We start from the raw sequence: 461373 nt of genomic DNA, 5'->3' as shown, positions 1-461373 counted from the left end.
TGACCCGCAGGGCAATGCCTCGACCGGGCTCGGCCTGTCGCAGGGGGACCGGGTCAACAGCAGCTATGATCTGCTGGTCAATGACGTGAATCTGGCCGACTGCATCAACGAAACCAGAGTGCCCGGGCTGGAGATTGTTCCCGCGACCGTCGACCTGTCCGGCGCCGAAGTGGAGCTGGTGGAATTTGAAGAGCGGACACACCGTCTGAAAAAAGCTCTGGATGCGGCCGACAATGGACGCTGGGATATCATCCTCGTTGACTGTCCGCCGTCGCTCGGCCTGTTGACGCTCAACGCTATGGTGGCCGTGGAATCTCTTCTCGTACCGCTTCAATGCGAGTTTTTTGCGCTTGAGGGGTTGAGCCAGCTACTGCAAACGGTGGAGCGCATTCGCGCCCGATTCAACCGGCAGCTGTCGGTCATGGGTGTGGTTCTAACCATGTATGACCGGCGCAACAAATTGACCGAACAGGTGTCCGAAGATGTCAGGGCCTGTCTGGGGGACGTCGTGTTTGAAACCGTGATTCCGCGTAATGTCAGGCTTTCCGAAGCGCCCAGCCATGGTCTTCCCGCATTGATCTACGATCATCGGTGCAGCGGATCGGTTGCCTATATCGACCTTGCCCGCGAGTTGATTGCACGTCTGCCCGACCGGAAGGTGGCTGCCTGATGGATGACGACCAGGCTCTGAGCGAAAAGAACAAGAAAACACCAAAACGCGCTACCGGACTGGGCAGGGGACTGAACAGTCTGTTTGGAGAAATCCAGCGCGAGGAACCGATCGAAGCCGGCGGGCCTGGCGACAATGACCGGACAGGCCAGACAGAGGTCACCGATGGCCTGCGCTCTATTGCGGTTTCCGATATTCGGCCCAATCCGGACCAGCCCCGCCAGAATTTCGATACCGAAGCGCTGGACGAGTTGGCAAACAGCATGCGGCAACGCGGTGTAATCCAGCCGATTGTCGTCCGGCCGCACGGCAAGACGTTCCAGATTGTTGCCGGTGAACGCCGGTGGAGAGCCGCGCAGCGCGCCCGTCTGCACCAGATTCCCGCAGTTGTTCGCAGTCTCAATGACGAAGAAACATATGAAATAGCAATCGTCGAGAATGTCCAGCGCAAGGATCTGAATGTCATTGAAGAGGCGGAGGCCTATGCGAGACTGAGCTCGGATTATGGCCATAGCCAGACCAGATTGGCCGAAATCGTCGGGAAATCCCGCAGCCATATCGCCAATCTTATGCGCTTGCTGGAACTACCGGCTAGCGTCAAAACACTGGTCGTCGATGAAAAGCTGACCATGGGGCATGCGCGGGCGCTGATCAACGCGCCCAATGCTGAAGAATTGGCGCCGCAGATTGCCAAGCAGGGGATGTCTGTCCGGGATGTCGAACGTCTGGTTCGCAAATCCATGGCGGTCAAGAAGCCGAAATCGGAAAAGAAATCGGCAAACATGTCGGAGGCCGATGCTGATATCCAGGCGCTGGAAGCGCATCTTGCTGATCTGCTCGGCCTGAATGTCAAGATCCAGCCGGACGGGCAGGGCGGTGTGATGGCCATCGACTATGCCAATCTTGATCAGCTCGACCTGATTTGTCAGCGCCTTACCGGCGAACATATCTAGGCCAATTTCCCGCTTTCGCGTAAAATTGTCGCCAGATTCGCTGTGCAGACCACAGGGTAACGACTGCGTTAACCCCAATTAATCCATATTTTACAAAGTTTTATATGGTTAGGAAAAAATTAACCATGTCTTACAGCAAAGCCTTATTCTTTCCCTAGGATAAGAGCATCTGAATGTTGACACAGGCGATAGCAGTCCAGTGGGTTTGGTCTGACTACACCGCATGTGTCCTTTCAACAATGAAACGAACTATAGGGACCAGTAACTATGTCGAAATTTATGAAAGCCGCTTTGGCTTCTTCCGTGCTCTTGGCGTCTGTCGTGGGTGCTAATGCAGCTGAAGCTGCCACTGCCTCTGCCGATGCACGGGCAAATATTCTCAAACAGGTAACCGTCGATTCCAACGATGTCGACCTCAACTTCGGTACGATCATCACCGGCGCGACTGCCTCAACCGTCGTTGTCAGCACCGGTGGTGTGTCGACCTGCGGTACCGGACTGGTTTGCTCGGGAACGACCACCGCTGCCGGCTTTACCATCAACGGCACGTCCGGCGAGACCGTCGACATTTCGGTCGATCCGTCTGTAACCCTGACCGGCCCTAGCGGCACCATGACCGCCGCCCTGACATCAAGCGATTCCACGCTCGTTCTCGACGGAACAGACAGTTTCGCTGTCGGTGGCACGTTGAGCGTTGCGGCAAACCAGGCCGATGGTGCCTATTCCGGTACTTTCAGCGTATCCGTTGACTATCAGTAAAAACTGATCGAGCGGGCCCAGACCCGCTCGCAGTTTACGACGCAAAAGGCCCGTCTGCAGCCCAGGTTGCAGGCGGGCCTTTCGTTCTTCTGCTGTCGCCTGCCGCGCGCGGCCGGCAATATCGATCATGGTTAGCGCTTTGGTAACCCTCTTTGCGCATAAGGAGCATGTGGGAACCGGCTTGGAATAGCCGGCCTGTCCGTATGACCAGCAAGGCGGAGAATATCATGACCATTCAGGGTTTCAGAACGTTTCGAAAATTTAGCATCATCATGGGCGCGATGGCGTCCGTTATTTCATTATAATCTGCACCGGCCCATGCCGCGGGCGATCTTCTGGTCGCTCCCACGCGTGTTGTGCTGGACGGGCAGCGCGGCACCGAAGTGATCCTGAACAATATCGGCTCCGAAACCGCAACCTACCGTATTTCCCTCGAGCTGCGACGCATGAATGCCGAAGGCCGTCTGGAAGATGTGTCGGACGAGCAGGTAAACGAGATGGAGGCGGCGGCAAAGGCGATGATTCGCTATGCACCGCGCCGGGTAACTCTACCACCGAACCAGCCTCAAGCCATACGTCTTGGCGTCAGGGCACCCGATGGTCTGGCTGACGGCGAATATCGGGTCCATCTGCTTTTTCGGGCGATCCCGAAAGCGCGCTCGGTGACCGAGCAAGCGGTGTCGGAGGGCGGCATGACGATCGCGCTCACGCCGATCTACGGTGTAACCATCCCGGTCATAGTCCGTTACGGCAATTTGCAGGCCACTGCCGCCATCGCCAACGGTCGCATGGTCGAGAATTCCGACGGGCAATCCTTTGCTTTTGATCTGAGCCGTACCGGTGATCGTTCCACCTATGGTGAAATCCGTGTCACCAAGCCAGGACTGGATGAGCCGGTCATGGTCGCCCGCGGCATCGCTGTCTATCCGGAAGTGGCCAAGCGGACGGTGACCCTTCCGGTGCCGCCGGAAATAGCTGCCCAGCTTACCGGACCGATCACGGTGGAATATCACGAGACCGCCAATGCTGGCGGAGGCCTGATTGCCAAAACCGATATGGTGCTACGATAAGATACTTATATCAGTGACTTAATGTGGCTCCAAGCGGTCACAAAGTCATGATGTAGGCCATGATACAGCGATCTGATATAATCGGCCGGGGCTTCAAAGCACTGGTCAAGGCTGCGGGGATCCTTGCGATCTCCGCGGCTTCGCTGTTTCCGGCGGCGGCGTCGGCCAGCATCTGGTCGGCCAGTGACGATGATGCCCTGCTATTTGACCTGCGTGCCGGCAATTTTCGCCTTGGTGACGGGGTCCGGGGCTATCAGACCGACAAGGGCATATGCGTTGATCTTGCCGATATGATCATGGCGATGGATGTTCCGCTCCGCCTCGACAAAAAGTCGCGCCGCGCAACTGGCTGGATTTTTTCGGAGAGCCAGACATTGACCATCGATCGTGACAGCGCATCGGTACAAAAGGTGAACGAGCGACAAAAAATAAGACCGGGCCAGATTTACGATGTGCCCGAGGGCTGGTGTGTCGATGTGAAAAGCCTGTCTGACTGGTTTGATGTCGAATTTGTTCCCGACCTGTCGAATGCGTTACTGACCGTCGAATCCGACAGCAAATTGCCGTTCGAGCGGGCGCTGGAGCGCAAGGAACAGGCTGCGAAAATCCGTCCGCGCAAGAGTTTCGATCTTTCGGCGCTGCCCCAGTCGTCAGAATCCTATAAATTCTGGCGAACACCGTCGGTTGATGCGGTGGTGTCGGCCGGTGGGCTGCGGGACAAGCAATCGGGCCAGAAATACGACCTGCAATATGAGCTTTATGCATCCGGAGAACTGGGCAAGGCAAGTTTTGACGCCCGGCTCTCCTCCGACATGGAAGGCGTGCCGGAAAGCCTTAGGGTCAGGGCATATCGGACCGATCCCGAGGGCGAACTGCTCGGTCCGCTGCAGGCCACCCATTTTGCCCTCGGCGATGTCTCGACCTTTTCTACGCCGCTGGTTTCGCAGTCTGTTGCGGGACGCGGGGCACTTGTAACCAATCGGCCGGTCGAACGACCTGACAGCTTCGACCGAACCAGTTTTCGCGGCGAACTGCCTAGTGGTTGGGATGCGGAACTCTATCGTAACGGCCAGTTGCTGGCCTTTGCCGAAACCCGTTCCGACGGCCGCTATGAATTTATCGATGTGCCGCTCCTTTATGGCCAGAACCGCTTCGAGGTGGTGTTATACGGCCCCCAGGGGCAAGTCAGGCGTGATGTGAAGGTTATTCCGGTGGGTATCGACTCAATTCCGTCGAAACAAACCTATTATTGGGCCGGCATAAACGAAGCGGGCGAGGATCTGATCCGGCTTGGCGATTTCTTGCCGACGCGGCAGGCGGGTTGGCGCGGCGGGATCGGGCTCGAACGCGGACTGAACGCCAAAACCTCGGTCGCCGCCTCCCTGTTCAGCCTGCAAATTGACGGCAAGCGCCATGACTATCTCGAAGGGTCGGTGCGCCGGGCCGTGGGGCCTACCCTGGTCGAGCTTTCGGCCGCCTCCAATCTCGACGGGGGTGTCGCGCTGCGCGGCCAGATCCTCGGCCAGCTTGGCGACAGCTATATCACCGCTGAATCGATCTGGGCGCGAGGCGGGTTCATCTCCGACCAGATAGAGAAAAACGCCCTGTCACGGCACAGTCTGGCGGTTGATCACAGTTTCAGGCTGGGCAGCAGGATCATACCGGTGCATGTTGACGCGCAATATGAAACGCGCTCCGATGGTCGTGACAGCCTGGATATAACCGGGCGCATGTCGTTCAATCTCAATCGTCTGTCGCTTACCGGTGAACTCGCCTGGGAACAGCAATTCAGCGATTATGGTCCAGCTGGCGCCGACCGTATCAGCGCCCGATTGCTTGCCAATGGCAGGATCGGAAAGGTCCGGCTCCGTGGTGAGGCGATCTATCGTGTGGCCCCGGAAAAACGCTTTGAACAAGTCAATTTCACCGGCGAATGGCGTGCTAGCGAGCGTTCCGACTGGCGCGCGGAACTGGGCTATGATGCCGGCTTGGATCGCGGACGTGCGGGAATCGGAATTGTCCGGCGCTTCGAACGCTTTTCGCTAACCGCAACCGCCGAAGTCGCTACTGACGGCTCGCTGGCGGCCGGCCTTAATCTGGCTTTCAGCCTGGGTCCGGATCCGCGGACCGGAAAATTCCGATTCTCGAGCAACAAGCTGGCCAATAACGGCCAGGCACTGGCGATCGTCTTCCATGACGAAAACGGGGATGGCAAGCGCCAGCTCGGCGAACCGCTGGCCGAAAATGTCGAACTGACCGCGGGCCATTCGGCCGCCTTGACGGCGACCGACGGTCAGGGTCGAGCGGTGATCGACAATCTGCAGCCTTTTCGGCCAGTGCTGATCGGGATCGACAGCAGCAGCCTGTCCAGCCCCTATGTGCAGCCGGCCCTGCCCGGCGTGGTGATCACGCCACGGCCCGGAATCGCGACCACGGTCGAACTGCCGCTGGTCAGCGCCGGCGAGGTCGAGGGCACGCTGGTGCGGCGGGGCGGCGGCGCCATTGCCGGTGTCGGACTGGAACTGGTCGACAGCGAAGGGCGGGTGGTGCGCGAAACCCAGACCGAATTTGACGGCTTTTTCCTGTTCGACGGCGTTCCCTATGGTGCCTATACGGTGCGCATCGCCAAACTCTCGGCACAGGCAATCCGGGTGCCGGTGCTACTGGCTGCGCGCGCGCTGGTCGATGATGACAATCAGATCGCGAGACTGGGTGCCGTCACGGTCGGATCGAGTGTCCATTTGGCGAACACGGGCAAGAGCATGTCAGGCCGGATCAGTACGCCCTAACGGGACAGCGCTCCCGTTCTTGTAACCTCTGCGCTTTCTGTTACTGAATCGGCTTTTGCGCAGCTCGGGAAATTTACATGCAAGTCTTGGCCAACGGCATCAATATTGAAGTGGAAGATCACGGCAACCCCGAGGATCCGGCCATATTGCTGGTCATGGGCTATACCGCACAGCTGATCTACTGGCCGATGGATTTCGTCAACGGACTGGTGGCTGAGGGTTTTCGAGTCGTCAGATTCGACAATCGGGATGTCGGTCTTTCCTATAAGTTTGATGGTGTGCGGCCACCACATCCGATCCGGCAGATGATCGCCAAGCGCTTTTTCCCCAAACGACGGATGGCGCCTTATGATCTGAGTGACATGGCGAAAGACGCAATCGGCGTGCTCGACGCGCTGAAAATCGACAAGGCCCATATTGTCGGTGCCTCGATGGGCGGGATGATCGGCCAGTTGATCGCTGCGGACCATGCCGACCGGGTCTTGTCCTTCACGCCGGTGATGTCATCGACAAATGGTCCCGGCCTGCCCGGTGCCGATGCCGAAGTCCGCAGGGTGTTGCTGCAGACCGCGCGGGCGAAAGCGCGGACACCGGACGAGGCTCTGGAACTGGGGCTAGCCTTTTCGTCGCTGATTGCATCAGAAGAAGGCCGTAACCGGACAGACGAACGGCGCGAAATGATGAAGCTGGCACAAGAGCGCGGATTCTACCCGCCCGGCCCGAAACGCCAGATGGCGGCAATTATCGACACCGGCAATCTGCGACCCGTGGCGCGACGGATCACCGCACCGACAATGGTTATCCACGGCGCAGACGACCCGCTCATTCCATTCGCATGTGGCGAGGATATCGCCGCCCATGTCAAAAATGCGCGGTTCGAGTTGGTAGCAGGCATGGGCCATGACCTACCGCCGAGCAAATTGCCGGCGATGGTCAATCTGATTGCGGACCATTGCCGCGCCGCCTAGACCGGCGCTCTTATGTCGGAAGCGGCAGGCAATAAATAATATTCTGCCCGGTCATCCTGATCTCTCCGGCTTGCCCGGAAAGCAGATCGCCATCCACTTGGAAAGCTGCCTGTCGGGACGGTTCGTCTATGGCCGTTATCGAGACGTGGCGCGCAGGCAGCGACTGGATAAATTCCAGCCGCGCCGGATCGCGGCCCAATGCTGCTGCCAGCAAAAAGCGAAAAAAATCGCGACGGCGCGCGCGCGTCAGTGCGACGACATGGAAAATATCGGCGGCCAATTCGGCAGACGGCGCCAGCGTCCAGCTGCCGGCATAATGATGTGCCTTGAGCAGGTAAAAAGCAGCGGTCGTCAGTCGTGATTCCGATCCGTCGGGCGCTTCCACCGTCAGGGTGAAACGCAGTTGGGGCCAGTCCCCGAACAGCTTGACCAGAGACCAGGCATAGGCGGCTCCGCCGATCCGTTTCTTCAGTGCCGGACTGTGCCGTGCGACCGCCTGTCCGTCCGGGCCTGCGCTGATGCAGGCGACAAAGGGCTGGTCATCCGCGGTGATCAGAGGGGCTTCCAGCCGCGCCACTTGCTTATCCAGATAACCCGCCATGATTTCGCGAGCGAATATTTCGGGATCGTCGGAATAGCCCAGTTCCCTGGCAACCAGATTGACGGTACCGGCGGGGAAAACGCAAAGCGGTTTCGAGAGACCGGTCCTTACCATCGATGCGACCACCAGCCGCAAGGCGCCGTCGCCGCCCGATACGCAGACAAGATCGCATTCGGGGAAGATTTCGAACCGCCCGTCTTTTTCGGTCCGGCCCAGCCGCACCTGCGCCCCGCAAGCCTGAAAAGCGTGCGACAAAACGTCCAGCCGCAATTCGTTAAAAGTGCCGGAAGCCGGGTTGTGGATGAGTTCGACAATCACGGGTCTTCCTTGCGGCGATCATACGTCGTCCGTCAATGGCTGAGGTGTCGGCAAACCATTTGGTCACCGATTCTGCGGGCCTAGGCCGGCACCTGCAACCGATCGAGGGCAATTTCCCTGGCCGCTTTGTATCCCGCCTTGCCATTGGCCGCGCGTGGCACCTCGTCAACCAGGATTATGGCACGCGGTGCCTTGTAAGCCGCAAGTTTGGAGCGGACATGCTCATTCAGTTCTGCTTCGTCGAAGCTTGCGTCTTCCGCTATCGACAGGACCGCCGTCACCATCTGTCCGAAGCGGTCATCCGGCACGCCGACAACGAGGCAGTCGTAGACACTGTCATGTGTCTTGAGCGCTTCTTCGACTTCTTCGGGAAAGATTTTCTCGCCGCCGCTGTTGATGCAGGCGGACCCGCGACCGAGCAGGGTGATCGAGCCATCGGGCTCGACCGTCGCAAAGTCACCGGGGATCGAGTAACGCACGCCATCGAAGGTCTTGAAGGTCGCGGCGCTTTTCGCTTCATCCTTATAATAGCCGAGCGGCACCATTCCGCCGTTGCAGATTAGCCCCATTTCACCGGACCCGGGGACCACCGGCTTGCCATCTTCGGTCAGTACTCTGGTGGTAGGGTTCATCTCGAACTTCGCGGTCTGGTCGCTGTCGATATTTTCCACCGTCGTGATCGACGTTCCCATGCTGCCTTCGGTCGAGCCCATGCTGTCGACGATCGCCATGTGCGGCAAATGGCCCAGCAGGCCGCGTTTCACCTCGGTTGACCACATTACGCCGGAACTGCCCATCAACTGAAGGGACGATAAATCAAAGGCTTGCCCTGCCGCCTTGGCCGCTTCCAGCGCCGCCAACATTGGCTTGGCAAAGACATCACCGACGATGGTGATATCGGTCACTTTCTCGTCCTGCGCCAGTTGCCAGAGCGCCGCCGGATCAAAATGGCTGTTGTTGCACAATATGACACAGCCGCCGAGGCTGTGCGGGACCATCGCGCCGATCCACATACCGGTGCCGTGCATCAGCGGGCAGGCCGGGATCGAACGTCCCGTCGCTCCGGCAGCATGGAGTTGCTGGACCAGTGCGCCGAAGCCGGAAGCATCGGTGGGCGGTTCCATTTCGCGCATTTCAAAACCCTTGGCGAGCAAAGCTGTGGCGAAGCTCTTGTGATCATACATCACCCCTTTGGGCATGCCGGTGGTGCCGCCGGTGTAGAGCATGTAAATATCATCGTTGGAGCGCTCTATCGACGGCATCGGCTGCGTGCTTTGCAAGGTCTCTTCATAGTCAAGAGCACCATCAAGATGCTCGCCCGAGCCGTCGTCGATTTCGAGGAAAAGCCTGACCCGTTCGAGCTGGTCACGGATCGTCGCGATCCTTGGTGCGAACTGGGCCTGGAAAACCAGCGCCTCGCTGTCGCTGTTGTTGATCACATGGGTCAGTTCCGCCTCGAGATAGCGATAGTTGACATTGACCGGTGTGACGCGGGCTTTGAAGGCGCCGAACTGGGTTTCCATATATTCCGCCGCATTATAGGAATAGATCGAGAGTTTGGCACCGGGCCTGAGCCCGTGGTCGGTCAGGATTTGCGCGACCCGGGCCGCCCGTTCTTCATATTCGGACCAGCTATAGCGTTTGTCGCCATCGACGATTGCGGGCTTGTCGGGAATTGCCGCAGCAATATTCTCCCAGATATCGGCCATCTGCCAGGTCATGCGATTCTCTCCTTATTTTTTGGGAGAGAATAGCCAGATTGCAGCCATGTGCAACCAGATCACGGCGACAGGATCCGATTGAAGCGGTCTATGGTTGCCGGTGTGTGGCAAGCTCGGCGAGAATCGCGTCGCTGTGCTCGCCTAGTGCCGGGCTGGGGCCGCAGGGCGCGAGCTTGGTACCACCAAAACGGGCCGGCGCACTAACATGCTGAACCGCGCCAAGCAGCGGATGTTCTGTTTGTTCGAATATGCCGATCGCGATGGCCTGCTGGTGGGCGGGCAGGTCTTCGAGCGCCAGGCAGGGGGCGGCCGGCACGTCATGTTCGGCGAGAGCGGCGACCATTTTGGCGCTGGTCAGGTCGGGCTTTTGCGCGGCGATGATCGAGGCAAGCTCCGCCATATGGACGCTGCGGTTGGCCATGCCCTGGTATTTTTCTTCCGTCTTCAGATCCGGGCGACCGACGATATCGAATATCGCCGCCCAGTGATCGTCGGTCATCGCGGCATAGGCGATGGCTCCGTCCGTGGATCGGAGCGGAAGCTGGTAATAGTCGGCGAAGGGGGCGCCGTCGGTCACGTCGTCGGCTTGCAGCGTCAGATGCATCCCGCCGTCCGGCCAGAGAAAAGCGACGCAGCTTTCCAGCATCGACAGATCGATATGCTGGCCGCCGGCACCGCGTTCGCGGGCGAACAGGGCGGCGGTGATCGCCTGCGCGGCAGTATAGGCGGTGATCTTGTCGCAGATCAGGGTTTTGACATAGGCAAAGCTATCGGGATGGCCCTGCAGGGTCATGAAGCCGGCCATCGCCTGCATCACATGGTCATAGGCCGGGCGGCCAGAGAGGGGACCTTCATGGCCAAAGCCGGTGATCGCGCAATAGACGAGCTCCGGCTTCTCCTGGCGCAGCGCCTTGCTTCCCAGACCGAGCCGGTCCATCACGCCGGGCCGGTAATTGTGGATCACCACATCCGCCTCCAGACAAAGCTGGCGTGCGTGGGCGATATCTTCTGCTGATTTCAGATCGAGGGTGATCGAGCGCTTGGCCTGATTGCAATTGTGGAACAGACCGGAGATGCCACCCTTCTGGCTGCCGAGCCAGCGCATCGGATCGCCAATACCCGGCGGCTCGACCTTGATCACATCGGCGCCCTGCTGGGCGAACATCATCGTTGCCAGCGAGGCGGTGATCATGGTGGAAAACTCGACGACCTTGATCCCGGCCAGGGGCTGTGTTGCTTCTGTCATGCGATCCTCAATCCCCACCCTGTCTCTGCAGAGCGCGCGCGACCATATGATGCAACCGGGTCTTCGACAAGCTCAGGATGGATAGGGGATTGTCATTCGCCCAGGTTGGCGGAAAGCCTCTCGTAAGCGGTGAGAAAATCTTCCTTGAAGCCCTGCACCACCTGACCCGCGGTCATCTGTTCGTTCATCAGGCCGACGCCTTGCCCGACCCAATAGGTGGCGAGATCCTTCGCGCCCTGATTGTCGCCCTGACTAAGCTTGTCGAGCACCCGCAGCGGCGGTTCGGCGACCAGCGATTGCAACGGCATCGGCAGTGGCGAGGGCGCGCCTTCCGCTTGCCATGCGTCGGTCCAGGGTGAGCGCAATTGCCGCGACGGTTTGCCGGTGCGCGAGCGCGCCCGGACCGTGTCGCGTGACGTGGCAGCGAGCATTTTTTCTTTCACTACCGGATTGGTTTCCGCCTCGACCGTGGTCAGCCAGACCGAGCCGCACCAGACGCCGCTCGCGCCCATCGCCATGGCGGCGGCCATCTGCGCGCCGGTGGCAATGCCGCCGGCGGCAAGCACCGGCGTATCATCGCCGATCTGGGACAGCGCGTTGCAGACCTCGGGGATCAGCACCATGGTCGATATATCGCCGGTATGGCCACCCGCTTCGCCGCCAACGGCAATGATGATATCGACACCGGCAGCAACCTGACTCATCGCATGGTCTCGTGTCCCGACCAGGGCGGCGACCGGAACGCCATGTCTCTGTCCCATTTCCAGCATGAACTGCGGCGGAATACCCAAGGCATTGGCGATCAGTTTGATTGGATGGCGGAAGGCGACTTCCAGTATCGCTTCTGCGGTGCCGCCGCGGAGATTGTCGGTAAAGGCGACCTGTTCGCGGCGCACCGCTTCGATATCCTCGGCGCTACGCTGCGGGTCGACGCCATGACGCTGCATGATATCATCGGTGAACTGCTTGTGCCGGTCGGGAATCGACGCGAGAACGGCTTCCGGGTCCGGCTGTTCGCCCTTGCCCTCGACCTTGTTCGGGACGATAATATCCAGACCATAAGGCTTGCCATCGACATGATCGTCGATCCAGCTGAGCTCCTCCTCAAGCGTCTCCGGGGAACAATTGACGCCGCCGAACACGCCCATGCCACCGGCTCTCGAAACCGCCGCGACAACATCGCGGCAATGGGAGAAAGCGACCAGCGGAAACTCGATGCCGAGCATGTCGCAGATTTTATTGTTCATTGGTGGGTCTCTCCGTTCGTGCTGAGCTTGTCGAAGCATGAGTGCGCGCGGGCTGCCCTTCGACAGGCTCAGGGCGAACGGTCGCTATCATGCCTCGTCGTTTTCTTCATCCGCGACAATCTCGAGAATCAGATCGTCGGCGGCAATCTGCACGCCTGCCGTTGCCGCGATACTTTCCACCGTCCCGTCAATTTCTGCGAGTATTTCATGCTGCATCTTCATCGCCTCGAGCACCGCTAGCTTGTCGCCCTTGGCCACCCGCGCGCCGGCTTCCACCAATATCTCGAGCAACAGCCCGTGCATCGGTGCGACCACGGTGCCGCCGCCGCCGGCGTCTTCCATGGCGCTGAATCCGGTCAGGTCGGTGACGGTCAATGACCGCTTGGGCAGCGCCAGATAGAGGGTGCGATGGTCGTCAAAATAGATCGTCTCGACCGTACGGCCGTCGACTCGCAATTTCGCCCGGTCTGCGGACAGGCTGATCAGCTCAATCGTGGCCGTTTCCTCACCGGAGCTGACCCGGTAATGGCCGGGCTTCTCGACATGGACATGGAGGGTCTGGGCATCCTCGCCATCGGCATATTGGGTGACTGTTTCCAGCGTGCCGGTGTTCGACCAGTCGAGCATTTCCGGATTGACGTTGAGCGCGAGCTTGTGCGCCGCCTGCTGCCGCAGCTTGTGATGGATGACCGCAGCGATCGCATAAGACGAAAAATCATGCGCGCCGAGAGCGACTCCGTCTTCGCCATAATTTTCGGCGACAAAGGCGGTCGTGGCCTCGCCCTTCACGAAGTCGGGCCGGTCCAGTGCATCGATCAGGAAATCGCGATTGGTTTTCGGACCGAACAGGGTGGTTTCCGAGAGCGCCCTGATCATTCGGCGACGGGCTTCATCGCGGGTAGCGCCATGGGTGATGATCTTGGCGACCATCGAATCGTAAAAGGGCGAGACTTCGCCGCCGCTTTCGATGCCGCTGTCGACCCGCGACAGGGCCGAGGGTTTCCACAGATGGACCGGGCCGGTGCTCGGCAGGAAATCATCCGCCGGGTCCTCGGCATAGAGCCGCACTTCCATTGCATGGCCGGTGAGCGTGATGTCATTTTGTTCAAGACCAAGCAAGTCGCCTGACGCAACTTTGAGCTGCAGCGCCACCAGATCGAAACCGGTGATCTCCTCGGTCACCGGATGCTCGACCTGCAGGCGGGTGTTCATTTCGAGAAAATAGAAACTACCCGCCTGGTCGAGCAGAAACTCCACTGTGCCGGCGCCGACATAATCGACCGCTTTTGCCGCCTCCACCGCAGCCGCGCCCATTTTCGCGCGCAGCTCTGGCGTCATGACAGGACAAGGGGCTTCCTCGATCACCTTCTGGTGGCGACGTTGAACCGAACAGTCGCGCTCGCCGAGATGGATGGTGTTGCCGTGGCTGTCGGCGAAGACCTGGATCTCGACATGGCGCGGTTTGATTATCGCTTTCTCGAGAATCAGTTCGCCATTGCCGAAGGCATTCTCCGCTTCGGACCGCGCCAGCTTGACCGCATTGGGCACGTCTTTCAGATCATGGACCAGCCGCATGCCGCGCCCGCCACCGCCAGCGGCCGCCTTGACCATCAAGGGCACCCCGATCGTCTTTGCTTCGGCAACCAGTCGGTCGTCCGACTGGTCGTCATCCTGATAGCCGGGCACGCAGGGCACGCCGGCGGCGATCATCGCCCGCTTCGACCGTGCTTTGTCGCCCATGACATCGATCGCCTTCTCCGGCGGGCCGACAAAGATGATATTCGCGTCGGCGCAGGCTTTGGAAAAGGCGGCGTTTTCCGAGAGGAAACCATAGCCCGGATGAATCGCATCCGCGCCGGTGTCCTTGGCCGCCTGGATAATCTTGTCGATCTGCAGATAGGATTCATTGACCGGAGCCGGGCCGATATGCACGGCGTCATCCGCCATTTTGACATGGGGCGCGTCGGCATCCGCATCGGAATAGACCGCGACGGTGCGCATGCCCTGCGTCTTGGCGGTGCGCATCACCCGGCAGGCGATTTCGCCGCGATTGGCGACCAGGAGAGTGTTGATTCGGGTCATGTGTAAACCTCGTCATGCTGAACTGGTTTCAGCATCTCGTGAGATGATGAACGGGAAAGGTCCTGAAAAAAGTCCAGGATGACGATTATGCAGAGGCGCTGATTTCTCATTCCGGCTTAACCACCCAATTGGGCTTGCGCTTCTCGAAGAAACTGGCGACGCCTTCCTTGGCTTCGTCGCTTACCATGCGATCGGCAAAATTCTCCGCGGCCAAGCGGATCACTTCGTCGCGCGGTTTTCCGGCAATCTGTCCAAGCAGTTCTTTGGTCGCGGCCACCGCACCCGGAGCTGCGCCCAGCACCTGTTTGCGCAGCTGCATTTCGATCGCCTCAAGGCCCGGCACATCATCAGCGATGAAATCGGCAAAGCCAAGCTTATGGGCTTCCGCTCCATCGAACCGTGCGGCGGTCAGCATCAAGCGGCGGCCAGTCGCATAGCCCAGCTTCTGGATCACAAAGGGCGAAATCTGCGCCGGAGTGACTCCGATAGCAGCCTCGGTCATTGCAAAGCGTGCGCCGCTTTCGCAAATCACGACATCGGCGCAGCAGCTCAGACCAAAGCCGCCCGCCATCGCTGCGCCCTCGATCAGCACGATCACAACCTGTGGCGCGCTGTTCACCAGGTCGAAAATCTCCGCTGCGCTGCTCGACATCTTGATGATCGCCGCGCGGTCGCCGCTCTTCTGGAAATTCTCTTTGAAATTCTTGAGATCCGCTCCGGCGCAAAATACGCCGCCGCGTCCCCGCAGGGTGATCCCGCGTACTGCACGATCATCGCGAACGCTTTTCAACACGCCGGCCAGTTCCGCTACCAATGCGTCGCTCAACGCATTGCGATTTTCCGGCTGGTTGAACCAGATGGTGAGCCAGCCTTGGCGCAGCTCAAGTTCGAGCGTCTCGGTTTGTGGAAGGTCGGTCATATCCTGTATCCCGTTCTGTGCTCCGGCCCCCGAGCCGGAGCCCTGGCGTCGGCAGCGCTGCGCCGCGAGAGCTCCGCATCAAGTGCGGAGCACAGCGTGAATGACTCCACGATTCTCATATCCGCGCCACCCCGAAAGCATTGGGATGAAGCGTCCGGTTCTGCGCCTCGAAAATCGTCTCCAGCGCAAAGCCCAGCACCTTGCGCGTATCGCGCGGATCGATCACGCCATTGTCGAGTATCCGGCCGGAGGTAAAGAAGGCGCTTTCCTGCGCTTCGAAAATATCCTTGATACGCTGTTCCTGCTTGGCGATCGCTTCTTCGTCGGGTTCGATGCCTTTGCGCTTGGCCTGCACCCGGGCGACATGGCTCATCGTATTGGCCGCCGAAGCACCCGCCATGACGCCAGTTTTCGCATTGGGCCAGCTGAACAGAAAGTCGGGTTCGAAGGCAGTGCCGCTCATACCGTAATTGCCGGCACCAAAGCTGGCGCCAATATAAAGGGCCAGTTTCGGGACCCGGACATTGGATACGGCCTGGATCATCTTGCTGCCCAGTTTGATCATGCCCTTATGCTCGGACTCGGTACCGACAATATAGCCGGTGGTGTTGTTGAGGAAGATGATCGGCAGCTCGGACTGGTCACAAAGCTGGAAGAAATGCGTGGCCTTGGCCGCCGCTTCGGGATCGAACGGGCTGTTATTGCCGATCAGGCCGACCGCATGGCCCATGATGCTTGCCTGCATGCAGACGGTACCCTGGCCATAGCGTGGTTTGAATTCCTCGAAGTCCGACCCGTCGACGATCCGCGCGGCTACCTCGCGGACATCATAGGGTATGGTATAGTCGACTGGTACTATACCGGCGATCTCGTCTATATCATAGACCGGTTCTTCATAGTCATTGCGTCGGATCGGCCTTGTATTCTTGTTCCAGTCGAGGCGGGCCATCGTCTCACGCGCGATAGCAATGCCGTGGGCATCGTCATCGGCGAGATATTCCACGCTGCCCGTGGTCGAAGCGTGCATTTCGGTACCACCGAGTTCGCGATCGTCCGCCACTTCACCGGTGGCCGCATGGACCAGCGCAGCGCCGCCAAGCGCCGCCATGCCATTGTCGCGAACGCCGATGACATAGTCAGACATGCCCGGCATATAAGCGCCGCCCGCGGTCGAAGGGCCGTGCAGCACCACCATCGTCGGGATACCCGCTGCGCTCAGCCAGGCGAGATTACGGAACAACATGCCGCCGTGTGCCCATAGCTCGACCTTATATTCCATCAGGTTCGCGCCAGCGCTTTCGACCAGATGGATGAATGGCATTTTCAGGTCTTGCGCAATTTTCTGCGCGCCCTTGCTGGCGTCCCAGCCACCGGTCGTCGCAGCACCAGCCCGGATGCCGCTGTCATCGACCCAGATCATGCAGCGCACGCCTTTGACAAAACCGATTCCCAATATCACGCTGCCGCCTGGAATGCTGGTGTCGGGATTGCTGTCCTCGACCAGATAATTGGCCATATTGTAAAGCTGCAGCCACGGCATGCCGGGATCGAGCAGGCGTTTCAACCGTTCGTGCGGGGTCAGCTGGCCGCGTTTTTCGAAAGTCGGCCGCCGTTTTTCCGATGCTTCTACCGCACGCTTTTCCAGCGACCGCAAATGATCGATCAGTGCCAGCATGTCCTTGCGATTCTGGGCAAAGCTCTCCGAACCGGTGACAATCTTGGATTTGAACTGGGGCATTGGTGCAGCGCCTCTTTCCGATTTTACCGAGCGAACCATTGACTATTTGACACGGCGAGTCCGCAAAGGCTAATTGAATAGCACTCGGTATATCCGAGTCAAGCTCAATAGAGGACAGAATTTGGCAACCAAGGCGGTCAATCCGGAAACTCGGCGGAGCAAGCTGGAGCGCAAGGAGCGGGCGATTCTCGATGCCGCCCGCGCCGTTTTTGTCGAGCATGGCTTCGACGGGGCGCGGGTATCCGAAATAGCGCGCCGGGCGCAGATCGGCGAAGGCACGATCTACAGCTATTATGAATCGAAGGCCGAGCTGATGCTCGCGGTGTTGCAACAATTCTGGGACGGGCTGACCCGGGAAGCCGAGGCGGTCATGGCGTCAGTCGCCGCGGACGGCTTTTTCGACCGGCTGCGGGCGCTGGCACAATATCATCTGAACATCCTGATCCTGAACGCCGACTTCATCAATCTCAGCTTTGCGCTCCGGCGCAACAACAGCGAGGTCAGCGTATCGCGCGATCATCTGCGGCAATATGTCGCGGTCTTCGACCGGCTGTTCCTGCGCGGGCAGGATCGCGGGGAATTGCGGCAGGATGCCGTGCTTTGGCAGGCGCGCGATATATTTTACGGCAGTCTGGAATATAGCGGGCGGTCCATCGAAATGACCCTGGACTCAGACCACAAGGTCCGCGAGCAGGCGCCGGTCGTGGAGCAGATGGTGGCGCTGTTCCGGTCGCATTACGGAGTGATCGACAAAGCCGACGCGAAAGACAGTTCGATGTTCGACCAACTGGCGCAAAAGCTCGACCAGCTTTCCGACAAATTCGACGCGCTATCCGAGCGCCTGTCCTAAGAGGCAAAAAAAGAGCCCCCGAAGGAGCTCTTTCCTATATTATTCTGATCAGACTTTAAGCCGCTTTGTAGAAGCTCTCGCCCTTATCGGCTTTCTCGCGGAAGCTCATCGGTGGTTTGAACCGTTCGCCATGTTTCTGCGCGAGATTGTCAGCGATGCGGACAAAATTATCGACGCCCATCGTGTCGATATGGCTCATCGGACCACCGGTCCATGGGGCGAAGCCCCAGCCGAAGATCGCGCCGAGATCGGCCGATTGCGGATCGGAGACGACGCCTTCGTCGAAACATTGCGCTGTGGCGATCAGCTGAATGAACATCAAACGCTGCTTGACCTCTTCGACAGCCGGCTGTTCTTCGGCCAGCGGGAAATGGTCGGCAAGGCCGGGCCACAATTTCTTCGAACCGTCTTCGGCATATTCGTAGAAACCACCGCCAAAGCGTCGGCCACGCCGGTCGATCTTGTTGACCATGATTTCCATCAGATCCTCGGTACCGCTCGGAACATAGGCGTCGCCCATTTCTTCCTTGGTCGAGGTCATGATGTCATAGCCGAGCTGCAGTGTCGTTTCATCGACCACGGCGAGCGGACCGATCGGCATGCCCATGGCGATGGCGGCATTTTCAATCAGCGCCGGCTTCACGCCTTCGGCAACCATCAGCATCGCTTCATTGGCATAAGGCGGGAAGACGCGGTTGGTGTAGAAGCCGCGGACGTCCTTGACGACAATCGGAACCTTGCGGATTTTCGCATTATAGTCGAGCGCGACGGCCAGAGCCTTGTCACCGGTTTCGGCGCCAGGGATGATCTCCAGCAACGGCATTTTCTCGACCGGCGAGAAGAAGTGCATCCCGATAAACTGGTCGGGCCGTTCGCTATTCTTGGCGAGGCCGGTGATCGGCAGGGTCGAGGTGTTGGACGCAAAGACTACATCCTTGCCGATGACCGCTTCGGTTTTCTTGATCACATCGGCTTTGACATCGGGGCGTTCGAACACTGCCTCGATGATCAGGTCGACATCTTTCAGATCGTCATAATTGTCGGTCGGGGTGATCCGGGCCATGAAGGCATCAGCCTTTTCCTGGGTCATCTTGCCGCGCTTCACGCCCTTGTCGACGATCTTCTGGCTGTAATCGATGGCCTTTTGCGCTTCCTCCATATTGCGGTCGAGGACGATGACATTCATCCCGCCCTTGGCCGTGACATGGGTGATGCCTGAGCCCATCAGGCCGGCGCCGAGAACGCCGACGGTCTTGATGTCGGACGGTGGAACGCCCTTTGGACGGGCGGCGCCTTTTTCCGCTGCCTGCTTGTTGATGAACAGGGTGCGGATCATATTTTTGGCTTGCGGGCCGGCAAGCAGCTTGGTGAAATATTTGCTCTCGACGCGGAGGGCGGTGTCGATCGGCAACATCGAACCTTCATAGAGGCAGGACAGGATCGCCTTGACCGCTTCGAAATTGCCCTTGCTCTGCTTCAGCGCGATAGCCGAGGAACCGAGGTAAAGTGGCACAGCGCGGGGATCCATCGATCCTGCGCCACCGGGGAATTTATAGCCCTTTTTGTCCCATGGCGCGGACGCTTTGGGATTGGCCTTGACCCATGCTTTGGCCTTGGCAACGACTTCGTCCGCCGGGACGACTTCATCCACGATCTTCTGCGCGAGCGCAGCCTGCGGGTTCATCGGCTGACCGGTCATGATCGCCATGCCGGCGGCCTGCAGGCCTGCGAGACGTGGCAGGCGCTGGGTGCCGCCGCCGCCTGGCAGCAGGCCAACCTGCACTTCGGGCAGGCCGAGCTGGATTTTCGGATAGTCGGCGCACACACGATAATGGCAGGCGAGTGCCAGTTCCAGACCACCGCCGAGGGCGAGGCCGTTCAGCGCACAGGCCACCGGCTTGGCGTGGGCGGTGCCCTTGAGCAGTTCCTTCGCCGTATGGCCGCCGGTTTCCATGCGGCGCAACAAGCCGTTCAGTTCCCATGCGCTTTCAAACGCTTCGGCCATGCTGTCGGCCTTGGATGCTCCGAGCATGTTGAGATCGGCACCGGCGAGGAAGCCGGATTTCTTGCCCGAAGTGATTACCGCGCCCTTGATCGCGTCATCGCTGATCAGCTCTTCGGTGAATCCCTTGAAATCGGCGATCAGCGCCTGGTTCCAGACGTTCATCGACTGGCCGGGCAGGTCGATGGTGACGAGGGCGATGCCGTCGCTGTCGATGTCGACTGTCAGTGTTTCGTAGCTCATGTTTTTTCCTTTCCTGTTCTCCTGCGAAGGCAGGAGTCCATCTCCGGATTGTTGTGCCTGGCACGAACGGGAGATGGGCCCCTGCCTGCGCAGGGGCACTGCAATCTGTGTTCCTAGTTCACGCGCTCGATAATCGTAGCGATACCCATGCCGCCGCCGATGCACAGCGTCGAAAGAGCGGTGGACTTGCCGGAGCGTTCGAGCTCGTCGAGCGCGGTGCCGAGGATCATCGCGCCGGTCGCGCCGAGCGGATGGCCCATGGCGATCGCGCCGCCGTTGACGTTGATGTCGCTATGGTCGACATTCATTGCGTCCATGAAGCGCAGGACGACGGCAGCAAAGGCTTCGTTCAGTTCCCACAGATCAATGTCCTTCGCGGTCATGCCGGCGCGTTCGAGCGCCTTTTTCGCTGCGAATTCGGGTCCGGTCAGCATGATTGTCGGTTCCGAACCGATGGAAGCCATCGAAATGATCCGGGCGCGCGGTTTGAGACTGTATTTTTCGGCGGCTTTTTCATTGCCGATGAGGACGGCGGCCGAACCGTCGACGATACCGGAGCTATTGCCGGCATGATGGACATGGTTGATCTTCTCGACCTCGGGATGCTTGAGAATCGCGACATCGTCAAAGCCGGGCATCTGTTCGCCCATCATCTGGAATGCGGGGCCGAGCGCGCCGAGCGATTGCATGTCGGTTTCGGGGCGCATCAGTTCGTCATGGTCGAGCACGACTTCACCGATGACATCACGGATCGGCAGGATCGATTTGGCAAAGCGCTTCTCGTCCCAGGCCTTGGCAGCGCGTTTCTGGCTTTCGACGGCATAGGCGTCGACATCATCGCGGCTATAGCCATATTTGGTGGCGATCAGATCGGCGGAAATGCCCTGCGGCACGAAATATTCCTGAAAGACGAGAGAGGGATCGGCCATGCCGCCGAGACCGTCACTGCCCATCGGGATGCGGGACATGGATTCGATGCCGCCGCCGACGGCCAGATCGGTTTCGCCGGAGCAGACCTTGCCGGCCGCGATATTCACCGCTTCCAGACCGGACCCGCAGAAGCGGTTGACCTGGATTGCCGAGGTGGTGTCGGCATAGCCGGCTTTCAGCGCCGCCATGCGGCTGATGACTGCGCCCTGTTCACCCACGGGAGAGACGCAGCCAAAGGCGATATCCTCGACTTCATGGCCTTCAAGCTCGTTGCGGTCATTGATCGATGCCAGCACCTGGGCCGACAGATCGAGAGCGGTGATTTCATGCAGGGCGCCATCATTGCGGCCCTTGCCGCGTGGGGATCGCACTGCGTCATAGATAAAGGCTTCGGTCATTTGGGTTCCTCTCGCTGGAAGAATTGGAAAAGTGTTGCGCAATGCTAATGGTGCAGTGCAACACAGTCAAGCAGTTTACGTAAACGTCAACCTGGTCAGAGGGCGACTCGCCCCCTGACCGACGCTATTCCGCTATAAACTATTCGAGGATAGATTGATATTTCTGGCTGAAAACGTCACGGCCGATGATGTAGCGCATGATCTCGCTCGACCCGGCGTAGATGCGGCTCATCCGGGCGTCGGTGAAGATCCGGCTGATTTCATATTCCTTCATATAGCCGGCGCCGCCGTGCAGCTGCAGCCCGAGATCGGCCATTTCCCACTCGATCTCGCTACCCAGCATCTTGCCTTTGGCGGCGATATTGGCGGTCAGCCCGCCCTGGTTGTGGATGTCGATACAATGGTCGACATAGACCTGGAACATGTCGATTTTTGCGTCCATTTCGGCCATTTTGAACTGGGTATTCTGCATATCCGACAATTTTTTGCCGAAAACATCCCGTTCCATGACAAATTCGCGTGTCACGTCAAATGCCCGCCGCGCCGATGCGGCATAGCCGACCATCCCGATCAGCCGTTCCTCGGCCAGTCCTTCCATCAGATGGATGAAGCCCTTGCCCGGCGTCCCCAGCGTATTTTCCTTGGGGATTTTGACATTGTTGAAAAACAGCTCTGCCGTGTCCTGCGCGTGCAGGCCGATCTTCTCCAGATTCTGGCCGCGTTCGAAGCCTTCCATGCCGCGCTCGACGATCAGCAGCACCATCGCATGCTTGTCATCAACCCCGTCGATCTTGGCCGCGACAATGACCACGTCGGCGTTGATGCCGTTGGAAATATAGGTTTTCGATCCGTTGAGCAGCCAGTGATCGCCCATATCCTTTGCCATGGACTTCATGCCGGACAGATCGCTGCCGGCACCCGGTTCGGTCATAGCAACAGCAAGGATCGTTTCACCGCTGACGCATTTCGGCAAGAAACGCTCGCGCTGTTCTTCATTGCCGATATTCTGCAAATAGGGTCCGACCAGCCGGCTGTGCAGCGTATTATACCATTCGGCGCAGCCCGCCCGCACGGTTTCCTCGATAATGACCTGCTCGTAACGGAAATCATTGTCGCCCATGCCGCCATATTTCTCGTCCGGCCAGATCATCAGAAAGCCTTGGTCGCCCGCCTTTTTGAATATCTCGCGGTCGACAATGCCGGCTTCGCGGAATTCGTCCATCCGCGGCGCGACCTCGTCGGCGAGGAAGCGGCGATAGGCATCGCGGAACATATGCTGTTCTTCGGTAAATTTACGCATGGGAGATTCCTTTGGTCTGAGAAAAGAGAAGCGCGCGCAGTCCGCCCGTTGGCTACGGTCATAATGCCGCAAATTTAATCGGTCAATTAAGAAACAAAGCCAGGGCACAAGGCCGTTGCAATTGCCCACCAACCCTCGTTATGGCAATCCTGTGCAACAGACAGAAAAACCTTTCATCCTCGGGCTTGGCGGTACGACCAGCCCGACTTCCTCGACCGAAGTCGCGCTCGGAATTGCTTTGCAAGCCGCCGAAGATGCCGGCGCCGAAACCGAATTGTTCGGATCGGACCGGCTGATGGCGCTGCCGCATTACCGTTCGGATCCGGCCGGCCTGAACCAGACCGGCAAGGATCTGGTCGAACTGGTGCGGCGCGCCGACGGCATTGTGATTTCCAGCCCCGGCTATCACGGTACCGTTTCCGGCCTGGTCAAGAATGCGATCGACTATATCGAAGAGACATCGACCGACGCGCGGGTTTATCTCGACGGGATACCGGTCGGCCTGATCGTCACCGCCTACGGCTGGCAAGCGGTAGGCAGCACCCTGGCGGCGCTGCGCTCGATCGTCCACTCGCTGCGCGGCTGGCCGACGCCGCTGGGCGTCGGCATCAATGCATCGGGCGGCATGTTCAGCGAGGGCATATGCACCGATGAAAGCGTCAATCAACAGCTGAAACTGGTTGCCCAGCAGGTGATGCTGCGCAGCGAAGTGCACTAGCTTTTCCGGCAGTCAGCCGTCGCCCCCGTTTTCTCGGGCCGGGCGTCCTATCACAGCCATTTTGAGCATTGGCCGGCGGATCGGCCTGCAACTGTTGCGTAAAAGAACGTTGCGTCTTGCGGAGCGCGAACCCCCAACGAAAAACGGCGGCACTCTGCAGCACCGCCGAATTCCTGCTTTCCAAATCCCCGGTGCGAAACTGCTACGCACCGGGTGGATTGGTTTCTTGGCTTAGTAACCGAAGATCAGCGAGATGCTCGCCGCGCGTGGTGCGCCGATCTGGACGAATGGCGAATTGCCATCGAGGTCGCCGCCAAAGCCTCCGACATAGAGTTCGTCGAACAGATTGGTCACGTTCAGCTGTAGCGCAACATCGTCACCGAACGGGTTCTGCGTGATCGTCCAGCGCAGGTCGAGGTCGACCAGCGTGTAACCACCGACAGAGCGTTCATTGGTGTCATTCACCCAGCGCTTGCCGGTGTGCTTGACCTGGGCACCCAGTTCGAAGTCACCAAATTGCTGCTGCACGCGTGCACCAACGGTCCAGAGCGGGGCTCCGCTTTCATTCTTGCCGGCCGTGAGGGCAAAGATCGGATCGCCAACCGCGGTGCACTGGGCAACGCCATTGGTTATGTCGGTCGCTGAGCAGACGTCGGTCTGTACATTGTCCTTGATTTCCGATTCGTTGATCGAGCCGAAGACATAGACCATCGTTGCCGGTGTCGGAGACCAGGCAACCGAGGCGTCGAGACCATATTTGTCGACACGGCCGAGGTTCCGGAATACCGATTCATCGAGAATCGGATCATAGGAAGATGCCAGTCGGTTGTTATAGCGCGTGTACCAGCCAGCAAATTGTGCCTGGATGTTTCCGCTCTGATACCGGAGACCCAAATCGAGGCTGTCGGTTGTTTCAGGTACCGGCTGTACGCCCGGAGCATCTTCCGGGAAATAGAGCGAGTCATAGAGCGGATCGGTAGCCGGGACCGAAAGCCCCTTGGCATAGTTTGCAAACACCGATGCGCTGCCGAAAGCGTAGGTCAGACCAATGTTCGGCAGAATATCGTCATATTTATATGTGCGTGACTGCGGCACTGCCGAACCGGTGACAGTGTTGGTTGCTGCATCATAATTATATGGGTTGGCTGCTTCGTAGGCCGCGCTGACGCCGCCCACGCAATCGAGGAAACCGCTTGCCGAAGTGGTGTAGCAATTCTGGTTCAGTTCGCGCTTGAAAAATGGTGCGCGCAGACCGAGTACCGCGGTGAGATCACCGAATGTACCGCGATATTCACCGGAAATCTGGTGCAGGGTTGCATAAGACTGACGGTCGCGCTTGTTGAGCTCGAAGCCGTCAACCGTAACCAGACCATCGTTGACCGGGAAAACATCGGCGATTTCGCCGTTGAACAGAGCGACTGAGGTCTGGCCCGTCTGACGGTGGTTGGCATCGTCATAAGTATAGGCAAGACGGAAACGGTGGTCCGGGTTAAGCTCGTAGGAGAGGTTGGAAATAACACCAAAACGCCGGGTGCGGGTCTGGCTTGGATCGTGACCGGTTACTTCGTCAAGCGTATCGCCGTCACCGTTGAGGTCGCGACCGAAATAATAACGTCCGCTAATGAAACCGGTCATTTCAACGCCGCCAACGTTGCGCGTCTGCTCGAGCAGTTCTTCGTCACCGCCGCCATTGGCTTTTACATATTGGAAGCTTGGATCGACCGAAAGAACCAGGCCGTCGGTCAGAGTGAAGCGCGACGCACCGCGGATGTTGCCGGTGTTCGACGGGTTGTAACGACGGTCAAATTCGGCGCCGCAATTGTTGTCGCTCTGGGCGGTTCCGGCTTGCGGCAATTCTACCGTACAAGGATAGTTGATGTCATAGAAGCGATCCGCACGCGTCTGCGGGAAGCTGTCCAGCGAGAAGGAACCGAAGAAGTTGTTCCGGTTTTCATTATAGTGACCGGCCACAGCGATGAAGTCGCCGTTGCTTCCGATATCCTGCCAGATACGGCCATTATATTGCTGCTTCTCGACAATGCCGTAATTGTTGAACGGATTGTTGTAGCGCGTATAGCTTGCCGAAACGAATGCCTTGGTACCGAAACCGGTAATGTCGCCGGTATCAATCATGCCAAAACCACGAACATATAGACGGTCGCGGTTGCCGTTATCGCCTTTTGCAAAGGTGCTGCCAGTCGAAAGCGTGCCGGTGAGCTTGAATTCGTCGCTCGGCTCGCGGGTGCGAAGGTTGATCGTGCCACCGACGGCCGAAGCAGTCGGGCTGTCGACGTCGGTCACGCCCAGGTTGACGTTAACCTGCTCGATGATTTCCGAATCGACCTGCTGGTTGGTGTACAGCGCGTAGTTGCCCGAATCGTTGAGCGGCAGGCCGTCAAGCGTCTGCGAGATGCGGTCGTCGCTGAAACCGCGGATGGTGAACGAACCGCCGGAAGAACCCCAGGGATCATTGTTCTGGAAGCTGACGCCGGGAACAAGGTTGACGATATCATTGACCGTCTGGCCGGGCCGCTGGCGCCGGATGATTTCTTCCTCGAGAACCTGTTTCGCCTTCGGCGTGTTGGGAATTTCTACTCCGCCCACATCACTGGACCGGCCGCCGGTGACGATGATGACATCATTTTCGAAATCGCGCGTACCGGTGGACTGTGCCGATGCCGGTGTAGCCAAGAGGCCTGCGGTGGAAAGGCTGACAACGCTGACAGCCAAAAGATATTTTGTTTTCATGATAATCAATCCCTGTTCATGAACGGCGTTAAGAGAAACGGACTTAAGGTGAATGCTGGCGAATTTTTGCGCTGCCAGACCAAAGCAGGAGCTGCTCTAGGTGCCAATAATGACAGTTTTGTCTCAATTGAAACGCCAAATGCCGCAGTGCAGCATTTTACTTTTGTAACAATGCGATTCTGTGGGAAAAAATGGGTGGAAATCCAGTCGAACCCGATCGGTCCGCTCTCATTAGGTCACTGATTTTGAGGGAATATTTCCGCCATGATCCGGCGGATTGGCTGTTTATAGTGCAATTCCGACTGTTGCGAATTTATCACGATATCCGCATGAATTTTGGAAGGTTCGACATGCAGATCGTGCATCGGGCCTACCTGATTGACAAATTGATCCTCTACGGATTGGGCGCTGCGGCCTCTTTCGCGGATGTCGCGCTCGAGTCTGCGGGCAAAACGGGTTTCTGAATCGCATTCTACAAAAATGCTGAGATCCATCAGATCTCGCAATGGTGCGTGTTGCAGTATCAATATGCCATCGAGCAGAATGACCGGGCGCGGCTCGGTTCGCCGGGTTTCCGTTTTGGGCATATGCGTCGGGAAATCATAGAGCGGCCGGTCAATCGCCTGTCCGGCTCTCAGTTGCGTCAGCTGCGTGCACAGCTTGTCAAAATCGACCGCATTGGGATGATCGAAATTGGGCCCGCCCTTGCCCTGCGGGGCATCGCCAAGGCCGAAGAAATAATCGTCCTGCGGCAGGATGACGCATTGATCGGGGCCAAGGGCTTCGAACAGCAGTTGCGTCAGGGTCGATTTCCCGGAACAGCTGCCGCCGCTGATGCCGACCACTTTAACGGTCATGCCAGTCCGATTTCGCGCAGCCGCTGCATTAGATAATCGTGCGCGGTGATCGGTTCCGGATAGAGGTCCGGATGGGTATCATCGACGCTGCTCGGCAATGTCTCGATCGAATAATCCGGGCGAAAGTGAAGAAAGAAAGGCATCGAGTAGCGCGAAAAGCCACGCCGCTCCGGTGCCGGGTTGACCACCCGATGGGTGGTCGAGGGCAGGCGGTTGTTGGTCAGCCGCTGCAGCATGTCGCCGATATTCACCGCCAGCTCGCCGGGCTTCGGGGTTACCGACCGCCACTGGCCATTCCGGTCGAGCAGTTCCAGGCCGGCTTCTTCGGCACCGATCAGCAGCGTAATCGTGTTGATATCCTCATGCGCTCCCGCGCGGACGGCTGGCGAATCTTCGGGTACCGGAGGATAGTGGATCAGCCGCATCACCGAATTGCCGTCGCGCACCGTGTCGACGAAGAAATCCGGCGCCAGTCCGAGGAAGCGGGCAATCGCCTCCAGAATGCGCGCGCCGGCCTTGTCGAAGGCAGCGAACATCTCGAGATAGGTTTCGCGAAATCCGTCGAGTTCCTTGGGCCAGATATTGGGTGGCATGAAGGATTCGAACGCGTGGCCGGCCGGCAGGTCGCGGCCGATATGCCAGAATTCCTTGAGATCGCTGATATTGCTATCCTTGGCGCTTTCGGTACCGAAAGGCGTGTAACCGCGGGCGCCGCCACCGCCGGCTATGTGATAGGATCGCTTCACCGCTTCGGGCAGAGCGAAAAAGGCGCGTGACATGGCTTCGGCGCGTTCGATCAGGTCCTCCGATATGCCGTGATCGGCGACCACCGCGAAGCCCCAGTCGGAAAAGCTGCGGCCAATCTGTTCGGCAAATGCGTCGCTGTTGTCGTCCGCCATGGCGAGCGAAACGGCGGCCAATGTATCCGGGTTCTGGGTCATGCTCTTAAAATGCGCTCTCGTGCTTCATTGTCAATCGGGATGAATCAGGCCAGCGACAGCAATATGCCGGCCAGCGCTGCGCTCATCAGATTGGCGAGTGATCCGGCTGCCAAGGCGCGTAGGCCAAGGCGGGCAATCACCGGACGCTGGTTGGGAGCCAGGCCGCCAGTGACCGCAAGCTGGATGGCGATGCTGCTGAAATTGGCGAAACCGCACAAAGCGAAAATGACGATCGCATTGGTCAGCGGGGAAATGCCCGCCTGCATCTTGCCGAGCTCGATGAAGGCGACAAATTCGTTGAGCACGACCTTGGTGCCGAACAGTCCGCCAGCGTTCAGCGCCTCTTCCCAGGGTACGCCGATGAGATACATGATCGGAGCAAAAACATAGCCGATCACTTGCTGGAAGCTGAGTTCCGGATAGCCGAACCAGCCGCCGATGCCGCCGAGCAGGCCATTGGCCAGCGCCACCAGCGCGACAAAAGCAAGCACCATTGCGCCCACGGCAACCGCCAGCTTGACGCCGGTTTGGGCGCCCATTCCCGCAGCCATGATGATATTGGCCGGCTTTTCCTCTTCATATTCAACCGCGACGACCAGCTCTTCCGGCGCCGGATCCTCCGGATTGTCCGGCATGATGATCTTGGCCATCATTATGCCACCCGGCGCCGACATGAAGGCGGCGGCGAGCAGATAGTCGATCCGGATGCCCATGGCCGCATAAGCCGCCAGAATGGTGCCGGCGACACCAGCCATGCCGACGCTCATCACGGTGAACAGCTGCGACTGGGTCAGGCTGGCGAGATAGGGGCGGATGACCAAAGGCGATTCGGACTGGCCGACGAAGATATTGGCCGCGGCGCAAAGCGATTCGACTTTGGAGATGCCGGTGATCTTCTGGATGCCGCCGCCGACCCATTTGATGACGAATTGCATGATGCCGAGATAATAGAGGATCGAGATCAGCGCCGAGAAGAAGATGATCACCGGCAGCGCCGCGATCGCGAAGCTGTTGCCGCCAATCGACGGGTCGGCGAGCGGGCCGAAGATGAAATTGGTGCCGGCGGAGGCATAGCCCAGCAGATTGGAGACGCCGAAGGCCATCGCCTCGATCACTCGCTTGCCGGCCGGAATATAGAGTACGATCACGGCGATCCCGGCCTGCAGCGCAAAGGCGGCGCCGACCACGCGGAATCGGATATTCTTCCGGCCGGTTGACAGGGCAAAGGCAATCAGCAGGATCAGCGCCATGCCGGCGATGCTTGTCAGGATCGGGATCATCGGAATCTTCCAGTCGCTGTTTCAGGTCGGATCGGGCTCACCAAGTAAAGCTGCCGGTTTCATTGTTGCAGGCGGCGGCGAGCCGGTCGAGGCAGTCGTCGATGTTGTCGGAGATAATCAGATGCTTGCGCCGCTCGGCCGAGACGAATCCCTGCTGCGACATCGTATCGAGAAAATCGATCAGCGAATTCCAATAGCCGCCAATATTCAGGATGGCGAACGGCTTGTTGTGATAGCCAAGCGCGTTCCAGCTCCAGGCCTCGAACAGTTCATCCATCGTGCCGACGCCGCCTGGCAAGGCGACAAAGGCGTCGGTCAAATCGGTCATCCTGGCTTTGCGCTCGTGCATATTCTTGACGATGTGTAGCTCCGTGACGCCGGTATGGGCGACTTCGAGATCCTTCAGCATTTCGGGAATAACGCCGTGGACGCGGCCGCCCTCGGCCAGCACGGTATCGGCGATAATGCCCATCAGGCCAAGCCTGCCGCCGCCATAGACCAGTTCGACATCACGCTTCGCCATGGCCCGGCCAAGCAGAACCGTCGATTCGGCATAGGCCGGGTCCTGTCCGGCATTGGCGCCACAATATACTGCCAGTCTCTGCAAAACATCCCCCGATGACGCGAGCCGAGGGGCCGCGATCTGCTGCTTCCGATATTCTTTCCCCTATAGAAAAAATCACACTTGTGACTATTTCTTTTTTTTCGTGGCCGATCGCGCTAGGCATTTGCGATGACCGAGATATCGAAAACCAACCTCATCCCGCGATCCCTTTTTGTCTTTGCCGTGCTCTATGGCGGCATGACCTGTATCGCCGGAATATTGGGCGCGAAGCAGGTCGCAATTGGCCCGCTAGCGGTGGAAGCAGGTATTTTTCCGTTCCTGTTGCTGGTGGTCCTGTCCAGTTCGGTGGCCGAACTGCACGGTCGGGATGTCGCCAACCGTCTGGTCCGTCTGGGCTTCGTGCCGCTGATCACCGCGATCGTCCTGATCCAGATCGTGCTGGCGTTGCCGACCGATCCGGGCATGTACGAACCGGCGAAAGAAGCCTTTCCAATCATTTTGGAGCAGGGCGCACGTCTGATGTTCGCCGGGATTATCGCTTATGGCGTGTCGCAGTTTCTCAACGTCTATATCTTCTCCCGGCTGGCGGCGATGAAAGGCCGGATGCTGGCTCTGCGCGCGGCCATTGCCAGCGCCCTGTCCCAGCTTGTCGATACGGTCATCTTCATCACCATCGCCTTTTACGGGGAGCGCCCGATCGGGCAATTGCTGCTGGGTCAGGGGTCGGCGAAAGTGGTCCTGTCCTTCCTGCTGGTGCCTTTCCTGATCGTGTTTTTCGTGAAACTGGGGCAGAGGCTGGACCGCGACTGACCGCGTTTCAGCAAGCCGCTACCTGATTTGCCGGATAGAGAGATTGGCTTCCGCCAAATCTCCGGCTGTGTCGATATCTGTCAGCAGCCGGTCGCTGCCCGCCACCAGAACCGCATTAGCCAGCAGTTTTCGGGCGCCGGTATCGCCTTTCAGTTCCACCAGCTCGGCCAGCGCGTCGGCCGGGAAAATCGCCGGCGGCATCGGCTGACCGTCGCGCGCGGATGCGACGGTCCGGGTTCCGCCTGTCTGGTCGAAGGCCGCGACCAGTTTCTCGATATGGTCGCGCGTCACGAAGGGCATGTCGGCCAGCATCAGGCAAAGACTGCTCGCTCCGGCGTCGATGGCGCGGGCGGCGGCCAGCCGGACAGAGGTCGCCTGACCCTGCGCGGCCTTGTCATTGTCCAGGACTTCGTAACCCATGTCGCGCCAGCTTGCCGCGCAGACATGGTCCGGGGTACCGATCACCAGCTTCCCGCTGAAGGGCATTTCCGCGCCGGTCGCGGTTGCGTGCAGGCCGAGCATCCGGTCGCCGAGCAGCGCGCCCAGCTTGTCCTGATCGCCGAACCGGCGCGACTGCCCGGCCGCCAGCAGCGCCAGCATCATGCCGGACTTCCCGTTCAATTGGCGGTTACGCTATCGATATAGGCGATGACCGCCTGTCTTTTTGCCGCGTCCGCAATCGCACCGGCCACCATCGTCGTGCCCGGAATTTTGGCTGCGGGATCGGCGATGAAGCTGTCCAGTTCTGTGGCGGTCCAGGTGATGCCCGAGCCTTTCAGAGCGTCCGAATAGGCAAAACCGGCAACCTCGCCGGCCCCGGCCCCGACAATCCCGAAGAGATTGGGACCGACGCCATTGGGCGCACCTTCCTCTAGCGTGTGGCAGGCGGTGCAATTGGCAAAAGCGGCTTTTCCTTCGGCCAGCAATGCATCGGCTGGCGCTTCGGCGGAAGCAACGGCGGCGGCCGCGCCGGGTTCGCGGACGATGATTTGTTCGACCGGTCCCGGTGCGGGATCGGCGCCACAAGCCGCTAGGACAATCAGGGAAGAGAGAGCGGCGGCGCGGATCAATAGCAGCATTTCAGGTCTCCGGTCAGGCAAAATCATGCTTGGCAATAGGCAGTGCGCGAATCCGTTTGCCCGTGGCCGCAAATATCGCGTTGGTAACGGCCGGTGCAATGGGTGGCAGGCCGGGTTCCCCGCCACCGCCCAGACGTTCGTGATCGCCATTGATCAGCGCCACTTCCACCTCCGGCATCTCGTCGATCCGCAGCATCCGATAATCGTGGAAATTGCTCTGCTGGACCGCGCCGTCCTTGAGCGTGATGTCGCCATAAAGCGCAGCGGTCAGGCCGTAGACGATGCCGCTTTCCATCTGCGCGGTAAAACCGTCGGGATTGACGACAAAGCCGGGATCGGCGGCGACATAGACTTTCGTCACCTTCGGCTTGGGCCCGCTCATGTCGACTTCGGCGACCTGTGCGACAATCGACCCGAAGGACGGCACAAAGGCGATCCCCCGGCCATGTTTCTCGGGCAGCGCATTGCCCCAGCCCGACATTTTCGCAGCGGTGTCGAGCACTTTCAGATGGCGCGGCGATTCTGCCAGCAGTTCGCGGCGAAAGGCATAGCCGTCCTTGCCGGCGGCATCGGCCATTTCGTCGACAAAGGATTCGATGAAGAAGCCGTGCTGGCTGTGATCGACCGAACGCCAGGGGCCGAAGCGCAGATGCATCGGCACATCGACCTTGCGGATCTTGTGACTGGCGATGTTGTAGTAAGGCACGGTGGGCGCGTCTGCGGGATCAAAGAGATGGGTGTGGATATTGTCCCAGCTGACCAGCTTTCCATCCTTGTCGAGCCCGCCCTTGAAGCGACTGGTCGCCGACGGGCGATAATGATCCTGCGCCGTGTCTTCTTCCCGCGACCAGATCATCTTGACCGGATAGCCGGTGGCCTTGGCGATCCGCGTTGCCATGATGATCGCATCATTGTCGGACCGGCGTCCGAAACCGCCGCCGAGATAGCCGTTATGATAGGTCACATCCTCGAACGCGAGACCGGCGGCATCGGCGGCGGCCTGGCGCGCGTTGACGGGAGCCTGATGGCCCGACCAGACATCGCATTTGCCATCGCGCACCCAGGCGGTGCAGTTCATCGGCTCCATCGTTGCATGGGCGAGGAAGGGCACTGTATATTCGGCTTCCACCTTGGTTGCGGCCTCGGCAAAGCTTTGGACTGCATCGCCCGCTTCGGTCTGCGTATCGCCGCCGTCTTCACCGGCTTCATCGAGAGCGGCGGCGTAGCGGGCAAAGATCGCGTCTTGATCAAGGCCATCGCCTTCGGTTTTGCTATAGCGGGTGTCGATACTGTTCAGCGCCTGCTGCGCCAGCCAATAGCTGTCGGCCACCACGGCGACAAAATCGCCCATGTTGAGAATCTGCAGCACGCCCGGCATGGTTTTGGCGGTGCTTGCATTCATCGATTCAACCGTGGCACCGATGACCGGTGGGGCCTTGACCGCTGCATATTTCATTCCCGGGACATCGGCATCAATGCCGAATATCGCGCTGCCATCGACTTTCGCCGGAATATCGTGGCGGGCCATTGGCTGGCCCATGATCTTGTAATTGTCCGGTGATTTGAGCTTAGGTTTGGCGGGGAGGCTTTGCTCTGCGGCGGCGCGGGCAAATGCGGCAAAGGGTTCGGACTTGCCGCTCCTGGCATGGATGACCATGCTGTCTGCCGCGGTGATCTCGCTTTCCGGAACCTGCCATTCGCTCGCCGCTGCCGCCACCAGCATTTCGCGGGCTGCGGCACCGGCGGTGCGCATCGCGCGCTGGCCGGTGGCGCGCACCGAATAGCTGCCGCCGGTGAACTGCAGACCCATGGCCTGCGCCAGTTCCAATATGCCGCCCGCGACCGTCGGTTCCAGCAGCGCTGGCACCTGCAGATTGGGAAACAGAAAATCGCGACCGATCGAATCGGATACATATTGCATGTCAGCGGGCGCTTCGAGAATCTGCACCTTGTTCCAGTCGGCATCCATCTCGTCCGCCAGCATCTGGGCGAGCGCCGTATGGACGCCCTGCCCCATTTCGACATGCGGGATGACAGCGGTGACGACATTGTCGGTATCCACCTTCACCCAGGCGTTGAGCAGCTGTTCATTCTCGCCATTGGCGAGCAGCGGACCCAGTTCGTCGATCGGATTGCCCTGACGGACGGCAACGCCGACGATCAGAGCACCACCGGCTGTGACGCCGGCTCCGATGAACGCGCGTCTTGACCATTTGCCCATGATCTACGCCTCCACTTGTGCGGGTTGATCGATATCGGCGGCGGCCTTGATCGCTCTGCGTATCCGGCCATACATGCCGCATCGGCAGACATTGCCTGCCATGGCTTCGTCGATCTGCGCGTCGGTCGGCCGGGGATTTTTTTCCAGCAGCGCGACAGCCGACATGATCTGTCCGGACTGGCAATAGCCGCATTGCGGTACCTGCGCCTCGATCCACGCCTGCTGCACCTTGTGCAAGGTGCCGTCTTCGCTGGCGAGGCCTTCGATCGTGGCGATCGTCTTGCCTTCGGCGGCAGAAAGGGACGTCGAACAGCTGCGCACCGGCTTGCCGTCGAGATGCACCGTACAGGCACCGCACTGGGCGATGCCGCAACCGAATTTGGTGCCGGGCATCTTCAGATTCTCTCGTATAATCCACAATAAGGGCGTCGCCGGGTCGGCGTCGACCTCCCGGGGCTGACCGTTGACATTCAGCTTGATCATGGAATTTTCACCCGGACTATTAAATGGCAATTTGCAACTTATAGCGCAGGGTCTGCCTCAAGCCAAGCGGCCTTTGGGCTATAGCCCGGATCCCGCGCCAAGCCGGCCGGATGGTCCGGATCAGGCAAAAATTTCGGCGAGCGTACTGGTATCGGTGCCCTCTTTCGCGGTGCGCAAATCAACGTAGATCGATGCGACGCCGGCGCCCTGGATCGCGCCGGTAACAGTGTTGCTGACCAATGTGATGATCGCCAGTAATATAGTGCTGAGCGATCCGATGAAGGCAACAAACAGCCCGAAGACAACCGCCAGCACAAAGAAGATGATCAGCAGCACGAAAATCATCCCTTTCGATCCCGAGGTCAATTCGGCGCTGCGCTTCAGAGAGTCGATTACTCCGCGGTCTTCGGCCATCATCACCGGAGTCGCTACAATCCACATCAGGTAGAGAATGACACCGGGAACGACGAGCAGCATCATGCCCAATCCGACGCCCAGAGCGACAACGATGCCGAGACCGATCAGGGGCAGCAGTTTTTTCAGGGCCTTTGCAAAACAATCGGCCAGGCTGAGCGGCTTGCCGCCGAGGTCGTTCAGCGTGGCCACGATCAGGGTCGCCTGCAACAGGATGGAAAGCAGCATCAGGACGATGAACCCGACCCCTTGTGCCGAATAGCTGGATGCGACAGCAAATCCGTCTGCGCCGGTGGTGAAGCTGCCCTGTGCGGTTTGCAGCAACGCATTGGGGATGCCGATGATCAGGAATGAAAGGCCAAGATAGATCAGGGGATGGCGCATGATCACGCCAAATGTATTGTTCAGCACCCGACTGATATCGATTTTACCTGTTGGTTCGGCCATTTTTCTTTCCCCCTATATCAAGCAACCGACAGATTATTTGCTCCCTACTGTCGCTTGACCGACAGGCTGGCATATTTTTTATCGCGGGTAAAGTTGAACTGCCAATCTTATCTTCGCTCTTGCCCCATCATTTGGATTCTGCAACACCGGAGCGGTGGTAAAAGTAGCGCAAGGCAAGGGGAATGAAGTGAGCGCTTCTTTTGACGATGCGTGGGACGGCATGCGTGCCGATTCCGATATCCAGTTCACCCCCGCTGCCAGTCCCGCGCCGCCGGAGCTCCCGCAATGGTGGCTGGACTTTCTGGACTGGCTTGGTGCCTTCCTCTCACCCCTGTTTGAAGCCATAGGATCGGCCTGGCCGATATTGCGCATATTGCTGCTGCTGTTGCTGGCGGCCGGTGTGCTGACCTTGCTCTGGATAATATTGGCACCCTATGTCGAACAGTGGCGCAGCCGCACGCCCGTGGCCGAAACAGTCTGGCAACCGGCCCCGGAGGACGCACGCGAATTGCTGGCCGAGGCGGAGGCACTGGCTGCAAAAGGGCGGTTTGAAGAGGCCGTCCACCTGCTGCTCTATCGCAGTATTGCCGATATCGAAAAACATCGTCCGAATCTGTTGCGACCGTCAAGCACGTCGCGCGAGATCGGGCGCTTTGACAGCCTGCCCGATGCCTCGCGCGCGATGTTTGCGGTAATTGCCAGCCAGGTCGAGCGCGGCCTGTTTGCGGCCTTGCCGGTTGACGAGCAAGGCTGGCTGGAATCCCGCGAGGCTTATGCCGGCTTTGCCCTCGGCAAGGGCCGGCCGGCGGAAGTTGCGGGATGAGCGTGCAGGCCAATCCCTTTCAGCGGACGACGATCATCATCATGTTCGCGGTCAGCTTTGCCGCGTTCATCGCCTTGCTTTACGGGCTTGGCATGGGCGACCGTCTGGCTTCGGGCAAGAATGGCGATGCGCATGGCGCGTCCAACAGCATTGTCGGCTACCGGGCGCTGGCCAGTCTGCTCGAGAAGACCGGTGTGCCGGTGCAATATTCGCGCTCACCTGCGGGTATGGACAATGAGGGGTTGATGATATTGACACCCGGACCATTTGTACCGCCCGAAGATATTGACGCGGTGATCCAACAGCGCTCCTATATCGGGCCAACGATGGTGATCCTGCCGAAATGGCAGGTCGCAAGAAGCGATAGGCTGAAAAAAGGCTGGGTGGTGCGCAACGACCCGTGGGACGGGACTGTGGGCGAGGCACTGTTACAGGACGTGGCCAAGGTCAGCATCAGCGTCGATGGCAAGGCCGGCTCCGGCCAATCCCTGGTCTCGGCGGTCGGCGCGGGCGTGAAAACGCCGGAACATCCGATCAGCATCAAGGGAGAATTGCTCCGCACGGTGGTCCGCGGGCCATTGCCTGGCAGCGCGCTGGTTGCCTATCTTGATGATGGCGGTGTCTATGCGCAGCTCGACCGGCTTGATGAATCGCACATCACCGAAAAAGAGGAGATCGATGCCTCCCTCTTTCCGGTGGTGATCGTCGGCGACGCCGACTTGCTCAATAATGCGGGCATGGCCGACAAGCCGACGGCCCGCCACGCGCTTGCGCTGGTCAAGGCAGTATCCATCGCGGCCGATGGTGGCGTAACCTTTGATCTGACCTTTAACGGTCTTGGAGGCGCGGAAAATCTGCTCACACTGGCGTTCACGCCACCATTTCTTTCGGCGACCATCTGTCTGATCACCGCCGCGTTGGCCGCAGCCTGGATGGCCTTCAACCGGTTCGGTCCGCCGGTTCGTGAGCAACGCAGCCTGGACTTCGGCAAGACCGCGCTGGTCAACAACAGCGCCGCGTTCATCAACCGGATGCAGCGCGGATATCTGGTAACCGACCCTTATGCCGGAATGATCCGTGCGCAAGCGGCCGAAGCGGTCGGCATCAGCCCGCAGGCCGATGACAAGGAAATTCTCGAGCGGCTGGATGAACTGGGAGAGAGCGAAGGCAACCGTTTCTCGGCCCTGTTCCACCAGCTTGTTCGTGCCCGCAAGCCACAAGATATTGCCGAAGGAGCTGCGGCCCTACACGCCTGGAAAAAGGAAATTATCGGATGCAGATCGACGAACTGAAAACGCTGGCGGACAATATCCGCGGTCAGGTGGCCAGGGCGATAGTCGGGCAGGAAGAGATTGTCGATCATTTGCTGATCGCGCTCTTTTCGTCCGGCCATGTCCTGCTCGAAGGGCCGCCGGGCACGGCGAAGACATTTCTGGCGCAATGTTTCTCGGCCACCTTGGGCCTCAACTTCGGCCGGATCCAGTTTACCCCCGATCTGATGCCCGGGGACATTATCGGCTCCAACCTGTTCAATTTCCAGACCAGCAGTTTCACGCTGACGCGCGGTCCGATCTTCTGCGATCTGCTGCTCGCTGATGAAATCAACCGTACCCCGCCGAAAACCCAGGCGGCGATGCTGGAAGCGATGCAGGAACGCTCTGTCACCATTGATGGCGAGACTCATGCGCTCGGCTCGCGCTTCATGGTGGTTGCCACCCAGAATCCGATCGAGCAGCAGGGTGTCTATCCGCTGCCCGAGGCGCAGCTTGACCGGTTCCTGTTCAAGCTGTTGATCGCATATCCCGATGCCGAGGAAGAAAAGAAAATCGTTAGCCGTTATGGCGAGCGGATCGGCGGGCAGGCAGCGAAGGATTTTGAGATCGAACAACAGGTCGACAGTGCAACCCTGGCTGCGGCAACCGGAGCGGTGCAGTCGGTGAAACTGGTCGAGGATGTCGTCGATTATGTCGTGCGGCTGATCCGGGCGACGCGCGAAACCGCCGATCTGGAGAACGGCGCCAGTCCGCGCGCCGCGATCATGCTGGCCCACGCCGCCCGCGCCCGCGCCGCAATCTCCGGCCGGGACTATGTTATCCCCGATGATGTGAAGGCGCTGGCGCCATCCGTCTTGCGCCACCGGACGATATTGTCGCCCGCCGCCGAGATCGAGGGCCGGCAGGTTGACACTATTATCAACGATCTGGTTGAACGGACGGAAGCGCCGCGTTGAATTTCTATCCGACCCGGCGAGCCGTCTGGCTCATCGCTCTCGGCGCGCCAATTTCCGCGATTCTGGCGGCGATTACCCCGGCGCTATGGGCCGTCGGTGCCGCCTGGGCGGTGATGTTGCTGCTGCTGCTGCTATTCGATGGACTGGTTGCGGCAAAGTCCGAAGATGTTCGGCTGGCGGTGCCCCCCAGTGGTGAAATCGGTGCTCCGCTGCAACTGGCGCTGGCGGCGGAATTCTCCGGCAGGATTGCCCCGCGCAGTCTGTCGGGCAATCTCGGGCTGGACGAACGCCTGGCCGAGAAGGGAACGGTTACTTTCGAGCTGGAAGGCAACGGCGCGGCCGACGGTGTCTTCTCGGGCCAAAGCACCATCATTCCTGTCCGTCGCGGCACCGGCCGGATCGGCAGGCTCTGGCTGAGATGGAGCGGGCCGCTGGGTCTGGCCTGGCGGCAGATCCAGAAACAGAGCAAGCAGAACGTGGCCGTGCTGCCGAATATATCAGCCATTCGCAGTCCGACGATCCAGATGTTCCTGCGCGATTCCATATTCGGGTTGCTGGCCCGCAAGTTCAGGGGAGAAGGCAGCGAGTTCGAAGCTCTTGCCGAATATCAGCCGGGTATGGACCGGCGCAGCATCGACTGGAAAGGATCGGCGCGGCACAGCAAATTGCTGGCCAAGGAATATGATACCGAGCGAAACAACCAGATCATCTTTGCGCTGGATTGCGGTGCGGCGATGTGCGAACCGATAGATGGCCTGCCGCGCATCGACCGGGCCGTGTCGGCTGCATTGCTGACCGCCTATATCACGCTGAAGGCAGGCGACCGGACCAGCCTGTTCAGTTTTGCCGCGAGACCCGAATTGTCGACGCCTTTCCTATCGGGCAGCCGCAATTTCTTCCGGCTGCAGCAGGAAGCCGCGCGCATCGATTACCGCCATCAGGAGAGCAATTACACCTTGGCGCTCTCGACCTTGCAAAGCCGGCTTCAGCGCCGCTCGCTCATCGTCATTTTCACCGACTTTACCGATCCCACCGCGGCTGATCTGATGCTCGAGGCAGCGGCGCGGCTGATCGACCGGCATCTTGTGCTGTTCGTGATATTGCAGGACCGGGAGTTGGCCGGAATCATCAACAAGGCTCCCGAAAGCGCCGAGGATGTCGCCCGGGCTGTGACAGCGCAGAATCTGCTTGAGCAGAAAAATCTGGTGCTGACCAAGCTCCGGCATATGGGCATTGACGTGATTGAGGGGGCGTATCAGGACATCGGGACAAGGCTGATCAATACCTATCTCAAAATCAAACGACGGGGTAGCCTGTGAGCAGCGAACAGGCCCTGAACGCCGCGCTGCTGCGCAGCGATCGCTTCCGCCTGGAACGGGAAACTGACTGGACCCGGCTGGAATCGATCGTCAGTAAAATGGAAAAGGGCAAGGCCGGCCAACTGACCGACGAGGATGTCCTGGCGCTACCGACGCTTTACCGGACGCTGCTGTCCAGCCTGTCGATCGCCCGGGAAAATTCGCTCGACGCCGGCCTGATAGACTATCTTGAGGGGTTGGCACTGCGCTCCTATTTCATGGTCTACGGCACACAGACCAGTTTCGGTCGCTGGCTCGGGAGCTTTTTCGGCGGGGGGTGGAGCCGGGCGGTACGCGCGATCCAACCAGATATCTGGATTGCCCTGCTGGTGATGATTGCCGGCGCGGTGATCGGCTATATTCTGGTCGCTGGCAACAGCGACTGGTTCTACGCACTGGTACCGGGAAATTTTGCCGATGCCCGGGTGCCGGGGGCGAGCGAACAAGCCCTGCGTGAAACACTGTTCGGGGCGCACGACGGAGACGGTCTCGCGGTTTTTGCGGCTTTTCTGTTCAGCAACAATGCGCAGGTTGCGCTGCTCGCTTTTGCTCTGGGTTTCGCCTTTGCCATCCCCAGTATATTGCTGCTGATTCACAATATGGCGTTGCTCGGGGCCATGCTCTGGGTCTTTGCGCAGCGGGGGCTGACGATTGATTTTATCGGCTGGCTTTCGATTCACGGGACGACCGAACTGTTCGCGATCCTGCTGGCGGGGGCCGCTGGAATTCATGTCGGCCGATCGATAGCCTTTCCGGGAGCCAAATCGCACCTCAATGCCGCGAGTGACGCGGGAAAACGGGCGGCGCTGGTGATGGTCGGAGTCATTCTCATGCTGATTTGCGCCGGTCTGCTCGAAGGCTATGCGCGTCAATTGATTAACAATAGTATCGGACGTTTTGCCGTTGGTGGCGGGATGCTGTTTTTCTGGCTGCTCTATTTCTTCCGCTTCGGACGTCAAACGGGGAGGCCGGGGGCATGAGCAGCAAAGCCGCCGAGCCGTGGATCCGGCGATCGGCCAATCCCAAGCTCGACCGGGTCATGGTGACGCCCGAAGGCGTGTCGCTGAATGTCACGGTGGCCGCAGCCGGAGCAAGGGCCGGCGCGCTCGCGCTGGATATCATCATCATACTCGGGCTCATCGTTTTAGTGACAATAGGCGGGATGCTGCTGTTCTGGGGTTTCGGGCTGGCTTCTGCCGACAGTCTGGAAAATGCCAGCGGTCCTGTGCAACTGCTGGCGGTCCTCTGGCTCATTTCGGTTTTTCTGTTTCGCAACGCCTATTTTCTCTATTTCGAACTGGGTGATCGTGCTGCGACTTGGGGAAAGCGGGCGGTCGGTATCCGGGTGGCGGCCAGAAATGGTGGCCGTTTAACTGCGGAAGCGGTAATTGCCCGCAATATTGTCCGGGATATCGAACTGTTTCTGCCGCTGGTATTCCTGACCTCAGGGGAAGCCAGTGGTTCGCTGACGGATATGACCGCCTGGGCCGGTTTTCTCTGGGTATTGATGTTCCTGCTCTTTCCTTTGTTCAACAAGGACCGGCTGCGCGGCGGCGATGTGATTGCAGGGACCTGGGTGATCGAGAATGTGAAAAAGGATCTCGGGGATATTGTCGCCCCTGCAGCAGCATCATCCGACGAAGCAGCGCCCGCCGCACAATATCAATTTTCTGACGAAGACCTGTCGGTCTATGGCGAATATGAGTTGCAGACGCTGGAAAATGTCCTGCGTAGTGGCCAGGATGATGCGCTGGAAAGAGTAGCGGCCTCGATTTGTCAGAAAATCGGATGGGAACCCGGCAGCGGCGACGAGCGTATTTTTCTCGAGGCTTATTACACCGCGCTGCGTGCCCGGCTGGAACGCAGCATGAGATTCGGCCGGCGCCGCAAGGACAAGTTTTCGACCGAGCATCAGGCGGGGACTGGCGGCGATCCACGCTTGCCGTAGCGTCAGCTTAATTGCTCGGTTAATTGCTTGTTTTGCGCGGTTTTCAGCCTATAGTCCGGGCAAATTCTGACCAAGGAGCACTCCCATGAATCTGGAATTCACAGAAGAAGAAAAGGCCTTTCGCGCCGAAGTGCGTGACTTTATTGACAATAATTATCCGAAAGATATCGGGACGCGCGGTGTTCAGGATGAAATGAGCCGCGAGGATATGCTCGCCTGGCATAAGATTCTCGGCAAGAAAGGCTGGTCGGTTCCGGCCTGGCCAACCGAATATGGCGGCACCGGCTGGACCCCGACGCAGCGCTATATCTGGGGTGAGGAAAATGCCCGCAAGAACACGGTCATGCCGCTGCCTTTCGGCGTATCGATGGTCGGACCGGTGATCTACACATTCGGCAATGAAGAGCAGAAAGCCGAACATCTGCCCGGCATCCGTTCGGGTGATGTCTGGTGGTGTCAGGGCTATTCGGAGCCTGGTGCCGGTTCCGATCTGGCTTCGCTGAAAACCACTGCGGTACGCGATGGCGATGATTATATCATCAACGGCCAGAAAACATGGACGACGCTGGCGCAGCATGCCGACTGGGGTTTCTTCCTGTGCCGGACCGACTCCGATGCCCCGAAGCCGCAAATGGGCATCAGCTTCATCCTCGTCGACATGAATACGCCGGGTATCGAAGTGCGCCCGATCAAACTGATCGACGGTGGCTACGAGGTTAACGAAGTGTGGCTGACCGATGTCCGCGTACCGGCAACCAATCTGATCGGCGAAGAGAATAAGGGCTGGACCTATGCCAAGTTCCTGCTCGCGCATGAACGCTCCGGCATTGCCGGCGTGGCGCGGTCGAAGCGCGGCGTCGAACAGCTCAAGGAAATTGCTGCTGCCGAATTGCTCGACGGCAAGCCGCTGATCGAGGACATGGGCTTTGCCCAGAAAATCAGCCAGCTGGAAATCGATCTCTCGGCGCTGGAAATCACTGAACTGCGGACGCTGGCCGGCGAACAGGCGGGCAAGGGGCCGGGACCGGAAAGCTCTTTGCTGAAGGTCAAGGGTACGGAAATCCAGCAGCGGCTCACCGAGCTGACCCTGGAAGCGGTTGGCCATTATGGCACGCCCGATTTCCGCAGCTTCCCGGATGACGGGTCGAACGACTTTCCGATTGGTCCGGATTATGCCCATCACGCGGCACCGACCTATTTCAACATGCGCAAGACGTCGATCTACGGCGGGTCCAACGAGATCCAGCGCAACATCATCACCAAAATGATCCTCGGCCTTTAACCGGACCGACAGAGGGGAATTAACATGGATTTCGATTTTACCGACGAACAGAATATGGTGCGCGACGGCATTTCGCGCCTGATCCGCGAGGAATATGATTTCGATACGCGCCGTGGCGTGATCGAAAGCGAATCCGGCTGGCGGCCGGAGCTTTGGGCGCAGCTCGCCGAGCTGGGCATGCTGGCGGCCCCGTTTTCGGAAGAAGATGGTGGCTTTGGCGGCGCCACCGAAGCGATGATCATCATGGAAGAATTCGGCAAGGGCCTGGCGGTCGAGCCGTTTATTCCATCCGTGGTCTGCGCGGGCGGGGCCCTGAAACATGGTGGAAATGCGACGCAACGCGAAGAATATATCGGTGGTCTCATTTCCGGCGAGATGGTCTTTGCCTTCGCTTATGCCGAACCGCGCGGGCGCTATGACCTGGCCAATCTGGAAACGACGGCCAAGGCCGACGGCAGCGATTATATTCTCAACGGCCACAAGGCGGTTGTCATTGGCGCGCCCTGGGCGACGCATCTGGTCGTTACCGCGCGCACATCCGGCGGACAGAGCGACAAGGATGGTGTTTCCCTCTTCATCGTCGCCAAAGATGCACAAGGCGTCAGCACCCGGGACTATGCAACGGTCGATGGCCGCCGCGCTTCGGAAGTCTATTTCGAGAATGTCAAAGTCTCCGGCGATGCCCTGATCGGTGAGGCGGACAATGGCCTGCCCCTGATCGAGAAGGTCGTTGACGAAGCGACCGCAGCGGTCTGCGCCGAAGCGATCGGTGCGATGAAGGTCACCAACGAAACCACGGTCGAATATTCTCGCCAGCGCAAGCAGTTCGGCACCCCGATCGGTTCCTTTCAGGTCTTGCAGCACCGCATGGCCGACATGCTGATGGAATATGAACAGTCGGTGTCAATGTGCTATCTGGCGACGATCAAGCTCGACGAGGATGACGCAACGCGCAAGAAGAATGTCTCTGCAGCCAAGGTCCGTATCGGCCAGGCCGCGCGCTTCATCGGCCAGTCGGCGATCCAGACCCATGGTGGCATGGGCATGACCGACGAACTCGCGGTGGGCAGTTATTTCAAGCGCCTGTCTATCATCGAAGGCGAATTCGGCAGCGTTGACCATCATATGCGGCGACACATTGCACTAACCGCAGGTTAGGCGGGCATATCCGTTCGTGCTGCGACAGGCTCGGGACGAACGGTGCGGGTCTGCATGAATATTGCTCCTATCAAATAAGGGGATAGAGCCACGCTGGTTCTATCCCTTTTTTCGCGCTAGATCACAGGCATCCGTTGGAGAGGATGTTTATGAGTAAGTTATCTGACCAGACTTCCGGCGGGGTCTATCGATACTATGTTCTGATCATGCTGATGCTGACCTTCACGTTCAACATCACCGACCGTCTGGTGATGTCGATCCTGATCGAGGACATCAAGGCCGAATTCCTGCTGAGCGATACGCAGATCGGACTGCTCGCCGGTACCGCTTTCACCATATTCTATCTGCTGCTCGGCATTCCTGCCGGCCGGCTGGCGGATCGGACCAATCGCCGGACGATGGTGGCGATGGCGGTCTCGCTGTGGAGCATCATGGCGGCATTATGCGGCGCGGCCACCGGTTTCTGGACTCTGTTTCTGGCGCGACTCGGCGTCGGTGTCGGGGAAGCCGGTGGTGCGCCGCCGTCGGTATCGATCATTACCGACTATTTTGCGCCGCACGAACTGTCGCGTGCCATGGGTATCTTTACCGCCGGTGCTGTGCTCGGTCCGGTTCTCGGCTATTCGGCGGGCGGTTATCTGGCGTCCGAATATGGCTGGCGCTGGGCCTTCATCCTGCTGGGCCTGCCCGGCGTACTGCTGGGTATCATACTTTATCTGACCGTCAAGGAACCGGTGCGTGGCTGCTTTTTCCCGGCCGATGCGAGCGCGGCCGGTGTCGCGAAGCAGGAGCCGTTCAGGACAGCGATGCTCTCACTATGGCGCAACTCCGTCCTCGCTCGTGTGATCACGGCCAATGCCTTCGCCAATGTTCCGGCCTTCGCCTTCGCCATCTGGCTGGCGCCGATCCTGATACGCAAATTTGAGATCACTCAGGGAGAAGCCGGCCTCTATCTCGGCGCGGTTCTGTTCATTGGCGGCGTCCCCGGCATGATATTCGGCGGATTTCTGGCCGACCATCTGGCAAAGAGAACCCCGAAATGGCGTCCGTGGTATTGCGCCCTGGCGCTCGGCCTGACTCTGCCTTTCTGGGCCTCCTGCCTGCTTGCCGACAGCCTTCAATGGACGCTGGGCCTTTATATTGCCGGCTATATATTGCTCGTGTCCACCCAGGGTGCGGCCTATTCGATGATACAGTCCGCCGTGAAGCCGACCGAGCGCGGCACGGCCTCTGCCATCGGCAGCCTGCTGGCCAATCTGCTCGGCTATGCGATTGGGCCGGCGCTGATCGGCGTAATGAGCGACGGCTGGACGGATCAATATGGTGCGATGTCACTAAGCTATGCGGTCATGGTGACCGCAGTGGTCAGCCTGACGGTATCGGTCTGCCTGTTCTGGTGGACCAGCAGGGCGATGGCCGATACGCCGTCGGGGCTGGCGCTAGAGCAATAGTCCCCCGTCCGCGATGATCGTCTGGCCGACGATATAGCCGGCTAGGGGCGAGGCGAGGAACAGCACCAGTCCCGCCATATCATCGGGGTCGCCGATACGACCAAGCGGGATTGATCGGATGGTCGCCTCGCGCCGCTTGGGGTTTTCGGTCGTCACCTTGGTCATCTTGGTCGCGATCAGACCGGGGGCGACACCGTTGACCCGGATACCATCCGGCGCCCAGGCCTTGCCCAATGTGCGGGTCAGTCCGGCCGCACCGGCCTTGGAAGCATTATAGCCGGGATTACCGACGGTGGCGTGAAAGGCAGCCGTTGAACTGATGATGATCAGCGAGCCCTTTGCTTCTTTCAGAAGGTCGTAAAACTGGCCCGCACAGGTCATCAGGCTGTTGAGATTGACCTGCATGACTTTGGCGAAATTTTCCGGTTCGAATTCGGCGCGTTTGTATAAGACCATGCCTTGCGCGCAGACCAATATGTCTAGCCTGGTGAATTTCTGGCGCAATGCGATGATCGCGGCATCGTCACCGGCATCGAGCTGGTGATAAACCAGACCGGTCAGGTCTGAGCCTTCCGCGGGGCTATAGTCAGCTTCGCTGCTCCTTGTGCCGGTGACATGGACCTCGGCACCCCCGGCGCGAAAGGCCTGAGCGCTGGCATTGCCGATGCCACTTGAGCCGCCAATTATGCAAACGGTCTGCCCGGTAAAATCGATGGACATGTCTATCATTATTCTCTCCTATGCAATTGACTATTGGCTGACCATTTCGGGATCGTCTAGGGGTTGTTGAACATTCTATCCCGGAGCAGAAACATCATGGACATCCCCTTTTCGCTTGCAGGCCGCACCGCGCTGATCGCCGGTGCTTCATCAGGTTTTGGCGCGCGCTTTGCCAGTCTGTTTGCAGCGGCCGGCGCGAATGTCGTGCTTGGTGCGCGGCGGACGGACCGGACCGACGCCTTGGCGAAGGAAATTATTGATGTAGGCGGTCAGGCGCTGGCGGTGCCACTGGATGTTACCGACGAAGCGTCGATCATCGCTGCTTATGATGCTGCTGAAGCAAAATTTGGAACGGTCGATACGATTGTCGCCAATGCCGGTGTCGCCGCGAGCGGGCGATCAACCGAAGTGCCCGCCGACCGGTTGCAGATGCTGCTCGATACCAATTTCAAGGGCGTCTATCTGGTCGCCCGTGAAGGGGCCAAGCGACTGATCGCCAGCGGCAGCCGGGAGAAGGAAAACGGCCGGATCGTGATCATCGGATCGATCACCTCGCGGCTGACCGGGGAAGGCGACAGTGCCTATGCCGCGAGCAAGGCCGGCGTGACCCATCTCGGCCGTAACCTGGCGCGCGAATGGGTGCGGATGGGTGTGAATGTGAATACGATCCACCCGGGCTATATCCCAACCGAGATTCAGGGTGACTGGTACCAGACCGCAGGCGGCGAAGCGCAGATTGCCGGCTTCCACCGCCGCCGCTTGCAGGATATCGAATCACTCGATCCGATGATGCTCTATTTTTCCTCAGACGCGTCGAGGATGGTGACAGGGTCGGATATTGTCATCGATGACGGCCAGTCGCTCTGATCTGAAGAATAGGCAGCCCTAGCTAAACAAAGGGTGCCGGGAAGAAAATAATCCTGTCATAGCTGGCGGATGGTAGAGGACAATCGCCCCAACGAGGGCTTCGAGATTTCGGCAGACAATGGGTCTGCCTCGCGCCGGCGCGCCAATTACGCGCTCGCGATCCTGTTCATCGTCACGATGCTCAACTTTCTTGACCGGCAGGTGATCTCGATCGTCGCGGAACCGATCAAGCGCGATCTTGGCCTGTCGGACACGCAACTTGGCCTGATGACCGGCCTGTCCTTCGCAATTTTCTATACCACGCTGGCGATCCCGCTGGCGGCGCTGGCGGATCGCTGGAACCGTAGCCGAATCATCGCCATTGCCATTGCCATCTGGTCGCTGATGACGGTGCTATGCGGCATGGCGGGCAATTTCGTGCAGCTGTTTCTGGCGCGGGTCGGTGTCGGCATTGGTGAAGCGGGATCGGCGCCGGCGTCGCACAGTCTGATCGCCGACCTGTTCCCACCGGAGCGCCGGGCCGGCGCGCTCGGTATCATGGGGGCGGCGGTGCCGCTTGGTGCTTTCATTGCCTATGCCGGTGGCGGCTATATCACGGAAATGTTCAGCTGGCGGGCGGCGTTTCTGCTGGCCGGCCTGCCGGGCATCATAATCGCTCTGGTGATCTGGTTCACCGTGCCCGATCCGCGTGGCAAGGTCAGTCTGGCCAAGGCCTTTCAACCGGTGGCGGGCGAAATGACCTTGCGCGCCGCCCTGATCGAACTGTCGCGCAAACCCGCCTACTGGCATCTCGTGGCCGCAGGCGTTCTGGTGCAATTTATTTCTTATGGTCTGGCCAGTTTCTACGGCGGCCTGTTTGTCCGGGTGCACGGCATGAACTATGGCGAGCTTGGCTGGAAACTGGGCGTGATGGTCGGTTTGACCGGCGGATTCGGCGCCTGGTTCGGCGGCAAGACCGGCGATCTGATCGGCAAGCGGGATCCGGCCTTGCCCTTGCTGACAAGCGGGCTGGTGCTGGCGCTCGCCGCGCCCGGCATGATTGCCGCCATCTATGCCGACAATGCCAATATCGCGATCGCCCTGCTCGGTATCCCGACCTTTGCCGCGACCTTCTATTTCGGACCCAGTTTCGCCGCCGTCCAGACTCTGGCGAGTGACCGGACGCGGGCGATGGCGGTGGCAATCTATCTGATGATCGCAGGCCTCGTCGGATTGGGCATCGGTCCGGTCTCTGTCGGTGGCCTGTCCGACTATTTTGCCGGGGGTGATCGCGCGTTGGAGGCAAGCGCCTTGCAGCAAGCGCTCGCGGTGCTGGCGCTCTTCAACCTATGGGCGGGTTTCCATTATTGGCGTGTCTGGACGTGGATGAAGCGCCAACGCGCCTGAAAAATCACTTGCCGCCAGTAACATAGAGACATTGGCCCGTGACCCAGCTGGAGGCAGGCGACGCCATATAAACCACGGCGGCGGCAATATCCTCTTCCCGGCCGAAACGGGCCAGCGGAATCTGGAACTGCTTGAGCAGCGCTGCGCGTTTTTCTTCCGAATCAATGCCCATCGACTCGTCGAAATTCTCTGTCGGGATCGGGCCGGGCGCCACTGCGTTGACGCGAATTTTCGGCGCGAGTTCAAGCGACAGGCTTGCGGTCAGGCTGTTCACCGCCGCCTTGGAGGCGCCATAAGGCGCGTTCTTCACTTGCCCGCCGATTGCCGCGCGGGAAGAGATGTTGATAATCGCACCGCCGTTTTCGCCCATATGGCTGGCAGCGGCGACCGCACCCATCCAGACGCTCTTCAGATTGAGCTCAATCTGCGCGTCCCAGCTGTCTTCCGGCGTGCGGGTCAGATAGCGGGGCGTGCCATCGGGCAATCCGCCCGCATTGCTGACCCAGATCGTTAGCCGGCCCAGTTCCTCGACCGCGCGGTTGGCGAGATTTTCGAGAGCGGCGCGGCTGGTCACATCGGTCGGAACCGCGATGGCGCGGCGGCCCAGTGCGCGGATTTCTCCGGCCACCTTTTCCAGATCATCGGCGGAGCGCGCGGCGATGGCGACATCAGCGCCCGCTTCGGCCAGGCCGAGCGCGATCGCCCGCCCGATCCCCTTGCCGGCTCCGGTTACGACCGCGACTTCGCCGTCGAGTTTATACTGATCCAAAATACCCATTGTTACGCTCCCTTGATACTGCTGGTCACTGGTTGACCCGTTTGGCCGCTGCGCGACCGGCGATATAACCAAATGTCAGGGCCGGTCCCAATGTGCCGCCCGCTCCGGCATAGACACTGCCGGTGGGCGCGCCGATCACATTGCCGGCGCCAAACAGCCCGGCAATCGGTTCCCCATCGACGTCGACGATCTGCGCCTGTGCGTTGGTTTTCGCGCCGCCATTGGTACCAAGCGCCCCCATCCGGATTTCCACCGCATAAAAGGGGGCCTTGGTGACACCGCCCAATGTGGCTGCAGCACCGTCGCGGGAGCGGTCGCCGTAAAAGCGGTCATAGCCGGTCTTGCCGCGGCCGAAATCCTGATCATCCAGTTGCTCGGCCAGCTCGTTGAACCGGTTGACGGTGGCGGGGAGATTCTTCGCATCGACGCCGATTTGTGCCGCCAGCTCTTCGAGCGAACCGGCTTGTGCCACCCATTCCGGCAATGGCGTGCCGGGCATGATCGAAGAAAGCGGATAGCGCTCCCGATAGTGCGAGTCGAAGATCAGATAGGCGGGGAGATTGGGATAGGCATAGCTTGCCGGATCGAAGGCATGAAAGGCCCCCGCGAGCGCGGAATAATTGGCCGCTTCGTTGCAGAATCTCTTGCCCTCGCGGTTGACCATGATGCCGTGCGGCAGGGTCCTTTCGATCAGCACCGGCATGTTGCGGGTCTCGCCGCTTTGCCATTGTGCTTCGGGTATCGCGAGCGTGGGCACCCACCAGGCGCTGGTCATGTTGCCAAGACCCGCCCCCGCCGCCATTGCCATTTTAAGTCCATCGCCGCGATTGGTAGGTGGTGAAGCCGGTGCATCGAGCGGCCCTCGCAGAAAGGCATGTTTCACAGCGTCATTCCACTCGAATCCACCAGTGGCCAATATCACGCCATTGCGCGCCGTGATGGTCTCCCGCTCGCCGCCGCGTTCGACAATCGCGCCGGTCACCCGGCCATTCTCGACCAGCAGACGATAGCCGCCGCATCCCAGCACCGGCTCGATGCCGCGATCGAGACAGGCCTTAAGCAACCGCCCGACCAGCGCCTGGCCCCAGCCGCGCAGATCTTCGGTCTCGCGGCGCTGCATTTCTGCTGGATCAACCAAGCCGCTGCCGCCGCCGAGCGGCGTTTCGCGCAACATCATTCTGGGTGCCGGGCCATGGGCGAACACCCAGTCTTTCCACTGGCCGAGCGTCTTGAAGTCAAACAGCTCGTTGTCGAGCGAGCGGCCACCCGTTTTCGCGCCGGGGCGGTCCTCATAATAGTCCGGATAATCGGGCATCATCGTCAGCCTGATCGCATCCAAGCCGGTCAGAAAGGAGAGCATCGGTCCGGCTTCGGTGACAAAGGCAGACAGCACGGCTTCATCGATCTCGCCATGGTCGAGGGAGAGAAAATAGGCCAATGCATCGGCGCTGCTATCCTCTATGCCCTGCGCGGCCATCTGGTCATGATCGGGAAGCCAGACCACGCCGCCGGAGATCGCGGCGGTTCCGCCCAGCCGCTTCTGTTTTTCGATCAGCCGGACCGAGGCGCCGGATTCATGCGCGGCCAATGCGGCGGTCAGCCCCGCTGCCCCCGCACCGATGATCAGAACATCTGTCTCGCTATCGACTATCGCACCTCTCCCGTAACCGGATTGGCGACCAGTCTAGGGGCTTGGACAAGGTGCGACAAACCGCACTTTGGATAGCGACAAATTGCTAGGCGGCGACCGTTCCCGGCTGCACTGGTGCCGGCAGTCCGGTTTCTTCCAGACAATTGGCCCGCAAGGTCTCGATATCGGGGCCAAAGTTGAAAGGACTGTCGCTCTCGACCACATCGGCCGCCATTTCCGCGCGCAGGCTTTCGGTGGCCGGACCATCGACGCTGCCGTCATCGGCGATAACCACGCCATAGTCGCGCGCGCCTTTGACGGTCACCAGTCCCTGGCGGATTTCCAGAGCGACCAGTTCGGGGTCGCGTTCGAGCGGGTTGCCCCAGCCGCCACCACCCCAGGTAATGAAGTGCAGCAGGTCGCCTTCGCGGACCTCGACGCCATCCTGTTTGTTGCCGACCACCTCTTTCGTGCCATCGGCGCGCTCCAATATCTTGGTGGCCCGGTCACCGGGCTGGCCGCCATTGACGCCCCACGGATAGGTGAACCAGCGGTCATCGTGGATTGCCACCGTTCCGGGCTCCAGGAAACGGTAAGTCATGTGGATGCCGTTGCCGCCGCGGAAGCTGCCGGCGCCACCGCTGTCGGGCTTGGCCTCGTAGCGCTCGATTCGCAGAGGGAAATATTTCTCGAGAAATTCGTTCGGCACATTGGTGAAGCCGGGCCATAGCGAGTGGCCGTCCGGGCCGTCGCCAAAGGGCCGCCCGGGAATACCGCCAAAGCCGATCTGGAACAGCTGGAACCATTCACCGCCCTTGTCGAAGCCCGAATACATCAGATGCGGACTGGACGAGAAACCGGCACCGTTGAGGAATTCTGGCTGGCGCTGGCCGAGCAGGCCACCCAATATATCGAAAATCCGGCCCAGCGCATGGGTCCGGCCGGCTAGTGCGGCGGGATATTTCGGCTTGAGCAGCGACCCTTCCGGAATGCGGACATCGACCAGATCGTAGAAGCCGTCGTTGAACAGGATCTGCGGGTCAAAGACCATGATCATATAGATGCCGAAGAACATCTTGAACATATTTTCGTTGAGGAAGAAGTTGATCGAGCTTGGCGCCTGCGGGTCGGTGCCTTCGAAATCGAGGATGACCTTGCCGCCCTCGCGCCACATTTTGCAGCTGATCTTGTAGGGGCCGAAACCGACGCCGTCGTCGCAGATATAGTCGCTGAAGCTGACCGGTTCCTCGCCGATGCTGGTTTCGATCAGATGTTTCATCGCGCGGTGATTGCGTTCGAGCAGCAGATCGGTGGCACCGGCAAATTCATCCTCGCCAAAGCGCGCACATATTTCATCGACCCGGCGGGCCGCCACCCGGCAGGAAGCGATCAGCGCGTTGAGATCGGCGGCGCACCAGTCCGGTTTGCGGCTCTGGTGCAGGACGACCTTGACCATCTCCTCGTTATAGACGCCCTTCTGGTAGATTTTGACCGGCGGTATCCGGACGCCTTCTTCGAACACGCTCTTGCTGTCGATCGGAATCGAACCGGCCACCTTGCCGCCAATGTCGGACTGGTGGCCGAACATCGCGGTCCAGGCGACCAGCCTGCCGCCGCGATAAACCGGCAGCAGAACCAGCCAGTCATTATTATGACTGACGGCGCCGTCGCAGCTGTAAGGGTCGCTGAGGAAGATCATGTCGCCTTCCTCGATCGTGCCGGGATAGGAGCGCAGGAAGCCGTCGATGAAGCTGCCGAACTGGCCGACCACCATCTTGCCGTCGCGGTCGGCGATCAGCGGAAAGGCGTCGCCTTGTTCGCGGATACCGGGCGACATGGCGGTGCGGACCAATGTGGCGTCCATCTCGATCCGAGCGTTGCGCAGGGCGTTTTCCATGATGTCGAGGGTGACCGGATCAACCTCGACCTTGTTGAAGGGAGCTTGGTTGGTTTCAATAATCTGTGCGGGCATATCAGGCTCCTTCCACCAGGTTGATGATCAGATTGCCATGGTCGTCCACCAGCGCTTCACAGCCGCTGTGCACCAATGTCGTGCTGTCCATTTCGGTGACGATGGCAGGTCCCTGGACGCGATTGCCAGCTTTCAGCAGGGCGCGGTCATAGATTGCCGCGTCCTGCATCTTGCCGTCCATGTAGAGTTGATGATCACGGGTTTTTGCGGCGGCCGGGTCGGCGTCGCCCTTGCCGATCGATGGCGGCGCAACATCGGCGGATTTACCGAGCGCCACGGCGCGGACGTTGACGATTTCGTGCGGTGTCTCGTCGAGATTGAAGGTGAACAATCGTTCGTGCTCGGTATCGAAGCGGGCGATCAGGCTGGCAATCGAAAGGCCTTCGGGTTCCACCGACAGGGGAATTTCGAAGGCTTGGCCAGCGTAGCGGATATCGATTTCATAAAGCAATTCGATATCGCCGGGCGCGACATCTTCGGCCTCCAGCTCCTGTTTCACCTGCGCGCCGAGACTGTCGAGATAGGCGGTGAGCTCTTCATCGGTCGTGTTCTGGACCATCTTGTTGAAGCTGCGCTGCGTTTCGACGCGTTGTCGTGTTGTTGCATCGCCATAGGCGCAGAGCACGCCTGGCGAGGGCGGAATGATCACCGGCCAGCTGTTCATCAGCTTGCCCATTGCATTGGCGTGCAGCGGTCCGGCGCCGCCAAAGCCCATCAGGGCGAAGTCGCGCGGATCATAGCCCTGCTGCACCGAGACCAGCCGCAGCGCGCCGAACATATTTTCATTGACGATATCGATGATCCCAGCAGCGGCATCCATCAGGTCGATACCCAGCGCGTCGGCGATCGTCTGCACCGATTTCTTCGCGCCCTCGCGATCGAGGGTAAAGCTGCCGCCGAGCAGCGATTCCGGCAAATAGCCGAGCACGACATTGGCGTCGGTCACGGTCGGCAATTCCCCGCCCTTGCCATAAGCCACCGGGCCGGGGACCGCGCCGGCGCTTTCCGGGCCGACCCGCAGCGCCTTGGTCAGTTCGGGCACAAAGGCGATCGAGCCGCCGCCGGCGCCCACGGTTTTGACGTCGATCGACGACGCGCGGACATTTAGGTCCCCGACCGAGGTTTCCCGCTGCAGCCGCGCCGCGCCATTCTCGATCAGCGCCACATCGGTCGACGTGCCGCCCATATCAAGCGTGAGAATATTTTTTACGCCCGCGCTTTTCGCTACCCAGACGGCACCGGCAACACCACCGGCCGGCCCGGACATCAGCAGATTGACCGGCGCCTCGGCGCTTTTTTCCGCCGACATCAATCCGCCATCGGAGCGCAGCAGGTTGAGTTTTGCCTTGCTACCCCAATCCTTCAGTTCCCGTTCCAGATTGCCGACATAGCGGGCGACAGCCGGGCGCACCGCGCTATTGGCGATGGTTGTGAGGGCGCGTTCATATTCCTGCATTTCCGGCAGGATGTCGGAGGAGATGGAAATCGGAATATCCGGAAAGACCTCGGCACAAATGGCCGCGACGGCCTTTTCGTGACGACCATCGACATAGCTGTTCATCAGGCAGATGGTCAGCGCCTCGACTTCTTCCGATGCCTTAAGCTTTTCTAGTCGGGCGCGCATTTCTCCCTCGTCCAGTTCGCGGACAGTATTGCCTTCGGCATCCATTCGTTCCGGTGCTTCGATCGTGCGTTCGAGGGCTGCCATGGGTTCGGGTTTTGGCCAGATGATCCAGGCTGCCAGCCCACCAGGCACCAGACTGCGGGCAATCTGCATCAAGTGGCGATAGCCGTCGGTGACCAAGAGTCCGACCTTTGCAATTTTCTTCTCCAGCACCGCGTTGGTCGCGACGGTGGTGCCGTGCAGGAACAGATCGATCTGGTCGGGCGCGATATCCTGTCGCTCGCACAACCCCCTTGCGCCATTGATCACCGCCTGAGAGGGGTCGCTCGGGGTCGACGGGACCTTGTCCCGGAACGTCTGGCCGGTAGCCTCGTCAATCAGCAGCAGGTCGGTAAAAGTTCCGCCGACGTCGACACCCAATCGATACCCCATATTTCAATCTCTCTCTTATTATCTTGTCATTCAGGATTCGGCTCTCGCAACCAGAGACGGCAGCGGCCGGCCGAGAATCGTTTCGAACCACTGATTGGTGGCGATGGCTTTCTGCAGATCTAGATCATGATCAATCCCGGAGCGGTTGAGCAGGTTGACCAGATCTTCCGTCGCGATATTGCCCGTGGCATTGGGCGCGAACGGACATCCGCCCAGCCCGCCGAGGCTGGAATCCAGCGTTTCCACACCGGCCTGCACGGCGGCCCATGCATTGGCTATACCGGTGTTGCGCGTGTCATGGAAATGGGCCCGCATCTTAATATGGCCGGGAAGCAATTCCCGGAGACGTCCGAACAAGTCGGTAACTTGCGCCGGAACGCCGACGCCGATCGTGTCGGCCAGTGCGATTTCCGTGGGGTCTTCGGCGGCCATTTCTTCGGCGATATGGAGAACCGTCTCGGGAGACACCGCGCCCTCGAATGGACAGCCAAAGGCGGCCGATATGGTAACCTGCGCCTTCAGTCCCTCGGCTTTGGCGAAGCGGATCATCTCGCGATTCTCTCTGATCCCCTGCTCGATGGTCTGGCCCTGGTTCTTCTGGCCGAATGTATCGCTGGCCACGACCACGCAGCCGGCTTCGTCAATCCCGCGCTTGTTGCCTTCGCGCGTTGCCAGCCCGCGCAGCACGCCGCGCTTGTTCAGGCAAAGGCCGATATAGGAAACGTCATCGCGGTCGGGCAGGCCGGCAATAACCGCTTCCGCATCCGCCATTTGCGGAACCCGGCCCGGATGGACAAAACTGGCCACTTCCATGCGCTTTGCCCCGGCATCCAGCATGCGGGTGATCAGGCCCAGCTTGTCCGCCGTAGAAATGACTTCGGCTTCGTTTTGCAGCCCGTCTCGCGGGCCGACTTCCAAAATGGTGATCGCGGTGCGACTATCTGTGCTCATATAAATTGTATACAATCCTGTAACTGCTTTGTATAGAAGAAAGGATGATGCGGGAGTATTTTTCATGACGCAAGGTGCATTGACCGGGTTGCGGCTGATCGAAATGGGTCAGCTGATCGCGGGGCCGTTCTGTGGCCAGCTGATGGGCGACCATGGCGCAGAAGTAATCAAGATCGAGCCGCCAAAGGTTGGTGACGCGATGCGCAGCTGGGGCCAGGGCATTCCGCTCTGGTTTTCCGTTGTCGGCCGCAACAAAAAGTCGATCACACTGAATTTACGGGAAAAGGAAGGTCAGGCGATCGTCAAGCAGCTGGTCGAGAAATCCGACTTTCTGCTCGAGAATTTCCGCGCCGGCACGATGGAAAAATGGGGTCTGGATTACGAGACGCTGAGCGCGATCAACAAGGGGCTGATCATGATCCGCGTCTCGGGCTATGGTCAGACTGGTCCCTATTCGCACCGCGCCGGCTATGGAGGCATAGGCGAGGCAATGGGCGGGATGCGCTATATCATTGGTGAACCGGACCGTCCGCCCAGCCGCGCTGGCTTGTCGATTGGCGATTCGCTTGCCGCCACCTACGCCTGTCTTGGCGGGCTTATGGCGCTGGAGCACCGGCACAAGACCGGCGAAGGGCAGGTTGTCGATTCGGCTATTTACGAAGCGGTGCTGGCGAATATGGAATCGACTGTCGCCGAATATACGGTGGCGGGCCATATCCGGGAGCGGACGGGGTCGATTCTGCCAAAAATTGCCCCTTCCAATGTCTATCCGACCAGCGATGGCAGCATATTGATCGGCGGCAATCAGGACAGCGTCTGGAAACGCATGGCTGCGATGATGGGGCGGCCGGAGCTGGCCGAAGATCCCCGCTATGCGACTCATGTTGCGCGCGGTGAAAACCAGACCGAACTGGACGAACTGATCATGGAATGGACCAAGACCATAAAAAGCCAGGATTTGCTCGATATGTGCGAGGAGCATGGCGTCCCGGCGGGCAATGTCTATCGCGCTCCCGAAATGCTGGCAGATCCGCATTTCAAGGCACGCGAGGCGCTGGTCGAGATGGACCACCCCCATCACGAGCATTTCGTCATGCAGAATGTCGCGCCGAAATTGTCCAAGACTCCCGGCCATATCGATAGCGTGGGGCCGGATCTGGGCGCGCATAACGAAGCTGTCTATGGCGAGCTACTGGGTATGGACAGCGCAAAAATGAAAGACTTGCAGGAGCGCGGAATTATCTGAGGCAGGCCTGCGTTCAGTCTTTCGCAATTCTCGAGGTTGCGCTGCTGAAGCTGTGAAAGGCGCGGCGGATATGACTGGTCATGACCGCGCGCGCCCACTTTGAATCCCTGGCTGCAAAAGCGGCGATCAGCTCTTCGTGATCAATGCCCGACTGGATCAGGTCGTCGCGCGAATATTGGGCGGCGGTGCGGCGAACGACCGGCTGTTCGACTAGGGACGGGAGCAATTGGCTCAGGCGCGGGGACTGGGCGCGATCGAGAATCAGGCCATGAAACTGCCGGTTTGCTTCGAGAAAAGTCGCAATATCGGCCTCCGGTCGGTTGACTGCTTCGGTCAGGGTCACATTGATGGCGCGCAGCCTGGCTAGGCTTTCGTCATCCATCCGCTGTGCGGCCCGTTCCGCCGCGTGGGACTCGAGCATCGCCCTGAGAGAGAAAATCTCGTCAATTTCATCATGCGACCAGTCCGCCACCGAAAGCCGCTTCGAGGCGCTGCGAACCAGCAGCATCTCGTTTTCCAGCCTCTGCACCGCATCGCGCACCGGCGTCCGTGAAACGCCAGAAATCTCGGCGAGTCGCTCTTCGGTCAATTGCATGCCCGGGTGCACGTCATCCGAAAGGATGAAGCTCCGAATTTTTCGATAGGCACGATCGGAAGCACGGGTCATGGACCGGCTATTGGCCGAAATAGGGGCGATGGGCAAGCCTTCACCTTTCCTCTTGACGGAACGCAATTGTATACAATAGAAAGTGTTCAGGGGGATGAAGGTTATGAATATGCTGCAATCGCTATGAAACGGATCAAGGTTATCGTGCCGATCCCTATGGATGCAGAGGGAGTAGCGGCCAGAGCCGAGCAATTGCCCGCCGACTTTGTCCGCAGCGGTTTCCAGCCCGAATTTGTCGCTGTACCCTGGGGGGCTGCGCTCGGAGACAGTTATCACGACACGCTGTTGATGGACTGGACCGTTTTCCAGGCCGGGATCAAGGCCGAGGAAGAAGGCTATGCCGGCGTCCTGATCGACACGGTCAGCGACAGCGGCATGCGGGCGCTCCGCTCGCGTCTCAATATTCCGGTGGTCGGTCCCGGCGAAGCGGCCTTTGCCGCGGCCATGATGCTGGGCAAGAAATTCACCGTGCTGACGATGTGGCCCGAATGGTTCCCGCTCTATGAGAAGACGCTAACCGAATATGGCTGGTGGGAACGGGTGGCCTCGCTACGCTCGATCGAAACCCGGCCCGATGTCACCGAATTGCTGGCTGGCAAGGAAGAGGTGATATTCGACAAGCTCGTGGAAGAAGCGACGCTTGCGATGGAAGAGGACGGCGCGGATGTTATCGTGCTGGGATCGACCACCATGCACCAGTCGGCCAAATTTCTCGACGATAACCTGCCGATCCCGGTGCTCAACCCGGGGCAGGTTGCCTATAAATTTCTGGAAACGCTGATTGAACTGGGCCTGACCCACAGCAAGAAAGCCTTTCCGGCGCCCGAAGTGCCGAAAGACGAGGATATTCGAAAGGGATGGTATTAATGACGGACTGGACACCCGGGATGGCAGGCCAGGTGCCCTTGCCTTACCCCTTCTACATAGACATCGTGACCAAGCGCTATTTCGACGGCGTCGATAACAAGAATATGACCCAGGTGCTCAACTGTTTCGCGCCCGACGCAGTGCTTTACGAAGCAACCTCGGACACCACCCACAAGGGCCGCGACGCGATCCGCGCAATGTTCGAAAAGCTGTTCGCGGATTTCGAGCAGATCTGGCACGGCAATTTTGTCCACACCGCCGACCCGGCATCCAACGCGATCTGTTCGCAGTTCACGGTGCTCATCACGCCCAATGGCGGCGAGCAGCTGCGCTATGAAAATTGCAACCGCTTCTATTGCAAGGACCGCCTGTTCCAGGACGTTACCGTTTATATGAGCGGCGACAATCTGCTGAAAGAGGGAGACGTCTGATGCAATATGAACCCGGACTGTCCCGCGATGAGTTGATCGAGCTCGCCACCAAAACCTATTTCGGCAATGTTGACGCCAAGAATATGGAAGCCACGCTCGACTGTTTCCATGACGGCGCCCTCTTCTGCGTCCAGACCGATTTCACCCGGCACAGCGGCAAGGAAGAAATCCGGCGCATGTTCGAGGATTTCTTCTCTGCCTATGAAACCATCATCCATCGCGATTTCAACTGCACCGTTGATGAAGCCAATGGCCGCATCGCAGCTTCTTTCGTGGCCGAACTGACCGATGCCGATGGCAACGTCACATTGCTCAACAATATTAATTTCTGGCGCGTTCGCGACGGCAAGTTTCAGGAAGTCTATGTTTACATGAGCGGAGCCAATGTGCTCGTCTAACCCATTTGACGGGTCAAAAAGCCCGCAAATTTTTCCATTCAGGGAAGGAAGAAAAATGCGTCCTATCAGAAGAGCTCTTTCACTATCGGCCGGCTTCGCCGCGCTTGTTGCCGTTAACCCAGCCTTCGCGCAGAGCGGCGGCGAGCAGACGGCGAGCGAAGCCCAGGATGGCAATGTCATCATCGTGACGGCCCGTCGCCAGGACGAATTGCTGGCCGAGGTGCCGGCATCGGTGACGGTGTTCACCGCCGATATGCTAGACCGGACCGGCGTCCAGCAGGCAGACGAATTTGTTCAGCTGACCGCCGGCGTGACGATTGTCAGCGGTACCGCAGAAGCGGGTGACACCCAGATCAACATTCGCGGCGTTAACGGCGCTCGTGACGCGGAAAGCTCGGTCGCTCTTGTCGTCGACGGCATTCTCAAGACCAACACCGCGCAGCTCAACCAGGACCAGGGCACGCTCCGCCAGATCGAGATATTGAAAGGCCCGCAAGGCGCGCTCTATGGACGCAATGCTGCGGCCGGAGCGATTGTCATCCAGACGCTAAAGCCGGGTGACATTCTGGAAGGCGGCGTCAAGCTCAGCGCTGCAGAAGACAATACATATAAAGCCTCGGGCTATATCTCGACACCGATTGGTGACAGCGCCGGTCTGGTGCTGTCGGCTTCCTACAACACCAGCGACGGCTTTTATCGCAACAGCTTCCTCGACAACCGCAAAGTGGTCGATGACCAGGAAACCTGGTCGGTTGACGGCCGGTTCATCGCCGAACTGGGCGATTCAACCGAAATCGATGTCAAGGCGCGCTATGCCGATCTTTCGGGGGCATCGATCAATTTCAACACCGCCTTCCACCTCCCCAATTTTGCGGGTGTGGATCCGGCCTTTTTCGAAGATGTGAACGATCACGAATTCGGCTATTATTCCAATATCCGTCCGACCAACGACCAGACCACGTTCGAAACATCGGTCAAGCTGACCCATGAATTTGACACGATGACGCTGACCGCATGGGCGCTCTACAGCGACGTCGACCAGGCGTTGACGGCAGACGGCACCTCGGCGGATTTCGCGCGCTATACCTTCCCCGGCGCAACGCCCGCATCGGTGGCGGCGTCGAACGCCTGTTTCACCAGCACGGCGCAACTGACGGGCTTTCCGCTCAATGCGCCGACGTTTATCGGCAATAATCCGATCCCGTTCATTTTCGATCCGGTCAATGGATCAACGCTGGGCGCCTATAGCCCGACGACCTGCGACGGCACTCAATATCAGATTCGCGAACAGACCGACATCAGTGCGGAGGTGCGGCTGGCGTCCAATGGCGACGGGCCGTTGGGCTGGCAGATTGGAGCCTATTATCTGAACATCGATCGCGATGTCGGAATCAGCCTTGGTGCCGATCTCGGGCAGGGCATCATCCGCCAATTGTACAATGATGCGGATAGCAGCAACCCGACCTCGCAGCTGTTTTCCGACAATTTTAACACCAATGTCTATGCCGCTTTCGGCTCGCTTGACTATCAGGTCGCCGACAATTTCGATGTCAGCCTCGCCCTGCGCTACGATATCGAGCAGCGGGAAGTCTCCAGCCGGGTGCCGCTGGTAACCGATCCGATCACCGGTGGTCCGATCAACCCCGGTCAGGCTTTCGGCCCGATTCCGGACCAGAAGGAAACCTTCAAGGAGTTGCAGCCAAAACTTTCGCTGCGCTACGGTTTGACCGACAATCTGAACTTTTATGCCAACTGGGGTATCGGATTCAAATCGGGCGGTTTCAACAACCAGGGATCGGCCGCCATTGTCGACCAGAATTTCAACCAGTTCCTCGGTACCGATATCCTGATCAATGATATCTATCGCAAGGAAACGTCGAGCGCGTTCGAGGCCGGTTTCAAGGGCTCGGCTGTCAATGGCGCGATAACCTTCGATCTCGCCGGCTATTATACCAAAGTCGATGACATGCAGTTCTTCGAATTTTTCGTCGGTTCCTTCGGGTTGCTGCGGGTGGTTTCGAATATCGACAAGGTCGATATCTACGGACTGGAATTCAACGCCAATGCGGAAATCGTCGAGGGCTGGGATGTGTTCGGTTCGGTCAATGTTACCGAAAGCGAGATCAAGGCCAATGCCTCCCGTCCCTATACGGTGGGCAACAAGTCGCCGCACACTGCGGACTATACGATCAATCTGGGCACCCAGATGGTTGCTCCGATTGCCGACAGTTTCGATCTGGTGATGCGCGCCGACTACCGGATTACCGGTCCGACCTGGTTTCACACGGTTCAGGAAGATGTCGGCCCGACCCTCTTCAGCGGTCTGTTGCCCGGCTCTACTCTGGCTTTGCCCGCCTTCGTCGGTGACGCGGACATGTCAATCACCGAGCGCGATGCCTTTGGCGTGCTCGATCTGCGTTTCGGACTGGAAGGGGACAACTGGAACATCACCGCTTTTGCGGACAATCTGCTCGACAAGCGCTATCTCAACGAGGTGATCACTGCGGTCGAATTCGGCGGCTCGTTCGTGTCACCCGGAAGCCTTCGTCGCTTTGGTGTGGAAGTCGGATATACATTCTGAACCCGTTACAGCACCCGGCGTCTTCTGGACGCCGGGATTTTCTACCGCCCGCTGGCGGATCGAGCGCCCGCCGACTGTTCTCGCCTATGCTCGTGAAGTCTCGGCTCCGGATGGCTGACGGACGCCATCATCGGAGAGCATTGACTCGTAAAGGCTGATTGTCTGGTCGGCGATCTTTTCCCATTGTGGAAAACGGGCCGGGTCGACCCGAAATGCATCCGGATTGGCATTGGCCCGGATCAGCGCGCTGACCATGCTGCGGATATTGCCCGGGCTGAAATAATGTTTCGCATTGAGCCTCAGATCCCGGTTCTCCGGCAGATCACTCAATAGCAGTGGACAGCCGAGGCTGATCGCTTCGAGCAAGGTGTTGGAATGGCCCTCCCGGATCGACGGGTTTACAAAAAAGCGTGCGCCGCGGTACAGGGATGCCAATTTTGATCGCGGCAGGCTGCCGAGCAATATGATCCGTTCATCTTCCAGCTCCTCGATCTGCTTGCGACCGCTCTGTTTCCCCCAGTCTCCGACGATCACCAGATGCATCTGCGGATGGTCCTCGGCGAAGATGCGAAAAGCGGAAATCAGGCTGTGGATATTCTTTTTCCGCGATATCTTGCCGACGAACAAAATATAGTCGCCGCTGACTGGCGCGGGCAGACCTTCCGGATAATGTTCGGACCGGTCAAGCGCGTTGCCGATCACATGGATATTACCCTTCTTGCCGGGGCCGTCGATCTTCCTGGCCAGAGCGGGGGTGACGGAGATTATTTCATCGGCCAGGCGCAGCTGATATCTTGCCCAGCCCATGACCAATTTCGCGGGGCCGCTCGCCGGTCTGGAGTGACAATTGGCACCATAGCTAACGACGGTCTTGCAGCCGACCATTTTATAGGCCCATAGCAGCAACGCTGCCCTCAGGCAGGTGAAATGGGCAATGTCCGGCCGCATCCGGACAGCATGGAACAGCGTCGCGATGGTATAGAGCATCCGGTCTATTGCGGGGACGCCCAGCGACGGGGAGGACCTGAGGGAAACTCCGCGATAATGGTCACTGTGGATATGAGGCTTCATCCCGGCCAGGCATACGGTCCAGCCCCGGCTTGCAACCAGAGGAAATAGCCGTTCAGCATTTTTCTCAGCGCCGCCTTCGACATCCGGGATGCCGTGGGCGCCGACGACCAATATAGATTTCACTATCTGCATTCCCTGCTGGAGCCAGAATAGTAGGCCATATCGCATCAGGCAGGTTAACAAATTCAAGCGCGATCGGGTTCATTGGCCGGTTAAGACAAATGATCGACATCATGGTCCGGTTTTATTGATCGTTTCTTGAAAACGGGCCGGCACCTGTCGGTGGATTCCGGCCTATACCCCGGCAAGTGGCAACGCGGCATAGTGAGATATGATCGTCAGGCCTTCCAGTCGAGCAGACGGTTCCGAATTTAATTGGGAACCATGGACAGGCCAATATCGTTGATCATCCGAAGCGGCATCCGGAAATCCGCATCGCTGTTCCGGAATATTGGCGCAAACCATGGCTGGAAAAAGGTGGCGATCGATCATGGCTCTCTATCTGTTATATTGTCCGCAAACCACGGAGCAACCGCTTGATCTGTACGGCGATGGCTACAGGGTCGATGATAACCTGTTTCTCATCAGCAGCGAATTGAACCGCTCCCCGCTCTATCACCGGATCAAATGGCAGCTCGATCCAGACAGTCCGCTGCTGTTGGCGCCGCTATCCGATGCGCCGAAGTTCAAGGGCATGAATCCCGGTTCCCTGAAATGGATGCGGGAGTGTGGTGACGGAGTGACCGCAACAGATTCCGTCTGATCGCAGACCTCAACGTACCGGAGTAAAGCGGTTAATCGGCAGGTCTTCCAGCGTGCGGGCGTGCCCGTTCATTGTCCGAGCGGCAATGCGGTCTTGTAGATGATCGGACGCAAGGCGAAGCTTGTGGTGACCTGAGCAACGCCACCTATCATGGTGAGCTTGTTACGCAGAAAATCCTCGAACGCATTCAGCGATTCCACCATCACCCGCAACTGGTAATCAGAATCTCCGCTCATCAAATAACATTCCATCACTTCCGGGAAATCGGCAATGGCCGTTTCGAAGGCGCGCAGGTGCTGGTCATCCTGCTGATCGAGGCGAACGCGCACGAAAGCAGAAACGGAAAGGCCAATGGCCTGCGGGTCGACCAGAGCGACATAGCCGGAGATCATGCCTCTGGATTCGAGCTGGCGAACCCTGCGGAGGCACGGGCTGGGGGATAGTCCGATTTTTTCCGCAAGATCGCTGTTGGTCATGCGACCATCGGTCTGAAGCGCATCCAATATCCGCCGGTCATAGGCATCTATCCCAATATTTGACATAATCTGCCTTGTAGAATCAATAAATCGAGAAATTATGCCAATTTACTAAGATATGGCGCAACCAATAGCAAGGACATGTTGGCCGGAAACATTTATAAGCAAACGTATAGATCCGGAGATTCAAACATGGTGAAGACGGTGCAGCGCTCTAATGCGGAAACCATAAATATGCTGGAAACGCTGGAAGCGCGCTTGCGCTGGCTTTCGTCCTGGACGGTGCACAATGCCAATCATATCCGGCCAAAGCGCGACGGCCTGAAGGTCGGCGGGCACCAGGCGAGCTGCTCGTCGATGACCGCAATCATGGCGGCGCTCTATTTCCACGCGTTGCGGCCACAGGACAAGGTGGCGGTCAAGCCCCATGCCGGGCCGGTGCTCCACGCGATTCATTATATGCTCGGCAAGCAGTCGCGGGACAATCTGATCAATTTTCGCGGCCTTGGCGGGGTTCAGAGCTATCCCTCGCGCACCAAGGATAGCATCCCCGTCGATTTTTCAACCGGCTCGGTCGGTCTCGGCGTGGCAGTCACGGCTTTCTCGAGCCTGGTGCAGGACTATCTGATCGCGCACGGCCAGGTAAAAAACGAAGACGCGGGCAGAATGATCGCGCTGATGGGTGATGCCGAGCTGGACGAAGGCAATATCTACGAGTGCCTGATCGAGGGATATAAGCATAATATCCGCAATTGCTGGTGGATCGTCGATTATAATAGGCAGTCGCTCGACAGCACCACGGCCGACCGGATGTTCCGGCGCTTCGACGATATATTCGAAACATGTGGCTGGCGAGTCGTCACGTTGAAATATGGCAAGCTCCAGCAGGCGGCATTCAAGAAACCGGGCGGCAAGGCGCTGGAGGAATGGATCGACAATTGCCCGAATGCCGATTTCGCCGTTCTGACCTACAAGGGCGGAGAAGCGTGGCGTGAGCGGTTGCTTGCCGATATAGGTGACAAGACAAATGTCAGAGAGCTCCTTGCCGGCTATGATGACGAGCAGCTGGCTGCGTTGATGACCAATTTGGGCGGTCATTGCATGGCCAGTCTGACCGAAGCGTTCGATGCGGCGGACGACGAACTGCCAACCATGTTTATTGCTTATACGGTGAAGGGATTCGGCCTCCCACTGGCCGGCCATAAGGATAATCACTCGGGTATGATGAACCCGCCGCAGATTCACGGTCTGCGCGATCGGCTCGGCATTGCCGAAGGGGATGAATGGGAACCCTTTGCGGGGCTGGGCGATAATATCGCCGCCGAGCTCAAAGCCTTCATGGAAAACAGTGCCTTCGCCAAGACGCCGCCAGAGCAGGACGCCGAAGCGATAGCGGTTCCTGCTCGTTTCGCGGTCCCTGACGGCGATGAACTGTCGACGCAAGCGGTCTTCGGCAAAATATTGTTTGATCTCGCCAAGTCCGACGGAGAAATCGGCAACCGGATCGTGTCGACTGCACCGGATGTGACGCAGACGACTAATCTTGGTGCTTTCGTGAACCAGCGTGGCCTGTTTCGCCGTCAGGAAGTGGCCGATGTGTTCCGGCAAGCGAAAATTCCGTCAGCGCAAAAATGGGCGGCCCATGCGGCAGGCCAGCATATCGAACTGGGCATTGCTGAGAATAATTTCTTTCTGATGCTGACCTCGCTGGGCCTTTCTGCGCCGCATTTCGGCACGCGGCTGCTGCCGATTGGCACGGTCTATGATCCGTTCATCGCGCGCGGTCTCGATGCGCTCAACTATGGCTGTTATCAGGACGCCCGCTTTTTGCTGGTTGGAACGCCGTCGGGTCTGACGCTTGCCGGCGAAGGTGGAGCGCATCAGTCGATCAACACGCCGCTCATCGGCATGGGCCAGCCCAATCTCGACTATTTCGAACCGGCGTGGGCCGACGAATTGGCGCTGATGATGCGCCATGCCTTTGAACATATGCAGAAGCCGGATGGCAGTTCGGTCTATTTGCGGTTGAGTACACGCTCGGTGCCGCAGATCGAACGCAGTGATGACAGCTGGGAGGCAGACGCCTTGAAAGGCGGCTACTGGCTGCGTCCGCCGGGTCCCGGGGCCGAAGCTGCGATTATTTTCACCGGTGCTGTTGCGCCTGAGGCACTGGAAGCATGGGAAAGCCTGTCGGAAGACATGCCGGGGCTGGGGCTTCTCAATGTGACGTCACCCGATCTGCTGCACCGGGGCTGGTCAGCGTGCCGCGCCGGCCGGTGGACCAACGGACGAGCGGATATTCCACCCTCGCATGCCGAACATTTGCTGTCCGCTCTGGCACCCGGTGCCGGACTGGTGACAATATTGGACGGTTCGCCGGGTGCGCTATCTTGGCTTGGCGGTGTGAAAGGCATGCGAGTCAGCCCTCTGGGCACCGACCGCTTTGGCCAGACCGGCGATTTGCCTGACCTTTACCGCGAGTATCGCCTCGATGCCGAGGCTATCGTTGACGCTGTCGCTGAACTGTTTCTGGAGAATTAAGATGGCGATTGACGTCGAAATGCCGGCATTGTCCCCGACGATGGAAAAAGGGACATTGGCAAAATGGCTCGTCGCCGTTGGCGATGAAGTCAAATCGGGCGATGTGATTGCCGAGATTGAAACCGACAAGGCGACAATGGAATTGGAAGCGGTTGACGAGGGACGGATAGCCTCGCTTCTGTTCGCGGAGGGGACCGATGATGTCCCTGTCGGTACGGCGATCGCTACTATGGCCGAACAGGGGGAAGACATAGTAGCCGCCCCGGCACCGGAAACCCGCCAGCCGGCTGCTGCTGAAGCTTTGCTGGAAACACAGCGATCGGCAGCGCCAGCCGCTCCGGAACCGGCGCCGGCTCCGGTTGCTGACCCGATACCGGCGACCGACGGGCGCGCTAACGGAAAGGCGTATAATGCGACCCCACTCGCGCGGCGTATTGCCAGTATGAAAGGGCTTGCGCTTGGCAGTCTCAAGGGGTCGGGTTCGCGCGGCAAAATCGTCAAGGCCGACCTCGGCCTGCCCTCATTGCTGTCGCCTCCGCAGACTGCGGCGGCGCAAATAACGGAACCCCGGCTTCCGCTTGTCTATGATCCGCCTCCAGGCGTGCCGGTCGAGAGCGTCAAGCTCTCGACAATGCGCAAGACCATTGCCCGCCGGCTGGGTGAATCCAAACGGACGGTTCCCCACTTCTACCTGACCGTGCGTTGCAATCTCGATCCGCTCCTCACGTTGCGTCGCGAGCTTAACGCCAGTCTGGCGGCGCGGGGAGTAAAGCTTTCGGTCAATGATTTCATGATCAAGGCTCTCGCCGGAGCGCTGGCCGAAGTGCCGGACGCGAATGTGCAGTTTGGCGGGGATATGCTGCATCGGTTCAGCCGGTCCGATATCGCCATGGCCGTCGCCATTGATGGCGGTCTGGTTACGCCGGTTATCCGGGACGCCGCGTCGCTTTCGCTGTCCGCCATTGCAGAGCAGAGTCAGGCGCTTGCCGCAAAGGCGCGCGAAGGCAAACTGGTGCCCGGTGATTATGAGGGCGGGACAGCATCCATATCCAATTTAGGTATGTTTGGTATCGACGAGATGTTTCCGGTCATCAATCCGCCACAAGCGCTCATCCTCGGCATCGGTGCAGGAATAGAACAGCCTTGGAAAGTGTACGGAGAATTAGCGCTCGCTACAATCTTGTCCGCCACCGCCAGCTTCGATCATCGTGCCATCGATGGAGCGGTTGCGGCCAGATTCATGGCGGCTTTCAAACTGCTGGTCGAGAGTCCGTTGCTGATCATGGGCTAGGACACGCCGGCATGAAACCAAACCGGCGATCAACTGACCGCCAGTTGAACAAAAGCCGGGGTGGTGGCGACGAAATATCACTTGCGCTTTATTGACGGGTTTCATTGTCTCTCCCTTCCCCGCCGGGGGACCTCCTGGGATGGACGCTATTTGAGGGATTGCCATGCAGTCAGCAGATTTTTCTTCCGTTGGCCCCGCCGCGCTGACCTGGCAATTTTGATTAGAGGCGGCAATGAGTCTAGCCAGAAAATTGCGGACGCGGATGCAACAGCGGGAAATCATCGTGGTTCCCGGTATCTACGATGCGTTGAGCGCCTACAGAACCGAAGCGGCCGGATTTGAAGCGGTATTCGCGTCCGGCTCCTCACTGGCGGCGACACATCTCGCGCGACCCGACATCGGTCTGTTGTCGCTAACCGAGACCAGTGAAATTGTCGGCCGGATAACAGAACGGATCTCGATCCCGCTGCTGGTCGATGTCGATCAGGGTTTCGGCAATGACTATACCGTGGCGCGCACGGTGAGGCTGTTTGAACGGGCCGGCGTGGCGGCGTTGCAGATGGAAGACCAGCTGGAAGTAAAGGCTGCGGATGCACCTTTGTCCCGGCCGCTGGTTGGCACCGAAACCATGGTCGGGAAAATCAAGGCTGCACGCGATGCCCTTGTCGATCAGGATATCATCATCAGCGCGCGAAGCGACGCGATGAGCAGCGAAGGCTTCGGTGCGGCAATGGATCGCGCCCATGCTTATGCGGAAGCGGGAGCAGATATGATTTTCGTAGAGTCGCTCACCAGACGCGAACAGATGGAGGAACTGGTCCGGCAATTGGGCGGACATGTTCCCTTGTTGCATAACCTGCTGCGCTGCGATGACGAAGTCACTGATGCGACTATAGTCGAGGAAATAGGCTATTCTGTCGCCTTGTTCCCGGCGGTGACGCTGTCTGCGGTTGGTCAGGCTCTGGACGACAGTCTGGGCGCGCTGAAGGCGAAGCCTCGCCTGAACGAGAGCGGTCTGAAAGCCGACCGGATCGGTGCCGCCGAATATCTGAAGTAACTAAGGAACAGAAACGCACTGATGATCAGGCTATTCTACTCACCGTTTCACACATTCATTCACAAGGTGCTGGTGACCGCGCATGAATGTGGTCATTGGAACAATATCGATTTCATCGCTACGTTTCCGTTCAAGAATCTGGATGGAGAAGATCAGGGCGATGCCTATGATCTGACTCCGATCAATCCCCTCAGCAAGGTGCCGACACTGGCAACCGAAACGGGGCAGGTCATTTATGGCAGTCAGGCCATCTGCGAATATCTCGACTCTATTTCGGTTGCCCGGCGCATGTATCCCGAACCCGGCCCCGACCGGTGGGACGCCATTACCCGGCTGGCGACGGGAGATACGATATTTGAAACGACGGTACAGATGGTGGCTGAACAATGGCAGCCGGAAGAGCAGTGGAACATGAGCGTGTTCGAGCGCCTATGGCCGAAATATATCGCGGCGCTAGATAAGCTGGAACAGGATGCAAAAGCAGGCTGGTCTACATTTGACGTGGGTCATGCATCGATGCTGCACGCGATCAGCTACCTCGGATTTCGCGTAGAATTTTATGACGCCAAAGACCCGATCCACCCAGATTTCAATTGGCGTGAGAACCGGCCGGCTTTGTCCGACTGGTATGACGAGTCAATCGAAAGACCCTCGGTAAAAGTCCATTACAATGTGGATTATCAGGGTGATACCAGCGCAGAACGCTGCCAGCAGGCGATTCAGGACGTACTCGCCCTACAGAAGGAACATGCAGGATGATCGATTTCTATTACTGGCCGACGCCCAACGGGCACAAGATTTCGATCGCTCTGGAAGAAATGGAGCTGGAATATGCGGTCAAGCCGATCAATATTCTGACCGGGGAGCAGCACACGCCCGAATTTATTGCAATCAGCCCCAATAACCGGGTTCCCGCCATTGTCGATCATGATGGTCCCGACGGAAACCCCCATGCAGTTTTTGAATCGGGCGCGATTCTGCTTTATCTGGCGCAAAAGTACGACAAGTTCTGGCCTGCCGATCCGGTCGAGCAGTCTCTCGTCACACAGTGGCTGTTCTTCCAATGCGCCAATGTCGGGCCGATGTTCGGCCAGTGCGGCTATTTTAACGGCTATGCTGCGGAACGGATCGAACATGGCATCAACCGCTACTGCGGCGAAACAAAGCGGCTCTACGGTCTGATCGACCGGCGGCTGGGTGAACATGAATATCTGGCCGGTGAAAAATATTCGCTGGCAGATATGGCGACCTTCCCCTGGATGATAGAGAAGCAACAGAAATTTCACGGCATTGACGTCACTGAATTTCCCAATGTCCAGCGCTGGCTGGCGGCGATCAACAGTCGTCCCGGCGCGCAACGGGGCCTGCAGGTAATGGCGAAGGATCTTAAAATTGGCAATCCGACCGAGGAAGCCCGCGAAGCATTTTTCGGTCGCAACTGATTGTTCCAGTTAGCATAACGAAATAACGGGGTGCTGATAACTATCAACCCCCGTCATCCGTCGGGCCTGTCGGGCAGGCCGATGTCGCTAAGCCGAAATCACGTGCACCAGATCCCGGGCGGAAACCTAATCGAGCAGATCGATGGATGCGCCGCTATTCTCGGTTTCCGCCATTGTCCAAATTGCGTGGGCGGCAGCCAGATCCTGCGACGCAACACCCAGTGATTTGTAGATCGTAATCTCGTCACCGTTGCTGCGGCCAGGTGCGGTCCCATCTATGACATTGCCGATCTCGCCGACGATATGGTTATCCTGGACCGCTCCGCGGCTGATCGCACCCAGCAATTCCCCGGCAGCAGCCATGGCAGCATCCTGATAGTCGACATAGAAGCGTGACCGGGCCACTGCCTCGTCATCGGCTTCTGCAGCGCTCGGAATCGCTGCGCCAACCAGGTTGATATGCTGGCCGGATTTGAGATGCCTGCCAAACAGGATCGGCTGTTTGGCGGATGTGGCCGTGCAGATGATATCCGCTTCGGCGACAGCGGCTTCGACAGTAGCGGCGGCTGCAGTCTCAACCCCGGTTTCCCGGTATACTCTGGCAGCGAAAGCTTCCGTCCGAGCGGCATCCCTACCCCAGACGGTGAAATGCTCGATCTTGCGGACCGCGCGCATCGCATGGCTGTGGCGCATGGCCTGTTCACCATTGCCGATAATCGCTACGCGACGCGCATCTTCCCGCGCGAGAACATCGGTAGCCAGCGCACTGGCAGCCGATGTACGGATTGCGGTGAGCGAGCTTCCTTCGATCATCGCCAGCGGGATACCCTTGTCGCTGTCGAACAACATTACCATGCCGACATGCGTGCCCAGCGGATCGCCATGCGGCCGGTCATATTTGCAAACCAACTTGATCCCGAAACAAGCGGGCGCGCCGAGTGTTCCCGGCATGACTGCCAGCTTTCCGGGCGCATGGGGGATCGGTATGAATTGCCGGATCGGAAGGGTTGCGTTGCCGCGCGAGGTTTCCTGCATGGCGCTTCGCATGACATCGACGCACGCAGCGACCGGCAACAATCGCTCGACGTCAGATCGGGTGATGATACGCATCAGTCTGTATTCCCTGGGGACATGAAGTGTAACTTTTCTTTGATCTCCTCGACATGGTCGGGCCGTTCAAAGGGTTCCGGCATGGGGTCGCCGGGTTTCCGCTCCTTGCCGATCGCATAGAACAGCTGTTCCAGTCCGGGCGGAAGAAAGATCCAGAACATTTTTAGATCGGTTTCACCGGTGTTTTTGATCCAGTGGGTGCAATTCCGGCCGAACAATATTGTAGTACCGGGACCGAATTCCGATAGCTTGCCGTCGATTTTCACCTGGCCCGTGCCCTCGTAAACGAAAATCAGTTCATGGTTTTGCTTGTGGCCATGTTCTCCCACCGTGCAGCCGGGCGGCATGACCTGGATGCCGCTCGAGAATGTCTCGTAGACCATATTGTCAGGCGTCAGATTGACGTCAACATAGCCGCGAGACGGCAGGGGCTGCCAAAGCGAGCGGCCTTCATCCGGTCCGATGATGACCGAGTGGCCTTTGGTGATATCATTGCTCATCTTGGTCTCCTATGGTGCGAGGAACTGCAGTAAGCGGGCCGAATAGGCTTCGGCCGATGCGATGGGACAAAAATGCCCGCCCTCGTCCAGCAGATGGGTCGTGGCGCCGGGAATTTTCCGGCCAAGTTCTTCCGTAAACCCCGGTGGCGTGATCTGGTCGTCGCGCGCGCCGATACACAATGTTTCGTGCTGGATTTTATGCAGTTCGTTGCGCAGGTCGTGGCCAACCACCGCGTCGAGACGGGACAGTTCGACTTCCAGACCCGGGAAAGCCGCCATCCGCTCTTCCATAAAAGCTCGCGAATCTTGCATCTGGGGCTGTAAATGGCTGCTCGGCATCGCAAGAAAGGTGCCGGAGGCAAAATATGCAGCGGGACCGCATTTGACCAGAATTTCCCGGCGCATTGCAAAGAGCTGCACAAAATATTCATCGGGTCCGGCCCAGCTGCAGCTAAGCACCAGCTTGTGCATTCGGCCAGGATGTTCGAGGGCGATATGCTGGAAAATTGCCCCGCCTGTCGAGTGGCCGACCATATGTGCCGTGTCGATATTCAGGGCATCCATGACTGCGATCAGATCATCGGCCATCTGACTGACCCCGCTGACGGTTTTCCCTGGCGTACTTTTGCCGCAACCGCGATGATCATGGGTAATTACGCGGAAATATTTGGCAAATTGCTGTATTTGCCTGGCCCAGAATATTCCGCGGCCACCAAGCCCCGCTCCCAGCAAAAGGTCTGGCCCGCTACCGGTGATCTCGACATGGATTTCGGCATCGTCGACACTGATCCGTCGCTGTTCGGTTGGAATGGACATAATGCTGTAATGGCTGCCTTGATAATTCTCCAAATTTCATGACCGGTGACGGCTGGAGCATCAACCTGCAGCATGAATTTGATCGCACATTGGTTAGGAATCATAATTGCGTTAGATTGATGGAGGAATTGAGCGATTGGGAACCGATGATCTTTGAATTTGATACTTATGCAGAACTGCGCCGGTTCTCGGCTGAGAACCCGGAGCAATTCTGGGGCAATATAGCCGAGAATCTGGACTGGGATGCCAAATGGGATTCTGTTGTCGCCGATGGCGAAGGCCCGATTCCGCGCTGGTTTAGCGGCGGTCGGCTCAATGCCTGCTATAATTGTGTCGATCGTCATGTTCTGGCGGGCTTCGGTGACCAGACCGCGATCTATTATGAAAGTCCGGTAACCCGGACGTCCCGCGAATTGAGCTTTCGGGATCTGCAGGATGCTACAGCGCGACTGGGCGGAGCGATGCAAAAGCACGGCGTTGGCAAAGGGGATCGCGTCCTGATCTACATGCCCAATTCGCCCGAGGCGGCGATTGCCATGCTCGCATGCGCCAGGATCGGCGCCATCCATTCGGTTGTTTTTGGCGGATTTGCCGCCAAGGAACTGGCAGTGCGGATCGATGACGCAACGCCCAAATTGGTTCTGGCGGCTTCCTGCGGAATCGAGGGTGCCAAGATATTGCCCTATCAGCCGATTCTGGAAGAGGCTTACGATCTTGCCGATCATGAAATAGATGCAACGATATACTGGCAACGCGAGCAGCAGCTTGCCGATGTTACTGCCCGCGATGATCTGGATTGGCACGAGGAACTGGCGGCGGCCGAATGGGCGGATTGCGTGCCGGTCGCGGCGACGGATCCCCTCTATATTCTGTACACATCGGGTACCACCGGCCAGCCCAAAGGCGTTGTGCGCGATACAGGCGGATATCTTGTGGCGCTGTCATGGACGATGGAGGGTCTGTATAATTGCCGACCGGGCGAAACCTACTGGGCTGCCAGCGACGTCGGTTGGGTGGTCGGACATAGCTATATTGTCTACGGCCCGCTGATGAACCGCAGCGCGACGGTAATATTTGAAGGCAAGCCGGTCGGCACCCCGGACGCCGGCATTTTCTGGGAGATCATCGCAAAGTACGCTGTGCGCAGCTTTTTTACCGCTCCGACGGCGATCCGGGCAATCAAGCAAGTCGATCCGGAGGGGGCACTGGCCGCAGGGCATGATATGTCGCAATTGCGCGCTGTCTATCTAGCCGGGGAGCGGACCGACCCGAGCACATTACACTGGATCGAGAAATTGCTGGGCAAGCCGGTCGTTGACCATTGGTGGCAGACGGAAACGGGCTGGGCTATTTGCGGGAACCCCCTCGGAATTGAAGAACTGCCGATTAAGGCAGGATCGACCAGCGTTCCCATGCCGGGCTGGCAAATCTGCTGTCTGGATGAAGAAGGTGTTCCCGTTGGGCCGAATGAAACGGGCTCCATCGTTGCAAAGCTCCCGCTCCCGCCCGGAGCGGCGCCGACGTTATGGAACGCCGAACAGCGATATGTCGAGGCCTATCTCGAGCGGTACGAGGGCTATTATCTTTCGGGTGACGCAGGGTTTGTCGACGAGGATGGTTTTGTTTTCGTGATGACGCGGATTGACGATGTCATCAACGTGGCGGGTCATCGTTTGTCGTCGTCCGCGATTGAGGAAGTGCTGGCGGCAAACCCCGCGGTGGCGGAGTGCGCGGTAGTCGGCGTTCATGATGCCTTGAAAGGCCAGATTCCGGCAGGCTTCGTCGTACTGAAGGCCGGCTCGGCAATCGATGCTGCGGAACTGGCCGAGCGGCTGGTAGCGGATGTGCGGCGGGAAATCGGCCCGGTGGCGAGTTTCAAGCGGGTTCATGCCGTTAGTCGACTGCCGAAAACCCGGTCCGGCAAGATTTTGAGACGCAATATCCGCCAGATTGCAGATGGGGAGGCGCCGACCGTTCCGGCAACCATCGAGGACCGGTCGGCGCTGGATGAACTGCTATACCTATTTGAACAAAAGGCAAAAGACGCATGAGTGCAAAGCAACTCCGGGCAAAAATGTCGGGCAATAACATTATCGCGGCTCCTGGCATTTATGATCATATGAGTTTGCTGATGGCCAATGATATTGGCTTTGATGCGCATTATGCTTCCGGTTACTGGGGTACCGCGTCAGCCATGGGCGAGCCTGATGTCGGGATTGCAGGCTATAGCGATTTTCTTCGGACATTCAGCGGCTTTGTCTTAAAGAGCAATGCTCCGGTCATAGCGGATGCGGACACCGGTTTTGGCAGCCTCGCCAATCTTGCCCACGCCGTCAAAGGCTATGAACGGGTCGGCATTGCTGCCATGCAAATAGAAGATCAGGGGTTTCCGAAAATCTGCGGGCATGTCGGGCAGGCTGTCTCGGTGCCGGCGGGTGACATGATCCGCCGCTTGCACGTGGCAGTGGAAGCCCGGGGCGAAGGCGATATTCTGTTGATAGCCCGTACCGATGCGCGGCGCACAGAAGGTCTGGACTCGGCAATTGCCAGATTGAATCAATATGCAGAAAACGGGGCGGACATCCTGTTTCTGGAAGCACCGCAAGGCGTTGAGGAAATCGCCGAGGCGGCGGCCAGGCTCAGCAAACCCTTGTTGGTCAACGCTGCGCATGGCGGCTTCACCCCGATATTGGCGCCGGCAGAATATCAGAAGCTGGGTGCCAAGTTCGTGATTTATCCCGCCGGCGCTCCGCTTGCTGCGGCGCAGGCGGCGCGCAAATTCTACGCAGATTTGAAAGCTGGTAATGCCAATAGCGAAGGAAGCGGTCATTATGATTTCGGAGACATGTCCCGGCAACTCGGAATGGAAGATGTTGTCGCGCTGCAAGACAGGCATGGCGGTGTCTAGGTGCAGGTACGTTACGGCATCGGTTTGCAAAGATGGTCAGACAAGCGCGTCGGTCGAGGGATAGCTCTGCTGGTGGCAAGCGACGCGTTGTCTTGTGGAAAATCCCTATATTCTGCCGATTATTTCGCTGTTCGATAGAGATAGCTAATCAACCCATAGAATCAATCTAGCAATGTTCGGGTTGTTACACTCAGGGGATGCAAGTAGAACTATAGCCATATTGCAAGTTGCGGCCTGCTTACGATTTGGGCCTATCAAGGAGATAAACAAATGTCTGTAGAATCCATGGAACGGCCGAAGGTTGCCAAGGGGCGTCGACCATATTTCTTTGATGACCCGAGCGTCGATAAAGTCTTGGCGATGGTGATGGCCCTGACCGGAGAGGTCTCCGTTCTGTCCGACCGTCTCGATACCCATGAAAAACTGGCCAAGGCGAAAATCTGGCCAACTCCCGAGAATGTCGAATCTTTCGAGATTACCGAAGAGGTCGAGCAAGAGCGCGACCAGCGGCGGGGAGAATATCTCGGCCGTGTGATGAGAATTGTAACGGAAGAGCTTGAGCGTCTGAAGCGCGACACCTCGACTGACAGTTAGCTCGTCTCTCCTGCCGTGACGGATATGCATCTCAACCGTTCGACCGATCTGAACCCGGGCGATCATATTGCCAGTCAATCAACGTTCGTCCCGTATTCCACGCAGGACGAAGGGCTATAGGCTCGCGGCCTGCGCGGGCAGGATCGTTCGCGCGATTCCGATGGAGATATTCCGGCGATCGTCTGGCATAACGGCGCATATCCTGATAGGAAAGATAGTGTCTGCTGATATTCCGGGAGAGCCATATTGGATCTGCGTCAACTGAAATATTTCGTTACCTTAGCGAAAGAACATCATTTTGCCCGCGCGGCGGACATCTGCTTTGTAACGCAACCGACGCTTTCCGCTCGAATCCGGCAACTTGAAGATGAATTTGGCGTGCCACTGGTGGTCCGCGACCATCGCTTTCGCGGGCTGACGCGTTTTGGCGACCGGGTCGAGGAATGGGCGACCAGCGTGCTGGAAGATTGTGATGCCCTGAAGCGTGACTTTTCCAGAATCAGGCAGGCCGGCGAGGGTTCTATTTCGGTCGGCATCGTGCCATCGGCTTCGCCCCTGGCGTCTCTGCTATTGTCGTTCTTGCGCCTCAAGGATGTGCCGGTTTCGGCTGAAATCCAGACGTTGTCCGCCACCGAAGTGGCGCGCGGTGTTTCCCATGCCAATCTGAATCTGGGCATTACCTATTTGTCGACTGTCGATGATCTGGATATCCGTACCTTCCCCCTGGCCCCCGAAACCTATGTGGCTTTCAAATATGGTGAAAGCGACACGGTGCTGCCGTCGCGCCTGTCCTGGTCGGAGCTTTCTTCGGGACAATTGTGCCTGCCGACAAAAAATGTACCCAGCCGTCCGATTATCGATGCCTGTCTCGAAGAGCATTGCAAGGATTATGATGTTGCCCTCGAAACCGACTGCTGGCTGACCATGCTTCAGGCTGTCCGCAGAAACGGGCTGATAGGCATTGCGCCCAGCCACGTCGTCGGCATTTTGGCAATACCCACAGGTACGACAGTTTTCCCCCTCCCGGCGCCGGCTGACCCGCTCGAGCTGGCCATTCTCGCTGGACCGGTGATGGAAGAGGATCAGGCGTTTATCGAAGAACCCGCACTGGCAAAAGTTATTGCCGCCCTCGCCGAGTTCAGGGAGTATTTCGAGCTGGAATCGACAGCTTTTGAAGGCATGCCATAGGCGGAGCAGATTATCTTTTCCGGTCAAAGCGATGGACCTTGTGATGGATCCATGATCGTCTGGCGGTGCCCGACCACGGCACGCAAGCGGTTTTGTCGATGGTTTGATAGGCATGAAATATTGGACACTGCAGCACTGCGTTGAATAGCGTGTGTGCAACTGATCTTATGAATAATTTTCGTCTAATGGAGCAGCATCATGGTATCGAAGAACGGCAAGCACGAGACATATACAACGGACTTTTTGTCCTATGACGTCGAAAAGGCGGCATTTTTTGACCATCCTGCGATCGATGCGCTGGTGTCATCCATTGTCGCCATGGGCTCTGAGGTCTGGAGTGCGCAGCGGCGGATAAAAGTGCTGGAATCCGTTCTTACCAGTCAGGGTATCTCGCTTGAGAAGGTGAATCAATATCAGCCGACGGCTGAAGAAGAGAAAGCCTGGCGGGCGCAGCGCGACCAGTTCATCAAGCGCGTTTACGGATCGCTTGAGAAGACCGGCGAGGCAAGGACACAATATGGTGCGGGTATGGACAGCCTGCGGCAGGGAGGCTGAATCATGATTGATCGCCGGACTTTATTCGCAGGAGCTGCATTCAGCTCTACTTTTGCATGGCTTTTCGGTGGCAGCAGGGCTGTTGCTTCCGCTTCGACAAAGCCCGCCGCAGAGGCCAAGACAGGCAAACCGCCGCTGGACTATGATGAATTGTTGCCAAACGCCGATGTTGCGGGACAGATGGACTTTCACGCCGGTTTTCTCGCCTGGTCGCTCAACGATTTCGAAAAACAGTCGACCAAGCGTTTGCACGCCATTCTCGCCGAGAAAGGTATTGACCCCAATACGAATGTGGATCTGATTCCGCTTCTTGATGACATTCGCTCCGACCCCCTGATGGCCTTGCGCATGCGCACGTGGCTCAGCAATCAGGAGTTGATGCTGGGGGGGCTTGAGGAATCGCTGGGCCGGGCATCCGAACAATATTTCGCCGAAATGGAAGCGGCGGAAGCCAAATATCCCAACCGTATCGAACTCAACCCCGATATGCACATGCCTGAATATGCCAAGCACGAGATTCATCTTCAGAAAGGTGGTTACGTCGGCAATCCCCTGGCCGGCTATGTAAACTACCATTATGGTAATATTCTCTATGAAGCCTTGTTTGGCAGTAACATTCAGGATGAACGGATAGCCCTGATGGCAGCAGCCGTGCCGCTTCCGGATGACGGTAAAGTCGAGCGGGCGCTGGATATGGGTTGCGGCACCGGTCGCCTCGCTTATGGTCTGAAAAACCGTTTCCCCGAGGCCAAGGTTTCCGGCATTGACATTGCCGGCCCGATGGTGCGTTTCTCGCACAAGCGGGCTGTCGATCTGGGAATTGATTGCTTCTTTGCGCAGCGGTCCGCCGAAGCAACGGGGTTCCCGGACAATCATTTCGACGTGATTGCCTCCAACATTCTGCATCACGAAGTGGATGCTGCAGCCACCGACGAGATTATCAAGGAAGCATTCCGCATCTTGCGGCCCGGCGGTATTTTCTATCCGATTGATCACCCGACCGGGAAACAGGCACCCAAGAAAACCGTCAGCACGAAATTCTGGGCATTCAATGATCGGGCGATCAACAATGAAGTCTGGCGCGCTGACTTCGAGTCCCGCGATTTTGGTGACCTGATCCGCAAGGCCGGCTTTGTTGTTGACGAATCCCTTCCTCCAGCGGTTTGGGGCACGGGATCGATCAAGGCCATGAAGCCCGCCTGACCTTTTCAGGACAGGATTGCTCCGGGCGTCCCGGCCCAAAGAGTTAAGGATAGAGAGAATGTTGAAACAATGCCGGATCATTTGTTCTGAATGATCCGGCATTGCACTGTGCCGCCACAGAATTGCATGTCGACCCGCTGTCCGGACCAAGCTCTGCTGTCGAACACCAGCTGGTGGCATATCAAGGAGACCCCCGATCAAAAAGTTTCTGCCCAATACGATCCATCTGTCCTGGGGCTTCGGCACATTGGGCACGGTTATGATGATCAACAGTCTCACCAGCCTGTATCTGTTTTTTCTCGTCGGCATCATCGGCATGGCACCGGCGCTTGCCGGGGCGCTGATCTTTGCGTCCAAAATCTTTGACGTTGTTTCCGACCCGGTCATGGGCTGGATTAGTGACCGCACCAATACCCGCTGGGGACGCCGTCGACCCTATCTATTCGGATCAAGCTTCCTGTGCGCGGCCTCGATGGTAATGCTGTTCAATCTGCCGTCGTTTGAAAGCAGTTTCGCCCAGGCCGCATATGTGGAGTTTCTGCTGCTCTTTTTCGCGCTGGCGCTGACGACGTTCAACGTCCCTTATCTCGCGATGCCGGCGGAAATGACCGACAGCTATTCCGAGCGGTCTACGATCATGTCCTATCGCGCTCTGTTTCTGGTTCTCGGAACTTTTACCGGAACGGCTATCGCCGGACTGATCGCCGGGCGGCTCGGCGGCGATGAAGCTGCCTATTCAACGGTTGGCTGGTTTCTGGCGGCCATCGCATTTTTTGCCATGATGACCTGCGTGGTCGGGACCCGCAAGGCGCGTTTCGTCAACAATCTGAAAGCGGTCAAAGTGCCGTTGAAAGATCAGGTCCGCTTCTTTCTGGTCAACAAACCCTTCATGGTTCTGGGTGGAGTGAAAATCGTCCAATTCCTGCAGCTTGCAGCCGGCGGAACCTCCACATTTTTCTTCTTCGTGCAGGTTCTGCAGAAGGGAGAACAAGCACTGTTCCCGTTCGGTATCGCCTATATGTCGGCCTCTCTCCTGAGCATCCGGCCATGGGTGATGTTGATCAATCGCTTTGGCAAAAAAGAAATCTTCATGTTTGGACTTGTGTTGCAATCCCTGGCCTTTCTAAGCTGGGCGCTGGCGACACCCGCTGAACCCGACTGGTTGCTGTATCTGCGCGCGGCAGCCCTTGGCGGAACGATCAGCGGTATCGTGATCTGCGGGCAATCCATGGTCCTGGACGTGATTGAATATGACCGGAGACTGAGCGGTATGAACCGGGAAGGCGTGGCCTCCGCCGCATTCAGCTTTCTGGAAAAAACAATGTACGCCGCCGGACCGCTGCTGATCGGTGGCCTGCTATCTGTCTACGGATTTGACAACAGCCTTCCGAGGGACGCGGCCCAGCCCGAATCCGCATTGTTCGCTATCACGCTCGGTATGGCGTGGATTCCCGGATTGTGCAGTCTGGCGATGTTTGTAGGACTATTATTCTATGATCTGAATGAGCAGAAAATTGCCCAGACTCCAGACAAGGCCCAGCAGATATAAAGGGCCCGACACCGTTGCCTGCTCATCAGCAGAATCCGGTTTTGCGATAGCACTTGCCGGCATCAGCAGCTATAGCTCTGCCACATTGTTTCACGATCCCCGAGGTCATCGCGAATGTCGTCAATCGCCAGCCAGAATGGCAAGGCAAATCAAAGCGACCAGAAGCTGGACGCCGCTTTGCCGGTTCCGCTGTATCATCAGGCCTATACGGTGATGCGAAGCTGGATTGCGTCGGGCGAGTTCGTACATGGTGACCAGTTTCCTACCGAAACAGCCTTGTGCGAAAAATTGGGCGTCTCGCGGATCACAATCAAGCGGGCATTGTCCGAACTTGCGGCGGAGGGGTTGATTGCCCGCCATCGCGGACGGGGCACTATCGTGAAAGCCCAGAAATCGAAAGGCATCATGCGCGCCGATTTTGGTGAAATGATGAAAAATTTGCACGACGTCGAGAACACGACCGATGTCGAATTGCTGTCGGAAGAAGAAGCGGTACCGCCGTCAAAGGTGGCGGATGACCTCGATCTTGAACCGGACGTGCCGGCACTGCAAATCTTGCGCCGAAGATTGGTTGATGGCGAGCCTTATGTCTATTCAGTCTCCTATATCCCTACCAAAGTGGCAGAACGGTTCCCGGACAGGGGTGCGGAAAAAACGTCGCTGCTGCAGCTCCTGACCAATGCCGGCTTCCCACCGCTCGAAGCGTATCAGAGAATGAACGCCGCTTCGGCTGATGAGATCGTGGCTGCGAATCTCGGCCTTGAGCCAGGTCAGCCGGTATTGAGAGCGGTGCGCGTGTTCAAGACAGCAGAATTGCTGCCAGTGCAGCATACAACCATGTACTTCAGACCTGACCGCTATGAATATACGCTGGTTCTGCCGGCTTCAGAGGCTAACGATTAGGCATTCCGGATCCGCGTACCGGGATATTTTGGCCCATTTGTCCGTCGAGCGGATAGAGTGAAAATAGCGGTCAACGGTGCTTGTGTCTTCGCCGGCCAGTCTTCAGAAATATCGTGATTGGGACAGGCTGAAAACCGGTCTGACCCGCAGAAAACCCTGCTTCATCTGCGCTTGTCGCCGATCCTACCGATCAGATTCCAGAAGGATAAATTCATGAGTGATCAGCATCCAGAACTCGATCTCGCAACGCTTCCCATCGACAAATTCTATATCGGCGGCAGATGGGTCGACCCTAGCCAGAACAATATGATCTCGGTCATTTCACCCGATAGCGAAAAAGTGATTGCCCAAGTCGCCGAAGCTGCTGAATATGATATTGACCAAGCTGTTGCGGCGGCGCGCGAGGCTTTCGACAAGGGGCCCTGGCCGAAGATGGCCGTCGAGGAACGCAATGAATGGGTGCGCAAGCTTTCGGCTGCCATCGTTGCGCGGACCGAAGAACTGGGTCTCTGCTGGACGTATCAGATTGGCATGCCTTATAATGTCGCCAGGATATTCGCCCCCTTTCTGACCAATGCGATGGATCAGTATATCGAAATTGCCGAGAATATGGATTTTGTCGAACAGCGCGAAATCGCAGGCGAAGGTACTGGCTTCCTCGTTTATGAACCCGTTGGTGTGGTCGCCGCGATCGCGCCATGGAATGTGCCGATAAACACCATGCTCAACAAGGTCGGTCCCGCGTTGGTGGCTGGATGTAGCGTCATCATGAAGCCCGCCCCCGAAACGCCGCTTGAAGCCTATATCATAGCCCAATGCGCTGACGAGATCGGGCTGCCGGCCGGTGTGCTGAATCTGGTCTGCGCACATCGCGAGATTTCCGATTATCTGGTCCGCCGGTCCGATGTCGACAAGGTCAGTTTTACCGGCAGCGTTGCCGCAGGGCAGCGGATTGCTTCGGTCTGCGGCGAACGCATCGCAAGATGCTCGCTGGAACTTGGCGGCAAGTCACCGGCGATTGTCCTTGACGATTATGATCTTGATATGGTGGCCAAGATGTTGATCGACGGTATCTGTTCGATCGCGGGGCAGAATTGTGCATTATTGTCCCGCGTACTGGTCAGTCGGAAGCGGCATGACGAACTTGTCGGCAAGATGAAGGATATCGCCGAAGCGGTAAAAATAGGCCACGCCTTTGACGAAGATACGGTTATCGGCCCGGTCGCTATGAAGCGCCAGCTTGAACGTATCGAAGGCCTGATCGCTGCCGGGGTGGCCGAAGGAGCAAATCTCGTGAGCGGGGGCAAGCGGCCAGCGCATCTCGACAAGGGCTATTTCATGGAACCGACAATCTTTGCCAATGTCAGCAATGACATGCGCATCGCGCAGGAAGAGATTTTTGGCCCGGTCATCTGCGTGATCCCTTATGATGATCTGGATGAGGCGATCGCGATCGCCAATGATTCCGATTTTGGTCTTTCCGGTGCCGTTTTCACCAACGATCTTGAAAAAGCCTATCATGTTGCCCGCAGTGTACGGACCGGTACCATGGGGCAAAATGGCCCCAGAAACGACTTCACCATCGGCTTTGGCGGATTCAAGAAATCAGGCCTCGGTCGCGAAGGCGGTGTTGCGGGTCTGAAGGCCTTCCTCGAGCCCAAAACGGTTCTACTCGACGGCGTACCCGAAGGGCTCCGAGTGGGTTGAGTCCCGATTGCCCAGAGCTGGCAGCCCCGAGCGCTGGTAATAGCCAGGAGACGGCCCGCCGGTTTCTCCGATAATCTCGAAGCCATCGACGGGCCGTGGTTCTCAGCCCGGGAATCCACTATGCTGCTGTGCCGGTTTCCCGTCAGTGCCCAGATGACTCAACAAGCTTGCGTGTCAGGCAGTCTGGCCCTGCCAGCACCCATGGATTTCCGATGCGGTCGCCGACCAGATATCGTCACGCCCAGCCAATTCAGCTAGTAGATCCCGCAAGAATTTGATCCGGAACGGCTGTCCGATTATATAGGGTGTCAGAGCCAGATGCAAAATACGGCCGCCGTAGGACTGGGCTTCTTTTGCCAGAAGATCAGCCGCTCCCACAACCTGCCGGGACCACACCTCTTCATTCTGGCCGAGTATGGTGATGCATTTCCGGTCTTCCATCTCATCGGTATAGGGCATGGCAACCGGACCATCGTTCATCGCATAGGGCATATCGTCATTGCCCCAGTCTGCGGTCCATTCAATGCCGGCACGTTTGAGCAGGCCAAGCGTGTCTTCGCTCTGTCCCCGGCCCGGAGACATCCAGCCTTTCGGAGTGACACCATAGTCGGACCAGGCCGCCAGACAGGACTCAATCTGGTGCTGTTCGAGATCCAGCGGCATGTCACCATAATGTATGGAGTTCATGTCTTTGCCATGCGCCGCGATTTCCCAGCCAGCTGTCCGGATATCCTGGACAAGCTGCGGCGTGCGGTCGATCAGCGCGCTGCTGACGAACGCTGTCGCGGCGATATCGGCGGCCGCCAGAGCATCCATTATCCGGTATATCGCGACCCGGTTGCCGTAGTCGCGCGCGGTGAACGTCCGCAAATCAGGAAAAGGCGTCGCCATATGCCCGGCCGCTCTGAACGGACCGTCATTGGGGGTCAGCGGAAAGAATTCGACAGCTACGGTGACCATGAGCGCTATCGGTTTGCTGTCGGGCCATGCGATTCCGGGCTGCTCGAACATATTGGCTGCCGGATAGAGGTCATGGTCCATCCCTTTGCGAAGCATGGGGTAACGCAGGAAATTGGGATCAAGTGGCATCTGAACCTCCAAACTGGGCAATATGGGTGCGGGCGTCATCATAATGATTGGCCAGATAATGGTCGGCGATATCACCGGCCCTTGTTATCCAGATGTCATCCTTATGTTCGTCAGCGTAGCGGAGGATTTCTTCAAACGGGCTGATGCGGTGTGACCGGCCAACCAGATAGGCGTGGATCGGGATGCACATTACCGTGCCAGACGTGCCGCCTTCTTCCAGCAACGTGTCAAACTGTCGTTTCAGCACATCGGTATATTGTTGTGGCGACAGGCCGAATACGTTGAAGGCATAATGGTCGTTCACTTCCAGCGAATAGGGCATCGAGACAAGCGGGTTGCCCGGTACATTCAGCGGTTGTGGCTGGTCATCCTGGAACAGGTCGCAGGAATAGTTGAAACCCAGTTCCGCCAACAGTTCGATCGTGTGAACCGTATGCGTGAGCGCTGGCGCGAGATAGCCGCGCGTCTGCTGGCCGGTCTGTGCCTTGATCCGGTCGACGGTATACTGGAGCATCTGGCGTTCCTGCGCCCGATCCATGCCATAGGCGTATCGGGTATTGTAAACGCCGTGGGAAAAGAACTCCCATCCCAAGTTATTTACCGTATCAATCATTTCGGGGAAATGATCGCACATCGCCACCGACAGGCTCACCGTACCGGGGATGCTATATTTTTCCATCGCCTCGATCAGACGCCAGTTTCCTACCCGATTGCCATGATCCCGATAGGCATAGTTGACGATGTCCGGGTTCGGTCTGGCCCAGGGACTGCGGTGCGGATTTTTTGGCGGGTGCAGCTCGTAATATTCGATATTGGGCGCAACCCAGAATGCCAATTTTTTATCGCCGGGCCATTTTATTCTGGGGCGATCGCGATAGGGCCAGTAGCCGTATATTTGAGGGTCTTTCATTTGTTCTCCTGATCCTGAATTTCGACTGCGTCCGACGCGTAAGATACGCTGCGTGCGAGCATTTCGGGAAGGCCGATGCGTTGGTTGAGACCGGCGAAGCTGAACATCTTCTCGCTGCAGGCAGCGGTGGTTCCGGCTTTGCGTAGTTGATGTAACAGCTGGTCGGCGGCAAAGGCCATCGCCCGGGTCAGGCTGCCGGCCGTGATGACCAGAGAATAACCTGCCTTGTGCAAAGCCGACGCGTTATGCACGGCGGGGTCGCCGCCATCGACCATATTTGCCAGTAGCGGGATGGTGCCATCAAAAGTTTTCACGATCAGGGTCATATCCTCGGCGGATTGCGGGGCCTCGACAAACAATATGTCCGCGCCAGCCTCCTTGTAAGCCATGGCCCGATCCAGTGCGGCATTTAGTCCCTCGACAGCGATGCCATCGGTGCGGGCGATTATCAGCGTGTCTTCGCTGGTGCGGGCATCCGTTGCGGCTTTCACCTTGCCGACCATTTCAGCTGCGGTCACCAGCTGTTTGCCACCTAGATGGCCGCATCGTTTCGGCATTTTCTGATCTTCGAGCTGGATGGCACTGGCCCCGGCCCGCTCTAGCATCCGGGTTGTATGGATGACATTCAGCGCGTTGCCAAAACCGGTGTCCGCATCGACGATCAGGTCGATTGTGACCCGCTGGCGCATGCGCTCGACGGCTTCGGCCAGCTGCGAGAGAGAGACAAAGCCGAGATCCGGTCGTCCGAGGAGCGTGTAGGACACTGACGCACCCGATATATAAGCGGCGCTGAACCCGGCCTGCTCGGCCAGAAGCGCCGTCAGCGCGTCATAGACACCCGGGGCGATCACCCCGTCCGGTCCTTGCAGTGCCTGCATCAGAGCCATCTAGAGGCCTCTCTTCCGTTTCAGTTGCGCCATCAGGCCGCCAGCTTCGAGAATATCGATGATATGCGGTGGCATCGGTTGTAAATCTCGATGATAGCCATCTTTCAGGCGGGTCATGGAGCCCGCCGCCAGGTTAAGTTTCAGCAGATCTCCCGCAGCAATTTCCTGCGTCAGGTCGATGGTTACAACCGGCAGGCCGATATTGATCGCATTGCGGTAAAATATCCGCGCAAAGGATTTTGCCAGCACGGCGCCAACGCCCAAGGTTGCAAGTGAAATAGCCGCTTGTTCGCGGCTGGACCCGAGGCCGAAATTGGCACCGGCTACGACGATGTCTCCCGGCTGTACCGATTTCGCGAAATTGGGATCAACGGCTTCCAGACAGTGCTGGGCCAGTCCCTCGGGGGGCAATTTCATGGCATAGCCAGGTGCCAGTACATCCGTGTCGATCTTGTCGCCGAAAACCCAGGCGCGCCCTGCGATGATCATGCTGCGCTCCTTGTGCTGGCGCGTAATTCGCGTGGATCGGTTATCTGCCCGGTCACCGCCGATGCCGCGACGGTATAAGGCGAAGCGAGATATACCGAGGCATCCTTGTGGCCCATCCGCCCCTGGAAATTGCGATTGGTGGTGGAGAGGCAGACTTCCCCTTCAGAAATGATTCCGGCCCCCATGCCAGCACAGGCTCCGCAGCCCGATGGTAGTAAAATGGCGCCGGCGGCGGTCAGCGTCGCCAGCGTTCCGTCTGCCGCCGCTTTTTCCGTCACGCGGACGGTTGCAGGAGCGACCAGCAGGCGCGTATCGGGGGCCACCCGTTGACCGCGCAAGATCGAGGCAGCCATCTGAAGGTCCTCCAGTTTGGCGCCGACACAGGCTCCGATATAGCATTGATCGACTTTGACCGTGCCGAATTTTCCGACGTCATCCGTGTTCTCCGGTGCATGGGGAGCTGCTACCTGTGGGCCAAGCCTGCTCGCGTCCAGTGTTACGGTCTCGCAATATCGGGCATCAGGATCTGCAACCCAGGCTTCCGCACCTTCATAATCTCCGCCGGTCGATTTCAAAGCGTCTATGGTTATGTCGTCGACGGCGATAATACCTGCTTCTGCACCCAGCTCCGCAGCCATGTTGGACATGACAAGCCGCTCCGACATGGACATTGCACGTACCGTCGAGCCTGTGAATTCGACCGACTTGAAGCTGTTTTCCATACCCATTTCACGGCAAAGCCACAGCATGACGTCCTTGGCTGTGATATCGGGGCCCAGCTCCCCGTCTATCTGCACCTTGATGGTTTCGGGTACCGTGGTCCAGGTTTCTCCGGTTATCGCGATCGCTGTTGTGTCGGTTGCTCCGAAGCCGGCGGCATAGCAGCCGTAAGCACCGGCGGTGGGCGTATGACTGTCACCACCCGCGACGAACATGCCAGGGCGCAGCAGTCCGCGCTCGGGCATGATGGCGTGTGAGATGCCCTGCATATCGAAGAAGTTCTGCACTCCATAGTCCCGTGCAAAGCGCCGGGAAATACTGAGTATTTCGGCCGATTGGGCATCGACCGCCGGAACATAATGGTCTGAGACCACGACGACTTTTGAAGGATCCCAGAGTTTGGCACCAAGCTCCTCCAGCCGCGGTCGCCAGCGCCGGGGACCGGATGCGTCTTGCCCCATTAGCAGGTCAACTTTCACCGTCACGATTTCGCCCGGGCTGACCGAAGGGCGGCCACATGCGCGGGCGATGATTTTCTGTGTCAGCGTTTGTGCCATTAATGTCCTCACAAAGAAATTTCCGGGCCGACAAAACCTCTCGCGATTTTTTCTGGCCATATAAAATATAATGGTATACTAATATACCATATGTTGGGTGATTGCAACATCCTTGCATCCGCGTTGCGGGGAGAATGCACATATATTTCAATGCCGTCAGCGATTGATGGTGGGTTCGGTAAGGTTTGAATCAGTGATGAATTTTACTTTCAGAGATGACCAAGCGCATGAATGATTCGGCGTCACTTCCTCTGGCCGGTGTGAAGGTTCTGGACCTGACCAGGATTCTCGCGGGTCCGTGGTCGACACAATTGCTCGCTGATTATGGCGCAGACGTTATCAAGGTGGAGCGGCCAGGTTCGGGCGACGATACCCGTTCCTGGGGGCCGCCATACGCGGTTGATGGCGAGGCCGCATATTTCCATACGGCAAATCGCAACAAGAAATCCGCCGCCATAAATATCGCCTCATCCGAGGGCGCCGGCCTGATCCGCAAGCTGCTTGGCCAGTGCGATATCGTAGTCGAGAATTACAAGGTCGGCGGGCTCGCGAAATATGGACTGGACTACGAGACGGTTTCCGCCGAGCATCCCCGGATAATCTACTGTTCGATCACCGGTTTTGGGCAGACTGGACCGAATAGTCACCGGCCCGGCTATGACTATCTTATACAGGCGATGACTGGCCTGATGTCGATCACCGGTCAGCCAGCTGGCAGTCCCGGCGATGAACCTATGAAGGTAGGGGTGGCGGTATCCGATCTTTTTACCGGCCTCTACGCCGCGACCGCAATCCTAGCGGCGTTGCGCAAAGCGGAAGCTACTGGCAGCGGTTCCCATCTGGACGTCGCTCTTCATGACTGTCAGCTGGCAACACTAGCCAATCAGGCGATGAATTTTCTTGCCACCGGTGACTCCCCAAAACGGTTGGGCAACGCGCATCCCAGCATCGTACCCTATCAGGTTTTTGACACGGCAAACGGTCATATTGTTGTTGCCGTAGGCAATGATCAGCAGTTTCATTCTTTCTGCCAGGCTCTGGGCCGTCCTGACCTTTGCCAGACCGTTCGGTGGCAGACCAACCGGGGGCGGGTTGAAGATCGCGACAATCTGCTCGCAGAGATTATTCCGGTCCTCAAGACCCGGTCGACAGAAGAGTGGGAAGACAGATTCGATGGCGCGGGCATCCCCCATAGTCCCATTCGTTCGGTCGGTGATGCTCTGCAATCGACCCAGACGCAGGCGCGATCGCAGCTCATCGATCATGGTCGCGGGCTTCGCACGGTCGGACAACCGGTGCCCTTTGCCGGACAACCTGTCGAGCCGCCACCTTCGCTGGGCGCGCATACCGACACCGTCCTGCAGCAATATCTCGGCTACGGTGAAGCGGATGTCAGGGCGTTGCGTAAGCAGGGTGTGATAGGATGAACAGAATAGCAATTTCGGCCATTGGCACAGCAGGCCGAGGCCGGTTTGACCGGTCTGGCCGAGCAATTCGCGATTTCGGGAATGAAATATGAAATCTTTGAAAGCCATATTGTCTGTCGCTCTAGCCCTGACCGCCGCACCGCTTTCCGCGGCCGATACCGGGGAGTCTGCACCCGAATATATCGACGCTATGTGTACACTGGCCGGCCATTGGACTGGCCGGTTCGAACAATATAACGAGACCGGACTTCTCCGCTCGTCGCGGTTCGACGCGGGCTTTCAGTGTCAGCCCGATGATGATGTTCTCATGGAAACGAATCTTTTCGTTCAGGATGACGGCACGGCCTTCTCAACGCTGAAAGTCATCTTCCCGGCCAGCCAGACCGCCGAGATGCAGATGTCCTATTTTTACGGAGGAATGGAAAAAGTCTATTTCTTCAAATCCACGCGTCTGGAATTTGTGGATGACCGGCATTGGACTGCTGCCCGTGAAGCGGTGCATACATCGCACGGATTGGACCAAAACCCACCTGTATCACGCTATACCCATATACGTGACGGTAACGAACTGACGATGATCAGGGAGGTTAAACCGCACAACAGTTCCAGAAAATGGACGCTCTCGGCCAAGCTTATAATGCAGTGGCAACCTTGAGCCATTTCCCGTCAATACCAAGGAGCGACAAATGACAGGCCCGAAACTGAAGACTGCAAACAATTCCTGTTCCCGGTCGCTGCCGCACGCACTCCGGTTGCTGGCTTTCGCGATGATGATATTAGTATCATCCGCCACCTACGCCTCGCCGAAACCAGAGCCCGGATCGATCAGTCTTGCCGATCTGCGGGCCAAATATGAAACGAGCGCTTCGCGATATCTCGATGTCGATGGCGTTCCGCTACATTATGCCGACGAAGGGCAGGGTGAACCGGTTGTGCTGTTGCATGCTTCTTTTTTGAATTTCCGGGCATGGGATGGTGTCGCTGCGGAGCTTGTCAGGAATAATTATCGCGTTATCCGGCCGGATTTTCCCAGCCTGGGGCTGAGCGGTATCGACGGAAAGAGCCTAAACGGCGGGCGTGTAGACTTTTTCAACCGCAACGCAGAAGTGGTCGCGAAATTGCTGGAAAAGCTGCAGCTCGACAAGGTGAATGTCGTAGCTACTTCCAGCGGGGCGATCGCGGGATCGCGTTACGCTTCCTATTTTCCCGACCGCGTCAGCCGTTTGGTTCTGATCAACTCTGCAGGCTTGCCGCGAACCGTGCAAAGCGATCCCAACCGTGATCGACCGGAAGAACGCAAGTGGTCGAAAATGAAAATCAAGCCGCCCGAATTCTGGGCCAATCTGCTGTCGCGAAATTTCTTCGCGCCCGATATGCCACCCGAATGGCTTGTGACCCTCGCCTATGATGTCAATCGCAGGGCCGAGAATGCCGATCCGGGAGCCTATAATTTCAAAACCGGCGATCCCCGGCCGATATTTGCCGCTATCACCGCACCCACCCTCATCCTCTGGGGCCAGTCCAATCCTACCGTCATGCACCTCGAGGCTGATGTCATTGAACACTGGATGACGGGCGCACCTACGACCATCCGCAAATATGAAGGGCTCGGGCACTATCCCTATATCGAGAATGAAGATGTGGTGATGAGCGATATCCTCGCTTTCCTTGATGGTAAGCTTGATGACGAATTGCGCCAGACCCAGCGAGTCAAAGTCGCGCCGTAACCTCGCTAAAACCGTATATATTCTGCCATTTATATCAATCACACAAACGAAAGAGCCAAGACAATGTCAAAGCCCCCATTCATGACAAACCGTCGCCAGGTAATCATCGGCGGCCTGTCAGCAGCCTTGATTGCGGGCTGTGCACCACGAAACGCCCGGTCGGTAACGGAGACGGATGTCCTGGTTATCGGCGGCGGTATCGCCGGCATCTCGGCTGCGCTACGGCTGGAGGCAGAAGGTGTGAATGTCCAGCTGATCGAAGCGGACAAACAGCTTGGCGGCCGGTGCTTCACCCTGCGGACCGCTGACGGTACGTTTGACTGCGGTGCATCAACCGTCGGGCCGAACTATGGCAATATCCTGTCTTACGCCCATGAAGCCGATGTGCCCTTCATCGCGCCGCCGGGAAAAGAAAAATTCAGCTACCATATCAACGGCGAGTTTGTTCATCCCGATGCCTGGGAGACATCGACTGCCAACCGTCTTGTCGGCAGTGAACGCGGCATATTGCCTGAACAGCTCGAGTTTCCGGTCGTAATGAAGAACAACAAGATCCAGGACGTGACCAACTGGAACTCGGAAGAGATGCTGAACTACGATATCGCGCTGGACCGCTATCTCAAGGAAAATGGCGTGTCTGACGAAGCGCTGCGGCTTATCGATCTCACTTCCAACACCATGGGCCTCGGGCAGACATCCGCGCTTTTCCAGATGCGTGAATTTGCCGGCATTGACACGCCCAAAAAGGGAGACAAGGTGCGGGAAGTATATGACGCGGCGAACGGTCCGGCCGGCTTCTATAATGTCAAAGGTGGGATGCTCACCATGATCGAGCGGATCGCTACCCTATTGAAAACGGAGCCGATGCTCGGTGATCCGGTGGTTGCTATCGATGTCGAGAAAGACGGTGCAACGGTGACCATGGCCAGTGGCACAAAAATGAGAGCCAAGAGCATCATCTGTACGGTGCCTTATTCGGTCCTGCGCTCGATTGCGATTACGCCAGCACCGACCGGTCCCAAAAAAGCCGCGATCGATAATGCACTTTATACGCTCACGACCCATGTCTTTTTCATTCCAACCAAGCCCTATTGGGAAGATGATGGCCATCCGGCCGGACTGGTTAGCGATGATGTGATCGAACGGGTCATGGCGAACCATGACGAAAACGGCAAGGTCAGCTGGCTGGACGTCTGGATGAATGGTACTGCGGCGGCCACGATGGATAGCATGACCGAACAGGAAATGATGGCCTTTGCCCAGGCACGTCTGGAAAAGATGCGTCCATCGATGAAAGGTGCGATCATGCCTGTTGGCGCCTATAGCTGGGGCCAGAACAAATTTGTCAAAGGCAATAAATATATCATGCGGCCCGGCGACGCGCGGGACATGTATCCGTGGCTGGCCGAACCCTATATGGACCGTCTGCGTTTTGCCGGCGAGCATACACGCGATTATGAAGCGGGACTGGAAGCTGCTGCCACATCGGGGCTGCGCGAAGCGATGGCCTATCTGGATCTGTTCGCCTAGCTGCGGGTGCTAGCGACCTTTTGGCGGTGGCCGGTCCCGACCGGTACGATTGCTAAATGGTTGCAAGCGGAATCTGGAATGTGATCAAGATAAAGGCGGCGCTCGGCGGAGCGCCGCCTTCATTCGTTTCATATCATGGATTGCGCTCCGATCATCCGGCAACAGCGGCAGGAGCAAAGTCCGGTTTTATCTAAAATCGCAGGTGTCTAGTGATCGCGCTAATGCCAGACAGGCAGCTAGCGGGTTTTCTCTTTCAGATATTTGATCAGAAGCGCGCGCTTGCTGGCGTCTGTCATTCCGGCATAGTTCATCCGGTGCCCCTTGAGCAGGTCATTCGGTTTTTTGATCCATTGATCCAGTTCGGCATCATTCCAGACAATGCCTGACGTTGTCAGGGCTTTTGAATATTTGAATCCCGGGCGGGTGGCAGCCTTGGCATTTATGAATCCGTGCAGATTTGGTCCTAGCTTGTGCGGCTCATTTTTTTTCAGCGTGTGGCAGGCTCGGCATTGAAACCAGAGCCGGTCACCCTGGCTCAGTTTTGGAGCAGCCGCATTTGACCGCTCTGCGGCCAAACCGCCAAAACTGATCAGGGCAATTGCCATGCTGGCGACCAATGTTCCTCGGACAACTGTCCTTGTTTTCCGGTTTGTCAATTTCATGGGTAATAACTCCTATGGCTCTATATGTGCGTTCACGGTTTTAATCCGTCCGCTGGTATCAGCCTCGCAATGCAGGCATTTTCTGCCATAAAGTATGGAAAAACTTACGTTTTAACTTCCAGGCTAAAAATGCGCGTGAATGATGTCGGCTCAGCTTTCTCCGTCTGGATGGGTTGGTGCCGGTCTTCTGCAAATAGATGCTTCGGTCACGGTTATAAAAATCGCCAATAACTGCAAATAGGCAATCCCTATCAACCCATTGATGTAATGGAATTGCCACAATCTGGCATCTTTGGCAGTCAAAACGCTCCAGGGAATAACCATACCGCAAAAAATTTCGGTGTGGACAATACGGGGAATTATACATGCCAAAACAAGCCAAGAGTTCCAGCCTTCTCAACAGCGTTGCATTGATCACATTGCTGACCCCCGCGGTTGCGGTGACTTCGATTGTTCCCGCATTCGCGCAAACAGCTGTGGAAGCTCAGGACGCTAACGATGTCATCGTTGTTACCGCGCGCGGTCGAGAAGAAAGCGTGATCGAGGTGCCGGTTGCCATATCGGTTCTGTCGCAAGATCAGCTGGATGCTGCAGGTGTGAGCGATATCCAGAACATGTCGGATTATACGCCAGGTTTCAAATTCCAGAATTCTGACGGTCAGGCCGGCGGTCGTTCGAGTTCAGCGCTGCAGTTTCGCGGTATTTCGCAGCAGGTAGATAGCGCCGCTTCCCGAACCGGTGCTGTCTTCTATGACGGCTCCTATGTTTCTCAGGGCATCGGCTTCATTCCGATGATTGATCTGGAACGCGTCGAGGTCATCAAGGGACCGCAAAATGCTTATTTTGCGCGTAACACCTTTTCCGGCGCTGTGAACTTTGTGCCAAAGGAACCGGGCGACGAACTGGAAGTGAACACCGAGCTTGAAATCGGTATCGGCACTGGCAGGGGCGAACAGGTCAGCTATCGTGGCGTCGCGGCTATTGGCGGTCCGGTTACCGATACGATCGGCTTGCGTGTGGCCACCACCTATGAGCGGAAAGGCGCCGATTATCAGTATGTGAACGGCGATCCGAACGGCGAAGAGAATAATTTTGCCATCTTCGGCACTGCCGTATTCGAAGTCACACCGACATTCCGGGTAAAAGCCACAGGCTATTATGTCGATTCCGAAGATACGTCCAACGCACAGAGCGTCAACGCGACGGTTGCTCCCGGTGATTGTAACCTGATTTACAGCGGCAGTTCCATCAACGGGCTCACCGGCGAGCTGACCCCCTTCACCACGGACCTGAGCCAGAGTACGCAAACGATCTTCTGCGGAAGCATTCCTGACGCGTCCGTGTTCGAAGCTTCTGCGACGGGCCAAACCGGCAATGTTTCACTCAATCCGGATATGGCGGGCTTTACCAGCCTGATGCCCGACGGTCTCGGCAACGAATATGGCGCCTGGCGCGCCAATCTGAGCTTTGACTGGGAACTGGGCTCGGGCCATATTGTCAAAGGCCTCGCGTCGCGCGGTGAAGCGGAACTGGTTGGCGTCCAAGATTTCTTCTACGGGGAAACCGGTGATCCAACCGCGGAATCCACTTTCATTTTCCCCTCGGCTCTCGGCAACTGGACGCAGGATACATTCTTCGAAGCGCGCGTTGCCTCTGATCGGGCAAAAAGGCTCCGTTACGAGTTGGGTGTCAGCTATTACGAGCAGAAATATCGCAACGGCAATGCCTTCAGCACCAACTTTCAGGACAATGAAGCCATCGGAATTTTCGGTACTGTCGATTTCGACATAACCGAGGAACTGACAATTTCGGCCGAAGGGCGCTGGGTGGATGACAAACAGACTCTGGTTTATGTCGGTGCACCTGGTGTCGCAGCCGGCAATCCGAACGCGCTGGCTACGATTGACGCGCAGAATGCATATAATGACTTCATGCCCAGGGTGATTTTGTCTTATTCCCCACATTCCGATCTCAATATCTATGCCAGCTGGTCGGAAAGTTCCCTGAATTCGGTTGCAACCAACGCCACCGACTTCTCGAGAATTACTCAGGATGCCGGTCTTGACCTTCTGCCGGATCCATCTGTCATTGGCGATTTTACCGGTATCCAGCGGCTCACAAGCTATGAATTCGGCGTCAAGCAACGTCTCGCTGACTGGCTCAGCTACAGTATCGCCGCATATTATATGGAATGGGACAACCAGCCCTTCGCCAATTCGTTTGTGCTAAGCACGACCAGCGCCACAACGCTGAATCTGGATGGCAATTCGGAATATAAGGGTATTGATTTCGAAATCACACTGAAGCCGTTCGACGGGTTCCAGCTCATGGGTAGCGTTGGCTGGGTCGATGCCGAACTGAAGGAACTGGGTGCCGCTGGCAGTGTAACAACGCAAGTGCTCTGCCCTGGTACGTCTGCTCTGACAAACGGACCGATCTGTACGGCTTTCGCAACGACTTCTTCGATTTCGGGTGGCGGTAACCAACCGGCAAATGTCTCGGAATGGACTGGTGCTGTCAGTGCTTCATATGCTTTCCCGATCCCGACTGGTGATCTCTACGTTCGTGCTGATGCCCTCTATCTTGGAGAACGCTATCAGGACAATTTTGCCTATAACAAGATTGACGATAGCTGGAGAGTGAACCTGCGCGCCGGTGCGGATGTAACGGAAAATTTCCGGGTGGAAGCATTTGTGGAAAATCTCTTTCAGGACAAAACCCTGTCCGCGGCCGGCAACACCGGCATCGCTTTCGGGGCGGCAAATACCGGCCGCAAGGCCTTTGCGACCCTGCCCGAAAAGCGGGAAGTTGGATTCAGGCTGATGGCCAACTTCTAAACCTGACCCAAGAGGCAGGCGGCCCGTTCTTCTGGCCGCCTGTCCTTTTGCCATAGCCTGCCTTGCGGGCAGCGAAAGAAGCGAGAACAAGCCATGAAACTGAACCGTCGCCAATTTGTTTCCAACTCCGCATTTGTCGCCGCTGCAACTGTACAGGCTGCATCATTGCCCAAAAGCGCGATGGCATCGGTTGCTGAAAAAGCCGACGTCGTAGTCATCGGTGCCGGCTATTCCGGTCTGAACGCCGCTATAATGCTGAAAGATGCGGGCTATAATGTCACTGTTCTGGAGGCTTCTGACAGAATCGGCGGCCGTGCCTTTACCGGCGATCATATCGAAGGCCGTCCCGAGCTTGGTGCCAATCAGATTGGCCCGCAATATGCCCGTGTGCGGGATATGGCCCGACGCTTGGGCGTTGAACTCAGCCATGGCGCGAACTTGAATGCGCCATTCACATTTTCCATCGGCGGTAAACTTGTCCGTAACCAAGATTGGGCCCAATCCGAACTGAACAAGACGGTAGGGGCGGAACGCGAATTGCTGCCGACTCAGCTCATGAGCAGTTTTCTCGTCAAAAACGATCCGTTTCACAATAGCAGCGAGTGGCTGGAACAGGCTGCCCGCGCTCACGATATTTCCCTCGGACAATGGTTGCAGCGCTTCGGTGCTTCCCCGGCGGCGATCCGGTTGATCAGTGAAGGACTGATCGCACCCGATCTGTGGAGCGCCTCCGCACTCGATCAGTTGCAGGGCATTCCCCGCAACTTTACAGAATTTAAGGCGCAGACCAGCGATAGCGTAAAGGGCGACTCCCATGAGCAGGCAGCCGTCGTCAGCTCCCGCGTGGTCGGCGGCACACAGCGTTTGCCAGAAGCCATGGCTGCGTATCTTGGCGATTCCGTTCAACGCAACAAGGCGGTCGCGCGGATCGAAATGAACGGCACGAAAGCCGAGGTCACCTGTCTCGACGGAACGCGCTATGAGTCGAGCTTTGTTGTTTCGGCTGTCCCTCTGACTGTATTGCGCCGGATCTCGATCTATCCGCATCTCGCTGGTGATCAGCGGGAAGCGGTGATGATGACTCCTTATGCCAACACCACATTCATCTACATGAACGTGAACCGGCCGTTCTGGGAAGATGACGGCATGGACGCCTCTTTGTGGACCGACGGACCGATCAATCTGGTCCGGCAAGCGTTCGACTATGACGGCACCCGGGACAGGCTGGTCGCCTTGTCGACCGGTCTGAAGGCAAACCGGCTCGATCAGCTTCCGCACAAAGAACGTGGCGAGTTTGTCATCCGCGAAATCGAGCGGTTGCGCCCTTCGACGGTCGGTGCGCTTGAAGTCAGCGGTATCCACTCCTGGGCCGAGCAGCCCTTTAACGCCGGTTGCAGCGGAGCGCTGCCGGCTGGCAATACGCTGCGATACGCGCAGGCCCTGGTCAAACCGCATGACCGGCTTCATTTTGCCGGCGAGCATACGAAGCGGCTTGAAGTAGGCATGGAATCCGCCATGGAATCGGGCGAGCGCGCTGCCCTCGAAATTTTTGACCGCAGCTAGCACCGGTTGCCCGGTTTCCGTTTGAAAGGACAGCAGGATATGCATAAATCTTTGACCATGAAAGCCGCAACCCGATATGTTCCGCTAGCATTGCTTGCCGCTCTCGGCGGCGGCATTGCTGCGGCCGCAGAGACGCATGAGGCGACCGATTCGGGCGCAAATCTGCAGCGGCTTTACCGTGGCACAACCGTCTGTACCGCGCCTGACGGCAAGAATTGCGGCACAGATTACTGGAATCTTTTCGTTCAAAAAGACGGGTCGCGAGTCCTTCAGGTCGCATCTGAGACAGCTAGAGCCGGCGAAGTTCGGCATGCGACGATCGTCATCGAAGCGGATGGAATTGCCCGTGAGGCCTTCATGCACAATCGGTCTATGAGCGGGGCGCTGGGGTCTGCCTATGTAGTGCAGACCGACGCGGGTGTGGATCAGGCCGTTCACGCAACCGAGGCCCTGAAAACCCCCACGGACGGTATCGAACTATCTTCTGTGTCTTCCGACAAGAGCCTGAAAGAGCGGTCGATCGGCACAGGGCCGGTTGTCGCGGATGGCTCTCATTTTCTTAATTATGACATCGCCGCGGCGGGCGATCAAGCGCGTGAAGTCTTCTGGATGGGGGGCTCGTTCGGCGGCACCATGGCCGGAAGTTTCCGGCCGACGACCTACACGCTGGTCGGCGAGGAATCGATTGCAATGCCGCAGGGCTATGAGATTCCCACGGACCATTTCCGGATGGCAAGCGGTTCGGAAGTCTGGCTAACCAAAGGCAGCCGGATCGTGGTCCGCGCCGATGTCCGCTTCGGTCCCGGTCCGGCACTCAGATATGAGCTGACAGAGTTGAACGTGACGCCGTTTGGCCCGACTCAGACAGCGAAACCCGAAGCAAAATAACAATCGCTATACCATCGGAAATCCGGGGATGGATTTCCGCCATTTGTCCGGCAATCCAGGTGCGTTCTGCCTGGAATATATCCCGTCCGGGGCATGCCGGGGCACTATGTCAGCCATTCCGCAAAATAAGATCCGCCGCTTTTGCCCCGATCATCATGGCTGGTGCGTTGGTGTTACCGCTGGTGATGCGCGGCATGATCGAAGCGTCCGCCACACGGAGCCGGCCAACTCCCCGAACCCGCAGGTCAGCGTCCACGACGCTGTCCGGTCCGGAACCCATCGCGCACGTGCTGGTTACGTGAAAGACCGGGCCGGCCGCTGCGCGGAAAAGCGCGCGCCAGTCGGCATCGCTATCGACTTGTGGCCCGGGGAACTGCTCCGCCTTTGCATATGGCTTCATCGAGGGTGCCTCGAACAGCTTCCGTACCCATTCGCATGCAGCTTGCAAACGTGCCGAATCCCGGTCGTCGCTCAAAAGCCTGGGGAAAATCAGAGGTGCGTCTGTGGCTGAAGCGCTTTTCAGTCTGATTTCCCCGCGACTGTCCGGATGACAGACCGTCGGCACACACATCATGGCCGGCGAGGCCATCGGCACGACCTCCTGCCCCTCGATGGAATAGCCGAGCGGTGTAAACAGCACCTGCACATCCGGCGTGGCTTCCTGCGGCCCGGACCGGATGAACGCCGTGGCCTGGGCCGGCGGGCTGGCCGCTGCACCCGTGCCGTCGATCAGAAATCTCAGACCGTTCCGGACGATTCCCATTAGATTATAGTCCTGGTTCACGGTGCGTACGGTGTCGACGACCTCCTGAACGACCCAGATTCCGGAATGCTCCTGCAGGTTCTGGCCGACACTGGGAAGATTTTCGACGACATCGATGCCGCGTTCCCGGAGATGGTCGCCCGGACCGATACCCGATAACATCAGCAACTGTGGCGATCCAATCGCTCCCGCACTCAGGATCACTTCCTGCCGTGCCCGCAGCGACTTGGTAGCCCCGTTGCTGGAATAGGTTATACCGCGCGCGATCTTGTCTTCGATATCGATCTTGCGGACCAGCGCATTGACGATCAGGTGGACATTTTTTCGCTTCAGGGCTCGACGCAGAAATGCTTTTGACGCGCTTTGCCGCCAGCCCCGCTTCTGGGTGACCTGTACTATCGACGCCCCTTCCTGGTTCGCGCCATTATAGTCCGCTATGGCCGGAATACCTGTTTCGGAAGCGGCGGCAACAAAAGCGGAGCTCAGAATATGCGGCTTGCGCAGCTCTTCTACGTGTAACGGCCCGTCCGCGCCCCGCAAACCATCGTCTGAAACGCCGGTGTAACTTTCAAGTTCCCGGAAATAGGGCAGCACGTCGTCATAGGACCATCCGGCATTTCCCTGCGCCGCCCAGGCGTCATAGTCTTCCGCTTGCCCTCTGACCCACAGCTGGCCATTGGTGGAGCTGCTGCCGCCGACCACTTTTCCGCGAGGCCAGGCATCAGTGCGTTGGTCGCGGGTCGGATCGGGCTCGGACATGTAGCACCAGTCGAAATCCGGATTGCCGGATGCTTTCATGGCGCCCGCCGGAATTTTCACGATCAAAGAGGAGTCAGGGCCACCGGCTTCGACTACAGCCACCGTATAACGGCCATTATGTGAAAGCCTGTCCGCGAGCACACACCCGGCAGAGCCGGCACCAACTATGATGTAGTCAAATTCGTCGGTTGCTTTCATGACGTCTTCCGCTCGTTTCGAGATAGGTTGCAAGATAAGCGAGGCTATGGATCGGGACCCTGTATTGTCCAATCGAACCCTTCAATTGCTCAATAGTAATTTGCATATAGGCCAGCGCCTTATCCTGACGTATAAAATATATCAGAACGCAGATTTGCTGTGTGGCTTACTCGTCGGGAATCTGCGGGTTCAGATTGGACGGTAAGAGTGATCATTAGCGATGCCAGAACCGGAAGGTGAAAAATGAACAAGCCAGTGCATGACATGTATCCCGAAGCCAATCATGATGAACTATCGCAGCAAGCCTTCTTGCGCAGCTTCATGGTACATCTTTACGAGAAAGTGATGCCGGGCAATGACATTCTTTATCATGAGAAGATCGTTCCACAGTTTGAAAAAGAGCTCGGCAGACCGCCGGAAACCCGTAAGGAAGTCCGCGAAGCACTGAACGAGCAGCCGTTCAACCAGATGTGGAGTTCGCTGATGCGGACCAGTCAGGAAATGATGTATCACACGGTCCGGCCAAGCATCGAGCGGCAAATGCCGGCGCTAAAGGAAAAAGCTGCCAGGCTCGACAATGCGGTTGGTTCGCTGACGCTGGATCCGGATCTGGAAATTCCTGATTATCACACGCATGCAGACATTCACTGCAAGCCCGGTGGCTATCATACAAAGACGGAAGACGGCGATTTCCTGGCTGGCGCGGAGTTCGATCGGACCGTCAATGTCTATTTTCACGGCAAAACCGGTCCGCTTGCCGATGATATGGGGCTTTCCCTAGCGACATGGATCAAAGAAAATTTCCCCGACCTGCATCCCAAATCGATACTGGATATGGGCTGTACCATCGGCCACAGTTCTGTGCCGTATCTTGATATTTTCCCCGGTGCTGAAATGCACGCGCTGGATGTGGCAGCGCCTTGTCTCGAATATGGTCATTATCGTGCGAAATCGCTCGGTAAGCCGGTCCATTTTACCCAGCAAAATGCGGAAAAGACCAATTTCCCGGACGCATCCTTCGATCTCGTTGTATCGCATATCCTGATGCACGAGACATCCCACAAGGCTCTCAAGAATATTGTCGATGAATGCCATCGCCTTCTCAAGCCGGGTGGTGTGATGATCCATATGGATGTGGTTGGCGCAACCGACCCGTTCGGCCAGTATCTGTGCGAATGGAATGCGCATTATAACAATGAACCCTATATGGGCGGCCTGCAGGATGAAAATTTGGCCGGGCTTTATGCCGACGCCGGTTTTCCCGAACAGAATTTCTTCATGGAGCAGATCGAAAGCGTTCACTTGCCCAAGACGATGCCGGAAATCATGAAGGCCAAAAAAGCCAAGGGTGTGGTTATCGGTATCGGTTACTACACTATCGTCGGCACACAGAAATAGACTCTGCTTTTTACGATCCGGCCATTGACTGGAAAAGCGGCCCGGGCAGAAATGTCCGGGCCGTTTTTCGGTGCGCTGGCTAGACGCAGAATGATCGATGCAAGAAACCTGACAGCCGGCGGCAGGCACAATTATCCCGTCAGTGAACGGACGCAGTAGCCCGCAGCCGCAAGGCGGCGCCGACAATTGTGACGGAGTCTGGCGCTATCTATTCAGGGTTTGAGGAAAATTTTGCCGCGGACGCGCCCATATTTCAACAGATGCAAGGCAGTGTTCACTTCCGCTAACGGCAGCGTGGCGGCCACGCGCGGCGCTGGTAAATCCGGATGTCGAGCCATCAGATCCGATAGCTGACCGCCATCGGGTTGCGCGGAATAGCGAATGGCTTGCGCTGAGGCCGATCTAGCCCGCTCTTCATCAACTGGCTGGACGATCGAAACCAGCGTCGCTCCTTTGGCGAGACTGCGATAAGCGGTCTCGATTATCGGGCCGCCGGCCGCATCCAGCACAAAGTCATACCGGCCTTCTGCTGCCTCTTGCGGAGTGACTACATTCCCGCCCAAGGCGGTGACATGATCCGCGTTGCCGGGCGAGCAAATGGCATCAACGCTCTCTGCGATATGGCCCAGAAGCTTGGTGGCGATCGATCCGACGCTACCGGAGGCGCCGATCACCAATGCCCGTTTAACAGCGCCAGGATGAAGCTTGATAGCCTGATGGGCGGTGAGCAGCGGTACATTGAACGCTGCAGCCTGCTCGTCCGGTATTGCATCGGGTACCAGAGCGCATTGGCTGGCAGAAACATCCACCTTGTTCGCGAACCAGCCACCCCGTACCAGACTGGAAAATGCCATCACGCGCTGGCCGGGGCGAAACCCCACAACATCAGTGCCCACCGCTTCAATGATACCAACGCCTTCGGCACCGGGTGTGTAGGGGAAGGCGAAAGGAAGTGCAGCCAATATGCCAGCCTGGATTTTCCAGTCGACCGGGTTAAGCGAAATCAGCGTAGGCTGGATTCGCAGATCATCTGGCCCGAGCTCCGGCATCGCCGAAGTTACGGGTTCCAGCACGACATCGTCCCCGAAGCGGGGAATTTGGTAGCCTGTCCGATGGCTGGTCGCGCTGTCGGTGTTTACATAGCCGATCGATGATTTTGCGCTGCGTTGCCTGAGCGGTTTCAGGGCTGCATATTCCGGGGAGTTGTAGAAACGCTCCAAAGCCGCTTCACTGGCAAATTCGATCATGACGAACCGGCTGCGCAGGTCGTCGCCTTCCAATGCCGTGAGAGGCAGCCCTTTGACTAAATATTTCCCGCCTGCCGCCTCCACCAGTGAAGGGTTGAGCGACCGGTAAAGATCGAAAGTCTTTGAATCTTCTACGTCGATGGTAGCAATGAAATAAGCGGCCATGTTTCTGTCCCTTGGCTATAATTGCCCCGATACTTCGCGGTTCGTCCCACTCATTTCCGCAGAATCGTGCGGGAATCTGTGCGCGGTCGCGATTCTGGGCGTGCAGTGCTTTGCCGGATTAATCACAGAGTCTGCCGTTCACCGGCCTAGCTCGCTTTCTTCGCTCCGAAGATATGGCGCTCCGTACCGATCAGATGGGTGTAATCGAGCGAGCCGGTTTCCGGCTTGTCAAAACCGATCGGCACGAATTCGACGAACCGTTCCGCTTCGCTGAAGCCGGCGTCGCGCAGCACCTCGTTCATGTCCAGATCGTTCATCTTGCCGATGAACGGTTCGTGATTGTTCACGCTGTCCCAGTCGGTCAGATATTGCTGCAGCGGGGTTTTCTTCGAAAATGGCAACATCTCGAGATGGACGGTCAGGCCGCCCGGCTTCAGCAACCGCCGGCATTCCGTCATGATATTGGTGAGCGCCTTGGTCGACGTTTCGTGTATCATGATATGGGAAACAATCAGGTCGAAGCTTTCGTCTTCAAAATTGGTGCGTTCGGCATTTTGCTGAGCGAAATGGACGGCCTTGCCCATGGATTTTGCGCGGGCGTGCCCATAGCGGACCAGCGGAGCACTAAGGTCAATAGCGTGGATTTCCGCGTCGGGGAAGAGTTCAGTATAGGGCAATGTGCTGTGCCCGACCGAGCAGCCGATATCGAGGATTCTGAGCGGTTTGAAATCAGGATATTTCCACTCGACATAATGGCCGAGCATCTTGCCGACATCGTCATTGTAGCGGCCCATACCGCCCATCATATAGACATGGATACTCTGCTCGTAGGCAGCACCGGCCGTGACATCATCCTCGACTATTTCCGTGTGATAGCCGCCAGGCTGGGTGTGATTGTCCACCCGGTCGCTATAGGGCGGAATTTCAAAGTCAGGATCGATGGCCAGGGAACCGGGTCCCTGTGTCTTTTTGAACTGCTGGAACTTGCTGTTCAGTTCCTCTGCCTGACGATCGACGCAGCGGTATACGGCGTTCCACATCAACTCCTGGGTCGTGCGCAGCATCGCCGACCACATCTGGTGATAGCCGTCCTTTTCCAGATAGGGTTTCACTTCGTTGCGATGTTCCGCCGGGCGTCCGAGATCTTTTTCAATCTCTCTGGAAATCCGCGCATCGTAAACCAGCTTGTGGCCCGGTGTCAGTTGCGAGGTGATCAACCGCCGCAGGCTGCGAACGTAACCCAGCGCCGAGGCCTCGTCATGTGTCGTCTGAGGCATCATTTCATGCTGGCCGCACAGTAAAGTATTTTCTGACATAATAAGGGTCCACAATATTTGGAGATCAGACAAGACTGATCGATGACGATGACTTTCACGATAGGTTCGGCGCAGGCAGAACAATTATCATGATTACGTTGATCATAAAGATACGGGATGGGCTGCCGGCTCAAATCCAAAATAGCTATCAGCGGATAGAAAGAAACTTATGGATTGTCTCTTGTGCTTGCCCTTTCATCGGCTCTGGTCCCGATAAAGGCAGGAACGACAGCTATTTCAGTCTGGTGGACAGACATATAGCCTGATGTTTACAGGCCCTGCAGACAGGAGCGATCGAAATGAAGCTGGTAAATCTATTCAGAATTATTGCGATGGCCTGTACGCTCGCTATCATACAAATTCCGCTCGCGGCCGCATCTGCCGAAACGCTCTATGTTGAGGGCGAAGGGGGCGTGCCGCTGGCGGTTACGGTCACAGGGCCGGAGGATGGACCCGCCATAATTTTCCTGCACGGGCTTGGCATGGGAACCGCGAGCTTTACACCCCAGTTTGAATCCAGTCTTGCCGAGCGTTTTCGAATGGTCGCTTTCGATCTTCGTGGTCATGGTATGTCGGGTAAACCGTGGCAGGCCGAAGCTTATACCGATCCCAAGATATGGGCTGCGGATATCGAGAAAGTGATCAAAGCCACGAAGCTTCACAGACCCGTAATAGTGGGATGGTCTTACGGGACCTTGGTCGCTGCCGACTATCTGCGCGAATATGGGCGTGGAAATATCTCGGGTCTGGTAATGATAGGAGCATTGGGCGGATTCATTCCGTTTTCGCCACCCGCTGGTGGTCCCGATCCCGAGCTTCTCGCCCAATTGATGAAATTACAGGAGCTGCGGAAAAGCGATGCCTTCGAAGACCAGCTTGCCGCAGTTGAGCTGTTCATGCCGATGTTGACGGCGAACGAGCCGCCAGCAGACTGGATTGAAGAAGCCCGAATTCTGGGCATGATGGTGCCGGCTTATGCGCAAGGGGCGCTTCGCAAACATCCATCCGACAATATCGACCTCGTTCCGCTGCTCGGGGAAATGCCGGCACTGATACTGCACGGCAGTGAGGATCCGTCCGTCTCTCCTGCCGCGCTGGCGGCCCTTTTGCAAAGCGCTCCGACCGTAAAGTCCCGCGCTTTCGAAAATGCCGGTCATTCCCCGTTCGCGGAACAGCCCGACGCCTTCAATGATGAGCTGGCAAAATTTGTCCTCGCCTATTGGAGCGCGCAGGCACAATAAGCTTGGCAATAGATCGGCAGACGAAGAAATCGCGAAAGGTCAGATTTTCTCCATTATGATATCCGAGGCGCATTCGGCGAGAGCCATCACGGCAGCATTTGTCATTGCCTGCGGTATGGACGGGAAAGCGGAAGCGTCGACCACCCGTAGGCGATCGATACCATGTACCCTGCAAGCGCTGTCAAGCACCGCCATTTCATCGCTGGCCCGCCCCATCGCACAAGTGGAAACCGGGTGAAAAAATGGAGACGCAACCCTGCGGACATGAGCTGCAAGGCCCTTGCGATCCGTAACCTCGGGGCCGGGGTATAATTCTTTCGAAATCCAGCCGTGCAATGGCCTTGCAGCAGCGATTTCGCGCGCGATTTCAAATCCGTCAACCAGCGCTTCGACATCGGCTTCATGGGTCAAATAGCCCGGGTCAATCCTGGCCGGGTCCCTCGTGTCCGCGCTGGTAATGGATATACTGCCCCTGCTTTTCGGATGGGTCATGGCCGGCACGAAGGCGAAGCTATCGGGTGGCGGGGGGCCAAAATCCGGACTGACAAAGGGGATGCTGAGGCCCATGATCATTAGATCGGACCAGCCCGGAGATTGCCGGCTCTGTGCGACCACCATCGACTCGCAGTGGTTGTGGGCGGATGCTGGAAGTGGCCTGTCCGACTGAAACAGCAAGCCCGGCGCAAGCAGATGGTCCGCAAGATTCTGGCCCACTCCGGGCAGATGATGGACGACCGGAACGCCGGCTTCTGCAAGCTGGCCCTTGTCGCCGATGCCAGAGAGCAATAGCAACCGTGGTGAATCAAAGGCTCCTGCGCTGAGGATCGTTTCCCGCCTTGCCGTCAAAATCTTGTGCTGGCCGGAAATGGTAACCGCCACGGCCTCGCAGCAACCCTTGACCACCTGCAGCTTGTTCACCATCGCGCCGGTAACCACCGTGAGGTTCCTGCGATCCGACACCGGGTCGAGATAGGCGGATGACGCGGTGTGCCGCATCCCATCCTTGATGCTCAGTTGCGACCAGACGCTTCCGTCGGCCCGCGCGCCGTTCCAGTCGGGATTGGCAGGATGTCCGGCTGCAACCCCGGCCGCAAAAATGGCCTGTGCCAGCGCTGTTGTGTTTTCAACGCGGCCCAGTTCGAGTACGCTGAGAGGCCCGTCGCCGCCGCGATATTCGCTTGCTCCGCTCGATGCAGTTTCCAGTTTCCGGAAATATTTGAGCATCGATGCGAAGGCCCAGCGCTGATCGCCTGTCTGCTGTGCCCATTGATCATACGCCTGGGCGGGACCCCGCTGAAATCCCATGGCATTGATCAATGTCGAACCGCCCAGGCCCTTGCCGCGAGGCTGGGCTACCGACCGGCCGTTCAGGCCGGACTGGGTGGTAGACTGATAATCCCAATCATAAGCTCCGCCGGCCAATCCCGGCCAGGCTGGAGGAAAGGAGACTTCTGCGTCCGAAACTCTCTGACCGGCTTCGAGCAGCAGGACACGGTGCTCCGGATTGGCGGACAGGCGGTTGGCGAGCACGCATCCTGCCGAGCCGGCACCGATGACGATATAGTCCCAGTTTTCTGATATGTCGGTGTCCGTGTGCATGGCATAGCTTGGAGACGTGCCCAGCGCAGTGACACCTCCGCCAACAGCAATGCCGCGCAGGATGTTTCGACGATTATGGTGGGTTGGCATATTGAGTCCGATCGTTGCTGGGCACACAGATAGAATCTTGCAGGATATGGCGCAGAGCCTTCGTCGGTGTCAGGCTAGATTGGGTTGACACCGTCCGCAAAGCGCAGGCCATCAACTCTTCGACTGGCGATCAATCCGGAAACGCGCGAAAATATCGACGGGTGCTCCAGCGGCTAAGCTCCGGCAAATTTGGCGGTTCGCTTTTCGATAAGCGCCGAGACTCCTTCGATATGATCGTCGGTCAGGTGGGACAGGGCTTGGGTTGCGGCGCTCATTTCCAGCATCGTATCATAGTCGACCTTGCGCCCTTGTCGAAGCAGCATTTTCGTCATGCGCAGCGCATGGGGAGGCTGGCTGGCAATTTTCTGGCCCAGAGCGATCGCGCTATCGAGCAATTCCTCATCCGGCGTGATGCGGCTGACCAGCCCCCAATCCAGCGCCGTCCCGGCATCGATGACATCGCCGGTATAGAAAAGCTCGGCGGCACGGCTCATACCGATGATGCGGGGCAATAGCCACGCGCCGCCATCGCCGGGGATGATGCCTATCTTGAGGAAGGTGACGCCGAATTTTGCCTTTTCCGATGCAATCCGGATGTCGGCAAGGCAGGCAAGATCGCAGCCCAGACCGATGGCCGGGCCATTGACTGCTGCAATGACCGGAACATCCAGCGTTTCGAGCGCCCGCAGGATCAAATGAATATTGCCGCGATAGCCTTGTCGGATCTGGGTACCATCGCCGGCAAAATTGCCCTCGCGGGCAAGCATCGCCTTCACATCGCCACCCGCGGAAAACGCCTTTCCCCCGCCGGTCAGAATGACGCAACGGATCGATTGGTCCATATTGATGGAATCGCAGGCTTCGCGGAACGCGGTACCATCGCCGTCCACGCCGAGAGCATTCATCGTCGCAGCTCGATCGAGTGTGAGAATGGCAATATGGTCACGGCGTTCGATTTTCAATAATGGCATTTCAACTTCCTTCATATGTTGAGCAATGTCGCGCTCTCGCGACGTCTTGTTTTCACGTCGAGGTGCACCTCTTCTCGATCCTCGACTGTCCTGCCGATGATGGCGCACAAGCGCCGCCAAACCGGATTTGAGAGGTTCTGTATTCAGGCTAATAAGGTCATGGCTCCGTTCTCCGGACTTGCGTCTCTATTCACGCGCTATCGTGCCGGAAAAGCCCAGTGTCTCTCATCTATCCGCACAGCGGATTGCTTTTGGCAGGCATTTGGCTAGATATGGATTCAGAACAGGAACAGCAGATATGGCAAAACAGACTTTTGATCGCGGCGTGCCGATTAGGGCGATCAGCAGGGGGCTCGCCGTTATTCAGGCTACGAACCGCATCGGTCCGATTTCTATGATGGAAATTTCGCGAGCCGCGAATATCCCTTATCCGACGGCCTGCCGGATCGTGCAGACCCTGATCCACGAAGGCTTTATCGAGCGAGAACCCGCGCGCAAGCGGTACCGGGTGACGGGGCTCGTGCAAACCCTGTCCACGGGCTTCCAATCGGAAGATGAACTGGTCACGGTGGCCCGCAAACATATTGTCGCGCTGACGGATAAGTTAAACTGGCCGATTTCGCTAGCGACGCGCGTCGGTACCAGTATGATGGTGCGCGATTCGACCCATGGGCTGACCTCGCTGACATTTACCAACTATTATCCTGGATATACGCTGCCGATATCCGAATGCGCGACGGGCAAGGCCTATATTGCTCACTGCGATGACGAGGAGCGGGACGCGATCATCGAGGGGTGGAAAATGACCGACAATGACACGTCCAAAGTGGGTCTTTTGCTGGTTCGCGATGATTCCATTCTCGGCGAGATTCGCCAAAACGGCTATGCCATTCATAATCGCAACACCTATACGGCCGATGATGGGAAGACATCCTCTATTGCCGTTCCGATCATGCAGGAAAACGGGACAATTGCCGGTTCAATCGGCCTGATCTATTTTGCCTCCGCGATGAATGCCAGCAAAGCGGCCGAGTTGTTCCTGAGCGATCTTCAGGCCACGGCCGCCAATATCGCCCGGGATCTCGCTCAGATTGAGGATAAATAGCCTTTTGCGTCATCAAGAGACAGAATCTCGGCATATTTTGCGCCGATATCGAACAGATTGGCTTTTTGAACAGCAGGATCGCGGTCTCCGCAAGCTTCGCTGACGACTATTGGAACGAAGCCATTCTGCAATGCATCCAGTGCGCTGGCGCGGACACAGCCTGAGGTCGAGAAGCCGGAAACGATGCAACTGTCCACACCCATGGCGGTTAATGTGGCGGCCAGAGATGTCCCGAAAAAGGCGCTGGGATACTGCTTGGTGACAATGACATCCCCTGCTTCGGGTTGCAGCCGCGGATCAAATTCTGCCATCGGTTCACCTTTCTGGAACAGGGACAGCGCCGCGACTTTCTTGTAGAACAGACCGCCATCGCCGCCGCCGGGCATATATTCCACACGGGTGAAAATAACAGGAATGCCAGCGTCGCGGGCGGCCTTGGTCAGTTCAATATTGGCAAGAAACGCGCTTTCGTCACCCAGATAAAGCGGCGATGCGGAGTCGATGTAGGCGCGGGCCAGATCGATCAGCACCAGGGCCGGACGGTTGCCAAGTTCCAGCTTGCCGCAAAAGCCTGCCGTTTGATAATTGTCTTCCAATTCACTCATTCAAGCCTCCTGAAAATCGCGCCCGGCCTTATCTTCACCCGATGCATCCAGCGTGCATCCATTTTTTTGCAGATATGCCGACATGATCAAAATGTCAGACCTCTGGGCCTTTTGTTTCCTGCTGCTAAAATTCCTCGAGCAATCTGCCGAACCCGACCACCCGATCATCAATTTCATTCTGCCGCAAGGCGTTCCAGTAGGTGGCGGTGTTGATAGCGATAACCGGCTTGCCAAGATAGGTCTCTGCAGCCGCGGCAAGCCGGGTCATCGACAGATTGGTGCCAACCTGCACCAAGGCATCGACATCATCGCCGTCGAGTTCCTTTAGCTTTTCGCGCAATATTTCTGTCGAAACCTGGGCAATGGAGGTCCAGCTCGGGCAACGCAGACAAATATCACGAACGGTTTCAATACCGTAATCCGACATGAAATTTGCAACCTGTCGGTTGGCCGACGGATAATAGGGTGAAATCACAGCAATTTTTTTCACGCCGCCATAGGCGTTAAATGCTTCGATCAACGACTGCGAACCCGTGCACAGTTGAAGACCGGCCTCGGCTTCGATATTTTCACGCCATTGTTCCGCGCCCCTTGCACCACCATAGAATGTGACGGCGGACATGCCCATCACCAGATAGTCGGGGTTGCAGGTCAGAACGCCGCGTACGGCGTCGAGCGTATTGTTCGATATCTCAAGCGTCCCCGCCATGAAGGTTTCGTCGGAGATCGCTTGCGCGTCCTCGACCACGATCCTGCTATAATGGTTGGTGACGCCATATACGCGCATATCGTCGAAGTCAGGCTGCACCACGGTATTGGTCGAGGGGCCGAGCACGCCGAACAGTTTTCTGTGGCCGAGGGCGTCGGGGTTTGGGCGCGGTTTCAAAGACATAATATCCTCCAATTGGTATCGCTGGGGAGCGGACTTTACAGTCCCCAGAACTATCTATTGCGCTTCCAGCCAGTCGATTACGGTCTGCACCGGTTCGACATCGGCATATTTGATCTGCAGATCCGTCAGATTGGCAAAATGATAACTCTCGTGCTTGTCAGCGCAGGTTTCGATCGGGACGATGGTGCGGTAGCCATGGCTTAATGCATCAACCGCCGTCGCGCGTACACAGCCGGACGTGGAGCCGCCGGTGACCACGACTGTATCGACTTTGTGCCAGGTCAGATAACTTGCCAAAGAGGTTTCGAAGAAGGCGCTGGGCATGCGTTTTGTATATTGGAGGTCATTCGGCGCGACCTCGCAGCGGGGGTCCAGTTTATGCCGCTCGCTGTCATATTTTATGTTCTGAAGGGAATCTTCCGTATCGGTCCGGGTCCCCCAGACACCGGCATCAGCAGCATCTTCCTTATAGGCTACGCGGCTCCAGATTACCGGCATTTCGTGCGACCGGGCGAGGGAAGATATGCGATTGATATAGTCGATTTGATGCGGATCCGTTTCATAAGCGGTCTTGAACATGTCGGTGCGGGTATAGGCCTGTTGTACATCTACATTGACGATGGCCAGCTTGTCGCCGAATCCAAATTTGTTACGTGCCGGATTACTGATAAGCTGTTCGAAAATTTCACGAGCCGTCCGGCCGTCCTCAACCATTTTTGTGCCAATCAGTGTCATCGCCAAATCCTTGTTTTTTCCCTGCTCGGGATTGGTGTTTTCATTGCGGGCTGCAACGGGGCTGCCGTCAGATGCCATGAAACGGAATGGAACACTGTTTCTGCAATAGCGGTAAAAGCGGCAAGTGAAGCTGCCAACATAATCGCAGAGCGGGTAGCGCGCGGTTTCTGGCTGCGGTTGCTTCGACTGGGAAGCAGCTTGGTCCCCTCCGTCATGCAAATCATGGACAGACTGACCGGCCCGGTTTTCCGGGCAGCGGATTTCCCGTTGCGGCTCCCTCCTGCGGGGCCATGTTGTCCCGCCACTGACCGTGCCAACTCACTAATTGTACCGACAGGCGGTTAAATATCGGGAACATCTCGCGCTCTTTTCTCTGCTCGCGCATGACCGCCGTTCAAGCAATGAAAAACGGACATGATAAATGAAGAAAACAGATGTCGTTATAGTTGGCGCTGGACCTGTGGGTTGTGTGGCGGGCTACTATTTGGCGCGGAGGGGTGTTGAGGTCACCGTGATTGATGCCGGAGACGCCGGGACCCAGGATCTGCGAGCTTCGACTTTCCATCCGTCAACGCTCGAGATGCTGGATACGCTTGGTATCGCAGACGAACTGATAGAGATGGGTTTGAAAGCCCCTGTTTTCCAGTGGCGCGAGCGCAGCGGTGGTGAAGCCTTCCGTTTCGATTTATCCGAACTCGCGGACATCACCCGATTCCCGTTCCGCATACAATGCGAGCAATATCATCTGGCGCGCATGCTGGCCGAACGGATCGAGGCAGAGCCGAAAGCAACCGTGCTGTTCAATCACCGGATGCTCGGTTATCGCCAGAACGAGAATAGCGTCGAAGTCAGCATAGAAACGCCGTATGATATTCTGAATATCGAGGCGCAATATGTGTTTGGTGCGGACGGAGCGAACAGTGTTGTTCGCAAGCTTATGGGAGCCGAGTTTGAAGGCTTTACCTATCCCGAAAAATTTCTCTGCCTGACCAGTGCCGAACCGCTGGAAGATCATATCCCCGGCCTTGATTATGTGAATTATGTGTCGGACCCCATGGAATGGCTTGTGTTGCTGCGGGTTCCCTCGCTGTGGCGAGTGCTCGTTCCGGCGACCGAGAGCGAGGCGGACAGCTATCTTGTTTCCGATGCCAAAAAAGAAAAGGTATTCTCGGGATTGATCGGCAAGCCAGATGTGACGACCGAACACCGGACAATTTATCGGGTGCATCAGCGAGTTGCAAAGAATTTGCGTGACAATCGCGTGATGATCATCGGTGATGCGGCACATCTGAACAATCCGCTTGGCGGGCTGGGGATGAATAGCGGCATCCATGATGCGTTCAACCTGTGCCCCAAAATGATCGAAATTCTGCACGGCCGGGGAGATGCGGACGCGCTATTGAATCAATTTAATGATGAACGGTTGAGCGCGACCATAGAACTGGTTCAGGCGCAAACCATCCAGAATATGGAATTCATGAAAGAGGGTGACAGCGAGCAGCATCGACTACGCAAGGACGCAATGCGCAAACTGGTCGATGATCCGGTCAAGCGCCGCAGCTATATGATCCGCCAATCGATGTTGCCAAGCGATCGTACCTCGCTACCAGCCTAGCGCTATAGCCAGCCGACGGACGAGATGCGCCAGCAGGCGGCGCCCCGGGCTCAAGCTGGCCGCAGATCAGGCCCGGTAGAGGCTGGATCATTCAACCGGGTGCTGTCGACAGCGTCGTTATTCGCCTGTCGATTAGCAGCCGGTTCTTGGGTACGCTCGATCCGCGTTCACGTTCACAAACGGTTTATTCGATCGGGCGTTGGTGGCACTAAGCTGGGAACGTCAATATCAAGGAGCACAACCCGATGTTTGAATATGATTATGTGCCGATGCCGCAGCGCGGCCAACTGAAGTGGCCCAATGGTGCAAAGGTCGCATTGATCCTGACGTTCAATCTGGAAACCTGGGATCTGACGAAAGACACGGATCTCCCATATTATGCCGGTGGTCCGGCGTTGCTACCCAATGCCCTGGCAGGTCGCATCCCCGACTATCCGAACTATAGCTGGCGCGAATATGGTCAGCGAGTGGGCATCTGGCGTATGTTCGACCTGTTTGATGAGCTGGGCGTCAAGGCAAGCTGCACCACCAACGCTGTGACGTTCGAACGACGCAAGGCGATGACCGATGCATGTCTGGAACGTGGCTGGGAATTGATCGCACATAATTATGAGCAGGGCGAGTTGCTGACCGACTTTCACGACGACCCCGCCGCCGAGCGCGAGATTATCCAGCGCTCCATCGAGATTTACGAGAAACATGTTGGCAAGCGACCGGTCGGCTGGTTGTCATCCTCTCTGCGCGGGACGCTGAACACGCCGTCGATTCTCGCGGAAGAGGGGTTCAAATTCTACTGCGACATTATGAACGACGATCAACCTTATATGATACGGACCGACCAGGGACCGATCGTTGCCACCCCTTATTCCAACGTGATCAACGACTTTACCATATTGACGCGGAACATGCGGACCACCGACGAATATCGCGACCTCCTGATCGAGGAACTGTCGGTCTTGCATCGGGAAGGGGAACAGCAGGCCCGGATCATGAATGTCGGCTTCCATCCCCATGTTACCGGTCGTGCCCATACGATTCGTGCGGTGCGGGAGTTTATCGAATTCGCCAAGGAGCTCGATGGCATCTGGTGGGCAACACGCGAAGAAATCGCTGACTATTATGTCGAACATCAGGGGGATCATATCCCGGGTCAATTGACCGGCGGAGGATTGAAATAATGGCCGAGATAGATATTGGCGCTCCCGCGCTATCCTCAGCTGCGCAGGCCTTTGTTGATCGTGGAAAATATCAGCTTTTCCTCGATGGACAATGGGTTGATGCGCAATCGTCCGGAACATTCGATACTCGTGATCCGGCTACCGGTGCGGTGATCGGTCAGATCGCCCGGGCGGCGGCCGAAGATGTCGACCTGGCCGTTTCCGCAGCGCGAAGGGCTTTTGACAGCGGTCCCTGGCGGACAATGACGCCAATGGAGCGATCCGGGATCTTGAACAAGATCGCGGATCTTATGGAATCCAATATAGACGAGCTGGCGGAACTGGAGACCCTCGACCAGGGAAAACCATTATATGTCGGGCGCTGGGCCGAAATTCCCGGTGCCATTGCGCAATTCAGATATTTTGCCGGTCTTGCGCTGGCGATTGAAGGAAGGACCATTCCGACTTCGATCAATTATCAGCCTGAAGGCAAAGAGATATTTGCTTATACCTTGAAAGAACCTGTGGGCGTGGTCGGCGCAATTGTCCCTTGGAACAGTCCACTAGTATTGACGGTGATGAAACTGGCGCCGGCCTTGGCGGCAGGCTGCACAATCGTGCTGAAGCCGGCAGAAGACACGTCCCTGACCGCTGTCCGATTGTGCGAATTGATAGCGGAAGCGGGATTGCCGGACGGCGTGATCAATCTGGTGACCGGACTGGGTAGTGAAGCAGGTGCCCGCTTGGCCGAGCATCCACAAGTTAACAAAATCGCATTTACCGGTTCGACAAACACCGGGCGGGCCATATTGGAAGCCTCGAAAGGCAATCTCAAACGGGTTACCTTGGAACTGGGTGGAAAATCTCCGGTCATTGTTATGGCGGACGCAGATATTGCAGCGGCGGCTGCCGGCTCTGCCAATGCGATCTTTTTCAATGGCGGACAGGTCTGTGTTGCCGGGTCGCGCCTTTATGCGCACAGGTCGGTTTTTGACAAGGTCATCGAGGGCATTGTCGATACTGCCGGCAAAATGGCGATGGGACATGGCCTCAATCCGGCCACACAGCTAGGCCCCTTGGTGTCGAGAAAACATGCGGCGACCGTGGCCGGCTATATCGAAGATGGCATCAAGGCTGGAGCGACCAGATTATGCGGCGGCGAAACTCTGGGCCCGAATCAAAGCTTTGTGCAGCCAACGGTTCTTACCGATGTCAAGGCCGACATGAATGTGGTGTGCGAGGAAATATTCGGTCCGGTTCTGGTCGCGTCGCCTTTTGACGACGTCGATGAAGTGCTGGCCGCTGCCAATGACAGCAGCTTCGGGCTGGCTGCCGGCATCTGGACCGAGGGCTTGTCCAATGCGACGCGGCTCGCCAATCGCCTGCAGGCCGGTACTGTCTGGATCAACAGCCATTTGATGTTCGATGCTGCGCTGCCTATCGGCGGTACCAAACAATCCGGTTTCGGCCGTGATAGCGGCCAGGCGGCGCTCGCAAATTATCTCGAACTGAAAACCGTTTGCGCGGTGGTATGACCAGATAGCGGCGGGACGTGGTTAGAAATAGTCCAGAACAGAACCATGTCGGCTCGTAGGTAATTCACCGTCGGGTCAGTCTGGCTATCCGGATTGGCTGGCGGACTGCGAACTCATCAATTGCATTCGAGTTAAAGCGAAAGCGCCCCGGATCATGGCTTTTTGAAGCTGGCGGGTAATGCGCGCCTGCGCGACATTTACCCGCCCCTTGGTTGCTGTCCGTCGCTAGATTACGCCTTGCGCCGCCAACCGGTCCAGCTCCTGCTCGTCGATGTCCGGCAACTGGCCGTAGATTTCCGCATTATGCTGCCCGATGCGATCGGGAGCCGGGGTGCGTACCGCGCTTGGGGTGCCTGATAATTTGGGAAAAGCATTCTGCATTTTCAGTGGGCCCCAGCGAGGCGTTTCCAGTTCGATAATCGCTTCCCGTGCGGCGAAATGGGGGTCGTCCATCATTTCCGGTGCGCGATACATTTTCCCCGCGGGAATGGAATGTTCGATCATCAGGGCTTCCAGTTCGTCAACTGTGAGCGTTCGGGTCCATGCTTCGATGAGTTCGTCCAGCTCGATCTGATTGGTGCCACGCGCCACATGGTTGACATATCGTGGATCTGACGCCAGTTCGGGCCGTTCCATGGCCTTGCAGAGCCTGGCAAATACCGCGTCCTGATTAGCGCCGATCAGATATTCCCCATCCGCGCATTTATAGACGTTTGACGGGGCTATGCCGGGCAATACCGAACCGGAGCGTTCACGGATATAGCCGGAATAGTCGTATTCGGGCACGACGCTTTCCATGACCTGCAGTACGGCCTCGTAAAGGGCGCTATCCACGACCTGGCCCTTGCCGGTGGTTTCGCGCGAATGCAGCGCTGCAAGCGCGCCCATGCAGCCGTAGCTGGCGGCCATCGTATCACCAATGGAGATGCCCATCCGGCTCGGCGCACGATCCGGATCGCCGACGATATAGCGCCATCCGCCCATGGCTTCGCCGATTCCGCCAAAGCCTGCGCGGGAGGAATAGGGCCCTGTCTGCCCATATCCGGAAACCCTTACAATGATCAGGCGCGGGTTAATTTCGTGCAGGACATCCGGACCCAGGCCCCATTTCTCCATGGTGCCCGGTTTGAAATTTTCGATCAGGATGTCAGCGGTGGCGGCAAGCTTGCGAACGAGTTCCTGTCCTTCCGGAACGCGAAGATTGGCTGACACCGCCTTTTTGTTTCGTGAGACTACTTCCCACCAGAGCTTGTCGTCACCGCGACCCCAGTTGCGCATGGGATCGCCGCCGCCCTTGCCGTCAACCACGGGTGGTTCGACCTTGATGACTTCCGCACCCATATCGCCCAACAGCTGGCCGCAAAACGGTCCGGCGATCAGTTGCCCCATTTCGATAACGCGGATATCTTTCAATGCGCCTGTGTTTTCCTCAGTCATTTCGCTTCTTTCATAGTCTGCCAGACTGGCTGGATCGGTGCCGGCAGTCCGGTTTCCTCTTCACAATTTGCCCGGAGTGTTTCGATATCCGGTCCGAAATCGAAGGTCGGAAGATCCGGACGTTCCGCCCTGATCGATGCGCGGAGTTTCTCGGTTGCATCTACATCGACGATACCCTGCTCGTCGACGACCACACCATATTCAAGCGCGCCGCTGACGGTCACCAGCCCCTGAACAATCTCCTTGCCGATCAGTTCCGGATCGCGTTCGAGGGGGTCGCCCCAGCCGCCTCCGCCCCAGGTGATGAAGTGCAGCTGGTCGTTTTCGTCTACGTGGAACTCCTCGACCTTGTTGCCGACAATTTCCCGGGTGCCGTCGGCCTTTTCCAATATCTTGCGGGCGCGTTTGCCCGGACGGCCGCCATTGACACCCCATGGCGGTACGAACCAGCGATCGTCATGGATCGATATCGTTCCCTCACTCAGGAAACGGTAGGTCATGTGGATACCGTTGCCGCCACGGTGCAAGCCCGCGCCGCCGCTATCGGCCGCCGTTTCATAGCGTTCGATCACAAGCGGGAAATAGCGTTCGAGAAACTCGTTCGGAACGTTGGTAAATCCGGGCCAGAGGGAGTGGCCATCGGGGCCGTCGCCCAGCGGTCTGCCGGGTATGCCGCCAAAGCCGATCTGGAAGAGCTGGAACCATTCTCCTTCCTTGTCATAGCCGGAATAAAAGAGATGGGGAGAAGAGCTGAATCCCGCTCCGTTCAGGAACTCCGGCGTCTTCTGGCCCAGGAGACCACCCAATATGTCAAAAATACGTCCCAGAGCATGCGTGCGCCCGGAGAGGGCCGCGGGGAATTTCGGTTTCAGCAATGAACCTTCGGGGATGCGGACTTCAATCAGGTCGTAGAATCCGTCATTGAACAGGATTTGCGGATCAAAGACCATGATCATGTAGATGCCGAAGAACATCTTGAACATATTTTCATTGAGCAAGAAGTTTATCGAGGCCTGGCTTTGCGGGTCTGTACCATCGAAATCGAGGATCACCTTTTCGCCGTCGCGCCACATCGTGCATTTGATCTTGTAGGGACCGTAGCCCATGCCGTCATCGCAGATATAATCTTCGAAGCTGACCTTCTCCTCGCCAATCGCCATTCCGATCAACTGTTTCATCGCGCGATGATTGCGGGCCAGCAGTTCTTGGGTGGCGCTGATGTAAATATCGTCGCCGAAACGTTCCGTCATCTCGATGACGCGCCGGGCTGCCACGCGGCAAGAGGCCACGATGGCGTTCAGATCCGCCTGGCACCAATCAGGCATGCGAGTCTGGTGCATGACCAGTTTCATCAGATCATCATTATACTCGCCTTTCCGCCAGATTTTGACGGGTGGGATACGGACGCCTTCTTCAAAAACAGACTTGGCGTTGATCGGCATGGAGCCGACGACCTTGCCGCCGATATCGGATTGATGTCCGAACATCGCGGTATAGGCGATCAGGCGACCTTCTTTGAAAACAGGAAGCAGCACCAGCCAGTCATTATTATGGCTGACCGCGCCTTCACAACTATAGGGGTCTGAAAGCAGAACCATGTCGCCGTCTTCCAGCGTGCCATCAAACTGCCGCAGGAAACCGTCGATAAAGCTGCCGAACTGGCCGACGATCATCTTGCCGTTATGGTCTGCGATCAGCGGGAACGCATCGCCCTGTTCCCGTATCCCCGGTGACATTGCCGTGCGCACCAGTGTTGCGTCCATCTCGATACGGGCGTTGCGCAGGGCATTCTCGATGATATCGAGGGTGACCGGATCGATATCTTTTTTGGCAAATGGGGTATTGTTTGTTTCAATGATCGTTGCAGGCATTTTATTCCCCTTCCGCCGGATTAATCAGAATATTCCCGACGGCGTCGACCGTTGCTACGCAATCGGATTCGATGAGCGTCGTGGAGTCCATTTCGACGACAATGGCAGGGCCGGGAATTATATCTCCCTGCGCCAGTTTGGAGCGGTCGTAGATCACACCATCCTGCTCCTTGCCATCCATCCACAATTTGTGATCGCGTATTTTCGCCGCAGACGGGTCGCCATTGCCTTTCGGTAGCGTGGAGGAAGGCAGATCGAGTGAACGGCCAAGCGCAACGGCACGCAAATTCACAATTTCGTGCGGCGAATCCATGTTGAACGTGAAAAGGCGGTTATGCTCCTCGTCAAAGCGATCCAATATGCCCTGTATCCCACCCTGTTCGAGCATTTCGGGCGTTATGGTCAAGGATACTTCGAACGCTTGTCCGGCATAGCGGACATCAATCTCGAATTCGCTGCTGATATCGGCGTCGTCCACTCCGTCACTGAGCAGTTCGGCGCGGGTTTGCGTCGCCATTTCCGACAGCAGGTCAATGAGTTCGCTGGTTTCGGTTTCAGACGCAAATTTTGAAAATGATCGCGCGGTTTCCGTCCGCATCCGGGTCGTGGCATCGCCGAGAGCGCACAATACGCCGGGCGACATCGGAGACACTGCGGGCCAGCTGCCAGTCAGCTTTGCAACGGCATTGACGTGCAATGGTCCTGCGCCGCCAAAGCCCATGAGCGCGAAATGCCGTGGATCATATCCTTGCTGGACCGAGATCATGCGCAACGCGCCGAACATATTTTCATTCACGATATCGATGATGCCGCGGGCCGCTTCCATCAACCCGATGCCCAGAGCATCGGCAATTTTCTGTACCGATTTGGTCGCGCCTTCGCGATCAAGCTTGAAGCTGCCGCCGAGCAGATTTTCCGGAAGATATCCCAATACCACATTGGCATCCGTCACGGTCGGTTCTTCACCGCCTTTGCCGTAAGCCACGGGGCCAGGTACCGCTCCGGCCGACTGTGGCCCGACCCGGAGCGCCTTGGTCAGTTCCGGCACATAGGCAATGGAGCCACCGCCGGCCCCGACGGTTTTTACATCGAGGGAGGATGCCCGTACGGACAAATGGCCGACATCGGTGGTTCGCACCCGCCGCGGTTCGAGATTCTCGATCAGCGCGACGTCGGTTGATGTGCCTCCGACATCAAGCGTCAGAATATTCTGCAGCCCGGCATTGCGGCCCACCCAGATCGCTCCGGTGACGCCGCCTGCGGGTCCGGACATCAGAATGTCGACGGGATGTTCCTCGGCCTTCTGGGATGACATCAAACCGCCGTCGGATCGCAACAAGGACAGATTTCCGTCCAGACCTTGGTCTGCGAGCTTGGTACGCAAACTCGAGATATAGCGGCTGACGACGGGCCTTACCGCCGCGTTGGCAACGGTCGTCAAGGTGCGTTCATATTCCTGCATTTCAGGCAGGACTTCGTGGCTGAGCGACACCGGAATGCCGGGCAGGAAATCCTGCACCATTTCTCCGATCCGCTTTTCGTGCAAGCCATTGGTATAGGCATTGACCAGCGACACCGTAACCGCTTCGACGCCTTGTTGCTTGAGCGTCGTGAGCGCGCTTGTGATGCTTGTCTCGCTGAGCGGCCGCAGCTCCTGACCGCGAGCGTCCATGCGGCCATCGACCGTGACCGTGTTTTCGAGTGCGGCCAGCGGTTGCGGCTTGGGCCACACGATCCATGCGGCCAGGCCGCCCGGCACCAGACTGCGGGCAATTTGCATGATGTCGCGATAGCCCTCTGAGGTGATCAGCCCGACTTTCGCGCCCTTGCCTTCAAGAACGGCATTGGTGGCGACCGTGGTGCCATGCAGGAAATATTCAATTTCCCGGGCATCGACTTCCGCCTTTGCACATATCGCGGTCACGCCGGTCAGAATACCTTCGGAACTGTCGTGCGGAGTGGACGGCGTTTTATGCCGCCAGAAAGCGCCACTTTCGACATCAAACAACAATAGATCGGTAAATGTTCCGCCTACATCAACGCCCAAACGATAACCCATATACTATCCTTTATTATGCTTGCTGTGGAAAGGCGGGTGCGATTGCCACCAACCCAGGCAGTTTCTTGTTCATGACCCCGGATAACCAGCTGTTCGCAGCGATTAACGCGTCGAGGTTCATTCCTGTTGAAATTCCGGCACGCTCCAGCATGTAGATGACGTCTTCGCTGGAAACATTGCCCGCTGATCCCTTCGCAAAGGGGCAGCCGCCAAGGCCACCCAGCGCAGTGTCCACCGTTTGTGCGCCTGCCCGGACTGCCGCCCAGACATTGGCGAGGCCGGTACCGCGCGTATTATGGAAATGCACTCGCACCGGAAGCGGGTCTATCGCGTCGCGCACCCGCTTGACCAATTGCTCGACATGGGCCGGATTGGCAACGCCGATGGTGTCCGCCAGTGCAATTTCTACCGGTCCGGCTGCGGCAATAGATTTGGCCATCGCCACGACACGATCCTGTTCAACTTCGCCTTCAAACGGACAGCCGAACGAGGCACCAATGGTGCACTGGGCGCTCAGCCCCCGGGATTGTGCATAGGTGATTATGGCTTTGGCCGATTCGACCGAACCGTCGCTGGTCTGTCCCTGGTTGGCCATCGCAAATTGGTCGGTGGAGACGGCAACCGCGCCCAGTTGCAGATTGCGTCCGGTCTCCGCGGCCCGTTCGGCACCGCGCAAATTCATGACCAGACCGATATAGGTGACATCATCCCGGCCGGGCAGAGCGGCGCATACCTCGTCTGCGTCAGCCATTTGCGGTACGCGTCTGGGATTGACAAAGCTTGCCACCTCGATACGCCGACTGCCGGCATCGATCGATTTTTCAATCAGCCGAACCTTGTCCGCAGTACTGACGATAGCCTGCTCGTTCTGCAGACCATCGCGCGGCCCGACTTCAACGATCTCGACGGCATGGTGATTTGGAGAGATGTTTGTACTCATGGCCAACGACTGAAACATCTCGACTGATCCAAGAACGCTATTGAGTCAATCTGCTCACTGTGCGGACAGTGGCCGGGCAATCATATCTGGGGTTCCTATTGCGCCGTCCCTCCGCCGGGGGCGGCCTCGGTTTCGAATTGAATCATTCGCTAAACGAAAGCCTGCGGCTTCCCCGGGTAACCTGCATGCGATGGGTGGCGCTGACCTCTGCCGTGCGGGCAAAGCGCGAGGGGATGAAGAGCCATTCATTGACAATCCTTTCCGCCTCTATGTCCAGCACCATATAGCCCCGCTGGCTGGTATCACACCAGACAAGATCAGGATTGGCGTCGACAAAGCGCTTGGCTATGGTAGCCGGATCGCCATGATAGCGCTTGTCCATGCCAAGCGATGATACACCCTGTACCGCCAGTTCGACACCGACCGGCTGATCGTTATGGTCGAGGTTAAACGCCCAGGCATTATGGCTGTCGCCGCTCAGTACGACGAGATCGGCTTCGGCATTTTGTGACGCTTGCAGCAAGCGGCGCCGAGCCGCGGGATAGCCTTCCCAACGATCCATATGGATCGGTACCCCGATGGCCGCGAGGCGCGCCGCCCGCTCCATCTCTGCAAGCTTCCGGTTGCTCGGCCTGTCCCCGGGGCCAAAGAAGGCTTCAAAATCTTCCGGCATCCGGGATCGTCCCATGATTACCTGCTGGGCCAGTATTTGCCATTTTGTCCCCGATGCAGTGGAGGTAGCGAGCGATTCGGCGAGCCACTGTTCCTGTCCGGCCCCCATCATGGAGCGAGTCGGATCGTTGAGCGGCCCATCGCGGAAACTCATTGCCGCGGCAGCGATATCTTCACCATGGTCATTGATGGCCTCTTTCAAATCCAGCTGCTCCGTGCGTCCGGTTAGCCGGGTTTCCAGGCGAAAGAGCGTCGCCAGATCGCCTAGCTGATATTCGGAATATGGCTTTTCCCGCATTGGCAGCCACTCGTAGAAGGCCTGCACACCCGCTGCCATCCTGTCCGTCCAGCGCCCTTCGCTGGCGGGATCATGATTGGCCGCTCCGTTTGTCCAGCTGTTATTCACGGTTTCATGGTCGTCCCACATGACAATAGCCGGAAAACGCCGGTGCAACTCCTGCAAAGCCGGGTCGGCACGATAGCTGGCATAGCGCTTGCGGTAATCGGAAAGGCTAACCACCTCGTGCGGGGGCTCGATTCCGCGCAGCTCAGCCATCCCCTCGAGCGCATCGGAACGGCTGAGCTTGGATTCATAGATATAGTCGCCGAGGTGTACCAGCAGGTCGAGATCATCGCGGGCCGCAGCATGGGCATAGGCGTTGAACCAGCCCGATGTTGCGTTGGCGCAGGAAAAGACACCGATCCGGAACCGCTCCAGTCGACCTTCCGGCAAGGTGCGGGTGCGGCCCGTGGGTGACACGTCGCCATTGGCGGCCCGGAACCGGTAGTAATAATATGTCCCAGGCTTCAGCTTCTCCGGCCGGGTATGAACGCAAAAATCCCGGTCCGGCGATGACAGGGCGGACGAGCGGAAAACAATCCGTTCGAACTGCTCGTCTTCAGCGACCTCGACTTGCAGCCAGACCGCTGCAGCGTCAGGCGATACATAGCGGGTCCACAAGGTAACACTTCGCTGTTCCGGATCGCCACTGGCGACCGAGTGGGTGAATGTCGCCCGGGGGGCTGCATCTAGCGAACCGGACATCAACAGGGTGGGGCCGATAGCAGAGGCCCGGAGGAGCGAACGCCGTGACAGCGGTGGAAATGTCGGGGATGGCGGCGCGCATTTTTTCTCGGTCATGGTGGCGGGCTAACGTCTTGTCGTGACACATTAATTAAACGACCCGAACTATTAAAAACCGACCAATAACTTTCACATTTACTACATGTTGCAGCAATCAGGCCGTCATGCACGACCGCTAGCTGACGCCCCGTAAATGGTTCACTCAAAATTGGGGATAATAAAATGGGTCGTGAATTTCTTAACCGTAAAGGCAGCCGCACGCGCTGGCTTCGTGCCGCCATTCTGGCTTCTGTGGTCATGCCCGGTACGGCAATTGCCGGCGATGTTGTCGGGACGATCAGTAGCGCATCGCTGGATCGACCAGCGCGCGGAGTGACCGTGATGGTTGAGGAAACCGGCCAGTCGGTCGGCACCGATCAAAATGGCCGCTATGCGATGCTCGGCCTCGAGGCTGGCACCTATACGCTGGTCATTCTGCAGCCGGGCTACACTGAGCAGAGGATGGAAGTCACGGTGCCGCAGCAAGGTTCGGTAACCGCGGATGCCAGCATCGAACTAGCGGGCAATGCCGCGGACGGTGCGATCGTTGTAACCGGTGCCCGCACGTCGCGTCTGCTGGCGATCGAACGCAAGCGTTCGCTGCCGGTCATTTCCGACATCGTCTCATCCGACGGCATCGGCAAGCTGCCCGACTATAATACTGCGGAAGCCCTGCAGCGGCTGCCGGGTATCTCAGTCGAGATCGATCAGGGCGAACCGCGCTATGTTGTCATTCGCGGTGTCGACCCCAATCTCAATCAGGTGACCATAGACGGCAATATTGTCGGCATTCCGGAGGCCGAGGGCCGGCGCGTGGCTCTTGATACCATCCCTTCGGACCTGGTCGCCGCCATCGAGGTCGTGAAAACCGTAACCCCCGATTATGACGCCAATGCCATCGGCGGTTCGATCAATATCGTCACGCCGACGGCATTCGACCAGAACAAGCCGTTCACCTATATTTCCGGCCGCGGTATCTACAGCGGGGCTTCGGACAAGCTGGGCTTCGCCGGCAGCGCGATGCACGGCCAAAGGATCGGACCGGACGAGAGCTTCGGCATCGTCGCCGGCATCAGCTATTCCAAACGGTTCATCGACAGCCAGCTGGTCGATCCGCTAGGCTGGACCGAAGTTGCGGACGGATTTTTTGCCCCTACTGGCATGCGCTATTTTGATTATTCGATCATGCGGGAACGCATTGGCGCTATCCTGAACCTGGACTGGCGGCCCAGCGATAATGTCCACCTCTATGTTCGCAATATCTACAATGAATTTACCGACGTGGAAGGACGCGACCAGTTTGATTATGACATGGCGCGCGGCGACATCACATTTCCGGCCCCCAACCAGGTCACCTATTCATCGGGCCGGGCAACCCGTGAGTTTCGCCAGAACGAACAGACCCAGAAGCTGTACAATATCTCGCCGGGTGCGGACTTCAGCTTCGGCAATGTCGATCTTGCCCTGAACTATACCTATGCGCACGCGCAGGAACATACACCGGTGCGCGACGATATCGAATATCGCTCGGGGAGCGTCGCGGTCTCGACCATTCTTGTCGAAGGCGAAATGCCCACGTTCGTTGATGTCGATGAAGTCCTGTTCGATCCGGCATCCTTTCCGCTGCGCCGCATTCGTCTGCGGCGGGAGACGATTGATGAGGATCTTCATGCGATCAAGGCCGACGTAAAAATCAGCTTTGCCGACGTTAGCGACAGTTTCGTCAAATTTGGCGCGAAATATACCGACCGGACCAAGGACCGCGACAATTATCAGGAGCTTTGGGAACCGGTCACCGACGTTACCTTTGCCGATAGCGGAACAGCGCTTGCAGAAATCGCCAATTTTTATGACGGCGATTACCGCTTCGGACCGGCGATGGATTATGCCGCCACGCTCGATTATTTTTTCGGCCAGAACCCGGGATTGCTCGTCCTAGACGAGGAAACAACCGGCTTCAATGACAGCGCCTCCGACTATCGCGTCAGCGAAAAAATATATGCCGGCTATGTCATGGCCAGTCTGGAGCTGGGCGATCTGACCGCCATTGGCGGCGTGCGGATCGAGCGGACCGAAGGCACCTATGATGCCTTTGCCATCCGCGATACCGACGGCGACGGCTCGATAACGGTCTCGGATATCGCACCATTGAGTTTCGACCAGAACTATACCCATGTCCTGCCAAGCCTGTCGCTCAACTACCGCCCGCGGCCAGATGTAGCGATCCGGGCAGCGTGGACCAATACCATAGGCCGTCCCAATTATAGCGATGTCGTACCGACATTCGAGGAAGAGGATGGTGAAGGCGAGGCAGGGAATCCGGGTCTGGAACCCTATACCTCCATGGGACTTGATGTTTCGGCCGAATATTATCCGGATGCCGAGAGCATATTCTCGCTCGCCATGTTCTACAAAAATATCAAGAATCCGGTTTACACGCAGCGTCTGGTTGACACGAGCTTTGCGGGGATCGACCTGCTCGGCCTTTCGCAGCCGCAAAATGCCAGCGATGGAGAATTGTTCGGCATAGAAGCCAACGCGGTGAGAAGGTTGACATTCCTGCCCGCGCCGCTCGACGGTCTCGGCATCTCGGCCAACGTGACCTTTGTCGACAGCAATGTGAATGTACCGGACCGAGCCGATGACCTGCCTTTCTTCCGGCAGTCAAAATGGATTGCCGGTGGCGCGCTCTTCTACGAGAAGGGGCCGATCGAGGCGCGGGTGGCCTTGAGCTACCGCGATGCCTATCTCACTTCTGTCGGTTCCACGAGTGCGAGCGATGGCTATTCGGCCGGGCGGACCGTGCTGGATGCGCGTCTCTCTTACCGTCTCATGAAGGGCGTGGAGCTTTTCGGCTCTGTTTCCAATATCACCGAGGAACCTTCGATCGCCTATCAGGCGGTAAGCAGTCAGATATCGGCACGGGAAGCCTATGGCATCAATGTCGATTTCGGTTTCAGCGCCAGTTTCTGATCCTTCGGGACCATGCATGATATACAGGGCGAGCGGTCAAAAATGATCGCTCGCCTTTTCCCGGAGGACAACTCCGTTTCTCTAAGCAAAGGATGATGGTGTGATCAAGGCCTGGCAATTCTCAATGCTGTTTGTCTTATTGTCTGTTCCCGTCGATGCTACTCCGCCCATGGCCAGCGAGCCGGTGCTGCGCCAGCATGAGGGTGATACTGTTCCCGTCCCGCTGATGCTCGATGCGAAGACGCTGGCGGTCTATGAAGCCCCTGAAGCCGACCAGGGGGCGGCTGCAGATGCGGAGCATTTTTACGCCATCGACAACAGCATGATCGGCAAATATCGGTTGGCCGATGGGGCGGCTGTCGCCCGGTGGAGCGATCTGCCTACGCCCGCCATCGAACATCTCAACAGTTGCTATGTCGATGCGGCGCTTCTCTGGTGTGCCAATTCCAACTATCCCGCCGTCCCGATGGGCTCGTCCATCGAAATTTTTGATACCAAAACCATGGAGCACCGCACTACCCGCAGTCTCGGCATGATGGAGGAAGGTTCGCTGACCTGGTTTGCAGCGACCGATACCGGCTTTCTAGCGTCCTTTGCCCACTATGACCGGCGTGGAGTCCCCTATAAGGACCATCGCTACTCCAGCGTTGTGACCTTCGACAAGCAGTGGCGGCGCACGGGCGGCTGGCTGTTTCCTGAAGCGGTAACCGGTCGCATGGCACCCTATGCCGCATCCGGTGGCGCCATCGGTCCCGATGGCAGACTATATATATCCGGCCACGACCGGCCCGAAATCTATGTGCTGGAAGCACCCGCCCGCGGGCCATATCTGGCGCATATTGCGACCATCTCGCTCGAAATAGAGGGGCAGGCCTTTTCCTTTGCGCCAGACAACAGCCGGACAATCTATGCGGTTGATCGCAAACTGGGTCTGGTGAAAGCCATAGCGCTGCCAAAAATTCCATGATGTTGTGAATTCAACAATTCAAGGCGGCACCCGCCATTCGTGAGCCTGCGCGAGGTCACAAGCTCTGAACGAATGAATATTGAGGAAATGTGGAAATATGCGGCGCTGCCTTGAAGATACGCCCGGCAAAAAATAGGCCGATCAGAGCTTCCCTGCCGCTTGCTTGATCGCACGCCTGATGCTCATGTAGGTTGCGCAACGACAGATATTGCCGCTCATTGCCGCATCAATATCCCCGTCGGTGGGACTGGGCTTTTCGCTAAGCAATGCGGTGGCGGCGAGTATCTGGCCGGACTGGCAATAGCCGCATTGGGGCACATCATTCTCTACCCATGTATCACGGATCACATCGGCGGCGGCTCCCGACAATCCCTCGATCGTCGTGATCTTGGCCTTGTCGAGGCTGTCGTGAGGCGTGATACAGGCACGGGTTGGCGTGCCATCCACATGCACGGTGCAAGCGCCGCATTGCGCGATACCGCATCCGAATTTGGTGCCGGTCATTTTCAGATGGTCACGAAGTACCCAGAGCAGGGGCGTCCCCGCTGCCGCCTCGACTGTTTCGTCTTTGCCATTTATGTTCAGTGTCGTCGCCATGAAATGCTCCTCAATCAACGTGCCGAGATTGCTGGTATATCCAGCGTGTCACGATTGGCCCCCATCAGCGGCAAAGTCCTGAAGCGCTTTCCGGTAGCATTGAAAATTGCATTGGCCAGTGCTGGCGCTGCAGGCGGCGTGGGCGGCTCGCCAACGCCTGCAGGCGGGCTATTCGATGCAATGATTTCTACTTCGAAAATCTTCGGGGCCTCATTCATCCGCATGACTCGCCAGCTCGGAAAATTATCCTGCACGACTGCACCGTCCCTGGCGCTTATCTCGCCGTAAAGGGCGTTTGACAGGCCAAAGATTGTCCCGCCTTCCATTTGTGCTTTTGTATGACGCGGGTTGATCACCGTACCGGCATCCGCCGCGAGCCATATGCCCGGGATAGTCAGAGCTCCATCCGCGGCAACCTTCACTTCGATCACGGTCGCTACATAGGTCAAGAATGAACGGTGAACCGCAATGCCGAGGCCATGGCCATCGGGAAGCTCTCTCCCCCATTCGGCCATCTCGGCTGCTCGCCTGCCCACATTCGCAAGCCGAGCGGTATCGACTGGATAGTCTTCGGCCGAACCACCATAATTCCCATAGCTTGCCTGCTCTGCATTGGGGTCGACCAGTCTCGGTTCGCCGATCAGTTCGAGCAGATAGTCCTTTTGGTCACGGCCAGCGGCATTCGCTAATTCCGCAGCAAAGCTCTGGACGGCAAAAGCGTGGTAGATATTGGCAACGGACCGCAGCCAGCCAATACGCAAATGGCCCTTGGCCGTACCTGATTCCACCTGCAAATTGGGGATGGCAAAGGGCACATCGGTTGCGCCCATGCCCATTTCACCGTCGGATGGCGCGTCCGTGGCGGCGTTGAAAGTCGAGCCGATAGGCGGGAAAACGGAACGATGACGGTAAGCGGTACATTTGCCTTCACTGTCCAGCCCCGCTTCGAGCCGCTGTGCGCTCGTGGAATGATAGAAACCGTGCCGTATCTCATCCTCTCTGGTCCATGTCACCTTGACCGGCTTGCCCACCTCTCGTGCCACTAGAGCCGCCTCGACAACGAAATCCGGTTTGGACTTTCGCCCGAACGCACCGCCTAGCCAGGTAGCGTGGACGGTGATATTCTCCTTGTCGACGTCGAGCAGGTCGGACAGCGTTTGCCGGGTTGCCTGCGGGTCCTGAACACAGGCCCAGCATTCAAGCTGGTCACCGGTCCAGCGAGCGGTCGCCGCAGGAGGCTCCATCGGCGATTGCGAGAGATGCGGCGTATAATATTCGGCAGTGACGGTTTTGTCAGCAGTTGCCAGCGCGGTACCGACATTGCCGCGGCTGCGGCGAACAGTGCCCGGCTGTTTCGCCTTCGCTTCCATTGCCTTGCGAAAATTGTCCGAGTCATAGCCTGCATTGGGTCCGTCCATCCATTCAACCTCGAGCGCATTGCGCCCCTGGATCGCAGCCCAGGTATCAACTCCTACCACCGCTACTCCACCGAGCGGCTGAAACAGGGCAGGCGGTTTTGCATCCGGAAGTTTAACAGTTCGCATGACTCCGGGAACAGCCAGTGCCTTGGCATCGGTAACCGCGCCGGTTCGCCCGAAGACTTGGGGCGGCCGGGCAATGACGGCATAGACCATGTCGGGCACATTGACGTCGATGCCGTAAGTGCCCTCTCCTCTGGTGATTTTCGGAACAGTGACCGAAGGAATTTCCTTGTTTATGAAGCGCCAGTCCTCTGGCTTCTTCAAAACAATCTCGGATTCTGCTGGAACCTGCAGTTTGGCGGCAAGCTCGGCCAGATTGCCGTAAGACAGGGTATCGCCATTCTCGCTGTTCGAGACCTTTCCCATCTCGGCGCTACATCGGGACGGATCCATTTTCCAATAAAGGGCAGCAGCAGCCACAAGCATCTGCCGCATCGCCGCGCCAGCAAGGCGCAGCCGGTGAAAATTGTAGCGAACCGAACGCGATCCGTCCGTGTTCTGGTCGCCGTAACGCTCATGACCCTCAGCCTGAACGATTTCGACGTTTTCCCAGTCAGCTTCCAGTTCATCAGCAATTATCTGCGCCATAGAGGTCCAGACTTGCTGACCCATTTCCGAGCGATGGCAGGTAATCTTGACCGTCCCGTCTTTCTCGATCGCAATCCACAATGACGGTGTCGCATCCCCGCCCTCCACTTCGGTCAGCGGGCTGGGACCTGCTTTGGGAATCTTCATAGTCGAAGCATCGATCGTCGGTTCCGTGTTGGAACATCCTGCGAGCGTTACGGCGACAACGAAAAGACCGGTTCCGGTAACAAATCCGCGACGCGTGAGATTGACAATGGAAGCGGGCCGATCGGCCGGTACCCGATCTTTCTTACGAGAGGGAATGATTCCAATATCTTCCAAGAACATCTCAAACCTCTTCAATCGTGGCAATAAAACCGGTGCTTCACGATCCGTGCGGCACGCAGAATCAATCTAACACAATTTATTACGAAAAGAAGGAAATATATTACGATAGACCTTTGATTTGATGATTGACCGGCCCGTTCGCTTTGACAGCGCCCGATTAGCGGTTAATAAGATAAGCCAATGGACCATTCCGCAGCGCATTCCCGATCGAGATATTCAGAGTCAGTGCTGATTGCCGACATCCGGTGGATCGCGATTCCGTTTTGACGCTGGAAGCACAAGCGAGGGAAGCGTTGAAGCGCGGTGACATACCGGCCGCGGCGGCTTCCGCCAGAGCCATGATATCGGCAGACGAGAACCAGCCTGCAGGATATTTTCTGCTCGGTATTGCTGCAGCGGAAGCCGGCCAGATCGGTAAAGCCGTGCCCCTGGTCGAGGCTGCAGTCGCGCGCGGGCCCGAAGCGGAACATCTGGCACAGCTGGCGAAGCTGCTTATCCTGCTGCGCCGCGATGGCGATGCAGCGGAGGCCGCGCGAGAAGCGATGGCGCTGGCACCGAGCGACGCGCGCACGTTCGATACGATCGGATGCGTTTTCACCCGGCTTGGTGATCATGAGGGGGCGGTCGAACCTTTTCAATCGGCGGTCGCGGCCGAACCGGATAATATCGACTATCGCTACAATCTCGCGGCGGCGAGCGGCTTCACCGGCCGGGTCGAGGATGCCCTGGCCCATTATGAAGCCATCATCGCTGCAGACCCCGGCAATGCGCGCGCTCACTACGCCCTTGCCATAGCCGCCCGCCAGACACCAGAATCCAACCATGTGCCGAGACTGAAAGCAGCCCTTGCAAACGCAAAAAAGCCTGGCGACGGGTTGCGTATCCGTTATGCGCTGGCGAAGGAACTGGAAGATATTGGCGACCCGGAATCATTCCGCCATCTTTCGACGGCCAATGATGAGCACAAGCGTTCCCTTCGATATGATTTCGCGCAGGACGCGGCTATATTCGACGCGATCGAAGCTTTGTTTTCCGAGCGCAGCCAAAGCCTTCACGCAGGATCAGGACGATCCGACAAATCACCGATATTCGTGGTCGGCATGCCCCGCACGGGGACCACGCTGGTTGATCGCATTCTTTCTTCCCACCCCGATGTGGTCTCGGCGGGGGAACTGCAGGCGATGCCGCTTGCGGTCAAACGACTGGCGGGGACATCATCGCGTACCGTGATCGACCCGGAGACAATCCTGGCGAGCGGCAATATTGATCCGGCGAGGATTGGTGACGCCTATCTCGCCCAGGCCGAACACCATAGGCATGAGGGCGCCGCCCGGTTTACCGACAAATTACCAGCCAATTTTCTCTATATAGGCCATATCGCGCGCGCTCTGCCTCAGGCAAAAATCATCTGCCTGCGCCGCAATCCGATGGATACGGTCTGGAGCAACTATAAAAATCTCTTCGCCAGCCAGTCTGCCTATTATGCTTATTCTTACGATTTGCTGGACACGGCGCGCTATTATGCGCGCTTCGATAAGTTGATGGCAATGTGGGAGAAACTGTTCCCCGGTCAGGTGCTGCAGCTATCTTACGAACAACTGGTCGCGGACCAGGAAGTGCAGACCCGGTGTCTGCTGGAACATTGCGCTCTTGACTGGGACGAAGCCTGCCTGACTTTTCACGAAAATAGTGCGGCTGTGGCTACGCCGAGCGCCGCGCAGGTTCGCCGCCCCATCAATGCTGACGCAGTGGGCAAATGGCGCACGCACGAAGCGGCACTACAGCCCGCACGGGCTTTTTTCGAGAAACAGGCTATTCCGATCAGATAGGGCATGTTGCGCTGGCGCGGCCACAAGGAAACACGTCGAGAATAGGCCAGGGGCACCTGCTGTTTCCAGCCGATGCCCCCTTCTTCCTCGATCGTCATTTTAGAGGATCAGAACTTGATCCGCCCCTCTATGCCGACGGTGCGCGGATTGACAACGGCCTGGCGATAATAGCGTACGGTGACACCATCATTGACGCCAATTCGTGAGCGATCATTGGCGACCGACACCACTGCATATTTGTCGAAAATATTGTCGACAAACAGGCCAACCGTGAACCGTTCGGTGTTGTAGGAGACGGATGCCCGGTTCAGGATATAGCTTGGGATCTTATCGCCATAGGCGCGATCCCAACCAATCCGCGACACGACATTGCCGCGATAGGTCGCGGTCCAGTTTGCGATCAGATCGCCCTCCATGACCGGCTTGACATAAGTGACACCCAGGCTGGCGGTGTTCTTGGCCGAACCCGGAAGGCGATCGCCGGCCAATGCATCGAGTTGTACGAACCGGTTGGAATAGTCTCCAGGTGTCTCGCGAATGGTGATAATCCCCGGCACATCCTCTGTCAGTTTGGCATCCGTATAGGAATATGTTCCCTGAAGCGTCAGTTCCGGCGTCGGCTTGAACTGGAACGAGGTTTCGAACCCTTTCGATTCCGCTGAGCCACCGTTTACGGTAATTCCGGTCGCACCATAAAGCGTAGAGGAATTGACCTGAATACCGTTCCATTTGACCTGGAAGACATTGAAGTTGAACGACAATATATTCTCAAACAATTGCGCACGCATACCAAGTTCGAGATTCTTGGTTGTGTCCGGCCCATATTGCAGTTCGTCAGGCAGGGCACAGATTATCTGCTGGCCGGGTGTAATATTGTCCGGGCAGGGCGCAACACGGTTTGGACCGCCAATACGATAGCCCTTGCTGTAGGTAAAATAGGCCATCAGGTTGGGGGTGAAATTATAGGAAGTGTTCAACTTCCACACCCAGCCGTCCTCTCCCGCATCACCGCCATTGACAGGAAGATCGTATGGACTGAGCGGGTCGCCAAGTACCGGCAGCGCAGCGGCACCAGCGATAGTGGAGCTATAATCGAAATATCGCGCACCAGCAGTGACTTGCCATTCAGGCGTGATCTCGAATGTACCTTCGCCGAAGATTGCCTTCTCGGTTACCTTCGAACTGATATAGCTTACATATTCAAGCGCTTCCGGATTGGTAACCGCATCTACCCAGGGGTGGTTCGGTATATGCTCCGCATAATCGCTCTGATATTTAATCTCGTTGTAGAAGCCGCCCACGACCCAGCTAAACGGACCACCGTGCCGTGATACCAAACGAATCTCGGCGTTTTTCTGTTTGCGGGTGGTATCCGATTCATTCCAGGCTGCGAAAGCGGGGAAGAGTTCATAATCATAATCCAGATCGAGCAGCAGGTCGGTAACGTCGCTCTCGCCCCGATATTTGACCTCGGTATAGGCGCCGGTCGCAACGATATCGAAGATATCCGCGACATTGGCATTGACTTCGGCGCTAACAAGATGAGCATGGCGTTTGACCGGTTCCGTGAAGCGGCTTGCATTTTCGTAACGGCCCGTACCCAGAACACCGGCGCTGTTCGATTGTGCGCCGCCGGTCTTGGTCTGCTGATAGGCATAAGTCAAAGTCAGCTTGAGATCTTCGCTGGTCTGCAACAGCAGCTGGTTGCGTGTGGTGAAGGTCCGCTCGTAGTTGAGATCCTTCTCTCTGGTGAGATTTTCGGCATAGCCGTCGGCAGAAATGCTGTCGGGACCGTCCGGTTGCGGAAGGGACACGCCGGGCTCTTGTACCAATGTCGTATAATCGATGAAGCCGGGATCAAAATAATAGCCGGTGGCAGAACGGAATGCGACGTGATCCTCTACGATCGGAATGTTGATCATTCCGTCGACCTGGACACCGAAGGAGTCGCTGTGAGACTTGGCGTAGACGCGGCCGTGTGCCTCTCCTTCGACTTCGTTCACTTTGGGCCGGTTGGGGATATAGCGGATCGCGCCGGCCAATGTACCGAGGCCATAAAGCGTCCCTTGTGGCCCGAGCAGGGTCTCGACACGTTCAATATCGATCAGTTTGAAATCGTAATAAAGCGGAACCTCTCCGAGATAGACGCCCAGCGCGTCGTCATAGGTTGCACCGGCATCACCTACTCCCGAGGCATTGAGGCCCCGCAGAACGATCGTACCGGTAGAGCCCGGGCCCGTATCCGAAATCGTTAGTCCTGGCGTGAAATCGGCGAGATCGCGCACGTCGTCGATGCGGTTCCGTTCAATGTCTTCGGCGCTGGCAACCGAGATGTTGACTGGCGTCTCCATAAGTGTCGTGGCCCGCCGCGTTGCGGTAACAACGATCATATTGTCGCTGCCGGCTTCTTCAGCCGCAATGTCTTCCGACATGTCTTGAGCCAGAACAGGTGTGGCGACCATAGTGCCGGACAATATTGTCGCTGAAAGCAGGCCTAGCTTGAATCTTGCGTCCTTTATCATTTTTCTTATCCCTCATTTTAAATGCCCCCGTGGGCCAGACGTTCGTCGTTCATCCTGCGACTTTGTCTTGAGGATTTTTCAGTTCGCCGGCTTACCGTTTTTCGGCTTTCAAGCTGGCGCTTCTGAAATTGCGGTTATGATTCCGCCCAATTTTTGCGTTCCCGAACTTATTTTTCCAAGTGCTCTCCTCCTTGAGTGGTGGCTGCCGATACGTCGGCGCGCGTGGTACCGAATTTGTTGATCAAGGGTTGAAACGGGAAGACGAACTGTTCGTAAATCGACAGGCGTTTGCGGTCATCCTGTCCTACCTCTTCGGATTCCCCGTCCCGAAACGTGCCGAAAATCCGGTCGAGCAGGATCAAGGAATTCCCATAGTTGCAGCGCGTATCTTCATAGCTTAACGCGGTGTGATGGAGACTGTGATGGCGGATGGTGGTGAAGAAATAGGAATAGAAGAGGGGCGGGTTCGAACGCACATTGGCATGGGCGAAGGTGGACACTACGGTGAGCACGTTGAAGCCGCAGAACAGCGCAGCCGTGTCGAGATCAAAGATCGCGATCACGCTGAGGCTGATCAGGAACAGTTCGATCGGATTGCCGACGGATCCTTTCATGGCATTGAGCTGCGTAATGTGATGGTGCGGCGCGTGGGTGAGCCAGGCGGGGTACCAGTCATGCATCAGCCTGTGCATCCAGTATTGGCCGAATTCATATAGAAAGATCACCAGAGCGACCTGCAGCAGGAACGGCATCTGCATGGCCCATTCCGTGCTGATTCCAACCGATTCCTTGAACGAGGCCAATGGTTGGTCCGCCAGCGTCTCTGTTGCCCATCCGATCGCGGTATATTGGAGTGCCAGATAGAAAAGATCGGTGGCGAACTCCTTGCGAGCCAGGCGCCAACCCTCGTGGCGTTCGAGAATCTGTTCCAGACCCAGAACAAAAAAGCTCACGGCGAGGCCGGCTACGACGATCGACCATGGATTCTCGGTGACCGACGTTGGCGCAAACATCCAGAACAGCACGACGGCGACCAAGGTTGCAGGAGGAACGAGATTGATCAGTGTCTGCCTGACCGGGCTTTCGGTTGGTTCAGATCTGGATATTGTGCAGGAGCGAACAGTTGCGACGCCGACCGGCTTCGCCTCTGCAGCAGTTTCGCGAGCTGATGTTCGACCCATAGAAAACCTCCTACCAGACCGGAAATCGGCCTAATGCCTCAGGTTTTCTTCTCCCAACGAATGCCGTTCTCAAACGCGACGCTGCCTACGATAAAGATATTACCTAATGCGTCAAGAGTAATAACAATGGTTTGTTAGCAAGTGCACAATAAATTTGCCAAACATCCGAAAACTCTGCTTTTTTGGTGTTCGACAGTCCCCTCGGACACGCAAGGCATGTCTCGTGACTATGTTGGTTTCGGCTTTCACGAAGCTGCAAAGACGATGGCGAATCAGGACAGGCGGCCACAGCCGGATGTTATTCTTGTTCGGCTTCTACCCCGGCGCTGCTCCACCAGGAAATTGAGTGTACGTCATGCGCGCTTGTCCAGATGCCATCGGGCGTATAGCGTATGGCGCCGCTACCTGCGGCAGCACCCGGCCGGGCAAGGATCTCCAGAGTTGCCGCATCAATGGCAACGAAGGTCTGGTCGTCGGTTGTCCGCAGCCAGACTATGCCGCCACCGGTGTCAATATCACCATAAAGCAAGCTATCGCCGACTTTGGTCCGGCCAGTAACCGTGACGGTGTCGGGATCGATCCGCGCAACCGTGCCGTCACCCTGTTCCTGTACCCAGACGCTTCCTTCTCCGGCGGCCAGAAAACCGGGTTGTTTGCCGAGTTCGGTTTCACCGGTCACTTTGTTGGTCAACGGGTCGATCCGCTGAATGGACCGCTCATCGCTAGAGACCGCCCACAAGGCGTCTAGACCATAAGCAAGGAAAAATGTCTGCGGCGCGACATCGACGGTAGCGACCACTTCATTGGTTTCTGGATCGATGCGAGAGACTTTGCCTGCCGCATCACTTGGTACCCAGATCGATCCTGCTCCGGCGACGACATTCGTTTCGCCTTTCGGGTTGGCGATGCCGGTGGCGATCATCGCTTCCACTTCCCCGGTTTCGAGGTTGATTCGATAGAGGTTGGCATCTTCGCAATTGGCTACCCATAACGAATCAGCGAATATGGCCATCGTGCCGCATGGGCGGGGAATCTCGACTGACGCCAGCATGCCTTCGGTCGACCATTGTTCGACCCGGCCTCGATTGGTGGCCCACACTGTGGCACCATCGACCGCCAGAAAATCCGCGAAGTCAGGCACTTCGATCATCTGTTCTTTCAGATCCACCGCTTGCATCAGGCTTGGAGAGTCGGCTGGCTCCTGATCTGCCGGAGAGCAGGCCGCGGTAACAAATAGTATCAGGGCGATCGAACGTTTCATGTAAATACTCCAACGAAGTGCCGGTAACGGCATGTTAGTAACGATAAGGATTGGAATCGATGGTGGTCGTGCTGCGCGTCTGGTTGCAGAGGAAAACTGTGCCGGTGAAATAGATCCCGGGCTCGGTGATCGTTTTTGCAAAAGCGAATGTCTCACGAAGTTGCTGTACCGTCATCTGCACCGGGGCTTCGTCTGGCTGGTGGGTCAGCCCATAGGGATAGTCCGTACCATCCTTGCTGATCTCGACATGGCAACCCATGACGTGGGTTACGGGGTGCGTGTCAACAAAGTCGATAAGCCGCTTCATGCTGGCAAACCAGGGCTCCCAGTAGGTGATGTAGCACCGCCCGCGATAGAACATATCGCCTGTGTAAAGAATCTGGGTGTAATTGTCATAATAGGCAAATTCTGACACCACGTGGCCGGGCGAGCCCCAGATCTCGATCTCGCGTCCGCCCAGATCGAGCGTCACGCTTTCTTCCGGATAATTGGTCATGCCCCAGAAACCGAGCATTTCTTCATGAGTCAGGCCCATGTAGCGGGTGTTCGGCCGGTCGGCGAACTGGTTGACTGCAGCATAATGGTCCGAGTGAAGATGACTGAAGGCAACCAGCAGTTCCAGACTCGCCGGGTCGCGACCGTTCCGCGAACACCAGTCCGCGATACACTCGTCGATTACGCCGCGCAAATCCCAGTCATTGCGTAGCGTGGTGAAGCCTTCGTCAAGCAGCAAAACCCGATCATTGCCAAAATACAGCGGCGTGAACGGTGCCTCGAAACTGTAGGCCTTGTTCTGGCGCAGAATTGCAGTGTGCGCATTATACCAGTGGACTTGCACCGGTGGGTCGGTGTTGTCCATGCAGGAAGACGAACCGGATATCCAGCGTTTGGGAAAACCGCCCGGCGCGGGTAGATTGCTTTGGAAATCGATTGGCGCCGGGCGCGTGGCAGCCACTGCCGAGTTACCGAATGTAGTCAGCGCATTGCCAGTGAGCGCTACTGTTGCGGCGGCATTGTAGGAAATGAACGTACGACGATCCATGAAAATTCTCTCTGATTCTAGAACGGCCGGGGCGGGTTGATCTGGGGCACGCCCTCGGGCCAAACCGGTGTCCGCTGGTCCGGGCTGACTCCGTTGAAAAGGACAAAATCCGGACGAATGAGCAACATGTCCTTGCCCTGGATTTCGCGTGCATATTGCAACACTTCATTGATCACGTCCGGTGCCAGTTGCAAGATCCGCTCGTAAGGCTTGTAGGTGGCGAAGCGGGGGTAATATCTGCCGGGAACGAACATCATCTCGATATGGCCACCAAGAATCCATTTTGGCGAACGGTCCGCTGCGAAAGTCTTCAGTCGTTCGAGCGATGTCACGAAGTCGCGGTCATTGCTGATATTGATCTTGCCGGGATACAGAAAGTCTCCGGTGAACAGAATCTGGCAATAGGGATCATAAAATGCGACGCCATCCTTATGGGTTCCGGGCGTCGGGATGACCTCGATCACGCGGTCGCCAAGATCGATTGCGCCGGTGCCGGAGGGCCAGCTGCTCCGGAACCCATAATGTTGCTTCATCACATCAAGCGGCGTGGGCACAATATTCGTATCGGGCCGTCCGGCGAATTGCACCAGACCCTGATTTTGCGCGATATCTTCACCTGAAGTCAAAGCAATGGTCAGTGGTACCTTGCTTCGCCCTCTTGCCTGACCCCAACGCGTGATAATCGCATCGACTGTCTCGCGCAGCGGATAATGTTTTGCGTTGGCAGTCGCGCCGCTGTCGATCAGCAAAGCGCCCTGATTGCCAAACAGCAGATAGGTGAAGGGGGCTTCCCAATGGACACAGACATTTTGCCGCAGGACAAAACTGTCCTCATTATATTGAACGACCTGCACACGCGGATCGCGGTTCTTGGCAGCGACATTGGAGCCGTAGGTCCAGCGAAAGGCAAGTCTGCCGGGTGCCGGACCGTCGCTGTTATAATCATGGACCACTGGTTCCGAGGGATGTAGCGGCACCGCTGAATCAGTATTGCGGACCCCGGGCGGATTATACCCCAACGCGGCATTGCCATTGCCGGAGGCGGTGGGATTAAGGGCTGGTGCGGACGTTTGCGGCATCGAATACTCCTGACCAAGGTTCCAGCGCGGCGTTAACCGGCTGCTTTCGATGCATACTCCCCCGAGGCACAGCCTTTTTCCCGTTTTCCGGTTGATTCGGCATGTGTATCTGGGAAACATACGGATATTACTAAATATATCAATGGTAATAAATTTAGATGGACAACGAGTCGTTTTAGCGCAATGCTGCAACTGCGAAAGGAAATCGAATCATGATCAAAGGGATACGTCGCGCGGGGGCATTGGCAATGCTGGCATGTGCATTCATTATAACATCGTGTTCGCCAACGGCCGAGGAAACGGCAGCGCCACGCACTGAATTCAATATCGGCTGGTCTATCTACGCCGGCTGGATGCCTTGGCCATATGCCGAACAGGCCGGCATCGTTAAGAAATGGGAAGACAAATACGGCATCAAGATCAATATCGTTCAGGTTAATGATTATGTGGAATCCGTGAACCAGTATACCGCTGGTCAACTTGACGGCGTCACCGTCGCCAATATGGACGCGCTCACCATCCCCGCTGCAGGCGGCAAGGACACCAGCGCAATCATCGTAGGCGACTATTCGAACGGCAATGACGGCGTGCTTTTGAAAGGTACCGGCGATCTTCACGCGATCAAGGGACAGAAAATCAATCTCGTGGAACTTTCGGTTTCACATTATCTGCTGGCACGCGCGCTGGATGCGGTCGGCCTGTCGATGACCGACGTCAGCACGGTCAATACTTCGGACGCGGACATAGCCGGCGCCTTCCTGTCGCAGGACGTGACTGCCGCGGTGGCCTGGAACCCTCAGCTGTCGACGATGAAGCAGGCGCCGGGTGCAAAAATGGTGTTCAGTTCTGCCAATATTCCAGGCGAAATTCTCGACCTCCTGGTTGTCGATACCGCAACGCTGAAGGCGAATCCCAATCTCGGCAAGGCGCTTTCCGGAATTTGGTACGAGACGACCGCATTGATGCAGAAGCAGGATGACGAAGGCAAGGCGGCGCGGGCGGCAATGGCCGAGCTCGCGGGAACGACGCCCGAAATGTTCGATGATCAGCTTGCAACCACCTTTCTCTATGCGGATCCTCAATCTGCTGTTGCGGCCACGTCGGACGAGGCTTTGATCGAAACAATGACCCGGGTGCGCGACTTCAGCTTCTCGCAGGGGCTATTTGGTCAAGGCGCAAAGTCGGCGGATGTTGTGGGCATGGCTTTCCCGGGAGGCAAAACGCTCGGGGATTCGAACAATATTACCTTGCGCTTCGACGAGACATATATGCAAATGGCCGTCGATGGGGCGCTGTAGTCTGCTGATACAAGGAAACGGCAAGATCGGGATAGGAGCAATATGCGCTGGGTAAATCGTCGCATTAGTCGGGGCAATAATCTGCTCTTGGGCTCCATTCCGATCCTGATACTGGTAATAATCTATCTCTTGGCAGCTGCCGAGCGTCACTCGATCAATCCCAGCGACAAGCTGCTTCCGCTACCCGGCGCTATGGTTCAGGCCATGTGGGGGCTGCTGTTTGAACCCGATCAGCTCACCGGCCGGCTTCTCTTCTGGGCCGACACGTTCGCCAGCCTGCAGCGGCTCGGACTAGGGCTGGGTATATCGACCCTGTCGGCGCTACTGGTCGGATTATTGCTCGGTATATTACCGCCAGTGCGGGCCACATTCGGCATGCTGGTGACAGGGATAGCAGTGATCCCGCCCATTGCATTGCTGCCTATTTTGTTCATCGCCTTCGGTCTCGGGGAGGCGGCCAAGGTGGCGCTGATCGTCATCGGCGTCGCGCCCTTCATGATCCGTGACATTGCTGCCCATATCGGAAGTTTGCCACGGGAGCAGATCATCAAGGCCCAGACTCTGGGGGCAAGCACCTGGCAACTGATTTTGCGGGTCGCTCTGCCGCAGGCTATGCCAAGGTTGATCCAGGCGGTGCGATTGTCGCTCGGACCGGCCTGGGTGTTCCTGATCTCTGCAGAGGCAATCGCGTCGGATATCGGCCTCGGATACCGGATTTTCCTCGTCCGCCGCTATCTCGCAATGGATGTCATTCTGCCTTATGTTGCCTGGATCGCTTTGATCGCTGTAGCAATTGACTTTCTGCTCGCCCGCTCCAGTCGCAGTCTTTTTCCCTGGGCGCATGGAGCAAGCCATTGAGCGCCGCACTGAGTTTGCAAAACCTGTGGGTCGAATATGGCGACAAGGTGGTTCTGGAGCGCATCAATCTCGAGATTGAGGAAGGTTCTTTTGTCTCGATAATCGGGCCTTCGGGGGCCGGCAAGAGCAGCCTGCTCCGGGTCGTTCTTGGGCAGGAAGCGCCCACCACCGGGACCATCCTGCTTGACGGTAAACCGCTGAATTCCGAATGCGGACCAGACCGGGGAGTCGTGTTCCAGCGCTACTCGGTATTTCCTCATCTGACGGTCCTCGGCAATGTGTTGTTCGGCCTTGAATGTGTGCAGGCGCCACTTGCGGCGCGGCTCTTCGGGGCGCAACGGAAAGCTGCGGTTGCGGAAGCGGAAGAGATGCTGGCAGCGGTCGGTTTGAGCGATAGTCTACACCTTTTTCCGGCGCAGATGTCAGGTGGCATGCAACAGCGGCTGGCGATCGCACAGGCGCTCATAAAACGACCCCGTATTCTGTTGCTTGACGAACCCTTTGGCGCACTTGATCCCGGAATCCGGTCGGATATGCACGCGCTGATAACGCGGTTGTGGAGGGAATATTCGCTGACTATAATCATGGTTACCCATGATATCCGCGAAGCTTTCACGCTGGGGACCAGGGTGTTGGCGCTGGACAAATTGCGCCACGATCCACACGCCCCGCACCGCTATGGTGCCTCAGTGGCATACGATATTCCGATCGAGAAAAAGAACGTTCTGCCGGAAGATATCGACCTTGGCGTGAAGAGCGATTGCAGTGTCGAAATTATGGCCAGTATTACTGTTGACAAGACTAATAATAATTGAGAGGAGCAAGGACATGATATCCGAACCCACCAAATTAGCCCGGCTCAGCATGAGCCTACCTGCAGACCTGTTGCTTCACCTCGACAATATGGTCGAGGAGCGCGGATTGCCGTCGCGGTCCCAGCTGATGTCAGAGCTGATCCGTCATGCGCTGGCAGAGCATGAAGCGCTGACCCGGCCCGAAGAAATGCTCGCAGGGACCATCACGCTGGTTTATCGCGGAGATCACGCGGGTGTGCGTCAACAGCTCGCCACCACCCAGCTGCATTATCTGAAAGAAGTCATCTCCTCGCAACATGTCTTCCTCGAAGACGACCAGTCTCTGGAAGTGTTGCTGGTACAGGGGCCAGCGGTGCGGCTGGAGGGGCTGTGCGATGCCTTGCGGCGCATTCGTGGTGTACATCAGCTGCGGCTCGTCACCACCACCGCCTTGCTGCCGCAGCTGCATGAACAGGACGAGGTGACCGACAAGAAAGGGAAAAGCAGGAGCGCCGCGGCATGACCAAGCCATTGGCGGATCCCATGGCGGCACGCGATCATGCACGTGCGATGGCTGGTACGAAGGTCGATGCCATGCCTGTCCTGCCTCCGGTCGCCGCCGATCTGCCCGCCGGTGTGGCCGCTGACGATTTGCTGTGGGAAGAGACAGTCGCCGCTGGCGGCTATGCCACCCGCAAGCTGGCACGAGGTTCGCGCCTGCGCCTCATAGACCTTGAAGGCGACGCCTGTGCCTCGGTGTTGATCTTCAACGCTGAAATGCCGACCGAGCGGCTCAATGTCGCGGACACGGTAAAGGTGCAGTGGAATGCCTATCTCGGCGCCGGCAAGTTGCTGTTGTCCGACATGGGCCGGGTTATGATGAGCATCTTGCAGGATGATGCGGGTACGCATGATGCATTCTGCGGGACATCCAACGCTGCGACGAACACTGCCAAATATGGTGAAGGCCATAATAGCAGTGCCGTTCCCAACGGCCGCGACCGTCTTTTGCTGGGCTCGGCCAAATATGGTTTGCAAAGACCCGATGTTCACCCCTGCGTCAATTTTTTCAAAGGAACGGAGATCGAGGCGGACGGGACCATCACTCCAATTGTCGGTCCTTTTGATGCAGGACGGGAACTGGTTCTGCGCGCCGAAATGGATGTGATTGTCGTTATCGCCAATTGTCCCCATATTCTCGACCCGCGCGAGAAATGGACAGTGACCCCGCTGCGTGTTTCGGCTTGGCGCGGGGCGGTGACGCCGGACGATGACGATATTCGCAATGCCACGCCGGAGGGCTTGCGGGCCTTTCAGAATGTCGAAGATTATTTCCGTCGCTAGGAAGGGATAATATCTCCAAAATGACAACTCCCCCAGAAATGCCCGAATTTGACGGTGCCGTTGTTCATGATGAAATCGTGCCTGCCAGGGCCCCCTGGCTCCATCATCTCGCCGCCGGTCAAACCCTCCATATCGTCGACACGGAAGGAAATCAGGCGGTTGATTTTCTGCTCTATTCAGCTGCCGATGATTCCGAACGCTATAGCGCACAGGATACCGTCGCAGCGCAGGGCAATCTGTTCCTTCGCGCTGGTACTGTCCTGCGGTCGAACGAGGGGCGCCCGATGATGACTATCCTGGCGACGTCGGTGGAGTATCACGACACCATCGGCGGCGCCTGTTCCTGCGAGTCCAACACGCTGCGTTACGGGCATCACACCAAGAGTCAGCATGCCTGTGTCGAGAATTTCCTCGAGGCCAATCTGACCGAAGGGCGCGGCAAGCGTGATATCGTTTCTAATATCAACTTTTTCATGAACGTGCCGGTAGAAGAAGACGGGACGCTGGGCATTGTCGATGGTATTTCCGCCCCGGGGCTGACCGTTGACCTGCGCGCTGAAATGGACCTGATCGTGGTTGTGTCGAACTGCCCGCAGATCAACAATCCTTGCAACGGGTTCAATCCCACTCCGGTGCGAATGATCGTTACCGCATGAGCGTTGATACGGTTCTTATTGCCAACCGCGGAGCAATTGCTACCAGAATTATTCGAACGATACGTCGCATGGGCTTGCGATCGGTTGCGGTCTATTCCGACGCCGATGCCGACTCCCTGCATGTATCGCAGGCGGATATGGCTATATGCATAGGGCCAGCGCCGGCCACCGAGAGCTATCTCGATATTGCCGCGATCATCGAGGCCGCGCGGGAAACCGGCGCGCGCTTCATTCATCCCGGCTACGGCTTCTTGGCCGAGAATGCCGAATTTGCAGAAGCATGTGCCGCTGCCGATATTGTCTTTATCGGCCCCACGCCGGACGATATGCGAACCTTCGGTCTGAAGCACAGCGCCCGTGCGCTGGCGGAAGAGCATGGCTTGCCGCTTGCGCCCGGCACCGGGCTTCTCGACAACGAGGATGACGCCGCACGCGCAGCCAACGAAATTGGCTATCCGGTCATTCTGAAAGCCACGGCGGGCGGCGGCGGCATCGGCATGCAGATTTGCGAGGATGAGTCGGCCGTACGCAAGAACTGGGACAGCGTCGCTCGTCTGGGTGCCGGCAATTTCGGCGACGCCGGCGTGTTTCTGGAGCGCTATATCGCCCGCGCCCGGCATATTGAGGTGCAGATATTTGGCGACGGCACCGGGCGGGTGATGCCGCTCGGCGAACGGGACTGTTCGTTGCAAAGGCGGAACCAGAAGGTTGTCGAAGAGTCGCCGGCACCGGATCTTGACGATGAGGTGCGCCGCGAACTCATCGCCGCAGCGGTGCGCCTAGGTGCGGCCGCGCGCTATCTCTCCGCCGGTACGGTCGAGTTCCTCTTTGATGCCGATCGCCAGGAATTCTTCTTCCTGGAAATGAATACTCGGCTACAGGTCGAACACGGCGTCACCGAAGAGGTGATGGGCATTGATCTTGTCGAGTGGATGATCCGCGGGGCGGCAGGAGACTTTTCATTTCTGGATCGCGAGCCACCGGTGGCAACGGGCCATTCTATACAAGTCCGTCTATATGCCGAAGATCCTGCACTGGATTATCGGCCGACCAGCGGCACCATCACCGCCATCGATTTTCCTGAATCTCTTCGTGCCGAAACATGGTGTACGGCCGGCAGCGCGATCAGCGCCTGGTATGATCCGATGATCGCAAAACTTATTGTTCACGCCGATACAAGAGAGGAAGCCATTGCCGCAATGCAGGCCGCGCTCGACGAAAGCCGGGTGGACGGTCTTGAGTCCAACCTTCGCTGGCTGCGCGCCGTCGTCCGCGATGATCGTTTCATGTCCGGACAGGTTGCGACGAGATTGCTGGATACGATCGTCTATAATCCGCGCAGCATCCGGGTGGTTTCCGGTGGCACCGCAACCACGGTTCAGGACTGGCCGGGCCGCATCGGTCTCTGGTCAGTCGGAGTGCCGCCCTCGGGGCCGATGGATGATCATTCCTTCCGTATCGGCAACCAGCGGCTTGGCAATCCGGAAGGCACAGCCGGGCTGGAGATTACGTTTACCGGTCCAACCCTCTATTTCAACGCACCCGCGCGCATTTGCATCACCGGAGCCGATTTCGGTGCCCGGCTCGACGATGAGCCTGTTGAACGGGGCGTTCCGTTCGACATTACTGCTGGCCAGACGCTCGCGCTCGGCCGGGTGAGTGGCGGCGGCATGCGCGGTTACATTTTGATCGCGGGTGGCCTCGACATTCCCGCCTATCTCGGCAGCCGCAGCACCTTCGAACTGGGCCAATTCGGTGGCCATGCCGCTCGAAAGCTGGTGGCAGGCGATATGTTGCATCTGGCAGAAGCCGAGGTCAGCGCACCCGCTCCGGTTTCCGACGTTTCGGATTTCGGGAATCACTGGACTTTGCGCGTTTTATACGGTCCCCACGGCGCGCCCGATTTTTTCACCGAGGACGATATCCGTGCGACCCTCGATGCCGATTGGCGCGTCCACTATAACAGCAACCGCACCGGCGTGCGTCTGGTTGGACCAAAGCCGCAATGGGCAAGGGCCGATGGCGGGGAGGCGGGCTTGCACCCCTCCAATATCCACGACAATCCTTACGCGATCGGTGCCGTCGATTTTACCGGCGATATGCCGATCATTCTTGGCCCCGATGGCCCATCGCTCGGCGGATTCGTCTGTCCGTTCGTGGTGATCGCCGCTGATCGCTGGAAAATCGGGCAGCTTGCGCCCGGAGACCGCCTGCGGTTTGTGCCGGTCACGCTTAATGATGCCAGGGCTGCCGACCGTGCTCCGATGGAGCTTGCGGCAAATCCCTTACGCCCCGGCCCGCAGCGCGAGATCGCTGATCTTTCAACGATCCTCGCTGACACAGAGGCTCAGGGACTACGCCCCCGGACGGTGTACCGGCAACAGGGTGACCGCAATATACTGGTCGAATATGGAGAGATCGTCCTCGACATTGAATTGCGTATCCGCGTTCATGCTCTGATGACGCTGCTCGAGGAAAAAGCCTTGCCAGGCGTGATCGATATCGTCCCCGGCATCCGTTCCCTGCAACTCCATTTCGATGACAATATTCTTGATCAGACGGGCGCGCTGGCTGCCCTTATGGAAGCCGACAATCAACTGGGCGATCTCGAGGATTTCACGGTTCCTTCGCGGATCGTGCATCTGCCGCTCAGCTGGCGGGACCCGGCCACACTGGAAACGATCGAGAAATATATGGCCGCAGTCCGTAACGACGCGCCGTGGTGCCCGGACAATATCGAGTTCATCCGGCGGATCAATGGCCAGCCCGATGCGGATGCTGTCGAGGATATCATTTTTGATGCCAGCTATCTCGTGATGGGGCTGGGCGACGTCTATCTTGGCGCGCCGGTGGCAACACCGGTCGATCCCCGGCACCGGCTGGTAACCACCAAATATAATCCGGCCCGCACATGGACACCGCCCAATGTGGTCGGAATCGGCGGTGCCTATATGTGCATATACGGTATGGAAGGGCCCGGAGGCTATCAGCTTTTTGGCCGTACTATTCAGGTGTGGAATACCTATCGGCAAACCGATGCTTTCGTTGATGGCAAGCCGTGGTTGCTGCGCTTCTTCGACCAGATCCGCTTTTTCAGTGTTAGCCCTGAGGAACTGGTTGAATGGAGAAGGGATTTCCCCAATGGGCGCCGGTCAATCCGGGTCGAGGAATCGGAGTTTCGTCTCGCTGACCATCGCGCCTTTCTGGCTGACAATGCGGAGTCGATTAAAGCTTTTGAGGCAACGCGTCAGTCCGCTTTCGAGGCGGAACGCGCTCAATGGCAGCAGGATGGCGAATTTGATCGCGTGACACAACTGACAGAAGACCCCGCTCTTGGGGCCGCCGCTGATCCGGCAATTGAACTGCCAGAAGGCACCGACCTGATCGAGGCGCCCTTTGGCGGAAGCGTGTGGAAGCTGATGGTTGCGGAAGGCGACACGGTAAAGGCCGGCGATGTTATCGCCGTTATCGAAGCGATGAAAATGGAAAGCCCGCTCGAAAGCCCGGATAATGGCACAATTGTAGCTCTCTATATCAACGAGCGCCAGTCGCTCGAACCAGGCGCGCCGATGCTGGCGTTGAGGAAGCACTAATGACGAAGCTCGACCGGCAAAGCCCTGCGGCGATCGCGGCGGCCGTAAATGGCGGAAAAACTAGCGCGCTCGCCGTAGCGCAGGAAACGCTCGCCCGTCTTGATGCCTATGATGCGGTTCAGCCGCAAATATGGATCAGTCGCGCTGCGTCCGACGATATGCTTGTCGCAGCTCGCGCAGTTGATGGTCGCATCGCGGCAGGGGAAAAGCTGCCGCTGGCCGGCGTGCCCTTTGCGGTAAAGGACAATATCGATGTCGCCGGTTTTGCAACCACGGCTGGCTGTCCAGCCTACGCCTATTCCCCCGCTGCTTCTGCAACCGTGGCCGCAAAGCTGCTCGAGGCGGGAGCCATATGCGTCGGGAAAACCAATCTCGATCAATTCGCCACCGGTCTGGTCGGCACGCGCAGTCCTTATGGCATCCCCCGCAATGCCTATAATCTTGCTTATGTCAGCGGGGGGTCGAGCTCGGGGTCGGCAGTGGCGGTTGCTGCGGGCCTTGTTGCCTTCGCACTGGGCACCGATACCGCCGGTTCGGGCCGGGTGCCCGCAGCGTTCAACCATCTTGTCGGTCTCAAACCGACCAAGGGACGCTGGAGTACAAAAGGTCTCGTGCCAGCCTGCCGGACGATCGACTGTATCACGGTGTTTACCGACAATTTGTCTGATGCACGGCTGGTAGACGATGTACTCGCCGGCTTTGACGCGGAGGACCCCTATTCGAAGCCGCTGGTCGATTGCACGATGCAACCCCGGCGGATCGGCGTGCCCCGCCGCGACCAGCGCGTCTGGTTCGGTGACAGCCAGTCCGAATATCTTTACGATCAGGCGATCGCCCGTTTGGGAAGCGATGCTGAGATCGTCGAACTCGACATATCGCCTCTCAACGAAGCGGCCAGTCTTCTGTATAATGGGCCATGGGTTGCCGAACGAACAGCAGCCATGCACGATCTGTTGGCCAGCAATCCGGATGCGATCCACCAAACGGTCCGCCAGATCACCGAGGCCGGCTTGAGCAAGAATGCAGTGGATGTATTCAAGGGGATATACCGGCTTGCCGAACTCAAACGCCAGGCGGACGGACTGTGGAACGAGGTCGACATGCTGGCCTTTCCCACCACCGGCACGACCTATCGCGTCGCGGAGCTATTGGTGGCGCCAATAGCGTTGAACAGCAATCTGGGCGCCTACACCAATTTCGTGAATCTTCTCGACATGGCGGCTGTCGCTGTGCCCGCTGGCACCCGTCCGAACGGGACCGGTTTCGGTATCACCTTGATCGGACCCGCCGATAGTGATCATGCCCTGCTCGATGCAGCGGAAACCTATTTCGCGGCAGCAGATTTTCCTGCTCCGCCCGCACTCGATCTGGAGGGAAAAATGGAAAGCGTAAAACTGGCCGTCGTCGGAGCCCATTTGAAAGACATGCCGCTACACTGGCAGCTGACCTCACGCGATGCCGCGTTCGTCGGTGCTTTCGAAACGGCTCCCACCTACCGTCTTTACGCGATCGCCGACAGCGTGCCGCCCAAACCCGCGCTGGTGCACAGCGAGGATGGAGCTGCCATCAAAGTGGAGGTTTATGAACTCGACGTCGCAGCCTTTGGCAGCTTTGTAGCAGAAGTTCCGGCCCCGCTTGCAATCGGAACCGTCACTCTGGCCGACGGCAGCAGCGTCAAGGGTTTTGTCGCTGAGTCTCGCGCAACGACAGGCGCACAGGATGTTACCGAATTTGGCGGTTGGCGAGCCTTTATTGCGGCGAAATAGCATGTCTATTACGCGTTCAGCGGAGGTAAATTGAGCTACGGCGACGCACGAAAATATTACGCTTGACGTATTTGATAATATCAATACGATAGCCGTTATATCAAAAAATAAGAATCGTTCACAGGAGAGAAACTGCATTACCGGGCCGGTTGCACGGCGGGTAGGCAGCGATTCTGGGGCCTTGGGGCCTCACCAAGGAGGTCTCGCTATGAACGGAGTTCGGGTAGGAAAAAGGATCATCGGAGCTGACGCGCCAGTCACCGTCGGATGGGAAAATATCGGCAGGGTTGAAGGCGGTCCGGCGAAACAGATCTTCTTCACATATTTCCAGCCGACCGTGCTCTTTGCCGTGCTCGCCTTCTGGTATTATGCGCCCAATTCCATTGCTGTAGCATCCACGGCCATCATGATCGGGATCGCTTTCAAGCTGTTCCTGCTGGGGCTCGAATGGGTCAATCCGCGTTATGACAGCTGGCGGCTCACCTGGAAGGAATTTGCTACCGATCTGTTCTATGTCGGTCTCGGTTACACGCTTCTTCGCATGGTTGACAATTATATCGGCGACGGTGTGATGATCGAAGCCATCCAGAGTTCTTTTGACTGGGACAAATTTGCTTGGTTCACCGGATTGCCGCTACTGGTCCAGGCGCTTTTGATCTCGCTGATTTTTGAATTCGGCCAATATTGGATGCACCGCGGAATGCACAACTGGTATCCGCTCTGGCTGACCCACGCGCCGCATCACTACATCACCCAGTTGAACATCAACAAGGGGGCTGTTGGCAATCCGATCGAACTGTTCCTGATCGGGCTGGGCATCGGCGGCTTCTTCGATTTCATCCCGCGGGCCTTTCTGCTCGCCGGCGCGATCGGCCTCACGGTTGGCGTTTACCAGCACATCAACGTTCGTTTCAATAGTCCCCGCTGGTGGCGGTTCCTGTTCAACACCACCGAGCACCACAGTGTGCACCACTCGCAAGATTATGAAGCGACGCGCAGCAATTATGGGGCCAGCTGGATCATATTCGACCGTCTTTTCGGAACCTGTGTTGACGGCGAGGCGGAATTGCTCGGGATGGAAGGCGGGCGCCGCATGCCGATCAACGAAACGATGACCTTCCCGTTTACGGAAGGCTATAAGTCGATCAAGTCCCGGATCAAGGATCGCCGGGAGCCACCGACCGCGATACCGGCCGAATAGTTGGCCATTTTGCCCCTGCCTGAAACGACTTTCTTTCAGAATGGGTCATCTTTGCAAATGAGCATCGCTATGCGGTGGGCATTCCGTCTCCTGAAAAATTCCAGAGGAATTGTAAGTGAAATTGCCTTTCATTGACCGGATCTGGCGTGTGAAGGGCTTGTTGCCCCTTGAAACGCCAATGTCGCCAGCAACGGCATTCGACAGGCTTGATCCGCTGTTCCAGACCAATGGTACAAGCTACGAGATAGACGGCGATACGCTGACATTCAGGAAGCATAATCCTGCCGCCCAGGACAGGCTGGCGACCTTTACCCGTGGCACGCTGACGGTGGGCGAGCGGGAAGGACGTTCGGTCCTTGCCTATAATGTCACCAGCCCGGCCCTGCTGGCCTGCTTTCTCGCGCCGTTACTCTTTGTGGCCCTGGGCCAGGTTAATGTTGCGATTGGCGAGTATGAAAAATCCAAAGCCGAAGCGGCGGAACAGGCCGGAAAAGCCGACGATGAATCGAAAAAGGATGACGAAGCGGACAAGGATGTGAAGTTGCACTGGCTGGACGTAGCCATGGGGGCACCGGCACCCGAAAAGCCCGACGAGAAAGACAAAGAAAAAGACAAATATGAAAAATACTCGCCCAAGACGGCTTATATCCTCGCGGCAATTTTCGCTACGCTTTATCTGGTAGGGCGGATTCTCGAGCCGTGGTTGCTCCGATCCATCTTCCGCAAGAAACTGTACGACACACCGCCGATTGATGACATGGATCCCGCCGAACGACTTAGCCGCGAATGATCGTCAAACTGCCTTACCATCAATAGCTGCCATATCATCGTCAGTTCGCAGATCGATAAGTCCGAGATCGCGCGAAGCCAAGTCCGGAGCTCGCTTTGGCCGCTCAGGCCGATGAATGAACAAATAAAAATGAGGATAGCCTGGACTATAATGGTGCGCGACGCATACAGTCGCATACGGGTCTCATCGTGAATTCCCCTGTTATCGGGGAACCAACAGGGAAAATTAGTCATTTTGGTCCCAGAACAGGCCGATTTGACCGATCGTTTCCTGCCAGAAGTAGACATTGACCTGGGCCTGACGGGCTTCAGTTCTGGCGAGATCGACGTTGCACCTGGTGAAATGAACGAAGCCGAGTTCAGGATGTTCCTTGCTGAAACTTTGGGTGCTTGCGCTACAGTATCACGCAGCGGAACAGTCCATTTCATATGCATGGACTGGCGTCACATGCATGAGGTCACCGCTTCGGTCGGTGATATTGTCGGCTTCCGCGGGATCCAATTTCTTGCGTCCGGGACGGCTTACTATTCAGGAACAGCAGAAGATATGGAGCGGGGTGCGCACGCCCGGCAAAGTGAATTGGCCCGACTGGGGGGAAGTCAAAGGGTGAATTGCTTTGTTCGCCCGACTTGCGGCCAGTCGAACTTATGAGATGGGACGTTAATGCCGTCGTTCCCATCGGGCAATGATCTTGTCTGTTTTGCGCCCCAATTCTCGTCATTGCCACGGTCAATGACAGATTCTGCAAGCCGCCCTTTAGGGCGCAGAATTTACCGACATTCAGATGGTGACGACTTGGTAAGAGGCGGTTTGTCCGGTTTTTGCAGCAAAGAGGAAAAGCGGCCGCTGCGATTGGTGGCTCAATGATAGATTGATCCTTCATATTGCACCTGCGAACAAAAAGGCGTTAGACTGCCCACAGTCACTTCCGCAAACGGAGTCGCAATTGCGTATCGCTGTTATCGATGAAAACCCCGTTCGCGCGGCTATAATTGAAGACGGGCTCGCCGAAGTGGGTGAGCGCGATGTTTTTGTGATTTCGGAGCGTTCGGGAATGGCGCGGGCTATTGAAACGATAGACCCCGAGGTCATCCTGATCGACCTTGGCAATCCCTCCCGCGATATGCTGGAAGAATATTTTGCCGTTAGCCGTGCGGTTTCCCGCCCGATTGCCATGTTTGTCGAGCAATCCGATGAAGATACGATTGCGGCAGCCATTGATGCTGGGGTTTCTGCCTATATTGTTGATGGGCTTTCGCAGCGCCGAATGAAGCCCATTCTCGATTTGGCCGTAAGACGGTTTCAGGCCTTTTCCCGCTTGCAAGCGGAGCTGAAAGAAGCGCGTGATGCGCTGTCTGATCGCACGATAATTGACAGTGCCAAGAAAATATTGATCGGGAAACGGAAAATGAGCGAACCGGAAGCCCACAAGCTGCTGCGCGATCACGCCATGAACAGCAATAAACGCATGGCGGAGATCGCAGAGGCCATCGTCACGGCTGAGAAACTATTGGGAGGCGGGTTGTGAGCATCGATCAAATCAATATCGGTTTTTTGCCGCTGGTCGACGCGGCTTTGCCAATCCTGGCCCAAGAACACGGCTTTGCCGAAGAACAGGGGCTGCATCTAAACTTCATTCGGGACGTGAGCTGGGCATCTGTATTGGACAGGCTGCTATATGGTCATACCGACGCTGCGCATTTGCTCGCACCGCTTGCGATCGCCACGACGCTCGGTCGCGGGCGACCGGCCAAGCCCCTGTCCGTCCCGTTTGTCCTGGGGTTGAACGGCAACGCCATTACCATGTCCCACATCCTGGCGGACAAAGTGGCCCCTGTCGGAAGGCTCGGTGATCCGGTCGCCGTCGGAGAAAAATTGAAGGCCGAAATCGCCGAACGTGCACGGAGTGGAAGTCGCGTTCGATTTGGTGTTGTTCACCGCTATTCCGGTCACAATTACAAGTTGCGCTATTGGCTAGCACAATGCGGTATCGCGCCGGACACCGATGTTGATATCGTAACCATTGCCCCACCGTTCGCTGCCGATGCGCTGGCGAATGACGAGGTAGACGGAATATGTGTTGGTGAGCCATGGAATAGCGTTGCCGTCGAGCGCGGCGTAGGTCGGATCGTTCTGGTCACGGCACAAATCTGGCGGCGCGGTGTCGAAAAGGTACTGGCGATGCCGGCTGATAAGCTAGATGATAATCGGGACAAGTTTGAACGCTTGGTTCGAGCGCTACATTTTGCCGCCAAGCATTTTGTCGATCCGGTAAATTGGGATGCCAATGCCGCGATACTGGCGCGGAAAGAGTATCTCGACGGCTCGGCGAGGCTGATCAATCGGGCAATATCGGACCGGATCATGCTGACGGCCGGTGCTCCGCCTCTGGATGCGCCAGATTTCATGTTCCAATATCGAGAAGCAGCAAACTTCCCCTGGAAAAGTCAGGCGGCGTGGCTGTATTCGCAATTGTTGCGCTGGGATCACCTTGCCTATAATGCGAATGACCAACTGCGCGCCGAACAGGTTTTTCAGCCCAATGTTTATCGTACCGCGTTGAAGGGACTCGATACACCGATGCCCGGAGCCAATGCCAAACTGGAAGGCAGCGTGAGCGACAGCCTGCCGGTCGGTTCGACTCAGGGGCGATTGACGCTAGGCGCAAATCCGTTTTTCGATGGTCGGGTTTTTGATCCGATGGCGGTACAGAACTATTTGGATTCCTTGCCTAAATCCTGACCTTTGTTGCGATGCAGTATTTTTTCTTGCCTTTTCTTTCCCGCTAATGTTATTTGATTCGGGACGGGAAAACTCCCGACACAATATTTACCGGTTTGTCCAATGGCGGGCAAACGCATGGTAGAACGATCTACAATCGAATAGGCAATGTCGCCGCCCAAGCCAGTCTGAACGACTGTCGCTTGAGGCGGTTTTTTTGCGTGTTTTGTCGTTCCACCCTGACGTTGCCCGGCAAAGAAAAAGGGATTGAGCAATGAAATCGAACCGCCGCAATTTTCTTCTCATGGCTGCCTGTGCAGTGGCTTTGTCTGCATGCGGAAGCGGTGGCGACAGTTCTTCCAATAGCGGCGAGACGGTTAAGCCCGCCACCCGGGATGGCGCGATCGAAAAACCGGTTTTGAAACTTGGGTTCATCAAGCTCACCGATATGGCGCCGCTTGCCGTTGCCAAGGAAAAGGGATTTTTCGCGGAAGAAGGTTTGAACGTTACCCTCGAACCGCAGGCGAATTGGAAAGTGTTGCTCGATGGTGTCATCGGCGGTCAACTCGATGGCGCACATATGCTGGCCGGGCAGCCGCTCGCCGCGACAATCGGCTATGGGACCAAGGCGGATCTCATCGCTCCGCTTTCGCTCGACCTCAACGGCAATGCGATCACACTGTCGAACAAGGTCTGGGCCCAGATCGAGCCGGGTCTTAAAAAAAATTCGGATGGAAAGCCCGTACACCCGATCAGCGCTTCAGTCCTAAAACCGGTGATTGCGAATTACAAATCGCAGGGCAAGCAATTCAAGATGGGCATGGTCTTTCCGGTTTCCACCCACAATTACGAGCTGCGTTACTGGCTGGCAGCGGGCGGTGTTGACCCCGGATATTACACCCCTGGCGATGTTGGCGGGACGGTTGGTGCCGAAGCAGCGCTTTCGGTTACCCCACCGCCGCAGATGCCGGCAACGATGGAAGCCGGCACGATTGACGGCTATTGCGTAGGTGAACCCTGGAATCAGGCGGCCGTGCAAAAGAAAATCGGTGTTCCGGTGATTACCGATGACGAAATCTGGAAAAAGAACCCGGAAAAAGTCCTCGGCCTGCGCAAGGATTTTGCCGAGAAATATCCCGCGACTACGGCCGCCATGCTCCGCGCGATTATCAAGGCACAGCAATGGTTGGACGTCGATGGCGGCAAGAATCGCGTGGAAGCGGTGAAAATTCTAGCGCGATCCAATTATGTGGGAGCAGACGAGGCTGTCATCGGAGCCTCGATGACAGGCGAGTTCACGTTTCAGGCGGGCGACACACGGCCGGCACCAGACTTCAACATCTTCTTCAACGATTATGCCGGCTATCCCTTTTACTCGGATGCAATCTGGTATCTCACCCAGATGCGGCGTTGGGGACAGATTGCCGAAGACCAGACCGATCAATGGTATTTCGATACAGCAAAGGCGGTCTACCGGCCTGATCTCTATCTGACCGCCGCGAAAAAACTGGCGGACGAAGGGGTCATACCCGCCGACAGTATTCCGGAGTCGGACGGCTTCAAGGATGAACAATCGGGCTTTATCGATGGCATCATTTATGATGGCAGGGCTCCGAATGCCTATCTCGCGAAATTCCCCATCGGTCTAAAGGCTGGTCAGAAAGTGACCAATTCCGGCGTCAACTAAGCTTCTGATGAATAAAGGAACCAAAGACATGGCGACCGTCGCTGCGAACCCAATAGAGCCCGATACCGGTCTTGAAGATACGGTGAAGTCAAGGCAACTCAATGGCGCTGTCGATGCCGATCCCGCTACACGGGTTGCTACGAGTTCCAATGCGCCGAACCGGAGCTTCCTTGATCCTCAAATGTTGGTTGCCTGGACGAAAAGCCTCGCCGCACCGATCGTTGGAATTCTGGCTTTTCTGGCTCTGTGGGCGGTTCTTGCGCCGCAGGTAGACACTTCGCTCGGCAGTCTGCCGGGACCGGTCGAAGTTTCGGCTCAGGGCGTAGCGCTTTTTGATGAATGGACCGCTATCCAAGAACAGAAAGCGGAATTTTATACTGCTCAGGACGCCAGAAATGCAGCTGCAGTTGCCAATGGTGGCGAAACACGGAATTTTGAATTTAGTGGTCCGCCCACTTTTCTGGACCAGATCTGGACGTCCCTGGCGACGGTGGCCCTGGGCTTCGCTCTGGCCACGATAATCGCCGTGCCGCTCGGCCTGATCTGCGGACTGTCCAAAACATTCAACGCCGCGATCAACCCGATCGTACAGATCATGAAACCAGTCAGTCCGCTGGCTTGGCTTCCGATTGTTACCATGGTGATTTCGGCAACGATGACCGATCCGGATCCGACCTTACCAAAAAGCTTTGTAATTTCTGCGATCGTCGTGATGCTTTGTTCGCTCTGGTCGACGCTTATCAACACCGCGATCGGCGCCGCATCGATCGACAAGGACTTACTCAACGTCGGCAAGGTGCTTCGGCTTGGCTGGTTTGCCAAACTCACTCGTCTGGTTCTGCCCTCTGCGCTCCCCTATATTTTTACCGGCATGCGCCTGTCGCTTGGCGTGGGCTGGATGGTTCTGATCGCCGCGGAAATGCTCGCGCAAAACCCCGGACTTGGCAAATTTGTCTGGGACGAATTCCAGAACGGATCCAGCCAGTCGCTCGCCCGCATCATGTTCGCTGTCATCGTGATCGGCCTGATCGGTTTCCTGCTCGACCGGATCATGATGCTTCTGCAAAATTTCGCCAGTCGCAATCGTACGGTTTGAGGAGGATATTGTGACCCATAGCCTTCCCATCCTATCCCTGAACAACGTCAGCAAGTCCTTTGTCGACGGGTCCGGAATCCGGACTGATGTTCTCGACAACATCAACCTTGATGTCGCCGAGGGAGAGTTTATCGCCATTCTCGGTTTTTCCGGTGCCGGCAAGACCACATTGATAAATTGCATCGCCGGACTGGCCGAAGCCGATAGCGGGGAAGTGCTGGTCAAGGGCGCGCCGTGCGAAGGACCGGGCAAGGATCGTGGCTTGGTCTTCCAGAGCTATTCGTTGTTCCCCTGGCTGAGCGTTGAAGCCAATGTCGCACTGGCGGTCGATGCGGTTCATCAGGACAAGTCCAGGGAAGAGCGCGCGGCGCTGGTGCGTCAGAAAATCGAACTGGTCGGTCTGGATCACGCGATGGATCGCAAGCCGGCCCAGCTGTCGGGAGGCATGCGGCAGCGCGTCGCGGTTGCGCGCGCCCTTGCGATGGAGCCCGAAATCCTGCTGATGGACGAGCCTTTGTCGGCGCTCGATGCGCTGACCCGGGCAAAATTGCAGGACGAGATCGAGCGCATCCGCAAACACGAAAAGCGGACGATTGTTCTGGTAACCAACGATGTGGATGAAGCGCTGCTGCTTGCCGACAGTGTGGCGATCCTGACCCCGGCCCCATCGGCCACCATTGGCAAGATATTCGATGTCGATATCGAGCGTCCCCGCCAGCGCGAGGCAATGAATGAAGATGCGGCATATAAAACCCTGCGCAATAAGATTGTTGGCTATCTTGATATATTGAGCAGTGATCAAAAAGCGGTTGCGTCCGAATCCGCGGATCTGCCGGATATCACGCCCCTGGACCTCTCAGGCGCGCAAGAAGGCGAGCAGACGAATTTGCCGCAGGCCTATCTTGATGCAGCACAAAGCCCGATCAAAACGCGCTATCTCGAGTTTTTCAAACTCAAGAAAATCTACCCAACGCCCAAAGGTCCGCTGACGGTGGTCGAGGATGTAAATATCCTGATGGACAAGGGGGAGTTTATTTCGCTGATTGGCCACTCCGGTTGCGGCAAGTCAACCGTGCTCACAATGGCTGCCGGACTGAACGAGATCAGCGATGGCGGGATCATATTGGACGGACGGGAAGTTGATGTTGCCGGGCCCGACAAGGCCGTCGTATTCCAGGCTCCGTCATTGATGCCATGGCTGACCGCCAGACAGAATGTCGCCCTCGGCGTGGAACGGGTCTATCCGCACAGCACGCGTTCGGAACGCAAGGACATCATCGAATATTATCTGGACCGCGTTGGTCTTGGCGATGCCATGGACAAAACCGCCGCCGACATGTCGAACGGCATGCGCCAGCGGGTTGGCATAGCGCGCGCTTTCGCTTTGTCTCCCAAATTGCTGTTGCTCGACGAGCCCTTTGGCATGCTCGACAGCCTCACCCGCTGGGATCTCCAGGATGTCTTGATCGAGGTTTGGAACCGAACGAAAGTCACCGCCATCATGGTCACCCATGATGTTGATGAGGCGATATTGCTCGCCGACCGGGTGGTGATGATGACGAATGGCCCTCAGGCTACCATTGGCAAGATACTCGATGTCGATCTGCCACGGCCACGTGATCGCAAGGCGCTGCTCGAACATCCGAAATTTTACGCTTACCGGCAGGAAGTCCTGCAGTTTCTGGCCGAATATGAACATGGAAATCCGAACAAGAGCACGCAGCAGGAAGCGGCCTGAACCGAGAGGATGCCCGGCACGAGAGATGATCTTTGACAGGGAAGAAAATGAAAAAAAGAAATATCATTTCGATTGGACTATTATCGGGAGTCGCGCTGGCGACACCTTCCTTTGCCCTGGCGAAGACCGGCGATCCGGTGGTGGTTGCCGAAGGTTTGACCCTGGATCCGATTTTCGACGCCCGGCTTGCATACGAGCATGTCGACCAGCCGTTAACCAGCGCGGACTCTTTGACATTGCGGACACGCGCTGGTTTGGAACTGGCCAGTGATATCGGGCTTTCATTTCTCGTCGAGAGCGAAGCGACGCTGGGCATTATAAATGACTATAATGACACCAATGCAGGCAATGGCGTCGAACCATTTTCCGTCGTCGCCGACCCGGAAAATATCGAACTGAACCGCATTCAGCTGAAATTCGCCAAGAAGGACAAGGGCAGCCTCACCGTCGGGCGCCAGAGAATCAACATTGATGACCAGCGTTTCGTGGGCAGCGTTGGCTGGCGGCAGAATGAACAGACTTTCGATGCCATCAGTGCATCGCTCACGGCGCTGAAACCTCTGACGCTGGAAGCCGCTTATGCCGTTTCCCAGCGCACGATATTTGGCGCGGACGCCGGAACGCGCGAAGCTTTTGATGGAGACCTGATATTCTTGGGCGCAGGCGTAAAAGCCGGGCCGGTCAATCTGAAGGGCTTTGCCTATCTGCTCGACTTTGACGCCGGCCAGCCGGTTTCGCTGAATTCTTCGGCCACCTACGGCCTGCGTGCAACAGCCAAGCTTCCGGTTTCCGAAGGTTTTACGCTAAATCTCGCGGGCAGCTATGCTGTGCAGAAAGACTATAAAGCCAATCCCGCCAATTATTCGGTCGACTATATCGCCGGTTCGGTCGGCACGTCCTTTTCCGGCTTCGGCCTGACGCTGGGTTACGAAAGCCTGGGTGCCGATCGCGCAGGAAATCGGTTCCAGACCCCGCATGCCACATTGCACAAGTTCAACGGCTGGGCGGATGTCTTCCTCAGCACGCCGCCGGCGGGGCTGGAAGACAAATATGTCAGCATCAGCAAGAAGGTCAATCTGCTCGGCGGTATCACCGCAAGCGCAGCCTATCATGATTTTCGCAGCGATGTCGGCAGCATCAAATACGGCACGGAATTTGATGCAGCACTCAACTTCAAGGTCAGCATCTTCAGCGTCGGTCTCAAATACGCCAACTACAACGCCGACAGCTATGGCGTCGATACGGAGAAATTCTGGCTGCGGCTGGGATATAGTTTTTAACAACTGGAATTTGTAAATGAATGCACCGGTTATAACTAACGTTCAGCAGGAAAAGGCTTCCGGGCAGGCCCGTGAACGCCTTGTCGTCATTGGCAATGGCATGGCCGGTTGTCGTGCCGTGGAGGAAATTCTCGCCCGTGATGGGGACCGCTATGCGATCACCATCTTTGGAGCGGAACCCCGGGTCAACTATGACCGGATCATGCTGTCTCCGGTTCTGGCCGGCGACAAGAGCTTCGAAGACATCATTATCAATGATCAAAGCTGGTATGATGATAACGGCATAGAATTGGTTAGCGGCGATGCTGTCATAGCGATCAAACGCGAAGCCAGAGAGGTGGTCAGTGCCTCGGGCCGGGTGACGCCATATGATCGGCTGCTGATTGCCACGGGGTCCGATCCGTTCATCATTCCGGTGCCGGGACACAAGCTGCCGGGCGTTATCACCTTCCGCGATCTTGATGACGTCGACAAAATGCTGACAGCGGCAGAGACCGGCGGCAATGCCGTCGTGATCGGCGGCGGTCTTCTGGGGTTGGAAGCGGCGCACGGTCTCTCCCTGCGCGGGATGAAGGTCACCGTCTTGCATTTGATGCCGACCCTGATGGAGCGACAGCTGGATGAAGCGGCAGGTTTTCTGCTGCGAAGCGAGCTGGAACGGCGCGGGCAAACGATCATTACCCAGGCCGATACTGCGGAAATATTGGGAGACAGCCATGTCACTGGCGTAAAGCTCAAGGACGGGACCGAAATCGAGGCCGATCTTGTCGTCATGGCGGTCGGGATTAAGCCGTCGACAGGTCTGGCCAAACTGGCGGAACTGGAAGTCGAGCGCGGCATCGTCGTGGACGACAATATGGTAACCAGCGATCCGGCGATAGTGGCGGTCGGGGAATGCGTGCAGCATCGCGGCGCCTGCTACGGGCTGGTCGCACCTCTGTGGGAAATGTGCCGGGCTCTCGCGGATTTCATGACCAGCACTCCATCCGGATATGTCGGTTCCGTTACCGCGACCAAACTGAAAGTGTCCGGGATCAACCTGTTCTCTGCCGGCGATTTTTCTGGCGGCGCCGACACCGAAGACATTGTCATGCGCGACGCGTCCCGCGGGGTTTACAAGCGGGTGGTGGTGAAGGGAGACCGGTTGATCGGAGCTGTGCTATACGGAGACACAGCAGACGGCAGTTGGTATTTCGATCTTCTGAAACGCCAAGAAGACATATCCGATATCCGCGAAGCGCTTATTTTTGGTCAGGCTTTTGCTTCAGGAGGGGCCACGCTGGACCCTGATAGCGCCGTTGCAGCATTGTCCCAAGACGCAGAAATCTGCGGCTGCAACGGCGTAACCAAGGGACAGGTTGTCGCGTGCATCGATGGCGGAGCCGGCGACCTCGACAGTGTTCGCGCCGGTTGCAAGGCATCGGCCAGTTGCGGATCCTGCACAGGCCTGGTGGAAAGTTTGCTCAGCCTCTCTTTGGGTGACGATTATGACGGCGAACGCAAGGTTACGCCAATGTGCAAATGTACCAGTTTCACGCATGAGGATGTGCGGCGCAATATCCTCGAAAAAGAGCTGAAGTCGATTCCTCAGGTGATGCAGGAACTGCACTGGACCACGGCAGACGGCTGCGCTTCCTGTCGTCCGGCGCTCAACTATTATCTGCTGTGCGCCTGGCCCACGGAGCATGAAGAAGACCCGCAAAGCCGGTTCGTCAACGAGCGGATGCACGCGAATATCCAGAAAGACGGTACCTATTCGGTTGTCCCCAGAATGTGGGGCGGGATTACCACCCCGAACGAGTTGCGCGCGATTGCCGATGCCGCCGACAAATATGAAGCGCGGCTGGTGAAGGTCACCGGCGGCCAAAGGCTGGATATTTTCGGTATCAAGAAAGAGGATCTCCCGGCAATCTGGGCCGACCTGAACGCCGCCGGGATGGTGTCCGGCCATGCTTATGGCAAGGCGCTGCGCACGGTCAAAACCTGTGTCGGTAGCGAATGGTGCCGCTTTGGTACGCAGGACTCGACCGGTCTCGGGATCAAGGCCGAACAGATGACCTGGGGCAGCTGGATGCCGCATAAATTCAAGATCGCCGTGTCGGGCTGTCCGCGCAATTGTGCAGAGGCATCGATCAAGGATCTCGGAATCATCTGTGTCGACAGTGGCTATGAACTGAGCGTTGGCGGTAATGGCGGGATCCATCTGCGCGGCACCGACTTCCTCTGCAAGGTCGAAACCGAAGAGCAGGCGCTCGAATATATGGCCGCCTTCATCCAGCTCTACCGGGAGGAAGCGCGCTATCTCGATCGCACGGCACCGTGGGTCGAAAGGGTCGGTATGGATTATATCAAGGGCCGCATTGTCGAGGACGAGGCGGGTCGCAAGGAATTGCAGGAACGTTTTCTGTTCGCGCAGTCGGTGCATCAGAAGGATCCCTGGGCGGAACGGGTCGCCGGTGCGGAAGGTCATCTGCACAAGCATATCGCCGAAATCCGGCCCTTTTCCGTTCTGGAGCCTGCATGATGGCTGATGCAAGATGGATCGATATCGGCCCGGTCGAGCAGCTGCCGGCTTTGGGAGCGCGGACCCTGCCGGTGCAAGGGGGGCAGGAGATAGCGATATTCCGCACCGCTACGGGGAGCATCCATGCTCTGGCGAACAAATGTCCGCACAAGGCCGGGCCGCTGAGCCAGGGCATTGTCCATGACACCAGCGTCACCTGCCCTCTGCATAACTGGCGGATTTCCCTGCTGACGGGTGAGGCGTTGGGCGAAGACAAGGGTTGCGTGCCCGTTATTCCGGTCAAAATTGACGCAGGCCGGATTTATATCGAACGTGCTTCTGCCCTGGCCGGGGTTGTGTGAAAAAGATTTGCACCACTTGCCCCTATTGCGGCGTTGGTTGCGGTATCAAAGCCGAAATCACCGCCGACCGCGAGATCATCATCAAGGGAGACGAGGACCATCCGGCGAATTTCGGACGGCTTTGTTCCAAGGGCACGCATTTGGCGGAAACGGTCAGTCTCGAAGGACGCCTGCTCTATCCGGAAGTTGCCGGCGAGCGAGCGGAGTGGGACAAGGCTCTCGATCTGGTGGCCAATCGTTTTGCCGATACCGTCCGCGAGCATGGCCCCGACAGCGTCGCATTCTACGTCTCCGGCCAGTTGCTGACCGAGGATTATTATGTCGCCAACAAGCTGATGAAAGGCTTTATCGGCAGCGCCAATATCGACACCAACAGCCGCCTGTGCATGGCCAGCGCGGTTGCCGCCCATGTGCGGGCCTTTGGCGAGGATGTGGTGCCTTGCAGCTATGATGATCTGGAAAATGCCGACCTCGTCCTGCTGGTCGGTTCGAACACCGCATGGTGTCATCCGGTGATCTGGCAGCGCATCGAAAAGGCCCGCAGCGAACGCGGGACGAAGCTGGTGGTTATTGATCCGCGCCGCACCGAAACAGCCGAATGTGCCGATCTCCATTTGCCCATCGCGCTCGACGGGGACGTCGCCTTGTTCAACGCATTGCTCGCCGAGATGATGACAAGGGGATTGCTGGACGAAGATTATTTGCGCGATCATGTGGCGACACCGACCGGATTCTGGAACGGGCTAACCGGCGATCCGGCTTCCGCGGGTATCGATCCCGAACCATTCGATCAGCTTGCCGACCTGGTCGCCGCTCATCCCAAAATGGTCACCCTGTTCAGTCAGGGCGCGAACCAGTCGGCGGGCGGCACCGACAAAGGCAATGCCATTATCAATCTCCATCTGGCCACGGGGAGGATTGGTAAATCGGGAACAGGACCGTTTTCGATAACCGGCCAGCCCAATGCGATGGGCGGGCGGGAGGTAGGCGGGCTGGCATCGATGCTGGCCGTGCACATGGGCTTCTCCGATGCAGAATGCGACGCTGCGCAGTCCTTTTGGAAAAGCCCGACCATTGCCCGCAAACCGGGGCGCAAAGCGGTCGACATGTTCCGCGATGTGCATGAAGGGAAGATCAAGGCGATCTGGGTCATGGCAACCAACCCGGCCGTCTCGATGCCGGATGCAGGCTTGGTCCGCGAGGCATTGGATCGCTGTGATTTTGTCGTGGTGTCCGATGTTATCGCCGAAACCGACACGGCTGCCTATGCCGATGTGAAGCTGCCGGCGCTCGCCTGGGGTGAGAAAAACGGGACCGTCACCAACAGCGAGCGCGTCGTCAGCCGTCAGCGTTCGTTGTTCGCGCCCCCCGGCGAGGCAAAGGCCGATTGGTGGATCGTCCAGGAGGTCGCCCGCCGCATGGGATTTGGCAACGCCTTCGCGTTCGGCGGACCGGCAGATATTTTCCGCGAATATGCCGCCCAAACCGGATTTCACAACGACGGCCAGCGCAAGCTGGATATATCCGAATGGGTCGGCACCAGCGATCGCGAATATGACGACTGGGTGCCGAAAGCCTGGGGTGGTGCATCACCTTTTGTGGAGGGGAAATTCACCTCTGCCGATGGCAAGGCAAGGCTGGTTGTTGTTGCTCCGTCTGCTCCGGCGCCGGTTGATCGTGCATTTCCGCTCCGCCTCAATACAGGCCGCTATCGGGATCAATGGCACACGATGACCCGAACAGGCCTCAGTCCGCGGCTGTCGCAACATCGTCGCGAAGCGCTGGTCGAAATTCACCCGGATGATGCGAGGGAGCGCGCTATTGGTGATGGTACGTTGGCGCGGATCATGACGCCGCAGGGCAATAGCATCTTTCGTGTGCAGATTACCGAGGCGCAACGCAAAGGCGAGATGTTCGTCCCGATGCACTGGACCGATCAGATGAGCGGCGGTGGTCGTGCCAACCGGTTGCCCGATCAAACGGTCGACCCGGTATCGGGCCAACCCGCGTATAAAAATAGTCCGTGCAATATCGAGGCAGTCGGAGCGAAATGGCAAGCCTTTCTGGTCAGCAGCAAGCGACCGGCATTGCCAGCCCTTCTGTATTGGACGAGTGCAAGGATAGCGGGCGGTTGGCTTACCGAAATGGCGGGCGCAGACAATATGGACGTGGACAGACTGCTCCCTGTCGGCGAACATCTCGAAGCCATCGACATGAAACGCGGGATGCGCCGGGTTGCCGTGCGCGATGGCGAAGGCAGGCTGGCGGCCGCGCTTTTCGTGACGCGCGACGGTCAACTTCCATCACGGGAATGGATTGCGGCACAATTGGTCAGCGAGGAACAGGCGGATGCTCCATCCTTGCTCGCAGCACGCCCGAAAGTCGCCGGACCGGATAAGGGCGCAATCCTGTGCGTCTGTTTCAACGTGGGCGTTAAACAGATTGTCGGCGCCATTGGCGAGCAATCGCTCACCAGTCTGGACGATATCGGCACGGCATTGAATGCCGGGACAAATTGCGGCAGTTGCCGCCCTGCGCTTTCCAAATTGCTGATCGAGGCGCAGGACATCAAATTGGAGGCCGCAGAATGACCGAAGCTATCATCCCGCCCGGAACCATATGGCTAGTCGGCGCAGGTCCCGGCGATCCGGATCTTTTGACTCGCAAGGCCGAGAAACTGATCCGCGCTGCCAGCGTCATCTTTTATGACGCCCTTGTTGGTAAAGGCGTGCTGGAACTTGCACCGCTCTCCGCGAGACTTGTTCCTGTTGGCAAGCGATCCGGCCGCCATTCCAAAGACCAGCGCAGCATTAACGACATGCTGGTTGACGCTGCATTGGCGGGAGAACGAGTGGTTCGCCTGAAAGGCGGCGATGTAGGGATTTTTGGTCGTGCGGCAGAGGAAATGGATGCGCTCGCCACACATGGCATTGCCTGTCACATCTGCCCCGGCATAACTGCCGCATCAGCCGCCGCTGCAAGTGCCGGAATATCGCTGACCTTGCGCGGTCTCGCCCGCAAGCTGATATTTGTAACCGCCCACGCAAAAGCGGGCGACGAGCTTGATCTCGATTGGCAGGCGCTGGCGGATCCCAAGGCAACGCTAGCAATCTATATGGGCAAAGGCGCAGCAGCGACCATTTCACGCCAGCTTGTTGCGGCTGGCTTGCCCGCAGACACCCCCGTGCTTCTGATAGAAAACGCCAGCCTTCCCGAAGAGCGTCAATTCAGCACCCGCCTTGATCTGTTGGCACTTTCAGCGAAATCTGCCTTGGGAGATGGCCCCGCCCTGATGCTGATTGGCGAAGCGGCAAGACAGCGGCGACCAGCAAGCGATCTGGACTTTGCATGTACACAGCCAGTACCGACTCGAGCGCCATTCTGTTAACGACAGCTCTGCGGTGATCAAGTTTGGACTTGGATCATCCGCAATCGGGGCTGAAGCAGAAGTTCCTGAAATATGAGTTACGACGGCTGCTGTGTCGGGGTTGCAAGGTTAAATGCAGACATTCCGTAACCGGTCCAGATCTGGGCAGACTGAAATGCCGTCAGGAGACGTCATTCCCAAGGTCGAAGATTGTGCTGATGGTTGCTATTCCACACGCACTATTTACTCGCGCTCGATCGGTCGAGCTGCAATCAAATGGCCTTTTGGTTTACCCTCTGGGATAGTTCAGCTGCACTTTCCTTGCGCTCGCTATAACGTTCCAACAGGTAATCTTTGTTATTTCGGGTCAGCAAAGTAAACTTCGTCAACTCTTCCATGACATCGACCATCCGGTCGTAGAAGGGTGAAGGCTTCATCCTCCCTGCCTCATCAAACTCCAGAAATGCTTTGGGAGTGGAAGACTGGTTAGGAATGGTCAACAATCGCATCCAGCGACCAAGGATACGAAGCTGGTTCACCGCGTTGAAGCTCTGCGACCCGCCACTGACCTGCATCACAGCCAATGTCTTACCCTGTGTCGGCCTGACGCCGCCAAGCGACAGCGGTATCCAGTCAATCTGTGTTTTCATGATGCCTGTCATCGCGCCGTGCCTCTCAGGTGAACACCACACCATGCCTTCGCACCAAGCCATCAGATCACGCAGTTCCTGGACCTTCGGATGATTTGACTCCGCGTCATCTGGTAGCGGCAGGCCAGAAGGCGAATAGGTCCGCGCTTCGGCTCCGAGCCGCGTCAGGATGCGAGCTGCTTCCTCCGTCATCAATCGGCTGAAAGAACGTTCTCTGAGAGAACCATAAAGCAGTAAAATGCGCGGAGCATGCGTTGCCCGCTCTGGCGACAATAGGCGTTCTTCGTCGATTGGTCGGAAATGTTGTTCTTCGAGATTCGGAGTATCAGTCAACTCGATTTCCCTCCGCATCAATCAGCGGCGAGCCATCCTCTTTTTCCATCGGGCCGGGAGGCAGGCTTTGCAGAAGATCCAGCACGGCCTCGCTAGGATGGCAAAGCCGCACGCCTTTTGGCGAACAAACGATGGGGCAGTTGACAAGCACGGGATGCTCCAACATCGCATCAAGAAGCGCCTCGTCGTTTACAGAAGGGTCAAGCAGGCCTAACTCGTCTGCGGGAGATTTTGTCGTTCGAAGCGCCGTGCGCGGTGTTAAATCGGCAGCGGCGAACAAGCCCAAAAGCTGGGGACGTGTCCAGCCTGTTTTTAGATACTCAATAATAACAGGCGCTTCACCGGATGCTTTGATGATGGCCAACACATTGCGCGATGTGCCGCAATCGGGATTGTGGTAAATTACTACGCTCATGCCGTATCTCCGTTAATTGGACACTAGTGCTTCGTCCTTTTGGCAAAGGCAACAAAGGAGAACATAATCGCAGCCTCGGCCCAGTAACGAGCCCATACGCGAAGCGAAAAGACGTTCGGTAGCGAGGCGGCTCATTCGCTCCTCCGTATCGTGCCTTCGAGGTTGGTCGCTTCGGCAACCGTATTTGAGATGGTGCCGAATTTTCGAATATTCTTGTGTAGCAGGTCGAGTCGTCGTTCATTCTCGCTTGTTTCGACGATGATCTCATAGCCGATTGAAGCCATCTTTGGCGGGCTGTCCTGTCGGATGCCGTGCAGTTTGACCACGACCCCTTGCAGATCGAACTCCAACATCGGCGTCACCCGCTCAATGCCTTTGATCATGCAGGCAGCAAGGGAGGCGAGGAACAGCTCCGCAGGATTGAAGGCATCCGCGCGGCCTTTCATGTCCGTATCGAGCGTTATCTGCGCCTGCTTCGTCTCGGCAAGGCTACCATGATCGTCGATTCGGTGGGCGGTTACACTATATTCAAGCATGGCTTGGCTCCGTTCCGGGGATCAGATATTCCTCGGTCTTGTCATCGGGCATATTTGCGAGTTCGGCGTTGGTCAGCCGGGCATAGAGTTCGATTAAATTGCCATCCGGGTCCTTTAGCCACAATTCATGTAGGGGCGTGCCGCGCCAAGTGGTCCGAGGCGGCTTGAAGACTTCGGCGCCCATTTTCAGCGCACGGTCATAGGCGTCAATAACGGCTGCCTTCGACCCAGCATCCAGTCCAAGGTGATAAAGCGTGTCATGGTGGAGCGACTTGCCGTCGGAAACAAGCAGCACGAAATTCAAATTAAGGTCTGGCCGGATGAATGTCGCGAAGCGATGCGTCCATTCTTTTGGCATTACGTCAAGCAGCCAACTGTAAAAGCGAGTGCTTTTCGGAAGATCTCCGACCCTGATACTGGCGTGGAACTCTTGCGACTTTGGCCCCTGCGGCACGTCGATCAGCGCCTCCAGAACCGCAATACGAGTATAGATATTGTCCCGCGCCGCAGCAAAACGGGTGCGCAGATCTTCTGGAGTCAGGCTTGGATCATCACTCGCCGGATCATCGATCGGCCAATGCAGCCGCTTGGTTGCACCAGGTATAACCGGACAAATTTCTTCGGCGCATAGCGTGATGACATAGTCAAAATCGGCGGCATTCATACCATCTACGGACTTGGAGCTATGGCCGCTAATGTCGACGCCGCTCTCCGCCATCGCCTCAATGGCATAGGGATTGAGCTTCGTCGGCTGCGATCCTGCGCTGGCAATTTCGGCTCGGTCGCCAAAGCGTTGGCGGGCGAGCCCTTCGGCCATTTGGCTGCGTGCAGAATTGGCGACACACAAAAAGAGAATTCTCATCGGCTGTCCTTTATTGCTGGGGGAAGGCATTGCGGGTGCGGTTGGCAATCGCGACCAGCGAGAGCATCATCGGCACTTCGACCAGAACTCCAGCCACCGTTGCGAGCGCCGTGCCAGAGTTTAAGCCGAAAAGGGCAAAGCAAAGTCCTAACAGGCACAGGCGATTTCATTGATCACCGGTTGGCAAAGTCCTGGATGACCGCCGCAGCAGTCTTCCATCAGGAAGGCGAGCAGTCCTCTCACTCCGTTCATATCGGCAAAATAGCGGATGCTTCTGCCTTGGCGCTCATTCCTGACAAGTCCAGATTGCGTAAGGATCGAAAGATTGGCCGACATAGTGTTCTGGCGCACGTCGAGTGCATCGCTGATATCACCCGCAAGCATACCTTCCTCTCCAGTCTTGACGAGCAGGCGGAAAACATTGAGCCGGGTAACTTGGCTAAGCGCCGCGAAGGCATTTAGGGCATCTTTATTATCCATATATCATGATATACTGATATATTTATTGTGCGTCAACGTCTGCTTTTTCGGTGTTGCAGTTGAAATGCGGCCAGTCCGCTAACGGCCCAAAATGTCCATGAAGACGGCTTTGTCCATCTGACCGACCGCAAGACCTTCGTGATCATTTCCGGCGGCGTGAATATTTAGCCGCAGGAATGTGAAAATCTTCTTATCGAGCATCCTCTGGTCGTGGATGCTGCAGTTTTTGGCGTGCCCAATATCGATCTGGGTGAAGAAGTGAAGGCGGTGGTGCAGATGATGCCGGGCGAAGGCAAAAGCCGTATTGTCCAAAGCGCGCTGAGATAGGCGGACAAGCTCATCGCCGGGCATTTGATCAGCAATTGCCGGTTTTGCGCAGCTGGATCAAATTTTGAGTAGGTCATTGTCATTCTCTTGGCCGGAATGGGCCAAGAGGATGTCCGCTTTCAGCAATTATTATCTCGAATGACTACGTATTATGTGGAGGCGCACAGCAGACAAGGTAGTTGCCCAGCGGGAACGACCGCAATTACTGCGGGAGCAGACTAGCCGCTTTGTTTTTCATCCAATCCGTTCCAGTGTAACACCGACCAAACTTGCGAAACTTACGCACGAGAGTCGTCGTCGATACCCAGTAGCGCGAAAATGTCTTAGAAGAAGATCTACTGTGTGAGATAGCTCTCTATAGCGGCGACCATAGCTGGATCGTCAGGCGACGTGTCCGGCATAAACCGGGCAACGACTTTGCCTTCGCGTGATACAAGGAATTTCTCGAAATTCCACAGGACTTCCGGAGCATCCCAGATCGGTAAGTCTTTGCTCGCCAGACGGTTGCGCATGGCATTGCCATTGGGGCTCATCGCTTCGGGTTGCTCGGCGGTTAGGGCATCATAGAGCGGATGGCGATCATCACCGGCGACGCTGATTTTCGAGAACATCGGAAAACTGACATCATAGGTTAGCGTGCAGAATTCAGCAATTTCCTGTTCGGTGCCAGGCTCTTGAGCGAGGAAATTATTGGCCGGGAAACCGAGAATGACGAAGCCCTTCTCCTTATGCGCGCGATACAATGCTTCAAGACCCTCATATTGTAAGGTGAGCCCGCATTTCGAGGCGGTGTTGACAATGAGCAGAACGGAGCCTGCATAATCGGCGAGGCTGGTCTCTTTGCCGTCAATCGTTTTGAGCGGGATGGTCTGAAGTGTGGTGGTCATGTTCGCTTTTCCGTTGCGATAGGAAGATCGGATTAGTAAAGGATACCTTTCGCGGCCAGTCGCTCGTGGAGTAACGGATCGACTGCCGCTTCATGCGTTGCGCGCATCTGGATGAGCGATGCTAGCGGCGATTCTGCGTAATGGATGGCGCGCCAACCGGTCGTTGTCTTGCGCAGCACCATTGTGATCCGGACCGGTCCGCCAAATGGCTTGGGGTAGAGCCGGTTGTCCGGGATATAGGTGCTCCAGTTTGCATGAAAGAAGGCGATCACAATATCGTTGCTCGCTTCGGTGACATGAAGATCATGCCACGTCAGTAGTCGTTCGGATTTCGAGCGGTCGACTCCCCAATAGGCAAGTATCTCGTCCCATCCGTGATGCGGTTTGCATTCCTCGGCGAGATAGGTCGCATTCTCTTCGCTCTCATCCCACAATGAACGCATGGCAGGCACATCATAGCCGTTCCACGCCTCGAAATAAGTGTCGAGAAAAGCCGAAATTTCGTCCTGTAGTTTCGTCATGCCATTTATCCCTTGCCGAGCTTTGTAAGGGTCAACGGCTTGCATGGCATGCTGACTGTTTTTTGGTGCATGTAGAAAGCCTCTGCTGCGCGACCGCCCTCGGCTCCAACACCTGACTCGCGAAAGCCGCCGAAGGGTGCGCGCAATTCGCGCATCATTGGAGTGTTGCACCAGACCGTGCCAGCAGAGATTTTTGCCTGGGCCTCCATGACGGTGGCGATATTCTGCGACCAGACATAACCGACCAGACCAAAACGAGACCGGTTGGCGATGGCATAGGCTTCTTCTGCAGTATCGAAGATCTGCACCGACGCAAATGGCCCGAAGATTTCATCCTGACACAGACGGTGGTCATTGGATTCGACCAAGGCAATGGTCGGTTCGAAATAGAAGCCCTTGTCGAAGGCAGCGGCGCGTTTGCCGCCGGCCAGCAAATTGGCCCCATTATTGCTCGCTTCGGGAACGAAGCTCATCACATGCTCATAATGGCGTCCTGAGGCGAGTGGCCCGACTTCGGTGGAGGCATCACGCGGCGATCCGACCCTGATCGCCTTGGCCCGCTCGACAAAGGCTTCGATAAAGCGCTTTGCGATGCCGCGCTGGACGAGAATCCGCGAGCCAGCTAGGCATTGCTGGCCATTGTTGGTAAAAATGCCGATCAGCGCACCGTCCAACGCCTGTTCGAAATCGGCGTCTTCGAAAATGATATTCGCGGACTTGCCGCCGAGTTCCATGATCGTCGGTTTCAGGTTTTCTCCGGCCGCAGTCATAATCCGTCGTCCGGTCTCGGTACCGCCGGTGAAGGAAATGCAGTCAATGTCGGGATGACGTACCAGCCGGTCGCCCGCCGTCGCGCCATTGCCGTTCACAAGATTCAGCACACCTTCGGGCAGGCCCGCTGACTGGATGATTTCAACCAGTTTGGAGAGGGCCAAAGGTGCCTGTTCGGCTGGTTTGAGCACGCAGCTATTGCCAAAGGCGATAGCCGACGCGACTTTCATCGAGCCCAGCGTGATTGGTGAGTTCCAAGGGGAAATAAGTGCGGCTACGCCTACCGGTTCACGCCGGACAAAGGTCAGATAGTTCGGATCCTGTTCGTAGAGCTCCGCCGTCATTTGGCCGATATAGTCTGCGAAGAACCGAAAATTGTCGGCGGAACGGCCGACTTGGCGACCGCGAACCTGACTATAGGGGATGCCCGTGTTCGCACATTCGAGATCGGCGATTTCATCAGCGGCGGCATCAATCGCATCGGCGCAATTGCGCAGTATCTTCTGACGCTCTGCGACACTCATATTCCGCCACTCGCCGCGTTCAAATGCTGCGCGCGCGGATGTGACAGCGCGGTCGACCAGTGCGTCCTCGGCGTCCGGGAATCCGGCGATAACCTCTTCGGTTGCGGGGTCGATAACGGAGATTGGCGCGCCGCTTCCGGCGATGGCTTCTCCGTCGATAATGGCAGTGGGTGCGGTTATCATCGGGCAGGGTTTCCTTTTGTTGGTTCGCGGGCTTCGGCAAGGCGTTCGCGCCATTCGGAGATTTGCGGCACCGGCAGGCCGACAAGGTCACATAAGCGGTTGGCGAGGCAGAGATTGGAGGAAAATATGGCCGGACCGTTGCTGCCGGCGTCTCCGACAAGGGCCAGTGAGGGCATCCCGGTGCCGCTCAGCAGCACGGCATCGACGTCGAGGCCGGACATCGCCTCGGCGGCTGGACGCGCGTCTTCACTGCCCAGCGCATAGATGCTGCGGGTATCGCCGCTGCCTGTATCTATCCGGCGAACCTCAACGAGATCGAATCCAGCGCCGCTCCAATAGGCGCTAGCCGCTTCGGACAAGGCGGGTGGATAAGGGGAGGCGAGAGCGATACGCTCTATACCCAGTTTTGCGAACTGCCAGCGTATTGCCGCGGTTGCCGTGACCACGGGATAGCCGAGCCGCTCCTGGATCCGCTCTACGATGCGGGCTTCTGAATCCGTATCGATCAGGTAAGACGAGCCGGTGCAGCCAAAACCATAGGCATCCGGGCGCAGCGTATCGAAATCCTCGAGGCTTGTCTCCAGCCGTTCGATATAGTCGCGCAGCCGTTCCATTGGATCGTTTGAAGCACTGGTTAGGCGATTGACGACAAGGGCGCAGGCGGGAGGCAATATAATCCTCATTTCCGCCTCGACCGTGGGATTTGCCTGGGGCGTGCCGATGCCTATCATCGCGTCCCGGCCATAATCGTACCGCCGTCCGGTCATGCGATTTCTGCCGCCTTGCGCAAGCCGGCGATCATCGAGCTGCGCAACAAGTGCTCGCGCGCGGCGTCCGGATCGGCGACCGTGCGTTGCAATGCCTGGAGCGATTCGCGCCGCTTGGCCGGATCCCGTTCCTGCATACGCGCGCGGTTGCGATCCGCCTGGGTGAGGATTTCCTGTTCCGCGATGGGCCGCCGTCGGCGCGTATAGCGATCAAGCCGGTCCAAGGCCGCCCTGTTCAGTATCTCTTCAAGCGTGTTAACCAGTTCAAAAGCATCGTGGATGCCGCCATTCATGCCCATCCCGCCAGATGGCGAATTGAGGTGGGCAGCATCACCGGCGAGCAGCACGCGACCCGACCGATAGTCGTCCACGATCCGCATATGGATGCGATAGGGACGGATTTGATCGACCTTGTGGCCGCCGTCGATCTTTACGATCTCCTGCAGCTTGCGTTCGATGCTCGCCGGTTCCAGAGCATCTTCGATGCTTTCTTCGCCGTCCGGGTAGAGGCTGCAGCGCCACAGGCTGGGCAAGCGCAACAGGCTGAATGTGCCGCCGTCCTTCCAAACATAGTTGACGTTGGACAGGCCTTCGAGATGCTGGTCAAAGGGAAATCGCGTGGTGGCAAGGATTGTCGTCTCGGGATAGGTCTTTCCCTTAAACGGAAAACCGAGCGCCGAGCGTACAACGCTACGAGCCCCGTCGGTACCAATCAGGAATGCAGCCTCATCGGTCATGACTTCGTTTTCGGAATCGCTTAGCGTGACGCGGACTCCCTCATCATCTTGCTCTACTCCGTCCAACTTGATGCCCATGCGTATATCGGCCCCTTCGGCGATCAGCATGTCCAGCATGATCCGGCAAAGCTTGGATTGTTCGCATTGGAGCCGATAGGGGTGGCCCGTTTCACTATTGATGACACCGAGGTCAAATACCGCCCGCTCGCCGCTCGGGTGCATGCGGACCTGCCAAGTTGGACTGATCAGTCCCTGCGCAATCAAGGGAGCTGCGACTCCGAGCGTTTCGAGCATGTCCAGTGTTGGCGGATGAAAAGTGGACGCGCGCAGGTCATTGGGCAATTCCGATGCTGCTTCATAGAGGATAAAGGGAATTTTACGTTTCTGCAGGAGCATAGCTGCTGTTAGGCCCACAGGGCCGGCGCCTATGATGATAATGGGTTTTGAGTGTTTCATTACGTTCAAACTCTTGCAATCTCATTTGTCTTAGATATAAGACTATTCAGTCGGTGTAATTACAAGCCGCGAAAATCGCAAGGAAGATTTGGCATTTACAAATTACGGCATTCAGAGGTTCGATAGGAAAATTGATGGTCAGTACATCAGACGCACTGTTCGCGCATAAGAATTCAGGCATTCCGGACATCGAGGAGCTGCCTCATTCGAATCTTGAAGAGCGGGGTCGCCAGCGTTTTTGCAGCGCGCTTCGCCGCTTCGCCATCCAAGAAATGCCGGAAATGGTCCGGAAGGATTTTGACCAGCGTGTCGCGCCGGCACACAAAGCCAAGGGTGAGTTGATCGGGGACGCGGTGGCGATTGAAGAGGTGATGAAGGGCGAAGCATCCTATCGTTTCTACAGTACACTCCGTTACAATGCCCAGGAAATGTGTTTTCAGTCGGTTCAAGAGCCGATCGAGCGTGCTCTGCCTGAAATGATTGATGTGGCCAAGGCTGCGGTACAACGCAATCCGGCCGGGGGCTCGCTCCGGCTCAATCCGGAGATGCCCATCCCGCCTTATGTCTCCCAGCTTGATGTTCATCTGACGCCGGGTTGTTTCCACAATGAGTGGGTTGAAGACGATGTGGCCCAAGGGGCGGTTGTTTCCCTCGGCGCACGTGTCTTTTCTGCGAGTATGAACCATCGCAGCTGGGGCGGCGTCGCGAAGGTCGTTAGTCGTTGGCTAAAGCACGAACGTCCTGATTTTGCGCCAGTTCGCATCCTTGATATCGGGACCTCTTCGGCTAAGAATCTCATGCCCTATGCCGAAGCCTTTCCTGATTCGGAAGCGCATGGTGTGGATGTCGCTGCGCCACTTTTGCGCTATGGTCATGCCGTGGCCGAACACGAAGGCATCGCCATTCATCTCAGCCAGCAGAATGCCGAGGCACTGGATTTTCCCGAAGGTCATTTTGATTTAATCGTTTCCAGCTTTTTCTTCCACGAGATTACCGTCGATGCAACGCGCAATGTGCTCAGGGAATGCCGCCGCCTGCTTCGGCCGGGGGGTGTCATGGTTCATCAGGAGCTGCCCGCCACGTGTCTTGTCGATGCTTGGGAAGATTTCTTCTGGAACTGGGATACCGAGCATAATAACGAGCCAAACTACACCAGTTTTCGGGCGCAGGATCCTGCTGTTCTGTTGGAGGAGGCAGGCTTTGGTCCGGATGAAAATTTTGCACAACTCTTGCCTGATATCGGTACCTATCCAGAGAGGGCAGAGGCGTTCGGCTGGGACGAGCCGGGTCGCCCGCGCCACGGCAAAGGTGCCTGGTATGTCTTTGGTAGCAGTCTTCCGTCCTAGGGCGATACGAATCTGAGTGAAACGCGCATCAGCGCCCGTGGTTAAGGAATGCTTTGTGAAAATTGATCGAAATAGCGGCTGGTATCGCTGGTATGTAGTTGTTCTGCTTCTCCTCGTATTTATCCTCTCCTATTTCGATAGATTCATTCTCTCGCTTGTGGTCGAGCCAATCAAGGAAATGATGGGGCTTAGCGATTTCCAGATTGGTCTACTGCTCGGCCCGGCTTTTTCCATCTTTCATGTCGCTGTCGCGATTCCATTGGGGTTGCTCGCTGACCGATGGAGCCGCAAGTGGCTGCTGATTCTAGGGCTCGTGATTTGGTGTACGATGACCACGATGAGCGGTTTTGCGATGTCATTTCTGCCACTACTGATTTTCAGGTTGGGTCTCGGCCTTGGCGAAGCGGTGGTCAGTCCTTGTTCGGTGTCGATCATTAGCGATTATTTCAAGCGTGAGGAACGTGCTCGCGCGATCAGCCTCTATATGGCGGGGCCCTATCTAGGGGCCGGGATGGCCTTTCTTGCCGGCGGCGTATTGGTTTCGGCGCTTCACGACGTCGGCGATATCGAGTTGTTCGGGCATATGTTTGCTCCCTGGCAGATGACATTCCTCGTCGTCGGTGCGCCAGGCATTCTGTTTGCGCTGCTGCTGATGACAATTCAGGAGCCACCCAAGACCGATACGATCAGTGCCAGTGAGGAGAGCGGTCCGAAGATCAGTGCAGTACGTTACATGCTCGATCGTTGGAAGGGCTTTGGCGTCCTGTTCACCGGCGCAACATGCAACTTTGCGATGGCGACGCTTACCTTCTGGAATGTGCCGCTATTCTCGCGCGTATGGGGTTGGGACGTAATGACGATTGGCGCAGTCACCGGCCTGTTCTACTTTACTGCAGGGCCGATCGGTACTGCACTTGCCCTTTGGTCGAGCAAGCGGCTTGGTCGAGAAGGCGATATGGGCGGAATGTATACGCTGATCCTCGGCTTGTGCATCACTGTTCCGATGAGCGCTATTTATCCGATTATGCCATCGGCCCAACTGGCTGTTGTTGCGATGTTTATCGCGTTTATCGGGAAATCGGCTGCAACTGCTGGCGGACCTGCAGCTTTGCAGATGATTACACCGGGCGAGATCCGCAGTCGTTCGGTAGCAATCTTCAACACGGTAATCACGCTGATCGGTCCATTGCTTGGGCCGCCGCTGATTGGGGCCGCCACCGACTGGTCCGGTAACCCCAAGTCAATCGGGGTGGTGCTGTCGGGCTTTGTTCTGTTCGTCGGGATACCAACGATCTTGGTTATGATTTTCGGCCTAAAGCATTATCGCAAACTTGCTGAGGACATGAAGGTCCTGACCAGCGCGATGGACGCTCGGGATGCCAAATCTGCAGCGATCGACGCTAAGGGGGCTGTCACCTGATCAATTGATTTAAAAATAGGATGATTATCGCCACTTTAGAATCTGGCTAAGAATGGACTGGATATGCACCCCGAAGGAAATGGATCTGATCACGGTGGGTGGCGGGACTGTATGTCGAAAAAGCAGGTGATTCAATGAAGCTTCCGATCATGACCGCCTTGCCGAATGAACGGCGCGGTTATGTCGATGGTCCCGACGGCCAAATCCATTATCGCAGCTTCGGAGAAGGTCCAGCGGTGCTGCTTGTCCATCAGGCGCCTTGGTCTTCACTCCAGTTCCGGCATGTGCTGCCAGTCATTGCGCATGCCGGTTTTCATGCAATCGCCATTGATCTGCCGGCTCACGGGATGTCAGACCCTCCCCAGCAGCCGAGCATAGAGTGTTATGGGGAGAATCTGGCCGTGCTGCTAAAGGCGCTCGGTATTGGGTCGGCAATTCTTCTCGGTCATCGTGGCGGCGGCCTTGCTGCAGGCCGTCTGGCTGCCGTGCATCCCGATCTCGTCACGGGCTTAATTCTGGATAACGCCCCATTTTACTCCAGCGAAGAGCGCGCTTCGCGGATTGGCAAATTTTCTGATAACCAGGATATTTCCCAAGACGGTAGCCACCTCACCGATCGCTGGCGTTGGGTACGGGCAACAGGCGACCCCGACTGGAGTGACGAAACACTCCATATATCTGTCCTCACCTATTTTCTTCACGGGCCTTGGAAAGAGCATGGTCACAGCGTCATTCCGAAATATGATTTTCGGGCTGACGTGCCCAAAATCCGCTGCCCTACGCTTGTAGTCGCGAGTCGCACAGACCCGATCTATTCTTGGGGAAAGCAAATCGTCGAGGCACGGCCCGACTGGGCCTATGCGGAATTACCTGGCGGTCCCGGCATGGTGCTTGACCGGGCTGAGGAATGGAATGCACTCGTCATTACCTATCTAAGACAATTTTCTGATTTATGATCAAGATGCTAATATAGATTGACGGGATCGCTGGCGAAATCGGCCAATCGATACAGCTATAAGAAATTGTAAAATATATGTAATTTTAGTGAGTTTCGCTCCCAAACAAAAACTATTGGACTAAGGAAAATTATGATATATAAATAGGACAAATGAGTTTCAGATCACGCCGGACAAGTGATGCAAATTGGGTTTGATCTAGAAAAATCTGTACACCAGGGAAGGCTAAAATGATGAACTACAAGACTACAGGGTACGCCCTTCTGATCAGCGGAACACTTCTTTCGTCAACGTCGGTATTAGCGCAGGTTGCTGCATCCGACGAGGCAGAGGCGTCTAACGCACCGCAAGAGATCATCGTAACCGCGCAGCGTCGCGAGGAGTCGCTGCAGGAGGTGCCTTTGGCCGTTTCTGCCTTCGGTGCGCAGGAACTGGAAGCCAGGCAGGTCACTGATACGCTGGATCTCGTCAACTATGTTCCCAACCTAATCGGCCATCATAATACGGCAGTCGGCACCGCCAACGCCTACGCGATGCGCGGCCTCGCCAACTCGGAATCGATCTCGACCTTCGATCCGCCGGTTGGCACATATATTGACGACATCTATGTCTCGCGTCAGGGTGCCAACAATTTCTCGCTGTTCGACGTCGAACGCGTAGAAGTATTGCGCGGGCCGCAGGGTACGCTCTTCGGTCGCAATACTACAGGTGGTGCGATCAACGTCATAATGGCGCGTCCACAGAACGAATTTGGGGGCTTTGCCGAGGTAGGTTACGGTCGTTTCAACCGCGTCCAGTTACGCGCTTCGGTCGATGTGCCGCTGATCGAGGACCAGCTGCTCACCAAGCTTTCTGGCTATTATATCGAATCCGACGGTTACGTGAACAATCTGAGCACCGGAGATAAGCTGAACGGTGAAGAGAATTGGGGGCTTCGCGGAGCTGTTCAGGCGCATCTTTCCGACACCGTCAAATGGGATATTTCGGCCGATTATATTCATAATTCAAACGCCAATCTCCCGCATTTTTACGATCCGACGACCGATCAGCGCATTACCTACACACAAATCAGTGCCGATACCCCGCTCGGCAGCGATCTGGTTTCTTCGCGGCTCGCTGACAACACTGCTGGCAATCTCGCCGAAAGCTATTCCATCAGCTCTAATCTCGAGGTCGAAGTGGGTGGCAATGCCACGCTCAATGTCATTACCGGCTATCGTCATCTTTATCAGGAATTCCTGACGGAGAGTCTCGCCGGTGCAACCGGTGTCGTCATCGATGGCGTGAACCTCGTGTCGGCTTCGCCCGGCGCCGGGATTCCTCTGGCAAGTGACAGCTGGCATGGTCAGTTCAGCCAGGAGATCAAATTCAGCGGCGAAGCTTTTGATGGCCTGCTCGACTATGTTGCCGGTGTCTATTATATCAACGAAACCAACGAAACAGACTTCGCGAACTTGCTCATCCTGTCCAGCGGAACGGCGTTCCTGAATGGTGACCGGGTCATGTCCAACGATACCGAAGCCTATGCCGGCTATATCCAGGGCGACTTTCATCTGACGCCGGATCTGACGTTTACGGCCGGCGTGCGTTACACGGATGAACGGAAAACCATTGCCTATTCACCCAATGTGAACTCGTTACCACTGACCTCTTCGGCGGTTCCTTTCGACACGCAGGATCTAATTGATCTCGGTATACCGGTCGAGCAGCGCTCCAAGGTCTGGACGCCACGGTTCGCGTTGCAGTACCAAGCGGCCGATGATGTCATGCTGTTCGCGTCGGCGACACGCGGTTTCAAATCCGGAGGCTGGAACGCCCGGGCCTATTCACCTGACAATGCAGCGGCCTTCACACCCGAAACGATCTGGTCATTCGAAGGCGGTGTCCGTTCGCAATGGTTTGACCGCCGTCTTACGGTAAACCTGACTGGTTTCTACTTCACCGATTATGATCAGCAGCTTCCAGGCGGTGGCCTCAACCCATTGACGGGTACGATCACCTATCTGACGCGTAATGTTGCGGACATGCAGAACTATGGACTCGAAGTCGAGCTTTCGACGACGCCGATTGACGGACTGAACGTCTTCTGGTCGTTTGGTTTGCAGGACGCGAGCTTCAAAAATGTCAATGATATCACGCTTGCACAACAGGCGAGTTGTGTGGCTGGTGACGTGACTGCATGTAATGTCAGCATCATCACACCCGATGGACAGATCGCGGAACCGACACGCGCTCCGTCCTTCACTTCAACGGTAGGCGCCAGCTACAATTGGGAACTTGGTAACGGATTGTCGATCCAGCCCGCTGTGAACTGGAATTACATCAGTTCAACCTGGGTCTCGACTTCAAACGATCCGCGGGGCTATCAACCGGGCCACGGCGTCGTGAACGGCGGGGTTACATTGCGTTCGGATGAGGGCTGGTCGCTAGGCCTCGAATGCAACAACTGCTTTGACGATCTCTACATGACCTCCTTCCTGATCTACCCCTATCTCAGTGATCCGGGTCGTTGGATGGCGCGTTTGCGTTACGACTTCTGATATTTTGGTGTATTGGAAAATGGGCGGCACTGATGCCGCCCGTTTTCTGTTTTTCCGGGCAAGGATTCCATGGCAGACAATAGCGCCGACAAACCGACGAAAGATGTAAAGCTGCCCCGTTCGAGCAAAGGTGCTCGATCGCGGTTTTTTGACGATCCCGCGATTGATCAGATAATGACTTTTTTGCTCGAGCTGATGGCGGAGACGAACGCGCTTCGTGAACGTGCAGACACGATTGAAAGACTGCTCGATGAAAAGGGAACTATCAACCGAGATGAGATCGAAGCTTATCGCCCCGATGCCGAATGCGAGGCTGAGCGTTCGGCCTGGAGCCAAGCATTCATCCAGCGGGTGATGCGGTTTCACGAACCCGATTGAGCGTGACAGCTTATCCTAATCTCTTCTCGCCTCTGAAGGTAGGAACCCGCGAGCTTCGAAACCGGGTTGTCCACGCCTCCACCTCTACCCATTACTCCAGAGACGGTCGCGTCACTGACCGCTTGATCGCCTATTTTGCAAACCGGGCAAAGGGCGGGGCAGCGATGCTGGTCAGTGAACCGATGGCCATGTTGAGCTGGCAGACGCTTCCCACGCGCCCGCAGATTCTCTCGGGCCTTAATGCTGATATGTTGCCGCGCTGGGCGGAAGCAGTGGCGCGCGAAGGCAGTTTGATGCTCGGCCAGATCCAGGACAACGGACGTGGCTTTCGCGCCGGATATCGCAATCTTTCCGCGCGGGGTGCTTCGGCACTGCCTGACGATCTGAGCTGGACGGTGCCACAGGTACTGGAGACCGGGGACGTCCACCGGATGATCGACGAATTTGTCTGCTCGTGCGGGATTCTGGCCGATGCCGGATTCGCCGGAGTGGAAATATCGGCGGGACATGGTCATATCTTCCACCAATTCCTGTCTGCACGCTCCAATCGCCGCGAGGACGAATTCGGTGGTGATTTGAACGGTCGGGCTCGGCTACTGGTGCTGCTAATGCAGGGCATACGCAGCCGTTGCGGGGCCGATTTCCTGATCGGTGCCAAACTGCCGGCAGAAGATTTTTCCGAAGGTGGTTTCGGGCTCGAAGAGGCCGAAGCGGTGACCGCGCTGCTTCACCAAAAGGGTGAGATGGACTATGTCACATATTGCTGGGGTAGCCATTCGGATTCACTCTACACTCATCTTCCCGACAATCATGGGCCCCGGACCCCCTATGTAGAAACCATAAGTCGGTTGGGCCGCTCAGCTGCGCCGCGTCTTCCGCTTGGTGCGCTTGGCCTGATCACTGATCCCAATGAAGGCGAGCGGATAATTCGTGACGGACTCGCTGATCTTGTCATGCTCGCACGTCCGCTGATTACTGATCCGGCCTGGCCGGTCAAGGCGGAGCAGGGGCGCGAGGCGGAGATCCGCTATTGCGTTTCGTGCAATACCTGCTGGCACATGATCACTTCGGGCCGCGGCCTGCTCTGCGACAATAATCCGCGGGTGGGCGAGAGTGAGGAGGCCGATTGGACCCCACCAATCACGCAGAATCCCAAACGCGTGGCAGTGATCGGCGCGGGCGTAGCCGGAATGGAGGCAGGGTGGGTCGCAGCTGCGCGCGGCCATAGGGTTTGTATCTTTGGAGCCTCGGAACAGCCCGGCGGCAAGACGAAGCTCCACGCGGCTTTGCCCGGCGGAGAAGGGCTCAGCAGCATTTACGACTACCAGCAACTGGCTGCACGCCGTCACGGCGCAGAAATGCGATTGGGTTTTCCCGCGACGATCGAGGATGTACTCGCCTTCGGCCCGGAGATTGCGATTTTGGCGACAGGTTCAACTCCTGCGTGGCCCACCTGCCTGCCCGAGCAATGGCGCGAAGAGGGTATCGTACCCGATTTGCGAGAAGCCGCGGCGCTGTTTCTTGATCACAAGGCGCACAATCGCGGCACTGCTGTCATTTACGATGAGGATGGCAGCGCTTTCGTCTATGACGTGGCTGAGCTGCTTATGGAGCGTTTTGACAGGGTCGTGATCCTCACACCACGCGAAAGGCTGGCTGGAGACGAGGCGCTGGTCGTCCGACAGGGCGTCTATCAGCGGCTCTATAGCAAGGGCGCGCATATTCTGACTTCGGTTCGCCCGCTGGCGACGTCGCGGCTCGAAGAGGGCGAGGTCGCGTATGAGAATGTTTTCAGTGGCGAAGAAAGTGTGATCGCGGATGTGGCCTTTCTCACCTATGCCACCGCTCGGACGCCTGATGATGCGCTGGCTACGCCGCTCCGGGAAGCCGGTATAACCGTGCACAACATCGGTGATGCCAAAGCACCGCGTATTGCGCTGAGTGCAACGAGCGAAGGCTATCGGCTCGCTATGGAAATTTGAGGAAAGGGAATTGGGTATGTATCCAGATCTTGAAGGAAAAGTCGCCGTCGTAACAGGCTCTGGTCGCCATAAAGGCCTAGGTGAGGCTATCGCCCGCAAGCTCGCCAGTGACGGGGTGAAACTGGTCATCCACGATCTGGGTGCGGCCAAGGGGGAACTGGCCCCGGAACACGGTGTCGGTGCATCTGACGAGATGGCCGAGGTTGCCGAGGGGATTCGCGCGATCAATCCGGATGTTAGCGCGTTCCAGGCAGATATGCGGGAAGAGGCACAGGTCGAAGCGCTCATCGCCCATGCCGTCAAAACCTATGGCAAGCTGGATATCCTCGTGAACAATGCCGGGGTTGGTTATCTTTTCGGGCCGCTTGTCGATGCAACGCAGGACATGTGGGACACTGTGATCAACGTGAACCTGCGTGGCGCGTTTTTTGCCATGAAACACGCTATTCGACAGATGCAGTCTCAGGTGATCGAGCCGGGCTGGGGCCGGGGTCGGGTGGTTTCGGTCGGAAGCCGTGGGTCGAAATCGGGTTCGGCGCTGACCTCCTCCTATATCGCTTCCAAGCACGGACTTATCGGTCTTACGCGTTCGGCCGCCATCGAATATGGCGGAGAGCAGATCACAGTGAATGCGGTCTGCCCCAATCATGTTACGACGGGCCTTGGCTCCTGGCAGAATGAATATATGGCCGAAAAGCGCGGGCAAACTGTCGAGGATTATCTCGCCGCAATGCGTGATCGGATTCCGCTTGGCCGAGTCGGTGAGGTCGAAGATGCGGCCAATGCCTGTGCATTTTTATGCTCGGGGCAAGCTCGCTATATCACCGGCGAGGCGATGAATGTGTCGGGCGGCGAGGAAATGCACTGAGCAGGTTCGCTCGACAAAAAGGCTGGCCCGGGCCGCTTCGCCACTCCCTGTTCCGCGCGATGTGGGCAACCACCGTTTTCTCTCAACTGGGTGGTTTCATCCAGATCGTCGCGACCAGCTGGACAATGGCTGCGCTCAGCGCATCAGCGGCGATGGTCGCGCTGGTCCAGACGGCGGCAAATCTGCCGGTGATGCTCTTTGCGGTCGCGGCCGGCGCGCTGGCCGACATGTTCGACCGGCGACATGTCATGCTGGCGGCCCAATTGCTGATGCTCGTGCTGTCGCTCGGGCTCGCTTCATGCGCCTTTCTCGATTTGCTGACGCCCGCGCTGCTGTTGGGTTTCACGTTCCTGATCGGCTGCGGAACTGCGCTGCATGCCCCTGCGTGGCAGGCCTCGGTCGGTGAACTTGTGCCTCGCGATCAGATCCCCTCAGCGGTAGCCACGAATGTCTTCGGCAATAATATCGCGCGCAGCATCGGGCCGGTCGTCGGTGGCGGGATTGTGGCGGCGGCGGGCGCAAGCGTTGCTTTTATGATCAACGCCTGTTCCTATATCGGGGTGATTGGCGTTCTTGCGCGCTGGAAAGGCTTTGATGCGGTATCAGCACCGCGCCCCAATTTCCTCTGCATATTGAGAGGCGGGTTCGGCTATGCATTCGCTCAAGCGCGGGTACGCAATCTCGTTCTGCGCACGCTGGCATTCGGGTTCGGCGCTTCGGCCATTTGGGCCTTCATGCCGCTGGTCGCGATACGACTGGGCGGTGGTGCGCCGCTGCTGGGACTGCTGTTTGCCTGTTTCGGGATCGGGGCGATGGTCGGAGCAATCGCGAGCATACCCGTCCGAAAACGTTATGGCGCAGGAGCTCTGGTTGCGGTCGCCGTGATTGTCGTCGCGGTTTCATTGGTGCTGCTGGGTTCCAGCCGTGCGACATCGATTGCCATTCTCGCACATTTGCTGGCTGGTGCAGGCTGGGTGACTGCTCTTTCGATGTTTAACGTCTCGATACAGCTTGCGATCGCCCGCAGCCATGTCGGGCGCGTGCTTGCCATCTATCAGACGACGGCGTTCGGCGGCGTTGCGCTGGGCAGTGCTGCTTGGGGCGTGATGGCAGATTATGTCGGTATGCCGGCGGCACTCATCGCCGCCGGTGCGTTTCTTGCAATGAGCGGATTGCTTGGCGCGCTGTTCCCGCTTCCCGCGCCGACAACAGAACAGGCGGATTAATCGCTATACAGGGCTTCGATCCCGGCCTGACCGATTTGTTCGTCCTGCTCTGGTGTTCCGCCGGACACGCCGATGGCGCCGATGCAGCGCCCTTCGGCCATAATCGGCAATCCGCCGGTCATGGGCAGATAGTCGGTCAGACGAAGGAGGGCCGGGTCGGCGGCGACGCGATCGGCCAGAGCCCGGCTCGGTGCGCGCAACAAAGCAGAAGTTCTAGCTTTCTCGCTCGCGACTTTCGCCGTTAACAGACCGGCTCCGTCCATCCGTTCCAGACAGAGGGGGTAGCCGCCATCGTCTACAACGGCAACGGACATGGCCAATCCGGAGGCCTTTGCAGCCTCTACAGCGGCATCAAGAGCCGAACGGGCGAGGGCGGCATTCAATGTCGGTTTATGTGATAACATGTGGGTTTCCTTTTAGGTGTAATGGTGGCAAAGATTTGAAACGAAATCGTAAATATGCGGTCTCTGGAGCTAGCCGCTCGTCTTGAAAGGGGAGAATAAAAAAAGTGACCGGAAAGAACGGCGGCAAGGCAGGTGTGGATCGTGATCAGGCAGTGCCATTGTACCACCAGATATTTCTGCAGCTGCGCGAAGAAATCACGAGCGGGGAGCGCGCCTTCGGATCGCGGCTGCCGACCGAGCAGGAACTGACCAAAGAATATCAGGTCTCGCGCATCACCGCGCGGCGTGCCCTTGAAGAACTGGCTGACCACCAACTTGTTGAACGCAAGCGTCGGGTCGGTACCCATGTGATCTTTCGTTCGCCGGCGCGACCGATTCACGGCAATATCGAGCAGGCGCTCGAATCGCTGCGCAATTTTGGCCGCGCGACGCAGGTCAAGCTGCTTGAGGTGGATATGGTCTCTGCGCGACCACCGATTGACGAGGCGCTTGATTTGCCAGCCGGGACCGAGCTTCTGCGCGTGGTTCGTACCCGCTGGCTCGATGGTGAGCCGCTTGGCCATTTCGTCAGCTACATTCCTTCCGATCTCGGCAAGGCAATGACACGTGCCAATCTCAAAACGACACCAATGCTGACGTTGCTCGAGGACGCGGGCGCGCATATTGGCGCCGCCCATCAGACGATCTCGGCCACACTTGCTGACGCTGCAGTTTCGGCGAGCCTGCACGTCGACATCGGATCGCCAATCCTGCGGGTCAGCCGGACCGTCTTCGACGTGAATGAACGGCCGGTGCAACACATCCTCGCCCAGTTCCGCCCTGATCGTTACCAGATTCGCCTCGATCTGAATTCTCCCCGTATTCTGGAACCGCAGATTATCTGACGGTCTTTCCAGTTTCTCGGATTATTGATATAGAAATATAACAATTAAATCGCTACGATGCCAGCATCATAGTGGGGAATCTGCAGAATGAACGACTGGACCAGCGATACGGAACCGCAGCTGCTGAGGATTTCCGGCACGACTGCGACCGTTCCAGATATCACCGCCGCCGAATCCTGTTATGGCGAACTGCTTGGGTACCGGGTGTTGGAAAGAGGCCGGATCGATCAGGCCCTCGCCCAGCGCTGGGGTGCACCCGCTACGGCCGGTACTGCCTTCTGCACCTTGCGTCCCGAAAATGAAGACGATATCTTTATCCGACTTATCGAAGCACCAGCCGTGCCGGACTATTCACCTTTGACCAGCTTTGGCTGGACGGCATTCGAAATAATAGTCGACGATGTCTATGCATTGGCGGACCGGCTGGACGCTTCACCCTTCCGGCATCTCGCAGGGCCGAGTCCGCTCCAGTTCATGCCGTCGATCGTCGCTATGCAGGTCGCGGGCCCGGGCGATGAATGCCTTTATTTTACAATGGAGAGTGGCGACCGGAAGGCATCAATTCTGCCCAGGCCTTCGGGCTTCGTCGGGCGGCCATTTATCGTCGTAGCCGCAGGTTCGGATTTTGATCCGATGCTTCGCTGGTATGTGGACCATTTCAGATTGCGGGAAAGACCGGTGCGCAAGAGCAAGGTAGGAGTGCTTCAGCATGCCCAGAATCTTCCTGCTGATCACGCCTTTTCGCTCAGCGCAATCGGGATGGCGCAGCACGGGAATCTGATCGAGCTCGACGAATATCCTACAGGTAGTGATTATATCGCCGGAGTTCGACCCCGTCTCGACGAGCACTTGCCGCCCGGCAATGCGATTGTCAGTTTCGAGGTTGCCAGCCTTTCTCCCTTCGTCGAACTTGCAGATGGACCAGAGATGGTCTCGGCAGGTACCTGTTACGGTGGCCGGCGCTCGCTTGTCCTGACCGGGCCCGCCGGCGAATTAATTGAGTTGATCGAATCGCGTTGAATTGTGATATAGATAGAACAATATAGCCGAAATATGGAATCCGCCCTTTGGGTGAAACAAGGAGTTTGAGATGAAGGTTCGTGACGTTCAACATGCCGTTCTTCCCCGCACGACTGCCGAGGAAGGCAGTAGGCAGAACGCGGTTGTTTCGCTGCGCCGGCTGCTAAATAGCAAGGTCAGGCCAAGAAACGTCGGGATATTCGAATCCGAAGCGGCTCCCGCGTTCGCCGAACGTCATGGTCGTCAGCCTCAATCGCACGAAGAAGTACGCGAAGCCTTTCTGATGTCCCCCGGCTATCGGATGTGGAGCGCCGCTAACCGGTCCGCCCAGGAGATGATATGGGTTTCCGTCGGAGAGCCAACCTATCGTGATCTCGAACGTATGGAGCAGGCGACGAAGGAGCTGATCGAAGCCGATGACAAGCTTGGGAGCCTCTCGCTGGATTCGTCCTATGATCCCTCACCGGAAGTGGCAGATGTCGACATCCATCTCCAGCCCGGCGGATATGCGATGAATCGCAGCGACTATGATGTTGTTTCAGGCGCGCTGTACGAATGTGGTGGCAATGTCTTTTCCTTCGGCCAGGGGATCGGTCGCGGCGACAGCAAGGCGGGTGTCATCATGCGGCTACTCAATGAAGAATTCGACGGGTTCAAACCGGCCAAGATGCTCGATATCGGCTGTTCAGCGGGAGCTGCCTCCGCCGCCTATCCCGCCGAATGGCCTGACGTCGAAATCCATGCGGTTGACCTCGGCGCCGGCATGCTGCGCTATGGCCATGCCCGTGCGGAGTCGCTTGGCGTCGCCGTGCATTTCCATCAGATGGATGCTTCGGACATGCGTTTCGAAGACGAAAGTTTTGACCTTGTTGTCTCGCACAACCTGATGCACGAAATCGGTGAGGAAAAGCGTCGCGCGATGATAGGCGAGTCTTTCCGTCTGGCCCGTCCTGGAGGCATCGTCATTCATCAGGATGTCGCCATCCGCAACCAGCCGACACTGGTGCATGAAATCGAGCGCGATTGGGACACGCATTTCAACGGTGAGGTGCACTGGAACACCTATGCAACGGCCAATCTGCAGGCCGATATGATTGCCGCCGGGTTTCCCGAGGACAATGTCGTCGAACATGATCTTTCGGCGCTACATGGCATGGCAAATAATCGCTGGTATGCAATCAGCGGCAGGAAACCTATCTAATGACCAACCAAGCTCAAGCCATTGCCGCGCTGATCGAATCTGCGCGTGGACAACGTCCCCAAAGTCTTGACAATCGCGAAGCCGAGGAGACGCTCAATATCGCTCTGGCGCTGCTCGTCGAGCTGTCAGTCGCCAATGACAGGATCGACAGGCTTGAAAGGTTGGTTGCGGAAATGCGCGGCGAGGATGTCGCGACGCTACGCGATATCCGCTATGAGGGAGAGGTCGCCGAACAACGTCAGGACGCGACCGACGCATTGTTGATGCGCGCACTACGGGTTCTTATAGATCCCCGTGCCCAGGCGAACGAATAGGCCAGGTTCAGCCCGTCTGGCCCTGCCAGCTGTCCACCACTTCGCCGGCGGTCGCGAACCAGCTCTTGCTGGACCCGGCCAGCTTTCCGAGCAGCTGTTCGAAAGCGTCCATCCTGTGGGGCAGGCCAGTGATATAGGGCGTGATTGTAAACGGTAACACGCGACCGCCAAACCGGTCCGCCTCGATGCCCAGCCAGTCGAACGCGTCCTCGATCTGTCGGGTGACGTCTTCCATGGAATGCTGCTGCAGGGCGATCATCTGCCGGTCGGAAAGTTCGTGGTTGAATGGCATGCTGACGATCGTGCCAGCCTCGGTCGTCGCGAGATAGGGCAGATCGTCGTTCACCCAATCGCACATATAATCGAAACCTTCTTCGACCAGCAGGCGCGGCGTATTCCAGCTCTGCGACCGCGCGATCGACTGCCAGCCCCGCGGCATCGTGCCCATTGCCCCGGCCAGCGTATCGCGTGCCTGAACGATCAGTGCGCGCTCTTCAGCTTCGGGTAAGCCGGTCGCGATAGTTCCGTTCATATCCGTCGAATGGGCGATGATCTCATGGCCTTCAGCCAGGATATCCGAGATGATGGAAGGGTAGCGTTCGGCAATGGCGGCATTTACCGCGATAGTCGCATGTACTCCGGCCTTCGCAAAGGCGTCGAGCAGGCGGTAAAAGCCAACCCGTGTGCCATATTCGCGCGCCGTATAATGGCGATAGTCGGGATAAGGGGTCACCATATGACCGGGCGCGCGGAAAGGCGCATCTTCCGGTGTGATCGGGAACCATTCGAGGTTGACCAGCAGCGTGACGGCCACGGTCTTGCGATCAGGCCATGCAAACGGCTTGCGTGTGGGAATGGGAGAGGGAACATAGAGGCCATGGTCCATGCCTTCACGGCGCTTGGGATATTCGAGATAGGAGGGGTCGAGGCTCATCCGGCGTCCTTCGCATAGCGTGCGGCGTCGGCCGCGGTCGCGTCATAATAATCGTTGGCGAGAAAATGGTCGGCGATATCGCCCGACCGGGTGATCCATGCCCGCCCGTCGGCGGCGATATGCCTCAGCACCTCCTCGAAAGGACCAATCCGGTGCGGCTGGCCGATCAGATAGCTGTGCAACGGGATGCACATGACGGTGCCCGATTGTTCACCCTCGGCGGCGAGCCGTTCATATTGCCGGATCAGCGTGTCAGCATATTCGCGCGGGGACATGTTGTAGACGAAGAAGCCATAATGGTCATTGACCTCGATACTGTAGGGCATGGAGATCAGCCGTCCGTCCTTGACGTGGACCGGTCCGGGCTGGTCGTCATGATAGAGGTCACAGGTATAGGTCATACCATATTCGGCGATAAGGTCGAGCGTGCGCGGTGTATGGGTGAGCGCAGGTGCCAGCCATCCCTTGATCGTCTGCCCCGTCGCATCGCGGACGGTCTTGATCGAATCCTCGATGATCGCGCGTTCCTGTGCTTCGTCCATACCATAGCTGTAGCGGGTGTTGTAGATTCCGTGGCTGAAAAACTCCCAGTCCAGTGCGTTGGCATGGGCGACGACTTCTGGATGATGCTGGCACAGCGCGACCGACAGCGAGACCGATCCTTTGAAGCCGTGCTTCTCCATCACCTCGGCCATCCGCCAATGACCGATACGGTTGGCATAGTCACGATGCCCGTAGGGGACGATATCGGGATGCGGCCTTGGCCAGCTCTTGCGCTGGGGGTTGGCCGGCGGATCGATCTCGTAATATTCGAGATTGGGCGAGACCCAGACAGCGACCGTCTTGCCCTCGGGCCATTCGATCTTCGTTCGATCACGATATGGCCGGAAATCATAGAGTCCGGGATCTTTTTCACTTTCGCGCATCAGCGGGCCTCCAGCCAGTCGATCACCGCCTGCACCGGCTCGACATCGGCATATTTGAGCTGCAGGTCGGTCAGATTGGCGAAGTGATAGCTTTCATGCTTGTCAGCGCAGGTCTCGATCGGGACGATGGTCCTGTAGCCGTGGCTGAGGCTGTCTACCGCGGTTGCGCGGACGCAGCCCGAGGTCGAACCTCCGGTCACGACGACGGTGTCGACCTTGTGCCAAGTCAGATAGCTGGCCAGCTGGGTTTCGAAAAAGGCGCTCGGCATTCTTTTGGTATAGACAAGGTCATTCTCGTCGATGGCGCAACGCTGATCGAACGCATGTCGCTCGCTTCCATATTTGATGTTTTGCAGCGAATCCTCGGTATCGGTCCGGGTACCCCAGATTCCCGCATCACCCGCATCGGCCTTATAGGCGACATGCGACCAGATCACCGGCATGTCGCGTTCGCGGGCAAGGCGCGAAATCGTGTTGATATGTTCGATCTGGCGTGGATCGGTTTCATAGGACGTCTTGAACATGTCGAGTCGGGTATAGGCCTGCTGGACATCGACGTTGACGATCGCGAGCTTCTCGCCGAAGCCGAATTTCTTCCGGGCCGGGTTGGCCATTACCTCTTCGAACAACTGACGTGCTGTCTTATTTTCGCAGATCATTTTGGTGCCGATCGGCATATCGTGGTTTCCAGTTCTTTTGGGTCAATTTCGCCTTCAAAACCAAGCGGCAGTCCGGCATCTGGTGTGAATCCGTAAAGTGCTTCTCCCGGAAGCGCTTCCTGTACGATTTTTCGAACCGCCAGAAGTTTTTCCAGATCGATGCCGGTTCGGAATCCCATCGCCTGTAACATGAAGACAAGGTCCTCGGTCACGATATTGCCGCTTGCTCCTGGCGCAAACGGGCAGCCGCCTATTCCGCCTAGCGAACTGTCAACGGTAGTGAGCCCGGCGTCCAGTGCAGCAAGCACATTGGCAAGACCGAGGCCGCGCGTGTTGTGCAGATGGATGCCGGTCAGCGCGTGGTCGCCGACAACGCCGCGTACCGCCTTTGTCATATGCTGCACCGCGCTTGGATCGGCATAGCCGGTAGTGTCCGAAAGACCGACTTCGTCGCAGCCTGCTTCCATCAGTCGTTCGGCCAGGCGTAAGATCTGGGATTCTGGAATGGCGCCTTCGATGGTGCATCCGAATACGGTGGAAAGGCTGCCCTCAAAATGCGGGCGTCTGCCTTCCGGCAAACTGGCAATCGCCGCAGCGATACGGGTCGCTTCCTCGATCACCTGATCGTGGGTGCGGCGCAGATTGGCGAGGCTGTGAGATTCGGAAACCGAAAGCGGCACGGTAATTTTGTCGGCGCCCGCCGATAAAGCATCCTGTGCGCCGCGGAGATTCGGCACGAGTACGGCAACGGTCAGATCGGGAATTGTCTTGGCGAACGCAACAATCTCGGCCGTGTCGGCAAGCTGGGGCAGCAACGTGGCGGGTACAAAGCTTCCAACCTCTATCTCGCGCACGCCCGCAGCTGATTCGGCCGCAATCCATGCCTTTTTGGCAGCAGTCGGCATGACTGCCGTAATGCTCTGTAACCCGTCGCGTGGGCCCACTTCGCTAATAAATATTTCTTCGGACATAAACCTCTGCTTGCTTTAATGTCCTATATCTATATCAAATAAGATCGAGATGTCGAGAGACAAGATATCGCTGATTAGATTTGAAAGAGTAGGGATAAAATGGAGCCGTTGCCGCTGGAAGGGATTAAAGTTGTCGAGTTCACCCATATGGTGATGGGCCCGTCGATCGGCCTGATGCTGGGGGATCTTGGCGCTGACGTTATCAAGGTAGAGCCGGAAGGCGGCGATCATACCCGCCGTCTGTTGGGCTCGGGTGCGGGCTATTTTCCGATGTTCAATCGCAACAAGCGCAGCGTTTGCCTCGATCTCAAGAGTGAACGAGGCAATGCCGAAGCCCGCCGCCTGATTGATGAAGCCGACGTGATGATAGAAAACTTCCGCCCGGGTGCTTTGGCGAAGCTCGGCCTTGGACCGGAAGATATTACAAAGAGCAATCCGCGTCTCATTTATTGCAGCGCCAAGGGTTTTCTTACTGGCCCATATGAGAACCGAACCGCACTCGACGAAGTCGCGCAAATGATGGGTGGCCTTGCATATATGACCGGCCCTCCCGGACGGCCTTTGCGTGCCGGTGCTTCGGTTATAGATGTAACCGGGGGCATGTTCGGGGTCATCGGTATCCTTGCTGCGCTTGAACGCCGGCACCGGACCGATAAGGGTGGCGAAGTGAAATGCTCGTTGTTCGAGACAACCGCCTTTCTGGTAGGCCAGCATATAGCGCAAAAGGCAGTGACTGGCACGACCGCGCCGCCGATGCCTGCCCGGATTTCGGCTTGGGCGGTCTATGACGTCTTTGAAACGGTTAACCCGGATGAGCAGCTCTTTGTCGGCGTCGTCAGCGATCCCCAATGGGTGGCCTTTTGCGAGGTGATGGGACTGGACGAGCTCGCCGCGGATCAGACGCTTGCGGTCAATAATGAGCGGGTGCGCCAGCGCGAACATATTCTTCCCGTCATCCGCGAGCTTTTCGGTGCGATGACGCGCGATGAACTGGTTGGCAGACTGAAATCAATCGGCTTGCCTTACGCACCAATCATGCGTCCCGACGATCTGCTCGAAGATCAGCACCTGCTCGCCAGCGGTGGTTTTGTAGAGATAACTCTCGACGATGGTAGCCGCGCGAAACTTCCTGCCCTTCCACTTGAAATTGATGGGAAAAGGATGGGTTTGCAACACGATTTGCCGCGTGCTGAGAGTAGCAATGGCATCGATTTCAATTAGGTGAGGGCGTCTTGCAACGGACTATATTCGATAAGATTTGGGACGGTCATAGGATCGGTTCCCCTACTGGCGAGACCGATCTGGTCTTCGTCGATCGCATTTTGCTCCACGAGCGAACCGGCGGGGTAGCGCTGAAAAGCTTGCTTGCACGTGATATTGCCGTTCGCGATCCCGATCATGTTTTTGCGGTCATGGATCATATCGTCGACACCTTTCCAGGGCGCACCAGCGAGACGCTGATGCCAACCGGTAAGGATTTCATTGTTGCGACCCGCGAGGGCACCCACGCCGCCGGTATCCGTCTTTTTGACCTCGACAGCCCCGATCAGGGAATCGTCCATGTCATATCGCCCGAACTGGGCATAGTACTGCCAGGCACGACGCTGATCTGTCCCGATAGCCATACCTGTTCGCAGGGCGCGCTCGGTGCGCTGGCGTGGGGCATCGGATCGACCGAGGCCGAACATGCGCTCGCCACTTCTACCTTGCGTGTCCAGCGGCCTGGGCGGATGCGGATCACTATTTCGGGCAGGCTTGCGCGCGGCGTAACGGCCAAGGATCTCGCACTCGCGTTGCTCGGCCGTTTCGGTGTCGGCGGCGCCGCCGGGCATATAGTCGAATATGCGGGCAGTGCTGTGGAGGCACTTGATATCGAACAGCGACTGACCTTGTGTAACATGGGCACGGAATTTGCCGCGTTCAGCGCGATCATCGCACCCGATGCAACCACAGTCGATTATGTGAAGGGGCGCCGGTACGCGCCCGTCGGCGACGAATGGGACCGCGCCGTGCGGGACTGGCTCGCTCTGCGCAGCGATGCCGAGGCGGTCTTTGATACTGAACTGACTTTTGATGCGGGTGACGTCGCACCGATGGTCACCTGGGGCACTACGCCGCAACAGGTGGTGGCGATCGACGGTGCTGTGCCAGCCGTCGGGGAAATTGGAAAGGCTATGGCCGAAGGCTACCCGCGCGCGCTGCAGTATATGGGTCTGGAGGCAGGCACTGCGCTGGAGTCGCTGACAATTGACGCAGCCTTTATCGGTTCATGCACGAACAGCCGGATTAGCGACCTGCGACGGGCCGCGGCTATACTTGACGGTCGAAAAGTTGCGCCCGGCGTGAAGGCAATATGCGTTCCGGGATCAAGCAATGTCAAACGTCAGGCGGAGGAGGAAGGCTTACATCACGTGTTCCAGCGTGCCGGCTTCGAATGGCGCGAATCGGGTTGCTCTATGTGTTTCTTCGCGGGAGGCGAAAGTTTCGGCCCGCAGGACCGCGTGGTATCATCGACGAACCGGAATTTCGAAAGCCGTCAGGGTCCGGGCACCCGCACGCATCTCGCCTCACCGGAAACCGTTGCCGCCTCGGCGATCGCCGGGCATATCGCTGATCCGCGTAAGCTGGAGATCTGAGATGGAGCCCTTCACGACCTTTACCGCCGTCGCGGCTCCGCTGATGCGGGACAATGTGGATACCGACGCGATCATTCCTTCGCGAGAGATACGGCAAGTATCGAAAAGTGGTCTGGCTGACGGCCTGTTCGCGGGGTGGCGCTATTTGTCGATCGGCGAACGCGATCCGGATCCCGATTTCATGCTCAATGATCCGGCACTAAAGAATGCCAGAATACTGGTCGCCGGGGAGAATTTTGGCTGCGGATCAAGTCGCGAGCACGCCGTCTGGGCGTTGGCCGAATATGGGTTCCGAACGATTATTGCGCCCTCATTTAATCCGATCTTCCGTAAAAATTGTCTGGCCAATGGCGTGTTGCCGGTCGTTCTCGCGGCCTCGATCATCGATCCTATCGCTCGCGGGCTCGCCGCGGCACCTGGCTCCCTCCTGACGGTCAATCTGGAAGAGCAGATATTGCAGGACGAAGTTGGCGGTCGCTGGACCTTCGAAATCGAGAGTGAGGAAAAGCGTGCCCTGCTTTCCGGCCTTGACCCGATCGCCCTTACGCTGACTTTGTCTGATACAATCGCCGCCTTTCGCGACCTTGACGAGCGGGAGCGGTCATGGGCCTATTCGACATTGTCCCGTTAACTTGATGTCGTCGTGCTGATATTCAAGCGATGGCCAGAGTTAAGTTTCTATGAAATGCAATATAGGTTGGAACTCTGCACGTTCGATTGATCGGTCGTTTAGGCTGAGCTTGTAGCTTATCATATTGGTGATTATCAACCTTCGAGGCAGAGCACAAAACGTCTGGTAATGGGTCGCTAGCGGAATGGCAGGTTTTTAAACAGGCCGGGGCGCAAAGGAGACATTCACTTCAAATCCGTTGTTACTTTTCTGCTTCAATCCGCAAAATCCATGTTTCGACGCTTTCGGGAAGACCGAGCCGTCGAGCAGCGGCAATATCGCGCCGTGGGTCGAAGGCAAACGCGGTGATAGGAAGGGCGCGGTTGGCCATTTCGAGCATCATGTGGGTGAACCGCTCCATGCTGGCGGTTGTTTGCTCCTTTGGGATTACGACGGGCGGTTCTTTGAGAAAGCTCAGGGTGTTGATCAGCATAATCTCATCAAATCGATCACGCAGTTGATCATTGGTCAAAGGTTGCAGGTAAGAATTGCGACGATAGTCGGTTCGCCTGCGCTCATGAAGTGGTGCCTGTTCGGGAATATGGTCAATGGTGGTGAAGTCGGACGCCTGTGGTTGCTCGACGGATAGTTCGGGGTAACCGCAATGGCGTATCCAGGCTCGTTGGATGAACTCAAGGACGTCCGATTTCCACGGCGCATCGTAAACTCCGTTCCCCTCGACCACAGTGAGAGGAAAAGTCAGAAGGTTTTCCACGATAGTTGCGTGGCGCTCGGTGAAGTAAATGATCGCATCGACGTAGGCGAAGCGTGGCGAACCATCCTTATCCCGACGACGCACGGCGTGCCAAAGGATGTACGATACAGCGTGGGGATCATAGGCTTCGTGATCCTCGTTCACGAGTATCAGAATCTTGACGAGGTTTTTGCGCGGATGATCCTTCTCGTGCGCTTCAAGCTGCCGGTTAGCTTTCTGCAACGGGCGGGTGATGCCACGCCCAACCCGCTCAAGAACTAGCTTGCCGATGCCGTCCGGGTCGTCCGTGTTCTTGATAAAGGCATCCATAGGGGCGTTGCCGAGGAAGATCGGCCAATCCGGACGCTGGCGCAACTGTTCGACCAAATTTTCGACCCGCCCTTCGCCATCGTCCTCAAGTGTTTTCAGCTCCATAGCGACGAGGCCGCGCATGCAGGCATAGTCAGGACGGGTCTGCTCCGAATTTACAGGATCATCGAGCGATTGGCCGTGCAGCTCTTCACGGATGAAGCGCTCGACGCGTGGGGTCAGTGGCTCGACAGGGCCGGTTCGTTCGATACGCATTGAGGAACCAACATAGTTGAAGGTTCGGCTAATTGCTCCTGAAAAGATAAAATGCTCGGGTGCGCCCGTAAACAGCACCACGCATTTAGCACTGCCATGCCACCGCTCGTATAGTTATATCGCGCATTACTATGAAGCGAGAAACAGCCAATCAACTTTTAACACATCAATGTCCGTTTTCGGGAGATCGGAGGTGTAACTTCAATGACTGAGATGAGGGCGCATTTCAGACCGGCGGGAATTGGGCCGGTTGCAAACGGTCTGGTTTCCACCGTCTCCACCTAAAGAACTGCTGATTAAGCGGCGGTAAGCTATGTTAAGCAACGCCGGCCAAGTTTTAGCGAGCCGAGATAGAAAAATTTGTGTAACTATGCGCTTGCGATGAAAACTAGAGACGATTTTTCACAAAAGACAGTGCTCCAGATCGCGAAACGCGCGGGCTGGCTTTGTTCGTTTCCGCCATGCCGCACGCCGACAGTTGGTGCGACGGCGGATGGGGACGGTGAAATCAATATCGGCACAGCAGCCCATATCTGCGCCGCATCGCCCGGTGGCCCGCGCTATGACGAGAAAATGACACCCGCAGAGCGCTCCTCTGCAGAAAACGGTATCTGGATGTGCCGCGACCACGGCAAGGCCATTGACTCAGACGTGAATGAATTCACCGTCCAGCGTCTGCACGAGTGGAAAAACTGGCGCAAAAGGAATCATGGCGGCGCGTCCTGCGGGATGAAGCACCTTCATCACTCGCGCCGCAACCCGATGACGATTTACACGTGCGGCTTCGCAATGCCGCAGAAGCCGATCTTGCGGTGTTTCGGAACACGGCGAAATGGCCCTCCACAGCTGTTCCGCTCAGACTCGAAGTGGACGGACTCGGCGAACCGGCAACGACCAACGCCATTGCGCGTGCGGTCGTGTCATTGGATGATTTGATCCTCGTCGCGCCCCCCGGCATGGGGAAAACGACGACGCTCTTCCAGATCGCCGAAGCTATGCTGGCGGATGGCAGCGGCACGCCACTCATCGTGCCGCTCGGCGAGTGGACGACGGAAGACGCGACGGTTCTCGGTTCGATCCTCCAACGCCCGGCGCTCAAGGGCATTTCGGAAGATGATTTCCGCGCGGCGGCAAGCCGCCCCGGCGTCGTATTGTTGTTGGATGGCTGGAATGAACTCGACACGGTGGCACGCATGCGCGCGCGCGTACAAGTCGATACACTCAAGGCAGAAATGCCGGAACTCGGGCTGACCGTCTCAACGCGCAGGCAGGCGCTTGATGTGCTGTTCGCGGGAACGCGCGTCGATCTCCTGCCGCTCAGCGAGGAACAGCAAATGCAGATCGCCGTCGCCATGCGCGGCGATGCGGGGGCGCAGATGGTAGATCAGGCTTGGCGCACGTCCGGCGTGCGCGAGCTTGTCACGATACCGCTTTACCTGTCGGCCTTGCTTTCGCTTCCCGAGAACGCGCCTTTTCCAATCACGAAAGAGGAAATCTTGCGCCACTTCGTCGCCGCCCACGAAAAGGAAGCCAGCCGTGCAGAGGCGCTGCAGGCAGTGGCAAAAGGTTTCCAGGAAGATTTTCTCGATGGCCTTGCTGTTTTTGCCTCCCAAGCGGCGAATACTGCAATTGCGGATAGCAACGCGCGGCGGTCAATCTCTGAAACGGGAACACTGCTCGCCCAGAACGGGCAGTTGACGTTGAATTCCCAGCCCGACCCCGGTGACGTACTTGAAGTGCTGGTCAATAGCCACGTGCTCATGCGGGCCGGTGATTCACCCGGTGTTTCATTCCAGCACCAGCAGTTGCAGGAATGGTATGCGTCGCACACGGTCGAGCGCCGGATCATCAGCGAAGTGGATGACCCCACAGGACGCGAGGCGCTGAAAGAGGAAATCTTCAACCTCCCGGCGTGGGAAGAATCTGTCCTTTTCGCCGTGGAACGCATGTCGCGAGGTGGAGCACCCGAGAAGTCTGCCAGTGGAAAAGCCGTTCTCGCCGCTTTCGAAGTCGACCCTATTCTCGCCGCCGAAATGATCTACCGCGCGACGGACGAAGTCTGGGCCTCCATCGCGGAGACTATTCAAGAACATATCGGTCATTGGCATGCGCCGGGCAAATGCGACCGGGCCTGCCGTTTCATGATGAACTCAGGGCGGCCGGAATTCCTTGAGCGCATCTGGCCCCTCATCACGCATGAGAACGATCAAGTAAGCCTGAAGGCGCTGCGCAATTGCAGGCGCTTCCGTCCGTCCTTGCTCGGACAGGACGCAGAAAAGCGCATCCAGGCTCTACCCTCGCAACCGCGCGCGGTGCTTCTGCATGAAATGGCGATTCACAGCGGCATGGACGGCCTCAATCTCGCAACGACGGTAGCGAAGGATGATCCCGATCCAGAGGTGCAAGCATCTGTCGTTGAGGCCTTGGCATTCCGCCGTGCCGACCGTCATATCGCCGAACTGCTGCATGACGCAAAAGACACTACCTTTGTGCTTTTAGCGCGAAGAAACCTTGTTGACGAAGTGGATGACGAGGCTGTGCAGGAAGGAATTTCCGCTGCGCGCAGGCGGCAGGAAGAAAGCGGCACGTCCACATATGACCGGCTGCACCCGATCATTTTCACCACCGACAGTGAGGACAGGAGCGCCGAACTCACCGCCATCATCACCGAAATGGAGATCGAGGGCAGGCAGGATGCGGCGGTGCGGCTCATCTATGAAGCATGGAACCGTTATCCGCAGCCCGTGGCCGAAGGTTTGCTGGCGCGCGTGCGCGTGGGGCGGAATCTATTCTATGGGGCGGACGATATTCTCGCCGGTGCCGGTTTCGGGCTTGAAGACGATGATCTGCTGCGGCTCGCACTGGCGGAAACTGAACGCCTTGATGACAAAGCGGAAGCGGCTGCCTCTGTTCTCGGCCCGTCGTCCGTGGGGTGCATGATCGATGCGTTGCTGGATGCGGCGACGCGGCTGCGTGGTGCAGACGGCAAATATGACAAGGCGGCCTCCGATCGCTATCACTACATTGAATCGAGGATTGCGCATGTGCTGGGCGCGAGCCTTGTTGCCGCCATACAGGCGCGCTCCGCTGAAGCAAATGACGAGCAGATGGCACGACTGGCAAGGCTACTGTCACGCCACCCCGATGAGGCCGACCGGGGCCGTCCTTTCGACGCGGAAAACCGCGCCGCAATCCGTGCGCTCATCGAAGATTGGGGCAATCGCGTTTTGGCGTCCGGCGATGCGGAACGGCGGCATATTGCGAGCATCGCCGCGCTTGCATGTCGCGCGCCGGATGTGAGCTTGCTCCCTCTCTTGAAGAGAATGCTGGACGAGAATCTCCGCCGTTACCGCGCCTTCCGCGAGGAAGCCGCCGCCGCAGGCTGGCGGCAAGGCAAGGCGCGGGACGAGGCGAGCTGGCCGCTGACGCACGAATATCAGCGCGCGTTCATGGCGATCAAATCGCCGGAAACGACTGCGCTCATGTGCGAATATCTTGCCGATCCGCACTTTGGTGAACTCGCTGCCTGCGTCCTCGCCGCACACTGGAAAGCCGCAAACGAACCGCCGCCGGATCAGCGTTTCTTTGGCGAGCCGGACCTCAGCGGCGTCGCGGAAAAACGCGTAGCCCGCGCCGCCGATCCCGCCGCGACATCCGACGAAGCGGAAGCGATTTTCTCCGTCATCGAAACGCTCATCGCGGATGGCGCAACAGATGACCAGAAGCGGCTGGCGGTTGAACTTGGTATCGTGTCCGTGCGCCTCCCGCACGGACAGCGCGACGCCACAATTGAAGAACTTATCTCCCTGACGCACCGGCGCGCCCGCACCAAGCTACTGTTCGGATTGATTTTGTCCGGCTTCGAAATTGATAGCAAGCTTGTCACCGATGGCATCTCCGAAACCTTTGAAGCGGCAAAAACGGAACCGTGGATACTCATGGACGGCAATGCCTATGAGTTACGCGACTGGCTGAGATTGTTGCCTTTCACAAAACGTCCTGTCGATACGCTGGATGTTGTACGCAGCATGCCCGATGCACAACGCGCGCCGCGCTTTCTGGAAGGAATGGTTGGCGGTTTCGCTGCAACCCCCTCGGCGGGCGCTGAAGAAGCCTTGTTCGATCTCGCCGAACAAGACCCGCGATTCTACGAGAACTATCAATGGCGTGCGGCGGCACTCAAGCTGGGTACAGTCTCATCCGCGCACCGACTCATTGAGCTTACGGCGAATGGCGCGTTTAACGCCAGATCGGTCGATGGCTGGCGGGCGTCGCGCGAACTTGGCGCACTGATCGAGAAATTTCCGGAAGTGCGCAGAAAAGTCTATGACCTACTGAAAGATGGCGCACCTTCACCCGCTCTCGCGCTTCTTGCAAGGGCCGTCTCTGAAAACCCCGACGACGAGGGGATACTGCTCTTGGTTGATATCGAGAGCAAGCAGAGGCGGCCCATGCTGAATTGGCGCACGATTGAAGCCGTTGTCACCGAACACGTCCCCGTCGAAAACTGGAGCAATGCATACAACGTAGTGCCTGTTCCCGGCGCCGAATTGCGGCAAGCGCTGCTCGCGCGGACAGCCGATGGCGGCCCTGCAGATGCCGCCGCGCGATGTCTGACCGCTATTGACCTCATTCGGGACGAACACGGGGTTCCTGTTTCGGAGCCGCGTCACCCCGATCTTTCGTCTGGTAAACCGTGGCCGATCATGACGCCTGACCCGGATGCATCTGCAGAATAGTGTTTACACAACTCATGGAATCGAAATGTCGCCGTTCGGGCGCGCCGGCAGTTGCCAAATTTTGCATGATTGTGCCGATTACGTTTCGGTAGAGCTCGCTTGCAGAGATTGAGCAATCGAATTGGAGAAATAGCCAGAGCGGGTAAGAGTCTTCATCGGTTTGTTTTCTACGATGTCTGTTGTTGGATGTGAGAGCGAATTCGCAAAACGACAAAAATTGGACGCATCGCCGACCTGTGGCAATTGGGGCTATTATGATTTCTCTTCTCTCAATTCTGAAACAATCGTCGACGCGTTCAACAAGATCCGGATCTTCTCCAGGTTGCCTTCAAGATCTCTGGTTAGCTGCCAAATCCGCTGTTGATCGGCTTTCGAAGACTGTCCTCTCACGGCAATTTCATGAGCATCTTCCAGCCGAGCCGCAATGAGTGCAAACAGAGCGCCTCGCACTTTGGTTGCATCAAATTTGTCATCACTTACCATGCTCCCAACAACGCTCGTTTCCTCGCGCAAGTCCAGTAGCAGCTTTTGCATTATTGCAGATAAACCGCTGGACTGCAGCGTTTGTTCGAGCATTGGTGCGGTGTCGCAGGGCAATGTTCGCGACATGCCGCTGGGTCTTTTTACCATCCGCGGCTTGGGTCAGTGGAAGCGCTGGATCCTCCAGCGCCATACTGGAGAACCCAAATGCCAACTACAAAACCGCAAACCAAGTCCGATAAAGTTATCGCGCTGCTAGGCCGAGCCACGGGCGCTTCGCTGGACGAGATATGCAAAGCGACCAGCTGGCAGCCACACAGTGCCCGCGCCTTTCTGACCGGGCTGCGCAAGAAGGGCTTTGAGCTCCCCCGGGAGCAGCGAGGGGACGAAGGTACCGCCTATCGCATCACCGCGGAACCATCGGGTGAGGACGCATCCTCATGAGCGATCTGGAAAACCGGTTGTCAGAACTGGCCGCCATGCCGCCGGCCCAACTTCGATCCCTTTGGCGGGATACCTTCCGCAAACCAGCACCAGAAGCAGCGCCCGATCTGCTGCGTCGGGCTATCGCCTGGCGCTTGCAAGAACGCATGCATGGCGGACCGACGCCCTCGGTCAAAATGCGGATATCAAAACTGCAAAAGAAGCTGGCAAAATCGAGTCTGGCAGGAATGCCTCCTGAAATTGCGCTCAAGCTAGGCACACGGCTGGTTCGAACATGGAATGGCAAAAGCTATCACGTGCTCGTGGGAGATGAGGGTTTCGAATATGATGGCAGGCAGTTTGGAAGCCTCAGCCACATCGCTGAAGAAATCACCGGCGCACACTGGTCCGGCCCCCGCTTTTTTGGATTGAGGAAGCGAAGTGGTTTCAATCCCAAGGCTATGATCAATGCCTGAGGCGAAGAGAAAAACCCGCTGCGCCATCTATACCCGCAAATCGACCGAGGATGGGCTGGAGCAGGATTTCTACAGTCTGGATGCCCAGCGCGAGGCATGTGCTGCTTATATATTGAGCCAGACCCACGAGGGATGGGAAGGGACATCCGAGCTTTATGATGATGGCGGTTTTAGCGGTGGTTCCATGGAGAGACCCGGCCTCAAGCAACTTCTGCAGGATGTGATCGCCGGCAAGGTCGATGTCATCGTAGTCTACAAGGTCGACCGTCTGACATGGTCATTGGCTGACTTTGCCAAGATCGTCGATATCCTGGACGAGCACCATGCGAGCTTTGTCAGCGTGACCCAGTCCTTCAACACCACTACCAGCATGGGCAGGCTGACGCTCAATGTCCTTCTATCATTCGCCCAGTTCGAGCGGGAGGTCACAGGGGAACGTATCCGCGACAAGATTGCAGCCTCCAAGAAAAAGGGCATGTGGATGGGCGGCCCGGTTCCACTTGGATATGAACTTGGTGACCGCAAGTTGGTTGTTAACGCCCGCGAAGCTGATACCGTCCGCCACTTGTTCCGGCGATATACCGAGCTTCAATCCGTACCCCAACTGGTTGATGAACTTGCAGCTAAGGGATATCGTACCAAGGTCCGTCTCTACAAAGATGGCCGGCAAATCGGCGGCGTCGCATTTCGCACCGGCGCACTGAGCCAGTTGCTCAAAAACCCGATCTACACCGGCAAGGTCCGACACAAAGACGCCATTTATGATGGCGAGCATGAAGCCATCATTGATCAGGCATTGTTTGATGAGGTGCAGAGCATCTTCGCTGCCAACCGAAGCGACAATGCCCTGGGCAAGAAGTCCAGCAATCCCAGCCTGCTCGCAGGCTTGATCACCGATCCTGATGGAAGGCCAATGACCCCAACGCATGCCTCGACAGGATCTAAGCGATTTCGTTACTATGTCACGAGGCTTGAGCCGGGTGATGACAAGAATCTGGTAGGGAGATTGCCATCGGGAGAAATTGAAAGACTGGTGATAGACGCTCTTGCGAGGGCAATTGCTGATACTGCGCCGGCATCGGGCGATGCCAATTTCATCAAGGATCAGATGGCCGCGAGTAGCGAGATCGCTAATCGCCTTCAGAATGCTGCCATTCACGAGAAGCGCAAGATATTGTTGGATCACAACGTCAACGTGCAAATCCAGAAAGACCAGGTCATCCTCAGTTTCAAGCCCCACGTTGAAGCGGAACGAGCAGAAGTCAGCATTGATGCAAAACTGGCAAAACAGGGCAGTGAGCTGAAATTTACCATTCCGCCTACCAACGCGAACATCAAGCCCGCTCCCAATGCCACACTGCAAAAGCTGGTCGCCCAAGCCTTTGCTGCACAAGACCTTCTCCTCACCGGCAAAGCCAATCCTGCACTTTCAGATTACAGCCGACGGTACCTGGGACAGCTGGTTCGTATCTCGTGGCTCGCGCCCGATATCATTGCAGCCATCATGGATGGGACACAGCCGGTTGATCTGACCGGTCGCAAGCTCACCCGCGCCAATGCTATCCCGCTTGATTGGCCGAGTCAGAGGAAAATGTTCGGGTTCGCCTGACCGCGCAGCCCAAAATCTCAATGTGCATCTGACAGCCACGAAATGGCCCTCTGAGACGATGGGCCATATTGGCAGCATTCCGCCACCGACAAAGCGTCTCTGGTCGCAAAGGGGATGGGCGGCGTTCACGTAAGTTACTGATAAATATTCATTAATTATGCCATATCGAGGCAGGTGCAGAGACGCTCGGAAATGGGAAAAACTGGGTGGTGCCGCTTAGAGGATTCGAACCTCTGGCCCCCGCATTACGAATGCGATGCTCTACCAACTGAGCTAAAGCGGCATCGATGAAACGGAGGAGGGTAGACCTCATGCCTTTTCCATTGATCGCGCGCCATTAACAGCAGAGCCGTGCCGTGACAAGAGTGCGCAGTCGATATTTCGCGCGCTTGCCATTGTGGCGCTCTCCGGCCCGCACCTGCCGGTTCTGGGCCTCATATCCGGATATTTACCATATATTTACCATGGTGGTGCAGACCGGTGTGGAATTGATGCAATCGCGATGGGGCAGCATGGAAAACCTACGGACTCACAATGAACTCGGCGATCAGGATTTGCTATCGGCACCTGATTACACGGTCTTTGAAGACGATGACGCCGCGGTCGAGGCGCCACCACCGATCAGCCAGGACGAGCGGCGCATGCATGTACGCGCCTATAATTTCTGGGCCAGCCTGCTGGGCGAACGGCATTTTCCCAATGTCGAGGACCTGTCGCCCGAATCGGACGATGATTTCGGACCCAATAGCGTGTTGCTCGATTTCACCAACGGCATCGAGAATCCCGCGATCCAGTTTCTCGGCCGCGCACTGCGCGAGGAGTGCAAGATCGACGCGTCGATCACCGCGGTTGCCGATGTGCCGGCGCGTTCCCTGCTTTCGCGCATCACCGACCATTATCTGCAGATCATCGCCAATCAGGCGCCGATCGGCTTCGAGGCGGAATTTGTCAATCATGCAGGCATCACGATCATGTATCGCGGTATTTTGCTGCCCTTCTCGACCGATGATGACACGATAGATTTTATCTACGGCGTCATCAACTGGAAGGAAGTGGCCGCCGATACCGTCCAGCGGGAGATCGAAGGGGAAGTGTCCGAGGCGATGCTCTCGGCTCCCGAACGCAAGGTGGCGGGTCCGGTCTGGGAAGACGGACCGAATGCAACCGGCCGGGAGGATCAGGCCGCGACCAGCCCGCTTGAGCTGACGCCCGCCTTCGCCATCATCCCGCAACAGGACGAAGCGCAATCGCCGGATCAGCCGGCCGAGGACGCGAGTCTGGCCGACTGGCTGGCGGCTGCCCGGAATAGCGCCGACCATGCCGCGCATAACGAGCAGCGCAGCCGTGCGGCGCTATATGCCGCCATCAGCAACGCCTATGATTTCTATCTGATGACCGAGATGTTCCCGGACGACTATCAGATGCTGCTCGAAGATTGCGGCCTTGTGGTCCAGGAACGCGCACCGATGACGCCGATCGTCAAACTGGTATTTGGTACCGGTTATGACAAGACGCGGCTGACCGAATATGCCGCAGTGCTGAAATATGCCAAGCGCAATGCGATTGCCAAGGGCGCGCTCGCCGATTTGCTCGGTCAGCATGAGGGTGGTCTGAAAGCGATTGTGCAGGCCGAGCGCGCCGCCGGGCGGACCTCCGGGCTGCTCAACAAGCTGCGGTCGGCCGGAGAGGACATGCTGGTGAAACTGCGTGCAGCGCCGTCGCGGCAGTTGCAGGATATCGATCCCGGGGATTCCGAATTTGTCGTGCTCGTCGCGCGCAAGGGCTCGGACGGTGAATTGTCCATTGTCGGACCGGTTCGCGGCAATGACAAGTTGACCAGCCAGGCGTTGAAACATACCGAAATCTGATCCTGCGGGCGGCGGCGGTGACGCCGTTGCTATCCTGCCTCTAGTTACATATGTAACCGAAATATCACGGTCAAAAACATTCTCCTATCGCAAGCGAAAAGGACCGGCTCGGCCCTTGAGCGCGCTGCAGATTGGGCGCATAGCATAGCCATGCTGGCGGGGCCTGACCCGTCTCGATCCACTTTGGGGGTAAAATGGCGGCCAATCGCGAACGGAAATCCGGGTCAGCCCAGAACAGGCTTGACGGTCTCGAAAAAAAGCTGGTGGCTGCCTTTCGCGAGAGTGCGTTGCCCGGCGAAAATATCGGTTTTGACAAACAGGCCTGCGAGGAAGCCGCGCGGTTCACCTTGCGATCCGCCCAGGAACGTCGTGGCAGCGAAGCGAACCTGTCGCTGGAAAGCGTCAGCGGCCAGCATGACAACCGGCACTTGCGCCTCGCGATCGTCAATGACGACATGCCGTTTCTGGTGGATTCGGTTTGCGCGACGATTGCCGGTTTCGGCCTGACCATCGAACGGTTGATCCACCCGGTGGTTGCCGTGCGCCGCGATGCCGAAGGGCAGCTGATCGAGCTTGTCGAGCAGGCCCCCCCCGGTGAAAAGCGCGAATCGGTTATCTATATCGAGCTGGAGCGAACCGACGCCCGTGTCCGCCGGGAACTGGTGAAGGCGCTGCGCGCGAATCTCAAGGATGTCGCCGCGGCGGTGACCGACTGGCTGAAATTGCAGATCGTGCTGGGTGAGAATGCCGACGGTTTGCCCGAGGGAGAAGGGGCGACGCTGCTCCGCTGGTTCCTCGACCGCAACCTGACATTGCTCGGCCACGAAATGGTCGATACCAAGGGCGGCCGTACCGAGCGGCTCGGTCTGGCCCGGATGCGCCCGCAACCGATACTATCCGATGAAAGCAGGCGGCGCGCGTTCGAATGGTTTGAAAATGGCGGCAAGGCACCGCTGATTATCAAGTCCAACCAGCTGTCCACAGTGCATCGGCATGTGCTGATGGACCTGATCATCGTCCCGGTCAGGAAAAAGAACAAGATCACGGCGCTGTCGATCATCTCCGGCATGTGGACCAGCGCCGCGCTGGCCGCTTCTCCCGAGAATATTCCGGTGTTGCGAACCCAACTCACCCGGCTGTTCGACAAGTTTGAATTTTCGGTATCGGGCCACGCCGGGAAAAGCCTGACCCATGCGCTCACCTCTTTGCCGCATGATCTGCTGATCACCTTTGCACAGGATGATCTGGAGAAACTGGCGCTGATCTCGATGTCGCTGATCGATCGGCCGCGCCCCAAACTGCATAGCGTGATCTCGCCGCTCGCCCGCCATCTCTTCGCCTTTGTCTGGCTCCCGCGCGAGCAGCTTTCGACCGAACGCAGGCAGAATGTCGAGCAAATGCTGACGGAGGCAACCGGCGCAAAAATTCTGAGCTGGTCCAATACGCTTGAAGAGGGTGGAGTCTCTTCTCTGCGCTATACGCTCGACATGGGAGCCGACGGCAGAATTCCGGATCCCGATCTGCTCGACCAGCAACTTGAAAATATGGTCCGGGGCTGGAAGCCGGAAGTCGAGCGCAACCTGCGCGAAGCGGGTCAGGAAAACCGGGCCGCGGTTCTGGCGCAGCGCTATGCCAATTGCTTCCCGGGCACCTACCAGTCGACCTATGGTGCGCTGGAGGCGGCCAAGGATATCCTGCGTCTGTTCAAGCTGGAGCGCGGCGGGCAGCGTTCCACCCGGCTTTACCGCCTTGCCAGCGATGCCGACAATCTGCTGCGGCTGAAAATTTATCATCTGGGCGGTGCGCTGCCGCTGTCGGATGCAGTCCCGAAACTGGAAAACTTCGGCTTTATCGTGCGCGAATCGGTGCCGACTCCGCTGGACGATGGGCGTCTGGGTTTCATTCACGATTTCCTGCTCGAACTGCGGTCCGAGGAGCGCTGCGACCGTCTGATCGCCCGTGCCGATGAAATCGAGGCGGCCATCACCAATGTGCTCGACGGCGAGGCGGAAAATGATGCGTTCAACCAGCTGATCACGACCGCGGGAATCGATGCGCGCTCGACGGTGTGGATGCGGGCCTGGTTCCGCTATTTGCGACAGACGGGTCTCAGCTATGGTCTGAATACGGTTGTAGAAGCGCTGGCCGAAGCACCGGCCGTCACCGCTGCGATGATCACGATTTTCCGCGCTCTGCATGATCCGGATTTTGACGGTGATCGCGCGAAAGCAACCCAGTTGGCAACACGCGACATGGACGCAGCGCTGATCAGCGTACACGCCATTGACGATGACCGCATCCTGCGGCTGTTCCGCGCGGTCATTGAATCGATATTGCGGACCAATGCGTTTGCCTATCAGGCCGGCGAAGCTCTGGCCTTCAAGATCGAGAGCGCCAGGATTCCGGAACTGCCGGCGCCGGTGCCGTGGCGCGAGATATTTGTCTACAGTCCGCGGGTCGAAGGTATACATTTGCGGGCCGGGCCGGTGGCCCGTGGCGGCCTGCGCTGGTCCGACCGGCGCGACGATTTCCGCACCGAAATACTGGGCCTGATGAAAGCCCAGCGGGTGAAGAATGCAGTCATCGTGCCGACCGGCGCAAAGGGCGGCTTTTTTGCCAAGCAACTGCCCTCCGGCGATGACCGTGACGCGTTTCTCGCCGAAGGGGTGGAAGCCTATAAAATCTTCATCTCGGCCTTGTTGTCGCTGACCGACAATATCGTCGAGGGCAAGATCGTACCGCCGGCCAGAGTGCAGCGGCTCGACGAGGATGATCCCTATTTTGTCGTCGCGGCGGACAAGGGCACGGCAAGCTTCTCCGATATCGCCAACCAGATCGCTATTGATCGCGGTTTCTGGCTCGGCGATGCTTTCGCTAGCGGCGGCAGCAACGGCTATGATCACAAGGCGATGGGGATTACCGCGCGTGGCGCCTGGGTTTCCGTCCAGCGTCATTTTGCTGAATCGGGAATCGATATCCAGAGCGAACCGGTCCGGGTGGTCGGGGTCGGCGACATGTCGGGCGACGTGTTCGGCAATGGCATGCTGCTTTCGAAGAGCCTGAAGATCGTGGCTGCCTTTGACCATCGGCATATATTTATCGACCCGGATCCCGATCCGGCGAAAAGCTGGATTGAGCGGAAAAGACTGTTCGACTTGCCGCGGTCCAGCTGGGAAGATTATGACAAGGAACTGATATCGGAAGGCGGCGGGGTATTTTCGCGCGGTTCGAAAACGATCAAGCTTTCCGACCAGGCCGCCAGAATGCTCGGTCTGGCCGAAGATATGGAGACAACACCGTCGAGGCTGATGGCAGCGATACTGGCATGCAATGCCGATCTTCTGTGGTTTGGCGGGATCGGTACCTATGTGAAAGCGGCGGCGGAAAATCATATCGAAGTCGGCGATCCGGCCAATGACAAGATTCGCGTCAATGCCGAACAATTGCGTGTGAAGGTTATCGGCGAGGGAGCCAACTTGGGTATCACACAGGCCGCGCGTATCGCCTTTGCCGCGGGCGGCGGGCGGATCAATACGGACTTTATCGATAATAGCGCCGGCGTCGATTGCTCCGACAACGAGGTCAATATCAAGATTGCCCTCAATGCGGAACTGGCAAGCGGCAATCTGCAGCCCGCGGCGCGAAACAAGCTGCTCAAATCGATGACCGATGATGTCGGCGCGCTGGTGCTGGAAGACAACCGGTTACAGGCTCTGGGCCTGTCCATCGCCGAAATGGGGGGAGCGAAATCCTTGCCATCCTATGTCCGCCTGATCGAGCAGTTCGAGGAACAGGGTCAGTTGAACCGGACGGTGGAAGGGCTGGCCAGTAACGAGGACCTGATCCGCCGCGGCCAGGAAAACCGGGGCCTCTATCGGCCGGAGCTGGCGGTGCTGATATCCACTGCCAAGCTTGCTCTGCAGGATGCGATTGAAAATAGCGACCTGGGGGATGACCCGGGGCTGGACAGCGAATTGCTGCAGGCCTTTCCGCCGGCAATGCAGGAAGGCCATCGCGAAGCCATTCTCAGCCATCAGTTGCGCCGCGAGATCATAGCCACAAAACTGGCCAACCGAATGATCAACCGGCTCGGGCTGATCGACCCGTTCGAACTGGCCGAGGAAGAAGGCTGCACCTTGGGCGAGGTCGCGCGGGCCTTTGTCATGGCAGAACGTCTGTTCCACGCCGACCGGCTGTGGCACGCGCTGGAGGTAGCGGAGATTGCGGAAGATATCCGGATCACGCTGTTTGACCGGCTTGCCTATGTCCTGCGCTCGCATATGGCGGATCTGATGCGGATCGGCGTTTCGGATGACCGGATTGACGATACCGTCGAAATGCTGGCGCCCGGCGTGACCCTGCTCAACGAAAATGTCGAAAGCCTGATAACCGCGGAAGGCCGCTTGCAGGCGTCACGTCAGGTGAAGCTGCTGGTCGAGGCGGGGGCCACTTCGGAGATCGCCGGCAAGATCGCCAATATCTACAAGAATGACGGCGCGGCCGGTATCGCCTATCTGGCCCATAGCCGGGATATTGATGCGCTGGAGGTTGCCACGGCCTTTACCGGTCTCGGCAGTCAGCTTGGCCTGGACTGGGCGCAGATGACCGCGACCCGGATCAATCCGTCCGATCCCTGGGACCGCCTGCTCGTCGCCGGCCTGGCCCGTGATTTCCAGCAGATGCGGCTCGATTTTCTGCGCCGTACCCGCGGCAAGGACATGCAGCAATTCGTCGACAGCTGGGCGGAACGCAATATCGCCCGGGTGGCGCAGTTCCGCAAGATCATGGACCGGGCGCAGCAGACGCCGAAGCCGTCGATTGCGATGCTGGCGCAGATTGCCGGACAGGCGCGCCTTCTGCTTTCGCGCTAGATCCAGTAGCCCAGCGTGTGCAGGGACAGGCCGACCAGCCCGCCAACCAGCGTGCCGTTCACGCGGATAAATTGCAGATCGCGGCCGACCGCATTTTCGACCCGGTCGGTAATCGTCTGCGTGTCCCAGCCGCGTATCGTTTCGGACACCAGCTTGACGATATTGTCGCCATAGCTGTCGACAACACCGATCACCGCCCGCCGCCCGAAACGATTGATCTGCCGGTTGAGCTGCTTGTCCTGCTGCAGGCTGTTGCCCAGCTGGATCAGCGCATCGCCAAACTGACCGGCCATAGCCGCATCGGGATCACGTGCTGATCGCAAGAGCGCTTCCCTGCCTTGTTCCCAGATGCCGTCGAGCCATGAGGCAATCGCCGGATTCTCGATCATCTCGAGCTTCCATTCATTGACCTTTTCGCGCAGGTCCGGATCATTTTGCAATTCGCGGGCCAGCTGCTCGAGGCTTTCCTCGGTTTTCGCCCGGACCGGATGATGGGGATCGGCCGCCATGTCCGCCATCAGCTTGTAGAGGCCATCCAGCACCTCGTTGGCAACCCGGTCGTCCAGACCCGTCCAGCGCATCACCGCATTGGCACGGTCGGTAACGATTTTACGGATCACCGCCTCGTTGGTGTCCAGCGTTCGATAGGCCCAGCGAATGCTCGAATCGATCAGCGGTCCGTGCCGGTTTTCCGCCATGACCGCGGCCAGAATCTGACCCATGGGTGTCGCAATATCGAGTCCGACCGCCTGTTTCTTGACTGCGCCCTTGAACATCGTGCCCAGCCGGTCTTTGTCGAGCGAGGCAATGGCGTCGCCCAAAAGTCGTGACGCGCCGAATTTCAGTCGGCCTTCGCCGCCACTTGGCGATTGCAGAAAGCGGCCGATGCCACTGGCAAGGTCGACATGGCGCATGCGTTGCGCGACCAGACGGGAAATGAGGAAATTATCCTTGAGGAAATTGGCAAGCGTGTCACCGATGCGATCCTTGTTGCGCGGAATGATTGCGGTGTGCGGTATCGGCAGGCCCATGGGATGGCGGAACAGGGCGGTGACGGCAAACCAGTCGGCCAGCCCGCCAACCATCGCGGCTTCGGCAAAGGCGCGCACGAACCCGAGAGCGGGATGCACCGCTTCATAGCTTTTGGCGGCAAAATAGATGATCGCCATCACCACCAGCATGCCGGTGGCGATGATCTTCATATCCCGGCCGGCATTGCCCGCTTTGGTAGCGGGGTTGATTCCGCCGCTGCTGCTCTGAGACGATATCGGCTTCACTCGGCGGGCTGAACCTCTGCCCCGGGCCGGTCATGCCGGTCGTCGCCGGTCTTGTACGTTAGCAGCCGGTTGCGGAGCCATGGACCCGCGCGGCGTTCGAACCCGTCCGCCAGGCTGAATCCGGCCGGTACGATAACTAGCGTCAGCAAGGTTGAAACGATCAGGCCACCGATCACGACAACCCCCATTGGCGCGCGCCAGGCGCCGTCGCCGGACAGGGAGAGAGCGGTGGGTACCATACCCGCCGTCATGGCGACTGTGGTCATCACAATCGGCTGGGCACGTTTGTGCCCGGCATCCATGATCGCTTCGAATTTGGGCACGCCTTTCTGCATTTCCTCGATCGCAAAGTCGATCAGCAGGATCGAATTCTTACTGACGATACCCAATAGCATGAGCACCCCGATCAAGACCGGCATGGATAGCGACAGACCCCAGAGCCACACGAGGAATATGCCACCGAGCGGCGCAAGTGCCAGCGAGCCCATATTGACCAGCGGCGACATCACCCGCTTGTAAAGCAGGACCAGCGTCGCAAAGACCAGCAAGATACCGGAAATCAGGGCGATCATGAAATTTACCGCCAGTTCGGCCTGCCATTCGTCCTCGCCAAATGCCTCGTTGGAGACGCCGGTCGGCAGGTCTTTCATGATCGGCAGGTCGAAGATCTGTTCCATCGCCTCGCCCTTGATCACATCCGGTGCCAGATCCGCTCCGACAAAGGTCCGCCGGTTCTGGTTATAGCGCTGGATCGAGGTAGGCCCGGAGCCGAAGCTCACCTTGGCTACCCGGCTGAGCGGCACGGTGCCGCCACTGGCAATCGGAATCGGCAGGTTCTGGATGGTGGTCAGATCGTTACGCGATTCGAGCGGCAACATGACGCGGATCGGAATCTGCCGGTCCGAAAGGGAGAATTTCGCGGCGTTCTGGTCGATCTCCCCGAGTGTGGCAATGCGGATTGTCTGGCTGAGTGTGGCGGTGGTGACGCCGAGCTGGGACGCCAGATCGAGATAGGGCGTGATGATGATTTCCGGCCGGCTCAGGTCGGCCGCGATCCGCGGAGCGCGGACCAGTTTGATATCTTTCATCTGTTCGACCAATTGCGCCGCTGTGGCATCGAGCAATTCCGGATCAGAGCCCGTCAGCATGATTGAAATATCCCGGCCGGTTCCACCGCCACCGCTCTGCGATTGGAAGGAAATCCTGGCATCGGGAATTTTTTGAAGTTCCGGCAGCAAGCCGCGTTCGAATTCGATCGAGGTTTTGCTCCGGTCCTTTTTGAGAGATACGAACACCGTGGCATTGGTCTCGCGTACCCGTGTCAAGGCCCGGTCGACTTCCGGCTGTGCATACATCAGTTCGGACACTCTATCGGCGATTTTTTCGGTCTGCTCCAGAGTGGTGCCAGGAACGACTTCGATCTCGACCCGGCTCGTATCCTGATCCGTGACCGGCTGAAACTCCTGCGGGGTGATAGCGAAGAGAATCACGGTCAGGACGAAGGCTATTATCCCGACGCCCATCATCCACATCCGGTGATCATGGGCGCGTGCCCGGAAACGGCCGGAACGATAGGCGTACCAGTCGGCAAAACGACCGCCGATGACCCCCGAAAGAATTCTGAACAGGAAGGCCACGAAATATCCGGCAAGCCCGCCCACAGCAATGCCGGCAGCGAGACTGAGAAGGGCCCGGAGAAGGTCACTGGGTATCAGCGCCTCCAGCAGTCCGTTCAGCAGGAAACCCACCGCGAAGGCTGGAGCCAGGAATGCGACAACGATCAGGGTGAACATCACGAAGCCCCACAGATATTGCCACCAGGCGGCTTTGGCCGGCACAAGATTTTCCCGGATGCGGTCGGCTTCGCTGCGGTCGAGAACCCATTGCAGCAGTCGCATATAGCGATCCATCCAGATGCCTTCGCCATGCTCCGCATGGCCCTTGGCCTTCAGGAAATAGGCTGCGATCATCGGCGTGATCATACGCGCAACTGCCAGGCTCATCAGAACCGAGACAACGACCGTAATACCGAAATTCTTGAAAAACTGGCCGGATATTCCGGGCATCAAGCCAACCGGCAGGAAGACGGCGACGATGCAGAAAGAAGTCGCAACCACGGCAAGGCCGATTTCATCGGCGGCGTCGATCGACGCCTGATAGGCGGTTTTTCCCATGCGCATATGGCGCACGATATTCTCGATCTCCACAATAGCGTCATCAACAAGCACACCGGCCACCAGACCCAGTGCCAGAAGAGAGAGGAAGTTGAGATTGAATCCGAGCAGATCCATGAACCAGAAAGTGGGGATTGCCGACAGGGGGATGGCAATGGCCGAAATGACCGTAGCGCGCCAGTCGCGCAGAAAGATGAAGACCACAACCACCGCCAATATGGCACCCTCGATCATCGCAAGCATCGAACTTCTATATTGCGATTTTGTATAATCGACGCTGGTGCCCAGCGGAATGAACTCGATCCCCGGATTTTCGGCCTCGATTTTGTCCATGATTTCGATCGCTGCATCGTAGACCGTGACGTCGGAAGCACCGCGTGCCCGTTCCATGGAGAAATTGACAACCTCCACGCCCTTGACTTTGCTGATCGAACTGCGCTCGCCGAAGGAGTCGCTAACCTCCGCGACATCGCTCAGCTTGATGACCTGACCGTTGGGTAGTGCAATCTGGGTTTGCGACAATTCATAGGCATCGTCGGCATTGCCGAGAACGCGGACCGACTGGCGGGTACCTCCGACCTCCGCGCGACCACCGGCGGCATTGATATTTACCTGGCGCAGCACGCTGTTGATCTGATTGGCGGTCACGCCGAGCGCCTGCATCCGGTCGGGCTTCAAAATCACACGGATTTCACGGTCGACGCCGCCAAAGCGGCTGACCTCTGCCATACCATTGACGGTAAGCAATCGTTTGGCGACTGTATCATCGACGAACCAGCTCAGCTGTTCGACTGTCATGTCATCGGCTTTAACCGCAAAATAACCGATCGGTCCACCAGCGACGTCGACCTTGGATATCTGTGGCTCCAGAATGCCGTCGGGCAGCGATCCGCGGACCTGGTCGACGGCATTTTTTACTTCGTTGACACTGTCGTTGACATCCGCGCCAATTTCAAATTCTACAAAGGTGCTGCTGCTGCCTTCGCTGGCCGTCGAGCTGATATTCTTGACACCGCTGATCGACCGGACCGCTGCCTCGACCCTTTGGGTGATCTGGTTCTCGATTTCCGTCGGAGCGGCACCGGGCTGCGAAATTCGGACAGAAACAGCCGGAAATTCAACGTCCGGATTGTTGACCACATCCATCCGGTTGAAACTGAGCAGACCGGCAAGGAGCAAGGCCACAAACAGCACCATTGGCACGACCGGATTGCGGGTGCTCCAGGCTGAAATATTGCGAAGATTCATCGGTCAGGCCTCAGTTTCGCGCACTGGATCCAGCGCCGTTCGCATTTTTCTGAACGACGGTTCGAACGGTTTCGCCAGAACTCAGGAAGCCACCTGCACGGAGCACGACTTTCTCATTGCCGGTCAGCCCGGAGATGATAGATATTCCGGCGCTTGATACCGAACCGACAACCACATCGCGCCGCACGGCCTTGTTGTCCGTGTCGATGATATAGACGAAGCTGCCGTCGCTATCGTTCTGTAATGCGGATTCCGGTATAACAGCGGCGTCCGATGTGCCGCTCTGTATGCGCGCGCTGGCGAAGCCACCGGGTCGCAAGGCGCTGTCATAGCCCAGCGCGATGCGGGCAACGCCCTGGCGCGATTGCGGGTCAATGGTCGGAGATATCTGCCAGATTTGTCCAGTAAGAAGCTTGTCCGTTCCAATCGGCGTGACCTCTGTCTTGGTGCCGATCGTAACCGTGGCCAGGTCGCTCTCGCCGAGCAGCGCCTGCAATTCCATCTCGCCATTTTGTGCCATCCGGAACAGGGTACCGCTGCCCTGTATAACAGTCTGGCCCGGTTCGACATTCCGTTCCAGAACCAGTCCGGCCTTGGGGGCGACGATGTTCAGCCGCCCATTGCGCGCACGAACCTCGTTAAATTGTGCCTGCGCCATGCGCAAACGTGCGGCGGCGGAATCGCGGGTTGCGGTCAGCCGGTCGATATCCGCCTTTGAAATAAAGCCGCGGTCGACCAGCTTTTCCGCGCGATCGAGATTGGCCTGCGCCAGATTGAGATCGGCGCGCGACACGCCGACTGACGCTTCGAGGCTTGCCGCCTGCTGAGACTGGACCGACTGGTCGATGCTCGCCATGATCTGGCCCTGTTTAACCCAGTCGCCAGCGTCGACATAGACATTTGTTACGCGTCCGCCTTCACCGACGACACTGACCTCTATCTCCCGTCGTGCCGCCAGCGTGCCGGTTGCGTTGATGGTCCGCACAACCTGTTGCTTGCCGGGGCTCATGACCGATACCATCGGTGCCTGGCTCGCGCCGTCATCCTCGACTGCTCCGCCGGCGAAATAATTATAGGCAATATAGGCCAGCAACAGCGCCACGATCACGGCGACTGCAATGATCAGCCGCTTGCGATTGGTGTCGCGCATTTCGACATTTTCAAGCGTTGCAACATCGTCGCTGGGGATGGTGGATTCATAGTTCATTTTTTTACTCTTCAGGCGGGGCCCTTATCGCAATTTAATTGTGCAATACACAAAAGAATCGCTGATTCTCCAGTCTGTCCGCATTTATATTTGCTGTGTTACATGAATAATGCACCAGCAGCAAGCCGGAACAGGTTTCGGCCCGACATTCAAGCCCCGGTTCGACCAACGATCAATATGATCGTACGAAAGGGGCGATTCGTGAAAGAACCGGCCCCTTGCGTTTCAGAATGCCCTGCTGAAGAGGGAGGTTAGCGTACCCTGCCACGCTGGATAAGATTGAGGATCAGCAACAGAACAATCGCACCGACAAAAGCCGTGAGCAGACCGGCGATCGAAAATTCCTGGATGCTGCCGCCAAAGCCGAAATAGCGGCCGACGAAATTGCCGATTACCGAACCGATGATGCCGACGACGATATTCCAGAAGACGCCCATGGATGCATCGCGCCCCATGACCATGCTGGCCAGCCAGCCCGCAATACCGCCTACGATCAATGCAATAATCCAACCCATATGTTCCTCCTGATCTGATACGCTTATAAATTCTGTATATCTGCGAATACAGTTACATAGCTGATTATCGCCTGAACTTGAAGGAATAAAAAAGGGCCGCCGGAACATGTCCGGCCGCCCTGATCAATATATCCTGTACGGGATGCAGTTACGAAGGGATGCGATCAATATTTCTGCTGGCGCTCGTAAAGGTCCCGGTAGTGCTGGATCCGAGTGACGCGCAGTCCCGGCATGCCGGACCGGTCAACAGCGCGCTGCCAGGACGCAAATTCTTCCAGCGACAGATCGTAGCGGTCGCAAACTTCATCTACAGTCAGCAGGCCGCCGTTCACCGCCGCGACGACTTCTGCCTTGCGGCGGACTACCCATCGAGTCGTACCGGGTTTCGGCAAATCGTCAATGGTGAGTGGTTCGCCAAGGGGCCCGACAACTTGCGCTGGTTTTATTTTCTGGTTTTCAATCATACTACCCTCAATTTTGCCTTGCGGCATTTTACCTCGTTCCCGTTCCGTCTGGCCTTCGTAGCGGGAGAGTTTTTCGATTACCTGAACTGCCAAGGTAAACGTCACGTTTATAATTTTACTACTCTTGCATTCTATCGCTTCCCTGCTGTGCTAGATCAGGCCGAAAACTACCGGTCCTGAACAAAGTTGTCCCCCCGAATCCGCTTTTGTCAGAACGGGATTGTCCGGCAAAAAAAGCCATCCGGTCATCCATGAAAGAGGCGTGAAGCGCAGACTTTGCCTTTCCGGAATTCCGCTTGGCCGCGACAAATTTCCGCGCCGACTGGCTGGACGCCTGCCTCGCTATGGCCTTGGCAAGAAGGGCCTGATGATCCGTACGCTGTCCGGTACCATCGCGACCTTCATCCAGCACCGGCCATTCGGTGCCTTTGTGGGGGAAGTTCATTTCCATAAACGCCGGTCTAGCAGCGAAGATATAAACTTATGTAAAAGGGGTGTTTACGGGGCCTTAGGAGAAGTTAAGCAATCCTTCCTTGCATCGCGCCAATTCGTACCAAAATGGATCACGTCCGTGTCCGCAACGGTTATTGTTCGCTGTGCTGGCGCAAGCGGCGGGAATTCTCTAAGGGGTGCAGTTGTGATGAAGAACAATATAGACGGAAATTTCCAGCTCGGGGACGACCTCACGGGCAAGCGCATTGTAGTGGCGATGTCTGGCGGTGTGGATTCGAGCGTTGTCGCCGCCCTGGCTGCGCGCACCGGCGCCGAAACCATTGGCATTACGCTGCAGCTATATGATCAAGGCGAAGCGGTCGGACGCGTTGGCAGTTGCTGTGCCGGACAGGATATCCGCGATGCCCGTGCTGTGGCCGACCGTCTCGGCATAGCCCATTATGTTTTCGACCATGCCAGCCGGTTCAAGGATTCGGTGATGGATGTCTTTGCCGACGAATATATGTCCGGCCGGACACCAATTCCCTGCGTACAGTGCAATATGGGGGTCAAGTTTACCGACCTGCTGCAACTGTCCCGCGAGCTGGGCGCCGACTGTCTGGCAACCGGCCATTATGTGCGGCGGGTGGCTGGCCCGGATGGTGCCGAATTGCACCGGGCGCTCGATCCGGCACGGGACCAGAGCTATTTCCTGTTTGCGACAACGCAGGAGCAGCTGGAATATCTGCGTTTCCCGCTGGGCGATATGCCCAAGACGCAGGTGCGCGAAATAGCCCAGGACATGGGGCTCGCAGTCGCCTTCAAGCCCGACAGTCAGGATATCTGCTTCGTTCCCAATGGCGACTATGCCAGCGTCGTGCGCAAATTGCGTCCCGATGCCGACGATGATGGCGAGATTGTCCATATTGATGGCACGCTGATGGGGCGGCACAAAGGCCTCATTCATTATACCGTGGGCCAGCGCAAGGGACTGGAAATCGGTGGTCAGGCCGAACCGCTCTATGTTATCCGGCTGGAGCCGGAGGCAAAGCGTGTGATCGCCGGACCGAAATCTGCACTGGCGGTTGCCTCGGCCTCGCTCCGCGACATCAACTGGATTGGCGGCGATTATGCCGGTCCGGTAGAGGTAAAGGTGCGGTCGATGTCCAAGCCGACACTGGCGCGGCTGGAGGGCAACGAACTGAAGTTCCACAATCCGGAATTCGGTGTCGCTCCGGGGCAGGCAGCGGTTTTCTATCACAAGGATCGCGTGCTGGGCGGTGGCTGGATTGTAAGCACCGCTGCAGTCGAACAGCAATGGCTGGCTGGCGTCGAAGTCTAGCCTATTCCGCCTTGATCTGTTCGTCTGTCAGGATCACGCAGCCCCAGCCTTCCCGGAATTCTGCGGTTGCAGACTCTATCAACAATGCCGAGGCGGTCACTCTCCGGTGATCGTCATCCACGGTCAATCCGATTACTTCCATGCCGGGTTCGAAATCCTTGCGGCAATCGTCGATATCCCGGTCGCCTATATAATGGCACGAACAGGCCACCCGCGCGCCATAGGCGGTGCCGATATCCAGCTGCCCCTTGATGCTGCTGTAATTATAGGCGAGCACCGCGATCAGAACGAGCAGGAACAGCGCAGCGACATATAATGCAATGCGCAACTTGCCCGGCGGAGAGGAGGATGAGTCTTTTACGGTTGCCATGGCGGCTTCTATTGGTGCAACGACGGCCTATGCACAAGATTAAACTCGCCTTCATCCCGGCCCTTACGCTTGCCTTGTCTGCGTGCGGATCGGATGGTGATACTGTCAGCGCACCGCAAAAAAGTCCCGCGGAACTGGCCTATATTGCGGATAGCAGCCCTGTCGACAAGGCGCGGCTGGATGCGGTTGTCGCGCCGCTGTTCGAAGATCCGGCGATGGCGGAAACGCGGGCGTTTGTGTTGATGTATCAGGGCAGGATCATCGCCGAACGCTATGGTGAAGGCTATGATGAAGATACCCGGTTCATCAGCTGGTCAATGGCCAAAAGCTTTACCGGTGCCCTGATTGGCTTCTTGGTGGCAGACGGGCGGCTGGTGCTCGACGATCCCGCGCCTGTGCCCGCATGGCAAAGACCTGGTGATCCGCGCGGTGATATCACCTTGCGACATCTGCTCCATATGTCGTCCGGTCTGGACCATAGCGAAGTGCCGGAGGAGGGCGGGAAAACCGTCTTCGAAGCGGACACCAACCGTATGCTGTTTCTCGATGGCGCGCAGGATGCCGCCGCTTATGCGGAAGCGCGTCCGATGGAGGCAAGACCGGGCGAGAAATTTGAATATAGCACCGCGACCAGCATCATTCTGTCCGATATCATCGCGCGCACCCTGACCAAGAGTCCCGACCCGGAAGTGCGTCGTCACGATACATTGCGTTTCATCCGCGGTCGCTTGCTCGAGCCGCTGGGAATGGATTCGACCTATCCGGAATTCGGTCCCAACGGAACATTTCTCGGGGGCAGTTTCATCCATGCAACGGCCCGTGACTATGCAAAATTCGGAGAGTTTCTGCGCAACAATGGTGCCCGGAAAGGAGCTCAGCATTTGCCGGTAAGCTGGGTAAAGTTCATGAAAACGTCGTCCCAAAACGACCCGGCCTACGGCGGCCATCTCTGGCTTAACAAAAGGCGTCCCGAAGGCCGCAATCAGGTGCTGTTCCCCGACAATGGTCCGGACACCATCTTCGCCGCGCTCGGCCATCTCGGTCAGCAGATCGTCGTGTCGCCCGAACAGCAACTCACGGTGGTCCGGCTTGGCAAGACACAGGATGAAGACTTGGCCCCGATGAGCGCGCAGATCGGCCGGATAATGGCCCTTTTCCCCTATCGCAGCTAATATCTGCCACCGTCGGAAAGCTACAGGCGAAAGCTGCCTTCCACCACGGTCACGCAATTGCCGCCCAGCCAGGCCCGGTCGCCGTCCAGACGGCAGCGGACATAGCCGCCGCGCTGGCTGGCCTGATAAGCAGTAAAGCGATCGCGGCCCAACTGTCTGGCCCAGAAAGGTGTCAGTACTGCATGGGCTGAACCGGTTACGCTGTCTTCGTCAACCCCTCCGCCCGGAACGAAAACCCGGCTCAGCACGTCGCTGTTGTTGCCCGGCGCGGTGCAGATGAATTGCGCATTGCCCAAGGCGGCGAGCGCTTTCATATCCGGTATAAGGGCCAGCACATCCTCGGGATTTTCGTATCGGAGAACATGATAGCGTCCTTCGTGAAACTGGGTTTCGACCGGATTTCCGCCGATGATCGCGCCAATCTCGGGCATCTCCTGGGGTGCTGGGGGATAAGCCGGAAGGTCAAGCGCATAGCCGTCTCCCTCGCGCATCACGGTCAGGATGCCGGCCTTCCGTGTCCGGAACGTTACCTGTTGGCGATCAGGCTGTTGCGACAAGATTATATGCCCGCTGGCGAGCGTGGCATGGCCGCAAAGCGCGATTTCCAGCGTTGGGGTAAACCAGCGCAATTCATAATCTGCCTGGCCGCTCTGGTCGGGCAGGTAGAAGGCTGTTTCGGCAAAATTATTTTCTTCGCCAATGGCTTGCAGGACTGCATCGTCCTGCCAGCTTTCGAGCGGCATGACCGCTGCCTGATTGCCGGTGAAAGGGCGATCGGCAAATGCGTCGACATGATAATAAGGCAGGCTGGTCATGGGTAGAGCAGCCCCTCTGTCCAATTGTCTCCGTCGCGGACGAAGGTCAGTCGCTCGTGCAGCCGGTGGGCGCGGTCCTGCCAGAATTCGAATCGTACCGGCGTCAGGCAATAGCCCGACCAGTGTGGCGGGCGCGGGACATCGCCGCCCTCGAAGCGTTTGGTCATCTCGGCAAAACGCGCTTCGAAGGTCGCGCGGTCCGACAGCGGGCGGGACTGGTCCGATGCCCAGGCTCCAAGTTGCGAGTCCCGGCTGCGCGTTGCGAAATAGGCATCGGCCAGACTGTCGGCCACCGTTGCGATATGGCCCTCAATCCGGATCTGTCGCCGCAGGCTTTTCCAGTGAAACAGGATTGCGCCCTTGGGATTTTCCGCAATGTCGCCTGCCTTGCGACTCTGCTGATTGGTGTAGAAGACAAAGCCATCAGGGCCATGGCCCTTGAGCAGGACCATCCGTGCCGACGGCTGTCCACTGGCGTCGGTGGTGGCAATGGTCATTGCGTTGCTATCATTGAGCTCGGTGGTACGCGCCTCGGCATACCAGCTCTCGAACAGGGAAAAGGGGTCGGTCATGAGACGGCTTGTAACAGTCTGTCGCTCACCGGCAAACAAACAATATTTTGTTCGGCGACAAGGTTCTGATTTCTGCTATCAGCCAAATAAAAGGGGGGCTCATGGACTGGGAGCTGGTTTTTTCCGTTACCAATATCTACGCGCTGACGCTGTGGGTCATTCTGCTTCTGGCTCCGCGCGGGGCGGTGGTGATGACCGGGTTATTTTATGGTGGCATGGCCTTGCTCTCTGCAAGCTATGCGGTGGTCATGATACTGCTGATGGCCGGAATTGTTGACAGCGGCGCGGGAGCTGCGATGGACTTTTCCAGTCTTGCCGGTGTCCAGCAAACGCTGTCCAGCCCCGGCGGTGCCACCATCGGCTGGATCCATTATCTGGCCTTTGATTTGTTCGTCGGAATCTGGGTAGCGCGCAATGCGGACAAATACGGGTTTGCACGCTGGATACAGATACCTATCTTGCTGTTCGTACTGATGCTGGGGCCTCTGGGGCTGGTATTATATCTGCTTTTGCGTTTCACGCGTCACAGCAAGGTTGCAGATGCCGTCATACCCGAATAGGACACTAGTGTTGAAAATGAGTAGAAAATCCCAATCTCTGCGGGGTAAGGATTTGAAAAAGGGTAAGTAATGGTAGATCCCTATCAAGCATTGGGTGTCGCAAAAGGCGCAAGTGAAAAGGAAATCAAGAGCGCCTATCGCAAGCTGGCGAAGGAATTGCACCCGGACAGGAACAAGGATAATCCCAAGGCGACGGAGCGTTTCTCCGACGTCACCAAGGCCTATGATCTGTTGCTCGACAAGGACAAGCGCGCGCAATTTGATCGCGGAGAGATTGATGCAGAAGGCAATCCTACCGCTCCTTTCGGGTTCGGCGGCGGTGGCGGTTACCAGCGCGGACCAGCGGGCCAGCAACATGATTTCGGCAATGCCGGCGCTGATTTCGGCGATATTTTCGAAGGCCTGTTTGGCGGCGGTGGTGGCGCTGGTTCGCCCTTCGGCGGTCGCCAGCGCAGCGCGCCACCGCCCAAGGGCGCCAATGTTTCCTACCGGCTGAAGGTGGAATTTATTGCCGCCGCGACGTTGCAGAAACAGCGTATCACGCTGGAAGACGGCAAGACCATCGACCTCAGCCTGCCGAAAGGCGTCGAGGAAGGTACCCAGATGCGGCTCAGCGGCAAGGGGCGACAGGGGCCGGGCGGCAATGGTGACGCGATTGTCACCATTCACATCAATTCCCACCCCTTTTATGAGCGCGACGGCGATAATATCAGGCTGGAGCTGCCGATCAGTCTGAAAGAGGCGGTTGAAGGGGCGAAAGTCAAGGTGCCCACGGTGGACGGACCGGTGATGCTGTCCATTCCTGCCGGATCGAGTTCGGGCAAAACGCTGCGTCTGAAGAACAAGGGATTTTACAGCAAATCCGGTGTCCGCGGCAACCAGTTGGTGACCTTGATGATCACCCTGCCGGAAAAGGATGAAAAGCTCGCTGAATTTGTCAAGGACTGGGATCCGAAAGACAATCCGCGCGCCAGCATGGGTGTGTAGGTTTGAACCGGAATTCCCAGTCTGAACTGTCTCCCGAGGCCCGGCGGCAGGTCGGCGGGGGACCGGCAGCATCGGGGAAGCGAACCCGCGAGACGCTCGCCGAGGAAAGTGCAATCCGACGCGCGCTTATCATCGCCGAGCGTACCGCCGTGGGCGTCTATCATGACGGTTTCACCTTTGCCGGCAATTTCGCCTATATGTCGCTGCTTGCGGTATTTTCTTTCTTCATCGTTGCCGCTGCGATTGTTGGCGGTTTCGGCCAGACCGCGATCGGCATCGATTTTGTCGAGGCTTTTCTGGTCACCGTTCCGCCTTCGGTCGCGGGCGCGCTGCACGACCCGATCAATGACGCGATGACGGCGCGGACCGGTCCCTTGCTCTGGCTGAGCGCGATCGTCGGATTGTGGACCACCACCAGCCTGATCGAAACCATTCGCGAAATTCTCCACCGCGCTTACGGCGTCCAGGCGCAGCGGGCGTTCTGGGAATATCGCCTGACATCAATTGCGCTCATTCTGATTTCCGTATTTTTCGCGATGCTGGCGCTCAGCGCGCAATTTGTGGTGGCGGGTGTCAGCGAATTTCTGGGAACCTATTTCCCGGCCATCGAAAGCGATGCACTCTGGCTGTCGCTGTCCAGCGCCGTTCCGTTTCTGATGCTGTTCACAACGCTCTATCTTCTGTTCCGGCTGCTGACGCCCCGGCAATATCGGCCGCGGCAATATCCCAAATGGCCGGGCGCCGTGTTCATCAGCGGATGGTGGCTCCTGATCACCGGACTTTTGCCGGTTTTCCTCAAATATGCTGCAAACTACCAGCTCACCTATGGCAGCCTTGCCGGGGTCGTGATCACCTTGATTTTTTTCTATCTTGTCGGTCTCGGAATGGTAATCGGAGCAGAGATAAACGCCGCGCTGGCCGAACGGCCCTCCAGAATCGGACAGGACGAATGATACGCTGGAAAATCATTCGGATAGCGTTTATCAGCGGCGATTATCGGAATTCAGGAGACCATGGCGATGAGTGATTTAATGAAAGGCAAGCGAGGCTTGATCATGGGGCTTGCCAACAACAAGTCTCTGGCCTGGGGTATCGCGCAGCGTTTGGCCGCCGATGGCGCCGAGCTGGCTATCAGCTATCAGGGCGACGTGATGGCCAAACGGGTCAAGCCGCTGGCCGAAGAACTGGGCTGTGATTTCCTGCTCGATTGCGACGTTAGCGACATGGACCAGCTCGACGCGACATTTGCCGAAATCGAGAAGCGCTGGGGCAAGCTGGATTTCGTCGTTCACGCGATTGGCTTCACCAACAAGGAAGCGCTGCGCGGCAAATATTTCGATGTCACACTGGACGATTTCCTGATGACCATGAATATCAGCGTTTACAGCTTCACCGCCGTCGCCAAGCGCGCCGCGGCGCTGATGAGCGCGGGTGGGTCCATGTTGACCTTGTCTTATTACGGCGCCGAGAAGGTTATTCCGCATTATAATGTCATGGGCGTGGCCAAATCCGCGCTGGAGACCTCGGTCAAATATCTGGCCAATGATGTTGGTCCTGACGGCATAAGGGTGAACGCGATTTCCGCCGGTCCGATCAAGACGCTGGCCGCTTCCGGCATTGGCGACTTCCGCTATATCCTGAAATGGAACGAGCATAACTCGCCGCTCCGGCGCAACGTGACCATCGATGATGTGGGCGCGTCGGCTCTCTATTTCCTGTCCGATCTTTCTGCTGGCGTCACCGGTGAAACCCATCATGTCGATGCCGGCTATCATACCGTCGGTATGAAGCAGGAAGATGCGCCGGATATCGCGCTGGATTGATGAATGCCGATGTCCGGGCAATGGGGATCGGATGCAGAATAAGTCTTTAAACGCGGAGAGCGACTTTTGAGTTTTAACACCTTCGGCCACGCCTTTCGCTTTTCCACTTGGGGAGAAAGCCACGGACCTGCGCTCGGCGCGGTTGTTGACGGCTGCCCGCCTGGTCTGGAACTGAGCGAGGCTGATGTGCAACCCTTTCTAGACGCACGGCGGCCCGGCCAGTCGAAATATACGACGCAACGGCAGGAGCCGGATCAGGTCAAAATTCTCTCCGGAATCTTCGAAGGAAAAACCACCGGCACGCCTATTTCGCTGATGATCGAGAATGTCGATCAACGGTCCAAGGACTATAGCGAAGTCGCCAAAGCTTACCGCCCCGGTCATGCCGACTATGCCTATGACCAGAAATACGGCTTTCGCGACTATCGCGGCGGTGGCCGGTCCAGCGCACGGGAAACGGCAGCACGGGTTGCGGCCGGTGCCGTGGCGCGGCTGGTGATTCCGGAAGTCACGATCCGCGCATGGGTGGCCGAAATCGGCGGCGACGCCATTGATCCGGCGAATTTTGATGCTGATGAAATCGGCAATAACCCGTTTTTCTGCCCCGACCCGGTTGCAGCCAAACGCTGGGAATCTCTGGTCGATGGTGCCCGCAAGGACGGCAGCAGCCTCGGCGCGATCATCGCCTGCGAGGCGACCGGCGTTCCCGCCGGCTGGGGCGCGCCCATCTATGCCAAGCTGGACAGCGAGATTGCCGCGGCGATGATGACGATCAACGCGACCAAGGGCGTGGAAATTGGCGACGGCTTCGCCGCAGCACGCTTGCGCGGCGAGGAAAATGCCGATGCCATGCGGCCCGGAGCCGATGGCCCGGAATTTCTCGCCAACCATAGTGGCGGTACGGCGGGTGGTATTTCCACCGGGCAACCGGTTTTCTGCCGTGTGGCGTTCAAGCCGACCAGCTCCATATTGACGCCTGTTCCCACGATCTCTCCGGAAGGAGAAGCGACCGAAATATCGACCAAGGGTCGTCATGATCCTTGCGTCGGCATTCGCGGCGTGCCCGTCGTCGAGGCGATGATGGCATTGGTTCTTGCGGATCAGAAAATGATGCATAGGGCGCAATGCGGATGACATATATTCCGGAACCAGCTGCCATGCCCTTGGCACCTTTTGGCTCGCTGTACCGTGCAGACGGCTGGTCCTGATCCATGATCGACCTCATTCTTCACGTCATTGATGAATATATTCAGGCCAACAAGGCCGTCATCGGCCTCGTGATTCTCGGCTTCCTGTTTGCCGGGTTCATCATGGAGCGCTTTCCCGCCGCAGTGGTTGCTGTGCTCGGCGCCTGCATGTTCCTGTTCCTCGGGATCATCGATTCCGATGGTCTTTTTTCGGTCTTCTCCAACACGGCGCCGATCACGATTGCCGCGATGTTCATCCTGTCTGGGGCTCTGCTGCGCACTGGCACAATCGATGCCATAGCCGGATTCATCATCAAGCGCGCCAAGCGGCATCCGAAGCTGGCGGTCGCGGAAATGTTTCTGGGGGCCTTTGTCGCTTCCGCCTTCATGAACAACACGCCGGTGGTGATTGTTCTGATCCCGATCATCCTGCGCTTGTCGCGGGCCACCGGTTTCTCGTCCAAGAAACTGCTCATCCCGCTGAGCTTCATCTGCATATTGGGCGGTACGACCACGCTGATCGGCACGTCGACCAACCTGATTGTGGATGCCGTTGCCCGGGACCAGGGGCTCGCAGGGTTCGGGATTTTCGAGATCACCCCCTATGGCCTGATCGCTGCTGTGGCCGGCACCGTGATGATGGTTCTGTTCAGCAGCTGGCTGCTGCCCGGTGGCGAGGTTAAGGGCCAGTTTGACAGTAGCGATGAAAGCGCCTTTCTCACCGAATTGACGGTGCGCAACAGGGCGTCGGTGATCGACAAGAAACTTGCTGCCGTAGCCGAGCTGCGCCGGGCGGGGATCGAAGTCACGGCCGTCAAGCGGCTGAGCAGCTATATTCGTCATGATCTGGATCATCACGAGTTGCAGGCGGGCGACCGGATCGTGGTGCAACTGGATCTTGCCGAGCTGATTTCGCTGCGGGAATCGGAGGATTTCAAGGTCGGCATAGTCCACAAGGGCGATGCCGGGCCGCTGGGCGAGGAACTGGTCGAAGCCACGGTGGCGCCGAGCCATCCCAGCATCGGCAACCGGCTTTATGACATCCCCTTCCTGTCGCAGCTTAATGTCCGCATATTGGGCATGACCCGCTATCGCAATCTGCCGCGGTCCGACCTGACCAACGCCCGCATCCACGCCGCGGACCGGCTGCTGGTGACCGGGTCCAGCGAAGATATCCATCGCATGTACCAGAACCCCAATCTGTTCGGGGTGGGCCAGACCAAGATCCGCGCCTTCCGCCGGGACCGGGCGCCCATTGCCATCGGTGCTTTGCTTGCCGTGGTGGTACTGGCCGCCTTCAATGTCATTTCGCTGGCTGTCGCCGCCATTCTCGCGGTTGGTGCGATCCTGCTGGCGCGTTGTATCGATGCGGAAGAGGCCTGGGGATCGATCGACGGCAATGTGCTGGTTTTGATATTCGGGATGCTCGCCGTGGGGCTCGGCTTGCAGCAGGCCGGCAGCGTTGACCTCATCGTTTCCGAACTGACGCCCTATTTGCGGGAAGTACCGCCATGGGGGCTGGTTTTCGCGATCTATGTGCTGTCCGTCATCATGACCGAGATTGTGACCAACAATGCGGTCGCGATCATTATCACGCCCATTGCGATTGCGCTGGGAAATGACCTGGGCGTCGATCCCCGTCCGCTGGTGATCGCGGTCATGTTTGCCGCTTCCGCCAGCTTTGCCACGCCGATCGGTTATCAGACCAATACGCTGGTCTACGCTGCGGGCAATTACCGTTTCACCGATTTCTTCAAGGCGGGCATCCCGCTGACCTTTGGCGTCGGCCTGTCGACCTGCCTGGCAATCAGCTTCTGGATGTAGTTTGCCCCTAAAGGCTTGCCGCGCCCCGCAGCGGTCGATAGGCATGGGGGATAGAATTTCGGGGGACAATCGCATGTTGGCATTCTGGTTCAAGATACCGCTCTGGCAGCGTGTGATCGCGGCGCTTGTGCTCGGCGTCATCACCGGCCTGGTCTGGGGGCCGGAATCGGAAACGATCAAATGGATCGGCGATTTCTTCATCAAGGCGATCAAGATGCTGGTCGTCCCGCTGATCTTCTTCTCGCTGGTGGCGGGTGTTGCGGCGCTTGGTGATCTCAAGAAACTGGGCAGTGTCGGCGGGCGGGCGATGATCCTGTTCGTCATCACCGGCCAGATCGCCGCATGGCTTGGCCTCGCACTCGGCACATTTTTCCAGCCCGGCAATGGTGTGGACACAAGTGCTATCGAGAAAGGCGAGACACCGGTCCCCAATGAAACAACCGCGATTGACATGATCCTGTCGATTGTTCCGGACAGTCCGGTGCAGGTGATGGCCGATGTCCGCGTCCTGCCGCTGATCGTCTTTGCCTTGCTGATCGGTATCGGTATCTTGATGGCCAAGGAAGACGGCAAGCCGCTCGCCAAGATCTTCGATAGCGGCGCTATCGTCATGCAGAAAGTCACGATGATCGTGATGGAATTGACGCCATTTGGCGTGTTCGCGCTGATGGCCTGGGTCGCGGGTACATTGGGCATAGATGCACTGCTCTCGCTGGCCCAACTGGTCGGGCTCAATTATCTCGGCTGCCTGCTGATCATCGGGATTGTCTATTCGGGGATGATCAAATTTGTCGCCAAACTGCCACCGATCGATTTCTTTCGCGGTATCGTTGACGCGATCGCGGTCAGCTATTCGACCGCTTCTTCCAACGCGACCTTGCCGGTGACGTTGCGCTGCGTCGAACGCAATCTGGGTGTCCGCAATTCGGTGGCCAGCTTTGTCGTCTCGCTGGGCGCTACGATCAACATGAACGGTACCGCTATGTATCTCGGCCTCGCGACCTTGTTCGGCGCGCAGATATTCGGCGTCGACCTCACCTGGGGCGATTATTTCCTGATCTCGATTACCTCCACGCTAGGCGCGGTGGGCGCGGCGGGGATCCCCGGTGCGGGATTGATCATGATGGCGCTGGTCTTCGGCAGCGTCGGCGTGCCGCTGGAAACGATCGCCTTTGTCGCCGGTGTCGACCGGATCATGGACATGATGCGGACGACCACCAATGTCTCGGGCGATGCCGCGGTAGCGGTGACGGTGGCCTCGATGACCGGCGAGATCGACCGCGAGGAAATGATCTCTGCGGACGATGTTTAACGCATATTCCCGCTGGTTCTCTATATCGGAAGTATGTGAGTTGAGATGACTCTAAAAGCTGGGACAAGCATATATAGCAAGGCTAAGCGCCACATGATGGTCGTGCTCATTTCGATGCCGCTGATCATGTGGATTATCCCGGGTACGCTGGGTTCACTCGGTTGGTCATGGAATGAAATTTCCCTGATCCGGTTCCTATTAGCGGTTGCTTGGCTGTTAATTGGAGGAATCAGTTCACTGCTGTTATCGTGCCCAAAATGTGGAAAGTCCCTGTTTCTGCGGGGAATGTAAAGCGTTCCCTGGCCTGAAAAAATATGCAGCAAATGCGGGAATGATCTGACAATAATGGCTAAATAGGACTGATATTAGTCCGCGAACGGATCGGTCACCAAAATTGTATCGTCCCGCTCCGGTGAAGTGCTCACCAGGGCAACCGGGCACTGGATCAGTTCCTCGACCCGCTTGATATATTTGATCGCTTGCGCCGGCAGATCGGCCCAGCTGCGCGCGCCGGCGGTGGATTCGCTCCAACCTTCCATGGCCTCGTAGACCGGCTGCACCGCCGCCTGGTCCTGATGGTGGGGCGGCAGATAATCATAGGTCACACCATCCAGCTGGTAGCCCACGCAGATTTTCAGTTCCTTGAAACCGTCGAGCACGTCGAGCTTGGTCAACGCGATGCCATGGACGCCAGAGACGGCCAGGGCCTGCCGCACCAATATGGCGTCGAACCAGCCGCAGCGCCGCTGCCGGCCGGTGTTGGTGCCGAATTCATGGCCGCGCTCGCCGAGCCGCTGGCCGATTTCGTCGTCCAGTTCGGTCGGGAAGGGCCCGGAGCCGACGCGGGTTGTATAGGCCTTGGTGATCCCGAGGACATAGCCGGTGCCGGAGGGACCAATGCCGGAGCCGCCTGCAGCGGTGCCCGAAATCGTGTTGGAACTGGTGACAAAGGGATAGGTGCCGTGATCGACATCCAGCAAGACGCCCTGCGCGCCTTCGAACAGGATGCGCTTCCCGTCGCGCCGCGCTTCGTTGAGCCGCTTCCAGACCGGCTGGGCATATTGCAACACACTGTCGGCAATTTCCTTCAGGTCATTAAGCAGCCGTTCGCGATCCACAGGCGGTTCACCGAAGCCGGCACGGAGCGCGTCGTGATGCGCGCACAGCCGGTCGAGCTGCGGCCCCAGGTCGTCGAGATGGGCGAGATCGCAAACGCGGATCGCGCGGCGGCCGACCTTGTCTTCGTAGGCCGGACCAATGCCGCGGCGGGTGGTGCCGATCTTGCCCTTGCCGCTGGCGTCTTCGCGCATGGCGTCGAGATCGCGGTGGATCGGCAGGATCAGCGGGCAGGTTTCGGCGATGCCGAAATTGTCGGTGTTGATCGCGACGCCCTGACCGGTCAGTTTCTCGATCTCGTCGCGCAGATGCCAGGGATCGAGCACGACGCCATTGCCGATAATCGACAGGGCGCCACGGACGATGCCGGAGGGCAGCAGCGAAAGCTTGTAAACCGCGCCATCGACGACCAGCGTATGGCCGGCGTTATGGCCGCCCTGAAAGCGGACCACGACATCGGCGCGTTCGGATAGCCAGTCGACAATCTTGCCCTTGCCTTCATCACCCCATTGTGCGCCGATTACCGTTACATTGGCCATTGAATCACTTTCTTATACTGGTTCCGGCTGGTCGCCGTTTAGAATATGGGAACATCCAAGCGCCTCGGCCTGGTCCTTGTCCGACAGCGCCGCCACTGTCCGCCAGCCCGTCTGCCGCAAATGTGCCGCGAGCTGCTTGTCATGGCCAATCGGCAGAAAAATCTGCTCGCTGGCCTTCGCGCCAAATCCGGCGTCGATCAGCGGATTGGGATAGAGCGAGAAGCCGACTGCGGCTTCTGTATCGCCGTCCGGGTGCACGATTTCATAACTGCCACCGCGGCCCAGAGCGCCGATGAAACTGTCGGCATAGAGGGTGAAGCCGAACCAGTTCTGATATTCGAAACCGTGCCGTTCGGTCGGGTCGAGCGTGAGGCTGGCCTTGCCCTTGATGCTTGCGGCAATCCGGGAAATGCCGTCCAGCCGCGAACCCAGCAGGCCGTCGCTGTCAAAGTCCCGCATTTTGGCCATTGCTTCATCGAACGGTCCGGTCGCTTCGATCAGTGGCAGATAACCGGTTGCGCCGATGCTGTTCAGCCCGCCGGCATCTTTCATGTCCAGTTCGTTCCGGACCTCGGCAATCTGGATTTCATTGAGGGGCAAGGGGCCATCGGCCAGAATATCGATCAAATCGGGAAGGGTGAAGTCGATGGTAATGCCGGAAACACCTGCCCGTTCGAGCGCTTCGATCGCAACGGAGACAATCTCGCTGGCGGCAATAACGCTGTCATTGCCGATCAACTCTGCGCCAATTTGCAGCCGGCTGCGTTCCGGCTGCAATTGTCCCGAGCGCAATTTCAATACCTGTCCGGAATAGCCGAGCCGGAGCGGCCGGGGACGGTTGGCCAGACTGGTCGTGGCAATCCGGCCGATCTGCATGGTCATGTCGGGACGCAGTGCCAAGGTGCGCTGCGAAATCGGATCGACAAAGCGCATCAGATCGCTTCGCGAGGCGCCCTGCATCCGGTCGGTCAGGCCATCCTCATATTCGACAAGCGGCGGGGTTACCCGCGCATAGCCGTGGCTGGCGAGCGTATCGAGCACATCGCGTTCCAGTCGCGATGCCGCCTCGGCATAAGGCGGCAGTGCGTCGTGAAATCCTTCGGGCAAGAGATTCGATGGTTTTCGCATGGCCCTGCTCCATAGCCCAAGCAAAGGCTCAGGCCATCTTTTTTCTTGGGTCTCGCCTATTGAATCAAAAGCTCAGGGCCTTGACCGTCTTGACGCCTTCCAGCTGACAGACCGACCACAGCACCGGCTCTTCGACCGGCGAATCGATCGATAGCAGCAATACCGCTTCGCCACCCGGCGCATCGCTGCGACGGCCAAGGTGGAAGGTGCCGATATTGACGCTTGCCTCGCCAAGAGTCGAACCGACGCGACCGATAAAGCCGGGCTCGTCGCGGTTGACGATATAGAGCATATCGCCTTCCATATCGGCTTCGACCTTGATCCCGAACATTTCGACCAGCCGCGGACCGGACGATCCGAACAAAGTGCCGGCAACCGATTTTTCGCCTTCGTCTGTGGTTACGGATACGCGGACCAGCGTGTGATAATCGCCCTCGCGCTCATGACGGATTTCGCGGACATCGAGACCGCGCTCTTTCGCCAGATAGGGCGCGTTGACCATGTTCACGGTGTCGCTATAGGCCCGCATCAGTCCGGCCAGCACCGCAGCTGTGATCGGTTTCTGGTCCAGTTCGGCTGCTGCGCCTTCGACTTCAACCGCTACGCCCTTGATCTGGTCGGCTGCGAGCTGGCCAACGAGAGAGCCAAGCTGGGTCGCAAGCGCCATATAGGGTTTCAGCTTCGGCGCCTGTTCCGCCGACAGGCTCGGCATGTTGAGCGCATTCTCGACGCCGCCATTGACCAGATAGTCAGCCATCTGCTCGGCCACCTGGATCGCGACATTCACCTGGGCTTCGCTGGTGGAAGCGCCAAGGTGCGGTGTGCAGATCAGGTTCGGTGTCCCGAACAGGGCATTTTCCTTTGCCGGTTCCTGAGCATAAACGTCCAGGGCCGCGCCGGCGACATGGCCGGATTCGAGAGCTTCCTTCAAGGCTGCCTCGTCGATCAGCCCGCCACGCGCGCAGTTGATGATACGGACGCCCGGCTTGGTTTTGGCCAGCGCTTCGGCGGACAGGATATTGCGCGTCTGGTCGGTGAGCGGCGTGTGCATGGTGATAAAGTCGGCGCGGGCGAGCAGTTCGTCCAGCGTCACTTTCTCGACGCCCATTTCTACGGCCCGCTCTTCGGTCAGGAACGGATCATAGGCGGCAACCTTCATCCGCAATCCGATCGCGCGTTCGGCGACAATCGAACCGATATTCCCAGCGCCGATCAGGCCGAGCGTCTTGTTGGTCAGCTCGACGCCCATGAATTTCGACTTTTCCCATTTGCCGGCCTGGGTGGAGGCGTCGGCGGAGGGCAGCTGGCGCGCTAGCGCGAACATCAGGGCGATGGCATGTTCCGCCGTGGTGATGCTGTTGCCGAACGGTGTGTTCATGACCACGACGCCTTTGGCTGAGGCGGCCGGGATATCGACATTGTCGACACCGATACCGGCGCGGCCGACGACCTTCAGATTGGTCGCAGCGTCCAGGAGTTCGGGGGTGACCGTGGTCGAGGAGCGGATGGCAAGGCCATCATATTCGCCGATGATTTTCATCAGCTCTTCCGGCGTCTGGCCGGTGATCTCGTCAACTTCGCAACCACGCTGCCGAAAAATCTCGGCGGCTTTCGGGTCCATTTTGTCGGAAATAAGTACTTTTGGCATGATAATGTTCCTTGTCGGAATGATCGCACCGGCACGGGCCGGCTTCTAGACCAATGGCTTTACAGCAGGGCATTGGTCTGGCCCCGGCTTGCGCCGGGGCGACACAATTAGGAAAGCTCGGCTTTTACCTGAGCATAGGCCCATTCGATCCACAGCAGCAGACGGCGTATGTCTTCCTGCTCGACCGTTGAGCCGCACCAGATGCGCAGCGACGGCGGTGCATCGCGATAGCCGTTGAAGTCGTAGGCAACGTCCATTTGCTCGAGCATTGCGGCGATCTTCTTGGGCACGGAGGCCTTGGCATCGTCGTCGAGACTGTCATACCATTCGCCCTGGAACACCATGCAGACGCCGGTGTTGGTCCATTTGGCCGGATCGCTGACCATGTTGCGCATCCACGGCGTGGCTTCGATCCAGTCGTGGACGGTTTTGGCGTTGCGGTCGGCGCGGGCATGCAGTTCCGGCAAGCCGCCGATCGACTTGGCCCATTCGAGCGAAGCGATATAGTCTTCGGTTGCGAGCAGGGACGGCGTGTTGATCGTCGCGCCTTCAAAGATCGCGGTGTTGAGCTTGTCGCCCTTCTTCACCCGGAAGATTTTCGGCAGCGGCCAGGACGGGCTGTAGCTTTCGATCCGTTCTACGGCGCGGGGGCTGAGAATCAGCATGCCGTGACCGGCTTCCGACCCCATGACCTTCTGCCAGCTGTAGGTGGTGGCATCGAGCTTGGACCAGTCCATCGGCTGGGCAAAGACGGCGCTGGTCGCGTCGTTGATGGTGACGCCTTCGCGGTCGTCGGCAATCCAGTCGGTATCGGGAATTCTTGCGCCCGACGTGGTACCGTTCCAGGTGAAGACGATATCGTCACCCTTGTCGATCGTGGTCAGGTCAGGAATTTCGCCATAATCGGCTTCGAGGACCGTCAGGTTGGCAGGCTTGAGTTGCTTCACGGCGTCCTGGATCCAGACATTGCCGAAGCTTTCCCACGCGGCAACCGTCACCGGACGGGCACCCAGCATATTCCACATCGCCAGTTCGACGGCGCCTGTATCGGAGGCCGGAACAATGCCGATCAAATAATCGTCGGGAATGCCGAGCAGTTCGCGACTGAGGTCAATCGCATATTTCAATCGTCCCTTGCCGGTCGCAGAACGGTGCGAGCGACCCATGGCGATGGTGTTGATATTGTCGAGGGACCAGCCGGGGAATTTGGCTGTCGGACCCGAAGAGAAATTCGGGCAGTCTGGACGCAATTCTGGCGTCGGTATAGTCGTATCAGTCATTGTAACGCTTCTCCTTACAGAGAGCTCGCGCGGCGTTGGGACCGCGTGGCCCGGCGCCGCTTTGTCTTGTGCGGCGCAGCATGTCAAGCGCGATCTTTGTTGCGGATGATACCGTCTATTTCTTCTGGAAAAGAATCTCGCCGCGGCGTGAAACCAGCAGTTTTTCAAGGGATACGGGATGGAAATAGGCTTCTACCCGGTCGCCTTCCGGAGTGGTGCCATAGACTTCGTAGCAGCCGCCATCGACCTTGGATTTTTTGACTGTCCAGCCTTTTTTTACTAGCTCTGCTTTCAGCTCGGCCTGCGTTTTCCAGCCGGATTGCGGGCCCGCTTCGCAGGTCATCTTGCCGGTGGCCAGGGCCGGGGAGGACAGACCGGTGGTGGCGATCAAGGCAGTCGCAGCGGCGGTAATAACGGAATATTTCATGGGCATCTTCTCCAGCTCTGATAGGTTTGCCGCCATTTTGAACAGGCACCGCTGTCTTGTCCATCGACATTTCAGGCGCGCAAATTCAAAATTGCAGCTACACCGATCAAGGTTGGCAATGCGGGGGAGCTTTTCAATCCCCGGCCCGGTTTTTTTCCTGACTTTCGCATCCGGTGTCGCTGAGCGTGGTTTCCGACTAGGTAATTCACAATCCGGCAAAACAGGGGCAAGATTCTGTTAACCATGGATTGCAGCCCGGATTTAACCATCTTCTGACATAGAGCGCAGCATGAAAAGGTCATCTGATATCGGGCGCCGGACGCGCAACGTCGCATTTCTGGGTCTCGCTTCGCTGATTGTCAGTGCCTGTGGCGCGATCCCGGCGGGCCATAGCAACCAATCGCAGCGGCCCCAGGCCTCCGCCGGTCTCGGTTCGTTCGACCCGACCCCTTCGGCGCAGCAATGTTTTAGCGAACTGGGCAGGGCCAATGTTCGTTTCTCGCCCTTGCCAAATCGCCGGTTCAGCGGCGGGTGCAGCCAGATCGACAGTATCAAGTTGCTGGATGTAGGGGCCGATGTCACCAATCTCGGGCCGGTAAAATGCGAACTCGCCGGAAAATTTGCGGCATGGACCGAATATGCCGTCAAACGGGCGGCGCGCAAATATCTCGGCAGCGATCTCAAGCGGATCGAGACAATGGGCAGCTACAGCTGTCGTAATATCGCTGGATCGGGTAAATTGTCGCAACATGCGCATGCCAATGCGATCGATGTTTCCGGTTTCGTGCTCGCCGACGGTCGGCGGATCACAGTCGAGAATAACTGGAAAAGCGGTCGCCAGGAAATGCAGTTTCTCGCCGCTATCCACTCAAGCGCCTGCAAACGTTTTGGCACTGTTCTCAGCCCCAATTACAATGCGGCCCATCGGGATCATTTTCATCTCGACATGAGCGGCAGCGGATATTGTCGATAGCGACACAAGGTCACTGGTCAGTCACTGCTCTATGCATTAGAGCAAGGCCATGACCAATAAAGATCTCCACGACCGCCGTTTTTACCGCGCAAAACAGGAAGCCGAATTCGCCGAGAAAGGGGATTTCGGAACCCCCCAGACCCGCGATCCGGCTTATCGGCTGGCGTTTCAGGACACCGATTTTCTGCTGCGGGAGGAATTGCGTCCGGTCCGCTTCCAGCTTGAACTGCTAAAGCCGGAAATGCTGCTCGACGAAGCGGGTATCGGATCGACTCTGGTGATGTACGGATCGGCGCGCATCCCGGAACCCGACAAGGCGGATGCCCTGATCGAGGCGGCGGCCGACGAGGATTCGCGCAAGATCGCCGAGCGGCTGAAGGAAAAAGCCAAATATTATGACGAAGCCCGGAATTTGGCGCGGCTGGCCAGCGCTTGCGGTATTTCGGAGAATGGCAAACGCGATTTCGTTGTCTGCTCGGGTGGCGGCCCCTCGATCATGGAGGCAGCCAATCGCGGTGCGGCCGATGTGGGCAAGGAATCGATTGGTCTCAATATCGTGCTGCCGCATGAACAGGCACCGAATGAATATGTTACTCCGTCGCTGAGCTTCCAGTTCCACTATTTCGCGCTGCGCAAGATGCACTTCCTGCTGCGCGCCCGGGCGGTCGCGGTCTTCCCCGGCGGCTTTGGCACGCTGGACGAGTTTCTGGAGCTGGTCACTTTGATCCAGACCGGCAAGATGGAAAAGCTACCGATCCTGCTGTTCGGCAAGTCATTCTGGAACCGCGTGATCAACTTCGACGCACTGGCCGACGAAGGCACGATCAGCCGCAAGGACCTCGAGCTGTTCGAGTTCGTGGAGACCGCTGACGAAGCCTGGGATATTATCCAAGAATTTTACGAGCTGGACTGCAACTAGGCAGCCCGGCGCAGCCCGGGCCGGCGCTTATTCTTCAGCCGCAGCTGCGTCGGCTTCCACGGCTTCTTCGGCCTCTGCCTCAGCGCCGGCTTCCGCCTCCGCTTCTTCAGCAGCCGGCTCTTCGGCCGCTGGAGGAGGCGGCAGAGGAATGTTCGACCCTTGGGCGTTCAGATAAACCATCAGATTGGCCCGGTCTTCGGCCTTGCCGAGACCGGCAAAGGTCATTTTCGTGCCATTGGCATATTTGCGCGGCGAAGTCAGCCAAGCGTCCATGGCGGTCCAGTCCCAGTTGCCCGGAATGCTTTTCAGCGCGTCGCTATAGGCAAAGCCGGCGACATGACCGTGGGGCTTGCCCATGGTGTCCCACAGGTTTGGACCGACGCCATTGGCACCGCCCTGGTTGATCGTGTGGCAAGCGGCACATTTGGCGAAAACCTTTTCACCGGCCGCGGCATCGGCCGTTTGCAACAGGGCTTCGATCGACGGACCGGCGTCCGCACCGCCGGAGGTTTCAACGCCCTCGATTACATAGCCCATGACTTCCGGACGCTCGTGCTTGCCCGCGTGGAAATATTTGCCGCTGAGAATTGAAAAGCCGAGGGCCGCGATGCCGCCGGCCAGGACCCAGCCTGCGATGGTGTTGTTGTTGCTCATATTGTCTCTCAAACCCCTGAGTGAGCGGCGGCCATGGGCCTGCCAAATTTGTGCTGTCTGTAAAGAGAGCAACGGACCAACGCAAGGCCTCAATTGCCGTAATTTATGCGACGGTCCCCGCGAAATGCGCAGGCGCCTGACCGGCGGGCCACTTCCCTCTTGCCCCGCTGCATCCCGTTCGACTATCGCAGCAATGTAATAGAGGGACGAGATGGACAGCTTTCCGAAAAACGCATTGGGCATGGTCAGGAAAATGACCGAAAAAGGCGCTGAAAAGCCGGAACAGGCGATTGCCTTCCAGGGTGCTCCCGGTGCCAATTCCCATCTCGCCGCGCTTGACTATGCGCCGGACGGCTTGCCGGTTCCCTGCTTTGCTTTCGAGGATGCGATTGACGCGGTGAAACATGGCACGGCCGGCAGCGCGATCATTCCGATCGAAAATTCGCTCAACGGGCGGGTTGCCGATATCCATTTTCTGCTCCCCGAATCGGGTCTTCATATCGTCGACGAATATTTCATGCAGATCAGCCACTGCCTGATGGCGCGCTCGGCCAGCGCCGAGATCCGCACCGCAATGAGCCATCCGCAAGCGCTCGGCCAGTGCCGCCACTATCTGCGCAAGCGTGGCATCATCCCCGTGGCCTATGCCGATACGGCGGCGGCGGCGGCCTTTGTCGCCCAGCAGGACGACCCCCATGCCGCAGCTATCGCACCCCGGCTTGCCGCCCAGATCTACGGTCTTCAGCCGATCGCCGATGCAATCGAGGATGCGCCGGACAATATCACCCGCTTCGTGGTGCTCGCGCCGGAAGCGGCCGTCCCCGAACCCGACGGCCCGTTGATGACGACCTTCATCTTCGAGGTCAAAAATATACCGGCCGCGCTGTACAAGGCGCTCGGCAGCTTTGCGACCAATGGTGTCAACATGACCAAGCTGGAAAGCTACCAGCAGGGCAGCAGCTTTGCCGCCACCGAATTTTTCGCCGATATCGAGGGTGCTCCCGGCGATCCGGCGATCGACCGGGCGCTTGCCGAACTGGGCTATCACTGCAACAGCGTGCGGATTTTGGGCACCTATCGGCAGGCCCGGCCGCGGACGGTCATCGCCTAGCAGGCCGATATCACCCGATGGTCCGGCGCTGCTCAAGCATTTGACGATTCGACATCATTGCCGAACAGCATGATCATGATGCCGAATATCGCCAGCAGGATGAAGCCCGCAGCCTTGAGCCGTTCTCCATCGATCAGAAACGCCCGGCGCGCCGCGATCAATGATTGCAACGTATAATAGAGCGCAAAGGCGCGGCTCGCATAAGCGATAATCTGGAAAACATTGGCACTCCAGGTCAGCAGCAGTCCGATACCGACCAGGATCGCATAGCCGGTGCGTGCCTTGACATGGCCCTGTGTCAGTTCCTCGACCAGTCCGCCCGAGCCGCTGGTATCGGCGATCGCGGCGCTGAGCTGGGCGGCCAGCGCAGCTGCTACCAGCAGCAGCGGCAGAACCGGCGTGATGATGCCCATCATGTCGATGATCGCGGTTTCGGTGAGCGCAAATTGCTCGCGCTCGAAACTATAGGCAAACAGGCCGATATAGATCAAATAGATCACGCTACTGACAATCTGCGCCAGCCGCATCGATTTGATCCGCGTCGCCGAATCATAATTGCGGCCGAGATAGCGGGAGGTTTCAAAGCCCTGCACCGTGATGATCAGGCCGAAGGCGAGCGTGATCGCCGGCCAGCCGGAAAGCAGCGGCGGATGAACGAACAATGTCGCCGCGCTCGCCTTCTGGTAGAAATAGGAAGTCAGACCGACCAGCAGACCGACGATGATCGCCAGCTTCAGCGTCACCGCGCTGTATTCCATCTTCTCCAGCGCCTTGAAACCGCGGGTCCAGCCGACGATCAGGATCAACAGATAGACGGCCGAGGTTAGCAGCTTGGCATTGGCATCATTGTCAAATGCGGTCAGGCTGACCCCAAATGCACCGAACAGGTTGAGATAATAGGCAACCGAAATGATGAAGGCGAACACCAAAGCCCAAGAAGCGGCCAGTTCCAGGCGGTCCGTCCACCGGTCCTGCTGCGGATGCTTGCCATTGCGTTGCAATATGTTGAACCGGATGGCGCCGCCAAACAGATAGGCACCGAGACAAAGGCCGGCCATGATCAGTGGCGCGATATAGCCATAGTCGGTCACCAGTATCGGTGCGAGCACCAGAAATCCGCTGCCAATAATCGAGGCCAATGGTGTCACCGTCGCGCGCCAGAGGGCTGATTTCGCCAGGCGCGGGGAGAATAGCAACAGTCCGGTTGCGATTGCGGCAAGAATGATGGCGATATTCAGCAGCACAATGATGTCCGAAGGTCCCGGATGGTGACGCCGCTAAATAGGACTTCCCCCAATATCTTGTCGATGGGTATTCTTACGGAAAGACCGACTCGCTATCAGGAACGGCGGCTATTTGCCTGCCAGCTTTTTCGCTGCCGCCAGATGGGTACGGCCGATGCGGATTTCGGTGCCGCATTTGAGGCAGGCCATCCACACGCCGCCGCCGTCATGGCGCAGGCCGGCAATCCAGTCGCGCCGGACCAGATGCGAGCGGTGCAGGCGGATGAATTCTTCCGGATTGAGCCGCTCTTCCAGACCGGTGATGGTCTGGTGCAGCAGATAGCTGACGCTGCCGACATGCAGGCGCATATAGTCGCGCTCGGCCTCGACCCGGTCGATCTCGGAGGCGACGATGCGGCGCAGTTCGGACTTGTAGGGGACCCAGAATTCTTCGGCCCAGGGGGAGTCGTCTGCTTCATCCTTTCGCGGTTCGGCGGTGCGTTCCCTGACCCGGGATATGGCCAGCTGCAGGCGGGCATTTTCGACCGGCTTCAGGACATAGTCGATTGCGGCGACATCAAAGGCCTCGACCGCGAAGCGGTCAAAGGCGGTGACAAATATGATCGCGGGTGCATCGGCCTGGCCGGACAGGCCGCGCGCGACATCCAGCCCGTCCTTGCCGGGCATCGCGATATCGAGCAGCAGCAAATCCGGCTTCAGCTGTTCGGTAAGGCGCAGCGCCGCTTCGCCGTCGCTGGCGGTACCGATCAGATTGATATCCGGCTGCCGCGCACAGAGCAGTTGCAGCCGTTCGATCGCCAGCGGCTCATCGTCGACGATCAGCGTGGTCAGCGGTCTGGTTTCGGTTTCTTCGGTCATGGGTTGTCCAGCATCAACGGGAGGGTCAGCTGCGCAATATAGCCGCCTTCTGCCGGACGTACAGTCTGCAGACCGGCCTGCCGGCCAAAGCGCGTTTCGAGCCGGTCGCGGACATTGGCCAGGCCAATGCCGTTGCTGGCGCCATCATCCTGCAGATCGACCGGTCGCGGATCGCCGTCATCGGCCACCGTCAGGATCAGATTGTCGCCGTCGGAGCGGGCGCTGATCGCTATGGTCACCGGGCGCTTGCTGTGGGCGACACTATGCTTGATCGCATTCTCCACCAGCGGTTGCAGGATCAGGCCAGGGACCAGAACGCCGAGCAGGTCGTCGGGAATATTCACCTTCGTCCGCAGCCGTTCGGGGAAGCGCACCGCCTCGATATCGAGATAGAGATTTTGCAGATGCACCTCTTCCGACAAAGGCACATCCTCCAGAGGATCGCCGGACAGGCTGGTACGATAGAATTTCGACAGGTTGAGGATCATCTCCTCGGCCTCTTCCGGCTGGCTGCGCATCACCAGGGTGCTCAGGCTGTTGAGCGTGTTGAACAGGAAATGCGGATTGACCTGATAGCGCAGCGACCGCAATTCGGCATCCTGCGCCGCCTGGGCGAAGCGGGCGGCCTTGCGCTCGACCTGCCGGACCCTGCCAGCGTAGCTCAGAGTCAGATAGAGGGAGGTCCAGCTGACGATGAAGAAAAAGCGCGACGTGGCATCTTCGAAGATCGCCTTGAACGCCAGATTCTCCTGCGACATATATTTGCGCATTTCCTCGACATGCGCTTCGTCCCAGAGATTTTCCGGATAATAGACGTTGAAGACATAATGGTTGAACGAGGCGATGATGATCGCGCAGGGAATGGCGGCGGCAAAGGCCGTTATGATCCGGGTCGAAAGGGCCCGGTCCTCGAACTGTCGCAGAAACAGATAGAGCAGATAGGTTGTGCCGATACCGAAAATCGTGACGACCGTCCGCCGCATGACCATCTCGCCTTGCGCCGGCCAGTCACCGATGGACGCCCGCAAAGTCAGGACGATCATGTAGAAAAACCAGAATCCGACGATCGACAGGATGGCTACCTGATGCCCGACCGACGGCTTGTGGTTTCCCAGTTCAAATTTTCTCATATGCGTTCAATTCGTGGTTTCGGGTCAGCTTAGGCCAATTTGGTATCAATTGTCTCTAGCCGAATCGCGACCGGTCGAACCATGCTTGCGGTTGGTCGAAACTTTATAAGCCTTACGCGCAATTTTCCCACTCCGTAGAGGCCGCGCAGGATTAAACCGCTCCGGTTTAACCAATTGCTAACCATGTTTTGTTCAACTGTTCTGGTGGGAAAAGCCCACGAGGAGTGGTGAAGACATGACCAAGGAAACACGATCCGTCCCCGGCGCGATGACGCTGGCCGAGATAAAGGAATTTGCGAGTTTCAGCTCCGCGACCCAGCGCTATATCCGCCGGTCGCTGGACGTCGGGCTCGAGCGATCCGATGCCGTCGAGACATGGTCGCGGGACAAGGTGGAAGAAGCCGGCATCCAGGTGCAGATTTCCCTGTACCGGCGCATTCGCGATATCCGCAAAGCCATTCCCGAAGACTGCGCGGTCGACAGCATCGAGGCGTTCATGCCGGCATTGATTTCGCTGGCCGCCTATGATCTGGGTCAGGGCCGTATCCACAGCTTCCCGGCCTTTCGTTTTCTCTACGAGCGGCTGCTCGGACCGGATTCGCGTCCATGGTTGCCCGGCGCCTTTTGCGCAGCCGCGGCATTACCCCATCTGCACCCGAAAACCCGCAAGAGCCTGCTGCAGTCAATCAGCGAAGCCGCGGCGACCGCGCCGGGATGGTCGAACCGCGAGCCCAGTTTCTTTCCGGAATGGGTCGAAAAAGTCGACATCAACAGAGCTGCGCACTAATCGCCGGGCGCTAGGACTTAACTCTAGGCTGTCGCCGGCCGTCCGGTAATCGCCGACTCATATTCGCTCTCGGCGCGCCGGATCAGGTGCCGGTCATCTTCGTTCCACGGATGAAATCCGGGCAGAAAGAATTTGATCCACGGGATGATGATCGCCCGCGCAATGCCCGGCTCGATCAGCAGGAATTTCAGTAGCTTCAGCTTCACCGGCCATCCGGTCATGCCGTCCTGCGCCAGCAGATCGAGTGTATCGTTCCAGCGATTGCCCCAGAAATTGCGGGTGATCACCAGCATCATCAGTGCCTTCACTTTCCAGCGTTGCCAGCGGCTCCAGTTCCGGGTCGCGTAGAGCCAGGTGTCATAGGCAACGCCCTTATGCTCGATCTCTTCGAGGGCGTGCCAGCGCCACAGGTCGGCGGTTTCCTCGTCCGAATCCTTCCAGTGGCGGGGATTGGCGAGAAATTGCTGGGCCATGATCGCGGTAAAATGTTCGAGGATCATCGTCGCCGCGAGATTGGTAATTTTCGGGCGGCCTTTTGTCATCGCCAGCGATTCGGTGATCCGCTGTTCGATTCGGCTGGTGTCATAGCCATTTTCCTCGACCCGCCGGTTCAGCGCCAGATGTTCGCGGCTGTGGATCACTTCCTGCTGGACAAAGGCGCGGATTTCTTTCTGCAACTGCTGTGGCGTGTGGTCGCGAAACTCTTTCACGCTCTCGATGAAAAAGGCTTCGCCGCGCGGGAAGGTGAGCGACAGGCAATTGTAAAAGGCAGTCGCGATAGGATCGCCATTCTGCCAGTATTTTTCAGAGTCATAGCCTTGTTCCCGGCCGAAACGGCGGTCACGCGGTGTGATTTCGTGTCCCTCGGGCGTGGGCGTGTCTATGGTTGCCGGTTCAGCACTGACAATCTGGGGCATATTCATGGGCTGTTTCCATTTTGCGAAATGCGGCCTATAGCTAACATCAGTGATAATAGGGTTACTTACATAAATGTCAATAGCAAAGAGACGCCTCTCTCCTGAAGAAAGCCGCGGCATGGCGCTGGCAGCCGCCCGCGATCTGCTGATCGAAACCGGGCCGCAGTCGGTAACACTGAAGGCCGTTGCCAGCCGGATCGGGCGCACCCATGCCAATCTCCTGCATCATTTCGGCTCCGCCTCGGGTCTGCAAAAGGCTTTGGCGGTCTATCTGTCCGACGAGGTCTGCGGCATGATTGCGCAGGCTATTATCAAGTCACGCTCCGGCGAAGGCTCCGCGCGCGATATTGTCGATCTGACCTTCGATGCGTTTGACAAACAGGGGGCTGCGGCGCTCTGGTCCTGGATGATGCTGACCGGTAACGAGGATGCGCTGGATCCGATCGTCGAGGCGATTCACAAACTGGTCGACGATGTCGGGGATGACGGGCACAAGGATCGCGAGTTGCACGAAGATACGCTGGTGCTGGTGCTGATGGCCCTCGGCGATGCGTTGATCGGAGAGCGTCTCTCCGGATCATTGGGGCTGGCGCGCAACAGCGCGCGGGACATGGCCGAACGGCAACTGGAAAATGGTCTGGTCAGCATCGGCAACGAGCAACAGGCCTAGGCGCGAATTTCCCGGTCACTCCTTGGCAAACAGCCGGTCATCGCTGGCAAAGGCCTTGAACTCGAGCGCGTTGCCGCTCGGATCCTGAAAAAACATCGTCGCCTGCTCGCCCACCTGTCCTTCAAAGCGGATTGTTGGCGGAATCACAAAGCGGATCCCCGCTGCGGATAGCCGATCGGCAAGTGCCTGCCATTCGGCCATGGTCAGTACGACGCCGAAATGGGGCACCGGGACCTGCTCGCCATCGACCGGATTGACCATCGGCAGGGCGGTGTAGGTCTGGTCAAGATGAGCGACGATCTGGTGCCCGTAAAGATTGAAATCGATCCAGTGTGAGTCGCTGCGGCCTTCTTCACAACCGATAAGATCGCTATAGAAAGTGCGGGCCGCGTCGAGATCATCGACCGGAAAAGCCAGATGGAACGGCCGCAGGGGCGGTCGGGATTCAATGTTCATATTTTCTCTGCTTGTCTTCCGGCGCGGCGAGGGTGAAGCAATGTTCAAAATCCAGATTGGAACCCTGACCGCTTGATTCCCGCTCCCTGGCGTCGGCCAGCATCGCCTCTCGGCTCCGGGTCAGCATTATGTCGCTTTCCTGACCGCTCAGTCCTTCGGCCCGCATCTTGTTGCGCGCGCGGCTGTCGAGCACCGTTGCCAATGTCTTCAGATCCTGCGCTGTCTTGGACAGTCCCTCGCGATTGTAAACTTCTTCATAGGCCAGTTGCAGCATGCCGGCGCATTGCGTCAGGTCCGGTTTCGGTCTGGGTGGCACCGCGGCATCGAGCATAGCAAGGCAGCCGGCCATTTCGTCACCAACCGTCTCATCCGGATCGGCGGCCTGTTGCGCGAGAGCCTGCCGCTCGGCCACGGCTGCTATCATGGCATCGCGGACCTGTTCCTTGCTGCGGCCGCTATCCTCCATGATCTGCTGGCCGACCAGCCCGGCATAGGTCGCGCCGCGTTCGGCGAGCAAGGGATAGTCGAGCGCGGTGGTTACGCCCCGTTCCTGTTCGGAAGCGACAATCGCCAGCACGGCGACGCAGGCGAGAGCCTGTTGCTGGTCCGTGCTGAGCGGCTCGAGCTGGCTGTTTGCCGGTTGCGTCAGCGCGAGCGTCAGAAGAGCGAGAATTTTCATGGCCGGACGTTAGCAAGCAAATGGCTGTTCCGGCAATTAGCAATTGAATGGTGATCGCGAACACGGCAAAAGCCGCTGGTGTCAAAACTCCGTGAAATGATCGCCCGCCATCCCTATGCAATCTCGCTGTTTGCGGGCGGGTTGAGCGCAACCGGCTTCGCGCCGCTGAACCTCTGGCCGCTGACCATATTGATGCTGGCCCTGTGGATGGTGTTGGTGATGCGGGCAGGGAGCCGCAAGGCCGCCTTTTTTACCGGCTGGCTGTTCGGTGTCGGCCATTTTATCATCGGCCTGAACTGGATCGCCAAGGCTTTCACCTTTCAGGCGGCGATGCCCGAGTGGCTCGGTTATATCGCTGTGTTGCTGCTTTCGCTCTATCTGGCGGTCTATCCAGCGCTGGCCGCGCAGGCCGGTTGGTGGATCGGCAGGGGCCGGCCGCTGGTCCTGGTCCTCGCACTGGCCGGAGCCTGGATCGTCACCGAATGGCTAAGGAGCTGGGTGTTCAGCGGCTTCATCTGGAACCCGCTCGGGTCGGTTGCGCTACCGCTCGGCCAGATGGCCGGGTCCGGCACGATCATCGGCACCTATGGGTTGTCGGCGATCCTGATCGCTGGCGCCGGCGGCCTGTGGCTGCTTTGCCGCAAAGAATGGCGGGTGGCGCTGCCGCTGCTTCTGGTCTTTGCCGGACTTGCGTTATTGCAGCAACCACGAGCGACGCCGGTGTCTCCAGACCAGCCGCTGATCACCGTGGTCCAGCCCAATATCGGTCAGCAGGACAAATGGAAGGCCGGCTATGAGGATCAGAATCTGGCGAAGCTGGCGGAACTGACGCTGCGGGCAGACGATGATCCGCGGATCATCTTCTGGCCGGAAGCGGCCATTCCGGACTATCTGGAGACCGGCTATCCGGCTCGCTATTATTACGGTCGCCCGCCGGAATTTGTCCGTCAGCAGCTCGGCATGCTGATGAAACCCGGCGACATGCTCGTGCTCGGTGCGCTCAAACTGGAATTTGACGAAGCCGAGGGACGCGCAGTCGGTGCGCGCAACAGCGTCTTTGTGATGGACTCCGATCATCAACTGATCGGCCGCTATGACAAGTCGCATCTGGTGCCATATGGCGAGTATCTGCCGATGCGGCCCCTGCTTTCGGCGATCGGCCTGTCGCGTCTGGCGCCGGGCGACTTCGATTTCTGGCCGGGGCCCGGCGCCCGGTCGCTCGATCTGGGCGCGCTTGGCAAAGCCGGGCTGCAGGTCTGCTACGAAATCATCTTCTCGGGGCAGGTTGTCGATCGTGACAATCGGCCGGACTTCATCTTCAACCCGTCCAATGACGCGTGGTTCGGAAGCTGGGGGCCGCCGCAGCATCTGGCCCAGGCGCGTCTGCGGGCGATCGAGGAGGGGCTGCCGGTAATCCGCTCGACCCCGACCGGCATTTCCGCCGTCATTGACGCCAATGGCGCAATCCGGTCCAGCGTGCCGATGGGGCAGGCGGGCCGCATCGACAGCCATATGCCGCAGGCCAAGGCTCCAACTCCCTTCGCGCTATATGGTAATCTCCTGCCGCTGGGGCTGGCGCTGCTTTTGCTCCTATCGGCCATTGCCATCCGCGTGCGCGCCCGTTAAAGTAGATATAAACTTTTCCTTATGTCCCTGTGGTTGACGTTGCTTCGGCCCAAAATCAGGATTTTGCCATGCGTTCAGAGTTTATTTTTACGTCCGAATCGGTTTCCGAAGGTCATCCCGACAAGGTGTCGGACCAGATTTCCGATGCCATCGTCGACCTGTTCCTTTCCAAGGATCCGGAAGCGCGGGTTGCGTGCGAAACCCTGACCACGACCGACCGGGTGATTCTTGCCGGCGAGGTGCGCGGCAAGGGCATGATCGACACCGATGGCAACTGGGCGCCGGGCGCGCAGGAAGAAATCCAGACTGCGGTGCGCGAAACCGTCAAGAAAATCGGTTACGAGCAGGAGGGTTTCCACTGGCAGAATCTGACCTTCGAAAATTACCTCCACCCGCAATCGGCGCATATTGCCCAAGGCGTCGACGAAAGCGGCAACAAGGACGAGGGTGCCGGCGACCAGGGCATCATGTTCGGCTATGCCAGCGACGAGACGCCGGACCTGATGCCGGCAACGCTGCAATATTCGCACGAGATACTGAAGCAGATGGCCGCTGACCGCCATAGCGGCAAGGCGCCGTTTCTGGAGCCGGACAGCAAGAGCCAGGTCACCCTGCGCTATGTCAATGAAGTGCCGGTGGAAGCCGTTGCCCTGGTGGTCTCGACGCAGCACGCGCCAGGCTATTTCAAGGGCAGCGACAATCCGGCACTCTATGAAGAATTATATGATTATGTGATGGGTGTATTCCGCAAGATACTGCCCGACGGTTTTATCACCGACAATACGGTGATCCACGTCAATCCGACCGGTCGTTTTGAAATCGGCGGCCCTGATGGTGACGCCGGCCTCACCGGTCGCAAGATCATCGTCGACACCTATGGTGGTGCGAGCCCGCACGGCGGCGGCGCGTTTTCCGGCAAGGACCCGACCAAGGTCGACCGTTCGGCAGCCTATATCACCCGCTATCTCGCCAAGAATATCGTCGCCGCCGGTCTCGCCAAGCGGTGCGCGATCCAGCTGTCCTACGCGATCGGTGTGGCCGAACCGCTGTCGATCAATGTTGACCTGCACGGCACCGGCAAGGTGAGCGAGGAGAAGCTGGAGGAAATACTGCCGCAGCTGGTCCGCCTGACGCCGAAAGGCATCCGCACCCATCTCGGCCTGAACAAGCCGATCTATTCGCCAACCGCGGCTTATGGCCATTTCGGCCGAAAAGCGGCCGGCGATTTCTTCACCTGGGAGAAGACCGATCTGGTGGACGCGCTGAAAGCGGCCATCTAGGTCCACAACCCGGCTATTCGCGCGCCCGAATATCGTCTATTCTCTATCGATATCCGGAGGGAGAGAAATCATCATGCGCGGACCGCTAAAATCATATGGCAGGACCCTATGGGGCGTCATCTGCATGTCGGCCCTAGTTTTCGCGGCACCCGCACAAGCGCAGCCCGAACAGAGGACAATCGAGGCGACGGCAGGCCAAGACTGGGATCACCAGAATAGCGGCATGACGATGCCGGCCCGGCTTGGCGGTTTCGACAGGCAATATATCCGCGACCTGACGGACGATGGGCTGGATGTGTACGGGCAATATTACGGGAAGGACGGGCAGACCCGGCTGACGCTGTTCTTCTATCGCGCCGCGGTCAACAGTGTGCCCCTGTGGTTCGATGCGGCGAATCAGGCCTTGCGCGGCAATGTCAAATTGCTGCCGGGCGCCAGCGAGTATCTCTCGTCGGCTTTCACCCCGCCGGGTCAGTCCGAAGCGAGCGGATTGATGGCGGTGTACAGCACGTCCGGAAACGAATTCAAAAGCACCGGGGTTGCCATGTTGCCGCTCAATGGCTGGCTGGTGAAAATCCGCTTCACCTCTGCCGAACTTTCGGCGGAGGAACTGGCGGCCTCGCTGATGCCGATATTGCATGATATAGGCTGGCCGGAAGAGATTGTCTCCGGGCCCGCCGCCACCGTAATTCTGCCATGCGAAAATGCATTGAAGCTGAGTGACAGGATCAAGCGGATCAAGCCGACAATGACCGATGCCCTGTCGGCTGGTATCCTGAACATCCCGGTCGATGATACAGCCGATGGCGAGGAACCCGGTATCTATTGCCGGGATCCGCAGGATTTCGGTCCTTTTTCCATCTATCGTGCCGGTGGATCGGAAGACGGATATCTGATGCCTCTGGGGGACGCCGGACGCGCCGCTTCGGTTCACGCAAACCGGCTTGGCGGTCTGACCGGTGGCAGCCGGGAACCGAGATTTACCCCGGTCATGATGCGGCTGGACCAGAATATCATATTTCCCGATCTGGACAAATTGCCGACCCCGGGCGTTCTGCTGTCGGCCACCGGTGACGGCGCCGCGATTTCGGCCGTCACGACATGGCCTCCATCGTCCGGATCGACGATAACCGTCAACGTACCAGCCGATGAGGATCAATGACAAAATCTAAAGATGGCGACCCGACAACCATCCGCCAGCTCTACGGCCGTCGGCAAGGGCATGCCCTGCGCGACCAGCAGGTAGAGCTGGTCGAGAAGCTGCTGCCGCAAATTGCTGTGCCCACCGAAGGACCGGTCAGCTCGGCGTCGCTGTTCGGCACCGACCGGCCGCTGCATTTCGAAATCGGTTTCGGGGCGGGCGAGCATCTGGCTTCGCGCGCCGACATGCTTCCGGACCACGGATTCATCGGCTGTGAACCCTATCTCAATGGCGTTGTGGGCGCGTTGCAGCATGTCCGCGACAGCCATCTTGCCAATGTCCGGCTGCATATGGGCAATGCGCTCGATGTGCTCGAACGGATTCCAGACGGCGCGCTGAGCTTTGTCTATCTGCTCCATCCCGACCCCTGGCCCAAGGCGCGCCATGCCAAGCGACGCTTCATGAACCACGGGCCGGTCGACATGATCGCGGCGAAGCTGAAGCCCGGCGGCGAATTCCGCTTCGGCACCGACCATCCTGTCTATCTGGAATGGGCCTGCATGATCATGAACCAGCGGGACGAATTCGACTGGCTGTGCAAAAGCCCGAAAGACTGGAAGATCCGTCCTGGCGGCTGGCCGGAGACGCGCTACGAAGCCAAGGCGCGCCGGCAGGGTCATGATGTCTGGTATTTCCGGTACCAGCGGAAACAAACCAAATAAAATCAAAGCCGTTTAGAATGTGAATTGGCTGATTTCAGCCAATTACGGCTACCGTAACGGACTTTTAACCATGTCTGTTAGGGATGTTGCTATGCCGAAGCTTAACCTTCCTTGTCTAATTGCTGCTTAACCAAAATCGGTTAGCGCCGAGAAGAATCGAACTGGGAGGTTCACGAAAAGATATGGACATTGCTCCGACCATCGCTGATTCAGCATCCGAATTTTCTGCGCAAAACAAGAGCGCGACACCCCATGATCTTCATATTCAACCGCGCAATCTGAATTTTGCCCGCGCCGAGATCGACCGGCGCCGCTGGGTCGGTGGCGACCCCTTTGCTTCCGCCTTTTTCAACGCGCTTTCCGTGACCTTTCCGGAAGGCGAACTGTTCTTTATCGATTCGCTCAAGAAATTCATCAAGCGGGTCCCGCCGAAGCTGCGCGGTGAAATCCGCGCCTTCATCCAGCAGGAAGCGATCCATAGCCGGGAGCATCATAGCTTCAACGAGCATCTGAAAGACTGCGATTTCGATATTACACTGCTGGAGCAGGCGATTTGCCACGTGGTGACAGAAATCCGCAAAAAGCCGGAATATGACCAGCTGGTGGCGACCATGTGCATCGAGCATATTACCGCGATACTGGCGGCCGAAGTGATCGGCAACCCGGCCCATCTGGAAGATGCCGACGAAGATCAGCGCAATCTCTGGCTGTGGCATGCTTCGGAAGAGATCGAGCACAAGGGTGTTGCCTATGATACCTGGCTGCACATGACGAAGGACTGGAACCCTTTGAAATGCTGGTTTGTCCGCTGCAGCTTCATGGCCCGAATATCCTTTGGATTCGCCAAGAACCGCAGCAAGGGTATTCTGGAACTGTTGCGTCAGGACGGCATTTCCGGGCCGCGCGCCTGGTTCGGGCTCGCCCATTATCTGCTGCTTGGCAAGGCGCCGTTCCGCCGTACATTGCGGCCGCTGCTGGCATTTTTCAAGCCGGGCTTCCACCCTTGGGACATCGACCACCGTCCGCTGATCAAACTCGCCGAGAGCGAGTATGAAGCGGCCATCATGGATGACGCGAAGGTGACACCGATCAAGGACCTGACGGCCGTCGACCAATTGAAAAAAGTCGCCTGAGGCTGCCGCTAGGCGGCGATGTCTCGCATCACCTCGTCGGCCGCTTCATCTTCCGACAGGGACAGGCTGAACCGGACCGTATCGTCCTTCAGCCCTCTGCCTTTTGAATAGCGCGGCGTGCATCGGCCGGTCGGTCTGAAACCGAGTTTTCTCAGCACCTGTCCCGAAGCCGGATTGTCGGAAAAATGTTCGGCACTGATCTCCCGATGACCGAGGGCCCCGGCGATACCCAGTACCGCACGGCCGGCCTCGGTGGCATAGCCGCAGCCCCAGTGATCGCGGGCAATCCAGTAACCAAGTTCGGGATGCCCCTCGTCCCGATCGTCCAGTCCGATACCGCCGAGCAGCACCGGGGTCCGGCCATTGCGGCTGAAGATCAGGAAATTGGGATGGATCGCGGAGCGGGACATAGCCAGAAAATGTGCGGCATCTTCGCGCCGATAGGGCCAGGGCGCACTCGCCAGATTGCGGATGACCGTTTCGTCATTGATCGCGGCAAACAGGCTGTCCCTGTCCTCGGGCCAGCCGGGCCTTAAAAGCAATCTTGGTGTTACGGCAAACATCGGGACTCTCCATCATCAAATTCGCGACGCCCCCGGCTTGAATGATGAGACCGCTAGAACGGTGTCATGACAAGATCGTGACGTTATGACAGGGAGACATAAAAAAAGGGAGAGGATGACCCTCTCCCTGAAATTACCGGTCCCGTAGAACCTGTCGGGTCATCCCTCTGGTGGACAACTCTTTATTGATTGTCCGGTTATTCTGCGGCTTCCGCCATGGCGTCGACAGACACATATTTGCGGCCGAGCTTGCCCTTGTGGAATTCCACCTTGCCATCAATGAGCGCGAACAAGGTGTGGTCCTTGCCCATGCCGACATTGCGACCCGGATGGGTCTTCGTGCCACGCTGGCGGATGATGATGTTACCGGCGACAACGGCTTCGCTACCGAATTTCTTGACGCCCAGGCGACGACCTTCTGAATCGCGCCCGTTGCGGGATGAACCACCTGCTTTTTTATGTGCCATGGTTTAGTCCTCTTTCTTCGCAGCCGGCTTTTTGGCGGCTGGCTTCTTCGCTGGAGCCTTCTTGGCCGCAGCTGGTTTGGTTTCAGTCTTCGCAGCAGCCTTTTTCGCCGGTGCTTTCTTGGCCGCGGCAGCCTTGGCTTCCGCAGCGGGCTTGTCTTCGGCGGGAGTCGCTTCCTTCTTGGCAGCGGCTTTCTTCGGGGCCTTTTCGGAGCCGATAGCGCTGATCTTCAGAACCGTGTGCTGCTGGCGATGGCCGTTTTTGCGGCGATAATTATGCCGGCGGCGCTTCTTGAAGATGATGACCTTCTCGCCTTTTTCCTGGGCGAGGATCTCGGCCGCAACGGTCAGACCCTTGACGTCCTTGATGTCATCACCGTCTCCGGCAAGCAGAACGTCGTCGAGAGTTACCGAATCACCAGCTTCACCAGCTAGTTTTTCGACTGCGATAATATCTCCTGCGGCAACCCGATATTGTTTGCCGCCGGTGCGCACAATTGCGAACATGGCTATTTTCCGTTTCAAATTTATGGTTCCAGCGCACAAGGCCGTTAACGCGAGTCTCTCGGCTCACGCTGGAAAGAGTGGGCAGCTAACCGATGGGGCTGGCACTGTCAACCGGCTTAAGGCGATTTTTGGCTATTCGATGTGACCCGGCAACGCTCCGCTTCATGTCTGGAGATTCGCCGTTGCAGAGCGGATAAGCCTCTCGTAAAGACAGGGCAATGAAAAAACTCCCTGCTTTGGTGACGATTATCACGGTTACGCTGTCCGGATGCGCGATGCAGGATGGCGACTTTCCATCGCTTCTGAAGCGGCCTTATGAAAGCGCGCCGATGGCCGGAGAGACGGCTGCTCCGGTGACTGCGATTTCCTCGCTGCCGGCAGATCTGCAAGCCAGGCTTGGCGCAGTGGTAGCCAGCAGCGGCGACGCAGACGCAAAATACCGGGAGCGCCTGCCGGCGGTCAAAAATCGGGTGGATGCGGCCCGCGGCGCGGCGGAATCGAGCGAAGCCTGGGTTGTTGCCCAGATGGAACTGGCAGCGCTGGAGATCGTGCGCAGTCCGTCGGTCGAGGCACTGGCCGATATTGACGCGCTTTACCGGGATCAGCTCGAGCGCGAGACCGCGGCGGACGAATCGGGCGGCACCGCGATCATTGCCGCGCAGCGCGACCTGGTGCAAGCTCAGGTTGAGCGACAGCAGGCCGACATCGAGGCGATGAAGAACCGGCTGCGCTGATTCGCGCCCGCCGGTCCTCCCTCCCGGTTCACCCGGTTACTTCAAGCACCATGTTGGTCGGCGTTTCCGTCGCGCGCCTGACGTTCGAGAAACCGGCCTGATTGAGCACTTCGGTCAGCCGCTTTTGTCCCGCTTGTGCGCCGAGCCCCAGGCCAATATCCTGCGCCAGCGAGGCGGGTGTGCAGATGGTGGTCGAAAAGGCGTAGAAGATCTGGCCGAGGGGATGGAGATTGTCTGCCATATTATCCCCGGCGAGCGGTTCGACCAGCATGAAGCTGCCGTCCGGGCGCAGGGCCTTGCGGATATGCGCGGCGGCGCCAACCGGGTCCCCCATGTCGTGCAGCGCATCGAAAATGCAGACGAAGTCGAAATCCTCGCCACGGAAATCCTGGGCTGAAGCGACCTGGAATTCGACATTGGTCACGCCCGCCGCTGCGGCTTTGGCGCGCGCCTCGATAATCGACGGTTCGTGAAAGTCGATTCCGTGAATTATCGATTCGGGATAGGCTTTTGCCATCAATACGGTGGAGGAGCCGTGGCCGCAGGCGATGTCGGCGACCTTGGCCCCGGCCTTGAGTTTCGCGTTGACGCCATCCAGCGCGGGAATCCATTGATCGATCAGACAGGCTTCGTAGCCGGGCCGGAAGAAGCGGTCGGTGCCGCAGAAGCAGCAGGTCGAATGGTCGCCCCAGGGCCTGCCCTTGCCGGACCGGAAGGTTTCCACCGCTTCGGCCTGGGTTTCGAACTGGGAGATGACGCTCTGGAAAAAGCCCTGCATGCAGGCCGGCTGGCCTTCGCGGGAAAGGACCAGCGCCTGTTCGGGGCTCAGGGAAAAAAGATCGCCGTCGGGATGGTGCGTGACATAGCCGGCGGCGGCGTTGGAGCCGAGCCACTGCAGCAGATATTTCGGGTTCAGTCCGGTTTTCTCGGCGAGCGCGTCGACCGACAGCGCTCCCGCCCCGTCCATGGCGGCATAGACGCCTGCCTGATCACCGAGATAGGACATGAAAACGGCCATCGCGCCGGCCACATCCCCGATGACCTTGCCTGCCAGCTGCTCTACCTTGCTTGCGTCAATTGCTTCCGTCATCTCGCCGTCTCCCGAAGAACAGCGACCCGGTCAGGACATTAGCATAAAAAATCAATAAGCTACAGCGCGTCGATCGCGGCCTTGTGCGCCTTGGCATTCTCGACATAATGGGCGACGCCCATCCGCATGCCAGCGATTGCCGGTTCGGTCAGGTCGCGCATATATTTTGCCGGCGATCCGGCCCAGAGCTGTCCCGAGGGGATTCGCTTGTTCGGGGTCAGCGTCGCACCGGCGGCGAGCATGGCATCGCCCTCGATCACGCAGCCGTCCATCACCGTCGTGCTCAGGCCGACAAAGGCCCGGTCTTCCAGCGTCGCGCCGTGCAGCATCACCATATGGCCGACCAGAACATCATCACCGATGATCGTCGGATGGCCGTTGGGCGTCGCCGGCGTGGCGCTGTCGCAATGGATGGTGGTGCCGTCCTGGATATTGCTGCGCGCGCCGATCCGGATGAAATTCACATCCGCCCGAATCACGCAATTGTACCAGACGCTCGATTCGGGACCGATTTCGACATCGCCGATGATCTTGCAGCCCGGCGCGATAAAGGCGCTGGGATGGATTTTCGGAGTCTTGCCGTTGAACGGCAGGATCAGGGCTTGGGTCATGTTTTGCAGCTCCAGTCTTCAGCTTCGATTTTATAGACAATGGTCGGGTTCAGCTCTGCGCCATAATCGGGATCGTGAAAATCCAGTTCCGGACGGTGGGTCATGCCGAGGCGTTTCATCAGGCCCCAGCTCGGCTCGTTTCCGGCAACCGTCAGGGCGACCACATAGGGTGCGTTCCAGCGGGTGAAGGCAGCGTCCAGACAGGCCGTTGCGGCTTCCCGCGCATAGCCTTTGCCCCAGGCATCCTCGCGCAGCCGCCAGCCGATTTCGTGGGCGCCGGTCAGCTTGGGTTGCGGCGCGTTGACCCTCTTGAGGCCGCAGAAACCGAGAATTTCTCCGTCGGACTTGCGCTCGACGATCCAGAATGTGTGGCCGAAGTCGCGGTCATAGCCTTCCAGCCGCTGCATCGCGGCGTTGAATTTCTCGCGGCTCTGCACCCCGCCCAGCCAGCGCATGACATTGCGGGTGTTGAGATGCTCCATGAACGGCTCGATATCGCTCGCGCGCCATTTGCGCAGGATCAGCCGGTCGGTTTCCAGTACGATATCGTCGGCTTTCTCAGCCATTGAGCAAGCGCGCCGCATCGGCAGCAAAATAGGTGAGGATGCCGCTGCACCCCGCCCGCTTGAAGGCCAGCAGCTTTTCCATCATCAGCGCGTCATGGTCGCCGACGCCGGCTTCGGCGCCAACCTTGATCAGCGCATATTCGCCGGATACCTGATAAGCGAAGACCGGCACGTTGAACTCCGACTTGGCGCGATAGATGATGTCGAGATAGGCAAGGCCCGGCTTGACCATGATGCTGTCGGCGCCCTCGGCGATATCAAAGGCGATTTCGCGAATTGCCTCGTCGCTGTTGGCCGGATCCATCTGGTAGGTTTTCTTGTCGCCCTTCAGCAGGCCCCCCGAACCCACGGCATCGCGGAACGGGCCGTAAAAGGCGCTCGCATATTTGGCGGAATAGGCCATGATCTGGACATTGTGATGATGCGCCAGTTCGAGCACATCGCGGATCGCGCCGACCCGTCCGTCCATCATGTCGGAGGGTGCAATAATATCGGCCCCCGCATTGGCCTGGTTCAGCGCCTGCTTGGTCAGGACATCAAGCGTGCGGTCATTCTCGACATAGCCCTTGTCGTCGAGCAGCCCGTCCTGGCCGTGGCTGGTATAGGGATCCAGCGCCACATCGGTGAGAATGCCGATATCGTCGCCCAGCGCGTCCTTCACCGCCTTGGTGGCGCGGCACATCAGATTGTCGGGATTGAGCGCTTCCTTGCCGTCGTCGCTGCGCTTGTCCGCCGGCGTGTTGGGAAACAGGGCAAGACAGGGAATGCCAAGCTCGCGGGCTTCCCTTGCCCGTTCGACAATGCCGTCCACCGACCAGCGCGAGACGCCGGGCAGAGCGGCGACCGGTTCCTCGATGCCGGAGCCTTCGGTGATGAACAGCGGCCAGATGAAATCGGATGGCGAGAGCTGTGTCTCGCGGACCATGTCCCGGCTCCAGCCATGGGTTCGGGTGCGGCGCAATCGGCTGCGCGGGAAGGTGGCATCTTGTGACATGGGAGAGGCTTAGCGGAGCTGGCAGCGGCGCTCAACTCTTCTGAGAAAAACTTTGCCGGGCGGCGCGCCACCCTAGCTCTTGAGCGGCTTGGTCAGGCGGTTGATTTCGCGTTCCGGTTTGCTGTGGATAGCGGCGCTCTTCAAGGGCGCCAGCGCCGCTCCTGGTGCCACTTGCTGCAGCTTCTGCAACTCGCCCTTGAAACGGCGCAGTTCGCGTCCGCCCAGTTGCGCCCGTTCAACAAATTTGACCGACCGTGGGTTGATCGTCCGGCCGCCGCGATAGAGCTCATAGTGGAGATGCGGGCCGGTCGACAGGCCGGTCGAGCCGATATAGCCGATGATCTGGCCCTTGCGCACGCGCCGCCCGTTGCGCACTGCGATCCGGCTCATATGGGCGTAACCGGAGGCGAGGCCGCCGCTATGCTGCAGCTTGACATAATTGCCGAAACCGCCCTTGCGTCCGGAATAGGTCACCGTTCCGTCGGTGACCGCATAAATGGGCGCGCCATAGCCGCCGCCAAAGTCCAGGCCGCTGTGCATGCGCTTGTAGCGCAGGATCGGATGGCGGCGCATGCCATAGTTGGAGGTGATCCGCCCGTTGGTCGGCCGCGCCAGTTCGCCGCTGGACTGGCCAATGCCGGAAGCCTCGAACCAGTTGGTCCGGCCACCGCTCTGCCATTGCAACAATTGTGCTGTCGGTTTGCCATCCCGTTCGAGGCCGGCATAGATCAGGTCGCCCACTTCCACTTCGCCGGTTTCGGCGCGGCGATAGGAGAGGATGATATCAAATTCGTCGGTCGCGCGAATATCGCGGGATACAGACAGTTTCGAACCGATGACTTTCAGATATTTCTGGACTGCATCGGCCGGTGCACCGGCCGCGCGGGCCGAACGGTAAAGGCTCGAACCGACAGTGCCCTTGATTCGCAGAGGCGTATCGTCGACGAGGATCGGCTTGCGGTTTAGCTTCAATTGGTCGCCGTCGCGCAATATTTCGAGATTGAGGTCAAAGCGAGCGCGAAAGGCCAGCTGGTCGAGCGGTCGGGCCTGGTTTTTCGCGGGACGACGACCGAGTATCACGTCGATCTTGGTTCCCGGCTTGATATCGGCGAGCGAAACCGCGCCGCTGATCAGGTCATTGGCCCGGGCGGCTTCGCTGCTGGCAACGCCAGCGCGCTGCAATACCCGGCGCAGGCTGTCGCCGCGTCCGAGCGTCGCGACCAGCTCGATTGACGGGCGTTCGGGGCTTTCTGCCAAAGGTCGCACCGCATCGGTCGCCGCCATTCTGATGCCGGTGTCGGATCCGTAAGCCAGCGGTGCAATCATCTGTGAACGGGCCTGATCGGCGCGATAGCCGCTCAGCGGATCGGCCCGATGCCCCGCAATCGGTCCGAAGTCCGGCAGGGCACTGATGGCAATGCCGCACAGCGCTGTCAGCGTTATCAGGCCACGAAACCAGGTGAAACTGCCGATGTCCAGACCGAGATCGGGTACCCAGTCAATTTCGGCAAGATATTCCCGCCATTCGGCAAATTTGTCATCGGAAAGGTTCGTTTCGGTCGACGACGCGGAGAGGGGAGTCGCTGCTATGGCCGCAGGCCCCTGAACTTGCATGTTGATATCGTCGATACTCTTGAACAAACGAACCCCTTGGCGATGCAAGTCATGACTTTGCATCCTCTATGTGAGCAACCTCTGTGCAGGAACTTGGTTAAAGTCAAATTAAGGCGCCGTGCAGGCTGTTTACATGCGGTGAATCGTGTAAAATCAAGGTTGTCCGGTCGGCGCCGGCGCTTTTTGCGGCAAGCCTCTTGCAACTGCGCGCCTGATCGGCTGTGGTGTCGGCAATGTCCCCGTTCTCACAGTCGTCTCTTGTCGCCGTTCTCGGTCCGACCAACACCGGCAAAACCCATCTTGCCATCGAACGCATGTGTGCCCACTCGAGCGGGATGATCGGCTTTCCGCTGCGCTTGCTGGCGCGCGAGGTCTATGACCGGGTTGTGGCGCTGAAAGGTGCCAACCGGGTAGCGCTGGTCACGGGCGAGGAAAAGATCATTCCGAAAGACGCGCAATGGTTCCTGTGCACCGCGGAAGCGATGCCGATGGACCGGGAATTCGCCTTTGTCGCGATCGACGAGGCGCAGATCGGCATTGATCCCGAACGCGGCCATATTTTTACCGACCGGATGCTGCACGCGCGGGGCCGCGAGGAAACGATGATATTGGGATCGGAAAGTTTGCGGCCGCTGGTCGAGGCCTTGCTGCCCGATGCCGAAATTGTCACCCGGCCGCGGTTTTCTACCCTCAGCTATGCCGGGCCGCGAAAACTTTCCAGGCTGCCCCGGCGATCGGCAATTGTCGCCTTTTCGCTGGAAGATGTTTATGCGATCGCCGAAATGCTGCGGCGCCAGCATGGCGGAGCGGCGATCGTGATGGGCAGCCTCTCGCCGCAGACCCGCAATGCCCAGGTCAAAATGTATCAGGACGGCGAAGTCGACTATCTCGTCGCCACCGATGCGATCGGCATGGGCCTTAATCTCGATGTCACCCATGTCGCCTTTGCCGCGCTGAAGAAATTTGACGGCCGTCGGCGCCGGCCGCTGACCCTGGCGGAAATCGGCCAGATTGCCGGTCGCGCCGGACGGCACCAGAAAGACGGCAGCTTCGGCGTGCTGACCGGTCTCGCCAACTCGGACGCATTGACGCCCGAAGATATCGAGAATCTCGAATCGCATCATTTCCCGAAGCTGGAATGGCTCTACTGGCGCAATGCGGAACCGGATTTCGGTTCGCTCGACCGCCTGATCGGCTCGCTGGAGGAATTTCCGCAGGGCCGCCGGTTACAGGCGGCTCCGGAAGCGGTCGATCTTGCGGTATTGAAACGGCTGGCGCAGGATCAGGCAGTGGCCGGTCTGGCGCGATCACCCGACACCATAAGGCTGCTCTGGGAGGCGGCCTCGATACCCGATTTCCGCAAGGTCGGCGCCGATCACCAGGCCCGCTTTGTCGCCTCTCTCTGGCCGCATCTCGCCAGCGGCTCTGGCCGTATTCCCCACGCCCGGATGGCACAGGAAATTGCCCGGCTGGAAAATGTCCAGGGCGATATCGCCACTTTGGGCGCGCGGATCGCCGCCGCTCGCAGCTGGAGCTATATCGCGCAAAAATCGCGCTGGGTGGAACAGCCCGAAGCGATGGTCGAGCGCACCCGTGCGCTGGAATCCCGGTTGAGCGATGCAATGCACAGCCAATTGACCCAGCGATTCGTTGACAAGAGGACACGGGTGTTGATGCGCGGTCTGCTGAAAGATATGCTGCATCAGGATGTCGTCGTCGATGACGATGGCAAGGTCTTGGTCGAGGGACAGGAAATAGGAACACTCAAGGGCTTTCAATTTGTCGTGCCTTCCGATAGCCGGAGAGAAGATCGAAAAATGCTGCTGGCTGCAGCAGAAAGATATTTGGGACGGATTATGACGGACAATGCAGACGCTCTTGCCAAGGCACCGGACTCCGTCCTGAAGCTGGTACCCGATGCCGACGGTCAGCCGGCTATTCTGTGGGGTGATAGCCGGCTTGCGGTGCTGGTCAGGGGCAAGACCCTGCTGCAGCCCGAGATCAGGTTCGAGCGCTCGATCAAGGATATGACGCCCGAGGACAGCCAGAAGGTCATGGACCGGGTCAAGGCCTGGGTCGATGCGATGAAGGCGAAGCATCTGCAGGGTCTGGTCAGAATTGATGCGCTCGCCAACGAACCGGAGACGCCGGCGGCGGTGCGGGCGCTGTTTGCGCAGATTGTCGACGCCGGGGGCATTCTCTCGCGCCGCGATATCGATCAGGCGGTCCGTGCGCTGGATAATGACATGCGCGGCCATGCGCGCCGCGCCGGTCTGGTCTTTGGCGCGCTCGATATATTCCATCACGCGCTGATGAAGCCCGGTGCTGTGCTCTGGCGGACGGCGCTGTTCGCCGCCTATGACGAAGAGCCGATGATCGAGCAGGCGCCAGACAATGCGGTGCATCTGAAACAGGGGACATTTTCCTCTGCCGGTCATGCCACACGGCTCGGTTTCCGCAAGATTGGTGACGAATATGTTCGGGTCGACATGGTCGAACGGCTGGTCAAGCAGGCGCATGAAGCGCGCAAGCAGGATGCGGTATTTGCCGTGAATCCGGCTCTGGCGACGTCTCTGGGCCTCTCGCAAGCGTGCCATGAAGCGCTGCTTGATCTGGCAGGTTTTGTCAAAACCGACGACCGGCCGGCGGTGGTTGAAGCGCCCGCCACCGTGGCAGCTGCATCGGAAACGGGCGCACCAGAAACAGGCGCAGCGGAAAGCGGGGCAGAGGCCGAAAAGCCTGCCGTTCCAGCCGGCGAGACCGAAGCGACAGCGGCCGAAGAGGAGGAAAAGCCAGCCGATGCTACGCCTGCAGAACCCGGGCCCGCCATCCAATATTGGCGCTGGAAAGGGATGGCGCGCAAGAAGAACCAGCATCAATCCAGACCGCGTGAAAAGCATCAGAAGAAAACGAAGGGCAAAGGAGCGCCGGCCAAACGCAAGGCGGAACCGGTTCTCGCTACCGCCGGCGGCGCCTTTGCCGAGCTGGCGGCGCTGCGCGACAGCATGAAAAAATAGGATGCAGGCTTGAGCGGCAAGGCAGCGGATCGCTCTTCCCCGGCACAGCCTGTGCTGCGGATTGACAAGCTGCTCTGGTATCTGCGCTTTGCCCACAACCGGGTGATGGCGCGCAAGCTGGCGGAAAAGGGGCATGTCCGGCTGAATGGACGGCGGATCGAACGGGGCCATGTCAGGGTGCGGCAAGGCGACATTCTCACCGTCCCGCAGGGGCAGGAAGTGCACGTGGTGCGGATCATCTTGTTGCCGGAGCGCCGCAGCAGCGCTGAGCAGGCGCAATCCTGCTATGAGAAATTACAGACTGGTAATTGAAATAGCGGCGAAACCAACTGTTGACGTGTCAGAAATTGCGCAATAGCTAGGACAAATTCTGCCGTCTCGAGATTGTGGGCCGGTGTTGGGGAGTTCAAGATCAGATGACCTACGTTGTTACCGAAGACTGTATCAAATGCAAATATATGGACTGTGTCGAAGTGTGTCCGGTGGACTGCTTTTACGAAGGCGACAATATGCTGGTCATCAATCCCAGCGAATGCATCGACTGCGGCGTTTGCGAACCCGAATGTCCGGCCGAGGCGATTCTGCCGGATACTGAGGACGGGCTGGAAAAATGGCTCGAGGTCAACACCAAATTCTCCGAAGAATGGCCCAATATTACGGTCAGCCGTGATCCGCCGGCCGATGCCGACAAATATAAGGGCATGGAGGGCAAATTCGAGGCCTTCTTCTCCGAAAAACCCGGCGAGGGCGATTAAGACCGCATTGGGCCCGAACGGCCGTTGACGATAGTGTCGCGCCGCGGGGTTGGGAATCGGACACAAATTGCCGGAAACGTTCATTTCCGGCCATGATCAGTTGTGCAATGCAACGATAAATTGCTTTTTTGTGACGAATCTGCTACACATGGATCACTTGGCGGCTGGACACCTGACGTAACGGGTGGTGTTCGGTCGCTAAATATATGTACGGAAGGGTTTTTTCGTCGAAATATACGAAATCTGAACGCTAGCAACGTTCTTTTCCATTGAATCAAGAAAGGCTTTTTATGGCTGCGAATGTGCTGTCCTTTGATGTGGGCGATTATGTTGTTTACCCCAAACATGGCGTTGGCCGGGTTATCGAACTGCAAAATGAAGAAATTGCAGGCATGCAACTCGAACTCTATGTTTTGCGCTTTGAAAAAGAGCGGATGACCCTGCGGGTCCCGACCAACAAGGCCGAAGGCGTCGGCATGCGCAAATTGTCTTCCGACAAGACACTCAAGGAAGCCATGGAAACGCTGAAGGCAAAGCCCAAGGTCAAGCGGTCGATGTGGTCGCGCCGGGCACAGGAATATGAAGCGAAGATCAATTCCGGCGATCTGGTATCGATTGCCGAAGTGACCCGCGATCTGTTCCGCGCCGATGACCAGCCGGAGCAAAGCTATTCCGAACGGCAGATTTTCGAAGCGGCGTCCAGCCGTTTGGCCCGCGAACTGGCGGCGATGGAAGAAACCGACGAGCCGACGGCTCTGGCGAAGATTCTCGAGATTCTCAATATTGCGGCACCGCAATATTATGAAGTGAAGGAAGATTGATCGATACCGTTTCGGCGTCTGTCGTGTTGAAAAAAGGGGCTGGCACAGAGTTGTGCCGGCCCCTTTTTTCATGTCCGGACGAAGCGCATTTTTCAGTTGATCTCTATTCCGACAGGGCGTATTACTGAGGTAATACAGCAACGGAGGTTTGGATGAAGAAGATATTGTTTCTGGCACCCTTGATGGCGCTCGCGGCCTGTGAAGGGTCGATTGCGGATGCCGTGGGTGATGCCGCATCCAGCGCCGGCAGCAGCTTTTCCGACGGTACGCCCATCGGCTCGACCGCCAGCAATCCGGGAGCGTTTGAAGGTGTAACTCTGGCAGGACCTGATGATGTTGTTTTCACCACCGCGGATGATTTTTCGATCCGGGCGGAGGGCGATTCCGATGCAATCGAACAGCTGCGTTACAGAATATCCGGAGACCAGATCAAAATTGGCCGGGATAGCGATGACAAATTCTGGGGCGATGGCGGCAAGGCGACCATCTATATCAGTGGCCCGGCCCTGAAGAGCGCGAAGCTGGCCGGTTCCGGCGATATGGACGTGGATGCAATGAAAGCGGACGCAGCCGAGCTGAGCATTGCCGGGTCGGGCAATATCAGGGTGAAGAATATTGAAACGGCCTCGCTCAGATCCAAGATCGCCGGGTCGGGCAATCTGGACCTGGCGGGTACCGCCGAATCGGTTGATATATCGATTGCCGGTTCGGGGGATATTAGCGGCAAGGACCTGAACGCCGGGAGCGCTAGCATATCGGTCGCCGGTAGCGGCGATGTGGAGCTGTCCTCCGACGGATCGGTCGACGCCAAGGTCATGGGCTCGGGGGATGTCCGCATTCACGGCGATGCCACGTGCAAGGCACGGGCAACGGGCTCTGGCAACATCAGCTGCGGCTGATCACATAGCCAACATGCTGAAATCGCTTGGCGATCTGTCGCGCATGTGGCAGTTTCCCCAGCGATGGCTAATCTATGGGAAAAATATGCGGTTCCGAGGTTGATCCGCTGCGCGTGTTCGCAGCCGGCGGTCATGAAGGATCGTAGCGCGATCGTGCCGAAAGCCGACGGCGATGTGCTGGAACTCGGCTGCGGTGGCGGGATCAATCTGCAATTTTATGACTGGTCGAAGGTCAATAGCCTAACCGGTCTCGATCCCTCTGCCGAATTGCTCGACTATACCCGCGAGGAAGCGCGCGAGCGCGGTTTCGACATGGAGATATGCGACGGTATAGGGGAAGCCATGCCCTTTGCCGACGCCCGTTTCGATACGGTGCTGACCACCTTCACGCTGTGTTCGGTACAGGACGGCAACCAGGTGATGGCGGAAATGCGGCGGGTCCTGAAGCCCGGCGGCAAGTTCCTCTTTCTCGAACATGGCCGGGCACCTGACAAGGGACCGGAAAAATGGCAAAGGCGGATCGAACCGGTGTGGAAACATATTGCCGGCGGCTGCCACCTGCATCGACCGGTCGCCAAGGCAATTGCGGCCAACGGATTCAGGCTGGTCGAAAATGCCGGCCATTATGCGCCCAAGACGCCACGATGGCTCGGCTGGATGGAATTTGGCGAAGCGAGGCCGCAATGAGACTGGTCTCGGTCGCGCTGCTCACCCTTGCGTTGTTGCTGCCGGCTGCGGCACAGGCGGCAGAACGCAAATTTTCCATATTCGGGTTTGAAGACATTCGGATCGGCAATGGCGTGAACGTGGTGCTGGTTTCCGGCAAAGGCCCCTCGGCCCGGGCGGAAGGGGAAACGCGTGAAATTCTGGACCGGGTTTCGCTGCAGAGAAACGGCAAGCAGCTGATTGTCTCTCTAAAGCGCAAATCGCTGAACGGTGACGATCATGACAGCGACGGCCCGGTCACCCTGTATCTCAGCAGTCATGCGGTCAGCAGAATATCACATCTTGGCTCGGGTCGTGTGACGCTGGACAAATTGTCCGGCCGCACTCCACACGTCCGGCTTGGTGGCTTTGGCACTTTGCAGATCGATGCGGTGGAGGCGGACCGGCTCGATCTGGCCATGACCGGCGGCGGTCAGGTCACCTTGGCAGGCGAGGTCCGCGACGCGCGGATCGAGTTGCAGGGCGCCAGCATGTTTGAAAGCCCCGACCTGACCGTTGAAAAGCTGACATTGATCCACCGGGGCCCGGCGAGCAGCCGCATGACAGTGACCAGGGAGGCGGTCATCACCAACAATGGTACCGGCCAGATCAATATCGCCGGGAAGCCCAATTGTCTGGTAAGGACCGACGGGGCCGCCACTATCCTGTGCAACCCCGACCGCTAAATCAGTGCACTGTGCCGATCGACTGGTCGATGCTTAGCAGAACGCAGAGGCGTTCCACCTGCCGCCATTTGCAATAATGGAGATGATTGCCGAGAGACCGGCTTTTGTCGGCCCGATTGGCTGCTTCCAGACCGGCTTCCTCGCCATAGTTGGTGATCAGCCGTTCGGCATCGCTATAATGGGTGGAGTCAATGAACACGGGTAATTGCATCTTTGGCTCCTGTTTCGGGAGACCTCTTCGTCTCCTGCCTGACAACGAGCTCTACGGTTGACCGGTAGAAATATCTTCAAAAGGCAGGGTTACCGGAAGGTTAAGCATAAGCCTGGCGGGAAGCGCTAGCCAATCATGGCGTAGTGGTTTAGGGCAGCGGCCATGAATCCAGAAACTCCGAAACATGCTTCCAATTCTTCCAGTCGCGGCGCCAAAAACCGCAGCGGCGGCGGTATATTCATTGCGATTGGCGCGATCGCCGGCGCTGTTGTCGGCGGCTTTATGGGGCAGCCCTCTGCCGGTTTGCTGGCCGGTCTGGCGCTGGGCGTGCTGGCGGCGCTGTTGATCTGGTGGAAGGGCCGCTGAGCATTTCAGAGCGCGCTTGTCAGGACGATTGACGCCACCTATTATCGGCCCATGCTGAAACATATTAGAAATATCGCGATTCTGCTTGTCGTCCTGGGAATCGGTGCAGGATATTATTTCACCCGTGGCGATACTGCCCGCTTGCCGCTTGAAGCTACCACAGGCGTGGAACCGGATCTCACCAACGTCCGTACGGAAAAATTCCCGACCATTAATATTGCCAAAGCTTCGCCCTGGGGCGAAGGCGAGGGGCCGGTTGCCGCCGAAGGATTCATTGTCGAGCGCTTTGCCGAAGGGCTGGACCATCCGCGCAGCATGTTCCGCCTGCCCAATGGTGACCTGCTGGTGGCAGAAACGAACAGCCCGCCACGCACCAACAAGGGGATTGAAGGCTGGGTGATGCGCAATCTGATGAGCAAGGCCGGAGCAGGAACCGAATCGGCCAACCGGATCAGCCTGCTGCGCGACAGCGACAAGGACGGTCAGGTGGACGAGACATTCGCCTTTCTGGAAAATCTCAATTCCCCGTTCGGCATGGCGCTGATTGATGACACGCTCTATGTTGCCAACACCGATGCGGTCTATGCCTATCCCTATGTGGAAGGCGATACGAAAATAACCGCCGAAGGCCGCAAGGTGGCCAATCTGAACGCGAAGGCGCCGAACAATCACTGGACCCGCGATCTGCTGGCCAGTCAGGATGGCAAATATCTCTATATTTCGGTCGGTTCGAACAGCAATATCGGCGAAAACAGAATGGATGTAGAAAAGCAGCGTGCCGCCATTTTGCAGGTCGAGCTCGCAACTAACAAGAAGTCCATCTACGCTGATGGCATGCGCAACCCGGTGGGCATGGCCTATCTGCCCGGGACCGACAAATTCTACACAGTGGTCAACGAACGCGACATGCTGGGCAGCGACATGGTGCCCGACTATCTGACCGAAGTCCGCTGGGGCGCGCATTATGGTTGGCCCTGGCATTTCTGGGGCGGTCATGTCGACCCTCGGGTTGATCCGAAAAATCTTGATCACCGGCAATATGAGCGGCGTCCGGACTACGCGCTTGGCGCGCATGTCGCACCGCTGGGACTCGCCTTTTCCCATGGCCAGGCGCTGGGCAAGCCCTTTGCCACCGGCGCGGTGGTTGCACGACATGGTTCATGGAACCGTCAGCCTTTGTCCGGCTATGATGTCATCTATGTCAATTTCAATCAGCGCGGTGAGCCCGAAGGCAAGCCGCTCACCATTTTGAGCGGTTTCGTTGACGAGGACCAGCAGGCCCGTGGTCGCCCGACGATGGTTGCTTTTGACCAGACCGGTGCCTTGCTGGTCAGCGATGACGTCGGCGGTATCATCTGGCGGGTGTCGCGCAAAGATGCGGCCAAACCGGCCGCAGCGTTGGAAGAATAGATCAGGTCAGGCTGGTGCCGGCGCGTCCGGCCAATTCGACAATATATTGCCACGCTACCCGGCCCGACCGGCTGCCGCGCTGCTTCGCCCAGAGCAGGGCATCCTCGCGATCGAATTCCAGCCCGTGGACCCCGGCATAGCGGGCGATAATGGCGAGATAGTCCTCCTGTGATGCGGCGTGGAAGCCGAGCCGCAGACCGAAACGGTCGGAAAGCGCCAACTGATCATCGACCGCGTCGCGCGGGTTTACCGGATCGTCCTGCTCGCTCATCTGGCGCGGTACGATGTGGCGGCGGTTCGAGGTGACAAAGAGGCGCACATTGGCCGGCCGCTGGCTGGCTCCGCCTTCCAGCATCGACCGTAGCGTGCGCGGTTCGCTGCTACCCTCTGAAAATCCGATATCATCGATAAATATGACAAACCGCCGTCTGGTCGATGCCAGCAGGGTGAACAGCGCCGGCAGCGTCTCCAGATGATCCGACGGCGCCTCGATCAGGGCAATGTCTTCACCCTGCTTCTGCAGCGTCCGGACCACCGCCTTGGCGAGCGCTGATTTGCCCATGCCACGGGAACCCCATAGCAGCACATCATGCGCAGCATGACCCTGCGCGTGACGCTTCGTATTGTCCAGCAGACGGGTCTTCTGTGTGTCGATCCCGGTCAGCAAATCGATGTCGGTCGGGTCGAAAGCTGCAATGGCTTGGGGAGCAAGCCCGTCCCAAAGAAACGCGTCGCCCGAGGATAGATCACTTGCGCTGATGGTTGGTGGTGCTATCCGCTCTAGCGCATCGGCAATCCGCTCCAGCAGTTCCCTGTTACCGATATCAGCCATCATTAGCCCGCCAGATCGGTGCTACTCAGACTGTACAATATATCCGCGCCACCTTTGGCCGCAGCCTCCAGGCCGAGCGCTTCGGGAACAATATGATCCAGATAATAGCGGGTTGTGACCAGCTTGGCCTTGAGAAACACATCGTTGCCATCGCCCAGTTCGGCCGAGGCAATCCGGTGCTGTTTTTTCATCAGCATGCCACAGGTCGCGGTCGCCAGCATGGTCATGAAGGCATAGCTTCCCGCCAGCCGGTCATCAATCGACGCATCGCCGCTCGCCATCCACTGCCTGATATTCTCGCAGCTGTCGGCAAGCGCCAGCAGGTTCTCTTCATCCTTCGCCTCGTTGCGGATTTCGGTGATAAATGTCTTCATCGCCTCGCCGCCATCCAGACCCAGTTTCCGGCCAACCAGATCGGCGGCCTGGATGCCGTTGGTGCCTTCGTAGATCGGCGCGATCCGGGCGTCGCGGAAATGCTGGCCGGCACCGGTTTCTTCGATGAAGCCCATCCCGCCGTGCACCTGTACGCCAATAGACGCGACTTCATTGCCGATATCCGTGCCATAGCCCTTGATCAGCGGTGTCAGGATTTCGGCGCGGGACTTGGCTCCCTCGATGCCGAGGGTAGCGCGGTCCACGCTCGACGTTGCGTAATAGAGCAGGGCACGGGCAGCCTGCGTCAGCGCCTTGGACCGGAGCAGCATCCGCCGGACATCGGGATGTTCGATAATCGCAACCGGTTCCTTGCTACCGCTTCCGGCGCGGGCCGACTGGACCCGTTCCGTGGCATAATGGCAGGCCTGCTGGGTGGCGCGTTCGGCGATCTGCACGCCTTGCGAGCCGACGTTGATACGGGCGTTGTTCATCATCGTGAACATCGCCTTCATGCCGCCAAATTCGCCGCCGATCATCTCGCCGATACATTCGTCCTGTTCGCCATAAGCCATGACGCATGTCGGCGAAGCGTGAATACCGATCTTGTGTTCGATCGATACACAGGTCACATCATTGGGCGCACCGGGATTGCCATTCGCATCCAGATGATATTTGGGTACGATGAACAGGGAAATGCCGCGCGTGCCTTCCGGCGCTCCGGGCGTGCGGGCAAGCACAAGATGGATAATATTGTCGGTCAGTTCATGTTCGCCAAAGGTGATATAGATTTTCTGCCCCTTGATCCGGTATTTGCCGGCATGTTCGCCCTCGGTAATCGGTTCGGCGGTCGAACGCAGAGCGCCGACATCGGAGCCGGCCTGCGGCTCGGTCAGGTTCATCGTGCCGGTCCAGGCACCGGAAATCAGATTGGGCAGATATTGCGCTTTCTGCTCGTCGGAACCGTGGACATGAATCGCCTCGATCGCGCCAAAGCTGAGCATCGGGCAGAGGGTGAACGCGAAATTGGCCGCGCCGCAGGTCTCGAGGATCAGCGCCGAGAGCGAATAGGGCAGCCCCTGTCCGCCAAAATCTTCCGGTCCGTCAATTGATGCCCAGCCGCCTTCGACGAATTGTGCATAAGCTTCCTTGAAGCCATCCGGCAAGGTCACATTGCCTTCGTTCCAGCGGGCTCCGACGGTGTCGCCGATCCTGTTGAGCGGAGCAAATTCGCCCGCGGCAAATTGTCCGATACCTTCGACGATCGCTTCAACCATATCTTCGCTCGCACCGGCAAAGCGGTCATGGGTCGCAAGGTCGCCAATCCCGGCGATATGTTTGAGGACAAAATTCTGTTCGCGACCGGGGGCTGTAAAACTCATCTAATTGCTATCCGTTGTTGCCTGATTTTCCGCTGGGCTATAGCGCAGGGTCATGTCAGGCTCAAATGATCATATTGGCGGTGAAGCACGTCGTTACGGCAAGGCGACGATTGGCGAGGCTGCGGCCCGCTTGCGTGCGGGCGGACTGGTCGCTGTGCCCACGGAAACGGTCTATGGTCTGGCTGCCGATTCGACCAATGCAGTCGCCGTGGCAGAGATTTACCGGACAAAAGGCCGTCCGGATTTCAACCCGTTGATCGTGCATGTACCGGATATCGCAGCGGCCCGATCAATCGGGCGATTGAACGGACTCGCGCTACGTTTCGCCGGAGAGTTCTGGCCAGGGCCGTTGACCCTCGTGGTTCCGAAGGGCAAAGATTGCCCGGTGACGGCGGCCGTTACCGCCGGTCTCGAGACGATCGCCCTGCGTTGCCCTGCGCATCCGGTCATGCGGCAGTTGCTCGAAGAATCAGGACTCTACCTGGCTGCGCCTTCGGCTAATCGCAGCGGCGGGATAAGTCCGACAACGGCGGATCACGTCGCACGCAGTCTGGGCGGGAATGCACCGATGATATTGGATGGTGGTCCATGCCAGCGGGGAATTGAGTCCACGATCGTCGCCGTTGCCGGTGGGAATTACCGAATATTACGCCCTGGTCCGGTAACGCAGGCGCAACTGGAAGCAATTGCCGGCACAGCGCCGCTTCTGGCGAAGACGGACCTAATTGAGGCTCCAGGACAAATGCTGTCGCATTATGCACCCTCGAAGTCGCTGCGCCTCGATGCGGAGACCGCCACTGCGGATGAATATCATATCGGTTTCGGGCCTGTACCCGGAGACCGGAACCTGTCACCGGATGGCGATCTTGCAGAAGCCGCCAGTCAATTGTTTGCTGCTCTCCACGAGGCCGATGCCAGTTCAAAAGCCGGAATTGCCGTCGCTCCGATCACCGACAACGGCATAGGAATAGCACTGAACGACCGGTTGCGTCGCGCGGCAAGCCCGAAATAGCGCGCATTTTACATAACATTACAGGCGGTTGCCTTGGAGAAACCGGATATCCGCCATAGGATAACCCGATATGGTCCGGGCTCATGCTGCGTCTTGACCGCAGTGGGAGAAATATCATGACCGTATTGCAAAAGTCTTTGGCCGAGTTTCTGGGAACTTTCTGGCTTGTATTCGGGGGATGCGGGAGCGCTGTGATTTCGGCAGCCTTTCCCGAAGTCGGCATCGGTCTTCTGGGGGTTTCGCTTGCTTTCGGCCTGACCGTCGTCACCATGGCATATGCTATTGGCCATATCAGCGGGTGCCATCTCAATCCGGCTGTCACTATCGGCCTCTGGATGGGCGGACGCTTTCCTGCTCAGGAAATTCCGGTCTATATTATCGCACAGGTTGCAGGCGCGACCATTGCTGCTGCGGCTCTCTATCTGGTTGCTTCCGGAAATGCGGATTACAGTCTTGCGGTAAACGGTCTGGCCTCGAACGGTGTTAGCGAACATTCGCCCGGCGGTTTCGCAATCGGTTCAGGCATCGCGATCGAAATATTGCTGACTTTCTTCTTCCTGATGATCATCCTCGGTGCCACCGATGGTCGGGCACCGGCAGGCTTCGCGCCGCTCGCGATCGGGCTCGGACTGACGCTGATTCACCTGATCAGCATTCCGGTGACCAACACCTCGGTCAATCCGGCGAGAAGCACCGGGCCCGCGCTGATCGAAGGTGGCATTGCCTTGACTCAATTGTGGATATTCTGGCTCGCGCCGATTGTCGGCGCAATATTGGCGGGTATCGTTTACAAGATCATGGGCGGTTCCGGCCAGGAGATCGTCGGCACAGAAAATTAACACTGACTCTATAATAACACATTTAGAGGGCCGGTTTGCGAAATCCGGCCCTTTTTGGTTCTATTTCACAATTTTTCTGTTGGTCCCTGTCCGATAGCGACTTAAGACAAATTGAGCAGGGGTGGTAGTGCGCAATATGACGCTTGGCAGGACGTTAATATCGATTTTGAGCAGTCTGGTCGTTGTGACCGGGTGCAGCGTCAGCGAGCCGGAAGCAAAACCCAGTTCAACCGAGCCGATTCCGGCAGCTGTGGCAACGGTCCAGCCGGCCAGCGAGAATGAAATTCTAAACGCCGCCGGCACCGTTCGCTTGCGCCGCGAAACGGCACTGGGTTTTACAACGGACGGCAAAGTAGCTTCCGTCCGTTATGAAGAAGGTGACCGGGTCAAGCGGGGTGCGATTCTGGCAGCGCTGGATGGCAGCACGGTTGCCGCGGATCTGAGCGCGGCGCGCGCGGAGCGTGATCGTGCCGAAGCGGAATATGACCGCATCGAGAAATTGTACAAAGACGGCTGGGTGACCAAATCCCGGCTGGAGCAGTCGGAAGCGGCCGCACGCGTTGCCCGCGCCCAGATCGAGGCCACGGAATTTGCCAGCCGCACTTCCTATATTCGCGCGCCGAGCAGCGGGATCATTCTGTCCCGTAATATCGATGCCGGGCAGATCGTGACTGCGGGTACGACCGCGCTGGTGCTGGGCGAAATCGACAAGGGATTTGTGCTGCGAGTGCCGATGACCGATGCCGATGCTGCCCGTATCAGCGTCCGCATGCCGGCCAAGGTCTTGCTGTCCGCAGTTTCCGACGAGCCACTGGATGCGGTGGTCAGCGAAAAGGACGGGCGGGCAGACGAGCGGACCGGAACGTTCGAAGTGAATTTTCTGCTCCCGGCCAGCGATCGTCTGCGTTCCGGTCAGCTGGGCATGGTCGAAGTGCAGGTGCCCCGGGAGGGCAGGGCGGCTTTCGTCATCCCGGCCAATGCAATTTTCGGTGTCCGCACCGGTGAAGGCCTGGTCTTCGTGGTTGATGAAAAGGATCGGGTGCAGCAGAGAAATGTCCAGATTGGCAAGCTGACCGACAGGAATCTGGAAATTCTGGCCGGTCTGAAGGCCGGCGAGACGATTGTGAGCCGGGGCGTTGAGAAGCTTAGGAACGGCGATTTGATAAAGCCGATCCGGCGGGTGCGATGATCAGGACATGCCACCATAGGGATATCCGGGTCTGAGATGCTCGCCCGCTTCGTCATTTCCCGCTGGCAGCTCTCTTCGGTCCTGTTTCTCCTGCTCGCGTTGCTGGGGCTAAGCGCGCTCAGCGGTATTCCCAAGGCCGTCGATCCGCATTTCCCGATTCCCGCTGTCAATATCATCGCGATTCAGCCCGGTGCCGATGCGCAGGAGATGGAAGAGACGATCGCCAAGCCGATCGAAGATGTGGTGCAGGGCCTCGATGATATCGCTGAAGTGCGTTCGACAAGCACCGATGGCGGAACCGTCATTCGGGTGGAGTTCAGCCAATGGTCGGGCGATGTAGACGGCTATTTCGATGACGTGGTGCGGGAAGTCTCCGCGATACGCGATGATATGCCGGCCGAGTTGCAGAAACTCGAGTTTCGCAAGATCCGCACGACCGAAGCCTCGGTCATGCAAGTGGCTCTGGTCAGCGAAACGGCTTCCTGGCGGCGGATGGAAAAATATGCGGAAGATTTGGCCGATATTTTCATGCGCAGTTCCGGTGTCCGGGAAGCCCGGATATTCGGGCTCCCGCAACCTGAAGTCAGCGTCGAGGTAAGACCGGACCGTCTTTCCGAATTGCGGGTTCCTGCCAGTGCTGTCGCCGATGCCGTCCGGCTGGGCGGCGCTGACCTGCCCGGCGGCGCGGTCCAGAGCGGCGAGCGCAGGTTGAACGTCGAGGCAGGCGGTGCATTTCGTGATCTCGATGCCATCCGCGGATTGCCGCTACGGGCGTCGAGCGGATCGCTGCTGACGGTCGATGACGTTGCCGAGGTTAACTGGGGGGCGGAAGAACAGCTTTACCGGGCGCGGCACAATGGCGAGCGGGCGGTGTTCCTCACGGTCACGCAGAAAGATGCTGTCGACGTCACGCGTCTGAAAAGCGAACTTGATGCGGTGACGGAACAGCAGCGGCTTGTCCTGCCTCCGGACATCAAACTGGTCATGCAGTTCGACCAGAGCCGCGACGTCAAGCGGCGGTTGAACGAACTCACCCGCGACTTCACGATCGCAATTGCTTTGGTGATCTTTACACTTTTGCCCCTTGGATTGCGGTCTTCGGGCATCGTCATGATCTCGATCCCGCTCTCGCTCGCGTCAGGATTGCTGGTGCTATACGCGATGGGATATAATCTCAGCCAGCTTTCAATTGCCGGATTTATCGTTTCGCTCGGCTTGCTGGTCGATGACAGCATTGTTGTTACAGAGAATATTGCCCGCCATCTGCGCATGGGTAAAACCAGAACCCAGGCGGCGATCGAGGCCAGTCTCGAAATTCGCGCGGCGGTCATCGGGTCTACCGCTGTTCTGGTTCTGGCCTTTGTACCATTGCTGTTTCTGCCCAGCGGTGCCGGAGCCTATACGCGCTCTTTCTTCATCGCGATTATCGCAACGGTCATTTCGTCGCTGGTCATCTCGCTGTCATTGATTCCCTTCCTCGCCCGCCGCATGTTGCGGCGCGACGAAAATCCGGAAGGCAATCGCGCGTTGCGCTGGGTCAATGGCAATATCCAGCGCTTCTATCGTCCTATCCTGCACATCGCCTTGGGCGCGCCAGTCAAGACGGTGCTAATAGCCATGCTCCTGTGCTTTTCGGCCTTTGCCCTGGTACCAAAACTGGGCTTTTCGCTTTTTCCTTTTGCCGACGCTCCCTATTTCCGGGTTTCGGTCGAAGCGGAACAGGGCAGCAGTCTTGATCGTACCGACCGGATCGTGTCGGAAGTGACGAAAATTCTGGAGACCGAACCCAGTATCAAAGTACGGGCGGAAAATATCGGTAACGGCAATCCGCAGGTTTTCTACAATGTCGGTCCGAGGGCCGAGCGCATCAACTATGGCGAAGTACTGGCGGTGATGGACGAGTGGGATACCCGGGAAGGCCCGGCGATGATCGACCGGTTGCGCAAACAGCTCGATCAGATCGCCGGCGCGCGGGTGAAGATCGAACTTTTCCAGAACGGTACGCCGGTGGAGGCGCCGATTGTCATCCGGGTGTCCGGCCCGGAACTGGACACTCTCAAGCAATTGTCCGGCAAGATTGCCGATGTCTTGCGCAAGACGCCGGGTGCCCGGGATATTGTCAATCCGGTGGAGACGGACAAGATCGATCTCGACATTGGCCTGAACGACAAGAAGGCGGCCCTGCTCAATATTCCATCGGGGGAGCCACGGCGGGCTATCCGGCTGGCAATCAGCGGCGAACAGGCGGCCTCTTTCCGGGATCAGGAAGGGGATGATTATCCGGTGACCGTTCGCTTCCCGTTTGAGGGTAATCTGCCGATATCGGTGCTGGACAAGATTTACGTCACCACGCGCGCTGGCGACCCGGTGCCGCTGGCGCAGATCACGGATCCCAAGCTGACCAACGTCACTCCGCAAATCCAGCGGCATCAGTTGCGCAGGACGGTGCTGGTTACCGCCCAGGTCGATTTCGGCGAAGTTCCCTCGACGGTCAATGACCGTGCCGTGGAACAGCTGGAGCAGATCAAATTTCCCGAAGGCTATGACTGGTCCATCGGTGGCGAGGCCGAGAAAATCGGCGAAACATTCGGTAATTTCGGTCCGCTGATCCTGACCGCGTTCATGCTGATCTTTGCGGTGCTGGTAGCCGAGTTCCGGCGGTTCCGGGAAACGATCGTCGTGGCGGGGGTCATTCCTTTGGGGACCTTTGGCGGCATACTCGCCCTTTATTTCACCGGCAATTCGCTCAGTGTCATGGCGCTGATCGGCTTTATCGCGCTGATCGGGATCGAAATCAAAAACTCGATTCTGCTGGTCGATTTTACCAGCCAGTTGCGCGCGAAGGGGATGGAATTGCGCGACGCGATCGAGAAAGCCGGGGAGGTCCGGTTCCTGCCGGTGCTGCTGACATCGATCACGGCGATCGGCGGCTTGACGCCGCTCGCTCTATGGGGCGGAGCACTATATGCGCCCTTGGCGGGGATCATCATCGGCGGGCTGATCAGCTCGACCCTCTTGTCTCGGGTGGTAACACCCGCCATGTATCTTCTTGTCGCCAGGCGCGATGACGCGCGTGGCATTGCAAATGAAGGGGGCGAGGCTGCCACCCTGTAAAGGAGTTTATATGGCCAAGCAGGAAGCCATTTTTGCCGGTGGCTGTTTCTGGTGCACCGAAGCGGTCTTCAACGATATCGCCGGAGTCACTTCCGTCGAAAGCGGATATATTGGCGGCGCCAAGCCCGACCCGACCTATCGTGAAGTCTGTTCCGGGACCACGGGGCACGCCGAGGCGATCAAGATCGGTTTCGACGATGCGGTCGTCAGCTATGCCGATCTGCTGGATATTTTCTTCGCTACCCATGATCCGACCCAGCTCAACCGGCAGGGCAATGATATCGGCACCCAGTACCGGTCGGCGATTTTCCCGCTCGACGATCAGCAGCGCGCCGAAGCCGAAGCCGGCATAAAGCGGGCGGCAGAGGGGCGTGCCGAACCGGTTGTGACCACTATCGAGGGGCCGGCCCCCTGGTATATGGCGGAAGACTATCATCAGCAATATTGGGCTGACGAAGGGCGCAGCAATCCTTATTGTGTCGCCACCATCCCGCCGAAACTGCAAAAATTGCGGACCAGCTTCGCCAACAAGTTGAAGGACTAGGACAGAAATATGAAACCGATCAAAAAAGCCGTTTTCCCTGTTGCCGGAATGGGCACCCGTTTTTTGCCGGCGACCAAGGTCATGCCCAAGGAACTGTTCCCTATCGTCGACCGGCCATTGCTGCAATATGCCGTCGACGAGGCGCTGGAGGCCGGGATCGAGCAGATGATCTTCGTCAACGGTCGGGGCAAGGGCATGATCGAGGATCATTTCGACATGGCGTTTGAACTCGAGCGCAATATGGCGGACCGGGGAAAAGACCGGTCGGTGCTCGAAGGGACCCGGCTCAAGCCCGGTGACTGTGTTTTTGTCCGGCAGCAGGAGCCTTTGGGGCTCGGTCATGCCATCTGGTGCGCGCGCGACATCATCGGTGACGAGCCATTTGCCATCTTCCTGCCCGACGAGTTCATGGTCGGTTCGCCTGGTTGCATGAAGCAAATGGTCGACGCCTATAACAAGCTTGGCGGCAATATCGTCTGTGCCTTGGAAATTCCGATCGAGAAAACGCCCTCTTATGGTGTCATTGATCCCGGTTATCGGGACGGTCCCATCACCGAGGTCAAGGGGCTGGTCGAGAAGCCTGCGGCCGGCACCGCGCCCTCCAACCTCATTCTGCCCGGCCGCTATATTCTGCAACCCGAAGTGATGCGGATTCTGGAAACCCAGGCAGCGGGCGCTGGCGGCGAGATACAGCTGACCGACGCGATGGCGCAGATGATCGGCCAGCAGCCGTTCCACGGCATGACCTTTGACGGCAAGCGCTATGATTGCGGATCGAAACAGGGCTATGTCGAAGCCAATCTGGCGCTGGCGCTGGCCCATCCGGAGATTGGCAGCGAGATCAGGGAAATAGCAGAGACATTGCTGGCGGAGTCCTGAGCCGTTCAGGCGGTCACGATGCCGGCGGGGAGCAGCTGAGGAGTATATCATGCGCATATCACCCATATTGACGGCCGCTCTTGTTGCCCTGCTCTTGTCCGGTTGCGTCAGCAAAATCGTAACCGCGCCGTTCAGGGCCGCCGGTACGGTTGTCGAGACCGCAGTGGATGCGACCACCCAGACCCAGTCCGAGAGGGAAGAGGATCTGGGGCGCAAGGCGCTGGCCGACCGGAAAAAGCAGCGCGACCTGTGCCTTGATGAAGCGCGCAACAAGCAGGAACGCCGCAATTGCAAGGACGCCTACAAGGACGACGATTGAGTCAGTCGGGTCCGCTCAGCAGTGGCGGCGCATATTTGCCGTCGACGGTTTCCATCGCGTCCATTTTCGCAATTTCCTCTTCGAACAGCTGCACCCGCTTTTTCCAGCGATAATGCGTCGAGGCGGAGAAGATGCCCTTGCCATGTTCCTTGCCGTAGCGGGTCCAGAACGTGATCGCGGCCTGCGGGTCATAGCCGGCATTGGCCATCAGCCAGACCGATAGCCGGTCCGCTTCAATCTCGGTTTCCCTGATCCGGCCGGCGCTCTTGCCCAACTGGCCCAAAAAGCCGCGATTGACCTGTTGCGCATCGAGCCGGTCGCGGTGTTTCAGCAGATTATGCGCCAGTTCATGGGCGACGACCGCGGCAAATTCGTCATCGCTCAGAAAATATTCGGCGAGACGCGAGGAAACGCTGACCAGCTTGCCATCCGCCGTAGCGCTGCGGTCGGCGCTGACCCGGACCTGAAATTGTCCTGGACAGGTCTGGACCGGCGTGAGCGCTACAGTCCTGTTGACACCGCCTTCCGCTATGGTCAGCTCAATCGCGCCCGTAGCGAGCTGCTGGCGCAACATCCGGTTGATCGTATCGATCCGTCGATAGGCCGGCGGCTGGAGCGATGATTGCGATTCATCGGCCACAATGTCCTCGATTGCGATATCGTTGATTGCCAGCAGGCTGTTGCCCGGTGACAATTCCGCCCTTGCAGCGGGACTGTCCGGTGCCACCGCGGTGATTCCGATCGAGCCGTCAAATCCGAGCGCGAAACGGGCGGTATCCTGATCGGCATATTGGGCAACATCATTGAGCAGCAAGCCGCTGCTAGCGGTTTGCTCATCGCAATAAGCCGCATTGGCACTGATCAGGCGAAAGCCGATGGTATTCATCCGCTGGTCCAGCAGTTGCAGGCCCTTGAGCGCCAGAATTGTCTCGGCATCGATCCCGTTATCCGCTGCTTCCTGCGCGGACAAGGGGGCGGCGATGCTCAGGGCGAAGAGGGGAAGCCAGATCCGGATCATCATAACTATCTAACCGGTTGTGCCTTGCGGCAGGTTGAATGCGCTTGGCATGGCGTTTCTCCAGGTCTTTCGGACGGCGGCCATCGTAGCGTTGTCTGCGACCAGCGTTTTATCGGGTCCGCGACGAGACGAGGCAAGATGGATTCAATCAGCATTTATTATCGGGCCGGTCTTCCTGATGAACTTTACAAACTTTACACTGTTAAGAAAAAATCATCTTCTCTTCGAATTTTGCCAATCCGGTCGCAGCCGGACAGGCCGGATATCTGGCGGGAAGTGGTCGGGTGTCACTGGGGCGGATCAGTATCTTTCTGGTCATTACGCGAGGCTACTAAATCCTGGCGGTGTAGGACAGCAAAACTGTCGATTCCTCCGTCAGCGCAAATTGTCCTTCAGAAAGTCCACCAGCGCATCCACCCGGGCCGGTCGCAGGCGGGACGGGGGCATGACGATATTGAGGGCGATATCGCCGATGCGGCATCCCGGAAGAATATTGATCAGGTCACCCGCGTCCAGCGCCTTCTGGCAGAGAAAATCGGGCAGATAGCCAATTCCGCGTCCGGCAACCAGCGCCGGTAGCATGACGTCGCCATTGTTACTGCGGAACCGGCATTTGGGCCGCACATTGGTTATATGGCCATCAGGGCCGGTTACCGGCCATTGTTCGGGGCTCGGCGTGTTGGAATAAATGAAGCAATCATGGTCGTTCAGGTCAGCCGGAGTTGCCGGCTGGCCCTTGCGCTCGACATAGCTCGGGGCGGCGATGAAATAGCCGTTCATCCTGCGCAGCTTGATCGCTCTCAGGCTGCTGTCGGGCAGCGCGCCGATCCGGATCGCGCAGTCAAAGCCTTCCTCGACCAGATCAACCCGCGCGTCATTGAGCTGCAGGTCGACGGTGATTTCCGGATAGGCGCACATGAAGTCGGCGATCACCGGTGCGAGATGCGAAAGACCGTAGCTGAGCGGGGCAGCCAGACGCACCTGCCCCTGTAACAGATGCGTTGTATCGCGCGCGGCCTCCATCGCTGCTTCACCGTCCATAGCGATCTGCCGCGCATGCGGGAGTAGCGCCTTGCCTGCGGTGGAAAGCGAAATCCTGCGCGAGGTGCGGTGGAACAGCACCGTGCCGAGCGACTCTTCCAGCCGCGATATGGCCTTCGAGATCGTCGGTTTGGACAATGCCAGTTCCTGCGCGGCAGCGGTAAAGCTGCCCAGCCGCGCAACCGCTGCAAAAATCGCCCAGGCTTCGTAATCGGGTAATGCCATGGCGTTACATTAAGCAAAAAATGGAAACAATCAAATTCAATTTCGGCTATTTCAGAAACACTGGGATCGGCCTATCTCTTTCTCAAGCAGAGCGGAAACAAGGCCCGCTCGAACAGGAGAAATACAATGATGGAGAAACGAGAGTTCAAGGATCTGGCCCATGTAGACCATGATTGGCTGCAGGCCCGGCATCATTTTTCGTTCGGCAAATATTGGGATCCGGCCCGCATGGGCTTTGGCCCGATCCGGGTGTGGAATGATGACGAGATCAAGCCGAAGACCGGCTTTCCGGTGCACGGCCACAAGGATATGGAAATCATCACCTATGTCCGCGATGGAGCGATTACCCACCGCGACAATATGGGCAATGAAGGCCGTACCGAGGCCGGCGATGTCCAGGTGATGAGCGCCGGCACCGGCGTGATGCACAGCGAATATAATCTGGAAGACGAACAGACCCGCCTGTTCCAGATCTGGATCGAACCGCGCGCCGCGGGCGGTGCACCGCGCTGGGATGCGAAAGCCTTTCCAAGAGGCGACCGTTCCGGCCAGCTGGAAATCCTCGCCAGCGGTTTCGAGGAGGACATCAAGGGTGGTGCGCTAATGATAGGGGCGGATGCGCGCCTCTATGGCGCTACGCTCAGCGCAGGCACGACGATCGCGCATCGGATTGCCGATGGCGCCCATGTCTATCTGGTCGGCTCCACCGGCCGGATCCGGGTCAATGGCGAGCGTGTCGGTCCGCGCGATTCCCTGGCGATCCGGGACGTCGCATCGCTACAGATCGAAGCGATTGACGCGACCGAATTCGTCTTTGTCGAAGCGTGGGAGCCCCAAGATTAACTCCCCGCCCCCGGAGGGGCGCTCGTTATCCCCTGACTCCCGGAGCGTCCCTCCCATTCGGTCTCAACTTCAAGCAAAAGGTACCAATATCATGACCCAGTCCAGCAATATCCTTCGTGTTGACGCCAGCGCGCGTAAAGCCGGCTCAACCTCCCGCGCTCTGACCGATGCGCTGATCGCACGGCTGGCGCCGGACCATATCGTCACCCGCGATCTGACCGAGGCCTTGCCCTTCGTGACCGAGGACTGGGTCGGTGCGAATTTCACCGATGAAAGCGAACGTAACGATGCACAGAAGGCGGAACTGGCCTTGTCGGACTCGCTGGTCGATGAACTGGTCGCTGCGGACACGTTGGTGATCGGCACGCCAATATACAATTTTGCCGTGCCGGCGGCTCTCAAGGCATGGATCGATCTGATCGCCCGCGCCCGAAAGACCTTCCACTATACCGCCAAGGGGCCGGAAGGGCTGCTGACGGGCAAGAAAGCCTATGTGCTGATTGCATCGGGAGGGACCGAAGTGGGCAGCGAGATTGATTTCGCGTCCGGCTATCTGCGCCATATACTGGCCTTTGTCGGAATCACCGACCTGACAGTCATCGCGGCGGACCGGCAGATGATGAGGGGCGAAGCGGCGCTCGACCAGGCGCTCGAGAAAGTGACATCGGCCTGATCCGCCTGGGCATCGCCAAACAGACCGTCCGCCGGTAAGGCGCTGGCGGACGGGAAGATAAAAACCGAAGATTCTTGATAAGTATGGCCGCTTTGTGCCACCCCGTTTGCGGGTCGCGCCAATAAATGTGGAGAATCCATGCAATTTCTAAACAGAGCGGTGGCAATGGGCCTGACCGTTGCCGCGCTGGGAGCGACTTCCCTGACCTTCACTGAAACAGCGCTTGCCCAGCGGCAACAGCAGGGTGTGAACGGATATAATGTCTCGGAAGTGCGCTTCAATGGCGGGCATTTTCGGAATACGGGGAGAGGGAAATGGACTGAATATGGTGCCGACGGACGGGTAAAATTTACCTTTAACGAAACCGGTCGGGATGACTGGTCGGTCTATCTGAACGATCCTTCGCGCAATGTGCAATTGCAGATCGACATTCACCGCAACTGGATCCTTCTGGGCGACAATGGCGGTCCGAAGCGCGACTTTTATCGAATCGCCAGCGCCTATCGCAATGATGGTCGCGTGCGTTCGCCGTCTCCGGCACCGCGCGCCGAGACCAACGGTCGCAATGTCAAACAGGTGTTCTTCTCTGGCGGCAGCTTCAGGCAGACCGGGCCGGGCCGCTGGGCCGAATTTAACGACCGGGGGCAGGCCACGTTCCGGTTCACAGAAACCGGGCGTGATCAGTGGTCGGTCTATCTGAATGATTCTTCACGCAATGTGCAATTGCAGCTCGACCTCTATCGCAAATGGGTCGGCTATGGCCAGAACGGCGGATCAAAGTCCGATCTGTATCAAATTACATCGAGTTCGCGGCAGGCGACCGTGTCCCGTCCGGCGCCGCGGCGAGCTCCTGCTCCGGCCAGTCGTACCCGCGACGTAAATGCCGGTCCGATCTGGAACCAGCAGGATGCGCGCAGAAAATGTCCGGCGGTCGCCGCTTCACAGGGTGGTGAGTGGACCGGCCAGTGGCGGACCACGGTGCAGGGCAAAATGTCGGTCTGCGAGATACGCTTCTAGTTTTTACGGCAGCCCTTGTGGCTCTGGCATGAAAAAAGGCCCCGCGGGATTATCTCCGGCGGGGCCTTTTTCAATATGGCTCCTGACGCGGAAGACTATTGGTCTTCGTCGGTCTGGGCCGCTTCAGTGTCGCTTTCCTCGATGCCTTCACCCATGGTTTTGGCCATGTGGGAATCGCCGGTTGCGGCTTCATCGCCTTGCGCCAGTTCGGCTTCGCGCTGTTCTTCCGCACTGTCCGCAGCGATCAGGTTTTCCTCGACCGGCGTTTCACCGAAAACATCCTCGGCCGTAGGCTCGGCTTCGGCAGCAGAAGCCGCGGCGCTGGCCACTTCTTCCGCCTTCAGATCGGCTGCAGCCTGCATCGCGTCGAGCATCTTCTGCTGTTGCGCCCGGAGCGCCGCATCACGGCTGGTGGCCGCAATCCGCGCGCGGTTCATGCCCGCACCGGTACCGGCCGGGATCAAGCGACCAACGATCACGTTCTCCTTGAGACCGATCAGCTGATCCTTCTTGCCTTCGACCGCCGCCTGGGTGAGCACCCGGGTGGTTTCCTGGAAGGACGCGGCAGAGATGAAGCTGCGCGTCTGCAGGCTGGCCTTGGTGATGCCGAGAAGAACCGGCTTGCCTTCGGCAGGAATCTGCTTCTTGGTCAGCTTGGCGTTATACTCGAGCATCTCTTCCAGATCGACCTGTTCGCCCGGCAGCAAGGTGGTGTCGCCACCATTGGTGATTTCAACTTTCTGCAGCATCTGACGAACGATCGTCTCGATGTGCTTGTCGTTGATCTTCACGCCCTGCAGTCGGTAAACTTCCTGGATTTCCGACACGAGATATTCGGCCAGAGCCTCAACCCCGAGGACTTCCAGAATGTCATGCGGATCGGGAGAACCGGAAACGAGGTTGTCGCCCTTCTTGACCAGATCGCCTTCCTGAACGTCGATGACCTTGGTCTTTGGTACCAGATATTCGACCGGCTCGCCTTCTTCCGGCACAATCGCGATCTTCCGTTTCGCTTTATAATCGCGAACGAATTCAATCCGTCCGTCGATCTTGGCGATGATCGAATTGTCCTTCGGAATGCGCGCTTCGAACAGTTCGGCAACCCGTGGCAGACCACCCGTGATGTCACGGGTCTTCGCCGCTTCGCGAGAGACACGGGCGAGCACGTCACCGGCAGCAACCTTGGCACCGTCTTCGACGGACAGGGTTGCACCGTTGGCGAGCATGTAGCGACCGGTTTCGCCGCTGTTCTCGTCCAGCAGGGTCAGGCGCGGACGGAGATCTTCCTTGTTCGCGCCGCGACCGGAAGCCCGATATTCGGTGATCACGCGTTGCGCGATACCAGTGGCTTCGTCGGTCTGCTCGGTCATCGTCTTGCCTTCGATGACGTCCTGGAACTTGATCACACCGGGTTTTTCGGTGATCATCGGCATGGTGAACGGATCCCATTCGGCCAGGCGATCGCCCAGTTTCACCTTCTGGCCGTCCTTGACCAGCACGCTAGTACCATATGGCAGCTTGTCGGCGGACCGTTCGCGACCGTCATTGTCGATCACCGCGATTTCACCCGAGCGGGCAAGCGACAGGAAGCGTCCGTTCTTGTCCTCGATCACCGGCATGTCGCGATACTGGACCGTACCTTCGGCTACGGCTTCCAGATTGGACTGCTCGTTGAGCTGTGCCGCGCCGCCGATGTGGAAGGTCCGCATCGTCAGCTGGGTGCCCGGCTCACCGATCGACTGGGCGGCGATAACGCCAACCGCTTCACCGATGTTCACCGGAGTACCGCGAGCAAGGTCACGACCGTAGCAGGTGCCACAAACGCCCATTTTGGATTCGCAAACCAGCGGCGAGCGAATGCGCGCGGACTGGATGCCGAGCTCCTCGATCACCAGGATGGCAGCTTCGTCCAGCAAGGTACCGGCCTTGATCACGACGCTGTCGTCTTTGCTGTCGATAATATCTTCGGCCATGGTCCGGCCAAGGATACGTTCTCCCAGCGATGCGATAACCGAACCGCCCTGGACGATGGCTTTCATTTCCAGTGCATTTTCGGTGCCGCAATCTTCTTCGACGATCGTGCAATCCTGCGAAACATCGACCAGACGACGGGTCAGATAACCCGAGTTTGCCGTTTTCAACGCCGTATCCGCAAGACCCTTACGGGCACCGTGGGTGGAGTTGAAATATTCCAGAACCGTCAGGCCTTCTTTAAAGTTCGAGATGATCGGTGTTTCGATAATCTCGCCGGAAGGCTTGGCCATCAGGCCGCGCATGCCGCCCAGCTGCTTCATCTGGGCTGGCGAACCACGCGCGCCGGAGTGGCTCATCATGTAGATCGCGTTGATCTCGCGCTCGCGGCCATGTTCATCCTCTGGCGTCGCGGCCAGCTCGTCCATCATCGCGTTCGCAACCGTGTCACCACAGCGGGACCAGGCGTCGATCACTTTGTTATATTTTTCCTGCTGCGTGATCAGACCATCCTGATATTGCTGCTCATAGTCCGCAACCAGGGCGCGGGTTTCTTCAACCGTGGCATCCTTGGAATCCGGAATGATCATGTCATCCTTGCCGAAGGAAATACCGGCACGGCAAGCGTGACGGAAGCCAAGACCCATGATCGCATCGGCGAACAGGACCGTGTCCTTCTGGCCGGTGTGACGATAGACTTGGTCAATCACGTCGCCGACTTCTTTCTTGGTCAGCAAACGGTTGACGATGTCGAACGGCACCAGGTGCGATTTCGGCAGACATTCGGCGATCAGCAGACGGCCCGGCGTGGTTTCGAACCGCTTGAGAATGGGGTTGCCATCCTCATCGGTCTGCGGAACCCGGGTGGTGATCTTGGAGTGCAAGGTTACGGCACCGATTTCGAGCGCTTGATGCACTTCGGCCATGTCGGCCAGCATCATGCCTTCGCCCGGTTCGCCTTTGCGATCCATTGTCAGATAATAGATGCCGAGAACCATATCCTGCGAAGGAACGATGATCGGCTTGCCGTTTGCGGGAGAGAGGATGTTGTTGGTCGACATCATCAATACGCGCGCTTCCAGCTGGGCCTCGAGGCTCAGCGGAACGTGGACCGCCATCTGGTCACCGTCAAAGTCGGCGTTGAACGCGGAGCAGACCAGCGGGTGAAGCTGGATGGCCTTGCCCTCGATCAATACCGGTTCGAATGCCTGGATGCCGAGACGGTGAAGCGTCGGTGCGCGGTTGAGCATCACCGGATGTTCGCGGATCACTTCCTCGAGAATGTCCCAGACTTCCTTGCGCTCTTTTTCGACCCATTTCTTGGCCTGTTTGAGCGTCATCGAAAGGCCCTTGGCATCAAGGCGCGCGTAGATAAACGGCTTGAACAGCTCGAGAGCCATTTTCTTCGGCAAACCGCACTGATGCAATTTCAGCTCGGGACCGGTCACGATAACCGAACGACCGGAATAGTCGACGCGCTTACCGAGAAGGTTCTGGCGGAAACGGCCCTGCTTGCCCTTGAGCATGTCGGACAGCGATTTCAGCGGACGTTTGTTCGCACCGGTGATGGTCCGGCCACGACGGCCATTGTCAAACAATGCGTCGACCGATTCCTGAAGCATGCGCTTCTCGTTACGGACGATGATATCCGGCGCGCGGAGTTCCATCAGGCGTTTCAGACGGTTGTTCCGGTTGATCACGCGGCGATAGAGATCGTTGAGATCGGAGGTCGCGAAACGGCCACCATCGAGAGGCACCAGCGGACGCAACTCGGGCGGAATGACGGGAATGATTTCCAGAATCATCCATTCCGGCTTGTTGCCGGAGTCGATGAAGCTTTCGACCACTTTCAGGCGCTTGATGATCTTCTTGGGCTTCAGCGTCGACTTGGTCGTCCGCAGTTCCTCCATCAGATCGTCGCGTTCCTGCTTCAGGTCCAAGTCCTGCAGCATGATCTTGACCGCTTCCGCACCGATGCCGGCAGAGAAAGCGTCTTCGCCATATTCATCCTGTGCTTCGAGCAGTTCGTCTTCGGTCAGCAGCTGGAATTTTTCCAGCGCGGTCAAGCCGGGCTCGATCACCACATAGCTTTCGAAATAGAGCACACGCTCGAGCTGCTTGAGCTGCATGTCGAGCAGCAGGCCGATGCGCGATGGCAGCGATTTCAGGAACCAGATATGGGCAACCGGCGCAGCGAGGTCGATATGACCCATGCGCTCGCGGCGGACCTTGGTCACCGTGACTTCGACACCGCATTTTTCGCAAACGATGCCTTTGTATTTCATGCGCTTGTATTTACCGCACAGACATTCGTAATCCTTTACCGGACCGAAGATGCGCGCGCAGAACAAGCCATCGCGTTCCGGCTTGAAGGTCCGGTAGTTGATGGTTTCCGGCTTCTTGATTTCACCAAAGGACCAGCTGCGGATCCGCTCCGGCGAGGCGAGGCCGATCTGGATCTGGTCGAATGTTTCCGGCTTTGCGATCGGATTGGCAAAATTTGTTACTTGGTTCATGTCTTAATTCCTTTTGGGCTTACGCCCCAAATTTCAAATGCTGGGTGGCGTGAAACTAGCGCTTCACTCCGCCGCTATCGCAATGCCGTCGTCATCATCGTCGCCGTCTTCATCCTCGTCACCGAAGCTGGATAGCTGGACGTTGAGGCCGAGCGACCGCATTTCCTTGACCAGAACGTTGAAGCTTTCAGGAACACCGGCTTCGAATGTATCGTCGCCCTTGACGATTGCTTCGTAAACCTTGGTCCGGCCGATCACGTCATCCGACTTGACCGTCAGCATTTCCTGCAACGTGTAAGCCGCGCCATAAGCCTGCAGTGCCCAGACTTCCATTTCCCCGAAACGCTGTCCGCCAAATTGCGCTTTACCGCCAAGAGGCTGCTGCGTGACCAGGCTGTAAGGACCGATCGAACGAGCGTGGATCTTGTCGTCGACCAGATGGTGTAGCTTGAGCATGTAGATATAGCCCACGGTCACCTTGCGGTCGAACTTGTCACCGGTCCGGCCATCATAAAGATCGACCTGACCGCTGCGATCCAGACCTGCCAGTTCGAGCATGTCGGAAATGTCGCCTTCGTGGGCGCCGTCAAACACCGGCGTTCCCATCGGGACACCGTGACGCAGATGGCCCACCATTTCAACGATGTCGGCGGTTTCACGGCTGTCGATATCCTCGTAATATTGCTCACCGTAGATCACCTTCAGCCGTTCCTTGACCGCATCTGGCGGCGATGCTGCCTGCGGATCGGGGTTGGCGAGTTTCCATTCTTCCAGCGCTTCGGTGACCTGCTGGCCCAGACCACGTGCGGCCCAGCCCAGATGGGTTTCGAAAATCTGTCCGACGTTCATTCGCGAAGGCACGCCAAGCGGGTTGAGCACGATGTCAACCGGCGTACCATCCTCGAGGAACGGCATGTCTTCCTGCGGCAGTATGCGGGAGATAACCCCCTTGTTGCCGTGACGGCCGGCCATCTTGTCGCCTGGCTGCAGCTTGCGCTTCACCGCGACGAAGACCTTGACCATTTTCAGAACGCCCGGAGCCAGTTCGTCACCGCGTTCCAGCTTCTCGCGACGGTCCTCGAACCGTTCGTTGATCCGCTTGATCGCTTCGTCATATTGCTGACGGGTAGCTTCGAAATCGGCCTGAACCTGATCATCCTTGACGGCAATCTTCCACCAATCAACCTGTTCCAGTTCGGACAGGCTTTCCTCGGTGATCGTCGCACCCTTCTTCATTGGCTTCGGCGCGGATGTCGCGGTCTGGCCGATCAGCATGTCCTTCAGCGTGTTGAAGGTTGCACGGTTGAGAATGGCGCGTTCGTCGTCGCGATCCTTGGTAAAGCGACCGATTTCCTCGCGTTCGATCGCCAGCGCACGTTCGTCCTTGTCGATGCCGTGGCGGTTGAAGACACGGACTTCAACGACCGTTCCGGCGACGCCGGGTGGCAGGCGCAGGGAGGTGTCACGCACGTCAGACGCTTTTTCACCGAAGATAGCGCGCAGAAGCTTCTCTTCCGGCGTCATTGGCGACTCGCCCTTGGGCGTGATCTTGCCGACGAGAATATCGCCCGGTTCGATTTCCGCACCGATATAGACAATGCCTGCTTCGTCGAGGTTGCGCAGGGCTTCCTCGCCGACATTCGGAATGTCGCGGGTGATGTCTTCGGGGCCAAGCTTGGTATCGCGGGCCATGACTTCAAATTCTTCGATGTGGATCGAGGTGAAGACGTCGTCTTTCACGATCCGTTCGGAGATCAGGATACTATCCTCGTAGTTGTAGCCATTCCAGGGCATGAAGGCGACCAGGCTGTTCTTGCCGAGTGCCAGTTCGCCCATGTCGGTGGACGGACCGTCGGCGATCGTGTCGCCCTTCTGGACGATTTCGCCGACCTTCACCAGCGGACGCTGGTTGATGCAGGTGTTCTGGTTGGACCGCTGGAATTTCTGCAGCGTGTAGATGTCGACACCGGACTTGCCGGCTTCGACCGCACCCGATGCGCGGATGACGATACGGGTGGCGTCCACCTGATCGACGATGCCGGCGCGGCGGGCCGCGATGGCTGCGCCGGAGTCGCGAGCCACGGTTTCTTCCATGCCGGTGCCGACAAACGGTGCTTCGGCTTTCACCAGAGGCACAGCCTGACGTTGCATGTTCGATCCCATGAGCGCGCGGTTGGCGTCATCGTTTTCCAGGAACGGAATGAGCGATGCAGCGACCGAAACCAGCTGTTTCGGGCTAACGTCCATGAGCGTGATGATATCGCGCGGCGCCATCAGGAATTCGCCAGCCTGACGCGAGGAAACGATTTCCTCGACGAAGCTGCCGTCTTCATTCAGCTCGGCGTTGGCCTGCGCCACGGTGTGCTTCTGTTCTTCCATGGCAGAAAGATAGACAACGTCGTTGGTGACCTTGTTGTCCACGACTTTCCGGTATGGCGTTTCGATGAAGCCGTACTGGTTAACGCGGCTGAACGATGCCAGCGAGTTGATCAGGCCGATGTTCGGGCCTTCCGGCGTTTCAATCGGGCAGATACGGCCATAATGGGTCGGGTGAACGTCGCGGACTTCAAAGCCGGCCCGTTCGCGGGTCAGACCACCGGGGCCCAAGGCTGATACGCGGCGTTTATGGGTGACTTCCGAAAGCGGATTGGTCTGATCCATGAACTGCGACAGCTGCGAGGAGCCGAAAAATTCGCGAACCGTTGCAACCGCAGGTTTCGCATTGATCAGATCGTTCGGCATCACGGTGGATACATCGACGCTGCTCATCCGCTCCTTGACGGCGCGCTCCATGCGGAGGAGGCCGACGCGATACTGGTTTTCCAGCAGCTCGCCAACCGAACGGACACGACGGTTGCCGAGGTTGTCGATGTCATCGACTTCGCCCTTGCCGTCTTTCAGATCGACCAGGGTTTTGACAACCGCGAGAATGTCTTCCTTGCGCAGGATGGTGTAATCCGCCGGCGCATCCAGTTCGAGACGCATGTTGAGTTTGACACGGCCCACAGCGGACAGGTCATAGCGTTCCGGATCGAAGAACAGACCTTCGAACAGGGCTTCAGCGGTTTCGCGCGTTGGCGGTTCGCCCGGACGCATGACGCGGTAGATGTCGGACAGGGCGCCGTCACGGTCTTCGGCCTTGTCGACCTTCAGCGTGTTGCGGATCCACGGACCGGTTGTGACATGGTCGATATCGAGCAGTTCGAGCGCGTCGATGCCGGCATTGTCGATCTTCTCGAGATTTTCCGCCGTCACTTCGTCGCCGGCCTCGATGTAGATTTCGCCGGTTTTCTCGTTAATCAGGTCGAAGGCACTGTAGCGTCCGAAAATTTCTTCGGTCGGGATGACAATGTTTGTCATGCCGTCGGATTCGGCTTTCTTGGCAGCGCGCGGGGTGATCTTCGTACCCGCTTCGAAAACGACTTCGCCGCTTTGCGCGTCAACGATATCGAAGGTCGGCTTGATGCCGCGCCACTGTTCGGTGACGAAAGGAATGGTCCAACCGTCTTTCGCGCGCTTGTAAACGATCCGGTCGTAGAACAGGTTCAGGATATCTTCTTCCGAATAGCCCTGTTTGACGATCTTGACGATTTCGGCGCTCTTCGTGCGGCCTTCGTCTTCGATCTTGCCGCCGTTAAATTCGATCGCGCCCATCGGTTCGCGGATGGTGATCAGATTGCCGTCAATTTCCAGAATTTCGGCTGGCTGTTTCATGCCGCTGACACGAACCATTTCACCGACCTTGAAATCAGGCTTCTTCTCTTTGACTTCCAGAATCGCGTCACCCAGCGAACGCAGCAATGCGGTCACCGGCAGCTTGCGCTTGCGGTCGATGCGGACGTTGACGATATCTTTGGCGTCAAATTCGAAGTCGAGCCAGCTGCCGCGGTATGGAATGACGCGGGCGGCGAAGAGGAATTTGCCCGACGAGTGGGTCTTGCCGCGGTCATGGTCAAACAATACGCCGGGCGAACGGTGCATCTGGCTGACGATAACGCGCTCTGTGCCGTTGATGACGAACGTGCCGTTCTTGGTCATCAGAGGCATGTCGCCCATGTAAACGTCCTGTTCCTTGATATCGAGAACCGAGCGTGCTTCTGTTTCAGGGTCGACCTCGAACACGATCAGGCGGAGGGTGACCTTCATCGGTGCGGCATAAGTAATGCCCCGCTGGCGGCATTCGTCGACATTATATTTGGGATCTTCGAGCTGATAGTTGACGAAGTCCATTTCGGCGGTGCCGGCAAAGTCGCGGATCGGGAAAACGCTGCGCAGCGTCTTTTCGAGACCGGAAACATATCCGATCGAGGGATCCGAACGCAGGAACTGCTCATATGATTCGCGCTGAACCTCGATAAGATTCGGCATTTCGATGACCTCGTGAATGTCGCCGAAAATCTTGCGGATGCGTTTCTTGCGGGTGGGGGTCGGAGCCGTCGTTTTGACCGAAGCTGCGTGGGTAGCCATATCGTTTTGCCTTCTCGCCATCGCCGGAAAACCGGCGGAAAATCAAAATGTGGAGGCGCTTCAAGACGACAAAAGCCGCATGTCTCCCAAGGTGGGAAACTGCAGCTTTTTAGCGTCCTGAAAACCGTGCAAATTTCATTTCTTCTGGCGCGCCGCGCGACTGCACGCCCTGTCTCGAAATCTGTGGTGAGCAGGGGATATAGGGCGATGTTGGAGCCGGGTCAAGAGGCGGGGTTGGGAGATATGGATGAGGTGGCCGGTTTGTCTCCATACCATTTTGTTGCCAGCACCCGGATAACCCAGAAGATCATGACAAGCAAAACGAGTGGTTCCGGAATGTCCAGAATGCCACTGTCACGAACGCTCTTGGGAAAGGGTGCTGCTCCCGGGCCGGTGAACAGAGATCCGTTTGCGATAAAATAGGCTAGGCACATCCGCCACAAATGGCGTGCGATAGGCTGCCTTCCGGTAATTTTCTTTCGGGCGATCATGACGATGTCGCCCATCGCGAGCAAAGTCGCCAATCCTGCGAAGAAAAAGTGCGGAGCGGCAGGCAGTCCGTCTGTTAATCCAGTCGGGCTGTTTTGCGCCTCGAACCCGGCCGCAATTGCGCCAATGACAACAAACAATATCAATGTGGACGCCAGATAGATCGAGATGAGACCTGCCAGGACCGAAATCGCCATGGGCAGGATCAAGGCTATATAGATGCCTGCCATCGCCATCGCCATCGCCAGCATCGAGACGAAGAATATATTGCCAGCCACCCGGTGCGGTCGCGATCCTTTTGCCGTGATCAGAGCCATCGCACCGGCGAATAGGCGATCGCACCCATGGTGACATGGACAAGCATGATGACCGACATTGTTTTCACCCTCGCCGCGAGTCTCGACAGGGAGGCTTTCTGGAGCAGGAGATATCGAAAAACAATAATAAGCTTGATGTTTATCAATAAATCTATATCGATAAGCGATAAGGAATGACAGCCGGATACTGGAGGGAAATATGACGCAGACAAAGAAACCGAATGACATCATACTCAAATCAACGCGTGGACTGTTGATTTTCGCCAAATGGATGCTGGTGCTTGGCGTTGGTGCGCTTGCAGCCGCGTTACCCGTTCTATTGTTTTCCTACCGGCAGCTGCTGGCGGAGATGGGTGAGATATTTGTCAGTCAACCTGCGCCTGAAACGGTCGGCCTGATTGGAATACTCATGTTCCTGGGAGCGGTCATCATGCTGCTCACGCTCTTCGCCATCAACCGCCTCAGAAAAATTGTAGATTCGGTCGGCGAGGGCAATCCCTTCACCCGGATAAATGGTACAAGGTTGCGCGGGATGGGCATTGCCGTGTTCGCGATTCAGCTAGTCACTTTCGTTGGCAGTCTCCTGGCAACCGGCTTGCTCACGATGCTTGGCGAGGTAAAGCCGGGACAGGATTTTCATCTCTCTATTGACGGCAGCATTTCGCTGTCGGGTATATTGCTGGTGCTGCTCCTGATTATTCTCGCTCGCGTCTTTGATAGCGGTGCCAAAATGCAGGAAGAGCTGGATGGCATAGTTTGATGGCAATTTCCGTAAAGCTCGACGATCTGCTCCACGACAATCGTATGACCCTGACCGAACTGGCTGAGCGGGTCGACATCACGCTTGCCAACCTGTCGATCCTGAAAACCGGTAAGGCAAAGGCAATGCGATTCACCACGCTGGAGGCAATTTGTCGGGAATTGAATTGTCAGCCGGGGGATTTGCTGGTTTTTGAAGATGCAGCAGATAGGCGAGCGGAATGATCGCCAATCCACCTGCCAGTAAGGACCGATATTCAGATCCGGGCCCGCATTACGGGCAAGCGGTGGCAGCGCCGCTTGCGATCAGTCGCGCTTTCGTTCCGCCCGGTTCTGCCATCTTGCCGATCCCCAGATGCGGATAAGCCGCTCCACGCGGTGCCTGAAGGTGCCGGACAAATGGTCGGCATGAGCGCAGTGGTTCTGCTCGACCATGCAGGCTTCGCCGGTGTCGAGCCGCAGCGATGTGATATCCGATGTCCCTTCGGAGATACCGATCTGGGTCGGGCTGTCGAGATCGCCAACTGTCATCAGCACCGGGTTTGCGGGGATGACCGGTTTCTCCCCCTTGAGCAGTGACAAGATGATGGCGCGAAGATCACTCAGGCCGACCGCGCCGTTCGCCGAAACTCCCGGACGGTTGGTGACCAGGAAGATGCCGTTCTGGCGGATATTGATATTGTGTCCGTGGCCCAGAAATCCGTCTTCGAACAAATCCTCGCCATGGTCACTGGTTATAATCACCACGCTGTCGTCCCAAACACCGTCACGCTTCAGTTTTACCACCAATTCACCCAGGCGCTGGTCTGCGTAGGCGACGGCGTTCCAATATGTTTCCCGCAGCTTCTCCTTGTTGGCCGCACTGATTTCCGACCGGGGCAGGGGGCGGTCCACCAGATTGAGCGTCATGTCCTTGTGGTAATAGGGAAAGTGCGGCGACTGGAAATTGAAATAGAGAAATTGCGGCTTTTCCCATTTTGCCGGCACTTGATAGGCCTCCGCAAAAGCGTCCAGCAGATGCTTTTCGTCGATCAGGATCGAGCCCTGGGCGCCGTTGCTGAACGCGCGCAGATGTTTCAGCTTTTCGCCATCCAGAAACAGGTCGGCATTCTCGCGCATGCCGACGGTCTCGGCAATATCGCCGAACCCCTCCGGCTGGCCGGAGAAAACCGAAATCTCATAGCCGCTGGCTTTCAGTTCGCGGAATAGCGAGGGAGAGCCGCTGGCCGGTTGTAAGCTGCCGGAGAACAGGGATTTCAGCGACGCGGTGGTAAAGCCGACATGGCTGAGCACCGGAGATATCAGACTGCCGGATCTGGCGATGGCCTCGAGGTTGGGAGCCACGGTCTTGCCGTTGATCCGTTTGCCGATCACATCATAGCGGGTGCTTTCCATCACGATCAGGATCAGATGCGGACGTTTGCCCGCTATTTCGGTCAGGGGCGGTTGCGGTGGCAAGGGGAGCAACTCGAGATCGCCACCATAGCCGTCTTCGTCAATGCCGTTACCCGGCACATCCATCGCCAGTGGATAGCGGGTGCTGTTGAACGGATGCCGGTCCGGCATGTCGGATACCCAGCCATAGCCGTCATTGTCAAAATCGGTAAGTCGATTGGCAGCGGTGGTAAACAGGCCCCAGGCAAGGGTGCGGTTCAGACTATTTTTAACGTCGCTCGAAATCATGGGCACAGCGATTGCGAGGATCAATGTGAGAAGGAATGCTGCCACGGCCAGACGACCGCAGGCCGGCCATGCAGGATCGTCACAGCTCTTCGGAAATCTACGGGACAGAAAGCGATATGCGTAAATATAGGCACTTAGGCCGAGGGCCAGTCCGACAACGGCGAGGACAATCTCGTCGGAAGCAAATAACAGTGCATCGGTCAGGCTGCCACCGCCGAGATTGGCCATCAGTGCGAAGCTCATGGTATCGCTGAAATATTGATGCAGCTGGAAGGTGAGCGCGAGCAGCAGGATATAGGCGCCACCGACGATCGTGGTCAGAAAGAACAGCGGCGGCCAAGACTCTCTGCTGCGGAATATCCGGATGATGATCCACCAGACGGTGATGACCAGCATCGCCATTGCAGCGGCATAGCTGACCAGAAAAAGGGCGCGCTCAGCCAGCCTATCAACGGCCTGCGACTGGCCAAAGCCGCCTGTAAACAGACCATATTTGCGGTCAGCCAGGGCGAGTTCCAGCGCGGCGAGAAGGCTCGCAAGACAGAGAAACACGCCGCAAAGGAGCGACCTCTGCCTGTCACTTCTGGTGAAAAGATCCCGTAATTTGCTTATTTTATGTCCCGCCCCGCTTGTGAAGAGCGAGGCTAGCAAAAGCCGGTAAAGGCCGGGTTAAGCAGGGCAGATCGTTGCGGGACCGGTCACCCGGGCGGTTCAGGCGGGGCGAAAATCCGTCATGACCACGGTTTTGCGGACCATTTCCGGATCATATTCCACCTGGCCGTCGAGGATCAGCATCGCCAGGCCGTGGACCAGCGACCAGGCGTGCAGGGCCGCGACATTGCGCTGCTCGGCCGACATGCCTTCGGGCATCGACGCTGCAATTCCGGCGCGCAACTGGTTGAAGGCCTCGCCCATTTCGGTCGGGTCGCAATCGAAATCCACCTTTTCGACGCGGGTGTAGATAAGCCGGAACAGAGCGGGGTTCTCGACCGCCCATGTGACATAGGTGATCCCGACTTCGATAAACCCGTTGCGCCCGCCGCCGGCGTCTCTGGCCGCCTTCGCCTGATTGGCACCCAGCCGGCCGAGCGCTTCCAGCGCCAATGCATCGAGCAGCGCGTCCTTGTTCGGGAAGTGGCGGTATAATGCCGTTGCCGAGACTCCGAGATCGCGGGCCAGCGCGCGCAGGCCGAGGTCGGGATGATCCTGATTCTCGATCCGCTCCATCCCCATTTGCAGCGCCGCCGCGCGCAAATCGCCATGATGATAGGCGGTACTCATCGGAAGAATTGGAGGCATGTTGCCCCTGCGTCACATGCAATGTTGACACTGTTATCATAGTTCGTCATGTTAACGGCATAAACATTCCGAGTCGATTTGCCAATCCCGGTTTCAGCGAGAAGGAAATATCCATGGCTTCCGTAATTGAAAAAACTATCCGCGCTGCTGTCACACCCGTCATGGGCGCAGTGTCGAATTTCAACCGCAAAAGGCTGGACGCGCCGGAAGATGGGCATCCCTATCTCACCGGTGTGCACAAGCCTATGACCGAAGAGGTGACGCTGGCGGACCTGCCCGTCGAAGGGAAAATTCCGGCCGCGCTGGACGGACGCTATCTGCGCATCGGCCCCAATCCGGTCGATACACCCGACGAGGCCAGCTACCACTGGTTTGCCGGCGATGGCATGGCCCATGGCGTGCGGATTTCCGGTGGCAAGGCGGAATGGTATCGCAACCGCTGGATCCGGTCGAACAAGGTGAGCGACGCGCTCGGCGAAGCGCGCAAGCCCGGCACCCGCAAGCCACGGACCGATAATGCCAATACCAATATCATCGGCATCAATGGCCGCACTTTCGCGATTGTCGAAGCGGGGGGATTTCCGGTGGAAATGTCTGCAGAACTGGACACAATTGCGCATAATCCGTTCGATAATTCCCTGAATCATGCCTTTTCTGCCCATCCCCATCTCGATCCGGCAACCGGCGAGATGCATGCCATCTGCTATGACGCGCCGGTGATGGACAAGGTCTGGCACGTGGTGCTGGGCAAGGAGGGCAAGGTCCGCCGCGAGGAACCGATCCCGGTGCGCCAGGGGCCGTCGATCCATGACTGCCAGATTACCGATAATCATGTGCTGGTCTTTGACCTGCCGGCGACATTCTCGATGAAGCGGATGCTGGCCGGCTATGCCTTCCCCTATGACTGGAACCCGGAGCATGGCGCCCGCGTCGGCCTGTGCCCGCGCGAGGGGCTGGGCATGGAGACCATCTGGTGCGAGCTGGACGAGCCCTGCTACGTCTATCATCCGGCGAATGCTTTCGAAACCGCAGACGGCACGGTGATCGTCGATGTCGTGGTGCACGAGAGCACCTATGCGCGCTCGACCTTCGGTCCGGGTGGAAAATGGTCGCGGCTGGAACGCTGGACCGTCGACCCGGCGAGCCGAAAAGTCGATCGCAAGATCCTCGATGACCGTCCCCAGGAATTCCCCCGCTATGACGAGCGGAAAACCATGCAGCCCTATCGCTTTATCTACGATATCGCGCTGGCCGGCCATCCCGACGAACTGGACATGGCGGGTACCGAATTGTTCAAACATGATCTGCAGGACGGCAGCAAGCTGGTGCGCGATTTCGGTCCGGGTCGCCATCCGGGCGAATTTGTGTTCGTGCCGCGCGCCCCGGATGCGGCCGAGGATGAAGGCTGGCTGATCGGTCTGGTGATCGATGCGCAGCAGGAGAAAAGCGAATTGCAGATTCTCAACGCCGACGATTTTCTTGGCGAGCCGCAGGCGGTGATTCACCTGCCACACCGTATCCCGCCGGGTTTTCACGGCAATTGGGTGGCGGGCTAGGCTTTTCCGCCTTTGCCGATCCGTCCGCGGCGGTCCTTCGACAGGCTCAGGACGAACGGCTCTGGCTACAGCAGTCCAATGAACCGCGCTGCCTCGCTGGCGGCGCGGTTGGCCGCCCGTTCGAGATTGGCATGAAAGTCGCCACTACTGTCGCTGTTCGCGCCGTCGGTGACCGCCTTGATCCCGGCCCAGGGCAGGCCGAGCAGTGCGGCTATCTGGGCCACCGCAGCGGTTTCCATATCAACCAGATCGGCCTGCAAGACATCGCGCAGATAGCCTGAGCGATCGGGACATTTGACGAAACAGTCGGCGGTCGCGATGCGGGCATGAGGAAGGTCGAACCCATTTGGCCGGGCTAGTGCTGCAAACGGCGACCAGTCGGCCGGGCCAATCGGCCATGCGCCCGCGTCATAGTGGGTAAAGCCTTCATGGTCGCCAAATCTTTCCAGCGTGCCATAGTCGGCTTGCAGGCTTTGGTGCAGATAGAAACAGTCCCCGTCTATGTCGCTCACCTGTCCCGCTGTTCCGATAACAAGAAACAGGTCCGGCTTGAAATGCTGCCGCAAAAACATCGCGGCAGCACCGGCATGGACCTTGCCGATACCCGAACACATGATCGCAAGCTTTGCCGGGACCTTGTTCAATCTTGGATGATCGACCGTCCGGTAATCGCCGAAAGGGCTGCCATGCCTGACAGCGTTGTGACCGCGCAGAAACGCATCGGCTTCATCTTGGACGCCGGTTATGACCGCTATTCGATCGATCTGGGGTTGCAGATCAGTCACCGGCAAAGGCCATCAGCGCTGTGGGTTCCACGCCGGCGGCTTCGAGTGTCTTGCCCCCGCCGAGATCGGGCAGGTCGACAATGAACAGTGCCCGTTCGACCTCGGCACCCTGGCCACGGAGCAACTCCACGCCCGCCATGGCCGTCCCGCCGGTGGCCAGCAGATCGTCGACCAGCAGCACCCGCTGGCCGGGGCGGATCGCGTCGTCGTGCATTTCGATCCGGTCCGTGCCATATTCCAGCGCATAGTCGATGCTCACTGACTGGCCCGGCAATTTCCCCGGCTTGCGCAGCATCACCTTGCCCTTTTCCAGCGCGTAGGACATCGCCGCCGAAACGATGAAGCCGCGCGCCTCGATGCCGGCGATCAGGTCGAAACCGTCGGGGTCGACCAGCGCAATCATCCGGTCGATGGTCTGGCGAAAGGCTGGTCCGTCGAGCAGCAGGGTCGAGACATCGCGAAACTGGATGCCCGGTTTCGGATAGTCCGGGATCGTCCGCACCAGAGCCCTGAGATCGTCATTGTCGGTCATAGTCGTCGTCCCTGCTCTCATTAACATTTGTGTAAATAGCGCCTTGCCTTTCCGCAACCATCGGATAATCTGTAAGGCAGGAGAGAAGCAATGACCAATTCCGACGTTCTGGAAAAACGGGCGATCACGCCCTTTGATGTGAGTGATGGTGCGCTCTATTCCGAAAACCGCTGGCAGGATCCCTTCGCCCGGCTGCGCCGCGAAATGCCGGTCAGCTATCGGCCCGACAGCCCTTATGGACCCTATTGGTCGGTGGTCACCCATGATCTGGTACAGAAGGTGGAGCTCGATCCGGAGACCTATTCTTCTTCCTATGAGCAAGGCGGGATCACCATCACCGACGGCAGCGGAGAATATGAGTTTCCCAATTTTATCGCCATGGATGCGCCGACCCATACGGCGCAGCGCAAGGTGGTGCAGCCATCGTTCAACCCGAGCGAGATGCTGGCACGGGAACCCGAGATAAGAGCGCGGACCAAGGAGCTGTTCGATGCGCTTCCGGTGGGCGAGACGTTCGATTGGGTAGAGGAAGTCTCGGTCAAGCTGACCATCGGCATGCTCTGCGTATTGTTCGATTTCCCCTGGGAGCAATGGCGCGACATGAAGCGCTGGTCGGACACCGCCAGCGAAGTGTCGCCGGACCAGAGCGAGGAACGGCTGCAGAAATTTTTCGCCGAAATGTACCAGATGCTGAACAAGTTTGACGAACTGTTCGAAAAAGAGCGCAAAAACCCGCCTAACGACAAGATTCTCAACCGGATCATCCACAGCGACGCGATGGGCAATATGCCCGAACTCGAGCGGCTGGCGAATATTGCGCTGCTGATCGTCGGCGGCAATGACACCACGCGCAACAGCATGAGCGGCTTTGTCCGCGCCTGCAATATGTTCCCCGACCAGTTTGAACGGCTGCGCGAGGATCCGTCCCTGGTGTCCAATGCGGCACAGGAAATCATCCGCTGGCAATCGCCCGTCACCCATATGCGGCGGACCACGACCTGCGAAACCGAACTGGGCGGCCAGATCATTCCGGCGGGCGAAAAGGTCATACTCTGGTATATTTCGGCCAATCGGGACGAGAATCTGTTCGCCAATCCCGATGTCGTGGATTTCACCAGAGACAATGCCCGCCGCCATATCGGCTTCGGTCACGGCGTCCACCGCTGCGTCGGTGCGCGGCTCGCGGAAATGCAGCTGGCGGTGCTGTTCGAGGAAATTCTCGGCCGCAATGTCCGGGTCGAGCAGGACGGGCCGCTGACCTATTCCGATAGCTGTTTCCTGCACGAGATCGATCATATGCCGGTCAAAATGGTGCCGATCGCCTAGGCGGGAAACTGTTGCGCCGGCGGACAATTTGTCCGGCAGGCATGAAAAAGGGCGGCTCCCGAACCGGAAGCCGCCCGAATTTTCTGCAATAAACCGTCAGGCTTATTTGAGTTCGACGGTACCGCCAGCTGCTTCGATCTTCGCTTTGATTTCTTCAGCTTCGGCTTTGGCAACGCCTTCCTTGATCGCTTTCGGTGCGCCTTCGACGAGGGCTTTGGCATCGGTGAGGCCCAGAGCGGTAATCGCACGGACTTCTTTAATCACCTGGATTTTCTTGCCGCCGTCGCCGGTCAGGATTACGTCAAATTCGCTCTGCTCTTCAGCAGCTTCGCCACCGCCTGCAGCAGCAGGACCAGCAACAGCAACAGCAGCAGCAGCGGAAACGCCCCACTCTTCTTCCAGTGCCTTGGACAGTTCAGCCGCTTCCATGACGGTGAGTTTCGAAAGTTCTTCGACCAGTTTTGCAATATCAGCCATTTTAAATACGCTCCAATTTTCTAAATATTTGAGAAGTTAAATTCATTCACCGGTAGCGGCAAAAGCGCCAACTACACGGGCAAGGGCTCCAGCTGGTTCTTTGACAACCCGGGCGATTTTCGTTTGTGGTGCGACAAGCAGACCAACAATCGTTCCGCGCAGTTCATCAAGAGATGGCATGGAGGCCAGAGATTTTACGCCTGCTTCGTCAAGAAGGGTGTCACCCATTGCGCCGCCAACGATTTCAAGACGATCGTTGGATTTGGCAAATTCCACTGCAACTTTTGCAGCGGCCACCGGATCATCCGATGTGGCGAGCGCGACCGGACCAGACAGCATATCAGCTATCGGGGCATAGTCGGTTCCTTCCAGAGCCAGCTTGGCAAGGCGGTTTTTAGAGACTTTGAAGCTTGCGCCTTCGTCCCGCATTTTCGTCCGCAGCTCGGTAGACTGAGCCACGGTGAGACCCAGGTTGCGTGTGACCACGACCACCCCAGCCTCTTTGAAAACAGCGTTCAGAGCGGCAACCGCTTCGGTCTTTTGACCACGATCCATATTTTGCTCCTTCACGTGGGCGTGGGTTTTAAAGGCCCGCACCCGATTCTAGTAACCGCCATCCTGAAACAGGTTCAGCATGGCGAGCGAAAGGATTGACCGAAACCAATCCTGTATAATCCGAAGGGGGGTTTTGGCTGCTTTGCCGCGTCAAATACCGCTGGCTGCAAACCCGTGTGTTGCCACACGAAAAAACTGATCCCCGTCTAGGCTGGAAATTAAGAGGGTCAAATTACCCTCACCGGCTGTCTCGGACGGAAATTGTGTTTCTTTCGACGGAAACACAATTTGTAGGGGAGCCATTAGCGGGTGGGGCGCCGCCACCACCGCCACCACCGCCACCACCGCCACCACCAGCGGCTGTATGTGCGCCTGGCCCTTACATTGTGTTCTTTGACTGGGATCAGTCGGATATCACTCCGGAAGCGGCTTCGGTTCTCGACAATGCGGTTACCGCATATGGCGATTGTGGTTCGGCTCAGGTCATGCTGGCTGGTCACGCTGACAAATCTGGTTCTGCCAGCTACAACGTCGGTCTGTCCCAGCGTCGTAACGCAGCTGTTCGTGCGTATCTTGAATCGCGCGGCATCGGCAGCGGCGTTATCTCGAGCGAAGCCTTCGGTGAATCGCGTCCTCGCGTCGAAACCGCAGACGGCGTTCGTGAGCCTCAGAACCGTCGTGTTGAAGTTATGTACGGACCTGGTTCCGGCAACTAATAGCAACACTGCTACCAATATCGGAAAGGGCTGGTCTTCGGACCGGCCCTTTTTCGTTTCCGCTCTATAAAATTACGGGGCAGGGAGCCGTGTCACACAATGGGACACAAGCGCGCTCATCCGGATACGCATTGCGGTCTTGAACCGAGTCTGTCGGCGATGATGAATCATGGTGCTATTGCCGAATGCGTGCCGCTTCAATCTTCGCGATAGGAAATTGCGGACGTTTTCGGGATACGCATCGGATCGTCGTTGCGCTGCAGGTTCTCGAAACGGGGGGCTAGTGATCCCACCCGGGTCGCTGCGGCGGGCTAGCTGAGCAGGCTTTCAAACAGGGCCAGTCCGTCGGTGCCACCATGTTTCTCGTCAATGGCCCGCTCCGGATGCGGCATCATACCCAGAACATTGCCCGCTTCGTTGACAATGCCCGCAATGTTGCGCGAGGATCCGTTGATATTGTCGCGATAGCGGAAGACCACCTGATTTTGCCCTTCCAGCCGGTCCAGCACTTCATCATCGGCAAAGAAATTACCGTCATGATGGGCTACCGGGATCGACACGGGCGTCTTTTCATCATAGCCCGACGTGAAAATAGTATTGCTGTTGACCACGTCGAGCGCGGCATCCTTGCAGACGAAATGGATGTTGCTGTTGCGCATCAGCGCGCCGGGCAACAGCCCCGTCTCGGTGAGGATTTGAAAGCCGTTGCACACGCCTAGAATTTTTACGCCGCGCGTGGCGGCTTCGATTACCGGCTTGATGATATTGGATCGCGAAGCCATAGCGCCGGATCGCAGATAATCACCATAGGAAAAGCCACCGGGCACCGCGATGACATCCAGTCCCGCCGGCAGTTCGCTGTCGCCATGCCAGACCATGTGGGGCTTTTTCCCCGACACCGTTTCCAGCGCGACGGCCATGTCGCGATCACAGTTTGAACCGGGAAAGACGATCACCGCAGATTGCATCAGGAAACGGTCTCCAGTGCGGATTCCGGCATCTCGATATCATAATTTTCAATGACGGTATTGGCGAGCAGCTTGTCGCACATTTTCTCAATCTCTTCGCGGCCGACGGACGGGTCTAGGTCGAGCTCGATCAGCTTGCCGGCGCGCACATCGTTGACGCCGGAAAAGTCCAGGCTCTCCAGAGCGTGATGGATGGCCTTGCCCTGCGGGTCCAATACGCCCTGTTTCAGCGTAACGAATATTCTGACTTTCATCCTGCGCCCTCGCGTTTTGCGGTCATCAACAACGCCATGCTATAGCGCCAAGTTTAGCCGGGGCAAGAGTTAGAACGGCAATTGGCATGGCCACATGCGTGATTGCCGCATTATCGCGTCAGAAATAGCGGGCAAATTTGAAGTTCACACGGTGCCGGCTCATTTCATATAGATCATAATTGCTGTCCACCCGTGAGTAGACATAGTCGACCGAGGGTGAAAAGCCGAGAAACCTGATCTTGCGGCTGCCCATATAGGCACGGGCGAATCCACGCCAATCCTGTCTTTTTTCTGTAGAATAAAGCAGCAGCGGCGCATCGAATTCAGACCGGCTGACGCTGGCAGAAACCCCGGCATTCAGGCCCAGCGGCAATTCTCCGCCCAGCCCCAGATTGACACCATAGTTGACGCTGGAAAATCCGTCAGCGTTGAGCAGGTCGCGGCGCGCGAAAAGGCTGGCCGAGGCAATTAGTGATTTGCCGACTAGATGTTCATAGGTAGCGTTCGCGCCCAGTTGCCAGCCGCTATAGGAATTGCTGAGCTGGGATTCCGTGCGCCGCGCGTCCAGTTCCACGCCCACTCTCTGGCCCTCGCTGAGCGCCTGTTGATATCCGACGCGGCCGCCATATTCGCGGGTGGCGAGCCGGCCGCCATACCAGCGCTGCAGTCCAACCGCCTGCAGCGAGACGCTGCTGTAGCGGGCAATCCGCAATTCCGGACCGGCGGCAACCTGGATGACGATGTCGTCGGACGCCTTGCCCTTGTAGTTGACGATTTTGCTGTCAGCATCGAACAATAGCGCCAGCCGGTCGCTAGCCTTTACGCGGACGCCCCCGGAAAAGCCTGCAGTCTGACCGATACCGGATCGTTCGCGGGCGCTGTCGTCAAGCTGCAACGGCAATTTGATCGGGCCAAAGTTTATGTCGATCGACTCGGCGTCGGTTGCGCCGTTGATATTGCTATCCGGCGCGAAGCCGAAATCGAAACTGAATCGCCAGATACGCTTGTCGCGCAAAATGCTGCGCGTGTTGCGGATGGTCCTGGCGATTTCGTCCGGAAGATTTTCATCATTTTGGGCAAGCCGGAAATGATAGTCCGCGCTCGCTTCCTTGCCGGTTAGCAAATAGGCTCTCGCCAGTTCCAGTCGCACCCGGGTCTGTCCCGGATTTTCGTCCAGAATCGACCGGAATTTCCGAATTGCGCCTTTGAGATCACCGGTTTCGATGGCGATATAGCCGGCGAGGAACTGCTGCTGCATCTGTAGCTCGGGAACCTGACCCAGAGCATCGACCAGCGGCAGGGCCGCCTGATAGTTTCTTTGCTGAACAAGCGCTTCTGCCTGGGCCAGAAGCTGTTGTGGCGTAATCCGGAGGTTGCATTGTCCGTCGGTGTTGCAGGTCCGCTCGACACTGGATGCAATCTCGGTGGCGCCGTCAGACAGAAGTGCCACAGGTGCTGCGGCCCGGGCCTCACCGGGCCCCGCGATTGTTACGCAGGTGAGCGCTGCGGCTTTGACCAGAGTGGCGGCATTACGCATGTTGGCCTCTAGGGCTGCTTGCCAACAAAGGTTCCCAGAATATCGATCCGCTCGTCAGGCGTTCCGCCGACGATACGATAGCCACCCCCCAGTTCTGCAGCATCCGGTCCGTAAAAAGCGCCGTTGATGCTGGACCCTGCGATCACAAGGTCAAGTCTCGAGCTGTCCGGATTGATGAACCAGGCCTCGTTAAACTGGCCAAAAAAGCCGCCTGCGGACACCAGATTGATGTCGCCGCCGCCATTGGCGAAAAAACCTGCTCCCTCCAGCACACTATGCTGACCGCTCGTGCCGTCAAACGTTGGCGCACCAACCAGTCCGTCCAGTGACAGCGAGAAAGTATTCGCCCCGAAATCAACGCTGGTCGATGCGTTGCCCGCGATCCACTGCATATAAGTGTCGCTGTTGCCGGTAATATCCGGCTGGTCGTTGAAGACCATGGTCGCCAGCATGGTGCCGTCGAATGTGCCGGTACCGCTGGTCGGTACATCATCATTGGCTGTCACTTCGCCATAGGCAAAAGCGCCTCTTTCGAGCGTGCTGGTCTGCGTTGTCAGGCCGGTGTCGCCATCATAGCTTACCGATGCGGTGTTTCTCAGGTAACCGGCAAAGGTTACATATTGCGTGTCGGTGCCGGGAAGCTGGTAAAAGAATGTCGTTGCGTCGTAGCTTCCGGCCTGCGTCTGGTCGATCAGATCGAAAAGAAACTCCGCGGGTGCACCAACCACCGGTCGTGCCTGGGTCACATTATTGGAAGAGCCGGACTCCAGATACTGGACGCCCTGAATATTCCACATCGTCGATCCCAGATCCGGTGTGCCGACCTGTGGTTCGATAGCGCCGCCGAAATCCGTGCGGTGCAGCGGATCCTGAAAGCGGCTGGCGCCCGATGTTCCGGCCAGTCCGTTGGTAAAGCTGACATTGAAGATCGCGTCGCGGGGGTCATAGGCGATGGTCAGGTTCGAATTGCGAACCGTCGTGGCATCGCCCTGATATAATTGGCTGTTCTGGCGAGTTTGGCGTACTGTCCGTTGCTGGCCGGCGCTGCCCGGATCCTCCACGCTGGACTGGTAACTGTGCGACGAGCCCACTGCCGTATAGGTTTTTGCTTCGGTCGGATCGACAAATGTATGTGCGGTCCCGTTGTCGGTGCCACCGCCCGTGCCGCCCGTCGGGGTGGCGCTGCTTCCGGCAGATTGTGGGCCGGCGCCGCCGCAGGCGGCAAGCATCGTTGTACTGGCGAGCAAAATCAAAAGGCGCATCGGAATAATTCCTCACATGGGTTCCACATGAGGGTCGTGCTATCAGCACAATGGTTAATTTGGCGTAAACCATCGCCGGTTTCACTTCGACGCACCCGACCGGGAAACGCCCGGGACATCGCATGCTGAAGCGGCTGTAGCAGCTATTTGCCGCGCTTTTTCCGTTCGCTATTAAGGTCGGTCACTTCGCTGCTGCCTTCCGGAAACAGTCCAAGCCGTCTGGCAACTTCCTGATAAGCCTCGGCTTCTCCGCCCAAATCGCGACGGAACCGGTCCTTGTCCAGCTTCTCGTTGGTCTTGATGTCCCACAGTCGGCATCCATCCGGACTGATCTCGTCAGCCAGTATGATCCGTGAAAAATCACCTTCGAAAACACGTCCGAATTCCAGTTTGAAATCAACCAGCTTCACACCGATCCCGGCAAACATGCCGGCCATGAAATCGTTGATCCGGATCGCCATCGCGGAGATATCCTGCATTTCCTCCTGGCTCGCCCAGCCGAAACAGGCGATATGCTCTTCCGCGACCAGCGGATCGCCAAGCGCATCATCCTTGTAGCAATATTCAAGCAGGGTGTGCGGCAGGGGTGTCCCTTCTTCGATGCCGAGGCGCTTGGAAAGGGAGCCGGCCGCGACATTGCGAACAATCACTTCGATCGGTACAATCTCGACCTGCTTGACCAGCTGTTCGCGCATATTGAGGCGGCGGATGAAATGGCTGGGGATACCGATATGGCCGAGCAATGTGAAAATATGCTCGCTGATCCGGTTGTTGATCACGCCCTTGCCGTTGATCGTGCCCTTTTTCTCGGCGTTGAAGGCGGTGGCATCATCCTTGAAATACTGGATGATCGTGCCGGGCTCGGGACCTTCGTAAAGAATCTTGGCCTTACCTTCGTAAATCTGGCGACGACGGGACATTGCTTGGTTCCACTTCGCAAAGAGAGCGACAAAAATCATGCCCCGGAGAACCGAATCGTGCGATTTCGATTGAACCGGGGCGTTGAACCTGACCTATATGCCAAAGTGAATGGCGGCGCAATCAATCGTCCGATGATGCGGCGACTTCAATCCGCCGCCCCCAGAATGTGCGGTCCGGTGCCTTGAATCTGCGACGCAGGTAAATCCCGATCCACAATAGCAATATCCAAGGCAGGCTGATGGCAAGGAATGTGATCGCGGCACCGATCGAAGAACCGAGTGCCGAGGCGATGCCGGCAAAAGCTTCTCGAATTGGCCTTGAGAAACCGCCAGAACCGGGCGCCGCGGACTGGTAGTTGATCACGATCTTGCTGAATGCCACGCGTCCGCGCATTTCCTTCAGCCAACCGCGGGCCTGATCGATTTCCTCATTGACCTGCGTAACCGCGCGCTCGGATTCTACGAGTTCCGCCACGCTCCCTTCCTTGGTCCGGAGCAGTTCAGTCAGGCGCTGCGACAATAAACTCCGGCTTCGGAGACGTGCTTCCGTGTCGACAATCTGCTTGGAAAGATCTTCGCCGCTTATCGATGTCGCAATCTGGCTCCCGCCGTTGTTGTCGACCGCTTTGGCGAGCTGCTCGCCAAAGGCACGCGCTTGTGGCGCCGCAACTTCGATATTCAGCATGCCCGTGGCATAATCACCTTCTCCGCCACTATTGTCCATATTCAGGACGCGGCAGATTTCCGGGCCGCGTTTTTCGCACAATTCGACATGAGCCCGTTGAGTCTTTGCAATTTCCGAGGCTGGAAGGCGAAAGTCATATTGATAGCTATAGGCAATCTGTGGAACCGAAACCGGGATGTCGCCAGCCTCCGCGGTGCTATTGGCGCTTTCCGAATCCCGGACAAGGGGCTCTTCGACAGAATATGCGTCTGCCGATTCTTCCGCCAACTGCAGTTCGGTGCCGGATTCACCGCCGTTGCTGCATGCGCCTAAAGCGAAAGCCATCATGATGGCAAATAATGAAAAACGCATGGCTTAGGTTCCTCGTTCCGCGGAGGACTCCGACGCTAATGAGATGCTGTTACATCGTCAACGATCTGTCCTGGGTTGTGACAACCAGCCTGCAGGGCAATCATGAGCCTCATCCCGGACAATGCAGGGGCCGGGCCTTGAAAATTGGTCCGTGGAAACCGTGTCTCACACTGCCGGGTCCAATTTCCCACTACCAAGCATGAATCCACCCTGCTATCGCTCAAGCCATGAGTGATGTAACCGAAGCCCCGCCCGAAGAACCCGAAGATGAATTTGACGCGATAGTCGAAGCGCCCTTTGATGCGGCGCTTTCCGAACGCTATCTGATCTACGCGATGTCGACAATCACGGCGCGGTCGCTGCCGGATTTGCGCGACGGGCTGAAGCCCGTGCATCGCCGCCTCCTGTGGGCGATGCGGCTGCTCAAACTTGATCCGTCGCAGGGTTACAAGAAATGCGCCCGCGTCGTCGGCGATGTGATCGGTAAATATCACCCGCACGGTGACCAGTCGGTCTATGACGCGATGGTCCGTCTCGCCCAGACTTTCTCTCTGCGCTATCCGCTGGTCGACGGTCAGGGAAATTTCGGCAATATCGACGGCGATAATGCCGCTGCCTATCGTTATACCGAAGCCCGGCTGACCCGCACGGCGATCGAGCTGATGCACGGGCTCGACGAAGGCACGGTTGACTTCAAGCCCACTTATAACGGCGAGGATGAAGAGCCCGAGGTCATGCCCGGACTGTTCCCGAATCTGCTCGCCAATGGCGCCAGTGGAATCGCTGTGGGTATGGCGACCAGCATTCCTTCGCATAATGTGCACGAGATTATCGATGCGGTGACATTGCTGATCGAGAATCCCAAGGCTGAACATGCCGAGATCATGGAGATTATCAAGGGACCCGATCTCGCTACCGGCGGGACGCTGGTTGATCCGAAATCGGTGATCGACGCGGCCTATGAAAGCGGCCGTGGCGCGATGCGGGTGCGCTGCAAGTGGGAGAAGGAAGACGCCGAGGGGCGCGGCGCATGGCAGATTGTCGTCACCGAAATTCCCTATCAGGTGCAGAAGGGCAAGCTGATCGAGCAGATTGCCCAGATCATCGCCGACAAGAAACTGCCGATCCTTACCGATATCCGCGATGAATCCGATGAAGAGGTGCGGATCGTTCTGGAACCGAAGAGCCGGACGGTCGATCCCGAGGATCTGATGAACGCGCTGTTCCGCATGTCGGATCTGGAAAACCGCTTCTCGCTCAACATGAATGTGCTCGACAAGGACCGTGTGCCTAAGGTGATGGGTATCAGCGAAGTGCTGAAACAATGGATCGTTCACCAGATCGAAGTGCTGGTCCGCCGCTCGCAGCACAGGCTCGAAAAAATCGATGCCCGGCTGGAACTGCTCGAAGGCTATATCATTGCCTATCTCAACCTCGACCGCGTGATCGAGATCATTCGCAACCATGATGAACCCAAGCCGATGCTGATGGACGAGTTCAATCTGACCGATCGTCAGGCCGAAGCGATCCTCAATATGCGCCTGCGGTCCTTGCGCAAGCTGGAAGAAATGGAATTGCGCAACGAGCGGGACAAACTGCTCGAGGAACGCGACGGGCTGGAAAAGCTTATCGACAGCCCGGCGCGACAGAAGACAAGGCTGAAGAAGGATTTGGCCGAATTGCGCAAGCTCTATGCCGAGGATACCGAACTCGGCAAGCGCCGGACGATGCTGATCGAGGCTGCGCCGGCGCGGGAAATCTCGCTCGAGGCCTTTATCGAAAAAGAACCGGTCACGGTCATCATGTCGCAGCGCGGATGGATCAAGGCGATGAAGGGCCATGCCGATTTGTCGCAACCGGACAGCTTCAAGTTCAAGGAAGGTGATGGTCCAAAATTTTCCTTCCACGCGCAGACCACCGACAAGCTGCTGATGTGCTGTGACAACGGGCGTTTCTATACGATCGGTGCAGACAAGCTGCCCGGTGCGCGCGGCTTTGGCGAGCCGGTAGGATCGATGGTCGATCTGGAACCGGGCGCCGAACCGATTGCGCTGATGGTGGCGGACATGAAGGCGAAGTTGTTGCTCGCCTCGACCTGGGGACGCGGCTTTGTCGCGAATATTTCCGATGTCGTGGCCGAAACGAAAAAGGGTCGTCAGGTTGCCAATCTGAAGGGCGACGCACGTCTGCTCGTGGTCCGCCCGGTACCGGAAAATGCCGATCATGTCGCGGCAATCGGCGAAAACCGCAAGCTGGTGGTCTTCTCGCTGTCCGAAATGCCGGAAATGGCCAGGGGACAGGGCGTCATGCTGCAACGCTACAAGGATGGCGGACTGTCTGATGCAATCGTGTTCAGACTGGAAGAGGGCCTGAGCTGGACGATGGGCGGAGAAACCGGCCGGACGCGGACCGAGAATGATCTAACCATGTGGCGGGTTGCGCGCGGTGCCGCCGGCCGCTTGCCGCCAACGGGCTTTCCCAAAAGCGGAAAATTCGATTGAGACGAACATCTGTTTCGGCGGTAACGGGTGATCGCGGGGCATTTATGACGTGGGAATAATTATATTTTACATTTAAATACAATTAATTGCGTATAATTACATAGTCCAGAATGTTCCGTCATGTAATAAACGTTCCAAATCCGGCCACAATGGGACGTGAATGGGAAATGGTTGACTTGGTAGAGCAAAACAAGGCAAGTGATTGCCGGTCTGATTTTGGTATCACAATATTAGCAGGAAAAATTGTTTAAAACGATGAGCAGTGAAACCGAAGACTTGCGGGAGTGGATCGACCAGCTCGAACAGATTTTGTCGCAGCTGGACACAATTCAGGCGAGCATTGCTGCCATCCATGTCGATATAGCGATCAGCGAACTCTGCCAGATCGCGGATGTCGAACGGGCCAACGGAACGATCAAGGCCGCCTAGCGAGCCGCAATCGGCATCGTCAGATGGCGATAAACTGCTGCCCGATTTTCTGTAATATATCGCGGCTCATGGCATTGCCCGCCGCAGATGCTCGTAATCGCGCCGGCGCGGAGTCTCCGCCACCGGAACATCTCTCGATCAGGCCGGCGCCGATCATATGATGCACATATCTCGACATGACCGAATTCTTCACATCGAGCCGGCTTGCGATATCCGCCACGGTCATCGGCATTTCGGTCTTCTCTGCGACAATCAGTTCCAGCAATATGTGCCAGCAAACATCGTCGACAGGAATTCCGCTATCGCGCAATTGATCTACAGCGACGGCACGACTTCCGAGCAAGATCGCAGCCGTTCTGACGGGGTCGATAGTGCGATCCTGTCCCGTTGCGCTATCCGCGACCGGCGCATGGATATAGTTGGATGAGTGATCATCGGGATTGCTAGGACTGGGCTTCATGGAAATGATGTCTTCGTACTCACGCATGTTTACTCCTGTCGCTTACTCGACCTGCGAGCGCGTATCGACCGAACGGTTGGTAGTCAATCGGCAATCGCGGCTTATTGTTAATCATAAAGTCGGATATGCGCGCGTTTTATGACAGCCATTGTATATTTTACATCAGTTGATCCTGCTGTTATGGGCGCCGGATGAGTACCAGAATGGCGATCATGGACATAGCCGCCGAAGCCGTCCGCAAGAGAGGATATAACGGCGTCAGTCTGGATCAGATCGCCCGCGACGTCGGTATCCAGAAATCGAGCATATATTATCATTTCTCCTCCAAGTCAGAGCTTATAGCTGCTATTTTCCGGCGGTTTTCCGGCCAGATATATTCTTTTCTGGAAGATACAATCAGCGCCGAAAGCCGTGCGGGTGATCGTTTGCTGGCCTATATTGTCGAGACGGGAACCTTCACCCAAGAAGGGGAATCGATTTGCATGTCGATTGCGCTCAACATCGACCGCGACAGCCTGCAGGCTGAAGTCGTCAATGATCTTGTGACTTTTCATGCAGCCAATATAGCGTGGCTGACAGATACATTTGCCCTTGGCCTGAAGGATGGCAGCATCAGCGATGTCGGGGATCCAGCAGAAGAGGCAAACGCCTGCCTGGCGCTTGTTGACGGTGCCCAGTTGATGGCCCGTGCCCATCAGGACCCCGGATTATACGAACAGGCGACGATGTTGCTGCGATCCAGGATCTCCGCATCCGGCGCTGCTGATAGCGCGCGCTAGTCAATATCGCCGAACCGGCTCGGTGGGCGGTGCGCCGGTATAGCAAAAGCTGTTTGCGCAATTCTCCCCGAAGCCTTAGCCTGTCCGGCAAAGTTAGTGGGGGAGGCCCATATGTCCGACAAAGATCCGGATAAGTCCGCGGAAGGCGGGGCGACCAGCGGAGCCGAAAAAGCCTATTGGGCACAAAATCTCCGGCTGCTCTGGACGCTGATGAGTATCTGGTTCGTCGTTTCCTTTGGAGCGGGTATTCTGTTCCGCGATTTTCTCGATCAATTTGCGCTCGGGGGCTATCCTCTCGGCTTCTGGTTCGCGCAACAGGGGGCGATCTATTTCTTCATTCTGCTGATCCTGTTCTACAGCATCCGGATGAAGCAGATCGAACGCCAATATGATCTCGATGACTGAGCGCGACTGATGGCAACCCAGACACTCATCTATATTTTCGTCGGCCTGTCCTTTGCGCTCTATATCGGCATCGCGATCGCTTCGCGCGCCGGCTCTACCAGCGAATTCTATGTTGCCGGCGGCGGCGTCAATCCGGTGGTCAACGGCATGGCGACGGCGGCCGACTGGATGTCGGCAGCGAGTTTCATCTCGATGGCCGGGATCATTGCCTTTTCCGGCTATGACGGCTCGGTCTATCTGATGGGCTGGACCGGCGGCTACGTCATGCTGGCGCTGCTGCTGGCGCCCTATCTCCGAAAATTCGGCCAGTTTACCGTGCCGGACTTTATCGGCACGCGCTACTATTCGAAAGCGGCCCGAGTGGTGGCGGTGATCTGTCTGATCTTTATCAGCTTCACCTATATCGCCGGGCAGATGCGCGGGGTCGGCATCGTCTTCTCCCGCTTTCTCGATGTACCGATCACACTCGGCGTGATTATCGGCATGGGCATAGTGTTCATCTATGCCGTGCTCGGCGGGATGAAGGGCATTACCTATACGCAGGTCGCGCAATATTGCGTGTTGATCTTTGCCTATATGGTCCCGGCTTTTTTCATCAGCTTCCTGATCACCGGCAATCCGGTACCACAACTGGGCCTGGGTTCGACGGTCAATGACGGGTCGGGACTCTATGTGCTGCAAAAGCTGGATCTGGTGCTGCAGGACATGGGATTTGCCGCCTATACCGACGGCAGCAAGTCGATGATCGACGTCTTCTGCATCACCGCTGCCCTGATGATCGGAACCGCTGGCCTGCCGCATGTCATTGTCCGCTTCTTCACCGTGCCCAAGGCGTCGGACGCGCGCAAGTCGGCGGGTTGGGCTCTGGTTTTCATTGCCCTGCTCTATACCACAGCACCAGCGGTGGGCGCCTTTGCCCGGCTCAATTTCATCGATAGCGTGCAGGATACCGATTATGCTGAGGCACCGGCATGGTTCAAAAACTGGGAGAGCAACGACCTGATCGCCTGGCGCGACAAAAATGGCGACGGCAAGATGCAGCTGGGCAAGGGCGATCCTTTTCAGGGCGCGCCGCAGTTCACGACAAGCACCGGACCCAGTGGTGAACGTGTTGTAGAAAATGCCGCGGCGAACGATAATCCGAACGAGGTCTATGTTGACCGCGATATCATGGTGCTGGCCAATCCGGAAATCGCCAATCTGCCAGGCTGGGTGATCGCGCTGGTCGCCGCCGGCGGTCTGGCGGCGGCGCTGTCGACGGCGGCGGGGCTGCTACTGGTGATCAGTTCGTCAATCAGTCACGATCTTCTGAAAAGCACCTTCCGACCGCAGATTACCGAGAAGGGCGAGCTGCTCGCAGCCCGGCTGGCCGCGACCGCAGCGATCGTTGTCGCCGGCTATCTCGGCATCTATCCGCCCGGATGGGTCGCGCAGGTGGTTGCTTTCGCCTTTGGTCTGGCCGCCGCCTCGCTATTTCCGGCGATCTTCATGGGGGTTTTTTCCAAACGGATGAATCGCGAGGGCGCGATTGCCGGAATGGTAACGGGCCTGACCTTCACCTTCCTCTATATCGGCTGGTTCAAGCTCTGGTCGCCGGAAAGCAATGTCGCGGCCAACTGGCTGTTCGAAATCTCGCCCGAGGGTATTGGCGTGATCGGAATGCTGCTAAATTTCGCGGTGGCGATTGCGGTCGCGCGGTTCACCAGCCCGCCGCCAAAGGAGATCGGCTGGCTGGTCGACAAGATTCGGGTGCCGCGGGGCTAGTGTTGTTGCCCGCTGCAAATGTTCCCGCAGGTGCCCGGTAGTCGATAGGCCGATTTGGCAGAACCCGGAGGAAGCGGCTTGTGGAAAGGGGCAAATTTTGTGATAAGCCAGCCCAAGGGGCGCTATACGGGGGTAATCGATGGTCTGCACATCTTGCGGCACTGAAGTTCGAGCGGGAGATAGCTATTGCGCCAATTGTGGCGCAGCGTTGCAAGCCGACGCGGAAACCGGACCGTCAGGGAAAAGCGGCAAAGCCCGCGGACCGGGTCTTGCGTCGGGTGGCCTGATCCTCATCCGTTCGATATTCACGATGCCGATCAAGACCGCAAACCTGGCAGCGCACGAACTCCGCAAGATCGCGAAAACGGGTGCAATCGATTCCGATCGAGACTTTCCGCACCTGTTCTGGTGCAAGGCGATGCTGCCGGTCGTCGCAACTTTCCTGTCGGCGCTGGTATTGCTCGGCACGCTTGGACTGGCTGTCGCCCAGGCAGGAATCGCAGGTTTTTTCATCGGCATCTTTGCCGCAATCTTCGCCGCAATCGCAGCCGACTGGTTCATCATGATTGTCGGAGAATATCTGATGATAAAAGTCGTCAGCGCTCGCTATTACTTGCAGCATATCGAGGATTATGAAGGAGAAAATGAGCGGCACTGACCGCTTCAAAGCCGTTTCTGACCGATTGCTTTGAATCAGTCCGGCATCCCCGTTGCTGTCGAGCCAGTGGTTTGCAGCGGCGTTTTACCGCTTCTTGGCGATTTTCAGCTTGTCCTGCTTGGCCCTCGTCTTGCTTGATTCCTCGCTGCGGGTCAGCGCCTTGGATATGGCCTTGAGCGTCATGCCCTTTTTGGCAAAGGCGTGCAGCTTCTGCACTTCTTCGCTGGTCCAGGGCTGTTTGTGGCGTTCGAAACGGTCTTTCATGACGTGTGGTTTAGCAGATAATGGGGATCATGCACTCTATTAGCACATTAGCCGTCGTTTGCGGTCAAGCCGCTGGCGACAGCGGGCTTTGCACAGCGCCATTTGTCCGCTAGCCAGCAGCCCGTATTTACACACGGAGACTTCCATGCAGTTTGACGACGTAATCCTCGGCCGGCGCAGTATACGCGGCTACAAGCCGGACCCTGTTCCGCAGGAACTCATCGAGGAAATATTGGGACTGGCGATGCGCGCACCCTCTTCGATGAACACCCAGCCCTATAATTTTTACGTCATCACCGGCAAGCCGCTGGAGAAAATCCGCGCCGGCAACACCGAGCGGATGCTTGCCGGGGTGCCGCAGTCGCGCGAGTTCCGGACCGGAGAGGCCTTTGCCGGTGCGCATCGCGAGCGGCAGATCGGCGTAGCCAAACAGCTATTTGGCGCGATGGGAATTGAACGCGATGACAAGGAAGCGCGGCAGGACTGGGTGATGCGCGGTTTCCGCCAGTTTGATGCGCCGGTGTGTGTGATCATTACCTATGACAAGGTGCTCGACGGCAGCGACGATACGCCTTTTGATTGCGGCGCAGTGGCGACGGCGCTGGTCAACGCGGCCTGGTCGCGCGGGCTGGGCACGGTGATCAACAGCCAGGGCATCATGCAGTCGCCGGTGGTCCGCGAACATGCCGGCATTGCCGATGACCAGGTGATCATGAAAAGTATTGCACTCGGCTGGCCGGACGAGAGCTTTCCCGCCAATGCCGTGGTGTCGGAGCGGAAGCCGGTGGATGAGGCCGCAGTGTTTGTCGGCTTTGAGGAGTAGCTGAAGCGGATGTGCCCCTGCGCAGGCAGGGGTCCATCTCCCGGAAGCGCCAAGCGGAACCGACAGGAGATGGATAGCTGCCTTCGCAGGCACAGGTGTGCTCCGCACTTGATGCGGAGCACACCGCTACAGGGAGCAGGTCTTGCCTCCAGAGCCCCGCATCAAGTGCGGAGCACGATTACTTGTTCAATCGTCCCTCGACCAGCGCATCAACCACACTCGGATCAGCGAGCGTCGACGTATCGCCCAGTGCACCATGTTCATTCTCGGCAATCTTGCGCAGGATACGCCGCATGATCTTGCCGCTGCGCGTTTTTGGCAGGGCCGGGGTCAGATGCAGATGGTCGGGTGTGGCAATCGGACCGATTTCCTTCCGCACATGGAGCCGCAGTTCGGCAACCAGCTCGTCGGAGGACGGCTCGCCCGCATTGAGCGTGACATAGCAATAGATGCCCTGTCCCTTGATATCATGGGGATAGCCGACCACGGCTGCTTCTGCGACTTTGGGATGCGAGACCAAGGCGCTTTCAACTTCCGCCGTGCCCATGCGATGGCCCGAGACATTGATGACATCATCGACCCGGCCAGTGATCCAGTAGTAATCATCGCCGTCCCGCTTGCAGCCGTCACCGGTGAAATATTTGCCCTTATAGGTGCTGAAATAGGTCTGGATGAAGCGCTCATGGTCGCCATAAACGCTGCGCGCCTGGCCCGGCCAGCTGGCGGTGATGCACAGATTGCCATCGGTTGCACCGTCGAGAACGTAGCCATCGCCGTCGACCAGTTGGGGCTGGACGCCGAAAAACGGCTTGCCGGCGCTGCCCGGTTTCATGCCATGAGCGCCGGGGAGGGTGGTGATCATGATGCCGCCGGTTTCGGTCTGCCACCAGGTGTCGACGATCGGCGACTTGCCTTCGCCGACCGCGTCATAATACCAGCGCCAGGCTTCCGGATTGATCGGCTCGCCGACGGTGCCGAGCAGGCGGAGGGAGGAGCGGTCGTGGGCCTTCACCGGTCCGTCGCCTTCGCGCATCAATGCGCGGATCGCGGTCGGTGCGTTGTAGAAGATATTGACCTTGTGCTTTTCGACCACTTCCCAGAAGCGACCATGGTCGGGATAGTTGGGAATGCCCTCGAACATGATCTCGGTGGCACCATTGATCAGCGGTCCATAGACAATATAGCTGTGGCCGGTGACCCAGCCGATATCGGCCGAGCACCAGAAGACCTCGCCCGGTTGATAGTCGAAGACATAGTGGAACGTGGTCGCCACCCAGACCGCGTAGCCACCGGTGGTGTGCAATACGCCTTTGGGTTTGCCGGTCGAGCCGGACGTATAGAGAATGAAGAGCGGGTCCTCGGCATTCATTGGCTCGCAGGGGCAATCGGCAGGCACGTCGGCCGAAATATCATGATACCAGTGATCGCGGCCTTCGGTCATGGCGACATCGCTGTCCGTATGGTTGATCACCAATACGGCGTCGACTGACACTTTCTCGAGCGCCGCGTCGACATTGGCCTTCAGTGGTACTGGTTTGCCGCCGCGCAACCCGGCATCGGCGCAAATCACGAACTTGCTATCACAATCCTCGATCCGTCCGGCCAAGGCATCGGGGGAGAAGCCGCCAAAGACTACGCTGTGAATCGCGCCGATACGGGCGCAGGACAGCATGGCGATCGCGCCTTCGGGGATCATCGGCATGTAGATAGTGACACGGTCGCCCTTTTGGACGCCCAGTTTTTTCAGGCTGTTGGCCATTTTGATGACTTCTGCCTGTAGCTCGGCATAGCTGATCGTGCGGCCGGGCGACTTGGGGTCATCGGGTTCGAAAACCAGCGCGGTGACATCGCCTTTGCCGGCCACGACATGGCGGTCGACCGCATTGTGGCAGATGTTCAAAATGCCGTCTTCATACCATTTTATCGCAACCGGATCGAAGGACCAGTTGGCTATTGTGCCGGGAGCTGTCTGCCAGTCGAGGCGCTCTGCCTGGCGTGACCAGAAACTGTCGGGATCGCTGATGCTTTCCTGATAGAGACGGTCATAATCCGCTACCGTGCAATGGGTGGGCGCATCGCTGCGCGGAGAGGGGATCAACTCGACCAAGTCCTTATTTTCCGCATTGTCCGTCATGGTTCGTCTCTCCTTATCGGCATCTGTTCTAGATAGTTTTTTCCGCCGCAAATATCAATTTTGTCCCTGCCGGTTTTTCCGGTTCAGGGCTGGCGCGTCAAGGCCTGTTCCTTGATGAATTTCCGGATCCATTCTTCGTCCGGAAAGCCCTGCGCGATCCAGGCTGTCTCGATTTTGGCGAGGGTTTTCGCGACGAGCGGTCCCGGCTTCAGCCCCCGTTCGATCAGGTCACCACCGGTCAGCGGAAAGACCGGCGGTTGCCACCCGTCGAGTGCATCCAGAAGTTTAGGCAAAGCGGTGTCGTCGGCGAAGAGGAGCGCGGCATCGCGGGCGCTATCTACACTGGTGCGATAAGCGAAGCCGCGGATATCGGCCAGGCCTGTTGCTGCTTCACTGACATGGAACTCTTGCGCACCCAAAAGCCGTTCGCCGATCGCCCTCTGCTGTTTCCGGGACAGTTTCAGGCTCTTGGCAATATGGCTCGCCTTGTCCGCCTCCTTGGGCAGCAGCGCCACCAGCCGCCGGATCGCTACGGGCTCGAGCTGATACCGTTGCTCGCGTTCGACCAGTCGATTGATTCTTTCTCCCGCATCCGGATCAACATCTTCGACGATATGCCGGAATATTCGGGCATCCAGCATCTGGCCGATCGCAAATCGCGGGTCCTCTGTGGCGAGCAGTTTTAACAGCTCGTCGGCCACCCGCTCACGGGACAGGGTTTCGAGCTTTGCCGCCGCTGCGGTGCAAGCCGCGAAAGCCTCTTCGTCTATCTGCTGCTGGCCGAAGCGCGCGAGAAAGCGGAAATAGCGCATGATCCGCAAATAGTCTTCCGCGATCCGTTCGGCGGCCGAACCGATGAAGCGGATGTGCAGATTTTCCAGATCGTCGAGCCCGCCGAAATAATCGAATATCTGCAGCGTGCCGGGATCGGCGGATAGCGCGTTGATCGTGAAATCCCGGCGCGCCGCGTCCTCTTTCCAGTCGTCGCTGAAGGCAACGGTCGCCCGTCGTCCGTCGGTGGAAACATCGCGCCGCAGCGTGGTGATTTCGACGGGGCCTTCCGGCAGAACCGCGGTGACCGTGCCATGGGCTATGCCGGTGGGAACGGTTTTTATGGACACGGCCGCAAGCCGGTCCATCACGTCCTCCGGCAGCAGCGGAGTGGCGATATCAATATCCTTGACCGACAGACCCAGCAAGGTGTCGCGAACGGCCCCGCCGACGAAGCGCGCCTTGCCTTCCAGCGCCGCAATCAGTTCCGCAAGGCCGGGCCTTTCTGTCCATTCTGCCGACGCTATCGTCTCCGTCACCAGTCCAGCCTCTTTCCCAGGTTGTTCAAAATGCCCGCGGTAATCCCCCAGATACGATAATTCTGCCAGTAAATCTCGTAATAATGCCGCTTGCGCCCGTTCCACGTGCCTTCGTGCGTGGTCCGGTTCTTCGGGTCGAGCAGAAATTCTAGCGGGGCTTCGAACCAGCTTTCCACTTCAACCGGATCGGCGACGAAGGGCAGGTCGGGCGGGATGACACTGAGCACCGGCTGGATATTATAGCCGCTGCCCGACTGGAAACTGTCGGTCATGCCGATGATATCGACATGGCTGCGGTCGAGCGAAACTTCCTCGTGCGCTTCCCGCAATGCTGCATCAATGGGATCCCGGTCTTCCGGATCAATCTTGCCACCCGGGAAGGCGACCTGCCCGGGGTGGTTGCGCATATGCTGCGGGCGCTGCACAAAGATCACGCCCGGATCGGGGCGGTCCGTGACCGCGATCAGCACGGCCGCGTCACGCAGAATCTTCAGATCGTCGATATGGTCCCGTTCGCTGTAGAGCAGATGATCGAGATCATTCTCGTGTCCCTTCACCAGGGCCTGTTCCAGCCGGTCGCGCAAGGTCATGAATCGGTCGCCATCGGAAAAAAAGCACCGGCCGACCAGATGCCAAGCGGATCTTTGTTTTCTGCCAGCGCCAGTTCCACCAGTTCATAATAGACTGGTCGCGCCAGCACCGCTTCCAGCCCGCCCCGGACATGAAGATAGGGTTGAGGCTTGTCGGCGCCAAAGCGGAGCGGATGATCCGGTCCCGCGACCACAAGATGATCGGTGTTGAGCCGGAAGGCGAGCGTCCGGTCTTCGCCGCTGCTCTGGCTTTCCAGCTGGACGGCGACAAACGGCGCATCCTCTACCTTAATGCTCAGCTTCTGATAGGGCGTGACCAGTGCAAAACTGCCGTCCGCTTCCCGCCGCAGAATAGAGGAAAAGGCGCGCACCATGGCCGGGCGCTGGATAGGGTCACCCTGATGATACCAACTGCCATCTGCGGCGATTCGCATCTCGCTGTCGCCGCTCTCCTTCGGCTCCCACTGTTCGACGGGCGGCAATTTCTGTGCTTCGGCCAATTCCGCGATTTCCGCGATGGATAGCGAGGCCAGTTCGGGTGGGGGCGTATAGGGCATGCAACCGGACTATTGCCCGGCGGCATTTCTGTAAAGGCTTAGACTCGCTATCGGGTCCAGGGACCAAGCGTGCCGGTGGTGGGCAATGTCTGTGCCGGGTTGCAGCGCACCAGCAGGCGCGAAGGTTCCCACGGGCCCGGCAGCGTCCATCCGGCGGTTTTCTCGGCTGAAAATCCGAAGAAACGCTCATAATATTCCGGGTCGCCGATCATCACCAGCGGCAGCGGGTCATTGGGCTGGATCTCCTGCAGCAGCGCCGTCATCATCGCCCGGCCAATGCCTTCGCGCTGGAAATCCGGATAAACCGCCACCGGTCCTACCATGATCATCGGATATTTCTTGCCCTCTTCATCCGTGAGGGCGATGGGCCAGCACTGGATAGAACCCAGCAGTTCGTGCTTTTCCTGATCCACGGCGGCCAGCGACAGGCCTTCGAGCATATCCATGCCTTCGCGCAGCCGATAGGCGGTGCGGTTGTGTCGGTCCGCGCCAAAGGCAGCGTCGAGCAGCGCTTCGACAAGTTGCGGATCGATTTCGGCGAGAGGAATGATGCTGGTCAAGTTTGTGGTCTCATATAGCGGGAAAAGCGCGCGCTACCCCGCTTTGCAGCAAAAGTCGAGCCGTATAGGTTGCAATTGCATGATTGGATTGCGCCAGCTAAAAGATTGATCTGATAAGGGGAGTTTGTGCGTGTCGGACCAGAATGAGCCAGTAAAACCGTCGAAGGGCGAAACGCGAGCGGCCACCGCGTCGGCAATGCCGGGCAAGATTGGCTCGCTACGGCGGGATCCCAAGGGCTGGCTGATTCTTGTTCTCGGTCTGGGCGCGCCTCTGGCCTTTCTGATTGCCGCCGCTGGCAGCGGCTTCGGGCTCTGGGGATGGCAGGCCGGTCTGGGGGCGATACCTTGGATCATTCTGGTCGCCGTACTCACGCTGCTACTGGCAATCATCTTCATCGTGCTGAACCGGCGCAAGGGACGCAAGACCCGCTGGCCTCTGCTGGGGCTGGGAATGGTAGCCACGCTTGGCTTTCTGGCTTTCTGGATACCCTATGTTATTGCGGTTGCCACGCTGCCCGCCATTCATGACATTACCACCGATCTTGCCGATCCGCCGCAATTTACCGCGATCGCGCTGCGCGATGACAATTGGGACAATATTCCAGGAGCGGATGACAGCGACATGCGTGGCATGAACCCGCGGCAGCGCTGGGCGACCGTGCATCAGGATGCCTATCCCGATATCCGCTCGGTCCGTATTGACCAGCCGGTTGCAGTGGTGATTGAAAAGGCAAAAAGGCTGGCGGAAGATCGCGGCTGGGAGATTGTCAGCGTCGATCCGGCCTCCGGCAATCTGGAAGCGACCGATACGATCTCGCTGTTCCGGTTCAAGGATGACGTCGTCATTCGGGCCCGCTCGGCCGAAAATGGCGCCGCCAGCATTATTGACATGCGCTCGGTCAGCCGCGTCGGGGTCCATGATATCGGCGCAAATGCCAAGCGTGTCCGCCGTTTTCTGAGCGATCTGTCGGGAACGACCACCGCCGCGTCGCAATAGGTTCCGGCTAGCGGGCGCTATTTGGTCGGGGTGAGTTTCAGCAACCGGCCATTTTCGCCATCTTCCAGCACATAGAGCGCGCCGTCGGGGCCCTGTTCCACCTCGCGAATGCGGCTGTCCATCAGAAAACGCTCGGCCTCCTTGGCGCTATCACCTTCAAACGAAACGCGGATCAGCGCCTGGCTGGCGAGCCCTCCAAGGAACGCGCTGCCTTTCCACGCCGGGAACAGATCACCAGAATAGAAGATCAGACCGCTGGGCGCGATGGTCGGCACCCATGCCACTTTCGGGGCCTCGAATTCCGGATGAGTGTCATGATTGGGGATTATCTCGCCATCATAATGATCGCCTTCCGACACGACCGGATAGCCATAGTTGGCGGCCCTTTGCACCAGATTAAGCTCGTCACCGTCTTTCGGACCCATTTCCTGATTCCAGAGACGTCCTTCACTATCGAAGGCAAGCCCTAGAATATTGCGGTGGCCCAGCGACCAGATTTCCGGCAGCGCATCTTCCTGATCGACAAAGGGATTGTCCTTGGGAATGCTGCCGTCGGGATAAAGCCGGACAATCTTGCCCAGATTGGCTTTCATATCCTGCGCCGGATCAAATTTCTGCCGGTCGCCGGATCCGATAAAAAGATATTTGCCGTCGGGGGAAAAGGCGATGCGATGCGAATAATGGCCTTTACCGGTGACTTTCGGTGTCTGGGTCCAGATAGTCTGAAGATTTCGCAGGGCGGGCTTCTGGCCGGACAGAACCAGCTTGGCGCGCCCTACGACGGCTCCTCTGGTGTCGTCCTCGCCTTCTTCAACCCAGCTCAGATAGACCATATTGCTGGTCGCATAATCGGGCGCGAGCACGATATCGCCAAAACCGCCCTGACCGCCATATGCGACCTTCGGTACGCCGCTGATTTCGGTTTTCTGCCCCTTGGCATCAACCAGCTGCAACTTGCCCGCTTTTTCGCTGATCAGCATCCGGCCGTCCGGCAGGAAGGTCATGGCCCATGGTTCGTCAAAACTGGCAATTGCGGTTGTTTCAAAAGGCTTGCGATCCACCGGTGAAATTTCGGCCAGAGCCTGCGTCTCTGTTGAAGCGCCGGCATTGGTCTGGGCGTTTTCTCCATTGGTGCAGGAAACCATGAAGATAGCGATCGAAAGCGAAAGTCCTATGTTTTTCATGAAGTTCCCGTTTTATGTCCATCAAGTTCAGAGCACTTGTCTTTACATTCCAGTATAGGGGAGGCGAGGCAATTTTCCTAGGCCAATCCAAGGTTTTTTACTCGTGAATCGCGCTGTTCACGGCTTGCTTACCATTATTGGTTAAGGCGGGCGCATGTTTGGACGAAAATCGAAAGGCGATGATCCACGCCCGCAGTCCGCGGTTTCCCATGGTGTGGGCATTGCCGGCCTGATCGGCCTGGCGTGCTGGATCCTGATCGCCCGCCAATATGGTCTGGACGGCCCCTATTCCGCGCTTGCCGCCTGTCTGGCCTGTGCGGTGCCGATGGTGATCTGGTCATTGCTGATGGACAAGGTGCATTTGCGGCCATCCACGGGCATGGACTGGAACCGTCCCAAGCCGCTGAAAGAAACATTCGACGTCAGTCTGGTAAAGCTCGCCGGCCTTTGGGCGACCTGGGGTATGATCGCCACAATATACTGTGTCGGCCGCTGGTACTGGACCGGGCAATATCAGTTTTCGATGGAGATCATGGAAGCGGTGGCGCCATGGCTGTTCCTGCTGTCTATTCCCTATGTGCTGTTCACGGATCGCTTTGCCGTCGAACCGCGCGACAGTGCCTGGCATTTTGGCCAGCTGCTAACCGGCAGGAAAAGCGAATTTGACCGACAGCAGATCCGTCACCATCTCCGCGCATGGGCCGTAAAGGGCTTTTTCCTAGCGTTCATGCTCTCGATCGTGCCCGGCGGTTTTGCCGATCTGGTCCGCCTCGATCTGGATGTGCTGGCCGGTAATCCGGTAGAAATTGCTCATTGGCTGATCATCGCGATGTTTGTCGTCGACGTCCAGTTTGCGACGGTGGGCTATCTGCTGACGATGAAGCCACTCGATGCGCATATCCGCACGGCGAACCCCTATCTGGCCGGCTGGGTCGCGGCGCTGATCTGCTATCCGCCATTCATCCTGATGGGCGATGACGGTCCGCTCAACTATCACGTCAACACCGCCGACTGGGCCTATTGGTTCGCAGGCCAGCCGGTCGTCCTCTGGATCTGGGGCGGCTTGTTGGTTTTTCTCACAGCGATCTATGCGTGGGCGACAATTGCCTTTGGTCTGCGCTTCTCCAATCTCACCCATCGCGGCATCCTGACCCATGGTCCCTATAGCTGGACCAAACACCCCGCCTATGTTGCGAAAAACGCCTATTGGTGGCTGGCCACCATGCCGTTTCTGGTTACTTCGGGAAGCATCACCGATCTCGTCCGCAATACTGTCCTGATCGCGGCGGTCAGCCTTGTCTATTACTGGCGCGCCAAGACCGAGGAAAAGCATCTGCTCAGCGACCCGGCCTACAAGGAATATGCCGAGTGGATGGATCGTAATGCACCGGTCCCCCGACTGCTAAACCGGATCAAGCGCCGTATCGGCTGGTGGCCGCCGGAGCGCGGAGACCGACCGGAATTCCAGCCGGCCGAATAACCCGACCGATTCAAATTGTCGGTTCCAGCGGGAATCGCTATTCCCGCATTCATGACAGTGACAGGAACAGACGGAAAGCAGCGTTGCTTCGGCGGACAGGCGGGCAAAGAATTTTACGGCGACTATCACGACCGGGAATGGGGCGTGCCGGTTCATGATGACCGGTTGCTGTTCGAAAATCTGATTCTGGAAGGGGCGCAGGCTGGCCTGAGCTGGGAAACGGTTCTGCGCAAACGCGACGGCTATCGTCGCGCCTTTCACGGTTTTGATATCCAGCGTTGCGCGGCGATGGAAGATGATGAACTGGAAGCCTTGCGCGAGGATAGCGGGATCGTACGCAACCGGCTCAAAATTTACTCGGTCCGCAAAAACGCACAGGCATTTCTCGCAATCCAGACCGAATCCGGCAGCTTCGATTCATGGCTCTGGGGCCATCTGGACGGTGCGTCACCCCCGGTAAACCGGCCCGGGCATTTTTCCGAAATGGCGAGCAGCTCACCGGTCAGTGACGCGATTTCCAAAGCCCTCAAAAAACGCGGCATGAGCTTTGTCGGCAGCACTATCATCTACGCCTATATGCAGGCGATCGGGATGACCGACGACCATCTCGCCGGCTGCTGGAAGGCCTGATCAGCCGGGGTTTTTGAGATAGGCAATCAGGTTAGCACGTGTCTGTGCATCCGGTGTGCCGGCGTAGAACATCTTGGTCTTCGGGATTACCCTTGCCGGCTTTTCGAGAAACTGGTTCAATTTCTCTTCTGTCCAGACGATGCCGCTATTGGTCGTGGCTTCAGAATATTTGAAACCTGCGACTCCACCGGCTTTCCGGTCAATAATATCTGCCAGCGTGGGGCCAAGCCGGTTCATTCCCGGTTCGATCACATGGCAGGTGCGACACTGGGCGAAACTCGCCTTACCCGCGGCGGCATCACCGGTCAGGCTGGCATAGGCAACGCCGTCCAATGTGGTGACATCGTCAACCGCTGGCGGTCCGGTGTCGACCGGTGCTTCCGTTTTCGCTGACTCTGCTGCCGGTTCGCCGGTTTCCGGTCCACCATCTGAACAGCCAGAAACCACAACTGCCAAAGCCACAACAGCCGATACCGTCTTCATGCGAACCATATTCATTTTTTCCTATCGTGTAATATTGTCAGGCAACTCGAAGATAAGATGACCTAGAGCGGAATCCTGCAAAATTAAAGTACTGATCTGCGCTGCCGGTCCCGTCGAAGATATTCTCGCCGCCTGATTGCAATAATGGGAGAATGTCTTCACTCCCTCGTCGGCCGGATAGCGAAAGCGGTGCTGGTCGGGCCGGTCAAATGCGGCTATCCTCGCAGTATGAACATATTTCGAGAGGAACCGCCGGTAGGAAGCCCGGTCAAGCGGACAGGACAAGCGGGCGCATGATTCTGGCCTTGAAAAAATATATGGCGCGGTTGCCTGAAAAAATCTGGTTTCGGGCGATGCTGTTCAGCCTGGGAGCGATTGCCGCAGCGGCGGCAGCGGAGTGGGTCGGCCCGCTGATTCCCTATGAAGCGGATCTGGAGATCGCCAGCGGGTCGGTGGGCGATATATTGACTATTTTGGCATCCAGCATGCTGGCGGTCATTGCCTTTTCCGTGTCGATCATGGTGTCGGCTTACGGTTCGGCGACCAGTACCGCTACGCCGCGAACCATCGCTCTCATGCTTGCAGACGACCGGTCGCAGAACGCCTTGTCGACTTTTCTCGGTACATTTTTGTTCAGCATCGTCGGAATTATCGGATTATCTGCCGGCTATTATGACGACAAGGGTCGCATCATCCTGTTCTTTGCCACGATAGCCGTGATCGTGATTATTTCCGGCACGCTGATCAACTGGATCCAGCAGCTGTCCACGTTCGGGCGGATGAATGATCTTATCGACCGCGTCGAGCAGGCCACCTCGAAAGCGCTTCGCTGGCATGGCCAGCATCCCTATTTGCACGCGCAGCCGCCTGTCGACATCCCGAAGGATGCGCTTCCGGTCAGCTGCGATAGTGTCAGCGGTGTGGTGACCTCGATAGACTTGAGCCAGCTGCAGGAAGCCGCCGAGCAACAGGATGTCACCGTCTATCTGACCATCCACCCGGGCAAGCTTATCTACCCGGCCCGACCGTTGCTTTACCTGTCCGGGGCAGGAGCCGAAGAAGCCGATCTGCAGCCGTTCCGTGACAGTATATTGGTCGAGCATGATCGCAGCTTTGAGCAGGACCCCCGGTTTGGCCTGGTGGTTCTATCGGAAATAGCCTCCCGGGCTTTGTCGCCGGCGGTGAACGATCCGGGCACGGCTATTTCGGTGCTGGACAGCGGTTTGCGCTGTTTCGAGGTTCTGGCGGCCGCCAGCGCCGAGCCGGAAAAGGCGAAATATGCGAACGTTCATGGCCCGGTGATAGAGATGGATGACCTGTTCACCGATTTCTTCATCAAGATCGCGCGGGACGGGGCCGGACTGGTGGAAGTGCAGCAGCGCATTCAGCTCTGCCTGCTGGCGCTGGCCCAGTCATGGCCAGATCTATTCGCCGCAGCCGCTGCGCAGGCGTCCCGGGACGCTCTGGCAAGGGCGCTCGACACGATAGTGCACGAGGCCGACGTGGAAGATCTGAAGGCAAGATCACAGAAGGTAGCCGGCTGCTGCGCGTAGCTGTGCCGACGGTCGCGTCGGCTGGAGAATGGAAGGCCGGATAACGCGATCCACAACATACTCTACTCGTTGTGATCGCGGTATCCGGCGCAAACCTCTGGGTCGAAGGTGAATTCGGACATCGCCCATCGATTGCAAGATATAACCCGGCAAGGCCCAATCGGTTCCGTGTCGGGGAAATTTTACTGGTACGGCGTGCGGAATCGCGGTTCAGTTGGCGGAAAAAGCGGCGAATATATCCGGAATGGCCGTCGGGATTTCCATCTTTAGCAATGCCGAAATTGCGTCTTCGATGACCAGATCATATCGGGCGACCGATCCTTCCATTACGCCAGGCGTTGCGCCGATTGACCGGATCAGCCGATAGGCTTTCTTGTTGTCCCGCAGAATGTCGATCCGCAAATAACGCAATCCTTCACAATAGCAGTCGAGAAACAGCGCGGTCATCAAAATCCGGGCGACGCCGAGCCCGTGATAGGGATCGAGGACCGCTATCGCGAATTCGCCGGTGTCGCTGCTGCCCTCGTCCCGGAAGACATGCGCAGCCGCTATTGCGGGATTTCCCTTCTCGTCCCGGTCGATCACCCCCCAGGCAAGATGATTGATGCCATCCGCATTCGCCAACCGTTCGACAACCGTCGGCGACATGGATTTTGATCCGGAAAAGAAACGCAGATAGCGGCTCTGGTCGGACATTTGCCTGATGCCTCTCTCGAGTTCCTCCATATCCGAATGACGGACGCGGCGCAGACAAATCCGGACACCATTGTCGAGTCTGGCATCGACCGATTCGAGCTGATTCTGAAAAGACCAGGATTCGGACATCAAGCTTCTCTCCGACGCATTGCCAATATTCGCCGCCGACGGTGTCCGTCCCGGTTGCTGTGACAGGCCGGAGCCTAGCATCAATCTGCCTGCGAGGCCATCGGGACGGCTTCCTTGAACGTATGGGTGACGTAAGGGAACGGAATTTCGATATTGGCGTCGTCCAGTGCCCGCTTGACCGAGCGGATCACCTGGTCGCGGCTGTCATGCATATCACGCTGGGCCGAACCCGACCACCAGCGAAGTCGGAAATCGACCGAACTGGAGTTGAACTCGCAGGCAAAGATATCAACGGGCTTTTCCCGGTCGGTGGCATCGGAGGACTCAACGGCTGTGCGAATGACATCGCGCGCTTCCTCGAGATCGGTATCATAGGAAACGCCGACCACGACTTCGTGGCGCCGGCTATCATGGTCGGTCAGTATTTCTACCGGGTTCTTGAACAATATGGAATTCGGCACGATCGTAAGCTCGTTTGACAGCTTCCGGATATGGGTTTCCCGCAACAGGATCTGCTCCACCTTGCCTTCGATTCCTTCACAGGAGATATAGTCGCCGATCCGCATTTTCTCCCGCACCATGATCAATATGCCGGCGAGAAAATTCTCGAAAATGTCTTGAAAGGCAAAGCCGATGGCCACCGTCCCGACACCCAGCCCGGCAATCAGGCTGCCTGGGGTCAAATCCGGCAACAGGATCGTCAGGGCGATCATCAAGCCGACTGTCCAGATCGCAATTCTCACTAGCGTATCGACCAGCTCGCGCAGGGACGGCCGCATTTTCGTTCTTGCGGTCAGGCGATCGGCTATTTTTGTCGCAAAGCGAGCGACAATCCAGGTCGCGATGAGGAGGATGATGGCGAAAACCAGATTGGGCAGGAGGCTGACAATGCCTTCCCACATGGAACGCAATTGTGCCGCTAGAATCTGGAGAGTATCAAGGGACCGATTTGTTGTATTATTCATGCGCTATATACGCGCGGGTCATAAAATGGTTGCATAAATTGCATATAAGCGCAGTTCCATAGGGAACTCTATCCTGCGGAAAAGGTTAACCGCCTATGTCGAATTTATTCAAGCCCGGGGAAAATTGTTGGCGGGTCGAGCATGCAGACCGGGCGGCTGTTCTTATCGATGGCGAGAATTATTTCCGTGCGGTGCGAAAGTCGCTTGCCCAGGCCAGACAACGTATCATGCTGCTGGGGTGGGATTTCGACGAACGGGTGGAGATGCGTGATACCGCGGAGGAACCGGAGGGCCCGTTGAAGATTGGCGCCTATTTTGACTGGCTGCTCAAGAAGAATCGCGATCTCGATATCTATGTGCTGCGATGGGATACCGGGGCTCTCAAGTCCTTTCTCCGGGTGAATGGTCTGTTGACGCTGATCCGATGGTATTTTCACCCGCGCGTGCATTTCAAGCTGGATTCTCACCATCCCGTGGGGGCTGCGCATCATCAGAAAGTCATTGTGATTGACGAAGACACCGCTTTTTGCAGCGGCATTGATGTGACCAACAACCGCTGGGACACGCGCGCGCACGAGGACAGTCAGGAGCATCGCCTGCAGCCGGACGGCAATGATGCCGGGCCCTGGCACGACGCGGCAATGGTGGTACAGGGTGCAGTCGCGGGCGCGCTGGCACAATATGCGGTCCAGCACTGGCGCAGTGCGGGCGGCAAGAAAAACAAGATGGTAACCGCGAAAAGCGATTGCTGGCCCGAGGGTTTGCAGTCAGATTTCACGAATTGCCCCGTCGCTATCGCGCGGACATTGCCCGAAATGGATGACCAGCGGGATGCGCGCGAAATTGAGAGCCTGTGTCTGGGCCTGATTGCTGCTGCCAGGCGTTTTATCTATGCGGAAAGCCAGTATTTTGCTTCCGCCCGGATCGCTTCTGCCATTGCCGCGCGTCTTTCGGAACCGGATGGCCCGGAAGTCATAATTGTAAACCCGCAAAGCGCGGAAGGATGGCTGGAATCCGAGATTATGGATTCTACCCGGGCGCGTCTGCATGAAGCGATAAAGGTGCAGGACCAATATGACCGGTTCCGCATCTTCCATCCCTTCAACGCGGCCGGCACGCCGATCTACGTGCATGCAAAGATCATGATAATCGACGATCGCTATATTCGGGTCGGATCTTCCAATTTCAATAATCGTTCGCTGGGCTTTGACAGCGAATGCGACGTTGCGATTGATGCTTCGGATGTTGAGGGGGGGCAAGTGTCCAGCCAGATCGCCCGTGTCCGGAACGATCTGCTGGCAGAGCATCTGGGGGTTGGAGAGCAGGATGTCGCAAGGCTGTTGAAAGAAACCGGATCCCTGATCGCGACGATCGACGCGCTTCAGACGCCGGGTCGCGAACTCAGGGTCTATGAGACTCCCGATATTGACGCCGTGGAATCGTGGCTGGCGGAGAATGACATCCTCGACCCGCAGCGGGCCGATGACACCTTTGCGGGTATCGTATAAGTCCGCCGCGCCCGTGTGCTATGGCTTGATGCTATGCCGCGGTTTCAGGTGACTTGGTTTCATTCTTTTGCTGGATTTTCTTGATGATGATCCGGGCGGCAACGGAAATGGCACCGGCAGCAATCGTTCTGATGATATAACGCATGTCTTTCTCCTGGGTTCGTTGTGTGATGTTCACTCTACTTACCGACGAACCGGGATTAGGTTGCAACAATGGGTCAGATTAGCGGCCGAATTTCATGGTCCAGATTGCGACGATCAAGGCGATCGCTCCGGTCGCCATCAAGCCGGAGATGATCCGCATGTTAAATGGTTTGACCGGGGTCGCCTGGTGCGAATTAAGCCTGTCCTGCACGGCGCAACCGTTGCGCTGGGCGACCCAGAAAATGAAGATTCCGATGATCATGAACAGGGTAGCGATGGCCTTGGGCAGCCACGGCGGTTCCAGTTTGCCGAACAGGGCGTTGAAGCCGAGACCGATCCCGACTGCCGCCAGGCCAGTGCGCATCCAGCCGGCAAAGGTTCGTTCATTAGCCATGATCGTCCGGTCTTCTGCCCATTCGGTGCGATCTTCGGCGAGATCCGTACGCTCGTTGGCAAGGTCCGTGCTGGATATATTTTTTGTCATGACAGTCTCCCCCGATAGCGCTCTGGTGCCGCGCGCGGAAATCATAGCAAAAGCCCCGCCATTCATCCACTGGAGGTGAATGATGCCGGGGCGTGTTGCGTTGCTCAGCTATATGTGACGGCTAGGACCGTTAGATCGCCCGTGCGCTGCCCTTCGGCCCGACGAAAAACCACAATATCAGGCCGATAACTGGCAGGATCAAGATGATCAGCGACCAGATAATTTTCGCACCGGTCGATGAACCGCTGCCCCAAACGCTCAGCAGCGCCCAGATATCCAGAGCCAAAATCAGTAGTCCAACAATTCCATATTCCATGATAAATTCCCTTGTTTAGATAATCTTGTTTAGATAATATTGCCAAATATTAGCGAATGCTGAGCATCACGCCGTTGCTTCTTCGAGATGGTCGATCAAACGGCCGTCCGCCCGCAGCTCGCCCTGGTAGTTGCGCAACAATGTTTTGGCCGACACCGACAGCTCGTCCCGGGTCAATGCCTTCTCGAACTTCTTGCGCAGATATTCCTCGCCCGTTTCGACAGCCTCGATCGCGGCTTCGTCATTGTCCTGCAAGGCAGCGCTCAGGTTCATGAAAACCCGATGGGCCGACGCCAAGATCGTGCCGTCGCTTTCCGGTGTTCCGCCGGATTTCGCGATTTCCTCGCGAACTGCGGTGGCCATTGCCCGGCGGGAAGCCGCGCGGCGGGAGAAGAAATTCTTGAAGGTGGTGCGTTCCGCGATCTCGGCTGCTTTTTCGTAGCCATGCGTGGAATCGATCAGTGTTTCCAGAATGTCATTCAATATCTCTGTGGAAGCGTTATTTGTCATATCATCCTCGTGTTGCGTTATTTATGAACAACCAACATCGGGCACGCCGGTCGGTTCCAAAGTAAATTTTCCCCGCCGGCGGGAACCTTTGCTATGTTGCGGCGTATGCGAACGTTGCTGATTGGAATATTATGTCCCTTTATCGCTGGATCCTGACGGGCCTGTTTCTGGCCGCGGCCTTGGCCCCGCTTTCAACTGGTCTTTCCCCGCATTTTTCTGCGCGTGCGCAGATTCAGCAGACGGAAGCGGTAGATGATCCCGAGCCGGCTATCGATCCGGAGGCAGACGGAAGCGACGATCTTGTCATTGCGGACCGGCTGCGGGGCATCTTTCGGGAAATAGAGGGGCTGCAGGAAGTGGTGGTTGCCGTTGACTCCGGTGTTGTGCGTCTGTCGGGACCCATAGCGGACAATGCCTCGGCCGACCGGGCCGAAGCCATTGCCGAGCGAGTCTCCGGTGTCGTTACCGTTGAAACCCGTTTCGAACGCGACCTGTCGGTCGGCAAGAATGTCGAACCCGTGGTCGACAGATTCGGGTCCAGCTTGCAGAATTTCCTGTCGGCGCTTCCGCTCATCGGGGTCGCCTTGCTGTCCGCCTTATGCATCGGTCTGCTGGGGCATTTCCTTGCTTCGCGCATGTGCTTCTGGAAACGGGTGACGCCGAATATTTTTCTGGCCGAACTGATCGCGGGGTTTGTCCGCATATTGTTCATCATGGTCGGAATTTTTGTCGGCCTGGATATTCTCAATGCGACGGCTTTGATCGGCGCGGTGCTTGGCGGTGCCGGTGTCATCGGTCTGGCGGTTGGCTTTGCCCTGCGCGACACGGTCGATAATTATATGTCAAGCATCATGCTGAGTGTTCGGCAGCCGTTTCGCGCCAATGATCATGTGCGTATCGGGGAGCAGGAGGGGCGGGTCGTAAGGCTGACCTCGCGGGCAACAATTCTGATGACCCTTGACGGCAATCATTTGCGGATTCCGAATGCGACGGTGTTCAAGGCGGAAATATTGAATTTTACGCGCAATCCGCAGCGCCGGTTCAGCTTCATACTGGGCGTCGATGCCGACGACGATCCGGCCGCTGCCATCGAAACCGGTCTCCGGGCCATCAACGGCCAGTCGTTCGTTCTGGACGACCCCGAGGCAACGGCCGAAATCAGGGAAGTCGGGGACTCCAATATCCTGATCGCCTTTCACGGCTGGATTGATCAGCGCGACAGCGACTTCAACAAGGCGAGAGGTGCGGCGATCCGCGTGACCAAAAACGCGCTGGAAGAGACCGGTTTCGCTTTGCCGGAACCGATATATCGCCTGCGCTTCGACAATGGCCCACCGCAGTTGCAGGGTCTGACCGGGGCGCTGGCAACAACCGGGGGACGTGAAGAAAAGCCGGTCAGGGCGCCCGCCAAAGAGGCGTTTGACGTCTCGCCCGAGGACCATGTCGAGAAACTGGTGGATTCAGAACGATCCGGCGAGGGGGCTTCCGATCTGCTCGATGACCAGCAGCCGGTGGAATAAGAGACCGGCCCGCTAACCTATGTTAGCGCAAAACGGAAAAAATGCGGCTATTCTGCGAAGCAATCGTCGTCTTGGCTGTGAACACAGCCGTTTTGAGAAAGTTTTGCGTGTCGTCTCGTTCGATCACCTCGCTCATTTTTGTCAGCACCGCAAAGCCCGGCATGAATCAGGACGATTTTCTTGCCATCATGAGCGTTACGCTGCGCAACAGCGAGCGTTTTGGATTGACCGGACTGCTTGTCTGCAACGGATTCAATTTCATGCAATATATTGAAGGAGAGCGCTCGTCGGTCAGGGACCGGATGTATTATATCGGCCAAGATGACCGGCATAGCGGGGTTACGATCCTGTATCAGCAGGAATCAGAGAGCAGGCAGTTTGCGAACATCTATTTTGCCGGCCGGCATTTTCCATCTATCCAAGGCTGCGCGCAATCCGATCTCCCGAAAATACTGGCCGATGTGTCCATGCCCGAAATGGCCCGGACGCTGTTCCGAAGTTTCGGTTCGCTTGGATTGCAACCGTCAGGGTGATAGCGGGTCCCTGCCGGATTGGGTCGGCTGAAAAGCAGCAGAAGAAGGCGGCACCTGTTCGGCACCTCGGCTCCAAACGCAACATTTGCCATCCTGTCCAACTCCGGAGCTCGATCCCCATTCGCGCCTGCGTGCGAGGATTGTCGCGGGCCATTGGACATTTTCAGGAAAAATTTATATGCAACCTTTAGGAACATCGGGTGTTCTGTCTTCAAGCAAGGAAAAAACGAGGCATGTTTTGACGGGCCCGAACGAAAATAAATCTGAAACATCAGGTTCTTCAGAACCGGATGATGCAGGGCAACGGTCAAAGGAAATGCCGGTGAAAAGCAAGGAAGACATGCAGGAAAGATTAGGCCTTGGATTGAAGGACATGTATTCGAGTGTCCTGGACGAGCCGCTACCCGACGATATGCTGGCGCTTCTCGACCAGCTGGAAGAAAACGACACGAGTGACGTAAAATCCAGCCGGCCGGACGATAATGAGTAAGCCCCAGGCGTTACCGCCGGCGGAGTTCAAGCAGCAGCTGACGGAAGCGATTCCACATCTGCGCGCGTTCGGCCGGAGTCTGTCTGGGGATCGTGATCTGGCCGATGATCTCGTGCAGGATACCCTTTTGAAAGCCTGGGCTGCACGAGACCGGTTCATAGCCGGCACGTCAATGCGGGCCTGGACCTTCGTCATTTTGCGCAACACATTTTTCTCTGGCATGCGCCGTAAAAAATTCAGTGCCAATTATGACGAGCTGGTTGCGGAAAGGGTATTGTCCGCGCCTGCGCCGCAGCAGGAACCTCTGCATCTCGCCGACTTGCAGCGCGGGCTGATGGAATTGTCGGACGACCAGCGTGAAGCGATCATTCTGGTCGGCGCAGGCGGCTATTCCTACGAGGAAGCGGCGGAAATCGCCAATTGCGCTGTCGGCACCATGAAAAGCAGGGTGTCTCGCGCCCGGAAAACGCTGGAAGCCATTCTGGAGGAAGGGCGTTTCACCTCCGCGTCAGATAATCATGATGATATGACTACAACCGCGCTTGAAAATATCATTGGCGCGGTCGAGAAAATAGCGCCCTAGGCGGCAATTTCCAGAACCCATTCTGTTCTACAATAATCTGTTTCTAGCCCAGAACCGGCCCGGAAACAGCCAGCTCCTCGTCGCCGGTCCGGATTTCCGAACCGACAACGATGGGCTCGCCTTTGTCAACTGGGGTTGAGGCCATCAGGTCCGGACCAGCAATCAGGCGTCCTGCTTTGCGGTCGAAAAGAACAGTGCCTGACTGATCGCGGCACGAATGGCGTTTGGCTGAAACGGTTTGGTGATCAGGAAAGTCGGCTCGGGCCGTTCCCCCGTCAGCAAGCGCTCGGGGAATGCGGTGATGAAAATCACCGGAACCGAAATCTGCTCTAATATATCCTTCACGGCGTCGATACCGGAACTGCCGTCTGCCAGTTGAATATCGGCGAGGACCAGACTCGGTTTGGCATTGGTTACCGCCTCGAGTGCGCCCTTGTGGGTTGTTGCCGTTCCGCAAACACGATGTCCCAGGCCGGATACGATCTGCTGCAATTCCATTGAAATCAGGGCTTCGTCTTCGATGATCAGGACATCCGACCGGATCTCCTTGTCGATCTCGGCAATCGCATCGTCCAGCAGGTCGTTGATTGAATTTTCGCCGACATCGGCGATTTTGGCGACTTCGCTAACCGAAAAGCCTTCCAGTGCGGTTAGCAGCAGCACCTGACGGCTGATGGGCGGGATCGCGTTCAGCCGGTTTTGCGCGTTGTTCTGATCCGGATCGTCCGAAACCCTGACATGTGCGCTTTCCCAGATGCTCGCAAAAACGCGATAGAGATGAACCCGTACATCATTGTCATCCGGGACAGGTTCCGGATCGGCGATAATCGCTTCAAGCGTGGCTTTGACAAATGCGTCGCCGCTCTTTTGGCTGCCGGTCAAGGCCCGTGCATAGCGCCGTAAGTAGGGAAGATGCGGTTTCAGATTTTGAGCTAGTGACATATTTTATATCTCCGTGATGGGTCCCCTACGTATGACCGGAAAAAGGGTTCCATCATTATTTTGTCACGCCGGTGTCGCGTGCATTGCTTGATCTGCAGATCTGGTCCGGAACCAAAACGGTCGCCGTTCGTTAACCTGTTATTAGATCACTAGACCGAATATGGAGAAAAAGAAATGACAGGCAATTATTCCGAAGAAATGGGCGCGGTGAAGTCGGATCTGCAGACGTTGAAAGAGGATCTGGCAAGCTTGACCAGATCCGTTAAGGCCGACGCCAAGGCCAATGCATCGGAACTGCGGGCCAATGCCAAGACCAAATTTGATGCGGCACGTGCCAATGCGGTGGAAGCCGGAACGAAAGGGCGAGCGAAGGCGCAGACGACATTCCAGGAAAACCCGATCGTGAGCATCGCGGCAACCGCTGGAGTCGGCCTGTTGATCGGCGCCCTGATGGCTCGGCGCTAGAACGTCCGAACCAGAATTTGAAAGGGCTGCAGAGCGCAAATCTGGCAGCCCTTTTTCTGGCCTCGTGATGAAAAATGTTGCGTGATGGAAAATGTTGGGGAAATCGACGATCGGCTTGTTCCGATGTTTGTCCGCAATGCTGAGATATGCCTGGGCGCAGGTGACCAGACAGGCTGTGGGCCAATCGTCAATGATTTGATATGAAACTGTACCGGCATCGTTATACGGGCAATAGCTCCGGCTTCGGCTTTTCTGATCGTTTGCCGCATCGTGTTTTGCGCGGTTTGTACGACGAGGCAACAGAAACGCTACTTATTCGTTTATGAGGGATCGGCTTCAGGGTCAGTGACAAAAAAGGGGTTAGACATGAAGGCGGTTGATCAGCGGACCGGGGAGTTGGAGCCGAAGATGGAAGTCGAGCGGCTATCAACACTGGGCAACTATCAACTTCTCGATGATGCGCGGAAGAACGCTTTCGACCGGGTCACGCGGCTGGTCGCTGATGTTTTCGCAGCTCCTATAGCATCCATCTCCCTTATCGCTAAAGATCGGGAGTTCTTCAAATCACCGGTCGGGCTTGATGATCGGCAGACCGACCGCGAGGCATCGCTATGCGGGCGAATGATTGAAAGCCGTGAGCCGCTGATAATAGAAGATGTGCTGGCGGAGTCGAGATTTGCCGGCAATCGGCTGGCCAGCGGGAATTCGTCCATCCGGTTTTTTGCCGGAGCGCCGCTGATCGCGCCGAACGGTATGGTTCTTGGCGGCCTGTGGTTTGCTGATACCGTTCCCCGGTCGGGGCTGACGGATAGCCAGCTCAATCAGCTGACAAGCATGGCTGATATTGTGATGAGCGAGCTGGAGCTGAACCGCGAAATCCATTTGCGCGAACAGGCCCAGAAAAGCGCGGCTATAGACCGTTCCAACCTCGACCTCACCCTGGCTCTCAGCGACATCGCCAGCTTCCGAACCGATCTTGAGACGGGAATGATCGAATGGGGTGGTGCCTATATGAAAATATGGGGAGAGGATGCAGGTGAAGCGCTAACCCAGGTGGAAGACGCATTGTCCCGTATTCATCCTGAAGACCGTGATAGTGTTACCGAGGCTATGGGTGCTGCCGCAGCGCCCGGTGAGAAATTTGAGGCGCGATTCCGGATCATACTGCCTTCCGGGGAGATCCGTTGGGTAGAGGGATATGGCGACTATCTCGAATCAAATGGTCGTCCGACCCTGACTGGCATCAACAAGGATATCACCCATTCTGTCGACCAGCAGGAACAGCTGCGGCTCCACACGCGCGAGCTTCATCACCGCCTCCGTAATCTTTTCGCGACCCTGCAATCGATCATGATGCTGACCAGAAATTCAGCAACATCGATCGATGATTATATCGAGCGGATCAAGAACCGGCTGAGCGCGCTGAACCGCGCGCAACACATCCTGCTCGACACCAATTTCGTTACGGGATCATTTGCCGCACTTGTGCGCGACCTCTGCAAGACTTACCCGAGAGTGCGCTGGTTTGGTCCCGATATCATTCTGGAAGAAAACGCGATGGTGTCGATGTCGCTCGTGCTAAATGAACTGGCCACAAACGCGGCCAAATATGGTGCGCTGACCACCGATACCGGTCTGGTAAAAATCAAGTGGACTATCCTTCCAGATGAAGACGGACAGGATGTTGTCGAATTGCGCTGGTTGGAGAGCGGCGGACCGCAGTCAGAGCCTGCTCCGGCGGCGTCCGGTTTCGGGTCCTCGCTGATCGATCACAGCATAACCCGCAACTTGCGTGGAGAAATTGATCGGGACTGGACACCCGACGGCCTGATTTGCACGATTAGATTTCCTGCACCCGACGAAAAAGAGTACCGATAGTGGCACAAAAAGCCCTCCTCCGGCGCATTTCCTTCTACGCCGATCTGGACGAGATGGACCAACAGGTCATCATGAATATCGAGGGGCGGGAACAGCGTTTCGACAAGAATAGCGAAATCATTGATGCCGGTCAGGAGATGGATAGTGTTCTGATCGTCAAGGAAGGCTGGGCGATCCGTTACAAGACATTGGAAGACGGCCGCCGCCAGATATTGAACATATTGCTGCCAGGAGATTTTTTCGACCTACAGGTGCTGGTGGCAGCGGAGGCTGACCATTCGGTAAAAACGGTTACGGCACTGACCGGTCTTTCAGTAAGGCCCGCGGTCTTTCGGCGCCTGTTGACCGAGTCCGGAAAACTGACGCTCGCGTTCTGGTGGATGCAGGTTCAGGAAGAGGCATTTTTGCGGGAACAAATCGTGCGAAATGGCAAGCAGACCGCGCGCGAAAGAATAGGGCATTTCCTGCTCGAACTCTACCGGCGGGTGCTGATCACCGGCGCAGGAACCAGCGAAGGTTTCCGTGTGCCGCTGACCCAGACTGTCATTGCCGACGCATTGGGTCTGACTCCGATCCACACCAACCGGGTGCTCCGGCAGCTGGAGCGGGATGGTCTGCTGGTGCGGGAAAACGGATGGATACTCTTCACCGATGAAGCCCGCCTCGCCGAAATCAGCCAGTTCGATTCCAGCTATTTCCACCTTGATGCTTTCCGCATGCGGCTGGGACGCGAATAAATTTCGCGCGGGGGGGAACTCTCCGCGCATCCTGGCGTTGATTATACCGAACCATAAAAGGGAGTTCATAATGAAGAAGATTGCAATAGCGTCAATATTGACCGCCGGACTGGCACTTTCCGCCTGTGAAGCCAATGTTACCGAAGAAGGCGAAATGCCTTCCATGGATGTCGACGTATCCGGTGATGCGGGCCAGTTGCCTGAAATCGACGTTGATACAGCCGACGTTGAAGTTGGTACCGAAGAAGTCACCGTCGACGTTCCCGATATCGACGTGGAAATGCCTTCCGAACAATAGACACTTCACCTAGAAAAAGAGAATAATGGCCAGGCATCATGCCCTGGCCATTTTTTATGTGCGAATGCCGTATACAGCCAGGTGCCGACTGATCCGGGGGCAGCCTTTCGAGGATCTGATTTTGGGACAAAGGTGGCTGGAAAATTTCCCCGTTGGTAATCGGGGGGCTACGAAGGGGAAATTTCCCAGCCGGTTTTTGAGGAATGAAGGCAATGCCGGGTCAGGGCTCAACGTCCATTCAACCTTTATAACGGCTGGCGCCCGCATTGGTTCCCGAGAAAGCATATTTTTTTTCCGTCGCGATATTTTATCTACAATCCGGGGTTTTTCTCATCTGTTCGGTCTCCGAGCGAGCGCAGGTCAACAGGATGGCTCAACTGCCGAAGCGGCGCGCGTCACCGCCATGCTAACGGACATGCAACCAAATGCCGAGGCGTGCGTCTTTTCATCAGTACGATACGGATGGAGCTATTATGACCGATATTTTTACTCGCCTCAAACAGGATCATGATCGTCATCGCGAAATGCTAGAGCGCGTAGCCGACACGAATGGCGATACCGAGGAGCGCCGCAAGTCTTTCGAACAGCTGCGGATCGACGTATCAGCCCATGCCAATGCCGAGGAACAGTCGCTATATGCAGAAATGCTCTCCCGGCCCGATCTGCAGGACAAGGGTCGCCACTCGGTTGCCGAGCACAAGGAGGCCGACGACTATTTCGAGGACTTGGTCGATATGGATTTTTCCAGCAGCGGCTGGCTCACCCGGTTCAAGACGCTGAAGGAGCGGCTCGAGCATCATATGGATGAAGAAGAAAACGAGATATTTGCCGCTGCCAGGCAGGACCTGAGCGACGAGCGTGTCGCTGAACTGGCCGATATTTTTAATGAGCGTAAACCGGAAGAGAAGCAGGAAGTCGCTTGAATCCTGAAGCGGAACCGGGGGAATGAAGATGTTGAGTGAATGGACGGCAACGGGTTGGGAGCAGATCACGCTGATCGCGCTTTCTGCCTCCGCAATGTATATTACGGTGATATTGCTGACCCGCTTGGCCGGCGTCCGCAGTTTTTCGAAAATGAGCGGCTTCGACTTTGCGGTGACGGTGGCGATCGGGTCCGTACTGGGCTCCGTCATCTTGTCGAAAAATCCGCCACTTGCGCACGGGATCGCCGCTCTGGTGTTTCTGTTCGGGCTGCAGATTGGCATGGCGGTGCTGAGAAGCCGCTTCCCCCGTCTGCAATTACTGGCGGACAATGAGCCGCGCCTCGTCATGATCGGCGACCAGATCCAGCATGATCAGCTAAGGAAAGCGAAGATGACCGAGGATGATCTCTGGGCAAAGCTACGTGAGGCCAATGCCTTCCATTTTTCACAAGTGCTAGCCGTGATCGCCGAGACGACAGGCGATGTGTCCGTCCTCCATGCTACTGACCACAAGCATGATATCCAACCCGAACTTCTGAAGGGGGTTATCGGTGCCGACCGGTACCGCACCAATCGGTCCTCCTGACGGCTGCTGAAACCCCGGACGGTTTCAAAATCCGGACGGGCCTTTTTGCTGTCAGCCCCGAACCGGTTCTAGTTCGGCCACGAAAAGGTAAGCCGGTCTTCCCCAATGACGTTGGCGGCGGCGTCAAAGCGGCGCTCCAGCATCGATCCGTTGCCCGCATGGTCAATGGCAACAATCGTGCTGCAGCGCGTTCCGTAGACCGGATTTTCGATGAAAATCCCGGAACTGGACGGCTCCAGCTGTACCGGTCTGCTGCCCTTTCTGTCTGACGTCGGCGGATATGTCGACCGGTCGGTCAACAGGCCGAGCAGCGCGGCGGGGTCCTCTGGCCGGTTTTGCAACCAGTCTTGCAGGGCCGCGTCGAGATGCCGGGCCTTCGCCCACGGATTTGCGAGCGAGCCGTTGGAAAGGCCGTGGATACCGGGCTCGAGTCGCCTGCTGAGGTTGTCGGGCCGGTTGGAATGGACCAGCGCTTGATCATGCGCGACGGTGATCAGGTTGAACGGATTGAAATCCGTTAGAGACACCGATTCCAGATCGGCATAGTGCCCGTCGCCAAGCAGAAAGTCTTTCAACAGATCGCCGCGGGAGGCGCGGCTGCGATCCGGTGCGCCATAGCCGCTGAGATTTGTAACCACGGCGAAGCGACCCTTTTCCGACACGCCGAGCCAGGTCCCGCCAGCCTGTACATCCTTCCCTGCCAGCAAATGCTCGTGACCCGGCCAGCGGGCCAGCGGTTGCGCGGGACGATCGTGCAGTTCGTCCCGATTGCCGATCGCGACAAGTTTCCAGTGGGGATGGGCCTGCCACGCGAGGGAAATGATGCACATCAGGCGGCCATAGCAAAGCCGTGCTTTTTTGCGAATATATTGTCCGGGCTTATGTCCTTTTTCTCCAGAAATCGAGAAACTGGGGCACGCCGCTCAAAGCTGCTAAAACAATGGCGCGGCAGCAGAAGCCGGCGAAATTGATTTGCCCATTCGACACGCGGCAACTGTTCCCTTTTCGTGAGATTAGTGCACAGTCATCGCCAACAGGATCCGGAACCGGGCAACAGAGGAAAGAGCGCGTTCATGAAACTCAGTCACAGCCCCGCATTGCAGGCCTTTCGCGACAAGATCCGCTCCTATTTCGAAAATGACTATCCGCAGGATATATTGGCGAAGGTTGCCTCCGGCGCGAGCCTGAACACTGCCGAGGTTCGTCGCGCGGAGATGGCGCTGGGGGAGCGCGGCTGGTTGGCCAGTGCCTGGCCGGAGGAACATGGCGGGCCGGGCTGGTCGATCGAGCAGCAATATATTTTCGATGAAGAGCTGGAACGGGCCGGAGCGCCGACGGTGACCCCCATGGGCGTGATCTATGTCGGTCCCGTCATCTACACATTCGGGAACGAGCAACAAAAGGCGCAGTGGCTGCCCGGTCTGCGGGATGGTTCGGTCGGCTGGGCGCAGGGCTATAGCGAACCGGAAGCGGGATCGGATCTCGCCTCCCTGCAATTTTCCGCGGTGCGCGACGGCGACGAATATGTCCTCAACGGCACGAAAATCTGGACCTCGGCGGCCCAGCATGCGGACTGGATATTCCTCCTGACCCGTACCTCGCGGGAAGCGAAGAAACAGATGGGCATCACTTTCATCTGCTGCAAGCTTGACCAGCCGGGCGTGACGGTGAAGCCGATCATCACCATCGACGGCAAATATTATCTCAGCCAGTGCGATTTCGTCGATGTCCGGGTGCCGGTGGGCAACCGCATTGGCGAGGAAGGCAAAGGCTGGTCCTATTCGCAATATCTGCTTGGCAACGAGCGGACCTCTTATGCGCGGATCGGCGGCAAACGGAAGCAAATGGAGAATATTCGCGCCATTGCTTCGCAAATCCCGACCGACGGCAATCAGCGGCTGATTGACGACCGTTTCTTCGCAGGCCGGTTGAGCGAGGCGGAAACGCGGCTGGACGCGCTGGAGATAACCGTACTCAGAGTGTTGACCACGGTTAGGGATGGCGGTTCCCCGGGCGACGAGGCCTCGATCCTGAAGATCATGGCGACCGATCTTGCGCAGGAGATTACCACTCTGTTTCTGGAAGCCGCCGCCGAACAGGGCAATCGCAAATTTGCCGACAGTATCAGTCCGGAATGGACGGGTGATGCGGCTTTTGCGGCGCCCGGCGTCGCCACTTATTTCGGCACACGTGCGCAAAGCATTTACGGTGGCACCAATGAAATCCAGCGGAACATCATCGCCAAAAGGGTCTTGGGCCTCTAGCCGCTATTGTGCTGCCTTAAAGGGGCGGGACCACCCAGCTGCCGCCCACGCACAGGACATTGTCCAGCGCCAGCCACTGCGCGGCACTGCTTTCGTCAATGCCGCCGGTCGGGCAAAAGAGGCACTGGCCAAATGGTCCGGTCAGCGCCTTCAGTGCGGGAATGCCACCTGATGCCTCGGCCGGGAAAAATTTGAAATGGGCGAGGCCAAGATCCAGTCCGTGCATGATATCACCCGCAGTGGCAACGCCGGGGAGAAAAGGGATGTCGGCGGCAATCGCGGCTTGGCCGAGACGGTCGGTCAGACCAGGGGAAACGATGAATTCGGCACCCGCGTCGATGGTAGCGGCCATTTCGTCCGGATTGGTGACGGTACCGGCGCCAACGATAGCACCGTCTACCTGCTTCATTTCCGCAATAGCCTGTAGGGCGCAATCGGTTCGCAAGGTCACTTCCAGAACCGGACAGCCGCTGCTGACCAGCGCTCTTGCGAGCGGTTTTGCCTGTGCGAGATCGTCGATGACCAGCACTGGAATGACCTTTGCGCGACGCATCAGCTGTTCGATCGGTTTTATTTGGTCCGTCATGCACCATGTTCCTGTATGAAGGCCGCAGCCGCGCCGAGCAGGCCTGGTTCGGGATGGGTGATCAGTTTGACCGGCAGGCTCTCCATTAACCCGCGATAGCGGCCCTTGGAGGTGAATCGGTCGGCGAAGCCCGACGAACCCATGTGATCCGTCAGCCTCAGACCGAGACTACCGGCCATTACCGCCGCGCCGGCGCCATGGGCCAGTGCTATATCACCGGCGACGGACCCGAGTGTCAGGAAGAACCGGTCGAGCGCAGCGATGGCAATGCTGTCTTTCCCTTCCAGTGCGAGTTTCCAAAGGGCCTTGTCGTCACCGATCGGCATTGGCCGATTTTCCATGTCCGACAACACTTCGAATATGGCGCGAAGGCCAGGGCCCGAGACGATGCGTTCGACCGAGACGCGGCCGTGCACGGCGCGCAGTGTTTGCAAAATGCGGTCTTCCACGGCATCGCGCGGAGCGAAGTCGCAATGGCCCGCTTCGGTTGCCAGAACCTGGAATTTGCCGTTTTCGCAGACCAGCGCCGCCACGCCTAGGCCTGTGCCGGGACCAATCACGCTGATCACCCCGAATTGCGGCAGCGGTGTCTCGGGTCCGGTTATATGTCTGAACCGGTCCGGGCCCACCATCGCGACCGCATGGGCGACCGCCGCGAAATCGTTGACCAGCGTATAGCGGTCTACCACCAGTTTCTCGCAGATTTGCGGCGGCCTGATGATCCACGGGTTGTTGGTGAGATTGATCAACTCGTCGTTGATCGGAGCGGCAACGGCGATGGCTGCGGCGCGGGGTAGCGGGCGGTCGAGTTGTGCGCCGTATATCTCCCAGGCGATCTGGAAGCTCGGATGGTCAGCGGTTGCCAGCGTTGTCGGTTCCGAGAGCGATGCAACCTCGCCGTTCGCTATGTCCGCGATGGCAAAGCGGGCATGCGTGCCGCCGATATCGGCAACGACTATTTCGGCCATGTCTAGAGTCCTGCCTCGGCCAGCATGGCCGAGCCGCCTTTTTCCGCCGGATCGCTGTGGTGACGCATCATCGCGAACAGTTCGCGGCCGGTGCCCATGGGCGGGGGCGGTGGCGCGGCCTGTTCGCGGGCCTCCCATTCTGCCGGATCGACCAGCGCGACAAGCTCGCCATTCGCTGCACAGACCCGGACCCTGTCGCCGTCCCGCAGCTTGCCCAGCGGACCGCCGTGATAGGCTTCCGGCGAAATATGGATGGCCGCCGGTATCTTGCCGCTTGCCCCGGACATCCGGCCATCGGTGACAAAGGCGATTTTAAAGCCCTTGTCCTGCAACACGCCGAGCGGCGAGGTGAGCTTGTGCAATTCCGGCATGCCATTGGCTGCCGGTCCCTGAAAGCGGACCACGACGACGACATCGCGATCCAGCTTTCCGGCCTTGAAGGCGGCGACGACATCATTCTGGTCGTGGAAAATGGCCGCCGGTGCCTCGATCGTCCAGCGGACGGGGTCGACCGCGCTCACCTTCATCGTCGCGCGGCCGAGATTGCCCTGCAGCAGCTTCATGCCGCCATCGGGCTGAAACGGGCTGATGACCGGGCGCAGGATTGTTTCATCGGCTGTTTCTTGCTGTGCGTCGGCAAAGGTCAGTTCTTTACCATTCATCACTGGTTGCTTGGCACCGTCGGATAGCGAGCCTCCATAAACGGTCATGACATCGTCATGGGCGAGGCCGGCAGCAATCAGTTCGCGAATGATATAAGGCATGCCGCCCGCGGCGCTAAAATGGTTTACGTCGCCCGCGCCATTGGGATAGACGCTGGCGATCAGCGGCACGGCTGCGGACAGTTCATCCATATCGTCCCAGTCGATCAATATACCGGCGGAGCGGGCGATGGCGGGAAGGTGAATTACATGATTGGTCGAGCCGCCGGTGGCGAGCAGGCCGACCACGGCGTTGACAATGGCTTTTGCGTCGATGCAGCGGCCCAGCGGGCGGTAATCGTCACCCGCCCAGCCATTGCGGGTCAACTGATGCGTGGCGGCACGGGTCAGTTCCTGGCGCAGCTTGGTGCCCGGATTGACGAAGGAGCTGCCAGGCATATGCAGGCCCATCATCTCCATCATCATCTGGTTGCTGTTGGCAGTGCCGAAGAAGGTGCAGGTCCCTGCGCCATGATAGCTGGCGCTTTCGGCTTCGAGCAATTCTTCCTCGCCCACCTTGCCCTGCGCGTAGAGCTGCCGCACGCGGACCTTTTCCTTGTTGGCTAGACCCGACGGCATCGGCCCGGCGGGGATCAATATGGTCGGCAAATGGCCGAAGCGCAGCGCGCCGATCAGCAGGCCGGGCACAATTTTGTCGCAGATGCCGAGCAACAGCGCGCCTTCGAACATCCCGTGGGACAAGGCGACCGCCGTACCCATCGCGATCACGTCGCGGCTGAATAACGAGAGTTCCATACTGTCCTGTCCCTGGGTAACGCCGTCGCACATCGCCGGCACGCCGCCGGCGACCTGCGCGGTTGCACCGGCTTCGCGGGCGAAAATCTTGATCTGCTCGGGATAGCGACCGTAGGGCTGATGGGCGGAAAGCATGTCATTATAGGCGGTGACAATGCCGATATTCATCGCTTTGCCCGAGCGGATGACGGGCTTGTCCTCACCGCTGGCGGCAAAGCCGTGGGCAAGATTGCCGCAGGACAGGGTGGGCCGGTGAACGCCGGCGTCGCGCGCGCGGTCGATCAGGTCGAGATAAGCCTTCCGGCTTTCCGCCGACCGCGCGATGATCCGTTCGGTGACTTTCTCCACGACAGGATGAAGGCTCATGTGCGACTCCAGAAAATGGTGATCGGGCAGCGGGCGGCGGCAAACAGTCTGGCGACCGGCAGATCATTCTCTCCGGCAATGGCTGCATCGAGCACCCGCTTTTTGTCGCAACCGCGGACCACCAGCATGATTTCTTTAGCCTGGATCAGTGCCGCAAGGTTAAGCGACAGGCGCTCGAACGGTGCTTCTTGGGGCAGCGGTTCCGGCACCGTGTGGATGACAGCGGCTTCGCCTTGAGTCGTAGGGTCCATGTTTGGAAAGAGCGACGCGATATGGCCGTCCGCGCCCATCCCCAGCCAGACCAGATCGAACAGGGGCAGGGGCATGCCCTCCACCAGTTTCGCGACATGGGCGGGCGTCGCATCAAAGGCTGCATCCAGCTTGTCCTGATTGCTGGCAGGATCTTTGGGCGGGACAATCCGGTCATCGGTCAGCATCAGTGACACTGTGCCCCATGGCAGGGTGCGTCGGGACAATATGTCAAAAATGGGCAGCGGCGTTTTGCCGCCGGGGACCGCGAGCCAGTGACTGCCCGGCCGCTGGATGATCTCGCTTATATGGTCAGCAACCGACCCGGCATCGGCGTTGGCGGCCCAGCAGACCGGAGCGGCGATATTCTCGGCCTCACTCATGCCAACTCACCCCGTCGCGTTCGGTCAGGGCAATTGCCGCAGACGGTCCCCAGCTTCCCGCGCCGTAGGATTTGGGTGTCATTTCCTCTTTGTCCCATGTCTTGCGGATGGCATCGACCCAGCGCCACTGCGCCTCCACTTCATCGCGGCGCACGAACAGGGTCGGATCGCCGTCGATCAGGTCGAGCAGCAGGCGTTCATAGGCGATACGCTTGCGCGCCTTGGAAAAGGCCTGCGAGAGGGACAGATCCAGCGGCACTTCGCGCAATATCATGCCGTCGCGGTCGAGACCGGGTTCCTTGGCCATCACCTGCAGGCGGACATATTCCTCGGGCTGCAGGCGGATGACCAGGCGGTTGGCATTGAGCCGACCACCACGTTCGGCAAAAATATTATGCGGGACCGATTTGAACTGGATGACGATTTCGCTGCGGCGCTCGGACAGGCGTTTGCCGGTGCGCAGGTAAAAGGGCACGCCCTGCCAGCGCCAGTTATCGACATGCGCCTTGATCGCGACGAATGTCTCGGTGTCGGAATCTGCACCAAAATCATCGGCATAGCTGCCGACCGCTTTGCCATGGACCGCTCCGGCGCCATATTGTCCGCGTACCATTTCTTCGGCGCTGACCGGCCGCAGGCTGCGCAGTACTTTCACCTTTTCGTCGCGGATGGATGTCGCATCCAGACTGGCCGGCGCTTCCATGGCGGTGAGTGCCAGCAGCTGCAGCATATGGTTCTGGACCATGTCGCGTAGAGCTCCGGTATCGTCGTAGAAGCCGTGACGGCCTTCCAGCCCGACCGTTTCCGATACGGTGATTTCGATATGGTCGATGCCGTTGGCATTCCACAACGGTTCAAACATCATATTGGCAAAGCGCAGGGCCATCAGGTTCTGGACCGTTTCCTTGCCAAGATAATGATCAATGCGGAAGGTCTGGTCTTCGGTGAAAGCCGCGGCGACCGCATCATTGATCAGACCCGATGTTTCCAGATCATGGCCGAGCGGCTTTTCCAGGCCGATACGGACAAGGTCGCCTGTCAGCCCGGCAGACTTCAGCCCGGCAATCGTCGCTTCGAACAGTGATGGCGCAGTGGACAGGAATATTGCGAGACCACCGGTTATATCGCCAAGCTTGGCGGAAAGCGCGGAGAAGCCGTCGCTCTGTGTTGCATCCAGCGGCTGGTAGGATAATCGTTCCAGAAAGGATTGCAGTTCGCCATTGCCCTTGCGGTCTTCCGGCAGATATTCCGACAGGGCCTGGGCCGCCAGCTGCCGAAACTGTTCGTCCGACATATCGCTGCGTGCGGTCCCGACGATTCGCAGATCAGAGGCGATCAGGCCATCTTCGTGCAAGGCAAAGAGCGATGGCAGGAGCATGCGTTTCGCCAGATCTCCGGTTGCTCCGAACAGCAGCAATCGGGATGAAATGCCGCTATTGTCTGACGTTTTGGTCACAATATTTCCCCGTCTATCAAATGGCACCTGTACCAGCAGGAGTGGCAGGCGACAACGGCCCTCATCCTGCTGCCGGAAATCAATCGGCGGGCCGCATAGAGGCCATAGCTTGCGATGACGGCGTAACAGTCTATCGGCACGATCAGTGATGCCGCCAGGCCGCCGGCATCCGCGACCACGCCGGTTAGCAGCAGAATGATCGCAAAAATTGGATATAGAAGAAGAGCAGATAAAGCTCGATGGATTGCCAGACGAGATTGAATCCCAAGTCGCCGGCGGTGTAGCTCAGACGTTCGCGGCGCTTGATCACGGACGGCTGGCAGGCGGTGCCGTGGATTGCCGGATGATCAATTCGCAGGCGTGGGTTTCGAGATTATCATAAGTCTTGTTCTCTAGCTTCGCGATCAGCGCGTCGGTTGCGCTGCGGGCCATGTCATAGACTGGCTGGTGCACGGTAGTGATACGCGGCCAGACGATCTGCGCGATGGCGCTGTCATCAAATCCGGCGATTGAGACATCATCGGGTACGTTAAGGCCAAGGTCTCTTGCCGCCATGATAGCTGCGGCCGCCATGTCGTCGTTCTGGGCGAAAATCGCGGTCGGTCGGTCGGGCCGATCGAGCAATTTATGCGCCGCAGCAAGACCGGATTCATATGTATAATATCCCTGTTCCACGAGATCGGGCGAATGGGAGACACCCGCTGCCTTCAGTGCATCGAGAAATCCGTTCAGCCTGGCGCTACTGGAAGGATGGGCCGGGTCGCCTTTTATCACGCCAATACGGCGATGGCCGAGCTCTAGCAGATAGGCGGTCACCTTTCGCGACGCCTCGACATCATCGGTTGTCCGGCTGGGTCCAACTTCGAGAGATCCAGTAGGGGCAACGCGGGAAAAAGGGAAATTGTGACGGGTCAGCGCATCAAGCACCTGAGGATGATCGGAAGCGGGCGGGGTCAGGATCACTCCGTCCAGAGCGGCGGCTCGCAAGATGTTCATTATCTTGTCCGAGACCTTTGCCACCGATTCCACCGGCAGCACAAGCAGACGGTATTTTTCTCCATGCAGACGATCGAGAGCGCCGCGTTGCAGTTCCACCACATAGTTGGGGCTGGGATTCTCGTAGATCAGGCCGAGCAGGTAGGACCGGCGACCGACCAGTCCGCGTGCTATGATATTGGGATAATAGTCGAGTTCTTCCGCGGCTTTCAGAACCTTGTCGCGCAAGACTTTCCGGACATGGGGCTCGTCGTTGAAGACTCTGGAAACGGTCTTCATCGAGACATTTGCAGCCGTTGCGACATCAACAATCGTGGCCCGCTTTTTGGAAGCTGGCATTATCCGGATATACTCGTATTCATGCTAAGCACTAGTTCCATCACGCGGTGCCGATAGGGCCGTTAGTTCTAGGCGGATTGTCGCAGATTTACAACAATATTGGCCTTGTTACACCGCCGGAAACAGAGCACGCCTTGCGGCGTGAAATAAGGAAGTGCGATCAAGCCGGACGAAGGAGGCGGGCAAGCCTTTTGCTTAGATGTAGGGACGGCCTGAAATTTTTTCTCTTTCCGATATGCGCCCTGATCGACTTCGGGGCCCGGCTAAAGCCAACGGTACCCGTTTAAAAAGCTGCAATTACCAGGAACGAATTGCTGTGTCAGGTTATGTGATTGGAGCATTTTGCAATGAACCGTTAAATGGCCATTTCAGATGCTCCAAATCAGCATGTCACTCGCAGCATCATTGGACCGCGCCATTCGAGCGCAAGGTGGCGATCTGGTCGTCGGCAAAACCGAGGTCGAGCAGAATCGACGCGGTATCAGCGCCCTCTTCCTTCAGTTTCGCCGGTGCCGAAGGACGGCTGCCATTCATTTCGATCGGCAGGGCCGGGAGTTTTGTTTCGGTACCATTGGCTAGGGTCACGGCTTCCAGTCCGCCGCTTGCATTGAGATGCGGATCCTCGAACATGTCCTCTGGCCGAGCGATCGGCGCAAATGGCAGGCCGGTGCCATCGAGCAGGGCGATCAGATCGTCGCGTTTGTAGGTTGCAATCAGTTCGCGGATTTGCGGCATGATACGGTCGCGCGCCGCAACACGATTGTTATTTTCACGGATACTCTCGTCCGCCCAGAGTTCGTCGAGCGAGAAAAGCTTGCAGAATTTTTCCCACAGCGCATCGGTCACGACACCGATGAAAATGGGATCATCTTTTGTCTGGAATACATCGTAGATCGCCCAGGCGGAAATACGCGCGGGCATCGGATCGGCGGCTTTGCCGGTTACCGCTTTCTGCGCCATATGCTGGCCGATCAAATAGACCGTGGTTTCGAACAACGAGCTTTGCACCTTCTGGCCTTTGCCGGTGCGATGCCGTTCCTCGACGGCGGAGAGAATTGCGATGACACCGAACATGCCTCCGGTGACGTCGATTACGCTGGAGCCGGCGCGCAGGGGTTGGCCCGGAGGGCCGGTCATATAGGCAAGGCCGCCCATCATCTGGGCAACCTCGTCCAGCGCAGTGCGGTTTTCATAGGGACCCGGCAGGAAGCCCTTTTCCGAACAATAGATCAGACGATCATTGTCCTCGGACAGGCTATCATAGCCCAGTCCTAGCCGGTCCATCGCGCCAGGCCGGTAATTTTCAATCAAGATATCAGCCTCAGCGACCAGTTTTCTGGCGATATCTAGTCCCGCACTATCCTTGAGATTAAGCGCGATGCTCTGCTTGTGGCGGTTATACATCGGAAAATAACCGGAGCCGGAACCGACGAGATTGCGGGTGCGATCGCCGCCGATCGGTTCGACGCGGACCACTTCCGCTCCCAGCGAAGCGAGAATCGCTCCGACCGTGGGGCCCATGACCATATGGGTGAATTCGATAACTTTAAGGCCTGCCAGAGGTGTCGGTTGGGTCATGCTGCTGCTTTCGTAAATCCAAGAGGGAGGCCGGCGTCGGGTGTAAAGCCGTATAAGGGTTCGCCGGGAAGGGCTTCGGCGACGATGTCGCGCACCTTCAGAAGTTTTTTCAGATCGATGCCGGTATCAATGCCCATGGCTTCCAGCATGAAGACCAGGTCTTCCGTCACGATATTGCCAGATGCGCCCGGGGCGAACGGACAGCCGCCGAGTCCGCCAAGCGAGCTGTCAAACGTGGTGATCCCTTCTGCCAGACCCGCCATGACATTTGCGAGACCGAGGCCACGGGTATTGTGGAGATGCAGCGTATTGAGCTTATCGTCTCCAATCGCCGCCTTTACCTTGCGCACCAGTCTTGTCACCTGCGCGGGATTGGCATAGCCGGTGGTGTCCGACAGGCCGCATTCGGCAACACCGGCCTCCATGGCGGCGACTGCGAGGCGGACGATCTGGTCATCGGGAAGGGGCCCCTCCAGCGTGCAGCCGAAAGCGGTAGACAGGCCAACTTCAAAATGCGGCCGCGCGCCTTCCGGCTGTTGCGCCACCAGATCGGCAATCGCCTTGATCTCGGCTAGCATCGCGGCATGATCCTTGCGGACATTCTTGATCGAGTGGGTCTCCGACATGGAAAAAGGGATGGAAATCTTGTCAGCGCCACAAGCGATGGCGCGTTCGGCTCCTTTAAGGTTCGGAACCAGAGCGACAACATCAAGATCAGGAATTGTCTTCGCGAAGGCGACAATTTCCGCCGTATCGGCCATTTGTGGAAGCAAGGCGGGCGGGACGAAGCTGCCAACCTCGATTTCCGAAACGCCGGCTTCGGCTTCGGCCTTGATCCACGCTTTTTTCGCATCCGTCGCCATTACGCGGTCCACGCTTTGCAAGCCGTCGCGCGGACCCACTTCGCTGATTGTCACGGATTGGGTCATGTATTTACTCCTAAATATATCCACGGGCGGGCGCTGCGGTCCGCATCCTGCCATGTGCTAATATTGTCAGCCAGTTTCAGACTGAGATCGATCGCGTCCAGCCCTTCCAGCAACATAGCCTTGGCTTCTTCCTCGATCGGGAAGGTCCAGCTCTGGCCGCTGGCAATGCTGATGGTCCGGGCTTGCAGATCGATGGTGACCGGCGCACCTGACCGTTCAACGGCTGTTATAGCAGCGGAATCCAGCATCGCCGGCAATATGCCGTTGCGCACGCAGTTTCCAGCGAAAATAGGGGCGAAACTTTGCGCAATCACCGCGCGGAAGCCATATTCGGCGAGCGCCCAGACGGCGTGTTCGCGGCTCGATCCAGAACCGAAATTGGCGCCGCCCAAGATGACTGTGCTATCGGCATAGGCCGGATCATTCATGACGAATTCGGGATCGGGCTCGCGCCCGCCGATCTCCTTGTAGCGCCAGCCGGCAAATAGTCCGTCGGCCAGACTGGTCTTGCCGGTGCTTTTCATCTCGCGGGAGGGAATGATCTGATCGGTGTCGATATTGTCGCGGATCAGCGGCATCGGCAGGGAAGTCAGGATAGTGAAAGGTTCGGCCATCAGATCAGTTCCCCCGGATCCGCAATCATGCCGGCGATAGCGCTCGCAACCACCGTTTCGGGACTGGCGATATGGGTTCTGACATTCGGCCCCTGCCGGCTTTCGAAATTGCGGTTGGTCGTCGAGATCACCCGCGATCCCGCGGCAAAACTTTCGCCGCCCGCATAAAAGCACATGGAACAGCCGCTTTCGCGCCATTCAAATCCGGCATTCTCGAATATCAGGTCCAAGCCTTCCGCTTCCGCTTCGCGTTTGACCCTGGAAGATCCCGGAACGCAAATCGCTTTAACCCCATCGGCAATTTCCCGTCCCTGCAATAGGGCTGCAGCGCGGCGCAAGTCGGACAGGCGGCTGTTGGTGCAACTGCCGATAAAAGCAGCGTCGATGGGCACGCCCTTGATTGCTTGGCCTCTGGCAAGACCGATATAGTCGAGCGGCGCTGCTTCGGCATCATCGGGAACCACAGCATCTATGCCAATGGTTTGGCCTGGATTGGTTCCCCAGCTGACCATCGGCGTGATAGAGCTCGCGTCAATTTCGATCTCCTGATCGAAGACTGCGCCGGCATCGCTGCCCAGCTCCTGCCAGCTTGCCAAGGCCTGTCGCCATTGTGTGCCTTCGGGGGCGTAGCGGCGGCCTTCGAGATAATCGAACGTTTGCTGGTCTGGCGCGATGAAGCCGGACATCGCAGAAAATTCGGTTGCCATATTGCAGAGAGTCATCCGCCCTTCCATATCGAGCGCCAAAACCGCTTCGCCGGCAAACTCCACAGCATGGCCCTTGCCGCCCGCAGCGCCATATTGCGCCAGCAGCGTCAATATCATGTCTTTGGGCGTGATGCCTTTGTTCAACCGCCCGGTAAATCTGACCCGCATTGCCTTTGGCTTGCTCAACCGCAAAGTGCCGGTTGCCATGGCATGTTCCGCCTCCGACGACCCGATGCCCCACGCCAGTGCGCCAAAGGCCCCTTGCGTGCAGGTATGGCTGTCCGGTGCGATCAGGGTGCAGCCCGGCAGAACAATACCGAGCTCCGGAGAGATCACATGGACAATCCCCTGATCGGGATCATTCACGTCAAACAGCGTGATCCCCGCAGCCTTGGCCGCCGCTCTTGTCTCTGTGATAAAGGCCTGCCCCCCGGGCATAAGCGTCTGGTCCGTCCGCCCCGGCCGGGTATCAACGATATGATCGGTGACAGCGAAAACCCGGGATGGATCGGCCACTTTGCGTCCCGCCTCAGCCAAGGAATTCAGTGCAGCGGCACCTGTCCGCTCATGCAAAAACACCCGGTCGATCGCGACAAGCGCGCTCCCTCCGGGCAATTCGGCGACCACATGGCTGTCCCACAGCTTGTCAAACAGGGTTCGTTCGCCGGTCATGATCGACTCTCCAGCGCCAGATGATAGGCTTTGGCCGAGCGAGCGTTCAGCAGCGCCAGATGGTCTAGCGCCAGTTGATCCGGTGCCAGACTTTCCGGAGCAAAGGAAATCGCATGAGCGGCATTGGCTTCATACCAGGGTTCAAACAGCCTGCGCGCGCGCGCAATCTGCCAGGCGATGGTCAGATAATTGCCAAATCGATCTGGCGACAGGTCCGGGTAAAGTTTCTCGGGATCGCCTTTCGGCAATGCCGGAAAAATGCTTTCCGACGCATCGAAATGGCACAAGCAAGCATTGACAACGGCCTGCCACGATTGCCAGTCCGTTGGCGCATCATCCATCCAGTCATCCGACAGCCCGTGCCCCGGCAGGTCGATATGGATGGCTCGGCCATCCTCGTTATTGCAGCCACTATCCTGACCGGGAGCGTGCAACTGGAGCCGATCTGCACCGCGGTCACCGTGCCAATGCACCAGCCCGTTGAACAATTTTGTCTCGATATGAATGAAGCCTTCGTCCTGCGTCTCGTTCAGATGCGCGGCTTCCGGTGTTTCGCTTTGCCGCAAATGCGCCAGACTGGCCGTCTGATGTTCCTCCGGCGTGGCAAACTTGCGGGTGGACCATGACGAAGGCATGGTGCCGAGGCGGTCGAGATGTGCTTGTAGCGGGTCGCCGTCATAGGCGCTGATCAGGCATGGCGGCATATCCGCATTGACCGCGGGTATGTCGTTTGCTGCGCGCAGGACGGCACCATAGCCAGCCTGATAGGCGTTGCCCGCGTAGAGCATTTCCCGAACGATCAGATCGATTCGCTGTGGGTCATCATTGGCAACCGAAAGCCGGTGTTTGTCGTCCGCGGCAAACCACGGGAAAAACCAGGTCTGTTCCAAAATCCGGTTCCACAGCCAGATCAGATGTTCGCCATATTTTGATGGATGAAACTCCGGTAGATATTTCTCGCCGAACAGTTTCTGCTCTTCAGGCGTCCAGATCGCATAGCCGCCAATTGCCAGTGTCGTGAAGCGATTCGCATGACGTTTCAGGGCCGATACGAGGATGATCCCGCCGCTGTGGAAGCCGTATGCGGCACATTTTTTTACGCCCAGCGTGTCGAGAAATTCCACCAGCGCATCCGCATATTCATCGATTTCAGGACGGCCATGCAGAGAATCGGATTGCCCGAAACCCGGCGTGTCAGGCGCGATACAGGTGAAATGACTTGCCCATTTCTGCATCAGGGGCTCATATTCTTTCGAGCTGCGGGGGCTCTGATGTACCATGAGCATTGGTGGCCCAACACCTGCCACGCGATAATGAACGCGACGTTTGGTGCCGTTGGTTACGACGTCTATAAAATGGCGTGTGATCATAAATCCTAATTTGTCCGGACAAATATGTCTCGACAAGCTTTTTCTTCTGATTAAGATGCTTTTTCCGATCCTGGAGTAGAAAGACAATGACGCTTATTGGTACAAAAATGGTCGAAGATGGTCGCACAGCGAGAGAAATTTTCGAGGAACTCATCGCCAACCCGGCACGCAAGAAATTTGGTTTCGGCGAAAAGCTGGCGATCGTGAATGTCGATGTGCAACAGGCTTATACCCGCACTGACATGTTCAAGACTGCCTACGAAACCGATCCGAAGCAGATCGATTATATCAATCAGATCTCGGCTGGCGCGCGGGCGAAGGGCATGCCGGTGATCTGGAGTCGGGTGGCCTATAAGGATGATGCTGCAGATGCCGGTATTTGGGGAACGCGCACCGATACCGAAGACTCGCTGCAAAATATCAAATATGACAGCGAGCGGCACAAGCTGGATCCGCGTTGCGACGTCGGTGCCGATGATCTGCAATATACCAAGCGGATGCCAAGCGCCTTTTTCGAAACGCCGCTGGCGAGCTATCTTGTCTGGCACAAGGTCGATACCGTTGTGGTCACTGGCGGTTCCACGTCGGGGTGCGTCCGGGCAACGGCGGTGGACGCGCTTAGCCATGGCTACCGCACAATCGTGCCGATCGAAACCTGCGCGGACAAACACGAAAGCTACCATTTCGCCAATCTCACCGATTTGCAGGTCAAATATGCCGATGTTGAGCCGGTGCAGACGGTGATCGACTGGCTGGAGGGACGATGAGCAACGCACAAAAAGCCGATCCCGGCCTCTACGATTATCTACCCTACCGGAACCGGCCGGCGATTGAATGGCCGGATGGCAAAACCTGTGCGGTATGGGTGGCGCCCAATCTGGAATTTTACGAGCTGGATCCGGCGGTCAACCCGCACCGCAAAAGCTGGGCCAAGCCACATCCCGATGTGGTTGGCTACGCCCACCGCGACCATGCGAACCGCGTGTCGCACTGGCGTATGGCCGAGATGATGACAAAACACGGGTTTCCCGGATCGGTCAGTCTTTCGGTGGCGCTTTGCGATCATATCCCGGAAGTCGTGGAGGATGCCCGCCAGCGCGGCTGGGAGTTTTTCAGCCATGGCATTTACAACACCCGTTACAGCTACGGTATGGACGAAGCGCAGGAACGCGCAATTATCGAGGACAGTATAGCAACGGTAGAACGCGCAACCGGTCAGCGGATCAGGGGCTGGCTGGCGCCGGCGCTAACCCATACCCCGCGCACGCTCGACCTGATCGCCGAATATGGACTCGACTATACCTGCGATCTCTATCACGACGATCAGCCGACCGATGTGAAGGTGAAGTCGGGCAACCTGACCGCCATTCCCTATAGTCTGGAAGTCAATGACCATTATGGCTTCTTCATATATAACATGTCACCGCGCGAATATGCAGATACGCTGATCCGTCAATATGACCGGCTGGCCGATGACGGGGAGCAGTCGGGAACGGTCATGTGCATTCCGCTGCACAGCTATCTGATCGGGCAGCCCCACCGCATAGGGGCGTTTGAATCCGTGCTCGAACATATTGCCGCGGATGGCCGGGCCTGGATAACGAGAGCAGGCGATATCGTTGACCGTTTCCGGGAGCAGATAGCATGAGCCTCGATCCAGCATATCTGGAATATCCCAAACGCCGTCGCGGGATGGACCATGACTATTATCCCTATTCAAATTTTTTCGAGCGCAAACCGCTGCAATGGCCGGATGCCAAGAAACTGCTGGTCTGGCCGGTCATCAGTCTTGAATATTTTCCGATGGTTCCGAGTGACGATCCGTTCCGGGCGCCGGGGCATATGCAGACCGCCTATCCCGACTATCGGCACTATACCGCGCGGGAATATGGTACGCGCATCGGCATCTACCGGCTGCTCGGAGCATTTGAAAAGGTCGGGGCGCGGATATCCGTTGCAATCAACAGTGTCATTGCCGAACGCTATCCCGAGCTCATCAGGGATATCGTGGCCGGCGGGCATGAGATTATCGCGCACAGTACCGATATGAACGGTACCATCGCTAGCGGCATGGATGTGGCAGAAGAACGTATCCTGATCATTCGCTCGCTCGACGCACTGGAAAAAGCCACCGGAACGCGTCCGCGTGGCTGGCTTTCGATTGCACGGTCGCAGAGTTTCCATACCGCGAGGCTGCTGGTAGAAGCGGGCGTCGATTACATGTGCGACTGGGTGAATGATGAATTGCCTTACGCTTTCCAAACCGAAGCGGGCCCGATTACCAATCTGCCGCTCAACCATGAACTGTCCGATCGCCAGATCATCAACGTCCAGCAACAATCCGTCGACAGCTATACACAACAGATGACCGATGCGGCCAACTGGCTGATCGGCGAAGCGGAAACGTCTGGCGGCCGGATGATGCCGATGCATCTGACCCCCTATATCATGGGATTGCCCTACCGCATTGCCGCGTTCGAAAGATTGATTGCAGACTTTGCCGAGCGCCCGGACATCGGGTTTTCCCGCGGCGACACGATAATTGACAATTGGGACGCACAACAATGAAAATACGAAACCCCCGCACCGGTGAGCTGGACTATCAAATCCAGCCGATGGATGCTCAGGACGTGGCTGCCGCAGCAGCTCGCCTCCGCACTAATCAGCCTGCATGGGCCGCTATGCCGATTGCCGAACGCAGCGCGATCATGCTGCGCTGGGCCGATGCGATCGAGAAACATGCAGGCGCAATCATTGAGCAGCTGACAATCGATACCGGCAGGGCCGGAATATCTGCGATGGAGGTCGGCGGTGTGCCGGGCACCATCCGGCGCTGGGCGGCACAAGCTCCCGATATAATCGCTAATCATTCTCCGATGGATGTTCCATCATCCAATCCGACAATCGTCAACAGCACACGGCTGGTTCCTTTTCCGCTGTTCGGGGCAATCGCACCCTGGAACTTCCCGATGACGCTCAGCACCATCGATGCCATACCGGCGCTCTTTGCGGGCTGTGCGGCGCTCATAAAACCGTCCGAAATCACTCCACGATTTGTCGAACCGCTCAAGGCAAGCATTGCCGAGGTGCCCGAACTAGCGAAGATACTGGAAATCATCGTTGGCGACGCCGCAACAGGACAGGCGCTGGTCGCCAATGTCGATTATGTGTGCTTTACCGGCTCTGTAGCAACTGGCCGGAAAGTCGCCGTGGCGGCGGCCGAAGCTTTTATCCCCGCCAATCTCGAACTGGGCGGCAAGGATCCGATGCTCATTCTGGCCAGTGCAGATCCTGTCGAGGCAGCGAAAACCGCGTTGCGGGCAAGCATATTGGCGACGGGGCAGGCCTGCCAGTCGATCGAACGGCTCTATATTGCACGGCCGATCTATGACAAGTTTCTCGAAACGCTGGTCGCGGAAGCAGAAAAGGTGCGGCTCAACTATCCCGATATAAATCAGGGTGAAATCGGACCGTTCATATTTGCGCCGCAAGGGCAGAAGATTGCCGAGCAACTCGCCGAAGCGGAATCAAAAGGTGCGCGGATATTGACCGGCGGAACAGTGGAAATACTGGGCGGCGGGACCTATTTGCGTCCGACCGTGCTCGCAGATGTCACGCCAGACATGGCCGTTGTCCGTGACGAGAGTTTCGGACCCGTGTTACCGGTGATCCCGTTTGATGACGTCGGCAACGCGATCGCGCAGGCCAATGATTCTATCTATGGACTGTCCGCCGCTGTGCTGGCGGGAACAGCCGAAGAGGCCGAAAAAGTCGGCGCACGGCTGGAAGCGGGCGCCATTTCGATTAACGACGGTTCCATGACCGCGATGGTCTGGGATGCCGAGAATTCGAGTTTCAAGATGTCGGGTATGGGCCCCTCGCGCATGGGGGAAAGCGGGATCACCCGCTTTTTCCGTAAACAGGCGTTCATGCGCCAGACGGCGGAGCCGGCGCGAATTCAGGATTTTTCCGAGGATAAGTTTGCGGCTTTGCGCAAAGGAGCATGATTTATGAAGGTTTGGGAAATTGGCGGGCGCACCGGGATTGAAGGATTGCGTATGGCGGAGCGGACCGACCCGGTAGCCGGCCTTGGCGAAATATGTCTCCGGGTGACAGCAACGGGTCTCAATCACCGCGATCTCATGGTGTTACGTGGCGACTATGGCAGAGATCTGCCTCCGCATCGCATCCCCCTGTCCGACGGTGTGGGCGTGGTCGAAGCCGTTGGGGAAGATGTTTCACAATTTCAGGTCGGTGATAGGGTGATTGCGCCGCATTTCGTCAACTGGATCGACGGTCCCTATAATTATGCTATTTTTGCGGCCGATCTGGGCGTCACTGCCGATGGCTGGCTGGCCGAGAAAATAACCCTGCCAGCCAGTGCGGCGATAAGATTGCCCACGGAGGTCGACGAGCAGACGGCCGCGTCACTGGCGGTTGTCGCGGGCACGGTGTGGCACGCGATGGTGGCATTCGGTGCGGTCGAACCGGGAGAGCTGGTGCTCGCCCAGGGGACGGGCGGCGTGTCGATTTTTGCACTGCAGCTGGCAAAGGCTCTCGGTGCCGAATTCGCGATCACATCATCCAGTGAGGAAAAACTGGCGCGGGCGAAGGAAATGGGGGCCGACTATGTCATCAACTATCGCGATCGACCGGACTGGGCAGCCGCAATGCTCGAACAGACCGAAGGCCGTGGTGCCGACGTCGTCGTCGACACGCTGGGCTTTCCGGCCCTGGGCGAGACGGTGGCAGCTACGGCGGTCAATGGTCGTATCGGCACGTTGGGCGCCCTGTCTGGTACACCGCAGGCTACCGCCAGCGCCAGTCAGGGCGCAATGATCGGCAAGAATATAACGATCAAGGGACTCGCTTCTGGCAGCCGGGCGATGACGGCCGCAGCGGTGGCCGTTGTCGCGAAACATGGCATTCGCAATCCCGTGGACAGGAAATTCTCCTTCGGTGATGCGCCGGACGCATTCCATCATCTGGAAAGCGGTTCGCATTTCGGCAAAATTCTGATCCGCATGGACTGATCGCCCGGTTGCGGTGGCGGGACGGGAGCAAAGGCATCAGGTCTTGTCCGGTGATGATGAGGAACCGGCAGAATATAATCTCTCGCGAGGTCGCTGTTCAGCGCTTCAGATCCACCAGTTCATACCAGGTCATCATATAGCCGCCGACCCCGCCCTGGACAAAGATGCCATCCTCGTCGTCGGTGATCCAGACGTCGTAGGGCGGGTGTTCGCCGGCCATGCCGCCCGTTCCCGGAACGATACTGGCATCATCGACAAATTGCAGATGCTTGCAGGCAAAGGTTCCGGCTGCCACCGTCACTTCTTCCTTGCCCAGATAGACGGCACCGATCTTCACCTGCGCGATTTGCGGCGGCGTTGCGCCGCGATGATCGGGGGAGGGTAAATAACAATTGAGCAGTCGCTTATCCTGCGTCTCCCAGTCCTGAAGGGCAAGCATATAGCCGTCGGAAACGATGGGATGGGTGCCAAAGCCGGTTAGCGGCAGCTGCGCTTCCACCCGCTGCGAGAGGCGACCGATCGAGGGGCCGTAACTTTCCATCTCGATATGGCTGCCATCAAAACGCATCCAGCCGGACCCCATGAAAGCATCGCCGACCGTCAGCCGGACATGCAGGTCCATCGGCTGGTCCTTTTCATCGAGCGCATAGATGATGTCGCGCATGACCGTCGGCTCCGGTTCGTAAATTTCGCAATGTGCGCGCATCGTCACCTTGCCGTCCCCATGGCGCGTGAACATGAATGTCTCAAAGCCACGGTTCTGGCCCTGCATTTCCGGTTTGCGCGAGGTATATTCGAGGCGCCCTTCGATGATGCGATGCTTCATAACAATTTCTCCTTGTTTTTGTCATGCCAGCCGATTATTCGCTTGCCAAGAGGAATTTGTCCGGACAAATTACCAAATCCTTTTGAGCGACAGATTGGGGGCGCAGGCTATGGAATTTCTGACCGTGAATGAACTGAGCATTTTACGCTGGGTACATATTCTGGCGATGGTATATTGGCTCGGCGGGGAATGGGGTGTGTTCCAGACCAGCTATAACGTCACAAACCGCAATCTTTCTCTCGAAGAGCGCAAGCGGCACATGGAAACCGCCTACCGCATCGACATATTGGCGCGCACCGGCATTGTCCTGTTGCTTCCGCTGGGTCTTCACATGGGCAAGCTTTATGGCTTTGTACCCCTGCTTGAAGGTGCCGGTATCTGGTGGATGTGGTTGTTCTTTGCGATCTGGCTGGCGATGACCTGGACGGCATTTATCAAGCGCGAGACCGATATCGGGATCACCGTTACCATGCTCGAGGAAAAATTGCGCTATCCCTTGATCCTCGGGTTGTTCGTCGTTTCGTTCATGGCCTTCCAAGGCGCTGGACCGATTGAATCGGGTGAAGGAAACCACTGGTATCCGGCCAAAATGGCACTTTATGCCTTCGCACTCTGTATAGGTCTGTTCCTGCGGCTCGTCATGCGGCGCTGGACAGAACGGTTCCGGATATTGGCCCAAGGTCCAGATGCGGTGGAGGAAGCTGCACTCGAAAGAGAAATCGCCCAAGCGCGTATTTCCGCCTATATCTACTGGATTACAATTTCCGGTGTATGCTTCCTCGGAGCCGTAAAGCCCTTCTAGAAGATCGCCGGGCGCTCAGATTCTCCTGAGTTCCCGGCTGATGTCTTCCACCGGCGGCTCGGCCTGCCGCAGCTCATCTACCATCTGGTGCGGGCCGCGCATGACACGGTAAATATATTCGCGGATCATCGCGCCGCGCTCATAGGCGGCCTGCTTGTCTGGGACATAGTTTTCGATATCGTCCCGCGAAATCGCGCCCTTGGTTTCCAGCAACCGTTCGACCGTGTCCATCCGTTCGCGCAGCACCGAAACCTCACCGACCACCGCCATCAGGATTGACAGCATTCTGTCGTCTTCGGGGTTCGCAAAATATTCAGGTCGCTTGCCCTTGGCCTTTTTGTTGGCTGCCGCCATCCAGTCAAATGCTGCGTCGCTCACTCTGCTGCCTCCTGCATTTCGTTTGAATTTTTCCAGGCCCCATAGGCATGCCAGTAGGCAGCACGGCCGTGGTCCTCGTCTTCACCGGTAGGTGCTTCAGGAAAAATGTCCCGGTCAACAACGGCGCGCACACCGGTTTCGAATAGTTCCCCGGCACTGAAACCTGCAGCAACCATTTCCTCCTTCATGTCGAGCGAATGCATCGATGACCAAAAGGGTTCGTTATTGTTGAACGCATCCCAGTCGCGCAGGAATTGCTCGAACAACGGCATGCCTTCATGATATTCCGGCTGTTCGAGATGCAGCATCAACCCGTCGTCGGCGAGCACACGATAGCCTTCGGAGAGTATTCTCGGGAGTGATTTGCCGCTGGTTTCGTGCAGGAACATCGTTGTCTGTACCCAATCAAACGTTTCGTCGTCCCAGCGCGACAGATCTTCGGCGTTTGCCTGGATGAATCTGATGTTGGTCGCGCCCAGAGATTGGGCCCGTGCATGCGCGTAGCGCAGAATCGGTGCGGCGGTATCGATCGCAATAAATTCGCAGTTCGGGAATGCCAGCGCTAGCGGCACGATATTATGACCGACGGTGCAGCCGATATCGAGCATGCGGCGTGGCTCCCAGCCCGGACGGGTCTTCCTGATCCACTCGACCAATGCCTGCCCGCCGCCATCGGAGAGCGCTCCGAGGCCACCCGCGGTGGTGGCAAAAATTCCGCAATCATAGTTTGCACCCGCGGAAATATCTCCGGGATGCTCTTCGCCATGATAGCTGCCGGGCATGCAATGGATGTCGACCGCTCTCTGATAGCGGGGAACCTCGATTTCGGGATGTAGCTCCAGCGTCTCGCGGCCTTCGTTATACTGCCGCGCCTTTGCGTTGAGCTCGTCGATCTGGCGCAAAACCATTGCCCGCCCGTTTTGCTGGCGCATCTCCATGGAATTCCGTTTCAGGGCAGACCAGAATTGATGGAACGGGTCTTCATTCATCGCACGCCGGATCTCAAACCGGTCTTTCGGCTCGCGGCCTTGCTCCTTCTCGAACTTTGGCAACACGCGGAGGTCATAAGCGAGCTTGTTGCCGGGCGAGAGCGCACCGGACATGAATTTGTTGAAATTGGCGAGAAAATCAAAACGCGCACTTTCATCATGTGATGCTATCGGCGACACTCCATGTCGCGCTACAGCGTTATAGGGAGGGGCTACATCGAGCTTGCTGTCATCACTCATATCAGGTCATCCTTGATCATGCGTTCAATCACCTCTTCCTGGGCCCGCAGAAAATAGTCGCGGTCAGGAATTTGCGCATTTCCGTCTTTCATCAGACCATTTGCGCCTTGTATCCGTATTTCTCCATAAGTTGCAGCAAAGAGCTCCAGCCTCTGGCGAGCGAGAAAATTGGTCATTGCCGGCTTGCGGCGTGCAGCGCGCAGGGCGCCGAGATCAATGTCGGCGAAAGCGGTAAAGGTCTCGCCGCTGTTGGATTCGGAGAGTATTCTGCCTTTATAGTCCACGACCATGCTATTGCCGTCGGCCGACGCGAGGGGAAGCGTGGTATTTTCTATCCCCGCGGTATTGGCCGAAATCACATAGGCCATATTCTCCTGCGCTCTTGCCCGCTTGCCGATATCCTTGGGCGTGTCGAGCGGCGAGCCGATTTCCGAGCTGCTGTGGACGAAGATTTCCGCTCCGCGCAACGCGTGCGCACGGGCAATTTCCGGATAGAGAATTTCCTCAGAAGCGATGGCGGCCAGATTGCCGATTTCGGTTCTGGCGACCGGGAATACGCCGTCCAGTCCATAAATATCGAGATATTTCGACCACACATCATGCGGGGTAGGAGCGAACATGGAATTCAGGCGGCGGTAGCGCAATACCACATCTCCGGATGGCGCTATTATGAAGCTGGCCTGAAAGTAGATACCGGGAAAATTCCTGTCCACTTCATAGGCATTTCCTGCAATGAACATTTGCAATCGCTGGGCCATCGCACCGAGCGCTTCATATTCCGGCCCGTCTACTTCCAGCGCTGCCTTGTCGGCAAAATCGGGAATCGAAATGCGCCCGGGATAGCTGGTCAGCAAATATTCCGGCAATACGGCGAGTTTGACCGGGCTGCCGGCATATTGCTGGATGAAAATCGTCGCGGAACGGATCTTGCTTTCAATTTCCGCTATCATCGCCATCATCTGTGCGCGCGCTGCTGTCTTGTCGGGTGCCTTTTCCACGGATCGTGCAGCAAGCTGCATGGCGACGGCGGCATAGGTTTTCATATCTGTCATATCTTTTTCACTGTCATTCTTTCGTTCACTCGCCAACAGTCTGGCTGGAGCGGACGCCCATATCCCCGCTGCCAGAACCAGTCTGCGGTCTAAATCCATCGCCCCTAGAGACCCAGCGATCCCGGGTTCATCAGACCGCGGGGATCGAGGGATTTCTTGAGATCGACGAGCAAGGCATCGGCAGCCGGATCAAGACTGTCCCGATAGCGGTAGGTCCGGCCGATCTGGAAGTGAACCGCGCCGTGATCGTAGAAAAGATCGACCAATGCCTGCTTCATCCGCTGGGTGAATGCCCAGGCATCTGGATTGGCTTCCAGTTCCGGCAATTTCGCTAAATGGTTGTCTTCCACCGTATCGCGGTGCAGCGGATTTGGAGCATCGGGCCAGTACAGGCAAGGTTCTATGATCGTTCCCGATCCGCCCACTGCCGAAATCAGGGTGCCGGGGAAAATACCAAGTCCGTCCATTTCTTTCTTGTGACGGGCAAAAAGCGCATTGATTGCATCATAGCAGGCAACTGCCCCGGAGTGCGGCAGCAAACCGTGGATCGGAGCCCATCTCTGTCCTTCGGGGCCGAGCATCGAATTGAGCGGTCCGAATGGGTTTGCGCGGATGATCTTGGGAATTGTGTTTTCGGTTTCGGTTGCGCCATGGGCCAAAGCTATCGTGCGAGCGCGCTCAAGATCATCATCGGCCGCTGCTTGCAAACGCGCTTCGGTCAATACGTGCAACGAGAATTTGGCTTCGTCCATGAAGTCTCGTCCTGCCGCGACAACCTTTGCGCCTTCCTTGATCGCGCCCCAGACCGAACCCTGCTTCTTCATCATCTTGCCCAGTGCCTTGGCATCGCTGGCCAGACTGTCGCGTTTCATGCGAATGGCGTTGAGGCTGGGATCGAATCCGAAACATTCGGTAGAGACGCCGGCGCGCTCGATTTCGGCCATGGCAGCGAGCGTATGGGCGTGATTTTCAAAACTGAAGCTTGCGTAGCCATGGGCTTCCGCTTCCGGGATCAGACGTAACGTGATTGTCGCTTTCATTCCCAGAGCGCCTGTGTCAGCCAGAAAAATGCCCGTCAGATCGGGGCCATAAGGCCGGCTGAATTTTGCGCCGGTACACATGATCGTTCCGTCGGCCAGCACCATTTCCATCGCAACACAGCTTTGTGCCGCAGTGCCGTAGCGGCCCGATCCCCAGAATATGCCATTCTGACTCATTCCGCCGCCAATGCTGGCCTTGAGGCCGGACAAAGTTCCCCAGAAAGGAGTGCGCAATCCCTTTGGTTGCAAAGCTTTGTATAATTCCGCCCAGGTGCAGCCCGCTTCGACGGTCACCGTCCGGTCGGTCTCGTCAATCTCGAGAACCCGGTTCATCTCGGCAAAATCGAACAGTACGGCTCCCGGCTGGCTGGATATGTAACCGCCGGTGTAGCTCATCCCGCCCCCACGCGGAATGACCGCGATGCCCTGCGAAGTGGTCGCCGCTACAGCTGCTGCCAGTTCATCCTTGTTTCTGGGCCTAACCACTGCGAGCAGATCTGCGCCACGTTCGTAGATATCATGGGCGTAAAAATCGAGCGATGCGGAGTCAGTCAATATTGTTACGCCAGTGTCGGCAATCTGATCGATTGCATCAGAATGGATTTTGGTTGCCATCAACTTGCCTCCGTCGCGAGTTTGTTAGAAACGGATGCTTCCGGCAGGTTGTCGGGGTAGCGACCCAGCAACAACAGCAAGCTGCCGCCGGCGACGAAAGCAAACACAGCCACAGAAAGGACCGGATCGTAGCTTCCGGCCGTATCCCTCACATTGGCGTATAGGATCGGCGAAAGGGCCGAGAAAAATCCGAACGGCATATAGAGCATGCCGTAAATCTTGCCATAATGGGCCATGCCAAAATAACGTCCGGTGAGATAGGCGATCAGATCGCTCTCGGCGCCGGCAGCGAAGCCCAACAGAAAGCCGGCTAGCGCAGCCATCGGAAAAGTGATGCTTCCGCCTAGCAATATATAGCAGGAAATCGCCGGCAGGCAGAGCAGCGGAAAGGCGACAAACCCTGCCCAGAATCGGTCGAGCAGCGCTCCGGTGATGATGCGTCCCGTCAGAATTCCGATTCCGAGCACGCCCATCACCGATGCTGCGGTTTGCGCTTCCAGTCCGCGATCCGACAACATCGCCGGCATGTTGATAAAAGCTCCGCCAAAAGCAGTCGCGATGATCGCGATCGACACCCAAATCAGCCAGAAGCGATAATCCTTCAGCGCGCTGCCGAGCGTTACGCCGGTCAGATGTCCGGTGGCGCTGGTAATGGCTTGCGGGCGTTCGTCTGTGCGCGGTTCGCGAAACAGAAAATATCCCAGCGGCAGGGCGATGAACAATGGCAGGATAGCGATAATCGCAAACATCGACCGCCAGCCATAATTTTCGATTCCCCAGACCGCTAACTTGGGCACAACAATCGCCGCGAGGCTCGTTCCCATCAACAGAATTCCCAGAGCAAGACCGCGATGCCTGTAAAACCACAGATTGATCGCACGACTCCAGCTCACTGGCGTCGAACCGATACCGACCAGGCCAACCAGTACCCACAAGGCATAATAGATATATAGCGTGGAGGCTACTTTCGCTGCTGGGGTGAGCGCAATCATTCCGAAGGATATTCCAAAGGCCAGGAGTGAATAAAGCGCGACTTTTCGGACCCCATATTTGTCTGCCAGAGAGCCGAAAAATGGTGCCAGCAGCGATGCGATGATACCGAAAATAGTGATCGGCATGAGAATCTGGGTGCGAGTCCAGCCGAACTCGCTGATCAATGGTTCTACCGTGAAACCGATGACGTTGAAGGGAATCGGGGAAGCGCCGCAAGCAACGCCCAGCACACTGGCGAACAGCACCTTCCAGCCCAGAGCAAATTCACTGCGTTCTTCTGTGGTTGCTACCATTGAAATTCACTACCCATAATTTGTCCGGACAACTATACCGTTGTCAGTCTATTATACCAGCAGAAAAAAGGCGAACCGAAACGCGCGTCTTTGGTTCGAGCGGCGCTGGCGGGTCCGGTTACCAGACTATGGGCGCGATATTTGTCCGGATAATATTGTCGGGTGAGGCTAGATTGCCAAGGTATTGATTCGAAAACGCGGCATCCGCCTGCCGGTTTGAGGTAAAAAGGATTGGGAAAATAATATTATGGATTTCATGATCATCAGTTTTTACCAGCTTCTGGTGTTTCTGCACATGATCCTGTTTGTTCTTTGGCTGGGGGCAGATGTCGGTGTCTTCATGTTGGGGCAGCACTTCCGCAAGCGGGAACAATATGACCTGCCGCAGCGGCTGGTGTTGCTGCGATTGCTCGTTAGTCTCGACATGGTACCGCGCTCTGCCTGGGCGCTCATGGTGCCGTTAACCCTGACCATGGTCGATGCCGGTGGCTGGTGGGACCTCCCCGTCTGGGCGTTGGTCGTGGCATGGGCTGTTGGCGGCGGCTGGCTATGGCTGGTCTGGGACGCGCATCGTCATGACCAGACCGATCGGGCTGCTCGCGATCGCAAGATCGAATCGCTCCTGACCATCGGTCTTACCATCTTCTATCTCGGTCTGGGGCTGGTCTCCCTTGCGCTGGGCAGCCCCCTGGCTCCCGCATGGCTGGCGACCAAGGCCTTGATGTTCGGCCTGATCTTTGCCGCCGCAATCATGATCGACCTGACCTTCAGGCCGGTGGGGCCGCAGCTTGGCAAGCTGATTGCGGAAGGCTCTTCGGACGAGACAGAAATTCCCTTGCTGGCGACCATGAACCGGACCCGTATCTGGGTCTGGATCGTTTATTTGCTGCTCTTGGCAACAGCATTTCTTGGCAATATCAAGCCATATTAGCCGCAAGGCGGAGGCAAAAAAAAAGGCCGGTCTGCCGACCGGCCTTCCAGGGAAAAGAGAGTTTCTGCCGATTATTTTTCGTCAGCCGCTGCGGCCCGTTCGGCGTCGATCATTTTCTTGAATACGGTCCAGGTCGTTTCATTGGGACGCGGATCGTCGCCTGGCGGCGGTGCGGTATATTCAGGATGATTCAGTGCAATCTCGTCCTTGATCACCTTTGGCAGGTCATCATATTTCTTCAGCTTCGCGCCCATCGCATTGAACACCATTTGACCCTGACGCCCGCGCATTTTCATCCAGGGCATCCAGTCGGAAATACGGACCCAGCTTATGGTCGGATAGGCCGTCGGATATTTGGTGTCGAGCATTTCGTCGGCCAGCATCGCGAAGTCAAAAATCTCCATCGCGTGATATTTATTGCCGACATAATCCTGAAAGTCACCCGCCAGAACATTGTGATAGAAAAGTGGCACTTCCATAGGAAGGAAAAGCCATTTTCCCTGTTTCCGCAACGTCGAGATCGTAAAGGGCTTTCCGTCGGCGGAATAAGGAAAGCTCGGGCGGCCATTTACGGGATCGTTGGCGATCTGCATGACATCAACTGTTTCGCCACTCCAAGGATTTTTCCAGGTTCGCAGCACTTCGTTGGTTGCCGGATCGAGATAGAACATGACTTCGCGGCTGACCTGACGATAGCCAACCCCGCGCTTGGGATCCTCGACGCGTACACACTGGCGGATATTCATGCCTTCGCCATTGAACAAATGTCGGTCCGGTTCGCCGCTGACGCGCGAATAGACCTTGCCCGACCAATAATAAACCGCTGGCACACCATCGGCCTCGCCACATTGTGTGCGCTTCATGATTTCAAGCGCATCTTCCGGCTTGGCGGGATCCAGCGTACGCGCCCCGGCGGGCGCTGCCAAAGTGGTTGCGGCACCGATTGCCAGTGTGATTGCGAGTTTAAAATTTGCTTTCATGGACTGTTCTCCGGAAGTGAATTGGGTGATTTAATTTCACTTTCAGGTTGACTTTAGATTTGTCCGGACAAATTGTGAAGGGGCAATATCGAAATTTCAAACATTGGACATGATTATCACATTCACCAACTTTCTTTTCGTCCCGGCAAACCGCCCCGAGCGTTTTGAAAAGGCGGTCGCGAGCGGCGCAGATTTGATCTGTATCGACCTAGAAGACTCGGTTCCGTCCGATCAAAAGGACATAGCAAGGGAGGCTGTGCTGACAGCTCTTGCCGGTATCGAGCGGAAAAAAACGGCGGTCCGAATCAACGGATTAAGAACCGAGGCGGGTCTCGCCGACCTTTTGGCACTGGCCCATACCGATCATCCGCCATCGCTTGTTTTCCTGCCAATGGTCGAAAGTCCGGCCGAGGTCGAAATCGTATGGAATATTATCGGCGACCGGGTCGAAGGACTGATTCCGCTGATTGAAACGGTCAAAGGATTGCGTGCCGGCGATGCCATAGCGGCGTCCAAAGGGGTGACCGCAATGATGTTTGGCGGGGGTGATTTCTCTGCAGAGCTGGGGACGAAGCTTGAATGGGAGCCGTTGTTCGCCGCGAGAGGAGCCTTCATCATGTGCTGCGCTTCGGCACGGGTAGTAGCGATTGATGTCCCCTATATCGACATGGCAAACGAATCGGGTCTCGCCGAGGAATGCGCCCGGGCGAAGGCCATGGGCTTCCATGCCAAAGCCGCGATACATCCAAGGCAGCTGGCCGCGATCGATTCGGCCATGCGTCCAAGTGAAGCAGAAATTGCCGAAGCGCGCGAAGCGTTGGCCGCCTTCGAACAGGCCGGCGCCAGGGCAATCAGCCATAATGGCCGAATGCTGGAAGCGCCCGTCATGGAAAGATATCGGCGGATCGTGGCATCCGTCTCCTCAGACCAACTTGAAAATAAGGAACCATAATTATGCGTGATGGAGTTATTGAAGTCAGTCCCGGACGTTTCCGCGAGACATTTGGCCGCTATTTCGAGGATTTCGAAGTTGGTCACATTTACGAGCATCGCCCCGGCCGGACGATTACCGACACCGACAATGTGCATTTCACCTTGTTGACGATGAACACCCATCCGGCCCATTTTGACTATGAATTCGCGAAGAAGACGGAATTCAAGAAGCCGCTGGTCTGCTCGCCGTTGACCGTTGCACTGATGGTCGGAATGAGCGTTTCGGACACCAGCCAAAAGGCGGTTGCCAATCTTGGTTGGGACAAGATCCGCCTTACCCATCCGCTGTTTCCCGGCGATACGCTTTATGCAGAGAGCGAAGTGCTCGACAAGCGCGAGTCGTCTTCCCGGCCCGAGCAGGGCATCGTCACGGTGAAGACGATCGGCAAAAACCAGGATGACAAGATCGTGTGCACATTCGAGCGGACTATGTTGATCTGGAAACGTGGCTTCGGCGGCGCTGACGACTAGATTTCGCGAATAAGGAATATGAAAATGGCCAATGCCGCAAAGATGAATCAAATCCGCACGATCGATCCCGACGACGAACGCGCCTTCATGGACGCGATCGAGAAATGGGTCGAAGGCGAAGTCAAACCCGTGGTGATGGAGCATGACCACGGTGATATCTGGCCCGAAAAGCTCGTTGCACAAATGGCAGAAATGGGGCTTTTCGGTGCGACCATCGGCGAGGAATATGGCGGCCTTGGTCTGCCCGCGACCACCTACGCCAAGATCATCGCCTATATTTCCTCCTACTGGATGGCGATCACCGGAATCGTCAATTCCCATCTGATCATGGCGGCCGCGGTCGAACGTTTCGGAACCGGGGAGCAGAAAGCGAAATGGCTGCCCAAATTTGCCAGCGGCGAAATTCGCGGCGGACTGGCGCTGACGGAACCCAATGCCGGCACTGACTTGCAGGCGATCCGCACCGTGGCAACCCGTGATGGCGATGATTATGTGATCAACGGCACCAAGACCTGGATTTCCAACGGCATCAAAGGCGAGTGTTTCGCATTGCTGGTGAAGACCGATCCCAAGGCCGATCCGCGCTACAAGGGAATGAGCCTGATGATCGCGCCCAAGGGGCAAGGTTTTGGCGTCGGCAAGAAATTCGACAAGCTGGGCTACAAGTCGATCGACAGCGCAGAGCTGACGTTCGATAATTATCGTATCCCCGCAGAAAATCTAATCGGCGGTGTTGAAGGCCATGGTTTTTTCCAGGCCACCGGTGGTCTCGAGCTTGGCCGGATCAACGTGGCTGCGCGGGGCGTCGGACTGGCCGATGGTGCATTGCGGCTGGCAACAGAATATGCACAGTTGCGCGAAACCATGGGCAAGCCGATCTGCGAGCATCAGGCGATCCAGCTGAAACTGGGCGAGATGGTCACCCGGGCTCGCGCCGCCCGGCTGCTGACTTTGGATGCCGCGGAAATTTATGATCGTGGCGAGCGCTGCGACATGGAAGCCGGCATGGCCAAATATTTCGCTTCCGAAGCAGCCGTGCGCAATTCGGAGGAAGGGCTGCGGATCCATGGTGGCTATGGCTATTCGAAAGAATATGACATTGAGCGTTATTATCGGGATTCCATCCTGATGTGTATTGGCGAGGGAACCAATGAAATGCAGCGCATGATCATCTCGAAACAATGGGTGAAAAGGAATCCGGCCTGATGGGATCGGGAAAGCCGGAATTTTATTACCTGTCTTTGCAAACTTCAGGAGATCCGGGCGGTCGCCGGGACATCACTTCATCATGAGCGTAAAACAACCTCTCAAGGGCTTCCGCATTCTGTCTGCCGAACAATATGGGGCTGGGCCTTATGGCACGATGTTCCTCGCCCAGCTGGGTGCCGATGTCATCAAGATCGAACCACCGAAGGGTGGCGATACGGCGCGGCATGTCGGACCGCACTGGCTGCGCGAACAGGAGAGTCTTTATTTCCAGAGCTTCAATCTCAACAAGCGCTCCTTGACTCTGGACCTTCGCACCGATGAAGGTATCGAAATCCTGCGCCGGCTGGTCAAGGATGCGCACGTCGTCGCGAATAATTTGCGCGGCGACGTGCCAGGCAAAATCGGGCTCGATTATGATTCCCTGAAAGCGGTCAATCCGGCCATCGTTTGCGCCCATGTTTCGGCCTATGGTCGCGACAATGAACGAGCGAAATGGCCGGGCTATGATTATCTGATGCAGGCGGAAGCCGGCTTCTGCTCCCTGACGGGCGAGCCCGACGGACCGCCGGTGCGTTTTGGTCTTTCGATGGTCGATTTCATGTCGGGAACGCAAATGGCGGTCGGCCTGCTTGCCGCCCTGCTCGACGCCCAGCGGTCGGGAGAAGGTTGCGATGTCGATGTAGATCTGCTGTCGGCGGCGGTGCACCAGACCAGCTATCCGGCGCTCTGGTATATGAACGAAGGCGATATCACCGGGCGCGCGCCGCGCGGGGCTCATCCCTCGGCGACACCGAGCCAGATGTTCAAGGCAGCCGACGGCTGGATGTTCGTAATGGCGCAGATTCCGAAATTCTGGCCCATCCTGTGCGAACGCATCGGGCAAAGCGAACTGATCGCTGATCCGCGTTTTGATACACCGGCCAATCGCCTCGCCAATCGGGCCGAGCTTGCAGGGCTGCTGGATGCGGTATTCACCGAGAAACCCGTTGCCTACTGGCTTGAGCAACTGCAGGGGCATATGCCGATTGCGCCGGTCTACGAGCTCGATCAGGCACTCGACAATCCGTGGCTCAAATCCATCGGTATGCGCGACACCATCAATCATCCCGACAACCCGGCGATGGATGTCCTGTCCAGCCCAATCAAGATGAACGGGAAACGCCTGCCGAACAAGGCCGGCCCTCTGCTAGGAGCCGACAGCGATGCCATATTGGGCGAAATCGGTTTCGATGGTGACGCCATTGCAAAACTTCGTGCCGGCGGGGTGATTTGATCAGATGGGTAAATTATCGGGCATAAAAGTTATCGACCTTTCGCTGTTTTTGCCGGGTCCGATGCTCACCATGATGATGGCAGACCATGGCGCAGAAGTGATCAAGGTCGAGCCGCCGACCGGAGACCCTGCCCGGGCCATGGAACCGGTCGAGGCCGGCCAGTCGGTCTGGTTCCGCAATCTTAATCGTGGCAAACAGGCTTTGGCACTGGACCTGAAGTCGGATGAGGGTCGCGAGCGGCTCTGGCAGTTGCTGGCGGATGCCGACGTAATGATCGAGGGGTTCCGGCCCGGTGTCATGAAGCGCCTGGGGTTCGATTATGATGCGGTCGCGGCGAAGAACCCGCGTATTGTCTATTGTTCCGTTTCGGCATTCGGCCAGGAAGGCGAGATGGCCCACCACCCGGCGCATGACCTGGCGGTGCAAGCGCTTTCGGGCTTCCTCTCGGTCAATGACGGTCCGGACGGCATGCCGGTCGTACCGGGCGTTCCGTCCGCTGACATGGCGGCAGGACTGAACGGCTTGTCGGCGGTGCTGATGGCGCTGATCGGCCGCGAGAAGAGCGGCAAGGGCGACTATGTCGATATTGCTATGTTCGATGCGATGCTGCCATGGTGCGCCCATATAGCCGGCGAGGCAATCCAAGGTGGAAACTCTCCGACATCCCGGACGCAGCGGTCGCTCGGGGGTGCTGCATTTTACAATGTCTACCGGACTGCTGATGGCTTGCACGTCGTGCTGGGTGGCCGCGAAGTGAAATTTGCGAAGAGCCTGCTGACCGCGCTCGACCGGACGGACCTGCTGCCGCTGGCCGAGATGGACGCGGGAGAAATGCAACAGGCGCTGACGGACTTTCTCCGTGAAACATTTGCGACAAAGAGCCGTGATCAATGGGTGGCGTGGTTTGCCGACAAGGATGTTGCCTTCTCGCCCGTTCTCGATTTTCGCGAAGCGCTGGACCAGGATTTCGTGCGGGAAAAAGGACTGCTGGTCGAAGCCGGTGGTTCACACCAGATCGCGCCCGCTTTCCGGTTTAGATCGGATGAGAAATGGCAGCCATCCGATGCTCCGGAACTGTCCGAATGAGCGGTTCAGTCCACCTCGATGTGCATCGAATAGGCAAAACGTTCGCCAGGATGGTAGCTGGCCGAAATTTCAAGCAGCCGGTCATTTTCGTCAAAAAAGCAGCGCAGGATTCTCAGGATCGGATCGCCCTCCTCAAGCCCGAGATCGCCCGCGAAATTTTTCGGTGCGGCAATCGCCTGAATATCCTGGGTCACCCGGCTGACGGTGACGCCGGCATGTTCCTCGATCTGGCCAAAAAGCGTGGCGCCATTGATGTCAATCTTGTCGATGATACCCGCAAGCTCCGGATTCAGCCAGACGACGGTTACGGCAATCGGGCGTTTCCGGCCCGGCTTCAGTCTTTTGCCGTGATATACAAACCATTTCTTCTTCGAGCCCACTCCGATCTGTTCGGCAATCTTGAGCGGAATTTCCTGCGCAGGCAGTTTCTCGAAACTGATCGCCGTATCATGCGCATATTGCAAAATCTCGCCGACGTTGCTGAGCGGCTGGTGCAAGGCACCGGCGCGGGCTGTCGCAGGCTGGACGATGGTACCCGATCCGCGCTTGCGAGCGATCAGGCCTTCAACGGTGAGTTTGCGCAGCGCTTCACGAACCGTAAACCGGCTAACGTCGAATTTCTTGCACAGCACCGACTCGGTCGGAAAGTCTCCGGGGTCGGAATAGTCGCCGCGCAATACTTCTTCGCGCAATTCATCCGCCAGTTCGAGATAGCGCGGTTTCTTTTTCTTGGATTTTATATTTTTTTGTCCGGACATGGTAACGCTTTAAGACGGGTAGCGGGATGACGCAAGAGAGCCTGACCGAGAAACTCGCAACCCATTTGATGCGACCTGTCGACAAAGCGACAAGACAGCGGGCAAGATTGCATCTGCTCGACTGGCTGGGATGCGTCGCGGGCGCGCGGCGGAGCGAGATCGCTGGCACGATAGTGCACAAAGTTGATGTTGAACAAGACCCGCTGGACATGAGCCGTTGGTTCGGAAATTTACTCGAGATGGATGATGTCCATCGCATGTCGATACTGCATCCGGGTCCGATTGTCTGGCCAGCGGCATTGTCGGCATTCCCGGAGAGCATGGACGATACTCTGGATCGCGCGGTAAAGGGGTACGAAGCCACTATCGCGGTAGGATCAACCTTTGATGCCGCACATTATGGACATTATCACAACACGGCCACCGCCGGTGTGTTTGGAGCGGTTGCAGCCTTTTGGGCTTATGATGATAACTCACCTGGCAACTTTCCTCAGGAAATCGAAACAATGACCGCCGCGTTCGGCTTGGCCGGATCTGTTACCGGTGGTCTATGGCAAATGCGAAACGAAGTTAGCGATACCAAACAATGGCATATCGTTGCTGCGCATAACACAGGGAATAATGCCTGTTGTTATGCCTGGGACGGCATAAAAGGTCCGCGCTTCATTCTGGAGGGGCCGCAAGGGCTTTATGCCGCTACCTGCGAAAACCCCAAGCCGATGACTTTCCCGGAGCAATGGCGGATTCACGAGGTCAGCTTCAAACCCTGGGGTGCCTGTCGCCATGCCCATCCGGCGATTGATGCGGCGCTGGAACTCAAGACTAAGCTCGGCGCGCTGGAGGGAGATATTCTGGTTGAGACCTATGCCGATGCGATCGCCTTTTGTGACCGGCCGGATCCACAATCCGTGATTGACGCAAAATTCTCGATCCAGCATGCGGTTGCACTGGTTGCCCGCAAGGGCACGCCGCGGCTCGCCGATTTTGAGAGTGGTGCCATTGCGGAGCTGGCTGATGCGCGTAGCCTCGTGACGGTTTCGGAGGCGTCGGATATCACCGGACGCTATCCCGGACATTATGGCGCGCGGATCACCTGCGCCGGCGAGACGGTGGAGATTGCCGACACGCTGGGGGACCCCGAGCGGCCGCTTTCGGAAACGGGCATAGTCGAGAAAGCGTGGTCGCTCATCGCATGGGGCGGCCTGCCGGAAGCGGAAGCGGACCGTGCTGTCTATCTAGCGCTAAAAGGTCAGGATCCTGAGGCTATCCGGAAGATGCTGTCGGATTGGCTGTCATGACCGCGACCCGGAAAATTATCGATTTTGCCGTTGCGGATCATGTTCTTCCGCAAAATACCCGGGCAAATAGTCTGCGTTTGCTGGGCGATACATTGGCAGGCGGTGCAGCCGGCGCGACCTCTGAGGAGGCTTTGAACATGCTCGGCGCCGTGCGCGGGTGGGGCAATGGCGAGCAGGCGCGATTGCTGGGATCGGATGAAAGACTGGCCGCGCCATCGGCGGCCTGGTTCAACGGATTTTCTATCCATTGCCTGGAATGGGATGCGGTGCACGAGCCGGCCGTTGTCCACGCGATGTCGGTGGTGACCGCGGCTTTGCTAGCTTCCGTGGATCGGGCCGGCGGTTGTGATCCGGACGATTTTCTTACTGCGCTAGCTGTCGGTGTCGATATTGCCAGCGGCCTTGGCATTGCAGCGACCGGTGGCATGCGGTTTTTTCGCCCGGCGACCGCGGGAGTCATCGGTGCCGCGCTGGCCGTGGCGCGACTGGAAAGCATTGCGGCGAACAAGTTTCCCGATATTCTCGGACTTGCCTATTCGCAGGCTTCGGGAACGATGCAGGCGCATGTCGAGGCCTCGATCGCCCTGCCATTGCAAATTGCCAATGCATCCCGTGCGGCCATTTGCGCGGTCGATCTGGTCAAATCGGGAATGGACGGTCCGCATGACGCGCTGGAAGGGCCATTCGGCTATTTCAGTCTGCTCGAACCGGGCGAACTTTCCCGCTATGGCGAAATCATCGGATCCAGATGGTTGATCGATGAAGTCAGCATCAAGCCCTTTCCATCCGGTCGCGCAAGTCACGGTATTCTCGGTGCGATCGATGAATTGCTCCGCGACGGTTCGCTCGATCCGGACAAGGTGACATCGGTTGATATCACCGCCCCGCCACTGATTCACCGGCTGGTGGGACGGCCTCATAAGGCGGACATTTCTCCCCGCTACGCGCGGCTGTGCCTGCCGTTTCTGATTCCCTTGATGCTGCGGGACCGGATCATTGATCCGCGCTGCTTCACCCCGCTGGAGTTTGCCAATCCGGATTTGCTGGCCCTTGGCCGGAAAATAACGGTGCGGATCGACGACAACCCGGACCAGAACGCCCTGGCACCGCAGTCTCTCGCCATCAGCATGAGCGATGGCAGCAGAATTGAACGCATAATCTCTGACAATCTTGGCAGCCCCTCCGCGCCGATGTCCGAAGCACAGGCCAGATCCAAGCGCGACCTCGCGCGCAGCCTGGCCAATAGCGATTGCGACCCCCGCATATTTAACCATCCTCTAGCTTATGCCACGGAGCCCCAATGACTTTTCCAACCTATTTCGAAACTTTCGACGCCAAGCAGATGCTGGACCAATATCCTGTCGGTGATGCGTTCGTCCGCCGCTACACCGCCATGTCCCGTGACGAGCTTTACGCGATGCAGGACAGGCAGTTTCTAAAGCTGATGAAACGCGGGTGGGAGATTCCCTTTTACCAGCGGCTTTGGGGAGCGCAGGGGCTGGAACCCGGTGACATCACAGGTCTGGCCGACATCACGAAACTGCCGGTCTATGACAAGAGCGATCTGATGGCTTCGGTCAGCGAGCATCCGCCCTATGGCGACTTTGACGGACGCGGCGATACCCCGGTGGTTTTCCATACGACCAGCGGGACAACGGGCCGTCCGCAACCGCTGATGTTCGGCCCGAAAGGACGCGAGATCACCAATTTGTTGGTCGGGCGGATGTACCGCTGGATGGGGCTGGGCCGGGATGATGTGGTCCAGTCGGTCTACGGGCACGGGATGATCAATGGCGGCCATTATATTCGCGAATCGGTTACCCACTTCACCAACTCATTGTTTCTGAGTGCGGGGACGGGCATCGAGACCCGCTCGATCAACCAGGTCAATCTGATGGCCGATTTCGGCGTGACCTGTATGGTCGGTTTCGTCGATTATGTCCGGAAGCTGGCTGATGTTGCCGAGGCGGAAAAACTGTTCGACCGGATCAACCTGAAGATGATCATCGGCCATCTTGGTACCGAAGACCGGGCCTCGACCGAAGCCGCATGGCACGGGGCAAAAGCCTATGACTGGTACGGGGTAGGCGATACCGGCAGCATCGCCGGCGAAGGCCCGGACCGTGATGGCCTCTATGTATGGGAAGATGCCCAGTATCTCGAGTTGCTGGATGTGGACAGCGGTCAGCCGGTAACACCGGGAGAAACCGGGGATATGGTGGTAACCTGTCTCTTCAAGGATGATATCGCGCCCTGCATTCGGTTCAACACCCACGATATTACAGAAGAGCGGACCGATACCAATGCCACCGGCATGGTGTTCAAGCGGATTGCCGGCTTCAAGGGGCGCAGCGACAATATGGTGAAATTGCGCGGGATCAATATCTTCCCGCATGCAATCGGTTCGATTATCGAGAACCGGCCAGACCTGACCGGTGAATATATCTGCTATGTTAGCCGGGACGAAAGCGGCCGGGACGAGATGAAAGTGGTGCTCGAAAGCCGCGGCGGGTCGGACACGGCCCAGCTTGCCGACTTGCTGCGCAAGGGCCTGGGCATCGAGATCGGGATCGAACTGGTCGGCGTTGGCGGCACCGCTGCCGCCAGCCAGATCGATGTGCGCCAAAAGCCGATACGGCTGATCGACGAACGGGGGTTGTGAACAATTTGATGATCCGGTGGAACGATCTCAAAGCGGCAGATGCCGAACTGAACGCCTTTGTCGACTTTGACGAAAGCGCGCGCCCTGGCGAGGGGCCGTTGCGTGGCATGACCATAGGTATCAAGGCCAATATTGCGGTCGAAGGGCTGCCGTGGACTGGCGGGATCGGCGGCTTTCGCGAGCGTATTGCAACGAGGGATGCCGACGCGGTGGCGAGACTTCGGGCGGCGGGTGCGGCGATCATCGGAACGCTCAACATGGAAGAGGCGGCGCTGGGCGCAAAGACCGACAATCCCTTTTTCGGTGCGACGCAGAATCCGCACCGGATTGGTTATACGCCGGGCGGCTCTTCCGGTGGCAGCGCGGCGGCGGTTGCGGCCGGCCTCTGCGATGTGGCGCTGGGCACCGATACGATGGGATCGGTGCGGATTCCGGCTGCCTATTGCGGCATCTATGGTCTCAAGCCGACCCGTGGCGCGATCAGTCAGGACGGCCTGGAGATTGCCGAAGCGACGCTCGACAGCATCGGTCCGATGGCGCGTTCATTGGAAGAGCTGGAAGCATGTTCGCAAGTCCTGATGGATTGGGGAGGCGCACAAGCCATTGAAAATATTGCATTGTTGGAAAATCTTGGCGGCGTGGAATGCGAACCCCCGGTGTTGGAAAATTATCGCAAAGTCAGCGCATTTCTGAACGCCACGGACAGTTTTTCGTTGCCCTATCCGCTCACCCGCATCCGCTATGCGGGCTTTATCGCAACCTCTCTCGCCCTGTCCGAATCGCTCACGGAATTGCTGGCGACAGATCCGAACGGAATATCCGACCATCTCAAGTTTCTGCTGAGCTTTGGCCCCGACCGCAGTCCGTCCGATCTCGCCGAGGACCGGATGATTCTGGCCGAGGTCAGCGAGGCGGTAAACGCGGTGGTGGATCAGCACGGCGCGATCCTGCTGCCGACCGCGCCACAGGCGGCATTCAGTCACACCGACCGGGCGCCCGCCAATCAGGCGGACTTCACCTGTCTTGCCAATATCGCCGGTCTGCCGGCGATCAGCATTCCGGCCGGCTGGAATGATTCGGGCCTGCCGGTAGCGGTGCAGCTGATCGGTGCGGCGGGCAATGAAGCGGGCCTGCTGCAGCTTGCGACCAGGTTGGACAAAAGCCTGTCCGCTTATCGCCAACCATCCCCATTTTATCGACAATGAAGGAAACAAATATGCGAATCGTGGTCATTTTCAACCTGAAGGCGGGCGTCAGTGCGGCCGACTATGAAAACTGGGCAAAGACCGCTGACATTCCGGGCGTGAACAAGCTTGGTTCGGTCGACGGCTTTTCGGTGCACAAGGCCACCGGTCTGTTCGGTTCGGACGAGGCTTCCCCGTACCAATATATCGAAATACTCGACATCAATGGCATGGACGAATTTGTCGCCGACATATCGACCGAAGAATTTCAGGCAATGGCTGCTCCGTTTCAGGAATTTGCCGACAACCCGCAATTCATTCTGACCGAGGATCTCTGAGCATGGGCCGCTTTGCAGGAAAGACCATTGTTGTCACCGGTTCCGGAAAACAGAAGGGGCTTGGACAGGGCATATTGCAGCGCTTTGCCGATGAGGGCGCAAATTGTGTCGTATCGGACCTGACCATTGGCGAAGAAGAGCAGGCGGTGGCCGAGGAATTGCGCGGACGCGGGGCCAGTGTCGCGGCGATTGCCTGCGATGTCAGCGATGCGGCGCAGTGTCAGGCGCTGGTCGATCAGACGGTCGAAGCCTTTGGCGCGGTCGATATTTTTGTCAATAATGCCGGCATCGGTTTCATGATGAAGCCGCTGCTCGACGTCGATCCGGCAGACTGGGCGACGGTGATCGGTGTGAATCTCTCCGGGGCCTTCTATTGCACGCAGGCGGCGGCCAAGGCGATGGTGAAAGCCGGCAAGGGCGGGCGCATCATCAATATCGCCAGCCAGGCGGCCAAGACCGGCTTTCCCCATCTTCCTGCCTATGTCAGTTCGAAACATGGCATGGTCGGTTTGACCCGGGCCAGCGCTCTGGAGCTTGGAACCCATGCGATAACGGTAAATGCCGTTTGCCCCAATCACGTGACCACCGGTCTGGGCGCTCAGCAGAACGAATATTTCTCCAAGCTTCTGGGGTTCAAAACGGTAGAGGATTATATTGCCAATATGAGTACGAAAAACCCGATGGGTCGTCCGGGCCTGCCGAGCGACACGGCGGCTGCCTGCGCATGGCTGGCGAGCGATGACGCTTTTTATGTGACCGGCGAGGCGATCAACGTCTCCGGCGGGGAGGAAATGCATTGATGCAGGAAGAACGCATGGACTGGCCGGATGGCGCGAAAATGGCGCTGAGCATCGTCGTCAATGTCGAGGAAGGCAGCGAGATGACCATCGCGCGCGGCGATCGCGGGATGGAACCGGTCGATGAACTGGGTATCCATATCAAGTCGCCGATCCGCAACTATGGCAATGAGAGCAATTATCTCTACGGCATCAAGGCCGGGGCGCCGCGGATTGTCAAACTGCTCCGTGACTATGAGATCATGGCAAGCTGGACAGTGGCGGCGATGAGCCTGGAAAATCATCCCGAAATCGCCCAGGCGATTGCTGATCTCGGGCACGAACCGGTCAGCCATGGCTATCGCTGGGTCCACCAGTTCAAGATGGACGAAGACAAGGAGCGCGAGTTTATCCGCAAGGCTGTCACGTCAATCGAGAAAAGTGTCGGCGTGCGCCCCTATGGCTGGCTGTCGCGCTATTTCCACACCGACAATACGCGGCGCCTGCTGATCGAGGAGGGCTTTGCCTATCATATGGATGACTATTCCGGTGATATTCCCTTCTGGGACAAGCAGACCGTACCCGCCAAGCCGCTGGCCATCGTGCCCTATCAGCTTGACAGCAATGACATGAAAATGTGGACCGATCCGGCGATGACGCCGCAGCAATGGCTGGATTATGCGAAGCATAATTTCGACCAGATCTATCGCGAGGGCGAAGCAGGCAATCCGAAGATGATGTCGCTTGGCCTGCATTTGCGGATCATCGGTCGGCCTGGCCGGATATGGGCGTTCGAGGAATTTCTCAAACATGTCCGCTCGAGAAAGGATGTCTGGGTGACCAGCCGGCACCAGATTGCCCGGCATCTGGCAAAGGTGGATCCGGCATGAGCCTGCGACTGGAAAAAAACGGCAAGATCGCACATCTGCTGATCGATCGTCCGGAAAAGCGCAATGCCTTCACGCAGGATATGTGGGAACTGTTTCCCGAGCTGCTTGCGGACGCAATGGCCGACGATTCCATCCGGGTCCTGACCGTCAATGCCAGCACCAAGAACAGCGCCTTTTGCGCTGGCGCGGATATCGGGGAATTTGGCACAGGATCGAGCGACCCGGTCTGGCGCGCCAAAAACCAGGCCGCGATCGGCAAGGTCCAGCATGATCTGGCGCAGGCGCCCAAGCCGACGATCGCGGTGATTGACGGAGACTGTATCGGTGGCGGTTGCGGCATCGCCCTGGCCTGCGATATCCGCATCGCCGGGCCGGCGGCCCGCTTTGGCATCACACCGGCGAAACTTGGCCTCGTCTACCCATTGCATGACACGAAATTGCTGGTCGACGCGGTCGGACCGTCACAGGCCAAACGGATATTGTTCACCGGGCAGATCATGTCAGCTGAAGAAGCGCTGCGCATCGGGCTGATCACCCTGCTCGCGGACGAACCTTATGAAGACGCGATGGCAATGGCGACAACCATGGCCTCGGTATCCTCGCACAGCCAGCGGATGAGCAAACAGGTCATCCGGCGCATCCTGGAAGGGCAGGCGGATGATGACGAGGCATCCCGAGCCTTGTTCAACGCCGCTTTCGATGGCGATGATTTCAAGGAAGGCGTGCGCGCGTTTCTGGAGAAGAGAAAGCCGGAATTCTGATATGACTCACGAACTGCACCACGGGGCAATACTGGGCGGGGTCGCCGTGGTTCCGGATCTGGAGGCTGCGTTGCGCGACTATCGCGATATACTCGGAATGACCCTTGTCGAACAGGGAGCGCTCTCCGCCAGTCTCGCAGCCAGCTGGGGATGCCCGAAAAGCTCCGGCGCGCCGATGGCGGCCCTGCAACCGGCCAGCGGCGCCGATTGCCATATCCGGCTGGTGGAGCAGCCGGATCATCCCGGATTCAAGCCGACGACGACCTACGGCTGGGCGGCCTACGAGCTGACGGTACAGGATGTATTTGGCTGGCCGGACCGTCTGACCGGCAGCGGTTTCGACATTGTCGGCCCGCCCAAGGAACTGGCCGGGCTGCCCTATTTCGTGCCGATGCAGGTGCTGGGGACCGGCCGGGAAATGGTCTATCTCAACGAGGTCCGTGACAATACCCCAACCTCTGATTTACCCAAAGCGCAGTCGTCCACCGATCATATCTTCATTGTCATTCTGGCCACGCCGGATCGTACCGCCACGGTGAAATGGTATTGCGAGCGGATTCGATTGACCGAGGCTGACACCTACACGCTGGCCTACAGCATGATCAATAATGCCTTTGGCCTGCCCGCCGATACTTTGTCCGACCTGACCATGGTGCAAAACGGCCGGCTGCCGATTATCGAGGTGGATGATTATCCTGAAGAAGCCACGGATCGCGGGCACCATGAGGGTATGCTGCCACCCGGCAATGCGCTGGTCAGCCTGGCGGTCAATGATCTGGACCAGCTCGCCGTCGACTGGATAACGCCGCCGCTGGCCCGCCAGGCAGCGCCTTATTGCGGGCGTCGGACAGGCACCACCACGGGGCCGGCCGGGGAATTGCTGGAACTGATTGAAATCGGCTAGCCGTATTAGGACGTCCTGCGGTGCTGCCCCGGCTGCCACTGGTCGGGAGTGAACAGCGCACTGGCCGATTCAAACGGCTTGTCCTCGAGTGCGGTGGCCAGGCTGTCGTTCCAGCGATTGAGAAAGCCGAACATGCTGATCACGGCGATGATTTCGGTCTTCTGTCGTTCGTCAAAATGCGGATCGAGCGCCGCAAAATGGTCGTCGTTGGCAGCATTGGGGATTTGCCCGGCGGCAAAGGCGAGATCGAGCGCGGCGCGCTCCGCAGCGCTGAACAATTCGCTGGTCTGATATTCCCAGACGGCGGCAATCTTGTCCTTCTCGACACCCGTATCCCGCGCGCCGAGCGTTGTATGCGCCATGCAATACTGGCATCCGGCTGCCGCGCTGACCACGGCGCCAATCAGTCGTTTGAGGCCATTGTCGATCGCGCTGTCACCGTAAATTACCGACACCAGACCGCGGAATGCCGACAGCAGCTCGGGCCAGCGCGCCATGGTCATGACCGAATTGGGGACATAGCCCATCAGGTTTTCCGAAAATTTCAGCGATGCCCGCGTTTCGTCAGGAAGCTCTTCCAGTGACAGGGGTTTGATACGTGTCATTTGCGTAGGCCTTTCTCGCTAGCGAGGGATGTCACCAGATTTTTCCGCCGATCCAGTCGCCGGCTGCGGGAATGAATTCCGTGATCCGGATATCGGCCCAGATCGCGGCATCAAAATAGGGGTCGGCTTCCAGATATTTCCGTGCTTCATCTGCGTCCTGCGCCTTGACGATGAGAAGGGATCCGGTCGTGGCACCCTTCTCATCCCGAAGCGGGCCGGCGATGCAAAAATTTGCGAGCGTTGCCTCGATATGGGCGAAATGAGCATCACGGGTTTCCTGCCGTTTCTGCGCGCTGTCCGGTTTGTCGGTGCAATAGATTGCAAATATTTTCAACGGTCGGCCTCATCCAGAAATCTCACGATTTCCGCGGCTGTCTGTTCTGCCGCCTCGTCCAGTACCGCCCGCTTGATATCTAATCGTTCGACCAGCCGGGCCGTCGGCACAAGTCCGGCCGCGCGTCGGGTTGCTTCGAGCAAGCCGGATTGCGAAGCCAAAATCAGGGAGGGGCAGGTCACGGCTGGCAAACGGTCTTCCACATCATAGGAGAAGGCAGCGTGGAAAGCGGCGTTCATACCGGTGCCGTGACGCAGCTGTTCGACAAACATCTCGAAACTGCGGTCGGGCCCCTGGCTTTCCAGACGCTTTGTCATGCCCATGTCCCAGGCCTTTTCGAGGCACGAGAGGTCAGGGGTGATATTCAGCGGCTTGCCGGCAGTGGGCAGGAATTTGGCGCGGGTTTCCGGATCGAATGCCGGGACATCGACCAGTGCCATCTTCCGGATATGGCCGACATTTTCGAGCGCCATCTCCACCGCGACCAGATTGCCGGTATGAAATCCGGTCACGTCGACCGGCGCCTCGAGCGACAGATCTTCCACGACGGCTATCATCGCCCGGGCATATTCGCCGATTGACGGTTCCGGTTTGAAGCTGTCCGATCCTCCGTGGCCCGGGAAATCCGGTGCGATCACCCGGCGATCGCGAGCGAGAAAGGGCATGATCGAACGATAGGCCAGACCGCTGAACGGCGCCGGATGCAGGCAATAGAGATCCGGCTGCGTGGGTGTCTGTTCCGGTTCCAGCATCCGCCAGTGTATCTGGCCAAACGGACCGTCGGAATAGCCTTTGATAATCATTCGGTTGAATCCTTCAGGCGCGCCATCTGTTCACGATAGAGGCGACGGGTGAGGGGCATCATCAGAAAGGGGATGATGCCGAAAATGACCGGCACTGCCGCGACAGCATAGCGGATATTGTCTTCGCCAAAAACGCTGCTCGACAACTCGCCGACAACAATAGGGCCGAGCGAACCGAACCAGCTGATCGAGAGATAATATATGGCGACGATCTGGCCGCGGATCTGGGCCGGCGTAATCACCAGCAGGGCGGTGACCCCGATCGCGGAGACGATACCGATGCCGACGGTGTTGATGCACAGGATGAAAAAGGCCAGTTCGGCGCTGGGCATGAACAGCGGAATTGACGCGGTCGGCACCATGATCAGGAAGCCGATATACATCAGGCGCAGGGATGCGTCCTTCACTCCCTTGTTTGTCCACCAGTCGGAAATCGTGCCCATCAGCAGCATGTTGGCCGGACCGATGATCAGTAGCGCGACACCGTTGACAAAGGCATATTTTTGCGGCGACCAGCCCCAGGTCCGCTCGAAGGTCGGGGCGAGAAAACCCTGGCTATAGGCGATGGCCGTCATGGTGCCGACCAGCAGCAGAAAACCGAGATAGAGAAGACGGTTGCGCCAGATATAGGTCAGGGCATCGGTGAATCCGCTGCCGCTGATCACGTCGGCGGAAGCCACAGCCGGACGCCGCGCCGGTTCTTTCATCAACAGGAAGAACAGGGCGAAGACCAGGCCCGGCAAACCGACCAGGATCAGCGAGAAGCGCCATGGCGACAGTTCCCCGAAAAGCGGCAGCGACTGTGTGCCGCCCGAGGCCGTCCAAGCAATAATCGCACCGCTAAGCAGCGAGGCAAGCCCCGCCCCTACGGGCAGGGCAGAAGAATAGAAAGCAATCGGCTTGCCGCGTTTCTCGGTCGGGAAGCTGTCGCCGATCATGGAGAAGGTCGCCGGACTGAGCGTCGCTTCTCCGATACCGACGCCCATGCGGGCGGCAAACAGCTGCATGAAATTCTTGGCGGTGCCGGTGGCGATGGTGGCGAGAGACCACAAGGCGACCCCGATCGACACGATCCAGATGCGCTTGCCGCGATCGATCAGCCAGCCCATGAAAATACCGACGAAGCCGTAGACGAGGGTGAAAGCGCTGAGCAGCCAGCCGATGGAACGATCGGTCAGGCCGAATTCGGCCTTGATCGGTTCGATCAGCAATCCGAGAATATAGCGGTCAACAAAGCTGAAAATATAGGCGATGGTCAGCATGACCACGAGAAACCAGCCGGCAGCCGCGCTGGGATAGGGTTTGCGCGGCGGAGACGCCATTGCATCCGCCGCCGCGTCACCGCTCACGATTGGGCATCCGGAATCTGGTAGATAACCACAAGATTGTCATCGAAATCGACAATACCGATCTCGCGCCCGATCCGGCCGTCATGCGTTTGCAACCGGCCTTCTTCATATACTTTCAGACCCAGGGCAGCGCTGGCGGCCATGACCTTGTCGGGGTCGGCAACATCGAGGACGATGGCGCTCCGGCGGGGATGGGGGACCGGCGCCAGCGGAACATTCTTGATTTCCGAAAGCGCCATCACCCTCGGCTGGCCGGGCAGCGAAAGAATAGCAAAGCCCAGTTCCGCACCGTCGGCAATCTCGAATACCGGGATGGAATAGCTGTCCGGATTGTGGCCCTTGCGGAAGGTGACTTCAAAATCGAGTATATCGCGATAGAAAGTCAGCGCTTTATCAATATCTTCAACAACAAAATTGGCGCGTTGAAAGCGCACTGACTGTTTGGTCGTCATAATATTATCCTTAGTTCCATTCCGCCGGTTCACCACGAACCGAGCAACATTGCACGCCGACATTGCGGCCATAATAGAGATTCGCCAGCGCGCGTGGCATATTCTGGAAACCGTCCTCGATATCCTGCACGGGTTTCAGCTTTCCATCCTGTATCCAGCCGGCCAGATCATCCATCACTTTCTCCCAGTTCTGGAGATGATTGTAGACGAAAAAGCCCTGCATCCGGGATTCAGTGGCGCGTAATCTTGTGTAGTTGGGCAGCGAAAAAGGCTCCTTGCGGGTATATTCGCTGATCGATCCGCAGAGGACGATGCGGCTGTGCATCCGCAGCCGTTCAAGGCAGGCCGCGAGAGTCTCTCCGCCGACATTGTCAAAATAAAGGTCCATGCCCTCGGGCAGCAGTTCATCGAGGCGCTGTTCAATATTCTCCGCCTTATAGTCGATCGCATGCGAACAGCCGTGCTCAAGGATGAAGGCGCATTTGTCCGGCCCACCAGCCATGCCGACGACTTCGCAGCCCGCGACATTGGCCGCCATCTGGCTGACCATAGATCCGACGCCACCGGCTGCTCCGGAAAGTACCATCCGGTCACCCTCTCGCGGATCGCCGCAAGCGAACAGGCCGGCATGGGCAGAGAGGCCGGTCATGCCGAGAACGCCGGAGCCGAGCGCAGCGGGCAGGCCGTTGTTCGGCATCGCGAAGAATTTCTCCTGTGCCGTCATTTTTGAAGTCTTGTAGGTCTGCCAGCCGATCTGGCCCTGAACCATATCGCCTTCGCGCCAGTCGGGATGGCGCGACTTCACAACCTGTGCCACGCCCCGGCCGTGGATCACGTCGCCCGGTTCGAGAACCCGCTCGCCGGCGGCACCGGTTCCCTGCATATAGAAACGCATGACCGGTGCGAGGCCGAGATAATGCGTTTTCAGCAGAACCTCTCCCTCGGCCGGTTCGGGAATGTCGGTAACTGCCCATTCGAAATCGGATGGCACCACATTGCCGACCGGTCGTGAAGCGACGCGCCACTGATAGTTGGCGCTGTCGTCAATCCGCTTGTCGGCAGCCAGCTGATCGAAAGCGTCCATACCGCCTGCGGTCACTTAATCGTGCACCTTTACGATCTGGTTCACCTCGAAGAAATAGCCGTCAAGATCCCAGAAGGAACAGCCGATCATATCTTTCTTCTTGCCGTCAGCGCCGGTGACGGTCCACTCGCGCGGTTCGCAGTGAATCCGCGATCCAAGCTCGCGCGCTCTTTCCAGGGCGCCTTTCGCGTCTTCCGAAGCAACCACAAAGACAGGGGTTCCGAACTTGATCTCGGTGGGCAATTCATCCGGCGCATCCATTTTCGGATCCAGCCATTCCAGCAGGCCGATCATTCCGACCAGATCGTCCTGACATTTGAGAATGATCAGCCGGGTCTGGTCGCCTTTTTTGCCGGCGGCCAGTTGCGTACCCGACAGGGTGAACGGCGTGTCCATCCATTTGGTCATGCCGAGCACGGTTTCATACCAGTGCGATGCACGGTCGCCATCGCGGACCATCAGGGTAGTACGTTTGATAATATCAGTCATTGATTTTCGGGCTTTCGATTAAAAGAACTTGGACATCCGCGATGTCTTCGCGGAGTTTTTTGGCTTCTGCATATTCGGGGCTGTTCCAGAACGCGATTGCGGCGTCTTTGTCTGGCCATTCGGAAATCACCATGGACGCGCCGTCGCCAAAGTCACCCTCGAGCAACTGGGCACCGGGGCCGCGCAGCACATATTTTCCGCCGAATTTTTCAACCAGCGCGCCGGCGGCGGCGCCATAGCCGGAGATGAACGCGTCCCGGTCCTTAATCTTGGCCGTTACGATCATATAGGCTGGCATGAACGATTCTCCTCAAAGTTGTCCGGACAAATTACCGATGCGCTGTCACAATGCAATCGCTATTTGTGACTATTTTATTTTGAGCCGTCGTCCAGAAACCCGCGGACCGCGTCAGCCAATGCCTCCGTGTGCAGGTCAAAACCGCCCAGAGTGATTTCCGGAAAATCGACCAGCTCCGCTCTTCTGAGATATTTTTGCGCTGCTTCGGTTTCTTCCTTGAGGCTGCCTGCATTGGTCATCAGCAAAACCGGCTGGGTAATTTTTACGAGCTGCTTGTCCGATTCATAGGTGAACACGGCATGATAGGCTTTCCAGCAATCCGGATAGCATTGGATAGCATCATTGAAATGCTCTTGTCCGCGTGCGAGCGAGAGACCGACGCTGGTCGCTCCGGTAGAGAATTTCCATTTTTCAATCAGATGCGAGCCATCTTGGGCAATCTCGTCCGGTTTGGCATTGCGGTCATAAGCTGCCTTTCGTCCGTCACCGGTAAAGAAGGGCAGTCCGGGAAGGACAATCCGGCGCACCAGTTGCGGGCGGATCAAGGCAAGTTCGGCTGCTATCAAGCTGCCTGTATGATAGCCCAGAACGTCGATTTGGAGATCGTCTCCGGGGTGGAAGCCAAGGCTATCCAGCACTGCGGCAGCGGACTCGGCGTAATCGCGAATCGTCGGCAGGGAGTCCGGTGCATCCGAATCGCCATAGCCGGGCGTGTCGATGGCGATCACCTGGCGGTCGTTGCTCATATTTTTCATGAATGCAGTGAAATAGTCACCGGAATAAGGCGTCGGATGAAACAGCACGAGAGGCGTTCGTGCGCTCTCGCCTGCCGGATTCGCAACCCGGATATGGACCTGGCCAAAGGGACCCTGGACAAATTTCCGCTCGATTTCGATGACGGGGGCAATGGCGGTGCGCGAAGCCTGACCGTTCGGATTTGCTGCTGACTGGGCTGTCGATGAAAAGCAGAAAGCCAGCATAATCGCGGCATAGCGAGGAAATCCATTCATATAAATCACCCTTATCTAGTTCCGGTTCGTGATATTTTTGCGACACTATCTGGCACGAATTTTCGGAATGTCAAAATTTGTCTGGACAAATTTCCCGAGCACTGGGATTTAGCAATTGGGAGATTTAGCGTGCGATCCGTTCGCCAAGGGAGATTGTTTTTATGAAGACCGTGCTGAAAATTTCATTGCTGGCTGCCACCACTCTGGCTGGAACCCCTCTATATGCCCAGAGCCAGGCGGATGCCGGATATGAAGCTGCTGCTGACGAAAATGTCATCATCGTCACTGCCCGTAAGAAAGAGGAAACATTGCTGGATGCACCGCTGGCTGTTTCCGTGGTCGGCGAACAGGAGCTCGACCAGGCCGGTTTTACAGACATTACCGAAATTACCAAAGTGACGCCGGGTGCGTTTGTCGAGGCCGGCGGCCAGAATACCAATGGCTTTGCCCGGATTAACAGCACACCGCGCTTTCGCGGCATCTCTGTCTTGAGCGGCAATCCGCTGCAGCAAACGGCAAGTGTCTTCCTCGACGGTGTCTATCTCAGCGGCGGGGTGGAAACCATCGGCGTCAACGAACTGCAGCGAGTAGAAGTCATCAAGGGACCGCAGTCCGCGCTCTTCGGTCGTAATACATTTGCCGGTGCGATCAACTATGTCACCAAGGACCCCAGCAAGGAATTCCGCGTCCATCTTAACGCGACCGCCGCTACCCGTGATGAGTATAGCATCGCCGCTGGTGTCGAAGGTCCGATCATGGATGGCCTGTCTTTCCGCGTGGGCGGCAGCTACAGCGACAAGCAGGGCCATTATGACAATGTGGCTGTGGCCGGACAACGGCTGGGCGACGAGCAGCAATGGTCGATAAACGGCACTCTCCTGATCGAGCCGAGCGATCGCTTTCGTTTGAAATTGCGCGCTTCTTACCAGGAAATCGACGACGGACCGGCGGCTGCTGTGGCCTCTTATGGTACCGCCTATCATAATTATGGCGGCTTTCTGCTCAATCCCGATGGAACGGTTGACCTGAATGACAGTGTTCAGCCGGCGCCGCTGGACGGTACCCGTACGGAATCGGTATATCGCGGCCAGATCAGAATGCCCACGGCGGCCGAAATCGGGCTCAACTCGTCCTTTGCCGATATTCAGGCATTCCGCGGTTTCCTGAACGATGCCCGTTACGATCCGACCGATGCCATTTTCGACTTCAAATATAATCCGACCAATGTCGACGAGTTCGGACTGAATCTGGACGCGCTGCGCCTGAGCGCCGCCGGTAGTGTCGATCTCACCGACAATATCGAGTTCAGTTTCCTTGGCGGGTATAACAAGGAAAATTTCGGCTTTTTCGCCGATTTTGATACGTCACCCGATGCATCCTTCACCGGATTTACCGCCCGCGAGACCGAAGATTATACCATCGAAGGCCGGCTTTCCGGCTCGTTCCTCGATGACAGTCTGAATATCTCCGCCGGTGCCAGCTATGTGGACATCGATATTGCGGAACTGGGCGGCGTGGCGAATTTCTTTTCCTTCCCGATTTTCTTCGACGATATTTTCCGTTCCACGCCGTTCACGTCCGGCGCAAAGACACTCGGTATTTTCGGGTCGATAGACTATGAATTTAACGATCAGTTCTCGATCACGCTCGAAGGGCGCTATCAGGAAGATGAAATTCGTGCTGGCGACGTCAACGCAGGTCTCGCCACTCCGATTTCCCCCGCAAAAATAACGGCCTTTTTGCCGCGAGCGACTTTGCGCTACCAGCCGACGAACTACACCACATTGTACGCCACCTACAGCCGAGGCAACCTGCCTGGTGGCTTCAACCCTGAAGTGGCAGAACTGGATGCGGCGCAACTTGCCGAACTGACATCCAAGGCTCCCGGTGCCAGCCCTGTTTTTGGTGAAGAGAAGCTCACCAACTATGAGATCGGCTGGAAGCAGCAGCATCCCGATGGTATTTTCGCATTCAACATGGCGGCATTCTACATGCAGCGGAGCGACGAAATCTACACGTCTATCGTGACGATTGCCGACACGCTTCCCAATGCACCCAATCCGCTGAGAACGGTCAATTTCGTCTCGAATGGCGCTACCAGCGATATTTACGGGATCGAGTTTGATGCCGCCCTGAACATCAGCGAGAATTTCTCGATGCAGGGTTCATTTGCCTACATCCATTCAACCATCGCATCCTTCCCGGAAATTGGCGGCACGGGCGACTTTGGCGATATCTTTGGCTCGGCGGCCGATGTTGCAGGTCAGGAAGCTCCACGCTTTCCGCCTATAACGATATCGCTCGGCACGACCTATGAGGATAATATCGACGCATTTGGCGATATGTTCGACCGCTGGTTCTTCCGCACCGACCTCTTCTTTACCGGTGAATATTATGTGAGCAACGCGAACGTGGCGCGGGTCCAGCCGGCCACCGATGTCAATCTGCGGCTTGGCCTGCGGGGTGAAAGCTATGGCCTCGAATTGTTCGCTACCAATCTGTTCAACGAAACAGCACCGACAACGGCGCAGAATTTTGCCGATACCAGCTTTGGTACACGCACGCTGCCCGGTGGCTTCTTTGATTTCAGCCGGGAAGGGTCACGTGTCGGCCTGCGCGACAAGCGGCAGTTCGGCATCCGTCTGAGCGCGACATTCAAATAGGGCAAATCGATCAGGGTGAAAAATCCGGTTTCATGCCCGCCGGAAACAGGGAGACCATATAATGAAACGTTCCATAATCAGCTGCCTGATGACAGCTTCGGCATTCATACCTGCCGCGGCCTTTGCCCAGGCAGCGCCTGCTGCGGGTGCCGAAGACCCGAATACCATCATTGTGACGGCCCGCAAGGTTTCTGAAAATCTGCAGGAAGTCCCGACCGCGGTTGCTGTCGTGACCTCGGAATCGATTGACAGGCTTGCGCTCAACAATGTTGCCGATATTTCGAAAACCACCGCCGGCCTGACGTTTGACGACAGCCTTGGCCGCGACGCCAACCGCCCGGTCATTCGTGGCCAGGCGAATGTTCTCGGTACGTCGGGTGTCGCGATCTTTATCGACGGCATCTATTTCAGCGGTTCGGTCGGCGACTATGATGTCGACAACATCGAGCGGATCGAAGTCGTCAAGGGCCCGCAGAGCGCGCTTTACGGACGGAATACCTATGCCGGCGCGATAAATATCATTTCGAAAACCTCGGCCGACCGTCTGACCGGGAGCGTGTCGGTCGATATCTCCGAGCATGACCGTTACGATGTGACCGCCAATATCCGCGGTCCCGTGACCGATTCAATCACCGCATTTGCCTCCGGTCGTTATTTCACCAATGACGGCGAATATACGAACCAGTATGACGGCAGCAATATCGGCGAGCAGAAGTCCTATTCCTTTTCTGGCGGCTTTGCTTTTGACGACGGGGGGCCGTTTACCGCTCAGTTCCGTACATATTATAATCGTACAGAAGACGGCCAGCCGGCGATTTTCTCGACCAGCGCCAGCGACAATAATTGCTATTTCGATAACGGAAGCTTTTATGGCGGCGGTGGGCGCTATTTCTGCGGCACGATCAAGCCGGCCGAAATCAACACCGACTATACGCGACAGTTTGCCAATAATGGCGAAGATGTCGGTCTCGATGTCAAAACGTTCAACGCCAGTCTGAAAATGGAATATGAACTGTCGGATCAACTGACGCTGACCTCGCTGACCGGTTACAACAAGGTCAACGACAGTCTGGTTACCGACGGTGACTATAGCCCGGGCAGCTTCCAGGCTTCGACCTTTGCCACATTCGCCGCCGGCCCTGGTGTTCTCGGCATTGTGAACGGGGGGCCGACCGACTTCTCGTTCGCCAGTGCAGGCGAGACCGAAGACTGGTCGCAGGAACTGCGTCTCGCCTATGACGGCGATCGCTTCGATATCATGGTTGGTGGCTATTATTTCGACCAGTCTCAGGACAGCAGGGATATCCGCGAGCTGCCGGACAATGCCAACGCGCTGGCTCTGGCCAATTCGCAGGCGCGCCAGGCGGAACTTTGCTCCCCTGCTGAGGGCTGTTTCTTCAGCTTCCTAACCGATCCGGCCGGGGCTGGCGTTGTTGTGGTGCCGCGTAACCAGAATAATTACGACATTCGCAACTGGGCATTATTCGGTGCGGCCAGCTTCGATCTCACCGAGACTCTGACATTGAGTGTGGAAGGGCGCTATGCCGAAGAGAAGGTCGAACAGACGACCATCGCCCGCAATGCCGGTGATCCGCCGGCTACCCCGGTAAGCGTCGGAACCACCTTCAAGAAATTCTCGCCGCGCGTTCTGCTTGGCTGGCAGGCGACACCGGACAATCTGCTTTATGCCTCTTTCGCACAGGGCCAGAAACCCGGTGGCTTCAACGGCGTGACCGCGATTCAAGCCGGCGTTCCGTCTTATGAAGCAGAGGATGTTGACGCGTTTGAAATCGGCTCGAAGAACCAGTTTCTCAACCGCGCGCTGACGGTCAATTTCGCGGCCTTTCACAACACGATCAGTGGCTATCAGCTGACCCAGAATGTCCAGTCGCCGACCAGCGTTGTTTCCGCAGTGGTCAATGCGGGCAAGGCACGGGTTATCGGCATGGAACTGGAAGTCGTGGCCCGGCCCAGCGACAATCTGACATTCACCGCCAATTACGCGCTGGCGGACAGCAAGTTCAAGTCCGGCTTTGACGAGAACCAGGGCGTGTTGAATGACGTGCTGGATGACGGACTGGTCAATTGCTCCACCGGAGACGAGTTCCCGGACGAAGCCGGTTGCCAGTCTCTGTTCGGTTCTATTGAGGGCAAGAAAATCCCGCGCGCGCCGGTCCATCAGATTTTCGCTGACATCGACTATCGGATGCCGATAGGAGCGGGTGACTGGACTTTCTTCACCGGCGCCAATGTCAGCGTGGTTTCTTCCAGCTTTGCCCAGGTTCATAATCTGGCAAAGACCGGCGGATCCGCCGTTGCCGACTTCCGCATCGGTGTCGAGAACGAGAATTTCAAGATTCAGGGCTATGTCAAAAACCTGACCGACGAGGATGCCGTGGCGCAGATCTTGCGCTACGCCGACGGCAATGATTCCTTCAAGCGGAACTTCACCGCCGGCCTGCGGCCCGGTCGTCGTTTCGGTGTGGTATTTTCGGCCAAATATTAGATCTGGATAATGCGCCAGAAATGAACGTTAGAATCAGAGGTTCCGGGATTTCCGGAGCCTCTTTTTTTTGCGCCTGCAGAATACCGGAACCTGGCCGTCGGGAGCATCTGCACAAAAAACTATAGGAGACGGAAATGAATATGAGACAGATGATGATGGCGCTGGCCGTGCCGGTATCGCTGGCCGCTTCGGCCGGACTTGCAGACCGGGTGGACGCCGCTGAACCGCTGCTGGTGCAGCCGGACGGCAGCTATCCGACGGTGCCGCTGGCGAAAGACAAGGTCGTGGTGAAAGTGCTCCAGACAACCGTCGACTCGCTGTCCGATTTCCCGACGGTAGCCGACGGGCTCGAACATAATCTGGCGCATATGGAAGCGATCGCCAAAAAGGCCTGCACGACCGGCAAAAAGCCCGACTTCCTGCTCTATCATGAATTCCCGCTGACCGGCTATTCCGCCGGCAGCCGCACCGACAAGCTGAAATATACCGTGAAGGTCCCGGGACCGGAAACCGAGCGGCTGGGCAAGATCGCCAGGGATTGCGATACCTATCTGATCTTCGGCACCTATGCGACCGACGACGACTGGCCGGGCCATATATTGAGCATAAACGCGGTGATCGGACGCGACGGGAAGCTTGTGAAAGCATTTTGGAAATCACGCAATATCAAGCGCATCTATCCGGATCGCGAGATTACCACGACCACGATCGAAGCGGTGCGCGACAAATATCGGGCGCTATACGGACCGGAAGAGGAATTCCCCGTGCTGCAAACCGAATATGGCAATATCGCGGTCAGCACGGTGCAGATGGACCCGTTCATCTTTGCCGCCTTTGCGATGCGCGGCACCGAGATCATGATCCGTACGGCCACTCTGTTCGCGGAGGACGATGTTCTTGCGATGGCGCGGATCAACAATTTCTATTCGACCATGACGAATATCGCATTCCCGTCCACCGACCAGTATCGCGCCGGTGAGTCGATCATCGTCGATCCCAAGGGCAATATTCTCGCCAAGGATCCGAGTCTCGACCAGGACGGGATCATCGAAGCCGAAATTCCGATCGCGGAATTTCGCAAAGGGCGGAAAATCCCCAATTACGCGCTGGATATGGTGCAGCCTGTCTTCCGGCAATATGTACAGGAATTCCCCCTGAACCACATGGATCTGCCGCGCGAACAACTGCCCGAAACCGGACCGGAGATGAAGGCGATGATGGAAGGCGTCAGTCGCTGGACGGAATAGGGCGGGCGAACGCGCTGTTGCCTTACGATAATCCGGCGAGCGCCCGCAGTGCGGCGCGTTCGCCGCTTTCCAGAGCCCCTTCCATGCCCGATGCTACACGCGCCATATGCTCGCCGGCAAAGTGGATGCGATCCCCTTGAAACGCGACTGTTTCCGCAAGAGCAGCACCCTGGCCGGTTCCTATATGGTGATAGACGCCCCGGGCAAACGGGTTTTGCTGCCAGCTGACGAAGCGGAGAAATTTCAGCTTGCCCCGTGCGGACGGACGCGCCTTTTCGATTTTGGCGATCATCGCAGCGCCGACCGCTTCCGGATCCATCGCGTCAACCAGATCGGCGCCCGATCCGTTGGTCCAGACTTTCAGCATCGGCGGGTCTTCTCCGAGCACGAACACCCGGCCCAGTATCGGATCATCGCTCCAGATCGTCTCCGGCAATCCGTCCTGTTTCCAGAAAGGGTCGTCGGCCAGCAGATAAGCGAAGCTGGCGCGGGTATAAGCGAGCTGCGCGATACTGTTCTGAACGGCGGTCGGCAGCGGGGCACTGAGCCGGACCGTACGCAGCACCGAAAAGGGTATCGTGCTGATTGCCTGGCGCGCGCCAAATTTGCGGCCATCGGCCAGCGTGACTTCCGCGCCATTGCCATCTCCGGCGATCGCAACGACATTGCTGTCGAGGATGATGTCGCTGCGGAGCGCGCTGGTCATCGCATCGGTCATCCGCTGGGAGCCGCCCCGGACATAGCGGGTCGGGCCAGTTCCGCCTGCCCGGAATATCGCCAGGCTGCGCGCCATATGGAGCGCGGACTGCTCGTCAAGACTGTTGCCGTTCAGGTTCGCCCCAATTAGACGCAACGCTTCGGCAGATGCGCCCTGTGCCACCAGATAATCGCGCAAACTGATGTCCAGCTTCAGGGCCGCTGCTGTCATCCAGTCTCCTGTATTTTCAAAGACGGGCAGAGCCGCCAGATAGGAGAAAAGGAGGCCGTCGGGATGGATCGACTTTTCGGTTGCAGCCAGATTATTCGCGGGCGACACGGGCCAGTCGGCGGCGGTCAGGCTTTGACCGCCGATATTATACAGCGACCCGCGCGGAGAAGGGGGCGGGACGTAACGTTCGACGCCCAGTCGGTCAGCGATAGCACGGAAGCGGTCATAGCCGGCACCAACCTGAATGCCGCCGGCATCCGGCCGTCCGGGCAAGTCATCCAATGTATGCAGCCGCCCGCCGGTCCGGTTGTTCGCTTCGAGAAGGATGGCCTTATATCCGGCCTTTTCGATCAAATGGGCGGCGTGCAGCCCCGCAAGGCCGGCGCCGATGATGATGACGTCGGCGGTCGTTGTGCTCCACGAACTGCGGGGCGCGGCGCATGAGATGAGCGACGCGCTCAGGCCGCCGACAAAGGCGCGGCGGGGCATGGCGAATCGATGTTCGGTTTCCATAGCGGGAATTGACAATATCAGCCTCCGCAGGGCAAGGATAATTTGTCCGGACAAAAAGGAAAAGCTTGAATGTATCGATTACTGATAATGATGTGGATGGTCCTGATCTGGTCCCCGGTTGACCTGCAGGCGCAAAGCGATTTGTCCGGCAGCGGGATATTGGCGTTGGCACGGGAAGCCGCGGGCGGAGATGGCTGGGCCAATGCGAAAAGCCTGAGCCTTTCAGGTCGTGCGATATTCTATGGTCCCGAGGGGCATGAACCCCGCTCGATTGCCGACGATTACCGGATGTGGCGGGTGTTTGATCCCGATCGGAAGATTTTCCATGGTGCCGATGGCAAGGTGCGGATCATCGCCAGATCGGGCGCGAAGATACTGTTCGAGGTCGGCTTTGACGGGCAGACGACCTGGACCGAGCGGGGCATCGTTCCGAAGGCAGAGGCGGAAAAATTCTGGGCGAGCAATTTCGGCTTCGGGATCATCCGTCAGGCCGGAAAGCCCGGCTTCACGGCAACCCGACTGGCCGATGATGCGATCGCGGGCCACGCGCTCTACATGGTTCAACTCACCGATCCCGAAGGAGGCGAGACATTGTTCGGTATCGACCAGCAAAGCCACGCCATCCGCATGATGGGATTCCGCACACCCAAGGGCTGGCACCACCGGACCTATGATGATTTCGTCACTCTGGAAAATCCCCGCTGGCTGCAGGCTCGGCATGTCACGCTTTATTATGACGGGCGCAAGTCGAACGAGGTGTTCTGGACGGATACGCGGGTCAATGGCGAAATCGATGCCGGACTGTTCGAACCTCCGGCAGAATAGCCTGAGAACGGCCCGTGCCGGTCCCGGGATCGGATCCGTCTCCGGCACGGGCGCGCTGTGTCTTCATCCCGCGCAGCGCAGATATCCGGTTACCAAGGCTGATGAGCAACCATGGTCAATTCCATCAAAAAATTTGAACAATATTGATTTTACTAAAATAATATCCCGGTCTAGTACGAAAAACAGCCACTTTTTATAATGATACCGCGAAAGCCAGCGCCGATATTATCCGCTTAACCTTGAGGGAGATATTTGTGCTGGATCAAGTCGGGCGTCAGACAGAAGACAGGTTTTGTGCGTTAAGCGGCCTCATCGGCCATACGCCATTGGCTCGGATAGACGTTCGTGTCGAAGATCGTGACATAACGGTTTATGCTAAAGCGGAAATGTATAATTTCTCCGGCAGTATCAAGGACCGGATGGCGCTGAATATATTGGAGAAGGCGACGCTGAGCGGTGCCCTGAAGCCCGGGCAGCGCATCGCCGAGGCAACCAGCGGCAATGCCGGTATTGCCCTGGCCGCCATCGGCGCCGCGCTGGGCCATCCGGTGACAATCTTCATGCCCGACTGGATGAGCGTGGAACGGCGTGCCATTCTGACCAGTCACGGCGTTGATCTGGTTCTTGTGTCCAAGGAACAGGGCGGCTTTCTTGGCTCGATCGAGATGGCTGAAGAACTGGGGCGCAGGGATGGGGCTTTCCTGCCTCGCCAGTTCTCGAATGAAGACAATTGCGACGCCCATTATGAAGCCACTGCCCCCGAACTTTGGGCGCAGCTTGCGAGCGATGGCGCACGTCTGGGCGGCTTTGTGGCAGGTGTGGGAACCGGCGGAACGGTCATGGGTGTCGGCCGCTATCTGAAAGAGCAGGATGCCAGCATTTCCGTGCATCCGGTTGAGCCGACCGAGTCCCCGACATTGTCGACCGGCTATAAAGTGGGACACCACAGAATTCAGGGCGTGTCGGACGAATTCATCCCCGAAATTGTCAAGCTGGACGATCTCGATCCGGTGATTGCCATATGCGACGGTGACGCCATTCTCATGGCCCGGAAATTGAGCCGCGTGCTCGGTTTCGGAGTCGGGATATCCAGTGGTTGCAATCTTCTGGCGGCGATCAAGGTCGCGCTGCAGCAACAACCGGACGCCAGCGGCCAATGCCGCGCTGTGGCTACGGTATTTGCCGATAATAATGCAAAATATCTCTCGACCGACCTGTCAAAGGCCGAGCCTTGCCGCGACGGATATCTAACCCCGCAAGTCGAGCTGATAAATATGACAACCATTAGATAGGCGGTTGGTCGGCGGGGGCAGATTGCGGTGCGCCAGTCGGTCTCCCGGTCACCTCGTTCACGCCCTGATTGGTAAAGCGCTGTTTCAGGATGCAAGCGCCTGTCGGATCACTCTGCCCAGTCGCGCAATCCCTTGTTCGATATTTTCTTCGGAACTGTTGGAGAAACTCAGCCTCAGGCTGTTCGCGCCCGATCGGTCAGCGAAGAAGGCGCTGCCCGGAATGAAGGCGACTTTCTCTGATTTGAGCGAATCTGCCAAGAGGTCCACGCTATCCATAAAATCTGGGAGGGTCAGCCAGATGAACATGCCACCTTCTGGCTGGGTCCAGTTGATACCGGCCGGCATTTCCCGGGACAGGGCTTGCAGCATGCTATCGCGCCGCTGGCGATAGACGGGCCGGATCTTTTCGATTTGCTTGTCGAAGCTCTGGTTGCAACATCGGCCACCGCCATCTGGTTGACGACACCGGAATGCAGATCTGATGCCTGTTTCATCAACACAAGGCGGGAGATCACGGATTTTGCGCCGCATACCCAGCCGACCCGCAATCCCGGCGAAAGTGTCTTGGAAAAGCTGCCGCAATAGAGCGTTCGGGTGGCTTCAATGCTGCCTTCGCGTTCTATGTCCAGCGCGAGGATCGGCGGGATGACTTCGCCATCATAGCGCAGCGACTGATAGGCCGCGTCCTCGATGATGGCGATATCCAGATCACGGGCCAGATTGAGCAGCTGTATTCTTGCCTCCCTGTCGATGCTCTCGCCAGTCGGGTTGCAAAATTCGGAGGACAGATAAGCGAATTTCACGCGGCCGCCACTGGCTGCCTGCCGGTAGCTTTCTGCCGGGCGCAAGGCGCCGGTTTCGAGGCGGTCATAGACTGGCTCATAGGCGTTGAAAGCGCTCAACGCCCCGAGATAGGTGGGCCACTGGACCAGCGCGGTGTCACCGGGCGACAGTAACAGCTTGCCGAGATAATCAAGGGCTTGCTGGGAGCCGGAGGTGATGATGATATTGCCGCTATCGCAAGGAATCCCCAGCTTTGCCATCTCCCCGACGATCCACTGCCGCAAGGGAAGATGCCCCTCGCTTGTCGCATATTGCAAGGCGGCGGAGGCATTTTCGCCTTCGCACATGGCCGCAAAGGCCCGCTGGAATTCCGCCACCGGAAATAATGCGCCATCCGGAATGCCGCCTGCAAAGGAGATGACACCCGGCTGCCCTATCAGCTTCAGCAATTCCCGTATCTCGGAAGCCTTGAGCCGCGATGCACGAGTTGCCAGAATATTTTCCCAATGCATAGGTCGCCGCTCTCATGATCTGTGAAACATAATCTTGTCCGGACAAATGCCTCGTGCAATTTCCGTCTCAATGCAATCGCATTTCCGCTTCCGGCACTTATGGTGCACGAAAAAGTTCGCCGTCGGTCAGATCCCAAAATGACCGAGCTCTGACGGAAAACATCCCGGTTGCGATTATTTGATCCCGTGATAGAGTTGTCCGGACAAATATTATGGAGAATCTGACCATGTTCTTGCTTGCCACCCTGTCTGCCCTTGCCATCGATAGCGGTTCTGCAGAACCGGAGAAGCTGGAGGATCTGCTCGCCGGAACCTTCACAAACGAAGAGCATGCCTATTTCGAAGCCGATGCCGGCCGCACGCCACCGCCATGGATGTCCTTTCGAATCTCCAGCGCCGAGGACGGGATGAAGCTGCAAAGCATCGATGCTTATGGAAAGGAAAAGGCCGCGCCACAGCCGATCACAGTGGCGCATGGCAAGGATCGTGACATTCTGTCCGTCGGCGATTGCGAACGCTTTTTTGAGCGGGGCGAAAAAGGCTGGAAACTGGCAGCGGTACAGAACAGGAAACTCTGCCGTCAGGATTACCAGATTTCCCGCGTCACACACAATGGCATCACTCTGCGGCTGGCCAATGGCGAGGAGACGCTTCTCAAGCGGGCGCGTCCGGTCCAATGCTGGGCGGCGGTGAAGAAGGTTGCGCCCAAGGCTGATGGTAGCGCCGATTGGCTGTTTGCCCAGAAGCTCGACCTGCATGACCAGGGCGGCCGGGTCCTTGTTGGCGGCGGTGATACGGGAACGGATCCGCTGATCTTGCGGATGCGGGCGGTATATTGGCCAAAACCGAGCACCAACCGGCCGAGCATGGTGCTCTATGTGCACAAGCCGGAAAATCCGGACAAGGCGGTCAGCTACAGCTGGGCCGATATCGATGCCAGTCGTGTGGGAATGAACCTGCGGTGGATGCAGGCAAGTTGCACAATCGTCGGAGCGGAGCGCTCCTCGGAAGTGACTCCGGACAATTTCAGAGGCTAGGGCAACGGTATAAACGCGGCTCTGGACCCTAAACCGGAAAATGGCGGCCCGGCGGTGACGTTCATATGTCGCTGCCGGGCGCCCATCGATATTTTTAGACGGTCAGGACAGGTTCTGCCGCTCTAGTTGCCCATCTCCGCATCGATTTTGCGCCAGTCTCTGGTGACAAATTTTTCCTGGATGGCGGTGCGCGTTTCCAGCACGCCATCGCGAATCCAGTGCCATGTCCGGCAACGGTTCTGGCCGTCATCGGAAATCTGAATCTGTTCATAGAGATAGAGCGAGGGATCGCCCTGCCGCTGCCAATATAGCATCACGGTCCGGTTATATTCATCGAGCGGCACTTCCGCAGCCCAACCCTTGATCAGTTCATTGTCCCACCAGACCCGCTTGTCTCGATATTCTGCAGGAAATTCCCGGTTCTCGGTCTTGCCGTCCGACCATGTGTAATAGTTGGTCTGGTGATAGGGGACCGGACCGTCGTCGGGAAAACGGCACAACAGGCGGGAGGCATGTTCGTCGATCTTTTCGTTCTGCGCATTGAAATATGTATAAGTGCCATCCCAGACGCCCTCATGACGCGCCAGCAGAGGCATATCTTGTTTAATTCCCATGATCATTTCCTTCATATGGTTCACATAGCGATGCATTTTCGCATCCGGCGGGAGCCGCAATTCGCCGGCGCTCCAGTATCCTGGGCGACGCGGGCAATATTATCTCTCCATTTTCTCACCGGCTCTTCCTGTTGCAACGACTTGCGGTTGGAGGGAGGGTGAGAATCGGCGGATTATCACAACATGACTATATTTGTCCGGACAAATTAATCTCGACAAGTTTTTTCTGGTGCTTATTGTGTTTTTATCGATTGCGGAGAAATTCTATATGGACGCGGATGACATGAAAATTGCGGGAAACGGAGAGTCTGCGGCGAAGGACGCCCTGATTGCAAAAATCGCCGGGGTCGTTGACGCTGGCGGGCTCATTACCGGTTCCGATGTCGCGCTGCGCCCGGAAGACTGGCAAGGCCAGGGCAGCTGTCAGGCGCTGGCCGTCATACGACCGCAAAATACCGGGCAGCTGTCTGCCGTAATGAAGCTTTGCCATGATGCGGGACAGTCCGTTGTCGCAGAGGGAGGCCTGACCGGCCTGGTCCAAGGCGTGCGCCCGACATCCGGTGACATTGTGATCTCGTTCGAGCGGATGGCCGATATCGAGTCGATCGACGCGGTCGGCAGGACGATGGTGGTGCAGGCCGGGGTTCCCTTGCAAAAGGCGCAGGAAGCAGCAGAGGCGGCCGATCTGCTCTATGCCGTGGATCTGGGCGCGCGCGGTTCCGCGACGATTGGCGGCACGATCTCGACCAACGCGGGCGGCAATCAGGTGCTGCGCTATGGCATGACCCGCGAGAATATCCTCGGGCTTGAAGCTGTGCTGGCCGACGGCACGATCGTCTCCTCGATGAACAGTCTGCTCAAGAACAACAGTGGCTATGATCTGAAACAATTGTTCATTGGCGCCGAGGGGACGCTCGGTCTGGTGACCCGTGCAGTGCTGCGGCTGCGTCCCCGTCCGGTGAGCGAGAATACAGCGCTTCTTGCGGTCGGCGATTTTGCATCCGTGGTGACCCTGTTCGGCTCGATGGGGCAGAAACTGGCCGGCAGCCTGACCGCCTTTGAAGTGATGTGGGGAGACCATTTTGCATTGCTGACAACCGAAACGGGGCGCCACGTTCCGCCGGTGCCGGCGGGGCAACCCTATTATGTGATCGTCGAGGCGACCGGCGCGGACCACCGGCGCGACAACGAGCATTTTGTCGAGATACTCGGCGAGGCGCTGGAAGACGGACTGATCGTGGATTCGGCGATATCAACGTCAAAAAGCCAGCGCCAGGCGATATGGGACATACGAGAAGATATCGAGGGGCTGGCAGGGGTGCTGAAGCCACTGGTGATGTTCGACGTCAGCATGCCGATACGGGAAATGGAACAATATATATCGGTTCTGCGCAAAAATATTGCCGACCAATGGGGAGATACGGCGAGGATCATTGTCTTTGGCCATCTCGGTGACGGCAACCTGCATATTTTTATATCTCCCCCTGCGGATGATCAGGCCACCCATCATTTGCTCGAAGAAATTGTTTATGCTCCGCTCCAGTCGATCGGCGGTTCAATATCGGCCGAACATGGTATCGGACTGGAAAAACGCGCATGGCTGCATCTGTGCCGGTCAGAGGACGAACTGGCACTCATGCACGGATTGAAGAAAACCCTCGATCCAAAGGGGCTGCTGAACCCCGGGAAAATATTCTGAATGATACGCCAGCAAGGCTGGGGGCGTGAGTGTCCACGGCCAAGCCACGGGGCGTCAGTGCCCTGACGCACAATCGCCTTTCCGTCGGGAACCGGACGCAGAATAGGCCCTCGTCACTGGTACAGGCCCAGGCCGCACTTGGCTTGGACCGGTCAGCTATGGCTTTGAACGGCATGGCAGAAAGTCACGCAACGGTGATGACTTCATCAAATGGGCACTCATATGGAAAAATCCCTGCTCCCTTGCTTGCGGCTTTCTGCGTGACCAGGAACCATATCTCGCCAGTCACGATGTACCCGCTTAAAAGTAGCCCCCCTCATTGCATATATATTCCGCCTACGGATTTTAATTCGAGAGCGATATCGTCCTGCCCGAACGGCGTGCCGACGGGCGCAGGGGCGATGGTCTGGTAACCATATCTGCCGGAGATGTAGCGAAATCCGTCTCTTGTAGAAGCAGAAACGGATGGCCAGATTTTCATGCTGGATGTGGAGTGCAGCCGCTATATTGCGTTGAACGCCGTTGGTGCGCATGTCTGGCGCCAGCTGGACCGGCATAGAACACAAGGCAAGCCTTCCGTAACCGTCTCATATATTGCAGCGGATGGCACCGGTCGAGCACGCGACAACCGCCACAAGTTCCGGGCGTCTGCCATATTCAGAATTTCTGGGAAATGGTGACCCCTACGGGAATCGAACCCGTGTTTCAGCCGTGAAAGGGCCGCGTCCTAACCGCTAGACGAAGGGGCCATACCGTTTGCCGGTCGGCGAGCCACGGCCATTAGGGGGGTGCTCGGCTTTGGTCAACCCTCTTTTCACCGGAAATATCGGGCTTTTTTTTCGCATCGCGCCGGACCGCCCGTAACTCTTTGTCTTCAGGCCCGGGAACAGCGGCCTCGATCCGGAGCGGCGTCTGGTCTCAACGCGTGTTCAATCCGCCCAGGCGGCATCTTCCAGATGGATTTCTGCCGACGGGCGGCTGCCCCAGTCATCGATCTTGGCGCGTCCGGCGATCCATAATTTGCGTCCTCTGGGAGCGCTGAGCAAAGTCTGGCCGAGATCGCTCTCTGCCGCCCGGAAGGCTATGGTCTTGATCGACGCTCCGTCATCACCGCTGACGATCATCCGGACATGGTTGGTGCCGACAATATCACATTTGACGATTCGCACCGGTCCGGTGGCGATCCGCGGCGCGGGCCAGCCCATGCCATAGGGACCGGCACCGTCCATGGCCTCGACCATGGTCGGATTGACGCCCTTGGGTGACAGCACCGCATCGAGCAGCAGCGCCTTGCCGTCCTGCGCCTGGCCGACGCTGCCGGCGAGCCGGTCGTTGAGAAATTCGGAGAAGGCATCGACCTTGTCCGCGGCGACCGTGACGCCCGCAGCCATGGCATGGCCGCCGCCGGCGATCAGCAGGCCGCTGTCCTTGGCCGCGATGATCGCGGCACCCAGATCGACGCCGCCGATCGAACGGCCCGAGCCCTTGCCGACGCCCTCTTCGTCCAGCGCGATGATGATCGCCGGCCGGTTCAACTTCTCCTTGATCCGCCCGGCGACAATACCGATGACGCCGGGGTGCCACCCCTTGGCGGCAAGCACCGCCACCGCTTGGTTTTGCTGGGCCGAGCACATGGCTTCTGCCTCTTCCAGCACATGGGCCTCGATCGCGCGCCGTTCCTGGTTGAGATGATCCAGCTCGGCGGCGATTGTCTGCGCTTCTTCCGGGTCCCGGGTGATCAGCAGCCGCACGCCAAGATCCGATTTGCCGACGCGTCCGCCGGCATTGATTCGCGGCCCCAGCGCGAAGCCGAGATCGGAGCAGATTGGAGCGCGTTTGAGCCGGCTGGCGTCGATCAGCGCGGAGAGGCCGATATTCTGGCGCCCTGCCAGAACCTTGATCCCTTGCGCGACGAAGGCGCGGTTGAGGCCGCGCAACTGGGCGACATCGGCAACCGTGCCGAGGGCGACAATATCCAGTAATTCCAATAATCTGGGTTCGGCGCGGTCCGTGAAAAAGCCTTGGTTGCGCAACGTGCGAACCAGCGCCGCGCCAAGCAGGAACGCCATGCCGACGGCGGCGAGATGGCCATGTTCGGCGCCGGCGTCGCTTTCGTCCAGCCGGTTGGGATTGACCAGCGCAATCGCCTTGGGCAATTCCACCGCGCATTTGTGATGGTCGACGACGATCACTTCGACCCCGGCCCGGTGCGCCATGTCGAGCGCATCGAAAGCCATCGCGCCACAGTCTACGGTGACCACCAGATTGCTACCCTGTTCACCCAGCTTGACCAAGGCCTCGCCGGAGGGGCCGTAGCCCTCCATCAGCCGGTCGGGAATATAATAGCCCGCGTCCAGCCCCAGGTCACGCAGCAGCCGGATCAGCAGCGCCGCACTGGTTGCGCCATCGACGTCATAATCGCCGAATATCGTGACCTTTTCCTGATTTTTGATGGCGAGGGCCAGGCGCTCCGCCGCCTTGTCCATATCCTGAAAAACCGAGGGATCGGGCATGAAACCGCGGATTGTCGGCTCGCGGTTGACCGCGAGCGTTTCCCGGCTGGCGCCGCGGGCGAGCAGCAGCTGGGTGACCAGGTCATCGGGCTGGAAACCCGGATCGCGCGCGTCGGCGCTGGTGCTGCGCCAGCGCCAGCTCTGGCCGGACAGGGATTTTTCTACATTCAATACTGCACTCATGGCCGGTGCTATGCGTCAAAGCAGCGGCGCTGACAATCGGTCTGTTGCTTGCTAGGGAGAAGGCGATGAAAAAGCTTCTGATCATCTATTACAGCTATACCGGCGGCACCGCGCAGATGGTCGAGGCCGCTGCCCGGGCAGGGCAGGTTGAGCATGGCATCGAAATAGACATCCTGCGCGCGGAAGACTGCCAGCCGGAGCATATGCTGTCCGCCGACGGCTATATTTTTGCGACGCCGGAAAATCTGGCGGCGATTGCCGGGGTGATGAAAGCCTTTTTCGATCGCTGCTATTATCCCTTGCTTGGGAAGATCGAAGGCCGCTCCTATGCGGCAATGATCTGCGCCGGATCGGATGGCGAGAATGCGCAGAAACAGCTGGAGCGGATCGCCACCGGCTGGCGGCTCAAGAAAGTCATCGACAGCCTCATAGTCTGCACCCATGCGCAGACTGAAAAGCAGATATTGGCACCGAAAACGATTTCCGAAACCGACCGCCAGCGATGTGCCGAGACGGGTGCCACGATATCGGCGGGCCTCGCTATGGGTATATTCTAGATCAGCTCGCGCACACGGTCCTGCAGGACCGGTATCACATCCGCTTCGAACCAGGGATTGGCCTTGAACCAGCGGATATTGCGCGGGCTGGGGTGGGGCAGGGGCAATAGCTCCGGCCAGAACTCCCGCCAGCGTTTCACCGTTTCGGTAAGCGTGCGGGATTTGCGCTCTCCCAGATGCCAGTTCATCGCATGCTGGCCCAGAACCAGCGTCAGCCGGATATTGGGCAGGGCCTCGAGCAGCGGCTTGCGCCAGGCCGGCGCGCATTCCGGTCGTGGCGGCATGTCTCCGCCCTTGCCGCTGCCGGGAAAGCAGAATCCCATCGGCACGATCGCGAACAGGCGCGGATCGTAGAATTGCTCTTCGGTCACGCCCAGCCAGTCGCGCAGCCGCTTGCCGCTGACATCGTCGAACGGACGGCCTTTCTCGTGGGTCTTGCTGCCCGGCGCCTGACCGACCAGCAGGATCCGCGCGGCGCTGTCCGCCTGTACCAGGGGTTTGGGGCCGAGCGGCAGACCGGTGCAGATCGTGCAGGCCCGGATTTCGTTCAGCAGGCCGGCCAGCGCGTCGGGTGGGCGGCTCGTCATTCCTTGCGGCGGCAGATCGCCAGATGATCGGGCTTCTCGTCCGAGGCGATCGGTGGCAGGACGAAGACATGCCCGAGATGGGTTGGTTCGCGTCCTTCCGGCATTCTTTCGCCGCTGACGACCGCGGCGAAATCGCTGCAGGCCGGTGCGCTTTGCAGATAGTTGCTGTGGCCGGTGCGGCCCCGGCTGACGGCGGTCGTGTCGATGATGGTCAGCGCCGCCTTGCCGATCGCTTCGGCATATTTCGGATGCGCCGCATAGCAACGCTCGGGAAGGCCGCGGGCCTCGAGTTCCGCAGCCTCGAACGGACTGAAACAGCGTGGGTAGCCGAGCCGGGGATAGCCGTGGATGTCATCGGACAGCGACAGGGCGCGATCCTTGATCGATGCGTATACGGTGATCCGCCGGTCGTTGCGCACCCGCCGCTCGGACAATATTTCCTCGGCGATATCGCGTTCGAAATCCTGGGTATCGACATCCGGCGAGACCAGAATGATGTTCGAAATGACACTCGAATCGCCATTGGGTACGTTGCGGTCGACATATTCCACCGACGGCAGTACCAGCCGCGCGCCGAGCGAATGGGAAATCAGCACAATTTCCTTGGTCGTTTCGAGCTGAGCCAGCTGCATCAGGAACTTGCGGAAATTGCGCTCGTCCCAGTACATATTGGTCTCATCGACGGGATATTTCAGCAGGGCGCCCTGCGAGGGCCAGCTATACTGGATCGCCGGGCCGGCAAAGCCGGTCAGTCGCATGATCTGGTCGGTGTCGCGCGAACTGGTGAAAAAGGTCTCCCGATAGCCGTGGACATAGAGCAACACGCGACCATCCGCATTTTGCATTCCAGCGGCAAGATTGGCCCACCATTGCTGCGAATCGGAGAATGCGAGGGGGATGGTACGGGTGGTTTTTCCCGGTTCGCGTTCCACCTCCTGCGGCCCGGCAAAACGGCCGTAGCGGACCTTGTCGCCTCGATGATGCAGCAGCCGGATATTCTCGGTCAGGCAGTCCGGCAGCCGGCTCGTGACAAAGAAAAACGGCCTTTCAGCGGCATCTGGTGCCAACGCGGCATCCGGCTCGGGATTGCACCGTTCGGCGGCGACATAGTCGGAATGGCGGATCTTGCCATAGTCAACCGGTGTCACGCATCCGGCTATCAGCCAGGGCAAAGCCAGAATCGCCCATCTGGCTCGGGATGCGAGATGGTTGGGCGACAGCAGGCTGGCGATGGCCATTGTCAGCTTTCGCGATGCTCGCTCTTGACCCAGCGTACGGTGCCGGAAGAAGCGCGCATGACAACGCTTTCCGTGGTCATTTTGCCACCGCGCAATTTCTTGACGCCTTCCAGCAGCGAACCGTGGGTCACGCCGGTAGCGGCAAAGATAACATCGCCCTTGGCCAGTTCTTTCAGGTCATAGACCTTGTCCAGATCCTCGATACCCCATTTATAGGCGCGCTGGCGCTCGTCGTCATTGCGGAACAGCAGGCGGCCCTTGAACTGCCCGCCGACGCAGCGCAGCGCGGCCGCTGCAAGCACGCCTTCGGGCGCGCCGCCGCTGCCCATATACATGTCGACCGTTGTATCTTCGTCGGTGGTTGCGATCACGCCGGCAACATCTCCGTCCGGGATCAGCATGATGCCGCATCCGATTTCGCGCAATTCGGCGATGATCTTGTCGTGCCGTGGACGATCCAGAACACAGACGATAATTTCGGCCGGCTCGACCCCTTTTTCCTTGGCAACGGCGGCGACATTTTCGGTGACCGACTTGTTGAGATCGATAATGTCTGGCGAATAGCCAGGACCAACCGCAAGCTTGTCCATATAGACATCAGGCGCGTTCAGCAGATTGCCCTGTTCCGCAATGGCCAGCACGGCCAGAGCATTGGCACCGGCCTTGGCGGTGATGGTTGTGCCTTCCAGAGGGTCAAGCGCAATATCGATTGCCGGGGCTTTGCCTTCGCAGCCGCGGCCGACCTTTTCTCCGATAAACAGCATCGGCGCTTCGTCGCGTTCGCCTTCGCCGATCACGACCGTACCGCAAATGTCCAGTTCGTTAAGCGCGGCGCGCATCGCTTCGACGGCAGCCGCATCGGCGGCTTTTTCGTCGCCGCGGCCAATCAGATTGGCTGCCGATATGGCGGCTGCTTCGGTAACGCGTACCATTTCCATGACCAGTACGCGGTCCAATATGTCGCTTGCTTGTGGCATATTATCGATCAGTCCTTCTGTAAGGGGCAATTTCGAATTCTCGATAGGGGAGCGATATTGCAATGTCGAGACAGCTTTTCCCGATCCCCGGTTGATAGCTCCGGCTGCGGCTGCAACCGGAGGCGGAATCAGTCCTGATCGCTCAGCAGATGCATCACCACGGGAACAGCCTGTAAGCTGGTGGAGGTGGACAGGGCTTCCAGGCTTTCCGAGACATTGCGCTCACGGCTGTCATGGGTAACCATGGAGATCAGCACTGACCCTTCATCGGTTTTCGCGGTCTGGATGAGGCTTTCGATCGAAACATTTGCATCGCGCATGGCGGCGGTGATTTCGGCGAGCACACCGGGTTTGTCGGCGACGATGAAGCGAACATAGCTTTTGCCGGTCCGGTTGCCGCTTTCGGCCCGTTCGCAAGGCTCCATAGCGCTGGCAGGGGCGGCAAAGACCGTCCCGGCATCGCCGCGCGCGATATCGATCAGGTCGGCCATGACGGCCGAAGCCGTCGGCCCTTCGCCGGCACCGGCGCCCTGAAACATCAGGCGGCCGGAAAAATTGCCCTCGGCAACCACGGCATTGGTCGAACCCTCGATATGGGCCAGCGGATGATTTTCCGGTACCAGATAGGGATTGACCCGCTGGAACAGTTTCCCATTGTCGATCCGGGCCATGCCGAGCAGGCGGATGCGATAGCCCAAGGCCTTGGCCTGACCGATATCCGCCGCCATGATATGGCGGATGCCGTCGATCTCGACACCGTCGAAGTCGAGCGCCTTGCCGAATGACAGTGCCGCCAGGATGGCGAGCTTGTGGGCCGCATCGACACCGTCAATGTCGAAACTGGGATCGGCTTCGGCATAGCCGATCTCCTGCGCTTCCTGCAGCACTTCGTCAAAGTCGCGGCCGTGTTTTTCCATTGCCGTGAGGATATAATTGCAGGTGCCATTAAGAATGCCATAGACCCGCTCGATCCGGTTGGCCGAGGCACCGTCGCGCAATCCCTTGATCACGGGTATCCCGCCGGCGACTGCGGCTTCATAGCGAAGCGAGAGATTCGCATTTTCCGCAGCCTGTGCCAATTCCATCCCGTGATGGGCGATCATGGCCTTGTTGGCAGTAACGAATGACTTGCCGGCCGCCAGACTCTGCCGCGCCAGTTCCAGCGCGGTCCCGTCGGAACCGCCGATCAGCTCGACAACGCAGTCGACATCATCATGGGTCGCCAGATCTGCGGTCCTGTCGCACCAGGAATAAGGTGTCAGGTCGATGCCGCGGTCTCGGTTGCGGTCACGGGCCGAGACAGCGGTTACCACGATCGGACGACCGGCCCGTTGCGTGATCATGGCGCCATTTTCTTCTATCAGCCGGATAACGCCGGTGCCGACGGTACCCAGTCCGGCGAGCGCGATGCGTAGCGGAGCAGTCATGGTGAATAAGCCTTTTTGCGATTCAGGTGGGATGGTTGGCGCCTTATTAGCGCCGCCCTGAACGAATGCCAGTATAAGTTGGCCGTTATCGGCTGGACAATATAGGTAGGTAGAGTCTCAGGGCTGGCGTGAGCGCGGGCAGTCGCCGAGATCGTTGAGCACCATCTGGTAGTCGCTGCTGGCTTGCCGTGCATCGGCCGGTGCATTGCCGGCCAATGCGCTGGCTGGCAACTGACGGGGGAGGAAACAGGCCAGCCGGTACCAGAGCAGGCTGTTTCTCATCGGAGCACGGGCGGCTTCATCGACAATCTCTCCCAGCGAGACGGCCCAGAACCGCTGCTGGCCAGCCCGTTTCAATATGGTAATCGAAATCGGTGAACCGCTTTCGGTTTCCAGAAAAATCTGCGTCTCCCCTTCACCGATGATTGTACCCGGCACGTGAAACGCGCTGGCGATCCGGGAAATCGCGGGCGGTGCGTCATGGGCAACCAGTTCGCGGACCAGCGAACGGATGCGCTGTTCCCGACTGGCTGTCCAGGCGATCTGGCCGTCCTTTGCGGTCAACTGCACATTGTCACCGCTGCCGGGCGCGCGGCGGGCAAATATGATGAAGGGCTTCTTTTTGATTTTCGGAGCGCGCCCGCGATTGTCCAGCGGCAAATCTGTTACATAACGAATCGTTTCACCGATGCCTCCGTCGCCGCGAATCAGGGCATTGGTCGATGCAATTATATAAAAACGCCGGGTGTTCGGTGGCGCATTCGGCGCGCGTTCGGGGTCTACTTCAATCGCTTTTTTAACCGTTACATGGGCGATGATAGGAGCGTTCTCGCTAAGGTCTGCAATGTCGGCATATTGCAGGCTGTCACCATCGCCCGAAACCTGTGAAAAAGCCGGAATGCCAGCAATTTGAGAGAAAAACAGCGTGACCGCAAACATCGTGAAAAAGCGCATGATTTTCCCTTGTTTTAACATTTATGATAGGCAGTTTTTAGCCCGTATTTTAGGCCTTTAACAGCTTAATCGCTGCTGAACCAACAAAGCGATTGCCTGCGTGGAACTAGCACGTTAAAACAAATTTAAGATGGCTTTCAAGCGAACGAAAAGTTGTCACGGGGATAAAAAGGGTCGCGACGGTTTGTTCCAAGCCTCTCGCTCTTTGTCTGGAACTTCAGCAATGGAGAATAATACCTTGTGATGGGGAAAAAGGAGTTACATTTCTGAATGGCTTATGCTGACCAAGAGATGAGTTCGAACAAGATCATATCGATCGTTCTTGTCGTAATCATTCACCTGTTACTTGGCTATGCGCTGGTCACTGGGCTAGCCTATACTGCCGTCAAGAAGGTTGCCACGCAGCTGGACATGATCGACATTGAAGAGGAAGAACCACCGGAAGAACCTGAGGAGCCACCTCCACCTCCGCCAGACCAGCCGATCGAGCCGCCACCCGTAGTGTCGCCTCCGCCAATCGTGGCTCCCGTGGTTGCACCGCGGCCGGTAATCCGGACCGTACCGACTGCGCCGCCACCTCCGGCACCGGTTGTTGCCGCTCCACCGGCACCACCGCCTCCGCCACCGCCACAGCGCGCAAATCCGGAGCCTCGCGGTAATCCGGGGAACTGGGCCAATGCGAATGACTATCCTTCGCGGGCTCTGCGTGAAGAACGCGAAGGGACCACACGTTTCCGGCTAACCGTCGGAGCAAATGGTCGGGTAACTGATTGTCAGATCACAGGTTCTAGCGGCCATGCTGATCTTGACCAGGCTGCCTGCAAAAACCTGACGCGGCGTGCGCGCTTCAGACCTTCTCTGGACGCGAACGGTGAACCTACCACCGGTTATTACGCCAACGCCGTACGTTGGCAGATACCGGAATAATGTAATCGGGAAGGGCTCCTCCAACTAACCCTTCCCAACAACAGTTTATTGCAATTAGTTTATCCTGAGGGGAATGTTAAAATGTTGATTGAAATTCTGGCCGCTGCACCGGCGGCTCCACAAAATGCTTTCGGTTTTTGGGAAGCAATGGAACAGGGCGGCGTTATCGCATGGTCTGTTCTCGCAATTCTGACCATCATGTCGGTATCGTCTTTCTACATCCTGTTCTCGAAATTGTTCGAGCAGAACAAGGTCATGAAGCAGGGTGCTGCAATGCGCTCGACTTTCTGGCGCGCAGGCAGCCTCAAGGAAGGCGCTGCCAAGCTCGACAAGAATTCCGCCTACCGCCAGATCGTCGACGACGCGATCAAGGCAGACGCTGATCACGCCAAATTGACCGACCCGGTTGAAGCGCACGACTGGCTGCACGGTTCGATCGAACGGTCGCAGGATCTGATCAAGTCGAAGCTCGCTACCGGTCTTCCATGGTTGGCTACCGTTGGTGCAACGTCGCCGTTCATCGGCCTGTTCGGTACGGTTATCGGCATCTATCGCGCCCTGATCAAGATCGGCATCGCCGGCCAGGCATCGATCGACGCTGTTGCTGGTCCTGTTGGTGAAGCCCTGATCATGACCGCGCTGGGTCTTGGTGTGGCTGTTCCTGCCGTTCTCGCCTACAACTGGCTGCAGGGACGCAACAAGCGCATCTCCGAACAGCTGGCTGCATTCTCCAATGACGTTCTGGGCTACATGGCTTCGGACGGCGGCGTTAAGCCAGTTGCGAACGCTGCTGCTGCCAAGCCTGCTGCGAAACCAGCTGCGCCTGCCGCGAAGAAGTAAGCCGTAGGCCGGGTTGCCCGCCGTGTATCACGCAGCAACCCGGCCAACGCACGACAAGGAGGCCTTCGCTTCCTTCAGATGTTTAGTTTTGAGAGGATAAAATCCTATGGCGATGAATGTTGGGGGCGATAGCGGCGAGGAAACTCCTCTATCCGATATTAATACCACCCCACTCGTGGACGTTATGCTGGTGCTGCTGATCATTTTTCTGATCGCTGTTCCCGTGGTTATCCAGACCGTGGAACTCGAGCTGCCGGTGCTTCCTTTTGAAGTTACCACGACGAAGAAAGAGAATGTGCTGCTGTCTATCACCACGACGGACGCCGCAGGACGTGATCCGGGCGAAGAAGGATATTCAGGAGCCACGCCGGGCGGAAACTGCCGTGTATACTGGGGTACCAGCCCGGTTGATTCCAACGAGCTGGTCAGCAAAGCGGTCAAGCAGCTGGAGGACCAGATTGAATCCTTTGGAGGCGTCGAGAATATGACACCGGAAGATATGCCGGAAGTTCACATCCGCGGTGACATCAATACGCCTTATAAGTGCATCGGCGGTGCAATCTATTCGATGCAGCGTGCCGGCTTTGCAAAAGTAGGCTTTATTTCCACACCGATCGCAGTCGAATAGTTCGACCGGCGACTAGAGTTATTGAAGGTTAAGGAGACTCCCGAATGGCAATGAGTGGCGGAAAAGATGATGGCGAGCCAATGATGGAGATGAACACGACGCCGCTCATCGACGTCCTGTTGGTTCTTCTCATCATGTTCATCATCACGATCCCCGTGCAGACCCACGCAGTCAAAATCGACTTGCCGGTGTCTGATAACGATCCATCCAATCCACCTCCCATAGATCCGGTCAAAAACCGCCTTGGGATCACGGCGACAAACCAGATTACCTGGAATGACAGCGAAGTTTCGCTGAATCAGGTCAAACAATATCTGGCGCAGACCAAATCGATGGTGCCGGAGCCGGAACTGCAGTTCCAGCCCGATCCTCTGAGCGCCTACCTGACCACCGACCGGACATTGGCGGTGATCAAGGATAGCGGTGTCTCCAAATTCGGTTTTGTCGGCAACGAGCAATATGGCAGCTTCAACAAGGCTAGCCGCCCGCCGAACTAGGTTCGACGCAATGCATTTACAGGGGTCGCGGTAGCAATATCGCGGCCCTTTTTTATGGTGCGGATCCGATTCCAGCCGGGCTTTCGTTCTGCAAGAAAGGGGTGCGGAAATTGCAACTCGCTAGGCATTCGCGCGCAGGTTCTACCCCAAGCAGCCGTAGCGGCGAGGACCAGCGATGACAAAGACCACATCAGCGAAGATAGACGTGGTTCTGCTCTGGATAATCGGGGTGATCCTGGTTTATTCCGCCATCATCTTCACATCCGCCTTTTTCTCCGGAGCGGATATGGGCGCATGGGTCTGGGATCGGCATCAGAATCTCTTTTCCTGGTATTCGCGTCCCTTGTTCATCATCCCCGCTGCTTATTATGCCTATCGCCGGAAAATCTGGCATGTGCTCGGTTTCATGCTGCTGCTCGCGACCAGTCTCTTCTGGTTTGCCGCTCCTGCATCGACTGATCCGGCGATCCGGGAATATCTGCAATGGGAGGCAGACCTCTTTTTCTCGAACAAAAGCAAGTTGCCGCTCCTCGGGTTGATCGTCGCGGTCCTGATATTCCTGTTCTCGCTGTTTTACGCCTTCTGGCAGCGCAATCCCTGGCTTGGTCTGCTGGTGATCAACGCCGGAACCGTTCTGAAAATCATCGTCAGCCTGGCATTGGGGGAAGGGACCGGAGCAGCCGCCGTCCTCCCGTAGCTTTCCAGCCTGCTGGTAATCAATCCGTTCGCCTATTTTCTCTGGCGCCGTCTCCGAAAGTCGCGGCGGGCGGATTGAGCACGGCTGACCCTTTCAGGCCTGCTGTCATAGCGGCGAATCGGATCAGGACGTGATGGTCGACCGGCTCGTTTCCGCGCTGCTGAATTGCAGGTCGGCAAGCCGGGCATAGAGGCCATTTTTCGCGATCAGGCTGTCGTGGTCGCCCTGCTCGACGATCTTGCCCTCGTCCATCACAATGATGCGATCCGCCGACCGGACAGTTGCGAGACGATGGGCGATGACGATCGTGGTGCGGTCTTCCATCAGGTGATCAAGTGCATCCTGCACCAGCTTTTCGCTTTCCGCGTCCAGTGCGGATGTGGCTTCATCGAGTAGCAGGATTGGCGTGTTCCGCAGCAGGGCACGGGCGATCGAGATACGCTGCCGCTGGCCTCCGGACAGCCGCGTGCCCGCCTCGCCCATGAAGCTGTCCAGCCCGTCGGGGAGGGCGCGAAGAAATGTTTCGGCATTGGCCGCCCGCGCCGCTGCCCATATTTCCTCGTCGGTTGCGTCCCACTGGCCATAGCGAAGATTATCGCGGGCGGACGCTGCAAATAATACGGTTTCTTGCGGTACCAGTGCCATGCGCTGCCTGATTGCCGCTGGATCGGCTGAGGGCAGGGCGACCCCGTCGATGCGGACAGACCCGCTCTGAGGGTCGTAGAATCGCTGGGCAAGCTGGAACAAGGTGGATTTGCCGGCTCCGGAGGGGCCGACCACGGCAACCGTTTCGCCGGGTGATACGGTTAGGGAAAAATTGCTCAGCGCCTGTGTGTCCGGGCGTGTCGGATAGGCGAAGGAAACATTGTCGAAGGCGATTTTCCCACGCGATGGTTCGGGCAGGGCGATTGGATTTTCTGGCGCTGCAATGCCGGGTTTTTCCGACAGCAATTCCGCCAGCCGGCCTGCTGCGCCGGCGCCGCGCAAAAGATCGCCATAAACTTCGGTAAGCGCGCCAAAGGCTCCGGCAACCAGGCCGCCGGTGATAACGAAGGCAGCAATGGTACCACCGGAAATGCTGCCCTCTGCCACGCCGATGGCGCCGCGCCACATCAGCATCGTGATACCGGTGAAGATCAGCCCGATAACGATGGCGGTCATCGCCGCGCGCAGCCGGATCCGCCGTTTGGCGGTTTCGAAGGTTGATTCGACCGCGCCACCAAAACGTTCATGCTCGCGCTTCTCCTGTCCGAAGGCCTGAACTATCTTCATGGCACCCAGGGTTTCGGCTATCATTGCGCCGACATCGGCAACCCGGTCCTGGCTGGAGCGGGAGACATTGGTCAGCTTGCGGCCGATGAACACGATCGGCAGGATGATCACCGGGATGGCAATCAGCAGACCCGCGGTCAGCGCCGGAGCCAGTGTGAACAGATAAACAATCCCGCCAATCCCGATCACGATATTGCGCAGGGCGACGGACACTGTGGTTCCCACGACCTGCTCGATAATCGCGGTATCGGATGTCATCCGCGAGGCAATCTCCGATGGCCGGTTCTCCTCGAAAAAGCCGGGAGCCAGGCGCAGCAGATTGGCTTGCACTGCCAGTCGGAGGTCGGCGACCACCCGCTCGCCGAGCCAGCTGACGAAATAGAAGCGAAAGGCTGTGGCTACCGCCAGAATTGCGACGATACCCAGCAGGCCCTGAAAATAGGGTGCGATGTCCCCGTTGCCAGCCATGAAGCCCTTGTCGATGATCGTCTTGAAGCCGGCGGGAATGGCCAGCGTGGCCATGGCGGACACGAACAGGGCCAGCAGCGCAAAGGCAATTTGCTTGGGATAAGCGACGGCGCGATCGAACACCATCCGCAGATTTCCAATTTTTTTGAGCGGTGCCGGAGGGGTGTCTTTTTCGACGGAATTGGTTTTATCGTTCATGAGAAAGCGCTTAGCAGTCCGTCCTATTTCTAACAATCAAAGCTTTGGCCCGCTTGCAGGTGAAACCGGCCGTCCGGTGAACATGGCGATCATGGACCGGAATACCAAGAGCAAGACCAGCAAATCGGCGGATTCGCGGCTCCGGGAAACCGGCGGCTTAGCGCTGGCCAAATGGCAGGAAATTGTTAGAACAAAAGGGCTTCGGGTAGAAAGCGGCCCGGACGATTCGTGAAATTTTCGATCAAGGGTGATGCGCGCATGAATCAGATTGCTTCAAAAGGCCAGTTGCGAATGTCTTTGCTGCGCTGGATATTGTTCGTCGTGCCGATTACCGTGCTGCTCGGCTTTGCCTTTAGCCAATTCGCAAATTCCGGTGAGGAAAACCGCTGGTTCCAGGCTTTGACCAAGCCGGACGCGCAACCGCCTGGAGCGGTGTTCGGCGGCGCGTGGGCCTTGCTCTATGCGATGATGGGCACTGCCTTTGCGATGGTGCTGCACGCTCGCGGCGCGCCCCTGCGCGGTACGGCAATCGTCCTTTATCTTTTACAATATGCGTTGAACCTGTTCTGGCCGGTGCTGTTTTTCGGCATGCATCAGGTCGGTGCCGCCTTCTGGCTGCTGGTCATCATCTTCCTGCTGGCTCTGGGCACAACGCTGGTATTCGGCCGCGTCCGCAAGGCCGCCGCGTGGCTGATGGTGCCCTATCTGGCATGGCTATGTTTTGCCGCGGTTCTCAACAAGCAGATAGAATGGTTGAATCCGGGTGCGGAAACCCTTGTGGTTCCGGCCGCGAGAACCCAGATATAGAGAATATTTTTCCCGGGCCGGACCAGGCCCTCACGGAGTGAAGAGACATGCAGAGCCAAAACCGCTTTTTCGATGATATTTCCAAAGTCCTGAATGGCCTTGCCGGAACCGTGGCGGGAGTGGGCCGCGAAGCGGAATCAAGTGCCCGGGAGCGGGCCAAGGAATGGGTCGGCGGAATGGATTTCGTCTCGCGCGAGGAATTCGAGGCAGTAAAGGAAATGGCGGCAAAGGCGCGCGCTGAAGCCGACACGTTGAAGAAGCGCCTCGATGCGCTGGAAAAGGGGGCCTCTGGCCCTGCCAAGAAACCGGCGGCTAAACGCGCAACCACCCGCAAGCCTGCCACCAGAAAAGCGGCAGCGCCAAAAGCGGCTGCCAGCAAGACTGCGGCACCCAAGACCGACAGTTGAGCCCGGCCTGATCCGCTTTCGAAGGCGGTTCATTATCCACAGCGTTCCCACAATCAATGTGAAGGCGGGCCTCCGCTTGCCTTGCCCTGATCCCGCGAGTGGGCCACTAGACTTTTATCTGAAAAGGATCTGGAACCGCGATGCTAGACGACCAATGGGAAGAGCTTGATCAAGATGAAGCGCCACCCGTGGACATGCTGGCGGCCTTTTTCGAGGCCCGCGGCTGGGCGGTGGACCATGTCGGCGATGACGAACTGTCCGTCGAGATAAAGGGCAACTGGACGAGCTACCAGATGCGCGCGATCTGGCGAAACGAAGATCATGTCCTGCAAATTCTGCTGCTACCGGAAATCCGGGTGCCGCAAGAAAAAACAACCGTCATTTACGAAACGCTCGGGCTGATCAACGAACAGCTCTGGCTCGGCCATTTCGATCTCTGGTCGAACAATAATGTCCTGCTGTTCCGCCACGCGACCTTGCTGGGTGGCAGCGGCATGCTGGGGCTCGATCAGGCTCAGACGATTGTCGATCTGGCGATTGAGGAGTGGGAACGCTTCTATCCTGTCTTCCAGTTCGTCCTGTGGAGCGACAAAAGCCCCAAAGATGCAATCGAGCATGCGATGGTCGATACGATTGGCGAAGCATGAGAACGGCCCGGATCAGGCGTATCCGAAAGCTGTGCGGGGGATGGTCGCCAGGCTGACCCGTCCGGTCACTGGTCAGCCATTGTCTCTGCGCAGATCGAACACCATCTTGCGGTCGGTCTCGGGTATCAGGCCTTCCAGAACATGCCAGAATCCGGTTACCGATTCCTGACCGGCGGAAACATAGGCGGACGACAGCTTCTCGCGCAATTGCCGAAACAATTCCGCCTCCAGTGCTGCCCCCTTATCGGTCAGGCGCAGCAATTTCTGCCGCCGGTCAATGATGCCGGGCGAGGTAAGAATAAAGCCCCGGTCCTGCAATTCCTTCAGCACCCGGCCGAGCGACTGTTTGGTGATCGCGAGCAGTTTCAGCAGCTCGCCCACGGTCAGTTCGGGCTGCCGCGCGATGAAATATAGCGCCCGGTGGTGGGCTCGGCCGAGACCCTGTTTTTCCAGCTCCTGATCGATCGCGTTTGTCAGTCTTGTATAGCCGAAATACAACAGCTCGACACCGCGTCGGACCTCGTCTTCGCGCAGGAAAAGCGGCGAAGCTCCGGGGGATGTGCTGGGGCGAGATACGTCAGTCATGTTGACGTATCTTGACAGGCTGATTAGGGGATTGCAAGGCAATTGAAACCTGCTTCCAATTCCTCCTATGGCAGCATGAACAACAGCGAAAGCGGCAGTAAATGGCAGATAAAAACAGCCTCGAATTCAAACTCGAGCCCAGCGCGACTCCCCTGCACGCCAGCAAGCGGACGAAGCTTCTGGAGAACCCGGGTTTCGGGACTTTGTTCACCGATCATATGGCAATGATCCGCTATAGCGAAACCGATGGCTGGCATGATGCGCGGATTACCAAGCGCGAGCCGATCCTGATGGACCCCGCCTCCTCGGTGCTGCATTATGCCCAGGAAATATTCGAGGGCATGAAGGCCTATCGCCTCGCCGATGGCGCGACGGCGCTGTTCCGCCCCGAGGAAAACGCTCGGCGCTTTCAGGCGTCGGCCCGGCGGATGGCGATGCCCGAACTGCCGGAAAAGCTGTTCCTCGATTCGGTCGAGGCGCTGGTCGATATCGACCGCGAATGGTTCCCCTCGGTTGAAGGTGGCTCGATGTATCTGCGCCCGTTCATGTTCGCCAGCGAAGTGTTTCTCGGCGTGCGCCCGGCGAAGGAATATCTCTATCTGGTGATCGCGTCACCGGCGGGTGGCTATTTCAAAAGCGGCGCGTCGGCGATCAGCATCTGGGTTTCCGAACAATATAGCCGCGCCGCACCGGGCGGCACCGGGGCGGCCAAGTGCGGCGGCAATTACGCCGCCAGCCTGGTCGCTCAGGCCGAAGCGATCGAGAAACAGTGCGACCAGGTGGTGTTCCTCGATGCAGCCGAGCATAAATGGGTGGAAGAGTTGGGCGGCATGAATCTATTCTTCGTCATGGACGACGGTACGCTGGTCACGCCGCCGCTGGGCGGAACGATTCTACCGGGCATCACCCGGGAATCGATCATCACCCTTGCCCGTGAAGAAGGGCTGACGGTGGTCGAAGAGCCTTATTCCATTGACCAATGGGAAGCCGACGCAGCCAGCGGCAAGCTGGTCGAAACCTTTGCCTGCGGTACCGCAGCGGTCGTCACGGCGGTCGGCACCGTCAAGTCCGCCGAAGGGGAATTCAGCATCGGCAGCGGCGGTCCGGGGCAGCTGACCGAAAAATTGCGCCGGCGGCTTGTCGATATCCAGCGCGGCGTCGCCCCCGACCAGCATGGCTGGGTAAAAAGATTGTTTGACGCATAGTTGTAACTGCCTCTTGCCCCCTGCGGGCAAACTGGATAATAGGCCCGTTCACCAGCGTGGCCCGACAGCAAGGGGCCGGCAATATTGGGGTGTCGCCAAGTGGTAAGGCAGCGGCTTTTGATGCCGCCATGCGCAGGTTCGAATCCTGCCACCCCAACCAACTTTTGTTTAACAGCTAAGCGCCTGAAAAACCTTTGGTTTCTCTGCGAGTCAAAACCCCGTGGCACCCTGCCGTGGCACCCTCTCGTGGCTCTGATTTTGCACCATGACTCGCGCGCCGTTTCGAATCAAGTCGGCAACCGCGATTTTGCGTTTTTCCACTGATTTATCCACATAATTTATGGGACATACTGCAAAGGCCTAGTCGTGCTCCGCAAGGTGGCGAATGGAGCCCTTCGCAGGTTCGGACCGTGATAAGGAAATTTGAAAAATAATTTACTGGTCAATAGCCGGCCAAGCGCTGAGAGTAGAACAGCTCACCATGGATTTGGTTTGGATGATGTCTAATTTGGATATCAAATAAGTTTCGAGTTTTTCATATTATAATCATATAATTCAGCTCGGTTATAGGTTGGGAAAAGATCAAAATTTGGCAGTCGGTGGAATGACTGTTCGAGATTGCGCGATTAATCAACAATTGCCGTTAGAGTGAAGTTGCTGCCACCTGATAAAACCCATCATGTTTCGACCGTCAGAACGCATGTCGTTCAGGAGGTCACAAACACATGGTGGTCACCGATCAAGCCGTTGCCGGTTACATGCCGGTCTTTGCCGATGGTATGCCGACTATACACCCAAATAGCTTGCTATTGCGCTTTTAGACGAACTAAAAGGAAATGTGCATGAAACAAGTTACACCAAATGGTCATCTTATTAAAGAGTTGCGCTCCAACTTGGAGAAGAACTCGACACAAAAAGAACTGTCATACGCAATTTGCATCAGTGAGCGGAAGTTGCGTCAAATTGAAAATGAAAACGCACCGATATCAGTAAAAACGCTCGATCGATTGGCGAAAGAGCTGGGTGTAAGGCGCGAACAGATTTCGATGAGCCAACCCGTTACAAACATTCTACCAGCTTCCGAGCACAATATATTTGAGGCCGTCCTTAACGACTTTCGTAAAGAGAAGCTTGTCCCTCGTTTCGATTACGACCTTGCAACCGTGACAATGGATGAGGGTTTGCTAATCAAGTCGGCGAACCAATCCAACGACTTCGTCTGTGAAATCATGGTTCCACTCACCGATATGACGGCTCAATACGCCGAGGATTTGATTGCGGCCCTCACTTCATTGACTTGGAGTGAGCGCAGCATCTTGGATACGATAACGTCCACAGAGGAAATCATCCTGCGTCGCCGTGTAAAGCAGCTCATGGTGCTATTGCGTGGCAACGATATCTGGATTTATCACACGACCCTTTTCCGCAGATTGCCAGAGCGCCACACCCTTCCGCCGGAAAACGAGCCAAGTGAGTTATCGTCGCGGTTCATTGTTGCACTCGCGGCCCCAGGAGAATACGGCGAGACTAGCATCGAGGTGCAAGTCGATCACGGCCAGCCTTTCATCATTCCGGCGTTAGACGGGAAGGTAAGTTAGATGCTAAAATCCATCAAAAAAATCACGAAGCTCGGTATTTTTGATAGCTTCATCGCTGCGAACGATCTTCCCGATTTTGCGCGTTACAATTGTATTTACGGCGACAATGCTTCGGGGAAAACTACGCTGACACGGCTACTGGGAGCCCTGAATCAAGCCCACCACCCCGATTATCCGGAACTAACATACGAGATCAAGGTCGAGACGGGAAAACTTAATCAAGGGACTGCATACAACCGCAAGATCCGCGTCTTCAATGCCGATTTCATTGAAGCAAACATCGGTCAGTTTAAAGGCCCACTCCGGCCCATTCTGATAGTAGGAGAGGAAAACAAGGTTCTGGCGGAGGAAGCCTTAGCTGAACAAGCGATATTTGATGCGCGCCAACTGAAAATCAAGGAATTCAAAGAAACTATCCAAAGGGATGAAGTTTCCAAAGGAAAACTATTTTCCGAGGTCGCAAAAACAATTAGTGAGGCCACGAGCGGAACAGCATTGCGGAACTATCGTAAGCAAAATTCAGAAAAGGCATTTGATAAAATTACAGAGCCAATAACGCTGTCAAAGAGAGAGCTGGAGCTTCATCGCACGAGCGTCCGTCAAGAACAACAGGACTTGATCAAACCCTTTAGGCAACCAGTGGTTGCATTACTCTCTGATAATAGTGCCCGGCCTTTATCGGAATGGGTAGAGATTGCCGTCGAGCAGACACGATCCCTTACGATGCGCTCCGCGCAAGGCAGCGCTCTTGCGCGTTTGAGTGAACAGCCCGCTATCGCTAAATGGGTGGAAGAAGGCTTGTCTATCCACCGCGAGCATGCGTCGACTTCGTGCGAGTTCTGCTCACAGCAGCTTCCACCGGATCGTTTAAGCCAGCTTGCAAAGCATTTCGGAGTCGAGGACCAGCGACTAAAAGCCGATGTAATGGCGATACGTGCTCTTACCGGACATATTCTGCGCGCCATCGATGACATGAACCCCCCGCCAAAACCGGCGTTTTATTCGGAACTTCGCGATCAAGTAGATAGTGCCGCTGCAATGTTTGAGGCTGCTGCAAACGAAGCTCGCGCACAGCTTATTCAATTGACGAACATTTTGGTTGAGAAGCTAGATCGTCGCGCTGTCTCTTACGAGGTCGATATTTGTATAGATTGCTCGAAATTATTCACCGCGATCGATGCGTTATGCTCCCTTGTTGACCAAAACAACGCCAAGACCAACGCCTTCGCCGAAACCTTGGCTGCGGCACGTGAGCGCATCGAAGCACATTATATCTCAAGCATAAAAGTGCCAGTGAAGGATCTGCAAGACAAGATCGATATCGTGACAAATGAGATCACGAAGCTAGTCGATGGTTCAATAGGCTTTGCCGATCCCCGAAGTCTGAGCGACCTCAAAGACTCATTCGAAGAAAAGCGCGCTAAGGTTTCTAGTTCTCACGCAGCAAGCGCCGAGCTGACCAGCAATGTCCGCACATTCTTGGGCCGCAGTGACCTTAAGTTCGAGTCCGATGTTGAAGGTTACCGGGTCGAGCGCAGCGGCAAGCCCGCTAAACGATTGAGCGAGGGAGAAAAAACTGCAATCGCGTTCGTGTATTTTCTTGTGCAACTCGGCGATCAGGATTTCAACTTGAGCGAAGGCGTCGTGGTAATAGACGATCCAATTTCCAGTCTGGACGCATCGGCCATCTATCAGGCATTTTCGTTCCTGAAAAACGGCGTAAAGAATGCCAAACAAGTATTCATTCTCACTCATAACTTTGAGTTTCTTCGGCTACTGCTGAATTGGCACAATCAAAACAAAAAGGCTGCTCGGCACTATATGATCCGTTGCAACGATAACACCGACGCCCGCAACGCGATTATCATCCCGCTCGACCCTCTGCTTCGCGACTATTCTACTGAGTATCACTACTTATTTAAGCAGTTATACAGCTACACGTGCGATGGCACTATCGCTAATGCATACCATCTGCCCAATATCGCTCGCAAAGTGCTAGAGACGTTTCTCGAATTCTACACACCCTCCTCAAAAAGCTCGTATCGGAAGCTTGAGGGGGTGCATTTTGATGAACACAAAAAAACAGCAATTTACAAGTTTGTGAACGACCAGTCCCACCCAACCGGGAAAAGCTTCGACCCTTCTCTTGTAGCGGAAACCAAAAAGAATATTAGCTTTTTGTTAGAGATGATAGATACGTTGGCGCCCGTTCACTATCAGGGACTCAAGGCCCTGTGCACAACTTGATATCCTCAAATTCGCACGATGACATTTTGCATTCGCCCGAAATAAAACTGTTGTTTTCGATAATCACGACCCAGCAACGTATGAATAATTGAATGCTCTAGCCGTTCTTTCTTGCCAGCCGTTGCCGTTCCAAGTTAGCGCTGCAATATGAATGCAGTTGAAATCGAACAAGCCATATCGGAATTGGCCGAACAGCCCTTTGATGCTGCTGAATTTTCCTATCAATTTCTGGCTGCGTTCGGGAATAAAGCCACCACGATCAAGCAGCTGAAAAGCGGTAACAGCGACCAGAGCAATATGGATGGCGCGGTCTTACAGCGCAATCATATCCATATTGCAACTTGCGACACAGGCACGGTCGACGGCACGCTGAAAGCCCTGCGGGAAAGCCCGAAGACGCAATCTGCCAAGGCCAAATTCATTCTCGCCACAGATGGCGAGACTTTGCATGCCGAGGACTTGACCGGTGGCGAAACCGTGGACTGCGACTATGTTGATTTCCCGAACCATTTCGGCTTTTTCCTGCCGCTCGCGGGTATCACTACGGTCAAGCAGATCCGCGAAAGTTCCTTCGACATTTGAGCGACCAGCCGGCTCAATCGGCTGTATTTGACGCTGCTACAAGACAATCCAAATTGGGCCACCGCCGAGCGGCGCGTCTGTCCGTCGTCAGATAAATTGAGACAGATGTGTCATTCACTTTGTTGAGTGTTTGGCACCATCTGGTTGATATTAAGCTGCCAGCTTGCTGTGAAGCAAGCGGCGTTTTTTAAAAGTCTGTTGTTTCGTTCAGCACTAGCTTTGGAATTTTTCTGTTTTGGTCTCATCTTCGTTCCTTGCGTCACTACGATGATACCAAAACACTCACATGTTAATGAACCGCAATCTGTCTATCGAACGCTGACGGGGGACAAATTCCCGGACGCGTTGAGTTCAGGCGATGGTAGCTTCTAGGAACGAGCGTCGACCTTGGGAATGACGTCATTTGGGCGCATTTCGCTCCGTCTGTAGTTGGGCCGATTGCGGACTGTCCGGTTCTGGATAGCCAGCCCAACTAGCGGACATTAAACGCGGAGCGATTGTAATGTCAGCTTCCGCCGCAATCCCGGCCACTCCTGAGGTGTTTGCGTCCGCTCGAAAGTGGACGCGATCTTCGTGCGTTCAAAGTGAGAAAAGTCCAAGACCCGCTACGATTTCATCCTTAGTCTGCTCGCTGATCTCCCGGCCCCGCTAGCCCAAACTTGATTGTTGACTTAATATCATCAAACGTAAACATGCTATTGTATGGATTCCATTGGAGAAATGTCGGTTTTCGCTGAGGTCGTGCTAACAGGAAGCTTCGTTGGCGCAGCGCGGCGGTTTGGACTTACCGCTTCTGGTGTAAGCAGAAAGATTAGCCGATTTGAGGAACGGCTTGGTGTCCGATTGTTTAACCGGACAACGAGAGCCTTGTCTCTAACTGAGGCCGGTGAGGCATTGTTCGAGCGCTGTGAGGGGATACTCCAATCTATCGATGACGCTGAGAGCGCAGTCCGCGACTTAAGTGGCAATCCAAGAGGAATATTGCGGGTCGCTGCATCCGATGCATTCTCAATGCACGTTATTGTCCCGTTCTTGAAAACCTTTTCTCAAAACTTTCCAGACCTTTCCATTACCCTGATGCAGGCTGATGGTGGGATTAATTTACTCGGCGAACGAATTGATGTCGCTATTCTTTTTGCGAAGCCTGACGAAAATTCATTCATTATCCGCAAGCTTATCGATGATCCTTGGGTCGTCTGCGCGTCTCCTGACTACCTAGAGCAACATGGCACGCCAGCTTTGCCCAGCGAGCTGTCTGAGCATCGCTGCCTAACCATACACGCAAGAGGCACCACAAATGACCAATGGAAATTTGGAACTGATGGCAAAATTGAGACGATATTTATCGAGAGCAATTTTTCAGGAATAGGCCTCACAGTTAAGAAAGCGGCATTGCAAGGAATGGGCGTCGCGCGTTTGGCGCATTTCCTGGTTAGCGATGATTTAGCCGCAGGACGGCTCAAGCCGCTGCTCATGAACAATGTCATTCAGGACGACCGTGCTATATTTGCTGTCTATCCAAACCGCCAACATTTACCTTCGAAATCACGGGTTTTTATCGATGGATTGTCGAACTATATCGAAAAAACATTGATTGTGCCTGCTCCCACAATGAAAACCGATGATACTAAATTGTGTCCGCAACCCGATAGCGCGACAAAATAAGCTTGTCGTAAAACCCGTCCGTCAGCTTGCTACAGATCCTTCACCCGAATTATGTTCAATCTGTAAATTCAGCAATATTGCCTTAACTGGTGGAAGAAGAAGTAAGCAAACTATGACCCCTGTTAAAATACCGATTATGAATGCGATTGCTTTGGCGATCCAGCTATCGAATGACAGGATTGCAACAAGGATTAACGGTGTGATCACAATCATTGTAAAGAAACCAACGAAAAAAGCTGGGCCGTCGGCGGTATCGGCAACTGTTAAATCTAATCCGCAGTTTGGGCAGCTATCGTAGAATTTTAGATAGGATCTGAATAAGCTTCCTTTTTCACATGCCCCGCACTTGAGCCTAATTCCTGATTTGATAAGCTCGCTAGTCTCATGTTGCATGCTTGTATCCTTATGAAATAACATATTTGCTGACGCCCCGTCATCGATCTGAGCATATTTGTAGGTCGCGGGATATCTCCAGCCGGTGGTAATATAGAGATGGAATTGGCCTGCACCTATATTGCAAGCAGCATGACATTAGTGACAAATAGTCATTAATATCCTGTCCAATAGCTTATGCCGCTACACTGGCCATCGAGCCCATAACTGGATAACAGATGAATCATTAGTGGGCATAGACTGTGATTGGATCAGGAAGCTTAGCCATCGAGAAACAGGCGGAAATCGGCCAATTGGCAATCGTCGATCCTGTCATCAAATCGAAATATTAAATTGGGCAAACTGTGACCATCAAAAACGTAAGCGATCATAATGAAAACTTGTTTGGTAGCATTTGGATGGTCGTTGGCATGGCCATTTTTGCGATAGAGGATGCATTTGTCAAAGCGGCGGCTGTTACACTACCGGTCGGTCAGATTCTCATCATGTTTGGCTTAGGCGGGGCGTTCATATTTGCCTGTGTGATCAAGCTCAACGATGATCCTCTCTTTGTCCGGGAAGTCGTTTCACGCTCTATGCTCGTCCGCGTTTTCTTTGAGGTCGTCGGGCGATTGTTCTACGTGCTAGCCATTGCTTTGATCCCACTGTCGGCCGCTACCGTGATCCTTCAGGCAACGCCGCTTGTTGTCGTGGCAGGGGCGGCATTGATCTTTGGTGAAAAGGTAGGATGGCGAAGATGGACGGCAATCATCCTTGGATTGATCGGGATCGTGATTATCGTCCAGCCAGGGACCGATAGCTTTTCCATGCTTTCAATTTTGGCTGTCGTGGGAATGATAGGGTTCGCGGGTCGCGATTTGGCTAGCCGCGCCGCGCCGGCATCGCTGAGCACGTGGATTCTCGGATTATACGGGTTTTTGTCGATCATTCTTGCCGGGGTTTTGGTGTCCGTTTGGCAAGCGACTTTATATGTCCAGCCTAACTTCGAAATGTCTCTCTATATATTGGGGGCAGTCCTCGCGGGCGTTTGTGCTTATTCGTGTCTGATGAAAGCAATGCGAACGGGTGAGGTCTCAGCCGTTACCCCGTTCAGATATACGCGGCTCCTTTTTGGTATTGCCCTTGGCATTGCGCTCTTTGGTGAACAGTTAAGCCATTCAATGATGGTTGGATCAGCATTGATTGTGATTTCGGGTCTGTTCATTCTCTGGCGAGGAAAACACGCTAAAAAATATGAAATTGATATCAACGGGCAACGAATTTCAGACCAATAACAAAAGGTGCCTAGGCCCGTTAGTATTTGGCGCAAACAGTCACCTTCGACCGATAAAGGAGCATCTGCCTTCACGCATTGTGGCTCTTAAAACAGACAGTCCGCTTTCCACCCAGAAGCGGACATCTCCATTATAGAAAAAACCCCGACGACCGGGGAGGTCGACGGGGCGTTGGAACGGCGGGTCGCGAATGTCGTTCCATCGTTGATACTAGCGCGCAGGCATCTGGTTGAATTGTATAAAATGGACTCGCGGGTCACCACCCAGTTATTGCCATTATGGTGCGACTGCATCGACTTCAGGCAATGACAGCTTCCAGGAACCAGCGTCAGCCTTCGGAATGACGACAATTGGGCGCGAAGCGGACATAAAGCCGGGCAGCTGCGAATGTCTCCAAAAAGGGGCGTTTGCCGACCAGCCGCTTTTATGTTCCATCCAATCAATTCTAATGACCGAAACTGGTGCGGAAGCTGACATTGCAATCGCTCTGCGTTTTTGTCCGCTAGTCGGACCAGCTGCACAGAACCGGACCGTCGGCAATCGGCCCAATCGCAGACGATCTGAAATGCGCCCAAGAACAGACCATTACTCAAAAATTGATTTTGACCAAAAGCCGACATTCAATTGCCATGCCCTCCATGCGTGTTGGCGTCGGTTAAACTTCGCTTGTTTGACAAATAATATTTCTCGAACCCGACGATGATAACGATGCCGACAAATGCGATGACTATAATCCACGGATCACTGTTGGCTTTCATCATCAGGAAAGCGCCGAGCACAACGACATCGAAAAATATCGCGCTCAGCAATACCCATCCTTGGGCTCCTACATCCTTACGTAAATATCTGAACACACCCCAGTGGATGACGATGTCCATCACCAGATAGAAAATCGCGCCAAGCGATGCGATACGGCCCAGATCAAAAAATGCGGCCAGCAAGCCTGCTGCTATGACGGTATAAACCAATGTATGCGTCTGAATGCCGCCAGGCATGCCAAAGTGACGGTGCGGAATAAGCTCCATATCGGTCAGCATCGCAAGCATGCGGGAGACCGCAAACACACTGGCAAGAAGTCCCGATGCCGTTGCAATAATGGCAATGGCAACGGTAAACCAAACACCATAGTCACCAAAGGCCGGGCGGGCCGCTTCAGCGAGCGCATAGTCCTTCGCCGCGGCAATTTCATCAATGCCAAGCGTCGAGCCGACCGCAAAGGCCACCGCCATATAGACGAGCAGACAGATCGCCAGCGAGATCATGATCGCACGACCTACGTTCTTTTCAGGATGGACAACTTCTCCGCCGCTGTTGGTAATTGTCGTAAAGCCCTTGAACGCAAGAATGGCGAGGGCAATCCCGGCGATAAATCCGGTCGGAGAGGCCGCGCTTTCTGGCGCACTTTGCGCAGATTCAAAGGTGAAACCAGCGGCCCAAAGTATCGCGAGAGAGAATATCAATATGCCGCCGATTTTGAGTATTGCAGTGACCGATGAAATCGACCCGATAATCTTGTTGCTTGCGATATTGACGAGAAAGGCAAAAATGATCAGGCCGATAGCGAGTATCGGCACCAAGATGGAATCGCGGCCAACGTCGAAGAGTTGCAATGTGTAAGTCCCGAACGTCCGGGCAACGAGGCTTTCATTGATGATCATCGAGAAGGCCATCATTAGCGCAGCGGCTCCCGTCACTGTCGCGGGTCCATAGGCCTTTTGCAGGATCATGGCGATGCCGCCAGCGGAAGGATATTTATTGGACACCTTGATATAGGTATAAGCGCTAAATCCGCTGATCACGGCGGCAATAAGGAAAGCCAGCGGGAATAATGGGCCGGATAATTCCGCAACCTGCCCGGTCAGAGCAAATATCCCCGCACCGATCATAACACCGGTGCCCATTGCCACTGTTCCCGCCAATGTCAGGCTGCCCGCTTTGTAGGACGAGGTTTTTTTACCGGTTTTCACAGCGCTCCCGTGGTCGTTCATCGCCATTCACTTCTAAATCGCGCTGCCCGGTCCGCAAAGCGGTTCATATGCGATACCGCTTCCGTTGTCAGAGGATGTTGTGTCGCATCCTCCCTGGGTGAAATAAGTTCTGCCAATGCACGAACTTTTTCATGGGTTTTATCTGGGCTTTCCGAAAGCAGAGCCAACACGATATTCTCCAGTGCAATAACGCGAACTCTAAGCTGGACGAGTTCGGCGTTACCTATGTGCGGATATTCCGATGTCCGGTTATCCTCTTCGGTTTGTGCGCCACCTTCATTGTCCCAGCGGGAAAGCGCACGATAAGGGTCCCGATATAGCTCGGCGTCTTTTTTATCAGTCATGGATCTTTCCTGTCTACTTGGGGCTGCCTTCTCGCGAACCAGAGTGTGATCGAAGGTATAACGATCCACATCACAATAGGGATCAGGCCGACATCTACAAACGGTATGACCGGCATAAGGTCGCTATAGCGCCAACCCCAATCCCAGTCGCGCGGCACCTTCGTCGCGAATATTTCGATGACTAGCGTGATTGTCAGACCCGTTCCCAAATAGACCCCCAACATCCAGATCTTTGGATCGAACATCCAGTATCTATTTCGTTTGAGCAAAGAGACGAGCGAATAGGCGACGAGCAGGATCCCGGCATCGCCGAAACTTGCTTGCGTGCAGCCCAATGTCCTCTCCCAATAGGTTGCCTGTCCGACATCAAAAAAGGGCATCTGCAGAAACTCCCAGATGAAGGAGGTCATAAAGCCGAAAATCGCGACGTGCACTTCAGGTTGCTTGTCAAAGTTCATGATACGACAACTCCGGTTTTGAATAGCGAAACAGGACCCGCTGCGGTCGGGAAACTGTGCAATGTAGGAAGTTGGGTCAAAATCATTTCAGCTTTTCCGCCTCGCGTCTGCGAAGCAGATAATATGCTGCGGGCACAACAAATAGCGAAAGCAAAGGCGCGCTCAGCATGCCGCCGACCATCGGAGCGGCAATCCGGCGCATCACTTCCGACCCGGCGCCTTCGCCGATGAGGATCGGGAAAAGGCCTGCCAAGATCACCGCTACGGTCATCGCCTTTGGCCGTATTCGCAGCAATGCGCCTTCACGCACTGCCTGTTTCACCTGCTCTGCGTCCGGCTTTTCGCCGCGCGCTTCCAGTGCCTGTTTCAGATAGATCAGCATCACCACGCCAAACTCTGCTGACACGCCGGCAAGCGCGATAAAACCAACCGCAGTTGCAATCGACTGGTTGAGGCCCATCGCATAGAGCAGCCATAATCCGCCGGTGAATGCGAATGGCAATGTTGCCATGATCAGCAACGCTTCATCAAAACGGCGGAAGGTCAGATAGAGCAGAAAGAAGATGATCGCCAAAGTGGCGGGCACGACCACCATCAGCCGATTGGTTGCGCGTTGCAGATACTCGAACTGCCCGGTATAAGCCACGCTAACACCCGGTGGCAGATCAACCTCCTTGCCAATGGCCGCTTGCAAATCTGCAACCACCGACACCAGATCGCGTCCCCTGGTATCGACGTATATCCAGGTTGATGGCCGCCCATTTTCACTGCGCAGCATCGGCGGACCGGAACTGATGTCAATGTCGGCGACCGTGCCCAAGGTAATCTGCTGCAAGGATGGCGTGAGAACCGGAAGATTTCGCAGGTTTTCCAGGCTATCACGTATCTCCCGCGGATAGCGGACGCTTATCGGATAGCGGGCGAGCCCTTCGACGGTTTCGCCAACATTCTTGCCCCCGATTGCGCTCGATACGACAGACTGGACATCGGAAATATTGAGTCCGTAACGGGCGGCAGCCGCGCGGTCGATATCAATGTCGATATAGCTTCCGCCGGTCAGTCTTTCCGCCAGGGCCGAACTGACACCTTCAACCTTTTTGGCAGCAGCCTCGATTTTCTGGGCGACCTTGTCAATTGCATCGAGATTATCACCCGACACCTTGATCCCGATCGGGCTTTTAATTCCCGTCGAGAGCATTTCGATACGGTTGCGGATCGGCGGAATCCAGAAATTGGCCAGTCCGGGAACCCTGACCGCTTTGTCGAGCTCCTCAATCAGCTTGTCCGACGTCATGCCCGCGCGCCATTCTTCCTTCGGCTTGAAATGGATGGTCGTCTCGAACATGGTTAGCGGAGCAGGATCAGTTGCTGTATCGGCGCGCCCAGCCTTACCGAACACTGTTTCCACTTCAGGCACCGATTTTATCAATCGGTTGGTCTGTTGAAGCAGTTCTGAGGCTTTCGCCGGAGATAGCCCCGGCAGGGCATTGGGCATGTAAAGCAAATCGCCTTCATCCATTTGCGGCATGAACTCGCCGCCAAGCTGGCTGATCGGCCAAGCGCTGGTAGCAAAGATGAGCAGCGCGATCACGAGCAGTTTTTTCGGGCTTTTGAGCGACCAGTCGAGTGCTGGCCTATAGATTTTCATGAGGAAGCGACTGATCGGATTTTTCTCTTCGGACGGTATTTTTCCGCGAATGAAATAGCCCATCAAAACCGGTATCAAGGTGATCGAGAGAATGGCAGCCCCCGCCATCGCGTAGGTTTTTGTGAATGCCAGTGGGGAGAATAGCCGTCCTTCTTGCCCTTCCAGGGTAAAGATCGGCAGGAATGAAAAGGTGATGATGAGCAGGCTGAGGAAAAGCGCCGGGCCAACTTCAACCGCTGCATCGACGATCAGCTGCCATCGCTTTTCGCCCGGCATTTCGGCGTCCGGGTTGTCATTCTGCCATTTTTCAAGATGCTTGTGCGCATTCTCAATCATGACAATGGCGGCATCGACCATCGCGCCAATGGCAATGGCAATTCCGCCAAGCGACATGATATTAGCGTTAATCCCCTGAAAGCGCATGACCAGAAATGCGATCAATATACCAAGCGGTAGGGTTAGAATAGCCACGAGCGCAGAGCGCGCGTGCCAAAGGAACAATGCGCACACAATTGCAACGACGATAAATTCTTCGAGCAATTTCGTGGTGAGATTATCGACCGCCTTGTCGATCAGTTCGGAACGGTCATAGGTCGTCACAACCTCGACTCCGGGCGGCAGGCTCTGCTTGAGCGTCGCAAGCTTCGCTTTCACCCCGGCAATAGTCTCGCGGGCGTTTTTACCGGAGCGCAAGATGATGACGCCGCCAGCCACTTCGCCTTCACCGTTCAGTTCTGCTATCCCGCGTCTGATTTCGGGGCCTATTTGAATCCGCGCAATATCACCCAAGGTGACGGGAATACCGCCGCGCGCGGTTTTTAAGGGAATGGCCCGGAAATCATTTAGATTTTCCAGATAGCCGTTGGCCCTCACGATATATTCGCGTTCGGCCAGTTCCACGATCGAACCGCCGACTTCCTGATTTGCGTTCTGGATCGCCTTGATCACGCTGTCTTGGTCAATCCCCAGAGACACCATCCGGTCAGGATCAAGCACAACCTGATATTGTTTCACCATACCGCCAATGGACGCGACTTCCGCAACGCCGGGAATGGTCTGCAATTCATAGCGGAGGAACCAGTCCTGCAACGAGCGAAGCTGGGACAGGTCATTGCGCCCGGTTCGGTCGACAAGGGCATATTCATAGATCCAGCCGACACCGGTTGCGTCTGGCCCCAGCGTCGGGACAACGCCGGTCGGCAGATCGGCTTGAACCTGATTGAGATATTCCAGAACCCGCGAACGTGCCCAATAGAGATCGGTGCTGTCATCAAACAGCACATAGACATAGCTGTCTCCATTGAATGAATAGCCGCGCACCGCGCGTGACCCCGGAACCGACAGCATTGTGGTTGTGATGGGATAGGTAACCTGATTTTCGACGATCTGCGGAGCCTGTCCGGGATAGGGGGTGCGAATAATGACCTGCACATCGGAAAGGTCCGGCAGGGCATCGACCGGCATGGTTCTGACGGCCCAGATACCCGACGCCAGCAATGCCGCCATTATGAGCAGGACAAATATGCGCGCATTTACGCTGAGCCGTATGACCTTTTCGATCATTGGTTGGCCTCTGCGCGGCTAATGCTGGTGATGGTTGATCCGGTTTCCATTTGCATGAAGCGGAAGGTCACGCGGTCGCCTTTTTTAAAGCCGCGCAACAAACCCGGTTTGGCGAGTTTGAAGTCCATCGTCATGGCTGGCCATTTGAGGGCAGGCACGGGTTCGTGCGACAAGGTGACCGCGCCGCTTGTGATCGCTTCAATTCTGCCGGATGTTTGATAGCCGGACATTTTCTTGGGCGCGCTTTTCTGCTCACCCTCAATCGGACGCACTTTGATCCCTGAAAGGCTCGCTTCTGAATCGACCAGAAACTGGCCAGAAACAATTACTTTTTCACCTGGTAATAGGCCGGCCAATATTTCCGTCTGTCCGCCGCCTTCGCGGCCTATTTTGACCTCTGCCGGGCGATAGCGACCCTTGCCATTCGCTAGCATTACCAAGTTGCGCGTTCCGGTTGCGATAATCGCTTCGGTGGGGACCAGAATAGCAGGACTGCCCGTGTCACCCATATCTACGGTAGCGAACATGCCGGGACGAAGTCGTCCGCCTTTATTGGCTAGTTCGATCCGTCCGGTGAGCGTTCTGCTGCCGCTTTCGACGGAAGGCAAAATCGCAATGACTTTGCCCGCAAACTCCATATCGGGGAAGCTTTGCAGTTCAGCAACGGCGCGCTGCCCTACCCGTATTTCCGAGGCCCTTGCTTCGGGAATGGCAACATTCAGCCATACGGTATTCAGTCCGTTAATCTGTGCCAGCGGCTGGCCTTCAGCCAAGGTCATACCTTCTCTTACGCTCAGGCTTTCGATCACCCCGCCGATGGGCGCGGACACCGTGTAAACGCTTTGCTGCCTTCCACTTCGCTCTACCCGGCGGATCAGATCGTCTGGCATGCCCAGCAGCCGCATCCGTTCCTTTGCCGCTGTGGCAAAGTGGTCATTGCCGCTTCGTGCTAGCGCAAGATATTCTGCCTGTGCGCCGCCCCAGTCGGGCACCAATATGTCAGCCAAGGGAGCTCCAGCGGGCACAATGTCGCTGGGAGCACGGCGATAGGTGCGCTGGACAAATCCGCCCGACCTGGCCTGAACAATGGCGATATCGCGTTCGTTAAACTCGATTGTTCCCGTTACACGGAGCTTGGACTCAATTTTTCCAACCAACGCCTCAGCGGTGCGGATACCCAGATTTTGCGCAATATCCGGAGAAATGGTGATCCCCGGCTCGCTGGCATTCCCATCACTGGCTTCGCCAGCATATTTGGGAACAAGCTGCATATCCATGAACGGAGACTTGCCCGGTGCGTCAAATTTTTGCTGGGGAAACATCGGATCATAATAATAGAGGATATCCCCGTCGCCCTGCGTAGTCGCGGTTTTACTGCTATCGCCCGCCCCGCCAGTGCCGAGCCAATATCCGCCACCGCCCGCGGCCAGAACCGTAGCAAGAACAAGCACGCGCCATTTATTGTCTTGGATGGATGTCAGCGTCATGGCTGGTTCCTCTCATAAGTATATTTGATGCGAACTGTGTCGCGAACCAACGTGGCTTCCCGGTCGAGCAGATCGATTTCCGCCTCTGCGAAGGTCACGGCTGCATTGAGCGCCGTGTCCAGATCAACGCGGCCGGCGCCGTAGCTAACCCGTTCCAGTTCAGCCTGTTTTTTGGCCAAGGGTAAAAGTGTGTTTTTGGACCGTTCCCAGTTTTCCCGGTAAGACCGGTTTGCAGCGAGATCGCTGGAGAGCTCTGCGTGCAATTGCCTTTCCAGATCATTGGCTTCCAGCCGGGCTGCGCTGGCTTCCAAAATTCGCGCGTCGATGATCGGGTTTTGCCGCTTTTTTGCAAATAACGGTAGATCGATCGTTACACCAACCGAGACATATTCGCCATATTCCGGCCGGCGATGCACATAAGAGGCATTCACACTGAAGTCGGGTCGCTTGTTCGCCCGCGCCAGTTCCACGTCGGCGTCGGCCCGTTCGACTTTCGCATCCTGAATGTCCAGAATGGGTAGCTCCTTGATCGTGCTGACAAGAGCATCCCGGTCAATGGTGAATTCAGGGAGCGTCCCTTCGGTTTCGGGGCTTTCGACGCCGGTCCACCGAGCGAGCATTGCCCGTGCCTTTTCAATATCAGCGGCACGCAGCGAGCGCCGGTCAGCTAGTTTCGCGATCAGCCGTTCCGGCTCGAACGCTTGAGCTGGACGTGTGGTCCCTGATTCAAGGCGCGCGCCAACCGTTGCCGACACTTCATTGAGGCTTTGCTGCAAAACTTCCAGTATTTGGAGCCGCCGCTGGGCGTAATAGAGATCGATCCAGGAAAGCGCAGAATAAAGCTGCACATCCTGAACCAAAGTTTCCTTATTGGCTCTAGCCACTGTTATGTCCGCCATCGCCTGACCTGCCCGGGCGCGTCTTTTTGCGCCATTGGGAATATCCTGGCTGATACCGATCCTTTGCCTGGGAAATCCGTCACGACCCGGCCGCGGAGAAATCTCGAATGGGCCAGCAATTCTCCGATCCATTATGTCGACGCTGAGTTTCGGATCTGGAAGTTGATCGGCCGCAATCGCGGCGCTCTGCGCCGCTTCAACAACGAGCGACCGGGCCTCTATTGCTGGCGTCGCTGTCTCTGCCAGTTCGACCGCTTCTGCGAACGTGAGTGGTTCGGCTTGAAGGGAAAAGACGGGGACATATAGCGCTAAGGCCGGCAATGCCAACAATGGGCGCCGGGATCTTGCCTGGCGGGTTTTCGGTCGATATTTCATTATGCTTGCTCACTAAAATAGTAGGGCGAACATGCCGTCATCGGTGGCGGCAATTTTTAACCTTGGAGGTTAGATGTTCGAAAGTTTGCGGGCTTGCTTCTCGCCGGTATGCCAGAGCAATTTCACAGAAATCGGACAGAGATCGCAAGAATATCGTCACCCTAAAAAAGGCGGTATTCGCGATCTGCGTTCAAGCAATAATGGGAGGCTTTATCTCGGGAATGCTATGCATGCCAGTTGGGTTTCCAAACAGACGGCGCGTGTGGGACATAGCTTTAACGGCGATTGTTTCGGCGAAAGCTGGGCTAGCTAGAAAAGTCGTAGTTGTCTGAGAACATTGCAGCATCGCCGCGCAATCTGACCCACAACAATCCTTGGATTCATTGCCGTTTGTGGACGTTTCATTCATACCCGGTTCGCTGCAATGGGACATTTCCACACTACCAGCATCGCTTTTCGCTAGGGATAGGCAGGACATCGGACTGGCGATTCCCTGTCCAGCTAAGGCAAGTCCAAGAAGAACGAATAGAAAGAGCTGTTTAAACACGAACCGAGTGTCCGGTGTTTTCCGATCCCCGTCAACCCAATCTTTGACCGAGATGATGGCGGTGAGGCAAGTCTTTGCGCCACTGTCCCACGGTAATGTGAATTGCCCACTTTCGCGATACTGAAGCCACATTGACAATGCCCTTTCTAGGCGAATAACCGGAATAACCTATTACCTTACAGAACCTTGTTGTTCGCGGACCTACGCCAACCTCGTGCGGTTCATCAGCACAGGCTCGCTGCATCCACACCTTGACTGGCCAACATTTCGTTCACATTTGCTGCAATCACACCGTAACTGACATTTCCGAACAGCTTCTGGCGGCCTTCGTTGATCACATATGTTGGACTGCCCTCGATCCCGTGTAGCTGAGCAAGGTCATAATCCTTTGTGAGCTTTGCAATGGCTTCACCGGTTTTGAATTTATTCAATATATTGTCAAAATCGACATGCAAGAGCCCTGCTATTTCTCGTTGCACATCCCAATCCGAGACATCCTCTGCTCTTGTAAAAAAGGCAGAGCGCAGTTCCCGCGCGGCGAGGATGGATGGTCGTTCAGCAACAGGGGCTTTGGATATGAAGCCCTCTTGCTCGATCAATTCCACCGCCTTGATGAACAGATGTGGGCTCGCCGATGAGCGCGGCCGTGTCTTTGCCCAGGTATCGCTGTGAATCGGCAAATTCTCGAATTTCCCGGCGATGCCTTGGACATGGTTCGCATAACCATCAAAACCGCCCCGGTCTGTCCATTGAGACGCGATTTTTGTCCATGTATCCGGGAATACAGAGCAGAAATGGATGTTGATAGTTATCCGATCACCAAACTCTGCTGTAAGCCGATCAAAATTGCTCTGGGAGGCATAGGCCCATACGCAAAGTATATCTGAAAAATGGTCAATTTGAGCGGTTGGCATTGCGACTGTCTTTCTGAAAGGCTGATAACCACCAGCCGCTATTACCAATGTGCAACGGGAAGCTCGGCGGCAAACTATTCAATGCGGGAATAGTGCATAGAAAGTGGGAAGAACCCGGCTTGTTCACTAGCTTGGCTTCTTCCCGCTTAATTGACCGCGGTCCTTTGCGCTATTTTTTTGGCGGCATCATCAGTTCCTGCTGCATCATCAGGCTTTCCATCATCTCATGCATCATACCCATATGCTGCTTCATTTTCTCCATATGTGCTGGGTCCATCTTCATCATGCCACCCTCGGCGATCTTGGCCTTCATTTTTTCTTTATGTGCCGGGTCCATCGCCATTGGCTTCTTTCCCTGTGCCATCATACCGCCTTCGGCCATCTTGGCCTTCATAGACGCCATATGGGCTTTCATCATGGCCATGTTTTCGGTCATGAGCTTTTCTCGCTCTGCAGGCGTCTTGGCGTTCTGGGCTCGCTCCATCATCTGTTGATGCGCGGAATGATCGCCCATCGGCATGGCATGACTCTGCATGGCGGGCTTCGGTTCCGGGGGCGCTGCGTAGGCCGCACAGCCGGTCAGCATGGTGAAAACAGCGACGGTGGCAAGGTAGGGAGTTCTCATGTATAATTTCCTTTTTGTGTAGTTGCCCTCATGGAGGACGAAATCGGCGGCGCGACATTATATTTTCACCAGTAAATACTGGGGTCAGAGGAATTATTCGCTCGAACTTCTGCTCGTCAATCAGCGCGTTTGATCATGTATTATGGTTTGGATTACAGGCGACATCTCGCATGATTGGCACCTCGATCCGTCGTCGCTAAGCAAGCAAGCGATTATAGGTAGCGGTAATCGCCCAGACGAATAGCCCGGAGAAAACACTCCACGTGACAAGCCCGACAAAAAAGCCTGTCCAATGCAATGACCAGCCCATACCCTCAAAATTCGAGTGGACCATATGACCGCTCATTTGCATCATACCGCCAGGGGCCAAGATGACAAAAAGACTGCATAATATCCACGCAACTCCGAAGATAATTGCAGTGGCTAAACCAAGCTTAATGGCATCGAACTTCATTTCGCTCTCCTGATTGAAAACCAGCCGCCCCGAAAATCGGAGACATCTTGCAACCAGTTACCAACTGACAATAACAGGCCATCCCTTCTACGCTCATAGGTAATATTACTGAGCCAGCGCTTTGCGGCGCAAGCGCAAGGCGTTAGCGATTACCGAAACAGACGATAGGCTCATCGCCGCCGCCGCGATCATCGGGCTGAGTAAGATGCCGAACCACGGATAGAGAATGCCTGCCGCAACCGGCACACCAAGCCCGTTATAGATAAACGCAAAGAACAAGTTCTGTCGGATATTACCCATTGTTAGCTGACTGAGGTGGCGTGCCTTGGCTATGCCACCCAAATCACCCTTGACCAGCGTGATACCCGCGCTTTCCATCGCCACATCGGTGCCAGTGCCCATCGCAATTCCCACATCGGCCTTGGCGAGAGCGGGAGCGTCATTGATGCCGTCTCCTGCCATTGCGACTATTTTACCCGCCGCTTGAAGCTCGCTGATGACCCGGTGTTTGTCTTCGGGTGACACATTGGCGTGGATTTCATCGATCCCTATCATCTTGCCAACGGCTTGCGCGGTGGCTTCGGCATCTCCGGTTAACATGACCACGCGGATATTGGCTTTGTGCAGCGCTTTGATCGCTTCTGCCGTGGTCGGTTTGATCGGATCGGCGACACCGATAAGACCCGCCGGTTTGCCATCGACGGCCACAAACATAACGGTTTGCCCTTGTGATCGGCCGTCCTGCGCCTTGGCAATCAGGTCCGCGCTCTCGGCACCGAGCCGGTCCATCATTTTTTCATTGCCGATGGCGACGCGCTTACCGCGTGCGCTGGCTTCAACCCCTTCGCCGGTCACCGACTGAAAATCGGTTGCCGCATCAAACGAAAGCCCCTTTTCCTTTGCGCCGGTTACAATTGCGGCTGCCAGCGGATGTTCACTCGCCATTTCGATTGCGGCCACAAGCGCAAGCATTTCGTCGCTGTCAAAACCCTTTTCCGGTTCGACCGAAACCAGTTTAGGCTTGCCCTCGGTGAGCGTGCCGGTTTTATCGACCACGATTGTGTCAATCTTCTCGAGAGTTTCGAGCGCCTCGGCATTTTTGATCAAAATACCGTTTTGCGCGCCCTTGCCGGTGCCAACCATGATCGACATCGGCGTGGCAAGGCCAAGCGCACAAGGACAAGCGATGATAAGGACCGCGACCGCGTTGACTAAGCCATAGGCCAGCGCCGGTTCTGGCCCCCAAATGGACCATATAATGAAAGTGGCAATAGCGATCAGAACCACCGCGGGCACAAACAGGCCAGCAACCGTATCAGCCAGTTTCTGGATAGGAGCACGGCTGCGCTGTGCTTCGGCGACCATCTGGACGATCTTGGCGAGAAGCGTATCCTTACCAACGCGTTCGGCGGTCATGATAAAGCTGCCAGTCTGGTTGACCGTGCCGCCGGTGACAACATCACCTTCAGCTTTCGCAACCGGTATTGGTTCCCCCGTAATCATTGATTGATCAATCGTGCTGGACCCCTTGGCAATGGTGCCATCAACGGGAACTTTATCGCCCGGACGGACGCGCAAGCTGTCGCCGCTCTGCACCAGGTCGAGAGATATTTCCTCTTCCGAGCCATCCGCGCCAACGCGCAGCGCAACTGGCGGTGCCAGTTCAAGCAACGCGCGCAACGCACTTGATGTCTGTCCGCGCGCTTTCAGTTCCAACACTTGCCCCAATAACACCAGGGTCGTGATGACAGCCGCTGCTTCGTAATAGACAGCCACGCCCCCATCATGGCCGCGGAATGCTGCCGGGAAAATGCTAGGAAACAGCGTCGCAACCAGACTGAAGCCATAGGCAACTGCCACGCCTAGACCAATCAGCGTGAACATATTGAGGTTCATGGTTTTAAGCGAATTCACGCCGCGCACAAAGAACGGCCACGCGCCCCACAGAACTACTGGCGATGCCAGCAAAAGCTGCAACCATTGCGATACTCCCGGCTCAAATAAACCTTCAAACGGCCTGCCCGGAATAAGGTCGCCCATCGCGTAAATAAAAAGCGGGATGGAAAACAACGCACTGACCCAGAAGCGCTTGCGCATATCGAGATATTCGGGATCGGGGCCAGTATCGAGACTAAAGGTCTCGGGTTCAAGTGCCATCCCACAGATCGGACAGGAACCCGGTCCTTCTTGCCTAATTTCTGGATGCATCGGGCAGGTGTAGATCGTGCCCGCTGGAACATTTTCTGATACTTCGCGGTGCTTTCCAGTGAGGTAATGCGCTGGGTCGGCGATAAATTTGGTTTTGCATCCGGCTGAACAGAAATGATAATCCCGAGCCGCATGATGCGCATGATGCTCGCTCTTGCTCGGATCAACATCCATACCGCATACGGGGTCTTTTACAGTCCCTACAGCAGTCTCTTTGTCTTTGCAGCAGCACGATTTGGCGGTCTCACTATCATTCTCAGACATGATCAGCACCTGCAACCTTGCGGCCTATCCACGCGCGCAGCGGGATAACCAACAATGCAATATACCATCCATAGAGAAAGCTACCGACCGCGCCTGCAAGAAAACCTTGCAAAGTCAGCCACTCAAATCCGGGCAGCAACGGCGCCCAAGACTCATGCATATGCATTGACTGCGGCGCTAAAAGACCAAAGCCAATGCAGATGAGGTAGCTGAAAAGCAAAAACAGGCTCAGGGTCCAGCCCCATATGAGGATTTGTTTGCGGTTTGAAACATGCGTCATTTCTAGCTCCTCTTGATCATTAACAAAATATACTATAGGGGGGTATAGTAGTAAGGCGGCGAAGTGTCAAGGTTGATGCCGCCGCTTCTTTAGATTGATCACGCTCCAAAATTTGGCATAAGGGCATCATGACAGACAAATTCACCAAAGAAATCGTGCGCATGCGAAAGATCGAGGGTCAGGCGCGCGGAATAGCTAAAATGATGGAAGATGATCGCTATTGTATCGATATCCTCCAGCAATTCTCCGCGATGGAAGCCGCCCTGCGCTCTACCAAAATGAAAATTCTGGAAATCCATACCAATCATTGCGTCGAGGAAGCTTTGACCTCGGGCAGCAAAGCTGACCAGAAAGAGAAAGTTGCGGAATTGGTGAACCTGTTCGGCAAGATGGGGAAATAGTCTGGCCCGAAGAATCGTAAAGCGGAGCTCCGAGCCAGACTATTCTCTTATTCAGGCGCGTCTTTTTTGGGCTCCATCATGCTATGATCCATCTTCGAATGGTCCATCTTCGGATCCATAGCTGGTTGCGCTTTGTCACTCGCATCCGGGGCTGACATTTTAGAGTGATCCATTTTGCTGTGGTCCATCTTCGAGTGATCCATCATCTGGCAGGACATTTTGCCATCGGCACCCTTCATCATCATGCCCGGCATTTTCATACCGTCTTTCATCATTTCGCATTTCTGCATCGCAGGCGCGCCGGCTTTCGGTGCCGTATGGTCATGAGCCAATACCGCCCCGCCAGACGTCAGAGCCATGGCTCCCAAAAATAGTGTAAGCTTTTTCATGATATTTCCTTTCTTGGTTTAAATTTCAATTGTAACTAGCGAAAACGCGTTGGCCGCTGTCGCCAAACGCTATAACTTGATAAGGCTGGGTTTGGTTTTGATATTCCATTCCAGGCGAGCCGACCGGCATTCCAGCGACGGCAAGGCCCTTCACTCCAGTAGGTTTTTCCCGCAGTAATTTGGCAATAGCATCGGCGGGCACATGCCCTTCGATAACATATCCCTCAACAATCATGGTATGACAGGATCGCAACGTTTCCGGCACTGCGTTCGCGTCTTTGACAGCGCTCATATTTAGGCTGTTCCGTGTTTCCACATCCTGTTTCATATTCGTTTCAATATGCTCGGCCCATTTTTCGCAGCAGCCGCAGCCCGGGTCGCGGAACATCACAAGCGGGGCAGCTTGAGCGGCGCTGGTGCAGGCAGCGAGCAAGCCAAAGAGCACCGATGCCAAAAGCGGGTTTTTCTTCAGTTTGCGGATGTGATTGAACATCTATCTTTCCTTCGGGTAATAACGAGCCATCTGCTCGATTTGGAGCTTGGCGTGTTTAGAAATTCATATGATTCATGCCGCCATGCATGAATGTGCCGCCCAGAAACGCTTGAATCAGCACGCCGATCGTCAATAGGCCCAGCAAGACGGCGAACAGTATTTCTTCGCTGCGATTGTGGTGAAAACGGCGTAGCCCGGCCCATGCCAACAGCACCGATCCGATTGCGACGGTCATTCCTAGATAGCGATGCGTGGTGAGGATCAGGTTGCGGTCATAAAGATAGAAACCACCAGCAAACCAGCCAAAAAACGCTGCGGCTACTGCGCCCAGGGCACCAATGACGAGCATAATTCGCGCTGCCGAACGCCAGTCAGGCTTACCGCGCGCAACACCAAACGCTTCGGCTGCAAACGCGGCAACAATCATGGCAATTGGAAAATGGATGACAACCGTATGAAGTTTGCCCAGCCAGATGAACAGGCGCTCACCAAAGCTCTTATTACTATTATCTGCCGCTTCGCTATGATCCATCATGCCTCCATGGCCGTCACCCATACCTTCTAAGTGGTTGCCTTCCGGCGCCACGGGGGCTGATCCATCGGGTATCATCGGCATCGTGCCATCATCCATCATATCCTGCATATCGGCGTTCTGCGCAGCTTCACCGGCTCCGTTAGCTTTTTCATGATGGTCTGCGCCAGTTCCCGGACCAGCGCCCATCTCGGTCGGATCGCCGTGCGCAAGAGCAGGAACGCTGAGCGAACTGAGACCAATTGCAATGCACATCATAAATTTGCGAAACTTCTTAATTGGCATCTCAGCCCTTCCTGTAAAAAATTTGAGGTCGCGCATTGCCGTGTCCTTGATGACCGCTAACCAATAATACGCAGCGATAATGGCCACCCCTCAAAAATAATTTCGAGGGCAAAGCTGTCCAGCATGCGTATAAAGAACAGAAACGACGAAATGGGATAATATCAATGCCGCTATCTGACACTAAACTTGATGCGATGCTTGCAAGCTTGCGGGCCGATCAATCAACCGAGGCGCTGGCAAGCGATGATGGTTTCCACAATGATGTCTGGCTCCGTGTCGGCGAAATGAATAGCAGCCGGCTTTCGCGCCAGAAAAGTCTACTGGCGGCGCTGATGTTCGTGACCGCGCTGGGCGCTGGGTTTGGAACGGCCGATCAGCCTGCGCTGGCGATGAACCAAACCAGCCCTTTGATTGGCGGTGCGGATTACTCGCCCGCCAACCTTCTTCACGTTTCACAGTGACGGTGATGAGCATATGAAATTCGGACCAATACAAATTATCCTTCTCGTCCTGCTGGCGCTTGGCGCAGGCTGGATCGGTTCCCTCGGTGCCAAACACTGGAGCCAAAGCGACGACCAAAATGTTGGGGTCCACAGCTTCGTTCACGAAGAGCTTGATCTTGATAAGGCACAAGAGAAGCAGCTTGCAGAGCTGGAAAGTGATTTCGGGATCAGGCGGCAGGCACTGGACCTCGCGCTGCGATCGGCCAATGCCGATCTTGCCGCTGCCATCGAAGAAGAACATCAATACGGCCCCAAGGTTTCTACCGCGATTGAAGCGGTGCATGTTCAAATGGGATTGTTACAAAAAGTCACTGTCGAACATCTCTTCAAGATGCGCGCTTTGTTAAATCCCGACCAGCAAAGGGCGTTTGACGAGCGGGTATCAAACTCGCTGACCGCAGGGTATTAAGTGCAAAAGTCGCAGTCTGACGCGCAAGTTCCGGAAAATGCGCTCATCGCAGAGGCTGCAAAAGGTAGCAAAACTGCATTCAACCGTGTGATGAACCAGCAAGCGCCCCGGCTGCAAAATATCGCCCTGAGAATGATGGGCAACAGTTCAGATGCCGAAGATGCCGTTCAGGAGGCGCTGGCAGCTGCTTGGTTCAAGCTCGCCAGCTTTGATTTGTCGCGACCCATTTCTCCGTGGCTCACCCGGATTACAGTCAATAAATGCCGCGATCTTTTGCGTAAACGTCGGATCAGGCAGTTTTTTGAATTTCACAGCGACAATGAAGCTGGCATGATAGTAGCTGACGATGCACCTGACCCAAGTGCAGAATTGCAGGCGCGTCAGGCGCTTGAAGTCATGCAAAAAGAGATCACTCGCTTGCCAGCGACATTGCGTGAGCCGTTTGTTCTGGTCACTTTTGGCGAGAATAGCCAAGCCGAGGCGGCGCATATTCTCGGAATATCTGAGAAAGCCGTCGAAACGCGAATTTACCGTGCCCGCAATCGCCTGCGAGAAATTTCTGAAAAATTTGAGGGGTGAAGGAGTCTCCTCCGTATTGAGAAGCATATCGGTTTAGTAATCAGGATCACATATGCTTTCTCTTCCCCGTCGCCGCTTCCTTTCATCTGCTCTGCTTGCTGGCGGCGCGGTCGGATTTTCCTCTTCCATGCCTGCTTGGGCACGCGGAGCAATGGCAGGTTCGGTGCGTAAGGGCATTGACGAAGTTTCAGGCTCAAGCATTGATCTTGCCATCGGACGCGGTCAATTTTCAACGGGCGGACGCAGCGGTCATGCAATCGCGGTGAACGGCACCGTGCCGGGGCCGCTGGTAAGGTTACGCGAGGGGCAGGATGTCCGACTGAATGTTACCAACAACCTCGATGAGGATAGCTCAATTCACTGGCACGGCATATTGCTTCCCTTCCAGTTTGATGGTGTTCCGGGCGTGTCCTTTCCCGGTATCAAGCCCGGCGAGACCTTCACAGCGCCCTTCAAGGTGCGCCAGAGCGGCACCTATTGGTGGCACAGCCATTCGGGGCTGCAGGAACAGATGGGGCATTATGGCCCAATCATCGTCGATCCTGCAGGGTCAGACCCGGTAGCTTTTGATCGCGAATATATCATCCTTCTCAGCGAATTTACGCCGATGCACCCACATGTCATCATGAAGAAGCTGAAACATGCTGATGGCTATTTTGACTATCAGAAAACCACTGCCACTGATGATCGCAAATTGAGCGGCAAAGAACGCCGAATGTGGGGCAAAATGCGGATGTCACCCACCGACATACTTGATGTGTCGGCGGCAACTTATACTTATCTTATCAACGGGCACGGCCCTGCCGATAATCTAGAACTGCTTTTCAACCCTGGAGAAAGGGTGCGGCTTAGGATTATCAATGGCAGCGCAATGACCTTCTTTAATCTGCGGATCCCAGGCCTGCCGATGACGGTGGTGCAGGCCGATGGCCAAAATGTCATGCCAGTAGAAACCGATGAATTACAGATCGGGGTTGCAGAAACCTATGACGTCGTTGTCCAGCCAACCGCGGACAAGGCCTTCACCTTCGTAGCAGAATCTATGGACCGCTCGGGCATGGGCGTTGCTACCTTGGTTCCCCGTGCAGGAATGCGCGCCGAAGTCCCGGCCCTGCGCGATCCGCCAATACTGACGATGGCTGACATGGGGATGGCGGGCATGGATCATGGAGCATCGGGTGGTGCGCCAGCAAGCGGCATGGACCATTCGCAAATGGATCACAGCAAGATGAGCGCTGATGAGATGGCCAAGATGGATATGCCCGGGATGGATATGAGCGGCGGTGATGGCATGGCCGGTGTGGACATGAGCGGTATGAAAATGCGCGACACGTCGATGCTGCCGTCCGATGTAAAAGTCGGTCCTGGCCTAGACATGGTTTCAATGAATGCGGCGGACCGCATGGGCGATCCCGGAATCGGACTCGACAAAGTCGATCACCGTGTCCTCAATTACAAGCAGCTCGCGGCTCTGATCCCGAGCACGGACCACCGCAAGGCCTCGCGCAACATGGAAATCCATCTAACCGGCAGCATGGAACGCTATATGTGGTCGTTCGACGGCCAGAAATTCTCAGCCGTCTCCGATGAACCAATCCGCTTCGCCTATAATGAGCGCGTTCGGGTGAAACTCGTCAACGACACGATGATGGCGCACCCGATCCATCTGCACGGACATTTCTTTGAACTGGTCAATGGTCAAAAGAACCAACCGCTCAAGCATACCGTGATTGTTCAACCGGGCGGCAGCGCCAGTTTTGACCTGACCGCCGATGAACCGGGCGACTGGGCGTTTCACTGTCATTTGCTTTATCACATGCACGCAGGGATGTTCCAGATTGTCACGGTTGCCTCACAATCGGGAGCGGACGCATGAAATCGCTGATAATCATTCTCGCGGTCGGTGTATCCGCACCTGCAATGGCGCAACATCAAGGCCATGACATGAGCATGCCAGGGATGACAATGCCCGCGCCAAAAGCAAAGCCCGAACCAAAGCCAACGCTAAAACCCAAGCCTGCGTCTGTTGCGCCGAAGCCCGCGCTTGCCAAACCACAAGCCAAGGCTGCGCCAAAAGCCAAGCCTGCAAAAATTCAGCCCGGCCCTCCCAACACGGTCCCCACCGAAGCGCCAATGGTGATGGACCATGGTAGCATGGATCATAGTCAAATGGACGAGCAGCCAGCGATGGCGGATATGGATCATTCGACAATGGATCATGGCCAGATGGATCATGAAGCTATGGATATGCCAGGTAATGACATGGCCGATATGACGGCGCCCATGGCTGACGAAACACCTCCTCCCGAAGCTGGTAGAGGGCCTGCGCGTGCTGCCGATGCGATATGGGGAGCTGACGCTATGAGCGGCTCCAGGAAGCAGCTGGCGGCGGAAAATGGCGGCATGAAAACGCTTTGGGTGATGGCTGATCGCGCTGAATATCGTGTGCGAGATGGCAAGAACGGCTACTTGTGGGACGGTCAGGGCTATTATGGCGGCGATATCGACAAATTCTGGTTCAAGAGCGAAGGCGAAGGCAATTTCGGCGAAAAGATAGAAAGCGCAGAGGTGCAGGCGCTATGGAGCCATGCCATTGCACCATTTTTCGATTTGCAAGCGGGCGTGAGGCAGGATTTTGCGCCGCGCGACCGGACCTATGCAGTTATTGGAATACAGGGTCTTGCGCCTTACCTGTTCGAAATCGATGGGGCAGCATTTTTGTCTGACCGGGGCGATTTGACTGCGCGCTTCGAGGCTGAATATGACCAGCGCATAACGCAGCGACTGATCCTGCAACCCCGCGCAGAACTCAATCTTGCGGCGCAGGATGTTCCTGAATTGGGGATTGGCGCGGGGATCGATGCTGCTGAACTGGGAATACGCTTACGATATGAATTTGCCCGCGAGTTTGCGCCCTATATCGGCATCGAACAGGAATGGAAAGTTGGGCAAAGCGCCAGATACGCGCGGGCGGGCGGAGAAGATCCCAGCGTCACCAATTATGTTATCGGGATTAGATTCTGGTTCTAATATTTTTAGGGGGGGGGAGTATGGAATATATTGGTTTGGCGCTAATTTTGACGCTTTCTACAATTTCTTATCAAGCTGTGGCGCACGATAAAGACGCAGAATCTGCATCTATGATGGGGACACCTGAAAGCACGCTCGAAGCATATCGAAGCGGCATAGAAAGTCTCGATGATACCAATATGCCCCGCCTATTCACGGATGACGCGCTGGTATTTGAAAATGGAAAAGCGGAGGGCAGCTTTAGCAATTATCTTGCCCATCATCTCAGTCCTGAACTCAAAGAGTTTGAGAGCTTTACATTCAACAATGAGACTATCGATATATCTGTCATAGGTGAAACAGCAATCGCCTGGGAAACCTATACATATACGATAGTGCTAAAGGATGGCCGGATTATCGAAAGGCAAGGCGTTGCCACTGCGGTTCTCGTGAAACGAGACGAAAGCTGGAAAATTGCTCAATATCACTCATCTTCCCGCACGCCCAAGAAATAGCATGGCAAGACAGCAATAAAACCGATGCCTTTTTGGGAGGAGATAGCGTGACACAAAAGACCCATATACGGGCGAGTAAAATTCATAAATGGCTCGCGCTCTTTATCGGTGCACAGTTGCTGCTCTGGTTTGCAAGCGGCGTTATTATGAGCGTTGTGCCAATCGAGACGGTCCGCAGCGAACATCTTGTCGCGCGAGAGCCTGAACAACTCAATAGCCTTGTTGGGCTAGTGACACCTGAAAATTTGGGTCGCGAAATATCGGGGAACGTGGTTTCCTTGCGATACCGTAGTGTCTTAGGCAGGCCTGTTGCTGAACTTGAAAATGGGCGAGGCGAGACATTCCTTTACGATGCCAAAACGGGCATCAAACGTAGCCAAATAACGTCAAAAGAAGCCGGGTTAATAACGTCTCGCGCTTGGATAACCGGTCGCCCCAATATTGCGGCCGTCGAAAAGGTTGTGACCGGCTCCACAGAATATCGAGGCGCGCTTCCTGCTTGGCGAGTTGATACCGAGGATGACGTTTCTGTCTATATTCCGCTATCGACTGGCGAGATTGCAGCGGTGCGTAGCACAACTTGGCGTGTTTATGATTTCTTCTGGGGTCTGCATATCATGGACTGGAAAAACCATGAGAATTTCAACAGCTGGTGGCTCGTCATTTTTGCATTGGGCGGCCTGACTATGGCTCTTTCTGGATTGTTACTCATCATTAAGCGATGGCCGTTTCGGCGAAGTCGTAAGGGCCGGAACCTTCACACTACTCACGCGTAGTCTGGCCGTATTAAAAACACTTGCGCCTGATAAAAATAGGGAGAGGAAAACATGGGTAAATACACACGTTTCATCGTCATGATACTGACTTCAACGCTTGCGATGTTCGGGCTGATGTATCTCAACACCTATGCATTCGACCACGTATATTTTAGTGAGACACGCACATGGATGGCAATCTACATGGGCGCTGCGATGGCGATTATCATGTTGTTATTTATGCTTGGCATGTATGATGATAAGCGCAAGAATGCGATGATATTGGGCGGCGCAGTTCTCATATTTGCCGGCTCCTTGTTTCTTGTCCGATCGCAGGATACGGTTTCCGATCAGGCGTGGCAAAAGGCGATGATACCTCATCATAGCATTGCCATACTGACAAGTGAGCGCGCCAATATTGAAGATAAAAGAGTGCGCGAGCTAGCCGATGGAATTATCAGAGCCCAACGGAGAGAAATCAAAGAAATGGAATGGTTGATCAACGATATCAATCAAAATGGCAAGGCAACGACAGATGCAGAAGCCTCGGCGCGCGCCGTCCCAAAATTTGAAGGCGAGCTAAATCCCGCCGACTAACGCTAATGCTCACATCATTACAAACGTCCGAGTAGTTATCTATAAAGCCATTTTTTTCTGATGCCCGTCTGTTAGTTCTGATGTTGGATCAATATTGAGAGTTGAGCTGCTGTAGTTGCGAAGATTGAAACTATATGGTTGGAGATGCTAACCGTAGACTAGCAAGCGGTGCCTGCTTCCACTCAACTGAACATTGGAAGCCGCCATATCGCCAACGGCCCAATAGCAGTCGGTCCGATACGCGCCCATTTGAAGACATTAGCGTCTGGGCTGCCATAACCCGATAGCGGGCCTAAGGCCGAGCCATATTCAGTGAAACATTGCATCAACGATGGCGCAGTCCGGGACTTCTCCGCCATCGCATTTCTGCGCCATGTCCGACAATGTTTGCTCCAAACGTTTCAGGTCGGATATTTTCTGTTGAATAGTGGTAATGTGATTGTTGGTTACGGCCAGCACTTCGCCGCACGTATATTCGTTGGAATCGACCAGGCCGAGCAGGCCTCTCAGCTCTGCAATTGAAAAACCGAGTTCCCGTGCGCGCAGAATGAAGCGTAACCGCGCCTGATCATCGGACGAATAGACCCGGTGACCACTGCTCGTGCGATCTACGGCGCGTAACAGCTCGATATTCTCGTAATACCTTATCGTTTCGATGTTACATCCGGCGATTTTCGCCAGTTTTCCGCGCTTGACAGATGGTTGCATAAAAAGTCCTTGTTCCTGTAGTTACTACAGAGAGTATAGTCGTCTCCATCGAAGATCAATCGCAATGAAAGAGTATATTTTGCCAGGGACTATCCAGACAGAAATGCCTGCTCCATCACCGGACAAACGCAGTTGGTGGGCTGTTGGCGGCATCTCCGGGGCTATATTGGCATCGTCCTGCTGCATCGCACCACTCGTCCTTGTAACACTTGGAGTTAGCGGAGCGTGGATCGGAAATCTAACTGCGCTCGAACCCTATAAGTGGTATTTTGTGTCAGTGACCCTCGGGTTTCTGGCTGCGGGTTTTTGGCATGTCTATTTTCGGACAAAACCTGCCTGTGAAGAAGGCTCATATTGTGCCCGACCACAATCCACCATCGTCACGAAAACCGCTCTCTGGGTGGGAACATTGCTCATCGCTCTATCCATCACAATCGATTGGTGGGCACCGTATTTTTATTAGGAGAAAGATTATGAAACCTGCTTACATCATTTTTACAGTCGTTGTCGCTCTTGGAGCAGGCGGACTGGGAGCGGTGGCATTGTTGCCGACGTCCGGTGCTCAAGCCGTTGCAGAAGCGGCATCTCAGAATGCCCCAAAAACTGAAACATTCGATATCGAAAAAATGACCTGCGCCGCCTGTCCGATTACAGTCAAGAAGGCGATGGGCAAGGTCAGCGGCGTGTCTTCTGTCGATGTCGATTTTCAGGCAAAAACCGCAACAGTGACCTTTGATCCCAAACTGGCAAATGCATCCGCAATTGCTTCTGCATCGACCAACGCCGGTTATCCAGCCAGCATAGTGGCTGATGGAGCGGATCGCTGATGCAGCCTCAATCCAGATTGACCTGCCCTGATTGCGGGCATCAGGAAACCGAGACCATGCCGACCGATGCCTGTCAGTTCTTCTATGACTGCAAGGGGTGCAAGATTGTTTTGCGACCCAATGCGGGCGATTGCTGTGTCTACTGCTCCTTTGGCACCGTTCCGTGTCCGCCCATTCAGGAGGCTCAGGCATCTGGCGCAATCGCGTCCTGTTGCTGAGATTGAGGGATTCAAATGGAAACACAAAAATTCGATCTTGTTGTTCTGGGCGTCGGCATGGCGGCCGTCACCGCGGCTAACAAATGTGCGTCAGCTGGCTGGTCAGTCGCAGTCGTGGACGAGCTACCCTATGGCGGCACATGTGCCCTTAGAGGATGCGACCCCAAAAAGATGTTGAGGCGCGGCGCCGAAATATTCGACGCTGCTTCCTTGATGAAGGGCAAGGGCATAGAGCCCGGCAGCCTGGCTATCAACTGGTCGGACCTGATGGCGTTCAAGCGGACATTCACGGAAAAAATGCCGCCAAAAATAGAATCTGGACTCGATGTGAACGGTGTCACCACGTTGCACGGCAGCGCAAAATTTATCGGCAAAAATAAAATCGAGATTAGCGGTAATACGCTGCTGGAAGCGAAGAAGGTGCTGATTGCTACAGGTGCAAAGCCCCGAAAAATTGATTTGCCTGGGGCGCAGTATCTCATTGATAGCACAGAGTTTCTGGAACTGGAGAGCCTCCCGAAAAAGATCTTGTTTGTCGGTGGCGGGTTCATCTCCTTCGAGTTCGCTCATATCGCGGCGCGCGCGGGCAGCGACATTCAGATCATTGATCGCGGCGAGCGTGCGCTCAAGGGATTTGATCCCGATCTTGTCGATAAATTGCTGGAGCGAAGCAAAGAGGCAGGAATCGAGGTGGTTCAGAAGACCAGTCTCGTCTCCATCGCCCAAGAAGGTAGCGGCTATTCGGCTACCCTTGATGTCGACGGCAACACGCAAAAATATTCGGTTGATCTGATCGTGCATGGCGCGGGGCGCGTTCCTGCGATCGACTATCTCGATCTGGACAAGGCGGGCGTCGATTCCAGCGCCCACGGCGTCAAAGTGAATGAATTTCTGCAAAGCATCTCCAATCCGTCAATTTATGCAGCGGGTGATGCGGCGGACACCAAAGGTGCACCGCTCACGCCGGTGGCCGTGTTTGAAGGCAAGGTGGCTGCGTCAAATATGCTGAAAGGCAATCATGCCAAACCGGACTATAAAGGCGTTCCCACAGTGGTATTTACGATACCCGAACTGGCGCGCGTGGGCATGCTGGAAGAAGAAGCAAAAGCGGCCGGTTACAAGCTGCGCATCGCGACAAACGATACAAGCGGCTGGTATTCCAATCTTCGGGTGGGGGAGACCTGCGCTGCAACCAAAGTCATCATCGACGATGAAACCGACAAGATATTGGGCGCGCATTTGCTGGGGCCGGAATATGCCGAAATCATCAATTTCTTCAGTCTGGCGATGCGGCTTGATTTGACCACCAGCGACCTGAAAAAAATGGTGAGCGCCTATCCATCGGTTGGTTCCGATATTGGCTCGATGTTGTGAGGTAAACTGCTATAACTTTGAAGATCGAAATTAAATCGTTGGAGGTCGTTAAAGTGAACAAACCGATGACCTCTGCTTTCGCACAACCGAACATTGGAAGCCGCCAGTCTGAAATGCGTCCAGTTGTTGTCGTTCCCGCGATCTGTTCTCGATACTGAAAGCTGAATTTCAGCGTATCAAACTTGCAGTCGCAGCCAAGATACACTGAAAATATAATCTCAGATCAATTGGCTTTATCCAAGGTAGCTAGTGTTCGACGAAGATTTTGATTCCCAGGCCAATGAGAATGACGCCTCCTGCGACTTCGGCATGTCTCCCGATGCGCGAGCTTGCCATTCCGCCGATCATCACGCCCAAGCTGGAAAGCAAAGCTGTAACTGTCCCAATAATAACACAGGCCAGTAAAACCGGAAGGCCAAGAGCAGGCAGCATGATGCCGGCAGCAAAGGCGTCTATGCTCGTTGCTATCGCAGCCGTTCCCAGCGCCCAGCCTGAGAGACTGGACACCGCATCTCTTTCGTTCCTGCCCAGCGCTTCCCAAAGCATTTTTAACCCTAAACCGCTGAGCAGAATGAGAGCAATCCAGTGATCATAAGCGCTGATCTCCGAAACAAAAGCTATTCCAAGGGCCCATCCCAGAAATGGCATGATGCCCTGCGCTACGCCAAATGCCATTCCCGTTCGAGTGGCGTGAAACATGGAATTATGTCCTGCAGCCCCTTGAGCAACCGCCACCGCAAAGGCGTCCATCGCCAAGCCCACAGCAAGAGCTACAATGAGAAACAGGTTTTCCATTTAATGCGCTTTCCCAGCCGTCTAAGCTGG

Annotated in this window: 421 protein-coding genes, 3 tRNA genes and 3 pseudogenes (2 of these 427 cut by a window edge); 226 read left to right on the top strand and 201 right to left on the bottom strand. The window is 57.4% G+C overall.

Going from position 1 to position 461373, the window contains the following annotated elements; translation table 11 throughout:
- From BOSE62_RS12120 to BOSE62_RS12095, 6 genes are all read left to right on the top strand, one after another.
- A protein-coding gene (locus BOSE62_RS12120; RefSeq protein ID WP_159646565.1) for a ParA family protein crosses the window boundary here: on the top strand, positions 1–670 show its 3' portion. It extends 113 nt beyond the left edge of the window; 670 of the gene's 783 nt are visible here — the last part of the coding sequence; its start codon lies beyond the left edge, outside the window; its stop codon occupies positions 668–670.
- Entirely contained in the window at positions 670–1623 is a 954-nt protein-coding gene (locus BOSE62_RS12115; protein ID WP_159646563.1) for a ParB/RepB/Spo0J family partition protein, read from the top strand. Before BOSE62_RS12120 ends, BOSE62_RS12115 begins: the two co-directional genes overlap by 1 nt.
- A gap of 321 nt (positions 1624–1944) precedes the next feature.
- Positions 1945–2382 (top strand): DUF4402 domain-containing protein, encoded by a 438-nt coding sequence (locus tag BOSE62_RS12110; protein WP_236554003.1) that lies wholly within the window; start codon positions 1945–1947, stop codon positions 2380–2382.
- A gap of 356 nt (positions 2383–2738) precedes the next feature.
- Complete coding sequence (locus BOSE62_RS12105; protein ID WP_236554001.1) at positions 2739–3452, top strand: molecular chaperone; 714 nt, start codon at positions 2739–2741, stop codon at positions 3450–3452.
- Positions 3453–3511: 59 nt separating this feature from the next.
- On the top strand, positions 3512–6241 hold the full coding sequence (locus BOSE62_RS12100; RefSeq protein ID WP_159646559.1) for an MSCRAMM family protein: 2730 nt from the start codon (positions 3512–3514) through the stop codon (positions 6239–6241).
- A 77-nt stretch (positions 6242–6318) separates the two neighbouring features.
- Positions 6319–7209: an alpha/beta fold hydrolase gene (locus BOSE62_RS12095; protein ID WP_159646558.1), complete on the top strand. Its 891-nt coding sequence runs from the start codon at positions 6319–6321 to the stop codon at positions 7207–7209.
- Positions 7210–7219: 10 nt separating this feature from the next.
- Here BOSE62_RS12095 and BOSE62_RS12090 read toward each other — a convergent pair whose 3' ends face one another.
- The 7 genes from BOSE62_RS12090 to BOSE62_RS12060 form a co-directional block, all read right to left on the bottom strand.
- Complete coding sequence (locus BOSE62_RS12090) at positions 7220–8128, bottom strand: diacylglycerol/lipid kinase family protein (protein WP_159646556.1); 909 nt, start codon at positions 8126–8128, stop codon at positions 7220–7222.
- Between the two features lie 80 nt (positions 8129–8208).
- Positions 8209–9849 (bottom strand): acyl-CoA synthetase, encoded by a 1641-nt coding sequence (locus BOSE62_RS12085; RefSeq protein ID WP_159646554.1) that lies wholly within the window; start codon positions 9847–9849, stop codon positions 8209–8211.
- A gap of 88 nt (positions 9850–9937) precedes the next feature.
- Positions 9938–11095, bottom strand: a complete 1158-nt coding sequence (locus tag BOSE62_RS12080; RefSeq protein WP_159646552.1) for a CaiB/BaiF CoA transferase family protein — start codon at positions 11093–11095, stop codon at positions 9938–9940.
- A gap of 92 nt (positions 11096–11187) precedes the next feature.
- Positions 11188–12342, bottom strand: coding sequence for an NAD(P)H-dependent flavin oxidoreductase (locus tag BOSE62_RS12075; protein WP_159646550.1), 1155 nt, complete (start codon positions 12340–12342; stop codon positions 11188–11190).
- A gap of 87 nt (positions 12343–12429) precedes the next feature.
- Positions 12430–14424, bottom strand: coding sequence for an acetyl-CoA carboxylase biotin carboxylase subunit (locus tag BOSE62_RS12070; RefSeq protein ID WP_159646548.1), 1995 nt, complete (start codon positions 14422–14424; stop codon positions 12430–12432).
- Positions 14425–14530: 106 nt separating this feature from the next.
- Positions 14531–15343 carry an enoyl-CoA hydratase/isomerase family protein gene (locus tag BOSE62_RS12065; RefSeq protein WP_159646546.1) on the bottom strand — a complete coding sequence of 271 codons (813 nt, stop codon included), beginning with the start codon at positions 15341–15343 and terminating at the stop codon, positions 14531–14533.
- 115 nt (positions 15344–15458) lie between these two features.
- The gene (locus BOSE62_RS12060) at positions 15459–17081 is read right to left on the bottom strand and encodes an acyl-CoA carboxylase subunit beta (RefSeq protein ID WP_159646544.1); all 1623 of its coding nucleotides are present in this window, start codon (positions 17079–17081) and stop codon (positions 15459–15461) included.
- A 121-nt stretch (positions 17082–17202) separates the two neighbouring features.
- Between BOSE62_RS12060 and BOSE62_RS12055 the strand changes: the two genes are divergently transcribed.
- Positions 17203–17931, top strand: a complete 729-nt coding sequence (locus BOSE62_RS12055; RefSeq protein WP_159646542.1) for a TetR/AcrR family transcriptional regulator — start codon at positions 17203–17205, stop codon at positions 17929–17931.
- A 55-nt stretch (positions 17932–17986) separates the two neighbouring features.
- Here the strand turns inward: BOSE62_RS12055 and BOSE62_RS12050 are convergent, their stop codons facing one another.
- The 3 genes from BOSE62_RS12050 to BOSE62_RS12040 form a co-directional block, all read right to left on the bottom strand.
- The gene (locus BOSE62_RS12050) at positions 17987–20176 is read right to left on the bottom strand and encodes a 3-hydroxyacyl-CoA dehydrogenase NAD-binding domain-containing protein (protein WP_159646540.1); all 2190 of its coding nucleotides are present in this window, start codon (positions 20174–20176) and stop codon (positions 17987–17989) included.
- Between the two features lie 113 nt (positions 20177–20289).
- Positions 20290–21504, bottom strand: a complete 1215-nt coding sequence (locus BOSE62_RS12045) for an acetyl-CoA C-acetyltransferase (RefSeq protein ID WP_159646538.1) — start codon at positions 21502–21504, stop codon at positions 20290–20292.
- A gap of 139 nt (positions 21505–21643) precedes the next feature.
- Complete coding sequence (locus BOSE62_RS12040) at positions 21644–22804, bottom strand: acyl-CoA dehydrogenase family protein (protein ID WP_159646536.1); 1161 nt, start codon at positions 22802–22804, stop codon at positions 21644–21646.
- Positions 22805–22955: 151 nt separating this feature from the next.
- Here BOSE62_RS12040 and BOSE62_RS12035 point away from each other — a divergent pair, with 151 nt between their 5' ends.
- On the top strand, positions 22956–23522 hold the full coding sequence (locus BOSE62_RS12035) for an NADPH-dependent FMN reductase (protein WP_159646534.1): 567 nt from the start codon (positions 22956–22958) through the stop codon (positions 23520–23522).
- A gap of 231 nt (positions 23523–23753) precedes the next feature.
- Here BOSE62_RS12035 and BOSE62_RS12030 read toward each other — a convergent pair whose 3' ends face one another.
- Positions 23754–26270, bottom strand: a complete 2517-nt coding sequence (locus BOSE62_RS12030; protein WP_159646532.1) for a TonB-dependent receptor — start codon at positions 26268–26270, stop codon at positions 23754–23756.
- Between the two features lie 18 nt (positions 26271–26288).
- Between BOSE62_RS12030 and BOSE62_RS12025 the strand changes: the two genes are divergently transcribed.
- Positions 26289–26513: a hypothetical protein gene (locus BOSE62_RS12025; protein ID WP_159646530.1), complete on the top strand. Its 225-nt coding sequence runs from the start codon at positions 26289–26291 to the stop codon at positions 26511–26513.
- Here BOSE62_RS12025 and udk read toward each other — a convergent pair.
- Genes udk through BOSE62_RS12005 form a run of 4 tightly spaced genes read right to left on the bottom strand, consistent with a single transcriptional unit; the run spans position 26507 to position 29955 of the window.
- Positions 26507–27127: a uridine kinase gene (gene udk, locus BOSE62_RS12020; protein ID WP_159646528.1), complete on the bottom strand. Its 621-nt coding sequence runs from the start codon at positions 27125–27127 to the stop codon at positions 26507–26509. The two genes, BOSE62_RS12025 and udk, sit on opposite strands and share 7 nt — an antisense overlap.
- A complete protein-coding gene (locus BOSE62_RS12015; RefSeq protein WP_159646526.1) occupies positions 27124–28068 on the bottom strand; it encodes an isopenicillin N synthase family dioxygenase in 945 nt (314 codons plus the stop codon). Before BOSE62_RS12015 ends, udk begins: the two co-directional genes overlap by 4 nt.
- Positions 28069–28112: 44 nt before the next feature.
- Positions 28113–29345 (bottom strand): NupC/NupG family nucleoside CNT transporter, encoded by a 1233-nt coding sequence (locus BOSE62_RS12010; protein ID WP_159648032.1) that lies wholly within the window; start codon positions 29343–29345, stop codon positions 28113–28115.
- Between the two features lie 40 nt (positions 29346–29385).
- The gene (locus tag BOSE62_RS12005; protein WP_159646524.1) at positions 29386–29955 is read right to left on the bottom strand and encodes a TIGR00730 family Rossman fold protein; all 570 of its coding nucleotides are present in this window, start codon (positions 29953–29955) and stop codon (positions 29386–29388) included.
- A 126-nt stretch (positions 29956–30081) separates the two neighbouring features.
- Here BOSE62_RS12005 and BOSE62_RS12000 point away from each other — a divergent pair, with 126 nt between their 5' ends.
- A complete protein-coding gene (locus BOSE62_RS12000) occupies positions 30082–30723 on the top strand; it encodes a queuosine precursor transporter (protein ID WP_159646522.1) in 642 nt (213 codons plus the stop codon).
- An 18-nt stretch (positions 30724–30741) separates the two neighbouring features.
- Here the strand turns inward: BOSE62_RS12000 and BOSE62_RS11995 are convergent, their stop codons facing one another.
- The 5 genes from BOSE62_RS11995 to BOSE62_RS11975 form a co-directional block, all read right to left on the bottom strand.
- Positions 30742–31326 (bottom strand): NTP transferase domain-containing protein, encoded by a 585-nt coding sequence (locus tag BOSE62_RS11995; RefSeq protein ID WP_159646520.1) that lies wholly within the window; start codon positions 31324–31326, stop codon positions 30742–30744.
- Positions 31327–31340: 14 nt separating this feature from the next.
- Complete coding sequence (locus BOSE62_RS11990) at positions 31341–31802, bottom strand: c-type cytochrome (RefSeq protein WP_236553999.1); 462 nt, start codon at positions 31800–31802, stop codon at positions 31341–31343.
- A gap of 13 nt (positions 31803–31815) precedes the next feature.
- Positions 31816–34023, bottom strand: a complete 2208-nt coding sequence (locus BOSE62_RS11985) for a xanthine dehydrogenase family protein molybdopterin-binding subunit (protein WP_159646518.1) — start codon at positions 34021–34023, stop codon at positions 31816–31818.
- Positions 34024–34026: 3 nt separating this feature from the next.
- A complete protein-coding gene (locus tag BOSE62_RS11980) occupies positions 34027–34506 on the bottom strand; it encodes a (2Fe-2S)-binding protein (protein WP_159646516.1) in 480 nt (159 codons plus the stop codon).
- Positions 34507–34626: 120 nt separating this feature from the next.
- Positions 34627–35367: a DUF7544 domain-containing protein gene (locus tag BOSE62_RS11975; protein WP_159646514.1), complete on the bottom strand. Its 741-nt coding sequence runs from the start codon at positions 35365–35367 to the stop codon at positions 34627–34629.
- Positions 35368–35554: 187 nt separating this feature from the next.
- On the opposite strand from BOSE62_RS11975, the gene BOSE62_RS11970 reads away from it, so the two are divergent.
- From BOSE62_RS11970 to BOSE62_RS11930, 9 genes are all read left to right on the top strand, one after another.
- Complete coding sequence (locus tag BOSE62_RS11970) at positions 35555–36190, top strand: hypothetical protein (RefSeq protein WP_159646512.1); 636 nt, start codon at positions 35555–35557, stop codon at positions 36188–36190.
- Positions 36187–37482, top strand: a complete 1296-nt coding sequence (locus tag BOSE62_RS11965) for a DUF4350 domain-containing protein (RefSeq protein WP_159646510.1) — start codon at positions 36187–36189, stop codon at positions 37480–37482. The genes BOSE62_RS11970 and BOSE62_RS11965 overlap by 4 nt, the downstream gene beginning before the upstream one ends.
- On the top strand, positions 37464–38420 hold the full coding sequence (locus tag BOSE62_RS11960; protein WP_159646508.1) for an AAA family ATPase: 957 nt from the start codon (positions 37464–37466) through the stop codon (positions 38418–38420). Before BOSE62_RS11965 ends, BOSE62_RS11960 begins: the two co-directional genes overlap by 19 nt.
- Positions 38417–39739, top strand: coding sequence for a DUF58 domain-containing protein (locus BOSE62_RS11955; RefSeq protein ID WP_159646506.1), 1323 nt, complete (start codon positions 38417–38419; stop codon positions 39737–39739). The genes BOSE62_RS11960 and BOSE62_RS11955 overlap by 4 nt, the downstream gene beginning before the upstream one ends.
- Positions 39736–40758 carry a stage II sporulation protein M gene (locus tag BOSE62_RS11950; RefSeq protein WP_236553998.1) on the top strand — a complete coding sequence of 341 codons (1023 nt, stop codon included), beginning with the start codon at positions 39736–39738 and terminating at the stop codon, positions 40756–40758. The genes BOSE62_RS11955 and BOSE62_RS11950 overlap by 4 nt, the downstream gene beginning before the upstream one ends.
- On the top strand, positions 40755–41726 hold the full coding sequence (locus tag BOSE62_RS11945) for an RDD family protein (protein WP_159646505.1): 972 nt from the start codon (positions 40755–40757) through the stop codon (positions 41724–41726). Before BOSE62_RS11950 ends, BOSE62_RS11945 begins: the two co-directional genes overlap by 4 nt.
- Before the next feature lie 85 nt (positions 41727–41811).
- Positions 41812–43008 (top strand): acyl-CoA dehydrogenase family protein, encoded by a 1197-nt coding sequence (locus BOSE62_RS11940; RefSeq protein ID WP_159646503.1) that lies wholly within the window; start codon positions 41812–41814, stop codon positions 43006–43008.
- Between the two features lie 24 nt (positions 43009–43032).
- Positions 43033–44166, top strand: a complete 1134-nt coding sequence (locus tag BOSE62_RS11935; protein ID WP_159646501.1) for an acyl-CoA dehydrogenase family protein — start codon at positions 43033–43035, stop codon at positions 44164–44166.
- A 149-nt stretch (positions 44167–44315) separates the two neighbouring features.
- The gene (locus BOSE62_RS11930) at positions 44316–45617 is read left to right on the top strand and encodes a spinster family MFS transporter (RefSeq protein WP_159646499.1); all 1302 of its coding nucleotides are present in this window, start codon (positions 44316–44318) and stop codon (positions 45615–45617) included.
- Here BOSE62_RS11930 and BOSE62_RS11925 read toward each other — a convergent pair.
- The gene (locus BOSE62_RS11925; protein ID WP_159646497.1) at positions 45606–46346 is read right to left on the bottom strand and encodes an SDR family NAD(P)-dependent oxidoreductase; all 741 of its coding nucleotides are present in this window, start codon (positions 46344–46346) and stop codon (positions 45606–45608) included. The genes BOSE62_RS11930 and BOSE62_RS11925 overlap by 12 nt on opposite strands.
- 87 nt (positions 46347–46433) lie before the next feature.
- Between BOSE62_RS11925 and BOSE62_RS11920 the strand changes: the two genes are divergently transcribed.
- Entirely contained in the window at positions 46434–47204 is a 771-nt protein-coding gene (locus BOSE62_RS11920) for an SDR family NAD(P)-dependent oxidoreductase (RefSeq protein ID WP_159646495.1), read from the top strand.
- Positions 47205–47273: 69 nt separating this feature from the next.
- Positions 47274–48590, top strand: coding sequence for a spinster family MFS transporter (locus BOSE62_RS11915; RefSeq protein ID WP_159646493.1), 1317 nt, complete (start codon positions 47274–47276; stop codon positions 48588–48590).
- 4 nt (positions 48591–48594) lie between these two features.
- On the opposite strand, the gene BOSE62_RS11910 is transcribed toward BOSE62_RS11915, so the two are convergent.
- The 5 genes from BOSE62_RS11910 to BOSE62_RS11890 all read right to left on the bottom strand — a co-directional run bounded on the left by BOSE62_RS11910 (position 48595) and on the right by BOSE62_RS11890 (position 55977).
- On the bottom strand, positions 48595–49368 hold the full coding sequence (locus BOSE62_RS11910) for an SDR family NAD(P)-dependent oxidoreductase (protein ID WP_159646491.1): 774 nt from the start codon (positions 49366–49368) through the stop codon (positions 48595–48597).
- A 25-nt stretch (positions 49369–49393) separates the two neighbouring features.
- Positions 49394–50995: an FAD-dependent oxidoreductase gene (locus BOSE62_RS11905; protein ID WP_268893918.1), complete on the bottom strand. Its 1602-nt coding sequence runs from the start codon at positions 50993–50995 to the stop codon at positions 49394–49396.
- A gap of 109 nt (positions 50996–51104) precedes the next feature.
- Complete coding sequence (locus BOSE62_RS11900; RefSeq protein ID WP_159646489.1) at positions 51105–52970, bottom strand: hydantoinase B/oxoprolinase family protein; 1866 nt, start codon at positions 52968–52970, stop codon at positions 51105–51107.
- Position 52971: 1 nt separating this feature from the next.
- Entirely contained in the window at positions 52972–55026 is a 2055-nt protein-coding gene (locus BOSE62_RS11895; protein WP_159646487.1) for a hydantoinase/oxoprolinase family protein, read from the bottom strand.
- 30 nt (positions 55027–55056) lie between these two features.
- A complete protein-coding gene (locus BOSE62_RS11890) occupies positions 55057–55977 on the bottom strand; it encodes a hydroxymethylglutaryl-CoA lyase (protein WP_159646485.1) in 921 nt (306 codons plus the stop codon).
- Positions 55978–56041: 64 nt separating this feature from the next.
- On the opposite strand from BOSE62_RS11890, the gene BOSE62_RS11885 reads away from it, so the two are divergent.
- Positions 56042–57223 carry a CaiB/BaiF CoA transferase family protein gene (locus BOSE62_RS11885; protein WP_159646483.1) on the top strand — a complete coding sequence of 394 codons (1182 nt, stop codon included), beginning with the start codon at positions 56042–56044 and terminating at the stop codon, positions 57221–57223.
- Positions 57224–57236: 13 nt separating this feature from the next.
- Here BOSE62_RS11885 and BOSE62_RS11880 read toward each other — a convergent pair whose 3' ends face one another.
- Positions 57237–57890 carry a GntR family transcriptional regulator gene (locus tag BOSE62_RS11880; RefSeq protein ID WP_159646481.1) on the bottom strand — a complete coding sequence of 218 codons (654 nt, stop codon included), beginning with the start codon at positions 57888–57890 and terminating at the stop codon, positions 57237–57239.
- 66 nt (positions 57891–57956) lie between these two features.
- Between BOSE62_RS11880 and BOSE62_RS11875 the strand changes: the two genes are divergently transcribed.
- The 4 genes from BOSE62_RS11875 to BOSE62_RS11860 are packed head-to-tail and all read left to right on the top strand — an operon-like array spanning position 57957 to position 62167.
- Positions 57957–58757 carry an aspartate/glutamate racemase family protein gene (locus tag BOSE62_RS11875; protein WP_236553997.1) on the top strand — a complete coding sequence of 267 codons (801 nt, stop codon included), beginning with the start codon at positions 57957–57959 and terminating at the stop codon, positions 58755–58757.
- Entirely contained in the window at positions 58757–59188 is a 432-nt protein-coding gene (locus BOSE62_RS11870; protein ID WP_159646479.1) for a nuclear transport factor 2 family protein, read from the top strand. The genes BOSE62_RS11875 and BOSE62_RS11870 overlap by 1 nt, the downstream gene beginning before the upstream one ends.
- Entirely contained in the window at positions 59188–59586 is a 399-nt protein-coding gene (locus tag BOSE62_RS11865; protein WP_159646477.1) for a nuclear transport factor 2 family protein, read from the top strand. Before BOSE62_RS11870 ends, BOSE62_RS11865 begins: the two co-directional genes overlap by 1 nt.
- Positions 59587–59641: 55 nt before the next feature.
- Entirely contained in the window at positions 59642–62167 is a 2526-nt protein-coding gene (locus BOSE62_RS11860; protein WP_159646475.1) for a TonB-dependent receptor, read from the top strand.
- Between the two features lie 84 nt (positions 62168–62251).
- On the opposite strand, the gene BOSE62_RS11855 is transcribed toward BOSE62_RS11860, so the two are convergent.
- Positions 62252–63361 (bottom strand): glycosyltransferase family 4 protein, encoded by a 1110-nt coding sequence (locus tag BOSE62_RS11855; RefSeq protein WP_159646473.1) that lies wholly within the window; start codon positions 63359–63361, stop codon positions 62252–62254.
- 367 nt (positions 63362–63728) lie between these two features.
- On the opposite strand from BOSE62_RS11855, the gene BOSE62_RS11850 reads away from it, so the two are divergent.
- The gene (locus BOSE62_RS11850; RefSeq protein ID WP_159646471.1) at positions 63729–64001 is read left to right on the top strand and encodes a hypothetical protein; all 273 of its coding nucleotides are present in this window, start codon (positions 63729–63731) and stop codon (positions 63999–64001) included.
- Positions 64002–64069: 68 nt separating this feature from the next.
- Here BOSE62_RS11850 and BOSE62_RS11845 read toward each other — a convergent pair whose 3' ends face one another.
- On the bottom strand, positions 64070–64543 hold the full coding sequence (locus tag BOSE62_RS11845; RefSeq protein ID WP_159646469.1) for an Lrp/AsnC family transcriptional regulator: 474 nt from the start codon (positions 64541–64543) through the stop codon (positions 64070–64072).
- 126 nt (positions 64544–64669) lie between these two features.
- Here BOSE62_RS11845 and BOSE62_RS11840 point away from each other — a divergent pair, with 126 nt between their 5' ends.
- The 5 genes from BOSE62_RS11840 to BOSE62_RS11820 all read left to right on the top strand — a co-directional run bounded on the left by BOSE62_RS11840 (position 64670) and on the right by BOSE62_RS11820 (position 70808).
- Entirely contained in the window at positions 64670–67018 is a 2349-nt protein-coding gene (locus tag BOSE62_RS11840) for a transketolase (protein WP_201295674.1), read from the top strand.
- A gap of 1 nt (position 67019) precedes the next feature.
- Positions 67020–68309, top strand: a complete 1290-nt coding sequence (locus BOSE62_RS11835; protein WP_159646467.1) for a dihydrolipoamide acetyltransferase family protein — start codon at positions 67020–67022, stop codon at positions 68307–68309.
- A gap of 232 nt (positions 68310–68541) precedes the next feature.
- Positions 68542–69366, top strand: a complete 825-nt coding sequence (locus tag BOSE62_RS11830; protein WP_159646465.1) for an isocitrate lyase/PEP mutase family protein — start codon at positions 68542–68544, stop codon at positions 69364–69366.
- 21 nt (positions 69367–69387) lie between these two features.
- Positions 69388–70125: a glutathione S-transferase family protein gene (locus tag BOSE62_RS11825; protein WP_201295673.1), complete on the top strand. Its 738-nt coding sequence runs from the start codon at positions 69388–69390 to the stop codon at positions 70123–70125.
- Positions 70122–70808 (top strand): glutathione S-transferase family protein, encoded by a 687-nt coding sequence (locus tag BOSE62_RS11820; RefSeq protein ID WP_159646463.1) that lies wholly within the window; start codon positions 70122–70124, stop codon positions 70806–70808. Before BOSE62_RS11825 ends, BOSE62_RS11820 begins: the two co-directional genes overlap by 4 nt.
- A gap of 126 nt (positions 70809–70934) precedes the next feature.
- Here BOSE62_RS11820 and BOSE62_RS11815 read toward each other — a convergent pair whose 3' ends face one another.
- From BOSE62_RS11815 to BOSE62_RS11805, 3 genes are read right to left on the bottom strand one after another with little or no spacing between them, the layout of a single operon-like run.
- Positions 70935–71918 (bottom strand): ornithine cyclodeaminase family protein, encoded by a 984-nt coding sequence (locus tag BOSE62_RS11815; RefSeq protein WP_159646461.1) that lies wholly within the window; start codon positions 71916–71918, stop codon positions 70935–70937.
- Complete coding sequence (locus BOSE62_RS11810) at positions 71918–72418, bottom strand: cupin domain-containing protein (protein WP_159646459.1); 501 nt, start codon at positions 72416–72418, stop codon at positions 71918–71920. The genes BOSE62_RS11815 and BOSE62_RS11810 overlap by 1 nt, the downstream gene beginning before the upstream one ends.
- A gap of 9 nt (positions 72419–72427) precedes the next feature.
- Positions 72428–73234 (bottom strand): alpha/beta fold hydrolase, encoded by an 807-nt coding sequence (locus BOSE62_RS11805; RefSeq protein WP_159646457.1) that lies wholly within the window; start codon positions 73232–73234, stop codon positions 72428–72430.
- 146 nt (positions 73235–73380) lie between these two features.
- On the opposite strand from BOSE62_RS11805, the gene BOSE62_RS11800 reads away from it, so the two are divergent.
- From BOSE62_RS11800 to BOSE62_RS11760, 9 genes are all read left to right on the top strand, one after another.
- Complete coding sequence (locus BOSE62_RS11800) at positions 73381–75285, top strand: AMP-binding protein (protein ID WP_159646455.1); 1905 nt, start codon at positions 73381–73383, stop codon at positions 75283–75285.
- Complete coding sequence (locus tag BOSE62_RS11795) at positions 75282–76142, top strand: isocitrate lyase/PEP mutase family protein (RefSeq protein ID WP_159646453.1); 861 nt, start codon at positions 75282–75284, stop codon at positions 76140–76142. Before BOSE62_RS11800 ends, BOSE62_RS11795 begins: the two co-directional genes overlap by 4 nt.
- A gap of 270 nt (positions 76143–76412) precedes the next feature.
- Complete coding sequence (locus tag BOSE62_RS11790; RefSeq protein ID WP_201295672.1) at positions 76413–76736, top strand: hypothetical protein; 324 nt, start codon at positions 76413–76415, stop codon at positions 76734–76736.
- A gap of 246 nt (positions 76737–76982) precedes the next feature.
- Positions 76983–77924, top strand: coding sequence for a LysR family transcriptional regulator (locus tag BOSE62_RS11785; RefSeq protein ID WP_159646451.1), 942 nt, complete (start codon positions 76983–76985; stop codon positions 77922–77924).
- A 198-nt stretch (positions 77925–78122) separates the two neighbouring features.
- Positions 78123–78479 carry a hypothetical protein gene (locus tag BOSE62_RS11780; protein ID WP_159646449.1) on the top strand — a complete coding sequence of 119 codons (357 nt, stop codon included), beginning with the start codon at positions 78123–78125 and terminating at the stop codon, positions 78477–78479.
- Between the two features lie 3 nt (positions 78480–78482).
- Entirely contained in the window at positions 78483–79682 is a 1200-nt protein-coding gene (locus BOSE62_RS11775; protein WP_159646447.1) for a class I SAM-dependent methyltransferase, read from the top strand.
- 100 nt (positions 79683–79782) lie between these two features.
- Entirely contained in the window at positions 79783–81231 is a 1449-nt protein-coding gene (locus BOSE62_RS11770; protein WP_328799797.1) for an MFS transporter, read from the top strand.
- Positions 81232–81345: 114 nt separating this feature from the next.
- Entirely contained in the window at positions 81346–82134 is a 789-nt protein-coding gene (locus BOSE62_RS11765) for a GntR family transcriptional regulator (RefSeq protein ID WP_159646444.1), read from the top strand.
- A 213-nt stretch (positions 82135–82347) separates the two neighbouring features.
- Positions 82348–83841, top strand: a complete 1494-nt coding sequence (locus BOSE62_RS11760; protein WP_159646442.1) for an aldehyde dehydrogenase — start codon at positions 82348–82350, stop codon at positions 83839–83841.
- Positions 83842–84015: 174 nt separating this feature from the next.
- Here the strand turns inward: BOSE62_RS11760 and BOSE62_RS11755 are convergent, their stop codons facing one another.
- From BOSE62_RS11755 to BOSE62_RS11735, 5 genes are read right to left on the bottom strand one after another with little or no spacing between them, the layout of a single operon-like run.
- Complete coding sequence (locus tag BOSE62_RS11755; protein ID WP_159646440.1) at positions 84016–84930, bottom strand: polysaccharide deacetylase family protein; 915 nt, start codon at positions 84928–84930, stop codon at positions 84016–84018.
- Positions 84920–85840 carry a polysaccharide deacetylase family protein gene (locus tag BOSE62_RS11750; RefSeq protein WP_159646438.1) on the bottom strand — a complete coding sequence of 307 codons (921 nt, stop codon included), beginning with the start codon at positions 85838–85840 and terminating at the stop codon, positions 84920–84922. The genes BOSE62_RS11755 and BOSE62_RS11750 overlap by 11 nt, the downstream gene beginning before the upstream one ends.
- Positions 85837–86727, bottom strand: a complete 891-nt coding sequence (locus BOSE62_RS11745; RefSeq protein WP_159646435.1) for an isocitrate lyase/PEP mutase family protein — start codon at positions 86725–86727, stop codon at positions 85837–85839. Before BOSE62_RS11745 ends, BOSE62_RS11750 begins: the two co-directional genes overlap by 4 nt.
- A complete protein-coding gene (locus BOSE62_RS11740) occupies positions 86728–87216 on the bottom strand; it encodes a LeuD/DmdB family oxidoreductase small subunit (protein ID WP_159646432.1) in 489 nt (162 codons plus the stop codon).
- Positions 87213–88493 carry a 3-isopropylmalate dehydratase large subunit gene (locus BOSE62_RS11735; RefSeq protein ID WP_159646429.1) on the bottom strand — a complete coding sequence of 427 codons (1281 nt, stop codon included), beginning with the start codon at positions 88491–88493 and terminating at the stop codon, positions 87213–87215. The genes BOSE62_RS11740 and BOSE62_RS11735 overlap by 4 nt, the downstream gene beginning before the upstream one ends.
- Before the next feature lie 227 nt (positions 88494–88720).
- On the opposite strand from BOSE62_RS11735, the gene BOSE62_RS11730 reads away from it, so the two are divergent.
- The 4 genes from BOSE62_RS11730 to BOSE62_RS11715 all read left to right on the top strand — a co-directional run bounded on the left by BOSE62_RS11730 (position 88721) and on the right by BOSE62_RS11715 (position 93177).
- Positions 88721–89920 carry a CaiB/BaiF CoA transferase family protein gene (locus BOSE62_RS11730; RefSeq protein WP_159646426.1) on the top strand — a complete coding sequence of 400 codons (1200 nt, stop codon included), beginning with the start codon at positions 88721–88723 and terminating at the stop codon, positions 89918–89920.
- An 88-nt stretch (positions 89921–90008) separates the two neighbouring features.
- Positions 90009–90575 carry a hypothetical protein gene (locus BOSE62_RS11725; protein ID WP_159646423.1) on the top strand — a complete coding sequence of 189 codons (567 nt, stop codon included), beginning with the start codon at positions 90009–90011 and terminating at the stop codon, positions 90573–90575.
- A 31-nt stretch (positions 90576–90606) separates the two neighbouring features.
- Positions 90607–91647, top strand: a complete 1041-nt coding sequence (locus BOSE62_RS11720) for an alpha/beta fold hydrolase (protein ID WP_159646420.1) — start codon at positions 90607–90609, stop codon at positions 91645–91647.
- Between the two features lie 63 nt (positions 91648–91710).
- A complete protein-coding gene (locus BOSE62_RS11715) occupies positions 91711–93177 on the top strand; it encodes a flavin monoamine oxidase family protein (RefSeq protein ID WP_159646417.1) in 1467 nt (488 codons plus the stop codon).
- Between the two features lie 236 nt (positions 93178–93413).
- Here the strand turns inward: BOSE62_RS11715 and BOSE62_RS11710 are convergent, their stop codons facing one another.
- The gene (locus BOSE62_RS11710) at positions 93414–93782 is read right to left on the bottom strand and encodes a c-type cytochrome (RefSeq protein ID WP_159646414.1); all 369 of its coding nucleotides are present in this window, start codon (positions 93780–93782) and stop codon (positions 93414–93416) included.
- Between the two features lie 422 nt (positions 93783–94204).
- Between BOSE62_RS11710 and BOSE62_RS11705 the strand changes: the two genes are divergently transcribed.
- The 3 genes from BOSE62_RS11705 to BOSE62_RS11695 all read left to right on the top strand — a co-directional run bounded on the left by BOSE62_RS11705 (position 94205) and on the right by BOSE62_RS11695 (position 99127).
- A complete protein-coding gene (locus BOSE62_RS11705; RefSeq protein ID WP_159646411.1) occupies positions 94205–96676 on the top strand; it encodes a TonB-dependent receptor in 2472 nt (823 codons plus the stop codon).
- Between the two features lie 93 nt (positions 96677–96769).
- Complete coding sequence (locus BOSE62_RS11700; protein WP_159646407.1) at positions 96770–98239, top strand: flavin monoamine oxidase family protein; 1470 nt, start codon at positions 96770–96772, stop codon at positions 98237–98239.
- Positions 98240–98278: 39 nt separating this feature from the next.
- Positions 98279–99127, top strand: a complete 849-nt coding sequence (locus BOSE62_RS11695; protein WP_159646405.1) for a hypothetical protein — start codon at positions 98279–98281, stop codon at positions 99125–99127.
- A gap of 109 nt (positions 99128–99236) precedes the next feature.
- Here the strand turns inward: BOSE62_RS11695 and BOSE62_RS11690 are convergent, their stop codons facing one another.
- Positions 99237–100847 (bottom strand): GMC family oxidoreductase, encoded by a 1611-nt coding sequence (locus BOSE62_RS11690; protein WP_159646402.1) that lies wholly within the window; start codon positions 100845–100847, stop codon positions 99237–99239.
- Positions 100848–101090: 243 nt separating this feature from the next.
- Here BOSE62_RS11690 and BOSE62_RS11685 point away from each other — a divergent pair, with 243 nt between their 5' ends.
- Positions 101091–102245, top strand: coding sequence for a class I SAM-dependent methyltransferase (locus BOSE62_RS11685; protein ID WP_159646399.1), 1155 nt, complete (start codon positions 101091–101093; stop codon positions 102243–102245).
- A 212-nt stretch (positions 102246–102457) separates the two neighbouring features.
- Here BOSE62_RS11685 and BOSE62_RS11680 read toward each other — a convergent pair whose 3' ends face one another.
- Entirely contained in the window at positions 102458–103657 is a 1200-nt protein-coding gene (locus BOSE62_RS11680; protein WP_159646396.1) for a DUF1330 domain-containing protein, read from the bottom strand.
- Positions 103658–103803: 146 nt separating this feature from the next.
- Complete coding sequence (locus BOSE62_RS11675) at positions 103804–104973, bottom strand: class I SAM-dependent methyltransferase (RefSeq protein ID WP_159646393.1); 1170 nt, start codon at positions 104971–104973, stop codon at positions 103804–103806.
- A gap of 299 nt (positions 104974–105272) precedes the next feature.
- Here BOSE62_RS11675 and BOSE62_RS11670 point away from each other — a divergent pair, with 299 nt between their 5' ends.
- The gene (locus tag BOSE62_RS11670; RefSeq protein WP_159646390.1) at positions 105273–106214 is read left to right on the top strand and encodes an alpha/beta fold hydrolase; all 942 of its coding nucleotides are present in this window, start codon (positions 105273–105275) and stop codon (positions 106212–106214) included.
- 39 nt (positions 106215–106253) lie between these two features.
- Here BOSE62_RS11670 and BOSE62_RS11665 read toward each other — a convergent pair whose 3' ends face one another.
- Positions 106254–107903, bottom strand: a complete 1650-nt coding sequence (locus BOSE62_RS11665; RefSeq protein ID WP_159646387.1) for a GMC family oxidoreductase — start codon at positions 107901–107903, stop codon at positions 106254–106256.
- A 173-nt stretch (positions 107904–108076) separates the two neighbouring features.
- Positions 108077–108874, bottom strand: coding sequence for a crotonase/enoyl-CoA hydratase family protein (locus tag BOSE62_RS11660; protein ID WP_159646384.1), 798 nt, complete (start codon positions 108872–108874; stop codon positions 108077–108079).
- A gap of 298 nt (positions 108875–109172) precedes the next feature.
- On the opposite strand from BOSE62_RS11660, the gene BOSE62_RS11655 reads away from it, so the two are divergent.
- A complete protein-coding gene (locus BOSE62_RS11655) occupies positions 109173–109979 on the top strand; it encodes an IclR family transcriptional regulator domain-containing protein (RefSeq protein WP_159646381.1) in 807 nt (268 codons plus the stop codon).
- Here BOSE62_RS11655 and BOSE62_RS11650 read toward each other — a convergent pair.
- The 3 genes from BOSE62_RS11650 to BOSE62_RS11640 all read right to left on the bottom strand — a co-directional run bounded on the left by BOSE62_RS11650 (position 109961) and on the right by BOSE62_RS11640 (position 112211).
- The gene (locus BOSE62_RS11650) at positions 109961–110584 is read right to left on the bottom strand and encodes an isochorismatase family protein (RefSeq protein ID WP_159646378.1); all 624 of its coding nucleotides are present in this window, start codon (positions 110582–110584) and stop codon (positions 109961–109963) included. The genes BOSE62_RS11655 and BOSE62_RS11650 overlap by 19 nt on opposite strands.
- Before the next feature lie 124 nt (positions 110585–110708).
- Positions 110709–111476 carry a maleate cis-trans isomerase family protein gene (locus BOSE62_RS11645; protein ID WP_159646375.1) on the bottom strand — a complete coding sequence of 256 codons (768 nt, stop codon included), beginning with the start codon at positions 111474–111476 and terminating at the stop codon, positions 110709–110711.
- Positions 111477–111530: 54 nt separating this feature from the next.
- Complete coding sequence (locus BOSE62_RS11640) at positions 111531–112211, bottom strand: isochorismatase family protein (protein WP_159646372.1); 681 nt, start codon at positions 112209–112211, stop codon at positions 111531–111533.
- Between the two features lie 421 nt (positions 112212–112632).
- Here BOSE62_RS11640 and BOSE62_RS11635 point away from each other — a divergent pair, with 421 nt between their 5' ends.
- The 3 genes from BOSE62_RS11635 (at position 112633) to BOSE62_RS11625 (ending at position 116518) form a co-directional block, all read left to right on the top strand.
- Positions 112633–113826, top strand: coding sequence for an FAD-dependent oxidoreductase (locus tag BOSE62_RS11635; protein WP_159646369.1), 1194 nt, complete (start codon positions 112633–112635; stop codon positions 113824–113826).
- Positions 113827–114071: 245 nt separating this feature from the next.
- On the top strand, positions 114072–115004 hold the full coding sequence (locus BOSE62_RS11630; protein WP_159646366.1) for a polysaccharide deacetylase family protein: 933 nt from the start codon (positions 114072–114074) through the stop codon (positions 115002–115004).
- Entirely contained in the window at positions 115004–116518 is a 1515-nt protein-coding gene (locus tag BOSE62_RS11625; RefSeq protein WP_159646363.1) for an aldehyde dehydrogenase family protein, read from the top strand. Before BOSE62_RS11630 ends, BOSE62_RS11625 begins: the two co-directional genes overlap by 1 nt.
- 225 nt (positions 116519–116743) lie before the next feature.
- On the opposite strand, the gene BOSE62_RS11620 is transcribed toward BOSE62_RS11625, so the two are convergent.
- The 5 genes from BOSE62_RS11620 to BOSE62_RS11600 all read right to left on the bottom strand — a co-directional run bounded on the left by BOSE62_RS11620 (position 116744) and on the right by BOSE62_RS11600 (position 124638).
- The gene (locus BOSE62_RS11620; RefSeq protein WP_159646360.1) at positions 116744–117955 is read right to left on the bottom strand and encodes a CaiB/BaiF CoA transferase family protein; all 1212 of its coding nucleotides are present in this window, start codon (positions 117953–117955) and stop codon (positions 116744–116746) included.
- Positions 117952–119826 carry a hydantoinase B/oxoprolinase family protein gene (locus BOSE62_RS11615; protein ID WP_159646358.1) on the bottom strand — a complete coding sequence of 625 codons (1875 nt, stop codon included), beginning with the start codon at positions 119824–119826 and terminating at the stop codon, positions 117952–117954. Before BOSE62_RS11615 ends, BOSE62_RS11620 begins: the two co-directional genes overlap by 4 nt.
- Before the next feature lies 1 nt (position 119827).
- Positions 119828–121885: a hydantoinase/oxoprolinase family protein gene (locus BOSE62_RS11610; protein WP_159646355.1), complete on the bottom strand. Its 2058-nt coding sequence runs from the start codon at positions 121883–121885 to the stop codon at positions 119828–119830.
- 13 nt (positions 121886–121898) lie between these two features.
- Entirely contained in the window at positions 121899–122825 is a 927-nt protein-coding gene (locus tag BOSE62_RS11605) for a hydroxymethylglutaryl-CoA lyase (RefSeq protein WP_159646352.1), read from the bottom strand.
- 142 nt (positions 122826–122967) lie between these two features.
- Positions 122968–124638, bottom strand: a complete 1671-nt coding sequence (locus BOSE62_RS11600; RefSeq protein WP_159646349.1) for an alkaline phosphatase D family protein — start codon at positions 124636–124638, stop codon at positions 122968–122970.
- Between the two features lie 165 nt (positions 124639–124803).
- Here BOSE62_RS11600 and BOSE62_RS11595 point away from each other — a divergent pair, with 165 nt between their 5' ends.
- Together BOSE62_RS11595 and BOSE62_RS11590 are read left to right on the top strand one after the other, a co-directional pair.
- The gene (locus BOSE62_RS11595) at positions 124804–127593 is read left to right on the top strand and encodes a TonB-dependent receptor (protein ID WP_159646346.1); all 2790 of its coding nucleotides are present in this window, start codon (positions 124804–124806) and stop codon (positions 127591–127593) included.
- 124 nt (positions 127594–127717) lie between these two features.
- A complete protein-coding gene (locus BOSE62_RS11590; RefSeq protein ID WP_159646343.1) occupies positions 127718–128560 on the top strand; it encodes a hypothetical protein in 843 nt (280 codons plus the stop codon).
- Positions 128561–128701: 141 nt separating this feature from the next.
- Here BOSE62_RS11590 and BOSE62_RS11585 read toward each other — a convergent pair whose 3' ends face one another.
- Together BOSE62_RS11585 and BOSE62_RS11580 are read right to left on the bottom strand one after the other, a co-directional pair.
- A complete protein-coding gene (locus BOSE62_RS11585; protein WP_159646340.1) occupies positions 128702–129157 on the bottom strand; it encodes a (2Fe-2S)-binding protein in 456 nt (151 codons plus the stop codon).
- A gap of 14 nt (positions 129158–129171) precedes the next feature.
- Positions 129172–131553 carry a xanthine dehydrogenase family protein molybdopterin-binding subunit gene (locus BOSE62_RS11580; protein ID WP_159646337.1) on the bottom strand — a complete coding sequence of 794 codons (2382 nt, stop codon included), beginning with the start codon at positions 131551–131553 and terminating at the stop codon, positions 129172–129174.
- Between the two features lie 245 nt (positions 131554–131798).
- On the opposite strand from BOSE62_RS11580, the gene BOSE62_RS11575 reads away from it, so the two are divergent.
- Entirely contained in the window at positions 131799–133382 is a 1584-nt protein-coding gene (locus BOSE62_RS11575) for a tetratricopeptide repeat-containing sulfotransferase family protein (protein WP_236553996.1), read from the top strand.
- 107 nt (positions 133383–133489) lie between these two features.
- On the opposite strand, the gene BOSE62_RS11570 is transcribed toward BOSE62_RS11575, so the two are convergent.
- The 5 genes from BOSE62_RS11570 to BOSE62_RS11550 all read right to left on the bottom strand — a co-directional run bounded on the left by BOSE62_RS11570 (position 133490) and on the right by BOSE62_RS11550 (position 140467).
- A complete protein-coding gene (locus BOSE62_RS11570; protein WP_159646334.1) occupies positions 133490–135904 on the bottom strand; it encodes a TonB-dependent receptor in 2415 nt (804 codons plus the stop codon).
- 167 nt (positions 135905–136071) lie between these two features.
- A complete protein-coding gene (locus BOSE62_RS11565; protein WP_159646331.1) occupies positions 136072–137085 on the bottom strand; it encodes a sterol desaturase family protein in 1014 nt (337 codons plus the stop codon).
- A gap of 298 nt (positions 137086–137383) precedes the next feature.
- A complete protein-coding gene (locus tag BOSE62_RS11560) occupies positions 137384–138346 on the bottom strand; it encodes a Vgb family protein (protein ID WP_159646328.1) in 963 nt (320 codons plus the stop codon).
- Positions 138347–138380: 34 nt separating this feature from the next.
- A complete protein-coding gene (locus BOSE62_RS11555; protein WP_159646324.1) occupies positions 138381–139388 on the bottom strand; it encodes an MBL fold metallo-hydrolase in 1008 nt (335 codons plus the stop codon).
- Between the two features lie 17 nt (positions 139389–139405).
- Positions 139406–140467, bottom strand: a complete 1062-nt coding sequence (locus tag BOSE62_RS11550; protein ID WP_159646321.1) for an MBL fold metallo-hydrolase — start codon at positions 140465–140467, stop codon at positions 139406–139408.
- A 212-nt stretch (positions 140468–140679) separates the two neighbouring features.
- Here BOSE62_RS11550 and BOSE62_RS11545 point away from each other — a divergent pair, with 212 nt between their 5' ends.
- From BOSE62_RS11545 to BOSE62_RS11485, 13 genes are all read left to right on the top strand, one after another.
- Positions 140680–141765, top strand: coding sequence for a putative urea ABC transporter substrate-binding protein (locus tag BOSE62_RS11545; RefSeq protein ID WP_159646318.1), 1086 nt, complete (start codon positions 140680–140682; stop codon positions 141763–141765).
- Between the two features lie 42 nt (positions 141766–141807).
- Positions 141808–142623 carry an ABC transporter permease gene (locus BOSE62_RS11540; RefSeq protein WP_159646315.1) on the top strand — a complete coding sequence of 272 codons (816 nt, stop codon included), beginning with the start codon at positions 141808–141810 and terminating at the stop codon, positions 142621–142623.
- Positions 142620–143438: an ABC transporter ATP-binding protein gene (locus tag BOSE62_RS11535; protein ID WP_159646312.1), complete on the top strand. Its 819-nt coding sequence runs from the start codon at positions 142620–142622 to the stop codon at positions 143436–143438. The genes BOSE62_RS11540 and BOSE62_RS11535 overlap by 4 nt, the downstream gene beginning before the upstream one ends.
- A gap of 49 nt (positions 143439–143487) precedes the next feature.
- Positions 143488–143940, top strand: a complete 453-nt coding sequence (locus BOSE62_RS11530) for a CopG family ribbon-helix-helix protein (protein WP_394700094.1) — start codon at positions 143488–143490, stop codon at positions 143938–143940.
- Complete coding sequence (locus tag BOSE62_RS11525) at positions 143937–144761, top strand: urea amidolyase associated protein UAAP1 (protein WP_159646306.1); 825 nt, start codon at positions 143937–143939, stop codon at positions 144759–144761. Before BOSE62_RS11530 ends, BOSE62_RS11525 begins: the two co-directional genes overlap by 4 nt.
- Before the next feature lie 20 nt (positions 144762–144781).
- Complete coding sequence (locus BOSE62_RS11520) at positions 144782–145417, top strand: urea amidolyase associated protein UAAP2 (protein ID WP_159646303.1); 636 nt, start codon at positions 144782–144784, stop codon at positions 145415–145417.
- Positions 145414–149010 carry an urea carboxylase gene (gene uca, locus BOSE62_RS11515; RefSeq protein WP_159646300.1) on the top strand — a complete coding sequence of 1199 codons (3597 nt, stop codon included), beginning with the start codon at positions 145414–145416 and terminating at the stop codon, positions 149008–149010. Before BOSE62_RS11520 ends, uca begins: the two co-directional genes overlap by 4 nt.
- On the top strand, positions 149010–150776 hold the full coding sequence (gene atzF / locus BOSE62_RS11510) for an allophanate hydrolase (RefSeq protein WP_159646297.1): 1767 nt from the start codon (positions 149010–149012) through the stop codon (positions 150774–150776). The genes uca and atzF overlap by 1 nt, the downstream gene beginning before the upstream one ends.
- A 208-nt stretch (positions 150777–150984) precedes the next feature.
- The gene (locus tag BOSE62_RS11505) at positions 150985–151977 is read left to right on the top strand and encodes a sterol desaturase family protein (RefSeq protein WP_159646294.1); all 993 of its coding nucleotides are present in this window, start codon (positions 150985–150987) and stop codon (positions 151975–151977) included.
- 115 nt (positions 151978–152092) lie between these two features.
- A complete protein-coding gene (locus BOSE62_RS11500) occupies positions 152093–152767 on the top strand; it encodes a hypothetical protein (protein ID WP_159646291.1) in 675 nt (224 codons plus the stop codon).
- A gap of 255 nt (positions 152768–153022) precedes the next feature.
- The gene (locus BOSE62_RS11495) at positions 153023–153418 is read left to right on the top strand and encodes a hypothetical protein (protein ID WP_201295671.1); all 396 of its coding nucleotides are present in this window, start codon (positions 153023–153025) and stop codon (positions 153416–153418) included.
- A gap of 295 nt (positions 153419–153713) precedes the next feature.
- Positions 153714–154295 (top strand): ANTAR domain-containing response regulator, encoded by a 582-nt coding sequence (locus BOSE62_RS11490; protein WP_159646288.1) that lies wholly within the window; start codon positions 153714–153716, stop codon positions 154293–154295.
- Positions 154292–155509 (top strand): CmpA/NrtA family ABC transporter substrate-binding protein, encoded by a 1218-nt coding sequence (locus BOSE62_RS11485; protein WP_159646285.1) that lies wholly within the window; start codon positions 154292–154294, stop codon positions 155507–155509. Before BOSE62_RS11490 ends, BOSE62_RS11485 begins: the two co-directional genes overlap by 4 nt.
- Here BOSE62_RS11485 and BOSE62_RS11480 read toward each other — a convergent pair.
- Positions 155482–155763, bottom strand: a complete 282-nt coding sequence (locus BOSE62_RS11480) for a hypothetical protein (RefSeq protein WP_159646282.1) — start codon at positions 155761–155763, stop codon at positions 155482–155484. The genes BOSE62_RS11485 and BOSE62_RS11480 overlap by 28 nt on opposite strands.
- Between BOSE62_RS11480 and BOSE62_RS11475 the strand changes: the two genes are divergently transcribed.
- Genes BOSE62_RS11475 through cobA form a run of 8 tightly spaced genes read left to right on the top strand, consistent with a single transcriptional unit; the run spans position 155763 to position 167542 of the window.
- The gene (locus BOSE62_RS11475) at positions 155763–157175 is read left to right on the top strand and encodes a CmpA/NrtA family ABC transporter substrate-binding protein (protein WP_201295670.1); all 1413 of its coding nucleotides are present in this window, start codon (positions 155763–155765) and stop codon (positions 157173–157175) included. The genes BOSE62_RS11480 and BOSE62_RS11475 overlap by 1 nt on opposite strands.
- 28 nt (positions 157176–157203) lie before the next feature.
- On the top strand, positions 157204–158271 hold the full coding sequence (locus BOSE62_RS11470) for an ABC transporter permease (protein WP_159646279.1): 1068 nt from the start codon (positions 157204–157206) through the stop codon (positions 158269–158271).
- Positions 158272–158281: 10 nt separating this feature from the next.
- Positions 158282–160009 carry an ABC transporter ATP-binding protein gene (locus BOSE62_RS11465; RefSeq protein WP_236553994.1) on the top strand — a complete coding sequence of 576 codons (1728 nt, stop codon included), beginning with the start codon at positions 158282–158284 and terminating at the stop codon, positions 160007–160009.
- A 47-nt stretch (positions 160010–160056) separates the two neighbouring features.
- On the top strand, positions 160057–161289 hold the full coding sequence (locus BOSE62_RS11460) for an alginate export family protein (RefSeq protein ID WP_159646276.1): 1233 nt from the start codon (positions 160057–160059) through the stop codon (positions 161287–161289).
- Positions 161290–161305: 16 nt separating this feature from the next.
- Positions 161306–163813, top strand: a complete 2508-nt coding sequence (gene nirB, locus BOSE62_RS11455; protein ID WP_159646273.1) for a nitrite reductase large subunit NirB — start codon at positions 161306–161308, stop codon at positions 163811–163813.
- The gene (nirD, locus tag BOSE62_RS11450; RefSeq protein WP_159646270.1) at positions 163810–164154 is read left to right on the top strand and encodes a nitrite reductase small subunit NirD; all 345 of its coding nucleotides are present in this window, start codon (positions 163810–163812) and stop codon (positions 164152–164154) included. Before nirB ends, nirD begins: the two co-directional genes overlap by 4 nt.
- Entirely contained in the window at positions 164151–166745 is a 2595-nt protein-coding gene (locus BOSE62_RS11445; RefSeq protein ID WP_159646267.1) for a nitrate reductase, read from the top strand. The genes nirD and BOSE62_RS11445 overlap by 4 nt, the downstream gene beginning before the upstream one ends.
- Positions 166742–167542, top strand: coding sequence for a uroporphyrinogen-III C-methyltransferase (gene cobA / locus BOSE62_RS11440; protein WP_159646265.1), 801 nt, complete (start codon positions 166742–166744; stop codon positions 167540–167542). The genes BOSE62_RS11445 and cobA overlap by 4 nt, the downstream gene beginning before the upstream one ends.
- A 251-nt stretch (positions 167543–167793) precedes the next feature.
- On the opposite strand, the gene arsH is transcribed toward cobA, so the two are convergent.
- The 5 genes from arsH to BOSE62_RS11410 form a co-directional block, all read right to left on the bottom strand.
- The gene (gene arsH, locus BOSE62_RS11435; protein ID WP_159646262.1) at positions 167794–168504 is read right to left on the bottom strand and encodes an arsenical resistance protein ArsH; all 711 of its coding nucleotides are present in this window, start codon (positions 168502–168504) and stop codon (positions 167794–167796) included.
- The gene (arsC, locus tag BOSE62_RS11430) at positions 168497–168919 is read right to left on the bottom strand and encodes an arsenate reductase (glutaredoxin) (RefSeq protein WP_159646259.1); all 423 of its coding nucleotides are present in this window, start codon (positions 168917–168919) and stop codon (positions 168497–168499) included. Before arsC ends, arsH begins: the two co-directional genes overlap by 8 nt.
- Before the next feature lie 131 nt (positions 168920–169050).
- Positions 169051–169455, bottom strand: a complete 405-nt coding sequence (locus BOSE62_RS11425; protein WP_159646256.1) for an OsmC family protein — start codon at positions 169453–169455, stop codon at positions 169051–169053.
- Entirely contained in the window at positions 169448–170317 is an 870-nt protein-coding gene (locus tag BOSE62_RS11420; protein WP_201295668.1) for an arsenate reductase/protein-tyrosine-phosphatase family protein, read from the bottom strand. Before BOSE62_RS11420 ends, BOSE62_RS11425 begins: the two co-directional genes overlap by 8 nt.
- Positions 170318–170464: 147 nt before the next feature.
- The gene (locus tag BOSE62_RS11410) at positions 170465–170797 is read right to left on the bottom strand and encodes an ArsR/SmtB family transcription factor (RefSeq protein WP_159646253.1); all 333 of its coding nucleotides are present in this window, start codon (positions 170795–170797) and stop codon (positions 170465–170467) included.
- A gap of 93 nt (positions 170798–170890) precedes the next feature.
- Here BOSE62_RS11410 and BOSE62_RS11405 point away from each other — a divergent pair.
- Positions 170891–171073 (top strand): annotated as a pseudogene (locus BOSE62_RS11405) (AMP-binding enzyme); the annotation flags it as partial.
- 386 nt (positions 171074–171459) lie between these two features.
- On the opposite strand, the gene BOSE62_RS11400 reads toward BOSE62_RS11405, so the two are convergent.
- Genes BOSE62_RS11400 through BOSE62_RS11380 form a run of 5 tightly spaced genes read right to left on the bottom strand, consistent with a single transcriptional unit; the run spans position 171460 to position 175970 of the window.
- On the bottom strand, positions 171460–172011 hold the full coding sequence (locus BOSE62_RS11400) for a glutathione peroxidase (protein WP_159646250.1): 552 nt from the start codon (positions 172009–172011) through the stop codon (positions 171460–171462).
- 32 nt (positions 172012–172043) lie between these two features.
- The gene (locus tag BOSE62_RS11395; RefSeq protein ID WP_159646247.1) at positions 172044–172532 is read right to left on the bottom strand and encodes a YybH family protein; all 489 of its coding nucleotides are present in this window, start codon (positions 172530–172532) and stop codon (positions 172044–172046) included.
- 5 nt (positions 172533–172537) lie between these two features.
- On the bottom strand, positions 172538–174010 hold the full coding sequence (locus tag BOSE62_RS11390) for an aldehyde dehydrogenase (RefSeq protein WP_159646244.1): 1473 nt from the start codon (positions 174008–174010) through the stop codon (positions 172538–172540).
- Positions 174007–174777: a maleate cis-trans isomerase family protein gene (locus tag BOSE62_RS11385; protein WP_159646241.1), complete on the bottom strand. Its 771-nt coding sequence runs from the start codon at positions 174775–174777 to the stop codon at positions 174007–174009. Before BOSE62_RS11385 ends, BOSE62_RS11390 begins: the two co-directional genes overlap by 4 nt.
- On the bottom strand, positions 174774–175970 hold the full coding sequence (locus tag BOSE62_RS11380; protein WP_159646238.1) for an FAD-dependent oxidoreductase: 1197 nt from the start codon (positions 175968–175970) through the stop codon (positions 174774–174776). The genes BOSE62_RS11385 and BOSE62_RS11380 overlap by 4 nt, the downstream gene beginning before the upstream one ends.
- A 134-nt stretch (positions 175971–176104) precedes the next feature.
- Here BOSE62_RS11380 and BOSE62_RS11375 point away from each other — a divergent pair, with 134 nt between their 5' ends.
- The 8 genes from BOSE62_RS11375 to BOSE62_RS11340 all read left to right on the top strand — a co-directional run bounded on the left by BOSE62_RS11375 (position 176105) and on the right by BOSE62_RS11340 (position 186686).
- Positions 176105–177316 carry a class I SAM-dependent methyltransferase gene (locus BOSE62_RS11375; protein ID WP_159646235.1) on the top strand — a complete coding sequence of 404 codons (1212 nt, stop codon included), beginning with the start codon at positions 176105–176107 and terminating at the stop codon, positions 177314–177316.
- Between the two features lie 55 nt (positions 177317–177371).
- Entirely contained in the window at positions 177372–178736 is a 1365-nt protein-coding gene (locus tag BOSE62_RS11370; protein ID WP_159646232.1) for an MFS transporter, read from the top strand.
- Positions 178737–178870: 134 nt separating this feature from the next.
- Positions 178871–179692, top strand: a complete 822-nt coding sequence (locus tag BOSE62_RS11365; RefSeq protein WP_159646229.1) for an alpha/beta fold hydrolase — start codon at positions 178871–178873, stop codon at positions 179690–179692.
- Positions 179693–179922: 230 nt separating this feature from the next.
- A complete protein-coding gene (locus BOSE62_RS11360; RefSeq protein WP_159646226.1) occupies positions 179923–182232 on the top strand; it encodes a TonB-dependent receptor in 2310 nt (769 codons plus the stop codon).
- Between the two features lie 69 nt (positions 182233–182301).
- Positions 182302–182610: a hypothetical protein gene (locus tag BOSE62_RS11355; RefSeq protein ID WP_159646223.1), complete on the top strand. Its 309-nt coding sequence runs from the start codon at positions 182302–182304 to the stop codon at positions 182608–182610.
- A 2-nt stretch (positions 182611–182612) separates the two neighbouring features.
- Entirely contained in the window at positions 182613–184592 is a 1980-nt protein-coding gene (locus BOSE62_RS11350; protein ID WP_159646220.1) for an oxidoreductase, read from the top strand.
- A 16-nt stretch (positions 184593–184608) separates the two neighbouring features.
- Positions 184609–185460 (top strand): SDR family NAD(P)-dependent oxidoreductase, encoded by an 852-nt coding sequence (locus tag BOSE62_RS11345; RefSeq protein ID WP_201295726.1) that lies wholly within the window; start codon positions 184609–184611, stop codon positions 185458–185460.
- Positions 185391–186686 (top strand): MFS transporter, encoded by a 1296-nt coding sequence (locus tag BOSE62_RS11340; RefSeq protein WP_268893904.1) that lies wholly within the window; start codon positions 185391–185393, stop codon positions 186684–186686. The genes BOSE62_RS11345 and BOSE62_RS11340 overlap by 70 nt, the downstream gene beginning before the upstream one ends.
- On the opposite strand, the gene BOSE62_RS11335 is transcribed toward BOSE62_RS11340, so the two are convergent.
- Entirely contained in the window at positions 186683–187090 is a 408-nt protein-coding gene (locus tag BOSE62_RS11335; RefSeq protein WP_159646211.1) for a GlcG/HbpS family heme-binding protein, read from the bottom strand. The genes BOSE62_RS11340 and BOSE62_RS11335 overlap by 4 nt on opposite strands.
- Positions 187091–187194: 104 nt before the next feature.
- Here BOSE62_RS11335 and BOSE62_RS11330 point away from each other — a divergent pair, with 104 nt between their 5' ends.
- The 4 genes from BOSE62_RS11330 (at position 187195) to BOSE62_RS11315 (ending at position 190509) form a co-directional block, all read left to right on the top strand.
- Complete coding sequence (locus BOSE62_RS11330; RefSeq protein WP_201295666.1) at positions 187195–187974, top strand: GntR family transcriptional regulator; 780 nt, start codon at positions 187195–187197, stop codon at positions 187972–187974.
- 87 nt (positions 187975–188061) lie between these two features.
- A complete protein-coding gene (locus BOSE62_RS11325) occupies positions 188062–188994 on the top strand; it encodes a VOC family protein (RefSeq protein WP_159646208.1) in 933 nt (310 codons plus the stop codon).
- 70 nt (positions 188995–189064) lie between these two features.
- A complete protein-coding gene (locus tag BOSE62_RS11320; RefSeq protein ID WP_159646205.1) occupies positions 189065–190195 on the top strand; it encodes a class I SAM-dependent methyltransferase in 1131 nt (376 codons plus the stop codon).
- Positions 190195–190509: a hypothetical protein gene (locus BOSE62_RS11315; protein WP_159646202.1), complete on the top strand. Its 315-nt coding sequence runs from the start codon at positions 190195–190197 to the stop codon at positions 190507–190509. The genes BOSE62_RS11320 and BOSE62_RS11315 overlap by 1 nt, the downstream gene beginning before the upstream one ends.
- A 7-nt stretch (positions 190510–190516) precedes the next feature.
- Here BOSE62_RS11315 and BOSE62_RS11310 read toward each other — a convergent pair whose 3' ends face one another.
- From BOSE62_RS11310 to BOSE62_RS11295, 4 genes are read right to left on the bottom strand one after another with little or no spacing between them, the layout of a single operon-like run.
- Positions 190517–191443, bottom strand: coding sequence for a polysaccharide deacetylase family protein (locus BOSE62_RS11310; protein WP_159646199.1), 927 nt, complete (start codon positions 191441–191443; stop codon positions 190517–190519).
- Positions 191440–192369, bottom strand: coding sequence for a polysaccharide deacetylase family protein (locus BOSE62_RS11305; protein WP_159646196.1), 930 nt, complete (start codon positions 192367–192369; stop codon positions 191440–191442). The genes BOSE62_RS11310 and BOSE62_RS11305 overlap by 4 nt, the downstream gene beginning before the upstream one ends.
- Positions 192369–193046: an isochorismatase family protein gene (locus BOSE62_RS11300; RefSeq protein ID WP_159646193.1), complete on the bottom strand. Its 678-nt coding sequence runs from the start codon at positions 193044–193046 to the stop codon at positions 192369–192371. The genes BOSE62_RS11305 and BOSE62_RS11300 overlap by 1 nt, the downstream gene beginning before the upstream one ends.
- Complete coding sequence (locus BOSE62_RS11295) at positions 193025–193999, bottom strand: hydroxymethylglutaryl-CoA lyase (RefSeq protein ID WP_159646190.1); 975 nt, start codon at positions 193997–193999, stop codon at positions 193025–193027. Before BOSE62_RS11295 ends, BOSE62_RS11300 begins: the two co-directional genes overlap by 22 nt.
- Positions 194000–194098: 99 nt before the next feature.
- On the opposite strand from BOSE62_RS11295, the gene BOSE62_RS11290 reads away from it, so the two are divergent.
- Genes BOSE62_RS11290 through leuD (BOSE62_RS11280) form a run of 3 tightly spaced genes read left to right on the top strand, consistent with a single transcriptional unit; the run spans position 194099 to position 197266 of the window.
- On the top strand, positions 194099–195220 hold the full coding sequence (locus tag BOSE62_RS11290; protein ID WP_159646187.1) for a CaiB/BaiF CoA transferase family protein: 1122 nt from the start codon (positions 194099–194101) through the stop codon (positions 195218–195220).
- A gap of 11 nt (positions 195221–195231) precedes the next feature.
- Complete coding sequence (locus BOSE62_RS11285; RefSeq protein WP_159646184.1) at positions 195232–196635, top strand: 3-isopropylmalate dehydratase large subunit; 1404 nt, start codon at positions 195232–195234, stop codon at positions 196633–196635.
- Position 196636: 1 nt separating this feature from the next.
- Entirely contained in the window at positions 196637–197266 is a 630-nt protein-coding gene (leuD, locus tag BOSE62_RS11280) for a 3-isopropylmalate dehydratase small subunit (RefSeq protein ID WP_159646181.1), read from the top strand.
- A 241-nt stretch (positions 197267–197507) separates the two neighbouring features.
- Here the strand turns inward: leuD (BOSE62_RS11280) and BOSE62_RS11275 are convergent, their stop codons facing one another.
- On the bottom strand, positions 197508–198665 hold the full coding sequence (locus tag BOSE62_RS11275) for a hypothetical protein (protein ID WP_159646178.1): 1158 nt from the start codon (positions 198663–198665) through the stop codon (positions 197508–197510).
- A 602-nt stretch (positions 198666–199267) separates the two neighbouring features.
- Between BOSE62_RS11275 and BOSE62_RS11270 the strand changes: the two genes are divergently transcribed.
- On the top strand, positions 199268–203323 hold the full coding sequence (locus BOSE62_RS11270; protein WP_201295665.1) for an NACHT domain-containing protein: 4056 nt from the start codon (positions 199268–199270) through the stop codon (positions 203321–203323).
- Positions 203324–203575: 252 nt separating this feature from the next.
- Here the strand turns inward: BOSE62_RS11270 and BOSE62_RS11265 are convergent, their stop codons facing one another.
- On the bottom strand, positions 203576–203932 hold the full coding sequence (locus BOSE62_RS11265) for a hypothetical protein (RefSeq protein WP_159646175.1): 357 nt from the start codon (positions 203930–203932) through the stop codon (positions 203576–203578).
- Positions 203933–204010: 78 nt separating this feature from the next.
- Between BOSE62_RS11265 and BOSE62_RS11260 the strand changes: the two genes are divergently transcribed.
- From BOSE62_RS11260 to BOSE62_RS11250, 3 genes are read left to right on the top strand one after another with little or no spacing between them, the layout of a single operon-like run.
- Positions 204011–204247 carry a DUF3489 domain-containing protein gene (locus BOSE62_RS11260; RefSeq protein ID WP_159646172.1) on the top strand — a complete coding sequence of 79 codons (237 nt, stop codon included), beginning with the start codon at positions 204011–204013 and terminating at the stop codon, positions 204245–204247.
- Positions 204244–204702 (top strand): DUF2924 domain-containing protein, encoded by a 459-nt coding sequence (locus BOSE62_RS11255; RefSeq protein ID WP_159646169.1) that lies wholly within the window; start codon positions 204244–204246, stop codon positions 204700–204702. The genes BOSE62_RS11260 and BOSE62_RS11255 overlap by 4 nt, the downstream gene beginning before the upstream one ends.
- Complete coding sequence (locus BOSE62_RS11250; protein ID WP_159646166.1) at positions 204695–206311, top strand: recombinase family protein; 1617 nt, start codon at positions 204695–204697, stop codon at positions 206309–206311. The genes BOSE62_RS11255 and BOSE62_RS11250 overlap by 8 nt, the downstream gene beginning before the upstream one ends.
- A gap of 207 nt (positions 206312–206518) precedes the next feature.
- Here BOSE62_RS11250 and BOSE62_RS11245 read toward each other — a convergent pair.
- Positions 206519–206594: transfer RNA gene (locus BOSE62_RS11245), tRNA-Thr, on the bottom strand.
- Positions 206595–206823: 229 nt separating this feature from the next.
- Here BOSE62_RS11245 and BOSE62_RS11240 point away from each other — a divergent pair.
- Entirely contained in the window at positions 206824–208179 is a 1356-nt protein-coding gene (locus BOSE62_RS11240; protein WP_201295664.1) for a PAS domain-containing protein, read from the top strand.
- 194 nt (positions 208180–208373) lie between these two features.
- Entirely contained in the window at positions 208374–213050 is a 4677-nt protein-coding gene (locus tag BOSE62_RS11235) for an NAD-glutamate dehydrogenase (RefSeq protein WP_159646163.1), read from the top strand.
- On the opposite strand, the gene BOSE62_RS11230 is transcribed toward BOSE62_RS11235, so the two are convergent.
- The 5 genes from BOSE62_RS11230 to sciP all read right to left on the bottom strand — a co-directional run bounded on the left by BOSE62_RS11230 (position 213047) and on the right by sciP (position 219935).
- Entirely contained in the window at positions 213047–214252 is a 1206-nt protein-coding gene (locus BOSE62_RS11230) for a DUF445 domain-containing protein (protein ID WP_159648018.1), read from the bottom strand. The genes BOSE62_RS11235 and BOSE62_RS11230 overlap by 4 nt on opposite strands.
- Before the next feature lie 71 nt (positions 214253–214323).
- Entirely contained in the window at positions 214324–217749 is a 3426-nt protein-coding gene (locus tag BOSE62_RS11225; RefSeq protein WP_159646160.1) for an efflux RND transporter permease subunit, read from the bottom strand.
- Between the two features lie 10 nt (positions 217750–217759).
- Positions 217760–218956: an efflux RND transporter periplasmic adaptor subunit gene (locus BOSE62_RS11220; RefSeq protein ID WP_159646157.1), complete on the bottom strand. Its 1197-nt coding sequence runs from the start codon at positions 218954–218956 to the stop codon at positions 217760–217762.
- Between the two features lie 251 nt (positions 218957–219207).
- The gene (locus BOSE62_RS11215) at positions 219208–219471 is read right to left on the bottom strand and encodes a GlsB/YeaQ/YmgE family stress response membrane protein (RefSeq protein ID WP_159646154.1); all 264 of its coding nucleotides are present in this window, start codon (positions 219469–219471) and stop codon (positions 219208–219210) included.
- Between the two features lie 164 nt (positions 219472–219635).
- Positions 219636–219935: a CtrA inhibitor SciP gene (sciP, locus tag BOSE62_RS11210; RefSeq protein ID WP_089133443.1), complete on the bottom strand. Its 300-nt coding sequence runs from the start codon at positions 219933–219935 to the stop codon at positions 219636–219638.
- Positions 219936–220575: 640 nt separating this feature from the next.
- On the opposite strand from sciP, the gene mnmA reads away from it, so the two are divergent.
- Positions 220576–221709 (top strand): tRNA 2-thiouridine(34) synthase MnmA, encoded by a 1134-nt coding sequence (gene mnmA, locus BOSE62_RS11205; RefSeq protein WP_201295663.1) that lies wholly within the window; start codon positions 220576–220578, stop codon positions 221707–221709.
- A 1-nt stretch (position 221710) separates the two neighbouring features.
- Here the strand turns inward: mnmA and BOSE62_RS11200 are convergent, their stop codons facing one another.
- Positions 221711–222079: a hypothetical protein gene (locus tag BOSE62_RS11200; RefSeq protein ID WP_159646151.1), complete on the bottom strand. Its 369-nt coding sequence runs from the start codon at positions 222077–222079 to the stop codon at positions 221711–221713.
- A gap of 29 nt (positions 222080–222108) precedes the next feature.
- Here BOSE62_RS11200 and BOSE62_RS11195 point away from each other — a divergent pair, with 29 nt between their 5' ends.
- Entirely contained in the window at positions 222109–223251 is a 1143-nt protein-coding gene (locus tag BOSE62_RS11195; RefSeq protein ID WP_159646148.1) for a serine hydrolase domain-containing protein, read from the top strand.
- A 20-nt stretch (positions 223252–223271) separates the two neighbouring features.
- Here BOSE62_RS11195 and BOSE62_RS11190 read toward each other — a convergent pair whose 3' ends face one another.
- Together BOSE62_RS11190 and pdxH are read right to left on the bottom strand one after the other, a co-directional pair.
- Positions 223272–224066: a PhzF family phenazine biosynthesis protein gene (locus BOSE62_RS11190; RefSeq protein ID WP_159646145.1), complete on the bottom strand. Its 795-nt coding sequence runs from the start codon at positions 224064–224066 to the stop codon at positions 223272–223274.
- Positions 224063–224638 carry a pyridoxamine 5'-phosphate oxidase gene (gene pdxH / locus BOSE62_RS11185; protein WP_159646142.1) on the bottom strand — a complete coding sequence of 192 codons (576 nt, stop codon included), beginning with the start codon at positions 224636–224638 and terminating at the stop codon, positions 224063–224065. Before pdxH ends, BOSE62_RS11190 begins: the two co-directional genes overlap by 4 nt.
- Before the next feature lie 101 nt (positions 224639–224739).
- Between pdxH and BOSE62_RS11180 the strand changes: the two genes are divergently transcribed.
- The 7 genes from BOSE62_RS11180 to BOSE62_RS11150 all read left to right on the top strand — a co-directional run bounded on the left by BOSE62_RS11180 (position 224740) and on the right by BOSE62_RS11150 (position 232331).
- The gene (locus tag BOSE62_RS11180) at positions 224740–225198 is read left to right on the top strand and encodes an ABA4-like family protein (RefSeq protein WP_159646139.1); all 459 of its coding nucleotides are present in this window, start codon (positions 224740–224742) and stop codon (positions 225196–225198) included.
- 69 nt (positions 225199–225267) lie between these two features.
- The gene (locus tag BOSE62_RS11175) at positions 225268–226185 is read left to right on the top strand and encodes a DnaJ C-terminal domain-containing protein (RefSeq protein ID WP_159646136.1); all 918 of its coding nucleotides are present in this window, start codon (positions 225268–225270) and stop codon (positions 226183–226185) included.
- A 2-nt stretch (positions 226186–226187) separates the two neighbouring features.
- A complete protein-coding gene (locus BOSE62_RS11170) occupies positions 226188–227138 on the top strand; it encodes a YihY/virulence factor BrkB family protein (protein ID WP_159646133.1) in 951 nt (316 codons plus the stop codon).
- Positions 227139–227204: 66 nt separating this feature from the next.
- Positions 227205–228008 carry an enoyl-ACP reductase FabI gene (gene fabI, locus BOSE62_RS11165; RefSeq protein ID WP_159646130.1) on the top strand — a complete coding sequence of 268 codons (804 nt, stop codon included), beginning with the start codon at positions 227205–227207 and terminating at the stop codon, positions 228006–228008.
- 66 nt (positions 228009–228074) lie between these two features.
- Positions 228075–229142: a chorismate synthase gene (gene aroC / locus BOSE62_RS11160; RefSeq protein WP_159646127.1), complete on the top strand. Its 1068-nt coding sequence runs from the start codon at positions 228075–228077 to the stop codon at positions 229140–229142.
- A 77-nt stretch (positions 229143–229219) separates the two neighbouring features.
- Positions 229220–231019 (top strand): SLC13 family permease, encoded by a 1800-nt coding sequence (locus BOSE62_RS11155; RefSeq protein WP_159646124.1) that lies wholly within the window; start codon positions 229220–229222, stop codon positions 231017–231019.
- Positions 231020–231092: 73 nt separating this feature from the next.
- Entirely contained in the window at positions 231093–232331 is a 1239-nt protein-coding gene (locus BOSE62_RS11150) for a dicarboxylate/amino acid:cation symporter (RefSeq protein WP_159646121.1), read from the top strand.
- A gap of 365 nt (positions 232332–232696) precedes the next feature.
- Here the strand turns inward: BOSE62_RS11150 and BOSE62_RS11145 are convergent, their stop codons facing one another.
- The 5 genes from BOSE62_RS11145 to BOSE62_RS11125 form a co-directional block, all read right to left on the bottom strand.
- Complete coding sequence (locus tag BOSE62_RS11145; RefSeq protein WP_159646118.1) at positions 232697–233986, bottom strand: adenylosuccinate synthase; 1290 nt, start codon at positions 233984–233986, stop codon at positions 232697–232699.
- Between the two features lie 12 nt (positions 233987–233998).
- Positions 233999–235114 (bottom strand): ATP phosphoribosyltransferase regulatory subunit, encoded by a 1116-nt coding sequence (locus BOSE62_RS11140; RefSeq protein WP_159646115.1) that lies wholly within the window; start codon positions 235112–235114, stop codon positions 233999–234001.
- A 64-nt stretch (positions 235115–235178) separates the two neighbouring features.
- Positions 235179–236762: a phosphoglycerate dehydrogenase gene (serA, locus tag BOSE62_RS11135; protein WP_159646112.1), complete on the bottom strand. Its 1584-nt coding sequence runs from the start codon at positions 236760–236762 to the stop codon at positions 235179–235181.
- A 107-nt stretch (positions 236763–236869) separates the two neighbouring features.
- Positions 236870–238042 carry a phosphoserine transaminase gene (locus BOSE62_RS11130; RefSeq protein ID WP_159646109.1) on the bottom strand — a complete coding sequence of 391 codons (1173 nt, stop codon included), beginning with the start codon at positions 238040–238042 and terminating at the stop codon, positions 236870–236872.
- A 115-nt stretch (positions 238043–238157) separates the two neighbouring features.
- Entirely contained in the window at positions 238158–238469 is a 312-nt protein-coding gene (locus tag BOSE62_RS11125; RefSeq protein ID WP_159646106.1) for a PepSY domain-containing protein, read from the bottom strand.
- Positions 238470–238758: 289 nt separating this feature from the next.
- Here BOSE62_RS11125 and BOSE62_RS11120 point away from each other — a divergent pair, with 289 nt between their 5' ends.
- Together BOSE62_RS11120 and BOSE62_RS11115 are read left to right on the top strand one after the other, a co-directional pair.
- Positions 238759–239442, top strand: coding sequence for an extensin-like domain-containing protein (locus BOSE62_RS11120; protein WP_159646103.1), 684 nt, complete (start codon positions 238759–238761; stop codon positions 239440–239442).
- 49 nt (positions 239443–239491) lie between these two features.
- Positions 239492–240361: an LOG family protein gene (locus BOSE62_RS11115; protein ID WP_159646100.1), complete on the top strand. Its 870-nt coding sequence runs from the start codon at positions 239492–239494 to the stop codon at positions 240359–240361.
- 27 nt (positions 240362–240388) lie between these two features.
- On the opposite strand, the gene BOSE62_RS11110 is transcribed toward BOSE62_RS11115, so the two are convergent.
- The gene (locus BOSE62_RS11110) at positions 240389–241015 is read right to left on the bottom strand and encodes a c-type cytochrome (protein ID WP_159646098.1); all 627 of its coding nucleotides are present in this window, start codon (positions 241013–241015) and stop codon (positions 240389–240391) included.
- A gap of 211 nt (positions 241016–241226) precedes the next feature.
- Between BOSE62_RS11110 and BOSE62_RS11105 the strand changes: the two genes are divergently transcribed.
- Positions 241227–242126, top strand: coding sequence for a prephenate dehydratase (locus BOSE62_RS11105; RefSeq protein WP_159646095.1), 900 nt, complete (start codon positions 241227–241229; stop codon positions 242124–242126).
- A 32-nt stretch (positions 242127–242158) separates the two neighbouring features.
- Here BOSE62_RS11105 and BOSE62_RS11100 read toward each other — a convergent pair whose 3' ends face one another.
- The 3 genes from BOSE62_RS11100 to BOSE62_RS11090 all read right to left on the bottom strand — a co-directional run bounded on the left by BOSE62_RS11100 (position 242159) and on the right by BOSE62_RS11090 (position 245358).
- Positions 242159–243370 carry a hypothetical protein gene (locus BOSE62_RS11100; RefSeq protein WP_201295662.1) on the bottom strand — a complete coding sequence of 404 codons (1212 nt, stop codon included), beginning with the start codon at positions 243368–243370 and terminating at the stop codon, positions 242159–242161.
- A gap of 108 nt (positions 243371–243478) precedes the next feature.
- Positions 243479–244228 (bottom strand): LytR/AlgR family response regulator transcription factor, encoded by a 750-nt coding sequence (locus tag BOSE62_RS11095; RefSeq protein ID WP_159646092.1) that lies wholly within the window; start codon positions 244226–244228, stop codon positions 243479–243481.
- Positions 244225–245358: a sensor histidine kinase gene (locus BOSE62_RS11090; RefSeq protein WP_159646089.1), complete on the bottom strand. Its 1134-nt coding sequence runs from the start codon at positions 245356–245358 to the stop codon at positions 244225–244227. Before BOSE62_RS11090 ends, BOSE62_RS11095 begins: the two co-directional genes overlap by 4 nt.
- 235 nt (positions 245359–245593) lie before the next feature.
- Here BOSE62_RS11090 and BOSE62_RS11085 point away from each other — a divergent pair, with 235 nt between their 5' ends.
- Positions 245594–246145, top strand: a complete 552-nt coding sequence (locus BOSE62_RS11085) for a hypothetical protein (protein ID WP_159646086.1) — start codon at positions 245594–245596, stop codon at positions 246143–246145.
- Between the two features lie 23 nt (positions 246146–246168).
- Here the strand turns inward: BOSE62_RS11085 and BOSE62_RS11080 are convergent, their stop codons facing one another.
- Positions 246169–247068 carry a metal-dependent hydrolase gene (locus tag BOSE62_RS11080; RefSeq protein WP_159646083.1) on the bottom strand — a complete coding sequence of 300 codons (900 nt, stop codon included), beginning with the start codon at positions 247066–247068 and terminating at the stop codon, positions 246169–246171.
- Between the two features lie 67 nt (positions 247069–247135).
- Here BOSE62_RS11080 and BOSE62_RS11075 point away from each other — a divergent pair, with 67 nt between their 5' ends.
- Positions 247136–247732, top strand: coding sequence for a TetR/AcrR family transcriptional regulator (locus BOSE62_RS11075; protein ID WP_159646080.1), 597 nt, complete (start codon positions 247136–247138; stop codon positions 247730–247732).
- A gap of 15 nt (positions 247733–247747) precedes the next feature.
- Here BOSE62_RS11075 and BOSE62_RS11070 read toward each other — a convergent pair whose 3' ends face one another.
- Both BOSE62_RS11070 and BOSE62_RS11065 read right to left on the bottom strand, forming a co-directional pair.
- The gene (locus BOSE62_RS11070; RefSeq protein ID WP_159646077.1) at positions 247748–248188 is read right to left on the bottom strand and encodes a VOC family protein; all 441 of its coding nucleotides are present in this window, start codon (positions 248186–248188) and stop codon (positions 247748–247750) included.
- Positions 248178–248867, bottom strand: coding sequence for a hypothetical protein (locus BOSE62_RS11065; RefSeq protein WP_159646074.1), 690 nt, complete (start codon positions 248865–248867; stop codon positions 248178–248180). The genes BOSE62_RS11070 and BOSE62_RS11065 overlap by 11 nt, the downstream gene beginning before the upstream one ends.
- Positions 248868–248963: 96 nt before the next feature.
- On the opposite strand from BOSE62_RS11065, the gene lnt reads away from it, so the two are divergent.
- From lnt to BOSE62_RS11040, 5 genes are all read left to right on the top strand, one after another.
- Positions 248964–250493, top strand: a complete 1530-nt coding sequence (lnt, locus tag BOSE62_RS11060) for an apolipoprotein N-acyltransferase (protein WP_159648015.1) — start codon at positions 248964–248966, stop codon at positions 250491–250493.
- Positions 250494–250561: 68 nt separating this feature from the next.
- Positions 250562–251773: a methionine adenosyltransferase gene (gene metK / locus BOSE62_RS11055; RefSeq protein WP_159646071.1), complete on the top strand. Its 1212-nt coding sequence runs from the start codon at positions 250562–250564 to the stop codon at positions 251771–251773.
- A gap of 124 nt (positions 251774–251897) precedes the next feature.
- Positions 251898–252935: a hypothetical protein gene (locus tag BOSE62_RS11050; RefSeq protein ID WP_159646068.1), complete on the top strand. Its 1038-nt coding sequence runs from the start codon at positions 251898–251900 to the stop codon at positions 252933–252935.
- On the top strand, positions 252932–253636 hold the full coding sequence (trmB, locus tag BOSE62_RS11045; protein ID WP_159646065.1) for a tRNA (guanine(46)-N(7))-methyltransferase TrmB: 705 nt from the start codon (positions 252932–252934) through the stop codon (positions 253634–253636). The genes BOSE62_RS11050 and trmB overlap by 4 nt, the downstream gene beginning before the upstream one ends.
- A gap of 182 nt (positions 253637–253818) precedes the next feature.
- A complete protein-coding gene (locus BOSE62_RS11040; RefSeq protein WP_159646062.1) occupies positions 253819–254769 on the top strand; it encodes a metal-dependent hydrolase in 951 nt (316 codons plus the stop codon).
- Positions 254770–254777: 8 nt separating this feature from the next.
- Here the strand turns inward: BOSE62_RS11040 and BOSE62_RS11035 are convergent, their stop codons facing one another.
- The 3 genes from BOSE62_RS11035 to rplU all read right to left on the bottom strand — a co-directional run bounded on the left by BOSE62_RS11035 (position 254778) and on the right by rplU (position 256303).
- A complete protein-coding gene (locus tag BOSE62_RS11035) occupies positions 254778–255332 on the bottom strand; it encodes a GNAT family N-acetyltransferase (protein ID WP_159646059.1) in 555 nt (184 codons plus the stop codon).
- A gap of 197 nt (positions 255333–255529) precedes the next feature.
- Positions 255530–255799 (bottom strand): 50S ribosomal protein L27, encoded by a 270-nt coding sequence (gene rpmA, locus BOSE62_RS11030; protein ID WP_159646056.1) that lies wholly within the window; start codon positions 255797–255799, stop codon positions 255530–255532.
- Between the two features lie 3 nt (positions 255800–255802).
- Positions 255803–256303: a 50S ribosomal protein L21 gene (gene rplU / locus BOSE62_RS11025; RefSeq protein ID WP_159646053.1), complete on the bottom strand. Its 501-nt coding sequence runs from the start codon at positions 256301–256303 to the stop codon at positions 255803–255805.
- A gap of 218 nt (positions 256304–256521) precedes the next feature.
- Between rplU and BOSE62_RS11020 the strand changes: the two genes are divergently transcribed.
- Positions 256522–257037 carry a hypothetical protein gene (locus tag BOSE62_RS11020; RefSeq protein ID WP_159646050.1) on the top strand — a complete coding sequence of 172 codons (516 nt, stop codon included), beginning with the start codon at positions 256522–256524 and terminating at the stop codon, positions 257035–257037.
- Between the two features lie 28 nt (positions 257038–257065).
- Here BOSE62_RS11020 and BOSE62_RS11015 read toward each other — a convergent pair whose 3' ends face one another.
- From BOSE62_RS11015 to BOSE62_RS10995, 5 genes are all read right to left on the bottom strand, one after another.
- Positions 257066–258127 carry a class I SAM-dependent methyltransferase gene (locus BOSE62_RS11015; protein WP_159646047.1) on the bottom strand — a complete coding sequence of 354 codons (1062 nt, stop codon included), beginning with the start codon at positions 258125–258127 and terminating at the stop codon, positions 257066–257068.
- 59 nt (positions 258128–258186) lie between these two features.
- Positions 258187–258738 (bottom strand): gamma carbonic anhydrase family protein, encoded by a 552-nt coding sequence (locus BOSE62_RS11010; protein WP_159646044.1) that lies wholly within the window; start codon positions 258736–258738, stop codon positions 258187–258189.
- Positions 258735–259304 (bottom strand): GNAT family N-acetyltransferase, encoded by a 570-nt coding sequence (locus tag BOSE62_RS11005; RefSeq protein WP_159646041.1) that lies wholly within the window; start codon positions 259302–259304, stop codon positions 258735–258737. The genes BOSE62_RS11010 and BOSE62_RS11005 overlap by 4 nt, the downstream gene beginning before the upstream one ends.
- Positions 259297–260298, bottom strand: coding sequence for a porphobilinogen synthase (gene hemB / locus BOSE62_RS11000; protein ID WP_159646038.1), 1002 nt, complete (start codon positions 260296–260298; stop codon positions 259297–259299). Before hemB ends, BOSE62_RS11005 begins: the two co-directional genes overlap by 8 nt.
- A 72-nt stretch (positions 260299–260370) precedes the next feature.
- Positions 260371–261939 (bottom strand): M23 family metallopeptidase, encoded by a 1569-nt coding sequence (locus tag BOSE62_RS10995; RefSeq protein ID WP_236553991.1) that lies wholly within the window; start codon positions 261937–261939, stop codon positions 260371–260373.
- Positions 261940–262145: 206 nt separating this feature from the next.
- Between BOSE62_RS10995 and BOSE62_RS10990 the strand changes: the two genes are divergently transcribed.
- The 7 genes from BOSE62_RS10990 to BOSE62_RS10960 all read left to right on the top strand — a co-directional run bounded on the left by BOSE62_RS10990 (position 262146) and on the right by BOSE62_RS10960 (position 268795).
- On the top strand, positions 262146–264929 hold the full coding sequence (locus tag BOSE62_RS10990) for a helicase-related protein (protein WP_159646035.1): 2784 nt from the start codon (positions 262146–262148) through the stop codon (positions 264927–264929).
- A 9-nt stretch (positions 264930–264938) separates the two neighbouring features.
- Entirely contained in the window at positions 264939–265241 is a 303-nt protein-coding gene (locus tag BOSE62_RS10985) for an RNA-binding S4 domain-containing protein (protein WP_443028808.1), read from the top strand.
- Positions 265242–265345: 104 nt separating this feature from the next.
- Entirely contained in the window at positions 265346–265684 is a 339-nt protein-coding gene (gene fdxA / locus BOSE62_RS10980) for a ferredoxin FdxA (RefSeq protein WP_159646032.1), read from the top strand.
- A 290-nt stretch (positions 265685–265974) separates the two neighbouring features.
- Entirely contained in the window at positions 265975–266505 is a 531-nt protein-coding gene (locus BOSE62_RS10975; RefSeq protein WP_159646029.1) for a CarD family transcriptional regulator, read from the top strand.
- A gap of 152 nt (positions 266506–266657) precedes the next feature.
- Positions 266658–267404, top strand: coding sequence for a head GIN domain-containing protein (locus BOSE62_RS10970; protein WP_159646026.1), 747 nt, complete (start codon positions 266658–266660; stop codon positions 267402–267404).
- A 132-nt stretch (positions 267405–267536) separates the two neighbouring features.
- The gene (locus BOSE62_RS10965) at positions 267537–268091 is read left to right on the top strand and encodes a class I SAM-dependent methyltransferase (protein WP_236553990.1); all 555 of its coding nucleotides are present in this window, start codon (positions 267537–267539) and stop codon (positions 268089–268091) included.
- Positions 268088–268795 (top strand): GIN domain-containing protein, encoded by a 708-nt coding sequence (locus BOSE62_RS10960; protein ID WP_159646019.1) that lies wholly within the window; start codon positions 268088–268090, stop codon positions 268793–268795. The genes BOSE62_RS10965 and BOSE62_RS10960 overlap by 4 nt, the downstream gene beginning before the upstream one ends.
- Before the next feature lies 1 nt (position 268796).
- Here BOSE62_RS10960 and BOSE62_RS10955 read toward each other — a convergent pair whose 3' ends face one another.
- Entirely contained in the window at positions 268797–269006 is a 210-nt protein-coding gene (locus BOSE62_RS10955) for a hypothetical protein (protein ID WP_159646016.1), read from the bottom strand.
- A 162-nt stretch (positions 269007–269168) separates the two neighbouring features.
- Between BOSE62_RS10955 and BOSE62_RS10950 the strand changes: the two genes are divergently transcribed.
- Positions 269169–269372, top strand: coding sequence for a hypothetical protein (locus BOSE62_RS10950; protein WP_159646013.1), 204 nt, complete (start codon positions 269169–269171; stop codon positions 269370–269372).
- A gap of 51 nt (positions 269373–269423) precedes the next feature.
- The gene (locus BOSE62_RS10945; RefSeq protein ID WP_159646010.1) at positions 269424–270782 is read left to right on the top strand and encodes a PQQ-dependent sugar dehydrogenase; all 1359 of its coding nucleotides are present in this window, start codon (positions 269424–269426) and stop codon (positions 270780–270782) included.
- 1 nt (position 270783) lies between these two features.
- Here the strand turns inward: BOSE62_RS10945 and BOSE62_RS10940 are convergent, their stop codons facing one another.
- Together BOSE62_RS10940 and BOSE62_RS10935 are read right to left on the bottom strand one after the other, a co-directional pair.
- The gene (locus tag BOSE62_RS10940; protein ID WP_159648012.1) at positions 270784–271614 is read right to left on the bottom strand and encodes an ATP-binding protein; all 831 of its coding nucleotides are present in this window, start codon (positions 271612–271614) and stop codon (positions 270784–270786) included.
- A 2-nt stretch (positions 271615–271616) separates the two neighbouring features.
- The gene (locus tag BOSE62_RS10935) at positions 271617–273368 is read right to left on the bottom strand and encodes an acyl-CoA dehydrogenase (RefSeq protein ID WP_159646007.1); all 1752 of its coding nucleotides are present in this window, start codon (positions 273366–273368) and stop codon (positions 271617–271619) included.
- 52 nt (positions 273369–273420) lie between these two features.
- Here BOSE62_RS10935 and BOSE62_RS10930 point away from each other — a divergent pair, with 52 nt between their 5' ends.
- The 7 genes from BOSE62_RS10930 (at position 273421) to BOSE62_RS10900 (ending at position 281264) form a co-directional block, all read left to right on the top strand.
- A complete protein-coding gene (locus tag BOSE62_RS10930; RefSeq protein ID WP_159646004.1) occupies positions 273421–274380 on the top strand; it encodes an L-threonylcarbamoyladenylate synthase in 960 nt (319 codons plus the stop codon).
- Positions 274381–274496: 116 nt separating this feature from the next.
- The gene (gene aqpZ, locus BOSE62_RS10925; RefSeq protein WP_159646001.1) at positions 274497–275219 is read left to right on the top strand and encodes an aquaporin Z; all 723 of its coding nucleotides are present in this window, start codon (positions 274497–274499) and stop codon (positions 275217–275219) included.
- A 166-nt stretch (positions 275220–275385) separates the two neighbouring features.
- On the top strand, positions 275386–276408 hold the full coding sequence (locus BOSE62_RS10920; RefSeq protein ID WP_159645998.1) for an efflux RND transporter periplasmic adaptor subunit: 1023 nt from the start codon (positions 275386–275388) through the stop codon (positions 276406–276408).
- A 36-nt stretch (positions 276409–276444) separates the two neighbouring features.
- A complete protein-coding gene (locus BOSE62_RS10915; RefSeq protein WP_159645995.1) occupies positions 276445–279522 on the top strand; it encodes an efflux RND transporter permease subunit in 3078 nt (1025 codons plus the stop codon).
- 10 nt (positions 279523–279532) lie between these two features.
- Positions 279533–280066, top strand: a complete 534-nt coding sequence (gene msrA, locus BOSE62_RS10910; RefSeq protein ID WP_159645992.1) for a peptide-methionine (S)-S-oxide reductase MsrA — start codon at positions 279533–279535, stop codon at positions 280064–280066.
- Positions 280067–280075: 9 nt separating this feature from the next.
- Positions 280076–280945, top strand: a complete 870-nt coding sequence (locus BOSE62_RS10905) for a UTP--glucose-1-phosphate uridylyltransferase (RefSeq protein WP_159645989.1) — start codon at positions 280076–280078, stop codon at positions 280943–280945.
- A 49-nt stretch (positions 280946–280994) separates the two neighbouring features.
- Positions 280995–281264 carry a DUF6726 family protein gene (locus BOSE62_RS10900; RefSeq protein WP_159645986.1) on the top strand — a complete coding sequence of 90 codons (270 nt, stop codon included), beginning with the start codon at positions 280995–280997 and terminating at the stop codon, positions 281262–281264.
- Position 281265: 1 nt separating this feature from the next.
- On the opposite strand, the gene BOSE62_RS10895 is transcribed toward BOSE62_RS10900, so the two are convergent.
- Together BOSE62_RS10895 and BOSE62_RS10890 are read right to left on the bottom strand one after the other, a co-directional pair.
- Positions 281266–282285 (bottom strand): M48 family metallopeptidase, encoded by a 1020-nt coding sequence (locus BOSE62_RS10895; protein WP_159645983.1) that lies wholly within the window; start codon positions 282283–282285, stop codon positions 281266–281268.
- A 372-nt stretch (positions 282286–282657) separates the two neighbouring features.
- On the bottom strand, positions 282658–283548 hold the full coding sequence (locus tag BOSE62_RS10890; RefSeq protein WP_159645980.1) for a LysR family transcriptional regulator: 891 nt from the start codon (positions 283546–283548) through the stop codon (positions 282658–282660).
- Between the two features lie 126 nt (positions 283549–283674).
- On the opposite strand from BOSE62_RS10890, the gene BOSE62_RS10885 reads away from it, so the two are divergent.
- The 3 genes from BOSE62_RS10885 to BOSE62_RS10875 all read left to right on the top strand — a co-directional run bounded on the left by BOSE62_RS10885 (position 283675) and on the right by BOSE62_RS10875 (position 286081).
- A complete protein-coding gene (locus BOSE62_RS10885) occupies positions 283675–284391 on the top strand; it encodes a pirin family protein (RefSeq protein WP_159645977.1) in 717 nt (238 codons plus the stop codon).
- Positions 284392–284482: 91 nt separating this feature from the next.
- Positions 284483–285064: an FMN-dependent NADH-azoreductase gene (locus BOSE62_RS10880; protein WP_159645974.1), complete on the top strand. Its 582-nt coding sequence runs from the start codon at positions 284483–284485 to the stop codon at positions 285062–285064.
- Positions 285065–285202: 138 nt separating this feature from the next.
- A complete protein-coding gene (locus BOSE62_RS10875) occupies positions 285203–286081 on the top strand; it encodes a mannan-binding lectin (protein ID WP_201295661.1) in 879 nt (292 codons plus the stop codon).
- 95 nt (positions 286082–286176) lie between these two features.
- On the opposite strand, the gene rpoC is transcribed toward BOSE62_RS10875, so the two are convergent.
- The 3 genes from rpoC to BOSE62_RS10860 all read right to left on the bottom strand — a co-directional run bounded on the left by rpoC (position 286177) and on the right by BOSE62_RS10860 (position 296108).
- Positions 286177–290568: a DNA-directed RNA polymerase subunit beta' gene (rpoC, locus tag BOSE62_RS10870; RefSeq protein WP_159645971.1), complete on the bottom strand. Its 4392-nt coding sequence runs from the start codon at positions 290566–290568 to the stop codon at positions 286177–286179.
- Positions 290569–290631: 63 nt separating this feature from the next.
- Positions 290632–295035, bottom strand: a complete 4404-nt coding sequence (rpoB, locus tag BOSE62_RS10865; RefSeq protein ID WP_159645968.1) for a DNA-directed RNA polymerase subunit beta — start codon at positions 295033–295035, stop codon at positions 290632–290634.
- 221 nt (positions 295036–295256) lie between these two features.
- Positions 295257–296108 (bottom strand): hypothetical protein, encoded by an 852-nt coding sequence (locus tag BOSE62_RS10860; protein WP_159645965.1) that lies wholly within the window; start codon positions 296106–296108, stop codon positions 295257–295259.
- On the opposite strand from BOSE62_RS10860, the gene BOSE62_RS10855 reads away from it, so the two are divergent.
- The gene (locus BOSE62_RS10855; protein WP_159645962.1) at positions 296095–296601 is read left to right on the top strand and encodes a DUF2975 domain-containing protein; all 507 of its coding nucleotides are present in this window, start codon (positions 296095–296097) and stop codon (positions 296599–296601) included. The two genes, BOSE62_RS10860 and BOSE62_RS10855, sit on opposite strands and share 14 nt — an antisense overlap.
- Positions 296601–296825, top strand: coding sequence for a helix-turn-helix domain-containing protein (locus BOSE62_RS10850; RefSeq protein ID WP_159645959.1), 225 nt, complete (start codon positions 296601–296603; stop codon positions 296823–296825). Before BOSE62_RS10855 ends, BOSE62_RS10850 begins: the two co-directional genes overlap by 1 nt.
- An 81-nt stretch (positions 296826–296906) precedes the next feature.
- Here the strand turns inward: BOSE62_RS10850 and BOSE62_RS10845 are convergent, their stop codons facing one another.
- Entirely contained in the window at positions 296907–298835 is a 1929-nt protein-coding gene (locus tag BOSE62_RS10845) for a sulfatase-like hydrolase/transferase (RefSeq protein WP_159645956.1), read from the bottom strand.
- A 159-nt stretch (positions 298836–298994) separates the two neighbouring features.
- Entirely contained in the window at positions 298995–299582 is a 588-nt protein-coding gene (locus BOSE62_RS10840; RefSeq protein ID WP_394700087.1) for a TetR/AcrR family transcriptional regulator, read from the bottom strand.
- A 113-nt stretch (positions 299583–299695) separates the two neighbouring features.
- On the opposite strand from BOSE62_RS10840, the gene BOSE62_RS10835 reads away from it, so the two are divergent.
- The gene (locus BOSE62_RS10835; RefSeq protein WP_159645953.1) at positions 299696–301138 is read left to right on the top strand and encodes an 8'-apo-carotenoid 13,14-cleaving dioxygenase; all 1443 of its coding nucleotides are present in this window, start codon (positions 299696–299698) and stop codon (positions 301136–301138) included.
- A gap of 65 nt (positions 301139–301203) precedes the next feature.
- On the opposite strand, the gene BOSE62_RS10830 is transcribed toward BOSE62_RS10835, so the two are convergent.
- Both BOSE62_RS10830 and BOSE62_RS10825 read right to left on the bottom strand, forming a co-directional pair.
- Entirely contained in the window at positions 301204–301923 is a 720-nt protein-coding gene (locus tag BOSE62_RS10830; protein ID WP_159645950.1) for a 5'-methylthioadenosine/S-adenosylhomocysteine nucleosidase family protein, read from the bottom strand.
- Positions 301916–302455: an adenine phosphoribosyltransferase gene (locus BOSE62_RS10825; RefSeq protein WP_159645947.1), complete on the bottom strand. Its 540-nt coding sequence runs from the start codon at positions 302453–302455 to the stop codon at positions 301916–301918. The genes BOSE62_RS10830 and BOSE62_RS10825 overlap by 8 nt, the downstream gene beginning before the upstream one ends.
- A 90-nt stretch (positions 302456–302545) precedes the next feature.
- Between BOSE62_RS10825 and BOSE62_RS10820 the strand changes: the two genes are divergently transcribed.
- The gene (locus BOSE62_RS10820; RefSeq protein ID WP_159645944.1) at positions 302546–303781 is read left to right on the top strand and encodes a cytochrome P450; all 1236 of its coding nucleotides are present in this window, start codon (positions 302546–302548) and stop codon (positions 303779–303781) included.
- 102 nt (positions 303782–303883) lie between these two features.
- On the opposite strand, the gene rplL is transcribed toward BOSE62_RS10820, so the two are convergent.
- Both rplL and rplJ read right to left on the bottom strand, forming a co-directional pair.
- Positions 303884–304258, bottom strand: a complete 375-nt coding sequence (gene rplL, locus BOSE62_RS10815) for a 50S ribosomal protein L7/L12 (protein WP_159645941.1) — start codon at positions 304256–304258, stop codon at positions 303884–303886.
- A 42-nt stretch (positions 304259–304300) separates the two neighbouring features.
- A complete protein-coding gene (gene rplJ / locus BOSE62_RS10810) occupies positions 304301–304813 on the bottom strand; it encodes a 50S ribosomal protein L10 (protein WP_159645938.1) in 513 nt (170 codons plus the stop codon).
- Between the two features lie 317 nt (positions 304814–305130).
- On the opposite strand from rplJ, the pseudogene BOSE62_RS10805 reads away from it, so the two are divergent.
- Positions 305131–305529, top strand: a pseudogene (locus BOSE62_RS10805) (OmpA family protein); the annotation flags it as partial.
- Between the two features lie 311 nt (positions 305530–305840).
- Here BOSE62_RS10805 and purQ read toward each other — a convergent pair.
- The 6 genes from purQ to BOSE62_RS10775 form a co-directional block, all read right to left on the bottom strand.
- A complete protein-coding gene (purQ, locus tag BOSE62_RS10800) occupies positions 305841–306497 on the bottom strand; it encodes a phosphoribosylformylglycinamidine synthase subunit PurQ (protein ID WP_159645935.1) in 657 nt (218 codons plus the stop codon).
- Entirely contained in the window at positions 306497–306751 is a 255-nt protein-coding gene (purS, locus tag BOSE62_RS10795) for a phosphoribosylformylglycinamidine synthase subunit PurS (RefSeq protein ID WP_159645932.1), read from the bottom strand. Before purS ends, purQ begins: the two co-directional genes overlap by 1 nt.
- Before the next feature lie 118 nt (positions 306752–306869).
- Entirely contained in the window at positions 306870–308288 is a 1419-nt protein-coding gene (locus tag BOSE62_RS10790) for a surface lipoprotein assembly modifier (RefSeq protein ID WP_159645929.1), read from the bottom strand.
- An 8-nt stretch (positions 308289–308296) separates the two neighbouring features.
- On the bottom strand, positions 308297–309550 hold the full coding sequence (locus BOSE62_RS10785; RefSeq protein WP_159645926.1) for a transferrin-binding protein-like solute binding protein: 1254 nt from the start codon (positions 309548–309550) through the stop codon (positions 308297–308299).
- Between the two features lie 143 nt (positions 309551–309693).
- A complete protein-coding gene (gene purC / locus BOSE62_RS10780; RefSeq protein WP_159645923.1) occupies positions 309694–310470 on the bottom strand; it encodes a phosphoribosylaminoimidazolesuccinocarboxamide synthase in 777 nt (258 codons plus the stop codon).
- 121 nt (positions 310471–310591) lie between these two features.
- Entirely contained in the window at positions 310592–311506 is a 915-nt protein-coding gene (locus BOSE62_RS10775; RefSeq protein ID WP_159645920.1) for a DUF4349 domain-containing protein, read from the bottom strand.
- Between the two features lie 227 nt (positions 311507–311733).
- Here BOSE62_RS10775 and parC point away from each other — a divergent pair, with 227 nt between their 5' ends.
- The gene (gene parC / locus BOSE62_RS10770; protein WP_159645917.1) at positions 311734–314007 is read left to right on the top strand and encodes a DNA topoisomerase IV subunit A; all 2274 of its coding nucleotides are present in this window, start codon (positions 311734–311736) and stop codon (positions 314005–314007) included.
- A 255-nt stretch (positions 314008–314262) separates the two neighbouring features.
- Positions 314263–314436, top strand: coding sequence for a hypothetical protein (locus BOSE62_RS10765; protein WP_159645913.1), 174 nt, complete (start codon positions 314263–314265; stop codon positions 314434–314436).
- A 19-nt stretch (positions 314437–314455) separates the two neighbouring features.
- On the opposite strand, the gene BOSE62_RS10760 is transcribed toward BOSE62_RS10765, so the two are convergent.
- Positions 314456–314923: a MarR family transcriptional regulator gene (locus BOSE62_RS10760; protein WP_159645910.1), complete on the bottom strand. Its 468-nt coding sequence runs from the start codon at positions 314921–314923 to the stop codon at positions 314456–314458.
- 164 nt (positions 314924–315087) lie between these two features.
- Here BOSE62_RS10760 and BOSE62_RS10755 point away from each other — a divergent pair, with 164 nt between their 5' ends.
- The 4 genes from BOSE62_RS10755 (at position 315088) to BOSE62_RS10740 (ending at position 318502) form a co-directional block, all read left to right on the top strand.
- On the top strand, positions 315088–315675 hold the full coding sequence (locus BOSE62_RS10755) for a TetR/AcrR family transcriptional regulator (protein ID WP_159645907.1): 588 nt from the start codon (positions 315088–315090) through the stop codon (positions 315673–315675).
- A 111-nt stretch (positions 315676–315786) separates the two neighbouring features.
- Positions 315787–316080, top strand: coding sequence for a DUF4212 domain-containing protein (locus tag BOSE62_RS10750; protein WP_159645904.1), 294 nt, complete (start codon positions 315787–315789; stop codon positions 316078–316080).
- A 9-nt stretch (positions 316081–316089) separates the two neighbouring features.
- Entirely contained in the window at positions 316090–317844 is a 1755-nt protein-coding gene (locus BOSE62_RS10745; protein WP_159645901.1) for a sodium:solute symporter family protein, read from the top strand.
- A 139-nt stretch (positions 317845–317983) separates the two neighbouring features.
- Complete coding sequence (locus tag BOSE62_RS10740; RefSeq protein WP_159645898.1) at positions 317984–318502, top strand: zinc ribbon domain-containing protein; 519 nt, start codon at positions 317984–317986, stop codon at positions 318500–318502.
- A gap of 84 nt (positions 318503–318586) precedes the next feature.
- On the opposite strand, the gene BOSE62_RS10735 is transcribed toward BOSE62_RS10740, so the two are convergent.
- Positions 318587–318766, bottom strand: coding sequence for a hypothetical protein (locus BOSE62_RS10735; protein WP_159645895.1), 180 nt, complete (start codon positions 318764–318766; stop codon positions 318587–318589).
- 145 nt (positions 318767–318911) lie between these two features.
- Here BOSE62_RS10735 and BOSE62_RS10730 point away from each other — a divergent pair, with 145 nt between their 5' ends.
- A complete protein-coding gene (locus BOSE62_RS10730; RefSeq protein WP_159645892.1) occupies positions 318912–319589 on the top strand; it encodes a nitroreductase in 678 nt (225 codons plus the stop codon).
- Positions 319590–319767: 178 nt separating this feature from the next.
- Here the strand turns inward: BOSE62_RS10730 and acs are convergent, their stop codons facing one another.
- The 5 genes from acs to BOSE62_RS10705 all read right to left on the bottom strand — a co-directional run bounded on the left by acs (position 319768) and on the right by BOSE62_RS10705 (position 324740).
- Positions 319768–321723, bottom strand: a complete 1956-nt coding sequence (acs, locus tag BOSE62_RS10725; protein WP_159645890.1) for an acetate--CoA ligase — start codon at positions 321721–321723, stop codon at positions 319768–319770.
- 83 nt (positions 321724–321806) lie between these two features.
- Complete coding sequence (locus BOSE62_RS10720; RefSeq protein ID WP_159645887.1) at positions 321807–323033, bottom strand: CCA tRNA nucleotidyltransferase; 1227 nt, start codon at positions 323031–323033, stop codon at positions 321807–321809.
- A complete protein-coding gene (locus BOSE62_RS10715) occupies positions 323030–323623 on the bottom strand; it encodes a CoA pyrophosphatase (protein WP_159645884.1) in 594 nt (197 codons plus the stop codon). Before BOSE62_RS10715 ends, BOSE62_RS10720 begins: the two co-directional genes overlap by 4 nt.
- Positions 323620–324180: a DUF1285 domain-containing protein gene (locus BOSE62_RS10710; protein WP_159645881.1), complete on the bottom strand. Its 561-nt coding sequence runs from the start codon at positions 324178–324180 to the stop codon at positions 323620–323622. The genes BOSE62_RS10715 and BOSE62_RS10710 overlap by 4 nt, the downstream gene beginning before the upstream one ends.
- Before the next feature lie 47 nt (positions 324181–324227).
- Positions 324228–324740, bottom strand: a complete 513-nt coding sequence (locus BOSE62_RS10705; RefSeq protein WP_159645878.1) for a GNAT family N-acetyltransferase — start codon at positions 324738–324740, stop codon at positions 324228–324230.
- A gap of 130 nt (positions 324741–324870) precedes the next feature.
- Here BOSE62_RS10705 and BOSE62_RS10700 point away from each other — a divergent pair, with 130 nt between their 5' ends.
- Positions 324871–325737, top strand: coding sequence for a DUF1499 domain-containing protein (locus BOSE62_RS10700; RefSeq protein ID WP_159645875.1), 867 nt, complete (start codon positions 324871–324873; stop codon positions 325735–325737).
- A gap of 17 nt (positions 325738–325754) precedes the next feature.
- On the opposite strand, the gene BOSE62_RS10695 is transcribed toward BOSE62_RS10700, so the two are convergent.
- On the bottom strand, positions 325755–326921 hold the full coding sequence (locus BOSE62_RS10695) for a PQQ-dependent sugar dehydrogenase (protein WP_159645872.1): 1167 nt from the start codon (positions 326919–326921) through the stop codon (positions 325755–325757).
- Positions 326922–327075: 154 nt separating this feature from the next.
- Between BOSE62_RS10695 and BOSE62_RS10690 the strand changes: the two genes are divergently transcribed.
- Together BOSE62_RS10690 and BOSE62_RS10685 are read left to right on the top strand one after the other, a co-directional pair.
- Positions 327076–328401: a methyltransferase family protein gene (locus BOSE62_RS10690; protein ID WP_159645869.1), complete on the top strand. Its 1326-nt coding sequence runs from the start codon at positions 327076–327078 to the stop codon at positions 328399–328401.
- A 57-nt stretch (positions 328402–328458) separates the two neighbouring features.
- Positions 328459–329031, top strand: coding sequence for a DNA-3-methyladenine glycosylase I (locus BOSE62_RS10685; protein WP_236553989.1), 573 nt, complete (start codon positions 328459–328461; stop codon positions 329029–329031).
- On the opposite strand, the gene BOSE62_RS10680 is transcribed toward BOSE62_RS10685, so the two are convergent.
- Positions 329032–329523, bottom strand: a complete 492-nt coding sequence (locus tag BOSE62_RS10680; protein WP_236553988.1) for a c-type cytochrome — start codon at positions 329521–329523, stop codon at positions 329032–329034. It abuts the gene before it with no gap.
- Positions 329524–329807: 284 nt separating this feature from the next.
- On the opposite strand from BOSE62_RS10680, the gene BOSE62_RS10675 reads away from it, so the two are divergent.
- Complete coding sequence (locus BOSE62_RS10675; RefSeq protein ID WP_159645860.1) at positions 329808–331067, top strand: DUF2254 domain-containing protein; 1260 nt, start codon at positions 329808–329810, stop codon at positions 331065–331067.
- Positions 331068–331277: 210 nt separating this feature from the next.
- Here the strand turns inward: BOSE62_RS10675 and BOSE62_RS10670 are convergent, their stop codons facing one another.
- Together BOSE62_RS10670 and BOSE62_RS10665 are read right to left on the bottom strand one after the other, a co-directional pair.
- Positions 331278–331892, bottom strand: coding sequence for a GNAT family N-acetyltransferase (locus BOSE62_RS10670; protein WP_159645857.1), 615 nt, complete (start codon positions 331890–331892; stop codon positions 331278–331280).
- Between the two features lie 80 nt (positions 331893–331972).
- A complete protein-coding gene (locus BOSE62_RS10665) occupies positions 331973–332794 on the bottom strand; it encodes a mechanosensitive ion channel family protein (RefSeq protein ID WP_236554177.1) in 822 nt (273 codons plus the stop codon).
- 158 nt (positions 332795–332952) lie between these two features.
- Between BOSE62_RS10665 and BOSE62_RS10660 the strand changes: the two genes are divergently transcribed.
- The gene (locus tag BOSE62_RS10660) at positions 332953–334365 is read left to right on the top strand and encodes a phospholipase D-like domain-containing protein (protein WP_159645851.1); all 1413 of its coding nucleotides are present in this window, start codon (positions 332953–332955) and stop codon (positions 334363–334365) included.
- 223 nt (positions 334366–334588) lie between these two features.
- Here BOSE62_RS10660 and BOSE62_RS10655 read toward each other — a convergent pair whose 3' ends face one another.
- The 3 genes from BOSE62_RS10655 to BOSE62_RS10645 form a co-directional block, all read right to left on the bottom strand.
- Positions 334589–334993, bottom strand: coding sequence for a YidH family protein (locus tag BOSE62_RS10655; RefSeq protein WP_159645848.1), 405 nt, complete (start codon positions 334991–334993; stop codon positions 334589–334591).
- A 130-nt stretch (positions 334994–335123) separates the two neighbouring features.
- Positions 335124–335309: a PLDc N-terminal domain-containing protein gene (locus BOSE62_RS10650; RefSeq protein ID WP_159645845.1), complete on the bottom strand. Its 186-nt coding sequence runs from the start codon at positions 335307–335309 to the stop codon at positions 335124–335126.
- Between the two features lie 66 nt (positions 335310–335375).
- The gene (locus tag BOSE62_RS10645) at positions 335376–335819 is read right to left on the bottom strand and encodes a PA2169 family four-helix-bundle protein (RefSeq protein ID WP_159645842.1); all 444 of its coding nucleotides are present in this window, start codon (positions 335817–335819) and stop codon (positions 335376–335378) included.
- 131 nt (positions 335820–335950) lie between these two features.
- On the opposite strand from BOSE62_RS10645, the gene BOSE62_RS10640 reads away from it, so the two are divergent.
- From BOSE62_RS10640 to BOSE62_RS10625, 4 genes are all read left to right on the top strand, one after another.
- Positions 335951–337339, top strand: coding sequence for a mechanosensitive ion channel family protein (locus BOSE62_RS10640; protein ID WP_159645839.1), 1389 nt, complete (start codon positions 335951–335953; stop codon positions 337337–337339).
- A gap of 107 nt (positions 337340–337446) precedes the next feature.
- Positions 337447–337872 carry a BLUF domain-containing protein gene (locus BOSE62_RS10635; protein ID WP_159645836.1) on the top strand — a complete coding sequence of 142 codons (426 nt, stop codon included), beginning with the start codon at positions 337447–337449 and terminating at the stop codon, positions 337870–337872.
- A gap of 178 nt (positions 337873–338050) precedes the next feature.
- Positions 338051–338362, top strand: coding sequence for a NepR family anti-sigma factor (locus BOSE62_RS10630; protein WP_159645833.1), 312 nt, complete (start codon positions 338051–338053; stop codon positions 338360–338362).
- Positions 338355–338945 carry a sigma-70 family RNA polymerase sigma factor gene (locus BOSE62_RS10625; protein ID WP_159645830.1) on the top strand — a complete coding sequence of 197 codons (591 nt, stop codon included), beginning with the start codon at positions 338355–338357 and terminating at the stop codon, positions 338943–338945. Before BOSE62_RS10630 ends, BOSE62_RS10625 begins: the two co-directional genes overlap by 8 nt.
- Positions 338946–339107: 162 nt before the next feature.
- Here the strand turns inward: BOSE62_RS10625 and BOSE62_RS10620 are convergent, their stop codons facing one another.
- Positions 339108–339887 carry a response regulator gene (locus BOSE62_RS10620; RefSeq protein ID WP_159645827.1) on the bottom strand — a complete coding sequence of 260 codons (780 nt, stop codon included), beginning with the start codon at positions 339885–339887 and terminating at the stop codon, positions 339108–339110.
- A 174-nt stretch (positions 339888–340061) separates the two neighbouring features.
- On the opposite strand from BOSE62_RS10620, the gene BOSE62_RS10615 reads away from it, so the two are divergent.
- The 6 genes from BOSE62_RS10615 (at position 340062) to BOSE62_RS10590 (ending at position 344774) form a co-directional block, all read left to right on the top strand.
- A complete protein-coding gene (locus BOSE62_RS10615; protein ID WP_159645824.1) occupies positions 340062–340352 on the top strand; it encodes a DUF883 family protein in 291 nt (96 codons plus the stop codon).
- Positions 340353–340718: 366 nt separating this feature from the next.
- Positions 340719–342230, top strand: coding sequence for a sensor histidine kinase (locus BOSE62_RS10610; protein WP_159645821.1), 1512 nt, complete (start codon positions 340719–340721; stop codon positions 342228–342230).
- On the top strand, positions 342230–342967 hold the full coding sequence (locus BOSE62_RS10605) for a Crp/Fnr family transcriptional regulator (RefSeq protein WP_159645818.1): 738 nt from the start codon (positions 342230–342232) through the stop codon (positions 342965–342967). Before BOSE62_RS10610 ends, BOSE62_RS10605 begins: the two co-directional genes overlap by 1 nt.
- 70 nt (positions 342968–343037) lie before the next feature.
- Positions 343038–343265, top strand: coding sequence for a hypothetical protein (locus BOSE62_RS10600; protein ID WP_159645815.1), 228 nt, complete (start codon positions 343038–343040; stop codon positions 343263–343265).
- A gap of 473 nt (positions 343266–343738) precedes the next feature.
- Positions 343739–344188, top strand: coding sequence for a hemerythrin domain-containing protein (locus BOSE62_RS10595; RefSeq protein ID WP_159645812.1), 450 nt, complete (start codon positions 343739–343741; stop codon positions 344186–344188).
- A gap of 22 nt (positions 344189–344210) precedes the next feature.
- Positions 344211–344774 (top strand): DUF421 domain-containing protein, encoded by a 564-nt coding sequence (locus BOSE62_RS10590; RefSeq protein WP_201295660.1) that lies wholly within the window; start codon positions 344211–344213, stop codon positions 344772–344774.
- 68 nt (positions 344775–344842) lie between these two features.
- On the opposite strand, the gene BOSE62_RS10585 is transcribed toward BOSE62_RS10590, so the two are convergent.
- Entirely contained in the window at positions 344843–345604 is a 762-nt protein-coding gene (locus BOSE62_RS10585) for an NRDE family protein (protein WP_159645809.1), read from the bottom strand.
- Between the two features lie 243 nt (positions 345605–345847).
- On the opposite strand from BOSE62_RS10585, the gene BOSE62_RS10580 reads away from it, so the two are divergent.
- Complete coding sequence (locus BOSE62_RS10580) at positions 345848–347038, top strand: acyl-CoA dehydrogenase family protein (protein ID WP_159645806.1); 1191 nt, start codon at positions 345848–345850, stop codon at positions 347036–347038.
- 16 nt (positions 347039–347054) lie between these two features.
- On the opposite strand, the gene eda is transcribed toward BOSE62_RS10580, so the two are convergent.
- From eda to BOSE62_RS10525, 11 genes are all read right to left on the bottom strand, one after another.
- Positions 347055–347624, bottom strand: coding sequence for a bifunctional 4-hydroxy-2-oxoglutarate aldolase/2-dehydro-3-deoxy-phosphogluconate aldolase (gene eda, locus BOSE62_RS10575; protein WP_201295659.1), 570 nt, complete (start codon positions 347622–347624; stop codon positions 347055–347057).
- Positions 347621–348592, bottom strand: coding sequence for a glucokinase (locus tag BOSE62_RS10570; protein ID WP_159645803.1), 972 nt, complete (start codon positions 348590–348592; stop codon positions 347621–347623). The genes eda and BOSE62_RS10570 overlap by 4 nt, the downstream gene beginning before the upstream one ends.
- Positions 348593–348594: 2 nt before the next feature.
- Complete coding sequence (edd, locus tag BOSE62_RS10565) at positions 348595–350415, bottom strand: phosphogluconate dehydratase (RefSeq protein WP_159645800.1); 1821 nt, start codon at positions 350413–350415, stop codon at positions 348595–348597.
- Complete coding sequence (locus BOSE62_RS10560) at positions 350412–351047, bottom strand: 6-phosphogluconolactonase (protein WP_159645797.1); 636 nt, start codon at positions 351045–351047, stop codon at positions 350412–350414. Before BOSE62_RS10560 ends, edd begins: the two co-directional genes overlap by 4 nt.
- On the bottom strand, positions 351040–352503 hold the full coding sequence (gene zwf / locus BOSE62_RS10555) for a glucose-6-phosphate dehydrogenase (protein WP_268893903.1): 1464 nt from the start codon (positions 352501–352503) through the stop codon (positions 351040–351042). The genes BOSE62_RS10560 and zwf overlap by 8 nt, the downstream gene beginning before the upstream one ends.
- A gap of 306 nt (positions 352504–352809) precedes the next feature.
- Entirely contained in the window at positions 352810–353838 is a 1029-nt protein-coding gene (locus BOSE62_RS10550) for a LacI family DNA-binding transcriptional regulator (protein WP_159645794.1), read from the bottom strand.
- Positions 353839–354240: 402 nt separating this feature from the next.
- The gene (locus tag BOSE62_RS10545) at positions 354241–355416 is read right to left on the bottom strand and encodes a CaiB/BaiF CoA transferase family protein (protein WP_159645791.1); all 1176 of its coding nucleotides are present in this window, start codon (positions 355414–355416) and stop codon (positions 354241–354243) included.
- Positions 355413–356345 carry a hydroxymethylglutaryl-CoA lyase gene (locus tag BOSE62_RS10540; protein ID WP_159645788.1) on the bottom strand — a complete coding sequence of 311 codons (933 nt, stop codon included), beginning with the start codon at positions 356343–356345 and terminating at the stop codon, positions 355413–355415. The genes BOSE62_RS10545 and BOSE62_RS10540 overlap by 4 nt, the downstream gene beginning before the upstream one ends.
- Positions 356342–356959 carry a 3-isopropylmalate dehydratase small subunit gene (gene leuD, locus BOSE62_RS10535; RefSeq protein WP_159645785.1) on the bottom strand — a complete coding sequence of 206 codons (618 nt, stop codon included), beginning with the start codon at positions 356957–356959 and terminating at the stop codon, positions 356342–356344. The genes BOSE62_RS10540 and leuD (BOSE62_RS10535) overlap by 4 nt, the downstream gene beginning before the upstream one ends.
- The gene (locus BOSE62_RS10530; protein WP_159645782.1) at positions 356959–358338 is read right to left on the bottom strand and encodes a 3-isopropylmalate dehydratase large subunit; all 1380 of its coding nucleotides are present in this window, start codon (positions 358336–358338) and stop codon (positions 356959–356961) included. Before BOSE62_RS10530 ends, leuD (BOSE62_RS10535) begins: the two co-directional genes overlap by 1 nt.
- Positions 358335–359708 (bottom strand): alpha/beta hydrolase, encoded by a 1374-nt coding sequence (locus BOSE62_RS10525; RefSeq protein WP_159645779.1) that lies wholly within the window; start codon positions 359706–359708, stop codon positions 358335–358337. Before BOSE62_RS10525 ends, BOSE62_RS10530 begins: the two co-directional genes overlap by 4 nt.
- A gap of 86 nt (positions 359709–359794) precedes the next feature.
- On the opposite strand from BOSE62_RS10525, the gene BOSE62_RS10520 reads away from it, so the two are divergent.
- The 5 genes from BOSE62_RS10520 to BOSE62_RS10500 are packed head-to-tail and all read left to right on the top strand — an operon-like array spanning position 359795 to position 364741.
- Positions 359795–360475: an isochorismatase family protein gene (locus tag BOSE62_RS10520; RefSeq protein ID WP_159645776.1), complete on the top strand. Its 681-nt coding sequence runs from the start codon at positions 359795–359797 to the stop codon at positions 360473–360475.
- A complete protein-coding gene (locus BOSE62_RS10515; RefSeq protein WP_159645773.1) occupies positions 360472–361356 on the top strand; it encodes a polysaccharide deacetylase family protein in 885 nt (294 codons plus the stop codon). The genes BOSE62_RS10520 and BOSE62_RS10515 overlap by 4 nt, the downstream gene beginning before the upstream one ends.
- Positions 361353–362276 (top strand): polysaccharide deacetylase family protein, encoded by a 924-nt coding sequence (locus tag BOSE62_RS10510; RefSeq protein WP_159645770.1) that lies wholly within the window; start codon positions 361353–361355, stop codon positions 362274–362276. Before BOSE62_RS10515 ends, BOSE62_RS10510 begins: the two co-directional genes overlap by 4 nt.
- Positions 362273–363715: an aldehyde dehydrogenase family protein gene (locus BOSE62_RS10505; protein ID WP_159645767.1), complete on the top strand. Its 1443-nt coding sequence runs from the start codon at positions 362273–362275 to the stop codon at positions 363713–363715. The genes BOSE62_RS10510 and BOSE62_RS10505 overlap by 4 nt, the downstream gene beginning before the upstream one ends.
- 3 nt (positions 363716–363718) lie before the next feature.
- On the top strand, positions 363719–364741 hold the full coding sequence (locus BOSE62_RS10500) for a zinc-dependent alcohol dehydrogenase family protein (RefSeq protein ID WP_159645764.1): 1023 nt from the start codon (positions 363719–363721) through the stop codon (positions 364739–364741).
- Positions 364742–364838: 97 nt separating this feature from the next.
- Here the strand turns inward: BOSE62_RS10500 and BOSE62_RS10495 are convergent, their stop codons facing one another.
- Positions 364839–365567 carry a hypothetical protein gene (locus BOSE62_RS10495; protein ID WP_159645761.1) on the bottom strand — a complete coding sequence of 243 codons (729 nt, stop codon included), beginning with the start codon at positions 365565–365567 and terminating at the stop codon, positions 364839–364841.
- A gap of 109 nt (positions 365568–365676) precedes the next feature.
- On the opposite strand from BOSE62_RS10495, the gene BOSE62_RS10490 reads away from it, so the two are divergent.
- The gene (locus tag BOSE62_RS10490) at positions 365677–366369 is read left to right on the top strand and encodes a hypothetical protein (protein ID WP_159645758.1); all 693 of its coding nucleotides are present in this window, start codon (positions 365677–365679) and stop codon (positions 366367–366369) included.
- A gap of 15 nt (positions 366370–366384) precedes the next feature.
- On the opposite strand, the gene BOSE62_RS10485 is transcribed toward BOSE62_RS10490, so the two are convergent.
- From BOSE62_RS10485 to BOSE62_RS10465, 5 genes are all read right to left on the bottom strand, one after another.
- On the bottom strand, positions 366385–366747 hold the full coding sequence (locus tag BOSE62_RS10485) for a hypothetical protein (protein ID WP_236553986.1): 363 nt from the start codon (positions 366745–366747) through the stop codon (positions 366385–366387).
- Positions 366744–367976 carry a class I SAM-dependent methyltransferase gene (locus BOSE62_RS10480; RefSeq protein WP_159645755.1) on the bottom strand — a complete coding sequence of 411 codons (1233 nt, stop codon included), beginning with the start codon at positions 367974–367976 and terminating at the stop codon, positions 366744–366746. The genes BOSE62_RS10485 and BOSE62_RS10480 overlap by 4 nt, the downstream gene beginning before the upstream one ends.
- Positions 367973–369028: a nitrilase-related carbon-nitrogen hydrolase gene (locus BOSE62_RS10475; protein WP_236553984.1), complete on the bottom strand. Its 1056-nt coding sequence runs from the start codon at positions 369026–369028 to the stop codon at positions 367973–367975. The genes BOSE62_RS10480 and BOSE62_RS10475 overlap by 4 nt, the downstream gene beginning before the upstream one ends.
- A gap of 104 nt (positions 369029–369132) precedes the next feature.
- Positions 369133–370683 (bottom strand): FAD-binding oxidoreductase, encoded by a 1551-nt coding sequence (locus BOSE62_RS10470; protein ID WP_236553982.1) that lies wholly within the window; start codon positions 370681–370683, stop codon positions 369133–369135.
- On the bottom strand, positions 370683–371969 hold the full coding sequence (locus BOSE62_RS10465) for an MFS transporter (RefSeq protein WP_159645746.1): 1287 nt from the start codon (positions 371967–371969) through the stop codon (positions 370683–370685). Before BOSE62_RS10465 ends, BOSE62_RS10470 begins: the two co-directional genes overlap by 1 nt.
- Positions 371970–372216: 247 nt before the next feature.
- On the opposite strand from BOSE62_RS10465, the gene BOSE62_RS10460 reads away from it, so the two are divergent.
- Positions 372217–372900 carry a hypothetical protein gene (locus BOSE62_RS10460; protein WP_159645743.1) on the top strand — a complete coding sequence of 228 codons (684 nt, stop codon included), beginning with the start codon at positions 372217–372219 and terminating at the stop codon, positions 372898–372900.
- 71 nt (positions 372901–372971) lie between these two features.
- Here BOSE62_RS10460 and BOSE62_RS10455 read toward each other — a convergent pair whose 3' ends face one another.
- Positions 372972–373880, bottom strand: a complete 909-nt coding sequence (locus tag BOSE62_RS10455) for a DUF1838 family protein (RefSeq protein ID WP_159645740.1) — start codon at positions 373878–373880, stop codon at positions 372972–372974.
- 109 nt (positions 373881–373989) lie between these two features.
- Between BOSE62_RS10455 and BOSE62_RS10450 the strand changes: the two genes are divergently transcribed.
- From BOSE62_RS10450 to BOSE62_RS10430, 5 genes are all read left to right on the top strand, one after another.
- Positions 373990–374832, top strand: a complete 843-nt coding sequence (locus BOSE62_RS10450; protein ID WP_159645737.1) for an HpcH/HpaI aldolase/citrate lyase family protein — start codon at positions 373990–373992, stop codon at positions 374830–374832.
- Between the two features lie 2 nt (positions 374833–374834).
- A complete protein-coding gene (locus BOSE62_RS10445) occupies positions 374835–375344 on the top strand; it encodes a MaoC family dehydratase (RefSeq protein ID WP_159645734.1) in 510 nt (169 codons plus the stop codon).
- A gap of 24 nt (positions 375345–375368) precedes the next feature.
- A complete protein-coding gene (locus BOSE62_RS10440; RefSeq protein WP_159645731.1) occupies positions 375369–376550 on the top strand; it encodes an acyl-CoA dehydrogenase family protein in 1182 nt (393 codons plus the stop codon).
- Positions 376551–376632: 82 nt separating this feature from the next.
- Positions 376633–377826 (top strand): CaiB/BaiF CoA transferase family protein, encoded by a 1194-nt coding sequence (locus tag BOSE62_RS10435; RefSeq protein ID WP_159645728.1) that lies wholly within the window; start codon positions 376633–376635, stop codon positions 377824–377826.
- A gap of 4 nt (positions 377827–377830) precedes the next feature.
- Positions 377831–378913, top strand: coding sequence for a CaiB/BaiF CoA transferase family protein (locus BOSE62_RS10430; protein WP_159645725.1), 1083 nt, complete (start codon positions 377831–377833; stop codon positions 378911–378913).
- 5 nt (positions 378914–378918) lie between these two features.
- On the opposite strand, the gene BOSE62_RS10425 is transcribed toward BOSE62_RS10430, so the two are convergent.
- Positions 378919–379671: a GntR family transcriptional regulator gene (locus tag BOSE62_RS10425; protein WP_159645722.1), complete on the bottom strand. Its 753-nt coding sequence runs from the start codon at positions 379669–379671 to the stop codon at positions 378919–378921.
- Between the two features lie 26 nt (positions 379672–379697).
- Here BOSE62_RS10425 and BOSE62_RS10420 point away from each other — a divergent pair, with 26 nt between their 5' ends.
- Genes BOSE62_RS10420 through BOSE62_RS10380 form a run of 9 tightly spaced genes read left to right on the top strand, consistent with a single transcriptional unit; the run spans position 379698 to position 388484 of the window.
- Complete coding sequence (locus tag BOSE62_RS10420) at positions 379698–380969, top strand: MmgE/PrpD family protein (protein ID WP_159645719.1); 1272 nt, start codon at positions 379698–379700, stop codon at positions 380967–380969.
- Positions 380966–382273, top strand: a complete 1308-nt coding sequence (locus BOSE62_RS10415) for an MmgE/PrpD family protein (RefSeq protein ID WP_159645716.1) — start codon at positions 380966–380968, stop codon at positions 382271–382273. The genes BOSE62_RS10420 and BOSE62_RS10415 overlap by 4 nt, the downstream gene beginning before the upstream one ends.
- Entirely contained in the window at positions 382270–383631 is a 1362-nt protein-coding gene (locus tag BOSE62_RS10410) for a phenylacetate--CoA ligase family protein (RefSeq protein ID WP_159645713.1), read from the top strand. The genes BOSE62_RS10415 and BOSE62_RS10410 overlap by 4 nt, the downstream gene beginning before the upstream one ends.
- On the top strand, positions 383628–384836 hold the full coding sequence (locus tag BOSE62_RS10405; protein ID WP_159645710.1) for an amidase: 1209 nt from the start codon (positions 383628–383630) through the stop codon (positions 384834–384836). Before BOSE62_RS10410 ends, BOSE62_RS10405 begins: the two co-directional genes overlap by 4 nt.
- Before the next feature lie 11 nt (positions 384837–384847).
- Complete coding sequence (locus tag BOSE62_RS10400; RefSeq protein ID WP_159645707.1) at positions 384848–385153, top strand: REDY-like protein HapK; 306 nt, start codon at positions 384848–384850, stop codon at positions 385151–385153.
- A gap of 2 nt (positions 385154–385155) precedes the next feature.
- Entirely contained in the window at positions 385156–385953 is a 798-nt protein-coding gene (locus BOSE62_RS10395) for an SDR family NAD(P)-dependent oxidoreductase (protein ID WP_159645704.1), read from the top strand.
- Entirely contained in the window at positions 385953–386819 is an 867-nt protein-coding gene (locus tag BOSE62_RS10390; protein ID WP_159645701.1) for a polysaccharide deacetylase family protein, read from the top strand. The genes BOSE62_RS10395 and BOSE62_RS10390 overlap by 1 nt, the downstream gene beginning before the upstream one ends.
- On the top strand, positions 386816–387580 hold the full coding sequence (locus tag BOSE62_RS10385) for an enoyl-CoA hydratase/isomerase family protein (protein ID WP_159645698.1): 765 nt from the start codon (positions 386816–386818) through the stop codon (positions 387578–387580). Before BOSE62_RS10390 ends, BOSE62_RS10385 begins: the two co-directional genes overlap by 4 nt.
- 1 nt (position 387581) lies before the next feature.
- Positions 387582–388484: a VOC family protein gene (locus tag BOSE62_RS10380; RefSeq protein ID WP_159645695.1), complete on the top strand. Its 903-nt coding sequence runs from the start codon at positions 387582–387584 to the stop codon at positions 388482–388484.
- Positions 388485–388489: 5 nt separating this feature from the next.
- Here BOSE62_RS10380 and BOSE62_RS10375 read toward each other — a convergent pair whose 3' ends face one another.
- The 9 genes from BOSE62_RS10375 to BOSE62_RS10335 all read right to left on the bottom strand — a co-directional run bounded on the left by BOSE62_RS10375 (position 388490) and on the right by BOSE62_RS10335 (position 394908).
- Positions 388490–389089 carry a carboxymuconolactone decarboxylase family protein gene (locus BOSE62_RS10375; protein ID WP_159645692.1) on the bottom strand — a complete coding sequence of 200 codons (600 nt, stop codon included), beginning with the start codon at positions 389087–389089 and terminating at the stop codon, positions 388490–388492.
- 31 nt (positions 389090–389120) lie between these two features.
- A complete protein-coding gene (locus BOSE62_RS10370; protein WP_159645689.1) occupies positions 389121–389423 on the bottom strand; it encodes a YciI family protein in 303 nt (100 codons plus the stop codon).
- Positions 389420–390226, bottom strand: coding sequence for an alpha/beta fold hydrolase (locus BOSE62_RS10365; RefSeq protein WP_159645686.1), 807 nt, complete (start codon positions 390224–390226; stop codon positions 389420–389422). Before BOSE62_RS10365 ends, BOSE62_RS10370 begins: the two co-directional genes overlap by 4 nt.
- Positions 390223–391575, bottom strand: a complete 1353-nt coding sequence (locus BOSE62_RS10360; RefSeq protein ID WP_159645683.1) for an MFS transporter — start codon at positions 391573–391575, stop codon at positions 390223–390225. The genes BOSE62_RS10365 and BOSE62_RS10360 overlap by 4 nt, the downstream gene beginning before the upstream one ends.
- A complete protein-coding gene (locus BOSE62_RS10355; RefSeq protein ID WP_159645680.1) occupies positions 391572–392027 on the bottom strand; it encodes a VOC family protein in 456 nt (151 codons plus the stop codon). The genes BOSE62_RS10360 and BOSE62_RS10355 overlap by 4 nt, the downstream gene beginning before the upstream one ends.
- A 10-nt stretch (positions 392028–392037) precedes the next feature.
- Positions 392038–393126 carry an NADP-dependent oxidoreductase gene (locus BOSE62_RS10350; RefSeq protein ID WP_159645677.1) on the bottom strand — a complete coding sequence of 363 codons (1089 nt, stop codon included), beginning with the start codon at positions 393124–393126 and terminating at the stop codon, positions 392038–392040.
- Positions 393127–393600, bottom strand: a complete 474-nt coding sequence (locus BOSE62_RS10345) for a VOC family protein (protein ID WP_159645674.1) — start codon at positions 393598–393600, stop codon at positions 393127–393129.
- Positions 393593–393898, bottom strand: a complete 306-nt coding sequence (locus tag BOSE62_RS10340; protein WP_159645671.1) for a DUF1330 domain-containing protein — start codon at positions 393896–393898, stop codon at positions 393593–393595. Before BOSE62_RS10340 ends, BOSE62_RS10345 begins: the two co-directional genes overlap by 8 nt.
- Positions 393899–393972: 74 nt before the next feature.
- Positions 393973–394908, bottom strand: coding sequence for an alpha/beta fold hydrolase (locus BOSE62_RS10335; RefSeq protein WP_159645668.1), 936 nt, complete (start codon positions 394906–394908; stop codon positions 393973–393975).
- 161 nt (positions 394909–395069) lie between these two features.
- Here BOSE62_RS10335 and BOSE62_RS10330 point away from each other — a divergent pair, with 161 nt between their 5' ends.
- The 3 genes from BOSE62_RS10330 to BOSE62_RS10320 all read left to right on the top strand — a co-directional run bounded on the left by BOSE62_RS10330 (position 395070) and on the right by BOSE62_RS10320 (position 401324).
- A complete protein-coding gene (locus BOSE62_RS10330; protein WP_159645665.1) occupies positions 395070–397571 on the top strand; it encodes a TonB-dependent receptor in 2502 nt (833 codons plus the stop codon).
- A gap of 61 nt (positions 397572–397632) precedes the next feature.
- Positions 397633–400077 (top strand): TonB-dependent receptor, encoded by a 2445-nt coding sequence (locus BOSE62_RS10325; protein WP_159645662.1) that lies wholly within the window; start codon positions 397633–397635, stop codon positions 400075–400077.
- A 134-nt stretch (positions 400078–400211) separates the two neighbouring features.
- Positions 400212–401324, top strand: a complete 1113-nt coding sequence (locus BOSE62_RS10320; protein ID WP_159645659.1) for a carbon-nitrogen hydrolase family protein — start codon at positions 400212–400214, stop codon at positions 401322–401324.
- A gap of 22 nt (positions 401325–401346) precedes the next feature.
- Here BOSE62_RS10320 and BOSE62_RS10315 read toward each other — a convergent pair whose 3' ends face one another.
- On the bottom strand, positions 401347–402780 hold the full coding sequence (locus tag BOSE62_RS10315; RefSeq protein ID WP_159645656.1) for a flavin monoamine oxidase family protein: 1434 nt from the start codon (positions 402778–402780) through the stop codon (positions 401347–401349).
- A 54-nt stretch (positions 402781–402834) separates the two neighbouring features.
- On the opposite strand from BOSE62_RS10315, the gene BOSE62_RS10310 reads away from it, so the two are divergent.
- Positions 402835–403590, top strand: coding sequence for a hypothetical protein (locus tag BOSE62_RS10310; protein ID WP_159645653.1), 756 nt, complete (start codon positions 402835–402837; stop codon positions 403588–403590).
- A 254-nt stretch (positions 403591–403844) separates the two neighbouring features.
- Positions 403845–404882: a PLP-dependent cysteine synthase family protein gene (locus BOSE62_RS10305; RefSeq protein ID WP_159645650.1), complete on the top strand. Its 1038-nt coding sequence runs from the start codon at positions 403845–403847 to the stop codon at positions 404880–404882.
- A gap of 84 nt (positions 404883–404966) precedes the next feature.
- Here the strand turns inward: BOSE62_RS10305 and BOSE62_RS17530 are convergent, their stop codons facing one another.
- Both BOSE62_RS17530 and BOSE62_RS10295 read right to left on the bottom strand, forming a co-directional pair.
- The gene (locus BOSE62_RS17530; RefSeq protein WP_268893902.1) at positions 404967–405251 is read right to left on the bottom strand and encodes an aminotransferase class I/II-fold pyridoxal phosphate-dependent enzyme; all 285 of its coding nucleotides are present in this window, start codon (positions 405249–405251) and stop codon (positions 404967–404969) included.
- Positions 405173–406177 (bottom strand): aminotransferase-like domain-containing protein, encoded by a 1005-nt coding sequence (locus tag BOSE62_RS10295; protein WP_201295658.1) that lies wholly within the window; start codon positions 406175–406177, stop codon positions 405173–405175. The genes BOSE62_RS17530 and BOSE62_RS10295 overlap by 79 nt, the downstream gene beginning before the upstream one ends.
- Before the next feature lie 212 nt (positions 406178–406389).
- Between BOSE62_RS10295 and BOSE62_RS10290 the strand changes: the two genes are divergently transcribed.
- Positions 406390–407214 (top strand): hypothetical protein, encoded by an 825-nt coding sequence (locus tag BOSE62_RS10290; RefSeq protein WP_159645647.1) that lies wholly within the window; start codon positions 406390–406392, stop codon positions 407212–407214.
- Positions 407215–407336: 122 nt separating this feature from the next.
- Here BOSE62_RS10290 and BOSE62_RS10285 read toward each other — a convergent pair whose 3' ends face one another.
- The gene (locus BOSE62_RS10285) at positions 407337–407828 is read right to left on the bottom strand and encodes a DUF3598 domain-containing protein (protein WP_201295657.1); all 492 of its coding nucleotides are present in this window, start codon (positions 407826–407828) and stop codon (positions 407337–407339) included.
- A gap of 193 nt (positions 407829–408021) precedes the next feature.
- Here BOSE62_RS10285 and BOSE62_RS10280 point away from each other — a divergent pair, with 193 nt between their 5' ends.
- Together BOSE62_RS10280 and BOSE62_RS17610 are read left to right on the top strand one after the other, a co-directional pair.
- On the top strand, positions 408022–409527 hold the full coding sequence (locus BOSE62_RS10280) for an FAD-binding oxidoreductase (protein ID WP_201295656.1): 1506 nt from the start codon (positions 408022–408024) through the stop codon (positions 409525–409527).
- Positions 409528–410006: 479 nt separating this feature from the next.
- The gene (locus BOSE62_RS17610) at positions 410007–410207 is read left to right on the top strand and encodes a PqqD family protein (protein WP_443028807.1); all 201 of its coding nucleotides are present in this window, start codon (positions 410007–410009) and stop codon (positions 410205–410207) included.
- Here the strand turns inward: BOSE62_RS17610 and BOSE62_RS10275 are convergent.
- Both BOSE62_RS10275 and recJ read right to left on the bottom strand, forming a co-directional pair.
- Positions 410202–410276, bottom strand: a tRNA-Glu gene (locus BOSE62_RS10275). The genes BOSE62_RS17610 and BOSE62_RS10275 overlap by 6 nt on opposite strands.
- A gap of 180 nt (positions 410277–410456) precedes the next feature.
- Complete coding sequence (recJ, locus tag BOSE62_RS10270) at positions 410457–412223, bottom strand: single-stranded-DNA-specific exonuclease RecJ (RefSeq protein WP_159645642.1); 1767 nt, start codon at positions 412221–412223, stop codon at positions 410457–410459.
- 65 nt (positions 412224–412288) lie between these two features.
- On the opposite strand from recJ, the gene BOSE62_RS10265 reads away from it, so the two are divergent.
- Positions 412289–412780, top strand: coding sequence for a flavodoxin family protein (locus tag BOSE62_RS10265; RefSeq protein WP_159645639.1), 492 nt, complete (start codon positions 412289–412291; stop codon positions 412778–412780).
- On the opposite strand, the gene BOSE62_RS10260 is transcribed toward BOSE62_RS10265, so the two are convergent.
- The 5 genes from BOSE62_RS10260 to BOSE62_RS10240 all read right to left on the bottom strand — a co-directional run bounded on the left by BOSE62_RS10260 (position 412777) and on the right by BOSE62_RS10240 (position 417963).
- Positions 412777–413367, bottom strand: coding sequence for a uracil-DNA glycosylase family protein (locus BOSE62_RS10260; RefSeq protein WP_159645636.1), 591 nt, complete (start codon positions 413365–413367; stop codon positions 412777–412779). The genes BOSE62_RS10265 and BOSE62_RS10260 overlap by 4 nt on opposite strands.
- On the bottom strand, positions 413364–414605 hold the full coding sequence (locus BOSE62_RS10255) for an alpha/beta hydrolase (protein WP_159645633.1): 1242 nt from the start codon (positions 414603–414605) through the stop codon (positions 413364–413366). The genes BOSE62_RS10260 and BOSE62_RS10255 overlap by 4 nt, the downstream gene beginning before the upstream one ends.
- Before the next feature lie 2 nt (positions 414606–414607).
- Positions 414608–415582, bottom strand: coding sequence for a class II fructose-bisphosphatase (glpX, locus tag BOSE62_RS10250; protein WP_159645630.1), 975 nt, complete (start codon positions 415580–415582; stop codon positions 414608–414610).
- 128 nt (positions 415583–415710) lie between these two features.
- On the bottom strand, positions 415711–417009 hold the full coding sequence (locus tag BOSE62_RS10245; protein WP_159645628.1) for a homoserine dehydrogenase: 1299 nt from the start codon (positions 417007–417009) through the stop codon (positions 415711–415713).
- 117 nt (positions 417010–417126) lie between these two features.
- The gene (locus BOSE62_RS10240; protein ID WP_236553981.1) at positions 417127–417963 is read right to left on the bottom strand and encodes a hypothetical protein; all 837 of its coding nucleotides are present in this window, start codon (positions 417961–417963) and stop codon (positions 417127–417129) included.
- A gap of 270 nt (positions 417964–418233) precedes the next feature.
- On the opposite strand from BOSE62_RS10240, the gene BOSE62_RS10235 reads away from it, so the two are divergent.
- From BOSE62_RS10235 to BOSE62_RS10215, 5 genes are all read left to right on the top strand, one after another.
- Entirely contained in the window at positions 418234–418890 is a 657-nt protein-coding gene (locus BOSE62_RS10235; protein ID WP_159645625.1) for an energy transducer TonB, read from the top strand.
- An 81-nt stretch (positions 418891–418971) separates the two neighbouring features.
- Positions 418972–419730 (top strand): MotA/TolQ/ExbB proton channel family protein, encoded by a 759-nt coding sequence (locus tag BOSE62_RS10230; RefSeq protein WP_159645622.1) that lies wholly within the window; start codon positions 418972–418974, stop codon positions 419728–419730.
- A 106-nt stretch (positions 419731–419836) separates the two neighbouring features.
- On the top strand, positions 419837–420358 hold the full coding sequence (locus tag BOSE62_RS10225) for an ExbD/TolR family protein (RefSeq protein ID WP_159645619.1): 522 nt from the start codon (positions 419837–419839) through the stop codon (positions 420356–420358).
- A 44-nt stretch (positions 420359–420402) separates the two neighbouring features.
- Complete coding sequence (locus BOSE62_RS10220; RefSeq protein ID WP_159645616.1) at positions 420403–420855, top strand: ExbD/TolR family protein; 453 nt, start codon at positions 420403–420405, stop codon at positions 420853–420855.
- A gap of 175 nt (positions 420856–421030) precedes the next feature.
- On the top strand, positions 421031–421552 hold the full coding sequence (locus BOSE62_RS10215) for a hypothetical protein (RefSeq protein WP_159645613.1): 522 nt from the start codon (positions 421031–421033) through the stop codon (positions 421550–421552).
- Between the two features lie 123 nt (positions 421553–421675).
- Here the strand turns inward: BOSE62_RS10215 and BOSE62_RS10210 are convergent, their stop codons facing one another.
- Positions 421676–423490 carry an ABC transporter transmembrane domain-containing protein gene (locus BOSE62_RS10210; RefSeq protein ID WP_159645610.1) on the bottom strand — a complete coding sequence of 605 codons (1815 nt, stop codon included), beginning with the start codon at positions 423488–423490 and terminating at the stop codon, positions 421676–421678.
- Between BOSE62_RS10210 and BOSE62_RS17390 the strand changes: the two genes are divergently transcribed.
- The 4 genes from BOSE62_RS17390 (at position 423474) to BOSE62_RS10195 (ending at position 425351) form a co-directional block, all read left to right on the top strand.
- Positions 423474–423722, top strand: coding sequence for a hypothetical protein (locus BOSE62_RS17390; protein ID WP_236553980.1), 249 nt, complete (start codon positions 423474–423476; stop codon positions 423720–423722). The two genes, BOSE62_RS10210 and BOSE62_RS17390, sit on opposite strands and share 17 nt — an antisense overlap.
- 26 nt (positions 423723–423748) lie before the next feature.
- On the top strand, positions 423749–424297 hold the full coding sequence (locus tag BOSE62_RS10205) for a TspO/MBR family protein (protein WP_159648002.1): 549 nt from the start codon (positions 423749–423751) through the stop codon (positions 424295–424297).
- Positions 424298–424344: 47 nt separating this feature from the next.
- Complete coding sequence (locus BOSE62_RS10200) at positions 424345–424704, top strand: accessory factor UbiK family protein (protein ID WP_159645607.1); 360 nt, start codon at positions 424345–424347, stop codon at positions 424702–424704.
- 140 nt (positions 424705–424844) lie between these two features.
- On the top strand, positions 424845–425351 hold the full coding sequence (locus BOSE62_RS10195) for a YbjN domain-containing protein (RefSeq protein ID WP_159645604.1): 507 nt from the start codon (positions 424845–424847) through the stop codon (positions 425349–425351).
- A 72-nt stretch (positions 425352–425423) separates the two neighbouring features.
- Here the strand turns inward: BOSE62_RS10195 and BOSE62_RS10190 are convergent, their stop codons facing one another.
- Positions 425424–425936 (bottom strand): MarR family winged helix-turn-helix transcriptional regulator, encoded by a 513-nt coding sequence (locus tag BOSE62_RS10190; protein ID WP_159645601.1) that lies wholly within the window; start codon positions 425934–425936, stop codon positions 425424–425426.
- Between the two features lie 101 nt (positions 425937–426037).
- Here BOSE62_RS10190 and BOSE62_RS10185 point away from each other — a divergent pair, with 101 nt between their 5' ends.
- The 5 genes and pseudogenes from BOSE62_RS10185 to BOSE62_RS10165 form a co-directional block, all read left to right on the top strand.
- A complete protein-coding gene (locus tag BOSE62_RS10185) occupies positions 426038–427141 on the top strand; it encodes a branched-chain amino acid aminotransferase (RefSeq protein WP_159645598.1) in 1104 nt (367 codons plus the stop codon).
- An 85-nt stretch (positions 427142–427226) separates the two neighbouring features.
- A tRNA-Gln gene (locus BOSE62_RS10180) sits at positions 427227–427301 on the top strand.
- A gap of 682 nt (positions 427302–427983) precedes the next feature.
- Positions 427984–428739, top strand: coding sequence for a helix-turn-helix domain-containing protein (locus BOSE62_RS10175; protein WP_100093760.1), 756 nt, complete (start codon positions 427984–427986; stop codon positions 428737–428739).
- A complete protein-coding gene (locus BOSE62_RS10170; protein ID WP_100093761.1) occupies positions 428740–430986 on the top strand; it encodes an AAA family ATPase in 2247 nt (748 codons plus the stop codon). It begins immediately after the preceding gene.
- 147 nt (positions 430987–431133) lie between these two features.
- A pseudogene (locus BOSE62_RS10165) lies at positions 431134–431643 on the top strand (type IIL restriction-modification enzyme MmeI); the annotation flags it as partial.
- Between the two features lie 35 nt (positions 431644–431678).
- Here the strand turns inward: BOSE62_RS10165 and BOSE62_RS17525 are convergent.
- Complete coding sequence (locus BOSE62_RS17525; RefSeq protein ID WP_268893901.1) at positions 431679–431813, bottom strand: hypothetical protein; 135 nt, start codon at positions 431811–431813, stop codon at positions 431679–431681.
- Positions 431814–432288: 475 nt separating this feature from the next.
- Here BOSE62_RS17525 and BOSE62_RS10160 point away from each other — a divergent pair, with 475 nt between their 5' ends.
- Positions 432289–433233, top strand: a complete 945-nt coding sequence (locus BOSE62_RS10160) for a LysR family transcriptional regulator (RefSeq protein ID WP_159645595.1) — start codon at positions 432289–432291, stop codon at positions 433231–433233.
- A 21-nt stretch (positions 433234–433254) separates the two neighbouring features.
- On the opposite strand, the gene BOSE62_RS10155 is transcribed toward BOSE62_RS10160, so the two are convergent.
- Entirely contained in the window at positions 433255–433626 is a 372-nt protein-coding gene (locus tag BOSE62_RS10155; protein ID WP_159645592.1) for a DUF983 domain-containing protein, read from the bottom strand.
- A 344-nt stretch (positions 433627–433970) separates the two neighbouring features.
- Here BOSE62_RS10155 and BOSE62_RS10150 point away from each other — a divergent pair, with 344 nt between their 5' ends.
- Positions 433971–434900 carry a DMT family transporter gene (locus tag BOSE62_RS10150; protein ID WP_201295655.1) on the top strand — a complete coding sequence of 310 codons (930 nt, stop codon included), beginning with the start codon at positions 433971–433973 and terminating at the stop codon, positions 434898–434900.
- A 620-nt stretch (positions 434901–435520) separates the two neighbouring features.
- Here BOSE62_RS10150 and BOSE62_RS10145 read toward each other — a convergent pair.
- The 11 genes from BOSE62_RS10145 to BOSE62_RS10095 form a co-directional block, all read right to left on the bottom strand.
- A complete protein-coding gene (locus BOSE62_RS10145; protein ID WP_236553978.1) occupies positions 435521–436867 on the bottom strand; it encodes an APC family permease in 1347 nt (448 codons plus the stop codon).
- 17 nt (positions 436868–436884) lie between these two features.
- Positions 436885–437232, bottom strand: coding sequence for a hypothetical protein (locus tag BOSE62_RS10140; protein WP_100093767.1), 348 nt, complete (start codon positions 437230–437232; stop codon positions 436885–436887).
- Positions 437229–437690 carry a hypothetical protein gene (locus tag BOSE62_RS10135; RefSeq protein WP_100093768.1) on the bottom strand — a complete coding sequence of 154 codons (462 nt, stop codon included), beginning with the start codon at positions 437688–437690 and terminating at the stop codon, positions 437229–437231. Before BOSE62_RS10135 ends, BOSE62_RS10140 begins: the two co-directional genes overlap by 4 nt.
- Positions 437691–437772: 82 nt before the next feature.
- Positions 437773–440901 (bottom strand): efflux RND transporter permease subunit, encoded by a 3129-nt coding sequence (locus BOSE62_RS10130; protein ID WP_100093769.1) that lies wholly within the window; start codon positions 440899–440901, stop codon positions 437773–437775.
- Positions 440898–442388, bottom strand: a complete 1491-nt coding sequence (locus BOSE62_RS10125) for an efflux RND transporter periplasmic adaptor subunit (RefSeq protein WP_100093770.1) — start codon at positions 442386–442388, stop codon at positions 440898–440900. Before BOSE62_RS10125 ends, BOSE62_RS10130 begins: the two co-directional genes overlap by 4 nt.
- A complete protein-coding gene (locus BOSE62_RS10120) occupies positions 442385–443662 on the bottom strand; it encodes a TolC family protein (RefSeq protein WP_100093771.1) in 1278 nt (425 codons plus the stop codon). Before BOSE62_RS10120 ends, BOSE62_RS10125 begins: the two co-directional genes overlap by 4 nt.
- A gap of 771 nt (positions 443663–444433) precedes the next feature.
- Positions 444434–445123: a DsbA family oxidoreductase gene (locus BOSE62_RS10115; protein WP_100093773.1), complete on the bottom strand. Its 690-nt coding sequence runs from the start codon at positions 445121–445123 to the stop codon at positions 444434–444436.
- Between the two features lie 169 nt (positions 445124–445292).
- Positions 445293–445748, bottom strand: coding sequence for a hypothetical protein (locus BOSE62_RS10110; protein WP_100093774.1), 456 nt, complete (start codon positions 445746–445748; stop codon positions 445293–445295).
- Between the two features lie 196 nt (positions 445749–445944).
- Positions 445945–446202 carry a DUF5676 family membrane protein gene (locus BOSE62_RS10105; protein WP_100093775.1) on the bottom strand — a complete coding sequence of 86 codons (258 nt, stop codon included), beginning with the start codon at positions 446200–446202 and terminating at the stop codon, positions 445945–445947.
- Positions 446203–446307: 105 nt separating this feature from the next.
- Positions 446308–448674, bottom strand: coding sequence for a heavy metal translocating P-type ATPase (locus BOSE62_RS10100; protein ID WP_100095515.1), 2367 nt, complete (start codon positions 448672–448674; stop codon positions 446308–446310).
- Entirely contained in the window at positions 448667–448954 is a 288-nt protein-coding gene (locus tag BOSE62_RS10095) for a hypothetical protein (RefSeq protein ID WP_100093776.1), read from the bottom strand. The genes BOSE62_RS10100 and BOSE62_RS10095 overlap by 8 nt, the downstream gene beginning before the upstream one ends.
- Before the next feature lie 128 nt (positions 448955–449082).
- Here BOSE62_RS10095 and BOSE62_RS10090 point away from each other — a divergent pair, with 128 nt between their 5' ends.
- On the top strand, positions 449083–449355 hold the full coding sequence (locus BOSE62_RS10090; protein WP_100093777.1) for a metal-sensitive transcriptional regulator: 273 nt from the start codon (positions 449083–449085) through the stop codon (positions 449353–449355).
- A gap of 47 nt (positions 449356–449402) precedes the next feature.
- On the opposite strand, the gene BOSE62_RS17520 is transcribed toward BOSE62_RS10090, so the two are convergent.
- Genes BOSE62_RS17520 through BOSE62_RS17380 form a run of 3 tightly spaced genes read right to left on the bottom strand, consistent with a single transcriptional unit; the run spans position 449403 to position 451090 of the window.
- Positions 449403–449744 (bottom strand): hypothetical protein, encoded by a 342-nt coding sequence (locus BOSE62_RS17520; RefSeq protein WP_201295654.1) that lies wholly within the window; start codon positions 449742–449744, stop codon positions 449403–449405.
- 25 nt (positions 449745–449769) lie between these two features.
- A complete protein-coding gene (locus tag BOSE62_RS10080) occupies positions 449770–450237 on the bottom strand; it encodes a DUF411 domain-containing protein (protein ID WP_100093778.1) in 468 nt (155 codons plus the stop codon).
- Positions 450238–450292: 55 nt separating this feature from the next.
- Positions 450293–451090 carry a DUF2231 domain-containing protein gene (locus BOSE62_RS17380; RefSeq protein ID WP_236553976.1) on the bottom strand — a complete coding sequence of 266 codons (798 nt, stop codon included), beginning with the start codon at positions 451088–451090 and terminating at the stop codon, positions 450293–450295.
- 128 nt (positions 451091–451218) lie between these two features.
- Between BOSE62_RS17380 and BOSE62_RS10070 the strand changes: the two genes are divergently transcribed.
- Genes BOSE62_RS10070 through BOSE62_RS10035 form a run of 8 tightly spaced genes read left to right on the top strand, consistent with a single transcriptional unit; the run spans position 451219 to position 457421 of the window.
- A complete protein-coding gene (locus BOSE62_RS10070; RefSeq protein ID WP_100093779.1) occupies positions 451219–451515 on the top strand; it encodes a hypothetical protein in 297 nt (98 codons plus the stop codon).
- A 13-nt stretch (positions 451516–451528) separates the two neighbouring features.
- Positions 451529–451966, top strand: a complete 438-nt coding sequence (locus BOSE62_RS10065; protein ID WP_100093780.1) for a periplasmic heavy metal sensor — start codon at positions 451529–451531, stop codon at positions 451964–451966.
- Positions 451967–452545, top strand: a complete 579-nt coding sequence (locus BOSE62_RS10060; protein ID WP_236553974.1) for an RNA polymerase sigma factor — start codon at positions 451967–451969, stop codon at positions 452543–452545.
- A 52-nt stretch (positions 452546–452597) separates the two neighbouring features.
- Positions 452598–454421, top strand: a complete 1824-nt coding sequence (locus BOSE62_RS10055; RefSeq protein WP_100093781.1) for a copper resistance system multicopper oxidase — start codon at positions 452598–452600, stop codon at positions 454419–454421.
- Positions 454418–455575 carry a copper resistance protein B gene (locus tag BOSE62_RS10050; protein ID WP_100093782.1) on the top strand — a complete coding sequence of 386 codons (1158 nt, stop codon included), beginning with the start codon at positions 454418–454420 and terminating at the stop codon, positions 455573–455575. Before BOSE62_RS10055 ends, BOSE62_RS10050 begins: the two co-directional genes overlap by 4 nt.
- A 20-nt stretch (positions 455576–455595) precedes the next feature.
- Complete coding sequence (locus tag BOSE62_RS10045) at positions 455596–456069, top strand: YybH family protein (protein ID WP_100093783.1); 474 nt, start codon at positions 455596–455598, stop codon at positions 456067–456069.
- Between the two features lie 47 nt (positions 456070–456116).
- Positions 456117–456845: a PepSY domain-containing protein gene (locus BOSE62_RS10040; RefSeq protein ID WP_159645589.1), complete on the top strand. Its 729-nt coding sequence runs from the start codon at positions 456117–456119 to the stop codon at positions 456843–456845.
- Positions 456846–456896: 51 nt separating this feature from the next.
- Entirely contained in the window at positions 456897–457421 is a 525-nt protein-coding gene (locus BOSE62_RS10035) for a DUF305 domain-containing protein (protein WP_100093785.1), read from the top strand.
- A gap of 309 nt (positions 457422–457730) precedes the next feature.
- On the opposite strand, the gene BOSE62_RS10030 is transcribed toward BOSE62_RS10035, so the two are convergent.
- Complete coding sequence (locus BOSE62_RS10030; protein ID WP_100093786.1) at positions 457731–458129, bottom strand: MerR family transcriptional regulator; 399 nt, start codon at positions 458127–458129, stop codon at positions 457731–457733.
- On the opposite strand from BOSE62_RS10030, the gene BOSE62_RS10025 reads away from it, so the two are divergent.
- From BOSE62_RS10025 to BOSE62_RS10015, 4 genes are read left to right on the top strand one after another with little or no spacing between them, the layout of a single operon-like run.
- Positions 458077–458592: a mercuric transporter MerT family protein gene (locus BOSE62_RS10025; protein ID WP_328799777.1), complete on the top strand. Its 516-nt coding sequence runs from the start codon at positions 458077–458079 to the stop codon at positions 458590–458592. The genes BOSE62_RS10030 and BOSE62_RS10025 overlap by 53 nt on opposite strands.
- Before the next feature lie 10 nt (positions 458593–458602).
- Positions 458603–458956 (top strand): cation transporter, encoded by a 354-nt coding sequence (locus BOSE62_RS10020; RefSeq protein WP_100093788.1) that lies wholly within the window; start codon positions 458603–458605, stop codon positions 458954–458956.
- Positions 458956–459174 (top strand): GDCCVxC domain-containing (seleno)protein, encoded by a 219-nt coding sequence (locus BOSE62_RS17575; protein ID WP_100093789.1) that lies wholly within the window; start codon positions 458956–458958, stop codon positions 459172–459174. The genes BOSE62_RS10020 and BOSE62_RS17575 overlap by 1 nt, the downstream gene beginning before the upstream one ends.
- Before the next feature lie 15 nt (positions 459175–459189).
- Complete coding sequence (locus BOSE62_RS10015; RefSeq protein ID WP_100093790.1) at positions 459190–460548, top strand: dihydrolipoyl dehydrogenase family protein; 1359 nt, start codon at positions 459190–459192, stop codon at positions 460546–460548.
- 246 nt (positions 460549–460794) lie between these two features.
- On the opposite strand, the gene BOSE62_RS10010 is transcribed toward BOSE62_RS10015, so the two are convergent.
- Positions 460795–461343 carry a manganese efflux pump MntP gene (locus BOSE62_RS10010; protein ID WP_100093791.1) on the bottom strand — a complete coding sequence of 183 codons (549 nt, stop codon included), beginning with the start codon at positions 461341–461343 and terminating at the stop codon, positions 460795–460797.
- A gap of 21 nt (positions 461344–461364) precedes the next feature.
- Positions 461365–461373, bottom strand: partial view of a CDF family Co(II)/Ni(II) efflux transporter DmeF gene (gene dmeF / locus BOSE62_RS10005; protein ID WP_159645586.1) — the end only. Its footprint extends 951 nt past the window's final position; only the last 9 of its 960 coding nucleotides appear in the window; the start codon falls outside the window, past its right edge; it ends in the stop codon at positions 461365–461367.

The organism is Sphingorhabdus sp. 109, from assembly GCF_902506555.1.
GTDB lineage: Bacteria > Pseudomonadota > Alphaproteobacteria > Sphingomonadales > Sphingomonadaceae > Parasphingorhabdus.
This window is presented reverse-complemented; position numbering and strand designations above follow the sequence as displayed.

What these genes read in the sequence shown, in the direction of transcription:
- BOSE62_RS11505 (WP_159646294.1), top strand. Translation starts at nt 150,985, where the DNA reads ATGAACGGAGTTCGGGTAGGAAAAAGGATCATCGGAGCTGACGCGCCA.
- BOSE62_RS10950 (WP_159646013.1), top strand. Translation starts at nt 269,169, where the DNA reads ATGAATCCAGAAACTCCGAAACATGCTTCCAATTCTTCCAGTCGCGGC.
- BOSE62_RS17610 (WP_443028807.1), top strand. Translation starts at nt 410,007, where the DNA reads ATGCTGGATGTGGAGTGCAGCCGCTATATTGCGTTGAACGCCGTTGGT.
- BOSE62_RS11685 (WP_159646399.1), top strand. Translation starts at nt 101,091, where the DNA reads ATGAACAAGCCAGTGCATGACATGTATCCCGAAGCCAATCATGATGAA.
- BOSE62_RS11095 (WP_159646092.1), bottom strand. Translation starts at nt 244,228, where the DNA reads ATGACCGAAGAAACCGAAACCAGACCGCTGACCACGCTGATCGTCGAC.
- BOSE62_RS11895 (WP_159646487.1), bottom strand. Translation starts at nt 55,026, where the DNA reads ATGGGGTATCGATTGGGTGTCGACGTCGGCGGAACTTTTACCGACCTG.
- BOSE62_RS11755 (WP_159646440.1), bottom strand. Translation starts at nt 84,930, where the DNA reads ATGCCACTTGATCCCAATTTCCTGCGTTACCCCATGCTTCGCAAAGGG.
- BOSE62_RS10905 (WP_159645989.1), top strand. Translation starts at nt 280,076, where the DNA reads ATGAAACCGATCAAAAAAGCCGTTTTCCCTGTTGCCGGAATGGGCACC.
- BOSE62_RS10290 (WP_159645647.1), top strand. Translation starts at nt 406,390, where the DNA reads ATGGAGAATCTGACCATGTTCTTGCTTGCCACCCTGTCTGCCCTTGCC.
- BOSE62_RS11365 (WP_159646229.1), top strand. Translation starts at nt 178,871, where the DNA reads ATGAAGCTTCCGATCATGACCGCCTTGCCGAATGAACGGCGCGGTTAT.
- BOSE62_RS10375 (WP_159645692.1), bottom strand. Translation starts at nt 389,089, where the DNA reads ATGACACGTATCAAACCCCTGTCACTGGAAGAGCTTCCTGACGAAACG.
- BOSE62_RS10675 (WP_159645860.1), top strand. Translation starts at nt 329,808, where the DNA reads ATGATTCTGGCCTTGAAAAAATATATGGCGCGGTTGCCTGAAAAAATC.
- BOSE62_RS10365 (WP_159645686.1), bottom strand. Translation starts at nt 390,226, where the DNA reads ATGATTATCAAAGGCTATTCCGACGGTCCGTTTGGCCAGATACACTGG.
- BOSE62_RS10125 (WP_100093770.1), bottom strand. Translation starts at nt 442,388, where the DNA reads ATGACGCTGACATCCATCCAAGACAATAAATGGCGCGTGCTTGTTCTT.
- BOSE62_RS11690 (WP_159646402.1), bottom strand. Translation starts at nt 100,847, where the DNA reads ATGAAAGCAACCGACGAATTTGACTACATCATAGTTGGTGCCGGCTCT.
- BOSE62_RS11910 (WP_159646491.1), bottom strand. Translation starts at nt 49,368, where the DNA reads ATGGGTATTTTGGATCAGTATAAACTCGACGGCGAAGTCGCGGTCGTA.
- BOSE62_RS12080 (WP_159646552.1), bottom strand. Translation starts at nt 11,095, where the DNA reads ATGACAGAAGCAACACAGCCCCTGGCCGGGATCAAGGTCGTCGAGTTT.
- BOSE62_RS11835 (WP_159646467.1), top strand. Translation starts at nt 67,020, where the DNA reads ATGGCGATTGACGTCGAAATGCCGGCATTGTCCCCGACGATGGAAAAA.
- BOSE62_RS11650 (WP_159646378.1), bottom strand. Translation starts at nt 110,584, where the DNA reads ATGAGTGAATTGGAAGACAATTATCAAACGGCAGGCTTTTGCGGCAAG.
- rpoC (WP_159645971.1), bottom strand. Translation starts at nt 290,568, where the DNA reads ATGAACCAAGTAACAAATTTTGCCAATCCGATCGCAAAGCCGGAAACA.
- BOSE62_RS10945 (WP_159646010.1), top strand. Translation starts at nt 269,424, where the DNA reads ATGCTGAAACATATTAGAAATATCGCGATTCTGCTTGTCGTCCTGGGA.
- nirD (WP_159646270.1), top strand. Translation starts at nt 163,810, where the DNA reads ATGATGGCTGATGCAAGATGGATCGATATCGGCCCGGTCGAGCAGCTG.
- BOSE62_RS11810 (WP_159646459.1), bottom strand. Translation starts at nt 72,418, where the DNA reads ATGAGCAATGATATCACCAAAGGCCACTCGGTCATCATCGGACCGGAT.
- BOSE62_RS10335 (WP_159645668.1), bottom strand. Translation starts at nt 394,908, where the DNA reads ATGAATGGATTTCCTCGCTATGCCGCGATTATGCTGGCTTTCTGCTTT.
- BOSE62_RS11035 (WP_159646059.1), bottom strand. Translation starts at nt 255,332, where the DNA reads ATGTTTGCCGTAACACCAAGATTGCTTTTAAGGCCCGGCTGGCCCGAG.
- BOSE62_RS11590 (WP_159646343.1), top strand. Translation starts at nt 127,718, where the DNA reads ATGCTGTTTGTCTTATTGTCTGTTCCCGTCGATGCTACTCCGCCCATG.
- BOSE62_RS11775 (WP_159646447.1), top strand. Translation starts at nt 78,483, where the DNA reads ATGATTGATCGCCGGACTTTATTCGCAGGAGCTGCATTCAGCTCTACT.
- BOSE62_RS11345 (WP_201295726.1), top strand. Translation starts at nt 184,609, where the DNA reads ATGTATCCAGATCTTGAAGGAAAAGTCGCCGTCGTAACAGGCTCTGGT.
- msrA (WP_159645992.1), top strand. Translation starts at nt 279,533, where the DNA reads ATGGCCAAGCAGGAAGCCATTTTTGCCGGTGGCTGTTTCTGGTGCACC.
- BOSE62_RS11745 (WP_159646435.1), bottom strand. Translation starts at nt 86,727, where the DNA reads ATGGCTCTGATGCAGGCACTGCAAGGACCGGACGGGGTGATCGCCCCG.
- BOSE62_RS10960 (WP_159646019.1), top strand. Translation starts at nt 268,088, where the DNA reads ATGAGACTGGTCTCGGTCGCGCTGCTCACCCTTGCGTTGTTGCTGCCG.
- BOSE62_RS10045 (WP_100093783.1), top strand. Translation starts at nt 455,596, where the DNA reads ATGGAATATATTGGTTTGGCGCTAATTTTGACGCTTTCTACAATTTCT.
- BOSE62_RS11420 (WP_201295668.1), bottom strand. Translation starts at nt 170,317, where the DNA reads ATGAGAATTCTCTTTTTGTGTGTCGCCAATTCTGCACGCAGCCAAATG.
- BOSE62_RS10975 (WP_159646029.1), top strand. Translation starts at nt 265,975, where the DNA reads ATGGCTGCGAATGTGCTGTCCTTTGATGTGGGCGATTATGTTGTTTAC.
- BOSE62_RS12085 (WP_159646554.1), bottom strand. Translation starts at nt 9,849, where the DNA reads ATGACCTGGCAGATGGCCGATATCTGGGAGAATATTGCTGCGGCAATT.
- BOSE62_RS10240 (WP_236553981.1), bottom strand. Translation starts at nt 417,963, where the DNA reads ATGCGCTTTTTCACGATGTTTGCGGTCACGCTGTTTTTCTCTCAAATT.
- BOSE62_RS12070 (WP_159646548.1), bottom strand. Translation starts at nt 14,424, where the DNA reads ATGACCCGAATCAACACTCTCCTGGTCGCCAATCGCGGCGAAATCGCC.
- recJ (WP_159645642.1), bottom strand. Translation starts at nt 412,223, where the DNA reads ATGAGTGCAGTATTGAATGTAGAAAAATCCCTGTCCGGCCAGAGCTGG.
- BOSE62_RS10235 (WP_159645625.1), top strand. Translation starts at nt 418,234, where the DNA reads ATGGCTTATGCTGACCAAGAGATGAGTTCGAACAAGATCATATCGATC.
- BOSE62_RS10650 (WP_159645845.1), bottom strand. Translation starts at nt 335,309, where the DNA reads ATGGAATATGGAATTGTTGGACTACTGATTTTGGCTCTGGATATCTGG.
- BOSE62_RS12065 (WP_159646546.1), bottom strand. Translation starts at nt 15,343, where the DNA reads ATGACCGACCTTCCACAAACCGAGACGCTCGAACTTGAGCTGCGCCAA.
- glpX (WP_159645630.1), bottom strand. Translation starts at nt 415,582, where the DNA reads ATGCCACAAGCAAGCGACATATTGGACCGCGTACTGGTCATGGAAATG.
- pdxH (WP_159646142.1), bottom strand. Translation starts at nt 224,638, where the DNA reads ATGACCGACCCCTTTTCCCTGTTCGAGAGCTGGTATGCCGAGGCGCGT.
- BOSE62_RS11230 (WP_159648018.1), bottom strand. Translation starts at nt 214,252, where the DNA reads ATGAAGATCATCGCCACCGGCATGCTGGTGGTGATGGCGATCATCTAT.
- BOSE62_RS11400 (WP_159646250.1), bottom strand. Translation starts at nt 172,011, where the DNA reads ATGACCACCACACTTCAGACCATCCCGCTCAAAACGATTGACGGCAAA.
- BOSE62_RS10525 (WP_159645779.1), bottom strand. Translation starts at nt 359,708, where the DNA reads ATGATCACACGCCATTTTATAGACGTCGTAACCAACGGCACCAAACGT.
- BOSE62_RS12050 (WP_159646540.1), bottom strand. Translation starts at nt 20,176, where the DNA reads ATGAGCTACGAAACACTGACAGTCGACATCGACAGCGACGGCATCGCC.
- BOSE62_RS10095 (WP_100093776.1), bottom strand. Translation starts at nt 448,954, where the DNA reads ATGACGCATGTTTCAAACCGCAAACAAATCCTCATATGGGGCTGGACC.
- udk (WP_159646528.1), bottom strand. Translation starts at nt 27,127, where the DNA reads ATGACCGTTAAAGTGGTCGGCATCAGCGGCGGCAGCTGTTCCGGGAAA.
- BOSE62_RS11580 (WP_159646337.1), bottom strand. Translation starts at nt 131,553, where the DNA reads ATGTTCTTGGAAGATATTGGAATCATTCCCTCTCGTAAGAAAGATCGG.
- BOSE62_RS10745 (WP_159645901.1), top strand. Translation starts at nt 316,090, where the DNA reads ATGGCAACCCAGACACTCATCTATATTTTCGTCGGCCTGTCCTTTGCG.
- BOSE62_RS10160 (WP_159645595.1), top strand. Translation starts at nt 432,289, where the DNA reads ATGTCGGTTTTCGCTGAGGTCGTGCTAACAGGAAGCTTCGTTGGCGCA.
- BOSE62_RS11240 (WP_201295664.1), top strand. Translation starts at nt 206,824, where the DNA reads ATGGAAAACCTACGGACTCACAATGAACTCGGCGATCAGGATTTGCTA.
- BOSE62_RS11085 (WP_159646086.1), top strand. Translation starts at nt 245,594, where the DNA reads ATGACCAAGGAAACACGATCCGTCCCCGGCGCGATGACGCTGGCCGAG.
- BOSE62_RS12100 (WP_159646559.1), top strand. Translation starts at nt 3,512, where the DNA reads ATGATACAGCGATCTGATATAATCGGCCGGGGCTTCAAAGCACTGGTC.
- BOSE62_RS10990 (WP_159646035.1), top strand. Translation starts at nt 262,146, where the DNA reads ATGTCCCCGTTCTCACAGTCGTCTCTTGTCGCCGTTCTCGGTCCGACC.
- BOSE62_RS10790 (WP_159645929.1), bottom strand. Translation starts at nt 308,288, where the DNA reads ATGCGTAATGCCGCCACTCTGGTCAAAGCCGCAGCGCTCACCTGCGTA.
- BOSE62_RS10655 (WP_159645848.1), bottom strand. Translation starts at nt 334,993, where the DNA reads ATGACAAAAAATATATCCAGCACGGACCTTGCCAACGAGCGTACGGAT.
- BOSE62_RS10175 (WP_100093760.1), top strand. Translation starts at nt 427,984, where the DNA reads ATGAAACAAGTTACACCAAATGGTCATCTTATTAAAGAGTTGCGCTCC.
- BOSE62_RS11375 (WP_159646235.1), top strand. Translation starts at nt 176,105, where the DNA reads ATGGTCAGTACATCAGACGCACTGTTCGCGCATAAGAATTCAGGCATT.
- BOSE62_RS10560 (WP_159645797.1), bottom strand. Translation starts at nt 351,047, where the DNA reads ATGAGTGAGGCCGAGAATATCGCCGCTCCGGTCTGCTGGGCCGCCAAC.
- BOSE62_RS10670 (WP_159645857.1), bottom strand. Translation starts at nt 331,892, where the DNA reads ATGTCCGAATCCTGGTCTTTTCAGAATCAGCTCGAATCGGTCGATGCC.
- BOSE62_RS11255 (WP_159646169.1), top strand. Translation starts at nt 204,244, where the DNA reads ATGAGCGATCTGGAAAACCGGTTGTCAGAACTGGCCGCCATGCCGCCG.
- BOSE62_RS11605 (WP_159646352.1), bottom strand. Translation starts at nt 122,825, where the DNA reads ATGAGTACAAACATCTCTCCAAATCACCATGCCGTCGAGATCGTTGAA.
- BOSE62_RS10955 (WP_159646016.1), bottom strand. Translation starts at nt 269,006, where the DNA reads ATGCAATTACCCGTGTTCATTGACTCCACCCATTATAGCGATGCCGAA.
- BOSE62_RS10645 (WP_159645842.1), bottom strand. Translation starts at nt 335,819, where the DNA reads ATGACAAATAACGCTTCCACAGAGATATTGAATGACATTCTGGAAACA.
- leuD (WP_159645785.1), bottom strand. Translation starts at nt 356,959, where the DNA reads ATGGCCGAACCTTTCACTATCCTGACTTCCCTGCCGATGCCGCTGATC.
- BOSE62_RS11015 (WP_159646047.1), bottom strand. Translation starts at nt 258,127, where the DNA reads ATGACGGAAGCAATTGACGCAAGCAAGGTAGAGCAGCTGGCAGGCAAG.
- BOSE62_RS11825 (WP_201295673.1), top strand. Translation starts at nt 69,388, where the DNA reads ATGATCAGGCTATTCTACTCACCGTTTCACACATTCATTCACAAGGTG.
- BOSE62_RS10310 (WP_159645653.1), top strand. Translation starts at nt 402,835, where the DNA reads ATGTATCGATTACTGATAATGATGTGGATGGTCCTGATCTGGTCCCCG.
- BOSE62_RS10740 (WP_159645898.1), top strand. Translation starts at nt 317,984, where the DNA reads ATGGTCTGCACATCTTGCGGCACTGAAGTTCGAGCGGGAGATAGCTAT.
- BOSE62_RS10260 (WP_159645636.1), bottom strand. Translation starts at nt 413,367, where the DNA reads ATGACGAGCCGCCCACCCGACGCGCTGGCCGGCCTGCTGAACGAAATC.
- BOSE62_RS11595 (WP_159646346.1), top strand. Translation starts at nt 124,804, where the DNA reads ATGGGTCGTGAATTTCTTAACCGTAAAGGCAGCCGCACGCGCTGGCTT.
- BOSE62_RS10695 (WP_159645872.1), bottom strand. Translation starts at nt 326,921, where the DNA reads ATGAAAAACATAGGACTTTCGCTTTCGATCGCTATCTTCATGGTTTCC.
- BOSE62_RS11960 (WP_159646508.1), top strand. Translation starts at nt 37,464, where the DNA reads ATGCAGATCGACGAACTGAAAACGCTGGCGGACAATATCCGCGGTCAG.
- BOSE62_RS11635 (WP_159646369.1), top strand. Translation starts at nt 112,633, where the DNA reads ATGAAGAAAACAGATGTCGTTATAGTTGGCGCTGGACCTGTGGGTTGT.
- BOSE62_RS11390 (WP_159646244.1), bottom strand. Translation starts at nt 174,010, where the DNA reads ATGATAACCGCACCCACTGCCATTATCGACGGAGAAGCCATCGCCGGA.
- BOSE62_RS11235 (WP_159646163.1), top strand. Translation starts at nt 208,374, where the DNA reads ATGGCGGCCAATCGCGAACGGAAATCCGGGTCAGCCCAGAACAGGCTT.
- BOSE62_RS10345 (WP_159645674.1), bottom strand. Translation starts at nt 393,600, where the DNA reads ATGACTGATATTATCAAACGTACTACCCTGATGGTCCGCGATGGCGAC.
- edd (WP_159645800.1), bottom strand. Translation starts at nt 350,415, where the DNA reads ATGAGCCTTCATCCTGTCGTGGAGAAAGTCACCGAACGGATCATCGCG.
- BOSE62_RS11795 (WP_159646453.1), top strand. Translation starts at nt 75,282, where the DNA reads ATGAGTGCAAAGCAACTCCGGGCAAAAATGTCGGGCAATAACATTATC.
- BOSE62_RS11385 (WP_159646241.1), bottom strand. Translation starts at nt 174,777, where the DNA reads ATGACCGGACGGCGGTACGATTATGGCCGGGACGCGATGATAGGCATC.
- BOSE62_RS11935 (WP_159646501.1), top strand. Translation starts at nt 43,033, where the DNA reads ATGGATTTCGATTTTACCGACGAACAGAATATGGTGCGCGACGGCATT.
- BOSE62_RS11410 (WP_159646253.1), bottom strand. Translation starts at nt 170,797, where the DNA reads ATGGATAATAAAGATGCCCTAAATGCCTTCGCGGCGCTTAGCCAAGTT.
- BOSE62_RS11660 (WP_159646384.1), bottom strand. Translation starts at nt 108,874, where the DNA reads ATGCCATTATTGAAAATCGAACGCCGTGACCATATTGCCATTCTCACA.
- rplJ (WP_159645938.1), bottom strand. Translation starts at nt 304,813, where the DNA reads ATGGATCGTGGTCAAAAGACCGAAGCGGTTGCCGCTCTGAACGCTGTT.
- BOSE62_RS10765 (WP_159645913.1), top strand. Translation starts at nt 314,263, where the DNA reads ATGAGCAGTGAAACCGAAGACTTGCGGGAGTGGATCGACCAGCTCGAA.
- BOSE62_RS10035 (WP_100093785.1), top strand. Translation starts at nt 456,897, where the DNA reads ATGGGTAAATACACACGTTTCATCGTCATGATACTGACTTCAACGCTT.
- BOSE62_RS11115 (WP_159646100.1), top strand. Translation starts at nt 239,492, where the DNA reads ATGACCAATAAAGATCTCCACGACCGCCGTTTTTACCGCGCAAAACAG.
- BOSE62_RS11475 (WP_201295670.1), top strand. Translation starts at nt 155,763, where the DNA reads ATGAAATCGAACCGCCGCAATTTTCTTCTCATGGCTGCCTGTGCAGTG.
- BOSE62_RS10900 (WP_159645986.1), top strand. Translation starts at nt 280,995, where the DNA reads ATGCGCATATCACCCATATTGACGGCCGCTCTTGTTGCCCTGCTCTTG.
- BOSE62_RS11050 (WP_159646068.1), top strand. Translation starts at nt 251,898, where the DNA reads ATGTCGGCCCTAGTTTTCGCGGCACCCGCACAAGCGCAGCCCGAACAG.
- lnt (WP_159648015.1), top strand. Translation starts at nt 248,964, where the DNA reads ATGATCGCCCGCCATCCCTATGCAATCTCGCTGTTTGCGGGCGGGTTG.
- BOSE62_RS11675 (WP_159646393.1), bottom strand. Translation starts at nt 104,973, where the DNA reads ATGTCAGAAAATACTTTACTGTGCGGCCAGCATGAAATGATGCCTCAG.
- purS (WP_159645932.1), bottom strand. Translation starts at nt 306,751, where the DNA reads ATGAAAGTCAGAATATTCGTTACGCTGAAACAGGGCGTATTGGACCCG.
- BOSE62_RS11555 (WP_159646324.1), bottom strand. Translation starts at nt 139,388, where the DNA reads ATGGATCGTCGTACGTTCATTTCCTACAATGCCGCCGCAACAGTAGCG.
- BOSE62_RS10610 (WP_159645821.1), top strand. Translation starts at nt 340,719, where the DNA reads ATGAAGGCGGTTGATCAGCGGACCGGGGAGTTGGAGCCGAAGATGGAA.
- metK (WP_159646071.1), top strand. Translation starts at nt 250,562, where the DNA reads ATGCGTTCAGAGTTTATTTTTACGTCCGAATCGGTTTCCGAAGGTCAT.
- BOSE62_RS11740 (WP_159646432.1), bottom strand. Translation starts at nt 87,216, where the DNA reads ATGATCATCGCAGGGCGCGCCTGGGTTTTCGGCGACAAGATCGACACG.
- BOSE62_RS10070 (WP_100093779.1), top strand. Translation starts at nt 451,219, where the DNA reads ATGCCGCTATCTGACACTAAACTTGATGCGATGCTTGCAAGCTTGCGG.
- BOSE62_RS10625 (WP_159645830.1), top strand. Translation starts at nt 338,355, where the DNA reads ATGAGTAAGCCCCAGGCGTTACCGCCGGCGGAGTTCAAGCAGCAGCTG.
- BOSE62_RS11990 (WP_236553999.1), bottom strand. Translation starts at nt 31,802, where the DNA reads ATGCTGCTATTGATCCGCGCCGCCGCTCTCTCTTCCCTGATTGTCCTA.
- BOSE62_RS10880 (WP_159645974.1), top strand. Translation starts at nt 284,483, where the DNA reads ATGACCCAGTCCAGCAATATCCTTCGTGTTGACGCCAGCGCGCGTAAA.
- BOSE62_RS11070 (WP_159646077.1), bottom strand. Translation starts at nt 248,188, where the DNA reads ATGAACATTGAATCCCGACCGCCCCTGCGGCCGTTCCATCTGGCTTTT.
- BOSE62_RS10755 (WP_159645907.1), top strand. Translation starts at nt 315,088, where the DNA reads ATGAGTACCAGAATGGCGATCATGGACATAGCCGCCGAAGCCGTCCGC.
- BOSE62_RS11300 (WP_159646193.1), bottom strand. Translation starts at nt 193,046, where the DNA reads ATGCCGATCGGCACCAAAATGATCTGCGAAAATAAGACAGCACGTCAG.
- BOSE62_RS10590 (WP_201295660.1), top strand. Translation starts at nt 344,211, where the DNA reads ATGAAGATGTTGAGTGAATGGACGGCAACGGGTTGGGAGCAGATCACG.
- BOSE62_RS10715 (WP_159645884.1), bottom strand. Translation starts at nt 323,623, where the DNA reads ATGACCTTGCGCGACCGGCTGGAACAGGCCCTGGTGAAGGGACACGAG.
- BOSE62_RS11565 (WP_159646331.1), bottom strand. Translation starts at nt 137,085, where the DNA reads ATGGGTCGAACATCAGCTCGCGAAACTGCTGCAGAGGCGAAGCCGGTC.
- BOSE62_RS11145 (WP_159646118.1), bottom strand. Translation starts at nt 233,986, where the DNA reads ATGGCCAATGTAACGGTAATCGGCGCACAATGGGGTGATGAAGGCAAG.
- BOSE62_RS12095 (WP_159646558.1), top strand. Translation starts at nt 6,319, where the DNA reads ATGCAAGTCTTGGCCAACGGCATCAATATTGAAGTGGAAGATCACGGC.
- BOSE62_RS10515 (WP_159645773.1), top strand. Translation starts at nt 360,472, where the DNA reads ATGAGCAACGCACAAAAAGCCGATCCCGGCCTCTACGATTATCTACCC.
- BOSE62_RS10895 (WP_159645983.1), bottom strand. Translation starts at nt 282,285, where the DNA reads ATGATGATCCGGATCTGGCTTCCCCTCTTCGCCCTGAGCATCGCCGCC.
- BOSE62_RS10415 (WP_159645716.1), top strand. Translation starts at nt 380,966, where the DNA reads ATGACCGCGACCCGGAAAATTATCGATTTTGCCGTTGCGGATCATGTT.
- BOSE62_RS11975 (WP_159646514.1), bottom strand. Translation starts at nt 35,367, where the DNA reads ATGGCCGAACCAACAGGTAAAATCGATATCAGTCGGGTGCTGAACAAT.
- BOSE62_RS10025 (WP_328799777.1), top strand. Translation starts at nt 458,077, where the DNA reads ATGTTACATCCGGCGATTTTCGCCAGTTTTCCGCGCTTGACAGATGGT.
- BOSE62_RS11720 (WP_159646420.1), top strand. Translation starts at nt 90,607, where the DNA reads ATGACAGGCCCGAAACTGAAGACTGCAAACAATTCCTGTTCCCGGTCG.
- BOSE62_RS11360 (WP_159646226.1), top strand. Translation starts at nt 179,923, where the DNA reads ATGATGAACTACAAGACTACAGGGTACGCCCTTCTGATCAGCGGAACA.
- BOSE62_RS10455 (WP_159645740.1), bottom strand. Translation starts at nt 373,880, where the DNA reads ATGAAAGCAAATTTTAAACTCGCAATCACACTGGCAATCGGTGCCGCA.
- BOSE62_RS10285 (WP_201295657.1), bottom strand. Translation starts at nt 407,828, where the DNA reads ATGGGAATTAAACAAGATATGCCTCTGCTGGCGCGTCATGAGGGCGTC.
- BOSE62_RS10595 (WP_159645812.1), top strand. Translation starts at nt 343,739, where the DNA reads ATGACCGATATTTTTACTCGCCTCAAACAGGATCATGATCGTCATCGC.
- BOSE62_RS17575 (WP_100093789.1), top strand. Translation starts at nt 458,956, where the DNA reads ATGCAGCCTCAATCCAGATTGACCTGCCCTGATTGCGGGCATCAGGAA.
- BOSE62_RS11065 (WP_159646074.1), bottom strand. Translation starts at nt 248,867, where the DNA reads ATGAAAATTCTCGCTCTTCTGACGCTCGCGCTGACGCAACCGGCAAAC.
- BOSE62_RS11020 (WP_159646050.1), top strand. Translation starts at nt 256,522, where the DNA reads ATGAAAAAACTCCCTGCTTTGGTGACGATTATCACGGTTACGCTGTCC.
- BOSE62_RS10380 (WP_159645695.1), top strand. Translation starts at nt 387,582, where the DNA reads ATGACTCACGAACTGCACCACGGGGCAATACTGGGCGGGGTCGCCGTG.
- BOSE62_RS10355 (WP_159645680.1), bottom strand. Translation starts at nt 392,027, where the DNA reads ATGACGACCAAACAGTCAGTGCGCTTTCAACGCGCCAATTTTGTTGTT.
- BOSE62_RS10215 (WP_159645613.1), top strand. Translation starts at nt 421,031, where the DNA reads ATGACAAAGACCACATCAGCGAAGATAGACGTGGTTCTGCTCTGGATA.
- BOSE62_RS11985 (WP_159646518.1), bottom strand. Translation starts at nt 34,023, where the DNA reads ATGGGCAAATGGTCAAGACGCGCGTTCATCGGAGCCGGCGTCACAGCC.
- BOSE62_RS11110 (WP_159646098.1), bottom strand. Translation starts at nt 241,015, where the DNA reads ATGAGCAACAACAACACCATCGCAGGCTGGGTCCTGGCCGGCGGCATC.
- BOSE62_RS10450 (WP_159645737.1), top strand. Translation starts at nt 373,990, where the DNA reads ATGATTATCACATTCACCAACTTTCTTTTCGTCCCGGCAAACCGCCCC.
- BOSE62_RS11700 (WP_159646407.1), top strand. Translation starts at nt 96,770, where the DNA reads ATGAAACTGAACCGTCGCCAATTTGTTTCCAACTCCGCATTTGTCGCC.
- BOSE62_RS10295 (WP_201295658.1), bottom strand. Translation starts at nt 406,177, where the DNA reads ATGCATTGGGAAAATATTCTGGCAACTCGTGCATCGCGGCTCAAGGCT.
- BOSE62_RS11930 (WP_159646499.1), top strand. Translation starts at nt 44,316, where the DNA reads ATGAGTAAGTTATCTGACCAGACTTCCGGCGGGGTCTATCGATACTAT.
- BOSE62_RS11010 (WP_159646044.1), bottom strand. Translation starts at nt 258,738, where the DNA reads ATGACCCAAGCCCTGATCCTGCCGTTCAACGGCAAGACTCCGAAAATC.
- BOSE62_RS11940 (WP_159646503.1), top strand. Translation starts at nt 41,812, where the DNA reads ATGAATCTGGAATTCACAGAAGAAGAAAAGGCCTTTCGCGCCGAAGTG.
- BOSE62_RS11815 (WP_159646461.1), bottom strand. Translation starts at nt 71,918, where the DNA reads ATGCGTATCATCACCCGATCTGACGTCGAGCGATTGTTGCCGGTCGCT.
- rpmA (WP_159646056.1), bottom strand. Translation starts at nt 255,799, where the DNA reads ATGGCACATAAAAAAGCAGGTGGTTCATCCCGCAACGGGCGCGATTCA.
- BOSE62_RS10730 (WP_159645892.1), top strand. Translation starts at nt 318,912, where the DNA reads ATGCAGTTTGACGACGTAATCCTCGGCCGGCGCAGTATACGCGGCTAC.
- BOSE62_RS11695 (WP_159646405.1), top strand. Translation starts at nt 98,279, where the DNA reads ATGCATAAATCTTTGACCATGAAAGCCGCAACCCGATATGTTCCGCTA.
- BOSE62_RS10340 (WP_159645671.1), bottom strand. Translation starts at nt 393,898, where the DNA reads ATGCCAGCCTATATGATCGTAACGGCCAAGATTAAGGACCGGGACGCG.
- BOSE62_RS11150 (WP_159646121.1), top strand. Translation starts at nt 231,093, where the DNA reads ATGTTGGCATTCTGGTTCAAGATACCGCTCTGGCAGCGTGTGATCGCG.
- hemB (WP_159646038.1), bottom strand. Translation starts at nt 260,298, where the DNA reads ATGTCACAAGATGCCACCTTCCCGCGCAGCCGATTGCGCCGCACCCGA.
- aqpZ (WP_159646001.1), top strand. Translation starts at nt 274,497, where the DNA reads ATGACCGTATTGCAAAAGTCTTTGGCCGAGTTTCTGGGAACTTTCTGG.
- BOSE62_RS11265 (WP_159646175.1), bottom strand. Translation starts at nt 203,932, where the DNA reads ATGTCGCGAACATTGCCCTGCGACACCGCACCAATGCTCGAACAAACG.
- BOSE62_RS10965 (WP_236553990.1), top strand. Translation starts at nt 267,537, where the DNA reads ATGAAGGATCGTAGCGCGATCGTGCCGAAAGCCGACGGCGATGTGCTG.
- BOSE62_RS10760 (WP_159645910.1), bottom strand. Translation starts at nt 314,923, where the DNA reads ATGCGTGAGTACGAAGACATCATTTCCATGAAGCCCAGTCCTAGCAAT.
- acs (WP_159645890.1), bottom strand. Translation starts at nt 321,723, where the DNA reads ATGACGGACAATGCGGAAAATAAGGACTTGGTCGAGTTGATCCCCTCT.
- BOSE62_RS10820 (WP_159645944.1), top strand. Translation starts at nt 302,546, where the DNA reads ATGACCAATTCCGACGTTCTGGAAAAACGGGCGATCACGCCCTTTGAT.
- BOSE62_RS11140 (WP_159646115.1), bottom strand. Translation starts at nt 235,114, where the DNA reads ATGCGAAAACCATCGAATCTCTTGCCCGAAGGATTTCACGACGCACTG.
- BOSE62_RS11155 (WP_159646124.1), top strand. Translation starts at nt 229,220, where the DNA reads ATGATCGACCTCATTCTTCACGTCATTGATGAATATATTCAGGCCAAC.
- BOSE62_RS10875 (WP_201295661.1), top strand. Translation starts at nt 285,203, where the DNA reads ATGCAATTTCTAAACAGAGCGGTGGCAATGGGCCTGACCGTTGCCGCG.
- BOSE62_RS10475 (WP_236553984.1), bottom strand. Translation starts at nt 369,028, where the DNA reads ATGACAGATATGAAAACCTATGCCGCCGTCGCCATGCAGCTTGCTGCA.
- BOSE62_RS11540 (WP_159646315.1), top strand. Translation starts at nt 141,808, where the DNA reads ATGCGCTGGGTAAATCGTCGCATTAGTCGGGGCAATAATCTGCTCTTG.
- BOSE62_RS10255 (WP_159645633.1), bottom strand. Translation starts at nt 414,605, where the DNA reads ATGGCCATCGCCAGCCTGCTGTCGCCCAACCATCTCGCATCCCGAGCC.
- BOSE62_RS17530 (WP_268893902.1), bottom strand. Translation starts at nt 405,251, where the DNA reads ATGCTGCAAGCCCTGTCCCGGGAAATGCCGGCCGGTATCAACTGGACC.
- BOSE62_RS10435 (WP_159645728.1), top strand. Translation starts at nt 376,633, where the DNA reads ATGAGCGTAAAACAACCTCTCAAGGGCTTCCGCATTCTGTCTGCCGAA.
- atzF (WP_159646297.1), top strand. Translation starts at nt 149,010, where the DNA reads ATGACGAAGCTCGACCGGCAAAGCCCTGCGGCGATCGCGGCGGCCGTA.
- BOSE62_RS10135 (WP_100093768.1), bottom strand. Translation starts at nt 437,690, where the DNA reads ATGAACTTTGACAAGCAACCTGAAGTGCACGTCGCGATTTTCGGCTTT.
- BOSE62_RS10710 (WP_159645881.1), bottom strand. Translation starts at nt 324,180, where the DNA reads ATGCCCTATACGCCCCCACCCGAACTGGCCTCGCTATCCATCGCGGAA.
- BOSE62_RS10620 (WP_159645827.1), bottom strand. Translation starts at nt 339,887, where the DNA reads ATGTCACTAGCTCAAAATCTGAAACCGCATCTTCCCTACTTACGGCGC.
- BOSE62_RS11765 (WP_159646444.1), top strand. Translation starts at nt 81,346, where the DNA reads ATGTCGTCAATCGCCAGCCAGAATGGCAAGGCAAATCAAAGCGACCAG.
- BOSE62_RS11215 (WP_159646154.1), bottom strand. Translation starts at nt 219,471, where the DNA reads ATGGGTTGGATTATTGCATTGATCGTAGGCGGTATTGCGGGCTGGCTG.
- BOSE62_RS11945 (WP_159646505.1), top strand. Translation starts at nt 40,755, where the DNA reads ATGAGCAGCAAAGCCGCCGAGCCGTGGATCCGGCGATCGGCCAATCCC.
- BOSE62_RS10390 (WP_159645701.1), top strand. Translation starts at nt 385,953, where the DNA reads ATGCAGGAAGAACGCATGGACTGGCCGGATGGCGCGAAAATGGCGCTG.
- BOSE62_RS11995 (WP_159646520.1), bottom strand. Translation starts at nt 31,326, where the DNA reads ATGATGCTGGCGCTGCTGGCGGCCGGGCAGTCGCGCCGGTTCGGCGAT.
- BOSE62_RS10245 (WP_159645628.1), bottom strand. Translation starts at nt 417,009, where the DNA reads ATGACTGCTCCGCTACGCATCGCGCTCGCCGGACTGGGTACCGTCGGC.
- BOSE62_RS11610 (WP_159646355.1), bottom strand. Translation starts at nt 121,885, where the DNA reads ATGGGTTATCGTTTGGGCGTTGATGTAGGCGGAACATTTACCGATCTA.
- BOSE62_RS17380 (WP_236553976.1), bottom strand. Translation starts at nt 451,090, where the DNA reads ATGCGCGACCTCAAATTTTTTACAGGAAGGGCTGAGATGCCAATTAAG.
- BOSE62_RS11805 (WP_159646457.1), bottom strand. Translation starts at nt 73,234, where the DNA reads ATGTCCATTCCAACCGAACAGCGACGGATCAGTGTCGACGATGCCGAA.
- BOSE62_RS10885 (WP_159645977.1), top strand. Translation starts at nt 283,675, where the DNA reads ATGATGGAGAAACGAGAGTTCAAGGATCTGGCCCATGTAGACCATGAT.
- BOSE62_RS10100 (WP_100095515.1), bottom strand. Translation starts at nt 448,674, where the DNA reads ATGTCTGAGAATGATAGTGAGACCGCCAAATCGTGCTGCTGCAAAGAC.
- BOSE62_RS11760 (WP_159646442.1), top strand. Translation starts at nt 82,348, where the DNA reads ATGAGTGATCAGCATCCAGAACTCGATCTCGCAACGCTTCCCATCGAC.
- BOSE62_RS10680 (WP_236553988.1), bottom strand. Translation starts at nt 329,523, where the DNA reads ATGGTTCGCATGAAGACGGTATCGGCTGTTGTGGCTTTGGCAGTTGTG.
- BOSE62_RS10840 (WP_394700087.1), bottom strand. Translation starts at nt 299,582, where the DNA reads ATGCCTCCAATTCTTCCGATGAGTACCGCCTATCATCATGGCGATTTG.
- BOSE62_RS11560 (WP_159646328.1), bottom strand. Translation starts at nt 138,346, where the DNA reads ATGAAACGTTCGATCGCCCTGATACTATTTGTTACCGCGGCCTGCTCT.
- BOSE62_RS11715 (WP_159646417.1), top strand. Translation starts at nt 91,711, where the DNA reads ATGTCAAAGCCCCCATTCATGACAAACCGTCGCCAGGTAATCATCGGC.
- BOSE62_RS11570 (WP_159646334.1), bottom strand. Translation starts at nt 135,904, where the DNA reads ATGATAAAGGACGCAAGATTCAAGCTAGGCCTGCTTTCAGCGACAATA.
- BOSE62_RS10940 (WP_159648012.1), bottom strand. Translation starts at nt 271,614, where the DNA reads ATGGCTGATATCGGTAACAGGGAACTGCTGGAGCGGATTGCCGATGCG.
- BOSE62_RS11965 (WP_159646510.1), top strand. Translation starts at nt 36,187, where the DNA reads ATGAGCGTGCAGGCCAATCCCTTTCAGCGGACGACGATCATCATCATG.
- BOSE62_RS11915 (WP_159646493.1), top strand. Translation starts at nt 47,274, where the DNA reads ATGGTAGAGGACAATCGCCCCAACGAGGGCTTCGAGATTTCGGCAGAC.
- BOSE62_RS11470 (WP_159646279.1), top strand. Translation starts at nt 157,204, where the DNA reads ATGGCGACCGTCGCTGCGAACCCAATAGAGCCCGATACCGGTCTTGAA.
- purC (WP_159645923.1), bottom strand. Translation starts at nt 310,470, where the DNA reads ATGTCCCGTCGTCGCCAGATTTACGAAGGTAAGGCCAAGATTCTTTAC.
- BOSE62_RS10015 (WP_100093790.1), top strand. Translation starts at nt 459,190, where the DNA reads ATGGAAACACAAAAATTCGATCTTGTTGTTCTGGGCGTCGGCATGGCG.
- BOSE62_RS12060 (WP_159646544.1), bottom strand. Translation starts at nt 17,081, where the DNA reads ATGCCCCAGTTCAAATCCAAGATTGTCACCGGTTCGGAGAGCTTTGCC.
- BOSE62_RS10020 (WP_100093788.1), top strand. Translation starts at nt 458,603, where the DNA reads ATGAAACCTGCTTACATCATTTTTACAGTCGTTGTCGCTCTTGGAGCA.
- BOSE62_RS11180 (WP_159646139.1), top strand. Translation starts at nt 224,740, where the DNA reads ATGGACTGGGAGCTGGTTTTTTCCGTTACCAATATCTACGCGCTGACG.
- BOSE62_RS11645 (WP_159646375.1), bottom strand. Translation starts at nt 111,476, where the DNA reads ATGTCTTTGAAACCGCGCCCAAACCCCGACGCCCTCGGCCACAGAAAA.
- BOSE62_RS10080 (WP_100093778.1), bottom strand. Translation starts at nt 450,237, where the DNA reads ATGTTCAATCACATCCGCAAACTGAAGAAAAACCCGCTTTTGGCATCG.
- rplU (WP_159646053.1), bottom strand. Translation starts at nt 256,303, where the DNA reads ATGTTCGCAATTGTGCGCACCGGCGGCAAACAATATCGGGTTGCCGCA.
- BOSE62_RS10445 (WP_159645734.1), top strand. Translation starts at nt 374,835, where the DNA reads ATGCGTGATGGAGTTATTGAAGTCAGTCCCGGACGTTTCCGCGAGACA.
- BOSE62_RS11545 (WP_159646318.1), top strand. Translation starts at nt 140,680, where the DNA reads ATGATCAAAGGGATACGTCGCGCGGGGGCATTGGCAATGCTGGCATGT.
- BOSE62_RS10630 (WP_159645833.1), top strand. Translation starts at nt 338,051, where the DNA reads ATGCAACCTTTAGGAACATCGGGTGTTCTGTCTTCAAGCAAGGAAAAA.
- BOSE62_RS11640 (WP_159646372.1), bottom strand. Translation starts at nt 112,211, where the DNA reads ATGACACTGATTGGCACAAAAATGGTTGAGGACGGCCGGACGGCTCGT.
- BOSE62_RS11830 (WP_159646465.1), top strand. Translation starts at nt 68,542, where the DNA reads ATGAGTCTAGCCAGAAAATTGCGGACGCGGATGCAACAGCGGGAAATC.
- BOSE62_RS10615 (WP_159645824.1), top strand. Translation starts at nt 340,062, where the DNA reads ATGACAGGCAATTATTCCGAAGAAATGGGCGCGGTGAAGTCGGATCTG.
- BOSE62_RS10395 (WP_159645704.1), top strand. Translation starts at nt 385,156, where the DNA reads ATGGGCCGCTTTGCAGGAAAGACCATTGTTGTCACCGGTTCCGGAAAA.
- BOSE62_RS10030 (WP_100093786.1), bottom strand. Translation starts at nt 458,129, where the DNA reads ATGCAACCATCTGTCAAGCGCGGAAAACTGGCGAAAATCGCCGGATGT.
- BOSE62_RS12015 (WP_159646526.1), bottom strand. Translation starts at nt 28,068, where the DNA reads ATGACCCAGAACCCGGATACATTGGCCGCCGTTTCGCTCGCCATGGCG.
- BOSE62_RS11175 (WP_159646136.1), top strand. Translation starts at nt 225,268, where the DNA reads ATGGTAGATCCCTATCAAGCATTGGGTGTCGCAAAAGGCGCAAGTGAA.
- BOSE62_RS10010 (WP_100093791.1), bottom strand. Translation starts at nt 461,343, where the DNA reads ATGGAAAACCTGTTTCTCATTGTAGCTCTTGCTGTGGGCTTGGCGATG.
- BOSE62_RS11980 (WP_159646516.1), bottom strand. Translation starts at nt 34,506, where the DNA reads ATGATCAAGCTGAATGTCAACGGTCAGCCCCGGGAGGTCGACGCCGAC.
- sciP (WP_089133443.1), bottom strand. Translation starts at nt 219,935, where the DNA reads ATGATTGAAAACCAGAAAATAAAACCAGCGCAAGTTGTCGGGCCCCTT.
- BOSE62_RS11900 (WP_159646489.1), bottom strand. Translation starts at nt 52,970, where the DNA reads ATGCCCGCACAGATTATTGAAACCAACCAAGCTCCCTTCAACAAGGTC.
- BOSE62_RS10225 (WP_159645619.1), top strand. Translation starts at nt 419,837, where the DNA reads ATGGCGATGAATGTTGGGGGCGATAGCGGCGAGGAAACTCCTCTATCC.
- BOSE62_RS11705 (WP_159646411.1), top strand. Translation starts at nt 94,205, where the DNA reads ATGCCAAAACAAGCCAAGAGTTCCAGCCTTCTCAACAGCGTTGCATTG.
- rpoB (WP_159645968.1), bottom strand. Translation starts at nt 295,035, where the DNA reads ATGGCTACCCACGCAGCTTCGGTCAAAACGACGGCTCCGACCCCCACC.
- BOSE62_RS11340 (WP_268893904.1), top strand. Translation starts at nt 185,391, where the DNA reads ATGCTCGGGGCAAGCTCGCTATATCACCGGCGAGGCGATGAATGTGTC.
- BOSE62_RS12075 (WP_159646550.1), bottom strand. Translation starts at nt 12,342, where the DNA reads ATGAACAATAAAATCTGCGACATGCTCGGCATCGAGTTTCCGCTGGTC.
- BOSE62_RS11730 (WP_159646426.1), top strand. Translation starts at nt 88,721, where the DNA reads ATGAATGATTCGGCGTCACTTCCTCTGGCCGGTGTGAAGGTTCTGGAC.
- rplL (WP_159645941.1), bottom strand. Translation starts at nt 304,258, where the DNA reads ATGGCTGATATTGCAAAACTGGTCGAAGAACTTTCGAAACTCACCGTC.
- BOSE62_RS11790 (WP_201295672.1), top strand. Translation starts at nt 76,413, where the DNA reads ATGTCTGTAGAATCCATGGAACGGCCGAAGGTTGCCAAGGGGCGTCGA.
- BOSE62_RS11125 (WP_159646106.1), bottom strand. Translation starts at nt 238,469, where the DNA reads ATGAAATATTCCGTTATTACCGCCGCTGCGACTGCCTTGATCGCCACC.
- BOSE62_RS12000 (WP_159646522.1), top strand. Translation starts at nt 30,082, where the DNA reads ATGACCGAGATATCGAAAACCAACCTCATCCCGCGATCCCTTTTTGTC.
- BOSE62_RS11840 (WP_201295674.1), top strand. Translation starts at nt 64,670, where the DNA reads ATGGTGAAGACGGTGCAGCGCTCTAATGCGGAAACCATAAATATGCTG.
- BOSE62_RS10500 (WP_159645764.1), top strand. Translation starts at nt 363,719, where the DNA reads ATGAAGGTTTGGGAAATTGGCGGGCGCACCGGGATTGAAGGATTGCGT.
- BOSE62_RS11130 (WP_159646109.1), bottom strand. Translation starts at nt 238,042, where the DNA reads ATGACTGATACGACTATACCGACGCCAGAATTGCGTCCAGACTGCCCG.
- BOSE62_RS11750 (WP_159646438.1), bottom strand. Translation starts at nt 85,840, where the DNA reads ATGAAAGACCCTCAAATATACGGCTACTGGCCCTATCGCGATCGCCCC.
- purQ (WP_159645935.1), bottom strand. Translation starts at nt 306,497, where the DNA reads ATGCAATCTGCGGTGATCGTCTTTCCCGGTTCAAACTGTGATCGCGAC.
- BOSE62_RS10585 (WP_159645809.1), bottom strand. Translation starts at nt 345,604, where the DNA reads ATGTGCATCATTTCCCTCGCGTGGCAGGCCCATCCCCACTGGAAACTT.
- BOSE62_RS11820 (WP_159646463.1), top strand. Translation starts at nt 70,122, where the DNA reads ATGATCGATTTCTATTACTGGCCGACGCCCAACGGGCACAAGATTTCG.
- BOSE62_RS11665 (WP_159646387.1), bottom strand. Translation starts at nt 107,903, where the DNA reads ATGCCAACCCACCATAATCGTCGAAACATCCTGCGCGGCATTGCTGTT.
- BOSE62_RS11550 (WP_159646321.1), bottom strand. Translation starts at nt 140,467, where the DNA reads ATGCCGCAAACGTCCGCACCAGCCCTTAATCCCACCGCCTCCGGCAAT.
- BOSE62_RS11105 (WP_159646095.1), top strand. Translation starts at nt 241,227, where the DNA reads ATGGACAGCTTTCCGAAAAACGCATTGGGCATGGTCAGGAAAATGACC.
- serA (WP_159646112.1), bottom strand. Translation starts at nt 236,762, where the DNA reads ATGCCAAAAGTACTTATTTCCGACAAAATGGACCCGAAAGCCGCCGAG.
- BOSE62_RS10110 (WP_100093774.1), bottom strand. Translation starts at nt 445,748, where the DNA reads ATGAGAACTCCCTACCTTGCCACCGTCGCTGTTTTCACCATGCTGACC.
- BOSE62_RS11925 (WP_159646497.1), bottom strand. Translation starts at nt 46,346, where the DNA reads ATGATAGACATGTCCATCGATTTTACCGGGCAGACCGTTTGCATAATT.
- BOSE62_RS11320 (WP_159646205.1), top strand. Translation starts at nt 189,065, where the DNA reads ATGAAGGTTCGTGACGTTCAACATGCCGTTCTTCCCCGCACGACTGCC.
- BOSE62_RS10665 (WP_236554177.1), bottom strand. Translation starts at nt 332,794, where the DNA reads ATGTGGGAAGGCATTGTCAGCCTCCTGCCCAATCTGGTTTTCGCCATC.
- BOSE62_RS11395 (WP_159646247.1), bottom strand. Translation starts at nt 172,532, where the DNA reads ATGACGAAACTACAGGACGAAATTTCGGCTTTTCTCGACACTTATTTC.
- BOSE62_RS10495 (WP_159645761.1), bottom strand. Translation starts at nt 365,567, where the DNA reads ATGAAGCATCGCATCATCGAAGGGCGCCTCGAATATACCTCGCGCAAA.
- BOSE62_RS10120 (WP_100093771.1), bottom strand. Translation starts at nt 443,662, where the DNA reads ATGAAATATCGACCGAAAACCCGCCAGGCAAGATCCCGGCGCCCATTG.
- BOSE62_RS11865 (WP_159646477.1), top strand. Translation starts at nt 59,188, where the DNA reads ATGCAATATGAACCCGGACTGTCCCGCGATGAGTTGATCGAGCTCGCC.
- BOSE62_RS11325 (WP_159646208.1), top strand. Translation starts at nt 188,062, where the DNA reads ATGAACGACTGGACCAGCGATACGGAACCGCAGCTGCTGAGGATTTCC.
- BOSE62_RS11880 (WP_159646481.1), bottom strand. Translation starts at nt 57,890, where the DNA reads ATGACCCGTGCTTCCGATCGTGCCTATCGAAAAATTCGGAGCTTCATC.
- BOSE62_RS10440 (WP_159645731.1), top strand. Translation starts at nt 375,369, where the DNA reads ATGGCCAATGCCGCAAAGATGAATCAAATCCGCACGATCGATCCCGAC.
- BOSE62_RS11355 (WP_159646223.1), top strand. Translation starts at nt 182,302, where the DNA reads ATGGCAGACAATAGCGCCGACAAACCGACGAAAGATGTAAAGCTGCCC.
- BOSE62_RS17525 (WP_268893901.1), bottom strand. Translation starts at nt 431,813, where the DNA reads ATGAGACCAAAACAGAAAAATTCCAAAGCTAGTGCTGAACGAAACAAC.
- BOSE62_RS11850 (WP_159646471.1), top strand. Translation starts at nt 63,729, where the DNA reads ATGGCTCTCTATCTGTTATATTGTCCGCAAACCACGGAGCAACCGCTT.
- BOSE62_RS11200 (WP_159646151.1), bottom strand. Translation starts at nt 222,079, where the DNA reads ATGGCAACCGTAAAAGACTCATCCTCCTCTCCGCCGGGCAAGTTGCGC.
- BOSE62_RS10915 (WP_159645995.1), top strand. Translation starts at nt 276,445, where the DNA reads ATGCTCGCCCGCTTCGTCATTTCCCGCTGGCAGCTCTCTTCGGTCCTG.
- BOSE62_RS11290 (WP_159646187.1), top strand. Translation starts at nt 194,099, where the DNA reads ATGGAGCCGTTGCCGCTGGAAGGGATTAAAGTTGTCGAGTTCACCCAT.
- BOSE62_RS12115 (WP_159646563.1), top strand. Translation starts at nt 670, where the DNA reads ATGGATGACGACCAGGCTCTGAGCGAAAAGAACAAGAAAACACCAAAA.
- BOSE62_RS11800 (WP_159646455.1), top strand. Translation starts at nt 73,381, where the DNA reads ATGATCTTTGAATTTGATACTTATGCAGAACTGCGCCGGTTCTCGGCT.
- BOSE62_RS10540 (WP_159645788.1), bottom strand. Translation starts at nt 356,345, where the DNA reads ATGACCCAATCCGTGACAATCAGCGAAGTGGGTCCGCGCGACGGCTTG.
- BOSE62_RS12030 (WP_159646532.1), bottom strand. Translation starts at nt 26,270, where the DNA reads ATGAAAACAAAATATCTTTTGGCTGTCAGCGTTGTCAGCCTTTCCACC.
- BOSE62_RS11735 (WP_159646429.1), bottom strand. Translation starts at nt 88,493, where the DNA reads ATGGCACAAACGCTGACACAGAAAATCATCGCCCGCGCATGTGGCCGC.
- BOSE62_RS11120 (WP_159646103.1), top strand. Translation starts at nt 238,759, where the DNA reads ATGAAAAGGTCATCTGATATCGGGCGCCGGACGCGCAACGTCGCATTT.
- BOSE62_RS10580 (WP_159645806.1), top strand. Translation starts at nt 345,848, where the DNA reads ATGAAACTCAGTCACAGCCCCGCATTGCAGGCCTTTCGCGACAAGATC.
- BOSE62_RS11625 (WP_159646363.1), top strand. Translation starts at nt 115,004, where the DNA reads ATGGCCGAGATAGATATTGGCGCTCCCGCGCTATCCTCAGCTGCGCAG.
- BOSE62_RS10195 (WP_159645604.1), top strand. Translation starts at nt 424,845, where the DNA reads ATGCTAGACGACCAATGGGAAGAGCTTGATCAAGATGAAGCGCCACCC.
- BOSE62_RS12025 (WP_159646530.1), top strand. Translation starts at nt 26,289, where the DNA reads ATGAACGGCGTTAAGAGAAACGGACTTAAGGTGAATGCTGGCGAATTT.
- BOSE62_RS10220 (WP_159645616.1), top strand. Translation starts at nt 420,403, where the DNA reads ATGGCAATGAGTGGCGGAAAAGATGATGGCGAGCCAATGATGGAGATG.
- BOSE62_RS10930 (WP_159646004.1), top strand. Translation starts at nt 273,421, where the DNA reads ATGTCAGGCTCAAATGATCATATTGGCGGTGAAGCACGTCGTTACGGC.
- BOSE62_RS10330 (WP_159645665.1), top strand. Translation starts at nt 395,070, where the DNA reads ATGAAGACCGTGCTGAAAATTTCATTGCTGGCTGCCACCACTCTGGCT.
- BOSE62_RS10265 (WP_159645639.1), top strand. Translation starts at nt 412,289, where the DNA reads ATGAAAAAGCTTCTGATCATCTATTACAGCTATACCGGCGGCACCGCG.
- BOSE62_RS10425 (WP_159645722.1), bottom strand. Translation starts at nt 379,671, where the DNA reads ATGTCCGGACAAAAAAATATAAAATCCAAGAAAAAGAAACCGCGCTAT.
- BOSE62_RS11845 (WP_159646469.1), bottom strand. Translation starts at nt 64,543, where the DNA reads ATGTCAAATATTGGGATAGATGCCTATGACCGGCGGATATTGGATGCG.
- BOSE62_RS11425 (WP_159646256.1), bottom strand. Translation starts at nt 169,455, where the DNA reads ATGCTTGAATATAGTGTAACCGCCCACCGAATCGACGATCATGGTAGC.
- BOSE62_RS11315 (WP_159646202.1), top strand. Translation starts at nt 190,195, where the DNA reads ATGACCAACCAAGCTCAAGCCATTGCCGCGCTGATCGAATCTGCGCGT.
- BOSE62_RS10935 (WP_159646007.1), bottom strand. Translation starts at nt 273,368, where the DNA reads ATGAGTTTTACAGCCCCCGGTCGCGAACAGAATTTTGTCCTCAAACAT.
- BOSE62_RS10890 (WP_159645980.1), bottom strand. Translation starts at nt 283,548, where the DNA reads ATGGCATTACCCGATTACGAAGCCTGGGCGATTTTTGCAGCGGTTGCG.
- BOSE62_RS11080 (WP_159646083.1), bottom strand. Translation starts at nt 247,068, where the DNA reads ATGAATATGCCCCAGATTGTCAGTGCTGAACCGGCAACCATAGACACG.
- BOSE62_RS10105 (WP_100093775.1), bottom strand. Translation starts at nt 446,202, where the DNA reads ATGAAGTTCGATGCCATTAAGCTTGGTTTAGCCACTGCAATTATCTTC.
- BOSE62_RS10775 (WP_159645920.1), bottom strand. Translation starts at nt 311,506, where the DNA reads ATGCGTTTTTCATTATTTGCCATCATGATGGCTTTCGCTTTAGGCGCA.
- parC (WP_159645917.1), top strand. Translation starts at nt 311,734, where the DNA reads ATGAGTGATGTAACCGAAGCCCCGCCCGAAGAACCCGAAGATGAATTT.
- BOSE62_RS11780 (WP_159646449.1), top strand. Translation starts at nt 78,123, where the DNA reads ATGGTATCGAAGAACGGCAAGCACGAGACATATACAACGGACTTTTTG.
- BOSE62_RS11920 (WP_159646495.1), top strand. Translation starts at nt 46,434, where the DNA reads ATGGACATCCCCTTTTCGCTTGCAGGCCGCACCGCGCTGATCGCCGGT.
- BOSE62_RS11670 (WP_159646390.1), top strand. Translation starts at nt 105,273, where the DNA reads ATGAAGCTGGTAAATCTATTCAGAATTATTGCGATGGCCTGTACGCTC.
- BOSE62_RS10410 (WP_159645713.1), top strand. Translation starts at nt 382,270, where the DNA reads ATGACTTTTCCAACCTATTTCGAAACTTTCGACGCCAAGCAGATGCTG.
- BOSE62_RS11310 (WP_159646199.1), bottom strand. Translation starts at nt 191,443, where the DNA reads ATGAGCCTCGACCCCTCCTATCTCGAATATCCCAAGCGCCGTGAAGGC.
- BOSE62_RS10430 (WP_159645725.1), top strand. Translation starts at nt 377,831, where the DNA reads ATGGGTAAATTATCGGGCATAAAAGTTATCGACCTTTCGCTGTTTTTG.
- cobA (WP_159646265.1), top strand. Translation starts at nt 166,742, where the DNA reads ATGACCGAAGCTATCATCCCGCCCGGAACCATATGGCTAGTCGGCGCA.
- BOSE62_RS10205 (WP_159648002.1), top strand. Translation starts at nt 423,749, where the DNA reads ATGAATCAGATTGCTTCAAAAGGCCAGTTGCGAATGTCTTTGCTGCGC.
- eda (WP_201295659.1), bottom strand. Translation starts at nt 347,624, where the DNA reads ATGACGGACCAAATAAAACCGATCGAACAGCTGATGCGTCGCGCAAAG.
- BOSE62_RS10480 (WP_159645755.1), bottom strand. Translation starts at nt 367,976, where the DNA reads ATGAGTGATGACAGCAAGCTCGATGTAGCCCCTCCCTATAACGCTGTA.
- BOSE62_RS11870 (WP_159646479.1), top strand. Translation starts at nt 58,757, where the DNA reads ATGACGGACTGGACACCCGGGATGGCAGGCCAGGTGCCCTTGCCTTAC.
- BOSE62_RS11190 (WP_159646145.1), bottom strand. Translation starts at nt 224,066, where the DNA reads ATGACCAGCCTGCCTTATTATCATGTCGACGCATTTGCCGATCGCCCT.
- BOSE62_RS10835 (WP_159645953.1), top strand. Translation starts at nt 299,696, where the DNA reads ATGGCTTCCGTAATTGAAAAAACTATCCGCGCTGCTGTCACACCCGTC.
- BOSE62_RS10850 (WP_159645959.1), top strand. Translation starts at nt 296,601, where the DNA reads ATGGCAATTTCCGTAAAGCTCGACGATCTGCTCCACGACAATCGTATG.
- BOSE62_RS10970 (WP_159646026.1), top strand. Translation starts at nt 266,658, where the DNA reads ATGAAGAAGATATTGTTTCTGGCACCCTTGATGGCGCTCGCGGCCTGT.
- BOSE62_RS10785 (WP_159645926.1), bottom strand. Translation starts at nt 309,550, where the DNA reads ATGCGCCTTTTGATTTTGCTCGCCAGTACAACGATGCTTGCCGCCTGC.
- BOSE62_RS11885 (WP_159646483.1), top strand. Translation starts at nt 56,042, where the DNA reads ATGACGCAAGGTGCATTGACCGGGTTGCGGCTGATCGAAATGGGTCAG.
- BOSE62_RS12045 (WP_159646538.1), bottom strand. Translation starts at nt 21,504, where the DNA reads ATGACCGAAGCCTTTATCTATGACGCAGTGCGATCCCCACGCGGCAAG.
- BOSE62_RS10385 (WP_159645698.1), top strand. Translation starts at nt 386,816, where the DNA reads ATGAGCCTGCGACTGGAAAAAAACGGCAAGATCGCACATCTGCTGATC.
- BOSE62_RS10750 (WP_159645904.1), top strand. Translation starts at nt 315,787, where the DNA reads ATGTCCGACAAAGATCCGGATAAGTCCGCGGAAGGCGGGGCGACCAGC.
- BOSE62_RS11600 (WP_159646349.1), bottom strand. Translation starts at nt 124,638, where the DNA reads ATGACCGAGAAAAAATGCGCGCCGCCATCCCCGACATTTCCACCGCTG.
- BOSE62_RS10155 (WP_159645592.1), bottom strand. Translation starts at nt 433,626, where the DNA reads ATGCAACATGAGACTAGCGAGCTTATCAAATCAGGAATTAGGCTCAAG.
- BOSE62_RS11890 (WP_159646485.1), bottom strand. Translation starts at nt 55,977, where the DNA reads ATGAGCACAGATAGTCGCACCGCGATCACCATTTTGGAAGTCGGCCCG.
- BOSE62_RS10055 (WP_100093781.1), top strand. Translation starts at nt 452,598, where the DNA reads ATGCTTTCTCTTCCCCGTCGCCGCTTCCTTTCATCTGCTCTGCTTGCT.
- BOSE62_RS10600 (WP_159645815.1), top strand. Translation starts at nt 343,038, where the DNA reads ATGAAGAAGATTGCAATAGCGTCAATATTGACCGCCGGACTGGCACTT.
- BOSE62_RS11620 (WP_159646360.1), bottom strand. Translation starts at nt 117,955, where the DNA reads ATGACTGAGGAAAACACAGGCGCATTGAAAGATATCCGCGTTATCGAA.
- BOSE62_RS11220 (WP_159646157.1), bottom strand. Translation starts at nt 218,956, where the DNA reads ATGAACTATGAATCCACCATCCCCAGCGACGATGTTGCAACGCTTGAA.
- BOSE62_RS11090 (WP_159646089.1), bottom strand. Translation starts at nt 245,358, where the DNA reads ATGAGAAAATTTGAACTGGGAAACCACAAGCCGTCGGTCGGGCATCAG.
- BOSE62_RS11655 (WP_159646381.1), top strand. Translation starts at nt 109,173, where the DNA reads ATGGCAAAACAGACTTTTGATCGCGGCGTGCCGATTAGGGCGATCAGC.
- BOSE62_RS10825 (WP_159645947.1), bottom strand. Translation starts at nt 302,455, where the DNA reads ATGACCGACAATGACGATCTCAGGGCTCTGGTGCGGACGATCCCGGAC.
- fabI (WP_159646130.1), top strand. Translation starts at nt 227,205, where the DNA reads ATGAGTGATTTAATGAAAGGCAAGCGAGGCTTGATCATGGGGCTTGCC.
- BOSE62_RS11295 (WP_159646190.1), bottom strand. Translation starts at nt 193,999, where the DNA reads ATGTCCGAAGAAATATTTATTAGCGAAGTGGGCCCACGCGACGGGTTA.
- BOSE62_RS10065 (WP_100093780.1), top strand. Translation starts at nt 451,529, where the DNA reads ATGAAATTCGGACCAATACAAATTATCCTTCTCGTCCTGCTGGCGCTT.
- BOSE62_RS11615 (WP_159646358.1), bottom strand. Translation starts at nt 119,826, where the DNA reads ATGCCTGCAACGATCATTGAAACAAACAATACCCCATTTGCCAAAAAA.
- BOSE62_RS17520 (WP_201295654.1), bottom strand. Translation starts at nt 449,744, where the DNA reads ATGAAAAAGCTTACACTATTTTTGGGAGCCATGGCTCTGACGTCTGGC.
- BOSE62_RS10510 (WP_159645770.1), top strand. Translation starts at nt 361,353, where the DNA reads ATGAGCCTCGATCCAGCATATCTGGAATATCCCAAACGCCGTCGCGGG.
- BOSE62_RS11525 (WP_159646306.1), top strand. Translation starts at nt 143,937, where the DNA reads ATGACCAAGCCATTGGCGGATCCCATGGCGGCACGCGATCATGCACGT.
- BOSE62_RS10140 (WP_100093767.1), bottom strand. Translation starts at nt 437,232, where the DNA reads ATGACTGATAAAAAAGACGCCGAGCTATATCGGGACCCTTATCGTGCG.
- BOSE62_RS11195 (WP_159646148.1), top strand. Translation starts at nt 222,109, where the DNA reads ATGCACAAGATTAAACTCGCCTTCATCCCGGCCCTTACGCTTGCCTTG.
- BOSE62_RS10230 (WP_159645622.1), top strand. Translation starts at nt 418,972, where the DNA reads ATGTTGATTGAAATTCTGGCCGCTGCACCGGCGGCTCCACAAAATGCT.
- BOSE62_RS11260 (WP_159646172.1), top strand. Translation starts at nt 204,011, where the DNA reads ATGCCAACTACAAAACCGCAAACCAAGTCCGATAAAGTTATCGCGCTG.
- trmB (WP_159646065.1), top strand. Translation starts at nt 252,932, where the DNA reads ATGACAAAATCTAAAGATGGCGACCCGACAACCATCCGCCAGCTCTAC.
- BOSE62_RS10545 (WP_159645791.1), bottom strand. Translation starts at nt 355,416, where the DNA reads ATGACCCAACCGACACCTCTGGCAGGCCTTAAAGTTATCGAATTCACC.
- nirB (WP_159646273.1), top strand. Translation starts at nt 161,306, where the DNA reads ATGAATGCACCGGTTATAACTAACGTTCAGCAGGAAAAGGCTTCCGGG.
- BOSE62_RS10420 (WP_159645719.1), top strand. Translation starts at nt 379,698, where the DNA reads ATGACGCAAGAGAGCCTGACCGAGAAACTCGCAACCCATTTGATGCGA.
- BOSE62_RS10570 (WP_159645803.1), bottom strand. Translation starts at nt 348,592, where the DNA reads ATGGCCGAAATAGTCGTTGCCGATATCGGCGGCACGCATGCCCGCTTT.
- BOSE62_RS10210 (WP_159645610.1), bottom strand. Translation starts at nt 423,490, where the DNA reads ATGAACGATAAAACCAATTCCGTCGAAAAAGACACCCCTCCGGCACCG.
- BOSE62_RS10550 (WP_159645794.1), bottom strand. Translation starts at nt 353,838, where the DNA reads ATGCCAGCTTCCAAAAAGCGGGCCACGATTGTTGATGTCGCAACGGCT.
- BOSE62_RS10490 (WP_159645758.1), top strand. Translation starts at nt 365,677, where the DNA reads ATGGAATTTCTGACCGTGAATGAACTGAGCATTTTACGCTGGGTACAT.
- BOSE62_RS10660 (WP_159645851.1), top strand. Translation starts at nt 332,953, where the DNA reads ATGTCGAATTTATTCAAGCCCGGGGAAAATTGTTGGCGGGTCGAGCAT.
- BOSE62_RS10460 (WP_159645743.1), top strand. Translation starts at nt 372,217, where the DNA reads ATGGATTTCATGATCATCAGTTTTTACCAGCTTCTGGTGTTTCTGCAC.
- BOSE62_RS10690 (WP_159645869.1), top strand. Translation starts at nt 327,076, where the DNA reads ATGTTTGGACGAAAATCGAAAGGCGATGATCCACGCCCGCAGTCCGCG.
- BOSE62_RS11530 (WP_394700094.1), top strand. Translation starts at nt 143,488, where the DNA reads ATGAGCCTACCTGCAGACCTGTTGCTTCACCTCGACAATATGGTCGAG.
- BOSE62_RS10325 (WP_159645662.1), top strand. Translation starts at nt 397,633, where the DNA reads ATGAAACGTTCCATAATCAGCTGCCTGATGACAGCTTCGGCATTCATA.
- uca (WP_159646300.1), top strand. Translation starts at nt 145,414, where the DNA reads ATGAGCGTTGATACGGTTCTTATTGCCAACCGCGGAGCAATTGCTACC.
- BOSE62_RS10190 (WP_159645601.1), bottom strand. Translation starts at nt 425,936, where the DNA reads ATGACTGACGTATCTCGCCCCAGCACATCCCCCGGAGCTTCGCCGCTT.
- leuD (WP_159646181.1), top strand. Translation starts at nt 196,637, where the DNA reads ATGGAGCCCTTCACGACCTTTACCGCCGTCGCGGCTCCGCTGATGCGG.
- BOSE62_RS10200 (WP_159645607.1), top strand. Translation starts at nt 424,345, where the DNA reads ATGCAGAGCCAAAACCGCTTTTTCGATGATATTTCCAAAGTCCTGAAT.
- BOSE62_RS10470 (WP_236553982.1), bottom strand. Translation starts at nt 370,683, where the DNA reads ATGGCAACCAAAATCCATTCTGATGCAATCGATCAGATTGCCGACACT.
- BOSE62_RS10530 (WP_159645782.1), bottom strand. Translation starts at nt 358,338, where the DNA reads ATGACCGGCGAACGAACCCTGTTTGACAAGCTGTGGGACAGCCATGTG.
- BOSE62_RS10640 (WP_159645839.1), top strand. Translation starts at nt 335,951, where the DNA reads ATGTCCCTTTATCGCTGGATCCTGACGGGCCTGTTTCTGGCCGCGGCC.
- BOSE62_RS12040 (WP_159646536.1), bottom strand. Translation starts at nt 22,804, where the DNA reads ATGCGTAAATTTACCGAAGAACAGCATATGTTCCGCGATGCCTATCGC.
- BOSE62_RS11520 (WP_159646303.1), top strand. Translation starts at nt 144,782, where the DNA reads ATGACAACTCCCCCAGAAATGCCCGAATTTGACGGTGCCGTTGTTCAT.
- BOSE62_RS10050 (WP_100093782.1), top strand. Translation starts at nt 454,418, where the DNA reads ATGAAATCGCTGATAATCATTCTCGCGGTCGGTGTATCCGCACCTGCA.
- arsC (WP_159646259.1), bottom strand. Translation starts at nt 168,919, where the DNA reads ATGAGCGTAGTAATTTACCACAATCCCGATTGCGGCACATCGCGCAAT.
- BOSE62_RS10185 (WP_159645598.1), top strand. Translation starts at nt 426,038, where the DNA reads ATGGCAGATAAAAACAGCCTCGAATTCAAACTCGAGCCCAGCGCGACT.
- mnmA (WP_201295663.1), top strand. Translation starts at nt 220,576, where the DNA reads ATGAAGAACAATATAGACGGAAATTTCCAGCTCGGGGACGACCTCACG.
- BOSE62_RS11250 (WP_159646166.1), top strand. Translation starts at nt 204,695, where the DNA reads ATGCCTGAGGCGAAGAGAAAAACCCGCTGCGCCATCTATACCCGCAAA.
- BOSE62_RS11075 (WP_159646080.1), top strand. Translation starts at nt 247,136, where the DNA reads ATGTCAATAGCAAAGAGACGCCTCTCTCCTGAAGAAAGCCGCGGCATG.
- BOSE62_RS11460 (WP_159646276.1), top strand. Translation starts at nt 160,057, where the DNA reads ATGAAAAAAAGAAATATCATTTCGATTGGACTATTATCGGGAGTCGCG.
- BOSE62_RS11335 (WP_159646211.1), bottom strand. Translation starts at nt 187,090, where the DNA reads ATGTTATCACATAAACCGACATTGAATGCCGCCCTCGCCCGTTCGGCT.
- BOSE62_RS10320 (WP_159645659.1), top strand. Translation starts at nt 400,212, where the DNA reads ATGAATATGAGACAGATGATGATGGCGCTGGCCGTGCCGGTATCGCTG.
- BOSE62_RS11630 (WP_159646366.1), top strand. Translation starts at nt 114,072, where the DNA reads ATGTTTGAATATGATTATGTGCCGATGCCGCAGCGCGGCCAACTGAAG.
- BOSE62_RS11305 (WP_159646196.1), bottom strand. Translation starts at nt 192,369, where the DNA reads ATGCGCGAAAGTGAAAAAGATCCCGGACTCTATGATTTCCGGCCATAT.
- BOSE62_RS11585 (WP_159646340.1), bottom strand. Translation starts at nt 129,157, where the DNA reads ATGGCGACGACACTGAACATAAATGGCAAAGACGAAACAGTCGAGGCG.
- BOSE62_RS11040 (WP_159646062.1), top strand. Translation starts at nt 253,819, where the DNA reads ATGGACATTGCTCCGACCATCGCTGATTCAGCATCCGAATTTTCTGCG.
- BOSE62_RS10115 (WP_100093773.1), bottom strand. Translation starts at nt 445,123, where the DNA reads ATGCCAACCGCTCAAATTGACCATTTTTCAGATATACTTTGCGTATGG.
- BOSE62_RS10735 (WP_159645895.1), bottom strand. Translation starts at nt 318,766, where the DNA reads ATGAAAGACCGTTTCGAACGCCACAAACAGCCCTGGACCAGCGAAGAA.
- BOSE62_RS11005 (WP_159646041.1), bottom strand. Translation starts at nt 259,304, where the DNA reads ATGGCTGAGAAAGCCGACGATATCGTACTGGAAACCGACCGGCTGATC.
- BOSE62_RS10130 (WP_100093769.1), bottom strand. Translation starts at nt 440,901, where the DNA reads ATGATCGAAAAGGTCATACGGCTCAGCGTAAATGCGCGCATATTTGTC.
- BOSE62_RS11225 (WP_159646160.1), bottom strand. Translation starts at nt 217,749, where the DNA reads ATGAATCTTCGCAATATTTCAGCCTGGAGCACCCGCAATCCGGTCGTG.
- BOSE62_RS10505 (WP_159645767.1), top strand. Translation starts at nt 362,273, where the DNA reads ATGAAAATACGAAACCCCCGCACCGGTGAGCTGGACTATCAAATCCAG.
- BOSE62_RS10465 (WP_159645746.1), bottom strand. Translation starts at nt 371,969, where the DNA reads ATGGTAGCAACCACAGAAGAACGCAGTGAATTTGCTCTGGGCTGGAAG.
- BOSE62_RS11680 (WP_159646396.1), bottom strand. Translation starts at nt 103,657, where the DNA reads ATGGCCGCTTATTTCATTGCTACCATCGACGTAGAAGATTCAAAGACT.
- fdxA (WP_159646032.1), top strand. Translation starts at nt 265,346, where the DNA reads ATGACCTACGTTGTTACCGAAGACTGTATCAAATGCAAATATATGGAC.
- BOSE62_RS10520 (WP_159645776.1), top strand. Translation starts at nt 359,795, where the DNA reads ATGACGCTTATTGGTACAAAAATGGTCGAAGATGGTCGCACAGCGAGA.
- BOSE62_RS11725 (WP_159646423.1), top strand. Translation starts at nt 90,009, where the DNA reads ATGAAATCTTTGAAAGCCATATTGTCTGTCGCTCTAGCCCTGACCGCC.
- BOSE62_RS10170 (WP_100093761.1), top strand. Translation starts at nt 428,740, where the DNA reads ATGCTAAAATCCATCAAAAAAATCACGAAGCTCGGTATTTTTGATAGC.
- BOSE62_RS11710 (WP_159646414.1), bottom strand. Translation starts at nt 93,782, where the DNA reads ATGGCAATTGCCCTGATCAGTTTTGGCGGTTTGGCCGCAGAGCGGTCA.
- BOSE62_RS10400 (WP_159645707.1), top strand. Translation starts at nt 384,848, where the DNA reads ATGCGAATCGTGGTCATTTTCAACCTGAAGGCGGGCGTCAGTGCGGCC.
- BOSE62_RS11860 (WP_159646475.1), top strand. Translation starts at nt 59,642, where the DNA reads ATGCGTCCTATCAGAAGAGCTCTTTCACTATCGGCCGGCTTCGCCGCG.
- BOSE62_RS10090 (WP_100093777.1), top strand. Translation starts at nt 449,083, where the DNA reads ATGACAGACAAATTCACCAAAGAAATCGTGCGCATGCGAAAGATCGAG.
- BOSE62_RS11380 (WP_159646238.1), bottom strand. Translation starts at nt 175,970, where the DNA reads ATGAAACACTCAAAACCCATTATCATCATAGGCGCCGGCCCTGTGGGC.